At 26.6% G+C, this 461,373-nt stretch carries 423 protein-coding genes, 7 tRNA genes, 3 rRNA genes, 1 other RNA gene, 1 pseudogene, 2 riboswitches and 1 other annotated feature (2 of these 438 cut by a window edge); of the genes and pseudogenes, 204 read left to right on the top strand and 231 right to left on the bottom strand.

Annotation, left to right across the window (positions count from 1 at the left end):
* From SBIUS_RS03305 to SBIUS_RS03205, 21 genes are all read left to right on the top strand, one after another.
* A protein-coding gene (locus SBIUS_RS03305; RefSeq protein ID WP_203352874.1) for a glucose-6-phosphate isomerase crosses the window boundary here: on the top strand, positions 1 to 1,038 show its 3' portion. The gene continues 243 nt to the left of window position 1, outside the view; only the last 1,038 of its 1,281 coding nucleotides appear in the window; the start codon falls outside the window, past its left edge; it ends in the stop codon at positions 1,036 to 1,038.
* A gap of 67 nt (positions 1,039 to 1,105) precedes the next feature.
* A complete protein-coding gene (locus SBIUS_RS03300) occupies positions 1,106 to 1,609 on the top strand; it encodes a dUTP diphosphatase (protein ID WP_162685067.1) in 504 nt (167 codons plus the stop codon).
* 26 nt (positions 1,610 to 1,635) lie between these two features.
* Entirely contained in the window at positions 1,636 to 2,748 is a 1,113-nt protein-coding gene (locus SBIUS_RS03295; RefSeq protein ID WP_162685066.1) for a hypothetical protein, read from the top strand.
* A 1-nt stretch (position 2,749) separates the two neighbouring features.
* Positions 2,750 to 3,487 carry an RNA methyltransferase gene (locus SBIUS_RS03290; protein ID WP_162685065.1) on the top strand — a complete coding sequence of 246 codons (738 nt, stop codon included), beginning with the start codon at positions 2,750 to 2,752 and terminating at the stop codon, positions 3,485 to 3,487.
* Between the two features lie 16 nt (positions 3,488 to 3,503).
* Positions 3,504 to 4,919 carry an NADP-dependent glyceraldehyde-3-phosphate dehydrogenase gene (locus SBIUS_RS03285; RefSeq protein ID WP_162685064.1) on the top strand — a complete coding sequence of 472 codons (1,416 nt, stop codon included), beginning with the start codon at positions 3,504 to 3,506 and terminating at the stop codon, positions 4,917 to 4,919.
* A gap of 125 nt (positions 4,920 to 5,044) precedes the next feature.
* Positions 5,045 to 6,295, top strand: a complete 1,251-nt coding sequence (locus SBIUS_RS03280; protein WP_162685063.1) for a hypothetical protein — start codon at positions 5,045 to 5,047, stop codon at positions 6,293 to 6,295.
* 362 nt (positions 6,296 to 6,657) lie between these two features.
* Positions 6,658 to 8,178, top strand: a 16S ribosomal RNA gene (locus SBIUS_RS03275).
* 295 nt (positions 8,179 to 8,473) lie between these two features.
* Positions 8,474 to 11,387 (top strand): 23S ribosomal RNA (locus SBIUS_RS03270).
* Between the two features lie 113 nt (positions 11,388 to 11,500).
* A 5S ribosomal RNA gene (gene rrf, locus SBIUS_RS03265) occupies positions 11,501 to 11,606 on the top strand.
* Together the 16S, 23S and 5S rRNA genes form the textbook arrangement of a ribosomal RNA operon.
* Positions 11,607 to 11,675: 69 nt before the next feature.
* Complete coding sequence (locus SBIUS_RS03260; protein ID WP_162685062.1) at positions 11,676 to 12,182, top strand: hypothetical protein; 507 nt, start codon at positions 11,676 to 11,678, stop codon at positions 12,180 to 12,182.
* Between the two features lie 107 nt (positions 12,183 to 12,289).
* Positions 12,290 to 13,336 (top strand): phenylalanine--tRNA ligase subunit alpha, encoded by a 1,047-nt coding sequence (pheS, locus tag SBIUS_RS03255; protein WP_162685061.1) that lies wholly within the window; start codon positions 12,290 to 12,292, stop codon positions 13,334 to 13,336.
* 14 nt (positions 13,337 to 13,350) lie between these two features.
* Positions 13,351 to 15,759 carry a phenylalanine--tRNA ligase subunit beta gene (pheT, locus tag SBIUS_RS03250; protein ID WP_162685060.1) on the top strand — a complete coding sequence of 803 codons (2,409 nt, stop codon included), beginning with the start codon at positions 13,351 to 13,353 and terminating at the stop codon, positions 15,757 to 15,759.
* Entirely contained in the window at positions 15,759 to 16,259 is a 501-nt protein-coding gene (locus SBIUS_RS03245) for a DUF177 domain-containing protein (RefSeq protein WP_162685059.1), read from the top strand. The genes pheT and SBIUS_RS03245 overlap by 1 nt, the downstream gene beginning before the upstream one ends.
* 18 nt (positions 16,260 to 16,277) lie before the next feature.
* The gene (gene rpmF / locus SBIUS_RS03240) at positions 16,278 to 16,454 is read left to right on the top strand and encodes a 50S ribosomal protein L32 (RefSeq protein ID WP_020836573.1); all 177 of its coding nucleotides are present in this window, start codon (positions 16,278 to 16,280) and stop codon (positions 16,452 to 16,454) included.
* Positions 16,455 to 16,562: 108 nt separating this feature from the next.
* Positions 16,563 to 16,889, top strand: coding sequence for a hypothetical protein (locus SBIUS_RS03235; RefSeq protein ID WP_162685058.1), 327 nt, complete (start codon positions 16,563 to 16,565; stop codon positions 16,887 to 16,889).
* 120 nt (positions 16,890 to 17,009) lie between these two features.
* The gene (gene mraZ, locus SBIUS_RS03230; protein ID WP_162685057.1) at positions 17,010 to 17,441 is read left to right on the top strand and encodes a division/cell wall cluster transcriptional repressor MraZ; all 432 of its coding nucleotides are present in this window, start codon (positions 17,010 to 17,012) and stop codon (positions 17,439 to 17,441) included.
* The gene (gene rsmH, locus SBIUS_RS03225) at positions 17,441 to 18,385 is read left to right on the top strand and encodes a 16S rRNA (cytosine(1402)-N(4))-methyltransferase RsmH (RefSeq protein ID WP_162685056.1); all 945 of its coding nucleotides are present in this window, start codon (positions 17,441 to 17,443) and stop codon (positions 18,383 to 18,385) included. Before mraZ ends, rsmH begins: the two co-directional genes overlap by 1 nt.
* Before the next feature lies 1 nt (position 18,386).
* Positions 18,387 to 19,808 (top strand): hypothetical protein, encoded by a 1,422-nt coding sequence (locus SBIUS_RS03220; RefSeq protein WP_162685055.1) that lies wholly within the window; start codon positions 18,387 to 18,389, stop codon positions 19,806 to 19,808.
* Between the two features lie 18 nt (positions 19,809 to 19,826).
* Entirely contained in the window at positions 19,827 to 21,113 is a 1,287-nt protein-coding gene (ftsZ, locus tag SBIUS_RS03215; protein ID WP_162685054.1) for a cell division protein FtsZ, read from the top strand.
* A gap of 3 nt (positions 21,114 to 21,116) precedes the next feature.
* The gene (gene sepF / locus SBIUS_RS03210; protein WP_162685053.1) at positions 21,117 to 21,446 is read left to right on the top strand and encodes a cell division protein SepF; all 330 of its coding nucleotides are present in this window, start codon (positions 21,117 to 21,119) and stop codon (positions 21,444 to 21,446) included.
* Positions 21,447 to 21,539: 93 nt separating this feature from the next.
* A complete protein-coding gene (locus SBIUS_RS03205; protein WP_162685052.1) occupies positions 21,540 to 21,698 on the top strand; it encodes a hypothetical protein in 159 nt (52 codons plus the stop codon).
* A 177-nt stretch (positions 21,699 to 21,875) separates the two neighbouring features.
* Here SBIUS_RS03205 and SBIUS_RS03200 read toward each other — a convergent pair whose 3' ends face one another.
* Positions 21,876 to 22,352 carry a hypothetical protein gene (locus SBIUS_RS03200; RefSeq protein ID WP_162685051.1) on the bottom strand — a complete coding sequence of 159 codons (477 nt, stop codon included), beginning with the start codon at positions 22,350 to 22,352 and terminating at the stop codon, positions 21,876 to 21,878.
* 70 nt (positions 22,353 to 22,422) lie between these two features.
* Here SBIUS_RS03200 and oppB point away from each other — a divergent pair, with 70 nt between their 5' ends.
* The 17 genes from oppB to SBIUS_RS03100 all read left to right on the top strand — a co-directional run bounded on the left by oppB (position 22,423) and on the right by SBIUS_RS03100 (position 44,609).
* Positions 22,423 to 23,649 (top strand): oligopeptide ABC transporter permease OppB, encoded by a 1,227-nt coding sequence (oppB, locus tag SBIUS_RS03195; RefSeq protein WP_162685050.1) that lies wholly within the window; start codon positions 22,423 to 22,425, stop codon positions 23,647 to 23,649.
* 13 nt (positions 23,650 to 23,662) lie between these two features.
* On the top strand, positions 23,663 to 24,625 hold the full coding sequence (gene oppC, locus SBIUS_RS03190; protein ID WP_162685049.1) for an oligopeptide ABC transporter permease OppC: 963 nt from the start codon (positions 23,663 to 23,665) through the stop codon (positions 24,623 to 24,625).
* Positions 24,626 to 24,638: 13 nt separating this feature from the next.
* Entirely contained in the window at positions 24,639 to 26,528 is a 1,890-nt protein-coding gene (oppD, locus tag SBIUS_RS04495; protein WP_203352873.1) for an oligopeptide ABC transporter ATP-binding protein OppD, read from the top strand.
* A 4-nt stretch (positions 26,529 to 26,532) separates the two neighbouring features.
* Positions 26,533 to 28,695, top strand: a complete 2,163-nt coding sequence (gene oppF, locus SBIUS_RS04490; protein WP_203352872.1) for an oligopeptide ABC transporter ATP-binding protein OppF — start codon at positions 26,533 to 26,535, stop codon at positions 28,693 to 28,695.
* A gap of 22 nt (positions 28,696 to 28,717) precedes the next feature.
* Entirely contained in the window at positions 28,718 to 30,991 is a 2,274-nt protein-coding gene (locus SBIUS_RS03160) for an ABC transporter substrate-binding protein (protein ID WP_162685048.1), read from the top strand.
* A gap of 71 nt (positions 30,992 to 31,062) precedes the next feature.
* On the top strand, positions 31,063 to 31,998 hold the full coding sequence (locus SBIUS_RS03155; RefSeq protein WP_162685047.1) for an alpha/beta hydrolase: 936 nt from the start codon (positions 31,063 to 31,065) through the stop codon (positions 31,996 to 31,998).
* A 15-nt stretch (positions 31,999 to 32,013) separates the two neighbouring features.
* Complete coding sequence (locus SBIUS_RS03150; RefSeq protein WP_162685046.1) at positions 32,014 to 33,300, top strand: ATP-binding cassette domain-containing protein; 1,287 nt, start codon at positions 32,014 to 32,016, stop codon at positions 33,298 to 33,300.
* A gap of 5 nt (positions 33,301 to 33,305) precedes the next feature.
* Positions 33,306 to 34,274, top strand: coding sequence for an ABC transporter permease (locus tag SBIUS_RS03145; protein ID WP_162685045.1), 969 nt, complete (start codon positions 33,306 to 33,308; stop codon positions 34,272 to 34,274).
* A gap of 103 nt (positions 34,275 to 34,377) precedes the next feature.
* On the top strand, positions 34,378 to 35,298 hold the full coding sequence (locus SBIUS_RS03140) for a hypothetical protein (RefSeq protein ID WP_162685044.1): 921 nt from the start codon (positions 34,378 to 34,380) through the stop codon (positions 35,296 to 35,298).
* A gap of 6 nt (positions 35,299 to 35,304) precedes the next feature.
* Positions 35,305 to 36,162 (top strand): MurR/RpiR family transcriptional regulator, encoded by an 858-nt coding sequence (locus SBIUS_RS03135; protein ID WP_162685043.1) that lies wholly within the window; start codon positions 35,305 to 35,307, stop codon positions 36,160 to 36,162.
* Entirely contained in the window at positions 36,162 to 36,500 is a 339-nt protein-coding gene (locus SBIUS_RS03130; RefSeq protein WP_162685042.1) for a hypothetical protein, read from the top strand. Before SBIUS_RS03135 ends, SBIUS_RS03130 begins: the two co-directional genes overlap by 1 nt.
* Before the next feature lie 61 nt (positions 36,501 to 36,561).
* Positions 36,562 to 38,169, top strand: a complete 1,608-nt coding sequence (locus SBIUS_RS03125; RefSeq protein WP_162685041.1) for a hypothetical protein — start codon at positions 36,562 to 36,564, stop codon at positions 38,167 to 38,169.
* Between the two features lie 256 nt (positions 38,170 to 38,425).
* Complete coding sequence (gene ileS / locus SBIUS_RS03120) at positions 38,426 to 41,134, top strand: isoleucine--tRNA ligase (protein WP_162685040.1); 2,709 nt, start codon at positions 38,426 to 38,428, stop codon at positions 41,132 to 41,134.
* Positions 41,135 to 41,245: 111 nt separating this feature from the next.
* Positions 41,246 to 41,893, top strand: coding sequence for a signal peptidase II (locus SBIUS_RS03115; protein WP_162685039.1), 648 nt, complete (start codon positions 41,246 to 41,248; stop codon positions 41,891 to 41,893).
* 2 nt (positions 41,894 to 41,895) lie between these two features.
* Positions 41,896 to 42,810, top strand: a complete 915-nt coding sequence (locus SBIUS_RS03110) for an RluA family pseudouridine synthase (protein ID WP_162685038.1) — start codon at positions 41,896 to 41,898, stop codon at positions 42,808 to 42,810.
* 11 nt (positions 42,811 to 42,821) lie between these two features.
* Positions 42,822 to 44,132: a hypothetical protein gene (locus SBIUS_RS03105; protein ID WP_162685037.1), complete on the top strand. Its 1,311-nt coding sequence runs from the start codon at positions 42,822 to 42,824 to the stop codon at positions 44,130 to 44,132.
* 3 nt (positions 44,133 to 44,135) lie between these two features.
* Positions 44,136 to 44,609: a cytidine/deoxycytidylate deaminase family protein gene (locus SBIUS_RS03100; RefSeq protein ID WP_162685036.1), complete on the top strand. Its 474-nt coding sequence runs from the start codon at positions 44,136 to 44,138 to the stop codon at positions 44,607 to 44,609.
* Between the two features lie 162 nt (positions 44,610 to 44,771).
* Here the strand turns inward: SBIUS_RS03100 and rnhC are convergent, their stop codons facing one another.
* Positions 44,772 to 45,662 (bottom strand): ribonuclease HIII, encoded by an 891-nt coding sequence (gene rnhC / locus SBIUS_RS03095; protein WP_162685035.1) that lies wholly within the window; start codon positions 45,660 to 45,662, stop codon positions 44,772 to 44,774.
* 103 nt (positions 45,663 to 45,765) lie between these two features.
* Here rnhC and SBIUS_RS03090 point away from each other — a divergent pair, with 103 nt between their 5' ends.
* The 19 genes from SBIUS_RS03090 (at position 45,766) to SBIUS_RS03000 (ending at position 60,465) form a co-directional block, all read left to right on the top strand.
* The gene (locus tag SBIUS_RS03090; RefSeq protein WP_162685034.1) at positions 45,766 to 47,304 is read left to right on the top strand and encodes a hypothetical protein; all 1,539 of its coding nucleotides are present in this window, start codon (positions 45,766 to 45,768) and stop codon (positions 47,302 to 47,304) included.
* 2 nt (positions 47,305 to 47,306) lie between these two features.
* Positions 47,307 to 47,627, top strand: coding sequence for a holo-ACP synthase (locus tag SBIUS_RS03085; RefSeq protein ID WP_238988289.1), 321 nt, complete (start codon positions 47,307 to 47,309; stop codon positions 47,625 to 47,627).
* A 150-nt stretch (positions 47,628 to 47,777) separates the two neighbouring features.
* Positions 47,778 to 49,613, top strand: coding sequence for a hypothetical protein (locus SBIUS_RS03080; protein WP_162685033.1), 1,836 nt, complete (start codon positions 47,778 to 47,780; stop codon positions 49,611 to 49,613).
* Positions 49,613 to 51,238 carry a hypothetical protein gene (locus SBIUS_RS03075; protein ID WP_162685032.1) on the top strand — a complete coding sequence of 542 codons (1,626 nt, stop codon included), beginning with the start codon at positions 49,613 to 49,615 and terminating at the stop codon, positions 51,236 to 51,238. The genes SBIUS_RS03080 and SBIUS_RS03075 overlap by 1 nt, the downstream gene beginning before the upstream one ends.
* A gap of 12 nt (positions 51,239 to 51,250) precedes the next feature.
* On the top strand, positions 51,251 to 51,814 hold the full coding sequence (locus tag SBIUS_RS03070) for a lipoprotein (protein WP_162685031.1): 564 nt from the start codon (positions 51,251 to 51,253) through the stop codon (positions 51,812 to 51,814).
* Positions 51,815 to 51,865: 51 nt separating this feature from the next.
* Entirely contained in the window at positions 51,866 to 52,435 is a 570-nt protein-coding gene (locus tag SBIUS_RS03065; protein WP_162685030.1) for a lipoprotein, read from the top strand.
* Between the two features lie 70 nt (positions 52,436 to 52,505).
* Positions 52,506 to 53,375: a thymidylate synthase gene (locus SBIUS_RS03060; RefSeq protein WP_162685029.1), complete on the top strand. Its 870-nt coding sequence runs from the start codon at positions 52,506 to 52,508 to the stop codon at positions 53,373 to 53,375.
* On the top strand, positions 53,375 to 53,845 hold the full coding sequence (locus SBIUS_RS03055; RefSeq protein ID WP_162685028.1) for a dihydrofolate reductase: 471 nt from the start codon (positions 53,375 to 53,377) through the stop codon (positions 53,843 to 53,845). The genes SBIUS_RS03060 and SBIUS_RS03055 overlap by 1 nt, the downstream gene beginning before the upstream one ends.
* Positions 53,824 to 54,714 carry a 1-acyl-sn-glycerol-3-phosphate acyltransferase gene (locus SBIUS_RS03050; RefSeq protein ID WP_203352871.1) on the top strand — a complete coding sequence of 297 codons (891 nt, stop codon included), beginning with the start codon at positions 53,824 to 53,826 and terminating at the stop codon, positions 54,712 to 54,714. The genes SBIUS_RS03055 and SBIUS_RS03050 overlap by 22 nt, the downstream gene beginning before the upstream one ends.
* Positions 54,715 to 54,737: 23 nt before the next feature.
* Positions 54,738 to 56,048, top strand: coding sequence for a thymidine phosphorylase (locus tag SBIUS_RS03045; RefSeq protein ID WP_162685027.1), 1,311 nt, complete (start codon positions 54,738 to 54,740; stop codon positions 56,046 to 56,048).
* Positions 56,049 to 56,425: 377 nt separating this feature from the next.
* Entirely contained in the window at positions 56,426 to 57,034 is a 609-nt protein-coding gene (locus SBIUS_RS03040) for a hypothetical protein (protein WP_162685026.1), read from the top strand.
* 313 nt (positions 57,035 to 57,347) lie between these two features.
* Positions 57,348 to 57,917 carry a hypothetical protein gene (locus SBIUS_RS03035; RefSeq protein ID WP_162685025.1) on the top strand — a complete coding sequence of 190 codons (570 nt, stop codon included), beginning with the start codon at positions 57,348 to 57,350 and terminating at the stop codon, positions 57,915 to 57,917.
* A 106-nt stretch (positions 57,918 to 58,023) separates the two neighbouring features.
* A complete protein-coding gene (locus SBIUS_RS03030) occupies positions 58,024 to 58,779 on the top strand; it encodes a hypothetical protein (protein ID WP_162685024.1) in 756 nt (251 codons plus the stop codon).
* 52 nt (positions 58,780 to 58,831) lie between these two features.
* A complete protein-coding gene (locus tag SBIUS_RS03025) occupies positions 58,832 to 59,812 on the top strand; it encodes a hypothetical protein (RefSeq protein WP_162685023.1) in 981 nt (326 codons plus the stop codon).
* 213 nt (positions 59,813 to 60,025) lie between these two features.
* Positions 60,026 to 60,101: transfer RNA gene (locus tag SBIUS_RS03020), tRNA-Thr, on the top strand.
* A 13-nt stretch (positions 60,102 to 60,114) separates the two neighbouring features.
* Positions 60,115 to 60,198 (top strand) — tRNA-Tyr (locus SBIUS_RS03015).
* A 5-nt stretch (positions 60,199 to 60,203) separates the two neighbouring features.
* Positions 60,204 to 60,278 (top strand) — tRNA-Gln (locus tag SBIUS_RS03010).
* A gap of 9 nt (positions 60,279 to 60,287) precedes the next feature.
* A tRNA-Lys gene (locus SBIUS_RS03005) sits at positions 60,288 to 60,363 on the top strand.
* Positions 60,364 to 60,376: 13 nt separating this feature from the next.
* Positions 60,377 to 60,465 (top strand) — tRNA-Leu (locus tag SBIUS_RS03000).
* A gap of 174 nt (positions 60,466 to 60,639) precedes the next feature.
* Here the strand turns inward: SBIUS_RS03000 and SBIUS_RS02995 are convergent.
* Entirely contained in the window at positions 60,640 to 61,368 is a 729-nt protein-coding gene (locus SBIUS_RS02995; RefSeq protein WP_162685022.1) for a lipoprotein, read from the bottom strand.
* 147 nt (positions 61,369 to 61,515) lie between these two features.
* Between SBIUS_RS02995 and SBIUS_RS02990 the strand changes: the two genes are divergently transcribed.
* From SBIUS_RS02990 to SBIUS_RS02865, 26 genes are all read left to right on the top strand, one after another.
* On the top strand, positions 61,516 to 61,839 hold the full coding sequence (locus SBIUS_RS02990) for a helix-turn-helix transcriptional regulator (RefSeq protein ID WP_162685021.1): 324 nt from the start codon (positions 61,516 to 61,518) through the stop codon (positions 61,837 to 61,839).
* 294 nt (positions 61,840 to 62,133) lie between these two features.
* Complete coding sequence (gene rpmG / locus SBIUS_RS02985) at positions 62,134 to 62,277, top strand: 50S ribosomal protein L33 (protein WP_041618302.1); 144 nt, start codon at positions 62,134 to 62,136, stop codon at positions 62,275 to 62,277.
* A 65-nt stretch (positions 62,278 to 62,342) separates the two neighbouring features.
* Positions 62,343 to 63,410 (top strand): aminopeptidase P family protein, encoded by a 1,068-nt coding sequence (locus tag SBIUS_RS02980; RefSeq protein WP_203352905.1) that lies wholly within the window; start codon positions 62,343 to 62,345, stop codon positions 63,408 to 63,410.
* Positions 63,411 to 63,419: 9 nt separating this feature from the next.
* Complete coding sequence (gene uppS / locus SBIUS_RS02975; protein ID WP_162685273.1) at positions 63,420 to 64,139, top strand: polyprenyl diphosphate synthase; 720 nt, start codon at positions 63,420 to 63,422, stop codon at positions 64,137 to 64,139.
* Complete coding sequence (locus tag SBIUS_RS02970) at positions 64,129 to 65,220, top strand: phosphatidate cytidylyltransferase (protein ID WP_162685019.1); 1,092 nt, start codon at positions 64,129 to 64,131, stop codon at positions 65,218 to 65,220. The genes uppS and SBIUS_RS02970 overlap by 11 nt, the downstream gene beginning before the upstream one ends.
* On the top strand, positions 65,220 to 66,344 hold the full coding sequence (dxr, locus tag SBIUS_RS02965) for a 1-deoxy-D-xylulose-5-phosphate reductoisomerase (RefSeq protein ID WP_162685018.1): 1,125 nt from the start codon (positions 65,220 to 65,222) through the stop codon (positions 66,342 to 66,344). The genes SBIUS_RS02970 and dxr overlap by 1 nt, the downstream gene beginning before the upstream one ends.
* A 3-nt stretch (positions 66,345 to 66,347) precedes the next feature.
* Positions 66,348 to 67,577, top strand: a complete 1,230-nt coding sequence (gene rseP / locus SBIUS_RS02960) for an RIP metalloprotease RseP (protein ID WP_162685017.1) — start codon at positions 66,348 to 66,350, stop codon at positions 67,575 to 67,577.
* Between the two features lie 25 nt (positions 67,578 to 67,602).
* Positions 67,603 to 72,051 carry a PolC-type DNA polymerase III gene (locus tag SBIUS_RS02955; RefSeq protein ID WP_162685016.1) on the top strand — a complete coding sequence of 1,483 codons (4,449 nt, stop codon included), beginning with the start codon at positions 67,603 to 67,605 and terminating at the stop codon, positions 72,049 to 72,051.
* 73 nt (positions 72,052 to 72,124) lie between these two features.
* Positions 72,125 to 72,610: a hypothetical protein gene (locus SBIUS_RS02950; RefSeq protein WP_162685015.1), complete on the top strand. Its 486-nt coding sequence runs from the start codon at positions 72,125 to 72,127 to the stop codon at positions 72,608 to 72,610.
* A 47-nt stretch (positions 72,611 to 72,657) separates the two neighbouring features.
* Positions 72,658 to 74,682 carry an ATP-binding cassette domain-containing protein gene (locus tag SBIUS_RS02945; RefSeq protein ID WP_162685014.1) on the top strand — a complete coding sequence of 675 codons (2,025 nt, stop codon included), beginning with the start codon at positions 72,658 to 72,660 and terminating at the stop codon, positions 74,680 to 74,682.
* Positions 74,682 to 75,059: a hypothetical protein gene (locus SBIUS_RS02940; RefSeq protein WP_162685013.1), complete on the top strand. Its 378-nt coding sequence runs from the start codon at positions 74,682 to 74,684 to the stop codon at positions 75,057 to 75,059. Before SBIUS_RS02945 ends, SBIUS_RS02940 begins: the two co-directional genes overlap by 1 nt.
* 17 nt (positions 75,060 to 75,076) lie before the next feature.
* Positions 75,077 to 75,550, top strand: coding sequence for an rRNA maturation RNase YbeY (ybeY, locus tag SBIUS_RS02935; protein WP_162685012.1), 474 nt, complete (start codon positions 75,077 to 75,079; stop codon positions 75,548 to 75,550).
* A gap of 73 nt (positions 75,551 to 75,623) precedes the next feature.
* A complete protein-coding gene (locus SBIUS_RS02930; RefSeq protein WP_162685011.1) occupies positions 75,624 to 76,034 on the top strand; it encodes a diacylglycerol kinase family protein in 411 nt (136 codons plus the stop codon).
* Between the two features lie 12 nt (positions 76,035 to 76,046).
* Positions 76,047 to 76,451, top strand: coding sequence for a cytidine deaminase (gene cdd, locus SBIUS_RS02925; RefSeq protein WP_162685010.1), 405 nt, complete (start codon positions 76,047 to 76,049; stop codon positions 76,449 to 76,451).
* A 29-nt stretch (positions 76,452 to 76,480) separates the two neighbouring features.
* On the top strand, positions 76,481 to 77,203 hold the full coding sequence (locus SBIUS_RS02920; RefSeq protein ID WP_162685009.1) for a hypothetical protein: 723 nt from the start codon (positions 76,481 to 76,483) through the stop codon (positions 77,201 to 77,203).
* A 19-nt stretch (positions 77,204 to 77,222) separates the two neighbouring features.
* Positions 77,223 to 77,948: a hypothetical protein gene (locus SBIUS_RS02915; RefSeq protein WP_162685008.1), complete on the top strand. Its 726-nt coding sequence runs from the start codon at positions 77,223 to 77,225 to the stop codon at positions 77,946 to 77,948.
* A 63-nt stretch (positions 77,949 to 78,011) separates the two neighbouring features.
* Positions 78,012 to 78,683 carry a hypothetical protein gene (locus tag SBIUS_RS02910; RefSeq protein WP_162685007.1) on the top strand — a complete coding sequence of 224 codons (672 nt, stop codon included), beginning with the start codon at positions 78,012 to 78,014 and terminating at the stop codon, positions 78,681 to 78,683.
* A gap of 33 nt (positions 78,684 to 78,716) precedes the next feature.
* Positions 78,717 to 79,865 (top strand): hypothetical protein, encoded by a 1,149-nt coding sequence (locus SBIUS_RS02905; RefSeq protein WP_162685006.1) that lies wholly within the window; start codon positions 78,717 to 78,719, stop codon positions 79,863 to 79,865.
* 12 nt (positions 79,866 to 79,877) lie between these two features.
* Positions 79,878 to 80,780, top strand: coding sequence for a GTPase Era (era, locus tag SBIUS_RS02900; protein ID WP_162685005.1), 903 nt, complete (start codon positions 79,878 to 79,880; stop codon positions 80,778 to 80,780).
* Between the two features lie 9 nt (positions 80,781 to 80,789).
* A complete protein-coding gene (recO, locus tag SBIUS_RS02895) occupies positions 80,790 to 81,572 on the top strand; it encodes a DNA repair protein RecO (RefSeq protein ID WP_162685004.1) in 783 nt (260 codons plus the stop codon).
* 103 nt (positions 81,573 to 81,675) lie between these two features.
* The gene (locus SBIUS_RS02890; RefSeq protein WP_162685003.1) at positions 81,676 to 83,043 is read left to right on the top strand and encodes a glycine--tRNA ligase; all 1,368 of its coding nucleotides are present in this window, start codon (positions 81,676 to 81,678) and stop codon (positions 83,041 to 83,043) included.
* A gap of 16 nt (positions 83,044 to 83,059) precedes the next feature.
* Positions 83,060 to 85,009: a DNA primase gene (gene dnaG / locus SBIUS_RS02885; RefSeq protein ID WP_162685002.1), complete on the top strand. Its 1,950-nt coding sequence runs from the start codon at positions 83,060 to 83,062 to the stop codon at positions 85,007 to 85,009.
* Entirely contained in the window at positions 85,009 to 86,406 is a 1,398-nt protein-coding gene (locus SBIUS_RS02880) for a sigma-70 family RNA polymerase sigma factor (protein WP_162685001.1), read from the top strand. Before dnaG ends, SBIUS_RS02880 begins: the two co-directional genes overlap by 1 nt.
* Position 86,407: 1 nt before the next feature.
* Positions 86,408 to 87,103, top strand: a complete 696-nt coding sequence (locus SBIUS_RS02875) for a class I SAM-dependent methyltransferase (RefSeq protein WP_162685000.1) — start codon at positions 86,408 to 86,410, stop codon at positions 87,101 to 87,103.
* Complete coding sequence (locus SBIUS_RS02870) at positions 87,096 to 87,890, top strand: Nif3-like dinuclear metal center hexameric protein (RefSeq protein ID WP_162684999.1); 795 nt, start codon at positions 87,096 to 87,098, stop codon at positions 87,888 to 87,890. The genes SBIUS_RS02875 and SBIUS_RS02870 overlap by 8 nt, the downstream gene beginning before the upstream one ends.
* 11 nt (positions 87,891 to 87,901) lie before the next feature.
* Positions 87,902 to 88,237, top strand: a complete 336-nt coding sequence (locus SBIUS_RS02865; protein ID WP_162684998.1) for a hypothetical protein — start codon at positions 87,902 to 87,904, stop codon at positions 88,235 to 88,237.
* Here the strand turns inward: SBIUS_RS02865 and ispH are convergent.
* Complete coding sequence (ispH, locus tag SBIUS_RS02860) at positions 88,230 to 89,114, bottom strand: 4-hydroxy-3-methylbut-2-enyl diphosphate reductase (RefSeq protein ID WP_162684997.1); 885 nt, start codon at positions 89,112 to 89,114, stop codon at positions 88,230 to 88,232. The two genes, SBIUS_RS02865 and ispH, sit on opposite strands and share 8 nt — an antisense overlap.
* Positions 89,115 to 89,232: 118 nt before the next feature.
* On the opposite strand from ispH, the gene SBIUS_RS02855 reads away from it, so the two are divergent.
* The 27 genes from SBIUS_RS02855 to SBIUS_RS02725 all read left to right on the top strand — a co-directional run bounded on the left by SBIUS_RS02855 (position 89,233) and on the right by SBIUS_RS02725 (position 121,282).
* On the top strand, positions 89,233 to 89,970 hold the full coding sequence (locus SBIUS_RS02855; protein WP_162684996.1) for a hypothetical protein: 738 nt from the start codon (positions 89,233 to 89,235) through the stop codon (positions 89,968 to 89,970).
* Positions 89,971 to 90,003: 33 nt separating this feature from the next.
* Positions 90,004 to 92,274 carry a hypothetical protein gene (locus SBIUS_RS02850; protein ID WP_162684995.1) on the top strand — a complete coding sequence of 757 codons (2,271 nt, stop codon included), beginning with the start codon at positions 90,004 to 90,006 and terminating at the stop codon, positions 92,272 to 92,274.
* A gap of 152 nt (positions 92,275 to 92,426) precedes the next feature.
* A complete protein-coding gene (locus SBIUS_RS02845) occupies positions 92,427 to 94,208 on the top strand; it encodes a hypothetical protein (protein ID WP_162684994.1) in 1,782 nt (593 codons plus the stop codon).
* 10 nt (positions 94,209 to 94,218) lie between these two features.
* Entirely contained in the window at positions 94,219 to 95,994 is a 1,776-nt protein-coding gene (locus tag SBIUS_RS02840; RefSeq protein WP_162684993.1) for a hypothetical protein, read from the top strand.
* 13 nt (positions 95,995 to 96,007) lie between these two features.
* Positions 96,008 to 96,940 (top strand): ATP-binding cassette domain-containing protein, encoded by a 933-nt coding sequence (locus SBIUS_RS02835; RefSeq protein WP_162684992.1) that lies wholly within the window; start codon positions 96,008 to 96,010, stop codon positions 96,938 to 96,940.
* Between the two features lie 20 nt (positions 96,941 to 96,960).
* Positions 96,961 to 97,503: a hypothetical protein gene (locus SBIUS_RS02830; RefSeq protein ID WP_162684991.1), complete on the top strand. Its 543-nt coding sequence runs from the start codon at positions 96,961 to 96,963 to the stop codon at positions 97,501 to 97,503.
* 163 nt (positions 97,504 to 97,666) lie between these two features.
* Entirely contained in the window at positions 97,667 to 100,363 is a 2,697-nt protein-coding gene (locus SBIUS_RS02825; protein WP_162684990.1) for an Ig-like domain-containing protein, read from the top strand.
* Between the two features lie 59 nt (positions 100,364 to 100,422).
* Positions 100,423 to 101,037 (top strand): hypothetical protein, encoded by a 615-nt coding sequence (locus tag SBIUS_RS02820; RefSeq protein WP_162684989.1) that lies wholly within the window; start codon positions 100,423 to 100,425, stop codon positions 101,035 to 101,037.
* A 413-nt stretch (positions 101,038 to 101,450) separates the two neighbouring features.
* Positions 101,451 to 101,696, top strand: a complete 246-nt coding sequence (locus SBIUS_RS02815; protein WP_162684988.1) for a hypothetical protein — start codon at positions 101,451 to 101,453, stop codon at positions 101,694 to 101,696.
* Positions 101,697 to 101,798: 102 nt separating this feature from the next.
* Complete coding sequence (locus SBIUS_RS02810; protein WP_162684987.1) at positions 101,799 to 103,535, top strand: hypothetical protein; 1,737 nt, start codon at positions 101,799 to 101,801, stop codon at positions 103,533 to 103,535.
* A 105-nt stretch (positions 103,536 to 103,640) separates the two neighbouring features.
* Positions 103,641 to 104,498 (top strand): HAD family hydrolase, encoded by an 858-nt coding sequence (locus SBIUS_RS02805; RefSeq protein ID WP_162684986.1) that lies wholly within the window; start codon positions 103,641 to 103,643, stop codon positions 104,496 to 104,498.
* Between the two features lie 4 nt (positions 104,499 to 104,502).
* On the top strand, positions 104,503 to 105,603 hold the full coding sequence (locus tag SBIUS_RS02800; RefSeq protein ID WP_162684985.1) for a nicotinate-nucleotide adenylyltransferase: 1,101 nt from the start codon (positions 104,503 to 104,505) through the stop codon (positions 105,601 to 105,603).
* Between the two features lies 1 nt (position 105,604).
* Complete coding sequence (gene mtnN / locus SBIUS_RS02795) at positions 105,605 to 106,258, top strand: 5'-methylthioadenosine/S-adenosylhomocysteine nucleosidase (protein ID WP_162684984.1); 654 nt, start codon at positions 105,605 to 105,607, stop codon at positions 106,256 to 106,258.
* 276 nt (positions 106,259 to 106,534) lie between these two features.
* Positions 106,535 to 107,329 carry an HAD-IIB family hydrolase gene (locus SBIUS_RS02790; RefSeq protein ID WP_162684983.1) on the top strand — a complete coding sequence of 265 codons (795 nt, stop codon included), beginning with the start codon at positions 106,535 to 106,537 and terminating at the stop codon, positions 107,327 to 107,329.
* 35 nt (positions 107,330 to 107,364) lie between these two features.
* Complete coding sequence (locus tag SBIUS_RS02785; RefSeq protein WP_162684982.1) at positions 107,365 to 107,646, top strand: hypothetical protein; 282 nt, start codon at positions 107,365 to 107,367, stop codon at positions 107,644 to 107,646.
* 115 nt (positions 107,647 to 107,761) lie between these two features.
* Positions 107,762 to 108,922, top strand: a complete 1,161-nt coding sequence (gene dcm, locus SBIUS_RS02780) for a DNA (cytosine-5-)-methyltransferase (RefSeq protein ID WP_162684981.1) — start codon at positions 107,762 to 107,764, stop codon at positions 108,920 to 108,922.
* A gap of 14 nt (positions 108,923 to 108,936) precedes the next feature.
* Entirely contained in the window at positions 108,937 to 109,671 is a 735-nt protein-coding gene (locus SBIUS_RS02775) for a bifunctional 2-polyprenyl-6-hydroxyphenol methylase/3-demethylubiquinol 3-O-methyltransferase UbiG (RefSeq protein WP_162684980.1), read from the top strand.
* Positions 109,672 to 109,690: 19 nt separating this feature from the next.
* Positions 109,691 to 110,548 carry an ROK family protein gene (locus tag SBIUS_RS02770; protein WP_162684979.1) on the top strand — a complete coding sequence of 286 codons (858 nt, stop codon included), beginning with the start codon at positions 109,691 to 109,693 and terminating at the stop codon, positions 110,546 to 110,548.
* Positions 110,549 to 110,604: 56 nt separating this feature from the next.
* Entirely contained in the window at positions 110,605 to 110,871 is a 267-nt protein-coding gene (locus SBIUS_RS02765; RefSeq protein ID WP_162684978.1) for a hypothetical protein, read from the top strand.
* 87 nt (positions 110,872 to 110,958) lie between these two features.
* Entirely contained in the window at positions 110,959 to 111,222 is a 264-nt protein-coding gene (locus SBIUS_RS02760; protein WP_162684977.1) for a hypothetical protein, read from the top strand.
* A 78-nt stretch (positions 111,223 to 111,300) separates the two neighbouring features.
* Positions 111,301 to 114,336, top strand: coding sequence for a DEAD/DEAH box helicase family protein (locus SBIUS_RS02755; RefSeq protein WP_162684976.1), 3,036 nt, complete (start codon positions 111,301 to 111,303; stop codon positions 114,334 to 114,336).
* 62 nt (positions 114,337 to 114,398) lie between these two features.
* A complete protein-coding gene (gene dcm / locus SBIUS_RS02750; protein ID WP_162684975.1) occupies positions 114,399 to 115,661 on the top strand; it encodes a DNA (cytosine-5-)-methyltransferase in 1,263 nt (420 codons plus the stop codon).
* Positions 115,651 to 118,116, top strand: a complete 2,466-nt coding sequence (locus SBIUS_RS02745; protein WP_162684974.1) for a DUF262 domain-containing protein — start codon at positions 115,651 to 115,653, stop codon at positions 118,114 to 118,116. Before dcm (SBIUS_RS02750) ends, SBIUS_RS02745 begins: the two co-directional genes overlap by 11 nt.
* Entirely contained in the window at positions 118,109 to 118,762 is a 654-nt protein-coding gene (locus SBIUS_RS02740) for a hypothetical protein (RefSeq protein WP_162684973.1), read from the top strand. The genes SBIUS_RS02745 and SBIUS_RS02740 overlap by 8 nt, the downstream gene beginning before the upstream one ends.
* 54 nt (positions 118,763 to 118,816) lie before the next feature.
* Positions 118,817 to 119,290 carry a SemiSWEET family sugar transporter gene (locus SBIUS_RS02735; RefSeq protein WP_162684972.1) on the top strand — a complete coding sequence of 158 codons (474 nt, stop codon included), beginning with the start codon at positions 118,817 to 118,819 and terminating at the stop codon, positions 119,288 to 119,290.
* Between the two features lie 194 nt (positions 119,291 to 119,484).
* Positions 119,485 to 120,177 (top strand): lipoprotein, encoded by a 693-nt coding sequence (locus SBIUS_RS02730; protein ID WP_162684971.1) that lies wholly within the window; start codon positions 119,485 to 119,487, stop codon positions 120,175 to 120,177.
* A 226-nt stretch (positions 120,178 to 120,403) separates the two neighbouring features.
* Positions 120,404 to 121,282 (top strand): lipoprotein, encoded by an 879-nt coding sequence (locus SBIUS_RS02725; RefSeq protein WP_162684970.1) that lies wholly within the window; start codon positions 120,404 to 120,406, stop codon positions 121,280 to 121,282.
* 38 nt (positions 121,283 to 121,320) lie between these two features.
* Here SBIUS_RS02725 and SBIUS_RS02720 read toward each other — a convergent pair whose 3' ends face one another.
* On the bottom strand, positions 121,321 to 122,646 hold the full coding sequence (locus SBIUS_RS02720; RefSeq protein WP_162684969.1) for a MutH/Sau3AI family endonuclease: 1,326 nt from the start codon (positions 122,644 to 122,646) through the stop codon (positions 121,321 to 121,323).
* 246 nt (positions 122,647 to 122,892) lie between these two features.
* Between SBIUS_RS02720 and SBIUS_RS02715 the strand changes: the two genes are divergently transcribed.
* From SBIUS_RS02715 to rmuC, 5 genes are all read left to right on the top strand, one after another.
* Positions 122,893 to 123,561 carry a hypothetical protein gene (locus SBIUS_RS02715; RefSeq protein WP_162684968.1) on the top strand — a complete coding sequence of 223 codons (669 nt, stop codon included), beginning with the start codon at positions 122,893 to 122,895 and terminating at the stop codon, positions 123,559 to 123,561.
* Between the two features lie 3 nt (positions 123,562 to 123,564).
* A complete protein-coding gene (locus SBIUS_RS02710) occupies positions 123,565 to 124,848 on the top strand; it encodes an alanine--tRNA ligase-related protein (protein WP_162684967.1) in 1,284 nt (427 codons plus the stop codon).
* Between the two features lie 19 nt (positions 124,849 to 124,867).
* Positions 124,868 to 125,071, top strand: coding sequence for a hypothetical protein (locus tag SBIUS_RS02705; RefSeq protein ID WP_162684966.1), 204 nt, complete (start codon positions 124,868 to 124,870; stop codon positions 125,069 to 125,071).
* A gap of 95 nt (positions 125,072 to 125,166) precedes the next feature.
* Positions 125,167 to 125,568, top strand: coding sequence for a hypothetical protein (locus SBIUS_RS02700; protein WP_162684965.1), 402 nt, complete (start codon positions 125,167 to 125,169; stop codon positions 125,566 to 125,568).
* 13 nt (positions 125,569 to 125,581) lie between these two features.
* Entirely contained in the window at positions 125,582 to 126,727 is a 1,146-nt protein-coding gene (gene rmuC / locus SBIUS_RS02695; protein WP_162684964.1) for a DNA recombination protein RmuC, read from the top strand.
* A gap of 227 nt (positions 126,728 to 126,954) precedes the next feature.
* Here the strand turns inward: rmuC and SBIUS_RS02690 are convergent, their stop codons facing one another.
* A complete protein-coding gene (locus SBIUS_RS02690) occupies positions 126,955 to 127,752 on the bottom strand; it encodes a hypothetical protein (protein WP_162684963.1) in 798 nt (265 codons plus the stop codon).
* A gap of 99 nt (positions 127,753 to 127,851) precedes the next feature.
* Between SBIUS_RS02690 and SBIUS_RS02685 the strand changes: the two genes are divergently transcribed.
* The 7 genes from SBIUS_RS02685 to SBIUS_RS02645 all read left to right on the top strand — a co-directional run bounded on the left by SBIUS_RS02685 (position 127,852) and on the right by SBIUS_RS02645 (position 138,057).
* Positions 127,852 to 128,712 (top strand): DnaJ domain-containing protein, encoded by an 861-nt coding sequence (locus tag SBIUS_RS02685; RefSeq protein ID WP_162684962.1) that lies wholly within the window; start codon positions 127,852 to 127,854, stop codon positions 128,710 to 128,712.
* A 10-nt stretch (positions 128,713 to 128,722) separates the two neighbouring features.
* The gene (locus tag SBIUS_RS02680) at positions 128,723 to 129,571 is read left to right on the top strand and encodes a DnaJ domain-containing protein (protein WP_162684961.1); all 849 of its coding nucleotides are present in this window, start codon (positions 128,723 to 128,725) and stop codon (positions 129,569 to 129,571) included.
* Between the two features lie 2 nt (positions 129,572 to 129,573).
* A complete protein-coding gene (locus tag SBIUS_RS02675; RefSeq protein ID WP_162684960.1) occupies positions 129,574 to 131,058 on the top strand; it encodes an Hsp70 family protein in 1,485 nt (494 codons plus the stop codon).
* A gap of 191 nt (positions 131,059 to 131,249) precedes the next feature.
* A complete protein-coding gene (locus SBIUS_RS04415) occupies positions 131,250 to 133,004 on the top strand; it encodes a site-specific DNA-methyltransferase (RefSeq protein ID WP_203352870.1) in 1,755 nt (584 codons plus the stop codon).
* Positions 132,991 to 135,264, top strand: a complete 2,274-nt coding sequence (locus tag SBIUS_RS02655; RefSeq protein ID WP_162684959.1) for a DEAD/DEAH box helicase family protein — start codon at positions 132,991 to 132,993, stop codon at positions 135,262 to 135,264. Before SBIUS_RS04415 ends, SBIUS_RS02655 begins: the two co-directional genes overlap by 14 nt.
* Before the next feature lie 28 nt (positions 135,265 to 135,292).
* Complete coding sequence (locus SBIUS_RS02650) at positions 135,293 to 136,912, top strand: hypothetical protein (RefSeq protein ID WP_162684958.1); 1,620 nt, start codon at positions 135,293 to 135,295, stop codon at positions 136,910 to 136,912.
* Positions 136,913 to 137,262: 350 nt separating this feature from the next.
* Positions 137,263 to 138,057 carry a hypothetical protein gene (locus SBIUS_RS02645; protein WP_162684957.1) on the top strand — a complete coding sequence of 265 codons (795 nt, stop codon included), beginning with the start codon at positions 137,263 to 137,265 and terminating at the stop codon, positions 138,055 to 138,057.
* Here the strand turns inward: SBIUS_RS02645 and SBIUS_RS02640 are convergent.
* Positions 138,050 to 138,223, bottom strand: coding sequence for a hypothetical protein (locus tag SBIUS_RS02640; RefSeq protein WP_162684956.1), 174 nt, complete (start codon positions 138,221 to 138,223; stop codon positions 138,050 to 138,052). The genes SBIUS_RS02645 and SBIUS_RS02640 overlap by 8 nt on opposite strands.
* A gap of 44 nt (positions 138,224 to 138,267) precedes the next feature.
* On the opposite strand from SBIUS_RS02640, the gene SBIUS_RS02635 reads away from it, so the two are divergent.
* The 7 genes from SBIUS_RS02635 to SBIUS_RS02605 all read left to right on the top strand — a co-directional run bounded on the left by SBIUS_RS02635 (position 138,268) and on the right by SBIUS_RS02605 (position 144,740).
* A complete protein-coding gene (locus SBIUS_RS02635; protein WP_162684955.1) occupies positions 138,268 to 138,645 on the top strand; it encodes a hypothetical protein in 378 nt (125 codons plus the stop codon).
* A gap of 109 nt (positions 138,646 to 138,754) precedes the next feature.
* A complete protein-coding gene (locus SBIUS_RS02630; RefSeq protein ID WP_162684954.1) occupies positions 138,755 to 139,579 on the top strand; it encodes an aldo/keto reductase in 825 nt (274 codons plus the stop codon).
* A gap of 223 nt (positions 139,580 to 139,802) precedes the next feature.
* Positions 139,803 to 140,930: a hypothetical protein gene (locus SBIUS_RS02625; RefSeq protein ID WP_162684953.1), complete on the top strand. Its 1,128-nt coding sequence runs from the start codon at positions 139,803 to 139,805 to the stop codon at positions 140,928 to 140,930.
* A 180-nt stretch (positions 140,931 to 141,110) separates the two neighbouring features.
* Complete coding sequence (locus tag SBIUS_RS02620; RefSeq protein WP_162684952.1) at positions 141,111 to 141,881, top strand: hypothetical protein; 771 nt, start codon at positions 141,111 to 141,113, stop codon at positions 141,879 to 141,881.
* Positions 141,882 to 142,166: 285 nt separating this feature from the next.
* Positions 142,167 to 142,952 (top strand): hypothetical protein, encoded by a 786-nt coding sequence (locus tag SBIUS_RS02615; RefSeq protein WP_162684951.1) that lies wholly within the window; start codon positions 142,167 to 142,169, stop codon positions 142,950 to 142,952.
* 120 nt (positions 142,953 to 143,072) lie between these two features.
* Positions 143,073 to 143,897: a hypothetical protein gene (locus tag SBIUS_RS02610; protein WP_162684950.1), complete on the top strand. Its 825-nt coding sequence runs from the start codon at positions 143,073 to 143,075 to the stop codon at positions 143,895 to 143,897.
* A gap of 606 nt (positions 143,898 to 144,503) precedes the next feature.
* The gene (locus SBIUS_RS02605; RefSeq protein ID WP_162684949.1) at positions 144,504 to 144,740 is read left to right on the top strand and encodes a S1 RNA-binding domain-containing protein; all 237 of its coding nucleotides are present in this window, start codon (positions 144,504 to 144,506) and stop codon (positions 144,738 to 144,740) included.
* Between the two features lie 149 nt (positions 144,741 to 144,889).
* Here SBIUS_RS02605 and SBIUS_RS02600 read toward each other — a convergent pair whose 3' ends face one another.
* A complete protein-coding gene (locus SBIUS_RS02600) occupies positions 144,890 to 145,885 on the bottom strand; it encodes an alpha/beta hydrolase (protein WP_162684948.1) in 996 nt (331 codons plus the stop codon).
* Between the two features lie 498 nt (positions 145,886 to 146,383).
* On the opposite strand from SBIUS_RS02600, the gene SBIUS_RS02595 reads away from it, so the two are divergent.
* The 14 genes from SBIUS_RS02595 to SBIUS_RS02530 all read left to right on the top strand — a co-directional run bounded on the left by SBIUS_RS02595 (position 146,384) and on the right by SBIUS_RS02530 (position 160,649).
* A complete protein-coding gene (locus SBIUS_RS02595) occupies positions 146,384 to 146,899 on the top strand; it encodes a hypothetical protein (protein ID WP_162684947.1) in 516 nt (171 codons plus the stop codon).
* A 19-nt stretch (positions 146,900 to 146,918) separates the two neighbouring features.
* Positions 146,919 to 147,374, top strand: coding sequence for a dual specificity protein phosphatase (locus SBIUS_RS02590; protein ID WP_162684946.1), 456 nt, complete (start codon positions 146,919 to 146,921; stop codon positions 147,372 to 147,374).
* A 1,095-nt stretch (positions 147,375 to 148,469) separates the two neighbouring features.
* Positions 148,470 to 149,261 carry a hypothetical protein gene (locus SBIUS_RS02585; RefSeq protein WP_162684945.1) on the top strand — a complete coding sequence of 264 codons (792 nt, stop codon included), beginning with the start codon at positions 148,470 to 148,472 and terminating at the stop codon, positions 149,259 to 149,261.
* Positions 149,262 to 149,362: 101 nt separating this feature from the next.
* On the top strand, positions 149,363 to 149,887 hold the full coding sequence (locus SBIUS_RS02580; protein WP_162684944.1) for a hypothetical protein: 525 nt from the start codon (positions 149,363 to 149,365) through the stop codon (positions 149,885 to 149,887).
* A 221-nt stretch (positions 149,888 to 150,108) separates the two neighbouring features.
* Positions 150,109 to 152,898: a hypothetical protein gene (locus tag SBIUS_RS02575; RefSeq protein WP_162684943.1), complete on the top strand. Its 2,790-nt coding sequence runs from the start codon at positions 150,109 to 150,111 to the stop codon at positions 152,896 to 152,898.
* 22 nt (positions 152,899 to 152,920) lie between these two features.
* Complete coding sequence (locus SBIUS_RS02570; RefSeq protein ID WP_162684942.1) at positions 152,921 to 153,667, top strand: hypothetical protein; 747 nt, start codon at positions 152,921 to 152,923, stop codon at positions 153,665 to 153,667.
* 164 nt (positions 153,668 to 153,831) lie between these two features.
* A complete protein-coding gene (locus SBIUS_RS02565; protein ID WP_162684941.1) occupies positions 153,832 to 155,574 on the top strand; it encodes a hypothetical protein in 1,743 nt (580 codons plus the stop codon).
* 191 nt (positions 155,575 to 155,765) lie between these two features.
* Positions 155,766 to 156,545 carry a hypothetical protein gene (locus tag SBIUS_RS02560; protein WP_162684940.1) on the top strand — a complete coding sequence of 260 codons (780 nt, stop codon included), beginning with the start codon at positions 155,766 to 155,768 and terminating at the stop codon, positions 156,543 to 156,545.
* Positions 156,546 to 156,708: 163 nt separating this feature from the next.
* The gene (locus SBIUS_RS02555) at positions 156,709 to 157,296 is read left to right on the top strand and encodes an NAD(P)H-dependent oxidoreductase (RefSeq protein ID WP_162685271.1); all 588 of its coding nucleotides are present in this window, start codon (positions 156,709 to 156,711) and stop codon (positions 157,294 to 157,296) included.
* Positions 157,297 to 157,405: 109 nt separating this feature from the next.
* A complete protein-coding gene (locus SBIUS_RS02550; protein ID WP_162684939.1) occupies positions 157,406 to 157,960 on the top strand; it encodes a hypothetical protein in 555 nt (184 codons plus the stop codon).
* Positions 157,961 to 158,270: 310 nt separating this feature from the next.
* The gene (locus SBIUS_RS02545; RefSeq protein ID WP_162684938.1) at positions 158,271 to 158,504 is read left to right on the top strand and encodes a hypothetical protein; all 234 of its coding nucleotides are present in this window, start codon (positions 158,271 to 158,273) and stop codon (positions 158,502 to 158,504) included.
* A gap of 97 nt (positions 158,505 to 158,601) precedes the next feature.
* A complete protein-coding gene (locus SBIUS_RS02540) occupies positions 158,602 to 158,883 on the top strand; it encodes a hypothetical protein (RefSeq protein WP_162684937.1) in 282 nt (93 codons plus the stop codon).
* A gap of 28 nt (positions 158,884 to 158,911) precedes the next feature.
* Entirely contained in the window at positions 158,912 to 159,505 is a 594-nt protein-coding gene (gene yihA / locus SBIUS_RS02535; protein ID WP_162684936.1) for a ribosome biogenesis GTP-binding protein YihA/YsxC, read from the top strand.
* 22 nt (positions 159,506 to 159,527) lie between these two features.
* Complete coding sequence (locus SBIUS_RS02530) at positions 159,528 to 160,649, top strand: AEC family transporter (RefSeq protein WP_162684935.1); 1,122 nt, start codon at positions 159,528 to 159,530, stop codon at positions 160,647 to 160,649.
* Between the two features lie 32 nt (positions 160,650 to 160,681).
* Here the strand turns inward: SBIUS_RS02530 and SBIUS_RS02525 are convergent, their stop codons facing one another.
* Positions 160,682 to 161,329 (bottom strand): nitroreductase family protein, encoded by a 648-nt coding sequence (locus SBIUS_RS02525; RefSeq protein ID WP_162684934.1) that lies wholly within the window; start codon positions 161,327 to 161,329, stop codon positions 160,682 to 160,684.
* 274 nt (positions 161,330 to 161,603) lie between these two features.
* On the opposite strand from SBIUS_RS02525, the gene SBIUS_RS02520 reads away from it, so the two are divergent.
* The 4 genes from SBIUS_RS02520 to SBIUS_RS02505 all read left to right on the top strand — a co-directional run bounded on the left by SBIUS_RS02520 (position 161,604) and on the right by SBIUS_RS02505 (position 165,179).
* Positions 161,604 to 162,470, top strand: a complete 867-nt coding sequence (locus tag SBIUS_RS02520) for an HAD family hydrolase (RefSeq protein WP_162684933.1) — start codon at positions 161,604 to 161,606, stop codon at positions 162,468 to 162,470.
* 92 nt (positions 162,471 to 162,562) lie between these two features.
* A complete protein-coding gene (locus SBIUS_RS02515; RefSeq protein WP_162684932.1) occupies positions 162,563 to 163,267 on the top strand; it encodes an ABC transporter ATP-binding protein in 705 nt (234 codons plus the stop codon).
* Positions 163,267 to 164,157, top strand: coding sequence for an ABC transporter permease (locus SBIUS_RS02510; protein ID WP_162684931.1), 891 nt, complete (start codon positions 163,267 to 163,269; stop codon positions 164,155 to 164,157). The genes SBIUS_RS02515 and SBIUS_RS02510 overlap by 1 nt, the downstream gene beginning before the upstream one ends.
* Positions 164,158 to 164,255: 98 nt before the next feature.
* Positions 164,256 to 165,179, top strand: coding sequence for a Pr6Pr family membrane protein (locus SBIUS_RS02505; RefSeq protein WP_162684930.1), 924 nt, complete (start codon positions 164,256 to 164,258; stop codon positions 165,177 to 165,179).
* Positions 165,180 to 165,220: 41 nt separating this feature from the next.
* Here SBIUS_RS02505 and SBIUS_RS02500 read toward each other — a convergent pair whose 3' ends face one another.
* Positions 165,221 to 166,057, bottom strand: a complete 837-nt coding sequence (locus SBIUS_RS02500; protein WP_162684929.1) for an SDR family oxidoreductase — start codon at positions 166,055 to 166,057, stop codon at positions 165,221 to 165,223.
* Positions 166,058 to 166,810: 753 nt separating this feature from the next.
* Between SBIUS_RS02500 and SBIUS_RS02495 the strand changes: the two genes are divergently transcribed.
* The 13 genes from SBIUS_RS02495 to SBIUS_RS02435 all read left to right on the top strand — a co-directional run bounded on the left by SBIUS_RS02495 (position 166,811) and on the right by SBIUS_RS02435 (position 186,116).
* Positions 166,811 to 167,509 carry a GntR family transcriptional regulator gene (locus SBIUS_RS02495; RefSeq protein WP_162684928.1) on the top strand — a complete coding sequence of 233 codons (699 nt, stop codon included), beginning with the start codon at positions 166,811 to 166,813 and terminating at the stop codon, positions 167,507 to 167,509.
* Positions 167,510 to 167,530: 21 nt separating this feature from the next.
* Positions 167,531 to 169,573: a PTS transporter subunit EIIC gene (locus SBIUS_RS02490; protein ID WP_162684927.1), complete on the top strand. Its 2,043-nt coding sequence runs from the start codon at positions 167,531 to 167,533 to the stop codon at positions 169,571 to 169,573.
* Positions 169,574 to 169,599: 26 nt separating this feature from the next.
* Positions 169,600 to 171,051, top strand: coding sequence for a glycoside hydrolase family 32 protein (locus tag SBIUS_RS02485; RefSeq protein ID WP_162684926.1), 1,452 nt, complete (start codon positions 169,600 to 169,602; stop codon positions 171,049 to 171,051).
* Positions 171,052 to 171,054: 3 nt separating this feature from the next.
* Entirely contained in the window at positions 171,055 to 171,978 is a 924-nt protein-coding gene (locus SBIUS_RS02480) for a carbohydrate kinase (protein ID WP_162684925.1), read from the top strand.
* Between the two features lie 134 nt (positions 171,979 to 172,112).
* Positions 172,113 to 172,838 (top strand): MurR/RpiR family transcriptional regulator, encoded by a 726-nt coding sequence (locus SBIUS_RS02475; protein ID WP_162684924.1) that lies wholly within the window; start codon positions 172,113 to 172,115, stop codon positions 172,836 to 172,838.
* 95 nt (positions 172,839 to 172,933) lie between these two features.
* On the top strand, positions 172,934 to 175,492 hold the full coding sequence (locus SBIUS_RS02470) for a glucose PTS transporter subunit IIA (protein ID WP_162684923.1): 2,559 nt from the start codon (positions 172,934 to 172,936) through the stop codon (positions 175,490 to 175,492).
* An 11-nt stretch (positions 175,493 to 175,503) separates the two neighbouring features.
* Positions 175,504 to 176,955 (top strand): glycoside hydrolase family 1 protein, encoded by a 1,452-nt coding sequence (locus SBIUS_RS02465; protein WP_162684922.1) that lies wholly within the window; start codon positions 175,504 to 175,506, stop codon positions 176,953 to 176,955.
* An 81-nt stretch (positions 176,956 to 177,036) separates the two neighbouring features.
* Positions 177,037 to 177,795, top strand: a complete 759-nt coding sequence (locus SBIUS_RS02460) for a hypothetical protein (RefSeq protein WP_162684921.1) — start codon at positions 177,037 to 177,039, stop codon at positions 177,793 to 177,795.
* An 82-nt stretch (positions 177,796 to 177,877) separates the two neighbouring features.
* A complete protein-coding gene (locus tag SBIUS_RS02455; RefSeq protein ID WP_162685270.1) occupies positions 177,878 to 179,545 on the top strand; it encodes a PTS transporter subunit EIIC in 1,668 nt (555 codons plus the stop codon).
* 1 nt (position 179,546) lies between these two features.
* Positions 179,547 to 180,986 (top strand): glycoside hydrolase family 1 protein, encoded by a 1,440-nt coding sequence (locus tag SBIUS_RS02450; RefSeq protein WP_162684920.1) that lies wholly within the window; start codon positions 179,547 to 179,549, stop codon positions 180,984 to 180,986.
* 122 nt (positions 180,987 to 181,108) lie between these two features.
* Positions 181,109 to 184,015 (top strand): cation-translocating P-type ATPase, encoded by a 2,907-nt coding sequence (locus SBIUS_RS02445; RefSeq protein ID WP_162684919.1) that lies wholly within the window; start codon positions 181,109 to 181,111, stop codon positions 184,013 to 184,015.
* Positions 184,016 to 184,163: 148 nt separating this feature from the next.
* Positions 184,164 to 185,159, top strand: coding sequence for a hypothetical protein (locus tag SBIUS_RS02440; protein WP_162684918.1), 996 nt, complete (start codon positions 184,164 to 184,166; stop codon positions 185,157 to 185,159).
* 108 nt (positions 185,160 to 185,267) lie between these two features.
* Positions 185,268 to 186,116 (top strand): DUF1295 domain-containing protein, encoded by an 849-nt coding sequence (locus SBIUS_RS02435; RefSeq protein WP_162684917.1) that lies wholly within the window; start codon positions 185,268 to 185,270, stop codon positions 186,114 to 186,116.
* A gap of 28 nt (positions 186,117 to 186,144) precedes the next feature.
* Here SBIUS_RS02435 and SBIUS_RS02430 read toward each other — a convergent pair whose 3' ends face one another.
* Complete coding sequence (locus SBIUS_RS02430) at positions 186,145 to 186,966, bottom strand: DegV family protein (protein ID WP_162684916.1); 822 nt, start codon at positions 186,964 to 186,966, stop codon at positions 186,145 to 186,147.
* Positions 186,967 to 187,125: 159 nt separating this feature from the next.
* Here SBIUS_RS02430 and SBIUS_RS02425 point away from each other — a divergent pair, with 159 nt between their 5' ends.
* From SBIUS_RS02425 to SBIUS_RS02380, 10 genes are all read left to right on the top strand, one after another.
* On the top strand, positions 187,126 to 187,482 hold the full coding sequence (locus tag SBIUS_RS02425) for a hypothetical protein (protein ID WP_162684915.1): 357 nt from the start codon (positions 187,126 to 187,128) through the stop codon (positions 187,480 to 187,482).
* A gap of 64 nt (positions 187,483 to 187,546) precedes the next feature.
* Complete coding sequence (locus SBIUS_RS02420; RefSeq protein ID WP_162684914.1) at positions 187,547 to 188,437, top strand: Pr6Pr family membrane protein; 891 nt, start codon at positions 187,547 to 187,549, stop codon at positions 188,435 to 188,437.
* Positions 188,415 to 189,302: a hypothetical protein gene (locus SBIUS_RS02415; protein WP_162684913.1), complete on the top strand. Its 888-nt coding sequence runs from the start codon at positions 188,415 to 188,417 to the stop codon at positions 189,300 to 189,302. The genes SBIUS_RS02420 and SBIUS_RS02415 overlap by 23 nt, the downstream gene beginning before the upstream one ends.
* A gap of 101 nt (positions 189,303 to 189,403) precedes the next feature.
* Entirely contained in the window at positions 189,404 to 190,228 is an 825-nt protein-coding gene (locus tag SBIUS_RS02410; RefSeq protein ID WP_162684912.1) for a hypothetical protein, read from the top strand.
* Positions 190,229 to 190,615: 387 nt separating this feature from the next.
* Entirely contained in the window at positions 190,616 to 193,264 is a 2,649-nt protein-coding gene (locus SBIUS_RS02405) for a valine--tRNA ligase (RefSeq protein ID WP_162684911.1), read from the top strand.
* 55 nt (positions 193,265 to 193,319) lie between these two features.
* Positions 193,320 to 193,790, top strand: a complete 471-nt coding sequence (locus tag SBIUS_RS02400) for a hypothetical protein (RefSeq protein ID WP_162684910.1) — start codon at positions 193,320 to 193,322, stop codon at positions 193,788 to 193,790.
* 42 nt (positions 193,791 to 193,832) lie between these two features.
* The gene (locus SBIUS_RS02395) at positions 193,833 to 194,537 is read left to right on the top strand and encodes an ABC transporter ATP-binding protein (RefSeq protein ID WP_162684909.1); all 705 of its coding nucleotides are present in this window, start codon (positions 193,833 to 193,835) and stop codon (positions 194,535 to 194,537) included.
* The gene (locus SBIUS_RS02390) at positions 194,527 to 195,828 is read left to right on the top strand and encodes an FtsX-like permease family protein (RefSeq protein WP_162684908.1); all 1,302 of its coding nucleotides are present in this window, start codon (positions 194,527 to 194,529) and stop codon (positions 195,826 to 195,828) included. The genes SBIUS_RS02395 and SBIUS_RS02390 overlap by 11 nt, the downstream gene beginning before the upstream one ends.
* 105 nt (positions 195,829 to 195,933) lie before the next feature.
* On the top strand, positions 195,934 to 196,404 hold the full coding sequence (locus tag SBIUS_RS02385; RefSeq protein WP_162684907.1) for a hypothetical protein: 471 nt from the start codon (positions 195,934 to 195,936) through the stop codon (positions 196,402 to 196,404).
* Between the two features lie 1,066 nt (positions 196,405 to 197,470).
* The gene (locus SBIUS_RS02380) at positions 197,471 to 198,436 is read left to right on the top strand and encodes a ComEC/Rec2 family competence protein (protein ID WP_162684906.1); all 966 of its coding nucleotides are present in this window, start codon (positions 197,471 to 197,473) and stop codon (positions 198,434 to 198,436) included.
* Between the two features lie 31 nt (positions 198,437 to 198,467).
* Here the strand turns inward: SBIUS_RS02380 and rpsT are convergent, their stop codons facing one another.
* Positions 198,468 to 198,710, bottom strand: coding sequence for a 30S ribosomal protein S20 (gene rpsT, locus SBIUS_RS02375; protein ID WP_162684905.1), 243 nt, complete (start codon positions 198,708 to 198,710; stop codon positions 198,468 to 198,470).
* Positions 198,711 to 198,839: 129 nt separating this feature from the next.
* Between rpsT and holA the strand changes: the two genes are divergently transcribed.
* From holA to SBIUS_RS02360, 3 genes are all read left to right on the top strand, one after another.
* On the top strand, positions 198,840 to 199,793 hold the full coding sequence (gene holA, locus SBIUS_RS02370; RefSeq protein ID WP_162684904.1) for a DNA polymerase III subunit delta: 954 nt from the start codon (positions 198,840 to 198,842) through the stop codon (positions 199,791 to 199,793).
* 20 nt (positions 199,794 to 199,813) lie between these two features.
* Positions 199,814 to 201,256, top strand: coding sequence for a hypothetical protein (locus SBIUS_RS02365; protein ID WP_162684903.1), 1,443 nt, complete (start codon positions 199,814 to 199,816; stop codon positions 201,254 to 201,256).
* A 71-nt stretch (positions 201,257 to 201,327) separates the two neighbouring features.
* Positions 201,328 to 201,822, top strand: coding sequence for a methylated-DNA--[protein]-cysteine S-methyltransferase (locus SBIUS_RS02360; protein WP_162684902.1), 495 nt, complete (start codon positions 201,328 to 201,330; stop codon positions 201,820 to 201,822).
* Positions 201,823 to 201,983: 161 nt separating this feature from the next.
* Here the strand turns inward: SBIUS_RS02360 and SBIUS_RS02355 are convergent, their stop codons facing one another.
* Positions 201,984 to 203,546 (bottom strand): hypothetical protein, encoded by a 1,563-nt coding sequence (locus SBIUS_RS02355; RefSeq protein WP_162684901.1) that lies wholly within the window; start codon positions 203,544 to 203,546, stop codon positions 201,984 to 201,986.
* A gap of 280 nt (positions 203,547 to 203,826) precedes the next feature.
* Here SBIUS_RS02355 and SBIUS_RS02350 point away from each other — a divergent pair, with 280 nt between their 5' ends.
* From SBIUS_RS02350 to SBIUS_RS02315, 8 genes are all read left to right on the top strand, one after another.
* Positions 203,827 to 204,138, top strand: coding sequence for a hypothetical protein (locus SBIUS_RS02350; protein WP_162684900.1), 312 nt, complete (start codon positions 203,827 to 203,829; stop codon positions 204,136 to 204,138).
* Positions 204,139 to 204,240: 102 nt separating this feature from the next.
* Positions 204,241 to 204,519, top strand: coding sequence for a hypothetical protein (locus SBIUS_RS02345; RefSeq protein ID WP_162684899.1), 279 nt, complete (start codon positions 204,241 to 204,243; stop codon positions 204,517 to 204,519).
* Positions 204,520 to 204,535: 16 nt separating this feature from the next.
* A complete protein-coding gene (locus SBIUS_RS02340; protein WP_162684898.1) occupies positions 204,536 to 205,579 on the top strand; it encodes a hypothetical protein in 1,044 nt (347 codons plus the stop codon).
* Between the two features lie 116 nt (positions 205,580 to 205,695).
* A complete protein-coding gene (locus SBIUS_RS02335; protein ID WP_162684897.1) occupies positions 205,696 to 207,186 on the top strand; it encodes a hypothetical protein in 1,491 nt (496 codons plus the stop codon).
* Positions 207,187 to 207,210: 24 nt separating this feature from the next.
* A complete protein-coding gene (coaE, locus tag SBIUS_RS02330) occupies positions 207,211 to 207,813 on the top strand; it encodes a dephospho-CoA kinase (RefSeq protein WP_162684896.1) in 603 nt (200 codons plus the stop codon).
* 15 nt (positions 207,814 to 207,828) lie between these two features.
* Positions 207,829 to 208,263 (top strand): MerR family transcriptional regulator, encoded by a 435-nt coding sequence (locus SBIUS_RS02325; RefSeq protein WP_162684895.1) that lies wholly within the window; start codon positions 207,829 to 207,831, stop codon positions 208,261 to 208,263.
* Between the two features lie 62 nt (positions 208,264 to 208,325).
* Positions 208,326 to 209,159 (top strand): SDR family oxidoreductase, encoded by an 834-nt coding sequence (locus SBIUS_RS02320; protein ID WP_162684894.1) that lies wholly within the window; start codon positions 208,326 to 208,328, stop codon positions 209,157 to 209,159.
* Positions 209,160 to 209,230: 71 nt separating this feature from the next.
* On the top strand, positions 209,231 to 209,839 hold the full coding sequence (locus SBIUS_RS02315; protein ID WP_162684893.1) for a short chain dehydrogenase: 609 nt from the start codon (positions 209,231 to 209,233) through the stop codon (positions 209,837 to 209,839).
* Positions 209,840 to 209,857: 18 nt separating this feature from the next.
* On the opposite strand, the gene SBIUS_RS02310 is transcribed toward SBIUS_RS02315, so the two are convergent.
* The 8 genes from SBIUS_RS02310 to SBIUS_RS02275 all read right to left on the bottom strand — a co-directional run bounded on the left by SBIUS_RS02310 (position 209,858) and on the right by SBIUS_RS02275 (position 217,076).
* Positions 209,858 to 210,715, bottom strand: a complete 858-nt coding sequence (locus SBIUS_RS02310; RefSeq protein WP_162684892.1) for a hypothetical protein — start codon at positions 210,713 to 210,715, stop codon at positions 209,858 to 209,860.
* Between the two features lie 111 nt (positions 210,716 to 210,826).
* Entirely contained in the window at positions 210,827 to 211,444 is a 618-nt protein-coding gene (locus SBIUS_RS02305; RefSeq protein WP_162684891.1) for a SprT-like domain-containing protein, read from the bottom strand.
* Positions 211,445 to 211,456: 12 nt separating this feature from the next.
* Entirely contained in the window at positions 211,457 to 212,767 is a 1,311-nt protein-coding gene (locus SBIUS_RS02300) for a DNA polymerase IV (RefSeq protein ID WP_162684890.1), read from the bottom strand.
* Positions 212,757 to 213,578 carry a TlyA family RNA methyltransferase gene (locus SBIUS_RS02295; protein WP_162684889.1) on the bottom strand — a complete coding sequence of 274 codons (822 nt, stop codon included), beginning with the start codon at positions 213,576 to 213,578 and terminating at the stop codon, positions 212,757 to 212,759. Before SBIUS_RS02295 ends, SBIUS_RS02300 begins: the two co-directional genes overlap by 11 nt.
* 15 nt (positions 213,579 to 213,593) lie before the next feature.
* Positions 213,594 to 214,514 carry a hypothetical protein gene (locus SBIUS_RS02290; protein ID WP_162684888.1) on the bottom strand — a complete coding sequence of 307 codons (921 nt, stop codon included), beginning with the start codon at positions 214,512 to 214,514 and terminating at the stop codon, positions 213,594 to 213,596.
* The gene (locus SBIUS_RS02285) at positions 214,495 to 216,153 is read right to left on the bottom strand and encodes a 1-deoxy-D-xylulose-5-phosphate synthase N-terminal domain-containing protein (protein WP_162684887.1); all 1,659 of its coding nucleotides are present in this window, start codon (positions 216,151 to 216,153) and stop codon (positions 214,495 to 214,497) included. The genes SBIUS_RS02290 and SBIUS_RS02285 overlap by 20 nt, the downstream gene beginning before the upstream one ends.
* Positions 216,154 to 216,216: 63 nt before the next feature.
* A complete protein-coding gene (locus SBIUS_RS02280) occupies positions 216,217 to 216,651 on the bottom strand; it encodes a hypothetical protein (protein WP_162684886.1) in 435 nt (144 codons plus the stop codon).
* Positions 216,652 to 216,677: 26 nt separating this feature from the next.
* Positions 216,678 to 217,076 (bottom strand): hypothetical protein, encoded by a 399-nt coding sequence (locus SBIUS_RS02275; protein ID WP_162684885.1) that lies wholly within the window; start codon positions 217,074 to 217,076, stop codon positions 216,678 to 216,680.
* Positions 217,077 to 217,420: 344 nt separating this feature from the next.
* On the opposite strand from SBIUS_RS02275, the gene SBIUS_RS02270 reads away from it, so the two are divergent.
* Entirely contained in the window at positions 217,421 to 218,137 is a 717-nt protein-coding gene (locus SBIUS_RS02270) for a glucosamine-6-phosphate deaminase (protein ID WP_162684884.1), read from the top strand.
* 31 nt (positions 218,138 to 218,168) lie between these two features.
* Here SBIUS_RS02270 and xseB read toward each other — a convergent pair whose 3' ends face one another.
* From xseB to SBIUS_RS02240, 6 genes are read right to left on the bottom strand one after another with little or no spacing between them, the layout of a single operon-like run.
* Positions 218,169 to 218,372 (bottom strand): exodeoxyribonuclease VII small subunit, encoded by a 204-nt coding sequence (gene xseB, locus SBIUS_RS02265; protein ID WP_162684883.1) that lies wholly within the window; start codon positions 218,370 to 218,372, stop codon positions 218,169 to 218,171.
* A gap of 1 nt (position 218,373) precedes the next feature.
* Entirely contained in the window at positions 218,374 to 219,642 is a 1,269-nt protein-coding gene (gene xseA / locus SBIUS_RS02260) for an exodeoxyribonuclease VII large subunit (protein WP_162684882.1), read from the bottom strand.
* A 27-nt stretch (positions 219,643 to 219,669) separates the two neighbouring features.
* Positions 219,670 to 221,148: a hypothetical protein gene (locus tag SBIUS_RS02255; protein WP_162684881.1), complete on the bottom strand. Its 1,479-nt coding sequence runs from the start codon at positions 221,146 to 221,148 to the stop codon at positions 219,670 to 219,672.
* 22 nt (positions 221,149 to 221,170) lie between these two features.
* Positions 221,171 to 221,572 carry a transcription antitermination protein NusB gene (locus SBIUS_RS02250; protein ID WP_162684880.1) on the bottom strand — a complete coding sequence of 134 codons (402 nt, stop codon included), beginning with the start codon at positions 221,570 to 221,572 and terminating at the stop codon, positions 221,171 to 221,173.
* A 41-nt stretch (positions 221,573 to 221,613) separates the two neighbouring features.
* Complete coding sequence (locus SBIUS_RS02245) at positions 221,614 to 222,069, bottom strand: hypothetical protein (protein WP_162684879.1); 456 nt, start codon at positions 222,067 to 222,069, stop codon at positions 221,614 to 221,616.
* A gap of 3 nt (positions 222,070 to 222,072) precedes the next feature.
* Positions 222,073 to 222,561, bottom strand: coding sequence for a lipoprotein (locus SBIUS_RS02240; RefSeq protein WP_162684878.1), 489 nt, complete (start codon positions 222,559 to 222,561; stop codon positions 222,073 to 222,075).
* A gap of 64 nt (positions 222,562 to 222,625) precedes the next feature.
* On the opposite strand from SBIUS_RS02240, the gene SBIUS_RS02235 reads away from it, so the two are divergent.
* On the top strand, positions 222,626 to 223,051 hold the full coding sequence (locus SBIUS_RS02235) for a hypothetical protein (RefSeq protein WP_162684877.1): 426 nt from the start codon (positions 222,626 to 222,628) through the stop codon (positions 223,049 to 223,051).
* A gap of 4 nt (positions 223,052 to 223,055) precedes the next feature.
* Here the strand turns inward: SBIUS_RS02235 and SBIUS_RS02230 are convergent, their stop codons facing one another.
* The 10 genes from SBIUS_RS02230 to SBIUS_RS02185 form a co-directional block, all read right to left on the bottom strand.
* Complete coding sequence (locus SBIUS_RS02230) at positions 223,056 to 224,186, bottom strand: acyltransferase (RefSeq protein WP_162684876.1); 1,131 nt, start codon at positions 224,184 to 224,186, stop codon at positions 223,056 to 223,058.
* Between the two features lie 98 nt (positions 224,187 to 224,284).
* Positions 224,285 to 225,193 carry a deoxyribonuclease IV gene (locus tag SBIUS_RS02225; RefSeq protein ID WP_162684875.1) on the bottom strand — a complete coding sequence of 303 codons (909 nt, stop codon included), beginning with the start codon at positions 225,191 to 225,193 and terminating at the stop codon, positions 224,285 to 224,287.
* Between the two features lie 294 nt (positions 225,194 to 225,487).
* Complete coding sequence (locus tag SBIUS_RS02220) at positions 225,488 to 226,114, bottom strand: hypothetical protein (RefSeq protein ID WP_162684874.1); 627 nt, start codon at positions 226,112 to 226,114, stop codon at positions 225,488 to 225,490.
* A 115-nt stretch (positions 226,115 to 226,229) separates the two neighbouring features.
* Complete coding sequence (locus tag SBIUS_RS02215; RefSeq protein WP_162684873.1) at positions 226,230 to 226,586, bottom strand: lipoprotein; 357 nt, start codon at positions 226,584 to 226,586, stop codon at positions 226,230 to 226,232.
* An 8-nt stretch (positions 226,587 to 226,594) separates the two neighbouring features.
* Positions 226,595 to 227,293 carry a hypothetical protein gene (locus SBIUS_RS02210; RefSeq protein WP_162684872.1) on the bottom strand — a complete coding sequence of 233 codons (699 nt, stop codon included), beginning with the start codon at positions 227,291 to 227,293 and terminating at the stop codon, positions 226,595 to 226,597.
* Between the two features lie 178 nt (positions 227,294 to 227,471).
* Complete coding sequence (locus SBIUS_RS02205) at positions 227,472 to 228,359, bottom strand: riboflavin kinase (RefSeq protein ID WP_162685269.1); 888 nt, start codon at positions 228,357 to 228,359, stop codon at positions 227,472 to 227,474.
* Positions 228,349 to 228,633 (bottom strand): hypothetical protein, encoded by a 285-nt coding sequence (locus SBIUS_RS02200; protein ID WP_162684871.1) that lies wholly within the window; start codon positions 228,631 to 228,633, stop codon positions 228,349 to 228,351. Before SBIUS_RS02200 ends, SBIUS_RS02205 begins: the two co-directional genes overlap by 11 nt.
* Before the next feature lie 128 nt (positions 228,634 to 228,761).
* On the bottom strand, positions 228,762 to 229,649 hold the full coding sequence (locus tag SBIUS_RS02195; protein ID WP_162684870.1) for a hypothetical protein: 888 nt from the start codon (positions 229,647 to 229,649) through the stop codon (positions 228,762 to 228,764).
* 208 nt (positions 229,650 to 229,857) lie between these two features.
* Positions 229,858 to 230,151: a hypothetical protein gene (locus SBIUS_RS02190; RefSeq protein ID WP_162684869.1), complete on the bottom strand. Its 294-nt coding sequence runs from the start codon at positions 230,149 to 230,151 to the stop codon at positions 229,858 to 229,860.
* Positions 230,152 to 230,163: 12 nt separating this feature from the next.
* Positions 230,164 to 230,847 (bottom strand): hypothetical protein, encoded by a 684-nt coding sequence (locus SBIUS_RS02185; RefSeq protein ID WP_162684868.1) that lies wholly within the window; start codon positions 230,845 to 230,847, stop codon positions 230,164 to 230,166.
* Positions 230,848 to 230,981: 134 nt separating this feature from the next.
* On the opposite strand from SBIUS_RS02185, the gene plsY reads away from it, so the two are divergent.
* Positions 230,982 to 231,821, top strand: coding sequence for a glycerol-3-phosphate 1-O-acyltransferase PlsY (plsY, locus tag SBIUS_RS02180; RefSeq protein ID WP_162684867.1), 840 nt, complete (start codon positions 230,982 to 230,984; stop codon positions 231,819 to 231,821).
* Between the two features lie 59 nt (positions 231,822 to 231,880).
* On the opposite strand, the gene SBIUS_RS02175 is transcribed toward plsY, so the two are convergent.
* The 12 genes from SBIUS_RS02175 to SBIUS_RS02120 all read right to left on the bottom strand — a co-directional run bounded on the left by SBIUS_RS02175 (position 231,881) and on the right by SBIUS_RS02120 (position 245,181).
* Positions 231,881 to 232,561 (bottom strand): MBL fold metallo-hydrolase, encoded by a 681-nt coding sequence (locus SBIUS_RS02175; RefSeq protein WP_162684866.1) that lies wholly within the window; start codon positions 232,559 to 232,561, stop codon positions 231,881 to 231,883.
* A gap of 153 nt (positions 232,562 to 232,714) precedes the next feature.
* Positions 232,715 to 232,930 carry a YneF family protein gene (locus SBIUS_RS02170; RefSeq protein WP_162684865.1) on the bottom strand — a complete coding sequence of 72 codons (216 nt, stop codon included), beginning with the start codon at positions 232,928 to 232,930 and terminating at the stop codon, positions 232,715 to 232,717.
* Positions 232,931 to 232,982: 52 nt separating this feature from the next.
* Positions 232,983 to 234,950 (bottom strand): transketolase, encoded by a 1,968-nt coding sequence (gene tkt / locus SBIUS_RS02165; protein ID WP_162684864.1) that lies wholly within the window; start codon positions 234,948 to 234,950, stop codon positions 232,983 to 232,985.
* A gap of 90 nt (positions 234,951 to 235,040) precedes the next feature.
* The gene (locus SBIUS_RS02160; protein ID WP_162684863.1) at positions 235,041 to 236,879 is read right to left on the bottom strand and encodes a lipoprotein; all 1,839 of its coding nucleotides are present in this window, start codon (positions 236,877 to 236,879) and stop codon (positions 235,041 to 235,043) included.
* Positions 236,880 to 237,007: 128 nt separating this feature from the next.
* Positions 237,008 to 237,787 (bottom strand): lipoprotein, encoded by a 780-nt coding sequence (locus tag SBIUS_RS02155; RefSeq protein ID WP_162684862.1) that lies wholly within the window; start codon positions 237,785 to 237,787, stop codon positions 237,008 to 237,010.
* A gap of 128 nt (positions 237,788 to 237,915) precedes the next feature.
* Positions 237,916 to 238,116, bottom strand: a complete 201-nt coding sequence (locus SBIUS_RS02150) for a DUF896 domain-containing protein (protein ID WP_238988305.1) — start codon at positions 238,114 to 238,116, stop codon at positions 237,916 to 237,918.
* 37 nt (positions 238,117 to 238,153) lie between these two features.
* Complete coding sequence (locus SBIUS_RS02145) at positions 238,154 to 239,116, bottom strand: ROK family protein (protein WP_162684860.1); 963 nt, start codon at positions 239,114 to 239,116, stop codon at positions 238,154 to 238,156.
* A 106-nt stretch (positions 239,117 to 239,222) separates the two neighbouring features.
* A complete protein-coding gene (locus SBIUS_RS02140) occupies positions 239,223 to 240,323 on the bottom strand; it encodes a DNA methyltransferase (protein WP_162684859.1) in 1,101 nt (366 codons plus the stop codon).
* 154 nt (positions 240,324 to 240,477) lie between these two features.
* The gene (locus SBIUS_RS02135; RefSeq protein WP_162684858.1) at positions 240,478 to 242,253 is read right to left on the bottom strand and encodes a hypothetical protein; all 1,776 of its coding nucleotides are present in this window, start codon (positions 242,251 to 242,253) and stop codon (positions 240,478 to 240,480) included.
* Positions 242,254 to 242,302: 49 nt separating this feature from the next.
* Positions 242,303 to 243,601, bottom strand: a complete 1,299-nt coding sequence (yqeH, locus tag SBIUS_RS02130; protein WP_162684857.1) for a ribosome biogenesis GTPase YqeH — start codon at positions 243,599 to 243,601, stop codon at positions 242,303 to 242,305.
* Positions 243,588 to 244,172, bottom strand: coding sequence for a YqeG family HAD IIIA-type phosphatase (locus tag SBIUS_RS02125; protein ID WP_162684856.1), 585 nt, complete (start codon positions 244,170 to 244,172; stop codon positions 243,588 to 243,590). The genes yqeH and SBIUS_RS02125 overlap by 14 nt, the downstream gene beginning before the upstream one ends.
* Positions 244,173 to 244,245: 73 nt before the next feature.
* A complete protein-coding gene (locus tag SBIUS_RS02120; protein ID WP_162684855.1) occupies positions 244,246 to 245,181 on the bottom strand; it encodes a hypothetical protein in 936 nt (311 codons plus the stop codon).
* A 91-nt stretch (positions 245,182 to 245,272) separates the two neighbouring features.
* Between SBIUS_RS02120 and SBIUS_RS02115 the strand changes: the two genes are divergently transcribed.
* A complete protein-coding gene (locus SBIUS_RS02115; protein ID WP_162684854.1) occupies positions 245,273 to 246,103 on the top strand; it encodes a hypothetical protein in 831 nt (276 codons plus the stop codon).
* Positions 246,104 to 246,116: 13 nt separating this feature from the next.
* On the opposite strand, the gene SBIUS_RS02110 is transcribed toward SBIUS_RS02115, so the two are convergent.
* The 8 genes from SBIUS_RS02110 to rpsU all read right to left on the bottom strand — a co-directional run bounded on the left by SBIUS_RS02110 (position 246,117) and on the right by rpsU (position 252,056).
* Positions 246,117 to 246,896 carry a hypothetical protein gene (locus tag SBIUS_RS02110; protein WP_162684853.1) on the bottom strand — a complete coding sequence of 260 codons (780 nt, stop codon included), beginning with the start codon at positions 246,894 to 246,896 and terminating at the stop codon, positions 246,117 to 246,119.
* 1 nt (position 246,897) lies between these two features.
* A complete protein-coding gene (locus SBIUS_RS02105) occupies positions 246,898 to 247,794 on the bottom strand; it encodes a hypothetical protein (protein ID WP_162684852.1) in 897 nt (298 codons plus the stop codon).
* Between the two features lie 72 nt (positions 247,795 to 247,866).
* A complete protein-coding gene (locus tag SBIUS_RS02100; RefSeq protein WP_162684851.1) occupies positions 247,867 to 248,382 on the bottom strand; it encodes a hypothetical protein in 516 nt (171 codons plus the stop codon).
* Between the two features lie 70 nt (positions 248,383 to 248,452).
* Positions 248,453 to 249,301 carry a hypothetical protein gene (locus tag SBIUS_RS02095; protein ID WP_162684850.1) on the bottom strand — a complete coding sequence of 283 codons (849 nt, stop codon included), beginning with the start codon at positions 249,299 to 249,301 and terminating at the stop codon, positions 248,453 to 248,455.
* Positions 249,302 to 249,578: 277 nt separating this feature from the next.
* Positions 249,579 to 250,517, bottom strand: a complete 939-nt coding sequence (ruvB, locus tag SBIUS_RS02090) for a Holliday junction branch migration DNA helicase RuvB (RefSeq protein ID WP_203352894.1) — start codon at positions 250,515 to 250,517, stop codon at positions 249,579 to 249,581.
* Positions 250,507 to 251,058, bottom strand: a complete 552-nt coding sequence (locus SBIUS_RS02085) for a hypothetical protein (protein WP_162684849.1) — start codon at positions 251,056 to 251,058, stop codon at positions 250,507 to 250,509. Before SBIUS_RS02085 ends, ruvB begins: the two co-directional genes overlap by 11 nt.
* Positions 251,059 to 251,125: 67 nt before the next feature.
* The gene (locus tag SBIUS_RS04410; RefSeq protein ID WP_203352893.1) at positions 251,126 to 251,797 is read right to left on the bottom strand and encodes a hypothetical protein; all 672 of its coding nucleotides are present in this window, start codon (positions 251,795 to 251,797) and stop codon (positions 251,126 to 251,128) included.
* 94 nt (positions 251,798 to 251,891) lie between these two features.
* Entirely contained in the window at positions 251,892 to 252,056 is a 165-nt protein-coding gene (rpsU, locus tag SBIUS_RS02075) for a 30S ribosomal protein S21 (RefSeq protein WP_162684848.1), read from the bottom strand.
* Positions 252,057 to 252,177: 121 nt separating this feature from the next.
* On the opposite strand from rpsU, the gene coaBC reads away from it, so the two are divergent.
* Entirely contained in the window at positions 252,178 to 253,353 is a 1,176-nt protein-coding gene (coaBC, locus tag SBIUS_RS02070; protein WP_162684847.1) for a bifunctional phosphopantothenoylcysteine decarboxylase/phosphopantothenate--cysteine ligase CoaBC, read from the top strand.
* Positions 253,354 to 253,361: 8 nt separating this feature from the next.
* On the opposite strand, the gene SBIUS_RS02065 is transcribed toward coaBC, so the two are convergent.
* The 14 genes from SBIUS_RS02065 to udk all read right to left on the bottom strand — a co-directional run bounded on the left by SBIUS_RS02065 (position 253,362) and on the right by udk (position 271,419).
* Positions 253,362 to 255,113 (bottom strand): PTS transporter subunit EIIC, encoded by a 1,752-nt coding sequence (locus SBIUS_RS02065; RefSeq protein WP_162684846.1) that lies wholly within the window; start codon positions 255,111 to 255,113, stop codon positions 253,362 to 253,364.
* Between the two features lie 71 nt (positions 255,114 to 255,184).
* The gene (locus SBIUS_RS02060; protein ID WP_162684845.1) at positions 255,185 to 255,697 is read right to left on the bottom strand and encodes a GNAT family N-acetyltransferase; all 513 of its coding nucleotides are present in this window, start codon (positions 255,695 to 255,697) and stop codon (positions 255,185 to 255,187) included.
* A 70-nt stretch (positions 255,698 to 255,767) separates the two neighbouring features.
* The gene (locus tag SBIUS_RS02055) at positions 255,768 to 257,567 is read right to left on the bottom strand and encodes a hypothetical protein (protein ID WP_162684844.1); all 1,800 of its coding nucleotides are present in this window, start codon (positions 257,565 to 257,567) and stop codon (positions 255,768 to 255,770) included.
* Between the two features lie 133 nt (positions 257,568 to 257,700).
* Complete coding sequence (gene deoC / locus SBIUS_RS02050) at positions 257,701 to 258,363, bottom strand: deoxyribose-phosphate aldolase (protein ID WP_162684843.1); 663 nt, start codon at positions 258,361 to 258,363, stop codon at positions 257,701 to 257,703.
* Position 258,364: 1 nt separating this feature from the next.
* Complete coding sequence (locus tag SBIUS_RS02045; RefSeq protein WP_162684842.1) at positions 258,365 to 259,345, bottom strand: Gfo/Idh/MocA family protein; 981 nt, start codon at positions 259,343 to 259,345, stop codon at positions 258,365 to 258,367.
* Positions 259,338 to 259,910 (bottom strand): hypothetical protein, encoded by a 573-nt coding sequence (locus tag SBIUS_RS02040; RefSeq protein WP_162684841.1) that lies wholly within the window; start codon positions 259,908 to 259,910, stop codon positions 259,338 to 259,340. Before SBIUS_RS02040 ends, SBIUS_RS02045 begins: the two co-directional genes overlap by 8 nt.
* Complete coding sequence (nagA, locus tag SBIUS_RS02035; protein WP_162684840.1) at positions 259,900 to 261,042, bottom strand: N-acetylglucosamine-6-phosphate deacetylase; 1,143 nt, start codon at positions 261,040 to 261,042, stop codon at positions 259,900 to 259,902. Before nagA ends, SBIUS_RS02040 begins: the two co-directional genes overlap by 11 nt.
* 71 nt (positions 261,043 to 261,113) lie before the next feature.
* Positions 261,114 to 262,301, bottom strand: a complete 1,188-nt coding sequence (gene scm1 / locus SBIUS_RS02030) for a motility-associated protein Scm1 (RefSeq protein ID WP_162684839.1) — start codon at positions 262,299 to 262,301, stop codon at positions 261,114 to 261,116.
* A gap of 37 nt (positions 262,302 to 262,338) precedes the next feature.
* Positions 262,339 to 264,549, bottom strand: coding sequence for an AAA family ATPase (locus SBIUS_RS02025; protein ID WP_162684838.1), 2,211 nt, complete (start codon positions 264,547 to 264,549; stop codon positions 262,339 to 262,341).
* Positions 264,521 to 264,964, bottom strand: a complete 444-nt coding sequence (locus tag SBIUS_RS02020) for a hypothetical protein (RefSeq protein ID WP_162684837.1) — start codon at positions 264,962 to 264,964, stop codon at positions 264,521 to 264,523. Before SBIUS_RS02020 ends, SBIUS_RS02025 begins: the two co-directional genes overlap by 29 nt.
* A 50-nt stretch (positions 264,965 to 265,014) precedes the next feature.
* On the bottom strand, positions 265,015 to 267,642 hold the full coding sequence (gene parC, locus SBIUS_RS02015) for a DNA topoisomerase IV subunit A (protein ID WP_203352892.1): 2,628 nt from the start codon (positions 267,640 to 267,642) through the stop codon (positions 265,015 to 265,017).
* 11 nt (positions 267,643 to 267,653) lie between these two features.
* The gene (locus tag SBIUS_RS02010; RefSeq protein WP_162684836.1) at positions 267,654 to 268,634 is read right to left on the bottom strand and encodes a hypothetical protein; all 981 of its coding nucleotides are present in this window, start codon (positions 268,632 to 268,634) and stop codon (positions 267,654 to 267,656) included.
* Between the two features lie 32 nt (positions 268,635 to 268,666).
* The gene (gene parE / locus SBIUS_RS02005; protein WP_162684835.1) at positions 268,667 to 270,601 is read right to left on the bottom strand and encodes a DNA topoisomerase IV subunit B; all 1,935 of its coding nucleotides are present in this window, start codon (positions 270,599 to 270,601) and stop codon (positions 268,667 to 268,669) included.
* A gap of 194 nt (positions 270,602 to 270,795) precedes the next feature.
* A complete protein-coding gene (udk, locus tag SBIUS_RS02000) occupies positions 270,796 to 271,419 on the bottom strand; it encodes a uridine kinase (protein ID WP_162684834.1) in 624 nt (207 codons plus the stop codon).
* A gap of 107 nt (positions 271,420 to 271,526) precedes the next feature.
* Between udk and SBIUS_RS01995 the strand changes: the two genes are divergently transcribed.
* From SBIUS_RS01995 to SBIUS_RS01985, 3 genes are all read left to right on the top strand, one after another.
* Positions 271,527 to 272,129 (top strand): FMN-dependent NADH-azoreductase, encoded by a 603-nt coding sequence (locus SBIUS_RS01995; RefSeq protein ID WP_162684833.1) that lies wholly within the window; start codon positions 271,527 to 271,529, stop codon positions 272,127 to 272,129.
* Between the two features lie 85 nt (positions 272,130 to 272,214).
* Complete coding sequence (locus SBIUS_RS01990; protein ID WP_162684832.1) at positions 272,215 to 273,177, top strand: GMP reductase; 963 nt, start codon at positions 272,215 to 272,217, stop codon at positions 273,175 to 273,177.
* A gap of 128 nt (positions 273,178 to 273,305) precedes the next feature.
* Positions 273,306 to 273,485, top strand: coding sequence for a hypothetical protein (locus SBIUS_RS01985; protein ID WP_162684831.1), 180 nt, complete (start codon positions 273,306 to 273,308; stop codon positions 273,483 to 273,485).
* A 34-nt stretch (positions 273,486 to 273,519) separates the two neighbouring features.
* On the opposite strand, the gene SBIUS_RS01980 is transcribed toward SBIUS_RS01985, so the two are convergent.
* The 4 genes from SBIUS_RS01980 to SBIUS_RS01965 form a co-directional block, all read right to left on the bottom strand.
* Positions 273,520 to 274,899: an ATP-binding protein gene (locus SBIUS_RS01980; protein WP_162684830.1), complete on the bottom strand. Its 1,380-nt coding sequence runs from the start codon at positions 274,897 to 274,899 to the stop codon at positions 273,520 to 273,522.
* An 18-nt stretch (positions 274,900 to 274,917) separates the two neighbouring features.
* A complete protein-coding gene (locus SBIUS_RS01975) occupies positions 274,918 to 276,228 on the bottom strand; it encodes a hypothetical protein (RefSeq protein WP_162684829.1) in 1,311 nt (436 codons plus the stop codon).
* A gap of 40 nt (positions 276,229 to 276,268) precedes the next feature.
* Positions 276,269 to 277,525 (bottom strand): hypothetical protein, encoded by a 1,257-nt coding sequence (locus tag SBIUS_RS01970; protein ID WP_162684828.1) that lies wholly within the window; start codon positions 277,523 to 277,525, stop codon positions 276,269 to 276,271.
* 98 nt (positions 277,526 to 277,623) lie between these two features.
* Positions 277,624 to 278,328, bottom strand: coding sequence for a hypothetical protein (locus tag SBIUS_RS01965; protein ID WP_162684827.1), 705 nt, complete (start codon positions 278,326 to 278,328; stop codon positions 277,624 to 277,626).
* 69 nt (positions 278,329 to 278,397) lie between these two features.
* Between SBIUS_RS01965 and SBIUS_RS01960 the strand changes: the two genes are divergently transcribed.
* Entirely contained in the window at positions 278,398 to 279,093 is a 696-nt protein-coding gene (locus SBIUS_RS01960; protein ID WP_162684826.1) for a hypothetical protein, read from the top strand.
* Positions 279,094 to 279,119: 26 nt separating this feature from the next.
* Here SBIUS_RS01960 and SBIUS_RS01955 read toward each other — a convergent pair whose 3' ends face one another.
* From SBIUS_RS01955 to rdgB, 28 genes are all read right to left on the bottom strand, one after another.
* Positions 279,120 to 280,922, bottom strand: a complete 1,803-nt coding sequence (locus SBIUS_RS01955) for a M3 family metallopeptidase (protein ID WP_162684825.1) — start codon at positions 280,920 to 280,922, stop codon at positions 279,120 to 279,122.
* Positions 280,923 to 280,959: 37 nt separating this feature from the next.
* Positions 280,960 to 281,487: a hypothetical protein gene (locus SBIUS_RS01950; protein ID WP_162684824.1), complete on the bottom strand. Its 528-nt coding sequence runs from the start codon at positions 281,485 to 281,487 to the stop codon at positions 280,960 to 280,962.
* A gap of 146 nt (positions 281,488 to 281,633) precedes the next feature.
* Positions 281,634 to 281,930: a hypothetical protein gene (locus SBIUS_RS04405; protein WP_203352891.1), complete on the bottom strand. Its 297-nt coding sequence runs from the start codon at positions 281,928 to 281,930 to the stop codon at positions 281,634 to 281,636.
* 169 nt (positions 281,931 to 282,099) lie between these two features.
* Positions 282,100 to 283,818 (bottom strand): aspartate--tRNA ligase, encoded by a 1,719-nt coding sequence (gene aspS / locus SBIUS_RS01940; protein WP_162684823.1) that lies wholly within the window; start codon positions 283,816 to 283,818, stop codon positions 282,100 to 282,102.
* Positions 283,819 to 283,822: 4 nt separating this feature from the next.
* Positions 283,823 to 285,076: a histidine--tRNA ligase gene (gene hisS / locus SBIUS_RS01935; protein WP_238988304.1), complete on the bottom strand. Its 1,254-nt coding sequence runs from the start codon at positions 285,074 to 285,076 to the stop codon at positions 283,823 to 283,825.
* A gap of 70 nt (positions 285,077 to 285,146) precedes the next feature.
* A complete protein-coding gene (locus tag SBIUS_RS01930; RefSeq protein ID WP_162684822.1) occupies positions 285,147 to 287,537 on the bottom strand; it encodes a fructose-specific PTS transporter subunit EIIC in 2,391 nt (796 codons plus the stop codon).
* 12 nt (positions 287,538 to 287,549) lie between these two features.
* Positions 287,550 to 288,488, bottom strand: a complete 939-nt coding sequence (gene pfkB, locus SBIUS_RS01925; protein ID WP_162684821.1) for a 1-phosphofructokinase — start codon at positions 288,486 to 288,488, stop codon at positions 287,550 to 287,552.
* A 4-nt stretch (positions 288,489 to 288,492) separates the two neighbouring features.
* Entirely contained in the window at positions 288,493 to 289,197 is a 705-nt protein-coding gene (locus SBIUS_RS01920) for a DeoR/GlpR family DNA-binding transcription regulator (protein WP_162684820.1), read from the bottom strand.
* Positions 289,198 to 289,290: 93 nt separating this feature from the next.
* Positions 289,291 to 290,100 (bottom strand): hypothetical protein, encoded by an 810-nt coding sequence (locus tag SBIUS_RS01915; RefSeq protein WP_162684819.1) that lies wholly within the window; start codon positions 290,098 to 290,100, stop codon positions 289,291 to 289,293.
* Positions 290,101 to 290,213: 113 nt separating this feature from the next.
* Complete coding sequence (locus tag SBIUS_RS01910) at positions 290,214 to 292,532, bottom strand: bifunctional (p)ppGpp synthetase/guanosine-3',5'-bis(diphosphate) 3'-pyrophosphohydrolase (RefSeq protein ID WP_162684818.1); 2,319 nt, start codon at positions 292,530 to 292,532, stop codon at positions 290,214 to 290,216.
* Between the two features lie 121 nt (positions 292,533 to 292,653).
* Positions 292,654 to 294,621 carry an ABC transporter permease gene (locus tag SBIUS_RS01905; protein WP_162684817.1) on the bottom strand — a complete coding sequence of 656 codons (1,968 nt, stop codon included), beginning with the start codon at positions 294,619 to 294,621 and terminating at the stop codon, positions 292,654 to 292,656.
* A 12-nt stretch (positions 294,622 to 294,633) separates the two neighbouring features.
* Positions 294,634 to 295,365 carry an ABC transporter ATP-binding protein gene (locus tag SBIUS_RS01900; protein ID WP_162684816.1) on the bottom strand — a complete coding sequence of 244 codons (732 nt, stop codon included), beginning with the start codon at positions 295,363 to 295,365 and terminating at the stop codon, positions 294,634 to 294,636.
* 4 nt (positions 295,366 to 295,369) lie between these two features.
* On the bottom strand, positions 295,370 to 296,587 hold the full coding sequence (locus tag SBIUS_RS01895) for a Vmc-like lipoprotein signal peptide domain-containing protein (protein WP_162684815.1): 1,218 nt from the start codon (positions 296,585 to 296,587) through the stop codon (positions 295,370 to 295,372).
* 127 nt (positions 296,588 to 296,714) lie between these two features.
* On the bottom strand, positions 296,715 to 297,227 hold the full coding sequence (locus tag SBIUS_RS01890) for an adenine phosphoribosyltransferase (RefSeq protein ID WP_162684814.1): 513 nt from the start codon (positions 297,225 to 297,227) through the stop codon (positions 296,715 to 296,717).
* A gap of 15 nt (positions 297,228 to 297,242) precedes the next feature.
* Positions 297,243 to 300,980 (bottom strand): protein translocase SecDF, variant type, encoded by a 3,738-nt coding sequence (locus SBIUS_RS01885; protein ID WP_162684813.1) that lies wholly within the window; start codon positions 300,978 to 300,980, stop codon positions 297,243 to 297,245.
* Complete coding sequence (locus SBIUS_RS01880) at positions 300,980 to 301,255, bottom strand: post-transcriptional regulator (protein ID WP_162684812.1); 276 nt, start codon at positions 301,253 to 301,255, stop codon at positions 300,980 to 300,982. The genes SBIUS_RS01885 and SBIUS_RS01880 overlap by 1 nt, the downstream gene beginning before the upstream one ends.
* 84 nt (positions 301,256 to 301,339) lie before the next feature.
* Positions 301,340 to 303,034 carry a YitT family ABC transporter gene (locus tag SBIUS_RS01875; protein WP_162684811.1) on the bottom strand — a complete coding sequence of 565 codons (1,695 nt, stop codon included), beginning with the start codon at positions 303,032 to 303,034 and terminating at the stop codon, positions 301,340 to 301,342.
* Positions 303,035 to 303,115: 81 nt separating this feature from the next.
* Positions 303,116 to 303,523, bottom strand: coding sequence for a hypothetical protein (locus SBIUS_RS01870; protein ID WP_162684810.1), 408 nt, complete (start codon positions 303,521 to 303,523; stop codon positions 303,116 to 303,118).
* 78 nt (positions 303,524 to 303,601) lie between these two features.
* Entirely contained in the window at positions 303,602 to 305,137 is a 1,536-nt protein-coding gene (fib, locus tag SBIUS_RS01865; RefSeq protein ID WP_162684809.1) for a cytoskeletal motor fibril protein Fib, read from the bottom strand.
* Positions 305,138 to 305,293: 156 nt separating this feature from the next.
* Complete coding sequence (locus SBIUS_RS01860; protein ID WP_162684808.1) at positions 305,294 to 307,252, bottom strand: hypothetical protein; 1,959 nt, start codon at positions 307,250 to 307,252, stop codon at positions 305,294 to 305,296.
* A 1-nt stretch (position 307,253) separates the two neighbouring features.
* On the bottom strand, positions 307,254 to 308,564 hold the full coding sequence (locus SBIUS_RS01855; RefSeq protein ID WP_162684807.1) for an SGNH/GDSL hydrolase family protein: 1,311 nt from the start codon (positions 308,562 to 308,564) through the stop codon (positions 307,254 to 307,256).
* 19 nt (positions 308,565 to 308,583) lie between these two features.
* A complete protein-coding gene (locus SBIUS_RS01850; RefSeq protein ID WP_162684806.1) occupies positions 308,584 to 309,486 on the bottom strand; it encodes a hypothetical protein in 903 nt (300 codons plus the stop codon).
* An 89-nt stretch (positions 309,487 to 309,575) separates the two neighbouring features.
* On the bottom strand, positions 309,576 to 309,938 hold the full coding sequence (locus SBIUS_RS01845; protein WP_162684805.1) for a PCC domain-containing protein: 363 nt from the start codon (positions 309,936 to 309,938) through the stop codon (positions 309,576 to 309,578).
* 12 nt (positions 309,939 to 309,950) lie between these two features.
* Positions 309,951 to 311,618, bottom strand: a complete 1,668-nt coding sequence (locus tag SBIUS_RS01840) for a hypothetical protein (protein ID WP_162684804.1) — start codon at positions 311,616 to 311,618, stop codon at positions 309,951 to 309,953.
* Between the two features lie 19 nt (positions 311,619 to 311,637).
* Positions 311,638 to 313,182 (bottom strand): AAA family ATPase, encoded by a 1,545-nt coding sequence (locus SBIUS_RS01835; RefSeq protein WP_162684803.1) that lies wholly within the window; start codon positions 313,180 to 313,182, stop codon positions 311,638 to 311,640.
* Between the two features lie 64 nt (positions 313,183 to 313,246).
* Positions 313,247 to 314,614: a DEAD/DEAH box helicase gene (locus SBIUS_RS01830; protein WP_162684802.1), complete on the bottom strand. Its 1,368-nt coding sequence runs from the start codon at positions 314,612 to 314,614 to the stop codon at positions 313,247 to 313,249.
* Positions 314,615 to 314,657: 43 nt separating this feature from the next.
* Positions 314,658 to 315,176, bottom strand: coding sequence for a tRNA (cytidine(34)-2'-O)-methyltransferase (locus SBIUS_RS01825; RefSeq protein ID WP_162684801.1), 519 nt, complete (start codon positions 315,174 to 315,176; stop codon positions 314,658 to 314,660).
* Between the two features lie 12 nt (positions 315,177 to 315,188).
* Positions 315,189 to 315,794 carry an RdgB/HAM1 family non-canonical purine NTP pyrophosphatase gene (gene rdgB, locus SBIUS_RS01820; protein ID WP_162684800.1) on the bottom strand — a complete coding sequence of 202 codons (606 nt, stop codon included), beginning with the start codon at positions 315,792 to 315,794 and terminating at the stop codon, positions 315,189 to 315,191.
* A 64-nt stretch (positions 315,795 to 315,858) separates the two neighbouring features.
* On the opposite strand from rdgB, the gene SBIUS_RS01815 reads away from it, so the two are divergent.
* Positions 315,859 to 316,650 carry a phosphotransferase gene (locus tag SBIUS_RS01815; RefSeq protein ID WP_162684799.1) on the top strand — a complete coding sequence of 264 codons (792 nt, stop codon included), beginning with the start codon at positions 315,859 to 315,861 and terminating at the stop codon, positions 316,648 to 316,650.
* Here the strand turns inward: SBIUS_RS01815 and SBIUS_RS01810 are convergent.
* The 8 genes from SBIUS_RS01810 to truB form a co-directional block, all read right to left on the bottom strand.
* Complete coding sequence (locus SBIUS_RS01810) at positions 316,647 to 317,351, bottom strand: DxFTY motif-containing membrane protein (protein ID WP_162684798.1); 705 nt, start codon at positions 317,349 to 317,351, stop codon at positions 316,647 to 316,649. The genes SBIUS_RS01815 and SBIUS_RS01810 overlap by 4 nt on opposite strands.
* A 69-nt stretch (positions 317,352 to 317,420) precedes the next feature.
* Positions 317,421 to 317,494, bottom strand: a tRNA-Gly gene (locus tag SBIUS_RS01805).
* Between the two features lie 88 nt (positions 317,495 to 317,582).
* On the bottom strand, positions 317,583 to 318,335 hold the full coding sequence (locus SBIUS_RS01800; protein ID WP_162684797.1) for a hypothetical protein: 753 nt from the start codon (positions 318,333 to 318,335) through the stop codon (positions 317,583 to 317,585).
* A 37-nt stretch (positions 318,336 to 318,372) separates the two neighbouring features.
* On the bottom strand, positions 318,373 to 319,293 hold the full coding sequence (gene miaA, locus SBIUS_RS01795; protein ID WP_162684796.1) for a tRNA (adenosine(37)-N6)-dimethylallyltransferase MiaA: 921 nt from the start codon (positions 319,291 to 319,293) through the stop codon (positions 318,373 to 318,375).
* A gap of 196 nt (positions 319,294 to 319,489) precedes the next feature.
* Positions 319,490 to 320,059, bottom strand: a complete 570-nt coding sequence (locus SBIUS_RS01790) for a hypothetical protein (protein WP_162684795.1) — start codon at positions 320,057 to 320,059, stop codon at positions 319,490 to 319,492.
* Positions 320,060 to 320,208: 149 nt separating this feature from the next.
* Positions 320,209 to 320,475: a 30S ribosomal protein S15 gene (gene rpsO, locus SBIUS_RS01785; protein WP_162684794.1), complete on the bottom strand. Its 267-nt coding sequence runs from the start codon at positions 320,473 to 320,475 to the stop codon at positions 320,209 to 320,211.
* Between the two features lie 121 nt (positions 320,476 to 320,596).
* Positions 320,597 to 321,328 carry a hypothetical protein gene (locus SBIUS_RS01780; RefSeq protein WP_162684793.1) on the bottom strand — a complete coding sequence of 244 codons (732 nt, stop codon included), beginning with the start codon at positions 321,326 to 321,328 and terminating at the stop codon, positions 320,597 to 320,599.
* Entirely contained in the window at positions 321,321 to 322,241 is a 921-nt protein-coding gene (gene truB / locus SBIUS_RS01775) for a tRNA pseudouridine(55) synthase TruB (RefSeq protein WP_162684792.1), read from the bottom strand. Before truB ends, SBIUS_RS01780 begins: the two co-directional genes overlap by 8 nt.
* 121 nt (positions 322,242 to 322,362) lie before the next feature.
* Between truB and SBIUS_RS01770 the strand changes: the two genes are divergently transcribed.
* Positions 322,363 to 322,893: a hypothetical protein gene (locus SBIUS_RS01770; protein WP_162684791.1), complete on the top strand. Its 531-nt coding sequence runs from the start codon at positions 322,363 to 322,365 to the stop codon at positions 322,891 to 322,893.
* Between the two features lie 6 nt (positions 322,894 to 322,899).
* Here the strand turns inward: SBIUS_RS01770 and SBIUS_RS01765 are convergent, their stop codons facing one another.
* Genes SBIUS_RS01765 through SBIUS_RS01755 form a run of 3 tightly spaced genes read right to left on the bottom strand, consistent with a single transcriptional unit; the run spans position 322,900 to position 326,133 of the window.
* Positions 322,900 to 324,234 (bottom strand): hypothetical protein, encoded by a 1,335-nt coding sequence (locus SBIUS_RS01765; RefSeq protein ID WP_162684790.1) that lies wholly within the window; start codon positions 324,232 to 324,234, stop codon positions 322,900 to 322,902.
* A 1-nt stretch (position 324,235) separates the two neighbouring features.
* Positions 324,236 to 325,417 carry a hypothetical protein gene (locus SBIUS_RS01760; RefSeq protein ID WP_162684789.1) on the bottom strand — a complete coding sequence of 394 codons (1,182 nt, stop codon included), beginning with the start codon at positions 325,415 to 325,417 and terminating at the stop codon, positions 324,236 to 324,238.
* Positions 325,418 to 325,419: 2 nt separating this feature from the next.
* A complete protein-coding gene (locus tag SBIUS_RS01755) occupies positions 325,420 to 326,133 on the bottom strand; it encodes a 16S rRNA (uracil(1498)-N(3))-methyltransferase (protein WP_162684788.1) in 714 nt (237 codons plus the stop codon).
* 98 nt (positions 326,134 to 326,231) lie between these two features.
* Here SBIUS_RS01755 and SBIUS_RS01750 point away from each other — a divergent pair, with 98 nt between their 5' ends.
* Positions 326,232 to 326,912: a hypothetical protein gene (locus SBIUS_RS01750; protein ID WP_162684787.1), complete on the top strand. Its 681-nt coding sequence runs from the start codon at positions 326,232 to 326,234 to the stop codon at positions 326,910 to 326,912.
* A gap of 24 nt (positions 326,913 to 326,936) precedes the next feature.
* Here SBIUS_RS01750 and rbfA read toward each other — a convergent pair whose 3' ends face one another.
* The 9 genes from rbfA to SBIUS_RS01705 form a co-directional block, all read right to left on the bottom strand.
* On the bottom strand, positions 326,937 to 327,281 hold the full coding sequence (rbfA, locus tag SBIUS_RS01745; protein WP_162684786.1) for a 30S ribosome-binding factor RbfA: 345 nt from the start codon (positions 327,279 to 327,281) through the stop codon (positions 326,937 to 326,939).
* A gap of 2 nt (positions 327,282 to 327,283) precedes the next feature.
* Entirely contained in the window at positions 327,284 to 329,152 is a 1,869-nt protein-coding gene (infB, locus tag SBIUS_RS01740) for a translation initiation factor IF-2 (RefSeq protein WP_162684785.1), read from the bottom strand.
* Positions 329,153 to 329,168: 16 nt separating this feature from the next.
* Positions 329,169 to 329,477: a 50S ribosomal protein L7 gene (locus SBIUS_RS01735; protein WP_162684784.1), complete on the bottom strand. Its 309-nt coding sequence runs from the start codon at positions 329,475 to 329,477 to the stop codon at positions 329,169 to 329,171.
* The gene (rnpM, locus tag SBIUS_RS01730; RefSeq protein ID WP_162684783.1) at positions 329,468 to 329,737 is read right to left on the bottom strand and encodes an RNase P modulator RnpM; all 270 of its coding nucleotides are present in this window, start codon (positions 329,735 to 329,737) and stop codon (positions 329,468 to 329,470) included. The genes SBIUS_RS01735 and rnpM overlap by 10 nt, the downstream gene beginning before the upstream one ends.
* Positions 329,738 to 329,744: 7 nt before the next feature.
* Positions 329,745 to 331,088: a transcription termination factor NusA gene (gene nusA, locus SBIUS_RS01725; protein WP_162684782.1), complete on the bottom strand. Its 1,344-nt coding sequence runs from the start codon at positions 331,086 to 331,088 to the stop codon at positions 329,745 to 329,747.
* Between the two features lie 131 nt (positions 331,089 to 331,219).
* Positions 331,220 to 332,725 (bottom strand): ABC transporter permease, encoded by a 1,506-nt coding sequence (locus SBIUS_RS01720; RefSeq protein WP_162684781.1) that lies wholly within the window; start codon positions 332,723 to 332,725, stop codon positions 331,220 to 331,222.
* On the bottom strand, positions 332,718 to 333,449 hold the full coding sequence (locus SBIUS_RS01715; RefSeq protein WP_162684780.1) for an ATP-binding cassette domain-containing protein: 732 nt from the start codon (positions 333,447 to 333,449) through the stop codon (positions 332,718 to 332,720). The genes SBIUS_RS01720 and SBIUS_RS01715 overlap by 8 nt, the downstream gene beginning before the upstream one ends.
* A gap of 4 nt (positions 333,450 to 333,453) precedes the next feature.
* Entirely contained in the window at positions 333,454 to 334,575 is a 1,122-nt protein-coding gene (locus SBIUS_RS01710; protein WP_162684779.1) for a hypothetical protein, read from the bottom strand.
* Positions 334,576 to 334,643: 68 nt separating this feature from the next.
* Positions 334,644 to 335,219 carry a DJ-1 family glyoxalase III gene (locus tag SBIUS_RS01705; RefSeq protein WP_162684778.1) on the bottom strand — a complete coding sequence of 192 codons (576 nt, stop codon included), beginning with the start codon at positions 335,217 to 335,219 and terminating at the stop codon, positions 334,644 to 334,646.
* Positions 335,220 to 335,287: 68 nt separating this feature from the next.
* Between SBIUS_RS01705 and SBIUS_RS01700 the strand changes: the two genes are divergently transcribed.
* Entirely contained in the window at positions 335,288 to 335,710 is a 423-nt protein-coding gene (locus tag SBIUS_RS01700; protein WP_162684777.1) for a hypothetical protein, read from the top strand.
* A gap of 7 nt (positions 335,711 to 335,717) precedes the next feature.
* Here the strand turns inward: SBIUS_RS01700 and SBIUS_RS01695 are convergent, their stop codons facing one another.
* The 3 genes from SBIUS_RS01695 to SBIUS_RS01685 all read right to left on the bottom strand — a co-directional run bounded on the left by SBIUS_RS01695 (position 335,718) and on the right by SBIUS_RS01685 (position 342,299).
* On the bottom strand, positions 335,718 to 336,383 hold the full coding sequence (locus tag SBIUS_RS01695; RefSeq protein ID WP_162684776.1) for an MmcQ/YjbR family DNA-binding protein: 666 nt from the start codon (positions 336,381 to 336,383) through the stop codon (positions 335,718 to 335,720).
* A gap of 68 nt (positions 336,384 to 336,451) precedes the next feature.
* Entirely contained in the window at positions 336,452 to 336,979 is a 528-nt protein-coding gene (locus tag SBIUS_RS01690) for a hypothetical protein (RefSeq protein WP_162684775.1), read from the bottom strand.
* 106 nt (positions 336,980 to 337,085) lie between these two features.
* Entirely contained in the window at positions 337,086 to 342,299 is a 5,214-nt protein-coding gene (locus SBIUS_RS01685) for an ABC transporter permease (protein ID WP_162684774.1), read from the bottom strand.
* Between the two features lie 149 nt (positions 342,300 to 342,448).
* Here SBIUS_RS01685 and SBIUS_RS01680 point away from each other — a divergent pair, with 149 nt between their 5' ends.
* Complete coding sequence (locus tag SBIUS_RS01680; protein ID WP_162684773.1) at positions 342,449 to 344,872, top strand: hypothetical protein; 2,424 nt, start codon at positions 342,449 to 342,451, stop codon at positions 344,870 to 344,872.
* A 117-nt stretch (positions 344,873 to 344,989) separates the two neighbouring features.
* Positions 344,990 to 347,494, top strand: coding sequence for a Vmc-like lipoprotein signal peptide domain-containing protein (locus tag SBIUS_RS01675; RefSeq protein ID WP_162684772.1), 2,505 nt, complete (start codon positions 344,990 to 344,992; stop codon positions 347,492 to 347,494).
* Between the two features lie 26 nt (positions 347,495 to 347,520).
* Here the strand turns inward: SBIUS_RS01675 and SBIUS_RS01670 are convergent, their stop codons facing one another.
* From SBIUS_RS01670 to SBIUS_RS01370, 61 genes are all read right to left on the bottom strand, one after another.
* Positions 347,521 to 347,952 carry a hypothetical protein gene (locus SBIUS_RS01670; RefSeq protein ID WP_162684771.1) on the bottom strand — a complete coding sequence of 144 codons (432 nt, stop codon included), beginning with the start codon at positions 347,950 to 347,952 and terminating at the stop codon, positions 347,521 to 347,523.
* A gap of 10 nt (positions 347,953 to 347,962) precedes the next feature.
* A complete protein-coding gene (locus tag SBIUS_RS01665) occupies positions 347,963 to 348,742 on the bottom strand; it encodes a hypothetical protein (protein WP_162684770.1) in 780 nt (259 codons plus the stop codon).
* A gap of 30 nt (positions 348,743 to 348,772) precedes the next feature.
* Complete coding sequence (locus SBIUS_RS01660) at positions 348,773 to 350,023, bottom strand: replication-associated recombination protein A (protein ID WP_162684769.1); 1,251 nt, start codon at positions 350,021 to 350,023, stop codon at positions 348,773 to 348,775.
* Positions 350,024 to 350,079: 56 nt separating this feature from the next.
* Complete coding sequence (locus tag SBIUS_RS01655; RefSeq protein WP_162684768.1) at positions 350,080 to 351,954, bottom strand: ABC transporter ATP-binding protein; 1,875 nt, start codon at positions 351,952 to 351,954, stop codon at positions 350,080 to 350,082.
* Between the two features lie 86 nt (positions 351,955 to 352,040).
* Positions 352,041 to 354,416, bottom strand: a complete 2,376-nt coding sequence (gene lon, locus SBIUS_RS01650) for an endopeptidase La (protein WP_162684767.1) — start codon at positions 354,414 to 354,416, stop codon at positions 352,041 to 352,043.
* Between the two features lie 98 nt (positions 354,417 to 354,514).
* Positions 354,515 to 355,804, bottom strand: coding sequence for a trigger factor (gene tig, locus SBIUS_RS01645; protein ID WP_162684766.1), 1,290 nt, complete (start codon positions 355,802 to 355,804; stop codon positions 354,515 to 354,517).
* Between the two features lie 49 nt (positions 355,805 to 355,853).
* Positions 355,854 to 356,435 (bottom strand): hypothetical protein, encoded by a 582-nt coding sequence (locus SBIUS_RS01640; protein ID WP_162684765.1) that lies wholly within the window; start codon positions 356,433 to 356,435, stop codon positions 355,854 to 355,856.
* A 90-nt stretch (positions 356,436 to 356,525) separates the two neighbouring features.
* On the bottom strand, positions 356,526 to 357,848 hold the full coding sequence (locus SBIUS_RS01635; RefSeq protein ID WP_162684764.1) for a hypothetical protein: 1,323 nt from the start codon (positions 357,846 to 357,848) through the stop codon (positions 356,526 to 356,528).
* A gap of 101 nt (positions 357,849 to 357,949) precedes the next feature.
* Entirely contained in the window at positions 357,950 to 358,903 is a 954-nt protein-coding gene (locus SBIUS_RS01630; RefSeq protein WP_162684763.1) for a hypothetical protein, read from the bottom strand.
* 2 nt (positions 358,904 to 358,905) lie between these two features.
* Positions 358,906 to 360,090: a hypothetical protein gene (locus tag SBIUS_RS01625; protein ID WP_162684762.1), complete on the bottom strand. Its 1,185-nt coding sequence runs from the start codon at positions 360,088 to 360,090 to the stop codon at positions 358,906 to 358,908.
* Between the two features lie 17 nt (positions 360,091 to 360,107).
* Complete coding sequence (locus SBIUS_RS01620) at positions 360,108 to 361,133, bottom strand: hypothetical protein (RefSeq protein WP_162684761.1); 1,026 nt, start codon at positions 361,131 to 361,133, stop codon at positions 360,108 to 360,110.
* Between the two features lie 69 nt (positions 361,134 to 361,202).
* Positions 361,203 to 363,101 carry a hypothetical protein gene (locus SBIUS_RS01615; protein ID WP_162684760.1) on the bottom strand — a complete coding sequence of 633 codons (1,899 nt, stop codon included), beginning with the start codon at positions 363,099 to 363,101 and terminating at the stop codon, positions 361,203 to 361,205.
* 88 nt (positions 363,102 to 363,189) lie between these two features.
* The gene (locus SBIUS_RS01610; protein ID WP_162684759.1) at positions 363,190 to 363,480 is read right to left on the bottom strand and encodes an MMB_0454 family protein; all 291 of its coding nucleotides are present in this window, start codon (positions 363,478 to 363,480) and stop codon (positions 363,190 to 363,192) included.
* Positions 363,481 to 363,507: 27 nt separating this feature from the next.
* The gene (gene efp / locus SBIUS_RS01605; RefSeq protein ID WP_162684758.1) at positions 363,508 to 364,065 is read right to left on the bottom strand and encodes an elongation factor P; all 558 of its coding nucleotides are present in this window, start codon (positions 364,063 to 364,065) and stop codon (positions 363,508 to 363,510) included.
* Between the two features lie 75 nt (positions 364,066 to 364,140).
* Complete coding sequence (locus SBIUS_RS01600; RefSeq protein ID WP_162684757.1) at positions 364,141 to 365,991, bottom strand: hypothetical protein; 1,851 nt, start codon at positions 365,989 to 365,991, stop codon at positions 364,141 to 364,143.
* A 1-nt stretch (position 365,992) separates the two neighbouring features.
* On the bottom strand, positions 365,993 to 366,721 hold the full coding sequence (locus SBIUS_RS01595) for an ATP-binding cassette domain-containing protein (protein WP_162684756.1): 729 nt from the start codon (positions 366,719 to 366,721) through the stop codon (positions 365,993 to 365,995).
* A gap of 94 nt (positions 366,722 to 366,815) precedes the next feature.
* A complete protein-coding gene (gene fmt, locus SBIUS_RS01590) occupies positions 366,816 to 367,772 on the bottom strand; it encodes a methionyl-tRNA formyltransferase (RefSeq protein WP_162684755.1) in 957 nt (318 codons plus the stop codon).
* Entirely contained in the window at positions 367,756 to 369,843 is a 2,088-nt protein-coding gene (locus SBIUS_RS01585) for a DUF2779 domain-containing protein (RefSeq protein WP_162684754.1), read from the bottom strand. The genes fmt and SBIUS_RS01585 overlap by 17 nt, the downstream gene beginning before the upstream one ends.
* 44 nt (positions 369,844 to 369,887) lie before the next feature.
* Positions 369,888 to 370,517, bottom strand: coding sequence for a hypothetical protein (locus tag SBIUS_RS01580; RefSeq protein WP_162684753.1), 630 nt, complete (start codon positions 370,515 to 370,517; stop codon positions 369,888 to 369,890).
* Positions 370,518 to 370,565: 48 nt separating this feature from the next.
* A complete protein-coding gene (gene mnmA / locus SBIUS_RS01575) occupies positions 370,566 to 371,693 on the bottom strand; it encodes a tRNA 2-thiouridine(34) synthase MnmA (RefSeq protein WP_162684752.1) in 1,128 nt (375 codons plus the stop codon).
* Between the two features lie 12 nt (positions 371,694 to 371,705).
* Positions 371,706 to 373,022 (bottom strand): hypothetical protein, encoded by a 1,317-nt coding sequence (locus SBIUS_RS01570; protein WP_162684751.1) that lies wholly within the window; start codon positions 373,020 to 373,022, stop codon positions 371,706 to 371,708.
* Positions 373,023 to 373,103: 81 nt separating this feature from the next.
* Entirely contained in the window at positions 373,104 to 374,228 is a 1,125-nt protein-coding gene (gene dnaJ, locus SBIUS_RS01565; protein WP_162684750.1) for a molecular chaperone DnaJ, read from the bottom strand.
* Between the two features lie 56 nt (positions 374,229 to 374,284).
* Positions 374,285 to 376,087 (bottom strand): molecular chaperone DnaK, encoded by a 1,803-nt coding sequence (gene dnaK, locus SBIUS_RS01560; RefSeq protein ID WP_162684749.1) that lies wholly within the window; start codon positions 376,085 to 376,087, stop codon positions 374,285 to 374,287.
* Between the two features lie 31 nt (positions 376,088 to 376,118).
* Positions 376,119 to 376,703 carry a nucleotide exchange factor GrpE gene (locus SBIUS_RS01555; RefSeq protein ID WP_162684748.1) on the bottom strand — a complete coding sequence of 195 codons (585 nt, stop codon included), beginning with the start codon at positions 376,701 to 376,703 and terminating at the stop codon, positions 376,119 to 376,121.
* 2 nt (positions 376,704 to 376,705) lie between these two features.
* The gene (gene hrcA / locus SBIUS_RS01550) at positions 376,706 to 377,704 is read right to left on the bottom strand and encodes a heat-inducible transcriptional repressor HrcA (RefSeq protein WP_238988302.1); all 999 of its coding nucleotides are present in this window, start codon (positions 377,702 to 377,704) and stop codon (positions 376,706 to 376,708) included.
* Between the two features lie 82 nt (positions 377,705 to 377,786).
* The gene (locus SBIUS_RS01545; RefSeq protein WP_162684746.1) at positions 377,787 to 379,934 is read right to left on the bottom strand and encodes an ATP-dependent Clp protease ATP-binding subunit; all 2,148 of its coding nucleotides are present in this window, start codon (positions 379,932 to 379,934) and stop codon (positions 377,787 to 377,789) included.
* 146 nt (positions 379,935 to 380,080) lie between these two features.
* Positions 380,081 to 380,833 carry a hypothetical protein gene (locus SBIUS_RS01540; protein WP_162684745.1) on the bottom strand — a complete coding sequence of 251 codons (753 nt, stop codon included), beginning with the start codon at positions 380,831 to 380,833 and terminating at the stop codon, positions 380,081 to 380,083.
* Positions 380,834 to 380,888: 55 nt separating this feature from the next.
* On the bottom strand, positions 380,889 to 381,374 hold the full coding sequence (locus SBIUS_RS01535; RefSeq protein WP_162684744.1) for an isochorismatase family protein: 486 nt from the start codon (positions 381,372 to 381,374) through the stop codon (positions 380,889 to 380,891).
* A 1-nt stretch (position 381,375) separates the two neighbouring features.
* The gene (gene hemW / locus SBIUS_RS01530; RefSeq protein ID WP_162684743.1) at positions 381,376 to 382,488 is read right to left on the bottom strand and encodes a radical SAM family heme chaperone HemW; all 1,113 of its coding nucleotides are present in this window, start codon (positions 382,486 to 382,488) and stop codon (positions 381,376 to 381,378) included.
* Positions 382,467 to 383,993, bottom strand: a complete 1,527-nt coding sequence (locus SBIUS_RS01525) for an MSC_0882 family membrane protein (RefSeq protein ID WP_162684742.1) — start codon at positions 383,991 to 383,993, stop codon at positions 382,467 to 382,469. The genes hemW and SBIUS_RS01525 overlap by 22 nt, the downstream gene beginning before the upstream one ends.
* 36 nt (positions 383,994 to 384,029) lie before the next feature.
* A complete protein-coding gene (locus SBIUS_RS01520) occupies positions 384,030 to 384,302 on the bottom strand; it encodes a TIGR04561 family membrane protein (protein ID WP_162684741.1) in 273 nt (90 codons plus the stop codon).
* A 110-nt stretch (positions 384,303 to 384,412) separates the two neighbouring features.
* Positions 384,413 to 384,904, bottom strand: coding sequence for a hypothetical protein (locus SBIUS_RS01515; protein WP_162684740.1), 492 nt, complete (start codon positions 384,902 to 384,904; stop codon positions 384,413 to 384,415).
* 81 nt (positions 384,905 to 384,985) lie between these two features.
* Positions 384,986 to 385,720: an NAD(+) synthase gene (nadE, locus tag SBIUS_RS01510; protein WP_370456490.1), complete on the bottom strand. Its 735-nt coding sequence runs from the start codon at positions 385,718 to 385,720 to the stop codon at positions 384,986 to 384,988.
* Entirely contained in the window at positions 385,716 to 387,008 is a 1,293-nt protein-coding gene (gene obgE / locus SBIUS_RS01505; protein ID WP_162684738.1) for a GTPase ObgE, read from the bottom strand. The genes nadE and obgE overlap by 5 nt, the downstream gene beginning before the upstream one ends.
* Positions 387,009 to 387,029: 21 nt before the next feature.
* On the bottom strand, positions 387,030 to 387,380 hold the full coding sequence (locus SBIUS_RS01500) for a hypothetical protein (protein ID WP_162684737.1): 351 nt from the start codon (positions 387,378 to 387,380) through the stop codon (positions 387,030 to 387,032).
* A gap of 19 nt (positions 387,381 to 387,399) precedes the next feature.
* Positions 387,400 to 388,143 (bottom strand): DUF3196 family protein, encoded by a 744-nt coding sequence (locus SBIUS_RS01495; protein ID WP_162684736.1) that lies wholly within the window; start codon positions 388,141 to 388,143, stop codon positions 387,400 to 387,402.
* Between the two features lie 107 nt (positions 388,144 to 388,250).
* Positions 388,251 to 388,652 (bottom strand): 50S ribosomal protein L19, encoded by a 402-nt coding sequence (rplS, locus tag SBIUS_RS01490; protein ID WP_162684735.1) that lies wholly within the window; start codon positions 388,650 to 388,652, stop codon positions 388,251 to 388,253.
* Between the two features lie 2 nt (positions 388,653 to 388,654).
* Positions 388,655 to 389,386, bottom strand: coding sequence for a tRNA (guanosine(37)-N1)-methyltransferase TrmD (trmD, locus tag SBIUS_RS01485; protein WP_162684734.1), 732 nt, complete (start codon positions 389,384 to 389,386; stop codon positions 388,655 to 388,657).
* The gene (rimM, locus tag SBIUS_RS01480; protein WP_162684733.1) at positions 389,371 to 389,880 is read right to left on the bottom strand and encodes a ribosome maturation factor RimM; all 510 of its coding nucleotides are present in this window, start codon (positions 389,878 to 389,880) and stop codon (positions 389,371 to 389,373) included. The genes trmD and rimM overlap by 16 nt, the downstream gene beginning before the upstream one ends.
* Positions 389,873 to 390,133, bottom strand: coding sequence for a hypothetical protein (locus SBIUS_RS01475; RefSeq protein WP_162684732.1), 261 nt, complete (start codon positions 390,131 to 390,133; stop codon positions 389,873 to 389,875). The genes rimM and SBIUS_RS01475 overlap by 8 nt, the downstream gene beginning before the upstream one ends.
* 2 nt (positions 390,134 to 390,135) lie before the next feature.
* Positions 390,136 to 390,525 (bottom strand): 30S ribosomal protein S16, encoded by a 390-nt coding sequence (gene rpsP, locus SBIUS_RS04485; protein ID WP_162684731.1) that lies wholly within the window; start codon positions 390,523 to 390,525, stop codon positions 390,136 to 390,138.
* Positions 390,526 to 390,835: 310 nt separating this feature from the next.
* A complete protein-coding gene (locus SBIUS_RS01465) occupies positions 390,836 to 392,083 on the bottom strand; it encodes a hypothetical protein (RefSeq protein WP_162684730.1) in 1,248 nt (415 codons plus the stop codon).
* A 24-nt stretch (positions 392,084 to 392,107) separates the two neighbouring features.
* Entirely contained in the window at positions 392,108 to 392,878 is a 771-nt protein-coding gene (locus SBIUS_RS01460; RefSeq protein WP_162684729.1) for a GNAT family N-acetyltransferase, read from the bottom strand.
* A gap of 83 nt (positions 392,879 to 392,961) precedes the next feature.
* Positions 392,962 to 393,038, bottom strand: a tRNA-Arg gene (locus SBIUS_RS01455).
* A 51-nt stretch (positions 393,039 to 393,089) separates the two neighbouring features.
* Complete coding sequence (locus tag SBIUS_RS01450; RefSeq protein ID WP_162684728.1) at positions 393,090 to 394,688, bottom strand: hypothetical protein; 1,599 nt, start codon at positions 394,686 to 394,688, stop codon at positions 393,090 to 393,092.
* Positions 394,689 to 394,707: 19 nt separating this feature from the next.
* Positions 394,708 to 396,024 (bottom strand): methylenetetrahydrofolate--tRNA-(uracil(54)-C(5))-methyltransferase (FADH(2)-oxidizing) TrmFO, encoded by a 1,317-nt coding sequence (gene trmFO / locus SBIUS_RS01445; protein ID WP_162684727.1) that lies wholly within the window; start codon positions 396,022 to 396,024, stop codon positions 394,708 to 394,710.
* Between the two features lie 61 nt (positions 396,025 to 396,085).
* Positions 396,086 to 397,684, bottom strand: a complete 1,599-nt coding sequence (locus SBIUS_RS01440; protein ID WP_162684726.1) for an ABC transporter ATP-binding protein/permease — start codon at positions 397,682 to 397,684, stop codon at positions 396,086 to 396,088.
* Positions 397,685 to 397,819: 135 nt separating this feature from the next.
* Positions 397,820 to 398,350 carry a sugar O-acetyltransferase gene (locus tag SBIUS_RS01435; protein ID WP_162684725.1) on the bottom strand — a complete coding sequence of 177 codons (531 nt, stop codon included), beginning with the start codon at positions 398,348 to 398,350 and terminating at the stop codon, positions 397,820 to 397,822.
* A 144-nt stretch (positions 398,351 to 398,494) separates the two neighbouring features.
* The gene (locus SBIUS_RS01430; RefSeq protein WP_162684724.1) at positions 398,495 to 399,235 is read right to left on the bottom strand and encodes an ABC transporter ATP-binding protein; all 741 of its coding nucleotides are present in this window, start codon (positions 399,233 to 399,235) and stop codon (positions 398,495 to 398,497) included.
* Positions 399,236 to 399,245: 10 nt separating this feature from the next.
* Positions 399,246 to 400,970 carry a hypothetical protein gene (locus tag SBIUS_RS01425; RefSeq protein ID WP_162684723.1) on the bottom strand — a complete coding sequence of 575 codons (1,725 nt, stop codon included), beginning with the start codon at positions 400,968 to 400,970 and terminating at the stop codon, positions 399,246 to 399,248.
* A 12-nt stretch (positions 400,971 to 400,982) separates the two neighbouring features.
* Complete coding sequence (locus SBIUS_RS01420; RefSeq protein WP_162684722.1) at positions 400,983 to 402,362, bottom strand: hypothetical protein; 1,380 nt, start codon at positions 402,360 to 402,362, stop codon at positions 400,983 to 400,985.
* Positions 402,363 to 402,789: 427 nt separating this feature from the next.
* Positions 402,790 to 403,209, bottom strand: coding sequence for a hypothetical protein (locus SBIUS_RS01415; RefSeq protein ID WP_162684721.1), 420 nt, complete (start codon positions 403,207 to 403,209; stop codon positions 402,790 to 402,792).
* A gap of 44 nt (positions 403,210 to 403,253) precedes the next feature.
* Positions 403,254 to 405,248: an ABC transporter ATP-binding protein gene (locus SBIUS_RS01410; RefSeq protein ID WP_162684720.1), complete on the bottom strand. Its 1,995-nt coding sequence runs from the start codon at positions 405,246 to 405,248 to the stop codon at positions 403,254 to 403,256.
* A 195-nt stretch (positions 405,249 to 405,443) separates the two neighbouring features.
* Positions 405,444 to 406,199 carry a DNA-processing protein DprA gene (locus SBIUS_RS01405; protein ID WP_162684719.1) on the bottom strand — a complete coding sequence of 252 codons (756 nt, stop codon included), beginning with the start codon at positions 406,197 to 406,199 and terminating at the stop codon, positions 405,444 to 405,446.
* A complete protein-coding gene (locus tag SBIUS_RS01400; protein WP_162684718.1) occupies positions 406,199 to 406,504 on the bottom strand; it encodes a single-stranded DNA-binding protein in 306 nt (101 codons plus the stop codon). The genes SBIUS_RS01405 and SBIUS_RS01400 overlap by 1 nt, the downstream gene beginning before the upstream one ends.
* 61 nt (positions 406,505 to 406,565) lie before the next feature.
* The gene (locus SBIUS_RS01395; RefSeq protein ID WP_162684717.1) at positions 406,566 to 408,230 is read right to left on the bottom strand and encodes a dicarboxylate/amino acid:cation symporter; all 1,665 of its coding nucleotides are present in this window, start codon (positions 408,228 to 408,230) and stop codon (positions 406,566 to 406,568) included.
* A 17-nt stretch (positions 408,231 to 408,247) separates the two neighbouring features.
* The gene (locus SBIUS_RS01390; RefSeq protein ID WP_162684716.1) at positions 408,248 to 409,579 is read right to left on the bottom strand and encodes a CoA-disulfide reductase; all 1,332 of its coding nucleotides are present in this window, start codon (positions 409,577 to 409,579) and stop codon (positions 408,248 to 408,250) included.
* 111 nt (positions 409,580 to 409,690) lie between these two features.
* Entirely contained in the window at positions 409,691 to 411,370 is a 1,680-nt protein-coding gene (locus SBIUS_RS01385) for a phospho-sugar mutase (RefSeq protein ID WP_162684715.1), read from the bottom strand.
* The gene (locus SBIUS_RS01380) at positions 411,360 to 411,992 is read right to left on the bottom strand and encodes a ribonuclease HII (protein ID WP_162684714.1); all 633 of its coding nucleotides are present in this window, start codon (positions 411,990 to 411,992) and stop codon (positions 411,360 to 411,362) included. The genes SBIUS_RS01385 and SBIUS_RS01380 overlap by 11 nt, the downstream gene beginning before the upstream one ends.
* On the bottom strand, positions 411,986 to 412,945 hold the full coding sequence (gene ylqF, locus SBIUS_RS01375; protein WP_162684713.1) for a ribosome biogenesis GTPase YlqF: 960 nt from the start codon (positions 412,943 to 412,945) through the stop codon (positions 411,986 to 411,988). Before ylqF ends, SBIUS_RS01380 begins: the two co-directional genes overlap by 7 nt.
* An 80-nt stretch (positions 412,946 to 413,025) precedes the next feature.
* Entirely contained in the window at positions 413,026 to 413,490 is a 465-nt protein-coding gene (locus SBIUS_RS01370; RefSeq protein WP_162684712.1) for a 23S rRNA (pseudouridine(1915)-N(3))-methyltransferase RlmH, read from the bottom strand.
* Positions 413,491 to 413,583: 93 nt separating this feature from the next.
* Between SBIUS_RS01370 and SBIUS_RS01365 the strand changes: the two genes are divergently transcribed.
* A complete protein-coding gene (locus SBIUS_RS01365) occupies positions 413,584 to 414,486 on the top strand; it encodes a hypothetical protein (RefSeq protein ID WP_162684711.1) in 903 nt (300 codons plus the stop codon).
* A 33-nt stretch (positions 414,487 to 414,519) separates the two neighbouring features.
* Here SBIUS_RS01365 and SBIUS_RS01360 read toward each other — a convergent pair whose 3' ends face one another.
* The 5 genes from SBIUS_RS01360 to rny all read right to left on the bottom strand — a co-directional run bounded on the left by SBIUS_RS01360 (position 414,520) and on the right by rny (position 420,622).
* Positions 414,520 to 416,232 (bottom strand): hypothetical protein, encoded by a 1,713-nt coding sequence (locus SBIUS_RS01360; protein ID WP_162684710.1) that lies wholly within the window; start codon positions 416,230 to 416,232, stop codon positions 414,520 to 414,522.
* On the bottom strand, positions 416,225 to 416,956 hold the full coding sequence (locus SBIUS_RS01355) for an ABC transporter ATP-binding protein (RefSeq protein WP_162684709.1): 732 nt from the start codon (positions 416,954 to 416,956) through the stop codon (positions 416,225 to 416,227). Before SBIUS_RS01355 ends, SBIUS_RS01360 begins: the two co-directional genes overlap by 8 nt.
* A gap of 361 nt (positions 416,957 to 417,317) precedes the next feature.
* The gene (locus SBIUS_RS01350) at positions 417,318 to 417,635 is read right to left on the bottom strand and encodes a hypothetical protein (RefSeq protein ID WP_162684708.1); all 318 of its coding nucleotides are present in this window, start codon (positions 417,633 to 417,635) and stop codon (positions 417,318 to 417,320) included.
* 54 nt (positions 417,636 to 417,689) lie between these two features.
* Positions 417,690 to 419,033: a signal recognition particle protein gene (gene ffh, locus SBIUS_RS01345; protein ID WP_162684707.1), complete on the bottom strand. Its 1,344-nt coding sequence runs from the start codon at positions 419,031 to 419,033 to the stop codon at positions 417,690 to 417,692.
* A 56-nt stretch (positions 419,034 to 419,089) separates the two neighbouring features.
* On the bottom strand, positions 419,090 to 420,622 hold the full coding sequence (gene rny, locus SBIUS_RS01340) for a ribonuclease Y (protein WP_162684706.1): 1,533 nt from the start codon (positions 420,620 to 420,622) through the stop codon (positions 419,090 to 419,092).
* A gap of 147 nt (positions 420,623 to 420,769) precedes the next feature.
* On the opposite strand from rny, the gene SBIUS_RS01335 reads away from it, so the two are divergent.
* On the top strand, positions 420,770 to 422,596 hold the full coding sequence (locus SBIUS_RS01335; RefSeq protein ID WP_162684705.1) for a hypothetical protein: 1,827 nt from the start codon (positions 420,770 to 420,772) through the stop codon (positions 422,594 to 422,596).
* A 27-nt stretch (positions 422,597 to 422,623) separates the two neighbouring features.
* Here SBIUS_RS01335 and recA read toward each other — a convergent pair whose 3' ends face one another.
* The 4 genes from recA to SBIUS_RS01315 all read right to left on the bottom strand — a co-directional run bounded on the left by recA (position 422,624) and on the right by SBIUS_RS01315 (position 424,904).
* Entirely contained in the window at positions 422,624 to 423,664 is a 1,041-nt protein-coding gene (recA, locus tag SBIUS_RS01330; protein ID WP_162684704.1) for a recombinase RecA, read from the bottom strand.
* A gap of 43 nt (positions 423,665 to 423,707) precedes the next feature.
* Entirely contained in the window at positions 423,708 to 424,160 is a 453-nt protein-coding gene (locus SBIUS_RS01325; protein WP_162684703.1) for a nicotinamide-nucleotide amidohydrolase family protein, read from the bottom strand.
* A 34-nt stretch (positions 424,161 to 424,194) separates the two neighbouring features.
* An RNA gene (gene rnpB / locus SBIUS_RS01320) (RNase P RNA component class B) lies at positions 424,195 to 424,546 on the bottom strand.
* Positions 424,547 to 424,574: 28 nt separating this feature from the next.
* Positions 424,575 to 424,904 carry a DivIVA domain-containing protein gene (locus SBIUS_RS01315; protein ID WP_162684702.1) on the bottom strand — a complete coding sequence of 110 codons (330 nt, stop codon included), beginning with the start codon at positions 424,902 to 424,904 and terminating at the stop codon, positions 424,575 to 424,577.
* 84 nt (positions 424,905 to 424,988) lie between these two features.
* Between SBIUS_RS01315 and SBIUS_RS01310 the strand changes: the two genes are divergently transcribed.
* The gene (locus SBIUS_RS01310; protein WP_162684701.1) at positions 424,989 to 425,477 is read left to right on the top strand and encodes a Holliday junction resolvase RecU; all 489 of its coding nucleotides are present in this window, start codon (positions 424,989 to 424,991) and stop codon (positions 425,475 to 425,477) included.
* Here SBIUS_RS01310 and SBIUS_RS01305 read toward each other — a convergent pair.
* Genes SBIUS_RS01305 through SBIUS_RS01280 form a run of 6 tightly spaced genes read right to left on the bottom strand, consistent with a single transcriptional unit; the run spans position 425,449 to position 430,059 of the window.
* Positions 425,449 to 426,000 (bottom strand): DnaD family protein, encoded by a 552-nt coding sequence (locus SBIUS_RS01305; RefSeq protein WP_162684700.1) that lies wholly within the window; start codon positions 425,998 to 426,000, stop codon positions 425,449 to 425,451. The genes SBIUS_RS01310 and SBIUS_RS01305 overlap by 29 nt on opposite strands.
* Before the next feature lie 57 nt (positions 426,001 to 426,057).
* Positions 426,058 to 426,333 carry an HU family DNA-binding protein gene (locus SBIUS_RS01300; RefSeq protein WP_162684699.1) on the bottom strand — a complete coding sequence of 92 codons (276 nt, stop codon included), beginning with the start codon at positions 426,331 to 426,333 and terminating at the stop codon, positions 426,058 to 426,060.
* A 20-nt stretch (positions 426,334 to 426,353) separates the two neighbouring features.
* On the bottom strand, positions 426,354 to 427,358 hold the full coding sequence (locus tag SBIUS_RS01295) for an NAD(P)H-dependent glycerol-3-phosphate dehydrogenase (RefSeq protein ID WP_162684698.1): 1,005 nt from the start codon (positions 427,356 to 427,358) through the stop codon (positions 426,354 to 426,356).
* Positions 427,359 to 427,362: 4 nt separating this feature from the next.
* Positions 427,363 to 428,676, bottom strand: coding sequence for a ribosome biogenesis GTPase Der (gene der / locus SBIUS_RS01290; RefSeq protein WP_162684697.1), 1,314 nt, complete (start codon positions 428,674 to 428,676; stop codon positions 427,363 to 427,365).
* A 28-nt stretch (positions 428,677 to 428,704) separates the two neighbouring features.
* Entirely contained in the window at positions 428,705 to 429,367 is a 663-nt protein-coding gene (gene cmk, locus SBIUS_RS01285) for a (d)CMP kinase (protein WP_162684696.1), read from the bottom strand.
* A gap of 14 nt (positions 429,368 to 429,381) precedes the next feature.
* On the bottom strand, positions 429,382 to 430,059 hold the full coding sequence (locus tag SBIUS_RS01280) for a hypothetical protein (RefSeq protein ID WP_162684695.1): 678 nt from the start codon (positions 430,057 to 430,059) through the stop codon (positions 429,382 to 429,384).
* 133 nt (positions 430,060 to 430,192) lie between these two features.
* Between SBIUS_RS01280 and SBIUS_RS01275 the strand changes: the two genes are divergently transcribed.
* On the top strand, positions 430,193 to 430,333 hold the full coding sequence (locus SBIUS_RS01275; protein ID WP_238988301.1) for a hypothetical protein: 141 nt from the start codon (positions 430,193 to 430,195) through the stop codon (positions 430,331 to 430,333).
* A gap of 285 nt (positions 430,334 to 430,618) precedes the next feature.
* On the opposite strand, the gene SBIUS_RS01270 is transcribed toward SBIUS_RS01275, so the two are convergent.
* Together SBIUS_RS01270 and SBIUS_RS01265 are read right to left on the bottom strand one after the other, a co-directional pair.
* The gene (locus SBIUS_RS01270; RefSeq protein ID WP_162684693.1) at positions 430,619 to 431,641 is read right to left on the bottom strand and encodes a rod shape-determining protein; all 1,023 of its coding nucleotides are present in this window, start codon (positions 431,639 to 431,641) and stop codon (positions 430,619 to 430,621) included.
* Between the two features lie 77 nt (positions 431,642 to 431,718).
* A complete protein-coding gene (locus SBIUS_RS01265) occupies positions 431,719 to 432,546 on the bottom strand; it encodes an ECF transporter S component (protein ID WP_162684692.1) in 828 nt (275 codons plus the stop codon).
* Between the two features lie 126 nt (positions 432,547 to 432,672).
* Positions 432,673 to 432,790: riboswitch (FMN riboswitch) on the top strand.
* A 90-nt stretch (positions 432,791 to 432,880) separates the two neighbouring features.
* On the opposite strand from SBIUS_RS01265, the gene SBIUS_RS01260 reads away from it, so the two are divergent.
* Entirely contained in the window at positions 432,881 to 433,576 is a 696-nt protein-coding gene (locus tag SBIUS_RS01260) for an ECF transporter S component (RefSeq protein WP_162684691.1), read from the top strand.
* A gap of 61 nt (positions 433,577 to 433,637) precedes the next feature.
* Positions 433,638 to 434,201, top strand: a complete 564-nt coding sequence (locus SBIUS_RS01255; RefSeq protein WP_162684690.1) for an inorganic diphosphatase — start codon at positions 433,638 to 433,640, stop codon at positions 434,199 to 434,201.
* A 34-nt stretch (positions 434,202 to 434,235) separates the two neighbouring features.
* Here SBIUS_RS01255 and SBIUS_RS01250 read toward each other — a convergent pair whose 3' ends face one another.
* Together SBIUS_RS01250 and SBIUS_RS01245 are read right to left on the bottom strand one after the other, a co-directional pair.
* Entirely contained in the window at positions 434,236 to 435,045 is an 810-nt protein-coding gene (locus SBIUS_RS01250) for a hypothetical protein (RefSeq protein ID WP_162684689.1), read from the bottom strand.
* A gap of 23 nt (positions 435,046 to 435,068) precedes the next feature.
* The gene (locus SBIUS_RS01245; RefSeq protein WP_162684688.1) at positions 435,069 to 436,088 is read right to left on the bottom strand and encodes a fructose-bisphosphatase class II family protein; all 1,020 of its coding nucleotides are present in this window, start codon (positions 436,086 to 436,088) and stop codon (positions 435,069 to 435,071) included.
* Between the two features lie 116 nt (positions 436,089 to 436,204).
* Here SBIUS_RS01245 and SBIUS_RS01240 point away from each other — a divergent pair, with 116 nt between their 5' ends.
* On the top strand, positions 436,205 to 438,106 hold the full coding sequence (locus SBIUS_RS01240; protein ID WP_162684687.1) for a M13 family metallopeptidase: 1,902 nt from the start codon (positions 436,205 to 436,207) through the stop codon (positions 438,104 to 438,106).
* A 28-nt stretch (positions 438,107 to 438,134) separates the two neighbouring features.
* Here SBIUS_RS01240 and SBIUS_RS01235 read toward each other — a convergent pair whose 3' ends face one another.
* From SBIUS_RS01235 to SBIUS_RS01210, 6 genes are all read right to left on the bottom strand, one after another.
* Positions 438,135 to 438,851, bottom strand: a complete 717-nt coding sequence (locus SBIUS_RS01235) for a YebC/PmpR family DNA-binding transcriptional regulator (protein ID WP_162684686.1) — start codon at positions 438,849 to 438,851, stop codon at positions 438,135 to 438,137.
* A gap of 85 nt (positions 438,852 to 438,936) precedes the next feature.
* On the bottom strand, positions 438,937 to 439,554 hold the full coding sequence (locus SBIUS_RS01230) for a deoxynucleoside kinase (RefSeq protein ID WP_162684685.1): 618 nt from the start codon (positions 439,552 to 439,554) through the stop codon (positions 438,937 to 438,939).
* A 4-nt stretch (positions 439,555 to 439,558) separates the two neighbouring features.
* A complete protein-coding gene (locus tag SBIUS_RS01225; protein WP_203352888.1) occupies positions 439,559 to 440,308 on the bottom strand; it encodes a pseudouridine synthase in 750 nt (249 codons plus the stop codon).
* Positions 440,308 to 440,868: an SMC-Scp complex subunit ScpB gene (gene scpB / locus SBIUS_RS01220; protein ID WP_162684684.1), complete on the bottom strand. Its 561-nt coding sequence runs from the start codon at positions 440,866 to 440,868 to the stop codon at positions 440,308 to 440,310. The genes SBIUS_RS01225 and scpB overlap by 1 nt, the downstream gene beginning before the upstream one ends.
* 18 nt (positions 440,869 to 440,886) lie before the next feature.
* The gene (locus SBIUS_RS01215) at positions 440,887 to 441,627 is read right to left on the bottom strand and encodes a ScpA family protein (RefSeq protein WP_162684683.1); all 741 of its coding nucleotides are present in this window, start codon (positions 441,625 to 441,627) and stop codon (positions 440,887 to 440,889) included.
* Positions 441,628 to 441,645: 18 nt separating this feature from the next.
* Positions 441,646 to 442,491 (bottom strand): hypothetical protein, encoded by an 846-nt coding sequence (locus SBIUS_RS01210; RefSeq protein ID WP_162684682.1) that lies wholly within the window; start codon positions 442,489 to 442,491, stop codon positions 441,646 to 441,648.
* A gap of 131 nt (positions 442,492 to 442,622) precedes the next feature.
* Here SBIUS_RS01210 and ispG point away from each other — a divergent pair, with 131 nt between their 5' ends.
* Positions 442,623 to 443,696, top strand: a complete 1,074-nt coding sequence (ispG, locus tag SBIUS_RS01205) for a flavodoxin-dependent (E)-4-hydroxy-3-methylbut-2-enyl-diphosphate synthase (protein ID WP_162684681.1) — start codon at positions 442,623 to 442,625, stop codon at positions 443,694 to 443,696.
* Positions 443,697 to 443,704: 8 nt separating this feature from the next.
* On the opposite strand, the gene SBIUS_RS01200 is transcribed toward ispG, so the two are convergent.
* The 19 genes and pseudogenes from SBIUS_RS01200 to SBIUS_RS01110 form a co-directional block, all read right to left on the bottom strand.
* The gene (locus SBIUS_RS01200; protein ID WP_162684680.1) at positions 443,705 to 444,532 is read right to left on the bottom strand and encodes a hypothetical protein; all 828 of its coding nucleotides are present in this window, start codon (positions 444,530 to 444,532) and stop codon (positions 443,705 to 443,707) included.
* Complete coding sequence (locus tag SBIUS_RS01195) at positions 444,525 to 445,970, bottom strand: hypothetical protein (RefSeq protein WP_162684679.1); 1,446 nt, start codon at positions 445,968 to 445,970, stop codon at positions 444,525 to 444,527. Before SBIUS_RS01195 ends, SBIUS_RS01200 begins: the two co-directional genes overlap by 8 nt.
* Positions 445,971 to 446,092: 122 nt before the next feature.
* Positions 446,093 to 447,631: a hypothetical protein gene (locus SBIUS_RS01190; protein WP_162684678.1), complete on the bottom strand. Its 1,539-nt coding sequence runs from the start codon at positions 447,629 to 447,631 to the stop codon at positions 446,093 to 446,095.
* Between the two features lie 104 nt (positions 447,632 to 447,735).
* The gene (gene frr / locus SBIUS_RS01185) at positions 447,736 to 448,284 is read right to left on the bottom strand and encodes a ribosome recycling factor (RefSeq protein WP_162684677.1); all 549 of its coding nucleotides are present in this window, start codon (positions 448,282 to 448,284) and stop codon (positions 447,736 to 447,738) included.
* Positions 448,285 to 448,300: 16 nt separating this feature from the next.
* On the bottom strand, positions 448,301 to 449,014 hold the full coding sequence (gene pyrH / locus SBIUS_RS01180) for a UMP kinase (RefSeq protein WP_162684676.1): 714 nt from the start codon (positions 449,012 to 449,014) through the stop codon (positions 448,301 to 448,303).
* Between the two features lie 62 nt (positions 449,015 to 449,076).
* Complete coding sequence (locus SBIUS_RS01175) at positions 449,077 to 450,009, bottom strand: energy-coupled thiamine transporter ThiT (protein ID WP_162684675.1); 933 nt, start codon at positions 450,007 to 450,009, stop codon at positions 449,077 to 449,079.
* Positions 450,010 to 450,034: 25 nt separating this feature from the next.
* Positions 450,035 to 450,129: riboswitch (TPP riboswitch) on the bottom strand.
* Positions 450,130 to 450,184: 55 nt separating this feature from the next.
* On the bottom strand, positions 450,185 to 450,877 hold the full coding sequence (locus tag SBIUS_RS01170) for a hypothetical protein (protein WP_162684674.1): 693 nt from the start codon (positions 450,875 to 450,877) through the stop codon (positions 450,185 to 450,187).
* Between the two features lie 2 nt (positions 450,878 to 450,879).
* Complete coding sequence (tsf, locus tag SBIUS_RS01165) at positions 450,880 to 451,755, bottom strand: translation elongation factor Ts (RefSeq protein ID WP_162684673.1); 876 nt, start codon at positions 451,753 to 451,755, stop codon at positions 450,880 to 450,882.
* An 11-nt stretch (positions 451,756 to 451,766) separates the two neighbouring features.
* A complete protein-coding gene (rpsB, locus tag SBIUS_RS01160; RefSeq protein ID WP_162684672.1) occupies positions 451,767 to 452,606 on the bottom strand; it encodes a 30S ribosomal protein S2 in 840 nt (279 codons plus the stop codon).
* Between the two features lie 195 nt (positions 452,607 to 452,801).
* Positions 452,802 to 454,154 carry a Sapep family Mn(2+)-dependent dipeptidase gene (locus SBIUS_RS01155; protein ID WP_162684671.1) on the bottom strand — a complete coding sequence of 451 codons (1,353 nt, stop codon included), beginning with the start codon at positions 454,152 to 454,154 and terminating at the stop codon, positions 452,802 to 452,804.
* Positions 454,155 to 454,164: 10 nt separating this feature from the next.
* A complete protein-coding gene (locus SBIUS_RS01150; protein ID WP_162684670.1) occupies positions 454,165 to 455,019 on the bottom strand; it encodes a J domain-containing protein in 855 nt (284 codons plus the stop codon).
* A 50-nt stretch (positions 455,020 to 455,069) separates the two neighbouring features.
* A complete protein-coding gene (rpmA, locus tag SBIUS_RS01145; protein ID WP_101780515.1) occupies positions 455,070 to 455,360 on the bottom strand; it encodes a 50S ribosomal protein L27 in 291 nt (96 codons plus the stop codon).
* A 1-nt stretch (position 455,361) separates the two neighbouring features.
* Entirely contained in the window at positions 455,362 to 455,673 is a 312-nt protein-coding gene (locus SBIUS_RS01140; RefSeq protein ID WP_162684669.1) for a ribosomal-processing cysteine protease Prp, read from the bottom strand.
* A gap of 144 nt (positions 455,674 to 455,817) precedes the next feature.
* A pseudogene (gene rplU / locus SBIUS_RS01135) lies at positions 455,818 to 456,114 on the bottom strand (50S ribosomal protein L21); the annotation flags it as partial.
* Positions 456,115 to 456,121: 7 nt separating this feature from the next.
* Positions 456,122 to 456,200 (bottom strand) — a sequence feature (ribosomal protein L21 leader region).
* Between the two features lie 79 nt (positions 456,201 to 456,279).
* Complete coding sequence (locus SBIUS_RS01130) at positions 456,280 to 456,564, bottom strand: hypothetical protein (RefSeq protein WP_162684667.1); 285 nt, start codon at positions 456,562 to 456,564, stop codon at positions 456,280 to 456,282.
* Positions 456,565 to 456,610: 46 nt separating this feature from the next.
* The gene (gene rsmI, locus SBIUS_RS01125; protein WP_162684666.1) at positions 456,611 to 457,489 is read right to left on the bottom strand and encodes a 16S rRNA (cytidine(1402)-2'-O)-methyltransferase; all 879 of its coding nucleotides are present in this window, start codon (positions 457,487 to 457,489) and stop codon (positions 456,611 to 456,613) included.
* Between the two features lie 47 nt (positions 457,490 to 457,536).
* Positions 457,537 to 458,010, bottom strand: a complete 474-nt coding sequence (greA, locus tag SBIUS_RS01120) for a transcription elongation factor GreA (RefSeq protein WP_162684665.1) — start codon at positions 458,008 to 458,010, stop codon at positions 457,537 to 457,539.
* A 65-nt stretch (positions 458,011 to 458,075) separates the two neighbouring features.
* Positions 458,076 to 459,842 carry an excinuclease ABC subunit UvrC gene (gene uvrC, locus SBIUS_RS01115; protein ID WP_162684664.1) on the bottom strand — a complete coding sequence of 589 codons (1,767 nt, stop codon included), beginning with the start codon at positions 459,840 to 459,842 and terminating at the stop codon, positions 458,076 to 458,078.
* A gap of 62 nt (positions 459,843 to 459,904) precedes the next feature.
* A protein-coding gene (locus SBIUS_RS01110; protein WP_162684663.1) for a DNA translocase FtsK crosses the window boundary here: on the bottom strand, positions 459,905 to 461,373 show its 3' portion. It continues 1,462 nt past the right edge of the window; the window shows 1,469 of its 2,931 coding nt (coding positions 1,463-2,931); its start codon lies off the right edge, out of view — the gene reads right to left on this strand; the stop codon is at positions 459,905 to 459,907.

Here is a 461,373-nt window from a genome sequence, read left to right as displayed (position 1 = left end):
TTGGGAGCAAGAGCTGCTGATGAAATGATTAGAGGTTTATACCCAAAAGATGGTGTAGAACTAATATATATTGGTAACACTATATCTTCTACATATACAAAACAAGTTTTGGAGTATGTAAAAAATAAAGAATTTGGGATCGTAAACATTTCAAAATCTGGAACAACTACAGAACCAGGAATAGCTTTTAGAGTTTTTGAAAAACTTTTAGTAGATATTAAAGGTAAAGAAGTTGCAAAGGAAAGAATTGTTGCGGTAACTGATAAAGCAAAAGGTGCTTTAAAACAACTTGCTACAGCTGAAGGTTATGAAACATTTACAATACCAGATGATATTGGTGGAAGATTTTCAGTGTTCACTCCAGTTGGCATATTCCCACTTTTAGTGGCTGGAGTTAATATTGATGAAATATTTGCTGGAGCTAAAAAAGCTATGGAAGATACAAAATCATTAGATAATGAAGCTTATAAATACGCTGTTGCAAGACACATTTTACACACACAAAAAGGATTCAAAGCAGAAACTTTAGTTGGATATGAGCTTCAAATGCAAACATTTACAGAATGATGAAAACAATTATTTGGTGAGTCAGAAGGTAAAGATGGTAAAGGGTTATTCCCAACAAGTTGTATTTTCTCAACTGACCTACACTCACTTGGGCAATTTGTCCAAGAGGGAACAAAAAATGTTTTGTTTGAAACAATAATTGATGTTAAAAAACCAACAATGGACTTAAATGTTCCTACAAATGATGAAGATCTAGATGGATTAAACTACTTAACAAGTAAGTCATTTCATGAAATTAACAAAGTAGCTCTTGAAGGGGTTATTGATGCTCATGCAAATACAGGTGATGTTCCAAATATTGTTTTAGAATTTGAAAAAATGGATGCTGAAATGTTTGGTTATGCTGCATATTGATTTATGAAATCATGTGCAATGAGTGGTTACTTATTAGGAATCAACCCATTTAACCAACCTGGAGTAGAAGTTTACAAAACAAATATGTTTAAATTACTTAGAAAACCTGGGTTTTAGAAAATAAAAAAAATGATAGGAAACTATCATTTTTTTAAACTAAAATTAGATTATAGGAGTGAGTAAAATGTTAACTAAAGAGAATTTAATTTACCTAAAAGAAAAACAAGTAATTCTTGATAATTACATTATTGAAACAAAAAATATAATTGTAAACGAACAAATCTACAAGAAAAAATTGATTGCTTTTCTTGTAGAAGTTTCTGAATTTATAAATGAATATAGATCATTTAAATATTGATCAAACAAAGGTCCTAGTGAAAGAACAGTCATTTTAGAAGAATTAATTGATTGTCTACACTTTATAATAAGTTTGGGAACTAATGTAGATTTTGATTTTTCTACTTTTAGTAATAAAATCAATGATGCAAACGACATTGATCAATGAAGTATTAATGTTTATAGAAAAGCATTAATATTTGAACAAAATTTTGATAAAGAAACTTACAACCAATTGTTAGATGAGTTTTTATCAATAACTTACATTTTAGAAATAACAAACAATGAGATATTAGATATCTATAACAAGAAAAACGAAATTAACTTTAATAGACAAAATTCAGGGTACTAATTTTGATTAGAAAATAGGGGGTATATATGGCTACAAAAAAAGATTTAAAAAGCATTTATGACTATAAACCCTCAAACCCTCATGACCCAAAAATGCCTTCTCTAGAAAGAACAAATGAGTCAGATAATGATAATTTTTTTGATGACTCAGAGTTTTATTTTGAATCAAGTATTAACCCAAATGCTGTAAAAAAAGAAGAAAACAAAGAAATTTTAATGGAAGGTTTAGAGGATAATAAAAAAAATGCTTCAAGTATAATAGCTAAAATTAAAAGTGTAAATGCAACAACAAATACTTTAGAGCAAATAACAAAAACCCAAGAAGAGTTGGTAACAAACGAATTTGTTATGCCAGACCCTACTTCAGAACTTAATATTTTCAATGCATTTGCAAATAGAAAATACAGAGCTTTAGAAGAAGTTAGCAAAACAAAAGAGATGATAAAGAATGTTCGTGGTGAAGTTAGACAAAAATTAACAGAAAAAGAAATTAAAAAAATTATAGAAACATTTAGAAGTAAGGTTGTAAAAATTACTCAAAAAGAAGTTGTTATAAAAAACAGTAAATATGGTTTTGAAATTTATAGAAATTCAACTGACAATAGGTATTGAGTGGCTGCAAGTTGTTTTGAAGAGATTTGAGATCCTAAAAAGAATAACTATGTTAACCTTTGATCTGGTAATTCATTTACAGGATATGGTTATCACAGTTTAGAAGAAACTATAAACCAAACAATAAATATGATGACAAAGGGTAAAACTGGAAATATAATTTGAAAGGACTTTGTTACTGGTTGAAGTAAACAAAAAAATAGATTTTATGCCGGAGATGAACCAACACAATTCACTTATACTGAGTATAAAAAAATTGTTAAATGATATAGAGAAAACAAAATTTGAATCTTAGTAAAGCAAGCTAATGTAAAAGATATTGAAGATTTAATGGAAGAAAATAAAAGAAAAAGACAGACTGGTGAATCAATATCACCAATGGCAACTATTCAAGCAAAATTGTTAGAACCTCCTCGTAGAGCTTCTCTAGTTTTTGGATATCCTGTAAAAGACCCAAATTATAAAGGAAAGGACTTTGCAAATCCCGAAAATAAATTATATGAAATAGGATTTGCACTTACTGAATAAAATGAAAATAACATCTGTAAATAACAATTTAATAGAAGAAGTTCTTTCTTATAAGGAAACTAAAGTACAAAAAGAAAAAGGTAAGTACATCATTGAAGGTTTGAAAATGGTAGATTTAGCAATTCAAAAAAAAGTTGCAGAAATTATTTTAGTTGAAACAAGACATTTAGATAAATATAAAGATTTCTCAAATGTTGTTGAAATATCTGACAATGTTTCAAATAAACTAACAGATTTAAAAACAACTCAAGGTGTATTTGCAGTTTGCAAAATAGAAGAAAAAGAAGATTTTGATTCAAATTATCTTATTTTAGATAATGTCCAAGATCCTGGTAATTTAGGAACTCTTATAAGAAGTGCTTTTGCATTTGGTTTTAAAAATGTCATTTGTTCAAAAGATAGTGTTAGTTTTTATAACCCAAAAGTTTTAAGAGCAACTCAATCAAATCATTTTGATTTAAATCTTAGAAATGAGGATTTAAAATCTTTTATAAATAATTTGAAGCAAAGTAATATAATAATCCTGGGTACTTTGTTAAGAGAAGAAAGTAACTCATTAGAAGAAGTTAAAGGCAAAAAAGTTGCTTTAATTTTAGGTAATGAAGGTAAAGGAATCTCTCAAGAAGTTTCTGAGATAATTGATAAAAATATAAAAGTAAAAACAAACCCAGATTTGGAAAGTTTAAATGTTTCAATAGCTGGGTCAATAATAATGAACAATATTTTTTCAATGAATTAAAGAGAGGGAAAATGAAATGAGACAATATAAAGCTTTAATCAACAACGAATTGATAGATAATGGACAATGATTAGAAATAATGAATCCAGCAACACTTGAAGTTGCTGGTAAAGTAAGTGCTTTATCTGCTGAAGATATAAATAAAGCATTTTCTGCAGCAAGAAATGCTCAACAAAGTTGAGAAGAAGTCGCTTTACTTGACAGAATAGCTGTTCTTAAAAAGTTTAGAGACTTAATTGATAAAAATAAAGAAGAAATAGCTCAAGTTATGTCAGAAGAGATAGCAAAAAACTTAAAAGAATCTTTAACAGAAGTTGTTAGAACAATAGAATTGATTGACTATACTTTTGAAGAAGCAAAAAGAATGGAACCATTAGCTCTTACTGGAGAAGGAATGGGAGCTAAAAATAAAATCGGTGTATTTTCAAGAGTGGCAAAAGGTGTTGTTCTTGCAATATCTCCATTTAATTACCCATTCAACTTGGCCTTGGCTAAAATTATTCCTGCTTTAGTTATGGGAAATACAGTTGTATTTAAACCAGCAACAGCAGGAAGTTTGGTGGGGACTTACTTATCAGAACTTGTATTAGAAGCTAAAATGCCAAAAGGTATATTTAATATTGTTACTGGTAGAGGAAGAGAAATTGGAGATATCATTACTTCAAATCCTGAAATTGACATGATTTCATTTACAGGAAGTGTTGGAATAGGTAATCAAATTAGAAAAATGGGAAGCACAACAGACTTGGTTTTAGAATTGGGTGGAAAAGATCCTGCTATAGTTTTAGATGATCTAAACTTAGAAAAATATGCAGATGAAATAGTTAATGGTGCATTTGGTTATTCAGGACAAAGATGTACTGCTGTTAAAAGAGTATTAACAACTAATGAAATAGCAGATAAATTGGTACCGATATTAAAATCTAAAGTTGAAGCATTAAGTGTTGGAATGCCTGATGAAAACTCATTTATAACACCTGTTATTGATGAAAAATCAGCAGATTTCATTCAAGGTTTAATTGATAATGCAAAAGATATGGGTGCTAAAGTTGTTTGTGGTGATAAAAGAGAAAGAAATTTAATGTGACCAACACTTTTAGATAATGTTAATGTTGATATGAGAGTTGCTTGAGAAGAACCTTTTGGTCCTGTTTTACCTGTAATAAGAATAGATTCATATGATGAAATGATTAAAATAGCAAATGAGTCACAATTTGGTTTACAAGCAAGTGTCTTTTGTCAAGACATTTCTAAAGCTATATTGACAGCTAAAAAAATAAAAACTGGTACAGTAAATATTAATTCAAGACCACAACGTGGACCAGATAGCTTCCCATTCTTAGGGATAAAAGACTCTGGTGAAGGTGTTCAAGGAATTAGAGAATCATTATTAAGCATGACAAGATATCAAGGAATGGTAATTAATTATTAAAAAAAATAAAAAACACTTTAAAAGTGTTTTTTATTTTTTTTTACAATTTAACTACTTGTCTTTACTTTTTTTTGGTGCTAAAATATCTATGTATTTTTAGGGCTATACAAGATAGGGGCATATTCATGAAAAAGAGTTTATTTTTTGGCGTTTTAATTTGACTAGCTGCTTTAACAATTAGTTTTATTGGAGGTTTTTTAATTGGAGGAAATCAGTTTATAGCGTTTTCTTTCGAAAAAGACTTTCAACTATTTAACTATTTACAAGCAGCTCTAGTATCATTTATCGGATTATTAATTATTTTAGGAATTACAAAGTTTGCATCAAAGAAAAGTGGTGTTGTAAACATATTCTATATTTTATTATCACTTGCTTTAGCTGCAATAAATATAGTTTTATTAGTAATGTTAATCCAAAAAAATCCTATATCAGTTGATACAAAATTAAATACAATAATGTTAGCAATAGCTTCAGGATTATCAGTAATCTCAATTTTTCCTATATGTAAGATCTCTAGCTCAAGCAAAGTAAAAGTTGCAAAAGCAAAAAATACTAGAACAGAAGAAATTAGCGAACCATTTAAACCAATGGTTCTAAGAGAAAATCCTTCTGAAATACCTGAATTTAATCCAGATTTTACTTCAACACCAAATGAAGAAACATTCAATATTTCAGATAAATTAGCACAATTAAAAGAAGATATTAACAATAATAACTTCCCAGAGACAGAAGAATTAAACGAAGACACAGCAAGTTATGATAAAACTCAAGAGGAATTAACAAGAACTCATGTTATTGATTGAGATGATGAAACTCAAACACAAACTTCTGAAAACTTAAATTTTGAAGATTTTGAACCACTAAAAAGTGATGAAAATACTCAATATAATGAGTTTGAAAATACCCCAAATAACGAGCCTTTAAAGCCTGTCATGGAGAATGTGGCACCAATTAATAATATTCCTAAATTAGAGGAGTTACCGCCAATTCTAGAGCCTAAGGACCCTTATAAGCAAACAATAGTTCCAAGAAGAGCCGCTCAAAGAGCTGGTGAATTTGATCAACCAATTGGAAATGTTGTTAAACCAACATATGTTGAACGTACTGAAAGAAAAATGCCTAGAGTAGATGAAAACTACCAAGGAAAAGTGTTTTTAGGGGATTCAGATAGAATCTGAGAAGCCATGAAAAAACAAGAAAGAAATCTAACTCCTAAAGCTCCTAAAACTGATCATTTAGTAAGTAAATCAAACATTGTAAATAGCTTACAAAGTGAGAAAACAAAGACTATGGAAATAGATATTGATAGCATAATGGACCCTGTAAATGACCAAAATGATGAGGACTTTACACCAACAATCGACTGAGATGACTAAAAATAAAAAAGTTTAAACTTTTTTATTTTTTTTATGTTTTTTAAAACTTAATGTGATATTATCTTTCTTGTCAATGACAATACCTTATTTAAAGGGTTTTTATAAAGTTTTGAGCGTTAATTTTCAGAAGAGAATCTGGTTAAAAAAATGTCAAATAATTTTAAAATAATTTAAAAAAAGTATTGATTATTGGTTTCAAATCATATATATTTTTATATGTCGTTGGTTGCAACAATCAACGTGAAACGATCTTTGAAAACTAGATAGAACAACAACAACCAATTAATTTGTACAATTTATACAAGTTCAATTATTTGAGAATCAAGATATAGTCATGAATCAAAATTTTCACATTGATTAAATTTAATGAGAGTTTGATCCTGGCTCAGGATGAACGCTGGCGGCATGCCTAATACATGCAAGTCGAACGGGGTGCTTGCACCCAGTGGCGAACGGGTGAGTAACACGTATCTAATCTACCTTTTAGTGGGGGATAACAGTTGGAAACGACTGCTAATACCGCATACGACATCATTATCGCATGAGAAGATGTTGAAAGGCCCGTTTGGGTCGCTAGAAGATGAGGATGCGGCGTATTAGCTAGTAGGCGGGGTAATGGCCCACCTAGGCGATGATACGTAGCCGAACTGAGAGGTTGATCGGCCACATTGGGACTGAGATACGGCCCAGACTCCTACGGGAGGCAGCAGTAGGGAATTTTTCACAATGGGCGAAAGCCTGATGAAGCAATGCCGCGTGAGTGATGACGGTCTTCGGATTGTAAAGCTCTGTTGTAAGGGAAGAACAGCTAGAAGAGGAAATGCTTTTAGTTTGACGGTACCTTACCAGAAAGCCACGGCTAACTATGTGCCAGCAGCCGCGGTAATACATAGGTGGCAAGCGTTATCCGGATTTATTGGGCGTATAGGGTGCGTAGGAGGTTAGTTAAGTTTGAGGTTAAAGCCCGGAGCTCAACTCCGGTTCGCCTTGAAAACTGGCTAACTAGAATGCAGGAGAGGTAGATGGAATTCCATGTGTAGCGGTGAAATGCGTAGATATATGGAGGAACACCAGTGGCGTAGGCGGTCTACTGGCCTGTTATTGACTCTGAGGCACGAAAGCGTGGGGAGCAAATAGGATTAGATACCCTAGTAGTCCACGCCGTAAACGTTGAGTACTAAGTGTCGGCTTTAAGTCGGTGCTGCAGCTAACGCATTAAGTACTCCGCCTGAGTAGTATGCTCGCAAGAGTGAAACTCAAAGGAATTGACGGGGACCCGCACAAGTGGTGGAGCATGTGGTTTAATTCGAAGCAACGCGAAGAACCTTACCAGGGCTTGACATCCAGTGCAAAGCTACAGAGATGTAGTGGAGGCTAACATTGAGACAGGTGGTGCATGGTTGTCGTCAGCTCGTGCCGTGAGGTGTTGGGTTAAGTCCCGCAACGAGCGCAACCCCTATTATTAGTTACTAACATTAAGTTGAGGACTCTAATGAGACTGCTAGTGTAAGCTAGAGGAAGGTGGGGATGACGTCAAATCATCATGCCCCTTATGTCCTGGGCTACACACGTGCTACAATGGCTGATACAAAGAGTCGCAATCCTGCGAGGGGGAGCTAATCTCAAAAAGTCAGTCTCAGTTCGGATTGAAGTCTGCAACTCGACTTCATGAAGCCGGAATCACTAGTAATCGCGAATCAGCAATGTCGCGGTGAATACGTTCTCGGGTCTTGTACACACCGCCCGTCACACCATGAGAGTTGGTAATACCAGAAGCACGTATCTTAACCGTAAGGAGGGAGCGTACCAAGGTAGGATTAGCGATTAGGGTGAAGTCGTAACAAGGTATCCGTACGGGAACGTGCGGATGGATCACCTCCTTTCTATGGAGTATTCGTAGATTAAGAGAAAAAAGCTGAGTGAAACGATAAACAGCTTATGATTATATCTCGTTCTATCTAGTTTTCAGAGATTGTTTTTGCGGGCCATTAGGCCCCGACAATTTCTGTAAAGAAAATCGTTCTTTGAAAACTGAATATTAGATGAAAATAGACATTTTATTTTTCTTACGTTTATAAACAATATAAAACGTATTTAGTAACTTAATTTAGATTAATACTAAGAAAACTAAAATTTCATTAATTTTATAGATTATCTATATATGCAATAGGTTTTTCTTTAGAAAGTATAGTAAGGGCGTATGGTGAATGCCTTGGAAAATGGAGCCGATGAAGGACGCGACTACCTGCGAAAAGCGCCGGGGAGCTGGAAGTAAGCTTTGATCCGACGATGTCCGAATGGGGAAACCCAGCACGATTAATCTCGTGTTATCCATAACTGAATACATAGGTTATGTGAAGGGAACCTTGGGAACTGAAACATCTTAGTACCAAGAGGAAAAGAAAACGAATGTGATTCTGTCAGTAGCGGCGAGCGAAAGCGGAACAGGCCAAACCGGTCTACGGGCCGGGGTTGTAGGACTCATGTTAGAGTTACAAAGTTAGTGTATAGCAGAAGCTGTTGGGAAGCAGCGCCGCAGAGGGTGATAGCCCCGTATGCGAAATGCACTAACCTCGAGTGAGTATCCTGAGTACGGCGGGGCACGAGAAACCCTGTCGGAATCTACCCAGACCACTGGGTAAGCCTAAATACTACCATTTTACCGATAGTGAACCAGTACCGTGAGGGAAAGGTGAAAAGTACCCCGTGAGGGGAGTGAAATAGTACCTGAAACCATACGCTTACAAGAAGTCAGAGCCCGTTAATGGGTGATGGCGTGCTTTTTGTAGAAAGAGCCGGCGAGTTACGATATCGTGCAAGGTTAAGTGGAATACACGGAGCCGTAGTGAAAGCGAGCCTTAATAGGGCGTTTAGTACGATGTCGTAGACACGAAACCAGGTGATCTAGCCATGAGCAGGTTGAAGTTAGGGTAAAACCTAATGGAGGACCGAACCAACGTTCGTTGAAAAGACCGTGGATGACTTGTGGCTAGGGGTGAAATTCCAATCGAACCTGGAGATAGCTAGTTCTCCCCGATATAGCTTTAAGGCTAGCGTCGAGGTAAAGGATTATGGAGGTAGAGCTCTGAATGTGTGATGGCCCCACCTAGGGGTACTGATCACAATTAAACTGCGAATGCCATAATTTCATACTCGGCAGTCAGAACATGGGTGATAAGGTCCATGCTCGTGAGGGAAACAGCCCAGATCAACAACTAAGGTCCCTAAATTTACGCTAAGTGTGTAAGGATGTGGAAGTGCACAGACAGCTAGGATGTTGGCTTAGAAGCAGCCATCATTTAAAGAGTGCGTAACAGCTCACTAGTCGAGTGCTTCTGCGCCGAAAATGTACCGGGGCTTAAGCGTAGTACCGAAGTTTTGGATTTGGTAGCAATACCAAGTGGTAGGGGAGCGTTCTAATTGCGATGAAGTTCGACCGTGAGGACGGGTGGAGCGATTAGAAGTGATTATGCCGGCATGAGTAACGTTTGGGAGTGAGAATCTCCCATGCCGTTTGACCAAGGTTTCCTGGGCAAGGTTCGTCCACCCAGGGTTAGTCAGGACCTAAGGCGAGGCCGAAAGGCGTAGTCGATGGACAACAGGTTGATATTCCTGTACCACCTAGTAAAGTGATGGAGTGACGGAGAAGGATAGTGGATGCCGGCTGTTGGTTATGCCGGTCTAAGCACAAAGAGGTGTACGTTGGCAAATCCGCGTACTGTAACCTTGAAGTGTGATGGGGAGTGAACGCTTCGGCTAGTAGCGAAGTCCATGACTCCACGCTTCCAAGAAAAGCTTCTAGCGTTAATTTACTAGGTGCCTGTACCGAGAACGAACACACGTGGTCAAGGAGAGAATCCTAAGGCAAGCGAGATAACTATAGCTAAGGAACTCTGCAAAATCACCCCGTAAGTTAGCGAGAAGGGGTGCTCACTTTATGTGAGCCGCAGTGAAGAGGAAGGGGCAACTGTTTAGCAAAAACACAGCTCTCTGCAAAGTCGTAAGACGAAGTATAGGGGGTGACGCCTGCCCAGTGCCGGAAGGTTAAGAGGAGATGTTAGCTTCGGTGAAGCATCGAATTGAAGCCCCGGTGAACGGCGGCCGTAACTATAACGGTCCTAAGGTAGCGAAATTCCTTGTCAGGTAAGTTCTGACCCGCACGAAAGGCGTAATGATCCCTTCGCTGTCTCGGCTATAGACTCGGTGAAATTTTAGTACCAGTGAAGATGCTGGTTACCCGCAACTAGACGGAAAGACCCCGTGGAGCTTTACTATAACTTAATATTGAATCTTGGTGTAACATGTAGAGGATAGGTGGGAGACTTTGAAGCGATCACGCTAGTGGTCGTGGAGTCATCCTTGGAATACCACCCTTGTTACATTGAGGTTCTAACCTAGACCCGTTATCCGGGCCAGGGACAGTGTTTGGTGGGTAGTTTGACTGGGGCGGTCGCCTCCTAAAATGTAACGGAGGCGCTCAAAGGTACCCTCAGTACGGTTGGAAATCGTACGAAGAGCGCAAAGGTATAAGGGTGCTTAACTGCGAGACTTACAAGTCGAACAGATGCGAAAGCAGGACTTAGTGATCCGGCGGTCCCGTGTGGAAGGGCCGTCGCTCAACGGATAAAAGTTACCCCGGGGATAACAGGCTGATCTCCCCCAAGAGTTCACATCGACGGGGAGGTTTGGCACCTCGATGTCGGCTCATCGCATCCTGGAGCTGTAGTCGGTTCCAAGGGTTGGGCTGTTCGCCCATTAAAGCGGTACGCGAGCTGGGTTCAGAACGTCGTGAGACAGTTTGGTCCCTATCTGTTGTGGGCGTAGGAAAATTGAGAAGAGCTGTTCCTAGTACGAGAGGACCGGAATGGACGCACCCCTGGTGCTCCTGTTGTCACGCCAGTGGCACAGCAGGGTAGCTATGTGCGGAAAGGATAATCGCTGAAGGCATCTAAGCGAGAAGCCTCCTTCAAGATGAGTTTTCCCATTCTTCGGAAGTAAGATCCCATGTAGACCACATGGTTGATAGGTTGGGTGTGTAAGCACGGCGACGTGTTTAGCTTACCAATACTAATAGATCGAGGTCTTTCAAAGAAGAACCAAAACAAATTGCTTGTATAGATATATAAAATCATCTAGTATTCAGTTTTGAGAGTACGATTTAGTTTTCAAATGAAAACTTAGTCTCTCAGACAAAAAAACTTAAGATCTGGTGGTCATAGCGCTGAGGTCACACCTGTTCCCATGTCGAACACAGAAGTTAAGATCAGCAACGCCGACGATAGTATAATGCAAAAATAGGACGCTGCCAGTTTAAAGTTTTAAAACCTACTCTTAAGAGTAGGTTTTTTTTATACAATTATATTAGCAAAGAGGTATTTTTATGTTGATAGAGCAAATCACTAAGCGTTTTAAGAAGAAAATTATAGAAACAAAAATAGAAGATATCAAGTTTAGATGAGAATTTGAAGATTTTTTTGATGTTTTAAACATAAATAACTTTCTAACAATGATGCAACATCAACTAAAAGTGACTTATAACTTTAATCAAGAACAAGATGTTAGAGAAAAGATAATTTTGATAAGAGATTCAATAACTTCAATGACCGAAGAAATTAAAGATATTGAATTTAATATTAAAGAAGTTAGTAAATTGGATAATTTATTGCATATGTTTTATTTGGAAATAAAAGAAATAATTAATAACTCACTGATTACTTATCTATTTTATGAAAAAATCCATTGCTCTGTTGAATATAAAAACAATATATATGATACTGAAGACTTTTTTAAGCTAAAATTAATGCTTTTTAAAGAAAATCTTTTAAAGCATAGCCAAGTATTTATAAAGTCTCTAAATAGAGCTGATCAAAGTGGCTATTCTTTCTAAAATATAATAAAAATGGGCATAAAAGTTATAAAAGAAATAGCAAATTACTTAATTATCTAAAATATTTAGTATAATTAAATTGCTTTAAATTTAGGAAAGGTGTATTTATGTTAAAAAAAATAGATGAAATATTAAATGGTTTCAATAAAAAAATTGAAGTCATATCAACAAAAGAAGAATTAGAAGTTTTAAAAAAGGAATTCGCTGGAAAAGATTCTCCTTTAACTGAAATTCTTAAAAACTTAAAAACAGCTTCTCCTGAAGAAAGAAAAGAAGCAGGCCAAAAAGCTAACGAAATTAAAGAAATTATATTTTCTAAATTAAATAGCTTAAATGAAAAGTTTGAAAATGAAGAGTTAAAAAAAGTATTAGAAGCTGAAAAAATTGACTTAACAATGACTGGAGTTAATTTAAAAATGGGAACAAAACACCCATTAAATTTAGTTATTGATGAAGTTTCATCAATATTTACTGAGTTAGGTTATGAAATGGTAGATGGAACAGAGTTTGAAACAGATGAATATTGTTTCCAAAAACTTAATATGCCAATAGGACACCCTGCAAGAGATATGCAAGATACATTTTATATAGATGAACATACAGTTTTAAGAACACATGCAACAAATATGACAGCAAGAATGCTAACAGAAGCTGCTAAAACAGGAAACATAAACATGGCAGCTGTAAGTTACGGAAACGTTTATAGACGTGATGATGATGATGCAACACATTCTCATCAATTTATGCAAATGGATGTTTTTGCAATTGGAGAAAAAATCAGTTTTGCTAACTTAAAATGAGTTTTAGAGTACATGTGTAAACGTTTATTTTCAGAAGACACTGTAATTAGAATGAGACCTAGTTTCTTTCCGTTTACTGAACCTTCAGCAGAAGTAGATGTTAGATGTATAAATTGTAGTGGTGAAGGATGTCCAATATGTAAATATACTGGATTTATTGAAATTTTAGGATCAGGAATGTTAGCTCCAGAAGTTATAGAAGCTAATGGTTTAGACCCTGAAAAAGTTACTGGATTAGCTTTTGGTGTTGGAATTGAAAGACTTGCAATGCTAAAATATGGTTTAAAAAATATTAGAGATCTTTATGAAAACGATATTAGATTTTTAGATCAATTTAAATTCTTTGGAGATTAGAAAGTGAGATTTATATGTATTTAACAAGAAAATGATTAGAAAAGTTAATAGATTTAACTGGTGTTAAAAATGAACAAATTACTGTTGCATTAAACTCACTTGGTTTTGAAGTTGATTCATTCAAAGATTATTCAAAATTGAATGATAAACTTAAAATCGCTCATGTAGGAAACGTAGCTCCTATGGAAGGCACACATTTAAGTTTTTGCTTTGTAGATAAAGGTGAAGAGTTAGTATCCCCAATTGTTTGTGGTGCTAGCAATGTTCAAGAAGGTCAATATGTAATATTGGCAGAAGCTGGTAAAAAAATTGCTAATGGACTTAAATTAGAGAATAGAGAAATTAAAGGAAAAATGTCTGAGGGAATGCTTTGTGCATTAACAGAACTTGGATTAAACCCAAAAGCTCTTTCTGATAAAGAAAAAGATTGAATTTATCCAATTGTCACAAAAGAAGACACTTATGCAATGATAGGTAACGAAACTGCACTAGAAGAAATTGGCTTCTTAGATGCTGTTTGAGAAGTGGATTTAACTTTAAATAGAAGTGATGCTCTTGGTGCAATGCAACTTGCAAAAGAACTTGCAAATTACTTTGACAAAGATTTAAACGATATTTCAAAAAACTATACACTTAAAACTAATAATTTATCATCTCCTGTATCAATAAAAATAGATAAAGAAGTAGATAAGGTTGTTAGAAGTGCAGCAATGCAAATGGTTAGCGTTAAAGAAGTTATGAGTGTAGGAGAAAAAGAGTATAAAATTTATTCAAACCAAGACGTTTGATTGAAGTTTAATGATGCTAAAACTACACATAACTTTTGATTAGATTTAGCAAACGCTATTGCTATCGAAACTGGTCAACCAGTATTGTTTTTAGATCCAAGCAAACTAAAATCTCAATTAGAGATTAAAAATAATAAAAACTCAGAACATGAAGTTAACTTACAATTAACAAGTGATGGTAAAGTTATATCAACTCTTGGAGTAGAAGTTAATGAAGAATTTTTACCAACTGTGGATTCAAAAGAAATTTTAGTTGTATACCTATCTTTAGATCCAATATTTATGAGAAAACAACAAAAAGAATTTAATACTTCAACTGTTGATTTACAAAGATATATGAAACCAGTAAGTTCAAAACTTTACAAAATAGCTCAATCAAGAGTTATGTATTGATTAGACCAATACAATATTTATGAGTCAAATAGTGAAATTGAAATTTCAAAAGAATCTAATGAAAAACAAGCTGAAATTAAAGTTAAACTAGAATATATTCACAAATTAATGGGCATTGAACTTAAAGTTAAAGAAATAAAAGACTTATTTAAAACACTTGATTTTCAAGTAGAAGAAAGTGGAGATGAGCTTTTATTTAAAGTAGATGAGTTCAGAACAGATATAGCACACAGTGCTGATATTGTTGAAGAAGTAACTAGAATATATGGTTATGACAATATTAAATCAATACCACCAAAAATACTTTCAGATAATAAATCTAAAAAACTAGATTTACGTTTACAAAAACAAAACGAAAACTATCTACTAGGTCTTGGTTTTAATAATATAAAAACATACTCATTACTTTCAAGTGAAACTGTTGACAATTGAAATCTATTTGGAATTGATAATCCAATTAATTTAATGAGTCCATTAAGTAAACTTAGAGAAACATTTAGATTAAGTTTATCAAGATCAATTATTGAAATTGCTGCATTTAACTACTCAAAAGGTAATAAAAACGTTAAATTATATGAATTTGCAGATATTTATAATATGAACAACTTAAGACAAAGACATCTATCTGTATTGATTTCAGGAGATGTAATGAATCAAAAAGGATATGATATTTCAATTAAATCAAGTTATGCTTACTTAAAAGGAATATGTGATTCAATTCTTCAAACTTATAACTTAGATATAAATGAAATTCAATTCGAAGTTAATGAGTCTTCTCCAAGCGAGATTCATCCATTTATTAATGCAAGAATTAGTTTTGAAGGAAAAACTTTAGGGTTTATCTATAAACTAAATCCAAGATTTGAACAGGCTCAAAAACTAGATTCAACATTTGTATTAGAGTTAAATATAACTGAAATTCAAAATACAAAAAACACAGTAATTAGAGCTCAAGAAATATCTAAGTTTCAAAAAACAACAAGAGATGTTTCATTTATCTTGAATTCAACAGATAAATACTCACAAGTTATTAATACAATAATAAGTGGTGTTGATTACTTAACAAAAGTTGAATTAATCGACATTTATCAAGATGATAAATTAAAAGAAACAAACTCTAAATCAGTTTCTGTTTCATTTGAATTTAATAGTGTTGAAAAACAATTAAATGACCAAGAAGTTCAAAATCAATGAGATAAAGTATTGGCTAACTTATCAAAATTAAAAATTGAGGTAAGATAATGCTTAAAAAAGACATTGAACTTAAAGGGTTAATTAATTTAGATCAAGATTTTGAAATAAGCCAAGACTTAAATCTAAACCATGATTTAATCAAAAGTATTGATAAAGTACATGTTAAAGGTATTTTGAACTACCAAGACTCAATGAAATCAGTTATAGTTAGTGCCACTATTACAGCATCTATTTCAGCAATGGATGCAAGAGATGGTAAAAATATACAACTTTTGGATCAAGTTTATGATTGAAATGAAGAATATTACTTTGAAGACATAAACGATGATCAACACAACATCGTATTGGGCGATAAATTCAGCATTTTAGAGTATGCAATTGAGCAAATTGTTTTAAATATTCCTATGAATTTAACTAATAATTATGATAAAATTTCATTTGTCGGTAAAGATTACATACTTATGTCTGAAGATGAATACCAACAAGAACAAGAAAATCAAATAGATTCAAGATGAGATAAATTAAAAGATTTCAATTTTGAAAAATAAAATAACGGAGGTGTCAACATGGCTGTACCATTTAGAAAGACCAGTAAAGCTGCTAAAAACAAAAGAAGAAGTCACTTGGCTTTAGTAAGCTCAGCAATTATTTCATGTCCAAACTGTGGAAGTATGATTAAACCACACAGAGTTTGTCGTGAATGTGGTTACTACAAAAACAAAGAAGTTAAAAAAGTTGATTAATTAATAAATAAGAGCACTGAAAAGTGCTTTTTTTTGTAGTTTTTTTTTTTTTTTTTTTTTAAAAAAAAAAAAAAAAAACCTGTCGATTAATAACTTTGGAGGTAAATTATGAATAAAAATATTAAAGAAATTTCAAAAAGAATAATTCCTCTGTCTTCTATAAACTCATTAAATGAAAATGGTTTTAATATATTTAGCTATGAAATGGATGAAAAAACTTTCTATGATATAGTAGAAAAGTCAGATCCAGTAACTTCAGTAAATCTACTTAGAAGTTTCTATCTTTACTATAGAATTTACTTAAATAAATACTTTATTAAACCTTTAATGGAAAAGAATTGTCCATCACTTAGTGAAGTTTTAGAAAATGAAAAAAATTTAAAGTTTAAAGTCGACAGAATTATTTCTTCTTTAGAAAGAAAAATTATTCACTAAAACACCTAAAATAGGTGTTTTTTTTATTACAAAAGTGGGAGAAAAAGTTTAAAAAAAACTTGAATATGCAACAAAGTGGTATATAATTGTTTATGTGTGGGAGAAAGTGGGTGACTTTGCATGTTATTCGGAAAATTTGAACATAATTTGGATGATAAATCTAGACTTACAATACCTTCTAAGTTAAGAAACAAGTTGGGCGAACTTGTTTATGTAACAAGAAGTATTGATGGGAACTGTTTAGAAATTAGAACTCCAGAGAACTTTGAAAAATGATATAGCGAACTAAAGTCACAAAGTGCACTTTCAACCTCAACACGTACTGTTGTTAGAACAATCTTTTCAAATACTGATGAAGTATCAATTGATAATGCAGGAAGAGTAAAACTTCCTTCAAATCTATTGGAAGAGGTTGGAATTTCAAAAACTGTTCAAATCACTGGGGCTGGTGAATGAATAGAAATTTGAGACAAAGACAAACATCTAACTTATGACAAACAAGCAAAAAGTCAATTAGTAGATGCAGCTGAAAAATTGGGCGGAGTAAATTAATGGCACAAGAACATACATCTGTTTTACTTAATGAATCAATAGATTTATTGAACATAAAAAGCAACGGAATTTATGTTGACTGTACTCTAGGGCGAGCAGGTCACAGTGCTGAAATATTAAAAAAAATAGATCAGGGACATTTATATGCAATTGATCAAGACATTGAAGCGATTGCTATAAGTAGAAAAAAACTTGAAACTATATCAAGTAATTTTACTATTTTAGAAGGTAATTTTGCTGATATTAAAGTTCTACTATCTTTAAATGGGATTAAGAAAGTAGATGGAATTTTGTACGATTTAGGGGTTTCAAGTCCGCAATTCGACAAAGCAGATAGGGGATTTAGTTATAGATTTGATTCTGAATTAGATATGAGAATGGATCAAAAAAATACTAAATTGACTGCAAAAGAAGTTATTAATACTTATGATGAAAAACAACTAGCAGATATTTTCTTTCAATATGGTGATGAAAAATTTTCATGAAACATTGCTAGAAAAATAGTTGAAAAAAGAAAAATCAAAGAAATAAAAACAACTTTTGAATTGGTAGATATTATAAAAGAATGTTTGCCTCAAAAAGTTCTTAAGCAAAAAAAACATCCTGCAAAAAAGGTGTTTCAAGCTTTAAGGATATATGTAAATAATGAACTTGAAGTTTTAAAAAGGTCTTTAAGTAATTCTTTAGAATTATTAAAACCAGGAGGAGTTATTGCTGTGATAACTTTCCATTCTCTAGAAGAGAAAATTATTAAAGATATTTTTAAAACTAAAACTACATCACAAGAAGATAAGTTTTTAAGTAAACTTCCCGTAAGAATGGAAGCAAAAAAGGACTTTGAATTAGTTGTGAAAAGACCTGTTTTACCAGGAGAAAAAGAATTAGAAGAAAATAGAAGAGCTCATAGTGCTAAACTTTGAGCAATTAGAAAGGTTGGTGAATAATATGACCGAAACTTATGCAGTTCTTGAGATCAACAAAAAATATATTAAATTTGCTGTTGGAAAATATAAAAGAAACTTAGGTTTAAAAGTTATTTTCAAAGAAAAAGAAAAAAACAAAGGTAGTTGACTTACTGAAGACAATGACATAGTTGATACTAATGTTGTTACTCATAGACTTACAAAAATGATTAATAGATATGAGTCAATTTACAAAGAAAAAATCAAAAGAGTTTCAATAATTTATCCAAACGGTTCTCTTGAAATCAAAGATGCTTTCCCAAGTGTTTTTGTAAACAATGCAGATCACGTTATAACAATGGAACACATCAAATCTCTTTACAATGATGCAAGAAGAGTTATTTATGATGATAATCGTGTCGTAACCAACCTAAAACCATATGAATTTAAAATAAATAACACACTAAGTGTTGCAAAACCTCCAATAGGTTCAAGAGCAAATATGGTTTCTATGAAAGCAAAAGTTTATACAACATCAAAACGAGTGGTAGAATCTTTTGACAAAATACTTATGAATTTAGGTTTAGAAAAATTAACACTTTCAAGCCAACTGTATTCTCTTGCAAAACAATGCAATGATGGATTAAGTTTCAGAGATACATTTACTCTAGTAAATTGAGATTGAGATTGTGTTGATATTGGTTTCTTTTCAAGAGAAACTCTTGTTAAAAAAGAAACAATAAACTTTGGAATAAAAAACATTATTGAAAACCTTGCTATCAAACTATCTTCTAAGTTTGATATAGCTGATAAATATATTTTTAAATTAATAAACTTTTCATCAAACACTTTAGATGAAGCTGTTATTTATAGAAAATATATGGCTCAAGAGAAAAAAACTTTTGAATTAAGAACAATAGATATTAAAAATATACTTTTATCAGAACTGAATGCTGTTATTGATAAAGCAGATACTTTAATTGAAAGAGAAATGAGTGGGGTGAGAAGTTTTAAAATATTCCACTCTGGTAAGATTACTGAAATAGCTGGATTTGAAAAAGTTCTTTTAAGAAGTAATTACAAAAATATATCTCAAGTATATTTCTCTACAATTACAGGAGCAAGTGAAATTTGAACAAATTCACTTTGTGGAATGATGAAACATACACATGATTCAAATAAGGGTATGAAAGAAATTAAAACAAGTACAGATACATTTGCTAATCCAGCAATGAATGTTGCACCTCAAGTTCAGCAACAACCAATGCATGGATCCCCAAGGATTCAAAATCCACAACAAATACCTGTGCATCAAAATAGACCTTTAATGCAACAACAAATTATGGGTCAAAATCAACAAAGAAATTATCAACAATTACAACCACAAATGGTGGTTCAACAAAATTATCAAAATAATGAAAACTATTTAAAAAATGGTATTATAAATACGCAAAGAAATAAATAATAAGGTGAGGAAAAAAATATGTCTACAAAATTAGATTTAAATAAAAATGCCAAAATCAAAGTTATTGGAGTTGGAGGAGGAGGTTGCAACGCTGTTAACAGAATGGTGGATGACAACGTTCAAGGTGTTGACTTTATAGTTGCAAACACTGATGCTCAAGTTTTAGCTGCAAGTGCTGCGCCAACTAAAATTGTTTTAGGTGAAGAAATTTCAAAAGGTTTAGGAGCTGGAGCAAATCCAGAAATTGGAAAACAAGCTGCTATTGAATCTGAAGAAGAAATCAAAGAAGCATTAAAAGGATCAGACTTAATCTTTGTTGCTGCTGGAATGGGTGGAGGAACAGGTACTGGAGCTGCACCAGAAATAGCAAGAATTGCTATGGAAACTGGAGCTTTAGTTATTGCTATTGTTACAAAACCTTTCAGATTCGAAGGAAGATTAAGAAATTCTTATGCTGTTCAAGGATTAAATGAATTAAGAAAATATGTTGACTCAATTATCGTTATTTCAAACGATAGATTATTAGAAATAATTGGAGGAATACCTGTTCAAGATTCATTCAGAGAAGCTGACAACATCTTAAAACAAGGAGTTCAAACAATTACTGACTTAATTGCAGTTCCTGCTGTAATTAACTTAGACTTTGCTGACGTAAGAACTGTTATGAAAGGTAAAGGTAATGCTTTATTTGGAATAGGTATTGGTTCTGGAGAAGACAAAGCTATTGAAGCTGCAAACAAAGCTATTACATCATCTCTTTTAGAAACTTCAATTCGTGGAGCAAAAGATGCAATTATTAACGTAACTGGTGGAAAAACAGTTTCATTAAATGATGCTTATGATGCTGTTGATATTGTTCAACAAGCAAGTGGTGAAGATGTAAATATTATCTTTGGTATTGCAATCAACGAACATTTAGATGATGACTTAATCGTAACTGTTATTGCAACAGGATTTGATGATGACTATGTAAGTCCATCAATCAACAACGTTCAACAACCAGTTCAATCACAACCAGTAATGGAACAATATAGTGCACCTCAAAGTCAATCACAACCTTCATTTGAAGAAGAAAGACAAGTTGAAACTGCATATGAACAAAGAACATCATTTATGGCAAATCAAGATAAAAGACCTGAATATGTAAAACAAACTGAAGAAGAAAACAAACATGTTCAAGACAGAATGGGACAATGAAAACAAGCTCATGTTCAACCTCAACAACCTCAAGTTGCTCAAAAAATCGAAGACACTGCAGAAGATGAGGATGGAGATTTCCCAACTTTCTTAAGAAAGAAATGATAATTAATGGGATTGTTTAGTAAAAAACAAGATCAACAATTAAGTTTTAATCAACAACCTGAAGTTTCTGTCAAACAAGAAGAAACAAAACCAGTTGAAGTAATAACTGAATTTGATGAAAATCACGTAACTCACTTTTTTCCTCGCAGTTATGATGAAACAAAGCAAATTGTTGACACTCTTATTAGATTTAAAAATGTAACAGTTAAACTAACTGATATTGAAAAAGAAGATAAAAAGAGGTTAATAGACTTTTTAACAGGTGTTATGTATGCACTTGATGGAGATTATAAAAAAATAGACAATGGAGTTTATTACTTTTGAATAAACAACTAGTTGTTTATTTTTTTTGTCTTTTTATGTTGCTAAGACTTGAAATTGATAGTCTCATTTGCTAATATGTAAATAGGCGATGAAGGAGACCAAAAAATGAAAGCATTATTGACCACTAAAAAATTCAATAAACCGGCTGCCTTTTTTGCGTTTTCTACATTGTCATTTAAAAATATGTTTTTTAAAGACAATGCGAAATTAGGAAATAAAATGGCTATGTTCTGTGCACCACAACACATGGCGCAATGATCGTAATTGTTTATAAACTAAACAAAAGTTTTAAATGATATTTTCAATAAAATTCAATTTTATTAATAGTATTTAATATTTAAAAGAATGATTTACTTTATAAACAGTTAGGAAAACAAAACCCCTAAACTTTTTTATAAAAGTAAATCATTCTTTTTTTTATGAAAATAAAAAAAATTACACCTATGGTGTAACTCAAATAATAATTGAAGTTATTGTCAATACCAAGCAGATTAATAAGGCTATCTTAGAAATTCTTCTTAAAAAGCCTTCCTCTTCTGATAAAGTGGTTTGATACCTTCTTCTTGTATCATTATAAAACTTTGCAACTTGTCTATTCTTTATATAGCCAATAATCAATCAAGAAAGTATTGAAAGCAGAGCAAAAGCTGTAGTTATTCATTCAGTTTTATCGATATCTTTGAAAGCAAAGATACCAATTATAAAACTAAAACCAATAATAATAGCACTTATAAAAAGAGCAATTAGATAGTCGTATCATCTTAGTTTCTTGGAATCAATAAATCTCATTTGAGAATTTAAAGGATCTTTTGAAACTTCACTTACTTTATCTTGTACTTGTTGTTTGTGAGCTTGTTTTTCTTGCTCACGTAAATCTTTTAATTTTTTAAAATTACTTGTTTTATTTTCGTCTTTCATAAAATCACCTTTATAGATATTATATAGGTTTTGAAAGCCAAAAATAAAATAGAAAGGACAACTTAAACTTATGGAAACAAAAGTTAATGGCTCAGAAAAAAGCGAAAACTCACTCTTAGAGATGTTTGATGAAATTAGTCTTAAAGACGAAGTTAAACAAACAAAAACTAGTGGGTTAGAAAAACTGAAAAATGGTTTTAGAAAAACAAACGCTTCATTTGATGAGTTCATGCAAAAAAATCCATTATTCTCTTATTCTTTAAAGAGAATTCTATATGCGTTTATAACATTGTATATTGCAATTGCAGTAGTATTCGTAATGTTAAGAATGGTAACTACAGATGGGGCATATTTATCAGATATAGACCTTGCAAAACACGGTATTGTTTATGATACTCCCGAATATTGAAATCTATTAGAAAATAGAATGAAAATGTTTGGTGTTTGAGGTCCTATGCTTGAACAAATGTTTATTTACTTGAGAAATATAACACCATTTATACCAAAAACAGTCATTCTTAATGCTCAAATTGACTCAAGTGGTTCAATAGTAGGTGAATCAGTAACTATGTGATTTTATCTTGGAGTATTCATGAATAAGGCTAGTGGTGGAGTGCCTGGAAGTCTTGTGCAAGAAGCTTTTGGTAGATCGATACCAACTTCTTTCAAAATAGGAAGTATTGGGGTATTAATGTCTTACCTTATCGGTGTGCCTTTAGGTATACTTGCAGCTAAGAATAAAGAAAAAGCTGCAGATAATGCAATCAATGGTACAAGTTTAATTATTAGTGCCATACCTGCATTAGTTGTTATTTCCTTACTATATAAAATGTCAATTTATGTATTTGGAGCACAAGGAGCCTACGAGGGTTCTAACTTAGCAACAAAAATATGACCAGTTATTGGTGTAATGTTACTTGTTATGCCTATGATTATTGTAAATACTAGAAGATTCGTTCTAGATGAAATGACAGCAGATTATGCTAAATTCGCTTTATCAAAAGGATTAAGTGAAAAATACGTATTCTACGTTCATATCTTTAGAAATGCTGGAATTAGATTGGTAAAAACTTTACCAGAAATATTTGTACTAACATTATTTGGATCAAGTATTTTAGTTGAAAGACACTGATCTATTGATGGTATGAGTAAGTTTATTCTTAATGGGGTAGCTAATAAAGATACATTCGTTGTTTTAGGATATATCTTTGTATCAGCTGCAGCTGGAGTATTTTCAAGTTTACTTGGAGACTTACTATTGGCTTCATTAGACCCAAGAATAAAACTAACAAAATAGAAGGGAATTATTTATGGAACAAAAACTATATACAAATGAAGAAATGAATTCTATAGATGGTTCACTCTTCAAAATTATTGGAACAAAGCATGAAGAATCAGAAAGAATTACAAATAAACCATATAGTTACTGAAAATCAGTACTTACAAGAGTAAGTAAATCAAAAACATTTATTATTTCATTAATACTTTTAGTGGCAATCATTATAATGGCATTTTCAATTGGAATTGGACAAGATCCTGTGCCTGTTGAAAGACCAGGAATTGATATAGAAGCACCAAGCTGACAACATATTTTTGGATTAGGAAAATTTGGAGAAGATCTATGAACTAAAATGTGAATTGGAACAAGAACAACATTGATATTTACTTTCTTTGTTGCTTCAATTCAAATTTTATTAGGAATAGTATTGGGTTCAATCTGGGGGTTTTTCTCAAAGTTAGATTTAGTTTTCATTGAAATCACTAGATTTTTAACACTTATTCCATCATTAATTTTATGATTGATAATTATTTTCCTATTTGGAGGAACTACCACAATACCAGTATTAATATTTGGTATATCAATTACAAGTTGAATTACTTTAGCTGCGGTTATTAGGGTTCAAATCATGCTTGTAAGAAATGCAGAATACAACATTGCATCAAGAGTATTGGGAACTCCAAGTTCTAAAATCATTAGAAAAAACATTATGCCAAAAATATTGCCAATTGTTATTCAAACATCAACATTTGCAATTCCAACAGCTATTGCTATAGATGCATTGCTTGCATACTATAACTTTGGATTTGTAACTAACACATTAGATCAAGCATCATTAGGATCTATTTTAAATGAATTATTATCAGGATCAGATTGAGAAGTGTATCCACACTTATTAATTATTCCAGTAGTATTTGTTGGGGGAATTTCACTATTATTCTTCCTTGCAGGTAAAGTATTTGCCGATTCATTAGATCCTAAAACACATAGATAGGAAGTAAAAAATTATGAACAAAGAAAATAGAATTATATCTGTTCGTGACATGGAAGTTAAATTCCAAGTTAGAGGTAATTTTTTAACAGCTATTAGAAATGTTGATCTAGATTTATATGACCAAGAAATTCTTGCAATCGTAGGAGAATCTGGAAGTGGTAAATCAGTTATTACAAAAACTTTTACAGGTATGTTAGAAGCAAATGGATGAGTAAGTAATGGATCTATCGTTTATAGACCAAACAAAGATGCAGTTGACAGCAATGAAACTTATTTCAAAGACCCAATTGATATTGTTAACTTACAAAGTCCATTGATTTCAAAAGATGTTATTAAAAGTGTTGTGAAAATCAATAATGAAAAAATAAAAGAACTTTTAAATGAAATAAAAGAAATATATAAATTAAATCCAAAATACAATGGTAATTTGGAACAAAAAGAATTACAAAAAATTAGATTAGAAAAACAAATAGAATCTGAACAAAATGAAACAATTTTAGAAGGTTTAAAACAACAATTAAAAGAATTAACAGAAGAGTTAAAATCTAGCTTACTAGATGAAAGTACAATTTCATCTACCAAAGAAATCAATAATGAAAAATACAATATATTATTAGCTAAAAGAAAAGAACAATTAGAAAACCTAAATGCAAACATTGGGTTTAGTTCAAACAATAGACATGCAAATAAAATAATTAAAACAGAAGTGAAAATTAAAGCTATTCAAGAAACTATTGAAATTATCAATAAAGACTCTTATAGAGATGAATTAGTAGCTTTAAAACTTGAAAAAATATTCAAATTAGAAATGGATATTAATAAAGTTAAACCATTGAGTATGAAAAGTAGAAGCAATGTGTCTAAAATAACTTCAATGATTGAAAAGTTTATTGAAACAAAAGAGAAATGAAATGAAGAAGAACAAGAATTTGTTATTAAGTATTTTTCAAGTAAAAAATACTTAAATAGATTCGAAAATGAATTACAAGCAATTTGTTTATCAATTATAGAAAAAAATACTTTAGATGTTGATCACTTCAATAACATATTGGTGGACTGAAAAAGAATTAAAAACAATGATTTTGTAAACAAAGTAAAAGCTTTAAAAGAAATCAGACAATTAAGAGGAAAAACAATTTCAACAATTTTCCAAGACCCAATGACTTCTTTAAACCCATTACTACCTGTAGGATTTCAAATTACAGAAGTATTGAGAAAACAAGTTGGTTTAAATAAAAAAGAAGCAAAAGAAGAAGCAATTGAATTATTAAGAAAAGTTGGAATTCCAAATCCTGAAAAACGTTTCAAAGATATTCCAGGAAGATATTCTGGAGGTATGCGTCAAAGAGTTGTTATAGCAATTGCTCTTGCTGCAAGACCAAAAATATTAATTTGTGACGAACCAACAACAGCGCTTGACGTTACAATTCAAGCACAAATCTTAGACTTGATTAAAGAATTACAAGCAGAATACAAATTCTCAGTTGTATTTATTACTCACGACCTAGGAGTTGTTGCAAAAATTGCAGATAGAGTTGCAGTTATGTATGCTGGACAAATAATCGAAGTTGGAACAGCAAGAGAAATCTTTGATGATCCAAAACATCCATATACTTGAGCATTATTATCTTCATTACCTCAATTAGGTAAAAAAGGAGATGACTTATTCTCAATAGAAGGAACACCTCCATCATTATTTAATGAAATAATAGGAGATGCATTTGCTCCAAGAAACAAATATGCATTGGAATTAGATTATATTAAACAACCTCCAATGTTTAAAGTTAGTGAAACTCACTTTGCAAAAACATGATTATTAGATCCGCGTTCTCCAAAAGTGGAAAAACCAAATATATTAAAAAACTTACGTAAACGTATTGAAGAAGCAGAAAAGGTAGGATAAAACTATGTCAACAAACAAAGATGTACTTTTAAACATTAGGGATTTAGTAATTGAATTCCGTGCTAAAGGTAAAAAATTTAGAGCTGTTCAAGAGACTAGTTTTGACATCTACAAAGGTGAAATATTTGGTTTAGTAGGAGAATCTGGAAGTGGAAAAACAACAATTGGTAGAGCAATAGTTGGAGTACAACCATTGAAAGATGGTGCCATTTATATGGACGACAACATTGTTGCTGGAAAACCAACAAGTTTATACACTCTAAACAGAGAGATATCTAAAAAACTTGAAAATATGTCATACAAAATGAATATTACAACAAGAGAAATACAATCAAGAATTGATGGATTAAAAGCTCTTTATGAAGATTTCTTGGCAAATCCAAGAGAGTTAACTCATGAAGATCTTGAGAAATTTGCAAAAAGCTCAAGATTGAATTATTTAAAAGATATCTTATTAGAAAACTTAAAATATATAAACTCTATTATCAAAAATGAAGATAGAATGATTAAATTTGTAGACAATTTAAATTCTTATGTTGAAAATGTTTCAAAAGAACTTGAAAAATCTGTTCTTACAAAACTTAAAGAAACAAAAGAAACAATTATTTCTATGAAAGAAAATGCAGATGAAATTTATTTAAAAATAAAAGAAGTTTCTCAATATAGAGATTCAATTACAGAAGTTTCATCAAATAATATGGAATCAGTTGTTAAAAAAATTCTTGAATTGTGAAAATCAATTACAGATAATCACAAAGAGTTTTTAACAAAACTAGAATGAGCTAAATCATTACAATTCCAATTACATGCACTATCTTCTCCAATGAATAGAAGAGAAAAATTTATTAACTATTACAATAAATTAATTTATGTAAATAGAAATGAATTCTTTGAAGAATGCAAAAACCAATTTGAAATTATGAAAGCGAATGGGGCAGATTCTTCAGATAAAGAATATAAAAAATTAGATTACTTTATTAGAGATTTTTGATCTAAGAAAAACTTAAATCTAAATGCAAGTAAAGAAATCTTAAAATTATTGTCAGAAGAAAAAGTTGTAACTGAAAAAGTTCAAGCTTTAGCTTCAAAATTAAAAAATACTGATTTTGAAAACTCAATTAAAGAATTAGTTGAAAATGAATCAAAAATAACTGATTCAAAATTAGAAGAACTTAAAAAAGAATTAAAATACATTACAAAAATTGTTAATAGAAACATTGTAAAGGATAGAGATTCAATTGAAACTTTCTATGCCTGAAAAGGAATTGAAAATAAATTCACACAAGAAGAAATTGATTCATTTGTTGAATTAACAGAATTCTTAGATTTACCTTCAATTGATGAAATCATAAAAGATTCATACTTATTTAAAGTTCAATCTAAAGAACAAAAGAGAAAAAACAGAAAAGATATTCAAATGATTTTCCAAGATCCAGGTTCATCACTAAATGATAGAATGGCTATTGAAGAAATCATTGCAGAAGGAATGGAAAACTTCCCAGATCTTTATAAAGGTCAAGAAGCAAAAGAATTATATGTAAGAGAATATAATGAAGCAAATCCTGATGAAAGAATTACATTGGATGATGCAACTCCAGCTAAAGTTAAAAAACACATTATTTTAAAATTAGTTAACTCAGTTGGGCTTTTACCAGAACACTTATCTAGATATCCTCATGAATTTTCAGGAGGTCAAAGACAACGTGTTGGTATTGCAAGAAGTTTAGCAATGCAACCTAAAGTTATTGTTGCTGACGAACCAATTTCTGCTCTTGACGTTTCTATTAGAGCTCAAGTATTAAACTTGTTTAAAAAATTCCAAGAAGAATTAGGAATTACTTATGTGTTTGTTGCCCATGACTTGTCTGTAGTTCGTCACATTGCTGACAGAATTGCTGTAATTTATCATGGACAAATTATTGAAATTGCACCAGCAGAAGAGTTATTTAAAAATCCTCTTCACCCCTATACAAGAGCATTGCTATCTGCAATTCCAATTCCAGAACCTGAACTTGCAAAACAAACTAAATTAGTTGTTTATAATCCAGAAGAAGAACACAAAGACTATATCTTTGATTTACCATACTTTAAAGAGATAACAAAAGATCACTTTGTATGAGCTAATAAAAGAGAAATAAAAGAAATTAAAAAATTAGTAAAGAAATAGAACAACGAAAGGAAGATTTAAAATGTCAGTATGATATAAAAAAACATTAGGACTACTTGGATTAGGACTAGCAACAACACTAGTTTCATCTTCTGTTGTTTCTTGTGGTGTAGCTTCTTTTGATGCGATTCTTAATAGAGTTGTAAATGACAAAGTTTATAAAGCAAACTATACAATGAACGTTTCGAGTTGAAATACAGCTCACTCAATGCAAGCTGAAGACTCAAGAATTTGAGCGAATACATTTGATACATTTTTATCAACAGATCAATATGGAAGAATTTATGGTTCTCTTGCGGTAAGTGAATATGGTCAAGATATGAATAAACTTAAAGAAGGTTATTCATATGTTGGAAATCATAGTAATGATTTCAAAACTTGAACTTATGCTGTAAGACCAATGAATTGAGTTGATACTAATGGAAAAGTTGTTATTGGAAATAAACCAGATATAGTTTATGATGGTGTTATTGAAGCTGCGATTTATGCTTTAAATCCAAATAATAACTCAGACGTTTCTGAATTATGAGTTTCATTTATTGATGGAGCAGAGCACGTTCAAGAATTATTTAGTGAAGGTAAAGATCAAGAAGCTATTAATTTTATTAAAAGTGATCGTTTTGGTATTCAAAAAGGAGAAAAATGAGAAGAATATGATACTGTTAAATTTAATTTAACAAAATCAGCATCATATTTTGAAAGTTTATTAACTTATTCTGTGTTTTCTCCAATTCAAGATAGCAAAAAAGGAGTTTTAAATGATTATACAAAAGCTTTATATAATGGGGCTTACTATGTACAACAAGCACCTCAAAATGGAAAAATAATTCTTAAGAAAAATGAAGAGTATGCTTTAAAAGATAGTACAAAAATTGAAACTTTAGAATATAACTATCTTGATGGAGCTTCAGCTGCAAAAGAAAGAACTTTATTCGAATCTGGTTCAACATCATTTTTTGAATTAAAATCAGATGATTTAAAAGGTTGAAATAGATATATTGGTAAAGGTGAAGAAAGTTATGAAAATCCTAACTTTGGTTCTGCTTACCAAATGGAATCACCAGATAAAGCTGGATCATTTATGTTAGTTTATAACTATTTTAATGCAAATATAACAAATGGTGCTTTACCAAAAGATGAGCAAGAAAGAGCTTTGAGTGCTTCAAAACTTTTACAATCAAAAGCAGCAAGAGCTTATATTTCAACAACAATTGATAGAACAGAAATGGTTAGATATTTCTCAAAAACAATTGATGAGCCAGGAAAACCCTCTCAAATGTTAAGAAATACTTATACTGGAGTTGGTGTTTCTGCTCATGAAGGTAAAGATTATACTGAATATGTTGCAGATAAATATAATGAAAAAGTTAATAGTAACCAAAACACTCAAAAAGATGATAATCCTTTAGCTGATGGAAAAGATCCTTATAAAGGTAAAAGTCATGAATTAACTGGTGAAACTCAAGAGCAATTAAGACAAGATACACTAAATTTTATTAAAGAAAATAATATTAAAACTCAAAAAGTTAAAGGTTATAAAGGGGATAGAGTTGTTCTAAAACTTATTTTAAGCCCTTCTAATAACACAAGTATGAATCCTTATATAAACATGATGATGAAAGCTTTCAACTCTGTTGAAGGAAATCCTATATATGTTGAAACAAAAACTATGTCTTCAACTGATGAATATAGAACAGAAGGTTCAAAAGGAGCAACTGATTTATTTCTAAGTGGTTGATCTCCAGACTACAAAGACCCATCATCATTTTTAGAAACAATTACATTAACAGGTCCTTATAGAGGATATAATGGAACTTCAAGGTTATTTAAAAAGGATACAAACGGAAACTATGTTTTAGCAAATGAAAAAGTTAAAACTGGTGAAACTGACGATTTATTAAAAGCAATGGTTGATTATTCAGATGGTTATAAAGAAGCTGATAAAAATAAAAATGAGCCAGATGAAAGATATAAAGCTTTTGCTGAGCAAGAATTTAATTATTTTTATGAAAATTTCTTAGCTTTACCTTTATACACAAAAGCTATGCCTAAAGTATGACAAGTTAGTCACCTAACACCATACACTAAATCAGTAGAAGCGTTTGGTACTGCTCAATTTAAACTATATAATGTTTTAATAGACTCTCAATTAAGAAGTAAAGAAGCTTATGATAAAGCTTTAAAAGAGTTTAATGAAAATAAAGCATTAGTTAAAGTTGATTGAACAAAAAATAGACAAGGTGCCCATTGAAAAGTGCAAACTGACAAAGATGGCAATCCTTTAAATTTTAATTAATAAATATTTTAAAAAATCTACATTTATGTAGATTTTTTTTATACTATTAAATAAGCGAGAGGTATAAATGTATGAACGAAAATTTTATTGAAAAAGTAATAAATATGATAAATAACAGAAACAGAGACAATCATGAAATTTACAAAAACAATGGATATATAAACCTTCTTAGTTTATATCAACAAGCTATTTTTGATGAAACAAAAGACCAAGAAGTTTTAAATTTAGATATAAGAAGTTTTAAAAGAGTAGAATTTAAATCTTTTGATAATAAAAATCTCGTAGGTATTTATCACTTAAATGAAGTTAAAACGAATAAATGAATAATTGCTTGCCATGGTTATTCTTCTTCAAAAGAATCTGCAACAATTGCAAGTTATTATTTTAATAAACTTGGATATAATATTTTCTCATTTGATTTTAGAAATCATGGAGAATCAGATGATGCTCTAATAACTATGGGTATCAATGAAGAAAAAGATCTTTTAAAAGCAATTGAATATGTTACTCAAGAATTAAAAGCAAAAGAAATTGGTTTAATTGGTTTTTCAATGGGAGCACATACAGTAAATAGATTTGTTTTATCAAACAAAGTAAAAAAATATAATATTAAGTTTGCAATATCTGATTCAGCTTATTTTGAAACCAAACAAGTTTTAAAAAGAGTTGTTAACTCAATTGGAGGACCATTAATTGGTAATGTGTTTGATAAGTTATTAGTAGATATTTATAGTGTATATAATAATAAATATAATATTAATATCGATGAAGACACTTTAACATATAGAATTCCTCTTTGTGAAAAAACATGTCCTGTTCTTTATTTACACTCTAAAAAAGATGCAGTTACAGATTTTCAAGACAGTGAAAAATTTTATAATCTAAGAAAACTTTTAGATGAAAAAGATATTCTACATATTTTCCAAACAGGAGAACACATAAGAACTCAAATTTTACATCCAGAGATGTATTGAAAATTAGTAGAAAATTTTGTTAGCAAAAAATAGAAGGGACACTTAAAAATGGAAAACAAAGAATTATGCGTATCTTTAGAAAATGTCTCTAAAATTTTTAACAAAACCGTTTGAGCTATCAAAAAAGTTAACTTAAAAATCTATAAAGGAGAAGGGGTTGCTGTAATTGGTCCTAACCAATCTGGAAAGAGTGTTTTGGGAAGATTGATTGCAAGTCAGATAAAACAATCAGGGGGAGTTATTCAATATAACTTTAGCAATGATAATGTTATGGCAAATATTGGGTTTCAGTTCAGACAAACAACTTGACCAGATGGTTTTAAAGTAAAAGAAATATTTAATTTATATAAAAACATTCATAATGTTACTGACAAAAAATGATTAGATGACATTATAAATGTTTTTGGTATTGATTCTAGATGAGAAAAAAACTTATCTTCATGTAATACGAGTTGATTACAGTTATTTTCAATTGCTTTAGGTATAATTCATAAACCTGAACTAGTTGTTCTTGATGAAGTTTCTTCATCAATTGGTTTAGACTTTAAAATAAAAATATTAAATTTCTTAAAAGATTACAAAGAAGAAAATAATGCAACTTTTGTAGTGGTATCACCAGATGACTCTACTTTTGAAATACTTTGCCAAAGAGTTATTGTTTTAGAAACAGGATTTATTATTTCTGATGACTACATAACTGATTGAGATAATAATTTAACTTTTGAAAAATATTCATTAAGTATAATGAATGCCATAAAAGAAAATGAAATAACTGTAAAACCAGATCCTCTATTTAAACCTATAATTAAAAAGTTTGACACTAATGTAGAAAACTTTAGAGAAAAGTACAATGCATTTTTAGAAAAAAATGTTGAGTATGAAAACGAACCTTATGTAATTGAAATTAGAAATATTGATTTCCATTTAAATGAATTACACAATATTTTAGATCACCTGAATTCAACTGCAATTAATAGAAAAAATATAGATCAAGTTATTTTACATACAAAAATGCTAATAAAGATTTTCAAAAATACAAAGAAAAAAATAAACAAGCTTGATCCAAAAGTTAAATATAAAAAATCTGCTATTTCGTTTTTTTCAAAAACAGAAAAGTTTTTAAATTATTTGGTGGAAGATTTATATAAAAGTTTTAAATCAAACAAATACATTGCATATGCAACAGAGCTTACTGCTCAATTATCAAGAAAAGAATTAGAACAACTTTCAACTTTAAAGAAAAAGTATATTCAAGAAGAAATTAAAGTTATGAAGTTAGAAAATAAAATTTTAAGAAAGCAACAAAGACAAGCGAGAAAAGAAAGTAAGAGGTAAATAAAATGAGATCAACTAGATGAAATACATTTAAGTTAATTTTTTCAATGCAATTTTCAAATTATAAAAAAGATGCATTTGTAATTTTTTCTGGTTGAATCATAACTACTTTAACATTAGTAATTTGACTTGCATTTAAAAATGAATCAACTGGAAGTGAAGAAATTTTACCAGATGCCTTTATTTTGGCGAGTGCCATGGGTATGAGTGTAATTAGAAATTGTTTATTCAACTTTGTTAAGACAATTTATGATTACAAGAATTCTTTGTTTTTTGAAAAAATATTTTCAACAAATATTTCTAAAACATTTGTTTTTTCAACAATTATTCTATTTAATCAAATGATAAATATAATTGTAGCTATTTTTATGTTTTCTGTGGGTATGTTGTTTTCTGATCAAAGAGATTATTTGGTAAACGTAAACTGACCTATATTTTTACTTGGTTTCTTTTTACTGGCTATATCTTCAAACTTAATTGCTTTAATAATAGTTTTTACAACAAAAAAATATGAATGAGCATCTGTAATTGCTAACTTATTTTATTTTTTACCAGTGTTTCTTTTAGGTCTTGGTATTCCTTGAAGATTGTTAGAAAAAAATAAATTTATAATGGCAATTGGATTCTTACTACCACAAAGATACTTTTTAAATATAATGGCTTCAGGTTGATCTGGAGATATAACTATGCAAAAGAATCAGTTTTGATACAATGGTCATTTTTGAATACCATATGTTGTTTCAATAATCATAATTGTTATTTCGTTATTAATAATTGGATATATTTTTATTAAAAAATTTGAATTTGAAAATAAAAGGTTTCAAAAGTACTCAAGTACAATGAAACACATGGCAATTATTTCAAGTATTAAAAAAGCAAACTCTATTGAAGAGTTAAACGAAGTTTTGGATATCAAAAAACTTACAACTGAAATTAAAGAAAAGAAAAAAATATTAAGAGGAAAGAAAAAATAATATGAAAAAAAGCAATCAAAAAATAAAATTGCATAATAACTTAAAGGTTTTTAGAGACTTATATTTTTTGTCAATTAAATCCTTTATATATTCTCCTATAAATATGTTTTTAGGAGTTTTTCTAGTTATTTTTACATTATTCATTTGATTGCTTTTTAAAGGTGACAATCCATTTTTATTTGCCTCAGCTATTGGTACTTTAATTGTTAGAAATGGTGTACACACTTTTTACAGAACATTATCTACTAACAGAAATACAGGTTTCAGTGGAAGAATAAATAACACTGGAATAAATGCTTTTATAAAGCCAGCTGCAAGTATTTGTGCTAACTTTACAATTAATTTTGTTACAACTTTAATACTTATGGTTCTAACTCTAATCTTTTTTGAAAAACAAAGAGTTTTATTTTCTGGAGTTAACTGAGTCATGTTTATTTTTGGAGCTTTATGTTTATGAATGTTATCTGTAATGATAAGTTATACTATTTTTGCTTTTGTTAAATCAACTCCAGTAGGAACAATTTATGTTTCTTTAATTTATCTTTTCTCTTATAACTTACTTGGTTGTGCTTTTCCTTATGAAGTTATTGCAAGAGTTGGCTGATTAAATTTTATTCTTTACTTTTTACCACAAAGATACATGTTAAATGTTATGCAAGCTGGTTGAGTAAATGCAAAAAATCTTGTATATGAAGGAGTTGGTGTGAACCATACTTATAAAGTTGACTTTAGGTTAGGGGGAAGTCTTGCAATTCCTTTCATTGTTACTTTTTGCTTTATCTTTATACTGTCATTTTTACTAATAACATTTATAATAATAAGGTCAAGAAAAACAAAAACTGATATGTATGGATCAAGTGTTGTTCTTAGGCTTTCAACAGAATATATTAATAGTGTTAAACAATGTTCAAGTATTGAAGAGTTAAAAAAATTAAGAGAAAAACACTTAGAGAATAATGCTTTCAGCTCCAATTTTATGGATATGAAACCTAAAAGAATTGATCTTAAAAAAAGAAGGAAATAAAAGTATATGAAAATAATTAATTTAGAAGATGGTAAGCTAAACTCCACAGAAAGTTCTATATTGAACTTAATAAACAATGATCCAGATTTCTTTTGTACACATTCAATTCAAGAAGTTTCAAAAGAAAGTAATGTAAGTCCATCAACAATGACTAGAGTTTGTCAAAAACTTGGTTTTAAATCTTTCAAATCAACACAAATGTTTGTTTATGAAAAATCAAGAATGCAAAGTGGTTATTACAAACTTGGAGAAGATAATACAATTGAAGAAATTATTCATAATGTTAGGGGAGCTGGAATTTATACAATAAATGAAACTTTAAATAGCATTGATGTTAAAGAAATTGAAGAAATTTCTAAGAAAATTTACTCATCAAAAAGAGTAATAATATTTGGTTTAGAACAACAACAAATAAGTGCAAGTTCTTTTGTTCTGAACTTATCAAGAATTAATATAATGGCTCAAAATGTATCAAATATTCACAACTACGTTCAAAGAACAATATTTTTTGATGAAAATGACTTTGCTATTTTTATCACTAGAACTGGTTGAACAAAAGAAATTCTAGAATCAATTAAATGAACTTATAATAAAAACATTCCGATGCTTGTTTTAACAGCGGATAGAGAAATTACAATTGAACAGTTAGAAAAAGAAGTTGATGTTACAAAAATACATATGATAGAAACTCAAACTATTAGTAACGACAAAATAAAATATCCTTCAATATCTTCTGTTCCTGGAGAAATGATCATTTTTGACTTAATTTTTAACATAATAGTTAGTCAAAACGAAAAATACAGAGAAATGTTTAAAAAAACAGCAGAAATTTCTCTTAACTGAAACTTTGAGGGGAAATTTTAATGGATAATTTAGAATTGCTTAGAAAAATTGATTCTCTTCAAAAAGAATTAGATAATTACAAAAAAAGAGAAGAATACACTAGAAATGGATTAGAAAGAATTAAAGATGTCTATGAAATAGCTAGAAAAAACGCTGAAATAATTATTTCTAAATCTGTTGCTTTAGCACATGATTTTAAAAAAGATATTGAAGATGTTCTAATCAATATTGAAAGAAATCCAGTGGAATTCACAAAATACTTACAAGAATTTATAGACAAAAACGATCATTTTTTAAATAATAAAGATGAACAAACCAAAGAGTTTATAGATGAAATTATTGATAGTTTTAAAAAATAGGCAATTATAAGATAAATTGCTATTTTTTTTAATGTATAATTATTTTAAAAGGAGAATTTTTATGAAAAAACTACTTACAATATTAGCTGCTGCTTCATTTTTAGTTTCAACTTCAACTACAACAGTAGTTTCTTGTACAGTAAAATCTAAATCAATAAATTCTCTTAACTTTAACTGAGATCTTGGTGTACTTGAAGAAGTTAGTCAAAAAGAAATAATTAGAGCTATTGCACGAGTTAATGATATTGATTTAAATGACAAAAGAGGTATTGAATTACTTGCAAGTATGAAATTTGATTATAATTCTACTGTTAGTTTTTTTGAAGAAGGTACAACATCAAACCCTGGAGATAAATTGACTTTTATTTCAAAAATAGAAGCAACTCCAAATTCTAAAGTTTTAAAAGGTAGTGTAAATATTACATTTAAAGCTACAGATGAAGCTGTTATTAAGTCACAAAACCCAATTCAAAATCAAGAAAAAAACTTAGTAGGAACTTGATGAAATTGAGGTAACACAATAAAAGATGAACATAATAATGATAAAGGTCTTGGTTGAAGAGGTGTTTTTTTGGAGCAATTTGCTTACAATGAAAAAAACCCTTATGACATAATAAATATATCTTCTCTATATACTAAAGCTGGAGAGTATCAGATTGATAGTTTAAATATAAATGATCTTACTTATAATCCACATCCAAAACCTGAAAATCCTGGATGGCCATATGATGGAGACAATGATGATACTAATTCTCACTTTTTGATTGATAGAAAAAAAAGAAGAGAAACTAATGGTTCTTCAAAAGAAGGTTTTGGAAAAGACCCAAAAATAATAACCTCTTTGGGTGGAGCCACAGCTGATAGAATGATGTGAAAGTGAAATCAAAAGAATCAATTGAAAAATAAACTTAAAGAAGTTTTGGATACTTTTGGTCTTGACGGTTTAGAAATAGCTCTTTCTGGTAGAACTCTTTACAACAGAGAAAGTCAAGAAACTCTTTCTCAAGCTGTAAAAGAAATAATGGTAGAAAACTGATTACAAGGTAAAGATTTTTATTTATCAATTTCAACAAGAATACCATGATTGCTTAAAAGTGCAACTGCAATGAATAAACCTTCAGTTGTTCCTTTTATTGAATCAATGGATGGTTGATTCAATGATATTTCAATTATTACTTATAATTTAAGTAGACCTGTAAACCAAATAATAGCACCAGAAACATTTACAGTTGATGGAGTTACATACGAAAAAGGAGAGAAAATAAGATCAAATCTTTCTCCGGATATTGAAAAGGCTGCTTTCTTTTACGGAACAATAAGAGCTCTTTTGGACGATAAATGAAATCCAAATTCAAAATATTATGATTTATCAAATAAACCTATAAGAATTGCAACAACAACACCGTTTGCAAGTTCAACAGGTGGTTTTGGTTTCGAAAAAAATTCTGATGAAAGTAATTTAGAAATAGCTTTAAGAGAAATTTATAAGGATACTAAAGTTTCAAATCCTGATGTTGCAAGAAACATTGTAGGTTTAAGTTACTTTGGTATTACCTTAGATCAAATAATTTCAAATGAAAAACCTACAGAACCAACAAAATTTAATCACGGATCAAGCTTATCTAAATTTATTGAAGAAGCAAATAAACTAAATAAACCAAAAAAATAATAAGACAAGACTTAAATAAATCTTTTTCACAGAGAGTTAATGGTTGGTGGAAATTAACAAAAGATTACTTAAGTTATCACTTATTTTATTAGGAGAAGAAAAGTGCGTACCTAGTAGAACTCCTCGCTTGGAAAGCGTTAAAAATCTAATTGAGATGAATAAACATTTATTTTTTGTGTTTATTTAATTAGGATGGTACCGCGTTAAAACGCTCCTATTATTAGGAGCGTTTTTATTTTGAAAGGAATTAATTAAAATGGAAAAAAACTATAAAGACACATTGCTTATCAATCAAACAAGCTTTGATATGAAAGCTGATTTAAAAACAAAAGAACCAAATATTCAAAATGAATGAAGTCAAAAAGATATTTATAAGAAAAAATTAAAAGCAAATCAAAACAAACCAAGTTTTGTTTTACATGATGGTCCTCCATATGCAAATGGAAACATTCATGTTGGTCACGCTTTAAATAAAATATTAAAAGATTTTATTGTTAGATGAAAAAACCAATCTGGATATAATTCACCATACATAATGGGGTGAGACACTCATGGATTGCCAATCGAGACTGCAATTACAAAAACAGGAGTTGACAGAAAAGCAATGAGTCCTGTTGAATTTAGAAATCTATGTAAAGAATATGCTTTACAACAAGTTGCAAATCAAGCAGAACAATTTAAAAGACTTGGTATTTTTACTGACTATGATTGTAAATACATTACGTTAACAGATGATTTTGAATTAAGTGAATTAAAACTATTTGCAAAAATGGTTGAAAAAAATCTAGTTTACAGAGATTTAAAACCAATTTATTGATCTCCTTCAAGTGAATCTGCTCTGGCAGAAGCTGAAATTGAGTATGCCGAAGTTAAATCACCAACAATTTTTGTTGCTTGTGAAATTATTGAAAACAAAGAATTTGAAAATGCTTATTTTGTTATTTGAACAACAACTCCATGAACAATTCCTTCAAACCAACTAATTGCTTTAGGAGAAGATTTAGAATATGTTCTTGTAAAACCAGAAAATGATGAAAGACAATTTGTTATTGCAAAAGACTTATTAGAATCAGTTTCTGAACAAATAGGATGAGAAAATGTAAAGGTTGTTAAAACATTTAAAGGAAATGATTTAACAAATATAAATTACCAACATCCTTGATATGAAGATAAAAAAGGGTTTACAGTTATTGGACACCATGTAACAGCTGAAGCTGGTACTGGTTTAGTTCATATTGCCGGAGGTTTTGGAGAAGATGACTTTGAAATAGTTACAAAAAACAACATTAAAGCTTTTGCTCCAATTGATGATCAAGGTAAATTTGATGTAACTGTAAAAGATTCAAGATTAGAAGGCATTTTTTATGAAGATGCCAATAAAATAATTGGAACTATTTTACAAGAAAAAGGGTTATTATTAAAATTAAAATTTGTAAAACACTCATATCCTCATGACTGAAGAACAAAAAAACCAGTTATTTATAGAGCAACTCACCAATGATTTGTTGGTCTTTCAGATGTAAAAGAAGAAATTGACAATGCTATTGTAAATAACGTTCAAACAAATCCTGAATGATCAAAAGAAAGATTAAGAAATATTATCAAAGATAGAAATGATTGAACAATTTCTCGTCAAAGACTTTGAGGAGTTCCTATTATTGCGTTTTTCGATAAAGAAAAACAACCTCAAATCACAAAAGAAATTGTTGATTATGCAATTGAAGTTATTGCAAAAAAAGGAACAAATGCTTGATTTGAATTACCAGCAGATGACTTTTTACCTGATCAATTTAAAAATCTTGGTTGAACAAAAGAAACAGATATTTTAGATGTTTGATTTGATTCTGGAAGTTCAAACTTAGCTATTGAACAAAACTTTAATCTACAAAGACCATTTGATGTTTATTTAGAAGGAAATGACCAATATAGAGGTTGATTTAACTCATCAATGATTAACTCAGTAATTTATGATGGAAAACCTGCTTATAAACAATTAATTACTCATGGTATGACAAATGATGAAAAAGGTAAAAAAATGTCAAAATCAATTGGAAATACAATTGATCCTTTAGAAATTGCAAATGACCTAGGAGCAGATATTTTAAGACTTTGAGTATTTTCAACTGACTTTACAGATGATCAAAGAATTGGAAAAGAAATATTAAAACAAGTTGCAGAATCTTATAGAAAACTTAGAAATACAATCAGATTCATTTTATCTAACTTAGTTGATTTCGACCCTAAAAAAGATTATCAATCAACTTTAGAAGAAGTTGACATGTTTGCTTTAAACAACTTAACTGTTGCCAAAACTAAATTCAGCAAAGCAATGGAAAGTTATTCATTTAACAGTGCATATAAATTAATAAATAACTATGTAGCAAATGATTTATCTTCATTCTATTTAGACTTTATTAAAGACATTATTTATGTTGAAGCAAAAGATTCAAAAAGAAGAAGACAAGTTCAAACAGTTATGTATGAACAACTTTGAGTTCTTCTTGATATGCTAAAACCTGTATTAATTCATACAGTTGAAGAAGCTTATTCACATATTCAAAATATGGAAAAAGAAGAGTCAATTCACTTATTAGATTTAAGAGAACAAAACTTCTTACAAGATGAAGAATTTATAGCTAAATGAAATAAAGTATTAGATCTTCGCGATGATGTAAATGAAGCTTTAGAAAAAGCTAGAAATGAAAAAATCATTAAAAAAGGTTTTGAAGCCGTTATTAATTTAGAAGTTAAAAAAGAATTTGAATTCATCAAAGATATAAAAGACTTAAATCAAATTTTAATTGTTAACTCAATAAACTTTTTAGAAGTAAAAAATGAAATTAACTCTAAGGTAGCTAATGTTAGTGTAGAATTAAAACAAGGGTTAAAATGTCAAAGATGTTGAGCAATTTTTGATGAATTGAATGACGATATCTGTCAAAGATGTTTTGATGTAATTAATTAAGGTGTGAAAAAAATGAGAGACTTTTTCTTTAATGTTAAGTCAAATTTAAAAAGTTATAATTATATTTGGAAATATAAAGTATTGTGATGTTTACCACTCATAATACTTTTAGTGTCTCTGGACTGAATAAGTAAAAGTATTGTTGCAAACTCAATGGTTTTAGATGGGGTTGGAACAACTTTTATTCCTGGTTTAATAAAATTTAAATACACAATAAATCCAGGAGCAGCTTATGGGATGAATGCTGGAAAATTAGGCTTGGCAATTACAATAGCTGCATTGGTAACTTTACTTTTAATTGCAATATTTATATTTATAAGAAATAAATATTGACTTATTCCAATAAGTTTAATGGTAGCTGGAAGTGTTGCTAATTTACTTGGAAGAGCTTGAGCTCCACTAACAAGTGATGGAATAAAAGGTGGAGTTGTTGACTTTATTGTCTTTGATTTTAGTTTTTTAGGATCAGATGGATATATATTTAACTTAGCTGATGCTTGAGTTTCAATTGCAGTTGGATTCATTATTGTAATTTTAATTGCATATGCTGTTTTTGAAATATTAGAAGCTAATATGAGAAAAAAAGATAAAGAAAAATATGAATTCTATGTTGATATAAAAACTAGAAAACAAATTTTATTTGAAACTTACTATGAAAAATTCAAATTTAAAGATGAAAATAAATTAACTTATAGAGATTATTTATCTAAAAATGAAAAAATCACAAAGAAATGAAAAAAATATAAAAATAAGAGGTAATTATGGAACAATTAGAAATTAAATTAGAACAAGATTCTGGAAGATTAGACAAATATTTAACTGAATACTTAAAAGAAGAATATGATTTTTCTAGAAGTTATGTTCAAAAGTTAATAGAATCTAATGATGTTCTAGTAAATGACCAACCAGTTAGTGTTAAATATAATCTTTTAACTGGCGATTTAATACAAATGAATTTAAAAGAACCAACTGAATTAGAAGCAAAAGCAGAAGATATTGATTTTGAAATAGTATATCAAGATAAAGACTTATTGGTTGTTAATAAACCAAATGGTCTTGTAGTTCACCCAGCTGCAGGAAATCCTAGTGGAACACTTGTGAATGGACTTTTATTTAAAGTTAAAGACTTATCTTCAATTGGAGGGGTTTTACGTCCTGGAATAGTTCACAGACTTGATAAAATGACAACAGGATTAATGATTGTGGCTAAAAATGACAAAGCCCACAAAAGATTAACAGAAATGTTAGCAAACAATGAAATTCACAAAGAATATATTGCTTTAGTTCATGGTGTGGTTGAACCAAATGCTGGAAAAATTAATGCTCCAATTGGTCGTCACAAAGGTGATAGAAAAAAAATGACAACAACAGATATTAATTCAAAACATGCAATAACTAATTTTACAGTATTGGAACGTTATGAAAATCATACAAAAATAAGTTGTGTGATTGAAACTGGAAGAACTCATCAAATTAGAGTTCATATGGCATATATTAAACATCCTGTTGTTGGAGATCCGCTTTATGCATTTAAAGAAGATATGAAAGAAGAATTTGGACAATACTTACATGCTTACAAACTTGCTTTCAATCATCCGATTACAAATGAAAAAATTGAGTTAATAAGTGAGTTACCCAAAGAATTTAATGATAAAATCAATTTGATTAAAGAATAGGTGAATAAAAAATGGCAAACTTTAATGAATTAAAATTAAGTTTAGTTCATTATTTTGTTAAAGTTGAAAAATATAAAGCTTTAGAAAATTTTAGTAATGATTATGCTTCTTACTTAGTAAACCCTAAAGCTAAATTTAAAATAATTAGAGTAACAGTGGGATCACCCGTTACAACTGATAAAAACTTAAACGAAATAAAAGAAACTTTAAAAGAACAAAAAAGAGAAAAAATAGATATTTTAAACATCGCAATTAGTGATAGTGATATTGATATTCAATTAGAAGGAACAACTTTAACTGTTTCAACTATAGACAATATCAAAACAAAATTAAAGCCTTACTTCTCTAAAATTGATTCCCTTAAAGAAACTGAAAAAGAAGATGCTGAAGACAACATTTCTGATGAAGAAATGATTGAAATCTTACAAGATCCTTCTAAATCTAATAATCTAAAATTTAAAAAAGCTATTCAGAGAATGAATAGAAATACTCCAACTTCATTAGTTTTAATGGCAATATTCTTTATAATGCCAATTATAACTATGGTTTTAAGTTTCTTATGATTTGGTGGAGGTGCAAGTCCTATTATTGATCTATTCTTTGGAGGGACAAACAGAAACCTTACAATAAATGGTGGTCAATTTTGAAGAATATTCACCTATGGATTTACTTCAAATGGTGCTGGATTTTTAATGGCAATAATTCAAATAATCTTTATTACAGGAGCTACAATAAAATTGGCAAGATATACAGAAGGGCTTGTAGGTTCTTTTAGATTTGCTCTTTCAATTTTTATTACTTACCCACTTGCAGGTTTCTTTGTAAGTGCAATGATACCTAGTCAAACAGCTATTTTTTCTGGTGGTCTTGGGTTTATGGCAAGTGTAGTAGGGGTTTTGGGTGTAACTACTTGAGATAAAAAAAGAGAACCAATTCAACTATTTTCAAAAAATAGATTAGTTTTCCCAATTCTTTGTTTAGTTATTTATCCTTTATTTTTAAACCAATCATCTCAATACATATTAATAATAGCTAGTGCAGCTATTTCATCAAGTATTTATTTACTTACAATTTATACAAAAGAAAATATGGATAAACTAATTATTCTTCCAATTATAATATTGGCAGCTGCATTTTTACTTCCATTAACATTTTCTTTAATAAATTACTATGCTCCAGCTCATGATTTATATACTGGAAATGTATTAATGTTATATGTTAAACAAAATTGAATGTCAGTAGATTATGCAAATAAAATAATTGATAAAAATGGATGAGATTGGTTCATGAATCCAGATGGAACAATAACAACTTGGAGATAAGATATGAAAAAAAGAAGTGATTATATTGACTGAGATACTTACTTTTTAGCTATGGTTCAATTAAATGCTATGAGAAGTAAGGATCCTTCAACTCAAGTTGGTTGTGTAGTTGTAAATGACTTGAAACAAGTTGTTTCAACAGGTTACAATGGTCTTCCTAGAGGTTTAGATGATAACAATTATCCTTGAGACAGAGAAGGAGACTTTGAAAACACTAAATATCCTTATATAGTACATGCAGAATTAAATGCGATATTGTCTTCAAAAGAATCTGTTAGAGGGTGTGAAATTTATACTAATTTATTTCCTTGCAATGAATGTACAAAAAGCATTATTCAATCAGGAATTAAAAAAATTACTTATTCTTCTGATAAATATAAAGATACAGTTGAGAATAAAATAGCTAAAAAAATGCTCAAAGAAGCAGGTGTAGAGCTAGTTTTTAAAAAAGAAGTGAAATTAATTTTAACTAATTAATTGAATTAACTTTTTTTTTTTTTTTTTTTTTTTTAATTTTAGATTATAATAAATATGTGTTAGTTTACTAGCACTCTGTATTTCAAGTATTATTAAGTTAATACTTCAAGTTCTCAATGCGTCCATCGTTGAGGCTATAAAAAACCCACTTTCGTGGGTTTTTTATATTTTGCTGTTGAAATGCATTTTAGTAAACTTTATAACATTTTCAGGCATTTCCTTTTTATATTTATTGACAACTTCTTTTACATGATTGTTTGCACCTAATGGAAGTTTTACACCATATTCTTTTTCTAGTCTTTCTATTTCTTTTAAAAAGTGATATCTTGCAATAATGCTTGCGCATGCCACTGATATATATTTAGACTCAGCTTTTGTTTCAAAATATATGTCTTTTATAACTATTTCTTGATCTGTTAAATAATTGTAATAACTTTTTTCATTTACAAATTGATCCATTATTACTGTGCTATTTTTTAGGTTTTCATTATTTCTAAATATTCTTTTTAAACCTTGGTTGTGACAAATTGCTTTTAATTTATGTGTATTTTTGTACAAATCATAGGCTCTATTGTATTTTGAATTTTCTAGTATATAAACTTCTCAAATAACTTTATCTTTTATTTGTTCAAATAAAGTTAAAATGTCTCGATCATTTATTTTTTTTGAGTCAGTTATCTTACTTAGCAATTCTGGTCATTTTTCTTCAAATTCTTTTTCAACATATGCACAACAAGTTATTAAAGGTCCGAAAAAGTCTCCAACCCCAACTTCATCACAACCAATATTTGGTAGTTGTAAGTTTTTATTTAATTTAATTTCTTTACTTTGTTTTTCTATTATTTTTAAATCATATTTATTTATGAATTCAGATATATGTTCACCTTGTAAAAGAATAGTGTTTGTATTGTAAATATTTATAACTAGTTTATTTGGTAGTTTGAAAAAATACTTTACCTTATCATTGTTTGATGATGACAAAAATTGTTTGTTATCATTAACAATTTTTTCAATAACTTTTTCATCAACTTTTTTAATACTTAAACTATTCATCTATATCAGGTCCTTCAAATTAAATTATAAAGTAAAATATGGTTTAGGTTTCAAATAATAATATTGGTATAATAATTGGTAGTATGAATGGAGTGAAAGTTCAATGATTAATATAGGGCCTTGATGACTATTTGATATAATGGCTTTTGCTATCATTATTGGTTGTACAATTTGGGGTATGACTAGAGGGTTTTTAATAACTTTCTATTTACTTATTTTACAAATAATCGTTGTAATACTTTTAATGTTTGTTCCAGCTTTATTGGCAAACTCTATGAATCCTTTATTTATGAAGTTGTGAGTCTCTATTGGAATGGATGATGCATTTTCTTACTTTGGTGAGTCTATTGGTAATCTAATAACTGGATTATTACCAAATGGTTCAAGTTTACCTATGGATGGATCAGGAACTGGATATGAAGTTTTAAAAACTCTTTCAGCGCTTGGGTTGTATTTTTTATTTAGTATTTTGATATTCATTTTAGTTAACTTAATTGGTTTACTTCTTTATAAAACATTTAAAAGAAAAATGAGAAAAATGAAAGTAATAAGAAAAGTTGATACTTTAATTGGAGCTTTTAATGGTCTTGCTTTAGGTATGACTTTATCTATGTCTGTTAGTTTTTTAGCAAGTTTTCCATTATTTCAAACAGAAAACCAAAGAATAGGTTTGATGGACTATTCTGGTCTTACAGAAGAACAAGTTAAAGATAAAATTTTAGGTGGAACAGCCTATAGTAAATATTCACTTTCAAAAAAAATAACTGCACCATTGCCATCGGTGCCTGTTTTTGGTTTTACATATACTAACTCTTGTTTAACAAAATATGTAATTGATCCTGTAATGGTTATGACAAGTCAAATGTTAGCAAATAAAGGAATGGCTGATTTAAAAGATTTCTTTGTTGTGTATGAAGATGTTCTTGCAGAAGGGTATTCAACAACAAATCCATTTAGTTCACCAATTTCGGCATGTATTGATGTTATGCCTCGTGATTCAAAATCATTGTTTAGATTATTTTCAGAAATGATGTTAATGGGAAGTTCAATATTTATAAACAATAATGTTCAAACAAAAACAAACGTAACTAGTGTTGAGTTGATTAACTCTTTAGATGAATATTTTTTAAATAATTTAGGAACAGAAAGTGAATTACATAAAGAGGGGAATACTTGATTAAATCAAAAAGAAATGGTTAATTTCTATAACTGAACTAAAGAAAATAAAAAAGAAAACCCATTTGTTAAAGTAGCAGACAACATTGATAAACAATGACTTGCGGCCGGTAAAAAAAATCAAAGATACATTTCCAAAGTATTGCGTGATCCAAAGTTAACTTATAATTTCTTAAAAAGCATAAATTATGTAAATGCAACTTCAAGAACTAACTTAGATACAATGCCTTTCTTGTCTGCTATTTATACTTCTACTTATTTAATCGATGGTATGGAAATAGTGCCTTCTGGAGAATTAAAACTTGGAGAGTTTGAGGGGATAACTTTAACTCCATCAACAAAGGTTGGAACTAATAAAAACGATGTTTCAAAAATAGTGGTTCAACCAGAATGATGAAAAGAACATTACAAAAATACTTATTGAATTCAATATTACTTTGATTTTGCGAAAGGATACTTCAATTAATTATGGCAAAAATAGGAATTGATATAGTTGAAAACCAAAGAATTAATTTAGATGAAAAATTTCTTGTTAAGTTTTTACATAAACAAGAAATTGAACTTTTAAATAATTTACAAAGTATGGAAGCAAAAATTGAATTTGCATCTGGAAGATGAGCTGCAAAAGAAGCAATTATTAAGTGTTTAGAAGAAAATATTGTAGCAAACACAATCAATATAGTTTATAGTAACAAAAAACCAGTTATTGAAAATGAAAACTTAAAAAACATTGAAATATCTATCAGTCATGAAAAAAACTACTCTGTAGCAGTAGCTTTAAATATTTAATAAAAACCAACTAGAATTTAAAACTCTTAAGTTGGTTTTTTATTTTATAAACATAAAAATATAATAGTGTTTAAATACATTTTAAGTGTATATTTTTCATTTGTTAAGATATTTATAGACATGGTAATGTCGAAAAAAGGAAAACGAAAAATGAAAATATTATTAGCGATGTTGGCGGGAGTTTCGATAGCTGTTGCTCCAACTGTATCAATTATTAATAATATTAAAACAAAAAGTGATATCAATTTTGATGTTTTAAATCATCAAAATGAAATGATAAAAGCCATAGAAAAAGAAAATTTAGTTTTTTTTGACGGCTATTATTTGTATAGTCAAGTTGATGAGATGATTTATAAAATTTTAGATGAAGATTATTTAAATGAATATATGAATACTGTCTATATGCTTTACAATAAACTATCTAATATCGCTGAAGGAGATTATGAAGAAAATAAGTTAGAAGAGCAAAGAAATTCTATTGAAAAAGCTCTTCAAGGATGATCAAATAGCGAAGATTTAAATGATCTTATAGAATTATATGATAAACAAGCTTCTGAAGAAAAAGAAGTTTTATCAAAAATTTTCTATGCCTATAATCAAACTAGCTCTAAACTGATGATTGAAGATTTAGAAATATATCAAGAGCATAAAATTAAAAATGTAAAGGCTTCTGCTGCAATTGCATCTTTAAAAAATCAAATAGATTTATATAAGACAAAATTAAGTGTTTGAGAAAATACACAAAAATGACAAAAAGAATTAGTTGCTATTTATGACAACATGATAGATAGGGCTACAGAACTACAAAATCAGTTTATTTATCTTTTTGATACAACTTTAGCTTCACCAGAGGCTTTCTTTAAAAATATGTTTGATAAAAAGGAAATTATTTTTGACCAAATAATTAAAAAATACTTACCAAAAAATCCCTCATATAAGGAATTGGTTCAAAGCAGAATTGAAAACAGAGAACAAAAACCAGATGAGTTAATAAATGATTGAATTTTAATAGGTCAAAATTCAGAACCATCAGATCCTGAAGTTAACCCTATAGAAATAGATCCAAATGAACTTTATGTATTGTCAGATGAAGAGGTAGAAAAGAGATTAGAAGATAAAATAAATCCTGAAGATCCAGAAGAAATAAAATTAGAAAAAACTATTGGTGTTGTTTCTGATGTGTTAATGGATGTATATAGAATAGATGATATTTTGTTTTCTTCACTTCATAAAGGAGCGAGTAATTTTTTTGAATTTGTAAATAATCAAATACCAAGATTATCTTTAGAAGTAAAAGAATCTTTCGAGAAAAATGGAGTACAAGTTGAAACTAAATTTGACGAAGATATTCAAACCGCTATTGAAATGGCTGATGCTTTATCAAGTCAAATACTTGATATCTTATCTCCGTCAAGTGAAGTTTTTGGACAAATTAGGAATCTTGCCTTTGCAACTATTGATAAAGTTCAAGATTGATATAAAACAATATCTGTTGCAAAAGACTCTCAAAAGGCAATTGATTTAATTATAAATATTAGAGATAACTATTCTGAAATACCAGAAGAATTAATGGTTGATGAAGAAAGTGTTAATTCTGAAATTGAAGAGGCTCAAGATGAACTTTTAATACAAGAACAAATTTTTAAAGAAACTGAATCAATTTTAGAAAATAGTAAATATGATTACTATAATGAAAATTTAAATTCTTGAAATAATTTCTTTTCAGATTATTCAGATTATTTAAAAATAATAAATCTGGGACAAACAAAAAGAACTATTAACTTAAACCCGCTTAAATATTTTAATTCACAAGTTGAAGTTTATTTCAAAATGGTTGTTCAGAGAAGATTTACATATGAAAACATAATCAATAAACTAGAAGGACAAGATTATAAAAACTTAGCAATTGAAAATATTAAAAATGAAAATATAAAATTAGAAAATCTAAATAGTTTTATTGAAAAACACAAGGAGGATTTTAAATAATGCGTAAATTAATATTATCATTGTCAAGTTTAACTCTTGGAATAACAGCAACTTCTAGTGCAATTGTTGGGATAAGCAACTCATCTAGATTTGATCCAATTGATAAATTTGAAACTCCATATGAAATGATTGAAACATCTAAGCTTTTAGATAAAGTAATATCAAATCCACAAAGTTACCAAGACATAACATTCATAGAAAATTTATTACTGCAATCTACAATAATGTTAGATGAAATTTACTCTAGTACTTTTTTCTATGATACTAGTACAAAAATAACACAAGTTTTAAACATTTACAAAGAGCAATTACAACGTGTTGAAACAATTAATGACTCTAACTTCTACTTAGATTTAATGAATAAAAGTCAGGAAATAAGTATTAACTTTATTTCTAAAACTGAAGATCTTGAAATCAAGAACCTATTTATTGAATATGAACAATTAAAAAGAGAAGAAGCGATTAAATTCTTTGACATTTATGATAGAAAAATAACAACTTTAAATTATCAATTACAAATCAGTCAAAAAAGCATTAATGATATTAATATTGAAAATGCAGAAATTGATGAAAAATTAAAAGGCTTAGCTAAAGAAAATGAAATAATAAATAGTATATTTAAACTATTAGATTACACACTACAATTGGCCGGAAATGTAAAAGAAATTTATAGTAATGGAAGATCTAACATAGATGTCTATTACAATTCTGCAGAATGACATGCTAATAATTGGGGACTTGCTTTTATTCCGTTTTACGGAACAGCTTTTAGTATTAATTTTAAAAATAATATGAATTATGCAGCAAGAGGTATTCAAACATATGTTGATGTCTTTTTAAGTAAAGACTCAGAAGAGTACCAACATTTTCAAGAAATGAAAGACAGTATAGATAATTTAAGAGAACAAATTTTGGCTGTTGATCCATTAAGTAATGACTGGATAACAAATCTTTTAGAAGATGCTGGTTTGGGTGAAAAAGAATCTGAACTTCTTACAGCAGGAATACAAATGCTTGTAGATAAAGGGGTAAGTGAAATACCTGTTGTGGGCGAAGCGCTGGTAGCAATTTTTGGGTTTATTGGTGTTGGTTTTCAAGCTAAAAAGTTAGCGAATAGTTTTAATGCTGAATTGAAAAAAAATTATGAAAGAATTGAACCCTTATTAATTTTAAATGACAAGACAATAAATGACTCTTATTCTCAACTATTAAATACACAAAAAGAACTTACTAAAAAATTTAAAACCAACAATAATGAACAAGAGAAACTTAGAAATAAAATGCAAAAAAATTTAATTAAAGTTGAGAAAGAGAATCAAAAACTTGATTCGCTAAAAGCAAATATAAATGAAATTAATAATAAATTAACAAACAGCTTGAATTTGGGTGTGTTTGCAGATAACTATTATTATTGACAAACTAATATTATTTCTGATATTGACCCTATTAATGTGAAATTCGCAAGTAGCAAGTCGATTGAAGCTATTAATAAACAAAAAAATATTAAATATGATCAATTAGTAAAAAAATTAAATCAAAAAACCAAAAATCAAAACATTTTACAAAATTTAGAAAACAAAAATAATCTATCAAATTTAAACTATGAAATGATAGTGAAAATATAAGGAGAGAAAGATATGAAAAAAATATTAAATTTATTGTCTGCTGTTTCATTAACAGCAACAGCATCTGCAAGTGTAGTTGCTTGTGGTGAACCTAATGATAATGGTGGAGGAGAAAAACCACCAAAAGATGATTTACACAAACTTAATGAAGTTTTTGTTGATAACACAATAGAAGAAATAAAAGTTTCTTACTACCCTAACTCCAGTAGTGATGGATGAATTCATTCAATATACAGATTATCAATAATTGAAATATTAGATAATAATTATAACAATAGAGATTCTAAAATCTCAAAAGTTATAGGTATGCAATATATGTCCAACTCTTTACAAGAATTATCAACACTTTATTCTGAAAATAAAAAAAATGAGAACTTTAATAATTTAAGCAAATTAAGTGAAGGTCTTGAAGATGGTGAAAATATAAAAGAGAATTTTGAATTCAAAATTGATATTATTCATGCTGATTTATTAGAGGCTAACAATAATTCTGATGAATCAAAACAAATTGTGGAGAGAATGGAAGAAGGTTACATAACTGTTCTTATTAAATCATTGATAATTACACAAAAATAATTTATCAAATTTAAACTATGAAATGATTGTGAAACTATAAGGAGAAAAAATATGAAAAAATTATTAACTTTATTGTCTGCTGTTTCATTGACTGCTACATCATCTGCAAGTGTGGTTGCTTGTGGTGAACCCAATGATAATGGTGGAGGAGAAAAACCACCAAAAGATGATTTATATAAATTGAATGAAGTCTTTGTTGATAAAACAATAGAAAAAATAGAAGTTACACGTTCTATTGGAGATAAAACTTGAACGGTTCCTTTGTATAGGGGAATTGTTAATCTGATATTAGAAAATAATTACAACAATAATGATTCGAAAATTAAAAAAGTATTATCTTCAGAAAATAATATGAGCAATATATTAATGGCTTTATCTGATTTATATTCAACAACGGTTCATAATGAAAATTTTGATTCTTTAAAACAAATAAGCTTGGAGGATCAACCTGGTACATACGAGACAAATGAATACGTATTTAAAATGGATTTAATTCACTCTGATATCATTGAGGCTAATAAAGGGAAACCGTGAGAAAAATATGCTAAAGAAGTAACTGAGAAAATGGAAGCCGGTACTGTCGAGATTTTAATTAAAAAAATAGTTATCAAAGTAATTTAAAAATAAAAACCCACAAATTTTGTGGGTTTTTATTTTTTTCAACTAGTATATAATCTTTTATGGTGATAATATGAAGCAATATTTAGATTTGGTAAAAGATGTTTTAGCAAATGGAGAAAAAAGAGAAGACAGAACCAATACAGGAACTGTTTCTAAATTTGGAACTCAATCAAGATACGACTTGAGAGAAGGGTTTCCTCTTGTTACAACTAAAAAAGTCTTTTTCAAAGGAATAGTTCATGAAATACTTTGATTTATTAGTGGAGATACAAACATTAAGTATCTTGTGGATAATAAAGTAAATATTTGAAATGAATGACCTTATGAAATCTTTAAAAAATCAAATGATTATAAAAATGAAACATTAGAAGAATTTGTTGAAAAAATTAAAACAGATCAAGATTTCGCTGATAAATATGGTGAATTAGGGCCAGTTTATGGAAAACAGTGAAGAGACTTTAATGGAGTAGATCAGTTTAAAAACTTAATCAATGATATCAAATCAAATCCATATTCAAGAAGACATATCATTTCTGCTTGAAATCCAGCAGAAGTAAATCAAATGGCTTTACCACCTTGTCACTCATTATTTCAATTTTATGTATCAAAAGACGGCTTTATAGATTTACAACTTTACCAAAGAAGTGGAGATATCTTTTTAGGTGTTCCATTTAATATTGCAAGTTATTCTTTACTTTTAGAATTAGTTGCAAAAGAATGTAACTTAAAAGCTCGCTATTTTATTCATACAATAGGAGATGCACACATTTATTCAAATCACATTGAACAATTAGAGTTACAACTTACAAGAGAACCTAAAAAGTTGCCATCTTTAAAAATCAATGTTGGAAATAAATCTATTTTTGATATTAAATTTGAAGACATTTCTTTAGAAGGATATGAAAGTCATCCTGCAATTAAAGGAGCAGTTGCTGTTTAATGATTTCATTAATTTGAGCTCAAACAAAGAGCGGGGTTATTGGGAAAGACAATAACTTACCTTGAAAAATTAAAGAAGAAATGCAACATTTTATAAACTACACTAGAGGCAAAACCGTTTTAATGGGAAGAAATACTTTTGAATCACTTTCTGTAAAACCGTTACCTAATAGAAAAAATATATTAATTACTTCAAGAAAATTAGAAAAGAGTTATAATAATCTTGAATTGTCTAACAACCTAGAGATGATTTTAGAAAAGTATAAAAACATAGATGAAGAACTTGTTGTTATTGGAGGTTCTCAAATATATCAAACAGCTTTAAAGTATGCCGATAAGTTAGTTATCAGCATAATAAAAGAAAACTATGAGGGAGACACTTATGCTCCAACAATAGATGAATCAGCATTCAAAATTGTTGAAAAAAGTGATTTTAAAGATTTTACAATTTGTTATTATGAAAGGTATTAAATATGGAACAGTATGAATTAACACAAGAAGCTTCTGCAGCTACAAATAAAAAAGACAAGAAAGAGATGGCTCATGTAAGCAAATGAAGACTATTTGTAAATGCTTGAGGTATTTGAAGAGTTACTGTTAAAGCAAAAAAAGTAACTAGAAAAATAAAACAAGATCCTAACTTATATTCTGAAGAGTGAAGATACAATTGAGTTAAGAAAAAAAGTAGAAAAGTATTAAAAATAGCTAATGTACACATTGATGTAATTGGTATTGAAAATTGATTAGATAGAGGAATAGTTTTAGCTCCAAATCACCAATCAAATTTAGATCCAATCATTATGTTAGCGATTAATGACTTTTCACTACAACAACCAATTGCTTTCATTGCTAAACAAGAGTTATGAAAAGCTAAAATCTTTAAACACTTTATGAATTTAACAGATAACATTCCTTTGGATAGAACAAGTCCTAGAAGTGGACTTAACGCTATGAAAGAGGCAAAAGAATTAATTTCTGAATATAAGAGAAGTTTAGTTATTTTCCCTGAAGGAACAAGAAGTGCAAAACAACAACCAAATGAATTCCAAGCAGCAAGTATGAAAGTAGCTCAAATGGCTTATGCACCAATTGTGCCAGTTTCAATCATTGATTCTTATAAATTATTTGAAAAAAGAAAATCAGGTAAATTCAATATTAAAGTTGTTTTTGGAAAACCAATGATGCCTGAAAAATTCATATCTCTTAAAACAGAAATGTTAACTAAGAATGTTCAAAAAGAAGTAGAAAAAAATATCAATAAATATATGGATTGAGATCCAAAAAAATTAGGTATTAAACCAAAAAGAGTTGATAAAAAAAATAGAGTTACTTACTACTAGTTTTATCATTTGGAGGCAAGAAAATGAACTTTGCAAACATTATAGAGAAAAAGAAAAACAAACAAGAATTAACTGCTCAAGAAATTTATTGAGTTGTTAATTCTTTTGTTAACAATACATTAAAAGATTATCAAATGTCAGCTTTTAATATGGCTGTTTGATTCAACGGAATGACACCAACTGAAATAGCTTCATTTACTCAAGCTATGATAGATTCAGGAATTACTTACAACTTAGATGATGTTGAAGGTATAAAAGCAGATAAACACTCAACTGGAGGAGTTGGAGATAAAACAAGTTTAATCTTCTCACCTTTAGTTGCTAAATTTGGGGTGAAAGTTGCAAAACTTTCAGGAAGAGGTTTAGGACAAACTGGAGGAACAATTGATAAACTTGAAAGTTGTCCTGGTTGAAGTGGAGAAATTTCAGAAGAAAGATTCAAAGAAATATTAAATACAGTTGGTATTTCGATTATGGGTCAATCTGAAGAGGTTGTTCCTGCAGATAAAAAATTGTACGCTTTAAGAGATGTTACAGGAACAGTTGATTCAATTCCTTTAATAGCTTCAAGTATTATGTCTAAAAAATTGGTTGTCCCTGCAGATAGCATAATTTTAGATGTAAAAATGGGAAGTGGAGCATTTATGAAGGATTTAGAAAGTGCAATTGCACTTTCTAAAGCAATGATAACTATTGGAAAAGAACACAAAAGAAACGTAAGTGTAATGATCACAAACATGGATAAACCTTTAGGAAGAGCTATTGGTAATGCAATTGAAGTTAAAGAAGCTTGAGATACTTTAAATGGTAATGGCCCTGATGACTTAATAGAATTGTGTATAACTGCAGCTGGATTAACTTTAGTACAAAATAATGTATTTAATGACTTAAAAACAGCTAAAGAAGAGCTATTAAAAGTGTTAAACGATAAAAGTGCTGCACACCTTCTAAAAGACTTTGTAGAAGCTCAGGGAGGGGATTTTAATGTTATTCTTGACTATGATAAAAACTTCTCAACAAAACATGTTATTGAGATAAAAGCACAACAAGAAGGATATGTTTCGTTTGCATCAGCAGATCAACTTGGTTATCTTTCAATGCATTTAGGAGCTGGAAGAGCCACAAAAGAAGAAAGCATTGATTTTTCTGCTGGAATTTATTTAAACAAAACTACAAATGAGTTTGTTAAAAAAGATGAAGTAATTATGACTTTATATACAAACAGAGATGATATTGAAACATATAAACAAAAAGCTAACGAATTAATAATCATAAGTGATAAAGCTCATGATGAAGAATTAATACTTAAATTACTAACAAACGCTGATGTTTAGAAGAAATTTTAAAAAATAAGGCTAATAAATATTGAAATTAATGGGGTTTTAAAATATAATATTTTTGTCTGGAATAGTTTTAAAAAATCATTAGCCCATAATGTTTGTTTAGCCCTATCAAATGAACATAATATTTAGATTTATAATATATATAATATTGACTGTTCTAGATTTACAAATAAGTACTCCGCCCAGAGTGCTTTTTTTATTGTCTTTTTTTGATTTAAAATATATGAGTGACACTACCAACAATTTTTTTAATATATAACATATAAATGGAAAGTTATATATTTAATTAATAGATTTTTAAGGTACTTAATTTGATAATTTTATTATGTAATAAAATAATTTTTAAAATTAAGAGATGAGCGAAGTAGATGAAAAAGTTAAAGAGTATTTTCACTATAAATAGGGGAATAATAATTTCTAGACATGAACACTTTGAAAACAACTGTCCAAATTGTAAAAGCAATACTTATTTTATAAAACAGCAATGGAATTATGAAAGTAAAAAATTTTGTATACAAATTAATAAAAAGTTTATAACTCAAAAAGGAGATATTTTAATTAAAACCAATTATCCTTTTAAAATAAAATATATTAAAGATAATGAAAATCTAGTTGTTTCTGCAAACCACATCATTATTAAGAGTTCTTTGGTTGCTAACTTAATTGATACTGAAGAGTTATCTATATTTTTGGAAAAAAAATTAATTAATCCTTTTCTGAAAGCTGTTAATAATTTTGAAAATAAATATTCAAAAACTCTTAACAAAAATATAATTGAAAATTTCAAAATTAATATAATAGATTTCAAAAACAAAATGAGAAAGAGGAAAGTTAATAATAAAGATGAAGTTGTTAAAACAAAAAATTACTTAGATAAAAAAATTCTTTCGATCAATGATTTATTAGAACAGAAAGTTTTAAATCAAAAACAATTCGATGAATTAAAAAACGAAATAATAGATATACTTTTTAATTAAATGTTATAGATTTTATATAACATTTAAGCAATTAAATTTCTTATATATTAAATGTGAGAAGTATTTATAAATACTTCAAACTTTAGTGAATGAGGTTTAATATATGAGATATTCAATTTTTCCTACATATAAGAAATTATGCATCTTTTGCAGAATAAATTTTAGATATGTATTAACAAATACTTTTAAACAAAAAAAAATAAAAGAGGTTAGTTTATTGGAAGTTAAGTTTGTTAATAAAAAAACAAATATTAAGGTAAAGCCTCTTTTTTGAATTAAACATGAAGAGAGATATTTTGGTTTTTTTCATAAAATGGATTTATCTCTTTTAAGTAATTACAAAAATGTTATAAACAGGGCTTCTGCAATAGAAATAAATTTAAAAGAACCTGATATTTCAAAAGATTTAATAATGGAACATAATACGGACTTGACTGTGTTTGTTTCAAATTTAAAAGAAAAATACAAAAATAACATTGAGTGTAAAAAATATATGAATTTTAGTAATGAAAACAAAAAACTTTACGTTGATCACGAAGAGAGAAAAAATAAAATTAACTTAATTTTATTAATATTATTGATTCTTTTTGGAGGACTATTCTTAGTTTCGACTTCAATGACAATTTATACAATCAATAACAAAACCGTGTGCCCGGTTTGTCCTGAGTTGCCAGAGCCAAAAGATATAACCGAATTATTACCAGGAGCTTACTTAGGAAAATTTGATGACAAAATAAAAGCTAGATCAAGAATGGATTCAATAATTCGCAAAACTAAATATATTGTGGATGTTGATGATTCAGTTGAGGGCAAATTTGTAATAACAGGAAATGAAAAGGCTGGTTTCTTTGGTAAATCTGTATATACTTGAGAACTTAAATAATAAAAAAAGTGTATTAAAATAAAAATGTTTTTACTTAATTTAGAACTAATATTTAAGTGAATAGAAAACTTTGAGGCTGGATGGTCGGAAAAGAAAGGTCAAACATATGTTTGGAATATTAAGTTTAGTAGCCAGTATGGGAGTTTCAACTCCTGTCATGGCAAATATAAATAATATTAACCTAATAAACAATAATCAAAATAACATAATAAATGATGAAGAATTGATAGATATAAATTTAAAATTGCCTGGAGGCGACTTAGGTAAATTTGCATCTTTTGAAGACGCAGAAACAAGAATAAATACTCTTATAAAAGAAAGTAATTATGAAATTAATTTAGAATCTAAATACGAAGGACTTTTCATCTTAAGAGGTGATGAGTCAAAAGGTTACACAGGAATATCTTTATATGAGTATACTTTGACAAACAAAAGCATACTGGATAAACTACCAGGAGCTTACTTAGGTGTTTTTGATACAAAAGAATTAGCAAGAATTAAAATGGATCAAATCATTAAAGAAAGCGAATATAAAGTTACTGTTGATGATACCCAAGAAGGCAAGTTTATAGTTTCTGGAATATTGGCTGAAGGTTTTTCAGATAGTTCTGAATACACTTACAAAGTCGATGAAAAATATACAAATATAACTGAAAAACTACCAGGAGCATACCTAGGTTTTTTCACAACAAAAGAACAAGCAAGAGCTAGAATGAACTCAATGATTGCTAAAACTAAATACGTAGTTTTGGTTGATGATTCAGTAGCTGGGAGTTTTAAATTATCTGGTGATAGAAATGCTGGATTTATAGGCGAATCAATTTATACTTATGAACTTTATGAAAGTAAAATAATTAACTAATTTTATTAACCATATTAAATGGGTGGTCGGGGATGGAATGAAAGGAAATTAAATGAAATTATTATTAAGTATTATTGGAGTTTCATCAATTGGTGCTTCGCCAATATTGCCAGCAATTAGCAATATTAATAACACACAAGAAGTTATACCTCATGAAAATAGAGAGCTTAATCCAAGAGCGACAATTATTAACGATAGACTTCCAGGAGGAGATTTAGGAACTTTTGTATCTAAATCAGCTGCTCGTAGATCTTTAAACCTAATTATTGCAGCTAGTGGTTATATAGTTGATGTTGATGAGAAATATGATGGATTATTTATTTTAACAGGAGATGAGTCAAAAGGTTATACTGGAACATCTCTTTATCAATATAGCTTAATACTAACTGATATAACTACTAAATTACCGGGAGGGCATTTAGGAGAATTTTCTTCAAAAGAAAATGCTAGAGTTGAATTGGATAAGCTAATAACTAAATCAGGATTTAAAGTAGAAGTTGATGACAGTGAACCTTACGAGTTCAGAATAACTGGAATAAAAGAAGAAGGATTTACTGGAACTTCAAAATATACATGAGATATTAATTTATTTGATATTACTGATATATTAGAAGATAAAAGTATTGGAAGTTTTAGAGAAGTAAATGAAGCATTGCTTTTTGCTCAAAGAGAAGTTTTTAAATACGGTCTAATGTTAAATCAAATAAACTTCACAGTTCAAAAAATAACAGATAACTCTGGAATAATTCTTGTATCTGGAAATGAAGAAAATGGTTTCACAGGAGATATTAAATGATACTTTAATACAACTAAAAAAGATTTATATTTAGTTCTATTTAATGAAAAAGCAGTACTATCTTCAAATAATGAAGTTAGTTCTCTTAAAGAAATTAATTCTATTTTAGCTAAATATAATTTAACAAATGAAACTACTGTTTCAAAAGTAACTGGTGTACCATATAGTTTTAAAGTTACATCAAGAGGATCTAACTATGGAGGGTGAAAACAATTCTATTGAATAAATAAAAATTAGATCTTTTAATTTTTTCATATTTAAAAAAATATAGTTTCTACTATATTTTTTTAAATTAAATTGCTATGTGTTATGTTATTAATCAACATAAATCATCTAAATAAAGATAAGTAAAAAGTGCTTTTTTTATTATTTTTTATAAAAAACATTGACTTTATATTTGGTTTTTTTGTATAATTGAAAAGGTTCTTACTTTTAAACAAAAGGATAACTGCTGACTTAGCTCAGTTGGTAGAGCAATTGACTAGTAATCAATAGGTCGAAGGTTCGAGTCCTTTAGTCAGCACCACAATTTTATTAAAGGGGAGTTAGCGAAGTGGCTAAACGCGGGTGGCTGTAAACCATCTCCTAACGGTTCGGCGGTTCGAATCCGTCACTCCCCACCAGTTATTGGGCTATAGCCAAGCGGTAAGGCAAGGGACTTTGACTCCCTCATGCGCCGGTTCGAATCCTGCTAGCCCAGCCATTTATTTTCGTCTCGTTAGCTCAGTCGGTAGAGCAACTGGCTTTTAACCAGTGGGTCATAAGTTCAAGTCTTATACGGGACACCATTTTTTTATTAACCCCCAGGTGGCGGAATAGGTAGACGCACTGGACTTAAAATCCAGCGACTTTTATCGGTCGTGCCGGTTCAAGTCCGGCCCTGGGGACCATTATTAAGGACTTGATTAAAAAAGCACTTCCAAAGTGCTTTTTTTCTATTTAAATTAGATAAATAAAAAAACTAGTTATTAACTAGTTTTTTAAATATTTAGCATATAGTTTTTAATTAAATCTGTATTTGTTAGTGAATAGCTAAATTCATCTTCCACTGGAGGTGTAGTCTCTTATCCGCCATCTCCTTCAATTTCTGTTTTTGAACTATCCATAATTCTTTTTATTATTGCACTTTCTTGAGTGTCATTTTTCATAGCTTCTTCAATTGGTAAAAATCATTGATCTAATAGAGTTTCTGTTCATCCACCAGGTGCATCTGTACCAAAACCAACTTCTCAAGAAACAAGTTTACCATTTCTAATCAATAAGAACATTGGAAAACCTAAATTTTCAGAATTGTCGAAATATGCCTTTGTTTTATCTTTTGCCATTTTTGTTGCTATTTTTTCACTTGAAACTGTTTTCATAAGTTCTTGTTTAAGTATTTCTGTAACTTGATCAATCACTCAATTCAAAATATTTTTTGATCATTTTTCAGTAAACTTATTATTATAGTCCTCGGTTTTGAATGTTCTTAAATCAACTTTATTATTTAATTTTTCTCCATAAGCAGTCTTTGAATCTGGGTCTGGTGTTGTGATATCTGAAATTTTTGTGTTATAAGAATTGTTTAAATCATTTATTAAACCATCAAATTTTTCTTTATGGTCTTTTTGTGTGTTTTCAAAATCTTGACAATGGGGGCAATTATCTGCTCCAATATATAAAAGAAAAGATTCTTTATTATCTATTCAACCTTTAAATTGTTGAAAATATTTGTTTGAACTACATGAAACAACGCTCATAGCTGATGTTCCAACTAGTGTTGTGGCTGAAATTACACTAAGTAATTTTCTCACTCTAATCACTCCTAAATTAACTATTATTATTTTACACATTTTTATCTATATATATTTGTTTTTATTTAAAAAAATAACTAATAAAAACTATTTTTTATATAGTTGTTATAATTTTTATAAGTCAAAAGACTTTTAGAGGAATTTAAAATGAAAGATAAGTACATTAAATTTGCACAAATTTTTAAAACACTTGGAGATCCTACAAGATTAGAAATCATTAATATGATTTGTGATTGTGGATGTAATAAGTGTGCTCAAAATATATTAGATAACTTAAATATAACTCAACCAACTTTAAGTTATCATATGAAAATGTTAGAAAAAGTAGGGTTAGTAAATTCACAAAAAGATAAAAACTCAAAGATTTACAAGTTAAACTTACAAACGATAGATGAATTGAAAAAATTCACTTCAGAAATACAATTAGAAAAGAATCTAATGACTTGCTCTAATTGTAATCAAAAAAAATAGAGTTCAAAAGAACTCTATTTTTTATTTAGTACATGAGCAACTTGAACATGTACAGTTTGTACAAGTACAAACATCACAATTACATGCTGTAGAAATGTTTAACATGACTGCCTCCTTAAGATAGTTATCTATATAGATAACTATCTATATAGATAATACATCAATTATCTCAAAATAGTAAATATTTTTAAAAATATTTACTATTTCTATCAAAAAAATAAACAATTCAGTTTATTTTTTGGTATTATTAATTTGCTTAATATCTTAAATGAATTATCAAGGAGGCTTAAGAGTATGCGTGAAGGAGTTATCTTACGTTGCACAACTTGTAAAGAAGAAAATTACATAGCAAAAAACGATAAAAGAAAAGAAAAAATCGAAGTTAAAAAACATTGCTTTAAATGTAATTCACATCAAGTTCACAAACAAAAAAAATAAGGGATATAAACACTTTTATAAGGTTTTGTATTCCCTTTTTTTATATTAATTAACAAGGAGAAATAATTATGAAAAAAACTTTAATGAACAATATTTTAGATGAACTAAATGCAGATGCAATTTTATTGCACTCACCACAAAATAGATACTGATTCTCAAGATTTCACTCATCTTTAGGATACATTCTATATACAAAAACAAAGAGTTATTTATTTGTTGATGGAAGATATATAACTGCTGCTAGAAATTCAAAATTATTAGTAAATATAGATGAAATAGTTGAATTTGGAAAACTATATGAATTGATCAATGAACAAATAGCAAACAATAACATAAAAACAGTAGTTTATGAAAGTGATTGAGTTTTTGTAAAAGATTCACAAATCTTTGAAAAAAACCTAAAAGCAGAAATTAAACCATATAATTTTGAAGCTATCAGAATGGTTAAAGATGAATGAGAAATAGAACAAGTTAGAAAAGCTTGTGATATTACTCACAAAGTATTTTTAGAAGTGTTAGACTTTGTTAAACCTTCAATGACAGAAAAAGAACTTGCAAGATTTGTAAGTGACTCATTCTTAAAAAATGGAGCTGAAAAACTAAGTTTTGATACAATTGTTGCTAGTGGAACAAATGGAAGTATGCCTCATGCAGTTCCAACAGACAAAAAAATTGAAGTAGGAGATTTTGTTACTTTAGATATGGGATGTTACTATAATGGTTATTGTTCTGATCAAACAAGAACATTTGTTATGGGAAACACTGATAATGAAAAAATCAAAGAAATTTATGAAATAGTTTATCAATCACAACAATTAGGTATTGAAAGTATTAAACCAGGAATTAAAGGAAATGAAGTTCACAAAATTTGTTTTGACTACATTGAAAGCAAAGGTTATGGGCAATACTTTACTCACGGAACAGGTCATGGTTTAGGAATAGAAATTCACGAAGAACCATATAACTCAGCTGCAGGAGACAAAACTTTACAAGAAGGTATGTGTGTTACTGTAGAACCAGGGATTTACATTCCTGGAGTTGGGGGAGTTAGAATTGAAGATGACATTTTAGTTACAAAAGATGGATATGAATTCTTAACAACACCATTTAGAGAACTTCAAATAGTTAAATAAAAAAGAGGGATTCTTATTAAAAAGTTAGAACATATAGCTTTTATATTGGACGGAAACGGAAGATGAGCTAAAAAACAAAATAAGCCAAGAACTTATGGTCATAAAATTGGTATGGAAAATATCTTTCCGACAATTTTGCTTGCAAAAGAACACGATATAAAGTTTGTCACTATGTTTTGTTTTTCAACAGAAAATTGAAACAGACCAAAAGATGAAGTGAATTACTTAATGGATTTTCCAAAAGATGTATTTTCAAAAAAACAGCAAGAAAAATACATTAAAGAGGGAATTAGAGTAATTTGAATTGGAAGAAGAGACAAAGTTCCTTCTAAAACAAGAGAAGCTTTAGAAGATATTGAAAACAATACAAAAGATTGTGATCAAATTACTGTTCAAATAGCTATTGATTATGGTTCTTTTGAAGAGATGGAAAACTCTTTCAAAATAGTGTTTAATGATATTAGTAGTAAAAAAATGACAATTGAAGACTTTACTATTAAAAATTTATTTGAAAATATGTATACAAAAACATCTCCTCAAGTAGATCTTCTTATTAGAACGGGTGGAGAAAAAAGATTAAGTAACTTTATGCTAATGCAATTAGCATATGCTGAACTTTATTTTGTAGAAACCTATTGACCTGATTTTAAAGAAAAGGATTTTAAAATAGCAATAAATGATTATAATAGTAGAGATAGAAGATTTGGAGGTATAAAAGATGAAGAATAACGACAAAGATTTTGAAATAACAGATACTGTTGAAGTTACTCCTGAAGTTGGAGATGAAATTGGTAAAAATCGTTTTAAACTAGACTCTGTTAAAAAGAACTTTAGAGCTAGAGTACTATCTACAATTGTTCTTCTTATTTTACTTCTAGGTTTTGTTGGATCTGGAGCTATTTATACTTCTTTATTACAAGCAGGTAAAACAAACAATGCTGACATTGCATCATACTTTTCAATAATATTAACAGCTGCTTTAACAGCTCTTTGTTTATTTGAAATGAACAAAACTAATGGATTTAAAGTTTGATATTATCAAATTTTAATTATTGTTTTTGGAGTAATTTTATTGTTATTCCCAATGACAAAAACTCTTTATAATTTCTCATTTTACTCAAAAATGAGTTTAGCTACTTGATTGGCACCATGACAATTTCCGATAATAATTACTGTTTATCTAGTAACTATTATTGTAATTGGTGTTGCTGATAAAAGAATCGATACTAAAAAAGCTTTAATAAACTTTGTAATGACAATGGTAATAGTTTTAGGATTAAAAGCATTTTCAATTACATCACTTGCTTTTGACTTTGAAAAATCAAAAGAAGCTATCTTTTCGTTTAACACTATTTTATGAATTTGAATAATGATCATTTTAAGTGATTCATTCCAATATATTGGTGGAATGAGATTTGGAAAAACTAAATTAAGTCCTAATGTAAGTCCTAAAAAAACTTGAGAGGGAGCATTAATTGGTATGGGTACAGCTGCTGTATTTGGTATTGCATATGCAATGATATTCCAATTTGTAGATATTTTTGCACCTTTCCAACCATTAAGAGAAGTTATGCAAATACTTGGTTCTAGATCGGTTGCTTTAGAAGTGATTATTTACATTTTATTAGCATTGGTTTTCCCGATAATTGGATTGTTTGGAGATCTATTATTCTCTTGAGTAAAAAGACAAGCAAATATTAAAGATTATTCAAATTTAATTCCAGGACATGGTGGAGCTTTAGATAGATTAGATTCAATTTTATTCTCACTGTTTATCTTGTTTATCTTTATTTCAATTTACGCAGCATAATGAAAAACATAATATTATTTGGTGCATCAGGAAATATTGGTCAACAATGTATTGAATTGTTGGAAGAAAATAAAGATAAATATAACTTAATAGCACTTAGTGTAGGAGAAAATGATTCACAAGTTGAATCTTTTTTGCTTTCATTTAAAGAAATTAAAAAAGTTTATTCTAAAAAAGAATTAACTGAATTAAAAATAAAATTCCCTGATGTTGAATTTATAAATGATGATATTTTAAACTTATTCGGAAAAGATGAAGATATTGTTATAAATGCTTTAAGTGGTTTTTATGGTTTACAAGTTACTTTAAAAGCAATTGAAAAAGATTTAACTTTATTAAATGCTAATAAAGAATCTTTTGTAACAGCTGGTAACTTGATTAACAAAATGTTAAAAACAAGCAAATCTAAAATTTATCCCATCGACTCAGAACACTGTGCTATTTTTCAATGTTTAGAAAATGAAAATAAAGCAGATATTTTATTCATTACTGCATCAGGAGGTAGTTTTAGAAATTTAACTTTAGAAGAAACAAAAAATGTTACTTTACAAGAAGCATTAAATCACCCAAATTGATCAATGGGTAACAAAATAACAATTGATAGTTCGACTATGTTTAATAAAGCTTTTGAAATACTTGAGGCATACCATTTATTTGGAATTAAAAAGATTGTAACTTTATTGCATCCTCAATCTTTAATTCATTCAATGGTTGGCTTTAATGATGGGTCAATAAAGGCTCAACTTTCTGTTCCAGATATGAAACAAGTTATTAACTATTTCTTACATTATCCAAAAAGATTTTCATTTTCTAAACAAAAAGATATGCAATTTAATGATTTAATTAACTTGGAGTTAAAAGAAATAGATCAAACTAGATTTAAACCAATTGAATTTGCAATGCAGTGTATTGAATATAATAATTCAAAATCAATAGCTTTAAATGCAGCCAATGAAGTGTGTGTTGATTTATTTTTAAACAATAAAATTAGTTTCTATGAAATAACTGAAATTGTACAATCAGTATTTGAAGAGTGTGAAAATATTGAATTAGAAAGTTATCAAGAAATATTAAATTATGATAATGCAATTAGAAAGATAACATTATCAAGAATCGGGGAATAAAAAATGAGTGAAGTTAGTGGGGGAATGGTTGTATTAGCATTCTTTGTTGGAATTATTGTAATGCTTTTATTAATAACCATTCATGAATTAGGGCATTTAGTTGTTGCAAAAATTGCAAAAGCTTATGTGTATGAATTTTCAATTGGATTTGGACCTAGAATTTTTGTTTTTAAAGGAAAAGAAACTTGAGTTTCTATTAGAGCATTTCCATTAGGTGGGTATTGTTCTATTGCATCAGATAAAACTGATCCACCAAGTGATAGAGAAGATGTTGAAGTGCCTGATGAAAGAAAATTAGACTATATTGCAAGATGAAAGAAAATGTTCTTTATTTTAGCAGGTCCATTAATGAATTTATCTGTTGCTTTATTATTATTTACTTCTATTTTTGCAGCAATTGGGGAAAAAAGAAATGATATGACTTACTTTGGATCAACTTATACTCAAGAAGGTATTGCTGCAAAAGCAATTATGGAAAAAGAAAATAAAAATCAAAAAATTGATATCAACTATATTGGACAAGACTATGTAATTTGGGGTTGAAAAATGACTTCAGGAAGTACCACTATTTTTGACAATATTTGTTCTGTTGCAGATCAAGACAAGTGTAATGAAAAAATAAATGATTTGGATAATCAAAAAGCAGTTGATTATAAAAAAACTGTTTATAGTTTTATTAATAACTTGCCTTTAGCAAAAGGAAAAGACGATGTAAAAATACAATTTGTCTATAAAAAGGTCGATAAATATAGTGGTGTTGCACTAACTGGATATGAAACAGGCATTGCTACAAATCCAGTTGAATTCAAAGCTGGACAAAGCGTTGGAATAGCAGCACCTAATAGACTTTATAAAACTACTGGAGAAGCTTATGGAGCTGGTTGAGGTGAAACTTTTAAAGCTTCTATTTCAATTTTAGAAGCTTTAGGAAATGTCTTTACTGGAAAATTTTCAAACTTAGTTGGACCTGTTGGGGTTGCAAAACAAACGGCAACATTATTGCAAAGTGCAGATCAATTCTTTATTTATGTTGCAACAATTAGTGCAAACTTATTTATTCTAAACTTAATCTTTATCCCACCATTAGATGGATATAGATTATTAGAAAACTTTATTGAAATGATTATTAGAAAAGAATTGCCAACTAAATATAAAGTTGTAGTAAATACAGCTGGAGCTATTTTATTTTTATTATTATTTGTGATAATTACCATAAAAGATTTTATAATCTAATAGGACATTAAAAGGGGGTAACAAAATGAACAAAGAAGTTAGAGACATGTTTGAGAAACTTAATGTTTTTTTAGATGAATCAGAAGAAGTTTATTTTGATCAAGCTCACTTTTATAAAGAAGCTGAATTTAGTGAAAGTACAAATAAATTAAGAGTCTTTATTAAAATTAAAGACTTTTTACCAATTCATTTACTACATAAAGTAGAAACTACTCTTACTACAAATACTTTAGTACCAACTAAATTAAATCTTTTAGTTGAAAATGAAGTTTACTCAAAAGAATTAATTTGAAATCATATTGAATATGTTAAAGAACAAAAAGCAGAAGTTAAAACAGGAACAATAAAAATTCTTTCTCCTTCAACTGTGGATTATTTTAATGAACACAGAATGGTATTTTTTAACGTTTCAAATGAAACTGAAAAAATTCTTTTAGAAGAACACAAAGAATATTATAAAAACAAATTATTAAAATATGGTTTTAGAAATGTTGATTTAGAAATTAGAGTAAAAGAAAATCTTGAAACTGATGTTTTAGAACCCATTAGAGAAAAATATCAAAAAGCATCTCAAGTAGTTGCAACAGTACAAAAAGAAACTTTTGAAGCTAAATCAAATTTAACTTCACCAAAACCAAAATATAGATCTAACGATGATGTTTTAAATAATGCAACATATGACAAGATAGTTGATCTTGAAGAAGATGCACAGAATGTAACAATTCATGGAGAAGTAATTTCAAAAACAATCCGTCAATCAAAAGCTGGAAGAAATATTTATAACATTGCAATTTCAGATGGTACTTCATCTGTAATGTGTATTTTCTTTCAAAGAAATAATGACCCAACTTTTTTTGATGAAATAACAGAAGAGACAAAAGAAAGTTTTGTTGGTTTTGAAAATCAAATTATAAGAAAAGGGGATTGAGTTTCTTTTAATGGTAACTTTAACTTTTCAAGTTTTGATAAAAGTTATATCTTTTATATAAACAAATACAAAAAAATTGAATCTAAAAAAGTTTATAGAAAAGATGAAGCGAAAATAAAAAGAGTTGAATTACATACCCATACAAAAATGTCTGTGATGGATGGAGTAAGTAGTGCAAAAGATTATATTGAAACTGCAAAAAGATTTGGTTGAGATGCAATTGCAATTACAGATCACTTAAATGTTCAAGCTTTCCCTGATGCTTATTATGCACTTTCAAGTGTTAACAAAGGTGTTGAAGAAGAAAATAAAATAAAACTAATTTATGGTAGTGAACTAGTTATGCTTCAAGATGAAGTTTGATTGGTAAAAAATCCAAAAGGACAAAACTTGCGTGAAGCAAAATTTGTTGTTTTCGACTTAGAGACAACTGGTTTATCACCAGAGTATGATGAAATAATTGAGTTTGGTGCAAATGTATATGACTATGCAAAAGGTACTTCAAAAAAATATGATATTTTAATCAAACCAACAAAACCTTTAAAGAAATTTACAACAGAACTTACTCACATAACAAATGAAATGTTAGAAGATAAAAATTCTATTGAAATAGAATTTAAAAACATAATGGAAATAATTCAAGATGGTATTTTAATTGCTCACAATGCCAACTTCGACTTTAACTTTTTACAAGCTTATGCAAAAAAACTTGGTTATGGTGAATTAACAAATACAGTTATTGATACATTGGCTTTAGCAAGATTGTTACAACCAAGATTAAAAAATCATAGATTAGGAACTGTTGCAAAAGCATATCAAATTCTTTATGATGAAAAAATTGCTCACCGTGCTGACTATGATGCTGAAGTTCTTACAAATATGTATGAACATATGTGAAGTGAAGCTAAAAAAATTCTTCCAATTGATATTGACTCAGATTGAAATAAATTTGATAAAGACAAATATGAAAACGAAAACTTCAGAAGAAGTAGGGGTTACCATGTAAATGTTCTTGCAAAAAATCAAGAAGGGTTAAAAGATCTTTATAAATTAATTTCTTACTCACATACAGAAAACTTTTTAGGTTCACCTAAAATTTTCCAATCAAAACTTTTAGAAGTGAGAGAAAAAAATAATATTTTAATTGGTAGTGGTTGTGTTAATGGTTTAGTATTTGAACATGCAAGAACCGGAACTTTCGAAATGCTTGAAGAATCAATTTCTATGTTTGATTACATTGAAATTCAACCTCTAAGTGTTTATAAAAAATTAATTCAAACAGAAGATTTAACAATGGAAGAATTAAAAACTTTAATTCAAAAAATCATTGAAGTTGCAAAAAAATTAAATAAAAAAATTATTGCAACAAGTGATGCTCACTATGTTGAACCTGAACTTAAAAAAATTAGAGACATCTACATTAATACAAAAGGTTTAGGTGGAGCATATCATCCACTTTACGACTTTAAACAAAGAGTAAAAGATAATCCAGATCAACATTTAAGAACTACAAATGAAATGTTAGAAGAATTTAAATGATTAGAAAATAGTGAATTAATAAACGAAATTGTTATTGAAAATCCAAAATCAATTGCTGATTTAATTGATGCAAATATCTCACCAATTAAATCAGGTTCTTATCCACCTAACATTGAAAATGTAGATAAATTATTAACAGATGAATGTTATAAAAATGCAAAATCACTTTACGGAGATAATTTACCCGAAATTGTTAAAGCTCGTTTAGAAAAAGAGTTAGCTTCAATCATTAAACATGGTTTTGCAGTAGTTTATTGAATTAGTCACTTGTTAGTTAAAAAATCAAATGATGATGGTTACTTAGTAGGTAGTCGTGGATCTGTTGGAAGTTCATTTGTGGCTACAACTTCTTTAATTACAGAAGTTAATCCACTTAAAGCTCACTATAGATGTGTTGAGTGTAAGTTTTCAGATTTCGACACACCAGAAGAATTTAAATGTGGATATGACTTACCAGAAAAAATGTGTCCAAACTGTAATGCTAAATTAATTGGTGACGGACATGATATTCCATTCGAAACTTTCTTAGGTTTCGATGGAGACAAAGTTCCAGATATAGATTTAAACTTCTCTGGTGAATATCAACCAGTTGCTCATAACTTTACAAAAGAAATTTTTGGAGAGAACAATGTATTTAGAGCTGGAACAATTTCTACTGTTGCTGAAAAAACTGCTTATGGATTTACAATGGGATATTTTGAAAAACAAAATATGAATTTAGATTTAATAAGAAAAGCAGAAGTTGAAAGACTGGCAGGTCTTTCAACTGGAGTTAAAAGAACAACAGGGCAACACCCTGGTGGAATTATTATTCTTCCAAAAGAATATGACATTGAAGACTTCACTCCAGTAAACTATCCTGCAGATGATGAAACAAGTGATTGAAAAACAACTCACTTTGATTTCCACTCAATTCATGATAACTTATTAAAAATGGATATACTAGGTCACGTTGATCCAACTGCTTTAAGAATGTTGTATGATCTAACAGGTTTTGATCCTATTAAAGTTCCTACAGATGATAAAGCTGTTTACTCGCTATTCTCAGAATTGAGTGCTCTTGGTATAGAATCAGAATCTATATTGGGAGAAACAACAGGAGCTATTGGTCTTCCAGAATTTGGAACTCAATTTGTTAGAAACATGTTAAAAGAAACACAACCAAAAACATTTGCTGACTTAGTTCAAATTTCTGGATTAAGTCATGGAACTGATGTTTATGTTGGAAATGCTCAATCATTAATTAAAGATGGAATTGCAAATATTTCATCAGTTATTGGTTGCCGTGATGACATTATGGTTTACTTGATGTTTATGGGATTAGATCCTTCAAGTGCTTTCAATATTATGGAAAGTGTAAGAAAGGGTAAAGGACTTTCAAAAGAGTGAATTGCTTTAATGAAAGAACACAATGTTCCTGAGTGATATATTAATTCATGTTTAAAAATTAAATATATGTTCCCTAAAGCTCATGCCACTGCTTATGTTTTAATGGCATATAGAGTTGCTTGGTATAAAATTTATTATCCATCAGAATATTATGCAGTTTGATTTTCAACAAGAGCTGATTTCTTCGATTTAGAAACAGCTTTAAAAGGAAAAGAAGCTGTAAAAGCAGCAATTGATGATATTAAATATAGACAAAACAATAAAATACCAGTAACTGCAAAAGAAAATGCTCTTATTACAGTTTATGAAGTTTTATTAGAAATGTTTGCAAGAGGAATTGAAATTAGAAATATTGACTTTAACTTAAGTGAGGGAAGTAGATTTGTTCTCCTTGAAGAAAATGATAAAAAAATATTAATCCCACCATTTAATGTTATTGATTCACTTGGAGATGCGGTGGCAAAATCAATTGTTAATGCTCGTCAAGATAGACAAATAACAAGTGTAGCTGATTTAAAACAAAGAACTCAAGTTACACAAACTCAAATTGAAATCTTTGCTAAATTAAAGATTACAGACAACTTAAAAGATGATGAACAACTTTCATTTAATTTTTAAAATGAAAAATCATTGTCTTTTTTTATTTTATTTACATAAAATCATATAAAATTATTCTATAAAAGAGGTAAACATGTCATTAGAAATTGTAAAGAGTAAATATATAGATAATATAAAAGAAGTGTTGTTAGATTGCGATTTTCTACTTTATGAATTAAATATAGTTAATGATTTTGAATCAACTGTATTACAAGTTCTTGTAGAAAATAAAGATGTTACAAAGAAAAATATGGATTTTGATTTATTGATAAAAGCAAATGAAAATATCTCTGAGTTACTAGACAGTATAAAAGAACTTAATGATCCATTTATCTTGGAAGTTGCAAGTGCTGGTGCTGAAAGAGCTGTTAAATCAAAAGAGATTTTACAAAATAATAAAGGTAGTTACTTTCTATTAAAAGTAAAAGAACCTATTGAAACTTTTAATGAGTTTTCAGCAACATTAAATGAAGTTAATGGAGAAGAATTTACATTTAGTTTCTTTATTAAAGGTAGACCAAAAAAAGTTAAATTAAAATGAGATGATATTGAATTCATTCGATTCGCAGTTAAATTTTAGTTTAACTTTTTTTTATTTTTATATCGATTAATATAGTGGTGATAAATTTGGAATATAAATTTTCTCAGCAACAATCTTTAAATGATTGTGGTATTGCTGTAACTACTATGTTAATAAATTATTTTCACAAAAAAGATTTTGGAGTTGAAGAAGTTAAGTTTGAAAATTATCTTGGTGATGAAATGCTTAACTTATATGACATAGAACAAGTTTTGCAAAAATACAAAATAAACTTTGAGTCTTATTCTTGTAGTTTTGAAGAACTTGTTCAAATAGATATAAGCAACCCGATAGTTTTGAATGTTGTTAACAAAAATAATTTAGAGCACTTTATAATAGTTTATAAAAAAAAGAAAGATATGTTTTTAATAGCTGATCCAAATGAAAAAGATTTAAAGTGATTGAAGTTTGAAGAAGTTGAAAAAATTTATCAAGGATATCTTTCTACAACTAAAGTGTTAGAAAAAATAGATTTTAAAAACAAAAATTTATATAACTGGTTTTACTTTGTTAAAAATTTTAAACTTGAAGTTGGTTTAATTTTTTTAATATCTATTTTATTAAATGTCTTAATATTGATAAGTAATAACTTTATAAAAATATATATGGAAAATATAAATTTAAATGATAGTAAAAATATGCAACTAATTTTTAATGTATATATTTTTATATTTTTTGTACAAATTTTTTCTTCTTATTATATAAACAAAATAATATACAAAATAAAAAACAAGATAAGTAAAAATATATTTCATTTTTACAAAGAAAAGTTATTAAGTTTAACTATAGAGAAATTTAACACTAATTCAAAAGAGGAGTGAACAAAAAAACTTTCTCACATAAACATAGTTTCAGAGTTTATAACAGATTCTATAATTAACTTGCCTTTAGGATTTACTTTATTCTTTATGTTCTCAATATTTTTACTTTTAATATCACCGTTCATACTAACTTTAGTTTTAATCCAGAATCTTATTTCTATATGTATGTCTGTAGTAATTTTTTATTTAATAAAGGAATTTAAAATAAAAAAAGAAAGAAAGCTAATAGACTTTTCTCTAAACTACAGACAAATTTTAGAAGCATATGAAGAAATAAAATATAAGAACATTGAAACTGAAATTAATAGGGTTAATAACAAAAACTACAATGAAACTTTTGATGTCAATAAAAAAATATTTAATCTTAATAACAGTTCTGAAGTTATGTTAACTGTTGTTAACAAATTATTTTTTTACTTAATATTTTATGTTTCAGTAACACATATTAATAAAGGTAGTTTTACTTTTGCTGATTTACTTTTTTATACTTCGATTAGTAGCTATATAAATATATTTTTTAATAATGTAACTGGATATATTTTAAACATTCAAGAAATAATAATAGCGAGCAAGTCTTTAAGTTTTGTTTTTGAATCAAATAAACTAGAAGATAATTTAGAAAAAATAAATACAATAAAAAGTATAGAAGTAAATAGTTTGTATAAATATAAAAGTGATAACTGTCTTTTAAATAATTTTAATTTTGTTTTTGATCAAAATACATTTGTTCATGGAAAGAGTGGAAGTGGAAAAACAACTTTGTTAAAAATATTATCAGGGCACTTTAAAAATTATGAAGGTGAAATCTTAATAGATAATATTGAGTTGAAAAATATTGAAAATGATTCCTACTCTAAAAAAATAATTTACTTAGGACAGTATGACTATTTATTTGATGGAACTGTTTGACAAAATATTCAACAATTTAAAAATGAAGTAGATTTTAATGTCTTTGAAGAACTTCGCTTAAATGAAGTTTTAGAAAGAAATAACATTGCTTTAGATAAAAAAATTCATGACAATGGTTATAACCTAAGTAAAGGACAAAGACAAATAATAAATTTTATAAGTTTATTCTTTACTCAAAAAGATGTTTACTTGATTGATGAACCTTTAAGTAATGTAGATAAACACACAGCATATTATTTATTTAAAACTTTTGTTGAATACAAAAAAGACAGTCTAATAATTATGTGCGATCACGATATGGCTTATTGTAACTTTTTTGAAAAGAGAGTAGAGGTTGTTTAATGAAAAAAGAAGTTAGAACACTATATATAATACTTTTCTGCATCTTACTTTCACTTGTACTACTTAGTTTAATAAAAAAACAACAAGTTTTTTCAGGATCTGTTTTATTTCAAGAATATATTGATGATAATGGAAATATTAATGTTGATTTATATTTATTAAGTGGTAAAAGTTTGAATATAAGTTTAATTGATTATATAATTTTAGAAACAAATCAAGGAAATATGTTAGTTGATTCTTCTAAGTTGGAGTATAGCAATTCTTTAATAAGAATTAATATAAGCAATATTGGAAGTATTAAGTACCCAACAAACAATGTTTTGATATATGCACAAAAGATATCGTTGTTATCTTACTTGCTATCAAATATTTTCTAAGATATTAGGAGAAATAAATGAAAGATTCTTTAGAATTTAATTACGAAACAAAAGAAGATTTAAAAGAGTATGAAATATTGTTTTCAAAGCTTTTGACATCTGCAAAAGAAGTTCTTGAAATAGGAAAAACTTTAAGTTTATCGGTAAATTTTATTGATGAAGTTAAATCAAGAGAAATAAACAATGAATATAGAAAAAAAGATTATGTTGGAGATGTTATATCTTTTCCTATAGATGATGACTTTGGAATCTATGATCAATTGGAATTTAAAGAAATTGGTGATATTTTTATAACTTTTAGCGAAGCTAAAAACAAAGCTGCTAAATACAACCATGACATAAAAGAAGAAATGGCTTGATTGTTTATACATGGTTTACTTCATATATTGGGATATGATCATGAAACAAATGAACTTGAAGCTAAAGAAATGTTTGATTTAACTGACAAAATTTTAGACAAGCAAAATATTAAATACATAATGCCTTATTAAGGTGTTTTTTTATATCTTGCAAATTAAAACCTAATTAAAGTATAATAAGAGAGCAGAAAAAAAGGTGTAAAATATGGCAAAGAAAAATGACATTAAAAAGAAGTCAAAAGTTGGTACAAGAGTTAAGAACAAATTTGCAAATGCTGCAAGGGGTATTTACACTGCTTTCAAAGAGGAATCTACTTTAATTGTTTATCTAATTGCAGTTATTTTTGCAATTGGTCTAGGTATTTGAATAAACCTATCAACAATTGAGTGATCAATTGTAGTTCTTACAATCGGGGTTCTTACTGGATTTGAATTTGTAAATACTTCAATTGAAAACTTTGTTGACTTACTTAGTTTTGAATACAATATTCAAGCTAAAAAAATTAAAGATATTTGTGCAGCTGCAAGTATCATTAATGCGCTGTTATCTGTTGTTATTGGTTTCTTAATTTATTTGCCAAAATTAATTGAAACTATAGGAAACTTATTTGGATAGGAAAAAAACAAAATGAAATTTGACAAAAATGAAGTTTATAACGATTTAAAAGAACTTAGAGAAAGAGCTTATGCTCCATACTCAAACTTTAGAGTATCTTGTATCGTTTATTTAAAAGATGGTAATAAAATTAAAGGAGTTAATGTTGAAAATGCAGCATATAACCCAACAATTTGTGCCGAAAGAAGTGCATTGCCACAAATGATAGCTCAAGGTTACAATAAAGATGATGTAGAGTTAGTTGCTCTTTATACTGATTCAGAAGGATTTGGATCTCCTTGTGGAACATGCAGACAAACTCTTTTTGAATTATTATTAGATAATCAAGCTCTTTGGGTTTATAATAAAAATGAATTTCTTGGTTCGTTTGAGGTAAAGGATTTCTTACCTTATGCATTTACAAGCAAGAATATATAGAAAAACAGAAAAATTGGAGGGTAATTTTAATGTTTTATGCTAACAACGATTTTTGAAGCGAAAAAGGTGCTGATTTTGTTTCAACTTATTTGGAATTAATCGGGGTTCCTTCATCAAAAGATGAAATTTATGAATTAATTGCAGAAGAAGAATACTTAGATGAAGAAATTGCTTCAAGCTTTGAACCAATAGTTATTAATTTAATAAAAGCTTGAAGTGTAATCAGAGAAATTGTTTTACAAGTAAAAGATTATGAAAAAAAACATGAAAAAAGAGTTAGTTTTTTAATAATTGATCTTTATAAGAAACTTTATATGTGTTTAATTGGGTCAAATGAGTATTTAAAACTTTTTGAAGGTGAAACAGAACAAAGTCAAGAATTTCTATCTAAGTTGGAGAAAATAGTTAGTAAGATGTCTACTGTAGAAACTTTTGATTCTCTTGTAGAATACTTGCTAGCAGCAGTTTATGATTTTACTATTAATAATTATTTAGGAGAACGTACGTTTAGATATTTCTTCTGAATGGTTGAAAGTGTAATGATCTCAAGAGGATTTGGTCTAGCTGTTTTTGAAGATTTACATGAACAAGAAGAAATTAAAAAATTGCATGCAAAAACAATTAGTTTTGCAAACCAAAATAGTTCAAAAAACTTCGCTCTTAGCAAAGATTTTAGAAAAATTGTATCAATGTTTAAAGATAAAATTGAACAATTTTCAATTCATGAAAAAGAAAAATATTTAAATGTCTAAAGAGAAAAGGGTAAAAAAGATGAACAAATTATATAAAAACGATAAATTTTGAATAGCTGCTGGAGCAGATCATACGTTCAACTGTTTTAAATTAATGGGTGGAGATTGTTCTGTAGAAGTGGTTGCTTCGATGTTGGAATCAGCAATATTGAATAAAGAAAACGAAGTAGAACCACCCCACAAGCATGTTCAAATGCTCGTTGATGCTTGACTTGAAATAAGAAGAATGGCATTAGAAAAAGGGGAACAAATGGAAAATGAAAATATAGATTTTCCTGATTTTACTGTAGAAGAATTTAAACAGTTGTATCTTATTTTAAATCCTGATGCTAGTCTTTATGATTTATTTTCAAATACAAGTTGTAATAATGATGTTTACACTGAATTTACTCAAATCTTTAATGCTGTAAAGAATATTAATAATTTGGAAGAATTAATACATGAACTATCAATATTTATTAATTCAAATAACATTAAAGGAACTTTTGGTAAAAATACTCAATTAGTTTCTTGATTCTACATTCAGTTAACTTTAATTTTAAAAGGTTTCTCACCAATTATTTCTTTTGTGGAAAGATATCAAGAGATGTTAGAAACTTTCCCTGCAACTAACTTGTTATATGGGGAAATTATAATGACACAAAAAGATTCATGAATTAAGGGAGAAAACTTCAATTATATAACTAATCACTGAATTAGAGTTTCAAAAGAATATTTGGAACACATTGAAAAAAATTATGTTTAAGATAACTAGGTTTTTACCTAGTTTTTTTATATAATTTTATACAGTAAGAGGAGAAGAGAAACGATGATTAAATTAGAAACAATTGTAACTGATGTTCTTTCTGCAGTTGGACTTGCAATTATAATTCTCTCTCCTTTAATTTTTTCTAGTATTCAAAGAAAGATTTTAAACCAAAGACTTCACACAAGAGTTGATGGAGAAAAGCTATTTGAAAAATTAAAATATGACTTAAAACTTTCTAAATTAACTGGAGTTGATAAAAGAAGGCTTTATATGGATGTTGATTATGCAAAAACTATTTTTAGAGGTGCTATGGAATATAACTCAAGAGAAGTTGTTTGATATTTCAATGAACTTTTTGCAAAAAGACACATTCACTCAACTATAAGAAAAAAAGCATGATTACATACTTGGGTTTGAATAATTACATTACTTGTCATTGTTGGTGGATCATATGGAGATATTGCTTATTGATTATTTGATATGCAAAGTATGAAGCCAGATAGTGGAATTGCTTCTATTTGAGTGTTGTTTTTCTGTGCAGCAGGAATATCTGTTTTAACAAAGTATCTTGAATTTACAAAAGTAAAAACTGTAATCAATGACGAAGTTAGACAAATAAACCTAACTAAAAAAGAAAAGGTTTGAAAAGATTATAAACTAATCTATTGAATATCTTGTGGAGCTCCAATAGTTGGATTTATGTTGATTTTATTAAACATTTTCTTTGTTTAATATTTAAAAGAATTATGAAAAGGTGGTGAAAATATGAAAAAAACTAACTTACTTGTTAGAGGAAAACTTGGTGAAATGTTTACAAGAAGATTTCTAAAGTCAAAGCATGTAAAAATGGTTTCTGAAGGTGATTTTTTAGCTAGACTTAGAAGTTGTTGTAAAGTTGTTTATACTATGCCGATACAAGCAATTTGAATTGCCTTTTTCTTTTATGCAAGAATAATAGTTCAAAATCATATGAATAACCCAGCAAGTGCAATTAAACCTGAAGATCTTTGATTATATAAAGATCAAATGAATGTTTTAAATACATTTATGAGTATTCAAATATATCACTTATTTATAATGTCAGCTGTTTTGATTGTTATGTTAAACATGACAATGTCCAGGGGAACGACAATTTTTACTGCTATATTTAACACTTTATATATAGCAGAAGCTCTTTTATATGGAAGTTTCTTGTTTGTTTTAGATTGAGTTGGACTTTTACATAAATTTCAAAACCTTGGAGAAATGTTAGAAGCACTAAGAACCCAATGAATATGAATTATAGCTATTTTTATTGCTTTAATGTCATATTTTCCATTAAAATCTATTTTTTATGACATAAACATGTGAAATAGAGAATGAATAAGAGTTGAACGTTATAGAAAAACAGAAGATAGAGAAAATGGATTTATCTTTAAAACTTGAGTAACTCCAGGAGAAATTAAAGCAAGAAAATTAATGATAACAACAGGTTGATTCTTAATTTTATGTGCAAGTATCTTTCATCTAATGGATATATTTGCTTCAACTCAATTTAATTCAGCTAAATATGTAATACTTGTTGCTGGATATATTATCTTTTTATCTGCATATGTAGTACCATACAATAGTTGAAGCTTAATATTTTATTGAATTAATCAAGCATTTTTATTTGGTTTTATTACTTATGGACTTTACATGGTACAAAATGTTGCTTGACAAGCGCATATGTGATATTACTATTTATATTTAACTATGCTAGTTCCCTGGCTGTTGTCTTTAAATGCAGCAATCAGATATACTTGAACAATAAAAGATAGAGAAGAAATAAAAGCTGTAGTTTTAAATATGTTTGAAGGTGAAGATGACTTTGAACAATACTTAGAAGAAAGAGACAATCAAGAAAAAATAAAAGAATCAGAAGATACTGTTTAGGAGATAGAAAAATTGGAAAAAATTAGATCAGGATTTATTAGTATAATTGGTAGACCAAATGTTGGTAAATCAACTTTACTAAATACTTTATTAGAAAAAAAAGTGTCAATTGTTACTAACAAGGCACAGACAACAAGAAATAGAATAAATGGGATATTGACTCACGATGATGCTCAATACATCTTTGTAGATACTCCTGGTGTTCACAAAGCACAACATGAGTTAGGGAGATTTATGAATAAAGTGGCACTTTCATCAACAAAAGGGGTGGATGTTATTTTATTTTTAGCTCCAGCAGATGAGTTTATTGGAGACAATGATAAATTTATTTTAAATGCTTTAAAAGAAAGAGATGTACCGGTATTTTTAGTTATTACTAAAAGTGACTTGGTAAACAAAGAAAGATTAGAAACTAGAATTAAAGAATGAAAACAACAAGATTTCAACTTTTCAAAAATTCTTACAATATCTTCTACAATGGGAAGTAATTTAAATGAACTTTTAAATGAAATAAAAGATTCATTACCAGAAACTGGTATTAAGTTTTATCCTGATGATACATTTACAGATCAACCAGAACGTTTCTTAATAAGAGAAATTATTCGTGAAGAAATCTTATTGCAAACAGAGCAGGAAATTCCTCACTCAGTTGCTATTTTAATAGATAAATTCGAAGAAAAAAAAGACATTATCAAAGTAATTGCTTCAATAATTTGTGAAAGACAAAGTCAAAAAGGGATTATTATTGGTAATAAAGGAGTGAAAATTAAGTCTATTGGTGTAAACTCAAGACAAAAACTTGAAGCTCTTTTTGACAAACAATTCTATTTAGAATTATTTGTAAAAACAAAAGAAAAATGAAGACAATCTGCTTCATTGATTAAACAACTAGGGTACGACAAAGATAGTTATTAGGTGAAATAAATGGGAGCAACTAAAATTAATGCTGTAGTTATGGAAACAACAGATTTTGACGACTATGCAAAAATCATTAAAGTATTTAGTAAACAGTTTGGAAGAATCTCTTTCATAGCTCCTGGTGTTAATAAGTCTACTTCAAAAAATAAATATTCAGTACAAACATTTAGTTTGAGTGATTTTGAAATATTTAAAGCAAGAAGAGAAGACAAATTAAGTAAGCTTAAAACAGGGGTTTTAAAAAAAGACTACTTTAAAATAGCTCAAAACTATAATAACTATGTTTATGGTTCTATAATGTTTAAAATATTAGATCAAATTGATCAAATAAGCAACAAAAACTACAAAATCTATAAGATGCTTATTAGTTCTTTAGAAAATATAAACAACAATAATAATGCTTTTATAAATTATTTATTCTTTATAACTTATGTTATTCAAGAATCAATTCAACCTTTAAGAATAAAAGGTTGTGTAAGGTGTAAAAAATCTACTTTCCCAATAGTTAGGTTTGAATATACTGAATATGGCTTTGTTTGTGCAAGGTGCTTATGACCGGGAGAAAAAACTCAACCAGAGTCTTTTATAAAGGTTATTTCAAACATTCACAGAAAAACAATACACTTCAATGTGGAGCAAAAGTATCACTACACTGATTTAATTGTTCTTCATAACATAGTTGTAGATTATTATGAAACTGTATTAGGATTTTATTTAGGACCAATAAAACTATTAAAAGATACTGTAGCTTTAAATGTCAGCGAAAAAGAATCAGAACTATATAAATAACACTTATATTGTATTGACAAGCACCCTTATATATAGGAAAATTCCATAGTATCTCGATATATGCAAACTCAAGGTTTGCATTTTTTATTGCTAGGAGAAAACTATGAAAGTAGAAATAGAAAAACTTATTTCACACTTGAAATCACAAGGTTTTGTGTTTCAAGGATCAGAAATATATGGTGGACTTGCCAATTCATGAGATTATGGTCCATTAGGAGCTGAAGTAAAAAACAAGTTAAAGAAACTATGATGAGATTTCTTTGTAAGAAGAAATGAATATAACATCGGATTAGATTCATCAATTATCTTAAATCCAAAAGTTTGACAAGCATCAGGTCACTTGGGTAACTTCAATGATCCATTAATTGATTGTAAAAAATGTAAATCACGTTTTAGAGCGGATAAATTAATAGAAGAAAAATTCACTGACATGAACGTTGGGGGATGAACAAATGAAGAAATTGAAAACTTCATAAAAGAAAAAGCTATTAATTGTCCTAAATGTGATGCAAATGATTTTACAAATATTAGACAATTTACTTTAATGTTTAAAACAAACCAAGGAGTTGTTGAAGATGAAGCTTCAACAGTTTACTTAAGACCAGAAACTGCTCAAGGTATTTTTGTTCAATACAAAAATTCACAAAGAGCTTTAAGAAAAAAACTTCCTTTTGGAATTGGTCAAATTGGTAAATCATTTAGAAATGAAATTACTCCAGGTAACTTTATTTTTAGAACTAGAGAGTTTGAACAAATGGAATTAGAATTCTTTTTCTCACCAAATGATTCAAATGATTGATTTGAATATTGATTAGAAAAAGTTAAATTCTTTTTAGAAAAAATAGTTCTTATTGATACAAAAAACTATTCAATAAGAGAACATGATAAAGACGAACTTGCACATTATGCTAAGAGAACAGTTGATATCGAATTTGATTTCCCATTTGGTAGAGGAGAACTTTGAGGAATTGCTCACAGAAGTGATTTTGATTTAAATCAACATCAAACACATTCAGGACAAGATCTAACTTATTTAGATCCTGAAACTAATGAAAAATACTTAGCTCATGTTATTGAACCAAGTGTTGGAGTTGAAAGATTATTATTAGCAATTTTCTGTCAAAGTTATGTAGAAGAACAATTGGAAAATGGAGAAAGAGTTGTAATGAAACTTCCTTACAAACTTGCTCCATATTCAGTTGCAATTATGCCTTTACAAAAACAACAAAAAGAAAAAGCAAATGAGTTATATAAAGAATTATTATTAGACTTTGATGCAATTTTCGATGAAACTGGTAACATTGGTAAACGTTACAGAAGACAAGATGCAATAGGTACACCATTTTGTGTAACAGTTGATTTTGATACTGAAAACGATAACTGTGTAACTGTAAGAAACAGAGATACAATGGAACAAGAAAGAATTGAAATTACAAAACTTAAAGAATATTTAATTACAAAAATTATTTAAGTAAGGAGGGGAAAGCTTGGCAATCTCACAACAACAAATTGATTTAGTTTTAAGTAAAGCCAACATCGTTGATGTTATTGGCAAGTATATTGATCTTCAAAAGAAAGGTAGAAACTATGTTTCTGTTTGTCCTTTCCATGATGATTCAGATCCTTCTATGAATGTTTCGCCAGACAAAAAAATATTTAAATGTTTTGTTTGTGGAACTGGTGGAAATGTAATTACATTTGTTCAAGAATTTAATAACATAACATTTTTTAAAGCTTTATCTTTAATTGCAACTGATTTAAAAATTGAAATAGATGGTTTAAAAAATTTCGAAGACAAACCAAAATATAATTCTAAAGAAAGTATTTTATTCGATATAAATAAAGCTGCTGCAGATTTCTTTAATGGTTTATTAATTTCTTCTTTATCTGTTAAAGCAAGAAATTATTTAAAAGAAAGAAAAATTACTGAAAGTGAAATATCAAAATTTAAAATTGGTTTTTGTCCCAATAAAGCAAAAGTTTATGACTATTTAATAAAACTTGGATTTTCAAAAGAAAACATTTTCGAATCTGGAATAGTTTATAAAAATGGAATTGATCACAACTGTGCTTTTGAAAATAGATTAATATTTCCTATAACTGATGAAGAGGGAAATGTAATTGGATTTTCTGGTAGAGTAATTGATTCTGATGAATCACCAAAATATAAAAACAGTAGTGAAAATTTAATTTTCAAAAAATCTCAACTTGCTTACAACTTTGATCATGCAAAAAAAGAAGCTAGAATAAAAAATGAAATTATTATTCTTGAAGGATTTATGGATGTAATAAGTTTAGAATCTATTGATATAAAAAATACTGTAGCTATTATGGGAACAAGTATGAGTGATTATCATACAAAACTTTTCTCGAGAGTAGCTAAAAGATATAAATTATTTTTAGATGGAGATAAAGCTGGAGTTAATGCTGCTTTAAAAATTTCTCAATTCCTTTTAGAAAAAGGAATTGATGTAACAATAATTGAAAACAATTCAGGAAAAGATCCGGACGAACTTGTAAAAGCGGGTGAAAAGAATTTAATTAATCAAATGATTGACAATTCAATTCACCCAGCAGACTTTGCAACTAAATATTTCTCGAAAGATTTAGATACAAAGAACTCAATCAAGGTAAGTGAGTTTGTTGAAAAAGTTATAGACATTTTAAGATTTGAAAAAAATGAAAATATAATAAATTCTATAATTGTAAACTTATCTGAAATTTCAAAACTTGAAAAAAACATTATTCAAAATAATTTTGATAAAGTTAGAAGTAAAGTAAAACCAGTGGCTAATAATTTTGAAGTAAATAATTACCAACAAGAATATCAACAAGTTGAAAATAGTGAAGACTATATAAACAGAATGCTAAATGCATTTGTTGAAGAAGATCAATCACAATTTGATATTCCTGAATATACTTTTGAAACTGTAAAGAAAAGTGCAGTTAAAAAAATTACTACAAAAAATATTAACAGTCAAAGCGCAAGACACTTCGCAGAAGCTGCAATAGTTTGAAATCTTTTAGACAATGATTCATTAATTGAAGAGTTAACAAAAAGAATAAATCAAATTGAAAGTGTTGGAGTAAAAAGAATCTTAAACTTTATAATTGAACAGTATAAAGAAAATAAATATGTTGGTCACAACTGAGAACAAGTGGCAAATGATATTAGAGAATTAAATGAAGCTTATTGTGAATATATATTTGATATAAATAATAGACACTTCTCATCATTACAAAAAACTCTAACATCAAAAGGTTTGGAAGATTGTTTTGATATAATTGAACTTTATAAAATTGAAGATGAAATAAAAACTTATAATGATAAAATGAATTCTATTGAAGACAAAGAATTAAAAATTCATTTTGCAGAACAAATTGAAGAATTACTAAAAGATAGAAATAAAATCTATGAAAAAAGGAGAAAACAATAATGGCATTAAATTTAAAAAAATTTGAAACAATGGAAGAATTCAAAGAGTATCTTTGAAACTACTTAGATAAAAATGATAACGAAATAGCTCAAGAAGAAATTCAAGAAGTTATTGCTAAAAAATTTCAAGACATCGATGAAGAAGAAATAGCTTTACTTTTTGAAGAGTTAGCTAAAAGAGAAGTTAACTTTACAGATGAACTTCTAGAAGATGATGAAGACGAAGATGAAGATGATGAAGACGAAATTGATGATGATGCTGATGAACTAGAAGGTGAATTCAGAAAAAGAGATAAAGAAAGAAAAGATCTTAAAAAAGCTAACGAAAACAACACACCTGTTAAATACAGAGTTGGTGGAATTAGTAATGAAACTAAAATTCAAGATATCATCAAATCATATTTCAACCAAATTGGTTCATCAAAAATATTAACTAAAGATGAAGAAGTTGAATATGCAAAAATGTTAGAAGATGAAGATCCAGAAATTGCAAAAGAAGGAAGAGATAAATTAATTACTTCAAACTTAAAACTTGTTATTTCTGTTGCAAGAAAACATTTAAACAGAGGATTAGACTTTGCTGACTTAATCGAAGAAGGAAATATTGGATTAATGAAAGCTGTTGATAAATTCGATTACAAAAAAGGATTTAAATTCTCAACATATGCTACATGATGAATTCGTCAAGCAATCACAAGAGCTATTGCTGACCAAGCAAGAACAATTCGTATTCCAGTTCACATGGTTGAGACAATCAACAAGTTAACTAGAATTGAAAGACAACTAACTCAAGAGTTGGGTAGAGAACCTACTTCAAAAGAAGTTGCAAAAACTTTTGGAAAAGGAATCACTCCACAAAAAGTTATTGAAATTAAAAAGTTATCAATTGAACCAGTTAGTTTAGAAAAACCATTTGGAGATGAAGACGATACTCACTTTGGAGACTTTGTTGAAGATAAAGATATTTCTTCACCAGATGAATATGCTGAAAAAGAAGCTTTAAGAGAAGTTATTGATGAAGTTTTCTCTGACATACTTGCACCAAGAGAAGAAAAAGTTGTTAGAATGAGATTTGGAATCTTACCAACTAAACTAAGAACTTTAGTAAGACTTGCACAAGAGTGTGATGATGATAGTTATGAAGAACTAAAAGCAGCAGTAGCTGAATTGGATATTCATTATGATACATCAATTGAAAGAATTCAAAAATATAAAAATCCAATGATTCAATTACATCTTTCAAAATATGACTCACCAAAAACTTTAGAAGAAGTTGGTAAAGAGTTAAAAGTTACAAGAGAAAGAATTAGACAAATTGAAGCAAAAACAATTAGAAAATTCAAACCATCTGCATCAAATCCTAAAGCAAAAGCTTTAAGAGATTTCTTTAAAGGGTAATTTGAGTTTTTTAACACCGCGTTTGTTCTCTTTAGCTAGTTTAATTACAGAAGGAGAAGTTGTTGCAGACATCGGAACTGATCATGCATATCTTCCAATCTATTTAGCTAAAGATGGTAAAGCAAAAAAAATATATGCGACAGATGTTTCCTTAGGACCTCTTAATGTTGCAAAAAATAATCTGGCATCTTTTGGAGTGGCAGATAAAGTAGAAACAATATTGGCAGATGGTATTGAATGAACAATACCAAACAAGATAAAACTTGACTCTTGTATTATTGCAGGAATGGGTTCAACATCAATATTAGATATTTTAAAAAAGGATAACGAAAATATTTATTCTTATATTATTGCATCTAATACAAGTTTAGAACCAATTAGGATTTGGACTAAACAAAAAAAATACTTTGTAGAAAAAGAACTTATTGTAGAAGATAACAAAATTATTTATGAAATTATCAAAATAAACAAATTTGCAGGAACAAAAATAAAAAATAAAAAAGATATTTTATTTGGTCCTATTTTAATTAAAGATGAAAATAATAAATTATTTTTACAAAAATGACTTGAAGAAGAAGAAAAACTTTTCAATCTATTACAACAAATTCCTAAAAAGGATAAAAAATACAAAGAAATTTTAAATAGAAAAAAAGAAATAAGTAAACTTTTAAAAAGGAGAACTTTAATTAATGACTAAAATAAAAGCTAATGCTTTGGTTAACTATCTAAACGATGTATTTCCACAAAAGAATGCAGCGGAATGAGATAAAGTCGGATTACAACTTGAAGAAGTTTATAACTTAGAAAGTCAAGATGAAATAGAACATGTTGTTATTTGTCTTGATGTTACAAAAGAAGTTGTAAACTATGCTATTGAAAACAAAGCAAACTTTATTATAAGTAGACATCCATTTTTATTTTTAGACTTTGAATCTGAAATGAAAAACTTAGCAAAAAAAGAAATTTATGAAATGTGTTTAGAAAATGAAATACAAATATTTTCAATTCACACAAACTATGACAATAGTGATAAACAAAACATTATGGATCTTATTGAAACACAATTAAATGTTAAGGGTGTTGATAAAGTAGGAGAGTTTAATGAAGGATACAAAATTAAATTATTAAGACCTGTTTCTTTAAAAGAAGCTGTTGATAAATTAAAATTTGTTTTTGGAAAACAACAATCACTATTAACAAGAAATTCAGATTTCGAAAAAGAAATAGAAACTATTTATTTAACACCTGGTAGTGGAGCATCAACGATGCTTGAATTACAATTGCGAGATACATTCTTTGTAACTGGTGAAGCAAAATGAAGTGAATGACTTTATGCTGATCAAAACAATGTAACAATGTTGACTTTAGGACACTATATGGAAAATCATTTTATTGATGATTTAGAAAACAAGTTACTAAAAACATTTGGTGATGAAGTTAAGATAAGTGCTTTTGATATAAAAAACACTTTCATAATTATTTAATTTGGATTATTATGGGATTTAAAAAATCTAAAAAATATTTTTTAGCAGGAATTATTATTAAATTAATTTATATAATAATTTCTCTTATAGGTTTAATAACAGTTTTGTCTCAACAAAACAATATTAGTGATGATAGTGTTCATGTGGCGACAGGTACAACTTCATATATATTTGTTCTAGAAATAGTTGGACTTATTATCTCAAATTCTAGATACAAAAAAGAATTATCACCATCAATTTTAAGTATAGTGTTTTCATTTGCTAGTGGTAATATACCTACGGGAATATTATTTATAATTGCAAGAGTAAAATATCAAAGTGTTGAAACAAAAAACGAAACTAGTTAGTTTCGTTTTTTAATTCCTCTAAATATTTTATAAATTGGTTTTGAATTATGCTCGAAGTAGATGCTCCAGCTGTGACTGCAACATTTTTAACATCTTTTAAATCTTCTAAATTGATTTCTTCTTTTCTATTAATTCTAATAGATCTAATACCTTTGTTTTGTGCTAACTCAACCAACTTTAATGTGTTGTTGCTTCTTTCATCACCAACAACATAAAGAAGATCAACTTCGCTAGGGTTTAAATCTAAAACTGCTTGTTGTCTTACTAGTGTCGCTTGACACAAATCATTTTTAAAAATAACATTCTCATATTTTTCTTTTATTTTTTTATATATCAAATCTGTATCTATTATTGAAAGGGTAGTTTGATTTGTTACAAATATATCGCTATTTGAAATGTTCAATTCTTCAACTTCTTGAGTGTTTGTAACTAAATGAATTCTTGAATTATCCAAACTTGTTAAAGCTATTGTTTCGGGGTGATAGTGTTTTCCAATAAATATAACATCAAAACCTAGTTTTAAATACTTTTGAATAACATTTTCTGTTTCTAAAACTCACTCACACTTTGTGTCTACTACAATTAATTCTAACTCTTGTGCTCTTTTTATAACTTTAGGATCTGTTCCGTGAGCTGAAAAAATAACTACACTACCTTTAGGTATTGTATTTATTATGTCTAAACGAGATTTTTTTCAATCATCAATTGCAATTATTCCAAGATCTTCAAGTTCTTTTACAATGATTTTATTATGCACCAATAGACCTATCATATAAATTTCTTTATCTTGATACATTTTTACTGCATCTTTTGCCATTTTTATAGATTGAACTACTCCAAGACAAAATCCTCTTGGAATCACTTTTATAACATTCATAAAACACCTCGCATTTATAATTCTACTATTTTAATTGAATAAAACAAATAAAGTATTTTTTACTTTTAACAATTAATAGTGGTTATTTTCCTTTAAAATATTATTATGGAGTGGAAATATGAAAAAATTTAGTAAGTTTTTAATAAGATTAAAACCATATAAAAGACTTTATAAAATGTTTTGAATGGTCTTTATAATAGCATCATTGTTGTTATTTCAATTAATAATGCTAACTTGCTCATACATGGTTCCACATTTAAAAGGTGGTTTTTACTACTGATTTAAAGGTTTAGCATTCATGTTTGGTGAATCAAGAGAAGAAACAAATGCTGCACAAGGATTTATATTTGCAGCTGCAATAATTGGATGTGTTCCAATTATTCTAATATTGCCAGTATTGTATTTTACTTTTGCAAATTGATTTATTCAAGAAAAATTAAGTGATAAATACATTGATGTACCAAAAGATAAGTACTTATATTGAACTAAATTTATTCACTTTTCAGGAATAGCTGTTCTATTTACTTTAATTCCAGGTATCTTAACTTATTTTGATGGTGGAGGAATCCTTCCTAATCAAGCTTTTAATGCAATTGGGGGAGCTTTTAGTGATTCTTTTATTGAAAGAGTTGCTGGAGTTAGTGCATTTCTTTATTATGGAATCGGATGTGTATTTTCTGTAATAATATTGGCTTGAGTTGCTTGAATGGCGCTTTGCTGAGTTGGAAGACAAATACAAAAATTAATTGACGCTTATCAAGCGTGAAGAGAAGAGAGAAAAGAAATTAAAAGAGAGCTTAAGTTACAAAAACTTGAAGCAAAAGCTAATAAAAAAGCAAAAAATCAAGAAGAATAGTATAATAAAATCAATTTGAAAGGATGTTATGATATGAAAAAACTTTGTTCAGTTTTAGGTGCATTAACTTTAACTGTTGTTTCATCAACAGCTGTTGTTGCATGTAATGGTGGAATTGACACTTCTTTAAACTATACAGATCAAGAAAAAATAGCATCCATTTATAATTTAACAGAAGAACAATTGGTTAATAATGGTGTTCGTATAAACACATTAATATCAAATGAAGATATCGATCAAGTAATAAAAGCTTTAGAATTAGAAGAACTTATTAATAAAAATCCGATGGGAGCGATGATTAAAAAAAGTTTAGGTGTTTATATAATGTCTAATCAATTTTTAAATGAAATATCATCAAAAGTTCCTGGTTATGGATGAATAGCTAATAAACTTACATGACAATCACAGTGAGGTCTTAAAGATCTTGTTAATTCAAACACAGCAAAAGGTTTTTATAATAATGTAAGTGGTTGAATGAATCATCAAGAGAATGAATGATCTCTTTCTGTAACTTTTTTGGACAATCAGCTATTGGGTTGAAATGGAATTGACAGACCACAATATGTAAGGATTAACATTAACAGAAAACTTGTAGCTGATGAAAATGGAATTATAAATCAAAAAAACTCTAATCCAGAAGGAATTTATCAACAAGGATCAGAACACATAAGTGTTCAAGACCCTGTTATAAATCCTAATAATCCAGAAAAGGGTGTTATTTATCAAGGTTATGCTAACTCTTCAAAAGTTTTTAGTTTAAGCAATATCTTAACTAGTCAACCTTCAAAAATACCAGCAGGATTTTTAAATTACTCTCCAAGTGCAACTGACTTTGTTAACAATAAAGTAATTAATTTGGATTTTGGAAATATTATTTTGCAAAATTCAAAAAAAGAAATTGAACAAGCCTTAACGAAATATTTAATAGAAAATCCTATTTATACTTCTGAAGGTATGAATACCAATCAAGTAGATACAATAGTTAAAAACCAGATTTATGCAATTATGTTAGCTCAATCAATAGATAGAGATAACTTAAGAGATAAAAACGGAAGACCTTTATTTGATGAATCAGAAAAACTTGATGCAAAAATGATTGTAGATTCAATGTTATCAAGTCTTTCTGTAATTGTAAATAATTTAAAAACAAAATCTTGAACAAACACAACTTTATTAAATGAATTTTCAAATATGATAGATAGCATTAAAAAATCAAATTCTACTTTTGACTTGGTTTCAAAAGCTTCATTCATACAAAAGTTCCAAGAAGTTATTGACGATTCAAGAGATAGAAGTGATCCAAATGCTGGTCAAACTTCTTTCTTTGTGGGACAACTAAATGCAATTCTTTACAAAGAAAATCAAAATAGCCAAAGAGTTCTCTCTAATTCACAATCATATTTAGATTTTGGATACGATGCAAGTTATAAATTTAAAGTATTTTATTGATCTGGTTCAACTCCAATTACTGGAGCAGAAGATCAATGATATAGTCCTGATGATAACAGTAAAGCAGAAGATTATGTTGCAGATAAAGGGTTTAGAAATGTTTTCTTATCTTTAAGATTAAATCAAGGAGCTGCTTCTTATGTTGTTTTGGATAAATATAGACAAAGTCTAAAAGAGAATAATTTTGTTTTGGATATATTTGATTTAAAAAATACTTCTGCTTCACCAAGTGATCAAGAAGTGGATAAAATAATGTTAAAAAAATTAAACGAAGCAATTGCTTTAGATCCAAAACAAGGTAATGTGGATGTTAATCATGATTCATGAAGAATTTATCACATAGTTTCATTAGTTAATAAATATGTAAATGAAAAACTAAAAGAAGTTTTTGGATTTGATTCTAGTGGAAATTTAGAAATACATAATAAAAATGTAAGTTTAGATTATTCTAAATCAAAAAGTAACTCAAATGATTTTTCAAAAGCAGATGATGATTTAGCTTTTGCAGAACTTTATAAAAATAAAGAAATTAACTTTATAGCAAATGACTTTAGTTCAACTTCAGGAACTATTCTTAGAGATAATATTTATGATTTTGGATTAACATTAATGTGATCTCTTACAAACTCTAATTATATTTTTGCAGGTACTTTAAATATATTTGGTAAGCATTTAGATACTGATCAAGAATTAAATGAAATGAATCTTTGATGAAAAGAATCTTCAAGGTCTATAGGTAGAATCCCTAATATTGTTTATATGCCAAGTTCTTGAGGTAAATTATTTGATAGTTATTGAAAAAATCACGTATCAAAAAACCCTAACAACCCAGATTATAATGCAAGAATAAAATAATTATCTATCAGCACATAAGTGCTGATTTTTTTGTATTTTTATAAAATCCTTTTATTTAAGAAAAAAATTATTAATATTGATTTTCTTTCCCAAATTCTTGGTTTTTTTTTTTTTTTTTATAATTATCGTGTTCTAGGAAAAAAGGAGGTAAAATGAAAAAAATATTAAATATATTATCTATTCTTTCTTTAACAGCATCACTAACTACAACTGTAGTTGCTTGTGGTAGTGACTCTGGAGGAGGAAATGAAGGTGGTGGCGGAGATCCAGAAGTAACTGAACCACCAGATCCTTTAAGCAGAGAAGAAGTGGTAAAGAAATTCACAGTAGAAGTATCTGATATTATTACAGTTCATATTCTAGAGAGACAAAGTTATTTATCTGGTTTAATTGAAGCTCAAGGAGAACAAACTTTAAATAAATTTTTAAAGAAATCTACAATTGATTATGTTCAAGAAGTTCAAGATGGTAAATTAAATGATAGAGATAAACAAAATCTAAGAACTGATTTTGATAACTTGGTTGATATTAAAACTTTAGAGAAAAAGATTAATAGTTTAGCTAAAAGAGAAGAATACAACATTATTTTATCAAAACTGCAAGGACCCATATTTGAGTTAACAATGATTGATTTTGATAATGCCAAAATAAAAAGTAACTATAAAACAGAAACTAATGATGGACTATATTTAGCAAATGTACAATTTGATTACAATATAAAAGTAAATTATGAAAAAAATGATGGAGAATTTGACTCTATTAATATAAAAAATAAATTTACTTATCAATTAACAGATAGTAAAGCCTTTAATGACGGATCTATCAGTATGATGCAAAATATACAAAAGGATGTTTTATATACAAGTGCAGAGTATAGTAATATTTATTTCTCATCTTTAAAAACTGATAAAACTGAGTTACAAAATTTAGATAATGAGATTCTAAATCATTATAATGAAAATGAAAATTTCAGCTCATTTATAACTAACTTAATTAAGACAAAATATTTTTCTGAAATAAATGCTCCTGTTGAAGCTGAAAAAGAAATAGTGGATAAAATTAATTGAAGTTTCACTTTTAGAGGTGGTACTACTTTAAATTCTGGAGGAAGAAACCCAAATGATTTCAAAAAAGGAACTATAACATCAAATAATTTAGATTATATTTATTTATATGATATGCAAAAAGCTTTTGAGAATGAATCTGGACAAGGGTGAGATAAATTAGAAGATTTTATTCTTAGTACAAATAAATCTGAAGAAGAACAGCTTACAAACTTTATCAGTAACTTTTATGAACAAAGAAAACTATCTAAGGAAGAATCAAAAATAGATCACAACTCAATAGTTAAGTTTGGTTCAATTAAAGTTGATGGTATTAAGTTAAGTTTCTCTGATGGTTCTTATATTCATGATTTACCAGACTTTGATTTATTAGTAGGTTATTCACCTAAAAAATTAAATAGCTTTGAAGAAAGATATTGATACATTGATCTGTATATAAAAAATATAGCTTGTGGTATAGGTGCATTTCAAAAATACTATCAAATAGATTTCAATAGAAGATACAGTGGTTTTTATGGAGCAATGCATAGAGGTTCGGTTTATAATTCTTGAAGTTGACCTGCTGCAGCTTGAAATCAACCTTCAATAGATAAAAATATAAACTTAAAAGCAAAAGCTAGTCAAACAGAAATTAGAAATAATTTATTGAGAGATTCTAGACAAAGTCATTTCTATTATTCGATTGCTTCAGGTTATGGAGCTGCATGAGGATTGAAAAAAGATAACAATAAAATAAGTTATGCTAATTTTACGAGTGGTAAAAGACAATATGTTTTTGCCTTCCAAATAGATTATTTCAAAATAAGAGTTACAGGCAGTTTAGATAACGCATCTACTTGAAATAATAAAACAGTAATAGCAGCAAGTTAATAAAGTAAAAATGTACGACAAAAAAATATCAAACTACATTGTTTTCAAATTTCAAGTAAAAAATCTTCTTTCGGATAAAAGTCTAATAATAATGTCTTTTATTTCAATTTTTTTTACACTAGCTTTAGCGTTTGCTCTTTTATTTATAGATTCATCAGATACTAAAGTTATTATTTTTAACTATTATGTTTTGATAAATGTTTCTGTAATTACAATTATTAATATACTAAAAACATCTATTTTTCTTTTTAATCAAAAAAGAGAAGATAAGACTTTAAATTTTATGGTTGCCCAAAACCTTCCTAGAACTAGAATTTTTTTCACAACTCTAGTTGTTATAACTTCAAATAATTTTTTCCTATCGCTTATAAATTACATTATTCTTAATTTAATTGATTTTTTATCAAGTATGAATTTTGATCATGTGATTTTAAGAATAACAACAGTGTATTTGGTTTATTCATTTCTAATAACTATACTATTAACTAATTTTATAGTTTTTCTAATATTTATGGTAAATACACAAATAACAACAATAGTAATGACTCTAATTGTTTCATTTGGTTTTATTTCATCCTTACCTTACCAGTTTTTAACATCATCTGAAAATATAAAAAACTTAACTTTCACTTCTAGTCAAAATACCTCTTCACTACAGAGGGTTAGTGATATTTACGACGCTTTTAATTTTCAAAAATATGTTAAATTAGGAAAATTTGCTTATCCTAATTTAAGCAAATTTATAAATAATGAATTTATAAAAAAAGAAAATCAATTTAGAACTTCATCTTTTAATTCAGAAGAAAATATAAATAAAAGAATTGAGATCTGAAAGAAATTAGGAATTATTAATGAGCTGAATATAGAAATTTTTATAGAAGATGTAGAACTAAGTTCTGTAAGAATAGATTCTGAATTGAGAAGTTGACAAACAGGAGATAAAATAGAATTACATGCCATATTAAAAAATACTTTTATATCTATGCAACAATTAGATAATCTAATAAAAAATAATCCAAATAATCCAAACCTTAATGTTTTAATTGAACTAAATGATTTTTCCAACTACTTAATGAAATATTTCAACGAGTTTCAAAGTAAATTTTACAACTTGTTTGATGATTTTATATTTTTTGGAAGTTGTGAAATTGAATATTCTTGTAATAGTAGTTTTCCAAATGGCTATATAAAAAATAAAACCAGACAAGAAATATTTAGTTTGCAAAAAGAATACTTAATAGATATTTACCAAAATAGTTTTGTAGTTTTAAATGGTTTAACTTTGTCTTATTCTCAAATTAATAAAATAATTTCAACGGATATGTCAAAAGGGGGATTCTTTAACCCTTTAATGATAACGATAAGAGTTTTAGAAAACTATTTTATAAAATACACATCCAATTATATTTTGGCAACAACTTATAAAGTTGAAACAAATTCTCAAAATTGAAAAGAATATAAATCTTCAAGAGATTCTTATAATTTATTTTTCTATTTTAATTTTATTTCAAACGTACTTATTAACTATACTTATTTTTCGGGTTTTAGTTATGATGATTTTTGATTTGATCCAAACTATATATCAAAAATATCATTTGATACTCAAGAAAATATTTTCCTTCCTTACGTAACATACACATTTAAGTTAGATGAAAACAATATTATAGAAGCTGATACATATAATAACTTCACACCAGTTTATTATTATTTAATATTTCAATTAGTTTTCCTTGCAATAACAAACAGAGTTTCACATTATAAATTTAAAAAACTTGATATTAATTAAAAGGAGTTATCTTATGAGTCATTTAATAACATTTGAGAACTTTGAAAAAGTTTTCAAGAACAATAAAATTGGACCAATAAATTTTAAAGTAAGAAAAGGTAAAGTTCTTGGACTGCTTGGAGATAGTGGTAGTGGTAAAAGTGTTTTAATAAACTCTTTGATAGGCACTATTAAAAAATTTAAAGGAAATATAAATGTAGACAATGTAAGTAGAAAATCAAGACACTATTATAAAATTAATAGCAAAATAGGATTTTATGTCCAAATGGATTTTTCATTATATGAAATATCTGCTTACAAGTATTTATTAAATATGTGTATCATATTTGGTATTAACTCAAACGAAGCTAAAAGAAGAGTAGAGCATTGATTAACATTTTTTGATTTATGAGAAAGTAAAAATAAAAAACTAAAAGATTTCTCATGAGGAATGAAAAATAGAATTAATCTTATAATGTGTTTTATAAAAGAACCTGAAATATTAATACTTGACGAACCAGGTGCTAATTTAGATTCGGTTTGAAGAAATAGAGTAAAAAACTTATTAATAAAATACACCAATGAAGGAAAAACTATAATAATAACTGCTCACAACATTGATGAGATTGCAGATATTATTGATGACTATGTTGTTCTTGAAAGTGGAAATAAAATATTTGAAGGATCTAAAGAAGAATTAGACATTTACTCAAAATTTAAAATATTTATTAAAGATAGTTTTGATATTGTTAGCTTCAGAAAATTTTTATCAGAAAAAAATATTAAAAGTTTTAAATATGATGAAAATGAAAACTCATTAGTTGTATCAATTAAAGACTATAAGCAACTTAACTATTTAATTGTCTATTTAATTAAAAACCTACTATTGTTGGAAAACCTAGTAAAGCTACCTGTAAATATTGAAGCTATAAATAAAGCAATTGAATCTAAGAAAAATACAGAATAATTATATTAAGGAGAAAATTTATGAATTATGTAATGTGCATTAACAATGAATTTTTGGTTCTTGATAAAAATATGAATGTAATATATAAGTTCAATAATTTTCAAGATGCTCAGCAGTTTGCTTGAGCTCTTAATTACCAAATTTCTTTTTTAAACAACACAAAACCGATTGGAAACTTGCCAATAAAAGAAAACGATATTATTTCAAATCCTCCAGCGGTTAGTTATGGAAACATAACTATAAATGTTCCTTACCAAAACCCAACTCCAATTGAATTGGAGAGTACAAAAACTTCAGAAAGTTATTCTAAAAATAAATCCGGTACATTTTTTAATAATAATATAAATTTACCAAACAAAGAAACTCACAGTAATAAAAAAGAAAAAAACAAAATTCGCAATAAAACTAAGACTAAAACGAAAAACTTTAAAAATAGAAAAAAACCTTACAAAAATAATGAAATAAAAGTTAAAAAAGAAATTGAAAAAACTATGGAGATCGAAAGAACAGATGTGATAAGTGAAAAAGATTTAGCTAACTTTTTAAAAAAATTAGAAGAGTAATAAAATACCTGATATTAATTTATAAAATACAAATAAATATCAAAAAACAATAGAAAATAAATTACTATTGATTTTTGATATTTAAAAGCACTAAATTAATGAGTGTTGAAATGTGATATAATCTTAATAGTGAAAATTTACTATTTTAAGTGAGGGTCAAAATATGTATTTTATAAATATAATTGATGGTATGTATTGTGTAGTTAATTCATTTACAGGTGTAGTAGTTTCTAAGTTTTCTCGTTTAATGGATGCAACAGCATATATACAAAATATGCAAGGGCTAAATAATGTTGCTCCACAAAACTATGGACAATTTTTTAGTATACCAATGATAAATCATGCTAACCATTGTTCAAATAACAATTCATGTCATGGATCAAATAATAATTCATGCTCACATAATAACTCAAATAATTTTAATAACTCACAAATAAATTCTTCTATTGAAAATAAAATAAAAGAACTTAGTGAAAAAGTTGATTTAGTTTTAGAAGATAATAAAGAAGTTTTAGAAGAAATTAGTATATTAAAATCTATTCTTTCAAATAGTAGAAGAAGTGGTGTTTCAAAAAGTGAACCAAAAAGATCTTCAAAAAGAAGTCATAGAGAATATAATGATTCAACAGATACATTAGACTCACAATGAAATGATGATACATACAGTGATGAGTACTTTGAAGAAAGAAAACCAAGAAAAGAAGAGAGAGTTTCTAAAAAAGAAGTAAAAGTTGTTAAGACTGAAAAACCAAAAGGTAAAGGTTTTAGAAATCTAATGATTGCATTGGCTTCTATCACTTTAGTTGCTGGAGTTGCAGCTGGAGGATATTTTGCTTACATAAAGTTTTTTGCAAGCTCAAATCCATTAGGAAAACCTGTTTTACCAAAAGAAAACCCAAGAGTTGGAGAACCTTTCTTTGTTGAAATAAAACTAAAAAAACAAGAAGGATTATCAGATCCTGAAATTAAAGTAGATGGACCTGCAAAAGGTGAATGAACTAATAATTACAATTCAACAGGTAAAAGTGGTGTAGTTTTAGAAGTAACCGGATCAGGTGAAGTAAAAGTCGATATAGTTTATGGGGAAAATACAAGAAGTTTTTCTGTTACTGCAAAAGAGGCCTTAATAGCAGTGGATGTTTCTGGAATTGAAAAAGAAATTGAAAGTAAATTAAGTAAAACCCCTTACAAAGATAAATTAGAAGCTGAAAAAGCAATAAAAGACGTTGATCTTTCTAAAAAAGGATTAAAAATCGATACTGTAAAACAATCAAGTAGCAAACAAAAAAGTGATTTAAAAGATGATGAAGATGAAACAATTACTTTTGCAGTAACACTTGCATTAAATGATAAAGATAAATACAAATTTGAAAAAGAAAGTGATAAAGGTCCTTACAATATAACAACTACTGTTAAAAAACCAGCACAACCAACAAGTGTATCAACTAAAAATGTTCAAACTCAATTAAATGAATCAACAAAAGATAAAACTTTCGAAAATGAAGATAAAGCAATTGAAGTAATAAAAAGTACAAATCTTGATGATGGTTTAAAAATCAAATCAGTTGCTTTAAGTAAAAATTATGGAACATCTACAAAAACTTTTGATGTTGTAATTGTTCCGATTGATGAAACATTTGTTTTGGCTAGTGGAAAAGATTCAGAAAAATTTGAAGTTAAAGCTAATATTACAGTCAAACCAGTAATTGTTAAACCAGAAGACCAAACATTAAATGAAGGTTCAACTATTGATTTAAATATTGAAATAACTAATCCAGATGAAAACACAAAATTAACAGCATTTTCAGATGATGAAAATGTAGTTAAAGTAGAGGTTAAAGACAAAACTTTAAAAATAGAAGCTTTTAAAGAAGGAAATGCAAATATAACACTATCTTACTCTGGAGGAGAAGATGTTACATTTGTTGTGAAAGTAACTAAAGATTCAACTCCAACACCAGAAACTCCAGTTATTTCTAAGATTGAAAATCAAAGTGTGGAAGTTGGCAAAGAACTCAAAGTTAAATTTACAGTAAGTAATCCAGGAGATGGAAAAACAACAGTTAATTCTAAAGATCTGCAAATAGCTACTGCTGAAATTGTAGGCAAAGAAATAGTTATTACAGGAATTAAAAAAGGAGAAACACAAATTACTGTTTCTCATACCGGAGCTTTAGATTTTACTTTTAATGTAAATGTAACAAAAGAAGATAGTGATGCAGATATTGACGGTTATGAAAATGAACTAAAAACTGTTGCAAATGGTCCTTTTAAAAGTGATGATGAAGCACTTGATAAATTAAATAAAGTTGATATCAAAATTTATGAAGGTATAGAAACAAGCAAAATAACCATTAAAACAAAATCATCAGCCGAAACAAAAATAACTACTTTTGAAGTTGTTTTAACTTTAAAAGAGGGATTTAAAGTTCCAGAAAATAAATCTCTTGAGTTTGATATCGAAGCAAATATTCAAGAAGAAGTAAAAAATGTAGCTCAAGTTGAAGAATATGAAGCTGCTTTAAATAAAGCTGTAGTTCAACCTTTTGAAAGTGAGAAAGATGCTTTGGAAGCTCTTGAAAAAGTAAAAGTATCTGATTTTTTAGGAATTGCAAGTTCAAAAATTGAAAAAAAAGTAAATTCAACTTCTTATGACGAAAAACAAACAGTCATTTTTACTGCAACATTAACTCTAAGTGAAAACTTTGATTTTCCAGAAGGTAAATCTAAACCGCTGGAAATAAGTGTTACAATAGAACCAAATTCTAGCGGAGAAGGAAGCGGAACTGATAGTTTAAAAAATAATAAAATTAAAGTTTCAACATATTATTTATTTAATACTTATAAACCAACTATATAGTTGGTTTTTGCTTTATTTTTTAGTAAAATAATAAAAGATTAAAAAAAAGAGGGCCAAATATGAATTTCAGATTACCAGCAAAGTATGCTTTATTAATAATTAATATAATAGTTTTGGCATACTTCTTTCTTTATTTTTGCTTATTAGGATTTGAATACCATGACTCATATAACAATGTAACAATTATTTTTAAAGGATTAGATTTTAATCCCAATAGCTTTATAGCGCCACAAATAGCTTTAAATACAACAATAACTGTAGCTTTTGGTCATATTCATTTATTAGTGGAAAGTTTATGGTCATCAAATGTAGGTATTTTTTCTTCTTATACTTCTATTTTTGATACATTTGTAGTTATTATGTTAAGTGTCCAATGTTTTTTAATATTTTTGAGTTTTATAAATCTATTCATTTGAAGAGGTTTTAAAAAAGCAAAAACAATTGATATAACTTCAAAAATATTAATTTTATTATTTGTTTCTTTATCAATATCTTGAATAATAATGATGAATGATCTGACAATTGGTTATAGTTTAAACAATAAACCAGGTTATGCAATTGCAAATTCAAATCAAGCTGCAATTTACTGAATTGGTCAATCATTAATGCCTCTGTTGTTTATGTTTATTCATATTTGAATGACAGCACCACTTTATAGAAAAAGAAATAAATAAAAGTAATAATAGACGAAAAAAATACGCTTTAGGGTAAGCGTATTTTTTTTATATATTATTAATCATGCTTTCGCATATGTAATTGATTTGCTAATAATTAAAAAGATATGAATGAGTAATGAAAGGTCACTTATAGACTATAACCAATACAAGTGACCTAATCGAAAGAAAGGATGTTATATTGAATTAAAGAATGATTCACAGATAAGTGATGTAACTGTGTTTTACATAGTTTAACCGTTATAGTCGTGTCCAAAAGGACATAATTAAATATATCAAAAAAAATTAGAGAAATCAAATTTTTTTAACTTTTTTTAACTTTTTTTATCAAAATAATCTTTTTAATACTAATTTATTTAATGTTTTATTGTTTTTTTAAAATATAATTATCTTAAAGAAAGCAAGTGATCAAAATGAAAGAAAATATTTGTGTGAATTGTAAAAAAACAGCTGATTTTAAAAAAGTAAATCAGCTAAATATAGTTACTTTAGTTTGTAAAGATTGTGCAATTAAAGAAACTAATTTTAAACTTACAAACAATGATAATTTAAAATGCGATAATTGCGACAATAAATCTAAATACATGTCTTTAACTCAATTAAACAGAATTAAAAATTTATGCGAGAACTGTTTATTAAAAGATTACAAAGCTATTTAAATGTAAAGTAAAAGCACATAAATATGTGCTTTTACTTTACTGAGCTATATAAAAAGGATACAAAAAAGAGTATAATATACTTAATGTTTTGAAGAGGTGCTTATGGAAAAACACTTTAATAAAATTTCTGGTAAAAACGGTTTTTATGACTTTGAAGATAAATTAAATTACTTCGAATATTTTGGCATAAAAGGTGAAGACTTAGAAAATGTTTTCTTACTATTTAAAAAATACGAAAATAATATGCATGCTTTAAAAACAAGTGTGGAAGAAAAAATAAAAGATAGATATGAGTTTTATATAAATAATTCTTATAATAAAAGTACAAAAAAATTTACAAAGATAAGAGATGCTGGAGAAAAAATAATTTCAAAAGCTCTCTTTACAAGTTCTATTTTTCTTGGAGCTAGATTGGTTTCTCAAGAATATGTTTTACTATCAACAATAAACAAATTAATTTATAATGTTGATCTTAGAGTTTTTAAATTTGGAAATGAAAAATTTAGTTATCATATTTATAAAAAAAGTTTAAAAGAATATTATGAAACACTTTCAACTTTCGGATATTTCATTATGGAAGAAAATGAAGAAACATTAAATATTTTTGAAAGAATGGATGAGTATAGCGAAAAGAATCTTTACTCACTTGAAGCATACAAAGATATTTTCTTATATCTTTGAATGTATACATACATTAAATTTTCTTGTGATCTAAGTGATTACAAATTTAAATATGATGATACAAAAAGAGTTTATCCAAAAATAAAAAATAACGTTTTATCTCCAATGGACTATGACAAATTTTTTGATGAAGAAGGTTTTGAAGAAGAAAACTTAAAGAAAGAATCAACAGTTCAAGATTTAAGAGACTGAAGTTTAGAACCTTACTACATAACTTTAGAAAATAAAATTAGAGATTACTATAAAGAATTAAATTTAGTTGGAACTGTAAGTTTAGATGAATACTTTATAGTGGCTGATGAGATTAAAAAAATATATTTAAAAAATACAAAGTATAATGTTTTGGAATTATCAAAAACATTATTCACTGAAGCAGGAGCGGTAAGTGAAAAAATATATACTAATGAAGAAATAGATTTCATAATTAAATACTTAACTTTTGATAGAAAATTTGAAGACTATAAAAATTTAAAATTAGATGATTTCTATAATGAAGTTTATAAAAGACCAATATTTGAATTTAAAAACTCTAATAAAGATATTGTCTTATTGTCTTTCCCAGAATTTATTTGAATGTCTTATCACATGCAAAAGCAATATCATTTCTTTGATAAAACTTTATCAAAAACATTTAATACAAAGTTAAGAAAAGATTATCATGAAATAATAAATGATCAATTATTAAGAATTGAAAAACGTTTTAAAGTAATGAAAGCACTTGACTTAAATGATATTCCTTTCTTTATAGAAAGTAAAATGCATACACCAGAAAATGTTTTAGCAAATACTTTGTTGTTTGATCCAACAGCAAACAGATTATTGTTTGTACTTACAAACTTTTATTCTGAAGAAAACATTGATTGATTAAATGCTAAAAGAACAATTGACACATTCTTGTCGGATGCAAAAATAGCTCAACAAATGTTTTCGAAAGTGTTTGGTTTTGTTTCAAAAGACATTAAGAAACTTAAAAAACAACTTAAAAAACTTGGTTTAGAAATAGATGAAAATGTTGATTTAAAAATTGAAGGTATTTTATTTATAAATGATATTTTAAATGCAATACCGAAAATAAATGTAAATGGATATACAGTTCATATTGCAGGTATTTCAACAATTGAGTACTTTACAACAAGTTTTATTTATAAAAAGAATTAGTAAAAATAAGTTTTTAAACTTATTTTTTTTATAACAATATTTTCAAAAACAAATTAATTATTCCTATATTATCTTGTTAAAATAAAAAGTGGAGGATATAAGATTATGAAATTACCTTATATTGGAAGTGATTTAGATGGAACTGTTGTAAAAAACAGTGATTTTAAAATATTAGATGAAACAGTTAATGATATAAATGAATACCAAAAAGAAACAAATAATAATTTCTTTATTGTAACAGGAAGAGCGTTTCAAAATATGAAACACTATATAAAACAATTAAATGTAACTTTACCTGTAATAAGTTCTAATGGAGGGGCAATTACAAATCCAGTTACTTGAGAAGTTTATTTTGAACATGTAATGGAAAAAGAACTTGTCATTGATTTATTAAACTATTCAATAGAACATGACCTGGATGTATCTTTGTACACTGCAACAACTCTAAGTTCACTTAAAACAGCTGAAAGAGTTAAAACTTATAAACAACTTTATGGTCATTATCCAGATGAAGACCAACCAGAATTTATTTTATATAATAACTATAATGAATTAATTGATGATGTAAAAAATGATGTTCACAGAGCAGTTAAATTAATGTACTCACTTGATTGTGAAACAGAAGTTGAAAAAGCACAACAGTTAAAAGATTATTTAAAATCAAAAGATCTATACCATCCTTCAACAATAATTCAATCAAGAATTTTAGTTGATGCTATGCCAAAAGGTGTGAATAAAGCAAGTGGTATTAAAAAATGAGCAGAAATAATGAATGTTGATTTAAAAGATATTCATGTTATTGGAGATAACAACAATGACATGGAAATGGTAAGTGAATTACCTTATGGGGTTGCAGTTGGAAATGCTGTTGAAAACTTAAAACAAGTCGCTTGAAAAGTTATTGATACAATTGATAACAATGGAGTTGGAAAATACTTAAAAGAACTAATTAGTAAAGGATAAGAAAATGAAAAGAATTGCTTTGTTTGGAGGAAGTTTTGATCCTGTTCACACAGATCATATAAATATTGTTAAAAGCTGTAAAGAAAACTTAAACTTTGATGAAGTTTGAATAATTCCAGCATATGTTAATCCTTTTAAAACACTTTCAACTACAAGTGTTACACAAAGATTAGAGATGCTAAAACTTGCTTCAAAAGATTTAGACTTTGTTAAAATTGAAACATATGAAATTTCAAAACAAACTTCAAGTTTTACATATGATACTGTTAAATATTACAAAGCAAAATATCCAGATTTACAATTCTCTTTTATAATGGGTTCTGACCAATTAGATAACTTTGAAAAATGAGATCACTTTAATGATTTAATTAAAGAAATTGATTTCAAAGTATTTTTAAGAACAAAAGATTTTAATAAAGAAATAGTTGAAAAATATAATTTAGAAACATTTGAGTTTGAAAACAACCACTTAAGTTCTACAAAAATTAGAAAATTAGAAGATTTACATTTACAAATAAAAGAAGTAAATGATTATGTAAATAACAACTTAATGTATTTACATGAAAGAGTTGAAGTTAAAATGGATGAAAAAAGATATTTTCATTCATTAAATGTTGGACAAATGGCTATGGAGCTGGCAAGACTTAACAATGTTGATTTAAACAAAGCTCTTGTTGCAGGAACACTTCACGATATTGCCAAAAGATGAAGTGAAGAAGATATGGAAAAATGCTTAGAAGAAAATGACAAATCTCTTTTAAAAGAACCAAAACCTGTTTGACATTCATTTGTAGGAGCTTATCACTTAGAAAAAGATTGACTTTTTAGTGACAAAGAAATTATAAATTCAGTTTATAATCATACTGTAGGTTCTAGGGAAATGACTACATTAGATATGATTGTTTTTTGTGCAGATAAAATATCTGCAGAAAGAGATTATGAGGGTGTTGAAAACTTAAGATCTCTTGTAAAATCAGATTTAATAACTGGTTTTAAAGAATTGCTAAAAAACCAATATGAAGTTGCTATTCAAAAGCATTCTGAAAATTCAATTGGTGCAAAATTAATTGAGTCTTATAACTATTGAATTAAAGGGGAAAACTAAAATGAAAAATTATGCAATTTTATTTGCTATGAAAGAAGAAGCTGAAGCGTTAATTGAAGAATTAGATGCAAAGCTTTTAGAAGATGAATTTTTTGAAATTTATCAAAAAGATAATATTTATATTGCAATATCAAAAGTTGGTTTAATAAATGCAACATCTTGTTTTGTTTATGTAAATCAAAATTACAAAATAGATATATTTATAAATGCTGGACTTGTAGGAACATTTTCATCAGAACTGGCTTTACTAGAACCAGTTGTTGTTGAAAACTCTTATTTAGGAAATGCAAATGCAACAGGGTTTGGTTACAAATTAGGACAAATTCCTGGTATGAAAGAGTTCTATACTTCAGACAAAGAACTTTTAAATTCATTTAAAGGATTTAAAAGAGTAGATATTTGTTCAAGTGATACTTTCATAAATAGCAACGAACAAATTGATCAAATAGTTAAAGTTTTAAGTGATTCAATTAAAGTATTTGATATGGAATGTTTTGGTTTTTACCAAGCAGCACATATCTTTAAAAGACCACTTATTGCTTTAAAAGTAATAAGCGATCACATTGATAATGGAAGCAATGAAATACAATTTAACCAAATATTAAGTCAAGGTAGTGTTAAAATTAGTGAAATATTATTAGAAATTATTAAGTAAAAATTTTTTTACTATATAAGTAATACAATAGTATTGAAAGGATGTGTCTTATTATGGAATGTACAAAAGATTGCAAAGATTGTAAATGTACTTGTGATTTGGATGATAACTGTGCAGAATGTCAAATGTGTGCACACGATACAAACCACGGTTAATAATTAGCATTAAAACCAACTAAATGTTGGTTTTTTTATTTTTTTAAAGAGCGAATTAATCAATTATAATTTAATTGTGATATTAAACATTAGTATCATTTATCGTGAAAGGATAAAAAATATGAAATGATGAATAAGTGACTATGATGGAACTTTGACATTAAAAGAAAATGGCTATGAACTAATTGAAAGAGATATCAATTTTGTAAAAAATTGATCAAAAGAAAATAAATTTGTAATTGCAACAGGAAGAGATATTGATCATGTAAATGAAATTATTGAAAAATATGGATTTGACGTTGAATATAAAATTACAAATAATGGAGCTGCAATGTTTAAGGGGAACGAAACACTTTATGAACTTTCAATTCCATTAAGTGAAAGACAAAAAATTTATGAAGCTTTATTAAAACTGCATAACTTTTGTGGAATCAAGATTTCAGATACTTTGAATTCAATTGAAATATCTGGAATAAAAGAAGAAACTCCAAGATATGAATCAACTATTGTTATCAAAAATTGATTTGAAAAAGAAGATAATTTCGATAAATATATTGATTCAGTTTTAACAAATGAAAAACTAAACAATATTGCACTTTATGCACATCCGCAAGACTTTGAATATATTAGAAGTCTATTCAAAGACTTAAAAGATGTAAAAATACTTCAAACAGTACCTTTTGTTTTAGAGTTAATGCACAAAGATGTTTCTAAATATAGTGGAATTAAATATTTAAAAGAAAAATACAATATCGATGAAAACAACATAATCTCTAGTGGAGATGGTGACAATGATTTTGAAATGTTAGATAATGTCAAAAACTCTTTTGTTATGAAAAGTGGAACTGAACTTGCTTTAAAAACAGGAAAAATAGTCATTAACAATGTTAGTGAAATAGGTCAATACATTAAATAAACCAACTTTAAGTTGGTTTTTTTAGTAAAATATTTATGAAAGAAGGAATGAGTATGTATATATACCAAAGAATAGAGATAAAGATTCAAAAAGATGTTATTGTAGATCTTAAAATGTTAGATGCTTTTCAAGATCCTTATTTATTAGTAGAAAACATTGATGAAAGTTTTGCTAATTTAGATGAAATGGAATTTGAACAATTAACAGAAAGATTGGGATTAAAAATAAAAGCTGCAGGTCCAATATTTTACAAAAAATTGGATAGTGAAAATGAAAGCTTAATTTTAATGTCAAAAAACAAAATTATTCAAAAGTAATACTTTTAAATAACAAATATATAAACCTAATAAGTGTTAGGTTTTTTATTTTTTTAAGAAAAAAAACACTTTTAATGATTAAATAATATAGGTAAATATAACAACGGGGGTACTTATGAAATTTATAAACTTGTTTTCAGGTATTGGTGCATTTAACCAAGCAATGAAAAAATTTGATGGAGAATGTGTTTGAAGTTGTGAAAAAAACAACTATAGTTTAGAAACATACAAAAAGAACTTTGGTATTGTTGCTAGCAAAGATATTAGAGGTATAAATGTAAAAGAAATACCAGACCATGATGTTCTTTTATGTTCTCTTCCACCAAAAACATTTAACAAAAGTGAAGAGAAAAGTTGATATGAATACAGTGACACTGATTTATTATTTGAAATGACAAAAGTTATTGAAAATAAAAATCCAAAATATGTTTTATTTGAAAATATTAAAAACTTAGCTGTTAATGAAAATGGTAAAACTTGAAAAAAATTAAAAGAGATGCTAAATAAAATGGGATATACTACAACTGAAAAACCATTATTATTAAGTCCTCATCATTTTGGTATTCCTCAAGCAAAACCTAGATCTTTTGTGGCTGCTATTAAAAAAGAATTTGTTAAAGATAAGAAATTTGAAATTAACTTTAGAAAAAAAGTTAAGAAAACTCAAAACTCAATTGAAACAGTTATTAATAGAGCGGATCAATATGATTTAAAATTATATGAAATAACTCCAAATGAAAAAGAAATCTTAGATGCATGAAATGACTTTATAAAAAATGTAGAAGTAAAAGATTTAGATTTTCCAATTTGAACAGATCATTTTAAAACAGCAAGTAGAATTGTTGAAAAAATGCCAATTTCAAAACAAAATGTTATAAATAAAAATAAAGAACTTTATATAAACAATGTTAAGTTTATTGATTCGTGATTGGCAAAAAACTATGACATTTTAAGAACTAAATCAGCTTATAGAAAATTAGATTGAAAATCAGATGTTAACATCAAAAACATTTATGATGGTTTAATTCAAATTAAAGCTTCAGGAATAAAAATTCAAAAACCAAATCTTGTTCAAAACATTAACTCAATTACAGAAGTTCCAATTTACGGACCTATGAAAAGAAGATTAACTTTAAGAGAATGTGCAAGATTACAAAGCTTACCAGAAGAATTTGAAATTACTCAAAACATTAAACAAGCATATAAACAGTTAAACAATACAGTTAACGTAACTGTTGTTGAAAACATACTTGAAAAACTTTTTGAATATAAATAATAAAAAGGAAAAATATGGAAAATCATTACAAAAAAATAAGTAGTTTAGTTTATAACTCAACAAAACCTCCAGGTACAAGTATTGATAAAGACTTAGAATTTTATAAGTCTCAACTATTGCCAATAGAAGGTAAAGTTCTTGAAGCAGGAGTGGGGAATGGAAGACTTTTCATTCCTCTTTTAAAATACAAAGTGGATATCGTTGGAATAGACAAGTCTCAAGAAATGATAGATCTTTGTAAAGAAAATTTAGAAAAAGAAAATTTACGAGCAACTTTAATTTGTGATGATTTAGAAAACTATAAACAAAAAGATACTTATGAATATATTATTGTTCCTAATGCAAGTTTTAATCTTTTAGAGAGCAGAGAAAAAGCTTTAAAAGTTTTAGACAACTTTTATTATTCTTTAAAAGAAAACGGAACTCTTATAATTGATTTAATTCTTCCAATAGAATTTAAAGCAGGATCAAATCATGAATTTACTCACCAAATTAATGGTGAAAATATAGTTGTAAAAAACTTATCTAAAGAAATAAATTGAGTAGAACAATATACTATCAATCAAATAGATTACTTTATAGAAGGTGAATTAAAAGAAACTCAACAGTTCAAACTGTCTTGATATGGAACTCAAGAGTTTTGTGATATATTATCTTTAAAAGGATTTAAAGATGGTTTGTTTATGATCAATTATGGTAATAAAACAAACTTAAATGTAAAAACAATTACATTTATCTTTAAAAAATAATTGAAAGGATAACAAATATATGAACAAATTAGCTATTGATATTGGTGGAACTTCAATAAGATTTGCATTAGTTGTTAACAATCAAATAATAAAAAAAGAAGTTATTGACACTGATCCGCAGGACAGAAAAAAGAACTTAGACTATATTAAAAAAACAGTTGATTCTTGAAATAGCAAAATAGATTATATTGGAGTTTGTTGTCCTGGACCATTAGACTTAAAAACAGGAACAATTCTTATAACTTATAATCTTCCGGATTGAAGTGGAAAATGTATTTTGCAAGAAATAAAAGATTTATTTAATGTAAGTAACGTAAAAATAAACAATGATGGAAATGTAGCTGCTCTTGGACAATACATAGTAAGAAAAGATTTACATTCACTTTTATACTTTACAATTTCAACAGGAATTGGAGCTGGTTTTATTCATGAAGGAAAAATCTTTGAAGGATATAATGGTACAGCTCTTGAAATAGCAAATGCATTACCTAATTGAAACAGTGAAGATCCATCAAGAAGTGGAATTGAATTTCAAGCTAGTGGTAAAAACATTTGTATTCAATTAAATAAACTTGGAGTTGAAGTAAAAGATACAAAAGAAGCTTTTGAATTATACAATTCAAAAGAAAACGAAATAGTTAATAAATTTTTTGAAGAAATAGAAAACAAGTTAATTAACTTAATATCTACTTCAATTTACTTTTTAAACCCAGAAATGATAGTTTTGGGTGGAAGTGTTGCTATGAAAAACCAAGAATTTATAAAAGAAGTGTTCAACAAAGTAAAACAAACAACAAAAGATACTAACTATGATGTTAAGTTTGAGTTTGCACAAGACTTAGATGATTCAACATTATTGGGCTGTTGTCAAATGTAGAGAAATCTACATTTTTTTAATGTAAAATTATAAAGATTTTTAAGGGGAAATAATATATGTGATTTTTATATTTGGTTTTAGTTATTTTAGCCATTACTTTTACTATTCTTGGTTGTAAAATGGCTAGTAAGGGTAATCCTTGAGGGATATTGGTTGCAAGCATAGGAATTATTGTTATAGGGACTTTAATTGCATATTGTCTTTTTGAACAATGAAAAAAAGAAAATTTAAAATCTGAGTTAGGTAAAATAAAAGAAAAATTAGGAATTATTGACGAAGATGAAAATGATGAAGACGAAGATGATGAAGACGAAGATGAATAAAAATATCTCAAAAGTTATAAATGTCAAATGTAGAGAAATCTACATTTTTTTAATGTAAAATTATAAAGATTTTAAGGGGGAAATTATATGGGGGAAATACCTGTTTGAGGTTGAATAATAATGCTGGCTTGAATATTAGGTTTTACAATACCTGGTATTATAAAGGTTAAAAATGGTAGTGTTTGAGGGATATTATTAGCAACAATTGGTCTAGCTTTTTTAGGAGCGGTTTGAGCTTTTTGTTATTATGAATTATATAAAAAAGATATTGAAATAAAAAGAATTGCCAATTTAGTTGCAAAACTTAATGCGGTTGAAGAAAAGATATCTGATAAACAAGATAATAACTAAATGCATTTTATGCATTTTTTTTATTCTCTATTTATTTAAAACAATAATCCTGTTAAACTGTTTAAAGAGGATATTATTATGACAAAATTTGAAAAGGGTATATATGATTTACTAATCAGAGAAGATGAAAAGTCTATATTTAATGAGTCTGATATCAGAGAGCTAGAAAATGTAGATGATGATTGACTTGTTAATCAGTTTTCTCGACAAATAAAAGAAGAAATATCTAATCTCAAAACTTTAGAAAATAAGATTGCTTTTTTAAATGAATTAACACATAAGAATAAATGAACCTCTCTAAGGGCTATAAAAAAAGATGTTGAGTCAAATAACACAACCAATATAAGCAGAAATAAGTTAATTAGTAAAAACCTATGAAAAGAATTAATCACAGAGTTTGAATCTTCAAATGATATTAAAATAATATCTCCTTTTATTTCAAATAGTATGATCAATAAATTAAGAAATATTTTAGAAAATAATGAAAATATAAATAAATTAAAAATAATAACTACAACATATGATGGAACTTCAAAGTATTTAGCATTAGAAGATTTAGTAAAATTAGTAAATGATTTCCCTAAAAAGTTAGAAGTTAAAATTGAAAACCTTTTCAATAAAAGTTCTTCAAGGTTACATATAAAATCTTATTTATTTAATAGAAACAATAATTTTAGTTCCCTATATATTGGTAGTAGCAATTTCACAAACTCTGGTTTAATTACTGGAAAAGAACATAATTTAAAAATTAGTGAATTTAGCGATAAGAGCATTGTTGAAGAATATAGAGTTGAGTTTGAAAATCTTTTTAATAAAGATGTGTTTGTAGATATAAATGATGAATTTCAAATTCAACAAATAATTATGAGACAAAAACTGGAAAACAGTAAATTTGAAGAAATGAAAAATATTGTAAAAGAAGTTCAAAATAATATGAATGAACAGTTTGACAGATTGAGTAAATCAAATAATTTCATTAAACCTTATGATTACCAAAAAGAAGTTGTTAATAATATTTTAAAAAGAATCGAAGAAGGTAAAGATAAACATTTACTAGTAATGGCTACTGGTACTGGAAAAACAAAAACACTTATTTTTACATATGAAGCATTATCTCAAAAATGAAAAAAAGATGAACCTAGTTTATTATATATAGCTCCAAGCAAGGAGATATTAGATCAAACTATAAAAGATTTTAGAGATTATTTTGAAATTTATGATTTTGGATTAGAACTTTACGATAGCAGAAATAATCATGAAGATATAAAAAAACATGAACATATTTTTACAAATATTGAAACATTAATAAAAAGAAAAGATAAAATAAAAGATAAAAAATTTGATATTGTTGTGTTTGATGAAGCCCATCACATAGAAGCTGATACATTCAAAGAAATTTACTCCTTAGTACTTCCTAATACAAAACAACTTTTTGGATTAACTGCAACTCCTGAAAGAACTGACAATATTAATGTTAATGTATTCTTTGGAGATGAATATGCAGCGAACTTAAGATTATTCGAAGCAATAGAAAAAGAGCTATTAAGTGACTTTGATTATTATTTTATAAATGATGATTCTATTGATTTAACAAATATTAATATTCAAGACTCTAATAAATTAAATAAAATTTTGGAATTAGAAAAAAGACACAGCTTTGTTTATGAACAAATTAAAAAATATATTGGAGAAAACTCAAAAAACATTAAGGCAATTATGTTTTGTAATTCTGTAAATCAAGCAAAAAATCTTTCAAAATATCTAAATGAAATGGGTGAAAAAAGTGAATTTCTAATTTCGGAAGAGGTTTCAAAAGAACAAAGAAAAGAAATATTAAAAAAATTTAAAGACGGATCAATCAATTTTCTGTGTGTAAGAGATATTTTAAATGAAGGTGTTGATGTACCCGAGGTGGATACCGTTATGTTCTTGAGACCCACTTCCTCGATGTTAATTTATTTACAACAACTTGGTAGGGGTTTGAGAAAGTACACAGATAAAAGATTACAAATATATGATTTTGTAAATAACGTTGACATAAAAGTTAATAAAAAATATAATCCGCTAATGGCTATAAATGTTTTAACAAATGATTTAAAAATAAGTCAATTTGAAAAAAATATAAACCAATTAAATAATTTTTTACCAGGAGATTCAAACTTTGTTTTTTCTAAACTTATAAAAGAGCAATTATTATTAAAGCTTAAAGATTATGAAAAATATAATCTATATTCATCAATTTTAGATGAATATAGAACTGGTATTTTTGAAGATTATGAATCATTTTTTAAAGACAAAGAAATTAGCATATATGAATTTTACAATTCTAAAAGAGCTTATTTTAAAGAAAATTGTTTAGATAAAAACTGCACAATAATAAGACAATTTGTTTTATTTAATAGTCAATATTTAATTAGAGAAATACTTAATATAATTGAAACTAATAGATTATCAAAAAATAAACTTATTAATAAAATATTATTAGCTTCTTTCCATCACTCCCCAACAAAAAAGGACGATTTCTATTTTGATTTAGATTTAGCCTTTAAAGATATTTTTAAAAAAGAAAATGAATTAATTCTTAAGGAAATAAAATTTTTATTAAACTTTAAATTAAAAAATGAAGTTTTATTAGAAAATAATTTAACAGAAGAAATTATCAGTTTTAAGGGAAATCATTTAAATCACAATCAATTACAAGCGCTATGTTCAATAATAGTAAAAGATAATAATTTTAAAGGAAAAGGTGTTGGTGGTATAATCAGTAACTTGGATGATAACATTTACGCAATAGATGCATCCACAAACACTATTTCTACAAGATTTGGTCATGGTAATGTTTTTGAAAAAGAAACCAATACTTTGTATTGAGATAGTCCTGATGAATGAAAGTTTGAAGTAAACAAAATAACTAAAACTCAACAAAATATGATGAATACAAAAGAATTTAAAACTTATGTTTTTTTCTCTGATGAAAAACTAAGGTCAGAAAAAGGAAGTAAGGTCAGAGAATTTATAGGTCAAATAGAATATATAATTGATAGAATTGAAATAAAAAATGGTTCAGAAAAGAAAGAACACACTAAACCTAAATTTATTTTCAAATTATCATAGCCTGGCTATTGCAAAAAAAAAAAAAAAAAACAATAAAATTACTCTTAGCGGAGTAATTTTTTATGAGTAAATTAAGGGTATTTGAAACATTTGCAGGAATCGGGGCACAACATAAAGCTCTAGAAATTTTAAAAAACAATATAAAAGATTTTGACTATGAAATTGCTGGAACTAGTGAATGAGATATGTGAGCTAATATTAGTTACAATGCAATACACCATAATAACAAAAATATTGCTCAAAAACTTACAGATTCCGAAATAAATGAATTCATAAAAAAATTTACTCTATCTAACGATGGTAAAAAACCTTGTGATTTTAAATTTATCAATAGACAATCAAGACAATTCAAGGAAATGTTATATAGTTCTTTAAAGAATTGTAATAACCAAGGAAGTATTCTAGAGATTACTGGAAAAAAATTGATTGACAATATTGGTGAATTTGACTTATTAACTTATTCTTTCCCGTGTCAAGATTTATCAGTTGCGGGAAGTTTTCATGGTTTTAATCAAGGAATGGCAAAGGGTTCTGGTACTAGAAGTGGACTACTTTGAGAAATTGAAAGAATTTTAAAGGATCTAAAAAAAATTAATAAACTTCCAAAATATCTTCTTCTTGAAAATGTAAAAAATATGATTTCAAATAAACATAAAGAAGATTATATAGAATGATTAGAATTTTTGGCTAGTTTAGGATACGAAACTAAAACATATATTTTGGATTCTTCAGAATATGGTATTCCACAAAAAAGAAAAAGAGTTTATGCTGTTAGTGTACAGAAAAATCAAGATAATGAAATAGATATTTCGAACTTCGTTAATAACAATGATGAAGTTAAAGATCTATCTAAGGAATTTAAAATAGATATGTCTTTAGAGGGTGTCTTAAAAGTTGATTATTCAATAGAAAAGTATGAGGACGAAGCTAAAAAGTCAACTCCAAACAATACACCAAGCAGGATAAAAATGTATAATGAAAATCCAACTTTGTATGAAATAAAAAAAGATAAACCTAGTTACTTGCAAAACGTAAGAACAATAACAACAAAACAAGACAGACATCCAAATGCAGGTATTATAGATCTTCAAAAAAGTTCGATAATAAAAGAATTAAAAAAAATTGGAAAGTCTAATTATAGATTTTTAACTCCAAGAGAAACTTTTCTACTAATGGGGTTTACTGAAGATGATTTTGAAAAAGCATCAAAAAATATAAAAAGAAAAGATATTTTGTATAGGCAAGCAGGTAATTCCATTGTGGTAAATGTACTTGTTGCTTTGTTTAACAACATGATGAAAGAGGGAGAAAAATATGATAAGTAAGAATTTTGATTTTTTAAATCAATATAGTAAATATAAAATTTATTACGCAGATATAAGCAATATAGAGGACTCACTAAAAAGTGGAGAGAAATATGTAATAAGGGTAGACTCTGCAAAATTAATTGAAAAGTTATTAAAAAATATAATGGGTTATCAAAGTTATCCTAGAACTTTAGGGGACTTAATAAATGAGTTTATAAGTTATTATAAATCTGAAAAAAATAGTTTCTTAGCTTCTGGTGTTATAGCTGCTCTTAGATCAATTTCAGCAAACAGAAATGAAAGTTTGCACCATAATGAAATTGATTTTGGAGAATCAGATTTGTCTTTTACAACTAAAATAAATATATTACAATATATAAGAAAAATTTTTCATTTTGTAATAATATCTTTTGAAGATTCAGATTTGAAATTAGATAGATTTAATGATCAAATCTATTATGAAAATTTAAACAACTTTGAAAAAATAGATTTAAGTACTCAATTTTCATATGATAATGATCAAATATTGATTGATAAAGTATCGATCGGAGATTTTGTGTTGAACGATAAAAACAATTTTGTGATTCCATCATATCAAAGAGATTATAGATGAACAGAAGAAGAGTGCCAAGAGTTAATTAATCAACTTATATATAAATATAAAACAAATGAACTAGTTTATTTTGGTACTTTAGCATGTAAAATTGATCAACTTGATAATGGTCAAAATGAAATAAGATTAATTGATGGACAACAAAGAGTTACTACTTCGTTATTATTATTTAAAGCATTTAATGATGTTCTTAAATATAAACTAATTGAAGCAGACCAAGCAAACATAGTTTTATCGAATGAGTTAACAGCTTTGTTTGAATTCAAAGAAAAAAATTCAAAAGACTATAGTGATTTAAGAATAAAGGAAAAATACATAAACTTCACATCAAACTCTGATAGTAATCAAGATGGTTTATATCATATACTTACTGGATATGTTTCGCAAGCAGAGTTTGAAAGAGGGATTAAATTATTTTCTAGAAGCTTAGTTATCGAGAATTATAAATTTTTCAAAAATCAATTAATGGACTATTCAATCGAAAATTTAGTTGAGCTATATAATTATTATTCAAATAATTTTGTTTTATCTTGCATTAAATTTGATGAAGAAAATACAAATGAGATGGAAGTTTTTGAAAATTTAAACTCAAAAGGTAAAGAACTTGATACTTTTGATATGATAAAAAACTATATGTACAATATGGTTGATAATGAAACTTTCAAAAATAGATCAAAAGAAATTGTAGATGAGTTTAAAAAATATTTCCGATTAAATGACATTCCAAAATTAAAGGGAAAAAAAGATGAACAAAATAAAAAGTATGAAGAATTTTTATTTAATTTTTTAACTTATAAAAATGCAATTTCTAACTTATATATTGGAAAAATTCAAAAAAATAAAAAAAGTCTTTTAAAAGCATTTAAGGCTTTTTATGATAGATCAAAAATAAGTTTTTCTGAATACGCAAGTGTTTGTGAAGAACTGGGTAGATACTTTAAAATCTATAGAACTACAAGAATTACTTTTGACTATGAAAATAAAAGTAATGAGTTATATTTTGTATCTGATATTTTGAAAAACCTATCTCACAAAGACTTTTCAATCGTCTATTTTAGATTAATAGACGTATATACAAATAGTTCTTGAAACAAAGTTGACCATAGATTATATCTGGAAGAGGAAGACGAAAACCTAAAGAAATGTTTATTCGAACTAGAAAAATGAGTTATTTTCCTGCTTCAAGTTAAAGGTACTGGTCAATCATTTAAAGAGAGTGTTTTGATTAAGTTAATTAAATTTACAAAACTTTATGAGGAATATGGTAATTTTAAAACAGAATTACCAGACAAAATGAATAAGTGATTTTCAAATAAAATTGCAAAAACTAAAGATAATGAAACTTTATTAATTAACGAACAAGAGCACGCACTACCAACGAGAGAGCAAATAATTGAATCGTTAAAAAATAAGGAAGTTCAAGATAATAACATTAAAAATGTATTTCTACTTAGATTAGAAAATTATTGACTGAACTTAACAACAAAAGCAAATCAAAAGATAGTCTTCAAAAAACCTACAATAGAACATATAATACCTCAAACACCTTCAATCGAATGAAAAGAATATCTATCAAATAATAAAGGTTGAAATGAAGATTTAAATGATATATTTAGAGATCACCTAAATAGAATAGGTAACTTACTAATTTTAGATAATTCAAATAATAGCGAACTTTCTAATTCTAACTTTGAGAAAAAGAAATTAAATTATACAAGATCTGAATCTAGATTAGCAAAAATACCTTTTAACTCTAAAGATGAAAATCTTTTAACAATAGATTATTTTGGTTTTGAACAAGTTAGAGATAGAAGTGCTAAGTTAGCAACTTTATTAGTGGATAAAATTTACAATGTCTAATATAAATAAAATACAAAGAATAATTGATTTATTCTTATATGATGAAGAGTTCAAATTCTGAAAAATAAAAACCAAAATAACAAGTATTATTGATAATTTTTTTAATAGATATACTTCTATTCCTAATAAAGACAAGCAAAATTGCGTAGTTTTATTTAATAATGATAATACATATAAAATTATGTGTAATAACTACAATGTAACACCATCTTCAGAACAAGAAAAGTGAGTTTCTAAGTCCGCAATGAGACAATACATTGATATATTAGAAGCTTTTAATATCTTAAAAGAATCTGAAGATGCAAAAACAGTCTATGTAGTTATTGATGAAGATTTTTTGAACTCTAATATGAACTTTGAATCTTCAAAATTAACTTCAAGGATAATAGATAATTTTCATAATTTAGAAAAACAACCAAAGAAAATATTCTACAGTGTTTTAGTTAGTTATTTAGCAACTATGGTAGAAAATGAAAACGAAGTACTTAAATTAAAATCAAAAAATGGAGGAAACACTACTATAAAAGCAATAAAGAAATATGCTCAAAATTGTGGGTACAACTTTATGCAAAATGAATTTTATAAATACGGAACAGACTTAGAAGATATTTATGAAACTATATTAAAAATGATTTCTAAAAGATAATTTGACCCCCTAAAACTATTTTGTTATTATAAAAAAAGTTAAGGGGGTTTTATAATGTTATTTTTAGCAAATAAAGAACTTGCAGGAACAATTCTTGGTTGAATTGGTTTTGCTACAAGTTTTTCAATGTTGTTACCTCAAGTTATTAAGGTTTGTATTACAAAAAATACAAAAGCACTTTCTCCAATAATGTTTTTCTTAACATTTTTAAATGCATGTATTTGAACAAGTTATGCATTTTTTACAAAGCCTGATAAACCAGATCTACAAGTTGGTTGTGCTAACTTAGCTGCTATGGTGGCTTCATTGTTTATTTTAATATTTATTATTTCAAATAAAATTAAAGAAAAAGTTATTTTAAAAAGACTTAAAAAAGACAAACAATTAAATGAAAATTTAGACGAAATGTCAGTAGTTGAAATTAAAAATGAAAACGAACTTTTAAGTGAAGAAATCATAAATATGCAAAAAGAAATTGAAAAATTAGAAGACAAAGTAGAAGTGCTTGAAGAAAAAATAGAGGAGTAAAATCCTTTATTTTTTTTGTACTTATTCATAATGTACTGCTTTTTTTCTTTTTATTTTAAAAAATAATATTTTTTGATTTTATTAAAAGATTTTCAAGTTAAATGTAGTTTTAATAATTACTTTTTTAAAAATTATAATATACATAAGCTTGAAATTGTTTCTCAGGTCACTTCAAAAATTTGGAGGAAATAAATATGAAAAAAATACTAGGATTATTAGCAGTCACTGCATTAGTTGCAACTACAAGTGCTAGCGTTGTAGCTTGTGGACCAAAAAATGAAGATTCAGAGGCTGTTAAATTACAAAAAAATGTAACGAAATATATTTCTGAAGGAACTGATAGATGAGATCAAACAAATACTGATGATCAAATCATTGAAGATGTTTACAAAGAGTTTATAAAAGATGATGTGGTTAAAGATGGCGATCCTTTAACACAAAAATCATTGATTTTAGTTGTAACAGCCCATGTTGATTCATCAACATATGCAAATGAAGATATAACTAAAACTTTTGATGTATTTATTTATACAACTAAATTAGATGTTGGAAATGCATATATTAAAGATGAAGCTTCAAAATTATCTACAACATCTTCAGTTATTTTAAAAGACAAAACTGATTGAAAAGATATCACTTTAGATAAAAATTATCTGTTTTTAAAAACTTCAGAATCCAAAACTGATCAATTTACAATTACAAATATGGAATTTTTAGAAGATGTAGTAGTAGTTTCAAGTGACGAAAACATTGTAATTGCTTCTCAACCAGGGAAAGATGGTATAGTTATTTTAAAAGCTATTAATTTAGGGAATGCTGAAATTATTGTAAAAGCTTCAAACGGTATTGAAGACAAAGTTGTTGATGTAATAGTAGGTTTTAGTTAATAAAAAAAAAGAAAAAAATAGAGAACTATATATTCTCTATTTTTTTCTTTAATAACATAAATTTGATTTTTTTTTTTTTTTTTTTTTTGAAAAAATAATATTATTTTATGTTATTAAAACATTTTTAGTTTAAATATAGTCTAAATATTTAAGGTTTTAAAAATTATAATATACATAAGCTTGAAATTGTTTCTTGGGTCACTTCAAAAATTTGGAGGAAATAAATATGAAAAAAATACTAGGATTATTAGCAGTCACTGCATTAGTTGCAACTACAAGTGCTACTGTTGTAGCTTGTGGAGAAAAACCAGCAGATAAAGAAGATATTATTTTAAACTCAGAAAAATTACAAAATGAATTAAAAATTCAATCAAGTGAAATCAAAGCGGATGGAACTATTACTTTGGAATTACAAGATAAATCAATCTTAACAGCTGAAGTTAAAAAAGATTCTTTAAAAGATGGAGAAGTTACAATAGTTGTTTCAACAACTGAAGATAAATTAACTGATAAAGAAGTTAAAGAAAGTGTAAAAGTGATGTTTACACCAAAAGACGGTAAAGAAGAAGATAAAAAATTGATTAAAACTGTTTCAGTAAAAGTTGAAGCTAAAAAAGTAGTGAAAGTTAAATTAGATGGTGTTAAATTAGATGGTTTCACAGCAACAAATGCTACAACAGATCAAGAAGTTATCGATGCTTTAAAAGCAGTTAAAGGACTAGAAAACATTGCAGCAGCTGACGTTAAAATTACTAAAGTTGAAGCTACTGAATCAGCAAAAGGTTCAATTACTATTGAAGCTACAAAAGATTCAAAATTAGTTGAAGGAAAATTAGTTTTAGAAATAGCTCAATTACAAGCTTCAAAAATTAATTTGGATACTGTAACACTTAGCTTAACAGCAACAAATGCTACAACTGATCAAGAAGTTCTTGATGCTTTAAAAGGTGTTGAAGGTTTAGATAAAATTTCAGCAAGTGATGTTAAAATCACAAAAGTTGAAGCAACACAAGACGAAGCTGGATCAATTACAATTGAAGCTGAATCAGCTTCACAATTAGTTGAAGGAAAATTAGTTTTAAGTATTGCTCAATTAACAATATAATAATAAAAATCAAAAAAATTCTCTTAATTGAGAATTTTTTATTTATCAAATATTACATTTTTATTAATTACAAATTCATAAGCAGGTAATTTAATTTCTTTATCATTAAATTTATATACGGCATATTCATTTTTTTTACTTTTTCTTAAACTAATTGATAAGTTATCTTTTGTTTTAGTAAAGTTAGGCTCATCAATATTTTCATTTAAAACTCTTTCGATTTCTTTTTTGGTGTTGTAATAAACTAATTGAGAGTTTTTTACATCTTGTTCACTTAAATTGAATAATTTAAAGTTTAGTATTTTGTTTGTTGATTTTTCAATTAATATTACTAAATAGTTTTTAATAACTATTTCTTGGAAAAATGTACTTTCTTCAAACTCATCTTTTAACATTTCAAATGGATCTAACTCATAGTTGGTAGTTATTTGTTCTTGTAAGTTAGAGTTATCTGTAAGTTTGTGCATTAACTTAAAGTTAGTTACTTTTAAAAAGTCATATAAGTCAGAATTGTTTTCTTTTAAGAAGTTAACAAAAGCCATTTGGTGTTTTTGATTTGCTTTTGATTCAGTATATTTTGAAATATCTGTTCCAATTACACTTTTTAAGTATTCTTCAATTTGTTCTTTTTTAAAGTCAACATTGTCTTTAACTTCTTTTTCATCAAATATTTCATTAATGTATACAACTTTGTTTTTGTGTCTTGAAATGATTTCTTTTAAGAAGTTAGTGTTAAATGAATAACTTCTAAATCTTGCAAGTACATTTGAGTAGGGTTGTTTTTTTAAATCAATTCTACTTTGACTTTTTGTACATGCAGATAAAACATTTGTGAATCCTTCATTTAATTCTTCTGCTTTTCCACGTTTTACTTTTTCTTGAATAGCTAATCAATCATTGATTATTAGGTAAAATTCTTTTTGTCTTGATATATCAATGATAAAAGCATCATTGATTTCATAATCTAAAAAGTCGTTTTCATAATCATGAGTATAAGTCATAATTAAAAGTAATTGATTTTTGTTAATAAATTTTGAATCTTTAAAAGTTTCATTTACTATTTCATCATAGTAAATGTCATTTAAAACTAAACGTTCTTTTACTATTAATTCTCCATATTTGTTTCTTTTTAAGGCAACTGGTTTTAATTCTAATTGTAGATCTTCAAAAGTATATTCCATTTTACTGTACAGTGGTATATTAAACACTGCTTGTTGTAAAACGTGTTTTACTTTTTCTTTATTATCAAAATATCTAATATTGTCTAAGTTATTTCCTGCTAATTGTCTTAAAGTTTTTCCTTTAGCTTTTTGAGCTATTTCAAAGACTTCTAATAAGTCTTGTTTATATTGTTTGTCATCCATGATATTTAAATGTTCCTCTTTACTAATAGATTATAAAGTAAAATAAAGCTCATATTTTGAAGACTTTAAATATATTTTTATACTCTTTTTTGTAAGTTATATTGGTTAGCAAACTAATTGACAAAGTGCCAATATTTTTATAACATTGAAATATAGGTAAAATAATGATTATATAAAATATTTTCAACATATTTTCCTAAGTTAATAATAATTAGATTGAATATTCTATGGATTAAGGAGAAAGATATGGAAAAATTTAAAATTGATATAAGCAACATTCTAAAAACAATGCCATATGATTTTGATGTACAATTATCAGAACAAAAAGTTTGGGAAATTGTTGATCTGGTATTAATTGAACTTAAGAAAAAGAACTTCTTAAATAAGGACAAAAGAAAAGTTATTACACAACTTATAAAAGAAGAAATAAATAAAGAAATGGAAATTAAGCATTATATTAAAAAAACCATAAAAAGAAAAATTAACGAAACTCAAAAGAAAATAGAAGAGGATAAAATAGAAAAATTTGTTATCGAAATGTTAATGAATAATGAAGATAAAAGATTGAAGTCTGAAGAAATAGTGAAAAAATTAAAAGAGCAAAAAAATTTAGTACATAAAGATTATTATAATCTTAGAACTAGAACTTTTGTTTACTCAATTATTTCGAAAAAAAGACGTGAATTAGAAAGTGAAAACTATCAAAACGGGTATATAATTTCAAAACATGATTTTTCTAAAAAAGACATTGAAAAAAAAGATGTTAGATTAAAAATAGATGGCTGAGAATACACTAAGAATTTTGAAAAAATTCAAAATTACTTTAAATGTGAAATTGAAGATTACACAAAATATGTTAAATCAATGCAAAAAAAACTTAAAGAATTTAATTTAAATAATGGTTTGGAGCAATAAAAAATGTTAAAAGATTTTAAAAACTATGAAGCAAAAGAGTTAGAAACTCAAGTAACTGAGTTTCTAAATAAAGATGACTTTACTTTACTTTATTTAGAAGAAACAATCTTTTTTCCTGAATCAGCAGGACAAGTAAGTGATAAAGGAGTTATCATTTTTAATGATGAAGAATATAAAGTATTGAGTCTTGCAATAAGTGATAATAAAGTTGTTCACAAAGTTGAACTAATAAAAGATATTCAAGTTGGTTCAAAAGTAATAGCCAAAATAGATAAAAACCACAGACTTTTAGTAAGTCAAAACCATTCAGCTGCTCACTTATTGTTTGATACATTAAGAGAGTTTTTCCCAACAAGTAAAGGAAAAGGTTACTTTAATGATGACAAAGGTTTTAGAATTGACATGCAAATTGAAGAAAAAATTGATTGAAATGTAATTTATAAAATCAATGAAGTTGTAACTAAAAAAAGAAGAACTGCTAAGTTTAGAAAAGATATAATAGTGGATGCAAAAACTGCAAAAGAACAATACAATCTTTCAATTGAATTCAATGAAAAAGAACTTGAAGGAGATTTAAGAATAGTTCAATTTGGAGATGTTTCAACTCAACTTTGTAGTGGAACACATGTTGAAAACCTTTTAGAGATTTTCAACTTTCTAATTTATGATTTTGAATCTAAAGGAAGTAAAGTTTTCAGATTCTATGCAAAAACAGATGAAAAACTTGTAAGAGAACAATATTCTGAATTTACTAAAAAAGAAATGGGTGAAATTTCTCGCTTGATTGGAGACTATGCAGGTCTAAACAAAAAATTTGGAAAAAATGAAAAAATGGAAGAAGTGTTAGAAAGATTTGCACAAATCAAAAAAGATCTTTTATATCCAAAATGAGAATCATATATAAAACTTAAAATACTAACAACTGATTTTAGAGAAGCAATGAAAGAATTTTCAACTCATGTTGATGCAAAAGTAAAAGATAATTTATATAACAAATATAAAGACTATCAACCTGACTTAGAAGGTGAATTCAATATCTTTAAAATCAATGAAAGAAACTTAGAAAGAAAAGATTACTTATTTATATGTGATGTAATCTTAAAAAATAATAAAAATGCTTATGTTGAAGTTGTTAATAAAGAAGCTGGATTGTTCTTTTGTAAATCAAACTGTGCAATCAACGCTTTTGAAAGAATGGATCAACACTTAGATTATATTGTCAAAGGTGGAGGAAACGAAAAAACCGCACAAGGTGTAATTATAGAAAGAGGAAAACTAAAAAACTAGTTTTTAAGGGTAAAAGATAATGGTAGAAGTATGCTTTTTTTGTACAAAACCTTTTAAAGAAGATGATCAAGTATTCACACCAAATATTTATTCAGGTGGTGGAAAATGTCATGTAACTTGTTATCGACAAAAACGAAAAAAAGGAATCAAGATAGCTATTATAATTCTTGTTGTTGGACTTATTTTAACAGCAATAATGTTATCTGTTGTCTTGACTATATAAAATTAACAAAACAATTAATAAATAAAAACACTAGTTAAAGCTGGTGTTTTTATTTATGATAAAATCTAAAAGTATAAAAAAGGGTAAATGATATTATGAATGAATTACAAATGTATGGTTTGTATGTAATGACATACAGAGGTTGTGGATTTAAATACTTTAAAGACACAGATTTCTTTTTTAACTTTCTAAATGAAAAACTAGGAGATAACTATTTTAAAATTTCTAATAAGGGTAGAAAAATAGCATATATTCAATGTTTTGATAATAGATTAAGTTGAAGAATTACAAGATCTAATGGAACAATTGATAGACTAGTGGCTAAGTGTCATAAGGTGTTTAGAAGAAATGTTGAAAGTGGAATGACAGATTTAAAAATGGCTACTCTAGAAGCTATTAAAGAAACTAATTTTGTTGCTAAATACTATAAACAATTTACAATTGGGGTTAAAAGAGAAATTAGTTTGGAAGATTTTAAGATTTTATTTACATTCTAAAAAAGGAGAAAAAATGGAAACAATAATTATAGTTTTATTAATTTTACTTATCGTATTAGTGATAACAATGATAACAATAATGCTTATCAAAAAAAATAACATAAAAGTTGAGGGTGTGGACAAAAAGGATCTTGATTTATTACAAGCTCAACTTTCAGATCTAAACAATAAATCTGAATCGCAATTAAAGGAATATATTAATAATTTAAATAACACAAGCAATGAAAAACTAAATAATTTTGAAAAATCTTTAAAAGAAGTTATTGCGAATAATGCAAATAAGAATATTGAAGATTTAAGTGGTTTGGGTAATCAAGTTAGAACTTGAATTGAAAACCAAACAAAAAACACTCAAGATCAGTTAACAACTTCAAACATGGAAGTTAGAGGTTTGCTAAATCAAGTAAAGGAGCAGTCTGCTCCAATCTTTGAAGTAAAAGAAAAAGTATCAAAACTTGACAATCTTTTAAGTCAAAACAATAAAGCCGGAAAAGCAGGAGAATATTTATTAGAAAGAATGCTTGGTAATTTAACGGGTACTAATAAAAATAATAATTTAATGTATGAAACTCAATATAAAATGAATAAAAAAGATGGCGAAAAAAGTTTGATAGTAGACCTTTTCATCAAAGGTGATGGGAGCAAGTTTGTAAATATACCAGTTGATGCAAAATTTCCATTTAACGCATATCAAAGTTTAATGGACTATGAAGTGACAAGTGATGAATTTAAGAAAAAATCCACAGAATTTAAAAGTGATGTCTTAAATAGGGTTAAGGAAACATCCAAATATGTTAGTGAAGAAGATAAAACTGTATATGCAATTATGTTTGTTCCGAGTGAAGGAGTTTTTTCTTATATAAACTCAATGCCTGACATAATAGAAAAAGCATTTAATAGTAAAGTTATTATAGCTGGTCCCAGCACTTTAATTGCTATTGTGCAATCTATTGATAAATACATGAGTTTATTTGAAAATATTAATCAGTATGACAAAAAAATAGATGATTTAGGCAAAGTTATTAAGTTTATAGAAAACTATGATGAAGAAATGGTTAAACTATTCGAGACTATAGAAAAATTAAATAAACAATATCAAAATTTAAAAACTAAGGAAAAAAGTTTGATGAAAAAGTACGATAAGGTTTCAAAGGGATAAAAGTTTTAGAAAATCTTTATTTTTAATTAATAATATAAAATTGTTTTGAAAATTTAAAAAATTTAGATTATTTATAACTTAGATATTTTAATAATCTATTTATATTTTCTTTTATTTGTTTGTTTTATGGTTGGAAAGTTAATTCTAATATAATCAAACTTAAGATACAAAAATGATAACAATGAAACTTTTGAAAAATTTAATACTTGAAAATTAAAATTAATTTTCTATACTTTCGATCTGTAAAATCTATGTCATGCAATTTTTATAATGGTGTAATAATATTTTGATTGTTCTAAATCTGAAAAATTTGCAAATTTAAAATATGTTGAAGATCTTTCTTCAGCAAAAATTTGACAAAACTCATTTCATATTTTTTCGTTACCATCTTTCATAAAATCGTCTTTAAAAAAATGATTCATTCCATTAATTATAATTTGTTTAGAAGAATTATCCTGTTCATTGTTTAAAGTTTCTTCTTTATTTTCTATATTATTATTTTCTTTTGATTTAAATAAATTTGAAATATAATCTTTTGGATTATTTCTGTATTCCTCATATTTTTTAAGAGTTTCTTCAGGGGTTAATTCTAAAAGTTGGAAAAATACTCATCAAGTAGAATAGCCATTTTCTTTATCGTTTTGACAGTAATATAAGCAATAAGCTAAATAGAAAGCTACTATAAGCAAAAATGATGAGTCACATATTACAACAATACCAAAAGCATCAATTGAAGAAGTGCTTAATATAAATATAAAGTTTATTAAAAATTTAGGTATTCAAAATAGAAAAATAGATCAAAATATTTTTCAACCTCTAACTATAGAGTTGTGAAATAAAATAATTGTAAATCAAATTGCTGCAGCAGGTAGTTGTCATGACAATCCCATCACTAAACCAGATCCGCTTGGGGTTAAATTTGCATCAACTGATAATACAGAAATCACTATTGAAGAAATTATATAATAATGAACTGCGATTAAAAAACTTAATCTATTTTTGAACTCTAATTTCGTTTTACTCATAAATTCACCTTTATAGATTATTATATACATTATTATTTTTAAATTATAAATTTCTTTTATGTGGTGATATAATTTTTTTAATGATAAGAGGGTAATTTAATGAGTGTTTTTGATTGCTTAGATAGATATGGATCTTATAAAAAAAACTATAAATATATTTTTTTCAACTATGATTATAAAATTGAAAAAGTTGTCGTTGGTCAAATTAGTGAAGTATATTTAGAAAAGCAAATTGACATATTTTATAATAGGATAGTAAATATTTCAAATAGTTATAAAAATTTTAGTAACTTAGATAGCAAACTTGGACAGATAAAAATAAACGGAAAATATTTATCCGTTTTAAAGTTTCCTTGTTTGATTCCTAAAAAAATACTTGAAAATGATATAAATAAATTAACCAATCGCAGCTACTTAACAAAAATAATCATGTATAGTTTTTATAAATTCACATACTATATTTCTGAATTATCTATAAAGGGTGTGCAAGATCAATTTCAAGATTATATAGAGTGAAATAATTATAGTGAGTTAACAGATAATATTATAAGACTCTCAAACACATCTTTAGAAAATTTTTTTGAAGTAATTATGAGGGAGGTTAATTTTAAAAAAAATTATGACTCATTTAATGATCACTCTTGAATTAAAAATATAATAGACTTAGGATCTAAAAAAAATTTATATGATGCATTTTATGATAAATTAAAAAAACTAATTGAAGATATTGCAAATAACCCCGAGAAGGTTAATAATTTACTAGGTAATAAAAGAGAAGAAAAACAAGATGCCTACAGTTATTTTGGACTGTCAAAAAATTGTTCATATGAAGACTTTAAAAAAGCTTATAGAGAAATGTCTAAAAAGTATCATCCAGACTTTGGGAGAAATCCAGATGAAAAAGAAATGATGAAAATTAATAAATTAAAAATGATTATAGAAGAAGATTTGAAAGGTTAGGTAATAAAAGATGGGTATATTTGATTTTTTTAAAAAAAATAAGGAAGTTAACAATCATTACTATGTGTTTTTTAGTTTTTACTTTGATGAAGAATATAGCAGTGATGGTGAGATTACTAAAAGATATTTAAGCAATTCAACAAAAGAGTGAATTCAAAAAACGATTGATTTAATTGATAAAAGTAGATGATTAAAAGATTTTAAAATATTAAATAAATCTATTTCTTTAAATGGAAATAAATACTCTATAAAATCTTTTCCTTGCTTAATATCATTAAATGATTTTTCAGAAAAAATAGATAAGGAATTTAATGAAGATTATGTCAAAGAACTATTCATAAATAGTTTACATAAATTTATTTATCATATTTCTGAAGTTGTTATAGAAGGAAATAATGACAATTTTGATTACGAATTTGATTGAACTCAAGATGAAATCTTTATTCAAAGTATCTATAAAATATGTGAAAAATATTTAAATGTTTTTTATACTAACTTAATTTCTAATATTGCAGATGAATATGATTCATATGAAGATCATTATGAAATAGTTGAAATAATAGATTATTCTAATAACCAAGATATGTACAGTGAGTTTCAAGATGAATATGCACAATTTTTAGAAGATTATTTAAATTCAAATGGTGATGAAGAAGGTATGGATGAATTAGAAGAAAATGATGAAATAGCTTATGCTTATTTTGGACTGTCAAAAAATTGTTCATATGAAGACTTTAAAAAAGCTTATAGAGAAATGTCTAAAAAGTATCATCCAGACTTTGGTACTGAAGCAAATGAAACTGAAATGATGAAACTTAATAAATATAAAATAATTATCGAAAATAAAAAGAGAGGTTAAATATGAAAGTATATGGAATTGATTTAGGTACAACAAATTCTTGTATATCTATAATGGAAAGTGGACAAGAAAGAGTAATTGAAAATGATGAAGGTAACAATGTTACACCAAGTGTTGTTGCGATAAAAAATGGTGAATGAATTGTTGGTGCGGCAGCCAAAAGACAACAAGAAGTTAACCCAAATACATGTGTTTCTATAAAAAGATTAATGGGAACTAATAACACTGTAAATCTTGAAGGCAAAGATTATAAACCTGAGTTTATAAGCGCTAAGATTTTAGATTACCTTGTTAAAAATGCAAATAAAAAAATGAATGAAAACATAAAAAATGTTGTCATAACAGTTCCTGCATATTTTGATGACTCTCAAAGAAATGCAACTAAGCTTGCTGGTGAAATAGCTGGTTTAAACGTTATGAGGGTTTTAAATGAACCGACAGCGGGAGCAATAGCGTATAAAATAGACAACAATGATGCTAAAAAGATTATGGCATTTGACCTTGGTGGAGGTACATTTGATATTTCGATATTAGAAGTTACCGGAAGTGATTATGAAGTAATTGCAACAGCTGGAGATAATAAATTAGGTGGAGATAACTGAGATGATATTATTATTGATAGAATAAAAAAATATTGTGTTGAAGAATTAAAGCTTGAAAAAAGTTTTATCGATTTAAAATCTACAGAAATGAGATTCAAAGTTGCTGCTGAAGGAGCTAAAATAAACTTAAGTCAAATGAACGAAGTTGAGATTAATATACCTTTTATTTCTATGAATGAAAATGGTCCTTTACATATAAATTTTAAATTGACAAAACAAGAATTTGAAAATGACTCACAAGAATTACTAAAAAAAGTAAAAAAAGTCTTTGAAGATATTATTGCTGATTCAAAATTACCTATAAAAAGTATTGATAAAGTTATATTGATAGGTGGATCTACAAGAATGCCTATGATAGTTGAGTTATTAAAAAGTCTTGCTGAAGAAAGTAAAATTAATCACGGATTAAATGTAGATGAATCGGTATCGATCGGTGCTGCAATATATGGTGATTCTGTTTTTAATAAAGATTCTAAAAACGAAATAATGCTGATGGATGTTACTTCAAGAAGTTTTGGAACTGCATTGGACAGAGATGTTTTTGATATTTTAATACCAAAAAACACTACAATACCAGTTTCTGTTTCTAAAAAGTATACTACTGTTTCTGACTTTCAAGAGCTTATTGAAATAGAAATACTGCAAGGAGAAAACCCTGTAGCTAGCATGAATAATTTAATTGCTAAATTTGATTTAAAAGATATTCAATATGCAGCTAAGGGGGTACCTTTAATTGAAACAACCTTTAAAATCGATGCTGATGGTATTTTACATGTTAGTTCAAGAGACTTGTCAACTGGATCTGAAAAAGGATTATCTATAAAGAATGCTTTACAAATTTCTGAAAAAGATAAAGAGCAATTAAAATTGGAATTTAAAGAATAATATTAATAGGTAATTTTATTTTTTTAATTTTTCTTTATACAGTAAATAGTCAATTTAATTAAAATAGAATATCTCTAAAAAATTTTAATAAGAAAAATGTTTTAATTAAAACCTTGTTAAATTATTTAAAAATTATTTTTTCACGATGATAAAAAAACATTTATAATATATTTTAAAAGTGAGGTTTAGTTATGACTAAAAAAGAAGCGTTAAGTAGAATCGAAAATTCTAGTATGGAATATCTTAATAATGATCAAAAAAGAATGGCAATAGGTATTATTAATTCTGTGCCTGAAGGAGAGAGTGTTGAAGGATATTTGGATTTTATTTTCAAAAGAACTGGATTAGGTTTTAAGTTTGATGTAGCTCCAGAGTTGGCTGAAGGATGAGTATCTATATTGGTTGAAAAAAAAGACAAAAGAATAAATCTGGATGACAAAATAGAGGAATTAGAAAATAAACTTATCATCGGTGAGAACTATGAAGCTCTAAAAAATCTATTAATAACTCATAGAGGGAAGGTTGATATCATATATATAGATCCTCCTTATAACACCGAGGCAGCAAGTAAAGATGGAAACAGTTCCTCTAAAGAAGGTCATGCTTCCAAATTTATTTATAAAGATAAATTTGGAAGAAATGGTTGACTAAACATGATGAATCAAAGAATGGTTTTGGCTAAAAAATTGATGTCTGAGGATGGTGTTATTTTTATATCTATAGACGATAATGAGCAAGCTTATTTGAAGGTACTTTTGGATCAAGTTTTTGGAGAACATAATTTTATTTCTTGTATGAACGCCTTAGATAACTTTTCAGGAAAAGCAAATGATAAATTCATTTCACTAAGTTCTCACTATATTCTGGCCTATGCTAAAAATAAGGAATTAATATCAAAAACAGGGTTTAATGAAGTTGTTAATAACGATATAAGTTTTGAAAAAAAATATAATAAAGAAGATTCTAAAGGGAATTACAATTTAGTATCATTTATGAAAACTGGTTCAAAAACTGCACATGCTTTTAGAGAAGACAGGGCCAAAATGTGATATCCTATTTTGATCAAAGAAAGCAAGATAGATATCATAAAACAAAATGAATATAATGCTATTTACGATGAAAATTTAAAAGTTTTTGATGATGAATACTCTGAAAAGTTAACAAAAATATATGAAGAAAAAGGTTATAAAGTTGTTTGACCTATAAATAAAAAGGGTAAAAAAATGAGATGAAAGTCTAATTTTGATGGATTGAAGCAAGAAATCCTAAATGAAAACATAGTTATCGGCAAAAATTACTCCATTTATACAAAAAATAGACCGACAGAACAAGAAATAAGAAGTAATTTGGTTTATGGTACTCCAAAAAATAATTTTTATATGAGAGAATTTTCACAAGGAACACAGCAACTTCAAAATCTGGATCTTGATTTTAGTAATCCGAAATCTACTCATTTAATAAAGTACCTAATTGGTCTTGTTAAATTAATAAATAAAGATACAAAAAATGCCATAATATTGGATTTTTTTGCAGGGAGTGGAACTACAGGACAAGCTGTAATGGAACTGAATAAAGAGGATAACGGCAATAGAACATTTATTTTATGTACTAATAATGAAAATGAAATTGGAACAAAAATTACTTATGAAAGAATCTACAGGTTAATAAAAGGAAAAAACACAGAAGGTGTTGTTTTGGAAAATGCTGAAAAAGACTACTTCAAAAATAATTTAAGATTATTTTTCACAAAACATTTTGATATTTCCTTGACCTCTAATAATGATATTGAAAAAATAAAAAATATGGCAATAGAAAATATTAAAAAATTAGATCCAAAATATTCGGGTGATGACCTTTCTATTTATTATGATTTGGCTGGTTTAAACCCCTATGATAAAGAAGTGAAGAAAAAAATTTTAAGGGATGAAGAAAATGATATTAACTAATTCGCAAGAAAATGCTGTAAATAATATTTTTAATGAATACAAAAGCAAGACAAAAGTCGTAAGTTTTAAGGCGCCCACCGGATCAGGTAAAACATTTATGGCTGCAAACATTATTTCAAAAATAATGTTGGAAAACCAAATGAATGAAAAGAAAAAGCTCTTTTTTGTTATCGCAACCTTATCGGATGCTGATTTGCCTAGGGCATTTGCTAAAAAAATGGAATATTATAAAAAATTTCTTCCTTTTAAAAATTTTGAAGTTGAGCACAGGGTATCTCCATCTTCAAAAAATAATAAAATTGAAGCAATTCAACCTTTTTCTTTAGAAGAAAATAAAGTTCTTATTTTTGGTACTTCTTCTTTTGGAAATAAAAAACTTTTTTCAGAAGAGGGTATACTGGATAATTTTATTCAAGAAATAAAACAAAATAAGGAATGAAAACTTATTTATATAAGAGATGAAGCTCACAAAGGTAGTAGAAAATTAAATTCAACTGATATTAAAGTTTCAAAAGACATAGATTCCAATATTAGAAGTTCTTCAAGTTTTGTTTTAGAAATGACCGCAACACCTTTGGGCAATAATAAAATTATTGAATTAAAAGCAGAACAAATGAAAGAGGATGGATTGAGTTTATTAAAAGAAAAGGCTGTTTTACCTAATGAAGATGAATTTGACCTTGAAGATGAATTCATTTTAAAGGCGGCAATTAAAAAATTTAAAGAAACTGTGAAAGTGGAATATAAAAAACTAGAAGAAGATGGTGTCTATATAAGACCTGCGATGTTAATACAAGTTTCATCAACCAATTCTAAAAATGAAAACTTTTTTAAAGAAAATATTTCTAAAATAATTTCAATTTTAGAAAAAGAAAATTTAAATTGATTGAAGTATTTTTCGGATGATAAGTCATCGGGGGTAAAAAATAATATAAAGGTTCCAGCAACACTCGAAGAAGCATCTAAAAATGATTCTTTATATGATGTAATAATATTTAAAGTTGGACCAGCAACTGGATGGGATATTCCGAGAGCTTGTATGCTTGTTCAACTTAGAAATGTTTTTTCTGAGAATTTAAATATACAAACATTGGGTAGAATAAAAAGAAACCCATATCCTAATTTATTAAAAAATCCAATAACAGATAAGTATTATCTATACTCAAATTATCAAGAGAGTTCTAGGAATTTAGAAGGTTATAAGATAAAAGAAAAATTTGAAAATAAGTTATTTTTTCAGGGTAGAATAAAAAATAAAGAAAATAATAGAACAATTATAGTCAATCATTATTCGATGCTTTTTGAAAAAATGCTAAGGGATGAAGAATTAGGTATTAAAAATCTATGTATATCAAATATGAGTAAAAAGAGTATAGATGATATTTGAAACAAGGAAACCATCGTTTCTGAAGAAAATTTGACAATAAAGTATCCTCAAATAAAAGATAGAGTTAATCTTAAAATAAATGTAATCAAAACAATTAAAAAAAATCTTTTATTGTATCCAGAAACAGTAGTAAAAATTATTAATTCCTACGCTCAGGAAAATAATCTAAATTTCGATTTTCTATTTTATACAATACATAGAAACTTCATAGATTTACTAAAAAATAATCTATCTAATTCCTTCATAGTTAATAGAAAAATGGAAGATTACATAGTGGATGAAAAAATTGAACCTCAAAAATATTATAAAATATGGGTTGATAAATCTGAAAATCCAAAAAAAATTGAAAATCTTGAAAAGTGAGAAAATTATGGATATGAACTTATATCGGGGATAGAAAAAGAAAAAAACATTCAATTTCTAGACTCTGGGCCAGAAGAAAAGTTCATGAAAGATTTTTTTAATGAGCTTTCCACAATTAAAAACTACTTAGAAAAGGAAATTTATTTTAATTTTTTTGCTAAGATGCCAACCTTCGGTTCTAACCTTTATTTTGAATATTTTAATGAAAAAGAACAAAATTATTCAAAATCATATATTGACTTTTTAATAGAAAGTCAAAGTGGTAATTTAATAATGGTAGAGGTAAAAAGTTATGATGATTATGATGAAGTGAAAACTTCAAATTTACTAAATGGTTATGAAATGTATATGAAGCAAAATGATGATTCAAAAATTGAACTTTGTGTTTGTTTTTCTGGAAGAAAAATAGGGAATGAAGATAAAGAAACTACATTCAAATACTATAATAGGAATCTAAATAAGTTTGACACAATATCTCTTTCTGATTTTATAAAAAAAACACTAATTTAATTAAATTATAATAACTATAGAGGTAATCATGATTCAATATAGTTCAAATAAAGAAAAAATAATAAATGATCTTTCAAATAAAAGTTTGAAAGATATTTTTGATTCTCTATATTCTAATTCTAATCAAAAAGAAATTGAAGCATGACAAAATTCTTTAAATAACTTTTTAGAAGTTATAAATATTTCTAATATCAATAATGAAATAAAAATATATTTAGAATATAAATTTAAATTTAATGATTCAAGATGTGACATTATAATGACGGGGAAACAAAGTGGTGTTGATAAAGTTTTAGTAATAGAGTTAAAACAACATGATTGAATAATGAAATATAATCAAAATGATATATTACTTTTCAATTCAGACAAACAACCAAGTTACTTGGCAAGACAATTAAAAAGATATACAAACTCTTTTGAAACTTTTTGATATCGTGATCCATTTAAAACAAAACCAATAATTCAAGGTTTAGCTTATTTACACAATATGGAAAAAGAAACTTTAGAAAAAAATAATTTAGTTTGAAATGAAAATAATTGAACAGTAGAAGATAAAACAAACAAATTATTTATTAAAAATGAACACAAACAATTTGCCAACTTTTTAGAATCATTTTTTGAAAATTGTTGTGAAAGTAATTTCATAGAAGAGTTTGATAAAGTTAAAAAAACTAACTTATCAAATAATTTAGAAATAATAAAAAATAAAACCAATGAAACAGAAATTGTTTTAACTCAAGATCAATATAAAGTAGTTAAAAATATTTTGTCTTTAATTGAAAAGTCAAAAAATGAAAAGACTTTAATTTATATAAATTCTGATTCAAACAGTGAACAGTTAATTTTAATTTATTATTTATACTTATACTTTAGAAATAATCAAAAGTATAAAAACTCAACTTACTTAATGACAAAGAAAGCTGACTACTTAAAAGAATTAAATCAAAACTTTCATCCTGATTTTGTTTTCAGACGTTCTTCAACAATATTAAATTTAAATAAAAATGAAAACAATATTATTTTATTTGATAAAATCCATCACATTAAACCAGAAGAAATAAAACAAGCTTTTGAAATTTCTAATATAGTTATTTCAACAGTTTCATATTTGGAATCTATTTATGAAACATATGAAAAATTAACTTCAGTTCAAAAAGTTGCATATGAGTTTTTAGAAAATCAAAAAGCAAAAAAAATAAATTATGAATTTATTGGAGAAAGAGAATTTAATAAAAACTTAGATTATATAAAACTTGTAGAAAATATTTATTTTTCTACAAACCAAGAAATTGATTGCGAAAAAACAAATCTCCATATTTTCAAAGACTTAAGTGAATATAAAAATTTTATTTCTGAAAAACAAAAAGAAGAAATAAAATTTAAAGAAATACAATTATATGATTCACTTGTCAGTTACTCTTTAGATTATAAAGAAGAGGGATTTGATATAACTTCTAGAAAATGTGATTTTGTAGGAGTAAAAATTTTAAATGATCTTGAACTTATTAAAAATTCAAATTACTTATTTGAAAGTACAATAAACAATATGAACTTATATGATACTTTAAAATCTTCAAACAATGGGGCTGCTATTTATTGTCAAGATATAGAACTTTACAATAGATTGGTTAAAAAAATAAATTCATAATAACTAAATAAAATTACAATGATATAATACTAGTATGTGAGACCTATTTATAGGAAACATCCGAAGGTTATATCTTTTTTATTTAAAAGATATTAATCGCAAATAATGTTGAATTTGCAGTTAACTATTTTAGTTACTGTTTGGTTTTTATGAGAGCAGTTTTTTGTGGAAAACTCTGTTGTTATAAAGTAATTAATTTATGCTCACAGCTAAAAAAATAAATAATAAAATTAACGTTTAATATTAAAAATTCTTTTTTGAATAATTTTTAATATACAAATTTAAAGTATCTATAAAAAGAGTGATGATTTTTTTGTGTACTTAAACTAAAAAAAGGGAGGAAATAAATCATGGGATTTATAAATGATATAAAAAATAAAAAAGCTTTTAAAGCTGAATTAAAATACAGAAATGAAAAATTAATTAAATACATGGACAGAGATGTATGATTTGGAAATGAAGGATTGTTTGCTTGCATGTTTGTATGTAAACCTAACTTTATATATTCTCTAGAAAAAGAAGAGTTAATGGAAATATTAAGTGCTAGGGTTCTAAAATTTTTTCAAACAGACTTGGATGAAGATCAAACTAAATTTTTTGAACTATGTTTTAATACAATTAAAAGATTGCTGGAAAATGCTGAGATTTCAGATGACACATTAGTTTGAGTTTTTCCAACAGACAATTTTATTGAAATGGAAAGTTTATGTTTGCTTACAAGTGTAGACACTTCAAAAAGCTTTAACTTTGTATCTGTAAATTATAACTATGCAGAGGACAGAGAAGAGTTAAAACCTCTAATGGGTTCTAATTTACAAAACCATCCATATCCAATTTTTATGAATAAAGCAGAAAAAATTGTAAGATATGTTTATGCTATGGAAAAATCTAAAAGAAAAATAATATGAAATGGATTTTGTTTTACTTTCTTAGATGAAGAAAAAGCACCGTATTTATTTGACTCAAAATTTAATAACTACTTTAATGAAGTAGATCAAACAGATATGGTTCATGTTTTTTTTGAAAATAACGAAAGTGACTTTGAAGATCTAATTTCACAAACATTTAATGATGTAGATCCAAAGAGAACTCAAAAATGATTGAAAAAAAATCTAAAACAAACTAAAGAAATATTTGTTAAATAAAAATGGATTGACCTAAATTCTTTACAATATCAGGACTATCAATTGCATTGGCACTTTCAATAACTTTATCAGTATTGATTTCAGTTCCTGTGTTTACATGTGCATTTGATTTTCTTGTTTGGAAAGACAAAATCACTTTCAACATTTTGATCAGCACAAGATCCATTAAACAACTTTTTTAAAAGTTGTATCACGTTCTTTATTCCACCAATGGCATATTTATTTTCATATATATTTGCCATATTTCCAATAATAATATTGGTTGTATTGATTATGGCTTGCAATGATGATATTGATTGAGAAGTTCTTGGTAAACTAGCTGGGTGAATTGCATTTGCTTTTTTAATTGCACTTTACATTGAAAGTGTATCTGCTCTAGTGACATTGTCACTTAGAACAAATGGGACAAGTTTGGTTGCAGCTGTTTGTACATTTATTACTTATATAAATGTGTTGATGGCTTTTGCTTCCTTATTCCAAGCACTTTTTGGAAATGCTGATGCTTGAATATGCTTTTGCTTTACGTTTTGAACTTTATTGCCATTAGGTATATCCAACTATTTTATTTTCAAGAATATAAAAAAATAAGTAATGAAAGAAAACTTAAAAGATTGTCTATTATACTTTTTAAATTTAAAACTGTTTTTCATATTTAAAGTCTTATAATAAAGATACTTTATTAAAGGAGACAGAAAAAATGAATAAAGTATTAGACAAAAACTTAAAATTAAACAATGGATTAACAATCCCACAAGTAGGTTTAGGGACCTATAAATTAACAGATGAGAGTGAAACACTTAACTCTATTAAAGCTGCTCTTGAAAATGGCTACAGACACATTGACACTGCAACCATTTACAACAACCACAAAGTTGTTGCAAGAGCTTTAAAAGAAAGTAATGTTAAAAGAGAAGAAGTTTTTATAACTTCTAAAATCTGAAACACTCATCATGCATATGATCTTGCAAAGCAAGCAATTGATGAAATCTTAGAAGAACTTGAATTAGATTATATTGATTTACTTTTAATTCACTGACCAACAGAAAAAAGACTTGAATGTTGAAAAGCATTAGAAGAAGCTGTTGAACAGGGAAAAGTAAAATCAATCGGTGTAAGTAATTTCCAAGCACATCATTTAAAAGAACTTTTAGAAGTATGTAAAATAAAACCAGTTATTAATCAATTTGAATTACATCCAGCACTTCAAAACTTAGAAGTTGTAAATGAGTGTAAACAAAATGATATTGTAGTTGAATCATGAGGAACAATGATTAGGGGAAAATGTTTCGAAATTGATCAAATACAACAATTGGCTAAAAAATACAATAAAAGTGCAGCTCAAATTTGTTTAAGATGAGCATTTCAACTTGATTATGTAATAATTCCAAAATCTTCTAAACCATCAAGAGTGGTTGAAAACATTCAAATTGAAGATTTTGAATTAACTCAAGAAGATATGCAATTATTATCAACAATTGAAGAGTACAGAGATGGACCAAGTCCAGATAACTTTGACTTTTAATTGTTAAAAACTCAGATATACAATATCTGAGTTTTTTTTATTTCATATAATAATTATTTATAAAATTTTTTTAATATTATTTTTAAAAATTCTATTATTTTTCTTTATTTCTTAACTATAAATTATTTTTAACTATTTTAATAATATATTAAATTACATAAGTTAATAAATATCAATCAAGGTAGGTTGGGTGGGTAGTTGAAAGAAAGGAATCGAAAGAAATATGACTAAACTATTATTAGCTCTGTCTTCAATGACTTTATCAGCAACACCAATTTCTTCGATAGTTAACCAAAATTTACTTTCTCAAGCAAAAATTGATGAGAATGTGAAAAATAAACAAGAATCTAGTGAGTTTGTTGTCTCTCCAAAACAGTTGATAACAAAACCATTTTTACCAATGACAAAAACTGAAATTTTTAAAGGAGTTGGACAAGAAGTAAGCACAACTACTTTTGAAAGTATTAGTAACCTTAAACATAGTTGAATTGTAAATGCAAAAAAATTAACACTTATGGACTTAAATATGTCACTGTTAATTAATTATGCAGATCAAAGATTAAATTTTAACAACATGATATTAGAACGTATTGATACAGGAAATGATGAAGTAGCTACTTATACAGGTGAAATTAATATAAATTCTCCTGAAAATAACAAATCAATTTTAAAAGTTGAATATACTTTAGAATTTTTTGAAGAAGAACAAGAAGAAGAAATGGCTTCAATGATGAGACATACTTTAACATATACAGCAAATGATGCTTTTTCTTATGTAAATAATTCAACAAAAGATCAAGGTATTAGTGTTTCTCTAAATACAGAAAGAGCAACATTTTATGAGAATGAAACTTATAATGAAAACCAAAAGGCAAATAACTATTATAGAACTTATGATATTGAAGCTTCAAATAGTTTAGTGATGTTAGAAAATGAATATGCTTCTAATGAGTTCTTTTCAGGACTTTATTATCAATTTAATAACCCAAGTAATTATACTGATGTACAAAGAATTACTTATCAAGGAAGTATGAGAATTGCTCAAATCTTAGGTGATTACTATATAACATATACAAATGCAAACTTTGAAATGTTTAAAAATGAATCAAAATCAACAGAAGATAGATGAGTTTATGATGGTATTATGGAAATAATTATGCCTCACCCTAAACACGGGGTTTCAAAACTTAAAGTATACTCTGAAGTTGTATTTGAAATTGATCAAGAAACTGGAAAATTATTAACAAGTCCAAGACATGTGATTGAACTTGATAATAGAGAAGTTACAACTGAAAATTCTGCTTGATCAGAAGTTACATTTGTCTTTAATAAAGCCATTTTTTGAAAATAATAACTAAATATAGTTAAGAAAAAAATGAATTATAAAACTCTACATTTAATAAGTGTTGAGTTTTTTTGTTTTAAAAATCTTTTATAAAATCCTTTATTTACTTGCTCATTTACAATGATAAATGTGTGTCTTTCACAAAAGGTAGGTAGGGTGGGATTGTGAAAAGAAAGGTATTATTAAATGTTTAAAATACTAAGTTTAATAGGAAGTTTGAGTTTAACAACTTCGTCTCTAACTCCTGTTAGTGTGATTGGAAACATCGAAGTAGAACCACAATTAAAAATTGATATTTCAAAATACAAAAATATCAGTTTTGAAATGGATGGACACTATTTCTATGGAGCAAATAAATATCATCCAATAATATTAGAAGAATTTGCAAATTATCTTAAAGAAAACGTTCATTGATCAGCACAAAGAGATTTCTTTGATGTAGATTACATCACTGATGACTTTACTGGTGAAGAAATGACAGATGATGATGCAAGTGGTTCAAATGGTGCGAATATTGGATATTACACAGTTGGTATATCTTCAAATCAATATGGACAAAATAATGGTTTTTTTGGTAAAACAGAAATGGCATTTACTTTAGAACACAAAGGTCATGACATAACAAAAGATCAAAAAATTCTTGCTGAATATAATGTTACAGAAGATAATTTCTTTGTAGAAGATGGCTTTGATCTTTATATGCATGTCTTAAATGAATGATATAAAGCAACCCCAACAAACCCTCTTTCAAGATTTAAAGATGGTATGTTTGATCATGTAGATTATTTTTTAACTCCAGAAGGAGAAAAACTAACTAATAAAGATCTAGAAGAAATGGGTTGAAAACCTGGAGAAAGCAGAGCACTAACATTGAAAATTAGAGCTTCTCAAGCAGGAAAAGCCAAAGGAATAGTTGGTTCTACAGAAATTGTTATATATGCATATGCAAGTAAATAAAGATAAAAAATACACCTTATAACTAATAAATTTTTAACAAATTATTGTTCTTTTTAAAAAGTATATTAATAATAGCAAGTACTTGTAAAAGTACTTTTTTATTTGTTTTGTAAATTTATTTATAAAATAGCTTAATTTAATAACATATTTTATAAATCAATTAATAAAGGTTTTTACAAGTTAATGAAAATAAAATATAAATATATCAATAAACTTATCAACTCTATCAACTCTATCAATGTGGGGGCTGGGTGGGAAATGTCGAAAGAAAGGTAATAAAATAATATGGTTAAATTATTAAGTTTAATAGGAAGTTTGGGTTTAACAACTTCAACACTTATGCCTGTTAGTGGTGTTATTGGTAACTCTATAAAAGAAAAACAAATAGAACATTTAGATATTGGAGACTTTAGACCAGTTACGGTTCCTATTGCAGGAAGTTATTGATGAACTATTCAAGAATATGAAACTCATTTAAGACAAAGTTTTGCAGAAGCTTTAAGAAACAGTTACTACATATATGCAAATGCAGCTCACTTTGATGTAGTTTCAATTACAAATGATTTTACAGGAGAACCAATCACTAATGAAGAAGCTAATGGTTCAACTGGGCCTGGAGAAAAATATTACACAGCTATATTGAAAGCAAATGAAATTGGTGAAATATTTGGATTTACTGGACAAGCGAGTGTAACTCTTTCAATAGATCATGGTACCCATGATTTATCAATTGATAGATACAACACAATTCATGTCTTTAATTATGGAACACCAATAACAGTTGAAAAGGCAGCATTCGAATACAATGCTTATGTAAGAACCTTTTATGGAGGCGACCTATACAATCCTTTATCAAAATATGCTAATGGAGCGCTTGAATATACAAATTACTTAATTAATCCGCAAGGACAAAAATTAACAAATGAAGAATTAAGTAAAATAGTTTTAGAACCACAACAAGAAGTTTTCTTTCATTTAAGAGTTAGAGCAACTCAATATGGTGTTTCAAAAGGTATTACAGGTAGTGAAGATATACTATTTCGTTTTTACAATCCAAAAGAAATAGAATAAAAAAATTATATAAAAAAGAAAAAAATCCTAAAAGGATTTTTTATTTTTGATAATAATCCACTCTATTTTTAAATGATAGTCAAAATGATATAATACTATTAATGAAAGTTAGGTTTTTGTATGAATAAAAGAAAATTAGGATCTAAAAAATTTCTAAAACTAGCTCAAATAGAAAAAGAAAAACTAGCTATATTTAAAAATCAAAACATTTGATTTAGTGATGAAGCTTTAATTCATTCTCTTTGTATATTTAAACTTGACTATTTTATGCAAATAACAGATAAAGACTTAACATTAATGTTTAAATCTCGTTTCTTTATATTGCTTGGCTATGAAGCAAGTGAAGAAAAAGTGACAGAAATGATTTTAAGAGTAAAGTTAATGAGAGAAGTTATTAAATCAACTAAAAAACTAAGCAAAGAAACTTTAATTATGCTTTATCCAATGCAAGAGTATTTAGACATATCTTTTGACTTTATCTTTTTAGCATATGGAATTGAAAAAGATATAAACATTATTTCTTTATCGATAGTTGATAAAGAAGATGGAGATGAATACTGAGAAGAGGTTATGCCAAGACATAGAAGAGAGCATATCCTTGATTACTTTAAACCACTTGGAGATAGACTTTCTAGATACATTGATGAAAATCATATTATTAAGAAAATCAAAATAAGCAATGTATTGTTCTTACCATTTGTTCATTATGACCCGAATTCTTACTTGTTCCATCCAAAGTTTGCAGATATGTATGAAATAATTAGCAAAACTTCTATTACAGCAATGATACTTGCAAGTAATATGGATCCATTAATACAAGCCTTAGAAGACTCTTTTAGGGTTGTGGACAAAGAAAAAACTCAAGATTGAATTGAGATGTACTATATTCAAAATGATGAGTACTATAAAAAATCAAATTCACCATTTTTAATTAATAAGAAATAAAAAAGAATCTAGTTTAACCTAGATTCTTTTTTTAAATTATTTAGATTTCATAAAAAAATTTTAAAGTCATTAAAATCCTTTTCACTTAGACATAATCCCTTTAAAATAGGCACTTTTCTTATAAAATATATGTAGATTTTAATTAGCCAGCAAAAGATTATGCTTACAAATAAAACACAAATAATTAAATATAAATGTATGTAATATTAATCAAAAAGTGTTTAATAACTTTTCTTTGAAAATATATTAAACGAAATGAGTAAGAATTCAAAATTATAAATTTTGATAGTTAGGATTTTTTATATGAAAATAAATGCTTGTCCAGTTAATGGTTGTCTTAGAAGAGGATGAAAATCCTTTTCTACAGGTTATATGTGCAGAAAACACTATAAACTTATGAAAAGAAGATCTAAAAATAGAAAAAGATGAGTTTAACACATTAGGCTTAATTTAAACTGCAACTGTCCTTATATCTAAAATTAAATAACAAAAGTCAAAGTAAATATTTTTAACTCCACTAGGATTTAAAAATATTTTATTTTTTTTGTCAAAATCCAACATAAAGTTTCAAAATAGTTTATAGTAAAGGGGTAAGGAGAAAAAAACATGGGAAAAATTGTAAATATTACTATTACTAAAATCGTTGATTTTGGTGCATTCTGTGATGCTGAAATTGATGGAAAAATCTACAAAGGGTTAATTCATATTTCAGAAATCGCTGATGCTTACGTAACAAACGTTAGTGACTTCGTAACTGTAGGTCAACAAATGGATGGTTATGTAATTTCTGTTGATGACAGCAAAGATCAAGCTAAACTTTCATTAAAAAGAGTATCAAAATAATAATTTAATTATATTTAATTGTAAATTTCAGTTCTAGTAGTATTATTAAGACTTTTCTTTATGTTAAATTTTCTAAATATTTTATTAAAGATGTTGTTTAAACAATGAAGTTGATAATTAAAAAAAACCTCTTAGTGAGGTTTTTTTTCTTATCTTTTTGCAAAAGCAATTGTTGTGTTCATATAGTCTTCCATATTTTTGTGCATACAACTTGAGTGTCGTGCATTATCATATAAGTTTATTTGACTTAATTTTTCATTTTCTGAATTGTGTTTTAAATGATACATAACAACAGAGTTGTCATACATTATAAAGTCATCTTTTTTACCGTGAATGAAAAGTACTTTTAAATCATTCATACTTTCATAACCTTTAAGAAGGTTAACTTCTTTAATGCTTGCTCGAGCATATCTTCTAAAGTTTCAATTAATTCCAAGTGACATCATTCATCATGGCAATACCATGTATTTTTGTAAAAAGAATCTGATTTGAGGAACTGCTTGTGAGAAAGGACAATCTGCTATTAATCAATCCACTTTATTTTCTTTGTAGTATTTTTTTGCAAAGAACAGTGAACTTGTAGCTCCCATACTTGTTCCTAAAACTCCAATTTCTTCAACATCATATGTTGCTTTAACTCATTTAATAACTTCATCTAATACTTTAGCATTTGTTAAACCAAAATCTGAATATTTTCCATAAGTTAAACCATGAGCAAAAGCATCAAAAGCTATTAAGTTATATCCTTGATCATAGAAGTGATATATTTGTCTTAAACCCATGTATTTATTTCTTTTAAATCCATGAAGTCCAATAACTCATTTTTTACTATTTTTGTTTTTAACCATTAAAGCACTTATTTGTTCTTGGATTGGACCAATATAAAACTCTTTTATTTGATCTTTTGTTAAGTTAAAGTTTGTCATATCTTTAGACTCAAGATCATGCATTAAGTGTTCATAAGTATTAAAATCAAGTCCTCTGTATTTTCCTTTTCTTGGATACTTAAATAAGTAGGGGACAAACACTATTGCACAAAAAGCTGATAGTAGAAAAGCGATTGGAAATAGTATTATAAGTAAGGTTAAATTAAATCAATTATAGTGATACCTTTTAAGTTTTCTTAAACTTTTTTTGTAATTCATTTCATAACTTCCTTTTAGGATAATTTTAAACAAAACTACACTAAAAATAAATTCTTTTTTAATGAATTTTGCTCACTTTTTAAAATAATTTTATTTTTTTAAATGAATTTTGACTTTGCTAAATTTAATAGTTTTTTCTTAATAATTGTTAAAATGAATTTGCCTTTTAATCGAAGGTAGGGAATAAAAAAATTTTTATATTTATATGCTTAACTGTTTTATTTGTACAGGGATTTGAAACAAAGCTGACATATTTTTGAAGTATATAAAAATTAGCCATATTATTAGACTTCTTTGTTAAATTAAAATAATGTGAGTTATTAGTTTTAGATATATTTTTCCCAAGATACATACGCTTGGAAAAAACAGATTACATTTTTACTTAGTATTTTTTAATATAAATTGGTTCTAGCCACCCAATTTATAGAAACATTTAAATAATATTTAACTAGCGATAAGCTAGTTTTTTATTATAATAAGTATAAGAGGTAAAGTAATATGAACATAAACAATTTTATAAAGAGTTTGAATACAATTTTAATAGATAAAAGTTGTAGTCAAATAGAGTTTTATGCTCCTCAAGATGTAACAGTTATAGATAATAATCAAAGTCATACAATAAAAGACGTATATAAAGTTCATTATTTAAATGGTAACTATAAATTTGTTAATCTTTACTTTACATTTGATCAACAAGATAGATTAATCAAAGCAAGTAATCAAAACACTTTAACTTATTTTCTTGATCTAAAAGATAAAGAAAAAGAAGAAAGAATTAAATTAATAGAAGTATACAGTGATCAACCTAGCAATATGGGTTTAGTTCAAATAAATCCAGGACTACAATTTTGACCAATTGTGTTTTTAGAGCAATTCAATGATGGACAAATAAACATATTTGTCCATATATTGGAACATAAAAACTTACTAAAACAAAGTAATACAAACTATGATTGCTTATTTATTGACAATGAACAAGAATTTTTTACTAACTTCTTGCCATTATGAATATAAGAAAAAAGGAGATTAAAATATGAGTAAAAAAATCGTAAAGAACTTATATTTAGGAGACATGCATTCAGTTCCTGAAGATGCTGATTTGATCTTGAGCTGTGCTCAAGAGATATTCACAACACAAAACCCTAAAGATGGTGAAAACAAAATAGTACAAGAAAACAATAAGAGAATTTTGTACAACTTTGAAGATTATCCTTATCTAGAAGATATGGACAAATCTTTAATATTGGATGCAATTCAACAAATTGAAAACAATATTAAAGATAAAAAAATCTATGTTCACTGTATTTGAGGAATAAATAGAAGTGCAAGTATAGTGTTTATGTATTTAGTAAGAAATAAGATTATTAAAGCAAATAGTTACCAAGAAGCTCAAAAGAAATTCTGACAGATCTATCCAGAACACTCACCAAACCCAGGGTGAAAGAAATTTTTGGAGTTAAATTATCCTTATAATTTAAAAAATAGTTAATTTTCAAGTTAACTATTTTTTTTAAAATTTTTTAAAATTGATTTTAAAGCAGTGAGAGACTAGTTTAAAATTGACAGAGGTTTTTTAAATATTTGTATTTAATATTTAAAGTATTACAATAAGGGTGTCAAAGATAGATGTCTTTAAATAACTAGAGAAAATCAATCATTTGATGCTGTTCGGGAATAAAAAAAATTGTTTAAAAAAACACTTATTAAAAAATTTTAACCAAATTAAAGATAAAAAAAAGTTGCCTCTTAGAAAGAGACAACAAGTAATTTAATCTGCAATTTGCGTTATAGGGAAAATATTACATTATCTTATTCACTATTAACTGATAGATGTATATATACTTCTCTAACAAATAGTTTTATCGAAATCGATAATGTTCATATATCCCTAGTTATTATAAACTTTGGGAGGGCTTACAACAACGCGTAACTAACTTGTAAACAAATTAGTTACAATATAAATATATCAAATATATAAAATAATTTCAATTGTTTTATATTACAAAGATGCTCACTTATGGTCTGAATCGATAAAATTAAAATAATTATAGAATTTTAAAAAAATTTTTATGTTGAACTATTGTTGTTGATTATTTTTATTAATAATTGATAATAACATTTGTAAGCAATACATAAATCGCTTGCGAAAGTGTAATATTTCAAAAATAAAAAACAGGGAATAAAAATGAATTAGTCCAAAAAAGGTATTGGTTTTTATTAGATATCAATAATATAAAATCTCCAAGTTTCCAGTTATTTTTTTCTAGAAAAAAATAAAGGGTGTAAGGGTGGGATCAGGAAACTACAAGTTAATGCTACTTGTAAGAGCTTTGAATAAAAGCAAATAAGTACCTAGAACAATTCAAGTTGTTAAATTTAAAATTATTTTACCCTTAAATAGTTTTAGTCCAGAGTTCGCTCTGGGCTTTTTTTTGCGTTTTTTTCTAAATATTTTTTGTATTTAACAAACAAAATTATTTATTAAACATGAAATATATAATATTTGCAAATTACCAATAACTTTATAAATATAAATTTTTAAAGGTGGGTTGGGTGGGTTAAGAAAGAAAGGTAATAAAATATAATGATAAAATTACTAAGTTTAATCGCATCATTGTCAATGACCACAACAAGTGTTGCACCTGTTGTGATTAACACAAATAATATATTAAAAGAAAAACAAGAAGAAAGTTATAATTTGTCAGTATTAAATGGCTATGCTGTCACAGAGAATTTGGGATATTTCAACTTTGGAGTTGATAGCTACAAAACTTTATTAATACCTGCTTTAATTAAAAAAGAACTACAAAAAAGTCACAACATCTTTATTGAAGAAAGTTGAATTGAAGTAATTTCAATTAAAAGTGTAATGGATAATAGAGATATAGAAGATGTTGATATTGAGGGTGCAAATGGAGCTAATAAAGAAACTTGAGAAATTAAAATAAAAGCAAGTCAAGAAGGTATTGCAAATAATTTAATTGGAAATGCAACATATTATTCAACAATTCACCATCATCCAGGTGATTTAAACCAACTTAATGAAATCAGCTTATTTAGAAGAGCTCAAAAAGAAGATGAAGGTGAGCTTGAAAGTTTAACAGAACTAACACAATGATCACTTTCAAAAACAATACAGGCATATGATCCTTATACTGCACTTTACTTTGCATTATTTGGTTTAGAATTTAGTCCACTTTATACTTTGGATGAACAAACAAACACAAATAGATTATTAACTCAAGAAGATATAGATAAAGCTATAAATGAAAACGAATTAATGGTTACTCATATTTATGTAAGACCTAATGATTATGGAAAATCAAAAGGTATATTTGGAAGTGCTAAACTTAATTTATTTATTACATATAGATAAAAAATCAATCAAATAAACTCTCATGAGTTTATTTTTTTTCTCAAAATAGTATACTTTTAAATGTTGTTTAAGGTACTTAAAAATTAATAGGAGAAAAAAATATGATTAGATTTTCAAAAACTCTATCACATGTAAGTATTTATTTATTGTTAGCAACTTTAATGCCTGTAATGGTTTTTTCAATTATCATGATATCTTTAAAAGATCTTGTAAATAAAGGTTATGAACTTTTAAATAGATTAGGTGAATGACTTACACAAGTAAGTGAATCAGGTTTATCAACTATAAATTCAATTGGTTGAACTGTATTGATAATTTGTTTAATAGCATATGGTGCTTTAATCTTTAACTTAGTTTTAATTAACTCAAGAAAAAGTTATAAACAAAGAATTGGTTATTTTTTAGCTTTAGGGATGGGTATTGGTTTGTTTATAGTTTCTTTATTGCCAATTATTATATTTAACTCAACTCATAAACAAGATCCTGTTTTAAACTTACTTTTAGGTTTATTAATAGTGTTTATTGGTTTAAATGGTGGATTATTAACAGTTGGTTCAATTTTTGGATTAATTAGTGCTAAAACAAGTGTTGATACTTACGAAGATAAAAAGAAAGTGGCTAAATAGGTTACTTTAAGTAAATGTATTTACTGATATTAAAATCAAATAATTTTGATTTTTTTTTTTTTTTTTTTTTTTCAAGTAATTAAATATTTTTAATCTTTTATATACCTTTTTTCTCTAAAATTCTCTATAATATTTTTGTAGTTTATGCCCTTATGGGCATAAAGGAACTATTAAAAATAGTAATTTATATCAGGAAAAAACTAGGGAAGGAAATTAAAAATATGAAAACTTTATTGACTTTATTAGGAGGAATTACTGTATCAGCTCAACCAGTTGCTTTATTAGCAGAACAAACTGGTGTTTTAAACATGTTTGGCGAAAGAACTACAAAACTTGAAGGTGTTGACAGTGATACTTTTAACTTAGCTACTGGAAACGATGAACAAAATGAAAAATATAATCTAAATGCAAAAAGAAATAAAAACTATGGAATTGGTTTGATGAAAGAAGCGCAAGGTAAAGATGCTAGTTTTTTAAAAAAGAATTTAGCAATCTTTAAATACTCTGATCCTAATAGTGGTAAAGAAGAGGTTATATATAATATGGCCGTATCTGCAACTAATGGTTCAGGTGAAAATTTAAAGTCATTTATAATTAAAAATGATAAAAATGATGGTTATGTTAGTGTTGAAAGTGATGTTTCAACTTCTGAAACTTCATACAATGCATCAACTACAGCTTTTTCATCTATTTATAACAGATTGGGGCGTAAAGATTATAAAACAAAATATTTAGCATACGCTGATAATAATGTGGGTAAAAATAAAAAAATAAATATACTAGATATAGAGCCTGATGCTGTTAACAAAGATAAAAAATTACAACTTGACATGCCGAATGAATTTAGTGAATCTGCTCAGGTTTTGAAGGTTTATGCACCAACAAGACAATTAAATGACTCAAGTAAAGATAATCATATTTATATGTTTTTCACATCTGAAAGTAAATATTTTGTGACAAGTTATGATTTAAATGACTGTTTTACAGAAAATAATACTAATGGTAACCTTGATTCTTCGAGAATGGGAAATGTTAAAGTGATGACTCAAGAACTTCCATCAATACCTACTAACCCTAGAAATATAAATTTTTCACTTGGTAATGATAATCAAGTTACTTTAAACTTTATGTCAGGTGCTGATTTTTATTCTTATAGTATAGTGAAAGGTCAAGATCCTATAAATAATGTTATTACTAACTTTGATAAACAAGAAATAACTTATATTACAAACACTGATCATAGAGGTTCTGGCGATTCTCAACAAACTATTTTTGCGGCAACTGATTCAAATAATGAAGAAGCAATTTATTATATGGATGGAAATAAAATGGTTAAACTTTTTGAATTACTTCCTCAAAAATTTACAGAAAAATATAAAGAAAAGGATGTCTATGAAGATAAAGGTGTTAATGGATTTTATTCATATTATGATGAAATAAATAGAAATTACAATATTGTAGTTACTACCAACCAATCTATTTATCAGTATTCTTACAAAAACCCTCAAAACATGATTTCTGGAGGAGTTGCTAGAAAAATATTATTTTTAGATTCTCCATTGAACATAATTGGAAAACCTGGTATTTCTATTCTAAATAATAGTATTGTTTATTCTGGGGATAAACTAGAATATTCTTTCAAGAATATAATTGAAAATAATGAACCAATTTATACTTCTCAAGTTTTTGAAAAATTAGATTTAAAAACTCTTCAAACAAATCCATTTTATTATAATGCTAATAGAAATTTTGATAAAAGACAGGATTATGTTGATGATTTTAAAAATCAGCTTTCTTATAGTTTAAGAGGTTTTGATGAAAAAGGTCCTGAAAGTAAAGTTAAAAATCCAATCATATCTCAACAAAAAATTAGAGATATATTTGCAGGTTCTAAATTGGGTACTGATTACAATATTGAAATTACAGATAGTAATTTAATACCTGAAAATAGATATGGTCAAATTCAAGAAAGCGGAAATGTAACTATTAGCAATATAGAATCATCTAACACTTCAAGATTTAGAAATTCATTTTTACAATCTTCAACTACAAATTATATAAATAGATTTGATTTATCAAATACTGATTTGTGATTCCCTTGAGAAGATGGACATGAGGTGTCTTTTGATGATTACAATAGTATGATTGGTTGAGTTTATAATTCTATTCAAGACTCTTTAGAAAAATTATCTGGATTTGAAAATGAAATTCTATGAAAAGAGTTTGATGATGTATGAGAAATAAATGATTGATACTCTAACTCTGAGGAACTTGATAGTTGAGATTCTGGATGAGGCTTTACAAACGGTAATGTTTTACCTGATCCTGAATCTGGATTTTACACACTTGAAGGAATAAAGTTGAGACCTAAAGCAAAAGATTCTCAATTAAGTAATGATTTCTTATTTATTGGTTCTGGTGAAGAATTTATAAATCTTCCAAAGTTAAAAGTTAAAATGAATATAAAAGATAATGATTTTGGTAAAAAAGATAACATAGTAAATAAGATCGATTTAAATTCAAAAGTTAAGGAAGTTCAAAATTTACAATTTAATGGTATTGGACTAACTACAGAAACTAAAGGTTTATCTGGAGAAAAAAACTTAAAACAAATTCAAAGAAGGCTAAATAAACATAGATTATTAGATCCGGGTATTGGTTTGGATATTATAGAAAATAAAAATTATAACTTATCTGCAAATAGTTCAAAGTTAACTGTTAGAATGTTTGACAGAGCTTTTGAGTATAGTAAAAACCCTTTAATAGAGTCTTCACAGATTGATGGATTTAATTATATAACTATTGAAGTTACAATTTACGGATTAAAAGCTCCAAGTTCAATGCCTAGATGAGTTACACCTGTTTTAGCATTTGGTGGAATGTCAATTATTATTCTTTTAATAATGTCAACATGATTCATTTCACGTAAACGATTCTATAAATCAGCTGTAGGTAAAGAAGCTGCAAAAATTGCACAAGCTAAACGTAGAGAAGAAAAAAATAAAAAATAAGTATAAGGGAGGATAATTTTATATGAAAAAATTATTGACAATTTTAGGAACATTAAGTATATCTGTACCTGTTACTTTAAGTGTTTCTGCATTTAGTATTAATGAAAATCAAAACTATCAAAATCTTGAAACTTCTTTATGATCAAGTTCTGATTACTTGAAAGATCTTGTTAAAACAGGAGAAAGTTTCGCTGTTTGGTCTGGAAAGTATGAAGATATTGATTTTGATTATATTATGGTGGCAGATCAAAAAAGTGTTTATGTTTATCTACCAAATAGTGAAGGAAAAATAGAAAAAAAAGAAATTATAACCGGTTTAGAAAAACCTTACAGAGTTGTATATAACCAAATTTTAATATATAAAAATGAACTTTATGTATCATATTTTTCACAAGGAAATATGCTAATGTACAAAAGTAAGACAGTTTTAAATGAAGAATTTTTCAAATCTTCTAGAGATATTTCTAAGTTGGAGGTACAAGATGAATTCCAATTAACAACCTCAACTCCAAAATCAACTTATTTTGATTCAGAAAATGGATATATTATTTTCTCTGATGGGAGTACATCATCTATATATAACTTTTTCTCAAAGAAAGCATTACATGAAAATGTTTTATCTAATTTTTTAGATTTTGATGAGCAACAAAGAAAAATAATGAGTTTTGGAGATGATGAAACAAATTTACTTGTTTTAAATTCAAAAAAACAAATCCAAATCTTGTTAAAGTATCTAAGTCTGGTAATAGTAGTGTTGCAACTGATTTAAATATTAAAAACGCAAGTGGTATTGAAAAGTTCGATAATAATAATATTCTTGTTTCTGTTGGAAATAAGATATATAAAATACAAAATGACGAACTAAATAAAAATTTTGCTTTAAAAGAAGAGTGACTTTATAAAACTGTAGATGAAGTAAAAGAAATATCTAACATGAAAATTAATGGGGATAAAATTGAAGTAACATCTGAAAAAGGTATTCAAGTTTATTCAGGAATAAATGATGATACAAAAGATAAATTGACTCTTGAATCTTCAATAGCGGATGGTGATCTTTCATTTACAACTTCTTATAAAACACAAAACGGAACTTACTATTTAAAAGACGATAGAAGCAGTATAGGTTATTCAAGAGGTTGAGTTGCAGAAAATACAATAAATGTAACAAAAGCTTTAGAAAACAGTATTAATGCAGCAGCTTCAAGAAAACAAGCAGCGGAAGCTTTAGTTGAAGGATCAAATGGTCAAATCAACTTGAATGAAGCTTATAAACTTTTACCTGATGAAAAAAAATTCGAAACTTTAAATACTAGTTCAAACTTTAATAACTGATATAAAGAAATGAACATTGATTTAACAGGTTCATTTGTTAAATCAGGAAATAGTTTAAAAGTATCTAACTCAGATAAATATATTTTTGAAGTTGGATCAAATGATTCAATATCAACAAGTGTTAGAGTTCAACATGCAATTATAAGTGGAGATGACTTAACAAAAGTTTATGATGATGTTGATAAACAACTTGGAGGAAATCTTAAAGTTGAAAGACAACAACAAATAGACTTAAGTGGAACTACTACTTCAGTTAAAATAAACATTAAAGCAAAAGATGGTTTATTATTACCAAGTGGAATGTCAACAAGCAAAGAAATTGATTTAAATTTCTCAAGTTTTGGAAATGTAGTTGTTGAAGGAGAACTTCCAGCAGCTAGTGAAGAAATTGTTAAAGGTGCATTTGTGGGTGAAACATTTGACTATACTTTAAAAAACTTTAATGGAATTGTAAACCTTAAAAATGCAAAAGGTTTAGAAATAGCAGATGTTACCCCTAACGGAACTGATACAACAGTTAAATTAAAAGTAAAAAACTCAGGAAAAGTAAGTACTGGATTTGACTTAGGAAAAGGTTATGAAACTAAGGCAAGTGTTTCATTAACAGCTTACTCACCAACCATATCTGTAAAAGGATTGGGTTCAAGTGTAAAAGTTAAAGAAGGAAAAGAAGAGAAATTTAAAGTAGAAAATGCACACATGTTTTCTGCAATTAATGTAAATGTTGGATCAAACTCTTATGCAGAAGGTGGTTCAAACTCTTCTCAAGCAACAGCTGAATATAAAGATGGTTACATAATAATTACTGGTGGAAAATCTGGAGAAGCAGTTGATTTAACAATTAACGCAACTCCAATAAGAGCTGGAGTTACAATTACTCCAATTACTACAAAATTAACAATCTTTACACCAAAACCATTCCCACTATGATTACTAATTTTATTATTAGTATTACTAGTATTATTGTTATCAGGATTTGGTTACTTCATTTGATGAAAATTCTTCAGAAGTGAATTCCAAAAACGTCAACCAAGATATGCGGCTATTGCAGCTGATAAACATGCAGTGGCAAAAGCTAAAAAAACAGAAACAGCTAAAATAACAAGAGACAAAGGTATTGTTAGAAGTGGATTATTTGAAAGAGAGTTAGAATATAACTTAGATAAATTAAATGATCCAGACTATGAATCAAAATACGTTTGAATCAATGAAGGAAAAGTTGAAGATACAGATCCAGTTTTAAATAACTGAGATTCTAAAAAATCTGGAACAAGATCTCCAAACAAAAAAGATCCTCAACTAGAATCAAGACTTCAAAATGTTAAAAAGAATGTTAAAAAATAATTAATCAAAGCACTTATTAAGTGCTTTTTTTATTTTCTAAAAAGTCTTTATTAAAATTTTTTTATCTTTTATCACTAAAAACCTTTATATATTATGATTTGTATAATCAAAATATAATTATCAAAAAACTAAATAAGTATCAATTTAAAAGGTTGGTAGGGTGGGATTGTCGAAAGAAAGGTAATTATTATATGTTAAAACTACTAAGTTTAATTGGTTCGTTATCTTTGACTTCATCAGCAGCTATGCCGTTGAGTCAAAATGTAATAAATTTAAATAATGTAGCAAAACAAGGATTTGATATAAGTGCCTTAAATGGTACTGTAAGAACACAAAGATATGATTATGAACAAGAAAATTTATATTTATTTGAACTTACAGCATTAGCACATGCGATGACTATCATTAATAAAGCTTCTGGTATTCAACTTGATTGACCAGATCTTGAAATAGTATCATCATTTAATATGAATGAAAATAGAGATTTAACTGACGCAGATGTATTGGGACGAAATGGAGCTGGAACAACTTTCATTAAAGTTACATTAGTTGCAACTGAGTCAGGGTTTGAAAAAGGTGTATATGGAGAAATGAATTATATCTTCAAAATGGTACATGAATCTTTACAGTTAGAAATTTATGAAAATTTATTTGCTGGAGTTGTTGTGCAACAAATTTGAGAAGCAGACAAAATAGTTGGAGCCTTAAGAGGTCGTATAGTTTGACCTATTATTGGTGAATTTACTAGGTATCCAACTTTTGGTAGTCCTGAAAGTGTTGGAAATCCATTATATGCAACAAAACTTTCTGATGGACAAACATTCACAGAAGAAGATTATGAGAAAATGGAACCAGGTTCAAAAATTGGACTTTCAACTATTTTTTATGCAACTAGTGAAGGGAAAAGAAGAGGTGTCACTGGAGCTTTCCGAGTTAACTTTGTTTTTGTAAAAACTATTATTTGCTGTTAATTCTTCAAGAATAAAATTAATTTAATATGAAAATTATAAAAGAGATTTGTTAAAAGCTTATCTCTTTTTTATTTTCTAAAAAATGCTTAAACATTGCTTTATTTACTTTTTTTTACCCTCTAAAAAGTGTATTATTATATAAATAAGACAAAGGGGTAAATAAATGAAAACAGTTATAGTTATTGCTAATCCAAAACCAGAAAGCTTCAATCATGCGATTGCAGATTCTGTTATTGAAGGATTAAAAAAAGCAAATAAAGAATATGAAGTTTGAGATTTAAATAAAATGAACTTCAACCCAGTTATTACAAAAGAAGAATTTCAAGCATTTGGATATGCTCAATATGATCCAAACTTAGAACACTTTATTGATGTTCTACAAAATGATTGTGATCAAATAGTATTTGTCTATCCAATAATTTTCTTTGAAATGCCAGCTATTTTAAAAGGATTCTTTGATAGAGTGTTTATTGGAACACTTATCAAAGATGGTGACAATCCAGTGGATTGAAAACCATCAATTAACATTGAAAAAACATTTGTAATTGAAACATCACTTGGAAACATGTGAGATATCATTACAAACCAATCAAAAAAACAAACTGATGCTCTAACAGCACAAGTTTTAAGAAGAATGGGATTATACAACCCAATTATTGAAACATACAAAAGTATTGGTGAGTCAACTTTAGAAGAGCGTCAAGCGTTCTTAAAAGGTTTAGAAATACAATTTTCTAGATTTGATGTTTAATTATAAGAGATCAATTTTGATCTCTTTTTTTTAATCTAACAATTATTTTTAAAGGGTTTTATTAAAACTTTTAATTGTTATAATAAAAAAAGTAAAAGGGGTTTTTAATATGAATAGCAAAGATCTTATGGTTATCATAATAGTTTCTATTTGATTGCTAGCAACTCTTATAACTGGTCTTTTAGCTTTAATATTTAAAGATAAATATAAAAACTTTAAATTAAAAAGCGATGAAGTAAATAAACAGTTAAAAGAAGCAAAAGAAAACTTTAAATTACAAGAAGTTAAAATAGACTATGATTTACCAAGTGGAGAAAAAGCCTATTACTTTAACGATCAAGTTAAGTTAAACAAAGTTGAAATTAAAAACAAAAAAGCTAAAGAAAACTACAAAAAAGAAATAAAAGAATCTGACTTAAAATGTAGCATTTATGTAACAAATAAAAGAGTTATGGTCAGATTAAATGATAAATATTTACAATATAAAGTAGAAAATTTAGTAAAATGTCATTATTTTTTAAAATATTTCAAAAAAAATTGAAATTTTTTAATTTTTTTTGAAATAAATGACGATAAATATAGTGTAGAGGAATATGGCTTTGACCTATTACTGGCACTAAATGAAATTTCTAAGAAAGAAGGGAAAAGTCATGCCTCTATCTAGTTTATTAACTAGTAGTGTTATTACAGGATTTGTTTTTGTCATAATTACTTCCATTGCATTAGCATTCTATTTTTCATCTTTTTATAAGAGGATCTGAAAGATGAAAAAAATCTGACCAGAAAACAAATTTGTTAACACAAAGTGAATTAATTTTTTTAAATTTTATATGTTTTATTCATTCATAATATTTTTTATATTCATGACAGTGTTTTTCACTTGTTGCTTAGTTTTTAGCGAAATAAAAATACTAAGCAAATTATTCACACTGTTTTACCTTATATATACAATCCAAATATTTACAATAATTATATTGTTAAATAATAAACAAAATTCTTTAGTAGCTTTTCAATATGAAGACAAACTAGTTCTTTATAATGAAGTTATAGAATTAAACAAAATTGTTGAGATTAGTCATAATCTCAAAAGAACAACTATTTTCATTACATTTAAAGACGATAATGACTTAGAAGATATAATAAGACTCAATTATAATTGGAAGTTATTTGATTATTTAAAAGCTTTAAACTTAAAAATAAACTTTTAAATGAATAAAAATGTTTTATAATTACTTTATATAGTCAAGAGGTACTTATAAAATGTTAGAGAAATTTTTAAATAAGAATGAAAAAAAACTTTTTTCTGTGAAGACTTTAAAAAAAATCAAAAGACAAGATTTTAGAAGTTATTTAGACATGGAAGAAACTATTTTAGAGTCAATGAAACAACAATTTGAAAAAGAAAATAATTATAATAATAGAGTATTACAAACAAGAATTGTTAATCAACAACACTTTGTTGATACTTTAAATAAGTATTATAACGAAGTTCTTTTGAAAAGAAGAGAAGTAATCAAAGACGAAACTGATTACATCACACAAGAATTTGAAGATATGTTAAAAGAATATATCAAAATTCAAAAATAATAAAAATAAAAGTGGAGAAGAGTACATTATGATAAAACAAGCTAAATTTATTACATCAGCTGCAAACAAAAGTGGTTGATTAAAGGATAACATTCCTGAAGTTTGTTTTATTGGTAGAAGTAATGTAGGAAAATCCACTTTTATTAATGCATTAACAAATCAAAACAAACTTGCAAAAACATCTTCAACTCCAGGTAAAACTAGATTACTAAATTTCTTTGATATTAATAATGGTGAGTTTAGAATTGTTGATGCACCAGGTTATGGTTATGCAAGAGTAAATCATGATCAGAAATTAGCTTTTGCTAAAATGATGGATGAGTACCTTACAAACAGACCTGAATTAAAATTCATTTGTCAGTTAGTGGATTTAAGACATAAACCAACAAATGATGACAAAGAAATGTATAATTTCTTTAAACACCATAACATTAGAGTTTTCATAGTTGCTACAAAAAGGGATAAATGCAAAAAAAACGATATTGTTAAAAATGAAAAAATAATAAAACAAACTTTAGAGTTTGATGAAAACGATAAATTTTTATCAATTTCATCAACAGAAAAAAATAATTTAGATAAAGTTTATTCAATTTTCAAAGAGTTATTTGAAAATAATCAATAATCTAAGATATGAGGGGTAGTTTATGTTGTTGACAAGTTCTTGAAATGAAGTATTAAAAGTAATTTCAAACTTTAATTTTTGAAGTATATTGCTTGCAGCTTCTTTTGTAATCTTTCTTGGGTTTATCTTTCAAAAGAAAAGCTTAATTTTTAAAGATTGAGAAAAAGTGGTTGTTAAAATTATTCTATATGCAGCATTGCCTGCATTAGCTTTAAAAAGCTTTTTGGTTGATCTTAACCCAAAAGATATGGGTGAAGCAATTACAATAGCTGTCATTGGTATTATCTTTTATACAAGTCTTACTTTTGGTTCTAAATACTTTTTTATAAAAAGTAGCAAACCAAGACAAGACACACTTGCTATGAGTGTTGCTTTTTCTTCTGCTGTTTATTTTGGGGTAGCTATTATGAAAGCTATCAATCCAGATGCAGCAATAACTAGCAAAATAGATCTTTACTCTTCATTATTTTTAATAGGTTTTTGAATCTTTATGTTTTCTGCTGCATCAAATATAATGCAAAGAAAATATTTTGAAGAACAAGAAATGCAAGAGGCTTTAATTGGTAAAAAACAAAAAGTTATAAACTTTTTTAAAGTATTTAAAAACCCAATAATAATTGCAACCTTTGTTGGAATATTCTTATGATTATTTCAATTAGTTCCTGGTGTAAAAATTATTAAAGGGGAGTACTCAATAAGTAGAATTGATCAGTATATTCCTGGTGTAAAAGAAATACTTTCAATTCTAGCTCCTTTAGCTAGTCCCTTAGCTTGATTTTCAATGGGAGCAACTCTTGCTAAAAGCGAAATAAAAGAAGCTTTCAAATCTAAAATAGTTTGATGAGCTACTTTTGTAAAATCAATAATTACACCATTAATATGTTTATCTTTATTCATAATAGGTTCACTTATTTTAAAATCAATCAATGGAACTGGATTAAGTTCCTTGGCTATGGTTCTTTGTGTTGCAATTATTGCTTCACCAACTGCAAACACAATAGTTGGTTATGCAGTTCTTTATGACAAGGAACCAAAGTTAGCTTCTCGTGTTGGAACGTTAACGATTTTATTAAGTATAATAATAATTCCTTTCTGAATCTTAACTTCTTCAGCAATTGGGGAAACAAGTATCTTTGGAGGATAAAAAAATATCACTTTATGTGATATTTTTAATTTTTATTTTACAATTTTGTATGCTTTATCAGCAGGTCTTCTTGTTTTTGTAAATGAGTGGTGGAATTCTTGAGTTGTATCAACTTTTCCAACAAACATTCCAACTAATACTTTTTCATTTTTAGTATCAATTAGGTTATGTTTTTCTAAAACTTTTGCTACATCAGCTTGGCTAAATCCTTCACTTGGACAAGTATCTAATCCTAGTTCTTGTGCTGTGTTTAAAACAGTTCCCAGTGATATATATGCTTGTCTTGCAGTTCATTCATCTCTTGTCATTTCAAGTGTTGAAAGAACAGTTCCAGCTCCACCGATCATCATATCTCTGATGTCTTTAAATTCTACTGGAATGTTTCTTTCTACTTGTTCAACAAAGTGAGTTTGAGTTAAGTATTCTTCTCTATAACCAACTCAAATCATAATTCCAGCTGATTGAGTAATACCAAATTGATTTCATCAAGCTTCCTTTAATTCTTCTCTAATTTCTTTGTTTTCAATTAATAAAACTCTAAAAGGTTCTAATCCAAATGAACTTGGTGCAAGTCTTGTTGATTCTAACAATTCTGTTGCTTGTTCATCAGTTAATTTAAAGTCCTCAATATATCTTTTTGCAGAAATTCTATTATTTAATAGTTCTAAACTTTTTGTCATGTTTTTGTTTTTCCTTCCTTAATTTAAAAGACTAAATCTTTATAGTCAAAAAAACTTTAGTTGTCAAAAACTAATATCTTTTAATTATTCAATTTTCTTCAGTAATTAAACCATTTGTCTTTTAAAAAATTTATTTTTTCTAGCAACATAAATAATTTTTAGTAATTTATGTTACATATTGATTATAACCAATATTTTCAAATTACTTCTTTATTTAAAAAGTTTATTTTAAATAAAATCAAGTAAAATATTTTTGTAACAAGGAGTTAAGGATATGGATAAAATTAAAAAAGTTGCAGCCACTGATATGGATGGAACAATTATTTTTGAATGAGATAATGTAAGTGAAAAAAATAAAGAAGAGTTATTAAAGTTCCAAAAAGAATCAAACCACAGTTTGACAATAGTTACTGGAAGAAACTACTTTATGGCAGATTTTGCAGCAAGAGATCTTAAAGTTAAATTACCTGTAATTTGTTCAAATGGAGCATCAGTAATTGATCCAAAAACATTTGAATATGTTGCAAAAAATCATTTTAACAAAGATGAAATGAAAGAAATGTTAGAGTACTTTATAGGAACTGATTTAGATATTTGTATATCAAATGACTTTAGAACTCACTATATCAAAGAAGATGATTGACAAGAACTTTTAAGAGCAAATCAAACAAAAGTTGATTTCTCACATTTTCCAAATGATCAAGTTTTATATCACTATGAAAGTTTAGAAGATTTAATTGAAAACGGACTGGATCATGATGAAAGTTTTCCTGTTCTTGTAATTAACACTCAAACTTTAGATGAACTTGAAATGGTAAGAAAGTTTGTAGAAGAAAAAGATCTTTTAAAACTTGAATTTACAAGAAACGAACAAAACTACAGAGTTGAAATCTTTAAAAAAGATGTAACAAAAAGTTGAGGTTTAAATGCTCTTCTAGAACATTTAAATTTAGAAAAAGAAGATATCCATGTGTTTGGTGATGAACACAATGACTATCGAATGTTTGAAGACTTTCCAAATTGTTATGCAGTAGGCAATGCAATTGATGGTATTAAAGATTTAGCAAAAGAAGTAATCGATACAGTTCAAAATGCTGGTGTTGGTAAAAAGCTAAATGAAATGATTGAAGAGTTTAAATAATTAAAAAAATGGTTTATTGAATACTTTTAAAAATATCAAAATCATTTTTTTATTTTAAATGGTATATTTAATATTTGTAAGGAGAAACAAAGATGCAAACAATAATTGATGTAAAAAATATTTCAAAAGCGTTTGGCAAAAAAATCATCTTCAAAGACTTTAGTTTAGAAATAAAAGAAGGTCAACGTGTAGCTTTAATGGGAGCTAATGGTTGTGGAAAGACAACTTTAGTTGAAATGATAGCTCAATTTAGTAAGCCTGATTCAGGACAAATTGATATAAATTTAAGTGAAAACATAAAACAAGAAATAGGTATTCAACTACAAGAAGGTAGTTGACCTACAGGAATTACTGCACAAAACATGCTAGATTTTTATAAGTCAGTATATCCAAAATTTACAAAAGAGTGAGAACAAAAGCTAAAAGAAGTTTTTGAAATTGACGAGTTCATTAACAGACCACTTAAAAAATTAAGTGGGGGTCAAAGACAAAGATTTAATGCTATGATCTCAATTATGAATAATCCAAAAATAGTTATTTTAGATGAACTTACAACTGGTCTTGATATGGAATTACAATTTAAAATAATTGATTTCTTTACAAAAAATACAAAAGAATTCAAACAAACTTTATTGTTAGTTTCACATCACCCAGAAGAAGTAGAAGAAATGTGTGATCGTTTAGTTGTTATAAAAGATAGTGCAATTTGATATGATGATTCAATTGAAAATACAATTAAAAAACACAAATCAGTTAGAGAACTTATGAACAAATTCTTTAAAGGAGAAAATAAATAATGGAAAATAACAAAAAAGTAGCTAACTTTAATGCTAAAAAGCAATTAAGTATTTTTAACAATTTATCATTATTACTTACAAAGTCTTTTATTAAAGAACCAAAATCAATTATATTTATGATATTTGTTCCAATTTTCTTTAGTGTGATGTTCTTCTTTATAATGGGTGCAAAAGTCGAAGGTCAAAAATATGGAATTTTATTCTCATATACTTTATTACCTTCAATGACTTGTTTAACTCTATTAGCTCCAGCTGTTGTTGAGTGAAAAAACTCAGTATTTCTAAAAAGAATTGATATAACTGGAATTAAAAAATCTATGTTTATTGCAGCGCTTTGATTTGTATATCTTGTTGCTGGAATCATTTCATTTTTTATAATGATGATATTTAATTTAATCTTTTCAGAAATAAGTAGATTAATGGATAGTACAAATGAATTATCATTTGCTCAACTTTTAGGAAAAGTGAATTGAGGTTATATGTTATTATCAATGATTTTAATTACATTAACTTCAATTGCTCTTGCAACTATGTTTGGAGGACTTTTCAGTTCTGTTGGATCAATGCAAGGTATGATAATGATGATTTACTTTTTCAGTATATTCTTATCAGGAATAATGCTTCCTCCAGAAGCATTCGAAACAAGTAAGGGAATGATAATATTTACTTACTTTATTCCTCACAAATACAGTGTCTTTTTATTCTTATATGCAACCAGAGGTTGAGCAGATAAAGGATGAGATAGTGGATTTAACAACCACAATGTTAATGGTGAATTTATTGGAAGAGACTTTAGTGCAACATGACAACCAGTTCTTGGTGCTTTAATGATACTTGCACTATTATTTACAATTACTACATTTACTTTTAAATGAACTGCAAAAAAATAAAAACATTTACACTTTGTAAATGTTTTTTACATTTTAATTGTTTTGAATAACTACACTTATTTGTGAAAAAATAAAAAAGTATTCGGGGATGTAAAATTATGTTTAAAACAAAATGAATAGATTCATGAGAAGCTGAATCTAAATTAAGAGACTGAAGATTTTGATATAAATTATTAGCTGGTATTTTAGTTTTAATTGGAATAACTATGAACTTAAGTGTTGAATTGATAAGTTTATCTGATTCAACTCCAGAAGATTTAAGATGATCTGTTTGACACACAACTTATGGTTCAGGAGAAACGGGGATAGACTATGCGGGTTATCTTGGAAACTTCTTTTCATACTTTACAATTCAAACAAATATACTAGTTGCAATTTGATTCTTTGCAGCTGCTTTCTCACACAAACAAGAAGGGCTTAACTTTATAACAAAAAGTAAAATATCTTATGCTGTTGCAACTTATATAACTATAACTTGTTTAATTTATAACTTCTTATTATTGCCAACTACTTTGAGTATGTCAAAAACAGGTATGGATGCACTTACTTGAACTCATCAACAAATATTGCATACAGTTGTACCAATATTAATGGTTTTGTATGTTTGTTTCTTTATTAAAAGAGATAAAACTCCAACAACAAAGGTTTTTATAAAAAATAACTGATGAATTTATATGATTTATCCATTGCTTTATGGAGTGTTTGCTTTAATAAGAGGAGAGATGAGATATATTTCTGATAAACCAGTTTCAACTCAATATCCATATTTCTTTTTAAATATTCATTTAAATGGAAAATATGGACCAGATGACTATCCAATTCCTGGTTTAAGTATTCCTGGTTGAGCTTGATTTTTAATTGCTATGTCATTGGTAACATTTATCGCAATAGGGTTTTCAGCTATCTTTAACAAAATATATTTTGAAATGTGATTTAAAGATAATTACAAAGATACATTAAAAAAAGATAAAGCAAAAGTTATTAGAGAAATTAACAAAGAATTTATTAAACAGTATAAATAAAAAAAATAACCACTTATTTAAGTGGTTTTTTTGTGTGTTATTTATTGTACGTGTAAATTTGTTGCGTCTTGTTTTAGTTCTTCCATATCTTTTTTAATAGCATTCATTTTATCTTCAGCTTTTTTATAAGAATCTCTTCCTGTAAAGATATGTAATGGAGGTTTTTGATCTCTATAAGTAACATCAATAATAAAGTCACAGTATTTCTCTGGATCTCCATCTTGTTTTTTGTTAAATTTAGCAAGTTGATTGAAGTAAGCGTCTCTAGCTTCTTTATAATCAGATATTTTATCTTCTCCAGTAACCATTGAAGATGACTCTAAGAAGTTTGTTCTAAATCCACCAGGTTTTATACAACTTACTGATATATTCATATCTTTTAGTTCATGGCTTAAAGCTTCAGTTCAACCATCTGTTGCAAATTTAACTGCAGCATAAGTTGAAGTATACGGATCTCCTAAGTAACCTCAAATTGATGCGGTTGTGAAGATATGACCTGATTTTTGATTTCTCATGTATGGTAAAGCAGCACGAGTTGCATTTAGTGTTCCAAAGAAGTTAACTTCAAAACACTTTCTAATTTCTTCATCACTTGACTCTTCGAAAGTTCAAAGTTGTCCATAACCAGCGTTATTTAATAAGATATCGATTGAACCAAATTTATCGACACATTGTTTCATTGCATCATCTAATTGTTTTTGATTAGATAAGTCAATTTTGATAGCCAATAGGTTATCGTTTTCCCCGACTTGTTCAATTATCTTTTCAGGACTTCTACTTGTCGCAACAACACAGTGTCCTTTTTCTAGTAATTTTTTTACAAAGATTAAACCAAAACCTTGACTGGCTCCGGTAATAAATCACACTTTATTTTTCATAATTATTTCACCTCTATATGAATATAATAAAACACTATAGCAACTATAATGCAATAGAAAAATTAAAGTTTTTATATTTTTTTTACTAGGATATTGCCTTTAATCAGTGTGTTGGAAAGAATAGGAAACTAACCAACACCCTCTAATCATAAAAAAAAAAAAAAAAAGCAAAGGGAAAGTTAAAACTTAAAAATATTTTAGTGTTTGAACAAAAAAAGAGGTGATAGATAAAACTATTTTTATTTAGTTTAACTAAAGGTTTTTTAATGTTAAAAAAACCTTATTTTTAGGTCATTTTTTTGAAACAATAAAGATGAAAGAAATAAGTGTTTCTTTCGCAAAAAAACTTATAACTAGTATTTATTTAAAGATCTCAGAAATATCCCTTTTATGTTCTTAAAATAATGAATAAAATAGAAAGAAATTTAATTTAATTTACACAATATCAACTTGTAGTAATTAAAAGATAAATATTAGTAAATAAGATCTTATTTAAAAAAACTTTGCAATTAAACTGATATTCAGGTTTGTTTGGATATCAGTTTTATAATTCTGATAATACTAAATATAATTGTAATCCCACTAGTTGGGATTTTTTTAATGCCTTTTTTAATAAAAACTTATAATCATAGGTCTATTAAGAGATTGTATATAAAGTGATAATAATAGTGGACATTTTTGATAAGTATTAAATTTAAATAGCAAAAACACTTATTACTTTGTATAATTAACTTATACAAGGGTAACTGATTTATGGATAAAAAGTGAGAAATAGTTTTTGATTATTTAATGTATTTAATAAGGGAAAATAAAGTACTTCCTGGAGAAGTTCTTCCCAGTCAGAATATGTTGAAAACCAAGTTTAAATATTCAGAACAACCAATTAGAATAGCTTTTAATAAGCTAATAGAGTTAAAAATTGTTAAACCAGTTAACGGAAAAGGTTTTGTTGTTCAAGATAAAATTTCAAATAACTTATTGTTTAGTTTCAGAGAATTATTTCCTGGATCTGAAAGTGTTTATACAAGCATTGAAGAAGTTATTTGTTCAAAAGAAATTAAAGAGAAAAGTGGATATTTACTTGGTAGCAGACTGTTTAAATTTAGATGTGTTAGAAAAACAAAAGAAAAAGATTTAATTCTTTTTCAAGAAAGTTTTGTACCAGAAGAAAAATTTAAAAATTTATCACTAGATGTTTTAAATGAAATTGGTCTAATGCAATTTATTGAAAAGAATACAAGTTCAATTGTAAGTCACTCATCAAAGAAAATTTCTTTCATTACAAATGCAAAACCTTTACTAGAGGAGTTTGAATTAAAATATGATGAAATTGATGGATTAATTTTAGATGAAGGTATGGTTTATGATATTTTTGGTGAAACCTTAGAATATCGTAAAAGCTACTATCAACCAAAATTCTTCTCTTGAGACTTTATTGAATGAAGAAAATAGATTCAAGAAAGGTACTAAGTCATGGCAAAAGTAAATTATGCTCAAGAAGCACAAAGATTTGTCGATGCAGTTGGTGGACAAGCTAACATTGAATCATATTTACATTGTGTTACAAGATTACGTTTTAATGTAATTGATAAAGATAAAGTAAATATTGATGCAATTAAAGAATCACCAATTTGTAAGGGAACTAATTGAAGCTCTACTCAATTACAAATTATATTGGGTACAGGAGTTGTTGAAGCAACTTATGCTGAAGTTCAAAAAATATTAGAAGTAAATAGTGCAAAAGAAACAAAAAGTGATTCTTCAAAAGGTGAAACATTTGAAGAGTTTGCACTAAAAGCAAAAGCAAACAAAGAAGCTTTTAGAAATAAAGGTGGAAAATTTGCTTGAGTACAATTAAGTATGAAAACATTGGGAGATATATTCTTACCAATTATTCCTGCTATTGTGGCAGCTGGTCTTGCAATGGGATTTGCTGCATTAATTAAAACAATTGTTAAACAAACAGGTGGACATGTTGATGAAAGTCAATTGTTATGAGTAATCATTAACATAGTAACAAAAACAGCATTTGATTCACTTGCTGTATTAGTTTGTTGATCAACAGTTAAGAGGTTTGGTGGAAATCCGGTACTAGGAATTATTATCGGATTAATGTTAGTATCACCGTTATTGCCAAATAAAGGTGATATAACAATGTGAAATACTCAATTGGATTTCATAAAAAATAATAAACCCGCTATTCAGGCTATTAATGAACAAGCGGGTTGATCTAATCCAAATAACTTATTAGATCCTAATACAAATGCTTGAATTCAAGCTTGAATTAATGCTACTGACAAAAATCCAGTTTCAGAAACAACTCCTTTAAAATTATTATTCATACCAATAACAGGTTACCAAGGTTCTGTTTTACCAGCTTTAGTTATTGGTATTGGAGTTGCTTACTTAGAAAAATGAATTAAAACATGAATGCCTAAAGCTGTGAATATTATTTTCACACCTTTCTTAACAATTACATTATCATTGTTAGTTGCTTTATTAGTTTTAGGTCCAGTATTATTACTAGTTGAAGATGGTGTTTTAATTGCAACAACTGCAATTCTTAAATTACCTGTAGGTATTGGAACAGGTTTAATTGCTGGTTTATTACAAGCAATTGTTGTTACTGGTTGTCACCAAGTTTTACAAGGACTTGAAATGCAATTAGTTATAAAAGGTGGAATTCCAAATGCTCAAGGAGTTATGGAAGGTTCAATCTTTAACGCGATTTGAACTGCATCAATCATCTCACAAGGTGGAGCTGCAATGGCTGTTGCTTTAAAAACAAAATCAAAACAAGAAAAAAACTTAGGAATGTCTTCTGCTGTATCAACAATGTTTGGTATTACAGAACCTGCTATTTTTGGAGTTAACTTACCAAAAATTAAACCATTCATTTATGCCTCAATTGGAGGATTTGCTGGTGGTCTATTTGCAGGAGCATTTTCAGTAACATGTTCAGGAATGGGAGTTACTGTATTGCCAGGATTACTTCTATATACTGACAGTATTAGAAACTTATTTATGATTATCTTAGTTAACTTAATTTCATTTGGTAGTGCGTTTGCATTAACATTCTTCTTCTACTGAGAATCAGGAAGAAAAGTTACTCAAAAAAGAATTGATGCTTATGCAACAAAAGTTGTTAATGCAGAAATAGACTTGAAAAAATTCAAAAAACAAACTGACGTTAAAAATCATGAACAAAAAGTTGAAGCTTTCGAAAACAAATTAGAAAAAATGAAAGCTGAAGAGAAAAAACTTAAAGAAGATAAAGTTAAATATGAAGCTTATGTTCAAGAAGTTGCAAAACTAAAAGAAGAAGAAAAAGCTGAAAAAGAAAAAATGAAAGCTGAAAAACAAAAAGCAAAAGAAGAAAAACAAAAAGAAAAAGAAAAATTAATGAACCTAAAAGAAGATCCAAAAAAATGAGAAGCTCATTTAGCAAAAATTAAAGAAGAAAAACAAAAAGAAAAAGAAGCTAAAAAAGCTGAAAGACAAAAACTAAAAAAATAATATAAACCAAAAACGGAGAACAAAAAATGAAGTGAGAAAAATATAGTTTAATAAACGAAAGTCACTTAGAGTTGTTCAAAGAATATCATGATAAAAAAGAAAGTGATTGATATAACAATCAATTTCACTTATCAGGATATGCTGGTTCTACAAATGACCCAAATGGTTTAGTATACTTCAAAGGACAATATTTTGTATTTATGCAAAGTTGTCCTTTTAGTATAGAACACTGAAATAAATCATGAGGACTTTATACAACAAAAGATTTCATAAATTATACTTATGAAGGTTTAACTTTAATACCTTCAAATGATTATGATAAAAATGGAGTATTTTCAGGAAGTGCAAGAGTAAACTCTCAAGGAGAGATGGAAATTTACTATACAGGAAATATAAAATTTAATGATGTTGATAGAACTAGTTATACTTTAAAAGCTTTAATTGACTTAAAACAAAAAGTTGTTACAAAAGAACTTTTATTTGAATGTGACTTAGAAAAATATACAGGTCACTTTAGAGATCCAATAGTATTTGAAAAAGAAAATAAATTATTCATGTTAAACGGAGCACAAACTTTAAACAAAGAAGGTGTTCTTAATGTTTATGAATTTAATGGTGAATCATGAGAATTTAAAAAAGATGTTTTAATTGACCAAGGAGATGAACAAAACTCTTACATGGTTGAATGTCCAAACTACTTTGAATTAGATGGTAAAGAATATATTTTTGCTTGTCTTGAACAAGATGCTCCTTTAAGTGAAGGAAGTCACTTTGTTAAATACAGAGAAGTGGAAGTGGATGGAGATGCTAACTTTAAATTCAAAACTGAATTAAGAAAAATTGATTTAGGTTTTGATTTCTATGCACCACAAGTATTTTCAAATACTCAAGACAGAATTATTATGTTAGGTTGATTGGGAAATTCAAAATCAAATCCATTCCCAGAAGAATTAACAACTTGAAGTAATCATTTAACAATTCCAAGAGAATTATTTGTTAAAAATGATTTCTTATATCAGTTACCAATCAAAGAAATTGATAACTTAAGATTAAATGAAATTACAAAAGAAAATGATTCTTATACTTATGAAAACGGATTGGTTGAAATATTGGCAGACAATATTTCAAATCAAGATTTTGAAATTAAAATACAGAGCGAAAATAAATTTATAATTTTAAAAAACATAAACAATAATTTCTCAATTGACAGATCAAAAATGGATTACAATGATGAAGATAACTTACCTTCAATCATTAATTTTGATAATTTAGAAATTAAAAATGTTAGAATATTAGTAGACAGAAGTTGTTTAGAAATATTTATCAACGAAGGTCAACATGCTATATCTTTAAGATTCTTTATTAAAGAACACAATAAAGTTACAGCAAATTTAAATAACTTAAAAGTTATCCAACTTGATTCAAATAAATATGTTTGAAATAATATAATGTTTAAAAACGAATTAAAAGGAAAATAAATTATGAAAAAAATAGTATCAATCGGTGAAGTTTTAATGGATGTATATTCAGAAGCAAACAAAACTAATGCAGTTGTTGGAGGAGCAAGTTTTAATGTTGCTTGTTCAATTGCAGCTCTTAAAAATAATGAAAGTTATTTTATGGGAAGTTTAGGAAATGATGATTACAAAAATGAAATTAAAACTTTTATAGAAAAATATGGTATCAAAACTGATTTCATTCAAGAGTCACAATTGCCAACAACAATTGCAAAAGTTACTCTTGATGAAAACAAAGAAAGATTTTTTGAATTCACAAGAAACAGTGATGCAGACTTTCAACTATCAAATTTTTCACAAGACCAATTAAAAGAAATTGACTTTATTCACTTTGGTAGTGCAACAGCATTGCTTGAAGGTGATCTAAGTGATTCATATTGAGAACTATTTGACTTTGCAAAAGAAAATAATATTAAATTCTGTTTTGATCCAAACTTCAGAGACAACCTTTGAACTACTGAAGCAGAAATCAAAGAATTTATTAGACTATCAACTCCGTTTTTAGACAAAGCTGACTTAATTAAATTAAGTGATGAAGAACTTTTATTAGTAACTGGAACTAATGAACAAGAAAGAGCTATTAAAGTACTTATGGGATTTAATCCAAACGCTTTAATTTGTATTACAAGAGGAAGTAATGATACAATGTGTGGATGAAATGGTGAAATCATTTATGTTCCAACAGTTGTTTGTGAAGAACTTGCAGATACAACAGGAGCTGGAGATGCATTTATATCAAGTTTAATTAATGAATTTGTTTCAAAAGACATTAATAGTGAATCTAGCAAAGAAGATGTAATTGAAATTGTTTCAACATCAAATAAATTTGCAAACCAAGCTGTTAGATACATCGGAGCTCTAACTTTCTTGGACCATTTAAATAAATAAACTTTATGAATGCTTATTAACAAAACGTATTAAATTTTTTAAAACATTTTATTAAAAGTAAAATGTTTTTTTTTTTTTTTTTTTAATAATGAAGTAAAAAAAATTATAATTAAGATATTAAGAGGTATAAATGAATGACATCTGTTTTTGAAAAAATAGAAATTATGAGCAAAGATTTTGAAGATACTACTTTCAAACTAATTGCTAAAAAAATATTGGAAAACACAAAGAAAGGTAAATTTTACAATCAAGAAGAGTTGGCTAGTCAAACTTTCGTTTCAATTTCAACATTAACTAAGTTTTCAAAAAAACTTGGTTTTTCAGGTTATAGAGAATTTATATTCACTATAAAAAATGAATGATCTAAATATGATTGAGAAAAATCAAAAAAAGTAGATACTGCAGAAGTAGTTGATTCAATTCAATCATGAATTTCACAAAATGAAGATTTTATAAATCAACTTGTAGAAAAACTTAAAACTGCTGAGATTATAAATATATATTCATCTCAACAATCTTTTGATTGTTCTAAATATCTAGCAAATCTTTTAATTGAAAATGGAAAAAATGCAATTCTTTTAAATAATGAATATAGATATAAAGAAAGAAAAACTCCAGCAAACGGAGTTAATCTAGTTGTTTTAACAGGAAGAGATAATGATACTTTAGTAGATAACTTTTCAAAGTCATATGATCCAAATGTTGCAAACTTTTTAATTGTTACAGAAAAGCAAGAAAACAAAATTGAACTAGACTTTACAAATAAGCTTTTAATTAACTTTGAACAAGACAATTCTAGATTAGACACAAGAATAGTGGCTTTAAACTTACTGTTCTTTACAATATCTAATAAACTTTAAAAACTACACAATTAGTAAAGTACTTGACTGAATAGAGAAATCTATTCTTTTTTTTCAAATAAAATGGAAAATATTATTGTAAAGGGGGAAGTTATATGGAAATTAATCTATATGCGCCAGTTGATTGTGAAGTAAAACATATATCAAAATGTAGCGATGATGTTTTTGCACAAAAGATGCTGGGAGATGGAATAGTTGTTATACCAGAAAATGGTAATTTTGTATTACCATTTGATAAGGCAAAATGTTCAATGACATTTGATACAAAGCATGCTTATGGTTTTAAAATAAATAACCAATTAGATGTTTTAATTCATTGTGGTATAGACACTGTTAAATTAAATGGAAAACCATTTAATCCTAAAGTAAAAGTTGATCAAAACTTAAAACTTAATGATGCAATATTTAGTGTTGATTTAGAAGTTTTAAAAGAAAATCAAATAACAAGCGAAACACCTATAGTTTTTGATCCAACAAGTGCTGAAGATATTCAAATTGTTGGTTTAAAAGAAGGTAAATACAAAAAAGGTGAGTTGATTTGTAAAGTAAGTTACAAAACAGCTGCACCTGAAAAAAAAGAGAATGGGATAAAAGAATTTAAGTCTAAATACCAATTAGCAGCAGAACATTTTGTTAATGCTGTTGGTGGAGAAAAAAACTACTCAAGAGTTTATAACTGTATGACAAGACTTAGATTTAACATAAATGATAAAGCAAAAGTTGATGAAGCTAAAATTAAACAAAACGAACTTGTAAAAGGTTTAAACTGAAATGGTGATGAACTACAAATCATTATTGGTGGAGAATGTTACAAAGTTAGAGAAGAAATTGAAAAAGCTCATGATTATTCAGGTTCAACTGTTGAAGTGAAAGCAAAAGTTCACAAATCAGTTGGTTCTATTATCATGGAGGGAATAGCTGGAATTATGGTTCCTATTATTCCTGTGTTAATGGCTGTTGGTATTTTTGGAGCATTATATGCAATTACAAACCAAATTGGTTGAACTCAAAACCTAGATGGTTTAGATAAAGAGGGTAATCCTATATTTATCCAAGATGTTAACTTATTAACTGTTATTATGTATGTTTTACAAAAAGTTGGATTAAACTTAATAGGTATATTCTTTATATACAATACAGTTAAATATTTAAATGGTAATACAATATTGGCTATATTTGTAGGACTATTACTTACATCAAGAATTTTCTTTGCTAGTTCTGGAGATCCAACTCTACCAGATCAATGAAAATTTGGACAATTAATGTCAGAGGGTAATTATGGTATATCTGGTTGATTCTTATTCAGAATATCAGATTATCCTGTAGTAATAAAAGCATATGAAGGAAGTGTTCTTCCATTCATTCTTGCAGGATTCTTAGTTACATACTCAGATAAATGAATTAAAACTTGAATGCCAAGTTCAATTGATGTTGTTTTTAGAGCAGCGTTAGTTATATTCTTTACTGTTGTACCAGTATTGTTTGTTGCAGGACCGATTTTAGGATTGGTTGAATTCGTAATGGTTATGTTAGTAAACCTAATAGGTACAATACCATTTGGGTTTGGTGTAGCAATATTTGCCATTATATGACAACCATTAGTACTTACTGGATGTCATATAGCAATCGCTATGACAATGATGTTGCCAATAATTTCACATCATACACCTTCACCAATGCTACCAGCAGTTACTGTTGCTGTTATGGGTCAATTAGGTGTTGTAATTGGAATTGGTTTATTTTCAAAAAATGGAAATTTAAGACAACTTGCTTGAAACTCAGTTCCAGCTGGAGTCTTTGGAATTACAGAACCAATAATCTATGGTATAAACTTACCTAAAGTTAAACCATTTATAATAGGTTCATTAGCAAGTGGTGTTGGAGGATTTATTTGTGGAGTGTTTGGAGTTGTTCAAAACAGTGTTGGACCACAAGGTATATTAGCTGTTTTAAACTACGATAAACCAATGGATAAAGTTATTCTTCTAATTTCTTTCTTGGCAACTATAATTGCGGGAATATTACTTTCATTCTTCTTCTATAGAGAAAGAAAAAATGAATATAAATACTCAATTAAATTATCAAAAAGAATTACTAAGTTATTGAAAAAAATGGAATTTGAAAACGTTCAATCATGAATTGAACAAGCAGATAAATTATCTTTAGAGTTTAAAAATAATAAAGAAATAATTATCGGTTATGAAAAATATATTCAAAAATTAACTTCAATAGAGTCAAAAATTGCTAGATTAAACGGTATTGAAGAAAAAGTGAAAACTAAATTATATAAAAAAGCTACAAAAGCTCAAGCAAACGAAAAATTAGATCAAGAGAAAATTGATTTAATCGTAAACAAATATAATGAATACAGTTTAGCAGATAAAATAAATCCACTGAACTTACAAAAAGAAGAGTTAATCAAAGAAAATGTTGCTATGGTAAAAGAATACAAAGAAACAATTAAAAAACTTGAACAAGACTCAAACAAAACAGTTGAAAACATTTCAAAACAAGCAAACAAAGTTGAATTACTTCAATTTAAAGACTTATATTGAAATGCTGCAAACACAGTAGAAGTTGGTTATGGATTTATTGAAGAGAAAAAAATTCACTTCAATAAAGAACAAAAACTAAACTTATTAGCAAAAGCTTAAGGAGGCAAATTATGAAATTTGTTAAAAAAGATTTCTTGTGAGGGGGAGCAACTTCTGCTTCACAAGTAGAAGGAGCTTATGATGTTGATGGTAAGTCACTTACTATCGCTGAAATGAGACCTTTCAACCCAAATTTAGATCGTAAAAGTATAGGGGAATTAAATGCTTATACTAGAGAAGACTATGAAAAGTCAATCGAAAACAAAGATGGTTTGCATTATCCAAAAAGATTTGGTGTAGACCAATACAATAGATATAAAGAAGATATAGCTTTATTTAAAGAAGCTGGAATGAACATTTATAGAATGTCAATTGCATGAAGTAGAATTTTCCCAAATGGAGATGAAGCTGAACCAAATAAAAACGCAATTGAATTTTATAGAAACGTTTTTACAGAGTGTAGAAACTCTGGAATGGAAATAATGTTAACTATTCAACACTATGATGTACCTTACCCAATTACTAAAAAATATGGTGGATGATCAAACAAAGAAGTTATTGATCTTTACATCAAATTTGCAACAGTTATCATGAATGAATATAAAGATTTAGTTAAATATTGATTACCATTCAACGAAATCAACATTGCAACTCACTCACCTATAACAGGGTTGGGTATTTTCAAAGAAGATTTTGCAACTGAACAAGAATATAAAAATGCTGCATGACAAGGTTTACACAACCAATTTTATGCACAAGCTAAAGTAATTGAAATTGCAAAATCAATCTCATCTAATTTAAAAATGGGATGTATGGTTGCTAACATTGAAACATATTATGCTGACTGTAACCCAGTTAACGTATTAGAAAACTTAAAATACCAACAAATGGAAAGAGATTTCTATTATGATGTAATGGTTAAAGGGAAATACCCAACATATTCAAAACGTTATTTTGAAGAAAACAATGTTAAATTCGAAACAACCCCAGAAGAAATGGAAGTTATAAAAAATAACCCAATTCATTACATTACATTCAGTTACTACATGACTTCAACAATGTCAAAAGACATTAGTGAAACATCAGGAGGAAACTTATTAATGGGAGGAAAAAACCCATTCTTAAAAGCTACTGAATGAGGATGACAAATCGATCCAATTGGTTTAAGAATTACTTTAAACGAGTTGTGAGATAAATACCAAATTCCATTATTCATTTCTGAAAATGGAATTGGAGTTGTTGAAACTTTAAATGAAAACAACACTGTAGAAGATGATTACAGAATTGATTACTTATCAGAACACTTCAAACAAATGAATGAAGCTATTATTGATGGAGTAGATGTATTTGGTTATACAATGTGAACTCCAATTGATGTTGTAAGTTTATCTACAAATGAAATGTCAAAACGTTATGGATTAATCTTTGTTGATTATGATGACTATCATAAAGGAACTGGAGATAGATTCAAGAAAAAATCATTTAGTTGATTTAAAAAATTCAGAGAAACTGGAGAACTTTAATATAAAAATCCCAATTATATAAATATAAATTGGGATTTTTATTTATATAATGTAATTGATTTGAAAAAAGGAGTTGAGTAAATGAATTCTATATATAGAAACATTGATAATTTGGGTAGGGAAAATAGAAACACGGTATTTAAAATAATTTCTAAACAAATATTGTCTGACTTTTCGAATGGTGTTTTTTTGAGTCAAGATGATCTAGCGATGAAATGCAATTGTTCTAAATCAACTATCACAGCTTTTTCAAAAGCGGTTTTAGTAAGTGGTTACAGAGAACTTCAAATAAGATTAAAAATAGAATATGAAAATAATTTTGAAATAAATAATAATCAAAAAATTTATAATCAAAAAAATAAAGAAAATTTTTTAGATACTACTAACAATAATCTAAAAAATTTTATATTGAAAAATCATGAAAAAATTTTAAAATTTATTAGTAAAGATAATAAAATAATAAATATATTTTCCAGTTACCAAACAAATTTTTCAACAATTTTCTTAAAAGATGTTTTGGATGAAAACAAAATTACAAGTAATGTAATTAATCTGGAAAAAGATGTTCTTACTTTAAAAAACATAAATTTAGAATCTTGTAAATCATTATTTATTTTTTCTGGAAGAGACAATTCATTTTTAAAAAAGTTTTTGGATTACATCAACTTAAGCAAAGAAGATATTATTGTAATTTCTTCACTACAATGAAAAGAATATCTAGATTCAAAAAAAGTTGAAGTTATATATTTTGATAATGAAAATTTTAAAAGAAATTATATTGATAGAAACTTTATTTTAATTTATATGTGAAAGTATCTTGATTACTTATTAAAATTTTAATGAACTAGTTTTTAAAAATCAAACTAGTTCATTTTACTTTCAAATTTATTTCATTTAAGTGAAAATATTTTTGGAGGATGTTATGAAATTTACAAAAGAAGAGATAGAAAAATTAACTAATCTCGTTGGAGGAGTTGGTAATATTGAAAAAGTATATCACTGCATGACGAGATTAAGATTTATAGTTAAAGATATGAACTTATTTCAAAAAGATGAAATTAAGAAATTAACTTTTGTATCAGGTGTTGTTTTATCTTCAGGTGAATGACAAGTAATTGTTGGACCTAACGTAACAAAGTTGTATAAATTATTTTGTGAGCAAAATAAAATAGATGTAAAAAAAGATGATAAATCTGAAACTGACTTAGAAACAAAACAGCCGAAAAGATCTTTTTTGACATTTATTTCCCAAGTTTTTGCACCACTCTTAATTATTTTAATAACAATTGGATTTTGAGAAATGTTGAGGTTACCAATATTTTTAGCAGCAGAGTCTAACAAAAATGTAGGTTGACTAAATGAATTAAATGATTTAAATAAAACAATTTCAAGAGGTCTTATATATTTTGTTGTAATAGGGGTATCATGATCGACATTTAAATGTATGAACTCAAATCCTATTTATGGAATAGTTATAGGTGCAGCTTTATGTAATCCTTATCTAACTGCATTAAACGATATCGAAGTAGCAGAAGGATCTACAATTTTAGCTTCAATGCCTAGTTGAAATATATTTGGATTCCCATACCCTTGAAAAATATCATTTGAAGGATTAGTGCTTCCAATGGTTCTTGTTGCTTATATTGGTTCTTTAATTCAAAAGGGATTAGAAAAAGCTAACTTTGGTAGTTTTAGAATGCTAATTGAACCTACAATTGTAATTGTTTCAACAATTTTTATTGCAATATTGTTCATAGCTCCAGTTGGTTTGTTGTTTACTAGTTACTTGTCAATTGCTTTTAACTATTTAATGACTAATGGGATAACTAAGTATATATTTACACCACTTATTGGGGCAATGTACGCACCAATGGTTATCTTTGGTATTCATAGATGTATAACACCAATATTAATGCAAGATATTGTTCAAAATAACGGTAGCTTAATTATGGGTTTATTAATAATTTCAAACGTAAGTACAGCAGTTGCAACATTTGCATTTGGTTTAAAAAATAAAAATTGTAAAAAAGTAAGACAAGTAGCTTATAGTAATTCGCTTTCAGGATTTGTTGCTGGTGTTACTGAACCTTGTATTTATTCAGTTGGTATAAAATATATATATCCTATGATAGGTTCTGTTATTGGAGCATACTTTGGTACTTTACTTTATACATCTGCAGGTGTTTGAACAACAGCATCACCATTTGGTATTCTTGGAGTAATTGGTTTTGCTTCAAGTGCTCCTGAAAGTATGAATTTAAATACTTGAGCTGGAGGTAACTTCTTATGAGGATTCTTAAGTTTAGCAACAACAATTAGTGTTAGCTTTTTAGCGACTATGATTTTGTCAAAAGTAAAAAGATTTGAAAAGAGAACTAATGAAATTCTTAAAGAAGAATATGATTTTGATTACAAAGTAGTAAATGAAAAAGTAGAACAATTAAAAAAAGATTATAAAAATGATTTAAAAAATCTAATAAATAAAAATACAAAAAATTTAGACAGAGATTTAAAGAAAGAAAATTTAACACAAATTAAAATTTTAAAAAAAGAAACTAAAAATCAAATAAAAATATTAAGAGGAGCATAACATGAAAAAAATTAACAATGATATCTTGCTTGGATGTTCAATTTCAGCAAATCAAGCCGAAGGTGCTTTTGATGTTAATGGAAAAGGACTTTCTATTGCTGAACTAAGAAGATACAATCCTGATTTGGATCGCAAAGATATTAATACAGAAAGAAAAATGACAAAAGAAAAACTTCAAGAAGCTTTAGAAGATGATGGGACTTATGTTTATCCAAAAAAATTTGGAGTTGATTTCTACAATAGATATAAAGAAGATGTTGAATTAATTGCGAATATGAAAAACGATTGCTTTAGAACTTCAATTGCATGAACTAGAATCTTTCCTAATGGAGATGAAACTGAACCAAATTTAAAAGGGTTAGAGTTTTATGATAATTTAATTGATGAGTTAGTAAAAAATAAAATAGAACCTATTATAACTATTTCTCATTATGAAATGCCATACAACTTAGTTGAAAAATATGGTGGGTGAAAAAATCCTTTGATAATAGATTTCTATTTGAACTTTGCAAAAACAGTTTTAGAAAGATATAAGGATAAAGTAAAATACTGAATACCGTTTAATGAAATTAATGCAGCAAATTATAGTGTTTGAGCAGGAGCTGGATTAAGAGATGATGAACATCCACAAATTTTAGGATTATCAATGATTGCTTTGAATAATATTTTTATAGCTAATGCAAAAACTATTAAGTTGGGAAGAAAAATAAATTCTAATTTTAAATTTGGTTCAATGGTAGCTACAATGCTTAGTTACTATGAAAACACAGACCCTCAATTGGTTCTTAAAGCAGAGAAGGATCAACAGTTAAAAATTTATTCTTTCTTCGATGTTTTGCATAGAGGAGAATATCCTAAATACACTTTAAATCTTTTTAAAAAATTTGATTTAGATTTAAAACTGTCTGAAGAAGACAAAAAAATTATGAAAGAAAATACTTGTGACTTTGTTGGTTTTAGTTATTATATGAGTGGAGTTGTAACAGAAAATGAAGGTGGGCTTACAGAAGGTAATCTTGCAAAAACAGGTAAAAATAAGTATTTAAAGGAAAATGATTGAGGATGACAAATCGATCCAATTGGTTTAAGAATTCTTATGAATAGACTTTGAGATAGATATCAAAAACCATTATTTATTTTAGAAAATGGTATAGGTTATGATGAGACTCTCTTGAACAACAAGGTTGAAGATGACTACAGAATAGAATATATAAAAGCTCACTTAGAGCAATTACAATCAGCTGTAGAAGATGGTGTTGAGTGTATTGGTTATACAGCATGAAGTTTAATGGATATAATATCCCATGGAACTAGTGAAATGACAAAAAGATATGGTTTCATTTATGTGGATCAAGATAACTTTGGTAATGGAACAAAAAAAAGAATTCCTAAAAAATCATATGAATGATTTAAAAAAGTTTGTGAAACTAGAGAACTTTAAAAATAAAAAATCTAATTTTTAAATGAATTAGATTTTTTATTTATCAAGTAAAAAACATTTATAACTTTCAATTATTATTTTTGTTATAATTTAAATATTGAAAAAAAGAAGTGGAAGTATATATGGACGAAAATCTTTTAAGTTCTGAACCAGAACTCGAAAAAAAATTAGAGACAAATATAAAAGAGGGTTTAACTTCACAACAAGTTGAATCTAAAAAAGAAAAATATGGACTTAATGAATTACCTCAAGGAAAAGTAACTCCTTGATATTTAATATTTCTAAAAACTTTAGTTGAACCAATACTATTAGTTTTAATGGGAGCAGCTGTAATTTCAATTATTGCACCAATAATTTCTAACAAAGGTCACATCGAACCTTCAGAATTTATCGATGCAGCTGTTATTTTATCAATTGTTTTAATTGATGCTGTTTTAGAAACTGTTCAGACAATTAAAGCTAGAAAATCAATGGATGCTTTAAAATCACTTTCAAAACCTAGAGCTGTGGTTATTAGAAATGGTATGCAACAAGAAATTGATGCAAGTGAATTAGTTCCGGGAGATATAGTTGTTTTAGAAGCTGGAAAATATATTCCAGCAGAACTTAGAATAGTTGAATCAAGTGATCTTTCAATTGATGAAGCTAACTTAACAGGAGAATCATTGCCTGTTGAAAAAACACATTTACCTTTAAAAGAAGCAACAACAATTTTAGCTGATATGAAAAATATTGCTTTCATGTCAACATTTATTACATCAGGAAGAGCAATTGGTGTTGTTATAAAAACTGGTGAAGAAACTGAAATTGGAAAAATTGCAAAATCAATTAATGAAAACGAAGAAGAATCAACTCCATTAGAAAGAAAGTTAAACTCATTTACTTACTGAGTGAGTGGTTTAAGTTTTGTTCTTGCAATATTAATTTTCACTACATTATTCTTTAGTGGAGATAAAAATGCATGAGCTAACTATTTAATGGTTGCTATTACTTTAGCAATTGGAGTTATTCCAGAATGTTTAGCAGCTGTTGTTTCTATTACCTTAAGTATTAGTACTAAAAAAATGGTTAAACAAAATGTTATTATTAAAAAACTTCAAGCTGTTGAAACTTTAGGTAATGTTAACTTTATTTGTACAGATAAAACTGGAACATTAACTCAAAACAGAATGACTGTTAAAAAAATGATAATGGACAATAAAATAATTACATCAAAAGAATATGCAAAAGAAAAAAATGATAACCACATGGATTTATTCTTAAAAGCTTTAGTTCTATGTAACGATTCAGTTACAGAAGGAAATGAAAGAATAGGAGATCCAACAGAACTTGCTCTTGTTGATTATGCTGAAATAATTGGATATGACGAACAAGACTCAAGAGATGTTTGAAAAAGAATTGATGAAATGCCTTTTGACAGTGAAAGAAAAATGATGACAACTGTTAATGAAATTAACAATAAAAACTTTGCTTTCACAAAAGGTGCAATCGATCAGTTACTACAAAGATGTAGCAAGATAATGGTTGATAATGTTTTAAGAGATATCACAGAAGAAGATAAAAAACATTTGTTAGAAATGGCAAATGAACTTTCTCAAGATGCTTTAAGAGTTCTTGCTTTTGGATATCACGAAAACTATGACAAACTTGAAGATAAAGATGACTTAGAACATGACTTAATCTTTTTAGGAGCAGTTGGAATGATTGACCCTGTTAGAGAAACTGCAGTTAATGCTGTTCAATTAGCTCATGATGCTGGAATAGAAGTTGTAATGATCACAGGTGATCATGCTGTAACTGCTCTTGCAATTGCAAAAGAATTAGACTTAGCTCATTCTGAATATGAAGTAATGAGTAGTGAAACTTTAAACAAACTTGATGACAAACAATTATTAAGAGTTATTGAACAAATAAAAGTTTTTGCTAGAGTTAACCCAGAACATAAAGTTAGAATTGTTGATGCTTTAAAACAAAAAGGTAACATCACTTCAATGACAGGTGATGGAGTAAACGATGCTCCAAGTTTAAGTAAAGCTGACATTGGTGTGGCTATGGGAATAACTGGAACAGATGTTGCTAAACAAGCAAGTGATATTATTTTAACTGATGATAACTTTGAAACAATTATCAAAGGAGTTAACGAAGGAAGAAACGTTTATCAAAAAATTAAAAGAGCTATTGCTTTTGTGATTGGTGTAAACTTAGCAAACGTTTTGGCAATATTTATATTATCTGTTATCAATTCAGTTTCTCCTTTAGAAGCTACAAACATTTTATGAATGAACTTAATTGTTGAATCAATTATTGCTCTTTCAATGGGAATGGGTGCAAACGATCCAAGTTTAATGAAGATAAAACCGGTCAAAGGAAAGAATTCATTATTTAAAGGATTAGGATTTACACTATTTAAAATAATTTTATTTACAACAATAGCTTCAATTGGTGCTTATTATTTTGGAATGATGTTTGTAACTCCAGATGAGTTGGACAGAATTTTAAAATTACAAGGTGTAGAAAATAATATTTCATTTAATAATTGACATGAAGCTTTAAGAAGTAAAGCAATTGATGTGGAAACAAAAATTGAAATAGGAGATTATGGAAGAACTGCAATGTTTATTGCAATTACTTGTGCACCTTGTTTCTATGCAAACACAATTAAATTATCAAATTGAAAAGCAGATAAAAAATTAGATATAGTTCATAATAAACCATTATTTATTTCAAGTTTAGGAGCAATAGGTTTAAACTTGTTGGTAATTTTTATACCAGGGTTTAATGATAAAATTTTAAACTTAACTGAATTAAATCAATATAGTTCTGCAAACTGATACTTAATTCCAGGAGCTTTAGCGATAGCTGTAATTCCTGTAATTGCAATTCTAATTTTAGATGGATCAATTTATGTAATTTATCATTACAAACCAGATCCATGAAGAAGAAATAGAATTATTGCTCAAGAATTAGTTGAAATGGATTTAATGCAAGAAAAACAAAAAAGAAGATCAAAGAAAAGAGTAAATCACTAAATTTACTTTTTTTTTTTTTTTTTTTTTTTTAGTTTAGATTATAAAATTATATTGAAGTTTATCTTTTGTTATAAATTAATAGCTACTAAAATACATGAATAATTAAGGTTGGTTGGGTGGGAATGTTGAAAGAAAGGATTTTAGTATGATGAAAATCTTACAACTTTTATTTGGTTTAGGTATGACAACACCAAACTTATCAGCAATAGTTAATGTAAATAATCAAGTTGAAAATAAAGATGAATATAGATACTATGATTATGCAATGGATTTAACAACTTCGCATTTTGAAGTTGATGAAAACAATGAGTTAGTCGACAACAAAACTTATGATATGTCAAAACAATTTCAAAGAGAATTTGATGAATGACTTGAATATAAAAAACAAAATAATGTTTCATTTATTGAATTAGAACATATAGAAACAAAGTTTGGAGCAATAGATTCTTCAGGAGAGTTTGTTAAAAAAATGTTTTTTGAAACTTTACTAGAATCTCAAGAGATTGTAGTTCAAAGATTAGATTTTAAAGTTTATGGAAAGCAAAGTTCTCAATATAAAGTTTCTTTAGAAGGAGACTTTTACTTGGATGGAACACTTTGAAAAAATGTATCTCTTTTAGGTTATCCTGAAAATCAATACTTTACTTCATTTCAAATAATGAGTGATTTTTATATCACTGCATTTTTTAAACAATTTCAATCTTTGATTTTTAGCAATAGTGAAAATTTTAAAGCAGATTTTAATTTAGAAAAAAAACAAACTTTTAATTTAGATGAATTAATGCAAAATTATATTGACTACTTTAGACTTTATCCACAAAAATACAGAAACATAATAAACATTTCTTTAGATTTTGAAACAACAGAAAATAATTTAATAAGTTCAATTTTATTAATAGATTTATTAAAATTAGAACTTTCAAATAACAATAATAAATCAACAACTCTAACAATGGGCTTAGTAGAAAAACCTACAAGTTCAGGAGGAACAAAAATTTATTTTGATCATCTATTTAGTTCTACACTAGAAGGTAATAACAATAGTGTGCAAGTAAAGAAAACTGGAAATAGTTATCATAAAAGTGAATTTAAAGATGATAATTTAAAAATTAGTTTAAAAGTCGTTTTGGAAATGACAGAGTAATATAAAAAATAAAAGTGTTTTATTAAACAATAAAGCACTTTTATTTTTTATTAGTTTATACAATTTTAAAATAATCTATATATAATTTTCTTTATACAAGGAGACACTATGGATATTAATTACAATTTTATTGGCTATTTATTTGCAGTATGTATGGTTTTGAATTTATTTTTCTTTATCATTGCATATACTTTTAAGTCAGATGTATTTACAGATATAACGTATGCTTTAACATTTTTAATTTCAACAACAATTATATTTGCTTGAAAACAAAACTTTTCAATTATACAAATTTTAATTTATGCTTGTGTTGTTGTTTGATCAATTAGACTTGGTTCTTATTTATTTAAAAGAATAATAAAAATAAAACATGACAAAAGATTTGACAATATCAGAAACTCGTTTTTTAAATTTTTAGGATTTTGAGTTTTACAAGCTGTTTCAGTTTTCTTAATTGTAATGCCAGCTTGCTTTGCATTAACTATTCCAGAAAAATATTTTGATAACAAAAACTATTTAAGTTTTGTATTTATCTTAATAGCTTTACTTGGATTAGTTTTTGAAACAATAGGTGATGAACAAAAATCTAAATTCTATAAAAACAAAAAGAAAGATTTTATTGACACTGGACTTTGAAAAATATCAAGACATCCAAATTATTTTGGAGAAATGGTATTTTGATTATTCATCACAATTGGTTTCTTAACAAACTTTATAATGACAAACTCTGATAATTTAAACTCATATTATTATTTATTGTGATTGCTTTCACCATTATACATAATTTGTTTATTGTTATTTGTTTCTGGAGTTCCAATTCTAGAAAGAAATGCATTCAAAAAATTAAAAGATAATCAAGATTATCAAGAATACATTAGAAAAACAAGTGTAGTATTTCCTTGAATTGGTAAAAAGGGATATACAAAAAAAGTTAAGAAAATGCAAAATGAAAAATAAAAACTTTGAAGTAAATCTTCAAAGTTTTTTATCTTCAAGCACAAAATGCCATAGTTTGTTCCCCGGTGTTTATCATAATAGATTTTGTTAAATCAGATCAAAGATTTATTTCTAAATCAAAACTCTTAATAATGTCTTTTACTTTATCGATAATATCTTGTTCAAATATTCCACATGCAACATCAATTACTTTTAGGTCTTTAACTTTTGATTTTAATTCACTTAAAATGTATTTAATTCCAATAAGGAAGCTTCTTTGCTTGCTATCTAAAACTATTTTTTCGTCTGCCACTTTTAAAACAACAGATACTTTTAAAGTAGAAGCTATAAGTCCTTTTAGTTTACTTATTCTTCCACTAGCAACCATTGTAGTTCATTTTCTTGGGATTATATAGCATTCATAGTTTTTCTTATCTTTTTCAATGAAATCTTTAATTTCTTGAGAAGTTAAACCTTTGTCAATCAAATATCTAATATCTTTGATTTGCTTTTCTAAAATAATACTTACTCCGTCACTGTCAATCACAAATACCTTATCTTTGAATTTATCTTGATTAGCAAAAGATAAGTAACTATTGTATTGTCCTGAAAGTGCTTTTGCAATTCCACAAATTATTAGTTGATCATAGTCTTTTAAGATGTTTTCAATCATATTTTCTAATTCACCATAAGGGCTTTGACTAGTCTTGATATGTGTATTTATTATCTTTAAAAACTCTTTATCTGTTAATTTATCATCATCTTTAATTGACTTTTCCGCATTCAAATTAATTGAAAGGGGGATAATATATAAATCTTTAATGTTTGATTTCAAACCAAAAGATGAATCGGTTAATATAGCTATTTTCATATTTTTCTCTTTCTTTAGTTAATAGATTAATACCCTAAATTAATCAAATAAATAGTATCATTAAACTTAATTAAAAATTTTTTTAAAATTGTCTATATTTCCTATTTTTTAAAAATAGTCTATAATTAATCTAATAGCAAAAAACAGGAGAAACTTAAGATGGACAATAAGATTCAAAAAATTAAGCAAGGGGTATATAAAACAGCTGTAATTTCAATGGTTGTTTTTATAATAACTTTAGTTCTTAGTGGTGTATTTTTAACTTTATTTATTAACGAACACCAACAAGAAAGAACTTCATGACTATGATTAGGTTTAACTGTTCTTAGTGGAATAATATCTTTATTTACGTTCTTTGCCTTAATTGGCGGATTTACATTCTTAAATGCCAATAAAGATTGAAAAGAAATACAAAAAGTAAGAAAAAAAGCAGCTCTTGATTGAGGTTTATTCTACTTTGTATATGCAAGTAGAATAGAAAAATATTCAGATTCTGTTGAAAAAGAATCAAAATAAAAATAATGAATTATAGATCGATTTGGTCTATAATTTTTTTATAAATAGAAAAGGGAGAGAACTAATGTTTATCACAAAACAAAATTTAAAAGATTGAAGACTTTGATATAAATTAGCCGTTGCATCTTTAATAACAATTTTTATTCTAGAAATGTTAATTAAAGGTATGGTTAATATTGATGCGAAGGGTGACAGAAGTCCATGAGCTATCTTTGGTAAAGATTCAGAAGAAGTTATTGGATATGACTACTTTGGTTATGTAATTAACTTCTTTAGTTTCTTTACAATTCAATCTAATATATTAATTGTTGTATGATTAATGATTGGATTTTTCAATCATAATAAAGAAGGTCAAATAAAACCTTTACAAAGAACATTTTCTTTAAGTGTTGTAACATTTATAACAGTTACTGCATTAATATTTAACTTTATGTTATTACCTCAAGTTTTAACTGCTAAACCAAATGAGTTTGGTGAAAAGCCAATTCCTAGTGAAGCTGGTGCTGCTGCTCTATGATGAATTGAACAAATGATAGTTCATACATTAGGGCCAATAGCTGCTGTTGTTTACTTCTTATTCTTTATGAAACAAGAATTGGAGTTTAACTTTAAAAGTTTCATTTTAAAAGATTTTCTTAAAATGATAATTTATCCATTATCATACTTAGCATATACTTTAATTCGTGGAGAATTGATCTACAGAAGTTATGGTTCTAATGCTCAATTAGCACAAAAACATAATGCTTATCCATATTTCTTCTTAGAAATACATAATAAAAATGTATTTAATTCAACAAACGAAAGTATTATTACTAACGGATTATTCTGATTATTTATAGCTGCAATTGCAATTATAGGTATTTTAATTGGTCTAGGGAGCCTTTACCTATTTGTTGCTACAAAAACAAGCAATATTAGAAAGGGATGAGGGAATGAAGAACAAAAAACAAAATAAAAATGATAGTATAGATTTGCTTAAAAAACAAAACAAGATAATAAATAAGTTTTTTAAAACCAATCGTTTTGGTTTAGCAACATTTATATTTGACCAAGTTGTATTTGCAACTGCTTTTATCTTGTTTATTTTGAACCTAGTTCTAAAAATATCATCACCTGAAGTTTCTTATTCAATTTTGGCACTAAGTGCTTATCTATTGTTTAAGTTTACTTATATCAACTGATTTGCAAAGAATAAATTCTTTCAATGTATTACAATTTTTGATTACTCAGTAAAACTAAGTAATCAAAAATTTAGAGCAAAAAGATCTATTGAATTTACTCCAATTTGATTTTGAGTATATATAATTGGGTCAAACTTTATAACTGTTATTTTCATTAACTATGAATTAAGTTCATTTTTAAGTGAAAAACCAGTAATGTCAGCTATTGGAGATGCAATGCTAAATGCAATGTTATTGCCATCATTCTTGAATTCATTTCAAAAATTAGCTAAGTCTGATAAACAAGTTGAATCAAACTATACAAACTTAGTGAAAGATCAATATTTTTCAAATGAATCATTATTTAAAGATGCAAAGCTATCTGACAATAACTTAAATGCTGTATTTTCAAAAAATGATTTAGTTTCAAAAAATGGACTATTTATTTTTACAAACAAAAAAGACTTAACAGAAAAAGAAACAACAGAAATCAAGAAAATTAACGAAAAGATATTAGCTACATATACTGAAATATGAGCTAATTACTATGATTTGCTAGAAACTAGTGCTTCAATTGAATTTTCTAAATCAAAAGCTAAAAAACTATTTTGATTAGAAAGAATATATGACCATATATTCTTAGATTTCTTTAACATTTAAAACCATTTATAATGGTTTTTTTATTTTTAATCTTGTTTTGAGATTTGCAATATTAATTTAAAGTCTTATAATATTTATGAACAAAGAAGAGAGTAAGAAAAATGAAATTAGGGGCTAGAAAAAGAAATTGAGCAGACTTCATAATTTATGGTGCAATTTTTATATTGTTATCAATTTTTTTCATTACTCCATCAGTTAGTGTTCTTAGAGATAAGTTTGATAATTCAGATATATTAATTGCAATAAAAATTATTGTTGGATTAGTAGGTATTTTAGCTATTTTAGTGAAATATATTAAAGGATATACTGAGTTTATTACTAATTTAGATATAAATAAAAACAACGTTTCTACTTTAAAATGAACTTTAAGAAAAAATAACTTAATAGCTTTCTTAAAAACAACTTTATCAATAACTCCATTTCTTGTTTTTGCAATAATTCAAGGAATGAAGTTAAACAAAGGTATAAATATAGAATCTGAAAACACTATTTTAGGTGTTCCTTACCAGCTAAAATTTATGGGTATGGGTTTAAACAATAATGTTGATAATGGATTTTTATTAAACTTTATAAATGCAATGTTAAATAATAATGAGTGAATTTCATTTGGAATTTCATTGATATTTTTATCAATAATTGCATCAACATTTTTAATGGGATTAATTTATGTTATTTATAAAATCTCTATGAATAAGTATTTCAAAGAAATTAACAAAACATTTAGAAAAATATCTTTAAATGTTAAAACAGAAAAAGAATTGAAATACTTTGATAACTTTGAAGAGGTTATGATTGAAAATGAAAGTAAAGAAATTTCATTCCAAAATGAGAGAAACTTGCATTTATATGCAATTTTAGACGTTAAAGAATCCGACTTTTGAAAAGAACTTAAGAAAGCTACTACACCACCACATTTTAACTTTTAATAATTACTTAGTTAAAATACAAGTGTAGATACTTAAATACAAACGCCAAAAAAAATTAATTAAATAAATAATATAGCTTTAAATGTGTCGGAACTTTTAGAGCTAAATAGCACTTTATGTGCTATTTTTTTTATTTCATTTGTTATAATTAAAAAGTCGAAAACTTATAAGGAGTAAATAACTGGTAATTTTCAGAGATCTAGTGGTTGGTGTGAACTAGAATTTATCACTATTGAAGGTTGTATAAGTATTTAAAACTAAATAAATTAAGTGGGCTTAATTTAAAGTCAATTAGGATGGTACCGCGTATTGGTGTTTTACAATTCGTTCCTATTTTTTAATGTTTATTAAAAAATAGGAATTTTTTTTATTAAAGGAGAGGTTTATATGAAAGAATTAGAGAAAAAATATAGTCATTTAGATGTTGAAAAAGACAAATATCAAATGTGACTTGATCAAGATTTATTTAAAGCAGAAATGGATGATAAAAAACCAGCATATTCAATAGTTATACCACCACCAAATGTTACTGGTAAATTACATTTAGGACATGCTTGAGATGGTTCGCTTCAAGATTTATTAATAAGATTTAAAAAACTAAATGGCTTTGATACTGTTTGAATTCCAGGAATGGATCATGCTGGAATTGCAACTCAAGCAAAAGTAGAAGAAAGACTAAGAGAACAAAACATATCAAGATATGATTTGGGAAGAGAAAACTTTATTGAAAAGGTTTGAGAATGAAAAGAAGAGTATGCTCTAACAATTAGAAGTCAATGAGCTAAACTTGGTTTAAGTTTGGATTACTCAAAAGAGAAATTTACTTATTCAGAAGAATTAAACAAAATAGTTAATCATGTATTTGTGAATATGTATGAAAAAGGATTAATTTACAAAGGTAAAAGAATAATAAATTGAGATCCAAAACAAAAAACAGCTCTTTCAAATATTGAAGTTATTTATAAAGAAACACAAGGGGGGATGTATCACTTTAAATACATTTTAAGTGATAATCCAAACGAATTCTTACAAGTGGCTACAACACGTCCAGAAACTATGTTTGGAGACGTTTGTTTGGTTGTAAACCCAAATGATGAAAGATACACCAAGTATGTTGGAAAAACAGTTATAAATCCCTCTAATCAAGCTTTAATGCCTGTTATTGCAGATGAATATGTAGAAATTGACTTTGGAACTGGGGTTATGAAATGTACTCCAGCTCACGATATTAATGACTTTGAACTTGGTTTAAAACACAATTTAGAACAAATCAATGTAATGAACGATGATGCAACTATGAATGAAAAAGCATTAGAGTTTAATGGATTAGATAGATTTGAAGCTAGAAAAAAATTAATTGAAAAATTAACAAATCAAGGAACTTTTATTAAAAAAGAAGAAATAACTCACCAAGTAGGTTACTCAGAAAGAAGTAATGCTATTGTTGAGCCGTTTATTTCAGATCAATGATTTGTAAAAATGGATACTCTTGCAAAACAAGTATTAGATTTACAAAACTCAAAAGATGCAATCAACTTCTTTCCAAATAGATTTAATGAAACACTAAACAAGTGAATGGAAAATTCACATGATTGAACTATTTCAAGACAACTTTGATGAGGACATCAAATTCCTGCTTGATATAACAATGAAACAAAGGAAGTTTATGTAGGAACAAATCCTCCAAAAGATGAACAAAATTGAACTCGTGACCAAGATGTTTTAGATACATGATTTTCTTCTGCATTTTGACCATTTGCAACAATGGATTGAAATCCAGAAAGTCAATCTGAAATGATGAAAAGATATTTCCCAGTTTCAACAATGGTAACTGGATATGACATTATTTTCTTTTGAGTAGCTAGAATGGTATTTCAAAGTTTAGAATTCACTGATTCAAAACCATTTAAAGATGTTTTAATTCACGGTCTTATTCGTGATTCAGAAGGAAGAAAAATGTCTAAATCTCTTGGAAATGGTGTTGATCCAATGGATGTTATTGAAACATATGGAGCAGACTCACTAAGATATTTCTTACTTACAAACTCTTCTCCAGGACAAGATTTAAGATATAGTGAAGAGAAGTTAACAAGTACTTGAAACTTTATTAACAAAATTTGAAATGCTTCAAGATTTGTTATGATGAACATTGAAAAAATACCAACAAACCAAGAGTTTGATGCTGTTTTTGATACAGTTAGTGGAGAGAAAAATCAAATTGATTTATGAATTTTAAACAAACTAAGTGAAACTCAAAAACAAGTAAAAGAAGCTATTGATAAATATGAATTTACAATTGCTGGAAAAGCACTTTATAACTTTATTTGAGATGATTATTGTTCATGATATATTGAACTCGCAAAAGCTCAAGTTGGAGAAAATAGTTTATTAAATGATAAAGAAAAAGAGTTTAGTAAATTAACTCTAGGATTTGTTTTAAAAAACATTCTAATAATGTTACATCCATTTATGCCTTTTGTTACTGAAGAAATTTATCAATCATTTGATTTAGAATCTTCAATTTTAAAAGAAAGATGACTTGAAAAAGATTATAGTGCCAAAGTTGAAGTAATTAAACCAATATTTGACATTATAAGCGCTCTTAGAGAGTTTAGAGCAAGTCAAAACATTAAAAACTCAATAAGTTTAAATGCTCACTTAAATTTATCAAAATCTGCTTTTAAAACAGTATTGGAAAGCAGTATAAACTATATTCAAATGTTTATTGAAAAAATGGTTAACTGTAACTTAAATATTGATCAAATCAATGAAAGTGAATTCACTTCATTGCCTGTAAATGATTACTTCTTAGATATTCCAAACAAAGACTTCTTTGATAAAGAAAAGGTTTTAATTGAAACTAAAGAAAAAATCGAAGAACTTTCAAAAGAAATTGAAAGAAGTGAAAAAATGCTTTCAAATGAAAACTTCTTAAAAAGAGCTGCAAGCGATAAAGTAGAAGAAGAAAAAAGAAAGTATGAAGACTACAAAAAACAATACGAAATCTTAAAAGAAAAACTAAACGAATTAAACTAATTCGTTTTTTTATACTTGTTTTACTTGCTATAATAAATAAAAAAAGGAGGCAATTATGAATAAGTTTAATAAAATCGGTATTTTATTTTTCATCAGTGCAGTATTTGCTCCTTTTTTACTTGCTATAATTCCTTTTATATCAATTGCATTTTTCATATCAATATTTTTTAATGCATTTAGATCAAAAGAGAAGTTTTTAAAGTCATTAAAATACTTTCTAATTAGCTTTTCTATTTGAACACTTACTTATTTAATAGTTATAACTTGAATAATGGTTTTAATAGGTAAAAATGTTGTATTTACATCAGTTTTATTTAATACATTTGCTTTAATGCTTTCAATAACTTTAACTTTTAAACTTATTGAAATAACTCTTAAAGAATTTAAGTTAAATACCAAAAATAATGATTTTAATTTTTTCAATATTTTTATATTTAAAAACAATTACATAGATTATCAAGTTTATCCTATTAAAACAGATCTCAAAGGTCTTTTAGAATACAAATACAACATATCTTCAATTTAATTCTCTTATTTTTTTATTGTAAAAGAAAAGGAGAAATAAAAAATGAGAGAAATCATTAAAGTATCAAAAGTAACTAAACAAAATATATTAAAAGAAATTAACTTATCAATTAACGAAGGGGAATGTGTATCAATAATGGGAAACAGTGGAGCTGGTAAATCAACTCTACTTAATCTAATGTCGGGTTTAGAAAAACCAACAACAGGGCAAATCTTTATTAATTCACAAGTAATAAGTGAATTAAAAGAACCTGGTTTAACAAAATTTAGAACAAACAATATTTCATATATTTATCAAGACTATAAATTAATTGAATATCTTACAGTAGAACAAAATATTAAATTTATTGAGAAAAATAATAAAAACAAAATAAATGAAACAAAATATTTAAACATAATTAAAGCTTTAGGATTAACAGAAAAAGAACATGTTATTGTTGAATCGCTGAGTGGGGGTCAAAAACAACGTGTTGCTATTGCAAGAAGTTTGCTAGGTGAATCTAAAATAATATTTGCAGATGAACCAACAGGGGCTTTGGATCTTGTAAATACCAAAAAAGTATTAGAAGAACTTATTGTTAATAGTAAAAAATTGAACAAAACTTTAGTAATAGTTACTCACTCACCAGAAGTTGCATTAAAAACTGAAAAAATAATTTTAGTTAACAACGGACAAGTAACTGAACAAATATCTACTGGATTTATTGACTATAATTGATTAGAAAAAAAACTACTCAATGAAGAATAGTTTAGTTTTAAAACAATTATTCTTTTATAAGACAATAAATTTAAGTATATTTATAACTCTTTTGATTTGTTCAATGTTTACAAACTCATCACTTTTCCTATTGCTTTCTTCAAAAGAAGAAATGGGAAGTGATTCAAACATGTTATTAATATTTATTATATTGTTTGGTCTAATATTGCTTATATCAACAATTATGATAACTATTATTATTGGTATTAACTTTGAAAGTAGAAAAAAAGAAATAATAAACCAAAGACTTTTGGGTATTTCAAATAAGATTATTTTTTGAAATCTATTAAAAGAGCAGTTAATTATTATGATTCCAAGCTTTGTTTTAGGTTTTGTATTTGCAATTATTCTAAATAAAGTATTGGTAGATCAACTAATTGTTCAAGGAGTTCTATCAGATACTTTTAAAGTATCTTATAAATTTGTTAATGTGTTTTTAGTTTTCTTAATTGGTATTGTTTCTTTAGTCTTTGTTATTTATACAAGTACTAAAAAATACAATCAATTAGAAAATAATTATAAGGTAAGTAAAAAAGTAACCGTTAAAAAAACAGTCTTAAAATCAATATTTGGAAGTTTATTCATACTATCATTTTTAGCTTTAATAATATTTGAAAACAGTGAAGTTTTATATTTATTTGCTAGTTTGTTCTTTTTAATAGGGCTTATGATAGTTTTAGAGCTTGCTCTTAAGTTATTTTTTAGTATAACTTTCAAGATAACTAAAAGAAACTTTATGATATCAAGTTCTATAAAAAACATGCAATTCAATGCTGGATTGATATCAAAAATCATTGTAATACTTGTTAACTCTATGGTCTTCTTGTATTTTTCAATTAATGTAATCCAACAAATGTCTCAAGTGACATATGAAGGATCAGAAAATGAAAATTATATGAAAGGGCTACAATTTTTATCTCAGTATTTAAATTTAGTGTTTTTAATCTTTAGTTTTGTAGTTATTGTAAATGGATTTATGATGTATTTAAAAATTACAAACAAAGAAAATAAGGTATTGAGAAAATTAGGATTTACAAATGAAAAAATATTGATGAGAAACACGATTCAATTTATATTTATCTGATCAATATTCTTGTTCTTGTCATTTACAACAACTTTATTTATATCGTTGATATGAAATGATACAAAAACACTTGAAAACCTTTGAATGTGATTTGTAGAAGTGTTTTGTGTTTTAGCAATAATGTTAACGATAATAATTTTTGATTACATTTTAAAAATAGTTAAAGATAATAAGAAAATGAAAAACGAATTAAAATAATTCGTTTTTTTTATCGATTAATTTAATTGAGGTGGTTTTATTAAAAAAGCTAAGTATGTAGTTATATTAATATTTTCTATTCTTATAGGAACATCTTTATTGTTTATGTTTAACTTTAAATCAACAGATAAGCAAATGGAAAAACCATTTGAAAGTGATAACTATATTTATTTAAAAGTTAAATATGACATTGTTTTAACAGATAAGAGCCTACTGCCTGTTAAAGTTAAAAACTCAACTAATGCAATTGATTCAAAAACTTTTCTAATTGATCAAAATTTAAATTACCTAGAGAGCTTATTTGAAATAGAAACCAACTCTAACTTAAAGAAAAACAATACTATATATTTTTATCCTTATGATGAAATAGAAGTTACAAGAACTAGTAGGTTTGAAGTTAACCAAGAATTCTTCTCTTCAAGAGGTGTTAGTGACAACGTGGCAAACAAAACTGTTGATATACTATTAAATACCAACAAGACTTATGATGAGTGCATGAGTGAACTCAAACTAATCTATAAAGGTACATTTAACGTTGAATTCTATAATAAAGCGATACCAAAGTTGATCTATTAATATAAACTATTTCTTTTTAACTTTTATCTTTGTTGTATGTATAAGTTTAAGTAGGGAAGTGGACAATGTATATGTTTACAGTTCTTTATATTTTGCAATTCTAATAAGTTTTGTCTTTAACTTTAAAAAGTCTTACCCATTCTTTTTAGTTACTGTTATTTTTTTAATATACTTTCTTTTATTTTATAAATTTGATATAAATTCAAAACTTAATTTAAATTTATATAGGGTAGTGGATGTAAAAACTAATTATTTTTTGTTAAGACAGTTCAATACTCTCTATTATCTTCCGGTAGGGGAGGTTAAATTATCGGTAGGGGAGTTTGTATCTCTGATAGGGGAGTTTGAAAAAGTCAATGTTAATGGTAACTTTTGGGAATTCAACTTCAATTCATATCTTTTGAATCAAAATGTTAAATACAAAATTTTTAATACAACAGTTCAAGTTAAAAACTTTCACTCTGTACAATATTTTTTATATAAACTAATAAATTCATCAAATGATCTTAGTAAATTATTAATTTTTCAACAAAAAAGTCATGACAAAGTATATGAAAATTTAAATTCTTATTCATTGGGTTACTTATTAAATTTAAGTGGTCTTAATATTTACTTTATTAGCAGTTTTTTAAATAAAAAGTTATTTTATAAAAATCAATTTTATAAAAAATACAAAATAGTATTAATAGCTTTTTTGTTTTATTATAGTTTCTTGCTAAATTTCAAGATATTCATTGTAAAGTCATGTGTTATTTTGATAGTTAACTGAATCGAGCAAAACTGAAAGGTTAAGTTTTCCAAAACAACAAAGCTTTCTATTATTTGGATCACTTGTTTATTTATAAATCCACTTTTTATATTTAATATAAGTTTCATATTTACAATATTTGCTTTCTTGTTTTTAAAGAAATATCAAGACAAAAAACCATTAACAAATCTCTTTTATAATTTCTTAATATTAAATGCCATATTCATGCCTTTACAAGTTTTTTATGGCTATAAAATTTATTGGCTGTCTTCAATATTTGAAATACTGTTAATTCCTTTTATTACTTTTAGTTTCTGTATGTCTTTATTTTTCTTCATTCCATTTTCAAGTTATTTATTAAATCCAATTTATGAATTACTTTATTATTATTCTAAAACTTTTACATATATTAACCCAATTACAATTTGTGGAAGTTTTAGTGTGGTTTTTTTAATAACTTATTTTGTATTATTCAAAGCTTTAACTTGTTTTGGTTATTGGAAATCAAAAATAAGAAAAGTACTTATTATATTATTTTCTTTAAATGCCTTTACGATTATTGAAGTAAATCAACTTTCTAAAATAAGTCCAAGTATAACAATGTTAAATGTTGGAAACGGTAATAGTTTTTTATTTCAATATAAAGGAAAAACAATACTATTCGATGCAGGAAGAGGGGTTGGATTTAGTAAAAACAGCTTAAATGAGTATTTGGTTTATAATGGTGTTAGAAAAATTGAAGCTGTATTTATAAGTCACAACCATAAAGATCACTATGATCAATTAGATTCAGTTAGACAAACTTACAATATAAAGAATGTATTTTATAATTATGATTTGAAAACCTATTTTAGATTTAAAGATCTAGAAATTAAAAACTATATTGAACTTGGCAATTCAGATGAGAATGACAATTCTCAAGTTTCACTTGTAAAAGTTAAAAACAAAAAAGTCTTGTTTACAGGAGATGCCACAAAGAAACGAGAGTACAGATTATTATCAAATCCAGATTTTGTAAATGAAATAAAAGGGGGAATTGATTTCTTACAAGTTGGTCATCACGGAAGTAAAACAAGTACTTCGGATACTTTCATAAAAACTTTAAAACCAAAAACTTGTTTTATATCTGGACACAAATCTTCTTTGTATGACTTTCCAAGCAAAGAAACCATTGAAACTTTAAATAATAACAATTGTAAAACATATGTTACTAATGGAGATTCTAGTTATAAATATAAAGTTAAAAGTAGCAAAACAATTAAAATACAAAAAAACTCTTTTTAAAAAGAGTTTTTTCTATTATATATTTAATTAATTATTTCATTAATCTTGATTTTTCTCTTGCAGCTTTGTTTGCTTTAAAGATTCCTTTAGTTACTGATTTATCTAATAAACTAACTGCTTCATTAATTAAAGCGTCTTTATCTTTTGAACCTTCTGATTTTGCAGTTAATGCTTTTTTAATTGCTGTTTTAACTGAGCTTCTAAAAGCTTTGTTTGCTAAACGTGATTTTTCATTTGTTAAAATACGTTTTTCTTGTGATTTAATATTTGCCATTTTTGATTCACCCCTTTAAACAAGATATTTATATACAAATAAAGTATATAGTAAAAAGGTGGTTAATTCAAAATAAATTAATTTTTTTAATCATTTTTAGTGGTAAATTATATGTGATAGGTGATAAATATGTTTTTTGTTCATTCAAATGATAACTTTTTAATTAAAAGACAAGTAGAGAAACTAATTCAGAAAGCCAATGTAAATGGTGATTATGAAATTTTTGAATATTCTTTAATTGATGATTCTATTTCATCTATCTTAGAAGAAATAAACACTTATTCAATCTTTTCAAACAAGAAAATCATTGTTATAAATGATTGCTGATTTGTAAATGAAAGTAAAGTAAAACTACATAAAAACTATGATGTTAAATTTGTAGAACAAATTTTAAATACAACAAATCAAGAAGTTGAAATAATTATGACTGTTAATTCAGATAAGTTTTCTAAAAAACTTAAGATAGCTAAATTAACTGAATCAACTTGTAAGATGTTGAAGTTGGATGAACCTTCAACTGATCAAAAGAAACAAATATTGATCAAAAAGTTAGAAAATGCAAATATTGAATTTGACCAAGATGCATTAGATTTGTTTATTGATAAGTTGCCAAGTGACATGCAAGTTTTTTCAAACGAAATTAACAAAATAATTGCTTTAAACAAAAAGCTAAATACTCAATTGGTAGATGAAATAACAACTAAATATCATAGTTTTGATACTTTTGAACTTGCCAATTGTTTTATTTCAAATGATGTTAAAACTTTCTTAAAACAATGAGCAAGTTACATGGAAATAAATAACGATATTTTTTCATTTTTAGCATTATTAGCAAGTAACTTGGTTACTTTGAGAAATGTATTGTTATTTAAATCAAAAAGAATGAATAACTCAGAAATTGCTTCAACACTGCAAGTTAACCCATATAGGGTTTCAAAACTGTTAGAGCAAAATAAGTTAGATATTAGTCAAATAAATGATAAAATCAAGGTGTTGTATTCTCTTGAAAAGAATATAAAAGGCGGGATTTATGATAATAAAATAATCCCAGAAATTGAACTATTAAAAATGTTTAGTTTTTAATAAGAATAGAGGTTAAAAAGATGGAAGCTAACAAGATATATCAAGATTCGATATTTTTATTAGCAAATTTAATAAAAGATGAGAAATTAAGAGTTGAACTTTTAAATGACTTGGAATTAAAAAAACAAGCAATAGAATTAGTTAATGACTTATTAATTTTAGAAATCGATGAAAATTGTACTTTTAAAGATCAAAAGTGAGGACCAATATTTGGTAAAGCTTTAGTAAATATTACAAAAGAAAAAATAAAATTTGTTAAACCAGAAAACAAAAAAAGTGATGAAGTTTTAAGTGATACAACTTACTTACAAACTTATTTATTTAACAATCATAAAGTTGCAAGAGACTTATTGACAGATCAAAGTTATGAATTAACAGAACAATTTGTTAAAGATAATTCAAAAATAACTGAAGAGATGAAAGAAAAATACTTAAAAACAGCTGAAAAAGTTCAACCAGAACCAGAAGTTGTAGATAAAAACAAAGAAAAACCAAATACAGGACAAAGTACTGGATTTGAAAACTTTGCTGGAGCACAAAGTGCACAAGGAAATCCTTTTATGGGAAGTGTTCCTTTACACCCGCTTCAAGATATTAGATTTTATCCATACATTTCAAAACCAAAATATACTAAGTGATTAAAATTAGGTTTAGGTATAGGTTTAGGTATTTGTGCTATATTTTATGTTGTGATTTCAATATTATTTAAAACAACATTTTTCTCAATTAATAAAGATTTGATTAGTATTGAAAATGGTTGAAATTCAGAGTTTATCAGCAAATGAACTGAATATCTTGGTAAAGCTAATGGCTTAAAATGAACTTTAGGAAACTTTTTAGGTGTAGCTACAAATGGAACTAGTTATTTTTATTTAATTCTTATTATTCTTATGATGGCTTGAATAGTGTTTTCAATAACACAACCACCTAAAACATATCGTCAAAAATTCTTAATACCTGGAATTAATCTTATTATTCCAGGGATGTTCTTAATTATGATGATTTTTAACTTTGCAAATCCATTTGGTTTTATATTTGGAAATGATGTTCATACAGAGGCAATTCAAAGAACTTTTGCTATAAATATAGCTGGTGTAAAAAATTCAGAGGAATTAAATACTTGAATTAAAGATAATGCAAATGGTGTAACCAATCTTATAAATGAGATGAAAAATTACTTTAATTTAACTGCTATGAAAGCTTTAATATGAGTATTTTTCATATCAATTATCATTTCAGGTCTTTTTATAATAATAGTATTAGCTCTTAACCCAAGAATGGATAGAGAAAAAATTGCAAAAGCTAATAATGAATATCAAACAATGATTTCAGAAGCTATGCAAGGAAGAAAATACGAAATTGATCCAAGCATTTATGAACCACAAGAAGAAATAGATGCTTTCTTACAAGAATTAAAAGACAGAAAAGAAAAACATATTAAAAAAGATAAAGATAAAGACTAAAATAATTTTATCTTTCCAAACACAACCTTAAGGGTTGTGTTTTTAATTATAATTTTAGTAGGTGAGACTCAATGAGTGAAAGAATAATTAAAGTTTTTAAAATAACTTTGTTTGAAAATAAAGTTATTAAACTAGGAATTATAGAAGATAAGTTAAGTTATATTGGCTTTGAAAAAGATAATATACATGACTTTTATAAATCATATACTGTTAGAAATGTTTTAAAAAGTGACGAATTTGATTATTATATTGATTTTTTAAAGAAATTTGAAAATAAGGAGAACTTTGAACTTGATTTTGATAGGTTAAATTTAATTAACTTAACTGAAATGCAAATCGAAGTACTTAAAAGTTTGACTAAATTAAATTATGGTCAATATATGAGTTATTCTGAATTTGCAAAACATATTAATAAACCAAATCATACGAGATTTATAGCTACTTGTATGGCTAAAAATCCAATATTGTTATTAATACCTTGTCATAGATTGATTTCAAAAAGCAGTGAAGTTAAATATAGAAGTGGAAGAGAGTTAAAACAATTTTTAATAAGCAATAATTACTAATCCTGATAAAGGATTTTTTATTTTTTAAAGTTCAATAAAACGATGCTAATTTAATAGCACAAAAAGAAAATAAAAAACTCCATGACTTCTATGGAGTTTAAACTAAAATATTGTTTTAGTATTAACTTTAAATATAAAATATATTGTTATTAATATTTATTTTATTGTATTTGAGAATATGGATCAGGTCATGGAGAACTATTTCAATACTCTAAACGATAATGAAAAGTTTCTGGTGAAGGAGTACTTAAATTACTTGCAATAATAACCACTCCAAAAACTGCTTGTGGGTTATTTACATAATGACTTATAAATCTTTGAATATATCCAGGAGCAGATCCAAATCTATTTTTAATAGCTTCTATAATGTTAGAAACTATTATTCTCTGTTCTTCTTCAGTATATTCTGCTAATTGAGGAACAAGAACTTTTAAATGACTTAAAAACATATCAAAAGCATTATTTCCAACTCAATTATAGGCGCATTCTCTTAAACTGTCTAATACTTGTAATCCATTTTGATTAAGATGTAATTCAATATAGTGTCTTCCTATTGGTGAAGTTGTATAGTTTAATCTTGAAATAAAAGGTGAACCACCAACTGGAGGTAGTTTCTCATAGTTAGCTCTATTATTAATTTCACTGTAATATAAACTATCAATTTTTTGTAAATCAACTTTATTATAGAATTCTATTTTGTCATTGATTTTATAATCAATTGTCATATATGAATCGTAATTAGGAACATTGTTTTCAAAAAAATGTTCATTTTCTAAATAAATGTCGTATAACTTATCAAATTCTTCGTTTTTTTCAAACTTAACTTTAATATTTGTTTTAAAACGAAAATCTAGTTGATAGTTTCCAATGAATTCAAAAAATACTTTTTCAAATTCATTGCTTACACTATAACTTTCATTTTCACCATTAATTAATTCTGAAGTATAAAAATTATTGAAGTTACCGTTAATTTCATCTGAAAGATCTCAAGTTTTTTGAACTCCTTGAGTTCTAAGTCCTCAATAAGCATTTATTTTTGCTTCAGGAAAAGCAATATAGCTAAATTCATCTCTTATTTGAGGAACATATTTAACAAATCTATCAGTAAAGTGATAACTCATAATTCCTTGTGTTTTCATTTTTTTATCATTATATTTAAATGTATTTTCTGTATTAAAAGCTTTATTAAATTTTATATCTGAATATATTTCTTGTTGTAAGGGTTGAGCTTTTATGGAATCAAAAACTCCAAGAGTGATTTCACTAATGAATCATTTATCTTCACCGTATTTTTCTTCAGATACTCTTATAGTGATTCCACCAATACTTTTATTTGCATATTTAAAACCAGATCCAATTATTACTTTAGCAATTGCTTCTTTTGCTTGTATGTTTGGGCTAAATCTAAAAGCTGGAACTAAAGCCTCTAGCAGCTCTAACATATCTTCGTAATGTAAATTGTTGCTTAACATAAAAGCATCATGATAAGCATTTAGAACATATTCACTTAAGTTTAATTGAGATATTCTAATTTCTGTTTGTCCATAAGTTCAATAGTTTTCTGTATAGTTAATAAGGTTATCTTTACAAGAACAACCATTGTTATATAAAGAATTATTTTTATATTTTATTGGGTTTGTGTTTTTTTGAAGTGAACTTGATTGACCAAGTGCAGTTACTAAAATACTTAAACCACCAATTAAGGTAAATATTTTTTTAAACATTAAATCCTTTCTTTCAACATTCCCACCCAGCCAACCATTAATGTTTACTTTCTTACATCTAGCAAAAATTATTATAGGTATTAAAAAAATGAATTCTATATTTTGAAAGTAACTATATAATTCGATAGTTAAAATAAAAAAATTTTAGTAAATCTATGTAGCGTTAAGAAATAAAATCTTTTTTACTTATAAAAAAAATAAAAAACTTTTTAATTTACTAAAAATATTTTGTATAATCTTTTATAAGTCTTTATGAGTGAGACGAGAAAGGAAATATAATATGAAAGTAGCAGGATTTTGAAGAAGGTTTATCGCAAATTGAATTAACAATTTTTTAATTGTTATAACATTTGGGATTTACTTCATCTTTATGATAATTAATTTTTGTAGAGCAAAACCATCAATTGGTTTAAAAGCAATGGGGATTAAATATTCAGCAAATAATCAATTAACTTTATTTGTTTACAGTCTTTTAAATGGATTAATGTATATTTTAATCATTCCAATTTTTATGGATTTAGTTACTGTTTGTTTGAAAAAGGGAACTTTTTCAGAAAGATGAGCAAATAACTTCTTAGAATTAAATAAATAATAAAAAACTCCTTTATTTCAAGGAGTTTTTTATTACATTTATATTTCTTTTTGACTTTAATGTATTGTAAAAATTGATTATAATTATATGGTGAGGTATTTAATGAGTTACTATTATAAGCATGAATACGGATTTTCAACACACTCAATTCAAAGAATAAGACAAAGACTTAATCTTGCAGATGAAGAAGAGTTTAAATTAAAAGAGAAGATCTTAAAAATGATTGAAAAATCAACTTATAGTTTTGAAACTTCAAAAAACATATATATCAAAACACCAAAAAATGACGTTTATTTCGTTATTGATAGAAATCTTAAAACAATAATTACAGCAACACCAATATCTGCATCAAAGCAATTATATTTAATAGAAAATGAATAAATTAAAAGGTGATTCTATGAAAAAGAAAATGAAAAGAAATCTAATACTGCCAAGTGAATTTCTTGATAGTTGAAAAACACAAAACGAAGATGGTTCGTTTTGTTTTAAGTACATAGATTTTGTAAGTGATGAAGTAGAAGAAATTGAAGTAGAAAATGTTCCTTTCATTGAAGTTCTTTTTAAAGATTATGAAGCTTTTGATGTTCAAAAAATATCAAAACAATTTAACCAAATTTCAAAAGTAGCAAAAGCTATTGTTGATAAAAGGGTTAAGAAAAATTCAGAAATAATTGAAATGACAGGAAAAGAAGTTCTTTTCTTAAAATACTTTTATTTCTTAATAACTATTATTAATGGAGAATATAAATATTCATTTGTAGATACAAATAAAAAATTTAGAGTATTTGATGCATTAAACTTTGAAATTGAAGAAGACTATAGAATGATAATTTTAAATGTAGTGAGTTATGTTCTGTTTGAAATGTATGACTACATCTTTAGTAAAAGAACATTTGAAAGTCTTTATGAATATGTTGAAAACTCACCAATCAATTTTGATCTTCAAGAGTATCAAAAAAGAATCATTGTTCCAAATGATATATTAATTACACAAAACTATAAATTTTTAGATGTTTACTTCCACAATGTTGTAAACAATACTTTCTTTAAATTCTTTAGAGTTTCTGATTTAGATAGAGAAACATTCTTATTGACAAACAAAACAATAGCTAACTTTATTGATGATAGAACTAAAATGAACATTTTAAGTTTATTCATAATTGATCCAAGAATTGCATTAGGTCTTGTTAATTTAGGACCAGGAAGAGGGGAATATAGACCTCTATTCAAATACTTCAATGAAAGTGTTATTAATAAAGAAATACTTCCTTATTGTTTAAAACCAGAACACAAGATTGAAGAAGATGGAATTTATTTATCTGGAGAACAAAGATTTAAGTTTTCAACTTTCGAATTAATTGAAAATCAAGTTAAATTAATAAATGATTGTTTAACTTACAGAGATTTAAAATCTGACTTTGATCAGTTTATAAAATATTAAAAACCTTTATTTATAAGGTTTTTTTTGATAAAAAAAACTTTTAAGTTTTTAAGTTAGATATTATTTAAAGAAAAAATATTATATAATATAATTAGTTTTTATGGGGAAAAGTAAATATGGGCAAAATTAAATTACTTAAAAATAATAAAAAGTCACTATTCATGATAATTTCATTAATGGTTTTTTCTTTTGTGATTTTATCTTATTCAATTCTAATGATGTTTTCTCCAATACTTTCAGATCAAAATATCGGAGAAATAAATAAAGCAATTGCCTTAAAAGGTTATAAAAAATTCTTAATGTTTTTCTTGTATGATGGTAAAGCTTTATTTGTTGCTTCAACAGATATACTAATTTATTGAGTTCCATTAGCTTTAAGTGGATTAACATTTATTGTAATGTCATTAAGATTAACAATTCACCTTGTTGGATATAAATCAAGAACAAAAAAAGGTGTAGCAAGAATTGTAAGACCTATCAAAAGTTACCAATTAACAATGATTTTGGCTTGAACTTTATTTGTTCTTTTAACTTTAGTTTCAATACTTTCATTCTTATCTGCAACTCCATTTTTAATGGGAGTAGCATTAAAATTTAGTGTGACAGATTTTGTTTCTTTAGATAAAGATATTACTTCTTCATTTATTCAAACATTAAATGGACAATTTAATCAAATTTATTGATTATCATTTGGTCTATTTTCTTCTTATGCTGGAGCAGGTGCTTCACAAGCTGCAAAAAGAACTTGAGATTTAGTTGGATGATTTACTTTACCAATAGTTATTCCTTTTACTTCAATGATAATTGCATTTGTTGGAACAATTTGTGGTGAATGTAGTTGATGAACAATTAACTTACATGTTTTAAGAGATATCGATCTTCAAACTGGTGCTAACTTAGTTCAAAGCTATGAAAAAGTTGAAAAACCAAAAATTAAAGAAGATAAAAAAGCTGAAAAAGAATTGATTATCAAACCAGAAACCAAAAAAGAAGTTGTTTCAAAAGGTGAATATGATCAAAAATTAGCTAAAAAATGTAGTCTATTCTTTAAAAACTTAACAAAAATGTTAGAAGACTCAAACAACAAAGATTCATTCTTATACAAACAAACAATTATGAGAGTTGAAGCTTTAACAAAAGAAAAAAATATTGATTGAAATGCAATAGCTTTAGAAGTTGAAGCTCAAATGAATATGTTTACTGAAACTGATAGAAAATTTGTTGAACTTATCGAACAGTTAATGATTAATCCAAGATTAAATCTATTTGGAAGATACAAAAATGATCTTGAAGAACTAATTGAAGGTTACAAATTTGCAATTAAAACATGAGATTTATTTGCAGCTGAAATTAAGTTAGAACAAATATTTGCAATAGCTTTCAGAAATGAAGAGTTATTACCAAAAGTTGGATATTGTTTAAAAAACAGAGTTTCTTCAAGTTGAAAAAACATTGATGAGAAAAAACAAGTTCTTACTCGTTTAGAAATAGCTAAAAATGATAGAGATTACAAAAAATACAGAGAAATCTGTGCTGAAGTGATAAAAGAAATGTCACCAATTAAACCTATTATTACAAGTTATGTAGACAAAATAATTTATAATTAAATATAATAGAAAATCATTTAATAGATGATTTTTTTTATACAAAGAGAAGGTGTTATAGTGAAAGTTATTGGTATAAGTGGTTTTATTGGAAGTGGAAAAACAACAATGTTAGAACACTTACAAAAGAAACCAAAAGTTAAAGTTATTGAAGCGGATGAGGTTTCAAAAGAAATACTTTATGATGAAAAAATAATTAAGTTCTTAAACAAAAGAATTCCAAATGCACTTAAAGATAAAAAAATAGATAGATCTATTTTAAGAGCAGCTTTATTTAACAATTCAAAATTAAACGATAAATTTACAAAAATCGCATGACCTTTAATTTCTGAAAAAATAAACAAAATGATTAAAGAAGAAAAAGAAGCTAATTTAATTTTTGTTGAAGCTGCAGTAATAAGTGGTATCAAAGTAGATTTTTACAAAACAATATTGTTAGTTAAAGATCAAGAACAAAGAATAAAAAGAGTAATAGTAAGAGATAATAGAGAATTTAAAGAAATTGATTCGATAACAGAGTTTCAAAGAAAGAAACTTAGAAAATATAAGTTTGATTATGTTTTAGAAAACAACTCAGAAAAAGAAGTTTTCTATAAAAACATTGATGACTTAATAGAGTCAATTAAATAAAAGGGGAACAATAATATGGAAAAATTAGGAATAAAAGAATTGTCAGACTTATTTGAAGTGAGTGAACAAACTTTCAGATTTTATGATTCAAAAGGATTATTTCCTTTTATGAAAAGAGAAGAAAATAAGTATAGATATGCTTTAGTTAAAGATTTACATTGATTTAAAATGGTTTTCATTTTAAAAAGTACTGGAATGGAAATTGCAAATATAAAAGAATATCTTGATTTGTGTATGCAAGGAGATTCTACTGTAAAAGAAAGATTTGAAATTATTGTTAAACAAAAAGAAGAATTAAAAATTAAAATGTCTTCTATGCAAGAACAATTAGATCTTTTAACTACAAAAGAAAAACACTATAAAAAAATAATTGAAACTGGACAAGAAGATGACTGAAATCCAATTAACTTCGAAGTTGTTTTAAAAGAGAAAAATATAAAAAAAATTTAAATTTTTACTTGCCTTATAGTAACTATAATGTTTTAGACTTATTATATAAAGGAGGTAGAAATATGAAGAACAAAGTTTGAATGGTAACTGGAGCAAGTCAAGGACTTGGTTTAAGTGTAGTAGAAAAATTAGTTGAAAATAACTTTCAAGTAATAGCTACAAGTAGAAACAAAGAATCTCTTGAAGAGAAATTTGCTCAAAATCCAAATGTATTGTGTGTCGATATGGATATTTTAGATCCAAAAAGCATCAAAGAAGCCATTGAAAAGGGAGTCCAAAAATTTGGATCAATAGATATCTTATTAAATAATGCTGGTTATGGTCAAATGTGAACATTTGAAGAAACAAGCAAACAAGATGCTGAAAAATATATAAACAACAACTTGAATGGTACATTAAACGTTATAAGAGAAATTCTTCCTGTTATGAGAAATCAAAAATCAGGACACATTTATATAACAAGTTCAGGATGAGGTTATGCAACAGTTCCTTACAACAGTTTATATGCTGCATGTAAATTCGCTTTAGATGGATTTGCAGAAAGTATAAGCAATGAATTAAAACCATTAGGAATAACTGTATCAAGCATTAAACCTGGTGGAATTAGAACTAATTTCTTAAAAGAAAATTCATTAGTTACTGGAGAAACAAAAATTGAAGCTTATCAAGAAGGTAGAGATGAATGAGTTAATACTGTTAAATCATGAAATGGATACCAAGATGGAAATCCAGAAAAATATGCTGAACTTTTAATTGAATTATCAAAAAGAGATGAAATACCAATGCATATTTTCGCAGGAAGAGATTCTTATGAAATGGCAAGAAATAAAATTAAAACTATACAAGATTCACTAGATAGTCTTGAAGCTTTAGCTGCAAATCTACACTTTGAATAGTTTCAAACAAGACATAGTCTTGTTTTTTTGATATATAATATTCTTGTTTAGAAAAAAGAGGTAACTTATTTATGAAAGTATTATTAGTTGGAGGAAGTGGAACTTTAGGTTCTGCAGTACTAAAAGAACTAAAAAGTAACAAAAATAACTACGAAATTATCGTAGCTGGAAGAAATTCTGGGGATGTAAGAGTTGATATGAGCTCTGTTGAAAGCATTAAAAATATGTTTGAACAAATAGGGAAAGTGGATCACATTATTTCAGCTGCAGGAAGTGCTGCAATGAAACCAATTGAAACATTAACAAATGAAGATGCAATGTATTCAGTTCAAAACAAACTTATTGGACAAGTAAATCTTGTTTTGGTTGGACAAAACTACTTAAATGATAAAGGAAGTTTTACTTTAATTACTGGAGTAATTAAAGATCAACCAATTAAAATGGGTTCAATGTTATCAATGGTAAATGCAGGGGTTGCATCATTTGTAAAGGGTGCTGCAATTGATTTTGAAAGAGATATAAGAATTAACTGTGTAAGTCCATCAGTATTTGATGAATCAATGGAAGCATATGGTGAATACTTTAAAGGTGTTAAACCAGTTCCTGTTGCAAATGCTGCAAAATGCTTTATTGAAAGTATTGAAGGGGACATGACAGGTCACGAATTTATAGTATATTAGTAAAAAAAGAGGAAATTATTACATTTCCTCTTTTTTTATCTTTGGTTTTTTATCTTCGCTTATTTTTTGGTTATCTTTATCTTCTGATTTAGCTCTTTTAGCAGTTGTTGTTTTAGGTTTGCTTGCAGTTTTCTTTGGTTTTTCTTCTGATCCTATAATACCAACTTGTTTTAAAGCTTCTTTTACAGCCAATTGTATTAATTCTTGTGTTTCTTCTTGGCTAAATAGCTTCTCTGCATTTTCTTTTCTTTCTTCTTTAGATTCTTTTGGTGTTAATTTTTCTTCTTTTTTCTTAACAATTGGTTCACCAACAACATCTTTTGCTGTTATTGTGTCTAAATCTAAATCTTTAAGTACTGCAGAGGGTTTATTACCTCTTGGCAAGTCTTTATACTTGTTTTCGCCCATAGTTGACCTTTCAGGGGCTTTAAATGGCTCTTGTGGGTTATCTTTTTGATGTTCTTGAGCATTTTGTATAATTTGTTGTAATCCACTTGGTTGAGAAGAGTTATTTTCACTAGAGTTAGAAGGGGAAGGGGCACTCCCTCCCATCATTTTTGCTCTTAAAGCTGCCATACGATCGTTTATTTCTTCTCCACTTGCAACTTTGTTTTCTGGGTCATTTTGAGCAATAGTTTCTTTTTCAAGATCTATTTTTTGTCTAGCTTTAGCTAATATATCTCCTAAAGTACCTGGTTGGTGCTTTCTTTTTGATTGTTCTTGTGCAATCTCTTCTTCTGTTTGAGTTCCATGCAATCTTCTTACTTTTGCACCAAGATCTTCTTCAATTGTTTTGTTTTTGTTAAATACGTTTTGTAAATCACATACATGTATTTGTAAGTGAGTGGGACAAAACTTTGGTGCGAATCCTGCCATAGAACCTCCTGAAATCTATATAAAAGTGTTAAATTAATTTTATCATTGCAAAGTATTAAAGTTATACAAATTATTGTAGTAATTTATAAAAAGTGTATATTGCAATATACACTATGAAACTTTTTGAAACACCATTTTGCAATCCATACACATAATATTTAATGGTTTTTCTCTTGAGTTATTGATAACTGTTTGACAACCCTGACATATGTATCTATTACTTTTATTATAACCTATTGGACGATATTCTAGTGCATCCTTGTGAATCATTTTTTTAAATAATTCTTTGTTAAAATCAAGTCATTTTTCGATGAAATCGATAAGTTCATAAGAAGGTTGTGTGTTAGAAAATCCTCTTCTTGAAGCTGATTGTACTATTAGTTTAGCTTTACTTTCAGCTATCTCCTTGAACTTTTTGTTGTGTCGTTGGTTGTTTTCAACATCTTTTACGTCTCTCTCGTAGTTGTATTGGTGAACCATCTCATGTACTAGTACACCAATTAATCTTATATAATCTCCATTTAAAGCTAAAGTTCATATAGTTATTTGGTTTTTGTTATCAGATCAATCTTTTGATGTATCAAAGTGTCCTAAAGTTAATCTGCTTTTTCTTTTGCTTGTTTCAATAGAAATTTTAATATCTGATAGGGCGTTTGAAAATAGAAAATCATTTAATTGACTGTGAATTGAATGTAATTCTAAAATTAAATCATCTATTCTATAATCCATAACTTAACTCCCCTATTTGTTTTTTCATTTATTTACAATTTGTTCATTTGAAATATGAACATCATCATTTTTTAAAAATTTTGATTGAACCATATTTTTTTCCATGTACTTAACTAATTTATCTCCAGTAAATATTTTATCTTTACCAAATTTTAAGTTTAGGTTATAAATTATTTGTTCAATTTCATTATAATCTATTCCTTCGTTCAAATCTATTTCATCAATTGAAAGTTGTTTAGTTTGTTCTATTTGATTTTTTAAATTACTTAACCTAACTCCCAATAAAAGAATTGGTTGTCCTGTTCAAAGTTCATAAAAACATTGCTTTGCAATTGAGAAAATAATTTCTGGATCATTTGTTGGATTTGAAATTGATTCTTGTTTTGTTAAATGTTTTTTTCTTTCTTTGTTGCTATATACTTCAGGTCCAATATCATCTAAATATTTTGCAACTATTGTAATAGTTGTTCCTTGTAAATATCTTTTCTTTGCCCTGTCAGAAACTTTTAAACAAACTTCATAAATAATTTCTTCTATCTCTTCATGGTTTGTTGTTGTAAAGTTTAAAGTAAGTTCATTACCAATTGATTTAAATTCACTTGCTTCACGCGAAACTGTGTCATCACCTTTTCCGTTTGCTCAGTATCAAAGTGTAAGCCCTCTTTTCCCTAACAAGTCAACAATTTTATTTAAGTCAGACAAAGCTAAATCTTTAATTGTAAAAATATTATTTTCATTTAAAGTTTTTTGAGTTGCTGGTCCAACCATATACATTTTTTGAATTTCTAATGGTCAAAGTTTTTTATCAATATCTTCTTCTAGTAAAAAAGAAATTCCTTTTGGTTTATTAAAGTCAACACACATTTTTGCTAAAAACTTATTTGTACTTATTCCAATTGATGAAGTTAAACCAGTTTGTTCATAAATCATATCAATCATTGCTTGTGCAGCTCTTTTTACAGAACCAAATTTTTTTCAAACTTTTGTCATATCAATATAACACTCATCAATTGAAGCAACTTCAAAATCTTTTGTAAAGTTTGTATAAATTATTTCAAAAACCTTTTCTGAAAATTCTATATACAAACTAAAATCAGAATTTGCTATGTAAAGATCTTTACATAATTCTTTTGCTTGAAAAATTGGTGTACCTGCTTTTATTCCAAAACTTCTTGCATTATAACTTGCAGTTGTAACAATAGCTCTTCTGTTTGGAGAAGCTACTACTAAATTTTTATTTCTAAGACTTGGATCTTTTGCCATATGACAACTTGCAAAGAAAGCATCCATGTCTAATAGAAAAATTACTTTTTTATTCTTCATCGTTATCTTCGAAGAACTTTCAACAATCATCTACAAGTTTTGGAATTGTGTTTGTATCAAAATTATTTTTAACTGTTTTATTTTTCTTTATAAAGCATAGGTACTCTACATTTTTTTTCTTGTTTCCAAGTATAGGTGATCAATTAACATCCTCTACTGAAAAACTATTTTCATTACAATAATTTATAACTCTAGTAATTGATTTTATGTGACCTTCTTTTGAATTTATTTTTCCATTCTTAACATCTTCTTTGTCTGATTCGAATTGTGGTTTTATTAAAATAACACCACACACTTCTTCATCAACAATATCTTTTAATGGTAATAATATTTTTTCTATAGAAATAAAACTTACATCGCAACAAAAGAAATTTATTTCTTTATCAAAAAAATCTTTAGTTACATTTCTAAAGTTTGTTTTTTCCATTGATTTAACTTTTTCATTACTTCTTAATTTTCAATCTAATTGATTTGTTCCAACATCAACTGCATAAACATAACTTGCGTTATGTTGTAAACAACAATCTGTAAATCCCCCTGTTGAAGAACCAATGTCTAAACAAACTTTATTTTCTAAATTAATATTTCAATGTTTAATTGCTTTAAATAATTTTTTACCAGCTCTACTTACAAATTCATTTTCTTGGTTTAATAATTTTATTTTTATTTTTTCTTGATCAAACAATGTTCCAGGTTTTGTTATTTTTTCATCATTAACTAAAACTTTACCATCAATTATCAAACCTCTGGCTTTATTTCTGTTTTCTGTTAATTCTAATTCTAATAAAATTTGATCAAGTCTTTGTTTCATAAAATTATCTCCCCTTTAAAATTTTCTTTTAGGTTTTGCATTAAACTTTCTTTTCTTTTTAAAGTTTAACTTTTGTTTTCTTAAACTGTTTACTCTTTTTACTCTTTCAACATTTTCGTAAAGAGCATCTTCTTGTTGAACTCACTCACTTATTTTTTTGAATAACTCACTTCCATAAGTTTTTACAAATCCTTTTTTAAGTGTTTCAAGTTTTCTCATGTATCTTGTTGTAGATAAAGAAATAGGTTTTGTTAAATTTAATTTACCATAGTTTCCATTTGTAAGAGAATCTCTTATTTCTGAAATCATTTTTTCTTTTTCTTCAACGTTCTCTACATAAATTTCTTCATTATCTTTAATTACTTCAGAACTATAATCTTCATCTTTTAAAAGTTTATCAACATAACTTTCTTTATCATCATTATTAACTGGTTCATTCATTAATAATGTTTCAAAATCTTGAATTGTTTTTTCCACAAATGGATCTATTGCTGTCTTTTGCGAAATGTCTTGAGTTTCATCTAAAATAATTGATGAATCTTGTATATATGGATTTGAAAGATTTAAAATATTTTTCTTGTAAGCTGTTTTTAAATTATTAACTTTTTTAACTTTTGGTTTATTATCTTTGCTAAGTTCAATTCCAAAATCAATAGTGTAATGCTCTGGAAGATCATTGTACATTTCTTTATTGAACTCATTTAACTCTCTTATAAGAGTTTCTTCAGTTCCTGTCGGTATAACAATTAACTTGTTATACTCATTTAATATTTTTTTGTCTGTTTGAGATTTTAAGTGCAATATTCTTCTTAACTCTTTTAAGTTTTCAAAAAAGCTTAGATTTTCTTTTTCAGATTGACTTGAAATTAAATCACTAATTTCTCTGTCTTTTGAAAGTTTCTCTAAAAAATAATTTCTATCAACTATCCTTTGCATGCTTTTTCACCTCAAGTATTTTATTTATAATATATTCTACATCCATGTTTAATTCTTTTAGAATTAATTCTTTTGATCCGTGTTGAATATCTGTTTTGCTAAATGCAAAACTTGTTAAGTTTAAATTATTAAATTCCCTTTTAATGTTTGAAAATAAATTGTTTCTATTTATAACTTGTTCATAAACGAAAATATTATTTTCTTTGTGTTTTTTTATCATTTCTTTATCGATTGGATTTATATATCTAGCGTTTATTAAATTAATTTCTAAATTGTTATTTTCAATATTTGTTTTAAAGTCATTTAAAACATTACCATAACTTATAAGAGTTAATCTATTGTTTTTGTTATAGATTATTTCATCTCATTTTCCAATTTCAAACTCTTCATTTTTTTGATCATCAATTGCTTCTAAGTTTTCATATCTAAGAAAAAATTGTTTATCTTTGTTGTTATAAGATTGTTGTGTTAAAACTTTTAAGTCGTTTAAACTATATGGTTGAGCTATAATGGAATTTTCAAAGTTGTTTACAAGCGAAACATCATAAATTCCATGATGACTAACTCCCCCACTATAATTTAACCCTCCCCTATCGATAAGAAATGTCATAGAAAGATTGTTTCTAAATACATCATGTACTAATTGATCAAAAACTCTTTGAAAAAATGTAGAGTATATTGACACAAAAGTTTTTTTACCAGTATTTGCAATTGCACTTGCAGTTAAAATACCAAACTCTTCGTTTATACCAACATCAATTACATTTTTATTAAACTTATTTTTTAAGTTATCAAAGTTTGATGAGTTTAACATTGCAGGACAAACTAAGAAGTCATTTTCTGTAAAGTTTTTTTCTAATTCATTAGCTATTAATTTTGAATAACTGTTTTCCATTTTAGATTCAACTGAATGATTTTGAAATAACTCATTTTCACCTTTATATTTGAATGCTTTTTTTGTAATACAATGAATAACAACATGTTCTTTTGAATTTAGTGCTTGATCAAATGAATTGAAAAGTTTTTCAAAGTCATGTCCATCTTCACATTTAATGTATTTAAACCCAAGTGACTCAACATACATTTTTATGTCTTTTATAGCTAGTGAATTTTCTCCGATTGCTTGGTTGTTGTCGTTAACTATTGTAATTGTTCTTTTCTCTGTGTTTTGTAAATTTATTAATCCAGGTAAAGTGTAAGATCCAAAGAAAGCTGCATCTCCAATAACTGAAATGATGTTTTGCTTATCACTTGCAAGTGCATAACCAAACTGATATGCAAGTGATGTTGAACTGTGTCCAGTACTTATTCAATCATATTCTGATTCTTTTATTTCTTGAAAATTACTCAATCCTTTATATTGTTTTAAAGTATTAAATTTTTCAATCCCATGTACTAGAAGTTTAAAAACATGTGATTGGTGACCTGTATCAAATAAAACTATTGTTTTTTCAAGATCGAAGTATGACAAAATAGACAATGTTAATTCAACTACTCCAAGATTACTTCCGATATGACCTTTATTTTTGTTTACAAAGTCATTTAGAAAGTCACGTATATCTTGAGCTAATTCAATTAATTGATCATTGTCTTTTATTTGATAAATATCTTTAAAAGTACTTAATTGTGATAGTTTCATTTATTTCACCATTCATATTTTACAATAATGAGATAAAAAAAACCCAATTATTTGGGCTTAGATTTATTTTTGTTCTTTTCATTGTTTATGAGCTTTTTCGCCATTTAATAAGAAGAATAAAGGAATTAACCCTAGTCCTCCAAACAAAACAATAAGCGAACATGAAAGATATAAAAAGATTCTTTCTGTTTTATAAGCTTTTGGGTTTTGCTCTATTGTTTGATCAAAAGCAATAATGTGTCTTTCTTTGCTTTGTTTATCAATTAATTTAAAGTTTTTATAAAACTTAATTATTAGTTTTAATTCAAATATAAATAAAGTTGTAAAGAAAGTTAAAGGAAGAAACTGGATTATTGGTATAAACCATTTCCCCTCTACAAAATAAATTATGCTTCTAATACTAATTGACATTACAAGTGCTGCATCAAATATTGCAACTATGAAAAGACCTGCTAAAAATAGTTTTGTATATTTATTAAAGTTTTTTTGTTTATTCATGAATTTCTCCTTCTAATTTTTAATAATTAAAAATTAGAAGTTTGTTTGCTATCAACTCAAATAGTTGATTTGTTAATTTTTATTTTATTAATACTTATAACTGTTTTAATTTTTAAATTTACTAAATCTAAGAACTTTTTATAAAACTTAAATAGCTGAATTAAAAGTAAATCAACTTTATAATTATCTTGTCTTAAATACTTTTTAGTTAAATATTTAATCTTTAAAATTATTTTTTGAAATAATTTAAATAGAACATTTACTAAACTTATAAATAAACTCAAAGCTACATAACTTATTAACATTATTATAAATATTGCAGATATTGGTATTGAACAAAGTTTTAAAACTAATTCAGAGTTTTGCTGTGAAAAAAATGATACATAACCTTGCGTTAAAAAAGTTAAAGGAAGCAGTAAACTCAAAAGACTTTTTAAGTTTTTACTTTTAAATATAACACTAGCTTTAGAGTTATATTTTATTGATTTAGATCTTTCTATATTTTCTAATGTGTATTTTATACAATATAAATTTACAAACAGGAAAATGCATGACAAATTTAAAATATGAAAATACTTTAAAAAATTTGCTAAAAATAAATTAGTTAATAAAAACATTAAATTTCATATAAAGATGTAACTAAAATATCTTTTCTTCATGTACTTACCCTTTCATTAATGAAATTATATCAAATTATTTACTTTCCAATATGGAAAGTAAATATACATATTAAAATATTAAAATTAGTGTATAGGAAAGGAAATTTGCTATGCAATTAATAAAAACAAAAAATTATGAAGAAATGACAGACATAACATTAGAGTTGTTTATCAAGTTGATAAATGAAAGTGATAAAAAGAGATTTAATGTTGCTGTTACTGGAGGAAAAACTCCAATACTGTTTTATGAAAAATTAATAAACAAAAAAAATGAAATTAACAATTTTGAAAATGTTCATTTCTATAACTTTGATGAAGTTCCTTTTAGAAGTGATTTAACTACAGGAATAACAATTCAAGATCTAGAAAAATTATTCTATAAACCTGGAAATATAAACGAAAGCAATATTCACAGAATGAATTTTGTTAATTGAAAGGAACATATTTCACAATTAGAAAAAGATGGAGGATTAGATTTAATACTTTTAGGTATTGGAACTGATGGACACTTTTGTGGAAACATGTCTGGAGTAACAAAGTTCGGAGATAAAACTAGAGTTATAAAAGTAAAAGATTTAGAAAACAACACTAGTGTATCAAAGTTAGATATGACATTATTTAATGATGAATTTGTAACAATGGGTCCAAGAGAAGTTATGGCAACAAAAAACATTATAATGATGGCAAATGGTGAAAGCAAAGCTGAAGTAATAGATCAAATTTTAAATGGTCCTGTTACAGAAGTTGTTCCTTCTACAGTATTAACTTTGCACCCTAACTTTAATTTAATAATTGATGAAGATGCAAATAAAATTGCAAAAGCATAAAAAAAATGGAGCAATCCATTTTTTTGTTTTATTAGAAATTTGTTGTATCGTTATTTTCAAGAACTTTTTTAACTTCTCCTTCAAGAGTTGTTAATTGATCTTTTGCTTCTTTAATCATTTCAGTTCCCTTTTTAAATAATTCAATTGAATCTTCCATTGAAGTATTTGAATCATTTAACTTATTTGATATATTTTTTATTTCGTCTAATAGTTCATTAAAGTTTTTTGCGCTCATTTTATTCACTTCCTTTTTCTAATTTTAAATTCACTTCTCCATCTTTTAAAATGGCAGTTATATTTTTATTTGCATCTATATTATTTACAGATCTTATTATTTCTTTTTCTTGTTTTAAAATTGCATAACCCTTCTCTAACGGTAAGAAAGGGCTTTGTAATTCTATTTTTTCTTCAAACATTTTTAATTGATTTTTATCTTTTTCTAATCTATGTTGTAATATCTGTTTTCAAGTTTTAATATCGTTTTCAAAATCATTATTAATAAATTTAATTTTATTGTTAATTATTGAATTTAAATTGTTTGATATGTTTTCAAAATTAGTTTTTAAATTTAAGTATTTATTTTTTAAAACACTTTTTAATTTTGAATCAACATTCTCAATTTCGTAATTAATCTTTTCAATTTTGTTAGTTAAAACTTTTGCAAACTCATTTGTTTTATTTGCAAGTGCATGAATAACACTTTCTTTATCTGGTGTTGCTTTTTCACCAGCAGCAGTTGGAGTTGAAGCTCTGAAGTCAGAAACATAATCGGTTAAAGTAATATCTGGTTCATGACCAACACCACTTATGATTGGTATATCACTTTCTCTTATCGCTTGAAGAACTTCCAACTCATTAAATGATCAAAGATCTTCATAACTTCCTCCACCTCTTCCAACAATTAAAGTGTCTAGCTTAACTTCAAAGTTGTTAGCTTGTTTTATTTTTTTAGCAATATCTTTTGCTGCTCCTTCACCTTGAACAAGTGATGGAAACAAAAATATATTTACTGGTGGATATCTTCTTTTAATTGTTGTAATTAAATCTCTTACCGCATCTCCAGTTGCAGCTGTAACTATTCCTATATTGTTTGGAAATTTAGGAATAGGTTTTTTAAATTCATCTAAAAACCAACCCTGCTCTTTTAATTCTTTAAATCTTTTATCATACAAGATTGAAAGTTCCCCAACACCATCTACTCTTACATCATAAATAGTAAAAGTTAATTTACCAGTTGGCTTGTAATAAGAAAGAGACCCCTTTCCAATTATTTCGGTCCCCTCTTTTATATTTAAGTCAATAAATTTTTGTGCATTAGTTTTTCAAATTGCACAATCAACTTTTGCTTGACTATCTTTTAAAGAAAAATAAATATGACCACTTTTATTTAAAGTTAAGTTTGCAACTTCACCTTTTATGTTTACATTTTTAAAAGCATTAGATTCTTCAACATAATCTTTTAAGATATCTGCAAAATCTGAAATTTTAAAAATCATTTCTGTCATATTTTTTCACCTCTACTTTATAAAAAATTATTTTAATCTTAAGAATTCAATTTCATTGAGACAACTTTTTATTTTTATATACAATGTATAGTAATTCATTGCATCTTGTTTTGTCATTTTTTTACTTTGTAATATTTCAGTTAAATCATCGATCTTATTTGATAAGAAATCCATAACTTCACCAATATTTTTTTCATTAATAGCTTCTTTAAAGTATAAATATTTATCTTTATTGTATTCAGTAGAAATAATTTCTACATCATTTATTTCTCTATCAAACAAGTTAATAAAGTTTAAAAATTCTTTACTTGCTTTTTTAGAAAATTCTTTTGTTAATAAATTATTTTCTTGAGTTATTTCTAAAAGAATATCTTCAAAGTCTTTTGATAGTTCATGTGAATTGTGTTCTTTTAATAATTCATCTAAGTTAGAGTGATCATTAAATGTAACTGTTTTTTCTAAATCTTTTTCAGGTTCTCCAATTATTTCTTTAAATTCTTTTTGATTATTTTCGTCATCTAAAATTTTATTTCAATATCAATTTAAAGTATCTGATGATTTTGAATCTTCTAAACTAACTTCATCGTTAGAATTAACTTTTGGTTTGTTTAGTAAGAAGTTTGAAAGTTCTTTGAAACTATTAAAGTTTTTTAGAGCTAAAGGATTTAATAAACTAAAGAAGTCATTGTTATCAATTGTAAAGATTGGACTGTCAAACTTAATTATTTCTGAAAAGAAACTTAAGTCATTAAGTAAAGTGGTTTTATATTTTTCTTCAACGTCAACATTGTTTACAAATAAAAATATTGTATCGTTTTTTACTAGTTGAGATAATTTATTCATTTTTTTATCATAATTATCTTCATCATATTTAATCGGTGTAAAAATAAATTTTTCTAAACTATATGAAACATTTTTTTCTAAAAATAAATGTCAATCTTCTTTAAAGTTTAATCTAGTTCCTTTAAATTTGTTTTCTGAAATTAAATCAAAAAGTTCTTTGTCATAAGTTTTTAACATTTTAATAAGTTCTTCTTGATACTCACTTACTTTTTTATCTAACTTAACTTCTCTTAAGAAGTGTTCGTTGTTATATCAATCCAAATTTCTAACTCAAACATTTACTTTTAAATCATCTGTTAAAGTTTTAATAAAGTTATTTAACTCAACATCTTCTTTTGATAGTTTTGCTGCACTAACAATTACAACGTTTTTAAATTCTTGAGTTTTAAATTGTTCTTCTGAATTTTTTAAGTAGTCTTTAATTAGACTATAGTTTTTTGAATTAAAAAGTTTTGCATTAAAATTTTGCAAATAACAATATGTTGCAAGCTCACAAAAAGCTTTAGTTAAAAAACTTTTTGAAAAGTCATGTTGAGACTTTAGTTTGTTTTTAAAAATATAATTTTTGAATTCTTTATATACCAAAACTTTAATTTCACTTTTTAAAGATGCAAGATGATCTTTAAGTTCACTTTTAAAATTTGAAAAATTATATATGCTCATATTATTTAACCCCTACTTATTTCTATTTAATGTTATCTAACAATCCATTTACAAAAGCTGTTTCAAAGCTTGGTAAATATTCTCTTGTCAATTCAATACTTTCATTAATTACAACAGGTTTTGGTGTTATTTCTTTTTTGATTTCATAAACTGCATTAACTAAAATTGCTTGAATAATTTTTGGCAGTCTTAATCATGATCAAGTTTCTGGAAGTAGACTCGATATTATTTCTTTATATTCTTGACTATCATCTAATAGATCAAAAATATAATCATTTAAACTTTCATCAAAAGTTTCTAATTGAAATCCATCTAAGATTTCTTGTTTTATTTTGTTTTTGTTTTCATCCAATAAAAAAAGACGATATAAGATTTGAATCGTTTTTCTTCTTCTATTTTTTAATTTACTAATTTCTTTTTCCATCTTTTTTTTCGCCTTTTCTATATTTAATTTTTAAAGATCTCTTATTGAACTGTAAAAGTTATGTTTCCTAAACCTAATCAAGTTTCGAACTCATTTTTGTAAGGTTCTGAATTTTTGTTTTCTCCATTATTTAATCAGTAATTTATAAAATTGATAAATCCAGTTGAATCATTTGAATCTTTTATAATCTCTAATAATAATTGTTCTGCAGGTGAAAGTAACCTTCACTCATAAGGTCTTTCTGGGTGTGAGTGAGGATTAGGATTTTCCATTCATTTTAAACTACTTTGAACTTCTATTCCTGTAACTTTTTTAATTGATGAGAACATTCCGTTTAAAAAGTATAATACAGCTGCTTGGTTTTGCTTTACAAAATTTGTATCTATATTTTTGTTTTCTTTTGGAAGAGAACTTTTGATTTTTGAAAGGAATGCAGAATTGATCTCTATAGAGTTTTTACCTTCTAATGCTTCTTTAAATACTTTATTTGAAAACATACTTTATTTTACTTTTGGAATATTGGTTACATTTAATTTTAAATAACTATTATTGTATGTAGTTCCATCGAATGAATATTTGAAATATATTGTTTTTTGCTCTGCTACTTTATCACTTAAAATAGTTTTTAAATATTCTGAAATATCAGTAATTTCAACTCCTTGAGAATTTTTAAAGTATTTAAATGAGATTTTTTGTTGCTCATCTTTTGTTTGAGTTTTAGTGTTTTGTTCATTTCCCAATACTTTATTTATAACTTCTTGATTTCTAAAGTTGTTTGCAATTAATTCTTTTAAATTAGTTTCAAATAATGCTCCATCAACATTAGCTGGATCAACAGAAATTGTATTGTATGATTTAAAATTTCAGAATTCTTCAATATCTGAAGGATTTTTATAAGTGTTATTTGGAGTTATTTGGCAACTCACTATTTGAGTTGCTGGAGTAATAGTAACTGTAAAACCAGTTAAAATTGTAAGTAGTTTTTTCATCTTTTCACCTTAATTCTTTATTATTTTACATTAATATATTATTAAAGTAAGGAGAAATTTACCTATGAAAGATGATTTTTTTGATGATGGTGTAAATATGAACACCCTATTCCATTTATTGGGAGATAATCAAAGACCAGAAGTTACAAACAAAGAAATAAATGACATGTGTTTAAAGGTTTTAAGCAATTTTAACAATATTTATTCAGATCAAAAAATAGTTGATCTATTTGATCTGTTTTGTATTAAGAAATACAAATTTAAGTTAGATGTTATTTTAAGAGATTCAGATATTGATTTAAACGAAATGGAACAATACTCAGAAAACCAAGCTATTTGAGTAGAATTATTAACATTAGTTTCTATGTTAATTTCAATTCAAGATGATTACTTACAAGCTAACTTTAGAGAAAAAATAAGAGAAATTGAAAACAATATTAGAGTTTTAGATAAAGCTTTAAGATTAAGATTAGATTTATATAATAAATAAACCGCTATTCTATAGTGGTTTTATTATTTACTCTATTAAATTTGTTTTCCATTTTAACTATTAGTTTGTTAACTAATCTAGATATATGATTATTTAGGTATTTAAAAGGATAATACATAATAACTGAAATAACCAAACTGCCTGTCATAGCAATTGCAAATCTTGCTAGTGTATATAATATTTCTAATCATAAATCTTCTTTTAAGAACCCTATTATATATAGATCTAAAAAATCAATGAAAGTTTGATGAAAAGCATATATAACTGTTGAAAGTGCTCCTAAATAAAATATAAATTTGTTATCTTTTATTTCAAAGGTTTTAAAAACAGCAAAAAATGAAAATGCAATAAAAATTGACATAAAACCATGATTTGATCTTGCCATTTGAAATCAAGTGTTTGCATTTGGATACACTAAGTAATAAAGAGCAACAAAGATATAAGAAATTATTAAAGTTGAAGCAAATATGATTCAAATAAGACTTTTTCTTCTAAAGAAGTTTTCACAATGCAGTGCTAAAAAAGCTCCAAACATATAACTGTAAAGAACTACAAAAAAACCTTCTAAATGATAGTAACCAGAAGAACTTATATAGCTAAATTTTATCAAACCACTTATTTGAAAAATTAGAAATAAAGAAACTATTAAAAAACCACTTGAAAAAGTGCTCATTCTTTTCATTCCTTCATTTATAAATGGAGACAAAATATAAACAAAAAGAATTGCTCACATATATCACATTGGATTTGTTCCAAAAAATATAAGTTTTAATCATTCTTCAGTTCCTTCAACCAATTGTTTATCAATTGTATTTACAGATATTAAGTTAAAAATTAAAGATAAAATAACGTTTAAAAATAATAGTAAAAACAAAGTGGGTATAAATCTTAAAAATCTAAAATCATCTTGTTTTCTTATTAAAAAATAACCTGTGATAAGAGCAAAACAAGGAACACTTCCTCGTGCAAAAACGATTGTAGGTCCCCCTATTGTGTGGATAATAACTACAAATAAAGCTAATACAAATCTTAACAATTCAATATTAGCTTCTCTTTTAGATTTAATTATTGCTTTTGATTTGCTTTTGTCTTTAAAGTCAAAATCCAAATTATTTTGCTTGATAACTTGATCCACTCAAATACCACTTTCTAAATATTTCTTAGATTATATGATATTTACTTTTTTCTTTAGGGTGTCTGGTTATCTTCTTATTTTTATTTACTAATTATATTTTATTTTATTAATTCTTTTTCCTTAAATGGATTTGTAAATTTTTTGTTTTTGATCATTTCGATTTCTACTTTATAAGGACTTACTTTCCCGTTAATTCAAGGAGTTTCTAAAACAATAGGAATTTCTTTAAATAATGGGTTGTGAACTACATTTGCAAGAGTTTCAAAACCAATGTAACCATATCCTATGTTTTCGTGACGATCTTTATGATTTGCAATTGGGTTTTTACTGTCATTTAAGTGAATTGCCATAAGTTTGTCTAATCCAACTATTTGATCAAACTCTTCAACTACTTTATCGAAGTTGTCTTTAACATCATAGCCAGCATCATGCATATGACATGTATCAAAACAAACCCCTACTTTGTCTTTTGCTTCAACCATGTCCAAAACAGTTTTGATTTCTTCAAAAGTAATACAAACTTCTGTTCCTTTTCCTGACATTGTTTCTAAAGCAACTCTTACAGGAGTGTTTGGTAATTCTTTATAAACCATATTCAATCCTTTAGCTACACTTTGAAGCGCTAACTCTCTTGGCGCTCCAACAGCAGCTCCTGGATGTAAAACTAAAGTGTGTACTCCAATTTCTTCTAATCTTAAAAGTTCTTCTTTTAAAAGTCTTACTCCTAAATCAAAAGTATCACTTTTAACTGTGTTTGCTAAGTTTATTGTGTAAGGTCCATGACAAATTACTTTGTTAATATCTATTTCATTTTCTATTAACAAGTTTTTAAATTCATTAATTTTTAATTTGCTAGTTTCAGTTCTTCGAGTATTTTGAGGAGCTCCTGTAAAAAACATTAAAGTGTTTGCTCCATTTTCAATTGCTTCTCTTGCACTTCCTAGTAAGTAATCATTTGCAGAATTCATTCCAACATGACTACCTAAATAAAATTTTGGTTTTTCCATAAGTTTTTTCTCTCTTTTCAATTCATTTTTATTTTAGACAATTTGTTTTAGGATCTTTAATTATTTCCTACTTTGTCACTCATATATTCTCATATATCGAACAAATTTTAACAAAAAAAGTCAAAAAAAAGGGATAAACCCTTATAAAACTAAACCGCAGTTTTGGTTTTTTTGAATTCGAGCAACAGCAAGTTACGAATGCGCTATTTTCTAGAAATAGTTGACCTTTTGATGTAACTCCTCTACTACTATTAAATTAATTATAACTTATATTTTTAATTTAACAAAAAATATCTAATTATTTTTTAAACTAAATTCTAACTCTATTTTTCCTGAATAATATTTTTCATCTCCTACAATATATAGTTTAGTTTCGCTTCCTGAACGATCTATAAGTAATTCAACACCATCTGAAAAAATATTTTCATTATTTGCAAGAAACACTTCTTTTGCTTGATCATATTTTTCTAATTGACCAACATTTGTATCTAGGTTACTAATTTTTTCAATGTTTTCAGTTACGCCAACCAATATAAGAGTGCTTGCAACTGTTGGTTTATTTAATTCTCATTGATTTTCTTTTGCAGAAAAAATATTTAAACTAATTTTTGTATCTTTTACTGCTGAAACTTGATTTTCTTTTGTATATTCGTATTTAAAATCAGTTATTAATAATCAATGATCTTCTAAAGGTCTTTGATTTTTGTTAAATGTTATATATTCATAAGAATTAAATATGTTTTTAAATTCTTCTTCAAATTCTTGATTTGTTTCAAAGTGTCTTGTGGAAAAATTTGAAAGCCTTTTTTTTATATTATCAGCTCTCAAGTATTTATCTGCAGGTTCTGAACACGAAACTGTGGTTAAAGCAATTGAGGAAACAAATGAACTTGATGCAATTAAAGATAATAACATTTTCATTTTTACAATCCTCCTGTATACAAAAATTATACTATTACACTTTTTGTCATAACTTTAATCATTGAACTAAAAATAGATTTAGATATTAAAAAATGTTTTTTCTCTTGTTTTATTTTTAATTTTTAAAAAACTTTATTTCAGAAATAAAAGTTTCTACTTCAAACTTAATTGATTCTTCAGTCACTATTATTTTTGCTGTATATTCGTCACTTTGATTTTCTTTAACTGTTAATTCTTGAACATATATTCCTTTTTGAAGTTCTGGTGTATTTAGAATTTTAGAATTGTAAATCCAATTTAAAACGAATTTTTCGTCAAGAATATCGCCTTCTTTATAAGAAATATATAAATTACTTATCGAAGAACTTAACTTTGATTTAAAAGTAATATCTCCAGGCCCACAAGAAACAACTAGAAAAGATGTCGTTGGTGCCAAGGTGATCACCGATAAAATTGATAGTATTTTTTTCATAATTCCTCCTAATTTTTTTTATTGTAAATTGCTTGAATTGAGATTGCTCCCTTAAAAGTTGTATTACATAAACCAAAACATCAAAAACTTTTTGATTTTGCTATGGTTCTATTTTTACCTAAGATGTTTTTATACCTGATTTCTCCTCTAATTCCTTTGAAGACATTATAGACACCTTTTAAATGTACTTTAGATTTTTTGTAGGATACACCTGTATTTGCTACAAGATTTAAATCAGAGATAATCATCGGTTCGTTTATTATTTCTATTCATGAGTAACCAATTTTTGTAACTCAATCCAACATTATTGGTCCACTAGCTAGTGCTTCATAACCAACTATCTTAACATCTGTTTTGTTCTTATCGTCATATAAACTTTTTGCAAAAGAAAATGATTGACTTGTTTGTAAATTACTCTCAGCACCAGCAAATCATTGAAAATAGTTTAATATAGGTATCACTTTATTTTCGAGAACATAACCATTATCTAAATAAGTTATACCTTCTTTTAAATAAAGATCTTCTATTTTTTGTTTATTTTCACTATTAAATTTTTCATCATTGTGGTTAATTAATTTTGTACTTACTTCTTTTATATTTTTATCAAAACTTAACGCATGTAAATTTTTATTATTAGTGTTAATCTGAGTTGTTGACAAAATTGGTGAACTAAGTAAAAAAGTTGCTAATAAAATGGATTTAAGCATATAATTCCTCCTTATAAAATATTAAATACATAGTATTTGATTTATAAGATTGATAAATTTTTCTTATTCATTACCTATTGCCTTTCATAAAAATTATATATTTTTAGTTTTATAAAATATTTTTAAAGTAAATGCAAAAAAAACATTTGATCAATGTTTTTCAATGTTCTATAGTAAATTATTTTTTAAATTTCTTTGTTTGTTCTACATCGTTTTTTAATATTTCTTTTAAGTGATCAAGACCATCAACTTTAATATTTTCTCTTAACTTTTCTAACGGTTCCACTGTAACTTTTCATCCATATATTTCTTGATCAAAATCTATTAAAAAGATTTCAAATACATCTTGGTTAAGTTCGTTTTTTCAATAACAACCAGAACCTAAGAAAGTTTCTTTTAAGTGATCAACATAAACTTTACATGCATAAACTCCGTCAGTTAAAGGTAATCTTTCTTCTGTTATTAAATTTATTGTTGGAAAACCAATTGTTCTTCCAAGTTTTTTTCCTTCTCCAACTCTTGCATCAAATTTATAACTTAATTTATTTGTATTTTTAAATAATTCAAATTCACTATTATTTAAAAGTTTTAAATTAACTTCTAAATCTTTTGTTTCTTTGGTTTCAATAACAATTGCATTATCTTTTCAATTATTTAAAATAAAGTTCACATCAAATCTTGAATAGTTATTATCAACATAGTCTTTTGCAATAACCATTTTTCTAACACTTAAAAAGTCTTCTATGTTTTTAAATAAATCTAAATCTGGCATTTGATTTAAAAAAGCGTTTACTTGATAGAAAACTACATAATCAATTTCTTTTTCATTTGCTTTTTCAATTATATTTTGTGAATTTCATAAACCGAAATTCATTTCTTGATCTGTTACAACAAATAAAGTAGTTTTTAAATTACTTTCTTTAGCTGTTTGTTTAAGTTTTATTATTTGTTCATCTTCTTTTTCACTTCAATTTTCAAAATCAGCAATTAAACCAACTGAATCTTCAAGATTCATCATAATCATAGTTAAATTGTTATAAAAAAAAGATATTGTATTATTCTTCATCTTCTTCTCCTGCTTTTAATTTTTTAATTTCTTTTCTTAAAGCTGATTCTGCTTTTTCAAAATTAAAAGTTTCAACAACTCTTCTTTTGAATTTTAATAATTGTTTTTGATCTTTTATATTAAAAACCATAAAACATTGAGTACATTTAAATCTATTATCTCTTGCATCTTTTGAAATTACATCATGAGTACATGATGAAACACCATCATTGTAAAAAATGTAGTCCATGTCATATTCTAAGTTTTCGTTTAAATCAAATAAATTTTTCTTCATATTTTTTTACCTTTTAAATATTTTATCATATTTACCCTATTTTGATAAGTCAAAGAATTTGATAAGACATTAAAAATGATTTGTATTTAAACAAATCATTTTTTTAATAAATTAAAATATAATTTCTATTATTTTTTAACAAGCATATTAAACACTCCAGAGGCATCAGTTGAGTTGAATGATACATAGAAGTATTCTTCTGTTACCATTTCATTATTTGAAATGATTTCTCCCATTTCATAAACCCCATTATTGTTTATAGCTTTGTAAACATTTAAAGCACTTGTATTTGAAATTTTTACATTTAATGTTGAATTAATATAGTCAATGGCATTTTGATTTAAATTATTTGGTTGATAATTAAACATGTCAATTACTTGACTTGCTAAAAAGTCAATTCCCAATTTTGGAAGACTTATATTTGAATTATATTGTTTATCTGTATGTTCTATTGATTCAGAAATTGTATATTCTGTATCGAATGTCATGTTATATCCTGGTTTTATTTGGAAATCAGCAAGTGATTGTAATCTTTGGTATCCATAAAGATCTTCTTTAACCATTTCTCCATCAGCTATTGCTTCATATCCAATTGCATAAGTATAGTTTCCTCGGTTATCTAACTTTTCAACAGTTACGTTCATACTTAACACTTCATATTCTTTTGCATTAATAAGTTTTGAAAGTTGTCTTCCAACTTGTAAAGAACCATCAAATGAAATTCCTGGTAATCTAGTAATACTGTTTGTTATTTTAAAGTTAGTTACATTGTTTTGTTGATTAAAAGCTCTTTGTTCATCTATAGCTTTTATCAATACCTCTTTATAATCTTGTGTTGAAGGAATTATTTTTCCATCACTGTCAAAGTGTTTTCTATTATCAACAGTAATTCTCATAACTCCTTGTTCAACACTTGTTGAACTTGTTTCTCTTGTTTGTTCATTCATCACAACCACTGGTGTGATAGCAGAAGTAGAAACCCCAAAAGTTCCTATAAGACTTAAAAGTTTTAACATATACTTTTTTCCTTTCTTTCACTTACCCACCCAGCCACCTTTAAAATGTAAGTATATTTTAATTTTAAGGTTTTTCTAGTAGTTGACAGATTAGAAATAATGTCTAAAAGTCAATGAATTAGGTAATTTTGAAATAAAAATTCTTTTTAAATTGCTATAAAGGAATTTTCACTTTTTAATAGTTTTTACAAATAAAAAAGACAATGTATTACATTGTCTCTATTTTTGACTTTAAAAATTGAATTTCTAACTCTATATAGATCAAGTCTTGTTTCTTGTCTTTTATAGTATAGTAGTTTTCGCTCTTTTCTTTTCTTCTTCTCAAATGAGCTTGATAGATAAAAAGTCCAAAGAAAGGAAATAAATATCAAAGTCATAAGTTTTTTCTAACTTTCTTATCAATTTTCTTTTCTTCATCTAAAACAATTTTATAACTAGTTTCAATTTCTAAAAGTTTTTCTTCTAATTGAGCTTTGCTCATTTTTGCATATTTTTCAAACATATCTCTTACCTCTTATACAGCTATTATTTGTTTTAATACTTCATTTACTAAGTGGTTTAATGATTGAAAGATTATTTTTAACTCATTTGTATGAGCTAGAAACTGTTGTTTTTCGTTTTCAACACCAACTGACTCTAAACTTGAGTAAATATTTTTTGTATCTTGTAAAAATAAAACCATTTTTTCACAATTTAATAACTTATCTTGAAAGTTTTGTGAACTATTAATGTTTTTAACTAAATTATTGATATCTTTTGCGAACTTTTCATTTCATTTTTCAATTACAAATTCTTCTAAAATTTCTTCATAACTGTTTGTATATAAATCTATTTGACCATCAAAGAAATCAGCAATATAAGTTAAAAAGAATTCTCCTGGATCTTTGTCTTGTATATTTTCAAAGTTTTTACAATACTCTTTTCACTCTACTTCTGTTTTGTAAAAATAGTTATATCTTTGTAAAACTAAAGTTAGCATTAAACTTAATTCAATTGGATCGTTGTTAATGTTTTTTTCAAAGAAATTATTAATTCCTTCAAATAATGTTTTGGCATCATCAGTTTGTCCCAAAGCTATTAATTCTTGTTTTTGTTCATCATTTAACTTGTAATCAGGATTTCCAACTAACCCTGTAAGATCTCTTTTATATAAGTTAAATATTATTTTTCTTAAATTTATTTTATCTATCAACTTCATCTATAAAAAACCCCCATTTTTATTGCTTTTATTGACTTGTTTATTATTTTATTTTAAACTATTTTCTTGCATATTGCCATATGTTTATAGTATGATTATTTATGTGTTTAGATTTAAAAAGGAGTATTAATATTATGAGTTGAGAAATTGTGGCAGGTACAGCTATCGCTTCTGTTGTTGCTTATTTAATTGGTAGTTTTTCATTTTCAATTACAATTGTAAAATTAAAAACTAACAAAGATGTTAGAGATCAAGGAAGTAAAAATGCAGGTGCTACTAATGCAAGTAGGATAATTGGTAAAAAATGAGGAGTTGCCATTATGCTATTTGATGCCTTTAAAATATTTATAGCTTTATTTATTGCTTTAGGTTTAAGTAAAATAAATACTCCTATTTTTAGAGATACAATTCTAATAATCCCTGCTTTCTTTGCATTAGTTGGTCACTGTTGACCAGTTTATTACAAATTCAAAGGTGGTAAAGCAGTAAGTTGTTTTATGGGATTAATGTTTGTTATTAACTGAATGATGGGTATTGTAATGTTTGGTGTTTGATTAACTTTAGTGTTAACAACTAGAAAAGTAAGTATTGCTTCAATATTTGCTTCAGTTATTACAGCTATCTTAATGTGAATTCCTCAAATTTCAGGATTACACAACTTCGATATTGATGGAACATTCTTTAAACAATTATATGAAAGCAATGCTTTCTCAGCTGTTTGATATAATAAATTACACACAAATGATGTTTATGATAGTTTCTTAGTTATTAACTTAGTAACTACAGCTTCAATGATAATATTGTTAGCAAGACACTGACAAAACATTCAACGTTTAATTAAAGGAACAGAACCTGCTTTCTTAGGTGAAAGAAAATCAAAAAAAGATAAACCAAAAAAAGAAAAAGTTAAAAAACAAAAACCAAAAAAAGAAAAAGCTAAAAAAGATAATAAAAAGAAAAGTGCTACTAAATAGCACTTTTCTTTTTGCTTAATTCGAGTTAAATAAAATGCCTTTCTTCGAAAGACATCTGTTTAGTTTTTCTCAATATATTTTCTTAATAATTTAGCTTCATCATCTTCTAATATGTTTCTTATTTGGAAACCATATTCATAATGGCCTGTGAAAACCGAATAGTTTTTGTCAAAATCATTAATTAATCAATTAAATATTTCTTTAGCTTTTTCTTCTGACTCACTGCTTAATTGCATAATTTTATCAATTAAATAAGTTTCATCTTTAATAATATAGTCACCTAAGAAAATGAATTTTCTTTCAGGTATAGCTATCATTAAAGATCCATCTGTGTGAGCTCCTTTTTTGAAGATATTTACATTATATCCATTTATTATTACGTTTGTATCCTCTGATATTACTTTTAAATTTTTAATAGGTTGTATAACACATTTCTCTACCCCTTCAAAAAAATCACTCATGTTTTTTTCTGGATCAAATAGATTTAATAAATCTTCTTTTCCTATAAAAACATTTGGGTTTTTTTGACTTTTACAAATTTCATTTAATCCGTAAAAGTGTGGGAAATGTCCATGTGTTATAAAGATATCTGTAATTTGTATTCCTTCTTTTTCAACAAATTCTATTATATCTTTGTAAGCTAAATAACCAGTATCAATTAAAATAGCTTTTTTATCTGCATTATGTACTAAAAATGCATTAACCCTTTTAAAATCATTACAAGTAAATACTTGTATCATGTTTGTCCACCGTCCTATTTATATTTTCTGTATTTCTTTTTTCTGTATTTTTGTGTTGTTAAATTCCTAAATGATTATATATTATATTTTTCAAAAAAAAAAAAAAAAAAATATTTTTATGGAATAAAAATATTTTCAGTATAAATAAGTTAACTATCTTCCTCTTTTTACAGCGTTCATAGTTTTTTTAATGTCAGCTTCAGTAGGTTTTCTTCCCATACTTCTGTACATTGCTCTAATTTGATTTTCATTAATTGGAGGGTTTTCTCTAAGTTGTTTTTGAATAACTTTTCTAGTTATTATAAAACCAATTATTCCTCCAACAACAGCTGCAGCTATCGCTATTAACAATACTCCTCATCAAGCCATAATTATTCTCCTTTTAAAAAATCCACTTTTTTAATATTATCATATTTTTTGATTATTTTAAGTGACTTAAGATATCTTTTGAAATTTCATTACTTGTAAATTTAATGTGTTCAATAACATCTTGTGCTGGAGCAGAATATCCAAATGTGTCTATTCCATAAGCTTTTCCACTATCTCCTAAGAATCTATGTCAACCATAAGTTGATCCTAATTCTATTGAAAATCTGTGAGTATTTTTGTTTATAACTGAATCTTGATATTCTTTTGATTGATTTAAGAAATGATTCATGTTTGGCATTGAAACAACATTTACTTTTTGTCCATTTTTTTCTAAATCAGCTTTTATATCAAGAGCAAGTGAAACTTCACTTCCTGTTGCTATTAAAGTAATGTTTGCATCTTTTGTTTCACTCAAAATGTATGCACCTTTATTTACTTGTTCTACAATTTCATTTGAATGATCTAATTCTTTTAAGTTTTGACGAGTTGCAATAATAACACTTGGATGATTTTTATCATTTAAAGCATTATAGTAACTTGCTATAGTTTCGTTCATGTCACAAGGTCTGTAAACACTTATGTTTGGTATACTTCTTAACATTGCAAGTTGTTCGATTGGTTGGTGAGTTGGTCCATCTTCTCCAACAGCCACTGAATCGTGAGTAAATACACTTAAAGTTTGTAAGTTCATAATTGAACTCATTCTTAAAGCAGGTTTTAAGTAATCTGCAAAGACAAAGAACCCTGATGCAACTGGAAGTAGTCCTCCATGAAGTGCAATACCATTGTTGATTGCACTCATTGCAAATTCTCTAACTCCATACATTATGTTTCTTGCACTTCTATTATCAAAGTCATAGTTTCCATCAGCACCTTTGATTTTTGTAGATTCACACAAGTCAGCACTTCCACCAATTAAAGCAGGAATGTTTTTACTTAACAAGTTAAATACTTCTCCACTACTTACTCTTGTAGCTTGTTCTGTTCCTTTATTTAAAGCTTGTAAGTCTTTTAAATCAACATTTCATTCTTTGTTAATAGAATTTAACAATTCTTGAGCTAATTGAGGGTTTTCTTTTTGGTATGCTTCAAAGATTTTATCTCATTGATCGTTTTGACCAACTCCTCTATTTGAAACGTTAACTTTTCAAAAGTCATATACATCACTTGGAATTGTAAAGTCTGGTTCATTTCAGTTAAAGTATTGTTTAACTGTTTCAATATCATTTCCTAATGGAGCACCATGAACTTTTGTAGTTCCTTGGTTGGTTGAACCAATTCCAATAACAGTTTTAACTTCAATATAAGTTGGTTTATCACTGTTTTGTGCTGTTTGAATTGCTTTTTCAATTTCGTTTAAGTCTTCACCATTTTCAACTAAAATTGTATTTCAGTTTGCTGCTTTAAATTTAGCTATTATATCTTCACTTTGAGCTACATTTACTGGAGCATCAAGTTGAATGTCGTTTGAATCATGTAAAACAATTAATTTGTTTAACTTGTATCTTCCAGCAAAACTTATTGCTTCTTGACATACACCTTCTTGTAAGTCACCATCTCCACACAATACATATGTAAAGTGATCTACAACTTTGTACTTTTCACTGTTGTATTTACTTGCTAAATGACTTTCTGCAAGTGCCATACCAACTCCCATGGCAAAACCTTGACCTAAAGGTCCAGTTGTTGCTTCAACTCCTTGTGTGTGTCCAAATTCTGGATGTCCTGGAGTTTTTGAATTCAATTGTCTAAAGTTTTTCATATCATCAATTGAAAGATCAAAACCAGATAAGTGTAGTGCACTGTATAAAAGTGCACTACCATGTCCTGCACTTAAAACAAATCTATCTCTATTAAATCAAGATGGATTTTTTGGGTTTATGTTCATAAGTTTTGTAAATAGTGAAAACACTATTGGACTTGCTCCTAAAACTATTCCGGGATGTCCAGAATTAGCTTTATTAACTGCTTGAATACCTAATATTCTTAAAGCATTTAAATTTTTGTTGTTTTTGTTCATGTATTTTAAAACCTCGTCTATTTTCAAAATAATTATATCTCTAAAAAAATAAAAAACCTTAACTGATAAGGTTTTTTTGGTTATTTTTTATTAAACAATAAATTCTACTGCACCTGAAATTATTCCATTATTACCTGCTGGTAATTTAAATCCTTTATTAGCAGTTAAAGTTACAGAATAATCAATTTTCATTGGTTGTTGATCATTTATAACTTCTCCATTAGTAACTGGTTCGTTTACAGTAATAGCTGCTATAAATTCGTTTGATTTTTGAGTAATTGATTTAATAGCTGTTTCAACATCAGCTTTACTTGTTTTTCCGTTTACAGCAATTTCAATATCAGTTTTTACTTTTTGAACATCAATTTCAGTATCTGGTTTTAAAACACTATATTTTACTGTTCCTGAGATTTTTCCATCACTGCCTGCTGGTAATTTAAATCCTTTATTAGCTTTTAATGTTACAGAATAATCAATTTTCATTGGTTGTTGCTCATTTATAACTTCTCCATCAGTAACTGGTTCGTTTACAGTAATAGCTGCTGTAAATTCGTTTGATTTTTGAGTAATTGATTTAATAGCTGTTTCAACATCAGCTTTACTTGTTTTTCCGTTTACAGCATTTTCAATATCAGTTTTTACTTTTTGAACATCAATTTCAGTATCTGGTTTTGAAACACTATATTTTACTGTTCCTGAGATTTTTCCATCACTGCCTGCTGGTAATTTAAATCCTTTATTAGCAGTTAAAGTTACAGAATAATCAATTTTCATTGGTTGTTGCTCATTTATAACTTCTCCATCAGTAACTGGTTCGTTTACAGTAATAGCTGCTGTAAATTCGTTTGATTTTTGAGTAATTGATTTAATAGCTGTTTCAACATCAGCTTTACTTGTTTTTCCGTTTACAGCAATTTCAATATCAGTTTTTACTTTTTGAACATCAATTTCAGTATCTGGTTTTGAAACACTATATTTTACTGTTCCTGAGATTTTTCCATCACTGCCTGCTGGTAATTTAAATCCTTTATTAGCTTTTAATGTTACAGAATAATCAATTTTCATTGGTTGTTGCTCATTTATAACTTCTCCATCAGTAACTGGTTCGTTTACAGTAATAGCTGCTATAAATTCGTTTGATTTTTGAGTAATTGATTTAATAGCTGTTTCAACATCAGCTTTACTTGTTTTTCCGTTTACAGCAATTTCAATATCAGTTTTTACTTTTTGAACATCAATTTCAGTATCTGGTTTTGAAACACTATATTTTACTGTTCCTGAGATTTTTCCATCACTGCCTGCTGGTAATTTAAATCCTTTATTAGCTTTTAATGTTACAGAATAATCAATTTTCATTGGTTGTTGCTCATTTATAACTTCTCCATCAGTAACTGGTTCGTTTACAGTAATAGCTGCTGTAAATTCGTTTGATTTTTGAGTAATTGATTTAATAGCTGTTTCAACATCAGCTTTACTTGTTTTTCCGTTTACAGCATTTTCAATATCAGTTTTTACTTTTTGAACATCAATTTCAGTATCTGGTTTTGAAATCTCTTTTTTCTCAATTTTAACATTTATTTCAAAAGTAATCGATTTTACTTCTTCTTTTGTTAAAATATTATTTTTGTAAGTAATAACAATTTTTTGATTCTGATCATTTTCTGTAATTTGTTTCGCAGTTAATTTAGCTGTAACTTTTCCATTAACAACTTTTATATCACTAATTTTAACTATTGAATCATCTGAAATTTCAACAGATCCACCTGTTTTAATTTCAGAGTTTATTAATATTATATTTTCACTAGTTTTTGTTTCTCTTAAAGTAACTTCTTTTGTGCTTTGTTCATTTTTTGGACCACAAGCTACAACTGTAGCACTTGTAGTAGCAACTAATCCAGTAGCTGCTAATAATCCTAATAATTTTTTCATAATTATATTCTCCTTAAAAACTCCACTTTTATTCTACACTCTTTTTAGTTGAATTTCAAAGTTCAAAATCAAAAAAAAAAAAAAAAAAAACATTTACAAATAGTAAATGTTTTTAAATTAATTGAAAATTATAATGATTGTGGTGTTCCAGGTTCTGTTTGACCTCCGCCTTGTTCTGGTGTAGTTTTAAATGATCCAGTAACTTCAAAAGTTACTGCTTTGTCTTTTAAATCTGAAGCGAAACCTGCTTTTAATGTAACTGTTACAGTATAAGTTGCTGCTTTATCATTTGTTGCTGCTACTTTTACTTCAATTTTACTTGATTCAATTCCTTCAGTTTTTACAACGTCTTGTAGACCTTTTAATTCAGCTTCTGCAGATTCATGAGTTTTAACTCCTTCTGCTTCTAAAGCTTTTTTGTAATCACTAACTTTTGCTATTGAATCATTTAAAGTAACTTTTGCTTCTGATTTTGCAATAGCAGTTTTACCTTTTTCGTATTCAACTTTAGCTGGTTCAGTTTTAGTGCTTGGTGTTGTTGGTTTAACAACTGCTCCAAATACTTCAATTGTAAATTCTAAAGTTTTAGTTCCTTTTGGTGCTGGTGTAGTAGCTACTTTTTTTGTAACTGATAAAAATAAACTATCAGCTTTAATTGTTTTATCATTTTCATCTTTAACTATAAGTCCGTTTTCTCCAGTTGCTTTGAACTTTGTATTTACAGCATCAATAACTGCTTTTTCATCAGCTGATGAATTTAGTTTAGCTTCATTTTTTTCAATAAAGTTTTTAACATCTTTAACTAATTTGTTAGCTTCTTTATCCCCTGTTTCTCCACAAGCTACAACTGTAGCACTTGTTGTTGCAACTAATCCAGTAGCTGCTAATAATCCTAATAATTTTTTCATTTTATTATTTCCCTTCTCGTCTTACTCATAAAGACTTATTTATATTATATAAAATATTTTTACAAAATAAAAAGATTTTTTAAAAATTTTTTCCAATTATAAAAGAAAAAAATAATGCTTTAAAGGCATTATTTATCTTTCTTTCTTTTTATTTCATTTCCATTTTCGTCAACAAAAACAGTGTTTTCTAATTGTTGTTCAAAACCAGCTCTAAATAACTTAATATACTCTTCTCTTAACTTAGTTCTTTCTTCTAATTCACTTTGTGTTAATTCTCTTTGTTTTTTAATTGCTGCAAGTTCATTAATTCTTTTAAGTAACTTTTCCACTTTAAAATAACCCCTTTCATAAAAAAATGATTGAAAATTAGAATATTTTTCAATCATTTAATGCGTAATATGCACTACCTATCATTGTTGAATCATTTCCTAGTTCAGCAATTTCAATAGTTAATTCTTCTGCAAACATGTCAATTATGTATTTTTTAATGTTTGTTTCAATTATTTCAATTAATTTATCATCTAAATCTGTTAATCCACCAGCCAAGATTATTGCTTCTGGATCTAATGCATTTATCATTGAAGCCATATGCATAATAACTGGTTCAAGAGCTTCTTCTAATAAATCAGTTATTTCATAAGGATATCCTTTTTCTTCATAAACTTCTACAATTTCTTTAAAAGTAATTGTTTCTGGATTTGCAAAGAAATCTGCTGCTGGATGATTTTTTTTGTTTTTAAATGATGCTCTGAAGTGGTTTTCAACACCCATTATTGAACTCATAGGTTCAATACATCCTACAAGTCCACAAGGACATTCGTATTTTGTTTGAAACACTCCTCCACCATGACCAAATTCTCCAGCAAATCCTCTAGAACCAGGAGCTAATTTACCTTCAGTAATTACAGCTCCTCCAATTCCATTATCAATGTAATAGAAGATAATTGAGTCATATTGTTTTGCAACACCAGTTCAAAATTCTCCTAATGCACTTGCATTAGCATCATTTATTACAAAAATTGGTTTTTTAAATAATTCTTCTGCAATATCTTTAATATTGTAGTTTGTTAAGTTTAAGTTTGCAGAATATCTAACTATTCCTAGCATGTGATCAATATAACCACCCATTGCTAAACCGATTTTTTCAACTTCTTCTTCATAGTTAATTCCAATAGCTTCTAAGCCATCAATTATTTTTTCATATAAATTAGGTATAAGATTGTTTAAGTCATGGTCAACAGAAAACTTGGCTTGTAAATCTCCGTATTGATTTACAAGACCCACTTTTGAAGAATTAACACCAATTTCGATAGCTAATATTAGTTTCATACTGTGACCCTCCTTAGACATATGTTATAAATATACCACTTTTAATTGGATTTTAATAGAATTTTAGTCAAATTTTGTATTTTTTTAAAACTTTTAAAAAAATAATTTACTTAATCACTTTTTTAAATATATATATCTTATCTATTCTTGTTGATTTACCAGCTCTATTCCCCATGGAATTTGTTGCCTTATTATTTTGATTTATAGGATCTGTGTATATTTCAGTAAGAACAATATCTTTTACGTAAAATCTTAAATTTTCATTTCACATTTTATCAAAAGAATAAACTTCATTTACTTTTTGAACATCTCCTATAACCATTGCTAATGTTGAATTTTTATCCATTATTTTACTAATGGAAATTAAATATTTCTTCATAAACTCGATATAGTTTTTTATATTATGTTTATCATCTAATTTCAAATCATTATTTTTGTCTTTAGAATCATAACCAAGCAATCACATTTTAATTCAGTTTTGTTGAGTATAATTAATAATATTTAAGTAAGGTGGTGATGTAAAAATCAGTTTCGGTTTTACATCAATATAATTGCTTATTTCCAATGAATTACCATATAAAACTTTAGCCTGTACTTTAGAATATTTAGAACCTTTTAAAATATTTTTAATTCTATTTTCTATTTTAGAAAAAATATTATCCTCTGGTCTTTTAAGATTCTTTTTATTTGCAAAATTTTTTACATAATTTTTAGACATAGATATGCAATTACTCATACTTAGTGAAAAGTACATACTATCTCCACTTTTTCTTTGAGGACCATGCATTAAACCAAGAGTAATTGCTAATATAAAATTTTGAATTTCGTCTAATGTTCTTCAGTTTTTTCCATAAAATTCTTTAATAAAAGTTATTTGTTTTAGGTTTGCTCTACTATAATAGATTTCCATTTCATCATCAATTTCAATATCAAAATTATAAGAATTATATTGTACTTCTCATTTTTTTAATTCATCTAAAACCTCTTCTAATAAAAAACTATTAGATTTAGCTTTTGAAAGAACATATGCAAATGGATTTAAGTCAATCGCATAAGCTTTTCTATTTAACATTCTCGCTTCCAAAACAGTAGTCCCTCTACCTGAAAAAGTATCTAGTATGACATCATTTTCTTCAGAATAATTTTCAATAAAATAATTTGCTAATGTAGGTGGAAACATTGCCACATAAGAGCATATCCTATGCATTTTATCTCCTCACATTCGAGAATTTTTTTTTCATATTTTTGAATTTACCAAATAAGTTTTCTTATTAGTAATTTTATTTTCGTGTTTTACAAGTTTTTCATTCATTTTTGTTTATTCCTTAAATAATATTTTATATTGATAATTAAAACAGAAATTATTTATTTCAAATTTTTGATATTTTTAAAAAGCTTAAAGTTGTAGTAAAAATATCATTGAAGTTATCTATAATTGTTAAATCCTTAATTACTTTTTCAAATCCAATGTATGGCCTATGAACCAACTCATTTAATAAATTAATATTTTGAAGAGATTTTGCTTTTGGATTAATTTTAAACTCTAAAATTTTTGAAAACAAAGGGAACAAATCTTGTAAGTTTAGATTTAACGATTTTAACTCCAAACTATATAGATTATTAATTTCATTAAAAATAGAATTAATAAAAGCAGTTTTACCAGTTTTAAATACAATTTTTGAAATTAAAGCTGTAATTATTTTTAAATCATCACTTTTTAAATGTTCATTTGCAAAAAAAGTATTTATAACCTGTTTTTCTTGATCAGAATATTGAATGCCTTTAACATTCATAAAAATATTAATATTTTTAATTCTATATAAAATTTCTAAAATAAGCATATCAATTATTATTCTTATACAAAGCGATATATTTGATAATGGATACTCATCCTCATCAAACATTAATAGATTGGAAACCGCCATTAAGTCATTTCTCATAATATATTTTATTGATTTAATATACCTGCTATCAAAAGGTTGATCTATTAGTTCTTCTTTATTTACATCTTTCATTTTCATCAACTTCAATAATTCAAAAAGTTTTTTTTCTTCATTATTCATTTTTTCTTTATTTTTATCTAGGTTTTTAAATTTTAAATAAACGCTGTTCAAAGTTTTTTTATTATAAACACTCTCACCAATAACTTCAGAAAACTCATCATATACATCTTCATCTATTCCCCTAGTTGTTATTTTTCCTAATATTGAGTTCTCAATAAGGAATATTATAATTTTTGAAAATTGCCCTTCACTAAATTTTTCATCATATTCATATGTTAAATTCTCTAAATTAATTTTTATTCCCAAAAATTTTCCTAATGTAAATTTCTTACCCCTTACTCAAATCACATGACTTCTTATCAATTCAAATCCCGATACCTTCAAATTTTCTAATTTAACTATTTTATTTGAATTTAATTCATAAATCCTTATAGAATTTATAACTCATGCAGCGCTCTCCAAGTCTCTTTTTATAATTGAAACTTTTTTTCCAAATAAAGATGATAGCTCATTTATTGTTTCATCTTTATCCTTAGTATTTTTTTTAGATTTATATATGTTAAAAATATCCTGAAAATATTTAGCTCTTGATCAGTCCCTTTTCCCAACTTGTTCTCCTATATGTTTTGAATAAATTATTTGCCAAATTTCTGTTTCTGAATAATCAGTTACATCTTCAAAAAATTTTTCTTCTAATTCAATAACTTTTCTATTTTTATTAATACTTTTTTTAATTTCTTTTATATTTTTCTCATAAGTTTTAAAATCAGACTCAACTAAAAAATCTTTTTCTGTAAAAACAACAATATCATCAACTAAAATCTCTTTTTTTATTAATAGAGTTGCCAAAAATCTTCTATTACCTTCAAGGATATAATAATTAGTTTTTTCACGATCTAAATGAATTAATATTTTATCATTTAAAAATTGTCAACCTTTTGTAATTATTGAATTAATTAACTCATACATATCTTGTAAATTATCTTCATACCTAATTAATTCTTTCGCAATTTCTAAATTACTTTTTTTAAAATCTTTATCATTGGAATCCATTTCCTTGATATTAATATCGCTTATATTAGTATATCTAGGATTTATAGGTAGGAGATTTACTTCAATATTATTTATTTTCATATTCATACCCTCTTTTTATTTTTATTATATAGATTGTTTTTGTTCTTTTTTAAATTAATGCATCAAGTTCAGTTACACGAATACCATATTCTGTTTTTGGAACAGTAATTGATAATTTCATACCCTTGTATGATTTAAAGTTAATTCATCCAAGACCAGATATGTGTAAGTCAACTTTTCTTTCATTGTTATAAGTAAATGTGTGAGTTTCAAAATCACAATCTTTATCAAGTAATCTTGGAGCTAAAGAATGACGATTTTTTTTGAAGTAAGCTTGTGCATTTACAGCTTTAGTTCTGTGTAAAGGCATTTGTTTATTTACATATAAGTGAAATCCAGTTTTAGCTTCTTTTCCATTTTTTTCATTATATGCTTGACCTTCTTCAAATGTAAATCATGCAAGTCCTCCATAAAAGATTGATTGACCTTGATTTAATTGATAAGTAACTTGTTTGATTTCTTTTTGGAAGAAAAAGAAATCTCAATAAGTTGGAGCTGTTGCAATAGCAATGTGATTGTGTTTTACAAGCCCTGGTGTATCATATACAAAGTTTTTTTCTGTAAAGTTAATTTTGATTTTATCTAAAGTTGTATTTACATATTTTGAAGTTACTATTGAAGGAATTTGTTGGTTTAATTTTAAACAAGCATTCATTAAACTTGATTTTCCAGCATTTGAAATACCAACAATATATTGATCATATTCAACTGATTTTAGTTCATTTACAAGAGCAAATACAAAGTCTGGTTTGATTGAACTTGTCAATATTATTTTTGAATCACGCAATGGTGAATCTGCAAAGATTTTTTTAATGTAGTTAAAGATTTTTGTTTTCTTAACTGCTTTAGGGAATAAGTCAATTTTATTAACAAGAATAACAACTTCTTTTTTAGAAATTAATTGTTCTAATCATGTAAGTCTACTTCCTGGTAAATCAAAGATATCAACAACATAGTAATATCTGATTTTTTTGTTTGTAGAGTTTATTTCATCAATAATATCTATAAAGTCTTGATCATTTATTTCTTGTTCAACAAGTTTGTTGTAGTATTTAATTTTAAAACATCTTAAACATAAATCTTGTTTTTCAATGTTTAAACTAAATCCAGGAAGTCTGTCATCAACTGTTTGTAACTCTTTTCCACAACCAATACATTTTTTTGGTCCTGTTGAATTAAAGTTAGTTGTGTTTCCAACTCCAGGTTTTGCTTCTGTTAAAGTAACTTTACTTTTTTGTTTTACTTTTACAGTTTGTTCTGTAGCTGCATTCATTTGTAAAGCTTGATCTTCAAGTTCTTCAATTTGTTTTTCTAATTCATTTATTTGATCGTTGTTAGAGAATTTCATAGTTACCTCCTATTTCCCCTTCATTATAGAACCCTTCATGTAAGATGTTCTTTTGTGATAGTTTCTTTAAAATATGTTTTTCTAAAAATTGAACTGTTTTACTTTCTTCTTTGTTTCTACTTAAAGGAGAAACAAGAATACTTTTAATGTGTGCTCTGTTTGCAACCAAAACATCAGTTACAAGTTGATCACCAATTAAAATCATTTCTTCTTCTTTGTATTTAAATAGTTTTTTAACTATTTTCATTTTTCCAAGAAGTGGTTTTTTACAGTCTCAAAAGTAGTTTTTGATTCCTGCTTTTTTAGCAAAGTTTTCAACCCTACTTCGAATGTTGTTTGAAAAAAGAACAAACTCCATATTTTGAGCATAAACACTTTTTATAAAGTTTATGACATCAGATGAAGGTATTCTTTCATTTCAACCAATTAAAGTGTTGTCCATGTCACACATAACAAGTTTAATTCCACTATTTTTAAGTGAAGCTAAATTAACTTTTTCGTAACTCTCAAGATATATTGATGGTTTAAAATAGTTTAACAATAAAAAATTATTTGATTTTTTATTTGCCATTTTTCATCTCACCTCGAATTAACAATATAATTATACCAATTTTATTGACCTATTTTAATCTCAAAAAACTAACTTAATATTTTTTTATATAGGTGTTTTTTGCATAAGGTACATGAGTAAATTCATATACAAAAGATAAAAATTCTAATACTTTAAGTACATCATTATAACAATGATCAATAACTCTTTTAATGTTTCTGTTCATTGCTTTAAAATCTTCAAATTCAATTTTGGCAGTTGCAGGTTTAGACAAGAATGAATAAGCATTACAACACATTGTATAGATGTCTTCTTTTTCGTCTTTTAAAAGGTTTTGACTTATATCTTCAAATCAATCGAAGAATTTCTTTGTACCAGTAAGAGCAATCATTTCATCACTTTGTTTACCCTTTGGTAGATTTTCTCTCTTTCAAAACTCTTCTCCAGTTTTAGTTGTATTTGAAAAAGAAAATGTTTTTTCTAAAATATCGTAAATATCAAAATAGTTTGCATTCAACTCTTTTGTGTCTTTGTTATAAAAAGCCATTTTTAAAGTTTTTCTTGCAAATAACTTTTTGTTTTCATTAATTCATTGGTTAATGATTTTCACATCATTGCTAGCACCAGCACAAACAATTGTTCTGATTTCTTTGTTTCTACACATATTTAGAAATGAAATAATCATTTTTGAATATTGGTCAAAAAAATCATATGTTTTATCGTTAAAATTTCTTTTTATAGTAATTGATTTAATAGCCTTTTTATTATCTCTGTTTGAAATCTCTTTTAATGATTTTGCAAAAGAATATTGTATTACATAAACTAAGTCTTTATTAGCTTCACTATATAACTTTTTACCGTTTTCGCCATTATCGTGTGAGTGATTGAAAAACTCAGTGTCTAAAACTATTATAGGAAACTGAATGTTTTCTAATATTTTTTTAGAGGCTTCTTTGTCAAATCTAAAATTTTGATTTTCATTTAATAAAAAGAATCCATCATCAATAATTTTTATTGAATTTCTTTTCATATTGATATACCTACTTTATAAAGATAATATCATATTTTTGTATTTAAAAATGAGCTAATATGAGATATTATATCTTTAAAGGTGAAATAAAATGCAAAATTCAAATAACTTCAAAGAGTATATTGATCAAATAACTGTTGGTTGATTTAAAAAATTCATAAATCAAAAGATTGATAACTTTAAAACTGGTTTTTTAGATGATACAGATATAGGTTTTAACGACTTTACACCAGATGTAAATGTTACATCTTACATGTTAAATAAAATAAAATTAGATATTGAAAAATTAAACGAATATAGCGAAATTAAAGAGTTTATTTCTAACTATAGTTTAAACATTAAAAATAATGATGACTTAGAAAGTGTTGGAAATTCAGCACAAATGGAGTTATTTGAAGCTCTTCAAAAAAATCCAAATGATATTCAAGAAAAAATAACTGAATTGATCATGAAAATGCAAATAAACAATATAACTAAAAACTTAAACAAAGCTTTAAATGTTATTGATAGCTTATTGAGCAAACTTGGACAAGACAGTTCATTAGATGAAATTGACTATGAAGATTTAGAATACATTCTTCAATCAAATTTAGATATAAGTTTAGAAAAACTAAAAAGATGAAGTGTTGAAAATCCAAAGCAAAGTGATAATTTCAAAGAAGAATTGCAAATACTTGAGTCAGATCCTGACTTTGAGAAAAAAAGAGAAGCTAGTGAAATCATTGAACATTACTTTGCAAATATAATCGGTCAAGAAATTGATGAAGATGAAATGGAAAACATAAATGTTAATAACATTAATGAGAAATCAAAAATAATAGTTTTCAACAAAGGAATCATGATAAGTGAAGAACTTAGAGGTAAAGTTGAATTAATCAATCAAATTTATAAAAACAGTGATGTGTTCAAAAAAACAGTGTAATTACACTGTTTTTTTATACAAATCTATATTCCATTCCATCAATTGTCATTTTGCTTTTATCTGTTTTATCAAATTTTATTGAATCAGTTAGATTTAACGATAACTTAGATTGAGCACTAGATATTAGTTTAGAAGTAAATTGAGGTCTTTCTTTATCACTTAAACTTCCTTTTACTTCATAATATTCATCCCCTGTTTTTTCATCGGTTTTTTGCTCATCATTAACTTTTAATCCGAACCCTATTCCTGTAATTATTTTATTTATGAATGAAAATGTTTCTAATTTATTTAAATCAGTTGAATTTGTTATTGAAGCTAAAATTTTTCCTTGCTCTTTTCAACCTTTTTGAATTGTTAAAGCTAAATCTGATTGAACTTTTGTTTTATAAACACCATCTTCACTACGTTTAACATTAATTGAATTTAAAAATATATTTTCAACAACTATAGTTAAACCAGTAAAGTCATTTGGTGATGATGGTTTATAAATTTCTGTTAAAACATTAATAAACTTTTGATCATTTTCAGAAACACTCGGACTTGTTATATCGATTTTATTTGAAGACAAACTTGATTCAAAGCCAAAATGTTCTCATGAATCATTAATATACTCTAAATAATTTAAATCATAAGGTTTTATTGTATTTTTATTATTAAAGAATATATTTAATTCACTAGTTGTTCCTTGATAACTTTTTGAAGGAACAGACACAACAGGATCGCATGAAACACTAAAAGTTGCTCCCATAGGGGTTAAAAGAACGGAAGAAAGTATTGTAAGTATTTTTTTCATACTAATTCACCCCTCCTTGATCTTTAAATTCAGTAATTACTTTAATATTTTTAATTGTTTTGCTTTCAATTATAAAAGGTTTTAAATTTAATGAAGTAAACGTTCTTGAATTTGAATAAGTTGGGTTTTTATTTTCTTCAAATCTTAAATCTGATTGGTATTTATCAAACAAATCTTGAACCATAACAACTTTTTCCCACACTTTTTGTTGTTCAACATTATTAAAAGTTACAACTAAATCACTATCATTAACTATTACAGAATTTGATTCTAATAATTTATTAATTAACTCTGTATTTAAAGATATTTCTTTATCAAAAAACGATAAGTTATTGTCAAAAGTTTTATTTTCACTTCTTATTGTTAATGAGTTTTGTTGTGATCAAAGTATTAACTCTTCAGGTTCATCTTTTTTTGAATACTTATTAAAGTAATAGTTATTATTGGCGTAATTTATATTCATTGTTAAATTTGAAAAATCATAAAAAACTTCTGTACTTGCATCTGGTTCAATTGAAAATCATTTTCCCAAATCATCTAATGCATATTGAATAAGTACTCTATCATTATCAGTTGTATTGTATTCTTTTTTTGAAATTTCACTACCAGTAAATGAATTGTCATCTGTACAAACAAAGTTATCACAATCAATTTTTAAATTTGATCCTACAAGTTCTAATTGATCAACTTTATTATTAGTATCTACATTTTTAGGTGGTTCTGTAGTTTGTTTTTTAGCTAAAGTTGGTAACATTGAAAAATTTGTATTCTTTTCATTTGAAAATACCATTCCAAAGGCTTTATTATAATCTGTATCATAAAAACTACTTCCTGTATTGTTGTTTCCACAAGAAGTTACTGCCAAGGTTGTTGAACTAACCATGGTAATTGTTGCCATAAAGTTTAGTATTTTTTTCAATGTTTCTCACCAACTAAATTATAGCAAATAAAAAAGAGATTAATTAATCTCTTACATTTGGGGAATTTCAGTTTTTGGATTTCCTTCTTCTCAGAAGTTAATTGCCAATACGTTTTTAATAAATCTTATTGAAATTTCAATATCATTTACAGGAACTTTTAAGTATCCATTTGTAAATCTAGCAGCAATATGAACTAATGTTAATGCTACCATTTCAGGTTCTGATTTAATAAATGTAATTGGATCCATGCTTTTGAATTCTTCAAATCCAAAACTTTCATACATTTCATTTTTAAATGAAATGATTCCGTTTTCCATTCAGTTTTCAATTAATCAATCGATAATTTTGTTATGTGTACCTAATTTATCAGCTATGTTTGAATAAACAACTTCTGAAGATCATTGAGGGAACTTTCTAATTGCTTCTTCAGCTGATCTAACTATTAAAACGTCTCTAAATTGTTGACCACTGTCACCAATTCCTTGTACTAAACAAAATGATGTTCCATCTAAGAAAGCAACTTTTCCTAGACTAGATTTTTTCAAGTTATAAATTTTCTTTTCCATGTCTAAACCCCTCCGAAATGTATTTATCAATATTATACACTATTTTTTTAGTTTGTTAAAGGTTAATTGACTATTGAAATACCTTATTATTTTTAAAGTCAATCTTAATTTCTTGGTTTAATTTAAGAATATCAATTTCTTCAGATAACATCCCTCTTAAACCAACAACAACATTAGCTTTTTTAATGTTTTTAAACCCCTGTAAGAAATTTTCTAAAACTTCTTGATTTTCCATCATTGATTCACAAATCAAAATAGCTTTTGCTTTTTTAAGTATTTTAAATTTATTTAGTTTTTCTATAACTTCTTCTATATCTTCTCTATTTTCAAAAATACCATCAATTAATAAAACGTCTTTTTTAGTTACTTTTGAAATATATCCTGTTTGATAAAGCTCTAGAAATGAAGTTATTTCTCCCCCAACCAAATTACCTTTAACTATTTTCTTTCCAAAATATCTTGGATCAATTAATTCTAATTCGCTTGAACTATTTTGCATTGTAGCTTTTTGTACTAAATTTACATACAATGTTTCTTTTGTATCTAAGTTAAAGTTACTTATAAAGTTTGGTCCATAAAGTACTGTGTTTGGAGTAAATTTTAAAATAGCATTTAAAAATGGAGTTACAAAAGAATTTCCACAAAAGATTGTTTGTGATTTTGTAACTTTTTTTCATTTAACTTTTTTTATAAAGTTAATATCATCTTTTTTACAAAAAGTTGGCAATGATAAGAATGGTTTTCTTTCCATTATTCTTTCAAAGTCCAATTTTAAAGATTCCTCTTTGTTGTTTTCAATTTTATTTTCTGGAGTTATTACATTGAACCCCTTTTCTTTAAAAAATTCTACTGAATTATTAAAGTCGTTTAAGTCTGATTTATCAATAAAACCAATTACATTAAAAGCTGCTATTTTCATATTTATTTCCTCATATAAATATTTTATCATTTTTGAATTATTTTTTGTTTTACTAATTTTTTTGTAAATATTGTTAATTAGTTTTAAATGACCATATTTTTATATAAGTAACAAAAAAACGAGATTTCTCTCGTTTTTAACTATCAACTTGATCAGAGTCGATCTGCTATAAGAATTAATCTTATAGGGGTTCCATTCCAGTAAGGAACCTTCTTTCGAATCGTATCTCATAACTAAAAGTTATTGATACAAGTTAATTTTATCACACAATAATTAATTAAGTGTTATTTTTTAGTCACTCTTTGCCTTTAACAGTTATTTTTCTTCCTTTAATGGTTTTTTCAATTAAAAAGTTTCTTATTAAAATTGGCTCTATGTTTTTAATAATAATTTGTTGTTGTAATCCCAAAACTTGTTGAATAGTTTCTATTCCTAAATGATTGTGTTCTTGTAGTAATTTTAAGTAATTTACTTCTTGACTGTTTAAACCTAATTCAAAAATTTCTAACTTATTAAATATTTGTTTAATAGAATTTATATTTATTTGATCATGTTCTAAGACAATTAAATAGTCATAGATTCTCTTTAATAAATTTATAGCTACTCTAGGAGTATTTTGACAATACTTTGAAATGTATTCAAGTATCTCATCATTTAGCTTTATATTTAACTTTTCACAATTTATCTTTAATATCTTTGCAATTTCTTTTTCACTGTAATGTTGAAAGTGAAAAGAAATTGGAAATCTATTTACAAAAGGAACACTAAGTTTATTTATTTCTGTAGTTGCCCCTATTAAAGTAAAGTTTGGAATTTTTATATTTACAACTTTTGAATTATATTCTTTTCCAACAATTATATTAAGTTTGTTATCTTCTAAAACAGGATATAAAACTTCAAAAACTTCTTTAGAAACAGAATGTACTTCATCAATAAAAAGTATCTCATTTTCTTTTAAAGAAGTTAATGGCGATATTATATCACTTGGCTTTTGTAAGCTAGGACCATTTAAAATATAGATTTTTTTATTCATGATATTTGATACCAAATAACCTAAGCTTGTTTTTCCAAGTCCAGAAGAACCATAAATAAGTATATGATCTAAACTCTTATTTCTTTTTTTAGCTGATTGAACAAATACATTTAAGTTACTTATTACATTTTCTTGGCCAATAAATTCTTCAAGACATTTTGGTCTAAAAATATTAGTTTCCATATGCATTTAAGTTTAAAAGAGCTTTTTGCATAATTTTGTCTTCACTCATTTTAAAGTCTAATGTCTCTATTGATTTATAAATATCTGAAATCTTATATCCAAGTTTATTTAATGAATTGATTATATTCATTTGTTTAGTATTATAAGTAACTTTAAATACTTTAGATCTTACTTCTTGAATTATTTTTTTGCATGTCAATTCAGATAATTTTGTTTGCTTAATTAGTTCATCAACTTTTTGATCTTTGCATATCAAAATAAATTCATCATAGTCTAAGTTTAAAAATAACTTTCTAATAGTGTTTATGCCAATGTTTTTTATGTTTAAAAGTTCTTCACAAATATCTCTTAGTTTTTTGTTGTTAAAGAATAAAAACTCATTTATATATTCATTTTTATAATTGATAACATATAAAGTTAATTCATCTTCTATTTCAACTTTAGTGTTAAACATTTTGTAGCCTTTATATCCAACTTTGTTAGATTCAACTGTTATTAGTTCATTTTCTATTTCTTTTATTTTTGCTATTAAATAATACATAATTCACCTCATATAATTAATCGTCATAAAAACAAAAAAAATAAAACCAAAGGTTTTATTTCATTAATTATTTTTTAGCTGTTGATTTTTTAGCAGCTGGTTTCTTTGCAGTTGTAGTTGCTTTTTTAGCAGCTGGTTTTTTAGCAGCAGTTGTAGTTTTTTTAGCTGTAGCAGCTTTTTTAGCAGCAGCTGATTTTCCAGTTGCTGTTTTCTTTGTTGCAGCAACTGATTCTTTTAATTTTTTACTATTTCTAGCAATCTCATCTTCTCTCATTTGTTTAATTGGATCTTTGTCATTTCCATAATTTAATGAGTTTAGTTTAGTTTTTCCTGATTTTGATTTTTCAATGTTAGATTTAAAGAATGCCATTCTTTCATCTCTAATTTCATTTGCTCTTTGTTTTGTTAAAGGTTTCTTTTCGATTAAAAATCTTTTTCTAATATCTTCAACATCATTTTTTGATGCAAAATTTAAAGCTGCCGCAATTCTTTCTTTATCTTCGATTGATTTTCTAACTCCTGGAGGTAAAGCACTTAGGTCTCTTCCAGCTTTAGATTTCTTAGTTGATGATAAGTAATTTGATTGTCTTAAAAGTTCAACTTTAGAAATCCCTTCATTGAAAAGCAATTTAGGTCTTTCAAAAGCCTTACCACTTGATAGCTTTTTACTATTACCTGTTGCTCTTAAACTTTGAATTGCATTTGTCTTTGAATTTTTTGGTGTACCTTTTGCTGCCATAACTGCCCCCTTAAATACTATCTAAACAAATATATTATATATTAATTGTCAATAATAAACAAAAAAATACAAAAAAAGTTAAAAAAAAATTGGATTATCCAAATTTTTTGTTTTGTTTTTGTTTGTAAATACGTTTTTCTTTTTTACTTAAATGATATTCACGTCTTCTTGCTTCTGATTTGTTTGAAGCAGCTACTTTTTGAAAACGTTTTAGTGCTTTTTCAATTGGTTCACCTTCGCGTACAACAACACTTGCCATTTTTTCAACTCCTAGTCAAAAATAATTATAGATACTTATCTTATATGTTGCAATAATATTTGATAAAAAAGTGAAAAAAATGGCAAAAAAATAAGATAATAACTTTAGAAGTGGTGAAAATATGAAAAAACAAGTTAATTTAATAGTTACTGGCGGAATTGCTGCTAGTAAATCAAAAGAACTTTATGATCTTTTAAGTCAAGAATATGAAGTTAAATTGATATTAACTAAAAATGCTAAAAAGTTTGTTGATTTCAAAGGTATAGAATATATAGACGATATCTTTGACAGAGACTTTTATGATCAACATCACTATGCAGATCATATTAAAATAGCTTTTGAAAGCACTTTAAATATAGTTTATCCAGCAAGTTATAACTTTATTGGCAAAATAGCTAGCGGAATTGCAAATGACATTGCAAGTTTAGTATTTGCAGTTTCATCTTACAACACCCTTCTATTTCCAAGTATGAATTCAAACATGTATTTAAACCCTATTTTACAAAGAAATAAACAAATACTTTTAGATACAAAAAAAGTAGAATGAATTGAACCTAAATTTGGCAAACTTGCTAGTGGTCATGAAGGAGTCGGAAGAGCTTTAGAACCAAAAGAAGTATTTGAATCAGTTCAAAAGTATTTGAATACTTTTGAAAAACTTAAAGATAAAGCTGTTTTACTTAACTTTGGAAAGACAAGAAGTTATATAGATAAAGTCAGATATATCACAAACGCAAGCAGTGGCAAAATGGGTATGGAATTAAAGAACATATTAAAAAATCACTCTAAAAGCCTTAAAACAGTGTTTGGAGACACTTTAACACCTAACAATATTGATGAAAATAACACTTATGTAAAGACAAACAAAGAAATGCTTGACTCAATGTTGGCAAACTTTGAACAAAGCGATATTGTAATTTGTTCTGCTGCTTTATATGATTTTGAAGTAGAAAACTATGTAGATAAAAAAATAGAAAAAAGACAAAGTGATGTAAAAGACATGAAACTTGAGTTTTCTCCTGCCATTGATGTTTTAAAAGAACTTGGAAAAGTAAAAAAACACCAATTTTTAGTAGGATTTTCACTTGCAAATGACTTTGATCTAGAAAAAGCTTGAAATAAAGTAAATGAAAAGAACCTTGATATGCTAGTTATTAATTTAGCTTCAGCCATGGAATCAGATTATAACCAAATAAAAATACTTGTTACAAAAACAAAAGAATTAATTGAATTTGATCAATTAAGAAAAGATGAAGTAGCTTTTAATATTATAAAAACAATAAATGAAAACATTTAAAAAAGGGATTAATTTCCCTTTTTTGTTATTCTATTGCTAATAATATAATTTGTAAGTTCTATAACTTCCATTTTATTTTCTTTTATTTGCAATTTGTATTCATTATTATTTTTTTCAATAACATCAAAAGTATTAAATAATTTAGATACTTCAGGTTCTCTTTTAAAGGAAATATTTAACTTATTATCATTAATTTGATAGTTTTTAATATTTCTAATTCCCCCTATTTCATCTAAAAATAAATATAGTGAGTCTCTTAGGTTTCTTGCTTTTATGTTTACTCTTTTTTCTTTTTCGTTATAGTATTTAAATCAAAAGTAAGTTGCAAAAAACATTATTGTTGCAGCTATTAATCCAATTATAGGTATTATTCATATTCTTGTATCAGCACCATTAACAGTTGGAACGATACCACTTAAAGTAAAATCAAAAATACCTGTTGAAAATGATGTTCCTATTTTAACTTTAAAAATTGAAGTTAAAGCAGCTATGATTCCATTAAAAGGACAATAAATTGCAAAATAGAATAAAGGCATAGTATAACAAAATAAATATTCTACAGGTTCAGTTACTCCAATTAACATTGCAGTTAGTCCGGCTGTAATGTACATTCCCATTTTATTTCTTCTTTCACCTTTTGGTGTCAAAAATAACATTGCACAACTAATTGCAGGTAATGTAAAGATTGAATTAACATAACCACCAGAAATAAATCTACTTACTCTAAAACCTACATTTCAGCAATCATCGATTGTGATTAATTTACTGTTTGAAACAGCAATTCAAATAAACTGATCTCCTGTTTTTGAAAATATCTCTTGAGTATTTGTAAATCAATCATTCATTACGTTATTTAAATCTTTATCTCCTAAAACATTGTTTATAATAGCTATAATACTTGTTTGATCATTTCCTTTAGCAGTTATCGATAACAAGTTAGTTATTAAATCAGGAGTAAGTTCTTGAGTTCTTATTAAGTATTGTATTAATAAGTCTTGTTGATATTCAACAAGATTTCCCCCTATTTGTGTGTATCACATTGGAGATTGTCATAATAAACTTGATCCAAAAGGAATTAACATTCTTTGAAAAGTTCTAAATATAAACGAATCGATTCCGATTGGAGACTTTGCAACTCCACTTCCAATAAAAGTTAAAGTAAATCCAATAACAGGTCAAACAATTATAAAAAAAGAAGCAAATATAATTGAAGAAAATACAGAAATTATTATTGTTAACTTTTCCTTAGAAAAGAATTCTAATCCTTTTGGTAAGTTTGTATCTTTAAATCTATTAAAAATATAAGTTACATAAACACCAATTAGAATTCCTCCAACAACCCCAGAGTTAAAAGTTTTAATATTTCCAAAGAAGAATTTAGTTAAATAAGCATTACTTTGAAGATTTTTTCAAAATCAAATATTGAAAAAAGATTTATCTGGATTTTGAATAAAACTTGATATAAAAATATTAAAAACCAAATAAGAAAGAATTCCTGCCAATACTGCAGATCCTTTATTTGAAGTAAAGCCAATTATTATAGCTATCGTGAAGTAAAGACCAATATTTGCAAATAAAATATTTCCAATGTTTTTCAAAACATCTAAATTAGCTGCGTTTCCAATAGATAGAATAATACCAAATATAGGCATTAAGACAATAACAAAACCAAAACTTGCACCAACTTTTTTTAAAAAGCTCTTCATTTTGTTTTTTGTATACCAAGATACATCAAATCCATTAAATTGTTTTGAAGTCATGTTATTCCACCTTTTATATGGTTATTTTAGCATAAAAAAAATCTCATATTATTTTTACAATAAAATGAGATTTATAATTTTATTCAAAATCTTTTAAAGCTTGATTTACCATCAAATCTAATATCATCAAAATTTCCATTATTTTTTAAGATTATTTTTTCAGAAGCTAAGTTATCAACTTTGCATGTCATTAATATTTCGTTAATATCATTTTCCTTGCAAACTTTAATAGCTCGTTTCATCATTTCAGTTGCATAACCTCTTCTTCTATGTTTAGGAACGACACAATAGCCAATGTGTCCTCCAAAGTTTAAAAGATGTTCATTTAAAGATAATCTTATATTCAAAAAACCTACTAGCTCTTTATTTTCGTTAAATACCAAGTATTGAATAAAAGGAACTAAAACAGTGTCAATATCTTTTTTATTAACAAATTCTAATCACTCTTCAATAGTTGAATAACCATTAATATTAGAAGTTCCTGGTATAGGATCATTTACTTCCTCTATATTTATTATTTCTAATAATGCTTGAGAAATTTCATTTTTATATTTTAGTGTTGGATTTACAAATTCAAGTTTCATATTTTTTTCTCTTTTCCAAATAATTATAATTTGTAAAATAAAAAGTAAACTTAAATTTACTTTTTATTTTCTAGTATTTTTTTATTAATCTAAACTTTCTTAGGTTAACTTTATTTGAAGTATGATTATTTTTTCTTTTTTTAAGTTCTAATTCATCCAACTCTTCATTAGTTATCATGTTCAAAGCTTTTTTTCTTTCTAAATATAAAATTCTTTTTTCATCTTCTTCAAAAGCATTTTGCTTTTTAACTTCAGCTGAAATGTTATTTTTATTTGCGAAAGTTATTTTTTCTTGTTTAACTTCTTGAACTAATGGTTTTGGTTGTTCAACTTTCTTTGGTTGTTGATTAACAATATTAACTTGTTGAACTTGTTTTGGTTGCTCAACTTTCTTTGGTTGTTGAACTTGTTTTGGTTGTTCAACTTTCTTTGGTTGCTCTTTGTTTGAATCAACTAATTTTGATTTTTCTTTTATAGAATTAACTGCATTAAATGCTTTTTTCTTAGAATTTAAAGACTGAGCAACAGTTTCTGCTTTTCATTTTTTTTCTAAAATTTGATGAGTAGTTTCTATTTTTCTTTTTTCTTTTTTTACATTCTCTTCATAATTTTCGCTAAGCTTTTTCTTTTTATTTTCTAATTCTCTAAGTTCATTAATTTTCTTTTCTTCTTTTAGTTTTGTTAATTCTTTTTTAATATCTTCTTTTTCTTTAATTATTTTTTCAATTTGTCTGTCTTTAGCTTTTGCTTTTTTTTTAATTTTTCTTATTATTTTTTCTGCTTCTTGATCTTTATTATTTTTTTTAGAAACAACTTCTTCTTTTTTAACTTCTTTTTTAACAGTTTCTACTTTTTTAGTTACAACTTGTTTTTTTGTTTCTGTTTTTGGTTTTTGTTTTTGATTATTTTTAGCTGCTACTTCTTTTTTAGCTTCTGGTTTGTTTTTTGAAACTACTTTATTTTTTTTCTTAACATTTTTTGTAGGATATCTAGGATACTCTAAAGCTTCATAGCTATCTTCTGCTCCAAATCCAGGAACATCAAAGAATGTTTCTAAATCAACTTCTAAAGTTTGAGTAGAGCTACTTTTTGCTTTCTTCTCATTTAAATTCTTGATATCATTTTGTAATTTTTCAAAAACAATTTTATCATTTTGATTTAAAAAATCTTTTTTAGCAACAGTTTTATTATCAATTATTTCATCAGGAATTTTATCAACTGTTTTGTAAGTTTGAATAGCTTCAGATATTTCTTTTAATCTTTTATTTGCAAATTTAACAACATTTAATTTTAATTCTTGAGTTATATTGTCATCTTCCAATTTTGCTCTTTGATATTGTTTTTGAGCAACTTTTATTTTTTCTTGTTCTTCTAAAATTGCAAGTTCAATTTTTCTTCTTTTATTTGCAAGTTCTTGTAATCTTAAAGTTTCATCTGTTTCTACTCTATTTTTTATAACCATAGCTTCTTTAAAATCAAGCAATGGTTCATTGCTACTATTTGCTTCTTGAACTCTTTGATTAAATTTATTAACTCTATCTTTTTCTTGATCATTTTTAATAAAAATTTGTTGAATTCTTAAAAGATTTGTCTGACGATTTTTCATCATCATTTCTTGTTTTAAGTTAATTCCAGCTCCAAATTCTTTGTTTTTTTCATAAGATTTTTGAATAACAAAATCTTCTATTTCTAGAAGTCTTGCAATATATCTTCCGATATTTTCTTTAACTTCGTCACTAGAAGCAGAAAACTCAGCTGTTATTAAGTTAATTGTTGAAGGATTGATATTTAGGTCAACTAAATCGTCAATTCTTTTTCTAACTGATGCAGGTAAATTATAGTCATCAATTTCAAAACCGTGTTTTTTCATTAAAAATGCTCCTTAGACAAATACATTATTTATATTATACCAAAAAAAAGGTGCTTTTTATAAGCAACCTTATTCAAGCTATAAAAAAAGTACTTATTTAGTACTTAAAATTATTAAAATGCTTTTAAAAAAACTAGTAACCGTTTTTGTGCTCTTGTCCTTGAACAATAGCAACTCCACCGCTTGTTCCTAAACGATCTGCTCCATTTTCGATCATTTTCATAGCATCATCAAAAGTTCTAACTCCACCAGCAGCTTTAACTTTTGCATTATCTTTAACAACAGATTTCATAAGAGCTACATCTTCAAAAGTTGCTCCCCCTGTTGAAAATCCTGTTGAAGTTTTAACAAATTCTAATTTAGCTTCTAAAGCTAATTCACAACATTTTGTAATTTCTTCTTTTGTTAATAAACAATTTTCTAAAATAACTTTTACACAGTTATTTGGAGCTGCACTTTTTACAGCTTTCATGTCATTTAAAACTAAATCTCAATTAGCATCTTTTACAGCACCAATATTGATTACCATATCAATTTCAGTTGCTCCATTTTCAATTGCTTGTTTTGTTTCGAAAGCTTTAACTTCACTTGTTGTTGCTCCTAAAGGAAAACCAACAACAGTTGTAATACCAACATTTGTATCTGCCAATAAACTTTTAGCATAAGCTATTTGTCCAGGGTTTATACAAACTGTTGCAAAATCAAATTCTTTTGCTTCTAAACATAATTTTTCTATTTCACTTTTTTTAGCATCAGCTTTTAATAAAGTGTGATCAATATATTTATTTAATTCCATTTTAGTTATCTCCTAATTTCTCTTGATTGTTTTCGACAATATTTAAAACTCTTACAGTTTCACAACTAATATCTAATAAGTAATCTCTTAATTGGAAATCATTTTCCAAGATCATTTTTAAAAATACAGCTATTTCATAATCAAATAAATCTTTATCATCTTGTGTTTTATGAATAAGTTGTGATTCTTCAGAGTTTGTATTGTGCACACTAATCTCTTCTAATTGTATAACATTTTTGAAAGTTAGTGTTGCAATATCTGAAAGCAATTCACTGTCAATTCTTCCATTACTTGCTTTACTACAAACTATGTTTGTAAGTTCTCCATTCTCATGTCTTAAAATAACACAATCATTCATTCCACTTCCATTGATTAATTTTTGACCCATTGATTTTACTTCAACTACAGGACCAAAAAGTGCAATACTTAATTCAACTGGATATATTAACATGTCATAAGTAGAACCTTTTCCTAAAGTAGAATCAAAAACAGAATCAAATTGCCCCATTTTAACTTTATCCATTCTTGAAGAATATTTATTTAAATTTAAATTTGCAATGAATGGTTGGTATTTTTTTGTAAATTCAAATAAATGACTAAATTGAGGACAATGAAAAGTTTTGTAAGCTTCCATTAAGAAAACATTATTTCTTTTTGCAATTTCAATTAATTCCAATGCTTGATTAAATGAAAGAGTTAAAGGTTTTTCTAACAAAACATGTTTTTGTTGTGCAAGAAAATATTTTGCTTGCTCATAGTGTAAACCATTTGGTGAAGCAATATATACTGCATCAACTTCATCAAGCATTTGATCAAAACTATCTACAGCTTTTGCATAAAGTTTATGACTTCTAATTAATCCTTGAGCTCTCATTTTATCTCTTGAGTAACAACATACAACTTTACAATTCGGATTTTTAACAGCAGACTCAATAAATTGTTCTGTTATTTTTGAAGTACCTATAGTTCCAAATTTAATCATTGTCTTCCTCCTCCATAAATGGATTGAAATTTTCTTTTTTATTTATAACTTTTGTCTCTGATTTTTTAACTTCTTTTTTATCTTCATCATTTTCAAATCATAATTTATTTACAATGACTTGTTCTGAAAGTCTTGAGTAACTTTCCAAAATAGAAATTGAAATTCCTATTATTAGTTGAACTACTAGCAATACAATTATTAGTATTTCAATTTTTTCAAAGATAAAAAATATAGTAAATAGATTTATAAAAGTAATTACAAAAACTAAAGATAAAATAGAAAAAATTATATAAATTAAAGTTTTTTCTTTTTTATTGTATTTGTAATTTATTTTTTTATTTATATCTTTTCTTACAAGAAAAAAAACAATAAACGAAACCATTGAAGAAACTAATAATAGTATTTCAATAATTAAATATGATCTTGTTGATAATAATAAATTTTCTTCATTGCCTTTATGAATATTTATAAAAGCCATTAGAGAAATTGTATAGTTTAAAATTAATCCTAAAGTCAGCAAGAATTTTGTCATTGTAAAACTTCTTGGATTAATTTTATCTTTCATATACAACTTTCCCTTCTACAAATGTTTTTTCTACTTCAAGTTTGTCATTTAAAACAACTAGGTCTGCAAATTTATTTACTTCAATGCTTCCTGTTGAATCAAAAATATTTAATTGCTTTGCAATATTTGTTGATGTCATTTTAATTAAATCACTCATTTCAATTTGAGGATTTGCTTCAATCATAGTTCTTATGTTGTGATCATAAGTTGCTCCAGCTCCAGCTAAAACACCACTATCTTTTAAAGAAACTTTCATTCCTTTTTTTATAACTTCTAAATTACCAAGTTTATATTCACCATCATCTAAACCTTTTGCATTCATAGCATCAGTTATGATACAAATATTTTCAGGTCCTTTTATTTTATAAACTAGTTTTAAAGTATCTTTTTCTATATGAATTCCATCAGTTATAAGTTCACAAAGTATGTCATCTTTAAATAAACTAAATGAAGCAAGACCAGGTTCATATTGACTAACACCACTCATACCATTGAATAAGTGAGTTACATGTCTGAATCCTATTTCATAATCTTTTTCACATTCTGAAAAACTCATATTTGTATGACCAACACTTGGCAATATGTTATTTTCTAACATAAACTTAGTAAAGCTTCCATCTTGTAAGTCAGCTGCATAAGTAACTATTCTAATATTGTCATTTGAAAAATTGATTAATTCTTTTAATGACTCAATGTTGGGATTTTCTAATAATGATAATTCGTGAGCTCCTTTTTTTTCTTTAGAAATAAAAGGACCTTCTAAGTGCAATCCTAAACATTTAGAACCTATCATTGGACTTTGCATAAATTTTGCAAATTCAGTTAAGTACTTTTTGTTATTTTCTTTTGAATTAGTAACACTTCCTTGAACATAGCTTGTAATACCTTCTTGAGCTACATTTTTTGAAAACTTTTCAAAAGCTTCAATTGTTCCACTTTCAAAATCAACACCATAACCACCATGAACATGACAGTCAATAAATCCAGGCATTAATCATTTCCCTTTTAGATCCATACCTTCTAAATCAGTTGTTCCCTCATTTACTGATTTAATTACTCTATTTTCTAGTTCGACTCATCCATTGTTAATAACTTTGTTTTCTAATACTATTTTTGCATTCTTTAAAATCATAATTTAGCTCCTAACAATTATATTTTAAGTCAAATAAACAACATTTAAACAAAAAAAATAATACTTTCGTATTATTTGTCTGAGAATTTTACAAATCCAAATGCTCCAACCAATGATATAGAACATGTAATAAATGGTAAGAATGCACTTAATCATGAGATTTGGTACATTGAGTCTTTGAAAAATACTCATAAGTTAATTTGAATTGCTCAAGTAAATGCTAATAATACAAGTATTTGAACAAACATTAATAAGTTATAGTTAAATCTCTTGATTGCTTTTGCCATAAAGAACCCAACAATCATAGGAGAAAACGCTAAAGGAATAACAAATATGTTAACTGCAGATATTAAAATCTGAGTTAAAGTTGTATATGGATGTGCAAATCCAGGAATTATAATTGTAATCATAAATGTTATTGAAGTAATTCAAATTCATGGGTTTCTTAGATTTAACCCAACATATTCTCTAAGTGAGTCAATTCTAATATTTTTCAATCAGTTAAAGAATCTTGATGATTTACTTTCTCTTTTTGAAACGAAAACCCCAATATACATTGAACCAAATGCTATTAAACAAATAATTGTAATTGGCAATAATACAACTAATAAAGCCATACCACCTTTTAGGTTTGCAATAACATTTGAATCACTTAATAATGGACTGTTAAGTCCACCAAAAACAGTACCATTTGTCATATGTGTTAAGAATGTTGTAATTGCAAAAGTATCGTAATTTTTAAATCCTTCATCTAAGTCATTTTTTAATCCACTTTCAGTTGAAGCAAATAAAGCTATTCCTATAAAAGTAAATAATAGAGCTAGACCAAATGAAACATACATACCTCATTTACCGATCATTTTAACTCTTCTAACCTCAGAATCTCTTCTTAAGAATTCTACTGAATATAAAACTATTACAACTGATAAATAACAAACAAATAAAGTAAGTAATAATGGTATTACAACTATTGATGTAATTGTAAATACAACTAGTCCAAATCAGTTTTGAATTTCATTCCCCACTAACTCTCCAAGTCCACCAATACCAAATAAGAAAAATGATAATGATAATGGAGTTGTTATATTATTTCTTAAAGCATCAAAATCAACAAGATTACTTCAAGAAGCATTTTTTTCTTTTGCATCTAATATAGCATTTACATTTATAGAATGTCCTACAGTTCCTGCTACTATAAATCCAATTAAAAGAAGGACTGTAATTACAATAGCACCTGTATATGTATTTTTATGTCTCATATATTTAACCCTCACTATTTTTTATTATATATACTATTTATTTATTATTCAATAAATTAATTGTTTCTTTTAAAGTGGTTAACCTTTGTTTTGCTGCTTTATAAGAGGATTTTACAAATAAATTCATATCTGAAATCACTATTAATTTCTCTTTTGCCCTAGTAATTGCAGTGTAAAGCATTTTTTTATTTAAAACAAAGTTAGAAACTCTATTTTTTCCATCCAGCACTAAAATAGTGTTTTTGTATTCACTTCCTTGGGTTTTGTGAATAGAACATGCATAGTTTAGTTTAACTTTTTGAAATGAGTTATTTCCCATTTCAATATTTCTTCCATTAAATACAACTATTGCTGATTTTAGCTTTTCACCAATAAAGTTTAATTCTTTAATATATCCAACATCTCCATTCGATAACTCTAGAACTGGATCATTTTCAATGTACATAACTTTATCATTTACCCTAAATTCAGCATCATATCTTTTGTAAACCTTTGAAGTTGCTGGATTTACTAAGTTTTGAATAAATGCATTAATATTGTCTATTCCAAGAGATTCTTTATACATTGGAGCTATTATTTGTATATTGTTTAACTGATCTTCTATATTTGAAGGGTTTAAATCAGAATAAACTTCTTTAAGTGTTTTTATAGATTCGTCAAAATCACTTGAAAAGACAAAATCAACATTTGTAGAATTTTCAAAATCAAATTCTTTGATTTGTTCATTTTTAATGGCATTTGAAAGATCAATAATAGAGTTAACTTCTCCATTATTTGTTTTTTGTCTATTGTTTTTAACAAGTCTTGTTGTTTTAAATTGATTACATTCAATTAAATCTTCATATAAGTTACCATAACTTACACTTGGCAATTGTTCTGCATCTCCTACTAATAATATTTTTTTAATTCCTTTTACACCTTTTAAAAGAGATGCAAATAAATGATTATCAATCATTGAACATTCATCAATAACAACCAGATTTTTATAAATTGGTTTTGATTCATTTGCTTCAAAAACATCATTTCCAGAATATTGAAGAAGTCTATGAATTGTTGAAGTTTTAAAACCAGAATCATCTTTAATTTTTCCTGCAGCTCTTCCTGTTGGAGCTGTTATTGCATAATTTGAATCGTTATAAACTAATTCATACATTTTTACAATTCCAGTAATAACTGTTGTCTTTCCAGTTCCAGGTCCACCAGTAATTATTGATATATCATTGTCAATAAAGTTTCTAATAGCTTGTACTTGTTCATCATTGTATTTAAATTCTTCAATTCCATTTCTAGAACTTATGAACTCTTCAACTTCTTTTAGTTTTGCATCAAAGTCAATTTCTCTTTTAATGAAATTTGATTTTAAAGAAAGATCAATAAGTTCTTTTGCAATATATTGTTCATCTTCATAACTTTCATTTGTATATATTTTTTCATTTTTAAAGTAAAGTATTTTTTCTGTTTTAGCATATACAAGTTTATTGTAAATATCTTGTTGACTCAAATTAAATTGTGGTCTTAACTTTTTCATTAACTCATCAAGAGAAGTATAAGTGTTTCCTTCTTTGAATAAAATTTCTTTTACAAATTCATTTGCATATCAAGAAACTCTTCTTTCATCAAACTCATCCATTCCAAAAGCTAAACAAACTTTATCAACTTCCACAAATGGTTGTAGTTTATTTTGGTTTGCTCAGTTATAAAAGTCCTCTTTTAAAATTTGTTCCATTAAATTTACATCTTCAAATTCTCTTTGCAAGATATTTAAAAATTCCATTTTTAAATTATTTTCAACAAACACATCTAAAACTTTATTGTCTCCAAACTTAGAAACTATAACATCATAAATAATTTCTGCTTTTTCTTTTGTCATGTCTTGAACTTTTAAAAGTTCTTCTTTGTTGTCCATTATTTTTTTAAATACATCATCTTTAAAATGATCTACAATATTTTCTGCTAACTTTTTCCCTACTGTTGGAAATGTTGGAGAACTTAAATATTTTATTAAACCTTCTGTATCAAAATGTTTAACTTGAGTAAAACTTTTTACTGCAAAGTTTTTTTGATTTCTTTTTATGTCTTCAACTTCTTCTCCTGTTATTTCATACACTATTCCCATCTTCATGTAGCCAATGGGACCTGTTAAAGTTATAGATTTTTTTTCATTATTAAATAAAATGAAAACAGCAATAGCAAAACCGTTGTCACCTTTAAAAATAAATCTACTTATCTTTCCCTTGTATGTATTCATAATCTTTTTTCTCCATAATATTTAAAAATATTTTTTCTTGATCTCTTAAATTTAAATTTGAATCAATAATTATTTTTTTAGAATTTGATATTTCATATTCTCTAAACACTTCATTAAACTTATTCATTTTATTTTTATTGTTAATTTTATTTTCATCTTTTTTATCTAATCATATTAAATAATCTCTTTTATAAAATCCTGCTTTTATAAAATTAAATATTGAACCCACTATGATAAAGGTTTTATTTTTTAAAATGAAAGAACTATATTTATCGATAGTTTCTTGTAAATCCTTTTCAGTAAATTGATTTGCAAAAAATAAATTTATTCCATATTTCTTAGATAAGTAATTAGCAAAGTTTATTTGATCTTGCTCATATAGACCTATTATTTGAATAATCAAAGTATCACTCATTTCTTACTAATTTAACCACAAAATAAAATAAAAAACACCTTTGGTGTTTTTTAAATTAAGTCTTCAACATCTATTATAAGTTCACTAGTTTCTTCATCGTTAATATTTTTTTCAGCTGGTTTTTTTACAGCTTCTACTTTTTTAACTTCAGGTTTTTTTACACTAGTTTCTTTTTTAACTGTTTCTGTTTTTTTAGCTTCAGGTTTTTTAGTAACCTCTACTTTAACAGCTTCATCTTCATCAGCACTTTTTGGTGGTATTGGTGTATCACCGTTTTTAATGATAAATGATTTTTCTAAAGTAGTTGTTATAATTTCTGCCATATCTAAATCTTCAGGAACATCTTCTAGTTCTGCAAATTTAAAGTTTTTAACATTTAATTGTGTTAAATTATCTTCTTCATCTAAGATATTTAAAATATCTTTTGTTTGAACGTTGTATAAGAATGTTGCAAACTCATCACGTTTTTTATTTCATGGATATAATCTGATTCCACGTTTTGGTCTTGCCATAATCGGAACAAGATCTTGTTGAATTTTTTTAACGTTACCTTTATTAGTAATTACTAATATATCTCCGCTTGCAAATGCTTTACCAGCTACAATGTCTTCGTCTTTAACAACTGTTGACTTAACCCCTTTTGCGTTAGGACCTGCTGAAGGAATTTCTGCAATGTCATATCTAACTGCAAAACCAGTTCTTGTAAGCATAGTAACTGTTTTTGTTTGTGAAGTTACAAGTGAAGCTGAAACAAGTTCGTCTTCATTTTGTAATTTAATAATTCTAAATGGTTTAGAGAATAATTTTGTTTCTAAATCTTCTATTGGAGTACGTTTGATCATACCTTTTTTTGTTGCTAACAAGATTTCTTGTTTTGCATTTTTAAATTCTTTAACAACAAATGCTGCAAGAATTCTTTCATTACCAGAAATTGTTGCAACTTTATTTATATGCATACCAGTTTCTTTTCATTTACTTGGAATGATTTTATAAACTGGAATTGAATAATAAGTTCCAGCACTTGAAACTAAAAGAATAAAGTCTAAACTTGATGCAGGCACTTGTGAAATTCAAATATCATTTGGTTTACGTTTAAAGTCTGCCATTGAATTTTTACCAAGTTGTGAATCTTCAATTGCTTTCAAGTAACCATCTTGTGAAATTCAAATTGTGTAATCTTTTTGAACGATTGTTTTTTTAATTTCAACTTCAATGTTTTCAATTTCACTTACAACTTCACTTCTTCTTGCAACACCAAATTCTTTTTTAGTTGCTTCAAGTTGTTCAATAACTTTTTTATCAAGAACAGAAACATCACTTAAGATTGCTTTATAACCATCTACCAATGATACTAATTCTTTTTTCTCTTCTTCTAACTTAACAACGTCAGTTGAAGTTAATCTATAAAGTCTTAAATCAACTATGGCAATAGCTTGTGTTTCACTAAAGTTATGTTTTTCTTTTAAGTTAGCAATAGCATCTCCTCTATTTGATGAGTTTCTAATAATTTTTATTACATCATCTAAAATAGAAATTGCTTTTATTAATCCATCAATTATTTCTAATCTTTTTGAAGCTTTGTCTAAATCAAATTGTGTTTTTCTTGAAAACACTTCTTTGTAATGTTTAATATAAGCTTCGATCATAGGAATGATTCCTAATTGTTTTGGTTGTTTATCAACAATAACAACATTGTTGTAGTTGTAAGAAATTTGTAAAGGTGTGTTTTTCAATAAGAACTTTCTTGTAATTTCATAATCAGCTTTTGGTGATAATTCAATTACAATTCTTAAACCAGTTCTATCTGTTTCATCTCTAACTTCTTTTACTTCGATTTGAGGATTTGCATCAACAACATCTCCGATTTTTCTTACAAGATCTTGTTTAACAACTTCATAAGGAATTTCATCAATTACTATATTATTTTCTTCTCTGTGCATTTTTGATTGAAGAATTACTCTTCCTTTACCAGTTTCAAATGCAGATTCTATTCCTTCTTGTCCCATAACAATTCCACCAGTTGGGAAATCTGGACCTTTAACAATTTTTAAAATATCTTTTAATTTAATTTTTGGATTTTTAATTTTTTCAATAACAGCATCAATAATTTCATTGATGTTGTGTGGAGGCATGTTTGTTGCATAACCTGCAGCAATTCCTGTTGCTCCATTTACTAAAATATTTGGAAAGTATCCAGGTAAAACTGTTGGTTCTTTTTCTGAATCATCATAGTTAGGTGCAAACAATACAGTATTTTTTTGAAGGTCAGCTAAAATAATACTTGATATTTTAGCAAGTCTTGTTTCAGTATAACGCATAGCAGCTGCACTATCTCCATCAATTGATCCATTGTTACCGTGCATATCAACTAAAGGAATATTTAATTTTCAAGGTTGACTCATACGAACTAACGCATCATAAACAGAAGTATCTCCATGTGGGTGATACTTACCAATAACATCCCCAACAACACGAGCAGATTTTTTATATGCTCTGTCATGAGTTAAGTTAATTTCGTTCATAGTAAATAAAATACGTCTTTGAACTGGTTTTAATCCATCTCTAACGTCAGGTAAAGCTCTTTCTTGAATAATGTATTTGGCATATCTACCAAATCTATCTCCCATTAAATCTTCAAGCGCGAAATTAATGATTCCTTTTTCTTCTTTAATTGCCATTTTGTTTCCTCCTAGTCAATTGAGAATTCAATCTCACTGATGTCATTGTTAATGAAATCAATAATATTTAAATCCTTAATTGTTTCTTTACCTTCTTTTGATAGTGACCAAAGTCCAGTTGTTGAATTTTGAATATAAAGTTTTGGATCATTTCTTGAAACTAAACTTCTTGCTAAATCAACCATATTTTTACTTACTTCTTCGTCTTTTCTTATTTGTACATATATTACTTCTAGTTCTTCGAAATTGTTTAAATCTGCTTCTAAATCAATTTCGTTAACTTTATTTTTATTTGCAGCTTCTAGACCAAAATCAACAGTTGCATATGTGTTATAGAAAATTCTTTCTCCCTCTTGTTCAATTGTTGCAACATAACGAGGTATTCCTTCAATTTTCATAATTTTTGTAGCTGATGCTTTTATTGATTTTAAACAAGCTTTTATTCTATCAATAACTTCTGACAATGATAGACCAAATAATTCAACTCTTCTATCTTCTTCAATAACAGCTGAACGCAAGTTAATGAAAATATTGAAGATATCTATTCTTGTAGAAGATATTTCTTTTGCAATTTCTTTTGATTTTAAAAGAATTGGACCAGTTGTTGGGTTCAAATAATATGAGTCTGTAAATTCATCATATACAAGTATTCCAACGTGTGGTTTTGAAAACTCTCTAGCTTTTTTCATTGTAGCTTGGGCTTTTTCAATAAATTTGTTAATTGTTTTAATTAATCAGTTAACTTCATTGTCGTTTTCAACATTGATTTCAATTCACTGCTCTGCAGCAAGCGATGTCATGGAAAAGTTATTCTCATCATAATCAGTACTTTTCAACTCGAAAAATATTTCTGGTTTTTTTATTTCATATGTGAAAACAAAAGTATTAAAAATATCTCCATATCTTTTAATATCTTTGTTTATTTTATTATATTCTTCGAATTTCTTTATAATGATGTCTACCTTTTGATCAAAGGTTAGCTTATTATCCATGTCATCACCACCAATCTAGATTTATTTGTTAATTAAATGAAATCAACATTTTCTTCAAGTGTAAATTTAACATTTTCTTCAATTCATTCTTTTCTCTTCTCTGAGTTATCTCCCATTAAAGTTCTAAATGAATTTTCAGCTGCTAATGCATCATCAATTGTTACTTGAATAAGTTTTCTGTGTTCTGGATCCATTGTTGTTTCTCAAAGTTGGTCAGCGTTCATTTCACCTAACCCTTTATATCTTTGAATCTCAACTTTTGATTTAGATTTTTTCATAAAACTTGCTAACTCTTCTTCAGTTCATAAGTATATAAAATCTTTTTTGTTTGATCCTGTTGTTACTTTAAATAAAGGAGGCATTGCAATGTAAATGTTTTTATTTACAATAAGTTCCTTCATATAACGGTAGAAAAATGTTAGTAGTAATGTCTGTATGTGAGCACCGTCAGTATCGGCATCTGTCATCAAAATAATTTTTCCATAGTTTGAATCACTTAGATCAAAGTCACTTCCAATTCCCGCTCCAATAGCGTTAATTATTGTTGTTATTTCTTCATTTTTCAATAAATCAATTAATTTTGTTTTCTCAGCATTTATAACCTTACCTCTTAAAGGCAAGATTGCTTGAAATTTTCTGTCTCTTCCAGATTTTGCACTACCACCAGCTGAATCCCCTTCGACTAAAAACAATTCGTTTTCATTTTTGTTTTTTCCTTGTGCTGGAGTTAGTTTACCAAGCATTGTTCTTGATTTTGATTTTGATTTTTGATCTCTTACTGCCTGTCTTGCTTTTCTAGCTTCTTCTTTTGCTTTTCTAGCTAAAAGTGCTTTTTCTATTATAGATATTGCTATTGTTTTGTTTTCCTGCAGTCAGAAACTAATGTTTTGTTCAGTTACTTTTTCACAAGCAATTCTAGCTTCACTAGTTCCAAGCTTTCCTTTAGTTTGACCTTCATATTGAATTAAACTTTCTGGAATTTTAACTGTAACAATCGCTATTAGACCTTCTTTTATATCAGAAGTATCCAATCTCTTATCTTTTTCTTTTAAAATGTTTTGTGTTCTTCCATATTCATTTAAAGCTTTTACCAAACCACTTCTAAAACCAGTCATGTGTGTTCCACCATCACTTGTTTTAACGTTGTTTGCAAATCCTAATACAGTTTCTGAAAAATCTGTAGTATATGTTAAAGCAATTTCAACATCAATATTTTGTTCACTACCTTTTAAAAGTATTGGTGAACATAGTGCTTTTTGATCACCTTTAAGTTCATTTACAAATTCTGTTAAACCATTTTCATAAATGTATTCAACATATTTGTCACTTCTATTATCTTTTAATGTTAATTTTAGCCCTGAATTTAAAAGAGCTGACTCTTTTAATCTTTCACTTATTGTAGAAAATGAGAATTTTGTTGTAGAAAACATAGTTTCATCAGGTAAAAAGTTAACTGTAGTTCCATTTTGTTTACTTGTTCCAATTTGTTTTAAAGGTTCTACCAATTTACCTCCATTTGCAAATTTAATTTTTGAAATAACCCCATCTCTGTGGATTGTTACTTTAAATTTACTTGAAAGCGCATTAACAACTGATGATCCAACCCCGTGAAGTCCTCCAGAAGTTTTATAACCATCACCACCAAATTTTCCCCCAGCATGTAAAACTGAGAATATAATTTCAGGAGTTGATTGATTTGTTCCTTTATACTTACCAATTGGAACCCCTCTACCATTATCTTTAACTGTAATTGATCCATCTTTTTCAATAGATACGTTAATTTCAGTACATATTCCAGCCAAAGCTTCGTCGATTGAGTTATCAACTATTTCTCAAACCAAGTGGTGTAAACCTCTTGAATCAGTTGATCCAATGTACATCCCTGGTCTTTTTCTTACCGCTTCTAATCCTTCTAATATCTGAATACTATCTTCTGTATAAGATAAATTCTTATTGTTTTCAGCCATATTAATACCTCATTATTCCATTTAAACTAAATATAACATAATTACTTTTGAAATGTCAATTTCTTTTATAAAGTCAATAAATAAGGCAAAATTATGAATTTTTTTACAATTTTGTTGAAAAAAACATTTAATTTGAGAAAAATTTTAACAAAAAAATGAGTTTTTTAACTCATTTTCTTTCATATTTAATGTTTTTATTTCTTTAATAAACTACTTATTTTAGCTGCAACCATATCAATTGCTATGCTATTTCCTTCATAATAAGGAATTATTAAATCAGCATAATCAATTGAGGGTTCTACAAAGAATTTGTGCATTGGTTTAACAGTATTTAAATACTGACTTACAACATCATCTAATTTTCTTCCTCTTTCATTAACGTCTCTCATAAGTCTTCTAATGAATCTAATATCATCATCAGTTCTTATAAATAACTTAATGTCTCCTCTTTTTCTTATCTCTTCAACATGTAAAGATAAAATTCCATCTAAAATAACAACATTTGAAGGTTCAAGTTTAATAAATTCACCTTTTTGTGAGTGAGTTTTAAAATCATAAACCGGAACATCAATTGATTTAAAGTTTTTTAAATCATCTAGATGTTTACACAGCAATTCAATATCCAATGCACTTGGGTGATCGAAGTTTAATAACTGTTTTTCTTCAAAAGTTAAATCACTAAAATCTTTATAGTAACTGTCCATTGATAAATGAGTTACTGGTTTGTCCATAAAGATTTCATTAGCTATTGTCTGGGCCACTGTAGTTTTTCCACTTGCACTACCCCCAGCAATAATAATTATTGTAACTTTTTCCATTTAATACCTCTATATTCAAATTATATTTTATATTTAAATTATTAAATTATGAAGTTTTTTTAACATTTTTAACTATAAAATAAAGTTAATGATAAGGAGAGAAAATTATGTCAAAAAAAGTATTAGTAATAACAGGAACAGTTAGTCCTGCTGAAAAATCATTTTCTTTATCTTTAACAAATAGATTTGTTAAAGAATACAAAAATTTAAATCCAGAAGATGAAATTATTGAATTAGATTTAAATAAAGAAGAAATGGCTCATAAAACACTTTCAAGAGAAAACTTTGGAACTTATTTCAATGAACAAGATGCAATTAAATACATTAACCAACTAAAAGAAGTTGATAAAGTAATTATTTCAAGTCCAATGAATAACTTCAACGTTTCAGGTTTAATTAAAAACTATTTAGACCACGTTTTATTAGCAGATCAAACTTTTTCATATAAATATGTTAAACAAGGAGATGCTAAAGGTTTATTAGAACACTTAAGCGTTCAAATCTTAACAACACAAGGTGCTCCATTTGGATGATATCCATGAGGAAACCACACAGAATTCTTAAAAGGAACTTGAGAATTTGTTGGTGCAAAAGTAAATGAACCAATTTTATTTGCTGGAACAAAAATTGCTCCAGTTTCAACAATGAACCCTGATGAAGCAATTGATCAAATAGCTGAAAAAATCATTAGTGTTGCTAAAAAATTCTAAAATAACCAACTTGGTTATTTTTTTATTTTATTTTGTTTTTTTAAAATACTTGCTATAATCTCATAGGAAACAAGGAGAGATATAAATGTACGCTTTTGACTATGAAGATATACAACTTATTCCAAGTATGTGTGTTGTTAATTCTAGAAGTGAATGTAACACAGAAGTAAAACTTGGAAAAAACACATTTAAAATGCCAGTTATGCCAGCAAACATGGCTTCAGTAATTAATGAAGAATTGTGTGAAATGCTTGCAAAAGAAGGACATTTTTATGTAATGCACAGATTCAATGTTGATTCATATGCTTTCACTAAAAAAATGAACGATGCAAACTTAATTTCATCAATTAGTGTTGGTGTAAAAAAAGAAGATTATGAATTAATTGAAAGATTAACAAAAGATAATATAATTCCTGACTATATCACAATCGATATTGCTCACGGACACTCAATTAGTGTTAAAAACATGATTGACCACATTAGAAAAAACATGCAAGATAAAACTTTCATTATTGCAGGAAATGTTGGAACACCTCATGCAGTTAGAGACTTAGAGCTTTGAGGAGCTGATGCAACTAAAGTTGGAGTTGGTCCAGGAAAAGTATGTATTACTAAATTAAAAACTGGTTTTGGTACTGGTGGATGACAACTCGGAGCAATCAAATGATGTAGTAAAGCTGCTAACAAACCAATTATCGCTGATGGTGGTTTAAGAGTTAACGGAGATATTGCTAAATCATTAAGATTTGGAGCTACAATGTGTATGATCGGAAGTTTATTTGCAGCTCACGAAGAATCACCAGGAGCTAACGTTACTGTGGATGGAGTATTATTCAAAGAATACTACGGAAGTGCTAGTGAATATAATAAAGGTGAAAAAAGATATGTTGAAGGTAAGAAAGAATTAATCAAAGTAAGAGGAAAATTAATGGAAACTTACAAAGAAATGCAAGAAGATCTTCAATCATCTATTTCATATTCTGGAGGAACTACATTAAACGACATCAAAAAAGTTGATTATGTAATTCTAAAAACAAGTAACTTTTAATAAATAAAAAATTATTATAAAAAAACCTACATTTTAGTGGGTTTTTTTATATCCAATTTCGCCCTTTTATTTTTATAAACTTTCTTTTATGCAAATAAGGAGTAAAATAAAAATAAGGAGTTGATACTATGAAAGAACAATGCCAAAACAAAGATTGTAATAACGACTTAAATTTCATGGATAAAAAAAGATTATATATCTATGATGAAAATATCGAAGATGAAATAGCAATATATGTTTGTGATGAATGTTACAACAAAAATAAGGCTGAAGAAAACAATATAGACTGAGAACATTCAGTAGAATAAATATAAAAAAATCACTATTTAAATAGTGATTTTTTTATATCTTAGAAATTAGTTTTTTAATTATATTAAAGACATTTAAATCATATAACTCTTTTTCTTTTGAAGTTGTTATTTGTTTGATGTTTCTAGGGTTTAAAGTTTTTGCAAAAACTTCTAACTCTTTTTGATTTTCTTCAAAGTTCAACAATAATGTTTCTGCTTTATCATTTGCAATTACATTCTCAACATTATTTAAAACACAATTGAATATAAATAAAAATGCGTATTCATTTATTATGTTTAAAAAACCTGGTTTTGTTTCCACTGTTATTAACATTGGGTTATTTGATTTTAAAGGCTTATCAATCATATTTAGTATTTCAAAATATTTAGTTTCAGTTTCAAATTCATAACCTCTAGTTTTTAAAAGTAATTTTAAGTATTTTAAATTTCCTAAGTTATGATGAATATCTATTTCTTCTGCAGTAAGTTTGTTTTTTATTAAAGCATCATATAGATCTATATTTTCAATTACCATATTATATTGATTGATATCTTTGACTCTAATGTAAAGTAAGAATCACATTACAAAATATATTTCATCATAATATAAAACTCTGTTTTCTGTTTTTTCATGAAAGTCAAAATTTCTCTTTAATCATTTTTCTGGTAAGTCTAAACTTTCATTTATTGAGTTTATTAAAAATATATCTTTAACATTTATTTTTCTAATAAAATGATTAACTTGTAAATTAGGATGACTAAATAATAATGATTCTTTATTTAAATCAATTACTTTATCAAAAGTTCTTTCTAATTTAAGTTTAATTGTAACAGGAAGTGAATCCATATCACTAAAGTTAAAAGTTGTAATCATTTTTGCTTCTGTTAAATATTTTTTAACTTTTCTTATCATTTTGTATTCACTTAGATCAGATACAAGATCGCAATTTTCAAAATCATTAAACACTAATAATAATTTTATGTTTAATTTTTTTATAGCTTCATTGATTTCAATAAGTGTTTGAATATTTAACAACTCTGTTTTGTCTACATCGAAGTTTTTATAATCTTGATGAAAAAAATATCTAAAGGCTACTGCCCTATTATTTGTTTTTATTTTTTTTCTAACAATATTTTTTAAGTTTCTATTTTTTAAAAATCTTAAAAATTCACTTTGACCAAGTTTTCTCTTTATACCCATAAGTAAAATAGAAATAAATTGTTCAAAAAGATCTTTTGAAAAATCTAAGTCATCTGGTTTAAAAGTAATAGTACTTCAACCTTCATTTCTTAAATTATCTCTAAAAGAATTAACTATAGTAGATTTTCCAGATCTTTCAGGCCCATTAAGTAAAACGTGTTGATCACCTTGAACTAATAAAAAATCTGTTAACTTATTCAAGATATCTCCTGAATTTATTATTCCCGTCATTTAAAACACCTCTATTTTTTAAAAGAAATTATTTCCTTTATTGAATCCTGCAAAAAATTTCATTTTTAAATATTCTTGACCCATATTTGGGTGTTGAAATCTAAATTTATTCAAAGCTGAATATAAGAATTTTTCATTATCTTCTAAATCATCAAAGAATTTTTTATCATAAATAATGTTGTCTGCCAATATCAGAGAACAGTTAGATATAAATGCAGCTTCACTTTTAGTTTTTGATTGAACAATTTTTAAGTACTGTTTGAAAAACTCACTCATGTTTTCGTTTCTTTTATCGTAAACCATTGTTATAAAAGAATTATGTTTATCTCCATTCATAACTATTGTTGCAAAACTTTCTGGTATAAAAAAGTTATTTATTGAATTAACTACTTTAAAATTTTCTGGAGTTATTTGTGGTTGAAACACATCTTTGATTCTAAAGTTTTTTGTTTTTGGTAAATTAAATTTAACTATTTCATAATTTTTTGAATCACCTTTTAGAGATTCTAAAAAGAAATTATAAGTATCAATTAAAGAACTTACATGATTAGAAATTTTTTTAAGATTGTAAATAAATAATGTTTTAATATTTTCTTCTAAAATTGAATTAAAGTAATTTCTAAATTCTTCTTTAAGAGCTTCCAATTGAACTCTTGCTAAGAATAATTTATAAACAACTGTTGTGAAGTTAAGTGTTAAAACTTCTTCATCAGAACTTTCTTTAGTAACTTCTGTGTTTTTTATTTTAATAAAGTGTTGATCACAAAAACCAAAGTAAACAAATTGATTGTTTTGTACTTCATTAAAAAATGAATGACCCATTTGGTAATTGTTATCAAATATATTTCTTTTATTTGAAGAAACATATTTATCTTTTTCAAAATCTAAATTATATAAATGATTTTCCACAGCTTTGTTTTCACAATATGGAATATTACATTTTTCATTTTCAGCTAATCTTGAATATGTTTTTTCAAATAACTTTGATGAGAAATCTAGGTAGTCATTATAGTTTTCGTAAGTAATAATAGCTTTAATAAATGGAATATATTTTTCATCTTTTTTATCTTTCAAATTTGCTTTACAACATTTTTGAAATTCTTCCCCACTTAGACAAAAACATAATTCATCATCTTCGAAAGAAAAGAAATTGTATCCATTTTTAACTAGAAAGTTTATATTATCGTTATCTAAATAGTAATTTCCAAAAATTGAATCAATGAATCTTTGTGTATCTTCATTTGAAATTTTTGTATTCTTAGCAGATCTGTATAATTGTTGTTTGTCTACTAAATTAGATAATATATCTGTTTCTTTTATTTCAGCCATAATAACTCCCCCATAAAAAATAGATAAACAATAGCATTTATTATTTATCTATTTTTTTAATCTTACTTTCTTTTTCAATTTTCTTTTTAGTTGCATTTGTATCTTTTAATACTTTTTTAACTTTTTCTTTTTTAATTTTCTTTTCAGTTTTTTCTTCTTTTTTAGTTTTCTTTAATTTTTCTTTCATTGTTTTTATTTTTGTTTTTTTAACTTTTTTAGGGTCTTTTATTTCAACAAACTTAGGTTCAACTGCTCCCTTTTCAAATATTTTTTCAAATTGAGGTTCACCTTTGTAAACAACTGATTCGTCAAGATCATTATTAAAGTGATTAATAGAAACACTGTAATCAAATAATTTTTTATCTAAAGTTAATTTTGTTTTAAAGAAATTAATTAACTCTTTTGAGTAAAATGCTTTTTCACAACCATTATCAAATAAGTTTTGTCTTATTTCAACAATATCATTTGATGTTCTAACAGAATAAATTCATTTTAAATCTACTAAGTATACATCAAATAATAATTGTGCAAAGTCATGTCTTAGCATTTCATCTTCCCTTAGTAAAGGAATAGTATCCAAGAAGTTTGTGAAGTTTTCATTTCTTAAGAAGAACTCTACTTCATCAGCATAGTTAATGATATCTCCATCATCAATATTGTAAATTGCTTGTCCTAATTTTTTGATAAACTCTTCATCATATCTGTATGTTGATTTAATAACATCTAAGTATCTTCTGTAAACTACTTTTTGTTCATCTCTAACATCAAAGTTTTTGTATTCAAAGTATTTATCTCTAATTTTTCCAACAGCACTAATTCCCATGATTGTTAAAATATCTCTTTTATTTAAGCTTGATTTAAAGAATTTATCATAATGATTTCCAATACCAATTATAGGTTCATTTTTAAATTCTGCAGGCACTAAACTAACTATAGGGAAAATGTATGGATATACACATTTAATTGAGTAATAATAAGCTCTTGATTTGTAAGGTTTTGCTACCCCAAATTCTTTTAAGATTCTGTTTAATTCATCCAAATCTTCTTTTTCTAAAGAAAATAATGCATCGATTTGAAAATCCATGTCTTTGTTTTTTAGTTTTTTAGCAAATTTTGGATAATATTTTTCAAAACTCATAGTTGATTCAATTCATGATCCATTGATTAAATCATTTATCATAGGTATTTCATTTGGATTATGGAAAATACCTCTTGTTAAGACTTGATCATCATTAAAAACGAACTTTTGTTCTCCTGGATTTAAGAAGTTTTTAACTATAATTTTTTTTACTTGCATATTATTTTCTCCCTTTAATGGTCAATTACTAGTATTATAACAAATTAATGGTCAAATATAAAGTTATCTGCCTTGGGTATTGTACAAAACAACTATTATTAACCTTTTATTTGTTCTTCTAATAATAGTGCAAATCCAGATAATATTGAAATTCTAGTTAGAATATTAAATGTATTTCAGTATTCTTCAGAATTAGGTTCAAATATATCATGAATTTGATCGTTAGAGAAGTTTTTTTCCTCAATAATATCTAGTATTATTTCAGCTGAGTTTTCCATTGTTTTGAATTTACTTGAGTTTTTAAACATATCTAAAAGTTCATTTATTTGTTTATTAAAGAAAAGCCCCTTTTCAGCTTTTCTTAAGTTTTCACAATGATTATCAATTAAGTTTTTAATATCATGTATGCATTCTTCTAAATTTAAAATGCTTTTATTATTCTTTTTATTTTCATAACTTATCTTTATTCATCTATCTAAAAGTTCAGAAATTTGATGAATAGATATTATATTAGGTCAAAATTTATGTCTATCCACTACTTGTTCTTTGTTTAAAACAATCAACTGATTTCAATAATCATCATAATAGTATGAGATTAGATCTTTTCCTTCATTAAAATCATCTAAATATTCCATGTTTTTAAAAAAGTTAAAAAGTTTTTCAAAATCTTTTTCAATTAAATTGTTTCTAATTAACTCAGTTTTTTGAGCTTCTAAAAGAACACTGATTGTATGTATTGCAGGTTCAAAGAATTCTAGAACTTGATCTATATCTTCATTTTTAAAATCATATTTTCCAATCATAAAGTGTTCCTTTTCTTTGTATATTATTAATATATAATAAAAATAACGATTTATAGAAAGTTTGATAAAATGATTAGTAATTTTAAGCCATTTAAGATAAACGAAAAACAAGTTTCTCATTTAAAAAATGTAAATCCATATTGAGAAAAAAATATAATAAAGAATATTTCAAAATTAAAGAAATGATTAATTAAGTTTAATAAAAATCCAGATGATTTTAAGTTGGAATATACAAATAACTATGATAACTATCCAGAGTTTTTTCAACAAATAGATAATTACACTAACTTTTATAATCAAAAGTTTAAGTTAATTAACACTAACGGTAAATTACTTTCTAAGTTCCATAAACTAATTGTTGACTATGTATATATTTTAGGATGAACAAAGTCAATTGAATTAATTTGTGATTTTTATGAAGCAATAGAGAAAAAAGATATTGCTAAAAAAAGTGAATTTGCTTTAGAGTTAGTTAATAATTGTGTAATTAAATATTTTGAAATTTATAAAAAAGAAATACTAAAAATAATTAAAGAAGATGATTATGTAGAACTACTTTCAGAAAAAGTATTTTCAAGTAAAGAAAACATTACAAGTATTGATTATGTTGTTAGAGAAATTATGAAGTATGCAAGAATGTTGAAAAAGAAAAGTAAAATATCAGAACAAGATTTAATTGATGTTAATATAAACTCAATTGAAGTTATTGTATTTTCAAATTCAATAATTCAAAACTATGCAAGATTTTTAGGAAATGTTTATTAGAAAAAAAGTTAATTATGATTTCATAATTAACTTTTTTTATTTAATAGTTTATCAAATTCATTGACTAAATTTTCAACTTCAACCACTAATTCATTATAAGAGTTTGGATCTTTGCAATCAAAACCATACTTTTTAAATAATTCAGTTACTTCTAAACTCCCACCATCTTTTAAGAAGTTTAAAATAACATCTGGATTATTTGTCTTTTTAAATTCTGAGTAAAGTTTAAAAGAAACGGCAATTGAAACAGCATATTTATAAATATAAAAAGGTTGTTCAAAAATATGTGAAATAGAAATTCAGCTATAATTTATAGCATCTGAATTATATTTATCAAAAACTGTTTTTCCTAAAGTTTCTTTTATAGATGACTTTAATATATTTGAAATTTTTTCAAGAGTAAGTGTTTCACCCTTTTCACTTTCTTCATAACAACTAAACTCAAACTTAGCATCAGCTACAGCAGAAAAGAAATTATTAAAAATAAATTCTATCCTATTTTGAATCAAAGTTATTTTTCTATTTTCATCAGTTTCATTTCTTATTAAGTAATCAAAAAGCAAGTGTTCATTAAAAGTAGATGCAACTTCTGCAATCATATTTGAAAAACCATTTAAAGGTTTGGGTTGATTTTGTTTTGCAAATAAATTATGAACTGCATGTCCCATTTCATGAGCAAGAGTTGAAATTGAATCAACATCATCTGTAAAGTTTAATGAAACCAAAGAATCATAAGTGTAGCTGCTAACGGTAAAAGCTCCAGTTGATTTATTTTCATCTTCAAAATAATCAACTTTGTGATCTTCTCAACACTTTTCTAAATTTTCTAAATATTCATTTCCCAAAACTTTAAGAGAGTTTCTTATTATATCTTTTGCTTCTTCTACAGAGTAATTTTTTTTCTCTGCTTTTATAAGTTCTAATCCAGAATCTGTTCCATAAAATTTTTCTAATCCTAGGAAATTTTTAATTATTTGATAATAACGATAATATACTTTCGAATTTTTTGAAGTAAATTCTATTAAATTTAAAAAATCATCTAAAGCAAAGTCATCATCATCAAAAAAGTTTTCTTTAAACCCTTTCATTCCAACAAGTTTGCTTGACTCAATTTCTTCTTTAACAATTGAGTCATAAATTTTTGCAAATGTGTGTTTTTTAAAATTATTATCTTCTTTATATTTTAGACTTGCTAAAGCTCTAAGTTCTTGATCTTTAATTGGATCAGAGTAAGTTAGTATATCTGAAATAAATTTTTGGTTAACAATATATTCTTTACCATTAAAGTTAAGAACTTTTTCTTCATTATCTTTAAATCTCATTGTTTCATACATTTCATAAATAATAGAACTCGAAGATGAAACTTTTGATATTAACTCTCTGTCTTTTTGAGGAAGCAAATATTTTATATGTTTAAAAAAATCCTTATAACTTTTTGAGTAGTGTTTTAATTTTTCATCGCTTTTTAATCATTCAAGTATTAATGTTTCTCCTACATTTTTGATTTCTTCATTTATTCAAGAAAACTTTCCATCAAATTGTTGCATTTTCTTACTATAAATTGAATCTAAATTTGTAAGTCTTTCATTTTTTTGTTCAATGTAAAGATACTTTAAAAAATGTCCTATTTTACTTCCACTTTTATCTACTTCAATTGATTTTTTTAAAAACTCAATGAAAGTTTCTTTTATGTTTAATTTATTTTCATAAGCTAATAAAGATTTGTTTTTTTCAATATAGATATCTAAGTCTTTTAAAAAATCTTCATCTGTTTTATAAAGATCAAGTAAGTTTCATTTATATTTGTTTTCAGCATCGATTCTTTTCATTTCATTCACCTAAAAAAAATTCCTAATAAGGAATTTACTATTTACCAAATATTTGTTTAGCAGCTTTTTCGTAGTATTCATACACTTCTTTATCTTCTAAGAAAATTGGAGCAGATAAGTTACCACTGTGTTTTGCTAATAATTTAATGTTTGGATCATTTTCAAATAAAGCATTAAATTTATCATATTTTGTATATATAAATTTATAAATATCTCTTAATAACATCATTTGTGATGGAGGTATATTTTCAACTTTTGATTGTAAAAATCCAAGTTTTTCTAATTCAATTAGGTTTGTGAAATTATCTCTAACTTCAATGATTATTGGTTCTTTTTTCTTTGCATCTAAAGCTATTGTAATATCTGCAATCATTGTCTCAAAAAAGAAATAATTGAAAGTTGTTGCAAAATAAACAACTCTATTTAGGTTTTTAAGACCTAATCAAGGTAAGTTATCTTCAGTTACTTTTTTTAAATCAATATAACCAGGGGCAAATACCTCTAAATTTTTATCTATTCTAAATAGGTTTCCAATTAAATTTTTTACACTGTTGTCTAAAGCCATAATATCTCTCCTAACTTTTTATTAAAATGATTATAACTCATTTGACCTATAATTAATAGAAAAACACTCTTAAAGGTGTAGATACTTAAAAACACTCACTATAAATAAAAAAACTTTCAAATATAATACTTGAAAGTTTTTTTAAATTATTTAGTTAATAAAAGATCTAGTTTTTCACTAATTTCTTTTAATAGTTCTAATAGAGGTTTTTCAAAGTTGTCAATTCTTCCTGAATTTCCACCTTGTCCACCAAATCCACCAGATCTTCCGCCACGGTCACCACCGCGACCACCGAATCCACCAGATCTTCCGCCACGATCTCCACCGCGACCACCGAATCCACCAGATCTTCCGCCACGATCTCCACCGTCTCTTGATCCACCGTCTCTTGATCCACCTTCACTTCTTGAACGTCTAAAGTTATCTTTGTTATCAAATCCCATAAGTATATTGCCTTTCTATATAAATTCTTTTAAAGGCAATAAATACTACGCTATCAAAAGACGTGTCATTAAACACTTTTTATATTATATAGTAATTATTAATTAAAATAGAAAATACTATTTTATTTATTGTTTTATAACGATTTATAAAAAAAATAGCTTTTAAAAGCTATTTTAATTTAATATTTAATTCATCTAATTGTTGAGTTGTAACTCTATCTGGAGCATTTGTCATTGGATCAGTTCCTGATGAGTTTTTAGGGAAAGCAATAACTTCTCTAATATTTTCTGAACCTGTAAGTAGCATACAAATTCTGTCTAACCCAAGAGCACATCCTGCATGATATGGAGCACCATATTTATATGCATTAACAAATCATCCAAAGTTTGTTTCGATTTGTTCTTCTGTTAAGCCAATTGCATCAAACATTCTTTTTTGAATTGAAGAATCAGTAATTCTTTGACTTCCTCCCCCAATTTCAAATCCATTTAAAACAATATCATAAGCTTTTGCAAGTGCTTTTTCTTTGTTTGTATCAAAGTTATCCAATGATTCATCTGCTGGCATTGTAAATGGATGGTGAGCTGCTACAAATCTATTTTCTTCTTCTGAGAATTCAAATAATGGGAAATCAACAATTCAAGCTAACTTCATAACTTCTGAGTCAAGAAGGTTTAAAAGTTTTGCAACTCTATTTCTAACTGATCCCATTGCCTGACTTGCTTTATAGTATTCTTCTACTACAAATAAAATAGTTGATGGTTTTTCGATATTAAATTCTTTAACTAAATTTGTTTTTTCATTATCAGAAAGTTTAGAACCAATTGATCCTGTTCATTCATTTAAATCATATTTTGCAAAAGCTAAAATATTTACACTATTTTGTTTTGCAACTTCAGTTAAATCTTCTAATTCTTTTTTGTTTAAAAGAGAGTCAACACAAATCGCTCTAATTGATTTGTTTTCTAAATTAGAAAATAAAGGAATTTCAGTTCCATTAAAGATTTCGTTTAATGTATGAATTTCAAAACCAAATCTTAAGTCGGGTTTATCATTTCCATATTTATCCATTGAATCTTTTCATGTTATTCTTTGAATTGATTCTTTTATATCAGTTCCCTTTATTTCTAAAATAACTTTTTTAACAAGATTTTCAATTGTATCCATAACGTCGTTTGCATCAGCAAAAGACATTTCCATATCCAATTGAGTAAATTCAGGTTGTCTGTCAATTCTTAAATCTTCATCTCTAAAACATTTAACAATTTGAAAGTATCTATCTAATCCTGAAATCATAAATAATTGTTTATATAATTGTGGAGATTGAGGCAATGCATAAAACTTACCTTCATTTAATCTTGAAGGAACTAAAAAGTCTCTTGCTCCTTCTGGAGTTGACTTACCAAAAATTGGAGTTTCAACTTCAATAAATTCTTTTTCTACAAAAAAGTTTCTAATTACATGATTCATTTTACTTCTAATAAGTAAGTTGTTTTGCATTTCAGGTCTTCTTAAATCAAGATATCTATAAGTTAATCTTGTATCTTCTTGAGATTCAATACCATCTTTAATTTCAAAAGGAGTTAATTCAGATTTGTTTATTAAAGTTACTTTTTCAACTTTAATTTCAATTTCTCCTGTTTTTAAATCTAAGTTTTTTGATTTTCTTTCAATAACTTTTCCTTCAACTTCTAAAACATATTCTGATTTAATGTTTTCTAAACTAATTGATTCATCAATTACAAGTTGAGTAATTCCGTATCTATCTCTTAGATCAATAAAGTTCATTGCACCCATTTTTCTAACTTTAGTTACTCAACCTTGTAGAATTACATTTTCATTTACATTTTTTAAAGTAAGTTCACCACATGTGTGTGTACGTTTCATTCTTTTATTCTCCCATTATTACATCTACTATTTTTTCAAATGCAACTTTTTTTTCTTCTTTTGTGATTTGATTTTTAATTACAACAACATTTTCTTTTAGTTCATTGTCACCAATTATAATTATATTTTTTGAGTTAAGTTTTTCAGATTGTTTAAATGCAGATTTCATACTTCTGTTCATAAAATCAAAATCTACTTTTAAACCAGATTTTCTTAACATTAACATTAAGATGTTTGCAAATTGTTTTGCTTTTTCACTTAAACCAATTATGTAAGCATCTAAGCTTACAGGCTCAGAAATATAAATTTCTTCTTCTTGAAGAGCAATTAATATTCTTTCCATTCCCAAACCAAAACCAGCTGCAGGAAGTTCTACATTTCCTAATTGATTTACAAGTTCGTCATATCTTCCTCCACCAAGTAGAGTTGAACCTTTTTTATCTTTTACTTCATATACAAATCCTGTATAGTAATCTAAACCTCTTACAAGCATTTTATCAACAACTGGATTAATTCCAATGTTTTTTAAATTTGATATTAGGTTTTCAAAATATTTTTTATCTTCATCAGATAAATAATCTTTCATATCAACAACATCACTGAATTTTTTTGAATCAACTTTACAATCTAAAACTCTTAAAGGGTTTGTATCAATTCTTCTTTTACAATCATCACAAAGTTCTTTTGGTTCTAAATATTTTTTTAAATCATTAATATAGTTTTTTCTTTGTTCACCATTAACTAAATAATTTATATGAATTGTATGGTTATCTAAACCTATTGTATTTAATATTGTTGAAGATAAACAAATAATTTCGCTATCAATCTCTGCAGTTTTTGGACCAAAAACTTCAATACCAAATTGGTTAAATTGTCTGTTTCTTCCAGCTTGAGGTCTTTCATATCTAAACATTGATCCAAAGTAAAATAACTTTAAAGGAAGATTTTCATTTATATACATTTTGTTTTCTAAAATAGCTCTAACAGTTGGGGCAGTTCCTTCAGGTCTTAAAGTTAACTCTCTGTCTTTTCTGTCTTTAAATGTATACATTTCTTTTGAAACTATATCAGTTTCTTCACCAACACCTCTTTTGAAAAGTTCTAGACTTTCAAAAATTGGAGTTTTGATTTCATTATAGTTAAATGTATCTACTATTTGTCTAATAGTTAATTCTAAAGCAAAATATTCTTTTGCTTTTAAATCTATTAAATCTTCTGTTCCTCTTGGTTTTTGAATCATAATTTCACCTCTAACCATAATATTTTACACTTTTTTCTATTAGAGAAAAATAAAAACCCTAAATTTTAGGGTTTTTATTTTTTAATAACTATTTTGCTTTTCTAGCTTCTTTTGCTTTTTGTCTAATTTCTTTTTCTTTAGCCATTTCTGCTAATTTAACTTGATAAGCTTTTTGTCTTACAACTAAGTCAGATTCAAATTCTCCATATTGAGTTAATTTTGTACTTAATACAGTTAATTTTTTATCTTTATCTTTAATTTTATCATTTGCTTTTACAGCTTGAATTTTTGCTTCAATTGCTTCTTTAACTCCGTTTGTTGAGTCAAGAGTTAATTTACCAGTTCTAATATCTGCTGTTCTTCAAATTCCTAAAATCATTGCTGATAAGAAACTTGCTCCCAACACAATAATTAATGCTCCACCAGCACCAAGAGCAATTGATCCACCTGTCATTGATGTTCCATTTTCTAAGTAACTTGAGCTTAATAATGGGAATACAAATATACCACCATGTGAAGCTAATAATTTAATTTTTAATGCTCCAACTAATCCACCAACTAAAGCTCCACCAACCATTGCTGAAACAGCAACTCTTTTTGGATCTTTAACCATAAATGGAATAGCACCTTCTGAAACGAAACATGCACCCATTAATCAGTTAGCTTTTGCAGCATCTCTATCTTTTGCTGTTCAAGCTTTTGGGAAAATAACAGTTGACATAGCAACCATTAATGGAGGTAACATACCAGCTAACATAGCTGATGCCATAATAATTGTTTGGTCATTATAACCTTGTGTATTTAAATCAGTAACTAATTTACCACCAACTGCTAAATTACCTAATGAATAAGCAATTTTATTTATCGGTCCACCCATATCAACACACATCATAAATCCAATTAATATTGATACTAGTCATAATAGATTCAATTCTGCTAGTTTTTGAATACCTAAACTTATTCCACCCATTACATATCCTAATGGAATATTAATAACAAACATTGTTAATGAAATTGATAATAATGAAATTACAGGAATAAATACTATATCTCTTGCTCCTTGTAATCCTTTAGGGAATTTAGCCATAGCTTTTGATCAACCTACAACTAATAAAGCTGCTAAGTAACCTCCAAATATAGCTCCAATAAATCCTGATTCTGATCCTTTTAAATTGTCACTTAAAAGTCTTCCTCATAGACCATTTCATCCTGTTTCATCTGATGAATATGCAAACCCCATTATGTTTGATGAAAATAGTCCAGCTACCATACCAGGCATTAAACCTTGTGTTCCTACAATTGAGAATGCAATGAAAGCACCAAGCATTGGAACCATCATAGCCATTGAAGTTTTACCTATTGCAGCAAATCAACCAGCTCCCGGATTATGAGTACCAAAGTTACCCATTCATATCGGAGTAAATTGATCTTTTAAAGCTTGACTTCATTCTGTTGGATTACCTTCTTGACTGTGCAATCAATTTATTGCAAATGGACTATTTCAGTCAACTTGCCCATTACCTGAAGCAAAGTCAATTAAGAATGCTATTCCTAAAATGATCCCTCCAGCAACAACGAATGGTAACATTCTTGAAATTCCTCCAAGTAAATTACCTTTTACATCAAGGAATTTTCTCATTGTAAATTCACTTGTATCTGATGAATCTCCTGCAGCTTTAACTTCAGTCAATCCTTCACCCTTTTTATATTTTTCAATTAATTGATCACCTTTGAAGATAGCTTCTTTAGTGTTTGTATCAATTACTTTTTTCCCATTCAATCTTGAAAGTCCTTCAAGAGCTTTATCATGAGCTAAAATAATTACTTTTGCATTATCTATATCTTCTTGTGTTAATTTGTTTTCAATTCCTCTACGTCCTTGAGTTTCAATTTTAACAGTTAAACCTTTTGCTTTTGCATACTCTTCTAGCTTTTCTTGAGCCATGTAAGTATGAGCAATACCTGTAGGACAAGCTGTAATACCAATTACATCATAACTTCCAGGTTTTTCTACTTTTTCAACTTTTTTCTCTTCTTTTGTTAATGCTGATTGAACATCTTTAATTGATTTTGCACTTCTAAGTTTAGATTGAACATCTGCTTTCATTAAGAAACCAGATAAATCAGCTAATGCTGTTAAGTGTTCATTTCCATCTTTTCCGTTTGTCATAATCATAAATACTAAATCAGCTGGTTGATCATCTAATGATTGTCAATCAACTTTATTTTTTAGTTTAGCAAATGCTATTGCTGATTTTTGAACTGTTGGATTTAAAACGTGAGGAATGGCAATACCATCACCAACACCTGTTGATCCTTCAGATTCTCTTTTGTAAACAGCTGCTTTGAAATCTTCAACAGATTTTACATATTTTTCTGCTTGAAGTTTGTTAGATAAAAATTCAATAACTTCATCTTTTGAATTTAAATCCACATCAAAGAAACTTATTTGTTTAGCAAATAAATCTTTTAATTCCATGTGAACCTCCTATTATAATTTTTCCACTGTAATTTGTGAAACTAATTTTTCAATTTCTTCTTTTGAAGCAAGTCATTCATTAAAAGCTGTTGCAGCTCCACTTGCAGCTGCATATTGAAGTGTATTTTCAATACTTAGATTTTTATATTTACCATATACAAATCCAGCAAGCATACTATCTCCAGCTCCCACTGAGTTTACAAGTTTACCTTGTGCTATTCCAACTTTATAAATATCATTGTTTGAATCAAAATATAAACTTCCTTTTGAACCCATGCTTAATAAAACATTTTGAGCTCCTAAATCTTTTAATTTTTGAATTAACTCTTTTGTTTCTTCAAAAGTTATATCCTCATTAAACTCAATTCCTAATGTTGAACAAATTTCTTCTAAATTAGGTTTAATTAAAAATGGTTTTTCATTTAAAACATTTTTTAAAAGATCGTTTGTAGCATCACAAATTAATGTTGCTTTCTTTTCGTTTGCAAGTTTACCAATTTGTTCATAGATATTTTTTTCAATACCCATTGCAACACTTCCAGTTAACATTACAATATCGTTTTCTTTTAAATTATCTTTTAAATATTTGACAAGGCTTTCTAAAACTTCTTTTTGAGTTTGAAATCCCATTCCATTTAATTCAGTTTCTTGTTTTGATTCTAAGTGTTTAATTTTATAATTAACTCTTGTTGACCCTGAATTTAAGAAAAATTTATTATTTAAATTAATTTCATTAAATTTATTTAAAAATATTTCCTTATTTTCTTCTCCCATAATCCCAATTGCTTGAACTTCTGCTGATAAATTTTTTAAAATAATTCCAGCATTTATTCCTTTACCACCAACAACTTTGTATTCATCACTGTAATAATTAGTTACACCAAGTTCTACTTTTTTGTCAGCCAAAACAATATGGTCTACTGCGGGGTTTAATGTTAATGTATATATCATGTTTTTATACCTCTTCGTTGATAAGTGCTATTTGAGATTTATCACTAAATTTAACAAGTGATTTAGAGTTATTTTTTGATGTATCTGCTAAACCAAATGCAAATTGAGAATTCTCTATAGCTATTTTTTTAACTTCTGCTTCATCTTCATCTGTTGTGAAGAAATTGTATTCATTGTCTACTGCATTAATCCCTACGAAAGCTAAATCAAAATTATACTTTGAAAGTGCTGCAATTGTTTCAACACCGCATATAGCTACTGTAGAGACTTTTAACTTTCCTGGTAATAAATTAATGTCTTTAACACCATTTTTTGCCAATATTTGCGCATTGATAATTGAATTTGTATAAACTTTGTTATTAAATTCTGGTTTTATTATCTGTGCTAAGAAAAATGTTGTTGAGCCAGCATCTAAAAAGATTGTCTCAAACGGTTTAATACATGCTAATGCTTTTTTAGCTATGATTTTTTTAGCATCAATATTTACTTCCAGCTTTTCATCTAAAACTGCTTCCAATATTGATTTTTCTCTAATGGTCTTTGCTCCCCCATGAACTCTTTTTAATTTAGATTCATTGTGAAGATCTGTAAGATCTCTTCTTAGAGTGGTGAATGGAATGTTTAAATGTTTTGATATTTGTTCATTAGAACAATAATCTTGCGCGTTTACAAAGTCAAGAATTAATTTCAGTCTCTCTTCTCTGATCATTCTTTCACCTCATTAATATGATATTCCAAAAAAGATAAAAAACAACCAAAAACAACCAAAAAAACATTTTAAAAAAAATAATATGTTTCCATATTATTTTTTTCTTTTTTTAGTTGGGTCAATTCCTCTTGATTTTGCCATAGCGAAGTTTAAGTCTCTATATTTAGATTCTTGTTCGATTGCTTCATCTCAAATTGGATTAATAACTTCTTTTAATTCACTTTCAGATTTAGCTTCTTGAGCAACAACTTCTGGATTTGCACCATTTTCAATTTTCATAGCTTGTTCAATTGTTAAATAAGGATCTTCCGGTCTAACACCTGTTTGAACCAATGATGCAAGTTGCATTCTTATTTGTGAACTTGATAATTTTTTATCTTTAAAGTCAATTTGTCATTGTACTGGAGCTACCTTTTCAAATTTATAAGGTTCTTTTATAATTGCATAAAGCATGTTTACAAATTTTTCAAAACCTTCTTCACCTTTTCAAAAGCTAGTGTTTTCTTTTTTTTGTAATTCACCATTTCTTAAATCGAATTTTGAAAAGTGCATTTCAAATATTTTACTTGATCAGTCACCTTCTGGTATTAAGTAGAAGTTTGTGAATAATGAACAGTTGAACACATGAGTGTCAAATTCATAAATAGATAAGTTAAATCTATCAACAGTAGTTGTATCGATTGACACACTAAAGTTTTGTACATTAACAACTTTGCTTAATCATTGTAAAACTGATTGTGCATATTTTAAAACAAACTTTAACTTTTGACTTGAGAAAATCATTGTTTTTCATCTTGTAAAGTTGAAATCATATTCAGATTCTTTTCTATTTGAAGCAATATTAAAATCCAAGTTTGATTGAACAAATTCTTGAATTGGTAAATAGATCATTTCTTTTTTCATAGGTACCTCCACTATTAAAATATAATAATTAAATATAGTATAGCATATTTAAGAAGCACTAACAATAGTATTAATAGGGTTAGAAATAAAAAAATACATTTTACTGTACTTTTTTAATTTATTGGGCTTTCTGAAGAACTAGCTCTTGCAACTGCAATAACACCAGGAATTTCAGAAATAGTTTTAATAATTATGTTTAGTTGATCTAAATCGCTAACACTAATTATCATACTTCCTTTTCCTGTATAGTCATCTTCTTGAGAAATAACTTTAACTTCTGTTAAGTTAACTCTTTGAGTTGCAAATACAGTGAATATATCTAATAAGATACCAGGTCTATCATAAGCGCTGATTCTAATTTTTACATTATATTTTTTATTATTTGTTTTCTTTTCAATTCATTCAGTTTCAAGTAAGTTTTTAACTTTCTTAATATTTGTAATATTTAAACAATCACTTCTATGAACTTGAATACCCTTTGTTTTTGACATAAAACTTGTTACTGGTTCAATTGGTACAGGATAACAACATTGAGCAAGTGAACAACTCACCTTTTCAATTCCATTAATTCTTAAATCATCTCTACCTTTTGCTGATTTATATTTTCTTGTTTTCATATCATTGATAACTTCAATATCTTTAAGTTCTTGTTTTGATACATAAACAATTTCTACAGCTTCAGGAACAGAAAAGTCACCATTTCCAACAGATAATAAGAATTCATCTATGTTTTTATAATCTAAAACACTAAGTTTCTTTTGAATTTCATCAAGAGAATTTACATTTCATTTTAAATTATTTGCAATGATGTATCTGTCAATTTCACGTTTAACATTTCTTATGATTTTTTGATTTGTTATTTTTTCTTTTTCAGCTTCTTTTGCTTTTTCAGCATTTAAATAATCTTCAATAGCTCTACGAGCAGTTGTTGTTCTTACAAAACGCAATCATTTTTCATGAGGGTTTGTATCTTTTGAAGTTTGAATTTCAACCATTTCTCCAGAGTTTAAAGTTGTGTTGTATGGAGAAAATACCCCATTTATTTTAGCACCAACTGTTTTGCTACCAATTTCAGTATGTATTTTATAAGCAAAGTCTAAAACAGTAGAACCAAATGGTAAGTTTACAACACTACCATCAGGAGTAAGAATATAGATCATTGGAGATAAGTAGTCTGATTTGAAAGTTTCTTCAACAACTTCACCACTTAAATCAAGTTTTTCAGATTCTTCTTTATAATCAATTTCTATACTTTCTGTTGCTAATTTTTCAAGATTCATTAATCTTGTAAACATATCAACTTTTAAGTCAATTTCTTTTTGTTTTTCTGCAATATCAACAGTTTTTTCTCCCTCTTTATATTTTCAGTGGGCAGCAGCTCCGTTTTCTGCTATTTCATCCATTTCTTTAGTTCTTATTTGAACTTCAAAAATGATACCATCTTTACTTGCTAAAGTAGAGTGAAGTGATTGGTATAAGTTATTTTTAGGTGTTGCAATATAATCTTTAAATCTACCTGAAAGCGGAGTGAAAAGTTCATGCAATCATCCCAATATTCTATAACAATCATCTTGTTTATCTGTAATAATTCTAATAGCTAAAATATCATTGATATCACTAAATGATTTACCAAATTGAGTCAATTTTCTATAAATTGAATATATAGTTTTTGATCTACCAAAAACTTGAGCGTTTTTAATTCCACCATCTTTTAATTTTTTATTAATTTCTTCAATTATGTCATCAATTATTTCTTTTCTTGAAGTTTTATCTTCTTCTAAAAGACTTTTCACACGACTATATTCTTTTGGATTTAAGTATTCAAAAGAGTAGTCTTCTAAGATATTTTTGGCAGTTTTCATACCAATTCTGTGAGCAATTGTTGAGTAAATTTCTAAAGTTTCTTTGGCTATAATTTTTTGTTTTTCAGGTTTCATGTACTCTAAAGTTAATAAGTTATGCATACGGTCAGCAATTTTAACAATAATAACTCTAATATCTCTAATCATTGATAAGAAAAGTTTTCTTAAATAATTAGCTTTCATTTGTTCACGATTTTCTTTTGTAAAGTAACTAACTTTTGTTACAGCTTCTACGATATCGGCAACTTCAACTCCATATAATTCTTCTATTTCAGAGAAAGTAACTGGAGTATCTTCAATAACGTCATGTAAAAGTCCTGCAATAATAGTTTTTGGACCCATTCTTCATTGAGCTAAGTAATAACCTGTTGAAAGTGGATGGATTATAAAAGGATCTCCACTCTTTCTTTTTTGGTCTTTATGTTTTTCTTCAGCATAATAATATGCTTTCTTAACTTCATCAATTAATTTAGCATTTTTAATATACTTTTTCATTTCTGCAACAAGAATTTCAACGTCTCTACATTCAACGTAATTAAATTCTTGATCTTGTATCCCTAATGTACTCATGTTAATTCCTCCCCTAATACTAAAATTTAGCCATAATATTTATATTATATATAAATAAAATATATAATACTAATTAATAAGTGTAATTTAAAGGCAAATAAAAAAACTTACTCAAGTAAGTTTAATATCTTGCTCTTTTTATATATTCAAAATAACTAAATGTTATTAACCCTGATGATATAAATAAATATCAAATAACAATACCAGAAACTAAAATATTATTTTTTACAATAACATGATTTTCTCTACCTTCATTTCTTGAGGCGAATAAAATAGCATCATTTGATGTTTTATTGGGTTTGTTTAAATTTGGATTTTCACTTGAATCAATATACATATGACTTCAAGCACTATAATTTATATTCACTTTAAAATCTACTAAAGAGTATTTATTTATTAAAGAAACTTCTTTGAATAAGTAATTTCAAGTCATTGGAGAAGTTTGTCCATTTAAATAAATTAAAACCGGGTGATTTAAAATATTTAGCATGTTTAATAAGTTATATTTTTTATTTGTTGAGTCCAAATAATAGTTTGAAGTATTTGTTTTTAAGAAACTATCTATATCAAAATTTCTATCGACGTTATTTCCAGCCATATAAAGATCTTTGTATAACTGCATTGTCATGTAAGAAATCATTTGCATTGAAGAAGAAAGTTTATGTTCTTGTTTTAAATCCATATAAATACTGTTTTGATCATATTTATATTTTGGAATTACATAACCTCCAGAATTATAATATTGAGGTTCACTTTCATATTTTACTTTCTCACTTGTTTTAGAAACTAAATCATACATTTCTAATTGTTTTTTCTGATAAGAAATTAAATCTAAAAATGCATTCATAGAAGTATTTGAACTACCATAAGATTTTTTCAAAACATTTATAGCTGGATCAATATCTGTATAAACAATTTTGTTGGGATTATTATCAGTTATTAAAAACTCATTTTCTTGATTATCCACAAAATTAGAATTATCCAATCTGATTCTCATATCATCTATTAAATTATAAAGAGCGGTGTTTGTTAAAAGATAATCATTCATTTTGTCATTTTTATTTTCAAACTTAGTTGTCATTTGAACATTATAATTTCCAGTTTGAACTAAAAATTGTAGTAATGTATTTGCATCATATACAAATGAAGAAATATTGTCTGATGAAAAATCTTCAAAACTTATAACTTTATCTGTTCCACCTAAAAATAATTCACCTATATTTTTGTTTATTTGAGAAAAGAAATTTTGATCATTTGTTAAATTAGAAAGTTTTGTATCAATGTTTTCAGAACTCAAGATGTTATAAAACTCTTGTCCTGCAACCAGATTTGGATACATCTTATACATTATATCTTTTTGAGCAATAATTCTTTTCATTGCAGAAGTACTTCTAGAAAGATTTGTTAAAGCTGGTGCTACTGCAAATAATAACCCTACAAAAACAAGCAACATAGTTGATCCCAATAAAGAAACAACTTGAACTGCTAAGATAGCAATTGATGCAAACAATAGTCCATATAAATATCAAAATGCAAATGAAGTTGTCAATATTTTTAAACCATTTTCATCTCCAAAATTAATACCTAAAGAAACTAAGATGTTTAATACATAATTTATTGTAGAGACAAAAGTTATTGTAAAAACAATTACAACAACTCTTAAAATAAAACTAATAGTGGGACTTACTCCAGCTCTCAGTTCAATATTTTGTATTCCTGAATTTTTATGCATTTTCATTAAAAATATACAAATAATAGTAATAAATATTGAAAATAAAGTTACACCAATTATATATTGAGCAGAAAGCAAGATTGAAAATACAGAATAATTTAATTGTCCATTATCACTTTTGATGAAATGCATAGAAAGAGTTATTAACAAATTAGAAATAACAAAAAGAACACCAGAAACTAATATAGGAATACTTTTAAAAATACTTCTTAAATTTATTTTTAAAAGTATGAAAAAGTTATTTCAACCAACTTTTTCATAGTCTAAAACTCTTGATTTAGCTTTTTTTCTTTTAAAAACATGTATTCCATTTGATTTTTCGTTTTGATTTTCTTTTAAAGAATTTTGATTATTCATTTTTGCCTCCTACTAATAAAGATCTTTTATAATTTCCTTATCAAAAACAGGTTTTTCAATGAAATTTTTATAAATATCTAATATCTTTTCTTTTTTTCTATCAAACTCATTGTTATAAACTATTTTGCCTTCGTTTATAAGAACAACATGAGTTGCTATATCTTCTAATTCTTCTATTAAGTGACTTGTTATCATTATTGATACATCTAAAGAATTTAAAACTCTGATTATTTCAATAAACTCAATTTTAGATTCAATATCTAAATTGGCTGTTGGTTCATCAAAAATAATATATTTTGGTGATAACACCAAAGCAGTTACCATAGCAACTTTTTTCTTAGTTCCAGATGAAAGATGCTTTATTTTGGTGTTTATATATTGTGTTATTCCAAGCAATTCATAAATCGGAGTAACTTTTTCGTTCATTTCTGCTTTTCTAATTCCATAAGCCGCACAAGTGTATCTTACATACTCAAAAACAGTCATTCCTCTAGGAATTAAATTTGTATCTGGAAAAAATGCTACTTTATTTAAGTTTTTGTTTTTAAATAAATCTTCTCCATCAATTAAAACTTCTCCAGAGTGCAATTTTAATTCTCCCGATATCGCTCTAATTGTTGTTGTTTTTCCTGCCCCATTGTTTCCAATGAAAACTACTATTGATTTTTCAGGAATGTTAAAGTTAATATCATGAATACCTTTACCATCTTTAAAAATCCTTGTTATATTTTTTAATTCAATCATTTAATTATCCCTTTACGTTATGTCTATAGTTAGAATATGATATTTCTTTTTCATTTTGTCTAAATGTATAGACTTTAAAAGTATTACTACCATTACCTTTTTGTATAGTTTCTATTTCTTTAAATTCAATATCTTTAAAAGCTTCAAAGTTATTATTTTGTTCTCCAACTTGATATGCCTGCACAGTTACTGTCATCTTAATATTTTCTGTTCCAATAACTTTGCTATCAATAATGTTTAATGGAGGATTTATATACATATCTTTAAATAAAGCAAATAAATCACTAAATATTTGTTCTTCATCTTTATCTGTTAATGTAACACTTGAATTTGCTTTTACAGTATTAATAATTTGAGTGTAAACATCACTTAAAGTTTTATCTTTAAGAGAATTTGGACCAAAACCTAAAGTTCCTTGTGTGAAAATTTGAGTATTATTATAATTAATAATAAAATTATTTACTCAACCACTGTTTGAATAGTAATCTTGAATTTTACCATTTAATAATTTATCAACTTCTTGAGAACTTTGTTTAATATTTATTGTTCCACTTAACTCTTTTTCTGCAAATACATATCCTTGTTTTGTATTTAAAAATGGTTGCAGTTTTGTTGTATCCAATGATCAAGTTCCATTTATAACATCTATTTTCATCATAGAGTCACTATTCCCTCAGTTATTTTTAGCAACAAATTGTTCTAATTCCGTTTTTTTATCTTCTAGCAAGAAAGTATTTTGAGATAATACAGCTTTTCCAAAACTAATTTGAGCATCATCTAAAAAGTTATATCTTTTCTCTGAATCAAAGTAACTTTGAATACTTTGCTTGAAAATATTTGATACATCTATAGTTTTTGGGTTAGATGAATAATAAATTACTACATCTTCATTTTGTTTATAGTTTGAATATACATTTGATTTGATTATTATTTCATCATCTGTATCTTTTTTACTAGCTTCAATACTCATTATTCCATCTGGAATAATATTTTTTTCTTTATTATAATCTTTATTAAAAAAATCCACCATATCCTCTATTGAACAATTTTGATTTGACTGTAACTTATTTCAATAAAATGAATTTGTTGATCACATTAAAAAGTTTTGATCTATAGTTTTTAATTTTTCTTTTTTTATAACAACTTCGCCACAAGAAACAACAGTCCCAATCGAAGAGACTACAAATAATGCCGAACCCAGCATTCCCAATAATTTTTTCATTTTTTCCCCTTACAACACAATATATTTATGCAGATATTTCTCTTTAATTATACATACTTTATAAAATATTTTACTAAAATAAAAATATTTTATAAATAAAAAAACAAGGTTATTTCCTTGTCTTTTATTAATATGTAATTAAACTTTTTGAATCGAATTCTTTAAATAATTCTGGTTCATGTAAGAATGATAAGTCAGCTAAGAAAACAATACCATTAACATTAGCTTTTTCTTGTTTAACAAGTTCTACAATCGCTTTCATTGTACCACCAGTTGCTAAAACATCATCTACTATAACTACGTTATCATTTTCTTTTAAGTCACCAACATGAATTTGAATGTGACCTTTTCCATATTCTAGTTCATATTCAACATCTTTAACTTCTCTTGGTAACTTACCAGGCTTTCTAACTAACACAAATCTACAATTTGCAGCATATGCTACTGCTGATGCAAATAAGAATCCTCTAGCTTCTGGTGCTACAATAACATCAGCTTTTTTAGATTTAACATACTCAACCATTTGATCAACTGTATATTTAAAAGCTTGTGTGTCATTTAATAATGGAGTTACATCTTTAAATGTTACTCCATCAATTGGGAAGTTTTCAACATCTCAAATATATTTTTTTAAGTCCATAGTTCTAATCCTCTATTAATCGTTTATACCCTCTATAATTTGTTCTTCATTTGAAACTTGAAGACCATTTATAAATCGTTTTCTTGCAAGTCTATTTCTAATTCTTATTTGTTCAAAAATAACTCATAAAGGCAATGATACAAATAATACAAATAAACTTGTTACTACTGCTCCAACTATAATTGAAAGTCCGAATGCAGAGATTGTTGGCATTGAAATTACCATTAATGCTCCAACTAAAACATATAAAGCTGAAAGTAATGAACATCTTACAAATCCAAATTTGAAACTTTTTACAAGTACTTCAGATAGATAGTTGTTATTTTTACCAACTCTATTTATTTTTATTTTATTCTCTTTTTTAATTTTTTTGAATTCAATTTTCTTATTATGTTTAATTTCTTTAAATTCTAATTTAAGTTTCTTTTTCTCTTCTTTTGATAAATTATTAGCTTTAATGTTTATTGTCATTTCACCTTTTAATTTGAATAACTCATCGTTCATTTGTTTTTTGATTGTTTTTGTATCATAAACAATTTCTATTTCTTTTTTAAAGAAGTCATATAATGATTTTTCATTTTTTGAAGATATTAATGATCTTGCTTTTCCAAAAACAATAAACAATGATGTTATTGCAAACATAATACTACTTACAATAGCAATAATTGCTACGTTTCCTAAAGGTATTTGTAACACAGTAATTATAGCTGCAGTTACTAAAGGAACTCCTATAATTGAAACAACCATAGCAATATAGTATGTTCATTTAAATCTAATTAAAATATAAATTAGAAGAGCCAATATGATAATAGCAACTGTTATTGCTATTTGTGTTAATGTTCATGTCATTGTAGCTGGTTTAACAGCTTTTGTAATAAATCCGTTAACTTCACTTATCTCTTGTGTTTTATCAACACCTCATGAATTAAACATTTTTTTAATTGCAGCAGATTGTTTTAAATTTTGTGTATAAACAGTTAATGTTATTCAGTTTTGAGAAACAGAGGTGTTATTGTAAACAAATTTATCTCCATAAGATACTGAGTATTTATGATTTTTATAGTTATTGTCTAAATGTAAACTGTTTGAAATGTAATTTACATAATATGCGTCAGCAAATACAAAGTCCAAGTATTTTGCAACAACTTCTGTTCTTTTATTTTCAATTGCTGCTTTTTCATTTAAATTTGCTTTCTCAAACTCATCAAACTCAGTTTTTAATTTTTTTATTTCTTTTTCTATTGGTGCAGCTTTAGGATCGTTTGACTCAAAAGTTTGTTCTATCATACCAGTATATGAGTTTGAAATGTTTTCTCCCCAGAATGTATAGTCAGTTCTTCCACCAAATGTGTTATCAAATCTTAATCCAAATACAAAACCAAGTGCGACCGAAAGAATAAGTGCAATAACACTGAATAATGAAATCATTTTTGTTCCATTTTTGATGTTTCTTTCAACTGTTTTAATTTTTAGTTTTTCATTTGTACTTGTTACAATTTGACCTTCTTGTTCAAGAATATCTTGTGTTTTATCATCTCTAATAAATACCAATTCATTTATTTTAAAGTTTAACTTTTGTATTTTTTTAGCTTTTTTAACTTCATCTAATTTTTCAACTTTAGATTTAAGTTTTTCAATTCTTTTATTTAATTTTTCTTTTGCTATTTTTTGTTTCTTATCTTGCTTTTCAATTTCTTTATTTGTAACTATTTCTAATTTATCTTTTAATTTCTTTAATTTATCTTCTAGTAAACTTATTTTTTCTTTATCAACTATTTCTTTTGAACTTAATTTACTAATTTTAGCTTCTGTAGTTGTTATTTTAAAGTTTAATAAGAATTTTCCTTGACTTGCAAAGTCAGTATTTAAAGCAAAGAATTTAGAATTTGAAATCATTCATTGTGAATTAATAACAAGTTTAAATAAGATAACTGCTATTAAAATTGTAAAGAATAATGTAAAGAATGAACCCATTGCAATAGTAATTGCCATAGCTCTTATTGCATTTGAAGTAATTCAAAACATACACATTGCAGGTACAAGCAATGCAACAACTAAGTCTGCTGCAAGACCAATATTTTCTTTAATAGAAATGTTAAAACTTGTTTTTAAACCTCTTTGTTTTAAATAGAAGCTTTCTTTCATGTTTTCAAAAAGAGTTGAGAAGATTTCCATATTTAAAGCAACTAAAATAAATGTTGAAATTATTGTTTCTGGACCAACCGTTAAGTTAAATCAAGTTAATGAAAGCAGTGTCATTCCAACAATGGCTAAAGTAATGATCATTGAGAATAATCCTAATAATCTATAAAAGAAAGTCATGTAAACCATCAATGCTAAAGCAACTATTAGTAAGAAAATCATTCCTAATCAAAGCATAACTCTTGAAACAGTTCCATTTAAAGTAGCAATTGAGTTAACTGTAAAGACAAACCCTTTACCTGCTGCATTAAATAAAGAAGATCCTATTTCTGCTTTTGTATAGCTATCAACTTTAGTAATTAATTTATCTCCGTCAATATATCCTGCACTTTGTCCTGGTTTATCTGCAACAGTTCCGTCAAATAAAAAGTAGTTAGTTCTTAAGTTATTTAAATATAGTTCATTAAATGATTTTAAGTTATCTCCAACATACTTAATTAACACAGGGTTAATTAAACCAAATATTTCATTAACTTTAAGTCCACTATCAGTAAGTGAATTAGCATTATTTCAAAGTTTTACATTAGTTCCATATCTTCCAGTTGCTTCAAAATCTTTTGTTACAGCATTCGAATCATAAACATATTTTGAAGTTTCAGATAAATATGAGAAAGTGTCTGAAACTTTTGCAAAGCTTTTTGCATCTTTTAAATCACTATTATTTGATTCCATCAATGAACCATATTTTTTAATGCTAGTTCCGGCTGATGTTTTATCGTATCATTCACCATAAAAAAGGTCGAACAAAATTTGTTTTACCTTAGAATCTGTACTTGTATTTGTATAAATTGCTCTTAAAGGATTAATAACAACTTTAAAAAAGTCTTCTATCCTATCTTCTTTATCACCTTTAATTAAGTTATAGTAGTTTCTTATATCATTGTAAAAACCATCAGCATCTAAAAGTATAAATAAAGATAAAGATGAAGCTTCTTGTGAGGTTCCCTCTTCACTTCCACCTGTTAAAAGACTTTTAAAAGCATCTCCATTTAAGTTATAAGAAATAGCAGGTTCTTTTTGATTTGATGAAGTTATTGAAGTTGATTTAGCTCCAGTAAAGTAGTCGTTAATACCTTTTCTTTCAATTTTATTGTTAGACTCAGTTATTTGTAAATCGTTGTATTTTTTATCTTTTGAGTCAAGTAAAACAATACCACCATTTTTTTGAATTTGGTTTTTAAATACTGTTTCATTTTGGTATGCATCAACTGGTGATAAAACTTTTAAAAAGTTATTACCAGCTTGTTCTATTATTATTTGATTATTTCCCATTGGGTTTAAACGTTGATTAAGTGCTTTAGCACCTTCTTTTGCATTTCCGTTTGGTTGTCCGTTAGTGTTTGACTCTTCATTTAAGTTGTCAACTGAAACAAGAGCTGAATAATAACCATTAAAGTCTGAACCCAACCCGATATTTTCTGAAAATTTTAAACTAGAGAAAAATATCCCTAAAATTAATGAACAGATTATCAATAAAATAGCAAAACTTCTAAGAATAGGTTTCTTTTGTTTTTTACTAATGTTTTTATCGTTGATATTCAACTTAACCACTATCTTTCTAAAATACTCTTTAAATCTGCTTCAATTGAACTGCTTTTATCTAAAATTGCATTTAAATTTAGATATTCAAATACTTTATTTACCTTAATGTTCATAATAAAGAAGGACAAATCATTCAAATCCATTATCTTGTTATTTTTAATAATTATATCTTTTAAATAAGATATTAAATCATTAAAAGTAATATTATTGTATTCTTTCCTTACTTCAGTTAGCTTTAAATCTAACATTTCGTAAATAATTTCCTTTAAGTAATTTTCGTTCATTAAACCACCACTACTAAATAATTATAAACAAAAAAATCTAATAAATACTATAAATTTACTAGATTATTTAAAAACTATTAGATTTTACAGATCACTTTTTTGATCATTTTTCTTTGGTTTTTGCTTTCTTTTTTGCTGTTTTTTTGTTAGTTTTTCATTTTCTCTTTGAGCTCTAACAATAGCAATTTGTCTTATTTTTTCTTTTTCTAATTCATCAGTTTCAATTTTAGTTCTAATAATATCTCTGTCATCATTTTTTTTGATTTCATAGTTAAATAGACCTTTAACTGATTTTGTATTAATAGCATTTACTTTAGCTAATGGATCTGCCATAAATACTTGTCTTTCAATTTTATCTCAGTCCATAACAGACATAGCAACCATCAATACACTTCTGTGTAAATAGTTACCATTAATTCTGTTAATGCTATCTCAAGTTAAAATGTCATTTTGGAATCCATTTTCTAATAACATTTTGTTTATTTCTTTTGGCATGTTTGTAGTTATCATATAAGTTCTAACTGTGTATTTTGGATAGAAGTGATTTGTTGCCATTCCTGCACACATTACAAGAGTAAATGAAGCAAATAATGATGGTCCAAAAATAAATAGAATTTTAATTTTAGCAACCAAACCAGGACTTACATTAGAAAGATCATCACCATAACCTGCTTTACATGCAAACTCAACAAGATAGTTGTATTGGTGTTGAGTTAAACTATTTGGCAATGAATTAATATACATGTCAGGTGATCCAGTAAGACCAAATCAAGCAGCAAATGAAGGATCTCAAACATTACTTCCATTAACATTTATTATAGCCCCATGATCAAGCGAGTAATCTCACATAGATTGCAGAAGTTTTTGATTATGAATATAGTTTCCGTTTTGCAAAACATCTATTTTAATGTCAGAATTTATTAAACTCATAGGAATAATTAAGGTGTTTAATACAATAACGCAAGCAAGAATTATTAAGTTTACTTTTCTATTCAAAGAACCTACAGGTTTATTTGTTCTATTTGAAATAAACACAGTCAAAAAGTCTAATCCACCAGTTGAAGAACCGATTTTATAAACTATTGAGTATGAAAATCCTAAAAGAATCCCTCCAAGTGCACCAAAAATAAATAATCATATTCCTGTATTTCATGCTCCTGGCATTCCTGAAATTAATTGGAAATTAACTATTAAATGAAACTCTTTTGGATTAATGTATGGTAAAGCTTGAAAAATTTGGTCAAAACCAATTTGTAAAATTACAAATAAGAATGTTGTAAAAGTAAATTTTCTTCCAAGTTTAAAGTAACCAAATATAAATAAAGGTATGTTTACAATAAAGTAGTAAACAAAGTAAAATGATGATTGTAAGTTAACTTGATCTTTACCTGGGAAAGTTAAAGTCGCAAAGAAACGAGCAATAGCTCCTATCCCTGCAGGGAAAAGACCCGCTCTTCCTGTAACGGAAATAAAGTAGTCAAATGTTAGAGCAATTAAAAATGCAGCTAAAACTATTTGAAAAAAGTCTTTAATAAATTTAGTTCTAAAGTATTGTTTAACTAAAAGTCTTTGTTCTCTTTGAGACATAACTTTATTTTCAAAGTTTAACAATAATTCTCCATCAATATTTAAACCTTTATTAAGTTCTTTTGCTAATTTATTAATTGATTTTTTTTCTTCAAGAGATTGGAATTCAACGGTTTCATCATTCATCATTTCATCAACTGATTCAGCTATTTCATTGCTAAGTTCAGTTAAATCTAAATTATTTGGTTCCATTAGAGTAATACCTTTCCATATCTTTTTGTCAATTAATATTAGTTTAAATAAAAAAAGATGATTTGCTTATCTTTTTTAAAATTATTTTTTTGCTTTGTTTATTATACTTGATAAACCTTTTGATTCATTTTTTTGTTTTTGTCTTTGTAAAATTAATTCTCTTAAAACATCTGAATCATAAGCAGATTTTCCTTGGCTTTTTGCTTTTGAAATAATGTCATCTTCTCTTTTTTTATCAGGGTCAACTCATTTTATTCCATTTGCAGCAGCTCCTGCTTTTCGAGCATGTTTAATAATTGATGCTAAATTAGTTGGATCAAAATCTTCTTCTGGTTCAACTTTTTGTTCTTTTTTAGTATTTTCAACTTTTAAATTATTATCTTTTTTATCATCATCAAATTCAATATTAGAAAGGTCTAACAATTCTTCCATTGCCAAACTTATATCTTTGTCTAAATCTTTATTTGTTTTATTTTTTTTACTTGCCACAAAAAGCCACTCCTTTTTACAAGAATACTATATACTAAAAAATAAAAAAAATCACTACTAGAGTGATTTCTATTGATTCTATAAGTTTTTCAAACGAATTGTAACTTTGAATGATCCAACTTTCAATGGGTCGTAATCATTTCTTGTAATATCAACAACTGTGTAAGTTTTTTGATTTTTAGCTGAGTACCCACCAAATACAACTGGTTGGTTAGCTTTTGATTTAGTTTGAACAAACACTGGTAATTTTGCAGCTCCCATTGCTGGAATTTTGAAGAAAACAACCACTTTATCATATGGTGATTCAACTTCTGCTAATTGTTCGTTTAAGTGTTTGATAAATTCGTTTGCTACTAATTTTGAACCATGTTTTGGATCTTCAACGAATTCATGTGTTAAGTTGTTTGTAATGTAGAATGAAATTGCTGCATCAACTGTTACAAGTAAATGTTTTTTAAGAACTGTTGTTCCATCATAAGTATATGATGATTTATCTTGTGAACGGTCTGCGATTGCTTTTGCAACTGCTTTACTTACATCTTCCATTGAATGAATTTTTGATGTTTTAATATCATATTTAGCTGATTTATTTCATAATAATTCATCGTCATTTACATGAATGTTTGATAAGAACATTAATTTACGTAATCATTTTTTAGGAGCATTTTTTCATTCGTCTTCCCCTAAGATTACTTTACTTGGTCCTTCATCGTCTAATTTAGTTTTCATAACTTCAACGATGTCAACTGCTTCAGGAGTAACTCCTTTTTTATCAACTAACATCAATGATGGTCCTAAACCTGAAATCAATGATGTAGTATTTTTTTTGAAACGTTTTGCTCATGCATCATGAGACATTTCGAATAATTCATTAATAACTTCTAATTCATCATTTGTTGATTTTGTGAAATCTAAAACGTATTTTGATGATAATAAGTTAAATAATCTTGCTAATAAGTATTTTAAAGTATTAGCTGTTTCATAAATTTTGAATTTATGTAATGGATCATTATCTCATGGAGATAATGCATTATTATACATAACTTTCATCGCAACAAAGTTAACGCTTGATTTTTTAGCTATTTGAGCTAATGCTCCAGCTTCAGTATCAATTACGTCGATTGTTTGACCATATTTGTCAACCATTTCTTTGAATTGTTTTGAGTTATAAATTAACATATTTGCAGTACCAACAATACCATCTGAAACACCTAGTTTAAAGTTTTTAACTTGGTTTACAAATTCTGTATTGAAAGCATATGCTTCTGGTTCATGAACGATTTGTCCATATTTAATATCTTTAAATACTGTTAAGTCTGCATCTCTGTAGATGAATTTTGTAGCCATAACTGTATCTGTAGTATCAAATTTATCATTTGTTGATAAAGCTAAGTCTACGTTTAGAACTGTTTCTAAAGCTGGGTATTCTTCCATTAAATAAGTAATTGCCATAGCAGCATTTGCTTTTCCATAACCGATTGTTGCGATTACGAAAAACTTCCCTCTGTATTTAACATGTTGAATAACCATATTTCTTCATCAATATTTTCTTACTGTTTTAATACCTGGACGGTCTTTAACTGTAAAGTAAGCTGTTGAAATAATACCGATCATTTCTAGTCACCTCTTATATTTTTCTCTATTACCTCTATCCTTTGCAATATCCTGCAAATATAAAGATTAATCTCATTATACTAAAAAGTTATAAAAAACACTACCTTTTTTAAATAAAAGTGAAATTTAGTCAAAAACTTAACTTTTATTGTATTTTTAGTTAATTGATTTAATTTGTAATTTATTTTTCTTGTTTAATACATAATTTACTTTAAAAGTTTGTTCTCCAATTAAAGCTTCATATGAATAATCAGATAATTTGTTAACACTTGTTACTTTTAAGTTATATAAATTATCGTAAATATCTGTTTTTAATTGCTTTTGATCTTGCTTATATTCATCTAAAATTGAAGGTTTTCCATTTTCAGAAACAGTTATTCAATTAGTCAATTTTTTAATTCCAGATAAATTTTCTATTATAGAAGCTAAATTATCTACAAAGTTTTTGTAAATAAATTCAGGATGCTTAATACCATTATTTAAATCTAATATACTTCTTAAATCTTTAATCAGATTTGAAATATTTTCAAAATCCAATAATAATTTTCTTGAACCTATATCGGTATTTTTTATTTTTAAGAAAATTTCAGTAATTGATAATTCACTACCTAGAAAACTAATTTTAGTATTTTTTAAAATGGATTTGATGTTTATTTGATTACCAGTTTCTTTGTTCAATAATTTTAATAGGTCATTTATAAAATTTCCTTCAAACAAACTTGTTCAAGACTGTTCTTTATACAATGCAGTTTGTTTCAAGCTTTTAATCTTATCTTTAATCTCTTTATTACTGATTTGATTTATTACTAATATATTATTAAAAACATCTATCATCTCTTTAAATGAGTTGTTAGAAACAATCGTAACTATAATTTCATTAAAAATACTTCCAATATTTATTCTATCTATTTTTAAAACTTTAAGTATTAAAGTCAATCACAAAGGAACTCCAGTAGTTATATCTAGTGTAGGCATAAAACTATTAAAAATAGACTGAATAATAGGAGTTAAACCTGTCTCATATATTTTTTCATTAGAAATGATACTAACATTTGGTATTAATCCATTTTTTATATTCGGTGTTTCATAACTTTGAAATAGAACTGCTAAAATTTTTCTTATTCCACTTCCATCGTTGAAAGTGTCTACAAGAAGATATATTAAAGAAATAATGTTTAAATTGTTATCTTTTACATTAAAATAAGCTTTTCTAAATTCATCAATTTCTTTGAAGTAATTTCCATTACTTGTATCTGAAGATAAACTCGCAACACCTTGAGAAGTATAAACAATTAAAGTTCTTGCAAATCTAATTATTTCAGCTATTGCTGGTAAGTCTCTTATAAGATCTAAACTCAGAGTTTTTTCTTTTTTTCTAATTGCAGTAAGATTTTTTGTTAATTTATCAATACTTGCCAAAAACTCTTTTCCACTAGATTGTTCTTTTTTAGGAACATTAATTTTATTGCTATTTCCTAGCATAAAGTCAATTGCATTTGATAAACCCATAATAGCTGAGTTCATTACTTCTTGATTTGTAAAGTTAGCATATTTATCATTTGAAAATGCATTTACTAGTAATTCAGTATTTTCTGTTGAAAGTATTTTATCTAAATACCCTACCAAGTAATTGTTTCTTAGTACATTTGTAATTTCAGGCAATACTAATACTGAATTAAACAAGAAATTAATAATTTTTCCATCAGATAACATTTCAACTAAATTTGGTAATGTTACAAATAAAGTTTCTATTGAAGAAGCTTCTTTTGGTTTTATTCCATCTTTTAATTCATAGTCTTTTACAAATAAATTATAATCAACATATTTATCAAATAACTCTCCCACTCTTGAATAAGCAGTTATTTGATCATCAACATTTGTTGAAAAAATTGTTGAAACATCTTTAATTCTTTTAACTTTTAATATTTCATCTAATTGATAATTAAAGTCATAATCAGATTTTTTTTCTAAATAAGCTGCTTTAGCAACTTGTTCAGTAATTGTTTTCATTGAAATTTCATTTAATTTAACTTTTGGTGTTGTACACGAAACTAAAAGAGTTGCAGGAGAAACCGTAATTAAACTTGATCCTAATAAACTTAATATCTTTTTCATATTATTTGAATTCCTTTAAAATTTCTTTAAGTAATTTGTCTGAAACATATTCATGAGCATGTTTTGTAGGGTGAACTATATCTGTAAAGAAGTATTTCTTCATAGCTTCATCTCTTTGTTCATATTCGCTTCAACCTTCTTTGCCTTCAAGTTCAACAAGGACATTTAATTCCTTTTTACCATCAAAGTTTAAATAATTTTTAATGTTATCTTCTATAAAATAATTTTTAAATTCATTTATAGTTTTTGAAATATCAGAGTTATTTATTTTTATTTTTATATCTTTGGTGAATGATTCATTTGAATGATATTGATCATCATTTTCTATTATTCCTTCATTTTTTATTAATTCCCCATACTCTTTTTGCATTATTGGAAATGAGTTTTCACCTTCGTATAATGAAGAAAAAACTAATTTATCTCCATAATATGACTGAACTTCTTTAACAACACTTTGCATTTTTATTTCAAATTCTTTTCCTAAATCAATAATTCTTTGCTTTTCTTTATCATCTTCTTTTGCATATCTAGGGATATTATCCATAATTGGTGGTCCTAAAAAGAAAATGTTTTGTATTCCATTATTTAAAAGTGTGAATAATGCATTTCTTAATCTAACAATAGAATCATTCATGTATTTAATAACAGCTGCGTCATTACCACTTTGTTGACTTGTAATCATTGAAAATAGATCGTTTCCTCCAATTTCAAAAAAAACCAAGTCATTTGAAGATATTTTTTGTTGAGCAACAAGTGTTCTTGCTTGTTCTTCAATACTAACATCATTTAAAAGTATTCCTCCAGCTTGTGGTGCAATCTTTGCAGCAGTTGCTCCACCAATTGAATAATTTCTACCAAATGTTTCATTTTCTTTAACTTTTGAATATTTATTACTTGGTTGTAATGGACCAAATCCGAGTTGATTTGCAATGTTATATGCTGTTGTTGGACCATTTGAAAAAGCATTGTGATGCTTACCATCATTATCTTTAAAACCATAACTTCCATCTAAATTTAAGTTAAAGTCTACTTTTGAATCAAGTCCAGTGGATACAAAAAACTTATCTTTAACATATGTTGTAAGTCCGTCAACATCACTTAATGAGTCTCCAATTACATAGTAATTTGTAAAACCATGGTGTGTTTTTGGATCCACACTTGAGTTCGTTACCTTACTTTTATCTATATCTAAACCAATTTTTAATGGGTTTTTCTTAGACTCTTTTGATTTTTGAGGCATACAAGAAACTGTAGAACTTAGAGTACCTACAGAAAAAGTTGTCATTGCCAAAACCGACAATAATTTTTTCATTTATTTAACCTTATTTCTATTAATCTTTGTTAGTTCATTTTTTTCTTAAAATGAAGTATATAGTTATTCCAGATGGAATAATAATGATGTTTAAAAATCACAATACTATAGAAACTCTTAGCAATGTTAATGTTGCTGTAAAGTTCGGTGCTTTTAAATCATCTACTGTTACGTATCTAATTTTTTCTTTTTTATCTATATTTTTATTAACAAACGGATTAGTTAAGCTTAAAGCGAAATTAACTGAATCTATTTGAGTGTTTAAAAATCAAACCTTGTTATTTACAATGTTTGTGCCTATTGATGAATTTATTTTAATACCATTAAGACCAGGACCAGAATAGTTAATTTCACTATCATATTCTTCTTGGTCTCAAATTGTTTGTTGGTCTAAAGAAAGTTCATATGTTTCTTTAGAGTAAATTTCTTTTAAACCAGAGGGTCTAAAAATTCATTGAATTCCAGTATTTACAAAACCAAATGAATGATATTCAGTTGCTATTGCTTTGTCAAATTCAATAAAGTTTAAACCAACATCATATAAATCTATTGGTTCTTTGTCTTTTACTTTTTGAGATCAATGCTGTTCATATCAATTATTTGAAAACTCAACATAAGCATCATAATGGTCATTATAATCTTTTGAGTCATAGTAATTAATTGTTGAAAGCGCATCAGCTTTAAATGAGTTTTTCACTACGTTATTCATCATCTCTTCATATAGTGGATGAGTAGGGTCAAATACATATTTCCCCTCAGGCATAATTCTTTTAATTTGTTTTTCAACACTATTAATAAATGTTAATGATTCAATACCCATACCAGGTAAAATCATTAGCGTTGATAAGAAAGAAAAAAATCCTACAAAAGATAGTATTAGTATTAATACTAACTTTTGGGTTTTATTCTTTATGTGTTTCATTCTCTCTCCTTTTTTTATTTTTACTATTTTAGCACTAGAAAGTTAAAAAATATTTTCTTTTTCTAAAATTTTTTAACAAAAAAAGACCTTTATTCGGTCTTATATATTTCCAAAATTATATTAAATGAATTTGTAACTACCCCACTAATCAATCTTCCTTGGTGACGTTCGAATTTATCATCAACAGAATTTATCATAATAGAAACTTCTCTGTTATCAACCATACCATTTATATTTGTAACAGTTAACAACCCTTCTTTTAATATCTTTGACAAAAAGAATGGATCTGATTGAGAAAGAACTCCATACTCAACTCTTTCCAAATAACCATAACCAGTTATTCTAGCATCGATAAGTTTATACTCTCTTACTATGTTTTGAATTTGTTGAGCTATCTCATCACCATGATCTAGATAAACTACAAGTAAATTTGATTTTTCTCTTACTATCATTTTTCTTTCTCCCTATCCTTGAGCTTGTTGTTTTTTAGCTTCAAGCTCTTTTAATTTTTCTTTTTGTTTTGCAAGTTTTTTAGACTTAGGATCATCTAAGTGTTTTTCTCTAAAACGTTTTTTATCTCTTATTGAGTTAAGTTTGTTAATTTGTTCATCTCTATAAGCAACTTCTTCTTCTTTTAATTCTCTTAAGTCTCTTAAAGTTTCATTTAAAGACTTAACAATTTGATTTGTTGCATAAGGGTCGTTTGGATCATAATACATTACATTGTCAAAAACTTCTTGTGTTTCAACATTTGGCATTGTTCCAATAACTAGAGAATGAAATCTATTGTAGTTATCTTTTAAATCAGCTATTTTAACTCTTGTTGAATTTGGAAGTGAATCCATCATGAAGTCTGAGATAAATAATAAGTCAGCTCTTTTAAAGTCTTCTGAATGCATTTTTTCAATAACTTTTTCAAATGCTGGTTTTGCATTTGTTTTTCCATAAAATGATTTTGCTAAAAACTCTAACATTTTTTCAATATTTACATTTCTACCATGAATTGTAAATTCATCAACGTGTTGATTTGCAAAGTTAACAAAAACTAAATCTCTATATTCTTTTAAAGCAACTTTAGCTACAGCTATTGAAAGTGCTTTTGCAATATATTCTCCAGCACCTTCCATAGAACTTGATGTATCTATACAAATAATAAACTTACCTTGTTCTAAAGGAATTGGAGCTTCATACTCAACTTCTTCAATTTCATGTTCAATAATATTTTCATTTGATTCAAATAAGAATGTTTGAAGTTGTCCTTCAACAAACTTTTTATAGAAAATGATTTCTAAATCTTCATCAAAAAGATTGGCGAATTCCATTGGAAGCAATCTTTCTAAATCTTTTGAAACTGTTAAACCAACAATTTCTTCAGGGTTGTAAGGTAATTTAACTTGAGTTGGATATGTAACTACTTGTTCAGTAATATTTATTTCCATTAAGTCGTCTTCACCATTTAATCTACCCAACATTTCTGCAATCATTAAAATTGAAGGATCTTTATATAAAAATTCTGCAAATCTAGCAATTGATTCAATGTTTTGGTTTTTTAATTCATCTTCTATGTTTGCAACTTTTCCAAAAACATCATACATTGTTTTGTAAATCTTTGCATATTTACCATAGTTTTTGATAATTGAATAGACCTCAACTAAATAGTTATATCTTAAATCTTCTACAGCTTTCATTCTATAATCAATAATTCTTTTTGTTAACATGAAAGTTCAAGTTCTAAAGAAATCTGTAAGTCAATCTCTGTCTTTTAATTCTAAATAACCATTGTCAATCTTTCATCTCATTGTATCAATGTAAGTTGAAAATGGTGAGTCAAATTCATCTAATTTATTTTGTATTAAGTTTAGGTTTTGTGCAAAACTAACCTCATCATATTTTTCAGAAATATAGTTATAGTAAACAATTTCTTTTCTTATTGGTTCAGGAAGTTTTATTTGTTTTATTGTAGATAAGTTTGAAGCAGAATAAAAATTATTAATTTTATCATCTAATTGTTCTGCTGCATACTCATGATCTTTTTTGAAGGCAAGAAATTCACTATTATGAAGATCTTTTCTTCTAAGTTTCTCAATTTCTTGTTTGATTTCACTTATTGGTTTTTCTAGATCGAATTCCATAATAGTTCACCTTCTTTAATTACATTTCAACTTCGAATTCTAAGTTGTCAATTGGACTGTTTGATTCATCAATATTTTCTAATTCTTTTTCTCTTTCAAGTTGTTTTTTAGTTTTTGTATCAAATGCTTCAGCTATTTTTTCATTGTAAATGTCTTCAAAGAAGATACAGTTCATATTCATATATTTTTTATATTCTTTGAACATTTTTGCAGATACTTCTTTATATTGTTTTTCTAAATCAATAATTGTGTCTGCTAAGTTTACCATTTGCTCATTAAATTCGTTTGGGTTGTCATTTTGTAATAAGTATTTTTTATTTTCATTTACAAATAAGATTTGATCAGATTTATATGCTCTAACTAAAGTTTTTTGACTTCCAACGTATTTGTTTAAGTTAGGACCGAAGTGCAAGTCAATTTCAAAGTCTTCATTTGTAAGGTTTCTAATTTTATTTCAATCAGCTGCTGAAATAAAACAAACTTTGTAATCTTCTCCACCATCTGTAAAGTTAATGAAATAATATGTTCCACCAAGAGCTCCTTTAAAAGGATCTGTATATGGAGTTAATCTTAAGTATTGGGCTTCAATTTGTCCAATTTGTGAGTTGATTGAATCAATTTGGTTCATTAAGTTTTTCTTTTCATTTCTTCACTCTAAACCAAATTGTTCTAAAAAGGCATCGAAGAAGATTTTAAAATATTCTTTTTCTTGTTCTTCGTTATCTCAAATACAGTAAGGAATTACAAATAAATCAGCAATATCAGTTTCTGCTCTTCCATTATAAAACGCACTAGTTTTCATTAAACCAGAGATTTTCTTTCAACGTCTATCTGAAATGTAAGCTTCTCCATTAGTATCTTTAACTATTTTTTTTCTAAAATAATGAATAAAGTCTAATGATTTTCTACTAATTCTTACTTGTTTTGATTGTCTTTTTCAAATTTCTAATTCTTCAATTGAAATTTGAAGTCTTGGATCAACTTCAACATCAAGTGATGATTCTCCATCAAGTAATTGTTCAAAGTTTTCTTCTGTTTTTAATCCTTCAGCAATATATCTAATGATAAAACGGTCAAATAGAGCTTCCAATCCTTCACCTTCAGCAGGTAGTTCGTTTGAAGCAGAAATTAAAAGTTTTAATGGAACTTTAATATCTGTTCCACCATTTCTAAAGATTTTTTCGTTAATAATTGTAAGTAATGTATTTTGAATACTTGGTCCAGCTTTTCAAATCTCATCTAAAAAACCTACGTTTGATGATGGTAAGTAACCATCAACAACCCTAACGTATTTTCCTTCTTTAAGTAATCTTAAATCGATTGGTCCGTAAATTTCTTCTGGTGTTGAGAATTTACTCATTAAGTATTCAAAGTTTGTTCCACCTTTAATGGCAAATTTAAGTCTACGAGAAATCAAAGATTTAGCAATCCCTGGTTTTCCTAATAAGAAAATTGACTCTTCTCCTAGAAGTGCTAACATTGCTAATCTAAAAATTGTTTCTTTCTCATAAACTTGATATGAAATTTCTGATATTAATTTTTTAATTCTTTCTGTTATATCCATGACTTTTCCCTCATTTACTTATAATTATAAAACAATAACACTCATTTGGAAATAATTGTTATTGTTAATTATCAAATAATTCTTCTCTACGTTTTTTGTATTTGTCTTTTTTAATTTTTGCTATTGATTCTTTAATGTGTTTTCTTCTGATATCTTTTTTAACTTTTTCAATTTCAGCTTTTCTACGTTTTTTGTATCCAGGTTTTACTTTTTTACCTTTATACTTATCAATTATCTTTTTAGTTTCAACATTTACTGGTAATTCTGAATTAAATTCTTTTTTCTTTTTAACAGTATTTACTTCTTGTAATTCATTATTTACAAGTTTAAAGTTTGTAAATGTTATACCTTTTGATTTCAACTCATCAATTTGATGTTGGTTTGTTGAGTTGAATAGAACATAACTTTTTCCTGAATATTGATTTCTACCTGTTCTTCCACTTCTGTGGATATAGTAGTCAAGATCTTTTGGAAGATCTACTGAAATAATGTGACTAACTCCATCAATATCAATACCTCTAGCAGCTACATCAGATGCCACAATTCATTTAAACTCTCCACTCTGAATTCTTTTTTGCATGCTAGTTCTTTGTCTTGAATCCAAGTCTCCGTGAAGCTCTCCAACGTTTTTAATTCCAAATTCATTCAATCAACTAATAATTTCTTTTATTTGATCTTTTTTATTTAAGAAAATCATACAAACATATGGATTTAATGATTTTGTTATTGTTCTTAAAACATCTTTGTTTTCTTTGTTTTTTGTTCATATAAGAACATGTTCAATATTTTTATTTGTTGGATTAGTATCCATATTTTCAATAAAAATAGAGTTTGATAAATATTTTTGCAAGAATGGTTTTAAACCATTGTTGATTGTTGCAGAAAATAAAGATACATTCACATCTTTGTTCATTTTAGAAAGCATTAAGTCTACTTCTTCAATAAATCCAAGATCAAAAATCATATCACACTCATCAATAACAACATATTTTGAAGTAGTAATATATAGATTACCTTCTTCGTACATTTTTTTAAGTCTAGTTGGAGTTCCAATAACTATTGTTGGTTGTTTTGTTTTAACATTTTGAATTGATTTTTCAATATCATCTCCACCAACAAATAAAGAAACTGTTCCCTTGTCGTTAAACTTTAATAACTCTTTTGTATTTTCGTAAATTTGTCTTGCTAACTCTCTTGTTGGAGTTACAATTAAACACTGTATTTTATTTGTTTCATCATAATTTATATTATTTAATATTGGTAACAAGAACGAGTGAGTTTTACCAGTCCCTGTATGTGATTGAGCTATAACTGATTTATGTTTTTTGATAAGAGGAATAACTTTTTCTTGAATTTTTGTTGGATATACAAAACCTATCTCTTCTAACGAATCATTTATAAATTTTTTGAATCCAAAATCTGAAAACTTCATACTATTTTACCTCTTAATTTCATACAACTATTATTATATCTTATTAATCTCTTTCTAGATAGTCTTCTCCCTTTTCAACTTCAACTTTTGAAAGGTCTAAGTAATCTCATTGTCTTAAAACTTCATACGTAGCAATTCCCATTGAATTTGCTATGTTTAAGCTTCTCCCAGTGGCAACCATTGGAATTCTAAAACATCTTTGCATATTGTCTTTTAAAATCTCTTTTGGAATTCCTGTAGATTCTTTTCCAAACATTATAAAAATTTCTTGATCAATTTCTTTGAAGTTAAAATCACTAATAGGTTTTTTACCATATCTTGTCATACAGAATAAATTTGGATTTGGATTTTCTTCAATAAAATGATTTCAATCATCATATCTTACATATTCACATCCTTCAAAATTATTTGCACTACTTCTTGCAAAGTTTCTTTTATCAAACACAAAACCAAATGGTTCTATTAAATGTAATTTTGCATTTGTTAATGCACATGTTCTCATAATAGCTCCAACATTATCTGCTATTTCTGGTTCAAACAATACAATGTTAATTTTTCTCATAATAAGCACCTCTTAAAAATAATTATTTTCTTTTAAAAACTCTCTTAATTTAGAAATTGAAATTCTTCTGTGAGATATTTCATTTTTCTCTTCTTTAGTCATCTCTGCAAATGTTTTATCATAACCATCGGGTTTAAAAATTTTATCGTATGCAAAGCCATTATCACCCATTTGACTGTACATAATAACACCTTCAACAATACCTGTAAAAACTTCTTCTATATTTCTTTCTTTATCAATTACAGCAATTGATGAAGTAAAAAAAGCTTTTCTTTGTTCGTCATTAAATAAATTATTATCCATTAATTTATCTAAAAGCATATCATTTATTACATTTCAATCTTTTTCTGGTTTAGCTCATCTTGCTGAATAAATTCCTGGAAAATTATCTAAGTGAACAACACTCAATCCAGAATCATCTGCAATTACAATTCCTTCAACTAAATTTGATAAAGTTTTTGCTTTGAATAAAGCGTTTAGTTCAAATGTTGGTTCGTCTTCTGGTATATCTAATTCTTTTTCTAGATCATTTAAAGATTTAACCTCCATTTCTGGAATCATCTCTTTTATTTCTTTTATTTTATTTTCATTTTGTGACGCAAATCATATGACACTCATTTTAAATTAACTCCTTTAAGTTCTAATTAATATTATAATATTATTATCTTAAGAGGTGAAATAAATGAAATTAAAAGGATATACAAACAATACTTTTTTACAAGACAATATTGTTGTTAAAGAATCAATTGAATTTCATGATTTATACCTAGATAAAAAAAATGAGTTTAATTTTTTAAGTGAATTAAAAAAAATTAAACAGGATTGTTTATTAAAACCACTTGAATTTAATTTAACAAAAAATAAATTAACTTCTAAATTTGAATTTCTATCAGATTTCAAATCACTTGAACAAATAGATATTAATAAAGACATTATCGATATGGTTATTGAAAACATAATGGAAATGCATAGTTTAAATATAGAAAAAGATAAAGTAAAAAAATTCGAATATGTTAATTTTTTAAATATTTTTCACAAAAATACAGATAAAAAATTAAAAGAATATGATGAATACATCGATCAAATAAAAGAATATGAAATATTATTTGATAGCTTAGATTTGGTTTTAAGTCATAATGATTTAGTTCCGGGAAATATTTTGATAAGTAACGATAAAGCAATTTTTATTGATTACGACTATGTAACTTTAAATAATAAATTCTTTGATATAGCAAGTTTTATCACTGAAACTTTAAACAATAACGAAGAATTTATAGACTACTTTATAAAAAAACTTATAAAAGTTAATGTGATAAACAAAGATGATTTAGATATTTTAAACAAAATGATTAAATATCAAGATTTATTGTGAACTCTTTGAGCTAATTTTATGTATGAGAAAAAGAAGGAAAAAATATTTGAAGAAATAATGATTGAAAAGCTAAATAGATTAAAAAACAGAAAGACATATTAGTCTTTCTGTTTTTCTCTTTTCTTATTTTCTTTAGCATCAAGTTTCTTATTAATCTTTTCAGCTTTAAGTTTCTCTTTCAATTCTTGCTCTTTTAATTCTCTTTTAATTTTTTCATCCAACTCAAGTTTAAACTTTTCAAGTTCTTCTTCTTTTTGGATCTTACTTACTAGATATTTTTGATATCTTTGAGCTTTTAAAAGCTTCTTATCTGGAATTATTTCTCCTTTTTTATAAGCTTCATAGGTTCTTTCTAAGTCTTCAACCCTTCTAAGATCATTATTTCTTATCAAAGTTCCTATAAAGACAAATAAAGGCGTTAGAACAACCACAATAAGCAATATTGATATAAATCTTATAAGGATTCATAAGCTTGAACTTTTCATGAAAGTTCCAAACATAATAATTGCTATAAAAATGATTGTTGAAATTTGTGCAAATGTAAAGTTATCAATTTCATGAAACTTTAATTTATAAAATAAATAAGTTAGCAAACATGAATATATTAAATAAACAGTGCAAATTAATGCCAAATATCCAACATGAGGTGTAGGCAATTTTTCATTTAAACTAAATTTAAAATCATAGCCAATTGTAAATCAAATTAAAAAACCAGGAATTATTGATTCTATTAATAGAAAACTAAAACTCTTAAAAAATGGAGTTCTTGATTCATTAAATTCTTTTAATAAATTGTTTTTCATCTTTACACCCCTTTAATCTAATTAATATTATAAATAAAAAAATCCCTTAAGGGATTTGAATTTTCTCAATGGAGCGGGTGAAGGGAATCGAACCCTCACAGTCAGCTTGGAAGGCTGAAGTTCTACCATTAAACTACACCCGCAAATTAATTACATTAATAAATATATATAATTGCTTTGCAGATGTCAATACTTTTAAAATATTTTTTATTTTTTTTAGATTTATATTTTTTAATTTATTTTTTCACTTAATGAAAAGAACAATGTAATTAATGCGTAACATCTGTACTTATAGAAAAAGTTATTATCTTGGAAATCTATAAGCATGTGTTTAAGTTCTTTTATTTTTGGTAACTCAGTTATATTACTTGGTGTTGTTACAACAAAAATCTCGTTATTTGCTTTCATTAGATATTCTAAAGCAATAACTGTGGTTTCTGTGTCTCTTCCAGTTAATAAAACAACTATTAATTCATCATTAAACTCTAAATGTTTCCCGACTTCTAGGTTAATAGACATATCAATAATTTTAGCCTGAACGCCAATATTTGTAAGTACATCTTCTAAAAACTTAGCAGCATATACCGACTGATATGATGGACATATTCAAACCTTTCTTTTCTCATTAATCTTATTTGCTAAATCAATTAAAAAGTTATCATTATCTTTCACTCAATGATTTATGATTGTTATCATAGCCGCTTCATCAACTTCGGATCCGACAGCAGTTTTAAGTTGGTTTTGCATAACATTTTCATACTCAACTTTTAATCTAATAGAAAGTTCTTTGTAACCTTCACACAAACATGCTTTTGCAAATTGCGTTACAGTTGCCAAAGACACAAAACAAGACTCACTAATCTCGTTTTGACTTTTAAAAACCCCAACCGATCAATCAGTTAAGATTTGTTTTCCTATTAATTTAAAAGTAGTATTTTTATTGTCCTTAATTAAGTTCTCCACACGTTCGTATACAGATAACATAGTTAAGTCTCCTAACTTGTATTCAATTTTAAAAAAACTAAATATTCAGTTTAATGTATTCAATTATTTCATCTGAAATTTTATTAAAATTATCATAATCATGTTCAAACCATTCAACATTATCTAGTTGATTTCTAAATCAAGTTAATTGCCTTCTTGCATAATGTCTATTATTTTTTTGCATAAGTTCAATACATTCATCATAAGTTATTTCTTTTTCAAGATATTTTATAATTTCTGGACCACCAATGCATTTAAGTGATTGAGCTTTCTTATTAAAGTTATTCGCTTCATAAGCCATTTCAATTTCTTTAAATAAACCTCGCTTCTCCAAGCTAAGTACCCTATTATTTATTCTACTATATAATTTGTCTCTTTGGGGAAATAATCCAACAATTAGTAAATTATTGTAGACATATTTTTTATTATCTTTAATTAATTCTGATTTTTGGTTTCCATTAAGTTCAATAATTTCTAAAGCTCTAATTGCCCTATATCTATTATTTGGATGAATTTTTTGAGCTTCTAGATTATCTTTTTCATTTAAAATTTCTCAAACCTCTTGGTTTGAAAGTTTTTCATATTGTTTTTCATAATCTTTTATATGATCATCGCTTGTGAAATTATAATCCATAAGCAATGCATTTGTATATAATCCGGTTCCGCCAACAATTATTGGAGTTTTTCCTTTCTCCAAAATTTGTGCAACTTTTTCTCTAGCTTCTTTTTGAAAATCAGCTACAGAATATGATTCATTAACTTCTTTTATAGAAAGTAAATGGTGTTCAATTCCATCCATTTCTTCTTTTGTAATTTTATTTGTTGCTATATCTGTTCCTTTAAATATTTGAGTAGAATCTGAGTTAATACACTCACCATTAAATTCTTTTGCTATTTTTACTGACAAATCAGTTTTTCCACTTGCTGTTGGACCAACTATTACTATTAATTTGTTCATAATTATTCCAACCTCCTAAAAAAAGACAAAAAAAAATATTCCCACCCGCTATCAAATGCATGAGAAAGGAAATACTTATTTATTGAGCGGTCTTTAATATCTCACGCAAACATAAAGAATAACAAATATTCTTGGCGTCCCGAAGGACATAAATATTATATAATAAAAAAACCCTACTTGAAGTAAGGTTTTTTTATTATTTTTTACCAGTTGCAGTTCTAATTTGAACGTTAACTTTTTTAGGTTCAACTTTTGAAGGTTGGAATAAAACAGTTTTTCTAGTTTTTGATAACTGAGTTCCAGAAATTTTAGTTTCTTTCTTTTGGTTAAATAGACCAGTAATGTCTCTTCCACCTGTTACAACAGCTGTTCAATTTTGATCTGGTTTACGTTTTACTTTTGCATTCATTCAGTGAAGAGCAACAACGTTGTTTACATCATCGTTTTCTCCTTCTGGATCAATTAAGCTGTAAACTCAACCGAATTCTGAAGCTTGTCCAAATTCACTAATTTTCATAATTGCTCCAGCTACATCTTGTCTGTAGATTGAAGCATTTGTAGCTGATACTGGATCTGCTTTTTCTCAGATAAATTTTTCTTGTCCATCACTTAATTTGATAGATTTGTTAACAATTTTCTCTGGTTTTGGATCAGTAGCTTTTTTTCTAGTTTGAATGTGTTCTGCTCTTTTTTTGTTTGAAGCAGCTTTTTTAACAGCAGTTGGATCTGGTTTTTTAGTTGCTGTTTTTTTTGTTGCAGTTGCCATATAGTAACACCGTCTTTCTAATAAACAATATTAAATTTTGATAAAAATTTATTTTTTGTACCAAAATATGATTTTATTATACATTAAATTTTCCAAGTTTTCTACTGCCAACGGCTTTAACTTAAAAAAATAAAAAGTCTAAAGACTTTTTATTTTCTAATTTTTAATTTTTCAATGATAGCTTTGTATCTTTCAACATCTTTTTTAAACAAGAAGTTTAATAAGTGTCTTCTTTGAGCAACTTTTTTCAATAAACTTCTTCTTGAAGTAATATCTTTTTTGTGTAAGTTTAAGTGCTCTGTTAAGTTTTGAATATCTTGAGTTAAAATTGCAATTTGAACTTCTGCTTTACCAGTATCATTTGCATTTGAACCATATTCCTTAACGATATTTTCGATTTGTGTTTTAGAAACCATTTCTAAATCCCCCTTTTAATCTTGATTGAAATTGTTTGAACAAAGAAATGATTCAGGGATAAATCAATTCAACGTAAAAACATCAATACTTAAAAAGTATAACAAAAAAAACTTTATTTTTTTACTTTTTTTCCAATAATTCTAATTCAATAACGTCTGAATTTGAGTCTATTTTGAATGAATTATCTGTAATCTCTACTTCTAAAATTTGATCTTTTAGCCTAATAAGATAAAAACTATTTGGTAGTTTTATTTTAAAATCTTCAATTAAATATCTACTTACATCTGTTCTTTTTGCAGAAACAATCAAATCATGTTCTAAAATTTTTTTAATTTCTTGAACACTTCCTGTAGATATTTTTTCTCTTATTAAAGATGTTGATATATTTTCAACTCTATCAAAAATAATAATATTTTCTTTTCCAAAATATTTCTGAAGTAATAATACATTACCTTCTCCCTTGAAACCAAATTTAAAGTCACTTCCAACAACTATTTTTTTTACCTTTAAATTATTTTTTAAAAAATCACAGAATTCTTCAGGTTGTTTTTTTATAGTTTCATTATTTACTTGAATTTCAATCAAACCATTGGGGTTAAATTCTTTTTCAAAAATATTATATTTTTTTTCTTTAAGTTGAATATTATTTTTAGTTGAGTTTAAAAAATCACTAACCTTTTCAGTAAAAGTTATAATTGATCATTTAAAATTATTTTCTTTTGCAATATTTTTTGTTTTTTCCAATATTTTTTTGTGCATTTTATGAACGCCATCAAAAAAACCAATACAGACAACTTCGCTAGAAAAACTAAAAACTTCTTTTTTATTTAAAAGAGTTTCTATTTTAATCATAGTACCCATTCCTTTCAGCTTCAGTTAACTGATCTAAAGGAACCTCATCTCAAAGACCTCTTTGGCATTTGTATAAGTCATGAGCAATATGTTTATAAATTGCTATAACTTCTTTCTCGTCATTTATTATAAAAACTATTGGGTAATTTATTCCAGTTAAAGTTATTGCTTTTCCTTGTTTAATGTCTTTTACTCTATGATATTCAATTAAAGGATGTTCATTTAACATTAAAGAATCATACATATTGATTAAGTCACTTTGCTCAATTTCATCAATTGTTTTTGCATTTTGTAATTCAAAACCACCAGAACTTATTCTTTCCAATTGAGAAACAGTTGCAATAGTTTCTAAGTCTTTTGCAATATCAGATACTAAACTTCTTATATAAGTTCCTTTACTTGATCTTACTTTTAATTTAATTGTTCCTAATTTTTGATTAAAGTCCAAAAGTTCACAACTTTTAATTGTTACTTTTCTTGGATTTATAATAACTTCTTGTTCTTTTCTTGCATATTCATATAATTTTTTACCATTAACTTTTACTGCAGAATAAATTGGAGGATATTGATCATAAATATAACCATTATATTTATCAACAATTTCTTTAACTAATGTTTTTGATATTTTTCTATATTCTTCTTGTTCAACAACATTTCCTGTGATGTCTTGAGAATCTGTTTGAACAAATAGCTTCATTGTAACAACATAGCTCTTATCACTTGTTAAAAGGTAGTTAGATATCTTTGTAGCTTGATTTATTAAAACAACCATCAAACCCGTTGCTAAAGGATCTAAAGTTCCTGCATGACCTATTTTTTTAACTTTGAATTTTCTTTTTATTTTTTGGATTAAGTCATTTGAAGTAATTCCCTCTGGCTTATTTATTAAAAAAACTCCTGATTTATTATTCATAACACTACCTCCAAATAAACAATATATTCTTATTATTACACATATACCTTAGGCTCTACACTATTAATTTCTAAAAATTATGATATAATAATACCAATAATAAAGGAATTCAGGTGACACTATGCGTATTAAATCAGAATTTTATAAAGAAATTGAAACAGAGTTTAAAATTATCTCTGAAAAAGAACACTTAGGTAGTGGTGGGAATCCAGTAAGTAACTTAAGTACTAAGATGTTCTATTTATCAAAACACCAATTTAATTCTTATGATGAATTCGACCAAGCAATCGTAGCTGAAATCGCAAATACTTTACAGTCATTAGAAGATATTATTGTTAAAAAAGCTTTGGCTTATCAAGCATTAGCTAAAGAAGCTTATAACGAAAACATTAATCCTCAAAAATGAGTTGACTTTGCACAAAGAGAAGCTCAAACATTAAGTTATGAAATGTATGATGAAAGAGAAATTAAATATTTAAGACACTTTCACATAGTTTGATTAACATGAGTTTTCTGTGATGAAGAATTAAAGAAATTAAGAATTAAAGCCAGTCGTGACCTATATCACCACATCGGAAAAGTTGAAAAAGACTATGTAAAAAAACGTACAGAAATCTTAAAAAACCAAACTGTAGAAGAAGAAAAATGATAATTATTACTAATTATCATTTTTTATTATTCATTGTTTGTCATCAATTCTATCCACTGTTTGAATAATTAAAGAAGCCAATTGATCAACCTCATAAGTTGATGAAAAAGGATATTTTTTATCAAAGTAAGGCTGAATATATTTTAGTTTTGAACTGTATTTTGTTAATCATTCATTTGCTATTTCATTTAATTCACTCATAGCTTCTCTTTGTTTTGTTGACTTTATCTCCGACTTTAATTCATCACTCAACTTCATGTAAAGTTCATTTGATTTTACAGTAAGTCATTTTTGAAACATTGCAAAATTTGCTACCCCACTTTTTATTACTGGAGTGACAATATATTTGTGTCCGTCGTTTTTAAACTTTTCTCAAGATATTCCAGATAAACCATTCTCATTTGATATATTACTTTGTATGTAAACTTTATCTTCAATCGAAGTTGTATCAAATAATTTTATTTCAGATAAATAGTCTATTGGTAATTTGAAGTTAGAATTTGTGTTTAATGAGTAACGAGAAATTCCATCAAACATTTCTTCAAACTCAAAATTAAATTGATTAAAGTAGTATGTATTTGTAGAATCTAATTTTAAAAATATGAAGCTAACTAGATCATAAAAACTAACAGTTCTTTTAATTCACTTTCTGAAATTATTTATTTTCATAAATTCTTTTACATCTAAATCAGTTTCTCTTTTTATATATTTTTCCAAAATATATTCATCTAATGTTTTAGAAGTGTATTCATAGAATCATCTTAAAAGTAGAAAATCAATATCATAAGTGTAATTGAATTCACCATTCATTATGTAGTTTATAATTCTCTTCAAAGAAACTAAAAGTCCCGAACTTAATTTGTTTGCTTTTTTAAAATCAGATGTTAAGTTTAAAACTAAATCCTCTTGAACTATTCCATTTCTATTTACTTTGCAAACCATTTCCCCTTCAACTTCTTTTGCGATAACAGGAATTATTCTAAAATTTATTTTTGTATTTTTAAAATTAAAAACTAAATTAATATAATTTTTATCTGTGTGAATTTCTGGCAACCCTTTGTATTTTTTTGAAGCTTCTAAAATAAATTCTTGAAGTTCAGAAAATTTAATTTTAGAATTTGAAACATATTTAACAGCACAAAGATCTAAATTAAAAATCTTGTTAACTTTTCTAAAAGAGTTATATGAAAAATCTCCAACTTTTTTTAAATGAATTCCCTCACCTAAAAATAATTCTCTTAAGTCATTGAAGTAAGAATTTATTTTTAAACTTAACTCCTTGTCTTCAGCTGTGAGAATTTTTATTGCGTTATTAAATTTTCATATATCTTTATTTAATTTCATTTTAATCTCTCTCTACTTCAAAAGTATAATATTGCAAGAATATTAAAAACAAACCATTCTCTTTATCAGTTGGATAAATTGTTCTTGAATGAATTTGAATGTGTAAGTTATCATATTTTTTATTTTCTTTTTTTATAGAAATACTTGTTGAACCAACTGTATTTTTTAAATACGAAACTGAATCATATCAAAAATAAAAGTTTCCATTTATATATTCTTCTTTGTTTTCGATAAAATTATTTGTATACTCAAAATATTTATCTAAAAATTCTTTTGTACTTGGATAAGTTTTTGAAAAAACTCAATTTAAATTTTTTAATTTAAATGAATTGTATAGTTTTGTAATTTTTTTTGGTCTCTTATAGTAAATATTTTTTGATTCTAAAATATTATCTACAACTTTTTTATTTGAAAAATTATAATCAAAAGAAAAATCTAATCACTGTTGTAAAAAATTATTTTTAGTAAGTTCATATTGAATGTCTGACATTACACTTAACTTTAAAATTAATCTTTCATTTTTGTTTAATGTATTTCTGAATTTTATTCTTATGTAATAAAAAAGTATTTGTAATTTTTTAACCAATAATTTATTTAGTGTTCTAAATTTTTTAACATACTCTAATGAAAAAGTTCTCTTGTACATAGTTTTATTACAAATAATTGGTGGGAACTCATTGTGTTGCAGTGCAGTTCTAATAATTATTGAAAAACCTAATTCATTTTCTTTATAAAAATCTATTCTAAGAGAATCATTAAATACTACATGTTCTTCTGAATTTGGTTTTGCATATTTTTTTTGATTTCATGAAATTTTAATTTCATCATCAATTTTGTAAGATTCTTTAAGCACTTTGAAAATATCTTCGTTTATTTCACAAATTCAACAATCCCCAAAATGATCATTTGTTTCAATTTCGTCTTCATATGTTTTATACATATTTTTGTTGACATGTTTAATAGCTAAAAGATCAATATTAAGAACTTTATCAAAGTTATAAACTTCTCCAGTTGCATAAGATCCGTGAGTTTTGATTTGAACTAAGTTTTTTAATTTTCTTTTAATAAAGCTTATATTTTTATCGATAAAGTTTTTTAAATTTTTATTAATTGCAACGCCTTTTAACTGACTGTTGATTTGTTCTAAATCTGCTGTAATTAATTTACTAAAATTCTTTTCCATGATTAACCCTCTTTTTCATAGTTTATACAACTCAAAACAAATAAAGGAACAGTTTCTGCTCTCATTATATTATCACCCAAAGATACATTGTTATAGCCTATAGAGTTTAGTTTAGAAATCTCTTCACTTGAAATACCACCTTCAGGTCCAATAACGATATTGATAGAAGAAAATTCTTTTTTTATTTCTTTTTTAATAAAATTGTTTTTTTCCTCTTCTCAACAAACAAGATTTAAGTCTGATTTGTATTTATCTAATTCATTTAAATCTTTAACTACATTCATTATTTTTGGAATACTAGTTCTTTTTGATTGCTTTGCAGCACTTTGACAAATACTAATTCATCTATTAATTTTACTATCTTCTTTTTTGCTTTCAATTTTTACAACATTTCTTTTAAATTCCACAGGTATTATCTTATCTACACCTAATTCAGTGGCTTTTTGAAGTACATAATCCCATTTTTGTTCTCTTATTATACCCAAGATCAAATTTACTTCATATTGTTTATTATTTGATGATACTTTGTCTATAATTTTTGCAACACAAGTATCTTCAGTTATTTTTGAAATATTGCACAAGTATTTTTCATTTTCAAAAATACAAAATATTTGTTCATTTTCTTTTAGTTTTATAACATTTTTAATATGATGAAAATCATCATTTTTAATCTCAAAAGTATCTAAATTTATTTTATCTATGAAAAAACTGTGCATAATTTACCCCAATTCCTTATATATTATAATATAATATTAATTGAGGTGAATATTTATTGAATTCTATGCACACGTTTGTTTAGGAGGAGAAATAACCGATGAAGAAAACTGATGAAAATAATCAAGAGTCTAATTTAATCACTAACTTTGATGAAATAGATATTGATTATGAAATCAGCAAACTTAACAAAACAAACAGACACGCAAGGTTTAAGAGTGAGACTCTAAAAATAACTCTTGTTAGTTTGTTACTAAGTATGTCCACAGCTGTTAGTATGATAAATGTTGTCATTCCACTAGTTATTACTGGTGTGAATGTAGGATTTGTCTTAAAATACTTTATTATTGCTATAAGCTTTCAAGTGGTAGGTATATACTGGGGTATGACAATAGGTTTGTTAGATGGTTTACTTCAATTTCTAATCTGAGGAATGAGTCCTTTATTTAGGTTTACATCAGGAATTGGATTAGCAATTTGAGTATTACTATTTTGATTAATATACGATAAAATATTCCAAGTTTATAGTAAAAGTCGCTCTTTTAATAGAAGCATTTCACTATTATTCTCAGGATTTTTAGTATTTATTTTTGGTCCATTTAGTTCAGCGATGATTAATTTTGCATGATCATATATTGAATATGGAACAATGTATGGTATTTTACAATTTTTTAATGCATGACTGGCCTTTATGGTTTTTGATCTATTTGCAATTGTCTTATTCACACTCACTACCAATAGAATTCAATTAATAACTGAAAAATTGCTAAATAATAAATAAAAAAACTGCTTTAAAGCAGTTTTTTTATTTAATTTCTTTTAAGATTTCTTCAATTTTGTTTGCATTTTCTAAAGTTTTATCGAATTCGAATACCAATTCAGGTACACTTCTCATTTCAACTTTACTTGCTAAAATCATTCTAATTTCTTTTAAGTTCTCATTTATTTCTTGTTGTACATCATTTTTATCTGCACTTGTATCCATAAATGAATAAAATACTTTAGCATGACCCATATCATTTGATAGTCTTACTTCATGAATTGTAAGTGAGTTTAAGTACTCACAATCTGGAAATTCTCTTTGTAAAATTAAGTTTAATTCTCTTAAAATAGTTGATTGATTTCTTTCAATTTTAATATCGTTTGGCATAACTATTTCACCTCTTCTACCTTATATGCTTCTATAATATCATTTTCTTTTAAATCATTAAAGTTTTTAATAGTTAAACCACATTCAGCACCTTCTTTAGCTTCTTTAATGTCATCTTTTTTGTTTTTTAACGATGACAATTCACCAGTATAAACAACGATTCCATCACGCAAGATATGTACTTTTGAGTTTCTTGGAACTGTACCACTAATAATTCTACATCCAGCAATTGTACCAACTTGTGAGTGCTTAAATAATTGTCTTACTTCAGCTTCTCCAAGTGATTTTTCTTCAAATACAGGATCTAACATACCAGTTGCAGCTTCTGCTATTTCTTCAATTAATTTATAAATAATATTGTGAAGTCTTATTTCAACACCATCTTCTTCTGCTTTTTGTCTAACTTGAGCAGTTGGTCTAACGTTGAATCCGTAAATTAAGGCATCTGATGCTAATGCTAAAGTAACATCACTTACTGATATTGCTCCAACAGTTGCTCTAATAACGTTAATTTTTACACCTTCAATATTTATTTTTAACATTGAGTTTCTAACAGCTTCAACAGTCCCTTGTGTATCTGCTTTTAGAATAATGTTAATTGATTTTAATTCTCCAGATTCAATTTTATTTTTAATTGAGTCTAAAGTGAAAGTTTGATTTTTTTGTCTTGCTTCATTTTGTTGTTTTTCAAATTGAGCTTTTGCAATATCTCTTGCCATTTTCTCTTCTGTAACAACAATGAATTTATCTCCAGCTTTTGGAACTTCATTTAAACCGATTACAACTGCTGGTTGACCTGGTAACACTTCTTTTAACTTAGCTTTATTTTCATTTTCTAAATCTTTGATAGTACCAAAAGTACCTCCAGCAATTACGATATCTCTCATTCTTAAAGTTCCCTCTTGAACTAGAATTGTTGCTATTGGACCTCTATTTTTATCCAATTTAGCTTCAATAACTGTTCCACGAGCAAATTTATTTGGATTTGCTTTTAAATCTTTAAGCTCTGAAATTAATAAGATAGTTTCTAATAAAGTATCTAAACCAGTTTTTGCTTTTGCAGAACCTTCAATAAATGGAATATCTCCACCGTATTCTTCTGCAACGATTCCATAGTTCATTAATTCCATTTTAACTTTACTTGGATCTGCTCCAGGTTTATCGATTTTATTAACAAAAACTATTATTGGAACATCTGCTGCTTTAGCATGGTCAATTGCTTCTTCTGTTTGAGGCATAACACCATCATCTGCTGCAACAACTAAAATAACTATATCTGTAACTTCACTTCCTCTTGCTCTCATTTCTGTGAAAGCTTCGTGACCTGGAGTATCAATAAATGTTATTTTATTATCTTTTATTGTAGCTTGATAGGCTCCAATATGTTGAGTAATACCACCAAATTCTCCTTCAGTTACATTTGCGTTTCTTATTGAGTCTAATAGTGTTGTTTTACCATGGTCAACGTGTCCCATAATTGTAACTATTGGAGGTTTTGCTTTTAAATCTTTTGGATCATCTTTTTCATTGAAAGTTTCAAAGATGTTTTCTTTTGTAACAGTAGTTTCTTTTTTAAAGTCATATCCGAACTCAATACACAATTCTCCCATTTGTTCTTCTGAAAGTACTTGATTTTGAGTCACCATTGAACCGTTTGTAAAAAATCATTTAACGATTTCTGCAGGTCCTTTATTTAGTTTTTTTGCAAAGTCTGCAATTGATAAAGGTTCTGTATAAACAAAAACCCCATCTATTAATCCTGTCTCTGTAGTTTGTTTTAATTGATTTTTTAAATTTGCACTGTGTGCTTTGGATTTGTTTTTGGCTTGAACTTTATTATTTGTGTTTGTTTGTTTTGTATTTTTTGCCATAACTACATCTCCCTTCTTATTCGACGTTTTTTAAAAGTAACTTTACAAAATTTTCATCACTTACTCCAACGCTTTTTACATTACTTCGACCTATTGCTTTGTTTAAAGTAGTAGAGTCAAATAAATTATTGATGATTTTTATGTTATAAAAATTAGCTTTATCATTTATTTTTTTTAATTGGGATTGACCCATATCAGTTGTTGTTAATACTAGTTTTATTTTGCTTTGTTTGATTTGATCAAATAGTTTTTCACCATAAATCAATTTACCAGCAGAAGAAATCATTCCAAGAGAACCTAAAAGTCTATCTAAATCTAATCCCAATTTAATTTTACCTCTTCTAAAAGTTTTTCATAAAATTGTTCTTCTAAAGTAGTTTTTAAATTTCTCTCTAAAGCTCTAGTTTTTTTAACTTTATTTACAGCTTCAACAGTAGGTCTGATGTATGCGCCTCTACCATTTGCTTTTTTAGTATTATCAATAAAAACTTCTCCGTTTTTATTCTTAACAACTCTTATTAATTCTATTTTAGGATACATCTTATTAGATGCAGCATCTTTTCTAAGATTTAAATCTTTTGACATTTAGAAATTAGTCTTGGTAGTATGAATCATAATCATCATCACTACCGATACTTTCTTCAAAATCTAAAGTACTGTCATCTTCGCTTAAGCTTTCAAATGCTGCAATTGATGCTTGAATTTCGTCAATTGATTTGTCTTCTTCAACAAATACAATTTCTTCTTCAACTTCTTTTTTAGCAAAGTTGTTTTCTTTTACATAGTTTCCAGCAGTTTTTTCTCTTCTTTTGTTAACTTTGTTTAAGAATTCTGGATTGCTTAATTCAGCTTCGTCAATGTTTCCATTTCATTTAATTTCAATATCTTTTTCTTTAGCATTATCTAATGAAAAGATATTAATTTTCATATTTACAAGGTTTGCAACAAGTCTTGCTGCCATACCTTTTTTACCAATTGCTAAAGATAATTGTTCGTTTGGAACTACAATGAAACATTCATTGTTTTCTTCATCAATATCAATACTAATTACTTTAACTGGAGCCAATGAGTTCATTACAAATGTTTTTTTATCTTCATTTCATAAAACAACATCAATTTTTTCTCCGTTTAATTCTTTAGTAACGTTTTTAATTCTGCTTCCTGATGCACCAACACAACTTCCAATTGGATCTACTCCTTCTTCATGAGAGTAAACAGCAATTTTTGCTCTGTGTCCTGGTTCTCTAGCAACAGATTTAACTTCAACAATTCCTTCTAAAATTTCAGGAACTTCTGTTTCCATTAATCTTGTTAAGAATTCTGGGTGAATTCTTGATGCTTGAATTTGTGAATGTTTGTTGTCTCTTGAAACTTCTTCAATGTAGAAACAAATTCTTTGATCAATATCAAAATCTTCTCCTGGAATCATTTTTTTATTTCAAATTGGAATAATTGAACCTTCAACATCTACTAAGTAGCTTGTTTCAGTTACATCTTTTACAAATCCACCAACAATTTCGTGGTTTTTTGATAAGAATTCTTGATAGATTTTATTCTTTTCACCTTCACGAATTTTTTGTTTAATGATTTGTCCAACTTGCATTACAGCAAGTTTTGAGAATTCTAATGTAAATTCAACTGGTTCATAAACATTATCTCCTATTGATACATTATCTCCGTATTGTTCTTTAGCTTGATTTAAACCAATTTCCAATCATTCATCTTCAATTTTTTGAACAACTGTTAATTCCTTAAATACTTTGATTTGACCTGTATTTTGGTCAATATCTACTCTAACAATAGCTTCAGGGTCAAAGAATTTTTCATAAGCTTTTTGAAAACCTTCTCTAATTCCTTCTAAAATAATTTCTTTATCAATTTTTTTATCTTGAACGATTTCATAAATCGCATCTAATAGTTGTGCACCATCGATCATGGCTTTTTTCCTCCTGTTATAAATTTAATAATTTGTCAATTTGGTTTTAACAAATAGAAAAGAAGACTTTCGCCTTCTTTTACTTAAATATGACTCTTTTATTATAACTAATAATTTAAAAAAAGCATAATTTAAATTAAAAATACTTTTTTTCTAAAAATGAAATAAGAGGATGTTATTAATCCGACGAACAATGAAGCATAAATTATATATATAACTTCAACTTTTATATCTCTTTTAACTTCTCATTTCTCACTATTTTTAGGTTTGTCTTTATCCGTTTTAACTTTAATATTTGGAATTGAGTTAAAAAACATTTGTTGTGTACCAACAACATTTATCAACGGGTCATTTTTATAATCAACTGAACTAAACATTAAACAAAAATGATTTAATGGGTTCAATATATTTTTTAACCTTTGCTCTTTAATATTGTCAAAAATAATTGTTAAATCCATTGAGGTTGAAAACATTCTATCTCGACTTGAGTATAGAAGTTTTTCAGTTAAAACTCTATTCATTAAATATTCTTCTGGCGTTTTATATTTTTCCTTTATTTTTTGTAAACGATTTGGTTCATTTTCATTACTTGTATAACCTAATCCTAAATATTTAAAATATGCCATATTGTCTGAATTATTATATATAAATTCAAATACATCATGGTATTCATTATTTTTGTTTTTATTCATTCCGTATTTTGAAACTTCTTTTATTTTTTCATTAAATAAAGTATTATTTTTAAAACCTATTACATCATCTCATTTTAATAAATTAGAGTTATAATAAGTCTTTTCAAAAACTTCTGATACTGATTTGAAGTTTTCAGCTTTTTGATCTCCACTAAGATTTCATAATTTATAACCGTCAATCAATTCATCATCTGAAAGGTTTAATTCCCTCATTTCTTTAAAGAGATTTTCTAGGTTATTACTTGATTTTATTTCTTTTGTTAATTTGTTTTTGTAACTTATTTTAAAAGCCATTTTATTAGTAGTGTCAATTTTAAAGTGACTATTATTAGATAACATCCCAAACATTGGAGTTATAACTACATTAACCAACATAAGAAATCCCATTAAAGATGACATCAAAGCAGAAGTTCCTTCTCTTTTAAATAAAACCGAAAATAAAATAGTTATCGTCACAGAAAATAAAACTCAAATAGAATATCATGCAATTGAAGATATTAATAATCTATAAACTAAAATATCACTTGCATTATTTGAGCTATATATTATAAAAATTAAAGCTGAAAAAATTAAATTTATTAAAAGTAAAGTCGACATTAAAGCCAATATAAATAAAACTCTTACTATATAAATTATTTTTATATTAATACCAACTTTTAATTCTAACTTATGGATTCCATTCTTTAACTGATTAAAAATTACACTTAAAGAAAAATATAAAGAGCCAACCATAAAAATTATAGAGTTCAAAATAATAAACATATTCACCATTATATATTTAGATTCAATAGTGTTATTTGAATTGAACATGGCCACGCAAGTTACATTAATTACTAGCGTTAGAATTGCTAAAATTGAAAATCAAATTATATTTGATCAATTATTTTTAAAAATAATAAGCTGATTGTTAAAAACAAGCCTATACTTATCACCAATTTTAAGCATTACTTACCCCCATTATTTTTTCAATATCTTTATTTAAATTTTTTGTATTTTCTCTAAATATTTTTGTAATATTCTCTTGTTTATCATATTTTTTATCATAGGTTACTTCACCATCATCAATAATTATTATATGATCGATTAAATCTTTTACCTCTTCAATTAAATGAGTGATTATAATAACATATGTTTCTGGACCAATTGTTTGCTGAATAACTTTTAGCAATAAATCTTTATTCGCAATATCTAAATTAGCTGTTGGTTCATCAAAAAAAATAACTTTTGGTTTTAACAAGACCATAATAAATAATGATAAAAGCTTTTTTTGACCTGCAGATATTTTTTTAATCAAGGTATTTTTAATTAAATTTATATCTAAAAAACTTTTAAAAGTTTCTATATTGTAATTTAAATCACTATTTTTTATATTATGAGTATTCATAATAATTTTTATGTAACTAATTACACTAATATCTGCTGGTAGTTCATTGTTTTCAACAAAAAAATATCATTTTAAATAGTCAATTTCTTTTTGATTTACTTCATCCAAAGTTATTTCACCAGAGTCTGCAATAATTTCATTAAAAACTATCTTGGTTAGGGTTGTTTTACCAACACCATTATTACCAAAAATACCATAACACTTTCCTTTTTCAAGATTAAATGTTATATTTTTTAATACGGTTTTTTCACCAAATTTTTTATTAATTTTATTTATTTTTATCATTTATTTAACCATATACATAGAATGTTTGAGTAGTTCCTAACATAAATGTACCCTTAATCTCTGAAATTAAAATAGAACCATTTGTCTTCTCTGTTAAACCCAGATTATTGCTATAAGTGAAAAAGTAACTGCTGCCAATTGAATCAGATCTTAATGCCCTTGATATTGGAAGTCCCATCAATATAGATGAGGCATCTATATTGATTAGCGCATTTGGAAATCATATGATAGAAATTTGAACAAAGTAAATTGTATTCTCGACAACCTTAGTACCGAAAAAAAACTGATTTGTAATTGTCGCAAGCCCATATGTAGCTTTTTTTGATTTTAATTTATTATCTAATTGTTCTATACCAGATACATTCTTAGAATTACCTAATTCAAAACTTGAATTTACAATATCACTTTCAGCTTTAATGTCAATATTTTTATCATTATATAAAAATGTATATTCATCTTTTTTCATTTGTGCTAATGCAGCATGATGATAAACGCTACCTCAAGCTCAATGTATTCTTGTGCCTAAATGCATTTTTATTTTTAATTGATTATTATTTCATTCTTCATAAAGAACTATTCTAGCCCTTTCATTTGAACTATGACTTTGGTCTGTTTTCTCTGTTATTAATTCACTTGAATTTTGACCTTTGAGTTTATATGTGTAACCAGCATTAATATATGAATTACTCTTACCTCCCGGATAAGTTCAACCTTCCTTAGAATTTCAAAAATTAAACATATATTCGTAATTAATATTCAAAATGCCGTAATTTTTAACGAACTCTTCTTTGCTAGAAGAATAATCTAGAACATTAATATTTATTCCTTTTATTAAGTGATTATATCACTCATCTTTTTTTGCCTTAGAAACTATGTAGTCATCAGAATTATTTGATTCTGGTAAATTTTTATCTGAAGAAGAATCTATGTATAACCTAAACTCTTTTCCGTATTCTTGACCCTGTAAATTTATATTTTCATTTGATTTTTCTTCATTTCCAAATTGATAATTTTCAACAATGCTTTGTATATTTTGATATTGACCGTTTGATAAACTTGATATTCCAGTTAAACTAGAACCAGATCCAAAACCAAAAATGGTCGCTAAAAAAATTTTTAACTGCATATATAAATTTCTCCTTTTTCAATTTACTCATTTTTTAATATTACAAATTAATTATAACAAAAAAAACATTAGTAATTAAATACTAATGTTTCATGAAGTTGTAACATTTGCTCAGTTGAAGTAAAGTGATCTACTATTTGTAAAGCAAATTGTAAAGCCCCTCCAATTGAACTTCCTGTGATAATGTTTTTATCTGCAATAGCTGACATATGTGGTTTTTTAACTGCTTTATCTAAATCAGTTGTACATCCAGGATAATGAGTTATTTCAATTCCATCAACAAGACCTAATTTACCTAAAATTTCAGGAGCTGCACATATAGCTGCAACAACTTTGTTTTCTTTAGCGTGTTTTTCAACAGCATTCATTAAAGTTTCGTTCTCTTTTAAACGATCAACTCCAACTCTACCTCCAGGTAAAATTAAACAATCATATTCTGAAAAATTAATTTCATTTATTAATTTATCTGCTGTTAATTCAATGTTTCAAGCTCCTTTAACATGCTTAGAATCATTTATAGAAACAATATCTACAACAGGAAAACTTCCTGCAAATAATTTCTCTGCTCTTCTTAAAACATCAACAGTTGCTACAACTTCAGTATCTTCAAAACCGTTAGCAACAAAAATAGCTACTTTTGCCATAATTATTCCTCTTTTCTTTTTAATATTATACTACTATTTTTTAGTTATAATATTTCTAGGTGATTCAAATGGGTTCAATAAAGAAATTAATAAGACTTACAAGGGTATTTAGAAAAGATAAAAATAAAGATATTTTTAAGGAAAACTATTCTTCAAAGTTAGTTCATAACCAAGAAGTATTAGATATTAATATAAGAACAATAAGAAATCCTTCAAATAAATATAGTTCTTTGATTTTCAAAGAGAAATTCTCTTCAGAAAATGGTTTTAGAATAATATATTCAAAAGGTTTTAACTCATTTGGTTTCAAAGAAAAAGTCGATGTTATTTTCTGTGATATTAAAAATCAAGTTATTGAAACTTATTCAAATTTTAATCCAAACAAAATGACAAAACTTCACGAAAAAGCAGCATCAGTTTATGTGTTATCAAATAATATGAATAAATTTTTAAACATAAAACAAAACGACTTATTAAAGATACTTAAATAAGTCGTTTTTATTTAACTAATTCATAACTAGTATCTATTAAATTATACAAAACGTTGTTACTCAATGAATTGTTTAAAATAACTGTATATCAATTACTTTTATTCATATGATAAGCTGGATAATAATTATTTTGTTCAATTTTATTGGCTACATTTTCAGGCAAATCTTTAATAACTAATATTTCTTCTATTTCATTTTCTTTAAAACCTATTTTGCTTAGGTTTATTTCCATTATTAATGCAAATCATTTATCATTTTTTTTATTTTTAAAGACCGAATACTTTGGATGCTTTTCTCATAAAAAATTTGGTTTAATTGAATATTTTTGATCCATATATTCAATAATATTTTTTGTTTGAATATTTGAATAAATTTCAATATCAAAACATTTATTTGATATTTCCAGTAGTTTTTCACTACATAATTTCTTTAAGTTTGAAACAAAATCTCCATTTGCATTTTTTACATGAACTAAATCATATTCTTCTTTAGTATCTTTTTCAAACAATTTAAAATTGACTTTGTTATTTAAATCAACAAATACATTTAAAAGAAAATTATCATTAAATATACTGCATTCATAAGTAAAATTATTGTTTGAAAAAACAAAACCAAATTCTATTAACTTATTTTTATTAATTACTTTATTTGTGAAAATTTCATTAAAACTCATAAAAACAGTTCCTTTTCAATAATTATAAATTGATAATAAAAAAACTCAAATTAGTTGAGTTTTTTCTATTATTTAAATATTGTTGTTCCAATATCGTTCATAGCTTCTTGTTTAACTTTTGATCAAAAGTTAACAGCTAACATTTTATCTACAGTTTTACCTGCAATGTGTAGTCCTTTGAAGTAGAAGTGACTTTTGTTGTATCTTAAACAAATGTGACCAATAACAACTGCTAAAAAGTCATTATTTGATTCTATTAATTCAAGACCTGTTTTTTCTCTAAATTCTGGGTGACCATAAGTTTGGAACATAGCTTCTCTCATTGTTTCAATTCCTGGGTTCATTCAAGTTGAAATTAAGTAGTCTTTTAATTCTCTTAATTTTTTTTGTCCTTCAGCACCTTGTGATAATCAATGGTTAATTACTTTTTCTTCAAATACAGTTGGGAATTTTTGAATTCCTTCTGCAAGTGATGGGAAGAATTGTTGGAAAGGTTCAACTTCCCCTTCAACTTCGAAATGCACTAAGAATCAAGGTTCTGGGAAGTTAACTACTCCGATTTGGTCTGAATTTAATTGGTATACTTTTTCACTCATAATTAAAGCTCCTTTTGTTATTTGTTAAAATTATATCATATTTTTAAAACATTTTTAAAGGTTTATTTAATAGACTAAATACAAAAAAACACCCAAAGGTGTTTTTTTAATTCATTAATGTTGAAGGTGATTCTTTTCTAATTTTTCTAGTTGTAATTGCAATTGAAGCAAAGAATGCTCCAAACACTAATAAAATTGCCAATATTGGACTTCATCAAGTAAATCCAAATGGTATCGATCCAATATTTTTACTTACTATGTTAAACACAATCAATATAACAGCAAAGTTTGTAGCCACCCCCAGAATATAGAATAATCCAGAAAGAACTGTAACTGTTGAGAATGTATATCTAACAATACTTTTGTTTGAGTATCCAATTGACTTCATAACAACCATGAATTTTTTATACTGATTTACATATAAGTCATTTATAAGTGTAATTGTAAGTATCATGATAATTATCATTAATGAAATTGCAATAGAAGCTAATGTAAGAATTATTGATGATAATTGGAAAATCAATGTTTTTTGTTGACTTAGCAATTTTGTACTTCTCAGTTCTAGTGAACTTGAACCGTAGTTTGAGCCATTCAATGTATCTTGTCCTGCTTTTGTACTTCTTGAAAATGATGCTTGTGAAGTTATAAAGTAAGGTTCTACAGCATTTGAATAAACACCAGTGAACCAATTGCTTGGTCTTATACTTCTTTGATGATCGTTTTGACCAAAAACAAGTTTGTCTTGACCTCATTTTTGAGTTTTTGTATCTGTAACATACTCAATTGGATCACGATATTTGTATGTTTGTATTTCTACTCCATTTAGAGTATATTTACCTGAAACTTTTTCTTCATATTGCATATTAAATGGTACATATTTAGAAATACCATAACCACTAAGAAGGTTTACGATGTTTTGATCTGCAATTACAATTGGATTTCCATAAACCCCTATTGTACCAACTCTTTTAAATGTAATATTTTTAATATTGTCATTAGTTCAATTTAAGTCAGCACTTCCAAAACCAATTGGCCCTTCTATATCCCTTAAAGTTCTAGAATAAAAATTTTCTAAACCTTTAGTTATATAGTTAACAGGTGTTCCTGATAAGTTTTCTGATTCTCTAGCGTAATTTCCAGAAGAGTCAAAGTAGTAAGAATAAGGTTTTATTGCAAAGTATTTAGAAGTTGGACTTATTCCGTTTGTTTTTTCTCAAGCTTTTTTTGTAGCTTCAGGAACAAAAGAAGTCGCATCTTTTTGAAATCATTGAGTTTTATCTACGTTACCTTTATTTATTAAATTTTCAAACATTGAATAATATTTTTCAGGGAAGAACATTGTAACATTATCATATGAATAATAAGGTCTAACGTTAAGTTCAAGTTTTTCTCCATCTTTAGTCCATTCAGATTGCAAGTCATAAAAACCATACGCATTGTTTTTTAGTTTTAAATCATCATTTTTTGCTAGATTAAATCCGGTTTGTTCAAAAATAGGCGCATAAGTAAATCTACTTGCAGATAAATTATCCATTTCAATATAACCATTGTTTTGGGCATCTCTATAGCTTGGATCTTGATATTTCATTCAGTCACCATCATCATACATTCAAGCTTGATTTGGTATATTAATATTTCCATTTCTTAAAACTAATCTAGATTTATTGATTCTAGGATTAGTTAAGTTATTTCAGTTTGAATCTAAATTGAAATCTGCTTGATCATTTGAAACAACTGGTATAACTAAATTTTTATCATGATAAAAGTTTGAAATTGATGAATATTCATCTGGTGTTAGAGTTTTATCACCTTTTATCAATCTTTCAATTAAGTGAGCTTGATAATCATTCATAAATGTTTTATCACTCACTTCTTTTGAGATATTAAAAGCATTTTGTGTATTTTGAAGACCTGTAATTTGAACATTTTTATTGTTTTTTCCAATTACATTTAAATTTGTATAAACATTGTCTACTCCAGGTATGTATTTGTTTATTTGTCATCCAAATTGGAAGTTGTTTAGTCTATTCTCAGATTTTGTAACATATTGTTTTATATAAGCTGGAGTTTGAGAAATAATAATATTTATTATTTGCTCTTTTCAATCACCTTCTGATGTTGAAGAACCATTTATAAAGTTTGTTAATAAAGCTGGAAGACCATTTGTCAACAACCCTGATACTTCATCAATTTTTTTAACTCTTTCTGACTGGTTTTCGCCTGTTCCATATACATCAGAGTGGATAATTCATTCAATAATTTTTTGAATATCAGCTATTTGTATACCTTTTCCGACAAGTTGACTTATATTGTTACCAAGTAAACTTGCAATAATAGCAATTAAAGAGTTTTGATCTTTATCATTTGCTAAACTTTGCTCAGATGAAACTCCTTGAATAGTTTCATAAACCCATTTAGCAGTCAAATCATTTCCATTTGTTCCTTGAGATAAAAGTATTTGAGGAATTGCAGAAGAATCTGTTGTTGATGAAAAATCAGTGACATTTTTAGAAATCTTGCTAATTCCATTTCCAAAGATATTTTTACTGTCAAATAAATTTTTTTCATATTCATCTACTTCTTTTGTTGCTTGCAATGATGTTTTTGCAAGCGGAGCATTACCTATTAAGTCTCTATTTTCTATAGAGTTAGAATAGTTAACATTTTTATAATAACTTCCTACAACATTTTGAACTAAACCAGGTACAGTTAGACCAAAAGATACTAGGAAACCTGCGAAAAACACCGTCACAGCAGATGCAATTGTTTTTGAAAAACCAGATATTGCTAACTCTAAACTGAATTTTCAAGAAAATGATCTTTTTCTAGTGATTCAGTTTTTAGTTTTATCCATTCACTCTATTCTTTTTACTCTTTCAACTTTATTCATGATTTCTAAAGTTGGTCTCTTAACTAACTTAAATGCTGTTGCAAAAGAAATTGCACATAACAGAACTCCAAATGTTGCAACAGATATTATAAGTGCAATCGGACTAAATATTATTAAATTGGACTGCCCACCTGCAAATTGTAAAAAGACTTTAGTTAAAAACTCTTGAATTACAGATCCTAATATTCAAGCAAAAGGAACAACACAAAGAACAACTATAACACCATAAGATAAATATGAAGATGAAATTTCACCAGTTCCAGCACCCATTGCTTTTAGAATACCTATTTCTCCTGCATTTAATTGCACTGTTTTTTTAACAGCTACAATAGTTGCAACTATTGTTATTGCAAATATTAATACAGAGAAAATTATTGAAGCTATTTTAAATCCAGAAATCATTTGTGGAGCTATTGTTCAGTTTAATTTTAAATTACTACTTTCAAAAGCAGAGTAATGTTGAATTAACTCTGATTCGTTTAATTCATTTGTAGTTTTTGAAACAAAATTATAAGAATTATATACTTCAACCATATTTGTAAATGAATATGCTCTTAGTTTATTCAAATCATTTGTCATATTTGTTTTGTTTTCTTTGTCTTTATAAGTGATAATTGAATACATTGTTTTTGTAGCAGTTTTAGACAAGTCGCTTGTTATTATTTTGTCTAAAGCACTTTTATTAGCATATACAATAGCACTTTTTTTACTATTTGGTAAAGGATTTGTTGTATTTGCCATTGGATAATATGTTAATGGCTCTGATGCAAATCCTGAAATAACAAAGTTATTTCCTCCAACTTTAATATTATCTCCCAATTTATATTTATTTGATTTTGCATATTGAGCATTTAAAAGGATTTCATTTCCTGTTCTTGGCATATTACCTTCATATAAAGTTAAATCATCTTTTCATTGACTTTCAACATCAACAATTCTATAAGTTACTTCACTTATATTGTCTGTATATTCAACTTCAGCTCTTGGTTTATAGTCAAACCCCATTGCTTGAGCCAATAATTCTTGTTTCATAAAGTATGCTCTAGCTGGTTTTATATTGTTATATGTATATTCTGTATAATAATCTAAATCAGTAAAACTAGTTCCACTACCAACTTTTGACTCTATACCTTCTTTTTCGTAATGTCTAAGGTAATTTGTGTTAAATGTTTTGCTTAAACTTGTGATATTTCCACTTTTATCCTTAGAAGTAATAATTTGAGAAAAACTTCCTCTCATACCCTTTTCAAAAACTTCATCTTTACTTGATAAGAAGTTTCCTTCTGGATTAGACAAATCTATGTTATTAGATCATGGTTTTTCATCATTCTCTACTAAAAATTTTTTAGCAACTTCATTGTCATCCTTAATTTTATATTCTTCAATTGATGGTCCCATACCAAAAATTCATGCAAAAATAGTTGATGCGAATTGAGTTTTTTGTGTTGATTCATCAGTTAAGAATTCAAATCCTACTTTTTCTTTATTTTTATTAAATGAAGTAACAACAGAATCTCTATCCTTAGTTGTGCCTTCAAAAGAAATAGCTTTATTAATTCAGTAAATAGGATATTCTGTAGCTGCTTTTATAAGTTGTCTTAAAAATGTTTCAAGAGAAAAATAAAGATACCTATTATAAATATCACGATCTTGTTCATCAGTTAACTTTATATTGTTACCATTTATTTTAAAATTATCAATTGTTATTATCCCTTTATTTTTTAATTCATAAAATAAAGTATTTTTTAAATAATCAGGTGTTCTTTCAGTTTTAAACAAGTCTTCTAAATAATTTTCTTTCAAAACTTCAATTGTGTTTGTGTAAAAAATTTTAATTTTAGAATTATCATCTTTACCAGAAAGATAAACACTTGAAGAGTCATCCGCAGCACCAACCACACCATATGGATTTCAGGTCACTTTATCATTTTTTGCATCGTATTGATAATCAAAAATAGTGCCTCAAAATTCTTTATCTTCTAACATTTTTAAAAAATCTGATTGAACTGTTGTATCTTTAAATGTTTTTGTTAAAAAAGTTTCGTCGTAGCCTGGTTGACCTTCAAAACTGCTTAAATTATAATTTAGCTCAATCGCTTTATTATTGAGCTTACTACTTGGATCTGTCGAATCTTTCACATATAAAAATTGATTATTTAAAATATCCATTGGCGCCATTATATTTGTAGATGCATCTTCTGAAGTTTCAGTACCAACAGTTGTTTGAGAAACATAACTAAAAGGGTCCATTTTAGACATTGTCTGGTTATAGTCATTTTTTAATCTGCTTGTCGCAGATAAAGAAGTACTTAAAATAAAGGTAGCTAAAAAACTCAAAATAACAATTACAATGAATTGTATTTTGAACTTCAATACACCTTTTACACCTTGTTTTAAGTATAAAAAAATCGACTTTTTCATTTTTTTCATTCCCGACTTGAATCATTTTAATATTATAGATTTTTTTTTTTTTTTTTTCAATTTAATACTTTTACTTTAAAAAAAATAAAATTCTTTTAATATTCCAAAAGAATTTTACCATAATTAAAAAATATAATAAAACATATCGGGGGATAAAAATGAAAAAGTTATTGACTATGTTAGGTGTTATAAGTATGACAGCTTCTACTTTTAGTGTAACAAGCTGTAGCATGGTAAATTTGAAAAAACAATCTATAAAGAATAAAGTTGAAAACTTAATGAATATTTCTTCTACTCTATTAAGAGGAAGTATAGTTCAAAATGCAAGTCAGGACAATGCATCAAAACTAGCATTCGACTCAAATTATTTGAATGATTTAATAGGAAATTCAAAAGCAAATGATTTGACACCAAAAATAAAGACTGATGGTGAAACAAGAATAAGTCATTTACACGAAACATATTTTGATAATCAAGATTTAAGCAGAAATGCTATAAACAACGATTTAAATAATAATTTCTTAACAGATAGCGTTAAATCACCAAAAAGTTCTTTAGACAAAGTGTCAGCAATTTTTGTAATAATTTCAAGTGTTTTAAAAACTAATGGTGGAATTCACCCAAGTATATCAGGTTTAATTCAAGGAGTAATTCCTGAACTTGGATTAAATGATGATTTAGCAGAAAAATTAAACCCAGAAACAATAAATCCAATTGCAGATCTAATTGGAAAGTTAGCTGTTCCTTTAACAAATGCTCTTGGTTTTTTACAAAACTCAAATGCATTTTACTCAGTTTTAAAGAATTTCTTTAATTCTGAATTTGAAAATGCTGTAAAAGAAAAAAATCAAGAAGAAATTTTAAAAGGAGTAAAAAACTTTATTGATGAAACTAACTTTGAAGGCTTTGACAAAGTTCTTGATTTACTAGTAAACACTATTTTGACTATGGATAAAAACCAAGATGAACTTACAGGTCAAATGATTTTAAACGCTTCTTTAAACAGAGTTAACAATATTTTTGCAAGAAGTTCTGGTCAAGATAAAAATATAATAGCAGATAATAAAATTTACTCTGATTTAGTAAAAAATTTCGATAAAAATTTAGGAGATGTAATAGGAAAGTTCTTAAAAAGTTTGAGCAATGATTCAAAAATAACAGATTTTAAATCTGTTATTACCCCTATTTTAGAAGTACCTGAAAACATAAAAGATTTACTATTTGTTATAGCTGGTTTTTTAAGATATATTTCTTCTATTGATTTTTCTCAATATGATCCCATAAGTGATGAAAACTTATTTAGCTCTTCTCAATCTAATAATGACTTTTTAAGTGAATTAAATAAAAAAACATTAAAAGCAGTTCCTTTTAAAACAGAAATATTGCTTAAAAATCTTAAAACCATTACAGATACAAATTTAAACAAAAACGGAAAACAACTTCAAAAACTATTTTATATGCTATTCAATTCAGGAGAAAAAGTGACAAATATTGATGAGAACATAAATATGCTTTCATTAATATCAAAAATTTCTTCACCATTTATTGGGCAAAATCAAAAAAACAATTACTCTTCTTTGCTATATGGAATAGGTAAAGGAATAGCTGTTTGAAAGGGATGAAGTTTCTTTGGAATTGGTGGAGATCAAATAGGTAACCTTCTTAGATGAGTTATTGGAGATGGTTTAGGATTCAACTCCGACTTAAGCGGGCTAAGAGAAGTCATCGAAATAATAAAAGGTCTTGGAATTGAAATAGATATAAAAATAAGTGACAATTCAACAAGACAATTAAAACACTTCTTTAATGCTCTTTGAGATAAAGATTCTACTCTATTAAAAGACATAACAGGAAAACAAATTAGTTTATTTTCACTATTCGACAACCCAGTAATAGCTGGTTTGAAAATTTCAGAAATTATCAATTTAATTTATGAAAATATAGTTTCTAGCGGAAATGAACAAGAAAATAATGGAGATAAAATGAAAACAGGATTAAATATCCTTTCAAATTCACTTAAAGAAGACAATTACACTCTTTGATACAAAGAAAAAGGAGTTCTTGTACCTCTAGAAAGTCAGTATAAAAAATACAACGCTTTACAAGCATTTATTATATCTTCTAGCAAAAATGGCGTCTATTTAAAAAATGGTGACAATGAGATAAATGAAAACGTTAAAGGTTCTAAAGCGGCCATGAACGCTTTAGGAACAGATTATTCTTCGAATGGAGTTCAAACAAACAAATTTAGACAAAACTCTATTTTAGCTGGGGTTGAATATATATTTGATGATCAAATAACAACAGGAATTTTAGATGATGTTGAAAAAGCGTTTACAGATATTCAAAAAATAAATGATGGTGTATCTAATAGCGTTTATAAAAAACTTATTCAAGATGAAAACTTTAAAACTAAATTAGTAAGTCACTCCAACATTGATGAAGCAAACAAAGAACAAAACATAACATATAAAACCACCTATATTGATCCTTTTACAAATAAAAATTATGTATATGAAATACAATTAATACTTAAAACTGACGCTAATTCATGAAAAATAAATTCAATTAAAAAAATATAAAGTCTTATCAAAGACTTTTTTTATCCCCTATTTTAGTAAAATATTTTATAATAATAAAAACTCTTTTACATTTTTATTATATAATTTTTTTAAGAGTGAACAGGAGTAGTCGGGAAAATGAAAAAGCTAATTTCCATACTTGGAATAATATCTATTACAGCTTCAACAGCAAGTGTTGCAAGTTGTAGTACAGTTAACAATAAATTAACTTCAATTAAGAATAAAGTTAATAATCTAACAAACGTTTCTTCAACAGTTTTACGTGGAGTAATGATTCAAAACGCAAGTCAAGAACTAAATGATGGACTTCCATACGATGCAGACTATTTATATGGTTTGATAAGTTCAAGTAAAGCAAACGATTTAATGCCAGGTTTTAAAACAGATAACCAAACAACAGTTGGGTCTTTAAAAAATAATTATTTTGGAAAACAAGGATTTAATAGAAAAGATATTAATAATTGAGATCACCCTTCAAACGCTAGTTATTCAGATAAGGAATTTTTAACAGATAAAGTTAAATCACCAAACGGACCAGCTGATTCAATTGGTAGCATGTTAACTTTAGTTATAAGTGCTATTAAATCAAATGGTGGAATTAATCCAAGCATATCAGGTTTATTAGAAGGTGTTTTAGGACAACTTCCTTTATCAGAAAGTAGTATTGGTAGTGTTTCAAAAGATAAAATGGAAGGTATTTCAAGCATTTTAAGCAGTGCTTCAGAACCATTAGCTATCTTGATAAAAGCTTTATCAAAATCAAATTTTGCATATGGTGCAATATCAAATTTACTAAACATTAATTTCTTAAATGATCTAAAAGAAGGAAAAACATCTTTATTAGATGGAATAATGTCAACTCTTTCTTCTATTAATTTCTTACCTTTAATAACAGGTTTATTAGAATTATTAAACTATTTTGATATATTAACCCCTCTTTTAGATACATTAGTTAATTCAATTTTAACAATGGACAATAAACAAAACATGACTAACAAGCAAGTTATGAATGCTACAAACAAAAGACTTTACAATATATTCGCTACTCTTTCAGGACAAAACGATAAAGTAATAACAGATAAAGATGAATTATATAAAGATGTTGATTATAACTTTGAAAAACAATTTGGAGAAGTTATGGCGGGATTCTTTAAGAATATGTCTAATATTAACACTTCAAATATAATCACAATAATTCCTGATATTTTATTTGTAGTTGCAGGAATTTTACAAAGAATAACAAGTGTTGATTTTGAAACAAATGTTGCACAAAATAATCAAGATTTATTTGATAACAATTCTATTAAAAAAAATAGGAATCAGGATTTCTTAATTAAATTAGGAAATGAAAGTTTTAACAAGCATAATTTTAGCACAAAGATTTTAATAAATAATTTGAGAATATCTTTAACTTCTGATGAAAATGGATATAATCTTATAAAATTATTTGCACTTTTATTTGAAAGTGCCGGTACAAACGATGGTAGAATAGATCTATCTTATACAGAATCTACAGCTGCTTGGATTGCGAGATTAATAGGTTCAGCATTTACTTTAGGACTCAATTATGGAGGTCAAGAAGGATTGTCACCACTCCTTTTTGCTATAGGTAATGGTATTGCTGTTTTTTTAAAAATAAATGTAGCGGGCGTTGGACCCAACCATGTAGGAAACATTTTCAAAGCGCTTATTGACAAAATAATATTAAACAAGGATATAAGTGGGATACAAGGTTTATTGGAAACATTTGGGGCAAAACTACCATTCACCCTATCTAATGAATCAATTAAAATAATGAAAAACGCCTGAGATGCATTATGAAGTAAAGATTCAACAATGCTAAAAGACATTATCGGAGGAGATAAAAACATATCTCTTCAAACAATACTTGAAGGTCCTGTTTATAAAGGTAAAACAATTTCAGAAATTATGGAATTAATTTACAATGCAATAAATTCTTCTAGTTCAAATACTCAAAGATATAAAAAACTTAAAGAAGAATCAACAGGACTTGCAAAAGGTTTACAAGACATTTCAAGCGCTTTAGTTTATAACAAATACAAAATGTACTATGGCGAAGGAGAAAACAAAACAGAACACAACCCTCTTTCTTATGAAGAAAAAGATGGATACACAGCTTTACAAGTATTAATGGTTGCTTCAAATGCAAAAGGAATTTATATTTCAATTGATGGCAAAGAAAACAATAAAGTTAAAGGTTCTAAAGCTGCAATGAGTGCTTTAGGAACAGATTTTGATGAAAACGGAAAACAAATAAACACAGCATTTAGAGATAATTCTCTATTATTAGGTTTAAAAAATATAATAGATGACAAATCTATCGATAGCTTATTAGATCAAATAGTAAAAGGATTTGCTAATGTAAATAATGTTAAAAAAGATGTTTCAAACAAAGTATATAAAACATTAATTCAAAGCAAAAACTTTAAAACAAAAGTTAAATCTTATTATGGAATTGATGAAGGAAATGTTGAAGCGGGTATTACTTATGTAACCACTTACACAGATCCAAAAACACATAAATCATTTAATTATGAAGTAAAATTAAATTTAAATATAGATAGCACTGATTGAAAAGTTACTTCTATTAAAAGAGTTTAAAAAAATCGCAAATAATTGCGATTTTTTTAAACTGTTAATTTACCTGTATTTAAATCTACGAAATCTTTAAGGTTTAGGCTCGCTTTAAAATCTTCACCATACTCATTTTTTGAAGTTTGTTCATCTTGTTTGAATGCGATATTTTTATATAATCCATTTTTATTTATAGATATCGCTTTATTTTTTATCAAAAAATCTAAAAGTCTCCTATGACCTTCTTTGTCTTCTAATTCCAAATAGAAACAAATTACACCAGAATTATAGAAATTTTCTACGTTAGGATTAGTGTGTTTTACACTAGAAATTATTTCATTTTCTATGACTTTAGTACACAAAGAAATTGCTCATTCACTGTCTTTAAGGTTGTAACCAATTATTCACTTTCCAACATTTTTTTCTAATTTTTGCATTTTTTTTGTTTCGTAATAAACTCAATACTCATTTTTATAAATATTCAAGATAATCTCCTTATATTAAAAATATTATTGCCAATATTGTTCCTAAAACTCCAACTGGTAATATAAATCAAAACAATCATGTTTTTGATTGTCATTTAGATCCATATCCGCCCTTTTTCTCTTTTTTAGGTTTGACCTTTTTTGGAGGAACAACTTTTATTTCAACAACCTTTTCTTTTGCTTCTGGAGGCGCTTTTCTTCATCCATCAAACTCTTTCATAGGTTTAATTTCTTCGTGTTTTTTTTCAAACTTATGAGGAACAACTTCTTCAGCTTTATTTAAGTTTTCATCAATTAATTGTTCTCTTTCATTTTCGGCAAATAAAGGATTGTCTGAATCTGGAAGAATTTCAATTTCACCATTAGTTCTTCCAGCAAGAGTATCTACAAAGTGTTGTGCAACTTCTCTATTTGGTGTTGCAAATGTAACACCATTTCCAAAACTGTCGTTTTGAAGAGAAACATAGTGTAGCCCCCCAGCATTTTTTGCAAATTGGAGTTGAATTTTTTGTAAAGAATATGAGTCAAATGGTAAATATCTTATTTGAGTACTTGAATCATTGTCCAAAATTTCTAAAGTAAATGTTCTTTTTGTTGTAATAAATACAACCCCAACCATATCATCTTCATATCTTTTAAAACTAGCTCATAGAGCTGAAAGAACAGTTTCGTCATCATCAAAGTAAGTTTCTGTTTGATATCAAACTTTTTGTAAAATGTCTTTGTAAGTTGGCATTCAAATATATCCTTGACTAGCTAACTCTTCTTTTATTTGCATACTAGTTTTCATATTTAAATCCCCCTTTACTTTCCACTTATATTATTTTATCTTATTTTTATTTGTAAATTTTATATAGATTTCCATTAACTTTTTCTCATAAGCACTATGAGGCTTAAATTTAAAATAAGTTATATCTTTTATATCATCGGGTAAATATTGCTGATCTACTCAATCATTTTCAAAATTATGTGGATATTTATATCCTATTCCATTTCCAAGTTTATGAGCACTTTTATAGTGATTATCTCTTAAGTATTGAGGAATTGGTGGTGCAAGACCTTGGTTTACATCATCAAGTGCTTTTTCTAAAGCTAAATATGATGAGTTTGATTTTTCACTTAAAGCCATTTCGATAATTGCAAGACCAAGTATTATTCTTCCTTCTGGCATTCCAATTTGTCTAAATATTTGACAAGCTTGGTAAACTCTAATTGGAATTGCAGGATTTGCAAGTCCAATATCTTCATATGCCATTATAACCATTCTTCTCATTAAAACTTCATAATCACCAATTGCCATCAATCTTGCTCAATAATGAAGAGAAGCGTCTACATCACTTCCTCTTATTGATTTTTGAAGTGCTGATTTTAAATCATGATATTCATCACCTTCTCCAGTACCTTTTGTAACTGCTTGATCAAAAATAGCATCGATTATTTCATTGTTTATTTTTTCATTTGCATATAGATTTATCAATATCTCAATAGAGTTAAGAGCAACTCTTAAATCTCCATTTGAAAGATTACACATTCTCTCAAATGCATCTTCTTCAATATTTAGGTTTATATCGTTATTTTTTAAAACTCTTTTTAATCCTTCACTCATTTCTTGTGAATTAATTTCTTTTAGTTTTAATATAGTACATCTACTTCTTATAGCTGGATTTATTACAAAATAAGGGTTTTCTGTAGTTGTTAAAAAGACAATAACTTTTTTAGATTCAATATATTCTAATAAATAATCTTGAATGTTTCTATTCATTCTGTGGATTTCATCCACTATTAAAATTAACTGTTCTTCATGATTTGAAGATTCAATTAACTTTTGAAGTTTTTCTTTTTTATCATTAGAAGCATTGAAAAAATCATATTTTGCTCCTAAATCATTTGCAATTGATATTGCCATTGAAGTTTTACCAACTCCAGGAGGACCATAAAAAATCAAGTTAGCTAAAAACTTGTTTTCTACCATTTTAGAAATTAATCCATATTTATTATTAATTAAGTGTGATTGACCTATTATATTTTTCAATGATGTAGGTCTTAACAAAAAACTTAAAGGTTTGTTCATATTTTCAACTCCAAATTGATAATAGCATAAAAAAACTAACCTTTTGGGTTAGTTTATTAAGCATTTCCTGCATCATGTAAGTCTTTAAACTTACCAGGAGTTTTAATTAATTCTTTATAAGTTCCTTGTTGTACTATTCCTTTTCCAGGAGCTAATACAAATATTTGATCAACATCTTTAATAGTACTTAATCTATGAGCGATAATAACTGATGTTTTATCTCTCATAAGTTCATTTAATTGTGCTTGAATTTCTTTTTCAACAATATTATCTAAAGCACTTGTTGCTTCATCTAATATTAAAAGTTCAGGATTTCTTAAAAGTATTCTTGCAATAACAAGTCTTTGTTTTTGCCCACCACTTAATAATAATCCACGTTCTCCTAAAACAGTTTCATATCCATAAGGTCAACTATTAATTATTTGATCTATTTGAGCTTTTCTACAAGCTTCATGAACTTCTTCTTCTGTAGCTTGGAAATAACCATATCTTACATTATCATAGACATCTCCAAATATTATTGAAGGTTCTTGTTCAACATAACCAACATGGCTTAAGTAACTTTTTAAATTAAAGTCTCTAATGTCTTTTCCATTTATTAAAACACTACCTTCGGTTGGGTCATAAAATCTTAATAGTAATTTTGAAATTGTTGATTTACCACTTCCAGTTTCACCAACAAAAGCATATGATTTTCCTCTTTCTAGAGTTATGTCTAGATTTGGAACAATATTAACTTCGGGTTTTTCAGGATAATTAAATTTAACTTGTCTAAATTCAATTTTTGAAATATTTTCATCAAACAATAAACCACTTTTTTCTTTATCATCTAAAATTGGGTCTTTTTCAATTGTTTCATAAATTTGCGCTGAAGAAGCTGATGCTCTTGAAAGACCTGGAATAATTGCAGAAATTTGTCATAATGGTCTTGTTAATGCAACCATTGCAGAAATAAATGATGGTAGAATTTCGGTCATCATATCTTTTGTATCTCTATAAAAAGTTATTGCAACAGTTATCATTAATAGATTTATAAGAACATCTGATGCAATAAGTATTGCCAACAATGATCCATCTATTTTTGAAATTGGTTTAAAAGCTTTAATATATGGAGTGTGTAAATTTTCTAATCTAGACTCTTCATATTTTCTTGTACCAGTTGCTTTTACAAGTTTAATAGCTCCAATTCTGTCAACAACATCTCCATTAATATCAGAGATAACTTCTCTTACTACTTTTACCTTTTTTTGATATTGTAAAGATAATAAAATAACTAATAAAGTTAATAAGTAAACAGAAACACTTGCAACAATAGCTAATTGCGGGTGAATAACAAACATCATTGCTGTTCCCATAATTATTACTAATGGTGCTTGAATAACTCAAGCGATTAAACCTGAAATTTCATTACCAATAACATTTGTATCCCCTACAAGTTTTGTCATTAATTTACCTATTTTTTTGTCAGAATAATAACTGATATCTTGTTCTAATAATCTTTTTATTGTTAAGTTTCTAAGTTCAACTTCAATTCTAACAGCCAACATAATAGAACACGAGTTTCTAATATAAGTACAAAAATAAAGCAAAATTAAATCTGATGCTGTTATAGTCATTCATCAGTATCACTTTAAATTTCAGTATGTATAACCATTATCTTTAGATTGAGCTGCGGATAATACATTTTTTAAAAATAAAGTGTTTAAACTTACTAAAAAGGCACTAAAAGTAACTACTATTACAACACTTAAAAATAAAGCTTTATATTTTCATCCGTAAATTAAAACTATTCAAGAAAACTTTAATTTTTTCTTTTCTTTGATAAGTTTATAAATTTTATCATCTGGAACATAGCTTTTAGATTCTTCTTTTACACTTGCAATATTAACATCACCAATTGGTGAGTTTGTTGCACTAAATGATTGATCCATTTTAAAATTCCTTTCTTACATTTTCATTGTTGATATATTATCACAAAAATATGAAAAACAACTCTTTAAAGAGTTGTTTTTAATTATTAATGAGTTTTTTTACTTTCTTCTGTTGAAGAAGTTGATATTGGCAATTCCCTAACTAAATCATTTAATTTATCTCCAAAAACATTTTCATATACTTCTGAGTATTGTTGAACAGGAACTACTTCTAGAACTTTTCTAACTTCTTCAGGAATATCTTCTATGTCTTTTGTATTTTTAAATGGTATTAAGATTTTTTTCAATCCACTTCTGTGAGCTGAAATTGATTTTTCTCTTAATCCACCAATAGGGAACACTAATCCTCTAAGTGTGATTTCACCAGTCATACCAATTTCTTTTGGTACTGGTTTATTTGTTAAAGCAGATACAATTGCTGTTGTAATTGTAACTCCAGCACTTGGACCATCTTTTGGAACAGCTCCTTCAGGTACGTGGATATGAATATCATTTTCATTAAACACTTCTTTTGGAATTCCAAATGCTTTGTAATTTGATTTTACAAAGTCATATGCAATTGTTGCAGATTCTTTCATAACATCTCCAAGTTTACCAGTTAAAACTAGTCCACCTTTACCTGGGAAGTGATTTACCTCTATTGGTAAGATATCCCCTCCAAATTGAGTATATGCAAGTCCTGTAACAACTCCAACTTGAGCTTCATTTTCTTTTTCAGTATGTTCAAAGATACGTTTTTTCAACAATTCATTTACCACTTCTGGAGTAACTGTTAAAGTTTCTAATTCTTTGTTTAACATTTTTACAACAAATTTTCTAACTATTGATGCAATTCATCTTTCTAATTGTCTTACACCAGCTTCTCTAGTATAGTGTTTGATAATTTCGTTGATTGCTTCTTTTGTAAAGATTACTTGTTCTTTTGAAACTGCATGATCATCTAATACTTTTGGTATTAAATATTCTTTTGCAATTTTCATTTTCTCAATTTCTGTATAACTTGAAAGTTCAATGATTTCCATTCTGTCATATAAAGCTTCTGGTATATTTTCAGGATAGTTTGCTGTTGCAATAAATACAACATCACTTAAATCATATTCTTCTTCTAAATAGTGATCTGAGAATTTTGAGTTTTGTTCTGGATCCAATACTTCTAGCATTGCTGAAGCTGGATCTCCTCTATAGTCACTTGCCATTTTATCAATTTCATCAAGTAAGAAAACTGGGTTTTTAACTCCTGATTTTTTCATTCCTTGGATTACTCTACCAGGCATTGCTCCTATATAAGTTTTTCTGTGACCTCTAATTTCTGATTCATCTTTAACTCCACCAAGAGCCATTTTAACAAATTCTCTACCCATTGATTCAGCTATTGATTTTGCTAAACTTGTTTTACCAACTCCAGGAGGACCTACTAATGTAATTATTTGTCCTTTAACTTTGTTAGTATTTTGTTTTACAGCAAGATATTCAATAATTCTTTCTTTAACTTTTTCTAAACCATAGTGGTGTTTATCTAAAACATCCTTTGCGAATTTTAGATCAGTTTTTTCTTCAGTTTTTTGTCATCATGGTGTTTGCATCATTCAATCAATATATGTTCTTGTAATGTTTGCTTCAGATGAAGCAGCTGGCATTCCTTCACATTTATCAATTTCAGATAATATTCTTTTTTTAATATTTTCTGGGAAAGGTTCTGTTTCAAGGCGTTTTCTGTATTTAGCCAAGTCATCTCCTTCTCCATCCATATCTCCAAGTTCTTCTTTAATAGCTTTTAATTTTTCTCTTAAATAGAACTCTCTTTGTTGTTCATCAACTCTTGATTTAATTTTTTTACTTATTGATGATTCAATGTCAGCTGATTGACGTTTTTCATCTAAAAAGTCATTAATTATTTCAATTCTTTTAACAGGATCTAACTCCTCAAGCATAGCTTGTTTTTTTTCAATAGGCATGAAAGGCATTAGGTTAGCTGCGCTATCTACAATAAAGTTTGGATCCACATCAACAGGAGCAGAATTTACTATTTCTTCTACTTCTGATGGGAATTCATCTTGTGAACTTATCATTGCTTTAATATGTTTTGTAATTTTATCTAATGCTTCTTTATCTGAGCTTCTTAGGCTATCTTTTACTTCATAATTTGCAATATAAAATTCGTTTAATTCAATGTCACTTGTTTCAACACGAGACAATGATTTTATATTTACAGTTAATGTACCATCTTTTCATTCTTTTTTAATTTTAACTTCGGCCAATACACCGAATGTGAATAGATCCTCAATTTTAGGTTCATCTTCTAATGGTTTCTTTTGAGAAACCATTAAGATTTTTCCGTCGTACTTTTCTACTGATTCTTTAACAGCAAGTGTAGTTTTATCTCTTCCAATTTCTAATACTTGATCAAAAGTTGGGTAAATATAACTACCACGAGTTATTAACATAGGTAATTTTTTATTCATAATATTCCTCCTTAGGTACAAAAATATGATATCACATTTTTTAGCACTTGCAAGTGTTAAGTGCTAAAAAATAAAAAAATACAATTTAATTGTATTTTTTAACCATTGTTTGAATATAGGAAATCAACAATTTTTTCTCTTATTATTTCTTCTTTTATTTGTGGTTCAGGTAATAGAGAGTTTTTAATGAAATCTGTTTCAACACCAAATGTTTTAGCTAATGCTTCATATTTTGCTTCTATTTCTTCTTTAGAAACTTCAAATTTTTCAGTATTTCTTACTTGATCTGTAATTAAGTAACTTTCAATACGTTTTTTAGCATCATCAAATAACTCATTTCTTATATCTTCATCTGATAATCCTGTTTGTTTTTTATATTCTTTCATTGTAAGTTTTTGACTTTGAACTTTTGCTTCAAATTCTCTGTATAAAGTATCAATTTCTTTGTTTATTGCTGACTTAGGAATTTCAATTTTTGAATCTTCTCTAATTAAATCAATAACTTTATTTACAAAAATATTTTTTGATTGAGTTGATTTTTGGTCTTTAATTTGAGTTTTTAAGCTATCTTCAAGTTCTTTATAAGTTTTAATTCCAGGTAAGTTTAAGTCTTTTACTAATTCATCATCTTTTGAAGGTAAAATTCTTTCTTTAATTTCTTTAACGTTTAATTTAAATTCTGCTGCTTTTCCTTTTAAATCCGGAGTGTAATCTTCAGGGAATACAACGTTAATTGATGATTCTCCTAATGTTTTTCCAATCATTTGATCTTCAAAACCAGGAATCATTTGTCCGCTTCCGATTGTTAATTTAAAGTCTAAACCTTTTCCACCTTTAAATGCTACTCCATCAATAAATCCTTCAAAGTCAAATGTTACTGAATCACCTTTGGCAATTTTTCCACCTTCTTCTTTGATTTTTTCCATTACAAATCTTTCTCTGTATTGGTCTATTGCTTTTTCAAGTTCATCTTTTTCAACTTTTATTTCTTCTTTTACTAAATCTTTGTGTGTAATCCCTTTGTATTTACCAATTTTAATTTCAGGTTTTAAGTCAAAAACAAAGTGTAATTCACATTCTTTTTCACTTATCTTAACTGGTGTAGGCACTGGTGAAGTAAATGGTTCAATATCAGATTTTTGGTCTCTTGCAAATTCTCAAGCTTTTTCCATAATTGATTGAACTGCAGCATTTAAATATTTAACTGGAGTTAAATATTGTTCGATTTTTTCTTTTGGTGCTTTACCTTTTCTAAAACCAGGAATTTCAATGTTAGCTGCTGCTTTATTTTTACCTTTTTTTACAGCTTCTTCTCATTCTTTACCATCAATTGTAACAATTCATGTTCCTTGTCCTTTTTCAGCAATTTTTTTTGCACTAAATTTCATATAAATATTCTCCTTTTTTATACATAACATTTTTAATTATAACAAATTATTATCTATTGTTAAGTATTTTAATGTCTAACATACTTCTTAAGTTAGTTAAATTAACATCAAAACTATACATTTTTTCTTTTAAAGTTTCATATTCCACTGAGTTGTCTAAAGTTTTCTCTATAGTTGAAAAAACTTTAACTAGCAATGGAACTAAATCTTCAATATTGTCACTTACAGAGAATAACTCTAAATATGAGACTTCATAATCCAAAGTTTTATTCATCTCTATTAATATAATCGACATTTCAATGAAAAATTCTAACTTATTTATGAAATAAATTAATTTTGCTATATTGTCTTCTTCTATAATACTTGCAATTTTTAAAGGATCATAATTGGAATCAATCATATCCATATAATCTGTTTTATTTAAACTCATTAAATTATTATTAGCATTTCTAATATCTGCCAATAAGTTTTTTATTCCTTTTTTGAAAACTTTAGGTATAGCTTTTATTTTACTAATTTCATTTGAATATTCTAAAAAGTTACTTGTAAGCGATAATTTTTTATCTATTTCTTCTCAACCAGTAAACAAACAACATCAACACTCTAAGTCTTTTGCACAGTTGCACTCCATTATTGAGCATATACAACTATTTTGTAGTTCTTCGCATTTACAACATGACATAAACGTTACCCCCAATTAAAAAATCGTTATATTAACGATTTAAAACTCTTCAATATCACTCATTTTTTTAATAAACTCAATCGTTCTTAATAAGTCACCTTTTGAGTGTGTGCTCATAGTTGAATCTAAATCTATTAAAGCATCTGATATTCTTGACATATTTTCAAAATCCAATAATGCATCAGCTGATTTAATGTTGAAACCATCTAATATTTCATTTGGATGAGAAAGGAATGAATCTGAAACACCTGCTTCGTGATATTTTATTAATTTATCAATTTGTTCAAAATATGAATTTAAAATTAATGGATTGTATAAATCATCTCCTGATTTATTTTTATACTTAATTAATAAATCTTTAACTAATTGAATTAAATTTCTATTTAATCTTTTTGTTGAAAGAGAAATTAACTTTTGAATATTATCTTTTGATTGAGTTAAAGCAATATAAAGATTTTTGAAAAGTTCTTTTTCTCTAGAAATTAATCATCCACCATTACTTCTGATCATTTCTGCTTTTGCACCTCAAACACTTATTGTTTGAGAAGTTATTATGTTACTTAAAATATTTGAAAAGAATATTCTAATATTTAACTCTAAAGTAAAGTTGAAGTCTCATAACTCAGAATTATCAGGTAATTTTTGAATTTGATCAACTATTTGATCATAGTCTAAATATACTATGAAATCTTTTTCATCAATAAATTTTAAACCATCCATACTTATCTTACATTTTTCATAATATTTATGATTTTCTGGTGTTGGAGCTACTTTCCCATTGTCGTAATCTTCAATAAAGGTTTTAAAGCTTTTTAATGTTTCTATCAAAATATTGTATTTTGAATAATAACTTACTTCTTCTTTTTCATTTAAGTTTGCCATTATAGAAAGTAATTTTTCTTTTAAGTCTTTATCTTGTTTAAGGTTTTTCGCATGTACTCAAGCTAAAAATCTTGACTCAACCATTTTTATTGTTTTGTCTCAATCAATCAATTCTCTCTCCACAATAAAAGTGTTTTCCAGCGCTTTGTGATATGTTTTGTTTAATTCTTGAACAACATATTCATGATCTAAGTAGTGATTTTCTGTTGTAGTAATTAAACAGTTATCTAAAAAAAGTCTTTTTAATTCAATTAATTCTTCATTAGAAATAAAGTTTCAGTTAAAAGTTTCCCCACAAGCAATTATCTCACTCTCTGTGTGTACTCTTTTTTTCATTGAATATCTATAGAATTCTTTTAAGTTTAAAGCAACTTGTTTTTGCTTTTCTTTATCACTTGAAAAATCATCACTTAATAAAGAAAGTGTTTTACCAATTATTTTATAAACCAAGTTTATAGCATCACTTGCAGTATATAACATACAGTACCTCCATATATCTAATATTATATAATCATATAGCACTAAAACAAATTATTATTGGAATAATTCTAATAAAAAACCACTAATTAGATAGTGGTTTTTTATCCGTTAACCTCTTCTTTGTAAGTGGTTACCAATTGTTTAATAGAGTTAATTTTATCTTGTTCAACACTATTTAGATAAGTTTCTAGATTTTTAACCCCTTCTTCAATGTTTCCATTAAAAGGAATTTTGTATTTTTTAGATAAAAGAACTATTTTTTTTCTTAACATGTTCTTTTTAACTATTTCTTCTGGCAAGAATAAAGTAAGAGCGTCTTTTGAAGAATAATCAACACTTCATTCTGGTCCTTTTTCTCTTAACTCTTTGTTAAATTCTTCATGTATCAAAGTTGAATAATCATCTGCTTCTTGAGCCACTTGCTCAAATGCAAATAAAATGTTTTTCTTTGGATCATTTGAAATATTTATTTTGTATTTTTTGTATTTATCTTGACTTAGCTCGGTAATTATTACATTAGGAATTATATATTCACAAAGGTAAGATACCATTATTTTTCTAAGTTTAGATATAAACTTCAGATAATATTTATAGAAGAAATATACTGGAGCTTGTGTAATTTGAGGCATTTCATTAAAAGAAGTAGTTAATAAAATTTTGTATTTTTTTCATCAAATATTCTCTAAACAAGTAGTGTAAAGTTTTATTCTATCTATTGTTTTATTTACAGTTTTTATATCCATTATTTCATATAAGAAAATTTTAGTTCTCACAAATTTTGAGTTTAAAAAACCTTCTGAAAAGTTTTCTTCATAATCAAAATATCTTATTTTGAAATCATAATCTTGAACTTCCATTCATTTTTTTTCAAAACTTCCATCTTTAGAGATTCATCATTTTTCCTTATTGTGTTCTTCATTTATGAAAAATGGCTGGTTAGTAACTTGTTTTAATACTTTTTTGGGTTTTTTGAATCTAAAAACCAAACCTATTGTTAAACCTAATCCAGATACTAAAACCAATATGAAAATTGATATACCAATTGCATAATACATATTTATTTCACGCTTTCCTTATTTGAATTCTTTTCTTTTTCTTTGTTATTACTTTTCTTTTTAACTTGTTGTTTTTTAACTTGTTGTTTTTGTGGTTGAGCAACAAAAATAGCTTTTATTTTATCTCATAACCCCATATTTTGCTCTAATCTTAATCTTTTTCTTAAAACAGATTTTTGTTTATTTGGATTAATACTTAATCAGATAGAAATATTTGAAGTTTTAACCCTCTTTTTAATGCCGTATCAAAAGCTAAAGTATTTATTTTTAGGATCTGTTGTTTCTTCAATTGAAAATTCATGACCAAGAATAGTGAATGATTTTTGTAATTCAATTGTAGAGTCAAAACTTGGTTTTTTATCATATTCCACAAATGTTTCTTTTACTTCTTCATTAGTTTTTCTTTCACTTATAGTTTCTTGTCTTGTTTTACCATAAAGTTCTTTTCATAACTTCTCTTTTTCTGCTTGTTCCTTCTCATAATCTCTGTCAATTTTTATAATTTGTGGAGAAGGGCTTTTTTTAGTTTTAACTTTTTTAACTTTTTTAACTTTTTGCTCTTTTTTAGCCTTAGCTTCTTTTTCTAGTTCTTTTTTCTTTTTCTCTAGTTCTTTTTGTTTTGCTAATTGTTTTTGTCTTTCTTCTTCAGCTTTTTTAGCTTCTCTTAATTTTGCTGCTTTAGCTTCTTTTTCTTCTCTAATTTTGGCCTCTAAAAGCATTTTGTTTATAGAATTCTTTTCAATTGAAACTACATTTTTGTTTTGATTTGTTTTTTCAACATTTGTAATTTCTGGTTTTTTAATTAGAGTTTCTTTTCTAGAATTTTCTATAGCCTTTTGAGTTGCGCTTGTTCTATCTTTTGTAAGATATTCTTGGAACTTCTTAATTTCTTCTTGTCTTTGATAAAAATCAGATTGTTTTATTGTAGTCAAATTTTGTACATTTTGTTTTTCGTACAAGTAATTTGATTCATTCATTCACTTTTCTCTTTCAATTTCCATCAAGAAATTAATGTAATCTATTAATTGTTCTCTTACTTCTGCATCATAAGTTTCATACTCTTGAGCAAAAAGCATAATTGTTTGGCTTGTAAGTCTTTTATCAATTAAGTTTTTAACTCTTACTTTTACTTTTGAAGATAATAGATCAAAATCCTTTTCAGTTCTTTTTTTATTTTTGTTTGTCATTAGGATTTTCTCCAATTCTATTTCTTTTCAAAAGCAATAGAAGGCATTTTACTTATATCAACACCATTTTTAACATTGCTTTGCATTTTTTTTGTTCTACTCAACTTAATAGTACTACTATTTTCTAAAATTCTTTCATAAACACTTGAGATGTTATTATTAAAAACTTTCTTCTCACTATTTTTTTCAATTTCTTTTCTTATTTTTTCAGCATCTTGTTGATACTTTTTAGCCATTTGGTTAATTGTTTTTAAATCAATTACTTCCTTTATTTCTTGTTCTTCTGATTCTAATAAATTCTCTTCGATTTCTGATTCTATTTCAGTTTCTTTTTCTTCAACTCTATAATCTTCTAAAGGCGAAGAAAATATTCTTTGATTTTCTTTTTCTTGTGCTTTTAAGAAAAACTCTGTTGATTCAGAATCAAAAGATATATCTCCAAGTATTTTTGTTATTCTTTTTGTATCTGCTACTTTATTATTTGATTTAAAAGATATTTTACTTGAAGTAGATGTATCAAACATTGACTTAAGATCTGCAGTCTTTTGATTTCTACCTTTAATATTTTCTTTTCCATCTTTGATTTTAGATTTAACAATAATATCTTGAGCAAACATATTTGCTGCTTGTTTATTCATTTTTTCAAAATCTTGATTTTTGAAAAGAGATTTTTTAACAGCTTTTTTAGATTCGTTTCTCTTTTTCTCTAACTCAAGTTCGTAGTCAAGCTTTTTATCACTTTGAAAACCAAGTTTTCTTTCTTGAAGAATTGTTAATTTTTCATTAATAACTTCTGTTTTATTTCTAACTTTTTCAATATGTCTTGTTCTTGAATCTGTTCTTTTAGCATCTAAGGGACTTGCTTGTCTTTTTTGCATCTTTTGAACAGATTGATGAACTTCTGGTGTATCACTGGTCTCTTTAAAGCTAGCACTTCCTATTTTTCCAGAAAGAGAGTTAATTGTATTTATACCCAATTTAGCCTCTTCTAAAACCTTAATACTAGGAATTCTTTTTATTACTTTACTTTTACTATTTGCCATAAGTACACCCCTTTTCAAATTTATATAAAAAATAGGCAAGTTTAAATAAATTCTTGCCCATGATTTTGACTATTTAATATTTTTAATAAATTTTCTACTTATTTTTTCTACTCTATCCTTACGTTTTTGTTCTTCCAATTGTTGAATCATTTCTGCTTTTTGTTCAATTGATTTGTAATTTGGAGTAGTTGTTTTTGCTATTTTTAATGATTTGTCAAATAATTGGTCATCATGAACTTTTGTAAAGTATGCTTTCATTTTTAATTCAGTACGTTTAATCATTTCTTGTTCGTGTCTAATTTGAGCATCAATACTTGCGATTTCTGTTCTGTATTTAGCATCTCTTTCAAGACGTCTTTCACGTTCTAATCTTAAAACTGTAGCAACACGTTTTTCTTCATTTCTCTTTAATTGACGTTCTTTCATCAATTCAATTAATTTTTGACGTTCTTGTAATCTTCTTAATCTTTCAGCTTTTTCAATAGCTTTTAGATTAAATTCTTCACGTTTTTTAAGTCTTTTTAATTCACGAGCTTCAGCTAATCTTCTTGCACGAGCAACAATGTAACTGTTTGCACGTTCAATTTTCATCATATTAATTCTATGACGACGATCATTTCTTAGTTCTCTTAAGAATTCAATTTTTTGAGTCATTTCATCAAGAGCTTTACCTTCTCTTTGGTGTGCTGCCATTAAATCATGCATTGCAGGTCTTTTTGCAGCATCATAATTCATTGGGTAGTAACCAACAGGGTTTTCTTCATGATATGGTTTTGATTTTGAAGATGATGAATTTTTGCTTTCATAAACTATTTTTCCTGATAAATCTGTTTTATCTGGGTTTAAGTTAATTTCAAAACCTTCTTTTGAAAGAATGTTTCTTTTTTCAGGAGCAACTGTTTCATCTTTTTCGTTGTACTCTCTTCTTGCAAGACCTTCATTGATCTCTACATTAGAATTTCCAATTGAATCTTCAGTTAAATGTTGTTGGAAGAATTCTGTTCCTAATTCAAGAGCTGCAAAGTTATCATCTTCTTCGTTTAATTGTGATTCATCAAAGTAGATGTTGTTTGCTCTATTAAACTCTTCTCTTGACATGTTTTCTCTTGCAACATATCCTAAAGGTTCTTCATTTTTTTCAGTTTTATTATTTTTATTTTCTTCTTTTGATGATTTATTTTCTGAAACTGAATCTTCACTTGAAACTTTTCCTTCATTTATAAATTCTAATAAATTAGGATCTGGTATTGCTTGTGAAGTCATAAGTTCTGTTTCTTCATCTATTGAAATTTTTTCAGCTTTTGCTTTTGTAGTTGGAGTTTCTTCAATAACTTCAACTTTTTGAGCAACTCCAAAACCATTTTGTAAAATGCTTTCTGGTTCACCCATACCTTTTTCTTCAGCTGCACTTAGTAAGTTTTCAATTTCATAAATGTTTTGACCAGTTCTTGGAACTGCAGTGAAATTAAATTGTTCAGTTTTAACTTGGCTTACATAACCAGCTCTTGAAAGAATTTCTTCTTTAGTATTTCTGTTTGAAGAAACAACACCTGGAGATAATTTAGTCATTAAATCTTTTCTCTTTTGGTCAGGAGACATAGCGGTAGGTTTAACGTCAAGTCTTTCTTTTCAACCTGATACACCATTATCTTTTCTCTTTTGACCAACTGCGTAGTTTTCTCAGAAGTGTTTAAAAATTCTGTTGAATTCACCTTCTCATAAGTCAACTAAATTTGGCTTTCTTGGATCATTTTTTGGCAATGAATCAATTCTTTCAAAAGATGATATTAATTTCTTGTAACTTTCATCTGTTTGTAAATTATATTTGTTTATTAAAGCTAAAGCTTTAGGACCAAACTTTTGATTTACATATTCACTTGCTCCAGGTTTTCCATTAATTGTCTTTGTACCTGTTGTAGTTGTTTTTTTGGTTGTTGTTTTAGCTGCCGCCATACCTAGTTCCTCCATTTAAATACAAAATCATTATACACTATTTCTACACATTTTTAAAGCATATGATAGCACCATATTATACAAAAAAATAGGTTTTATTTACCTATTTTATGAATGCAAATGCTATGTTTTTTGGTTTTATTCTTAAAGTTTTATAAATTGATTCATTTATTATTGAAGCAACTTTTACTCCATCCATTGAAAATTTTCCTTTTTCAATTGTGTGAACTCTAACAACGATAAATAAGTTAGTTTCTTGATGAATACTTACAGATGCTTCTATACTTTTGTATCCAACTGAATTTGAAGTAACATCAAATTCTATTATTTTACTTAAGATTTTTTCATCGATCTCCAAAGTTCCCTTTGAATTTCTTTCTATAGATATGTACATGTACAAATACCTCTATTCTATTTAAAATTAGTTTGCTCTACCAGCATATTTACCATCAGTAGTGTTTATTAACACTTTTTCACCTTCTTTGATGAATAATGGAACAGTTATTTCTAAACCAGTTTCTACTTTAGCTTTCTTTTGAGCCCCACTTGTTGTATCACCTTTTACAGCAGGTTCTGCTTCAACTATTGTAAGTTCAATTTTTTCTGGAATAGTAATACCAAGGATTTCTCCATCATATTCAGTCATTTTAACCATTATTCCATCTGTTATGAATTTTAATTCTCATTCTAATTTAGAAGAAGGAATTTCAACTTGTTCATATGTTTCTGTATTCATTAAAACACAATTTGTTCCATCATTGTAAAGGTATTGCATATCTTTCTTTTCAATTAAAGCTTTATCTACTTTTTCTCCACCTGTAAATGTAATTTCAACTCTAGCTCCAGTTCTCAAGTTTTTAACTTTTACTGTAACTTTACCTTGTTGTCTACCTGTTTTAGAAAATGAGTTTTCTAAAACAACAAAGATGTTTCCATCGTATAAGAATGTACTTCCAGGTCTTAAATCGTTTACTGACATAAATTAATCTCCCTTTAATATTTCTAAATAAATTATATATAAAAAAATCACAAATAAATAGTGATTTTTACAAGTTTACTTAATTAGTTGTTTTTTAAATAATCACATTGATAACCCAATAAAAGCAAAACTTATAATGATACTTGTAATAATAACTATATTATTGTTATTAAATATCAAATTTTCAATATCCTTGTTAGCAAATGGTGAGTTTTCATAATTTAATAAGTCATTTTCACTTATTTTATAATTAAATGAAGGATAGATTTCTAGCATACCGTTTCCAACATTTGTAAAATCAGTTAACAACGAAGGCTTGCTAGCAAAATAGACATAAGTATATGAGTTTAAAAAATTACTATTTATTTTTTTCTTTGAAAAATCTATAAATTCATTGTATTTTTTTAAATACACTTGTTTTTCCCTTGTTTCTTCTAGTTGATTAGAAATTGATGGATCATTGAAAGTATTATTTAAGTTTAATTTAGTATCTATATACATTGAATTTCTTCAAGTTTGAAATAGTAAAAAGTTTATTATCATTAACTCAGGGTGTTCATAATAGACTTTAATTGCCTCTTGGTCATTTTCACTAATTTTTCCAATATTGCCACAATCAATGTTTTTATCAACTCACAACGTTCTAATTATTTTAATTTTAGAATCACATTCATTCCCGGTGTTTCCTTCAAAATCTGAATTGATTCTTTCTTTTCTTAAAAAGCCTTGGGATTGATTTATCATTTTTCCAAAATAGTCATACATGTCATTATATATATGGTTTATATAATCTAAAATTTTTTCATATCTAGAAGTTTTAGGATTTTTCTTCAAATAACTGATTGTTGGTTTTAAATCAACAATAACTTCACTTGAAGAGCTATTTATTAAAAAAGAAGATCTGCTATCATTTAAAGACATCCCTAACCCTTCATAGCTGATTGGAATACCTTTATCATCTTTAAAAACTTCATATATATCCTCTATCATTTGATTAAAGAAAAAGTCTTTATTATAATGTGAATTTGAATTTCTGAAATCATAATTTAATTGTCCAGAATTAAAGTATCTATATGAAAAAACTCCCTTTAAATCAGATTCAGATTTATTTTTAACTCCCTTATTGTATTCATAGTTAAATCATTCTAATCCATCAATATCAAAAGATTTAAAGTAATCTTGTACTTTTTTTGTATCGAATAAATCTTTATATTCTTCTTCCTGACTAAAAGTTTTGTAGAATTCTTGTCCTTGATTTATTTGTAATTCAAATAGAGATTTTGAATTTAAGTTAATATTATTTTTATTTTCTTTTGACATTAAAGAAATTCCCATCGCAGTAACTGAAGATAAAGCAAATAGAAACACAAAAATCATATTTACAACCAAACTAGGTGTGCTTTTTAATAGTAATGAAAAAATAATACAAACTGAGTAAAAAATAAAGCTTGAAAGATAAAAGAACAAAGCTGTACTAGTTATCAATGAATACTTAATATCATTATTATTTATATCTAAATTTAGACCTACTAACTCAGTTATTATTAGGTTTATAGAGATTATTATAAATATATATAAATAGGAAACTATGAATCTTAATAAAAAACTGATGTATATGTTTTTCCCCGACTGTATTTCTATATTAATAAAATTTGATTTAATTTGTTTATTAAACAGAGTATAAACAATAAAAATTATCATAACACCCAAAACTACATGTGAAAATATGAAATTTAGCATCTTAAACAAACCAATATCTTCAATAGGATCTTTGTTTAAGGCGCCATTAACACCTAAAAAGGTGAATAATAAATTCATTATTATAAAACCTAACGATAATAAATTAACACCAATGCTTTTTCATATTTTTTTAAATTGGAAAAAAAATAGAAAATCGAAGTTACTTTTTCTTTTTGTTGTTTTCATATTAAGAATATAACCTCATAACTTCCTGATTTAAATCAGAATCAACTGATAAACTTGAATAAATGTCAATAATTTGTTCTTTCTCTTTATCAAATTTATTTTTATAAATTACTTTTCCTTGTTTTATTATTACCAATTTATTAGCAAGCATTTGTAGTTCCTCAACAATATGACTAGTTATCATTATAGAAACATTAGCTTTTTCCAATGACTTTATAATGTTTATAAATTCCTTTTTATTTTCTATATCCATATTGGCTGTTGGTTCATCAAAAATTATATATTGTGGCTTTCTAACTAATACAGATCCAAGAATAGCTTTTTTCTTTTGACCAGCAGATAGTTCACTTATTTTTTTGTTTAAAAATGGTTCTATTTTTAATCATCTAGATACTTCATTTAAGGTATTTTCAAAATCCTTTAGTGGTAATCCCGAACAAGCATAACAATATTTTATATATTCCTTTAGCTTTATATCCAAAATTATATTATTGGTATCCGGAAAAAACACGATAGATTTCAGTTCTTTATTACCAATTTTTTTAGAATTCAATAACACATTTCCAGAACTAATTTTATATTCTTTCATTATGCACTTAATTAAGGTTGTTTTACCAGCACCATTTGGACCCACCAAAGCTATAATATCATTTTTATCAAAATTAAAAGAAACATCATAGATGCCTCCACCATTTTTAAATTCTTTTGTTAAATTTAAAATTTCTATCATTTTAAAACCCTTTTCTATTGTATTTATTTTAAATATTAGGCTTATCTTAACAAAAAAGAAAAAAATTACAATAAAAAAATAAAATTTGGAAATATTATCCAAATTTTATTCCTGATTTAATTGGTGAGTTAGGATCATTAAATGTTGAGGCACTAACCATTTTTTTACCTTCTCTTTGAATTTCCAATATTTTTAAGTAACCATTTGAGGTATTTACAATAATACCTTCTTTGTCTGTTGAAATAACTTCACCATTTGCAAATAATCTATCAACAGTAATTAAGTTTTCATCATCTCTAATCACTCTTGCGGACTTAATCTTTACTCTTTCTTTTTCTATAAAAGTAAATGCTACTGGTTGAGGTGATAAAGCTCTTATGAAATTGTTTATTTCATAAGCAGATTTATTTCAATCTATAATTTCTTGCTCATTTTTTAAGTTATAAGCAAAAGTGACTTTTGATTCATCTTGTTCAATACCTTTTAACTTACCTTCAAAAATATCTAGCAACTTTTCTTCAACCATTTTTTTACCTAAAATAGCCATTTTTCCAAATAAACTTGCAGAATCATCATCGTCGCTGATTTCAATTTCTTCTTGATAATATACTTCTCCTGCATCCATTTTTTTGACCATTTTCATTAAAGAAATACCTGTTGTTTTTTCTCCATTCATAATTGCAAACTGAATGGGACTTCCTCCTCGATATTTTGGCAAAATACTTGCATGAGTATTTATGCAATTTTTAAATAAATCTAAAATTGGTTGGGTAATAAACTGACCATAAGCACAAGTTAGCATAAAATCAGCACTCAAACCCTTTAGATCATCATAGATTTCGCCAATTTTATAAGGTTGAAATAATTTATAACCTTTTGTTAAAGCATATTCTTTAACTGGTGAAAACTTAATTTCTTTTTTTCTTCCAACTTGCTTGTCTGGTTGAGTAATAACACCAACAATTTCTACACCAGTATTTTCTAATCCTTTTAAAATCTCTACAGAAATTTGAGGTGTTCCACAAAATATTACTTTATGCATTTTTTTCATCCTCCAACATTTGTCTTATATACATTTCAAAATTTGGGTTATATTCTTTTACAATATCAACTACTCTTTGCAAAACAACAATCATGGCAAGAGTATCTCTATCACAATATTTAAGCATATCTTCTTTTAGGATAACTTCATATTCTTCTTGAGTTATAACATCATCTAAGAATTGTCTAAATGTTTGACTTGCTTTATCTCCTTTATTTATTTTTAAATCCTTATAACTTAAAGTACTATCCAAAGCAGGTTGTGTTTTTTTAATAGAATATGAACCTCTAAAGTCTGGGTGATAAATTAATCAATTGTCTTCTTTCTTTTTAAAGAACTCCATTAAATCAATTGTGTTGTGATAAATATATTCTAATGATTTTCTAAATTCTGGATAAGAATATATTAAGTTCTTTATAACACTTCTTTCAAAAGATTTGTTATAAGCTACATAAACTCCAGGACCATATGCAAAACAATCTCTTATGAAATTAACTAAAAACTCAGGTCTTGGATCTTCTTGTTTGCTTGCAATGAAATTTAAATGTTTCATTGTATTTATAGGGTCATTAAAATCATAATCAGGATTGTCAATTACATGTATTGAATATTGAAATGGTATTTGTTCATAAGATCAAGAATTATCATATTTTGGAATTGCTCATTTAACAGTTTCAAAGTCATACATATAAACTGGATATCTATAATAATCTTTCAATAAAGACATTAGATTACTTCTACCATCTTCTCTTATTATATCTTCTGCAGATAAACTACCTTTTTCTAAGTAACTTCTAACAGTTTTAATTATTCTTAATTCATCTTTTCCAAAAAGAGATTTTCCCTCACCTTGAAATTTAGTATGTTCAACATCATTTATATTTTCAATATAAATTGCATTTTCATCTCTAGAATGAATTATAGCTGCTTTTGGTTTGAATCTTGTAAGTTCATATAAATTAAATTTACTTTTATCATAATGATCAACTACATGATGACAGACATTTTTCTTTAATTTATGAGTAACTCTTTTATAGTCAAATTGATATTTTTCACAATCTTGTTTATATAAATTTGATTTATCTTCTAAATATTTTGAAATTTCTAATATCATTTCATCGAAATCAAAACCATTATCTTCCATTCCCAATATCATTTCATTTAAACCAACATCTTTTTTTGTAGTTTCTAATTTATCTGTAATTCTTATTAACTGTTGGTAATTTAAGTCAGACTCATCTGAAATAGGTAACTTTAAATTATTTAAAACCGGTTTAACTTCTGTTTCAAAATCTATTTCATCTTTCTCTATGAAAAAATCAGGTCTATTTTCATCAATCCCAATTCCCCTAACATAGCACTTATTGATAAGACCAACTTTAACATCATCTACAAAATAACCATTTTTTTCAAGAACTTTTTTTTGATAAAGCACGTCAAAGAAGTGAACTGCCTTAGATGTAGTTGAAGCTTTAAACTCAACTATAGTAACATGTCTGTTTCCGTGATTAATTAAAACGTCACATCTAACTTTCAACATTGAATCCATATACTCAAATGAAGGTTCAAATAAATACTTTACTTTATTATTATCTAAAGCTTTTTTTGTTTCTTCTAAACTTTCTTCATAACTCATTTCTTGAAAATCTCTAAATTCAAAATCAGTTTTTTCTTTTAGATTATCTTTATATAATTTTTCAATGAAATACTCGCGAGCAGCATCCCCAACAGCATTACCATCCACAATAGTTTCTGCAGGCAATCCTGAAATTTCAAAACCATTAAGATCATCCATTTGTTTTATAAGCATTTCTTTTTGAGCAACTTCTGCTTTGCTAAGCTCACTTTCATCTTTTTCTAAAAGATCAGAGTAAAGATCAATAGCATTAAAACCAGCTGATGTATTTCAATCATCATCTGTTTCTATTGGTGATTTATAATGAGTTTCAATCATTTCATTCTTTTTTTGTTCAATAGTATATTTGAAGTTTTCTAAACTGTGAAATATTCAAGCTATTTTAGGACATTCAGCCATATATCTTTTAAAATCTTCTTTTGTAACCCTTATATTTGTTTTCATTTTTTCTTCTCCTTTTAAACAAAAAAAACATATTAAAAAATATGTTATTTATTTCTTCTTGGTATAAATTTAACTGTTGTTGCTTTTATAGCTTTATCCATTTGAAGATTTAAATCCTTGTTTTCTTTTTGGTATTTTTTCTCTTCTTTAATGTTTTTCATTTCTTCTTTAATTTGAACTTTATGTTCTATAGCTTTTTCTTTTTCTTCTTTTTTAAGAACAACTTTTTCTTGTTTTGTTAATTTTACTTTTTTCTCAGCAATAGCGATTCTTCTTTGAGTATTTTCAAGATCTATTTCACCATTTACTTGTCATGCAGTAACATAATTATTTTTTCCAGATTTTGTTGTTATACCTTCAACTTCATAAGCATTTGTTGTCATTAATTTATTAGTTTTTGGTTCGAAAATTTGAACAACTACGTCAAAAACGTCTCTATACTTGTATTCTTGACCTTTTCTTGCATAAACTTTTTCATATTCTATTTTAATATTTTTAATATTTTGTGTTTTAGCAAGATAGTTTTTTATTTCCTCTTTAACTACTTTTTTTCTTTTTTGTTGCTCAACTTTTTGAGCTTTTTTACTTGTTATTGAAGAAACAATAACAAAAACTAAAACAACTAATACTACTACACCAATAACAATTGTACTTGCGCTTGAACTTAAAAACATACAACATTCCTCTTTCTTTAAATCATATTTATTTTAACTTATTTTTAACTAATTATTTAAAACTTTATCTATTACCCCACCACCAAGGCAAACTTCACCAAGATATAAAACTGCTTCTTGACCTTCTGTAACAGCTCTTACAGGTTCTTTGTAAGTAACTTTAATTTGTGTATCTGTTAAAACTTCAACTTCAACTTTTACATCTTTTTGACGATATCTAAATTTGGCTGTACACTCAAATTTATTTGAATCAAAGTAGTTTTTATAATTTGAAATAAAATTAAATTCTTCTACTATACAACTTTTAGATTCCAAATAACTTTCGTCACTTAAAGGTGAAACATAAATTATCTTTTTATCTATATCTTTTTTTGCAACATAGTAAGGTTCTTTTTGACCACCAAGATTAAGACCTTTTCTTTGACCAATTGTATAATACATAACTCCAATATGCTCTGCTATTTTTTTATTTGTTTTAATATCAATAATATCACCTGGTTGATTTGGTATATAGTTTTGTAAGAACTTTGTGAAATTTCTTTCACCAATAAAACAAATACCAGTAGAGTCTTTTTTCTCAGCTGTAATTAAATCATATTTTTTAGCAATTTCTCTTATTTCACTTTTTTGATATTTTTGTAAGGGAAACATGGTTCTAGATAGTTGATCTTGATTTAATTGACACAAAAAATAACTTTGATCTTTGTTTTCATCAAATCCTCTTAACAATTCAAACTCATTTGTTTTTTCATTAAATTTAACTCCGGCATAATGCCCCATGGCAATATAGTCAGCTTTTAATTCTTTGGTTGCATATTCTAAAAATTTATCAAATTTAATGTATTTGTTACACAAAATATCTGGATTGGGAGTCCTTCCTTTTTTGTATTCACTTACAAAATACTGAAAAACATAGTCTCAGTATTCTTTAATAAAGTCAATTCTATGTATTTTAATATTTAGTTTTTCTGCTACTTTTTTAGCATCTAAGTAGTCTAATTCTTGAGGACAAGTTTCTCCATTTAAGTTATTTCCTAAAATATCATTATTTAAGTTACTATCTCAATTTCTCATAAAGAGACCTTCTACTTCATAACCTTGTTCTAACAATATTGCAGCAGTAACAGAAGAATCAACTCCCCCACTAAGACCTACAATAACTTTCTTTTTTTCCATAATTTGTTCGCCTTATTTTTTACTTATTTTTATCATTTTTTTATTTTCTTTTTTAGCTAATTTAGCCATTTTTTTAACATCTCTAGAATTATTAAATCAAGTTTCAAAAGAGTCAAAGTTAATTGGATCGACACTGGCTTTTTTAGCATTTCTTGATGTTAATTGTAAACTTTCAACAAGTTGTGTAGTTCCACCATCTTGATCAAAAAACTTCTCTTTCTCTCTGATTTTTTTGCTACCAAACTCAAGATTATTAATAGCTTTTTCTAAATCATCAACTGTATTTGCAACAGTGTAATCATTATTATTAAAAACTGGAACTGAATACTTGTTGCTTTCATCATTGAAAAATTCACTTAATTCTTTTGTATCCATTTCATCAAATAAAGTTCTTTTGCTTATTTTACTTTTAGAAAGTGCTTCTTGATTATTTTGCTTGTGTTCTAAGTTATCAAATTCAACCATAATATTTTTCTCTTCTTCTTTAACTTCTTCATCTAGTGCTGTGACTTCATTTTTTTCAGTTTTTATAAGTTCATTTTTTGTTTCTTGTGTTTCTTTAAATTCATTTTTAACAAGTTTTGTATCAGCAAGAAGAAAATTACTTTTTATTTCAAAGTCTTTATTTTCAGCTTCTTTAGTTATTTCATCATCAATTGAGTTTTTAATTTCGTTTTTAATAGATTTTTCGTTTAATGTTTCTTTAAATGATTCTTTAATAGTATCTTTTATAACTTTAGTTATTTGATCATTTTTATATTGATTTAAATCTTGTTCTTGTTTTGTGATCATGGTTTCTAAAGAAGTTTGTTGTTGATTTAAAACATTCATTTGCTCTTGAACAGTATCATTTATTTTATTTTGTTGCTTCATTTCTTCTTCTTTTGTTGCTAAATTATAATTTTTGAAATTATTATTGGGTTTTAAGTCAACGTTTAATTTACTCAATAAATAATCTTTATCTCTTTGCTCATTCTCATAGCTCATTTTTCTCATTTCAATGATTTCTTTTCTAATATGAGAATTTGTGGGTTTAATCATTTTGTCTACTATGTTTATTGATTCAAATTTTGTATTTTCTATATCTTCTTTTTTGATTGCTAAATCTTTATTATTTGGTTCAAAAAAATGTGAGTTTGCATTTTGAACAATATCAATTTTAGATGTTTTTTTATCTTTAATAGCAATTGTCTTATCAAAATCCATTGATATAGAATGATCTAAGTCTTTTTCAAATCAAAAATCTCCTGAAGAAAATTCTTCAGTAGTTTCGTCTATTAAATTTTCTTTGACTTTATTGATTTTTAAAACTTTAATTTTATCAGACATAGTAAAACCTCCACCTATTGATTATACAATAATAAGATTAAATCAAAATAAATACTTTTGTCAAAAAAATAACCCTAAGGGTTATTCTTCTAAATTATTTGTTACTTTGAATTCAGTTAATTGCATTAAACTTTCAATTTTTTCTTTTTCTTCTTTATCAAGTTCTTTTGGAATCACAATGTTAACTTCTAACAATAAATTACCTCTGTGTGAAGATTTAACACCCTTGTGTAAACCATAATTTTTAACAGTAATAATTTCTCCGTTTTTAACACCCCTTGGTATTTTTATGTTAACATCCCCATCAAGAGTTTTTATTGTGATTTCATTTGCAAGTAACGCATCTAGATAACTAACATCGAATTTAAATTTAATATCATGATCATTTACTATTTTTACATTTTTTGATGCTTTCAAGTGAACATCAGCATAAAGATGTCCTCTTTCACCACCATCAACTGAATAATTTCCTGCATTTCTCAATACAATTTGTTGATCTGGTACTAAACCTTTTGGTATTGGCATTGTAACTGTTTCTTTTTTCATAACAGCTCCATCACCTCTACAACTTTTACATGGGTTTTTATTTTCTTTACCTTGTCCTTTACATTTTGGACAAGGTTGTTGAGTTTGGAATTTTGCAATTCCCATATCTTGTAAAACTGTAACAACCCCATGTCCATTACATACTTCACATTCAACAATATCAGATTTAGATTTTGCTCCAACTCCATCACAATCATCACACTTAGAAACAAGATCTAAAGTAACATCTTTATCTACTCCGAATAATAATTCTTTTAAAGATAAACTAACACTTATGACAATATCTTTTCCTCTTGATGATCTTTGTCTTGAAGAACCTCCAGATCTACCCCCAAAGAAGTTTGAGAATATATCTGAGAAGAAGTCTCCAGCTCCTCCCATATTTGAGAAGAAGTCTCCAAATCCGCCACCAAATCCGCCAAATCCAGATCCCATTCCATTTAGTCCATCATGTCCAAATTGGTCGTAAGTTTGACGTTTATTTGCATCTAAAAGAACTTCAGCTGCTTCAGTTGCTTCTTTAAATTTCTCTTCAGCATCTGGTTCTTTACAAATATCAGGGTGGTATTTTTTAGCTAATTTACGATAAGCTTTTTTTATGTCATCTTCTGATGCTGACTTTGCAACACCTAAAACTTCATAATAATCTCTTTTAGCCATAACACACCTCTTTTTCTATCTTTAAAAAACAACTATTGATTAGTTGTTTTTTAAAACTATTTAGATTCTTCATCTTTATTTTCGTCTTTAGCTTCTTCTTTAACTTCTTCAGCTGCACCAGCTTGTGCTTGTTGTGCTGCCATTTCTGAAGCCATTTTCATAGCTTGTTCTAATTCATTCATTTTTTTCTCTAAAGCATCATAATCTTCTTTAGCAATTAATTCACGAATTTCTTTTGCCATATCTTCAGATTGTTTTTTTTGCTCTTCATTCATTGATTCACCAGCTTCAGTCATTGATGATTCAATAATATTTAAGTAGCTTTCTGCTTTATTTTTTAATTCGATATTTTTACGTTTTTTGTTATCAGCTTCTTGGTTTTCCTCAGCTTCTTTTACCATTTTTTCAATTTCAGCATCACTTAAGCTTCCTGAGTTTGAAATTGTAATAGTTTTTTCTTCATTTGTATCTTTATCTTTTGCAGTAACAGATACAATACCGTTAACGTCAATTTTGAAAGTAACTTCAATTTGAGGTGTTCCTTTTGGAGCAGGTTTAATTCCTGATAATTGGAATTGTCCTAATGATTTGTTATCTGCTGCCATTGGTCTTTCACCTTGTAATACATTAATATCAACTGCTGGTTGGTTGTCAACTGCTGTTGAGAATACTTGTGATTTTTCTGTAGGAATTGTTGTATTTCTTTGAATTAATGGTGTCATAACTCCACCCATTGTTTCAATTCCTAATGTTAATGGTGTAACGTCTAATAATAAAACATCAGTTACGTCTCCAGCTAAAACTCCACCTTGGATAGCTGCCCCCATAGCAACAACTTCATCAGGGTTAATAGTTCTGTTTGGTTCTTTTCCTAATAATGATTTAACTAATTCTTGAACAGCAGGAATTCTTGTTGATCCTCCAACTAAAAGAACTTGGTCAATTTCAGTTGCTTTTAATTTTGCTTCTTTTAAAGCATCTTCAACTGGTTTTCTTGTTCTTTCAACTAAATCTTTAGACATTTTTTCAAATTCTGCTCTTGATAATTTAGTTGAGAAGTTAACTGGTCCATTTTCATTCATTGCGATAAATGGTAAGTTAATTTCTGTTTCTACTTGACTTGATAAGTTAATTTTTGCTTTTTCAGCTTCATCTTTAAATCTTTGTAAAGCCATTTTATCTTTTGATAAATCAATGTTGTGTTCTTTTTTGATTTCTTGTCCAATTCAGTCCATAATTTTTTGGTCGAAGTCATCTCCACCCAATTCATTATCTCCTGAAGTTGCTAAAACATCATAAGTTCCATCTGCTAATTCTAATAATGAAACGTCAAATGTTCCTCCACCCAAGTCATAAACTAAAACTTTCATTTCTTTGTCTTGTTTGTCAATACCATATGCTAATGCAGCTGCTGTAGGTTCGTTGATAATTCTTTCAACTTCTAATCCAGCAATTTTACCAGCATCTTTAGTTGCTTTTCTTTGTGCATCATTGAAGTAAGCAGGAACTGTAACTACAGCTTTTGTAATTTTTGATCCTATTTTATCTTCTGCATATTTTTTTAAGTATCTTAAAATTTCAGCTGAAATTTGTTCTGGTGTGTAATCTTTACCTTCTAAATTTCTTTTTTTGCTTGTTCCCATATCACGTTTGATTGAGATTGCAGTATTTGGGTTTGTAACTGATTGTCTTTTTGCAGCTCCCCCAACAATAATATCGCTATTTTTAAATGCTACAACTGATGGTGTAGTTCTTTGTCCTTCTGGGTTTTCAAGAACCATTGGTTGTCCACCCTCCATAATTGCTACACATGAGTTTGTAGTTCCTAAGTCAATTCCTATAATTCTTTCTTTTGCCATAATAATTTTCTCCTCTTAAATGCTTTCTATACTATTCTGCTACTTTTACAGCAGCATGTTTAATAACTCTGTCATGTAATTTATATCCATTTGAAACAACCACTGCTATTTTTCCTGTTTCAAATTCTTCTGATTTAACTTGTTCAATAGCTGAATGTAATTCTGGATTAAAATCATCTCCAGGTTTTACACTAACCATTGTTACACCAGCATTTGTTAATGCTTGATCTATTTGGTTAATTATCATTTCAAATCCCATTAAATAATTTTTTATTTCTGGATTATCTGGAGTTGATTTTAAAACTCCTCTAAACATATCTATTGCAGGGATAAGTTCTGAAGCTAATTTTTCTCCACCGTATTTTCTAACTAAAATACTTTCGTTTTGAAATCTTCTAACAGTATTTTGGTTATCAGCAACAGCTATCAATCTAGCTTCTTCTAATTTTGCATTTTCTTCTGTTAGAGCAACAAATTCAAGTTCCAACTTTTCAATATTTGAAAGTTCTTCAACTTTAGTTTCTTCTCCGTCTTTAACTTCTTTTTTTTCAATTTTTAACTCTTTTTTTATAGTTTCAAAAAGATTTAAAACTGATTTCATTTTTTCTTTTTCCATTATTATTCTCCTTCTAATAAAAACTTCTCTTCGATCTTATTACTTATTCATTCCAAAAGTTTTGAAACCTTATCGTATTCAATTCTTTTAGGACCAACTAGTGCTAAAGCACCTTTTCCCCCACCCTTTGTGGGGAAGTTAGTACCAATGACTGCAATATCGTCATTTTCATTTCCTGTTTCTAACCCAATAGCCACAGTTGTTTTATTTGTTTTGCTTTGATAATTGAATCAAGCAAAAGGAGAAGCGTTTTCAATAAATTCAATAATGTCTTTAATTTTATTTGGATCATTAAACTCAGGGTTTTCCAATAAATATTTAACTCCACTAGTTTTTGATTTATTTGAATCTGTATGAATCAATGCACCCACTAATGTTTGTAAAACAAACTCGTATTTTTTAACTTGTTGTTTTAAAACTGGTATCATTGCTTGTGATTTAGTCTCTATTTCAGATATTTTAGAATTTATTAACCTTTCATTAAATAAATCAATTGATAGTCTTAACTCTTCTAATGAAACTGATTCCAAATTAATTGTTTTATTTTGGATAGTTCCATTAGAAAGAACAAATATAACTATTGCCGACTTATTTGATATAGGTACTAATTCTACTTTTGAAAGTCTAACTTCATCATTTGTATCTGAAGTTGCAACCACTGTTGCCAACTTAGTCATTTCACTCAATATTGATGAAGTTTGATCTAAAATTTCATCAATAGTAGCTCCTCTTTTTTTAAAGATTTCATCTATTTGATATTTAATATCGTCAATATTATTTGATTCCATTAAGTTATCAACATAATATCTATAACCTTTTGTTGAAGGAACTCTTCCTGAAGAAGTATGGGCTTTTTCTAGAAAACCCTGTTCTTCTAAGGATGCTGATTCGTTTCTAATTGTTGCAGAAGATACTTCAATTGCTAAAACTTCTTGAATTCTTTTCGAACCAACAGGTGCAGCTGTTTTGATATATTCTTCAATTATTGATTTCAAAATCATGCTCTGACGTTGTGATAACAATTAAAACACCTCCATAACAATACATATCTAGTTTATCAATAGCACTCTTAATAATCAAGTGCTAATTTAATTTATTTGAAGTTGATATAACAAATTTGTCATCTTTAACATCTATTACATAATTTCTTTTTGGTTCAATTTCTCCACCAACAATAGCTCTTGCAATTAAAGTTTCAATGTTTCTTTCAATATATCTTTTAATAGGTCTTGCTCCATATAATTGATCATACCCTTCTTCTAGAATTTTCTTAATTGAAGCATCTGTGAAGTTTATGATGTATTCATTTGTAGACAGAACTCTTTCTTTTAATTCATCTAAAGTTTTTACAATAACTTCTTTTATAACTTCTTTTGATAAAGAATTAAAGTTAACAATATTGTCAATTCTGTTTAAAAATTCTGGTCTAAAGAATTTTTTCAAGTTTTCCATTAATACATCTTGGTCTACCAACTCAGAAGGAGTTGATATTAAGTAATCTGAACCAATATTTGATGTCATGATTATAATTGTATTTTTAAAGTCAATTGTTTTTCCTAAAGAGTCAGTAACTCTACCATCATCTAATATTTGTAAGAAAATATTAAACACATCTGGGTGAGCTTTTTCTACTTCATCAAATAGTAATATTGAGTATGGTGCTCTTCTAACTGCTTCAGTTAGTTTTCCACCTTCTTCATATCCAACATATCCTGGAGGAGAACCCAATAATTTAGAAACTGAATGTTTTTCCATGTATTCTGACATATCAAAACGTAACATTTTCTTTTCACTTCCAAATAAATTTCTTGCAAGTGATTTTGCAACTTCAGTTTTACCCACCCCAGTAGGTCCTAAAAATAAGAAACTACCTATTGGTTTGTTTGGATCTTTAATACCACTTCTACTTCTAATGATTGCATCAGATACAAGTTCAATTGCTTGATTTTGACCTTTTACCATCTTTTTAAGTTGAGTATTTAATCCTAAAAGTTTTTGTTTTTCACTTTCGATTAAGTTTTCCATTTCAATTCCAGTTCATCTAGAAACTATAGAAGCTATTTCACTTTCAGTAACTTCTTCAGAAATTAGTTTTTCTTTTTTACTATCAAGCGCAGTTTCCAATTGTTTTTCTAAAGCCGGTAAAAGTGAGTATTGAATTTCTCCAGCTCTTTGGTAATTTGCTTGTGCTTGTGCTTGTTCTAATTCAATTTTTAATGAGTCAATTGTTGATCTAAATTGATTTATTTTTTCAAGCGCACTTTTTTCTGCATTTCATTTTTCATTAAATTCAGATTGTTTTTGCTTTAAAGAAGTTAATTCTTTATCAGCTTGTTCTAATCTTTCTTGAGATTTTTCATCTTTTTCTTTAGAAAGAGCTGCTTTTTCAATCTCTAATTGCATAACTTTTCTGTCAATTTGATACAACTCTGTTGGAACAGAAGCTAATTCAGTTTTTATAGTAGCACTTGCTTCATCAACTAAATCTATAGCTTTGTCAGGCAAGAATCTATCTGAAATATATCTATCACTCAATTGAGCTGCTGCAACTAAAGCATTATCATGTATTCTAACTCCATGATATGTTTCAAAACGTTCTTTTAAACCTCTTAATATTGAAATTGTTTCTTCAATTGTTGGTTCACTTACAATAACTTTTTGAAATCTTCTTTCTAATGCAGCATCTTTTTCAATATATTCTCTATATTCTTTTAAAGTTGTAGCACCAATTACTTTGATACCACCTCTTGCAAGAGCTGGTTTTAGAAGGTTGGAAACATCCATTCCCCCTCCATTACCAGTTTTTCCAGCTCCAACTATTAAATGTAATTCATCTATGAAAAGTATTACTTGACCATCTTCTTTTTGTATTGCATTAACAATACCTTTTATTCTAGCTTCATAGTCACCTAAAAAACTAGCTCCAGCCATTACGCTTCCCATATCTAATTCAAGAATTCTTTTATCTTTAAGAACACTTGGAACATCACCCTTATTTATTCTTTGAGCCAAACCTTCAGCAATAGCTGTTTTACCAACTCCAGGTTCTCCGATAAGAACTGGGTTGTTTTTTGTTTTTCTACTCAATATTCTAATTACTCTCATAATTTCATCATCTCTACCGATGATGGGATCTATTTTTCCTTCTTTAGCGTCCTTTGTCAAATCTCTAGTATATTTACTTAAGATTTCTGGATCATTTAAAGGATCTGGTTTTTGTGTAAAATCCATAAAATTTCCTCCTTTGTATTAGCACTCTATCTATTCATTTGCTAATCAATAATATAATACATTTTGTTTTAGCAATGTCAATGATAAAGTGCTAATTTTATGATTTTTTTATAAGAAAAAAACACCTAAAATAGGTGCTTTTATTATTAATTTAGTTTTTTTCTAGATAAATTTTCTTCTACAAATATACAAAATAATTGCATAAATGTTGAATATGATAATTTAGCTTTTTCTTTTAAGTTAAGTTTTGAGTTACTTTTTATCATCTGAGATTGTAATAACATCATATTTAAAGGTAGATATTTAAAGATATCTGTTTTAATAGAGTTTTTTAAACTTACAAAATCTTCAATTTTATTTGATTTTAAAACTAAATTTAAAGTTGCTTTTTGATCAGCAGTTAAAGTTATAAAGTTTTCGTCATTTTCTTTAAAATCAAACAAAAGCAATAGTAACTTGTAATTAATTGGACTTTCTATTTTTTTAGATGTAATCTTTTGACTTTGATTTGCATCTAACTTTAGTCAAATGTTATGGTTATATCTTAATTGTGCTAAGAATACTTGTTTTAGCATAAATATTTTTTGAAGTATTTTAAGACCTTCGCCATTTTTAAATTTACTTGAGAAAAATGAGTTTGTTAGATAACATATTCTCTCTGTAATTTTTCATAGTGTATAGTTATTTTTAAAGTCTTTTTCAAGCTCTTTAACAACTTCTTTAAAACAGTTTTTCTTAATTGCACTTGTGAAAAGTTTATCATAGTCAGATTCTATTTTAATTTGAGGCTGATTTAAGAAGTTATATATAACATCTTTGAAATCTATGAACTCTTCACTATTTGTAATTTGTGAAAAGATTAGGTTATTTTCTTCCTTATTAATAATTTGTTTTAACATAATTTTCCTCCTTTTTTATTAATCGCTTTTTTACAAAAAAAATATAACTAAATAGTTATATTTTTTTTGATAAATCATAATTTATAAAACTTTCATATCCTTTTTTTATTGAATCATCATAAGTTGCTTGAACACAAACATCTAACGCCAATCCACATATTTCTAATTGTTTTATTTCTCTTTGCTTTAATCAAGAGTCAAGACCTGAATCCACATTTAATTCTTGAGCAACATAGAAAGCAGAATAACTATCATATTTTAGTTCTGTACCTTTTTTAATTATTAAATCAGCTTTTGAACTATCAACATAAAATTCTACTCCACTAGTTCCAACAAGACAATGTTCTCCCCACTCAGCAAAAGAAACATGATTACTTGGATGGAAATCTCCTGAAAAAATAACATAATCTTGATTTAATTTGTATTCTTCAATTTTTTCTAAAATACCTTGCTTTATTGTTTCTCCTTGAGATACATATAACTTACCTTTTGGATCTGCAAAATCAAATTGGTAGTCTACAACTATTAGTGCTTTTTTCATTCTATAAGAAATCTATTAATATCTCATTCAAGATATTAAATCCCCTTTCTGTACATCTAATTTTATTATCAACTATTTCTAAAAGATTATCTTTTATTTTTTCTTCTATTTTTTGTTTATAGAAATCATATATTTCTTTATTTATATCTAAAGATATATCTATTCCATCAACTAAACGAAGTCCCATCATAACTATTTGGAAGTAATAATCTTCTTTTGAAAGGTGTTCAAACTCTTTTTTGTAATTTAATATATTACCTTCATTTTTAGTTAAATAATATTCACCATCTATTTGTTCAAAACCAGTTGCTCCTATTCCAACACCTGCAAATAACGAGTTATTTCAATACGACATATTATGAATTGATTTATTTTTTTCTCCTAAAGAGTAGTTTGAAATTTCATATCTAATATAGCCCAATTCTTTTAAACCTTGATTTACTATTTCGTCAAAAAGTTCATCATTTTCAGGAACCTTCATATTTTTTCTTCCTCAAACAGATTTTTCTTTCATTATCAATGAATATCAAGATATGTGATCAGGTTTAAGTTCGTTAATGTAATTTAAATCAGTTTGGATGTTTTGTTTAGTTTGATCATATAAGTTATACATTAAATCAATACTTACATTTTCAAAACCAACTTCTCTAATTAATTTATATGCATTAATAGCTATAGAATTATCATGAATTCTTCCAATTTTCTTTAGAAGTTCATTATCAAAAGTTTGAACACCCATACTAATTCTGTTTATATTAAATTTTTTATATATTTCTAATTTTTCTCTAGTAACTGACTCTGGATTTAACTCTATTGAATATTCAAAATTAGGTTTGTTTGAGTATCTGTGTAAAAGAGAACACATTCTAGTAGTTTGTTCTTCGTTCAAACAACTTGGAGTTCCCCCTCCAATATAGATACTTTGAATTTCATCTAATTTATCTTCATATTCATTTAGTTCAAATTCTAATTTATCTAAATATTTTTCTATAACATTAGGATCTTGTGGCTTTTTAACTTTTACAAAATCACAATAAAAGCAAATATGTTCACAAAATGGAATGTGAACATATAAGCTATTAATTTTTCTATCTATTGTACTACTGGTCCTCATGGTCTAAGTGGTAAACCTCTTTTTTTTCTAATAATCAATCAAGGTATTACTATTACAAATAATAGAATTGCCATTGCTGTGAAGAAAATAATCATACAAACTTTATTTGCTTTTCTTCTAATTTCTTTAATTTCTTGTTGAGGAATTATTTCATATCCATAATATCCTATTATGTTATTTTTTCTTGTTCTTGTAGTTACTATGTTTAAAACATGAGCAATTAAAGTTACAAATAAAACTATTATGTTAGTTTGAATTTCTGAGTCTAATCTTTTTAGTTTTCCAATTTGTCAGAACAAGAAGTAAATTGGAGTTTCTTGTTCTCCTTCACTGATTTGGCTTTGTAATCCATACATTATTCCTAAAGTGATTGCTCCAAAAATATATATACAGAATGAAACTCAATTAACATAAACAGATCTTGAAATTAAACTTCTGTAATTTCTTGTTATAAAGTAAGGAACAGCTTCCTTACCAACCATTAATTCTCTTTCATATTTCTTAACATTTGAATATAAGAAACCAAAATCAGTAAGGCTTGTTCCAAAGAATCCAATAGCTACTATAAGCATTAGAATTGAAAAGAATGGGTACATTACTTGTTCTCTCTTAATTCCAATGTAAGTTCCTGCAGAACCAGCTTTATAGTAAATTGCCAACATTAAAGAAGCTGTGATAATACCAACCGCTCCAATTAAAAATACTAAAAATATTCTTAACTTTTCACTTCTTATTTCTTTTCCTATTTCTCTAGGAATTATGTTTGCTACCCTCATTCTTTCATTATAAGAACGTTGTTCGTATGGGTTATAGTTATTCGAACTAACTGGTGCATAATCTATTTCTGAATTGTATCCATATGGACCATTTTGGTTATAGAATTGGTTATTATTTGAAAAGTCATTATAACCATATTGCATATTGTTGTTTGGTACACTGTAATTTTCATATAATGGTTTATTATTGTAATTTTGATTAACTTGAATATTGTTGTTTGCCATATTTGGTGGGTAAACCATTCTGTTATATTCATTTTCATCTCTATAGTTTCCATAGTCAATGAATGCATTATTGTCAAAATCTAAATATTCTTGTTTTAAATTATTATTGTATTGGTTTTGATAATTATTAAAGTTATTTTGTCTTTGATATTGTTGTGGTTGATTGTGATGATTAGATACTGGTTGTGGATTTTGATATGCCATTTGATAGTTAGTTTGATTTCCCAAGTAACCTTTCATCATTATTTCTCCTGTTGTTTCGCTTCTTCCATATTGAGGCAATGACTGTGCTTGTTGGTAATAACTATTATCAAAGTTTTTATGTCTTGGTTTTATGTAACCTTCATTTTTATTTTCAATTAGATTTTTTTGATACATTGCTGTTTCATTTTGGTAATTTACATTTTGTTGAGCATTAGGATTGAACGCAAAATTTCCAACGTTTTGTTGGTTTTGATTTTCTATCGAATTTTCTTTTTTAAAAGGATTTAATAATCCACTCATAAAAAAAGCCCCCTTTTTTACGAGCATAAAAAGGTATTATTTTTTGCGTTCTCTTTGTATTTTTCTAACTTTAGCTATTTCTAGCTCAAAATCATTTCTTTGATCTTCAAACTTTTCAAGCCTTTTGAATTCGTTTGCAGATACTTCTTCTTTTTCGAAATAGAATTTTCTATTTTTTCTAAAGAGAATTAAAAAATATATAGTCAAAGAGATAATTGCAATTAAAGCAAAAACTATCAATACTGCAATCAAAGGAAGTTCAACGTTTAAAACCTTAAAAACTGTTTTACTGAATATTAATGCTTTCATAAAAATCACCTTTATTTTTAGCCCAACTGTAAATTACCCTATCTACAATCATATTTATAATAACATATTTATAAAAAAAACTAGATTTTTTTTAATCTAGTTTAATTTTTTTAATCTCAACTTGCAACTAATGCATCAATGATATCGTTTTTTCATTCTTCGATATCTAAGTCATTTACAAAGAAATCAATAAATTCATCTTTTAATGTAACTATTAAATTCATTGCAAAGTCATTTTGATCAATTTCTAATTCATTTAATTTTGCTAAAACTTCTTCAGGAAATTCTGGACTAAATGCAATTGACTGTACACAATCTTCGGCAAATAGTTCAGCATCTGATTCTTCTTGCAATGATCCCATCAATGCAGCATAAACCTCTTCTTCTCCTATTTCAGTTTCTTTAACTACTCTTGCAATTTCTTCAAGAGACTTTCCATCTAATTTTAATGGTTCGTAATTTTTTTCAATTTCTTCACCAAATAAAACAACTGCAAAGTATAAACTCATTCCAGCTATTAGTTCTTCAAACATTTTATCTGCTGTTTGGTCTTGTAAATTATCAATAAATTCACTTATTTTATTTGCTTGTAATTCTGTCATGTATACATTCTCCTTATTTCTCTAATTATCTAACAAAAAAGACCATTAATAAAAAAAAATTTAAATAAATTATTTAAACTTTTATCTAATATTTTTTGGCATTGGTGCGCCATTTCTTTTGTGTTCTGAAATTTTGTGTAAATGATCAACTCTTTGTTTTACTTCATCAGCAACAGGTTTACCGCTTATATAATCATCAATTAAATCATAGCTAAATCCTATTTCTGATTCATCTGTTTGATCTTCTCATAAACTAGCTGTTGGAGCTCTGTTTATGATTGATTCTGGAACTCCTAATATTTTAGCAGCTTCTCTTACTTCTCTTTTTAATAAATGTACTATCGGAAGTAAGTCAACTCCACCATCTCCAAATTTTGTAAAGTAACCAATATGTCATTCATCAGCATTATCAGTTCCTAAAACTAAGTAGTTGTGAGTTTGAGCCATTGAATATAAAATAGACATTCTAAGTCTTGCTTTTGTATTTGCCAGAGCTAATTTAGATTGTTCAATACCAGAGTCATTTAATGATTTTGAAATAACTTCAAATGTTTGACTTAAATCTACTGTTACATTTTTTAAGTCTAAATCATTAATTAATTCTGCTTTACATTTTTCATCCAATTCACTTGATTTACATGGCATTCAAACAGTTATATAGTCATTTGGAAAAGCTCTTTTAGCAAGTGCAGCTACAACCGCTGAATCAATTCCACCACTAATACCAACTACTAAACCTTTTTGATTTGATTTTTTAACTTCTTCTCTTAGTCATTCAACTAAATAATCTAAATATTCTTTTAATTCCATATTAATCCATTCACTCCAATTCTATATCGAATACTTTTACAATATCTCCTTGTTGAGCACCTTTTTCTCTAAGAATATTATAAACACCTAAATGTTTAAGTTTTTCATTAAATAAAAGTAAGTTGTCATAAGTTGATATTGGTGTTTTTTGATAAACTTTATAGACATCTTCTCCTTCGATTCTTCATCTACCATTTCCAAGGTTTTTAACTTGAATATCTTTCAAGTCACTTTCAAATGTATAAACTTTATAATCTTGAGGATTTTCATCTTTTATTTCTCAAAGAGGTATATCTTTAACCTCTTCTAAAGTTGAACCAATTTCTAAAAGCAATTGGTCAATGTTCATTTTATTTAATCCAGAAACTTCAATTATTTTTCTATCTTTATATTTTTCTTTAAAATATAAAACATTAATTTGAGCTTCATCAATATCCATTTTGTTTGCAACTATAATTTCCACTCTTTTTTCTAAATTATAGTTATATTCTATTAATTCTTTTCTAATTAATTCATAGTTTTTTATAACATCTTCTGTTGCATAGTTACCTGACATATCAATAACATGACAAATAATTTTACATCTTTCAATATGTCTTAAAAACTCATGTCCTAATCCTTTCCCTAAACTAGCTCCTTCAATTAAACCAGGTAGATCTGCTACAGTAAAAGTTCTTCCTTGTTTATCTCTTGAAACTCCAAGTTGTGGGTTTAAAGTTGTAAATGGATAGTCAGCAACTTGAGGTTTTGAATTAGAAATTGTTCTTAAAAGAGTTGACTTACCAGCATTTGGTAAACCCACGAACCCAACATCAGCTAAAACTTTTAGTTCAGCTTTAATGTTTATTTCTTGACCAGGATCTCCTGCTTCAAAAATTGTTGGAGCTTTGTTTCTAGAGTTAGCAAATCTAGCATTACCTCTTCCACCTTTTCCTCCACGAGCAACAACCTCTTCTTGGCCATCAGTTATGAAATCATATAATAATTCATTTGTGTCTGCATCATATATTATAGTTCCTACAGGAACTTTGATATATGTGTCTTTTCCATTTTTTCCGTGCATGTTTTTGATGTCACCTTTGTAACCATCTTCTGCACTATAAAATTTTTGTAATTTTAAATCTAGCAATGATGACTTTCCTTCGTCAGCAATAAAGATAACATCTCCACCTTTACCACCATCTCCACCATTGGGTCCACCATTAGCTACATAAAGTTCATGACGAAAAGAGACAGCTCCATCTCCACCTTTACCTGATTTAATATTAAAATGTGCTAAGTCTACAAATTTCATGAACTTCTTACTCCTTAAAAACTATTCTTCTTGTCCAGATACTGAAATTGAGATTTCTCCCTCAATCAATTGATCGTGACAGTTATAACATAAAAATGTTGGCATACCAATTGATGCGTTGTAATCATCTAATTCTTGTCATGCATCTATTTGTGGTTCTATCATTTCATTAAGTTCTTCATCATCAATTTCAGGATCTTCTGCCAGAATTTCTTCTGCAACTTGACCTAAAGTTTTTGGTGCTTTTTCATCAACAAAATCTATTTCGTCAATTCCACAAACCGAACATGTAACTCCAAATAATTGCATCATTACATTTTTAGGATCAACGTATTTTACAAAATCTTCTTCTGTGAAAGTTGTTTTTATCATAATTTTTTCCCCTTTTCTTTTATATAATATTATTCAACTCATTTAATAATAACATTGTATTATCTTTATTAAAATCTAATTTTAATTCTAAGTTAGTATCAAATTCTATACCAAGTGAATTTGATGCTTTCATAATTATTGCAATTGCCAAATCATTTAAACTATATGTTTCAAAGTTAAAGATTGGAAAACTATAGTAAAAATATGTGCTCGCAATATGTTGGCAAATAGCAAATAAGCTTGGATTTACATCATAGACTAGTTGCTCTATTTTTAATTCAATATCTTTTAGAATATCTTGAGCTTCACTCAATTTATATTTAGAAGGATTTAAAGAAATACTTTTCTCATTTTTTTCAATAACTATTTCTTGATCAATTCCTTGTTCTATTAAAACCATAAATAGAAATGTTTTATATTCAGGTTTTATTTCTTTATCTATTAAATATTCTTTTAGTTCTTCTATTATTAATCTTGCATTTAATCCCCTAAGAGCATCAAAAGCCATTAAATGAATATCTTGATCCATTTTTTTAGACATTATCTCCAATACTTTATCTGTATTTCAATTATTAAAATTGTTCTCATTAAAGTTAAGTTTTTCCATTAAAGATTTTTCTAAATTTGCCAATTGATCTTCAAAATCTTGAGGAACATAAGGAGCACTCAACTCTTCACCAACTATTTTTAATGCTTGTTCAAAATCATTATTATTAATTGATTCATTAATCTTTTCCATTATTTCTTCATAATAATTTTTCATACAAACACCTCTTAACAAAGTATATTTTACCTTTTTTTAGCAATTTATTTATAATCAAAACAAAGAAAAATCTCTCTTTTGAGAGATTTTTTCAAACGCTGGTTAAATTATTTTTTAACTGCTTTTTTAACTGAAGAAGCATCTTTTGTTTTGTTGTTGATAACTTCTTTAATACGTGCAGCTTTACCTGATAATTTTCTAATGTAGTAAATTCTAGCTCTTCTTACACGTCCACGTTTAATGATTTCAATTGATTCAATAATTGGTGAATGAACTGGGAAAGTTCTTTCAACAAAAACACCATTTGAGTTTTTTCTTACACAAACTGAGTATGAAATTCCACTTCCTTGAGTTTTAATAACAACACCCTCGAATGCTTGGATACGGTATTTTTCTCCCTCTTTAATTTTTACATTAACTTTAATAGTATCTCCTGATGTAAAGTTTGGAAGACTATCGTTTAATTGTTCATCAATTAAAGCTTTTGTGTTTTTTGTTAACATATTCATAATTAATTATCTCCTTTCATTTTTTTTAAATTTTCAATAAATTCTAAATCTGTGTTTGATAATTTACTTTTTTCTAAAAGATCTGGTCTTTTATTAAAAGTATTTCTTAATCTACCTTCTTGGCGATATTTTTCAACATTTGCATGATGACCACTTGTTAAAACTTCTGGCACAGTTTTACCTCTAAACTCTATTGGCTTTGTGTAAACCGGATGATCTAGAAGGTTATTTTCAAAACTGTCGTTTAGATGAGAATCTTTTGCTATCACTCCATCCAATAACCTTGTTATTGAATCTAGTACAACAATACTTGCTATCTCTCCACCAGTAAGAACATAATCTCCAATAGATAATTCTAAATCTACATAGTCTAGAATTCTCTCATCAAAACCCTCATAATGACCACAAATTAATATTATGTGCTCATATTTTATAGCATATTCTCTTGCCAAGTTTTGATTCCAAGTTTTACCTTGTGGACTTGTCAAAACAACTAAACTGTTTTGTTGTTTGCAACTCTCAATAGCATTAACCACTGGTTCGACCATTAGAACCATACCTTTTCCTCCACCAAATTGATAATCATCAACTTGATTGTGTTTTAGATTAGTGTGATTTCTAAGATCTATAACTTCAACTTCTATACTATTTTTATCTATAGCTCTTTTTATGATCGACTCTGATATGTAAGAATTAATTAAATTTGGAAATAAAGTTATTATTGAGAACTTCAATTTGATAAAACCTCAATTTCTTTTAAATATATTTTTTCATTTTCTTCATCAATTTCTTTTATATAGAAATCAACGCAAGGAACTCATATATTTTCATTTTCATATTTAATTTTAATTAAATCATGTGCTCCATTGAACATTTCTTCAATAACTTTTCCATAAGATTTGTTATTAACAAAGCATTCAAATCCAACATAACTAAATTCTTCAACAATGAATTCAGAATCTTTTTTAACATAAACTGTGTTATTAACTAACTTTTGAGCTTTTTCAATAGTATCTATATCTTCTAAAGCTATAATGTGTTTTTTATTTAAAAAGTATGATTTTTCAACTTCAAACACATCAAGGTTTTTTGAACTATTTTCTAAAAAGAACTGTTCTTTTTGGATTTCTCCATCCAGAATTAAGTTATCTTCAATTTTAAACTTCAATTCACCTTTTAAACCATGAGTTGCAACAATTTTTCCTATTTTTTTTAGATTATTAAGCATATAACTCTAATACCTCTAAATCTATGACTATTTTTTTAGAAAAATTTGATATTTCCGAATTACACATATTTATAACAGAATTAATTAAGCCTCCAGATTTTTTAGATTTAAAAATATCTAGATCCTTTTCTTCTACTATCATTATGAATTCGTAAGTTTGATCTGTTTCGTATTTTTCTTTAAAGACATATTTAATGTCTTTTGGAATAACGTTATCAAACAATCTTTCAAATGTTTTAAAAATATCTTGCATAATTACTCAGCTGAAGCTTCTTTTTCAGTTGCTGCAGGTTTTTTAGCAGCAGCTGGTTTTTTAGCAGCTGTTGTAGTTTTTTTAGCAGCTGGTTTTTTAGCTACTTTTTCTTTCTTTGGTTGGTTTTTTTTGTTTTCTAATTTTACATTGTGTAAATCAGTCATTACACCTTCTTTTGAAAGAATATTTCTAACTGTATCAGTTGGTTGAGCTCCTTGTTGTAATCATTTTAAAGCGATTTCTTTTTTAACATTTACTTCTCCATTAATTGGGTTGTATGTTCCAATTAATTCGATGTATTCTCCATCACGTTTAACACGAGCATCAGATGCTACAATTCTGTAGAATGCAGCTCTTTTTTTACCAGCTCTTTTTAATCTTAATTTAACCATGTTTCCTCCTTTTTTTCTATTTAAGAACATTATTAATATTAAACTAAAAAATAAGTTTGTCAAGTTAAATTACTTAACAAACTTATTTTAAACATTCATTATGAGCATAAAATATTACCTTATTGGCAAATATATCCTCTTCTTCAAAATATTTATACTTGTCCCCTTCTTCAATTTTTAATTTACATTTATAACAAATTTTTGTATGTATACTTCTTTTCATAACCATTTAATATTAAGGTCTGAAAAAGCTATATTTAAAATGTTTTTATTAAAAATAAAATTTTAGATTTATAAAAATATTTTTAATCTATTTTGAAAAAACTTTATTTCATATTCCGACAAAAACCCAGAATATAACCAATATTGTAAAGTTTATAATATATAAACTACTGTCATTTTTATTAATAGACATAACGTTAATAATCAATGTTGCTATAAATACTAATAAAGGCAATAAAAAACTTTGAATTGAGTTTTTTACATTTAAACTATTGTTTTCCAATAACTCTAAAAAACTTCCAAAAACGTAAGTTAAAAGCATTGTAGAAAAAACTATATATAACAGGCTTTTCAAAAAGTTAAGTAATTGAGAATTATATCAAGCTTCTGAAGAATCCCCTTTAATACTTATATTTGGAAAAAATACAACATTTAATATTATATTCATAAATATTAATGCAATTATTAAATAATAAACAACTAAATGTTTTCAATAAATTTTTATATTCATCTTTTTAGAAGAAATAAAAATCGAGATATTGTAGTGAATTATAGAAATGATGAACATTGATCCTATAAATCCTACAAATAAATAATTATCTACACTTACCTTATTAACATACATAACAATTCCAACAATAGCGAATATGAATATATTTGCTAAAAATGCAAAAAATAAGGAATTTTTAAATTTTGATATATACAAGCTAGATATTTTTCACATACTTGATTTATCTTCTTGTAAATTATTAAGTGCTAAATTATATTTTATAGAGTCTCAACTTGTGTTTGAAAAATAAGATTCTGACATTTGAAATTCCACTATGCCTTTTTGTTTGCTTAAAACTCTTAGTTTTTCTTTTTCAAAGTTTGTTTTAATATTTTCTAAAATAACTTCAACTGCACCAATATGAGCTGAAATATCTTTTTCTAACAATAATTCATTTGCAATAAGTTCCATAAAATCTGATAGATAAATAGGTTTATAAACAACTGTTTTGAAATCCTTTAGTGCTTTTTTTGCACCCTTAACATCATTTGATTTAATAACTTCTTTTAAGTTATTAACATAGTGAATTGTATTTTCAAATTCAAATAAAATATTGTTTCTTAAATTTTGTCTATATTTCTTTACATTTACTATTCTAGAGAATAATAGTTTTTTGATTGCTGCATATATTATTGTGAATATCATTCCTAATAAAATTAATTTAAAAGGATCAAATAATTGAAATGTCAGCTCTTCTTTATTTAAACTATTGACTCATGCTCCATAAAAATAGTACATAAAGAATAAAACACATATAAAAACTAGTTGAATACTAAATTTTTTCATTTCTTTCCCTAACCTTTTTTTCTATTAATAAACTAATTTTAATTGTTCCATTCAGAAATCTTCATCTTTAAAACCAAGTTTTTTATAAATATTTATAGCCATTTCACTACCAAATAAATATACCTCTTCTTGGTTTCTTTCAAAACAAATATTCAATAAAGACTTCATTAAAAAAGTAGCTAGACCTTTTCCTCTAACGCTATCCAGAACTGTAATATCATCAATTACAGTTGTTTTATTATCAAAGTGAGTTAAGTGACCTGTTCCAACAAATTCACCTTTATATCTTAATAGATAGAGTTCACTAAAATCTTTATATTCATCAAAAATACCATAGAATTTTTTTGCATCACTAAATTCTTCTAAAAAAACTGAGTTTACAATTTCTATAAATTTTTCTAACTCCTCTTTTGTTTTAAATCTTACAAGTTCTACTTCTTCTAAATCATGGTTTTTAAACTTATCTATCTCAGATAAATTTAATGCCATGAATTTATAACTATCTTTAAACTTTAACTTATTAGAAATTTCTCTTCCGTCATATTTATGTTCTGTAAAGTTAATTATATTTCTAATTTTATTTTCCATAATCACATCATAGTTTTCAAATTTATAATCTCATTCTTTTGTAATAATTAAGTTTGAGTGATTTTTATAAGATAAAATTTCAAAATTATCTACTTTTCTTGATTCCAACTCTATATTTGTTGGATCAGTATAGTAATTTATGTAATGTTTTGAAACTATATCGTATTTCTTATTTTTTGAAACTGATTCATTATATCTAAATTTCATTTTCTTTCATCTCCCGACTGTCACTTCAATATTTTACAAAAAAATAAAAAAAATACTAGCATAACTAGTACCTATTTTCTTAATGGCGCCCACGAGAAGATTCGAACTTCTGACCCTACGCTTAGAAGGCGCATGCTCTATCCTACTGAGCTACGTGGGCAAAATAAGACAAAATAATAATAGCAAATTTTTTTGTAGATTACTATTAAATTTAGTCTTTTTTTCATCTTAATAACTTTAAAGGTAATTCCAAATTAGAAATGTATTTTTTTGATTTTTCAAAGTCTTTTTTAATAATTTTTTCATAGTCATTACACATTAGTTCAAATTTAGAATACAATTTTTCAATTGTTTCAGTTGTTTGAACGGTGTGATCTAATGGATGAGGACCCATTAAAATTATAATATTTTTAAATAATTCGAATAAATCATAGTTCATTTTTGAAGCAGTTTTGTTTTCTACTCCCAACACCAAACTCATTATTTTACCTATTTTAAAGAAACAATTTTTATTGTAAAAATCATCTATATTTGTATATTCATGTTCTAAAATTTCATTTATATCATCTTCTGAAATAATAAAATCAGATTCAAGAAGATTTTCTACATCTAACATTCTTTTGAATTTACCTTCTTTGATTTCTTCAAATAATTTAAGAACATCAACAAACAACTTTTTCTTTGGCAATATTCTTGAATCAATTAGATTTGGTAAATACTCATGAATTAATAATATTAATCTTAACTTAGCAAGAACTGTATAAATTATTTCTGAAGTTGTCAATAAAGTTTCTTTGTTGTAATTTATGAATCTCTCACCTTTAGAAATGATATAAGGTTCTAGAACTTGTACATTTATATTTTGATTAGCAAATGGAGAAAGAATTTTTATGCTTGATTTTTTAAAGTCCCTTTTTAATTCATTTTTATCATTAAAGATCTTATCTTCACAAATAAATAATGGTAAGTAGTTTTTTACTTGATCGAATAACTCTTCTCCGTCATCTAACATTGTAACTGCACTTATTTCATCTTTCATCAAAATTGTTGTTACTTTTGTTAGTTGAAATAAAGCTTTAAATCTTTCTTTTAAATCAAAGTTATCTCATTTTGAAGATGAAAAATTACTTAAAAATAATAGTCACTCTTCATCGTTTTTAATTAGCTCATAAGTTTCATTCAAATAGTCTAATTCTTTTTCTTTTCATTCTCTTCCAGAGTTGAATTTTCTTAAAAGAACATCTTTTTGATAACATTTTTCTATTCTTTGATATAAACCTTGTTTTTCTTGAACAACTATTAAACTAAGTGTGAAAAAGAATGGATATAACATTGAAGTTTTGATTTTTCCATCGTCTGCTTCATGGTTAATATCATATTCATAATTTATTACAGATTCTCTGATGTATGCTTGAGCTAAATTTTTTCACATATCATAAGTTCTAAAACAGTACTCATTTATATAAGGTAAAAGTAAATTAGAAATAATTTCTTCGCATAACTCATATGTTTCTTCATCTTTTAAATTAGCTTTTTTAGGTTTTTCTTTTACGAACCTGTATCTTATCTTATAAATTTCATCATATCTTTCCAATATGTAGTCAGTATATGAATTGCTTTCCTCTAATGGAATTTCATCTATAACAATACCTCTATATAAAGAATATTGAATGACTCCAAGATAAACAACAGGATATAGATTGTAAATCAATTCTTTTTGAGTTGTAATATAGTATTTTAACTGAGCATTTTCTTGAGCTAAGTTGTGTAAACCAAATCAAAAAATACTTTGTTTATCAATTTCTCTCATAATTGCCTTTCATTTATTATTACAATGTTTTAATGAATTCTTTCATTGAATTTATTGCTCTATTTGAATAAAGTTCTTTTTTTTCTTCTTTTTTAATTTTAGACTTAATTTCTAAATTTTCAACAATACTTCAATTAGCTTTCATTGGTTGGAAGTTTTTTGAGTCTGTTGATATTATGTAATTTTGCAAACCACCCATTACTGTATCTTTTGGGAATTTTCTTAATTCTTCTTCGTTAATCATTCTAGCAATGTTTATTGCAGCTATGATACCTGAAGAAGTTGATTCAACATATCCCTCCACACCTGTTATTTGTCCGGCAAAAAATATGTTGTTATTGCTTTTAAGTTGATTAAACTCATTTAAAACAGTTGGAGAGTTTATGAAATTGTTTTGATGCATAACTCCATATCTTACAAAATTAGCATTTTCTAAACCTGGTATAAGTCTAAAAACCCTCTTTTGTTCAGGTCAAGTTAAATTGGTTTGAAAACCAACAAAATTATATAAATCATCTGCTGCATTATCTTGTCTTAACTGAACAACTGCAAAATTATTTGTTCCATCTAAATTTCTTAAACCAGCTGGTTTTAAAGGACCATAAGTTAAAGTGTCAAAACCTCTTTTTGCCATAACTTCAACTGGCATACAACCTTCAAAATATTTTAAGTTTTTTTCAGATTCCAGATGAACTGGTGCTAATTGTGCATTTACAAGCTCGTTATAAAATATTTCATATTGTTCTCTGTTCATTGGACAATTTATATAATCTTGAGTTTCACCTTTCTCATATCTGTTTTTTCTAAAAGCAATATCCATATTAATTGAATCTTTTGTTATTATTGGTGCTACTGCATCGAAAAAATAAAAGTAGTCTTGTCCAATTAAATTTGCTATTTCCTCTTGTAACTTTTCACTTGTTAGTGGTCCTGAAGCTATTAAATTTATTTCATTATCATTGATTTTCTCAAATTCTTTCTCAATAACTTCAATATTTGGATCATTGTGCATTGCGTCAGTAATATATTTAGAAAATACATCTCTGTCAACTGCCAAACTTCCTCCGGCAGGTATTTGAGCGTGTTCTGCTGCTTTTATTATTAAAGAGTCAAACATCCTCATTTCTTCTTTTAAAGTACCTACTGCATTTTTTAAATCAGTTGATCTTAAAGTGTTTGAACATACTAATTCAGCAAAATAATCTAACTTTTGTACAGGATTCCTTTCAATGGTTTTCTTCTCATATAATTTAACTTTAATATTTCTTTTTGATAATTGATAAGCCGCTTCACAACCTGAAAGTCCTGCTCCAATTATATTAACTAGTTTTTCCATTGCTTAATTATAACAAAAAACAATATAAAAAAAGCACATTCAAATTGTGCTTTATTGTTTTTTAAGATTCTCATTTAAGCTTCATTGCAGATGTAGTGGTAAATGCTGCAATCATAGATATAGAAACACCAAGATATATTCCTGTAGCTAAATCAAAACTAAATGTTCCACCTCAAGCATTTGAGAATGGTTCCATACAATATTTAAATACGTTAATATATGTTGCATATCTCAATACTGGACTGTCCATTATTAAATCTATTGGTAAAAATGATCCACCCAAAAAGGCAATTGGCATGTAGATTACGTTTGAAACAGCTATGTATGCTGTTGTTGATCTAAATACACTAGCCAACATCATCCCCATTGATACTGATTGAACTAAAGTTAACATTAAGAAAGGTATTGATGGTCCAAACTGTTTTGGAAGGGCAACATTTTCTCAACCCAAATCCCCACCAAACATTATTCCCGCTCAAAGTAATGTTCAAAAGAAACCTACTATCATGAAGAAAATCCCCATAACAACTACTGTTAAAACGAAAAATATCGGTTTAATATTTGTTGCTCCAATTCTTTTCATAAGAACACTATTTTTAAATTCTAAAATAGTTTGAGGGATAATAAATATTCCCACAGCGATTATTTGCATAATAGCTAGAGAACCAATTAGGTTATGCAATAATCCTCCAGGTTTTCCCGAAGCATCTTGCATATTTTTAAATACAAATCCTTCTAAGAATAAAAGAATCAAAGGGAAAAAGAATAAGAAAAATGGCACTGCAAAACCTTTATAGTAGTACTTTAACAAAAGTTTTATTAAAGGTATATTTTTACCTTTATTTTTTTCACTATTTATAATTCTATCTAACTTATTTTTATTCTCTTTATCAGCTTGTAAGTTTTCCTTTTTAAGATCTGCAGCTTTTTCTTCTTTGAATTTTTTTCAAGTAAAGTTATGTACTGATCCATATTCTTTTACAAGATCTTTTACAAGACCTTGTTCTCTTATTTTTCCGTTATGAATATAAATATACTTCTCACATAATTCTTCAATTTCACTCATCATATGAGTAACTAAAATCATTGCTTTGTTTTTGTTTACAACGTTTTCTTTGATGGTGTCAAAAATTTCACTTCTAACTTCAATATCAAGTCCTGTTGATATTTCATCAAAAATAACTAAATCCGGATTATGAATTAAACTTAAAAGGATATTAACTCTTTGCTGTTGTCCTCCACTTAAACCTTCTAAAAATTTGTTTTTAAAATTATCAATTTGGAATTTTCTTAAAATATCAGTAAGTTCTTTTTCTGTCATAGGGATATTAAAAGTTTCAAGATAATATTTAATCATGTCTAAAACTGTAATACCAATTGGATATTTTGATTCTTGAAATTGTAATCCTATCGTCATATTTTCTTGTCTTATAACTTTACCTAAAGTTGGTTTTCTTATTCCACCAATAATTTCACTTAGTGTTGATTTACCCCCACCATTAGGACCTATTACACCAATTCTATCTCCAGGATTAATAATTAAACTTACATCATCTAAAGCTTTTTTATTTTTATATAATTTAGAAATGTTTTCAATTTTAATCAGTGGGCTTTTTTCATCTATTTTTGAGATGAATTTTTCTGTTTGTTCATTTTTCATAATTAATTACTTTCTATTTGATAAGCCAAAATAAGTTCCATAATTGATATTATATGATACAGATTTTCAACAAAAAAAAAAAAAAAAAAAAAAAAAAATCTAAAAATATTTTTAGATTAGTAAATATTTTTAGATTTATTTTTTTATAACTAAGGGCTTGATTTCATCTCCAATAACCAAACTATTTTTTGGTACATCTTTTCTTATTATACTTCCTGCTCCAATAGTAGAATTTGCACCAATAGTAACTCCAGGTAAAACTATTACATTACCACCAAATCAAACATCATTTTCAATAACTATAGGTTTTGAAATAATATGTCTTCTCTTTTCTGGATCTAATGGATGATTTGAAGTGTAAAATGAACAATTTGGGCCAATCATTGTATTATCTCCAATAGATATTCCACCCCTATCCAAAAAGGTACAGCCAAAATTTATAAATACATTATTTCCAATTTTTAAATTAAGGCCTAAGTCTATATTTATCGGGGTTAAAAACATAAAATCCTTTCCCAATTCATAATTAGATAACTTAGAAAAAAGTTTGTTTCTTCTTTTTGTAGATATATTAGCATAGTTAATCTTTTTTAATTTTTTTTGAGTTTTAAAAATAGCTTTTATTATATTTTCAGCACCGTCATCTGTTGGTTTTATTCATTCCATGTTTTTATCTCTTTTAAAAACATCGTGTTTGTAATTTATTCTCATAATTATTATCCTTTCTGTTTTATTTTAACATTATGGTTTTCATTTATATTAAATAAAAAAACAGAATTAGATTCTGTTTTTTAAATTAATTTTACTTTCTTATTTCATTTTAAATAATTCATCAAGATTTGTATTAATTGAGTTTATATTTTTTTTGGTTTTCTCTTTATAAATATCAAATATTTTTTTATCATTTTTGTCATAATCATCATTGTAAACAATTTTACCTTCTTGTATGATGACTAATTTATTTATTATTTCTTCTAGTTCATCAATTATATGTGTTGTTATAAAAAACCCAATTCCTTTTTTGTTTAAATTTCTAATAATTTCTAAAATTTCTTGTCTAGCATCTACATCTAGGTTTGCTGTAGGTTCATCCATAAATATAATTTCTGGTTTTGCCATTAAAGCTAAAACAATACTTAATTTTTTTTGCATTCCCAATGAAAGTTCTTTGATTCTTTTATTTTTAGTTTCCTTTAGATTGAATGATTCTAATAAGAAATCGCTTCTTTCTATAGTTTGATATTTAGAAAGTTTATATAGAGCTCCAGTTCAAAGAATGTAGTCCTTAACTTTATAAAATTGAGGGAGTTGTGTTTGATCTGTAAGAAAAATAACTTTTGAAGGTTCACATTCAGAGAATGATTTTTCTCCATATCTTATTTCACCAGAATCTAATATATATTCTCCAAATATCGATTTCATAGTTGTAGTTTTACCAGCTCCATTAGGACCTACAAAACCAACTATATCTTTAGAATCAAAAGTAATTGATATATTTTCTATTCCATTGTTTTTGAATTTTTTAGTTACATTATTTATATTAAAGTTCATAATTTTCCCCCTATATTATTAACTTTCTTTTTCAATTTTTAGCTGTTATATAAAACATTATTGATACTCATGATATTTGTTCAATGAAAATTATTCATCTGTTAACAAGAATATCTCCATCCTCAAAAGAAACATTATCTTCTAAATCATTGCCATATAGGTCAAGATTTTTGTCAATTAAACTATCTTTATCTTTTATAATTAATTTTTTTCTTAATCCTGCCTTTGTTAAACCAGCACCACTTAAATGTCCGTATTGGTCTGAAAATGATTGGTCCTTATAGTTTAAAACTGAGTAGTTTTTAAAGTAAGCAGTACTTGCAAGCGGATTTAAGTAATAATTTATTTTTGTATTTCTATAGTACTCATTGACTAATCCTTCTGGATATATTTTTATAAAACGGCCACTTGTTTGAGAATTCAATGTGAAAGTTCTTGTAGACATAATACTTTCTATAACATTTTCAAATATTTCTGATAAATACCAATTAATTTCAAGTGAATATCCTGAATCTCGAATTCTCTCTCTTTCATATATCGGCTCAGCACTAACACCATCATATTTAGCATATACAAAATTCTCATCAATATAAGTTTTTAATTCAAAATAATATTTTGTAAGATCAATAATTTCTTTTATTTCTTTTATTTCTTTATCTGAATAAAAAGTATTGTCACTTTTTTTCATTCCTTTTATGTTTTTATCAATTACATCATATACGGAAACAAAATTATTTTTTCCTATTAAACTTTTTTCTAAATGATAACTTAAGTCTTTCATTCAAGCAAAAGGATTAGAAAACACTTCTTTTGAATCGCTTGGTTCTATATTAACTTTTAAATAGTCGTATACTTTTAAATCTTCTGCATTAATTATAAATCCAGATTTTCATAAGTAATAAAAAGTTTTATTATTGTTATCCAAATCACTTGTTTTATTTCAATTAACTATTTCATCGTTATGGCTGTCGTTATAGTTTACCTGAATTTTTTTGTATAAGTTCAATAACATTTCAGGTTCATTACACATGACATTAAACATATTATTTGTATTTTTTAGTTCAAGTGCTCGTTCTGTAAAATTTATCCTATAATTTATATTTAACTCTTGCGAAGCTACAAAGGAAAGGTTTCTATGAAAACCATCTTCTTTTTCTATTTCTTTTAAAAGGGTTGGATTAGAAAAAGTTTCACAACTTAAATATAAACCATTTATAAGAAAAGTAGATATTATAGATAACACTGTTTTTCCGTGAGAGAAAAATACTATCATTAAACAAATTATAAATAAATTAATAAAAAAACCAGCTATATATTTTGAAATAATTAATGAATAGTAGTATCAAAAACTAAAACTAAATGAAGCTTTTATTATCAACTCAAAAGACATAGCAAATAAATATAAAGATAGCAGCCATACCATAGCCACAACAACTCTTCTTAAAAAGATATTAAATGGTTTTATCTTTAGCCTAACTTCTAAGTTTAATGATCCATTTTCTCTTTTATTTACAAACTCTTCATGAAAGTGCATAACAAGAAATATTCAGATACAAAAAGATGCTGATATATTACCCATTATCATTACAATTAATTGTACACTTTGATCACTATCCAAGCCTAAAAATAAATCTATTAGAGAAAAAAATATGACGAAAAAGAAAAAACTTATCATTGTAATGATTGAACTTTTTTTGAAATATATCTCTTTTAAACTATATAAATAAATTCTCATGATAAATTCTCCTTAATCTAACAGATTTTTTTTAAAAATATAAAAACTCAAGAATAATAAACCTAAATTCAAAGAAGATCATTCTAAATAAATTATTCATGGACTAATTATTTTTGTTGTTTTTGTTATTTTAATTACTCCTTCATTTCAATCATCTCTATATAAATCAAAGTATTTTGTTTCTTCGTTATTTTTATATTCAAAATAAGAATACTCATTATATAGGAAGTTTTTGCAACCAAAATTTGAAGAAATACCTCTATTTATAACATTTGTATTATTTAAATTTTGATAAAATCCGAAGCTTGAAATGTAATTTAATGAGGCAAATGGATTTAAATAGTAATTTATTCTTGTATCTTTAATATATTTGTCTGAAGTACTTTCAGAAAAAACATTATAACTATTATAGGAATCCAACTCATATAGATTGGGTGCCATTCTTGATATTGCTATTGATTCTAAAACTATTGAGTATAGAACGCTATTTCCATAACTTATATTTGTTTGATTTGCATAAATTTTATTATTTATGTTAACTCCATAAAAGCCATTTTCGGGTATCTCAACTTGTTCAAATAACTTACCATAATCATTAACTTCAACAATTCTCATGTTTGAGGAAAATTCTTCTCAAAAAATATAATTTGCAAGAGATAATATTTCCATAATTTCATCTATTTCTTTTTCATCATAACTTCCGTAATTCACTTGTTTTAGTAGGTTTATATTTTTTTTAATTATTTTAAAAATATCATTTACATTATAACCTTTAGGACCGAACTTTGAGTCAGTGGGATAATATGTATTCTCAATGATTTCGTTTGGTGTGAAATTAATTACATCATTTATTATATTTTGTAAATCAACCATTCATTTATAATTGTTTGATTCTTTAATATCATTTACATGTTTAAGATCAAATCTATATCTTTCATCCCCAATTGTTTGAGCATTAGTTGATAAGTTTGAATCAATTAAAAAGCATCATACTATGTTTTCATAATTTTTTGTATTTTTTGTGACTACCCTGTCAGAACTTCCATTCTGTCCGTAATCATCTAGATAAAAATCATCTTGATAAAGGTCAACAAAATCCTTTGGGTTTTCAATCATTTTCGAAAATAAACTATTAGTTTTTTTCAAAGAGTTTATTTTTAATGAGTATTCATAAAGTTTGTTTAATCTATAATTTGATTTACCAACATTACCATAAGTTAACTCTTTAAATGGAACGCCTTTATTTTCTATAACTTTACTTAATAGAGGATTTGCTAATTCTGATTTTAGTCCAAGACCTATAACTAGAAAAATACTTAAAATAATAGCTAATATCTCTTGTTTCTTTATAAATAACATTGCAATTATGCTTATTAATAAAATTTCAACCATAAATATAGCTAGGTATTTAAAAAAGAAGAAAGAGAAATACAAACTCGCATAAGGATTTAAAATGGCTCAAAAAATAATTTCTATGCAAAAATAAATTAAGTTAATAAACACAACTAGTAAGATAGCTAGAGATATTTTTCTTATAAAAATATCTCTAGAATTTATTTTATGTCTTAACTCTTGATTTATAATGTTGTTCTTTCTTTTGTAAACAAATTCATGATAAAGAAAATCAATCATTATTAATGTGGTAAGAAAAAGTATAAGCAAGAAAGAAACCATTGAATATATAGGAAACATATCATCCGAATAATTTCTATTATTGTCTAAAGTAGCAATTATACATATAAGAATTAAATGTATAATTAAGTAAATAGAATTTGTTATTATGTTTTTTGGTCTTGAAAAATACTCTTTAATTGTTATTTTATATAGAATCATTTTGTTTTAACCAGTTTAATGAGTTCAAATTTAATTTATACTTATTATAATTTTCTGCTTTTTTAATAAAAAAAATATTACCACCTATAAAAAAATTCTCTTGTTCATAATATTGATTATTTATAAATAACTCTTTTTCTTTTAACTGATTTTTATTTGACAAATACTCTGAAATTTTTCCAATTATTTGTCCCTGTCGATATTCTCCAAAACTCAAAACCTTAATTACAGAAACTTCTCTATCAAAATCTCTTATAATTTCTTTAACATCCCTAAAATTAACAATTTCACTTATAACTGGGTTAGACCATATAATTGAAATCGGTAGCACAAAATATAGTGCTTTTATAAAAACTTTCATATCATACCCTTTTTCTTTCAATATTATTTTACTAGAAAGAGACATTTAAGTGTTAAAAAATAAAAAAAACAGAATTAGATTCTGTTTTTTTAAGCCATAAGTCCGGCATCATATAGTTTTTTGAAGTGACCTTCTTTGTTTTTTAATTCATTGAAAGTTCCAACTTGTGCTATTCCTTTTTCAGGAGCTAAAACTATTATTTGATCAACATTTTTAATAGTACTTAATCTGTGAGCGATAGTAACTGTAGTTCTACCTTTCATTAAGCTATCTAATTTTGATTGAATTTCTTTTTCAACAATATTATCTAAAGCACTTGTTGCTTCATCTAATATTAATAATTGTGGATCTTTTAAGAACATTCTTGCAATAACAAGTCTTTGTTTTTGGCCACCACTTAACATAAATCCACGTTCACCAAGAACTGTGTTGTATCCTTCTGGTCAAGTCATAACTAAGTCGTGTAATTCTGCTAATTTTGCAGCTTCAATTGCTTGTTCGTCAGTTGCTTCAAATCTTCCATATTTAATGTTATCTAAAACATTACCAAATAAGATTTGAGGTTCTTGTTCAACATACCCAACTTTGTCTAAGTAACTTGCTAAGTTTACATCTCTTAAGTCATGTTCACCATTAATTAAGATTTGTCCTTTGAAAGGATCATAGAATCTTAATAATAATTTAGCAATAGTTGATTTACCAGCTCCAGTTTCACCAACAAAGGCATATGATTTTCCATGTTCAAATGTGAAATCAAATTCTGGAATAATTACTTTTTCAGGTTTTTCTGGATATCTAAATTCAATATTTTTAAAGATAATATCTTTATCAATACTTTCGATATGAACACCTTCAGCAGGATCATAATGAGGATTAATTCTTGATTTTGCTCCAAGAATTTCATTAATTCTAACAGCTGATGTAGATGCCATAATTAATCCTGCTTGTAGTCTTGCAACTTGCATAATTGGACCAACCATTGTTCCAACAGATGAAATAAATGCTGTTAAAACAACTGATAATGTTCCTGGATCATTATGTCATTTCATTGCAGCTGCAATAACAATGATCATTTGAATTGAACTTACACCAGCTACTAAAACTGTAATAACAGTTGATTGTAGTTTAATTAAACTACTTGATTTTTTAAAGTAATCTTTGTGAATTTCTTTAAATCTTTCTGTTTCATAGTTTTCTGTTCCAGACGCTTTAATAAGTCTAACAGTAGCAATTCTATCTGTTACATCTCCATTAATATCTGTAATAGAATCTCTTGTTTTGAAAGCAGCTTTTTTAACTATTCCAAAAGTTGAGAAAATTGATGTAACAATTATTGCCATTGTAATAATTACAACAACAGTTAAGTAAGTATTAATTGTAAACATCATAATTAATGCTCCAAAGAAAGTAAATGCAGCACTCATCATAGTTACAGGAACTTGTTGAGCTTGGTCACCTACTATTTGAGTATCAGAAACTATTTTTGTTAAAATTTCTCCAATTTTTTTGTCAGAGTAGTAACTCATATCTTGTTTTACTAATCTTTCAAGAGCTTTATTTCTTAGCTCAATTTCAATATTTTTACCCATAATTCCAGCTATAAAGTTAGAAGCAAAAGTGAATATTGCTAAAGCTGCAAATAAACCTAATTGAACATAAATTCAATGTTGTCATTGCAAATCAAATCCAAAAAGATTTGTTGTGAAATGATAATTTCCAGCATCACCATGAGCTGTAATAAGCATGGTACCTTTTTGTTGGTGTGTTGCTGATAATGCTTCGTTGATTTTATCAATAGGACTATCTTGTCATTTATTTCCAAGTATTGATGCCAAAATTGTTGGAGCAGTTAAAACTGTCATAATATTTTCAATAATTTTAGGACTTAAAACACTTGTTACTGATGAAGCTAGTGTAAGTAGCACTAAGAAAACCCCTAAAAATGGGTGTCTTTTTATATAATGGAAAATTATTGCAAAGAATGATTTTCCACTTCTTTTTGTTTTAAATTCAGGTTTGATATTTTTGTTTTCATTTTGGGCATTAACCTCTTGGGTACTGTCCAATTTAATATTTTCTGCCATTTTTATCACTCTTTTTCTCTAAATATCTTAAAAATTATACATCAAAAACAAAAAAAGAGAGATAAAATCTCTCTTAAATTAAAATTACTCTTATCATTTGTGTGTCGGGAATAAAATGATTAGTTTAATTTATACTTAGTTTTGGCTTTCGCCTTACAAGTGTGATATCTCTATCACAAACTCATTATATCATTATTAAATTTCATTTAGTATATCTTTTGCATTTTCAACTAACTTGGCACCATTTTTAATTAGCTTATTTGTTGAGTTTTTAGAAAATGTTTCGTCTGGAATTGCAAAAATTTCTTTACCTTCATTAACTGCAAAGGAAAATAACTTATTAACTAAATCATTTGCTTTAAAATGAATGAAAACTATTCCTTTAGAAATTCCACAAAGCATTCTATTTGAATATTCTTGAACCATATTACCCATATTATTATCTGATTCATATACTTCTGTTATAACAAGTAGATTATTTCTTTCCGGAAGATCTATGGTTTTTTTAAGATAATCTTTCATAGGTTCTTGAATTACATTTATTAAATTAAACTCATTTTTTAAAGCATTATCAAAAACCTCATTGTTTATACCTTCATTTTCTATAGTTGAAAATATAACATTTTCAGAGTTTAAATCATTCATTAAAAAATCTATATTTTTAATTCCATATTCATTTGTCTCTATCCCGCCAACCAAAGCTATTGTTTTGTGATATTTAGAAAGTAAAGTGATATCTCCTTTATAAAATATAACAAATGGTGGTTTATGAGTATTTTTTAAATAACTTGGATATAAAGGACTTAATATAGTTATAAAGTTTGAATCTATTTTTTTAGAAACTTCATCAAGATCTTTGTGTGTAATCTTTTCTTTTGTATCTAAAGCATGGTAAATTTTGTCTCAATCACCTTTGTATTTGATTGAAAAATATAAAAGTACGTTTTCCATTAATTCAAGTTCACTAACTTATTGGCTACAAGCTCATTTCCATAGTTGTTATTTTCTGAGTTACCAAATGATACTAATCTACCCTCAACACCAATATAAGATTGATCAAAGTATTCGTATTCATCTCCCAATACATTTGATCATACTTTGACATTTATAAAGTCATCAATTGACTCTCCAGATTTAGTTTTATAGTTTCTTGGTACTCTTAAAGTTAATTTGTATAGTTTTTTATCCCCTTCTTTTGAATTAAAAACTAATTGAGGATTTCCCTCTATTTGTCCGATTATTGTTACATTGTTCATTTATTATTCCTCCCAAATATTAATATCGATAGAAATAAAAAAAATAATTACTTTTTAGTAATTATTTTTTATTAATTTCTTCTAGTTTATTTTTAAAAGTAATTTTTTCATTTTTTATGTCTTGTTTTAAATTATTTTTAATAATATTTTTTTGTTCTTGGGATAAATCTTTGTTTTTAATTTCTTTATTAGCTTTAGAATTTAATAAGCCAATATTTTTAATTAAGTTATCTTTTAATAGATGTTTTTCCTTAATTAATTTTTGTTTTTTTAACCCTTTTTCGGTTAACAATTCTGAATCCTCGTCAATTAAACCCTCGGACTTTGCAACAATTGTTGCAGTAGCTACACCTCCGACAACATTTGCTCCAGTTCTTCCCATATCAAAGAGACCATCTAATGGAGCGATTACTCCAAGAACACTTCCGGCATAAACTCCAAAACCGATTCCACCTAAAACCCCAACAGTAACAACAGTTGCAGTTCCAGGAACCCCAGCTATACCCAATGAAGCAATAACTGTTACAAATAGAGCCATTATAAAAAATGTAAATAATCCCATCTCTTGGACAACACCACCTGTGTTTCCTGTTCATAAGATACTTGTTGCTAAACCAGATTGAACACCAGCACAAGCAATTAAACCCATTGTTGTCGAGATTGGTTGAATTGTATTTGCAGACTTACCATTTACTTTCATATCTTCGGTTAAAGTCTCTATAGCTATAGGTAAAGATGCGTTAGAGGATTGAGTTGCAAAACCTTGAATTAAAGGTCTTCAAGCTTTTTTTCATCAAGCGCCTATTCTTACACCACTCAAGAAAACTTCTAAACTTAACAGTCCTAATGCTAAAGCCACTCCTAAATATCCAACACCAATGACTTTACCAACTACTACTAAAGCGCCTATTGGTCTTGATGTAATAGAAACAGTTATCATCGACATAACAGCTAGTGGCATTATTTTCATAAAAGTCATCAGCATTGACATGATTATATCTCAACCAGTATTCATAGATTTTCTGATCGCTTCCATTTCTACTGATTTTCTTTTTGAAAGTATTTTAACACTTCCACCAGCTAAAGCCCCAACTACCATTACAGGTATAATTGCCTGAGCAGCCAATGCACCAACAAAGTTGTTTGGAATATATTGTCATATTATTTGTGGTAAAGGCATGTTTTCTCTTCCAGGTACATCTTCACTTGGATTTAAGCTAATTCCATTACCAACTTTAAATAACAATCCCAAAAAGAATGTTATTGTAAACATAACTGCAACATTAAATAATAGTAAAGCTATTCCTTTTGCAGTTATTCTCCCTAAACCAGTTTCTCCTGGTTTAGAAGTAATTTTAAATATCGCTATAAAAACGATTGGAACAGTAAGTAAGTAAACACCATTTATAAATATATTTTTAAAGAATGATGCTCAAATATTTAATTCCGCTACTCAATATAATTTATTTCCCGGTTTAAGCATTTCTTTAAAATCTTCTTCACCAGGAAATCCAATAATTGATTGTAGTACAATACCATAAACTAGACCAATTCCCATACCTAAAATAACTCTATACATAAATGCAAATTTATATTTCTTTAAAAAGAATCATAAACCTACTTGTAAAGATAAAAATATAGTAATTGCAACTAACGATTGTCATGTACTTATTGCTAGAAAATCTCTAAGCAAGTTATGACCACTATCTTCTGCTAAGAATGTCATATTATTTCCCTCTCTTTTTATTTGTTTAATTTTGATAAAGCAATGTGAATAATATCCACACTTCTTGAGAAAGGTGGAGCATAAGGTAAATCAATTTGTTCTAAACTGTTATTTACTTTTGCTTTTTGTCAAATTAATGCTGCAAGTCCATAAATTCTTAATACAGAATTGTTACTTCCAGCCATTTGAGCCCCTATTATTTCTCTTGTTTCGCTATTCATTATCAATTTCAGATATATGTCTTTTTGATTTGGAGTATAGTTTGTATGATCTTTATCTTTTATAAAAACCGATTTGAACTTAATGTTTTTATCTTGAGCCATTTTTTCAGTTAAACCTGTTCTTGCAACTTCAAGATCAAACAATCTTAAAATAGCACTTTGGATTGAACCAACATATTCATTTTCTTTTCCAGATATATTATCTGCAATAACTTTTGAAAACTTACTTGCAACAGTTGCAAGTGGAGAATAAATATCTTGATTATCTATATAACTTTTTGAAACTGCACAATCTCCAGCTGAATAAACATTTTCAATGTTTGTTTCACCTTTAAAATTCACAATGATTGTTCCTCTTTCATTCATTTCCAATTCACTATCTTTTAAAAATTGTGTATTTGGTTGGAAACCAACAGATAAAAGAACTGCATCTACTTCAATTTCTTTTCCACTTTTTAAAACAATTGAAGAAACTTTGTTATCTTTACTTTTTATCTCTACTAATTGTTCTCCAAGAAGTGTATTTATTTTTTTCTCTTTTAATTTTGATTCTAATAATTCAGAAATCTCTTCATCAAAAGTTTTAATCATAACTTTTGACTCCATTTCTAATAAATAAACTTCTTTGTTTAACTCAGAAAAAGTTTCACTCATTTCAAGACCAATGAATCCAGCACCAATAATTGCAACCTTATTGATGTTTTTATCATTCATCATTTTTTCTTTTAAATTAACTCCATCTTCAAGTGTTGTAAGAGTAAAGACATTGTCTGCTTCAACACCCTTTATGTTTGGCACTATAGGTTTTGCCCCAACAGCTATTACTAAATTATCATATTGTTCAAATTGATCATTGTAGAAAGCTTTTTTAGATTTAAAATCTATTGATTTTACTTTTGAATTTGAAATAACTTTTATTTCGTTGTTTTTAAATTCCTCTATTGTTCTTGCAATTAAATTATTTTTATTGTCAAAGTTATTCGCAACAAAATATGGAAGACCACAAGCACCAAGAGAAACATAATCTTTGTCTTGAATTACTGTAATTTCCATATTTGGATCATTTCTTCTTAATCTAGCTGCAACTCCCATTCCAGTTGCACTACCACCAATAATTAAAGTCTTCATTCTTACTCCTTAATTTAATTAGCAAAAAATATATTGCCAATATAATTATATTGTAGGAAAAGTAATTTTGTTTTAAAAATAAAAAATAATGCATATGCATTATTTTTTTAATTAAATTTCTAAAAAGTCTTTTAAGTCTTTGAAAATAGCTTCGCACTTCTCTTTTGCTGCTTCTTCATTTTCACCAACACTTATAAAATAGATTTTTATTTTAGGTTCAGTACCTGATGGTCTAACTGCAAATCAACTTCCATCATTAAAGTAGAATTTGATTAAGTTTTGACCTGGCATATTGAATAAACCATCAATGTAATCTTCAGCATAACTCAATTCTAATCCACCTAAAGTAGTAAATTCTTCTTCTCTAAGTTTTTTCATAATTGGTTCTACTTTTGATTTAATTTCTTCTGGTTTGAAATTTAAATTTTCTGTATATGTATAGTAATAACCATATTTTTCATACAATTCATTTAAAACATCAATTAGAGTTTTACCTTGTTTTTTATAGTATCATGCAGCTTCAACTAACATTGTTGTTGCTTGAATACCATCTTTATCTCTTGTTGATGAATCAAGAACATACCCATAACTTTCTTCATAAGCAAATACAAAGTTTAAGTTTCTTTCTGGTTCTTTTAGTATTTCAGAACCCATTCATTTAAACCCGGTAAGAGTTTTAATAACTTTTACTCCATAAGTTTCATTTGCAATTCTATCTCCCAAGTCACTTGTTACAAAACTTGAATACATTGCTGGGTTTTCTGGAGTTAAATTATGTTCTTTCATTTGACTTAATTTTCATTCAATCAATAATGGTCCTGTTTGATTTCCATCAATTCTTATTCATTCTCCATTATGATTAATTGCACAACCAATTCTATCAGCATCTGGATCTTGAATTATCATTATTGAAGCATCTTGATTTTTTTGACCATATTCAAATGGAATTCTTCATGCTGGTTCGAATTCAGGATTTGGATTTCCTACGTTTTTAAATGTAGAATCTTCAAAAGCATGTTCTTCAACTTCAACTACATCATAACCAAAACTTCTTAGTAATGGTGGTGTAAATTCAGTTCCTGTTCCATTAACAGCTGAATAAATCATTTTAAATCCATCTCTTGGTTGGTTTTTATAAAACTGTAAGTTAGAAATCATTTCTTTATAATTATCTAAAACTTTTTGAGGAACAACTTCTAAAAGTGATTCATCTGTTTTATAGTTTCAATTCAAGATATCTTGAATTTCTTCCATATATTCAGCAATAACTTTAGTGTCTTCATCAATTAATTGACAACCAAATTCATCATATATTTTATAACCGTTATAAATTGCAGGGTTGTGACTTGCTGTAATAACAATTCCACCGATTGCATTTAAATCTTTTGTAGCATATGAAACAACCGGAGTTGGTTTCATAATGTTATCTTCGAAAAGATAAGCTTTAATACCAAAACTTGTTAATATTTCTGCTGCTAACTGTGAGAATTCTTTTGAGAATTTTCTGTTATCGTGACCAATAACAACTCCTCTGTTTAATTCTTCACCATATTTTGACATTAGAAGTTTTGCATAACTCATAGTTACTTTTTTTATTGTATATAAGTTAAATCTTCCAGGACCCGCACCAAGAATACCTCTTATTCCAGCTGTTCCAAACTCTAATTGAATATTAAAAGCAGCATTTAATTCTTCATCTGTTGCATTTAAAAGTTCTTCTTTTAGGTTTTCATCTAAATGGTTTGAGTTAATTCACTCTTGGTATAGTTCGTTACTTTTGTTAAAGTTCATTTTGTTTCTCCTTTAGAAATTTTATGGGTTTATAAGAAAATCTATGAATATCAAGAACACCAAATTGTTTTACTCTTTCTTGGTGATCTTTTGTACAATATCCTTTATGTTTTATAAAGTTATATTGTGGATATTCTAAATCATACTTATTCATAATTCTATCTCTATAAACTTTTGCAAGAATACTTGCAGCTCCGATAGTCATGCTTAGGTTGTCGCCCTTAATTATTTGCAAACACTTGTACCCACTTAATTCTATATTTTCTCCATCAATTAAGCAAACATCTGGCTTAACTTCTAATTTTTTTATAGAATCAATCATTCCTATTTGACTAGTTTTTTTTGGATTGTTTTGATCAACAAACTTAGAATCATATTCACAAATACTATAAGCAATACAATTTGCTTTTATTTCTTCATAAAGTTCTTCTCTTTGTTTTTCATTAAGTAATTTTGAATCCTTAATTTTAGGATTATTGTATTCAGGTTTTAGAATTGCTGATGCAACCACGATTGGTCCTGCCATAGCTCCTCTTCCAACTTCATCACTTCCCGCAATTAAAGTTACATTATGTTCTTTTCGTATATTTTGATCAAATAAATATCTTAAATTTTCTATCATTCTACTGTTAAATCACTTACTACTGTTGAATCCAAATCATCTTCTTCAATTGCTTGTTTAGAAATTTCTTTGATTTCTATTGGTTTTTCAAAAGAAATCTTTCCTAAGTTGTTATTTATAATGTCGTGAACAAATAACTCTATTGCTCTTTCAACATCTGCAATTTCATCTAGGATTGTGAATTTATTTCTTTTTGCAATTTCTTCAAAAATTGTAAAAGTATCATCATAATTTATTGGTCTTAATACGTTTTTGTTAATTTTATAAGTATTTTCAATTAATGATGGATATGAGTTATAAATATATCTCATTAATTTAGTTGCCATTCTTTCTTTTGGAACAACATCCAATCTAATTGAATTTGTAGCTGCACAATTACATGCAACTGTTTCATTTTCAAATCTTGCTGGCAATATTCCAGGAGTATCAATTAATGTTATGTTATTTGTCATAACAATTCTTTGCATCCCTCTAGTAACACCAGGTTTATTTCCAATTTTTAAATTCTTACCTTTTGAAAGTTTAGAGATAACTGTTGATTTACCAACGTTTGGTATACCCACAACTAAAACATTTAATTGAGGATTTTCTATCCCTCTGCTTTTTTGTTTTAATTGACTTTCTCTTGTCATTTCATTTATAAGTTTTAAAACATCATTATAAATATCTGTTTGTTTATCTTTAACAATAAAAGTTCTGTGTCCTGCTGATTTAAAATATTCTGTTCATTGGTTTGTGATTTCCTTATCAGATAAGTCAAACTTAGTCATAATAATTAATCTTGGTCTTTTGTTTAGAATTTTTCTAAGTAAAGGATTTTGAGTAGAAAAAGGAGCTCTTGCATCTACTATTTCAATAACTAAATCAACTATTGAAACTTTTTCTTCAATTTCTTTAATACTTTTGTTCATGTGACCTGGAAATCAATTAAAAGTTGATTTTTCGTCAAACATAGGATTACCTCCTTAGCGATAGTATCATTTTATAGATTAATTTTAAAAAAGTCTATTCTTTTAAAATTAATAACAACCTTTTATTTATGGTACTTTTGATTTTTTGATATTTTAAATCCTCTATAAATTTGTTCTAACAACACTATTCTAACTAGGTTATATGGCAAAGTTATCAGACCAAAACTAATTTTATTTTGGTGTTGTTTTCTAAATTCTTGACCAAATCCATCACTTGGACCAATTATAAAACAAGCTTTTCCACCTTTATAATTTTGATTTTCTGTTAATGTTTGAGCTATTTGCTCTGAACTATATTGTTTTGAATTTATATCTAATAAAAATATTTCATAATCTTTTAAATCTTTTAATTTTAGATCAATATTTTGTTCATTTTTGACCATATTTGATTTGATATCACCATGATCAAATTCATTAATTTCTATGATTTCTAGGTCACAATGATTTTTTAGTTTATCAACATATGCTTGATGAACTTCTTTAAATTCTTTATTTACTTTGTTAAAACATATTAATTTTATTTTCATAATTTCTCCTAAAAACCACTAATATTATACACTTATCATATTTATTCAAAAAAATATATGATAAAATATCTATATGATTTTGGAGGAGATATTATGGCTGAAAAAAAACAATTTCAATCTATTTTGGATTTTAGACCTCAATTTGAAAATATAATTGATGCTCTAGTTCCAGATATTCAATTTTCATATTCTGCAATTATGAACAACTCAACAGTTCAAACTTACTTTAATATGATAGCTCTTGAGTACTATGGTTTTGAATACTACCAATTATTAAGATTGAACAAATTAGAATTTAAATTAAATGAAAGAACTTTAAACCTTACTATTTTAGAAATGGTTTACAATATAATTTCACAAATAGTTGCAAGAAAATGAAGATATTCTGAATATATTGCATACGATATGTACATTTTACCTTTACGTATTAAAAAATACATAAATGCAATGAACTATAAGTTTGTAGAATCAGAAACAGCAACAAAAAAACCAATCTTAAAATTAGTTGGTCAACCTACAAGAATTGTAGTTGAAGAACTAGTGGATCAATACCACGATGACAGATTAAACAATGTTATTGGTCAATTTAGAGCTGCTGGAAATGATGAAGTAGAATTAAAACTAAATCTATTTAAAAACATTGCTCTTTTCGTACATGAAGGAAACGCTTTAATTTTCCAAAAATTCGGAACTGAATTTGCAACAAACTATTTCAAAGAAGTTGAAACTTTAGAAAAATATAAATCAGAAAACTTATCTGCAAAAGAAAAAAAACATGTAGAAAAAGTTATTGGAGATTTATTCAATATTGCAATTGTATCTGTTTTATTAATGTCAGATGCAATGAAAGCTGGAGTTTGAAAAAAAATCAAAGATGCTGAAAAACGCAGAATTGAAATGGAAGTTACTCAAAAAACTATCGAAGAAGCAAACAGAAGATTACAAGCCATTTCTCAACAAGAAAAAGACATCAAGAAAATTGAAGCAAAAAAATAAAACTAGTTATATAACTAGTTTTTTATTTTATTTTTAAATTTTTTGATTTTTTTTGAAAACAATAAAGCCTATATAAATAAAAGCTGCAGTTAATAAAATCTCTACAATATATGAATAGACAATTATTCCAGTTTGTTTGACTTTGACTTTATTTTTATCATATATAGATAATTTTGTATTCATCGGGTTTCATTTAGGGTTATTTGGAGTATCACCCTCTATAGGCTTATAAAGGTTTTGTAAAGAACTTAAATTAATTTGATAAACTTCATCAATATAATTTAAAGATGGTTCTGAAAAAATCATAAATTTTGAGTATTTTATATCTGCAAATGCAAGGTTTTGATAAGAAACAAAATTAAAGAAATTTAAAAACTGTCTTGCCTTTATTTTTTTATAATAGTCATTGTAATCTCTAATATCTAAATAATAATATTTATCATTAGTAGAAATAGTTTGATAAAAAATAGTTGTATTAAAAGAATTCATTAGCCCAATATTCAAGATTTGAGAAATAGCTAAAAATTCAGGATATTCTTCATAAAAGCTATATTCGTTTGAATAAACTTTTGATTCCTCAAACGGTATATTTTTTCCAAACAAAGGAGTTGTATTAAAAGTATAGTCTATTTGATTATAAATACTATAATAATTATTTGAAACATAACTAAGAATATTTGGATATTTTTTACCAAAATCAGTTAATTCTAGATCTTTTAAAGTTTTATCCAAATTTAATTTTTGTTTTTCTTTATTTGGATCAGAATAAAAAGGAATTTGTTGAAGTTTGTAATAATTCTCATTACCTATTTTTATAATTGAACTTTTTAAAGTTGTGATCATTTCATAATAATTTTTATCAAATTCAAAAACATTCTTTGGTTCATTTTTTGATTCATCTACAATTTGATTTAAAGTTTGACCCATATAATAAGAAAAATACATACTCTTACTGTATTGATTATCATAATATTTAAAAATAGAGTCAAAATTTTTAGCGTTTTTATAAAAACCATTGGTATGTAAATCACCAAATAAATTAAGATTACCATTATATAAATCTATTTTATCTTTTAGTATTGAATCATGAAATTCTTTTCCAATTATAATTTTAAAGTTTTGTTCACTGATTGTTTCAGATATTTTATTATCTTTTTGTGAATATTCATTTGCTAAGAAACTAAAAAATGGACCCACTGCTATTGATACCAAAAATAATGTCGCAAGAATATTTCCAAGACTAGCTTTTAATATAACTCCAACAAAAGTTGTTAAAGTTAATATTAATAAATTATATAAAATTAAATTTAATTTAGGTAAACATATAATTTTCAAAACCTCTTGATGCTTATCTTGGAATGAAATTGCCAAAGTTTGGATCAAAAAATAAACAAAAGCTAATGTTGTTGTCAAAGTAATCATCATAATAATTCTAAAGAAAAAAGAAAATTTTGCTTTAACACCATATCTTTGCTCTAACTGTTGAAAACTTTTTGCTTCATTAGATGAAAGTAAATGACCAACCATAATAATTGATAGAACGCCAAAGAGACATATTGATATCATAGATTCTAAGTTAACAATAACAGTTTTCTTATAAATATAATCATTCGCTTTTATTGAATATATTATTGTAAATACCAATAAACTTAAGAATATTAAAGATATATTTACTAGCAAACTTTTATTTTTAAAAATAGAACTAATATTCAATTTTATTAATCTACTTAAATTTGTCTTATTCATAAATTACCTTAACCTCTTCATATTTATTTTCTTTTTTATCAATAAATTTAAAATAAATATCTTTGATTTTCTCTTTTTTATTATCAAATTTACTATTATAAACTATGCTTCCTTCTTTAATTATTATTAACTTATTACAAATATCTTGTAATTCTTCAATTATGTGACTTGTAATCATTATTCCAACTTTACTTTCATGAAGTTTTTTTATTATTGCTAAGAATTCATTTTTTCCTTCAACATCCAAATTGGCTGTTGGTTCATCAAAAATTATAAATTCAGGTTTTGTTATTAAAACCCCTGCCATTATTGCTCTTTTTTTCATACCAGCAGATAATTTTTTAATGGTTTTATTTTTGTAACTTCTGATTTCTAACATATCAATTATTTTATCCACTCTTGATTTAAATTCTTTTTCACCGACACCAGCAACAATAGAAATGTACTTCATATAGTTTTCTACACTTATATTTAAAGGGATATTATTTGAATCAGGGAAAAAAGCTATTTTACTTAAGTTATTATTATCAAATATATTTTCACCATTTAAAGTTATTTTCCCAGAATTTAATTCAACCATACCAAAAATAGATTTTATTAAGGTTGTTTTACCAGCCCCATTATCTCCAACCAAGGCAATCAAGTCACCTTTCTCAATCGTCAAATTTATATCTGATAAATTAAATTCTTTAAAAATTTTTACAATTTTATTTACTTTTATCATACTATCAACCTATGTATTGAATCCAAATAGATTTAATAACCTTTCATGTTAAGCAATGTTTTTCTCATTTCATAGAAGAATCTTTTAATTTTTTATTCATTATTTTTTTTAGCAAAAGGAAAGCGAATCTATATTTAAAATCGATTGAATAAAAATTACTTTATATAATATTTTGCTTAACCTATTTTAGTTCTTTTTTCTTTATTATTAATTTTATCATAAAATAACACTTTTAAATTTTTTTGAATTTTGAGCGGCAGTAACCTTTCACATTAAGGTTTGTAATTTATTTTTAATACTCACACATAAATGGCTTTTTATTATTTAATAGAAATTAAAAAAACAAGCTTTGCTTGTTTTTTTAATGTTGAACTTCTGAGTTTGGTTGAAACTCATTTGCTGCATTAAATTGGTTTGGTTGAACAACTTCTTTGTAGTTTTGTGGATTATTTGCCAATAATATAAAAATACCACCTAAAGTGCTAACAAATAATATAGCACAAACACCCAATACAGTTGCATCTCTATAAACAGTTATTAATGACTTTGTTTTTAAAGTCATCGGTATTGTTCACAGTAATGGTATTAGTAGAAAACTTGATAAAACAGTTCCCACTATCATAAATGCATACCCTATTTTCATTTGTTGATTCATAAATTCTTTTTTTGTATTTTCCATTTCTTTTTACTCCTTATCATTAAATTATAGACTTAAAAGTTGTTATTCTATATATTAAAATTTCAACCCACCCATATTAGGCATTCTTCCTGATTTTAAAGCTTTAGACATTTCAAGGACTTGTTTTTTACCTTTATCAAATTGGTTTAAAAGTTCATTGTATTCTTTTTCGCTTCTACCAGATCCTTTTAAAATTCTTTGTTTTCTGGTAATGGCTTTTAAAAGTCTTGGTTCTCTTCTTTCTTTTAAAGTCATAGAACTCATTAAGATTTTTGCAACTCAAAGTTTTTCTTGAGCTTGATTGATTTGAGTTTCGCTAATTTTTCCACTCATCCCAGGCATCATTTTCATAATACCTCCTAAGTTTCCCATTTTAGCAACTTGTTCCATTTGGTTTCTTAAATCCTCTAAATCAAACTGACCAGCAAACATTCTTTTCATGGTTTTTTCCATTGTTCGCTCATCAATAACATCAGCTGCTTTTTCGAATAATGTCTCAACATCTCCCATACCAAGGATTCTGTCAGCCATTCTTTTTGGGTGGAATTCAGCAAGAGCACCAATACCCTCACCTTCCCCAATAAATTTAATTGGTAATTTTGTAATATCTGTAATTGATAAGGTAGCTCCCCCACGAGCATCCCCATCAAGTTTTGTAACAATTACTCCAGTTAGTTTTAATAAACTATTAAATTCTTGTGAAACATTTATGATATCTTGTCCAGTCATACCATCAACTGTAAGAATAATTTCTTGAGGCGAAACTGCTTTTCTAATTTCATTTAACTCTTTCATTAATTCTTTATCAATTTGCAAACGACCAGCAGTATCTAAAATTATTACTTCATAACCGTTTTTTTGAGCAAAATCAATTGCTTGTTTTGCTGTTTTTACAGGGTCTTGTTTTCCTTGTTCAAAAACATCTAAGTTATTTTTTTGTCCTAATTCTACTAATTGATCAATGGCCCCTGGTCTGTAAATATCAAGACCAACCATTAAAGTTTTTTTCTTATTTTTTTTGCTTATTAAATGTGAAAGTTTACCAACTGTTGTTGTTTTACCAGCACCTTGTAATCCAACCATCATTATAATTGATGGTTTTTTATCAATTTCTAAAGGCTTGTTAGTTTTTCCAAGTATTTCAATTAACTCTTCATGAACTATTTTGATCATTTGTTGATCTGCTCTTACACCTTGTTCAATAAATGCTCCTTCAGCTTTTTTTTCAACATTTGTTATAAATTTCTTTACAACATCAACGTTTACGTCAGCTTCTAAAAGAGCTAGTCTAATTTCTCTTAATACTTCTTTTATGTTTTCACTGTTTAAAGTACTTTTCTTTAAGTTCTTTTCGATAGACTTTTTCATTCTACCTGTTAAAAAATCTCCAAATCCCATGTGTTTCACTCCAATCACAAATAATTATAACAAAAAACACCTTTTGCTTGGTGTTTTTATAATCTTATAGTTTCACGTTTTTCACGAATTATTGTTATATAGACATCTCCTGGTGTTTTGTTGATTTTTTGAATTTCTTCTTTTAAGGTATATGAAAGTTTTTTCATATTGTAATCATCAACAACACTTGGATTTACCATAACCCTTATTTCTCTTCCAGCTTTTAGAACATAAGCTTTTGTAACACCTTCTTGTTCTAAACAAAGATCTTCAAGTTCTTGCATTCTTGCGAAATATTCTTCAGCGTCATTATTTCTTGCCCCAGGTCTTGCAGCACTCATTGCATCAGCAATGGCTACAATTTCAGCATAATAAGTTTCTTTTTGAACATCATTGTGATGTGACTCTACAGCATTAATAACAATATTTTCTATATCATATTTTTTTAATATGTTAACTCCCAAAGTTACATGACTTCCTTCTTGTTCGAAGTCCACAGCTTTTCCAATGTCATGTAACAGTCCTGATTTAAGTGCTATTTTTTCATCTAAACCTAATTCATGAGCTATTCTTTTAGATATTGTCCCAACTTCAATAGAGTGTTGTAGAGCATTTTGACCATAACTGTGTCTAAATTTTAATTTACCAAGTAATGTTATTATCTCATCTGGTAAATCATCAATATTTAGATCAGTTAAAGTTTTTAAACCTAAATCATAGCAATGTTTTTCTAGTTTTTCTGCTTGTATAATTAATTGTTCTTCAATTGAAGCGGGATGTATTCTTGCAGTTTTTGTAAGTTCTTGTAAAGTTAAATAAGCAATTTCTCTTCTAATTGGATTAAAAGATGAAATAGTTATTCTGTTAGGAGTTTCATCAATTAGAATATCCACCCCTCCATAAGCTTGGAAGGTTTTAATATTTCTACCTTCTTTACCAATTATTTTTCCTTTTCAAGAATCGTTTTCAATTTCAAAGAAAGTAGTGTTTTTTTCTGTTGTTACTTCTACACTACAACTTTGCATCGCATCAATTAATATTTTTGTTGCTTTTTGTTGAGAATTCTTTTTAAGAGTCTCTTCAAAATCTTTGATCTTAGAATTCAACTCTCCTAGATATTTCTTTTCAACAATATTGAATAATTCTTCTTTAACTTCTTTTTCAGTAAGTTTTGAACTATCTTCTAATATTGATTGAATTTTCTTTCTCTCTATTTCAAGTTCTTTTTTTAATTCATTTATTCTTATTTTCTCTTTTAAAAGAGTTTGTTCTTTTTCATTCAAAACATCTAAATCTTCATAAAACTTATCTTTTTTAACCTTTAAGTTTTTTTGTTCAATAGCTATTTCTTCTTGAATATATTTAACATCATTTTCAGCATTAAGCCTAAGCGAAGCTGCTTGTTGTTTTGCCTCTGCAATGATATTCATTTTTATATTTTTTGCCTCATCATTTGTTTTTTGTAAGATATATTTGCGTTGACGAGATTTTAGTAGATATACTATTACTGCTAATGAAAGTATTAATAATATAATTACTACCGATAAAATCGCAATATATATGTGTTCTTGTATTTTTGTAACTAGCATTGTTTTCTCCAATCCTAGAAAAGTGTGGTGTTGCTTTTACAACTATATTATTTTACAATAATTAAGTTTAGTTATAAACATAAAAAATTATTAAATGATGTCAATTAAATTAATTTTTAAATATTTATTAGAAAAGAAGACGAAAAAATGAAAGATATATTAAAAGGTTATTGAACCGAATTATCTTCAAGAGTTTTATCATCCAAAAAAAGATTACTTAAATTTTTTGGAATTGCTATAGTGCCAATCATATATGCTATTACTTGTATATTGGGTTTTTGAAACCCAATAAATAATATAGGAAAAGCACCAGTTGCAATAATGAATGAAGATGCAACGGTTTGAATTTATAAGAAAACTGGAGATAACTTCAGTGATTTCAATATCGGAGTTTTAAAAGACAAAGATGGAAATAGTTTAAATACAAAAAATACAACCAGTAGAGAAGAAGCTATTGAAAAAGCTACTATTAACGGGAAAATACACACCAATACTGGTGATTACAAATTTAATGAAGAACAAATTTCAGATTTAAACATATGAACTCTTTTTAAAGATTATTTAACTCCAAAACACAGTGATAAAAAAGATGAAGAAAATACCTTTTCATCTCCAGAACTAAAAGAAGGTTTGGCTTTAACAAACATACATTATATTTCTGACAAAAAAGAAATAGAAAAACAATGAAAAGGTAAAAAATACTATTTGGATTTAAAAATACATGAAGGAACACTTGAGTATTTAATCTACAAAATAGGAACACTAATTCATATACATCCAGGCTTAACTCCAACACCAAAAGTAAAAATGGATGTTTGAACTACATATGAAAGAAACTTTATATTTGGTTATTATATGAAATCAATGTATGAATATAGATCATCAATTATTTTTGGTTTAATAGATAAACTTTTTGATAATGAAGCAGCTAAAAATATAAAAGATGAATTACAAAAAGAAATAAACAATCAAAACCAAGGTATTTCAACAAAAGGCTGAAAAGATGATTTGATACTAAAAATTGTGAAATATATTTACAGTTCTTCAAAAGAAGAATTAAGTTTAATAAACTTTGATCAACAAGGTTCTAAAAACGGAGTTTATGGTATTGGTTTAGGAGAATTCTTTATTTGTATTGGATTGTTTGTTGGTACTTTTATGCAAACATTTATTTATGATAGAGGAAAAAGAAGTCATAACTTAAGTTCAACAAAATGGTATATAACAAAATCAATGTTAATGTTTACAACAGGAATAGTTCAAGTAACATTTCTTGTAATAGCTCTTTCTCTAACTGGCTATTCAGCAATAGGTTCTGCTGCAATGTTCTCGTTGTGATTATGACTTTTATATATTGATTTAATATTTGTAATAACCATCCAATCACTTTGATATTTATTTACAGATGAAATGATTTCTAAATTTGTAGTGGTAATTTATTTAGTAATAAATATAGCTGCAGGTTCTGGAACTTTCCCTAACTTTATGCAATTTGATTTCTTTAATGCAATAAGTTATTTATCAGAATTTAGATATTCAATCCACGCCATTGGATCGATAGTATATGGAATTGGTGAATATGGATTTAACAGCTATGATTCATTGTATATATTACAAGAAGCTGGATATCTTGCAATATTTGGAGTAATAATGTTTGCTTTAGGTTTATATTCAAGTTCAAAAAGAAATAAACAAATCAGATTTGGTTCTTACAAAGGTAAAAAAGTTTTAAAAGCTTTTGAGGAATTAAATATGCAATCAGAAGTTAATGAATTTAAATTAGAAAAACAAAGACACTATAATTGAAATAAAATGAGTCAAAGTTACTATCCTGAAGTTATATTAAAAGTTAAAGAAATTTATCCTTCAGAAAAACAATTTAAGTGATTTGAGAAACAAGAAAAAGGAATTATTTTAAAACCAAATGAAAGTGATCAAGAAACTATAAGTAGAAACGATACAAAAGAGGTTTAAAAAAATCGAGTTAATAACTCGATTTTTTTATTCTATACATTCTTTTAATTTATCTTGAATTTCTTGGTACTTATCTGGATTTGCTGCAAATCATTCTCTAACAGCTTCTTTTCCTTGACCAATTTTTTCTTCTCCATAAGAATATCAAACACCAGCTTTTGTAAGTATGTTATAAATTGTTGCCATTTCAACAACTTCTAAATCTTTTTCCACACCTTTATTATAAGCAATAGTTATTTGACATGTTTTAAATGGTGGAGCAACTTTGTTTTTTACAACTTTAATTTTCACTTTATTTGCAGTTGCTTCACCATTTGTAGAAATAGTTTCACCTTTTCTAACCTCTAATCTTAAAGAAGAATAGAATCTAAGAGCTCTTCCCCCGGGTGTTGTTTCTGGATTACCAAAGATAACTCCAACTTTTTCTCTTAATTGGTTAATGAAAATAACTGTTGTGTTTGTTTTAGAAACAATACCATTTAATTTTCTTAAAGCTTTTGACATAAGTCTTGCTTGTAAACCTATTTGTTGGTCTGACATTTCTCCATCCAACTCTGCTTTAGGAACTAAAGCGGCAACAGAATCAACTACAACAATATCAATTGTATTTGATTTTACTAGCATTTCTAAAATATCTAAAGCTTGTTCTCCAGAATCCGGTTGTGCAACAACCAGATTTTTAATATCAACACCAATATTTTGTGCATATCTTGGATCTAATGCATGTTCAGCATCTATAAAAGCTGCTCTACCATTGTTTTTTTGCGCTTCACAAATAGCATGTAAAGAAAGAGTAGTTTTTCCACTTGATTCAGGTCCATAAATTTCTATTATTCTTCCCTTTGGATAACCTCCAGCCCCAATTGCTCTATCCAATAAAAAGCTACCACTTGGAATTACATCAATTGAAGAGTTTGCAACATCTCCTAATTGCATTATTGAACCTTTACCGAATGTTTTTTCGATATCTTTTAAAACATTTTTAAAAGCTGGATCATCATAAATATTGTTATTGCTCATATTTAAAAGTACCTCATTTTTATTTTTTTCTAAAGTCTTTTCTATCATAATTTCCTCCTCAATTGCTTTATCGACAATTAAAAAAGAAAAATTATAAATTTAAAAGTTTATTTATTATAAATTCACAACTATTTTTTTTATACTCTTCTCTTGTTAAATTTTTTGTTTCTTTAAATTCAAAAATATAGTTTTTATTTTTAATTTTAAACCCCACATAACTAATTCCTGATTGAGGATTATTATCAATCGGAGTTGCAAAACCAGTAAAAGCAAAAACAATATCTGTTTTCAACATTTCATGTGTTTTGTCCAACATTTCATTTAGTGTTTCAAAAGAAACTACACCATATTTTTTAATTACTTCTATATCTACACCTAAAACTTTTGTTTTAAATTCATCACTGTAACAAACAAAACCACCCTTATAGTAATTGCTAGCTCCAGTTATATTGGTTATTTCATTTGAAAAATAACCACCAGTGAAAGATTCACAACTAGATATTGTTAAATTATTTAATTTTAAATATTCAAATAATTCTTTCATATACAAGTCCTTAAAAAATATAGTGAGATTGAATCTTCATAACCCACGTTTTGTAACACTTTCGTGCATCAACTATCTATCTATCGCATAAGCGATCCCAAAGGCTTGTTCAGTTCCTCACCCTTAAGCTCCTCTACCAAAATTTGAGTTTCTTGCTTGTGGAGTTTACCCGTTCCATTTCACTATTTCTAGCTAATCGTCTCTGTGGCACTTTAAAAAGCTCATCATAGGTACAAGTACCCTTAGACTATACTTAAGTCGTTACCAATTAAAATTGGTACCTAGAGTTATTTTTTCCCCTAGCACAATCACTACATTCATCTCAGAATGTGCAAGCGTGGAGTTTCCTCTATATTATTTTTCAAATATAGCAGTTGATTCAGATTTAATCTCAATCATTATTTTATACCAAAATTATTTATTATATGTGTCTTTTTCTAAATTAGATATACGTTTAATAATGTCTGCACTATTTAAACCTTTTCTTGCAAGATCTTCCATTTGACTTTCTGTAAGTTTCAATGTAGCTGCCACTTGATTTAAATTGTTTGTTACTCTATTAACTTCTTTTTCTAAAAGAGCTATTTTTTCATCTTTTTTAATTTCTCTGTCAGTAAAAGTTTTATAATCTTCTGCTATCATGTCTAAAAAAGCATCTACTTCTTCTACTTTATAACCCTTGTATTCAACTTCAAAGTCTTTGTCTAAAATATCTTGTTTTGATAATTTTATGTAATCTGCCATTTTTCTAGCCCCCATTTAAGTTTATTGTATCTTATTTTACAATTTTTTGTAAATATATGACGATTAATATATTGGGTGATTTTTATGATTATAAAAAACAAAGGCATGTTTTTAGAAACCTTGATCAACAACAGCATTTCTTTGTTAAATGATAATCAGGGATTTATTTATAAAATGCCTGTAAACAATAGCATAATTTCTATAGAAGATAATATAGTTACTGCAAGACTTAATAAAAACTATTTTTGTGATTATATAGGACTTTGAAATGGAGTTTATTTAGAATTTGAAGCCAAAGAAACTGAAAAGGAATTTTTTAACCTAAATAACATAAAGAAAAATCAGTTAGAGAAGTTACTTTTAGTAGATAAAAACTCAGGTTGTGGGTTCATTTTAATATACTTTCATTTATATGAAAAACTATTTTTATTAAATATTAGAGAATTAAAGGAATTAAAAAATAAAAAAATACCATTTTCATATTTCCAAGATAACTTTCTTGAAATAAATTTAAATGGTATTAATTTTGATTTTAATGAAATATTTAATCATTTAGTCAGTTATACATTGTAATTTTTACTGATGTTTTTTTTGACTGTTCTTCTAATTTTTTAAATAAATCATTTATATTATTAATTTTATATTCATCAATTATAGACATAATTTTTGGTTTTGAAATACCTAACTCGATAAAATCCTCAATCTTATCAATATGTTCTTGAGTAAGTTTGCAGTTTAAGATTTTCTCGATAAATGTATATGTATTATCTGTTTTTAATTTAGAGTGTTCTTCTTCCAAATTAACAAGTAGTCTATTAAATAAAGGGGTTAAATCAAGAATAGTCTTTTTACCCTTTTGTTCAAGTTTTATAATTCTATTCTTTAATAAATTTGAGATTTCTTTTTCAATTTCTTCTTTTGAAATCATCATATGTTCTGCTATTTCTGATGGTGTGAAATTTTTTTGATCTTCATTTGATAATTCCATGATTATCAACAATATAGCTAACTGGTTTTCATTAATATTTATTTTAGAGTAATTTAAAATTAAAAGAGCTTTCTTGCTTATTAGTCCCGATTTAAATAATTCAAACATATTTATTTTACAAAATGAAAACTTGCTATAAGCAAGTTTTTACGATGTATAGGTTAATTATTTAGCAACTGCTTCTTTTAATTGTTTAGCTACTTTAAATTTTGCTACAGTAGTTGCAGCAATTTTAATTTTTGCTCCAGTTGCTGGGTTTACACCTTCACGAGCTGCTCTATCAGCAGTAACGAATTTTCCGAATCCTGCGATTGCAACTTCTTCTTTTTTAACTAATGCATTTGAAATTTCGTCAAATACAAAGTTTACCATTCTTTCAGCTTCTGCTTTAGTGCTACCAAATTCAGCTGATAATTTTTCTGATAATTCTTTTTTTGTCATGGTTAATCCACCCCTTATATCTATACTACCTTAGCGTGTTGGAAAAAGTCATTAACTAACCCACTAGGCTTATGATTATTGTATAGTATTTTATATAGTATTTCAAACATTGGTGCATTTATTTTATATTTTTTGCAAATTTCGTATGCTAATTTACAAGACAATACACCTTCAACTGTATTTTTGTGAGACTTTAAAACCTTTTGAGCATCGTCTTTTTGAGCAATTTGAACCCCTAATGAGAAGTTTCTTGATTTCAATGAAGATGCAGTTAGGATAAGATCTCCTAATGTAGCAAAATTCATAAATGTTTCAATTCTAGCTCCAAAATATTTAGCTACATTATAAATTTCTGCATTACCAATAGTTATTAATGAAGCCTTTGCATTATCTGCTGCTGCAAATCCATGTAATATTCCTGCTGCAATGGCAACTGAATTTTTAAGTGCAGCTGCTATTTCACAACCAACTACATCTGTTGAAACTTTAACAACAAAATACTCATTTGAGAATATTTTTGCAATGTATTCTGCAACTTTTTCATCTTCATTACAACTCATAACACAAGTTGGTTTTCTCATAATAACTTCAATTGCAACTGAAGGTCCATAAATAGCCCCGTAAGACTTCATAACTCCAGTTCCTTCAAATTGTTTCTTGATTTTTTTACTTAAAACATCAAGATTTTCTTCATCTAAACCTTTTGCAACGTTTATTATGTGCATTTCTCTTTTTCCATATTTAATTACATTTTCAATTGCATTGTTTAAAGCAAAAGTTGGAACACTTAAAATTACAATATTTGCTTTTTCCATTGCAACTGCAAAATCAGTTGTTGCTCTTATGTTTGTATTTATCAATAAATCTTGAAAAAACTTTGAGTTTAAGTGGTTGTTATTAATATCATCCACTTCAGCCTCTTCTATTCCATACATTAAAACATCATGACCGTTATCAGCTAATACGTTAGCTAAAACTGTACCATATGCTCCTGTACCTATTATTGCTATTTTTTCCTTTGACATTTTCCTATTTCCTTTCCCTAAAGATTATTGTTATTGGCACACCACTAAAATCAAATTGTGATCTAATTTGATTTTCTAAAAATCTCTTATATGAGAAGTGTACAAACTCTGGATTGTTAACAAACAAAACAAATGTTGGCAAGTAAGCCTCTACTTGTGATGCATAAAATATCTTTAATCTTCCTCCGTTATGATTTGGAGCTGGGTTAATAAGTTGTGCTTTATTGAATATTTCATTTAATAAACTTGTTCTAATTCTTTTTTTAATATTTTTTTGAACTAAGTCAACAACTTCAAATATTTTATTTACCCTTTTGTTTTCTTTTGCAGATAAGAATAAAACTTTTGCATAATTTAAATATTTAAAATAAGCTTTTATCTCTTCTTCTTTTCTTTTCATAGTATTAGTTTCTTTGTTAGAAACTAAGTCCCATTTGTTACCAATAATTATTATAGGTTTATTTTCCTCAAATGCAACCCCACCAATATTTGTATCATGATCAGCTACTTTTTCACTTGAATCTAAAACCAAAAGAACTATATCTGCTTTATTTATACTAGTAATTGATCTAAGGTAACTGTATTTTTCAAGGTTTTCATAGATTTTACCTTTTTTCCTCATACCTGCCGTATCAATTATCGTATATTCATTTCCATTGTGTTTTATTTTGCTGTCAACTGCATCGATTGTAGTTCCCGCTATATCAGAAACAATCATTCTTTCTTCTCCAACCAATGCATTTACTAAACTTGATTTACCAACATTAGGTCTACCAACAATTGCCAATTTAAGTTCATCATCTTTTTGATCTTCATCAAATTTAGGCATACTTTCAATTACTTTATCTAGTAAATCTCCAACACCAATACCATGAGTTGAAGAAATTAAACAAGGTTCTCCAAAACCTAAAGTCATAAAAGTAAATGATTCATCAAATTGTTCTTTTTTATCATATTTATTAACAGCCAATATTACTGGTTTATGAGTTTTATAAAGTATTTTTGCAACCGCTTCGTCTTCTTGTGTAATACCATCTTTGTAATTAATTACAAAAACAATTACATCTGCTTCTTTAATAGCGATTTCAGCTTGCATTCTTATTTCTTTTGAAAATGGACTGTCTTGTAGTGTAATACCACCTGTATCTACAACTATGAATGGCAGAGTTAATCATTCAGCTCTACCATACATTCTATCTCTTGTAACTCCAGGTTTATCTTCTACAATAGCTTTTTTTTCTCTAATTATTCTATTAAAAAGTGTAGATTTACCAACATTAGGTCTACCAACCACTGCCACTATTCCTTTTCTTGCCATAATTCTACACCTCCACTTATTTATAAAATTATTTAATTTCTTCTATTTTTTTTAAAACTAGATCAATTACTTGTTCAATATCTAAATCACTTGTATCTAAATATCATGAATCAGGAGCAATTTTTAAAGCTCCCATTTCTCTATTTTTATCATAATCATCTCTTTGTTGTATTTGTCTTAAAATGTCTTCATATACATTTGGAGTAACATTTTTTCTTTTGTTTTGTTCAAATCTTCTTTTTGCTCTTGATTCTACAGAACAGTCAAAATAAATTTTTAACTCTGCTTCTGGAAGAACAACAGTTGTTATGTCTCTTCCTATAACTATGTTGTTTTTGCTTTCAGACATCTTTCTTTGAGCTTCCACCATAAATGATCTGACATCATTGTTTTTAGCAACATACTTTATGTTTTCAGCCACTTCATAATCAAATATATTTTTTCCATAATCAATACCATTTACCAATATCGAACCTTCATTTATATATTCAAACTTAAAGTTTTTAATTTGATCTTTTATTTCATTATCTGATTGAAAATCAACTTTGTTATCTATACAAAGTTTTGTAAAAGCTCTGTACATAACACCTGTATCTATGAAATTCATATTAAGTTTTTCTGCAACCTTTAACATTACAGAACTCTTACCAGAACCTGCAGTACCATCAACTGCAATATTAATTTTTTTCATATTAAATTACCCTTCTATACAACAAAAATAGGTATTATTATGCATAAAAACATAACAAAAGCTAAAATTATCAAAACAGGAATCGCTCACTTAAATCTATATTTTTTCTCATATAGTTTTCATGTTTTAACAACTTTATTTTGGCCTTTTTCATTTTTTTCTGCCACTTCTAAAATCATTTGTTGAGTGCTTCTATTATCTTTACTTCTAAACTGTTGAACAGTTGTCATAGATATATCTTGGGGTGCATTTTTTAAACCAGCTTGTTTTTCTTTTAATTTATCAATGTTTCTTTGAAAGTTCTTTTCGTTTGCTTGTAAACTTTTGAATAAGTTTTGATACTTTTCACTTCTAAGTTCAAAAACTTCTTCTTCAACTTCTTCAACAGGAGCATTAACAACCTCTTGATTTCCTAATTTTTTAAGTTCTGAAATCTCTAATTTCATTTCATACTTTATTTCTTCAGGAAATAAACTCGATGATCTATCTCTATCTAAATATGGTTTTTCAAATTCATGCTTTGCATCAAAAATAGCTAACTTTTCTTTAAAAAATTCTAAGTCAATTCTTTTTAGTTTTTCAAAAGTAGAATGAACTACTGATTTTTCGTCTTGAATGTTCTTTTTGTAAGCAATTTCTTTTCTTACCTTGTCGTGAATAGGTTTATTTCTTTCCATTCTTGTTAGGTTCATATTTTTCACCCCATTAACCTATATATTATAAATTAAATATGTAAATATTTAAAATTATTGTTATTATATTAATGAAATGGAGATGGTTTTTATGAAAAAAACTTGAATAGATAAATCAATGTGCATTGGATGTATGGCCTGTGTACAAGTCGATGAAACTGGTACTCTTTTCATGGATGATGATGGATTTGCAGAAGCAAACGAAAACGATTTAGAATTAGTAGAAGCACAAATGGTGTGTCCTACTGGTGCTGTTAAAATCGGTGATGAATAGAAAATAAAAAAAATTCTCGAAAGAGAATTTTTTGTATCTTTAGAAAAAAATATAATTGAAAGTGCTTCACTCATTCAAAATAGCAATTTCGATAATACTTTTTTTAAAAAGATAATCAGTTTTTCTTTTGAACACTAACATCCTTGGGTTGATACATGTAAAACTACAACATCTTGTAATTTCATTTTCATTATAGCATAGCATCTAAAAAAAGTTATAAAAAATTCAATTTTTTTTAGAATTTTTTTCCATAAATTTTCCAAAAAAAAATGCCTAAAGCATTTTCTAGTAATCTAATTCGTTTTTTTCAGCTCTTAATTGCTCAAAAACTTCTGATTCATATTTTTTTGTTCCGTTAATAACAGCTAATAAAGGTGATTCTCCAACTTTTGTTGGTAATTGTAAAGTATCACCGAAGTATTTTGCAATACCTTTAATCAATGCTGTTCCACCACATAAGATAACTCCATTTCTGAAGATATCTCCAGCTAATTCAGCTGGTGTTGCTTCAAGAACTTGAACTACTAATTCAATAATTCTTGATAAAGGAACTTTTAATACTTCTCTCATTTCTTCTGGTGTAATTTCGATTTCTCTTGGTAATCCAGAAACAACGTCACGTCCGTAAACTTTCATTGATTTTTCATCTGAATGTTTTGCCAATGATCCAATGCTGATTTTAATTGTTTCAGCTGTTTTGATACCGATTTCCATACCATATTGTGCTCTTACGAATTTTAAGATTTCTTCGTTTAAGTAGTTACCAGCTATTTTAACTGATTTTGAAAGAACTATATCTCCTGATGAGATAACAGCAACGTCTGTTGTTCCCCCACCCATGTCAACGATTAAGTTTCCTGTTGGTGCGTAGATATTAACTCCACCACCTAAAGCCGCCATTTTTACTTCTTCTTCAATAAATACACTTGAAGCACCTAAGTTAAGTGCGATTTTTTTAAGTGCTGATTTTTCTAATTCTGTAATTGCTGAAGGACAAGCTAATAACATAACACATCCTCTTAAAGCTTTTTCTAATCTTAATTTTGCAAAGATGTAGTTTAATTGTGCTTGAGTAGCTTTGATATCAGTAATAACTCCGTCAACCATTGGTCTAACAATTCTTAGGTTTTTATTACCTTTACCTATCATTTTGTAAGCTTCTGCTCCAACTGCAACAATTTTATTTTCTTTAATTCTGTATGCTACGATTGAAGGTTCGTTATATACAATTCCTTGACCTTCAATGTACACTAAAGTATAAGCTGTTCCTAAATCCATAGAAACATATACTGGTTTTTTTCCTGCCATTTTTCGATTCCTCGCTAATCTATAATTTATACTTAGATTTTATCAAATTATGATAGAAAAAAATTATTAAATTATTATTACTTATAATAGTGATTTAATTGTTTAACTTTAGGTTCAATTACTGCAAACAGTGAATAACAAATTGAAAATCTTGCAAGTTCAATTGCAGAAATGATTCCAATAAATAATCCCATATGTTCAATTACTTCATTTCAACTTTCATGTCCATGATCATGGTCTGCATGATACATAGAAACACTTTTCATGAATGTATCGTGATCATGACCCACTAATGAATTTAGGTAAATTATTCCAAAAACAATAACAGTATAAACTATTGTCATAATTGGAACATATGCAACCATTGGTGTTCATCTTTTAAATCTATCAACACTCTTTATTGGGTGTTTATGAATACTTGAATTTCTAAATACAAAGTAATAGAAAAATCAAATTACTCATATAGATACAAAATATCCACCACAATCTATTACAACTGATAACGGGTTATGAAAACCATCTGCAAGATGAATAAAAGGTGCTATAAAACCTATTAAACTTGCAAATATTGGTCCTAGTGCAGATAAAGATAAAGTTATTACCATTAAATCCAATATTCTAAATGGTATTGAAACTCCTTGAAACTGAATTTTATCCAAAACAGCTTCCATTGACATTTCAAAAGCTGAAATAGCTATTGCTAATGCTAAAAACACTCCTGTTAATGTAATTTTAAAAGTTAAATTTCTTCTACTTGTAAATAAACTATTTTTTCAATGAAAATCTTCATCATTTATATCATCGTGATTTCCTAGAGCATCAAAGTGGTGTTCTTCATGATAATGATCTTTTTTTTCTTCTAAATGATCATCGTGCTCTGGTATATCGTGATTTTTATTTTCCATATTTTTCTCCTTATTTATTTGCTCAAAAATATTATATATCAATTTATAAAAATTATAAATATAAATTATAATTTTTATAAATTAGGTTATATTAATTTTTCATCTGTTAGTTTATAATAAATTTGTGAGTATTTTCGGGGCAAGGTGTGATTCCTTACCGATAGTGAAAGTCTATGAGCTCGAAAGAGCATGATTCAGTGAAATTCTGAAACCGACGGTAAAGTCCGGATGAGAGAAAATACCTAACAAATTTTTATAAACCTTTTTTTGGTTTACATTTTTTTGTTATTCAGCCCCATTTTATAATGGGGCTTTTTTTTGAAAGGATTAAATCATGGAAAATGTATATGGTTTTTGAAATCACAAATACGACTTTTCAGAACTTAATAAATATAACTATAAAGAGGTTTTGAAAGATACATTTAAATTAGATATTAAAAGAGTTTCAATTTTAGCAATGTTATTTGCTTTAGAAATTGTTTTAACAGTAATAAACAAATACACATTAGGTTTTCTTACTTTGGGCTTTTTCACAATCGAAGTGTCCTTTGTAGGTGTTTTGTTCATCTATTTATCGTCAAATATTTTATATGCTTCTTTATTAGGAGTTTTGGCAAATTGTTTAAGATTAGCTTTAGGATCAGATCCAGTTGGTATTCTAATAATGAGTTTGCTAGATGTTACATTTTTAATTTTCTTTGCAACAATATTCTTTTTTTTGAAAAAGTATTGGCTTTTGAAAGTTAAAAGTAAAAATCAAATAAAGTATTACATTGCAATAATTGTTATAACAGGTTTAATAGCTACATTTATTACATCTGGCTTTGCATTGCTTTACAATGATACTTTTATATTTGAAATGTACAGAAAATTATATGGTGATGTAATACCCCAAAAGAACACAACAGAGTGATATTCTCTATTATTAGCTTCAATGGGTGTTACTATTGCTAAATTTGCATTTAGTATTATTTTATTTTCATTTTGTATAAAACCATTGGTTAACTTAATAAATAAACATTTAATTTAGAAACTAATCTTTTAGTTTCTATTTTTTAATATAAAATAATTTTGTAGAGGAGATTTTATTAATGGAAAACAACGTAATTAAAATGATAGTTGAAATACCAAAAGGTAGTTCAAACAAATACGAATACGATATCAATACTAACGAAATTAGTTTAGACAGAGTATTATATGGAGCAAACTTTTATCCAGGAGAATATGGTTTTGTACCAAACACTCTTGACTGAGATGGAGATCCATTAGATGTTATAAGTCTTGTAACTTACCCTACTCTTCCAGGAGTTGGAGTTAACGTAAGAATCTTAGGTTCAATCAAAATGATCGATGCAGGAGAAATAGATACAAAACTATTTGGAGTTTTTGCAGATGATAGAAGATTTGATGACTACAAAACTTTAAATGATGTACCACAACATTTAAAAGATGAAATCGAAAACTTCTTCTTACAATACAAAGCATTACAAAAAAAAGAAGTTAAGATTAATGGTTGAGGATCAGCTGAAGAAGCTATGCATGAATTAAAAGAATGTACAGAAAGATATGCTGAATACAAAGAAAGATATTCTAAACCTGGTGGAAAAGAAGAAATAATGGCCGAATGAAAAGAAAAAGGATTAGGTCAAGGATAATAAAAAAAATTGAGTTAACTCAATTTTTTTTATTCTAAAGTATTGTAAATGGTCCTACAAATTTTAAGTTTGAAGTTTTAGCGTTAAATCTAAATATTTTAAAGTCTAACTTGTTAAATTCTTTTGAATATATCCTTGCAGCTGAAATATCTTGTTTATAGCTTTCACATTCATTTTTAACAAACTGTATAATTTCTCTTTCATATTTTTCTTCTAACTTTTCTTTTAAAGAATTAGTTGTAAAAGAAAGTATTGTCATCGCCAGAAAAGCCATTAATCCAGTTAATTGGAAAACAGGTCTGTTGAATATAAAAATTAAAAATTTAGATCCACTTGAAGTTATTAATGCTTCTTTGTTTATAAAATAAATAACAAAAGAAGCTATAAAGCATAATGCATAGATTAATTTTAACAATAAAGGAAATCATTTGATTATTACATTTAACTTAACTAAATCTTTATCTTTTTGAAATAACTTTGTATTAAATCAAATGCTTGCCAAAATATAATCAAGTTCATAACCAACACTTGGCATTATTCACTTTGGTATGTTGATTTGTTTCTTTCTCTTGTTTAGCATTTGATTTATTCTACTATAACCTTCATTTTCTCCATAAGTGACTTCTAACTCTTCAGCTCTTAAATAGATTTTAAATTTAGAGATAATGGTTTCAATCTTTGCACTTGATATATTACTATCTGCAGAATTTATTTCATGGACTACCACTTTATTTAAACTAAATGTATTATAAATTCTTATTGTTATTAGTGAAATCAAAGAAAGACCTAAAGCAATTAGCAAAACCTTTTCTAAAGAATCCATAAACTCACCTTCTCTACTCATTATTATATATCTTTAATAATTAACTATCTTTTGTATTTATCAAATAAAAACTTAATTTCTGGTTTTAAATCATTAACTTTTTTAACATCATAAACAGAATTGAAATTTCTAACTATTCCATGTGAAGACATAAATGCATTTACATAAAACTTCCCATTTTTATAATCTACAGGTTTTAAACTACCACCAGCAGTTAAACCTGCCGCAAAGAATCTAGCTCTGTGATCTGCAACTAAATCAAGATCTTCTAATATTGAATCAAAATCCAAATTATATTTATCTAATCAAGCTTTTTCTTTTTCTTTTCTTGATTCGGTTTCTTGTTCATTTGGTCATATTTCTTCATATCTAACTAGTTTAGATTGCATTTTGCACTCAGCAGAAATTGCAAGAGCTGCCATTAAAGAACCTTCAGGCGCTCCACCAATACCGTAAACAAAATCAGCATCTCCATTTACAACATCAATTGCTGCTAAAACATCTCCATCTTGAATAAGTCTAACAATAATTCCCATATCATTCATTTTTTGAATGATATCTTTGTGTCTTTGTTTATCAAGAATAATACATTTTAAATCTTTTCTTTTTGAATATTCTTGCATTGTTTTAATACAATGAATTATTCCTTTTTTTAAATCTATTTGATCTTTAAATTCTGTACTTACAAAAAGTTTTTCCATATACATTTCCGGAAGTTGTAACATAGTGTTTTCTTTTGAAAAAGCAATTGTTGAAATACTTCCAGCAAAGTTGTAGGCAGCTGGATGGGTCCCTTCTACTGGATCTACACTTACATCATAAGTCATAACACTTGGGTCTTCTAAGTCTCCTAAAAGTTGTCCAACAAATAACATTGGAGCTTGGTCTAATTCACCTTCTCCATTAACAACTTTAAGTTTAAAACCTTTTTCATTTTTTAACATTACTTCAAAAGCTTCTACTGCAGCTTTATCAACTAAATCTTTATCTTTTTTACCAATATATTTATAAGAAGCTATGGCAGCAACTTCTACAGTTCTTAATAAGACGATATCTCTGTTCATTTTTTACCTCATGTTATTTTAATTATAACAAAATAATTACCTTGTTCTTTTGGTCTTTGCTATTGTTTATTTAATTATTAGTTCTATAATCTACTTTATAAAGAGGAGTGAATTGTATGTCAAAAATAAGAGCACAAGATAATTTTTTTGATCACATTAATAAAGATTGAATTGATAGTACAGAATTACCAAGTGGATATCCTTCATGAGGTAGTTTTGAAATGCTACATAAAAAATCAATTGACGATATCAAAGAAATGATAATGGAGTTTAAAGTAAAAACTAATGATTTAAACTCAGATCAAGAGAAAATAGTTAATTTATTTAATAACTATTTAAACCAAGAAGAAAGAAACAAACAAGGAATAGAACCAATTAAAGAGATTATTTCAGAAATTGATTCTTTAAAAGATAAAAATGAGTTTACACAATTTTTAATTGATGTATTTAAAAAGTTTAATATTTCTTATTTCCATTCTAAAGGAATTGATTCTGATTTTAAAAACAGTAATGTAAGAGCGTTAATGATTGGATCAATGGGTTTAGGGATGTCAGATAGAGATTTTTATGATGAATCTCACCCAAGACACAAAGAAATTAAAGAAGCATATAAAGTTTATTTAGAAGATATTGCAAAAACTTCAAAAATTGAATTTTATACAAATAAAATTTTTGATTTAGTTTATAACTTTGAAAAAGAAATTTCTCAAAGTATGTTAAAACAAGAAGAATTAAGAAGTCCAGAAAACATATATAACGTAGTTTCTATTAAAGATTTAAATAATTATTGTTCTTTCATAAACTGAGATAGTTATTTAACACAAACAGGATATTCTAAAGCAGAAGTTTTAATTCTTTCAGAACCTAAGTTTATGGAAAAATTAAACGAAATGCTAACAGCAATAAGCTTGGATGACTTAAAAGACTTTATGAAAATAAAAACAGTAGTTGCTTACTCTTCAATTTTAAGTTTAGATCTTTACCAAATTAACTTTAACTACTCTAGTGTATTTAGTGGTGTAAAAGAAATGAAACCAGAAATTGATAGAGCTGTAGAATTTACAAACTCAAGACTTGGTGAACTTTTAGGACAAGAATATGTTAAAAAACATTTCTCAAAAGAAGCTAAAGAAGATGTTTTATCAATGGTTAATGACTTAATAAGAATTTATTCAAATAGAATTAAAAATTTAGAATGAATGAGTCAAACAACAAAAGATAAAGCAATTGATAAACTAAATTCATTTACAGTTAAAATTGGTTATCCAGACAAATTTGAAGATTACTCTAAAATTGAAATAAGAAGTTACGAGCAAGGTGGAAGTTTATATGAAAATATGAAAAATCTATCTAAATATTTCTTAGAAAAAGAATTAAGAGAAATTAACTTACCAGTTGATAAAACAAAATGATATATGGATCCACAAACTGTGAATGCATATTACAACCCTACTTCAAATGAAATTTGTTTCCCTGCTGGGATTCTTCAAAAACCATTTTATGACATTAATGAACCAAGAGCTAAAAATTTAGGTGGTATTGGTGCTGTAATTGGTCATGAAGTAAGTCATGGTTTTGACGATGAAGGAAGTAAATTTGATAAAAATGGAAACTTCGAAAATTGATGAACTGAAGATGACTATAAACAATATAGTTTAAGAACAGAAAAATTAGTGGAACAATACAACAAGTATGAAATAAACGGAACTAATGTAAATGGTAAATTAACATTAGGAGAAAATATTGGGGACTTAAGTGGAGTTGCAGCTGCTTTAGATATTTGTAAAGAACAATGTCCAGAAGATATTAAATTATTCTTTGAAAATTATGCAACTGTTTGAATGAGAAAATCTACAGATGAGTTAAAAAATACAAGATTATTAATTGATCCTCATTCACCAGAAGAGTTCAGATGTAATGGAGTTTTAATTAATATAGATGAATTCCATGATGTTTACGAAACTCAACCTGGAGATGGAATGTATTTAGAAAAAGAAAAAAGAATTAAAATTTGATAATAAAAAAAGTACTAATTTAGTACTTTTTTTAATCTTCAACGTTGTGATAAACGTCTTGAACATCTTCTAGTTCATTTAGTTTATCCATTAATTTATCAAATTTAGCTTTTTCTTCAGCGTCAGTAATTGTCATCATTTCATCTGCCAACATTGTAGTTTCAGCCATTTTGTATTCTTTTATACCAGCATTATCTAAAGCTGTTTTAACAGCATTGAAAGCTTGGAATGGAGCATAAACAACTGTTAAACCATTTTCTTCAACAACGTCATTTACTTCACAATCTGTTTCCATTAATAATTCTAAAACTTCTTCCACTGATTTTCCTTCAAAAACAAAAACACTTGATGCTTGGAATGAATGTGAAACAGCTCCACTGTTTGCAATTTTCCCACCATTTTTATTAAATGCATCTCTAATTTCTGCAATTGCTCTATTAACATTATTTGTTAATGAATCTACAATTATCATTGAGTTTCCTGGACCATATCCTTCATATCTGTTTGAAGTATAGTTATCTGCATCTCCACCTTCAGCTTTTTTAATAGCTCTTTGGATAACATCTGCAGGAACTTGTTTAGACTTTGCTTTATCAATTGCACTTCTTAGTGCTAGATTTGCTTCAGGATCTTTACTTCCAGCTTTTGCAGCCATATAAATTTCTTTTGAAGCTCTTCCATAAATTGCTGACTTCATTGCAGCAGTTTTTTCCATACTTGCTTTTCTAACTTCATGTGCTCTTCCCATTTTTAAATCTCCTTGTTAGTAAAAAACATTACTTTAAGATTTTACACCATTTTTAATTATGACAAAATAAAAAATAAGCAATTGCTTATTTTTTCAATGTAGGATCTAAATCATAAATTTTATCCATAATTATTTCCATTTTTTCTTCTAAGTTGTCAGTTTCTGCATCAACTACAAGGAAGTCAAACATATGTTTTCTTCTTTCAAAGAAATCATCATATTTTTGATTTAGAGTTTCTCAATATTCTCTTGGAGTATCTAACTCTTGGTTTCTTCCTCTTTCTTTTATTCTTTCAATAGCTTTATCTGTTGAAACTTTTAAATATATTACTAAATCAAATTTTGCTCTATGTGATAAATTTGGAATTACAACATGTTCATAAAAATCTGTATATGTTTTGTAATCCACATCATTCATTGTTTTTAATTCATGGTTAACAGCAACGAATATTGGATCTTCCAAAATTGTTCTGTCAAAAATTACATTTTCTAAAGTTCTAGCTTCAATTAATTGTTGACTTCTTGCTGTTAGCATATAGATTTGCATTTTAAATACATTTGCTTCCATATCTTTATAATAATCATCAAAATATGGATTATTATCTATTGGTTCAGGAAATATTTCATATCCCAATTTTTTTGATATCTCTTCACTTACAGTAGATTTTCCTGCTCCTACTGTTCCAAAAATAGCTATTCTCATTTATTTATTTACCCCTTTTAACTTTCAATGAATTATATATTCCATAAAATTGTTTTATTTCATGTGCTTTTAGTTCTCTGAATTTACCTATTGGTAAGTCATCAATTGTTAAGAACTCAATTTGAGTTCTTTTTAATTTTTTTAAATAAATATCTGCTGCAATCAGCATTTTTTTAACATGGTGTTTTCTACCTTCTGCAATTGTTAATTCAATTACAGATTCATCGTATTCTTCATCATATTTTAATAATCTAGCTTGTATTGCTTTTGTTTTATAGTCATCATCAATTATAACTCCATCCACAAGTTCTTTTATTTGATACTTGTGAACTTTACCGTTACAAAGCGCTTGATAAGTTTTTCTAAATTCATATTTTGGATGCATTACAAAGTTTGCAAATTCACCATCATTTGTCATAATAAGCGCTCCAGAAACATCATAGTCTAACCTTCCTACTGGATAAACTCTAAGTTTAGAACCTTTAAAGTATTCTGCAACTGTTTTTCTATCCTTTGGATCATGCATTGTTGTTAAAACCAATCTTGGTTTATTAAACAAGTAATAAACTTTTTCTTTTACTTCACTTACTGTTTTATTGTTAATATCAATGTTTACATTAGTATCAAATTTTGAACCTAATTCTGTAATTACTTGACCATTAACTTTAACTCTACCTTGAGCTATTAACTCTTCTGCTCTTCTTCTTGAACAATATCCCCTAGTGGCGATAATTTTTTGCAATCTTTCTTCCATTATTCACCTCTATTGAAAATATCTTTTTCTTCTTCTATTGACTCTTTTAGTTTAGGAAGTTCATCTAAACTATTTAAATTGAAATACTTCAAGAAGTCTTCTGTAACTTTATAAAGCATTGGTTTTCCAACCTCTTCAGATTTACCAGCTTCTTCAATTAAATTTCTTAACTTTAATTTATAAAATATTGTTTCACAATTTACTCCTCTAATGTCTTCAACATTAGCTCTTGAAATTGGACCTTTGTAAGCAATTATAGATAAAGTCTCAATGCTTGCTGTAGATAATTTTGATTCTGTTTTAACATTTGCAAGTTTTGTATAAAATTCAGAATTCTCTTTTTTAGTTATCATTCTGTATTTATTTTTTGCAAATTTTTGAATGCTCAATCCAGAAGCATTATCATTATTATATTTTTGGATTAAATCATCAATTAAAACTTCAATTTCATCTTGACTGACATCACCTAAAATAAACTGTAAATCCTCTACTGTTGTACCCTCATCACCATTTACAAAAAGTAAACCTTCAGCAATTGCCATTTTTTTATTATTATCCATAATTTACCTCCAAATTTGCTAACCTAAATATTTTACAATAACTTCTTCATTCTTTTGAGAAAGTGTGATAAATTTTTTTGCAGCAAGATCTAAAACCGCTAAAAATGTAGCTACCATCATTCTTATTGAAAATTCTTTTATTTCAATAAGTTTTCCAAGTTCAATTTCATCAATATTATTATTTTTTAAAAATAGTTTAATTTCTTCAGCAACTTCTTCAGGAGAAACTTCTTCTGAAGTTATTGTGTTTACTTCCATTTTCTTGAACTTGTTTTTTTCAATAGCTCTCAAGAATATATTTGAAAATTTTTCTATATCAATTGTGTTTTCTGCCAATGGTAGTTTATCATCATCAATTTTGGCAATTTTAATAATACTTTTTGATTTACTAAATGTTTTTAAAAAGTCTTCTTGTTTTGTTTTAAAGAAGTTTGTAACCTCTTTAATTTTGTGATATTCCATTAATCTTCTGATTAATTCATCTCTTTCTTGTTGTTCGTAGTTTGAATCAACTTCAACTTCTTCTTTTGGTATTAAAAGTTTTGATTTTAACTCAATTAAATAAGCTGCCATAACAAGGTATTCACTTGCTATTTCAATATCTAACATTTCATACTCTTTAATATAAGAAATGTATTGAGATGATAACTCTAAAAGATTGATATCCATTATATCCATTTCTTTTTCTTTTATTAAATGTAATAACAAGTCTAAAGGTCCATTAAAGTTATTCAATTGTATTTCATTTCATTTATTCATAATGTACCCCTTAAATTCCTATTTCTCTTTTTTCAAGTTTTCTAGTGTTTTTCTTATTTCCATCTCTGATTGTAAATATTTATTTAACGCTAGCATTATTCTACCAATAATTATGAATAATAACTCTAAAGAAAAACAAATATTATATTTAAATGATGGATCTACAAAATCATGTTCAATAGAATTTCTCAATCTTCTTATATAGTGTCATGCTTTTGAGTAAGTGATTTGTTCAATTACATCACTTAGTTTTTGATATTCAATAGCGCTGCTAGCCAAAAATGAAATATCTCTTAAAAAGTCGTTAGCAAACTTTAATGGTTCTCCATTATAAACACTTAACTCTTTTTTACAATATTTGTCATTTAAGTGTCTTGCAATATAAGTTAATTTATCAAATATTGTATAAAGATATTTAAAACTTTCATTTTGTTGATGAAACTCAACAGTATTGATTCCATATAAAGTTTCATAATCAGTTAAAGAATCAAATTCATATGTTTTTTCTAAAAAATATCTAAAGATACTTTTTACCTCTACAAAAATTGACTGATTTAAAGTATCTTCTTCAATAAACATTGCCTTTTCAATAGCTCTCTTTGTATTTGATAAATAATCGTGAATGTTTTCCACTTTTAATTCTATTGAACTTGGTTGTCTAAATTTAATATCTAAGTATCTTCCGCTATTTTCACAATATTCTACTAACTTTTGTATTATTGCATCATTTCTAAAAAAAGTATCGTCAATATATTCTTGAATTACATCACTATAAGCACTAAATTCTTTTATTGTATTATATTCTTTTGAGGCAAGTATTTTATTTATTTGAACTATATCTTTTAATGTAGTTTTTTCTGACATATTTATACACCTCTTACTATATTGATTATACATAAAAAAAATTTATACCCCTATTTTTGAGTTCTAAAAAAGTAGTTATATAAAAAGAAGTGTATAATATTTTATGAAAGCGATATTCTAAAGGTGAATTTATGATAAATAGAATTAACACTAGAAAAGTAATGGTTGGTAATATTGAAATTGGTGGAAATAACGAAGTTGTTATACAATCAATGACTACAACAAAAACCCATAATGTAAAAGAAACTTTAGAACAAATTAATTCACTTTATAAAGAAGGATGTCAAATAGTTAGAGTTGCTGTTCTGGGTATTGATGATGCAAATTCTTTAAAAGAAATTGTAGATAATTCTCCTGTACCAATAGTTGCAGATATACATTTTAATTACAAGTTCGCTTTAATAGCAGCCGATGCTGGATGTTCAAAAATCAGAATTAATCCAGGAAATATTGGTATTGAAGAAAATACAATAGCTGTTGTAGAAAAGTGTAAAGAAAAAAATATTCCAATAAGAATTGGTGTCAACTCAGGAAGTTTGCCAAAAAAAATGGTTGCACAATATGGTTGAACAGCAAAGGCTATGGTTGAATCATTAAGAGAACACATAGAAATATTAGAAAAGTATGATTTTAAAAATATAATTTATTCTCTAAAAGCAACAGATCCTTTGATGGCAATTGAAGCTTATGAATTGGCAAGCGAAAACTGAGATTATCCAGCTCACTTAGGTATAACTGAAGCTGGTAGTTTGTTAAACGGGGCTATAAAATCAAGTTTTGGTTTAGGTTACTTACTTCAAAAAGGAATTGGAAGTACAATAAGAATTAGTTTGAGTGAAGATCCAGTTGAGGAAATAAAAGTTGCCAAAAGATTATTAAACTCTCTAGGACTATTCCACAATATGGTAGAAGTTATTGCTTGTCCAACATGTGGTAGACTTGAATTTGGTCTAAGAGATGTGGTTAGAGAAGTTGAAGAATTTGTCGAAGAGCTTCAGTTCCCTTTAAAAGTTGCAATACTTGGTTGTGTTGTTAACGGACCAGGAGAAGCAAGTCAAGCAGATATAGGTATTGCTGGTGGTAATAAAGGTGGAATAATTTTTAAAAAAGGTAAGATCTTTAAAACTGTTGAGCAAAACCAATTAGTTCCAGAATTAAAAGAATTGATATTAGAATATTATGAAGAATGAAAAAAAGTGCAATAGCACTTTTTTTAAAATTTAATTTCAAACAAAAAATCTTTTTGTTCATCTTTTTGTAATTTCATTATTCCCTCTTTATCTTTTAATTCAAAAGATTCTTTGTTTAATAGGTCTGGTATACCATTTCAATTTTCTATACAAATAAAATCACATTCGTTACTTTCTCTTCAAATAACCAAATCTTTAAAATCATTTGCCATAATATTGAAATTAACTTTTCCATTTTCAAAATAAATCTCTTCTTTGTTAAAATTATTTGTCATATAAGATTTACCATTAGAAAAATCTAAATTACTAATATTTATATCTTTTATTTTTATTTCCTTTTTTAAATTTGATACCAATCCTTTTTCAAATTGATCAGTAAATAAATCTTCTTTTATTAAATCTACTCTAGAATTTTTATTAAAAATAAAACCAGGATGGTGACCTAAAGAAAAATACATTTCTTCATCTTCTAAATTAGAAACTTTTATATTAAAAGAAAATACTTTATCACTCAAAAATAAGTCTATATTTAATTTAAATCTAAATGGATAAACATCTATGAATTCTTCTTTTGAAAAATACTCTAAAGAAATTGAATTTTGGTTTTGTTCTAAAATTTTCCAATCTTTTATTTCTCTAAAAAATCCATGTCTAGTTAATCCAAGTTCTTTATTTTTATGAGTTAATTTTTCATTAACAGCTCCACAAACCGGGAATAAAATTGGTCAAGACTTATCTCACAAAGAAGTTTTTTGATATATTATTTCAACAGTGTCATTTTTTATACTAGTTATTTCAAAAGGACTAATATTAAATTGCACTTCTATAGATTCATTGAATATTTTAAACATTTTCTTGAACTTCCTCTATGCTTGATTCTACATCAAACTTTGTTTTTGTTTTTGCTATTACCCTTTTCTTTATAAGCACTTTTAAATTTTGTGTTGCCATTTTATATTTAACATAATCTGCAAATATTTTATTGCTCATAAAATAAAATATTAAAATGAAAGTTAAAACAATGATACAAGCAATGGACATAATTATTGTTGTTGCATCATCAAATACAGCTAAAGTATTATTCATAGCACTAGTGTCAAATGAATTTCTAAACTCCAATAACTCTTTTAGATTTGAAAAATCTTTAAAGATACCTAAGTTTAATTCTGAAATTATATTTTGTGAAACTTCTACTAAAAAGTAAGCTCCAATCATAGCGCTACCATAGAATCCTGTTACAGGATTTTTTCTTGCTCTATAATTTCAGAACATACACACTGAAAATAGTGAGTAAATAATTTGATTAAAACTTATTCCTGCAATTAAATTTAAAACTATAAAAACAAATGGGTTTTGAACAAAAGCCATTGCAGTATAAACACCAAAAAGAACAAACAAGTTTATGAAAATAAGATACTTTTGTTCAAATATCTTAGTCAATATTTTATAACTTATAATTGATGCAAAAATTGTTGGTATTAAATAAATAAAGTCATTTATTCTCATTCATAAATAAATACTTTCATCACTTAGATTAAACTTTGTAAGATTTAAAGCAATAAATAATTTAATTACTAGTGAATTATTAATAGCACTTGTAAGAGCCAAAAGAAAACCTAATAAATAAATTAAAAGAAACAATTTATTATTTTTCTTCGGAAGATGTTCTAAGATTTCTTGATCAAAAACTTGAACCATATTTTTATTTTCTTTTGTAAAAAAACTTAAAGCCATTGAGCTTGCCAACATCAAAATTAAAATTATTGATAAAGTTAAATTTGAAGAAAGTGCTTTTTGACCAATAACTATATTTAAGTTACTTAAATATATACCAAAAGTTGATGAGAAAGTCATGAAGACAAATGTTATTCAAACAGAAGGTAAAACATAGATTCTGTAAAAACTTTGCTCATTTAAAAAAAGATAAAATAAAGTAGAACTAGCAATTGAAAGTGATAATAAAATAGAAGTAATTATCAAAGCTCATAAAGGAAGATTTGTTAAACTTAATAAAATTACTAACAAAATCATTATCCCATTACTTGCTTGTATTCAAATTTTTCTATTTTTTCAAATACCAGTAACAAATGTTGCTAATGGTTTTAAAAAAATAAGGAAAAGAGATGTAGAGAAAATTGTTATTACAATAAAACTTTTAGAATCTAAAAAATTTATTTGATCCTTCAATTGATTTCCTGCATAACCTGCAGCAATCCAAAAAAGAACTATTTGTATTATTCATAAATATGAATTTTTTTGAAGTTTTTCTTTTGAACACAAAAAAACCATTGAAATAACACATGCTATAAAAAGTAACGGAAATAAAATCTTTAAATCTCAATATTGCATTTTTTACACCTCAACTTATATTTTATTACAAATAAAAAACAAAAGGTCATTTAAATGACCTTTTAGTGTGAAAAGTTTTGTGGACTCTCACTATTTTTTGAAATAGATGGAGAAATCTTTTCTTGATTTAATTTTTTAATATCCTTTTTCATTTTTTTAATTTCATTATGTACTTTAATTAGATAAACACTAGATTCATTGTTATATTCTTGAATTGAATCAATAATTTCTACTTTATTTTCTAATTGGAAATTATAAAATGCTATTTTTTTGTATTGTTTATCACTTACAGAAACTAAGTAACAAACTGAATAAATAACAAATACTAAAAACATAAATATTGAAGATCCGATTATTGCAATATCAACAACATTACTTAAATTGAACATAAACAATTCTTTGAAAATTATTTGATTTGTATTAAGTCATTGTATTGCAGCTTTTGCGAATAAACCTAAAATTGGAGTTATTAGCATAAATACTAATAATGTAACCAATCATCCACTCATAACTTTAAATTTTCTATATATCTTAGAGTTTTTTAAAGCATCTTGATTGAATCCACCACTTACTCCAAATAGAGTATTTGTATTTTCTATATTGTTATTATATTGTTCATTTAAACTATCTTGAATTTTTTGATGTCTATTAAAGTTTTCAAATAGTTTTTTAGTATTTAAAGGACCAGTTTCAAGTGTGTCGAAATGTTTTTCATCCAACGTAGCTGTAATATCCTTTTGAGGTTTTTGTAAAATAACTTCTTTTTCAACAAACTCTTTTTCTAAAGTTTCTGTAAAGTCTTCTTCTACGCTTTCGTTTGAAAGTACATTTTTTTCCTCTGACATTCTTTTTTCAACAACATTTGCATTTATTTGATTAAATAAGTCAGATGCAGTTGTTCTTTCAACTCTAGAAGTTTGATCCAAGTATTGTTCATTTTCAACAATTGTTTGTTCTTTTTTTAATTGTTCTACCATTTGCATTTGTTCATTTTGTTTTGCTTCAAAATGTTTCTTTTCTTCATTTAAAACCCTTGTAGGTATAAATTCTGATGTTTGAGTTGGTATTTCTCCTATTAATTGTAGATCACTGAATGTTTCATCGATTGGAGGAACTTTTTCAAAAGAAGGAGTTCTTCTAGGTGTTAAATGAACTTTAGTTTCTGGTATTTGAAAATTTTGAACTAATCCAACAGTTGCTTCGTTTTGAGGTTTTTCTAAATCTTCAAAAGTAGCTTGTGCTTCAAGATCATCATTTTTAATTTCATCAAAGATAATATCATCTAAAGTAAAAGTAGCTTCTCCAGATAAGTCAAATAAACTAATATCTTCACTATCTCCTGCTCCCACTTCTGAAAAAAGTGATTCTATATAGCTTGTGTCAGTTACTTGACTGTCAAATTCATTTATTTGATTATCTTCTCTTCTTTTTAGTTCAATTTGAGTAACTTTTCTTGAATCAACAGTTAAAATCTCTTGATTAATTAAATTTTTGATTTTCAAAAATTTAATTGTTCCTCCAGTTACTTCTTTTTCAATAATTTCTATTATTACATAATTTTGTTGGTTGTATGTAACCACCATACCCATATTAAAGCCCATAATCTACACCTCTCTAATATTTAGTATATATATAAAAATTACTTTTACAACTTTATGATTTTTTATTTCAAAAAAAAAAAAAAAAAAAAAACTAGTTAAACTAGTTAAATTTTCATTAAATCATTTTCTTTTTCTTTTGCAAGTTGATCAAGCATTTCAACGTATTTATCAGTTAACTTTTGTACTTGATTTTCTAAATCTTTTTTTACATCTTCTGGTGAAGATGAATCTTTTTTGATTTTATCATTTGCATCTCTTCTTGCATTTCTAACTCTAACTTTAAAACCTTCAAGCTCTTTTAGCATTTTTTTAACTAAATCTTTTCTTATTTCTTCTGTTAAAGCAGGAATATTAATTCTTACCAAATCAGCTTCTGCAATTGGGTTTAATCCTAAATCAGCTTTATTAATTCCAGCAACAACAGCTGCCACTTGAGATCTATCATATGGTTTAATAACTAATTGTTGTGGTTCTGGTGAAGATATTTGTGATGTTTGATTTATTGGTGTTGGAGTTCCATAAAAATCAACCATTACACTATTTAGCATATTTGCATTTGCTCTACCAGTTCTAACTTTATTTAAGTAATCTTTGAAACTATCAATAGTTTCTTCCATACTTAATTCTGTCATTTCTATAATTTCGTGTGCCATTTTTCTATTTCCTTTACTATTTAATTATTGTACTTTCTAAATCGCCATGAGCTATTTTAATGATATTGTCTTTACCATTCATATCAAATACAACAATTTCTAATTTACCATCTCTTGATAAAGCAGCTGCTGTTGAGTCCATAACTTGTAAATTACCTGCAACTAAATCATCATGAGTTAAACTTTCTAAAAATTTTGCATCAGGATTGGTGTTTGGATCTGAATCATAAACTCCTTTTGTACCATTTTTAGCCATCAATAAAGCATCTGCTTTAATTTCAATAGCTCTAATACTTGCTCCTGTATCTGTTGTAAAGTAACTGTAACCAGTTCCTCCAGCAAATATTGTTACATAACCTTCATCAAGTTTTTCTCTTGCATTTCTATAGTTATATGCACTTGTAACTGTTTTGATTTCCAAAGATGAATAAACTTTAACCTTATCAAAACCTAATTTTCTTAATGTTGCTTCAAATGCTAATGCATTCATAATTGTTGCAAGCATTCCCATGTAATCAGCTTCAATTCTGAACAATTCTAAGGTATCTGCCAATTTACCTCTTCAAATGTTTCCTCCACCAATTACAATACCGATTTGTAAACCTTGTTTTGTTAATTCAATAACTTGGTTTGCAACTTCGTCTAATTTTTCTTTATCATAAATATCTCCACTACCCTTTAAAGCTTCACCTGATATTTTTAATAAAACTCTTTTATATTTTAATGCCATACTTACCTCGCTAGATAAATTATAACAAAATCGCGTATTTTTTGAAGAATATATAAGGTTTTTTAATTATTATATTCACTATTTGTAAAAAATCTTTCCTTGATCACCCAAAGAGATTCGCAAGAAACAGGAATACAGATCATTAACATTACATAATCAAATATTGTATTTACAGAATTGTATATAAATGAATATCCAACAGTATTTGATCACTCGAATTGCGGAAACTGTTCTTGTTTATTTGGGTTTAATCAAAAAATCACTCCAGATGTTACTCTAGAAAAGTAAATTATTATTATAGGTACTGTTACAAAAGAGAATCAAACAGATAATTTTACTATTCAATTTTTAGATTTGACACTTGGTGCAAAAAAAGAAGCAAAAAAGATACAAAAAGCAGTTATTCAATAGTCAAATAAAAATTGCCAAAAAGCTAAATATACTCCTGGTAAAAGAGCAGTTAAACTAGCTGCTGTAAAACACAAAATGAATGATGATGTTTTTGTTAAAATAAATGCACCAAAGAACAATGGTATATATTTAAAAGTAAGTTCTATAAAGAAAAACTGAGTTGTTGGTATAAAAGTTGTTATATAGCCAATAACAAAGTATAAAGCCAATAAAACAGAACTTGCAGTTAAATCAAAAATAGTTATTTTTGGTAACTTTTTAAATTTAAAACTAGGTCTTTCATTTCTAAAAACTCAAATCATCATTTCAATATTCAAAGTCAATATTGATAAAGAGATTATTATATTATTGTTGTTTAAACCACCATAAATATAATTCATTATTAATGAAATATTCATTAAAAGGAACATAACAAAAACAATAGAAAAACAAAAACTTATAGTAACTATTTTACTTGTTACTAAATCTCCATTTAATTTTATTCCATTACTAACTGCAATTATCGATCATATTATTAATGCTAAAAAAATAAATACCCTTAAAGAACTTAATAAAAGTGTTATTTTTAAATTTTTTTTATTCATGAATTTCCTCCATGAAAAAAGCAGAATTTGTCTTTTAAAGGACTTCCTACGCTAGTATTAACTAGATCAGGTTCTAAGAGTATTTCTCAAGCTATTTAATAGCTACCTCTGCCTTTTTCATTATAATTTTATATTTAAATAAAAGAAAAACACATTTAAAATGTGTTTTGAAAATTTATTTCTCTTCTTTTTTTGATTCTTCTTTTTTAACATCTTGCTTTTTAACTTCTGGTTTTGAAGTTTGTAAAGCAGCTTGTCTAATTTTTGCTACTTCTTCTTTAAAGTAATCTGATTCATTGCCTTTTTCTGGTTTTACACCAGTTTTTTCAGCAATTTCTAAAAAGTACATACCAATTGTTGTTTTTTTACTAAACTTGATTTTTTTTAATGTTCTTTTACCTTCTAGGTAGTTTACATAAACTGCACTTTTTTCATCATCTTCAATAATTTTAACTATTTTAGATAATTTTATTGTTTCTCCTAAAGTAACTAATTTGTCTTCCTCTTTTTCAATATAGAATCATATTTGATTTGAGAAAAAGATTACCATTGAGAATCAAATTGCAGATAATACTGCAGCAAATACAACAAAGACGATCAATAATATTCTTGCTGTATCTTCTTCTTTCGCCAATAAACCAAAGTATGAAAACAATGATAATAAAGACGAAGCGATTGATAATAATTGAATTGTTATCAAAGTAGAAAGTAAAGGATTACTTGAAAACTTTATTTCTGACTTTGTTTTTTTAAACTTCATTGTTATAAATCATGAAGAAATTGAAGAAAGAGGTGTTACTAATAATAACACTATTGAAATTATTAATAAATTATTGCCATCTTCTATTGTAGATAATAAATTAAACATGATTAGTTACCTGCCAATTGTGCTGCAACTTCTGCTGCAAAATCTGTAGTAACTTTTTCAATTCCTTCACCAACTTCAAATCTAAACATGTTAGTTAAAGTTGCTCCTTTTGATTTAATAAAGTTTCCAACTGTTTGTTTTTCATCCATAACAAAACCTTGAGCTAATAAAGTAACTTCAGCAAGTTTTTTATTTAACTTACCTTTTAAAATTCCTTCAGCTACATTTTCGGGTTTTCCTGTTAAATCAGTTGTTTCTTTAATAATGTGAAGTTCTTGATCTTTAAATTCTTGAGGAACATCTTGTTCTGAAAGATATTTTGGTGCCATTGCAGCAACGTGCATACATACATTGTATGCATCTTCATCATTAATGTCTCCTTCAAATCCTAATAATACTGAAATTCTGTTGTTTGCGTGGTTATAAATTGATAATTTACCACCTTCAACTGCAGCAATTCTTCTTAATTCGATTTTTTCTCCAATTGTTGCTGTTGCTTCAACACAAGCTTCACTAATTGTTTGACCTGATGCTAATTTAACTTCTAATGCTTCTTCTAAAGTTGATGCACTTGAATCTAATAAAGCACTTCCAATGTTTTCAATTAATGCCATAAATTTGTCATTTTTAGAAACGAAATCTGTTTCTGAGTTAACTTCAAAAACAACTGCTCTTTTTCCATTTGTTTTAGCAAATGAAACACCTTCAGCTGCAACTCTGTCAGCTTTTTTAGCTGCTTTTGCTAATCCGTTTTCTCTTAATCAAACTACTGCTTCATCGATGTTACCGTCTGTAGCTTCTAAAGCTTTTTTACAGTCCATCATTCCAGCAGAAGTCATTTCTCTTAATTCTTTAATTAATTGTGGTGTAACTGCCATTTTAATCTCTCCTATTTAGTTTCTTCTTTTTTAACTGTTGGTTTTTTGTATGCTGGTCTTTCAGCATTTGAATCGTTGTTTCTTGGTGTGTAATTTCTTCTTTCACCATTGTATTCTCTATCTTCTTTTTTCTGTGCAACAACTTTTAAATTACTTGGTTGCATTTTAATTCCAGCTGCATCAGCGTAAACTTCAACAATATAGTTTGTAATTATGTTTACTGATTCTTGAATGTCATCGTTTGCAGGAATTACAAAGTCTACCATATCTGGATCAACGTTTGTATCACAAATAGCGATAACTGGAATTCTTAATTTTCTTGCTTCTTTAACTGCAATTTCATCAGTTTTTGGATCAACTACGAACATTGCTGCAGGTAGTTTATGCATTTGTTTAATACCACCTAAAGTTTTTTCTAATTTAGCTTTTTCTTTTTTAATTAGAATTTGCTCTTTTTTAGGTCTTAGGTTAATTTTTCCTGTTTTTTCTTCGTTTTCAATGTCTCATAGAGCTTTAATTCTTAATGAAATAGTTTTCATGTTAGTTAAAGTTCCACCTAATCATCTTGAGTTAACATAGAAGTTTCCACTTCTTAATGCAGCTTCTTTAACTGCATTTTTAGCACTTCTTTTTGTTCCTACAAAAATAATTTTTTCTCTTTTTTGTCCAATTGAAGTAACGTATTTTTTAACATCCTCTAATCTTCAGATTGTTTGTTGTAAATCAATAACGTGATTTTTGTTTTTTGCTCCATAAATATATGGTTTCATTTTTGGATTTCAACGTTTAGTTTGGTGTCCAAATTGAGCTCCAGCATCTCATAGCTGTTCTCTTGTTAAGTCTTTTGCCATTTTTAAGGCTCCTTTCATTTTAATTCGTTAGTCTTCCATTATGGTTCTAAATAACTCCACTCGTTTAATTAAAGTTAACGAGCACTGGGAGTTAAAATTCCCAAATGTGATTGCATACCCAAAATAAATATACAAACAAGTATAGTATATCATTTTTTACACTTGCTTTTAAACAAAAAAATAATGCTAAAAGCATTATTTTAATTTTGTTAGTTTAACCAATGATTTTGCATAAATTTCCATCATTTTTTTCAAATCTTCAATTTTTACATACTCATTGTAAGCGTGCATTGTAGAATCATTTAAATCAAATTCAGCTCCAAAAGCGATCATGTTAGGCATTGATTTTGCAAATGTCCCACCACCAATAGCAATTGGTTCTGCTTTAAGATCTCCTGTAACTTCTTTGTAAACTTCCATTATATTTTTAACTACATCACTGTCTTTTGGGAAATAAACTCTATCTTCGATTGAAGATAATTTTAACCCTAACCCTTTGTCTTTAACAAATTTTTCAAGAACATCAACAACATCTTTTTGTGGATCTCTTGTACAAGGTATTCTAAAGTTAATTGTGAATCTATAGTCTGTTTTTGAAATATTTACAATTCCATTACATGCTGTTAAATCTCCAGTTTCATCTGTTAAATCTCCAAAAATTTCTTTCATATCGAAATTTAAATGAGCATAATTTGCAACAAATTGTGCCAATGGATGTTTTAATCCATTTGAGTCAATTGCTTTTAACAATCAAGTTGAAGCAGATACTCCTTTAAATGGTAAACTTCCGTGAGCAGATACTCCTTTAACAAATAAGTATCCATCACTCTCATAAGAATCAATTCCATTTTCTTTTAATCAAGAAGCAATTTCTTCTTGTTTTGGACCTTTATATTTAACTAGGTCATTTACTGCATTATAAACTTCTCCACCACTTAGTTCAAATTCAGATTCAAATTCTCCAACTAAATCAACATCTGCAATTCATTTTTCAGCATAAACAACCGGGAAGTGACCGTCAGGAACATAACCTAAATCACAAAGTTGTTCATTTTCAACATATGCTTCCATACATTCTCAATTTGTTTCTTCACTTGTTCCAAAAATGAATCTAATTTTGTAATCTGGTTTAAAACCATGATCAATTAAATATTTAAAAGCAAATATATTCATCATAGTAGGACCTTTATCGTCAAAAGTTCCCCTTCCGATTAATTTTCCATCTTTTATAATTGGCTCAAATGGATTAGTTTCTCATTCATCTATATTTCCTGCAGGAACAACATCTAAGTGACAAATTATCCCAAATAATTTGTCACCATCACCATAATCTGCATAACCATATCTATAATCTGGTGCTATAAAAGTTTGAAAACCAAATGTTTTCAACAATTCAACACAGTGATCTAGAACTTTTCTTGTGTCTTCGTGAACTGGTGCTCCATAAGTTAAATCCCTTCTATAAGAAGGCATTGCTACTATTTTTTTTGTTTCTTCTAAAGCTTGATCAAAATATTGACCAAGTAATATTTCTTTTTCAACATTCATGTTAATTACCTTAATCTTTCTTTCTATCTTTTAAAACAGTATCATATGCATCATTTATTTCAGCCATTTTTTCTTTAGCATATTCTTTATTATTTCTATCTGGGTGATAAATTTTTGCTAATTTTAAATATGCCTTTTTAATTTTTTCGTCTGTTTCAAATGGTGAAACTTCCAAAATTCTATATGCTCTGCTTAATTTTTCATCACTTTGTTTTTTAACAAAGTTTGAATTTTCATTACCACTATTGTCTGACTTATTTTGATAAAACTCTGTTTCAATAGTCATTATTATTTTATCAATACCTTTGCAAAAATCTATAAATTGTTCATCTACAAAATCATTTATTCTATCTGGGGTTATTAATTTATAAGATTTATTTTCAAACTTCGAAATTATAGATGGTATTACATTGCTTATAAAAATATCTTTATACAAATTGAAAATACTTATAGAAAACTCATTGTAAACTTTTATTAAATTTTCTGAAGACAAAGTAATAAATTTTTCTTTTGAAAGTTTTTCAAAAATGACAAAAAAATCAAATTCTTTATTAGCTCAATAGTCGTAAAAACTATTTTGGGTATGTTTAAGAGAACTTATCAAACTATCGCTTGGATATTTTTCTTTAATATTTTTAAAATCACTAATAAATGGAAAAGTATTAAAATTTTCCGTAATTTGCAATTCATTTATAAATACCCTTTTGTTTGATTGGTTTTGAAATAACTTTTTAAAATCAGATAGATCTTGTTTTATATTTCTATTATCATTCTTTTTTCCCTTATTTTTAAATATCTTTAATAAGTAAAATAGAACAAAGATAAAAATTATAAAAGTTATTGATATACCTAAAATTAATGACATTTTAATTTCCTCATTTCATTAAAAAAAGCCCCAAACGGGACTTTATATTATTATTTAGATTCTTGTGGAATAACTACAGCTCTAGTTCTGTTTTTACCAAATCTTTGGTATTTAACTATTCCTGATACTAAAGCGAATAATGTATCATCTCCACCACGTCCAACATTTGCACCTGGATGGATTTTTGTTCCTCTTTGTCTGAAAATAATTGAACCTGCATTAGCAAATTGTCCATCTGCTTTTTTAGCTCCTAAACGTTTTGATTCTGAGTCACGCCCGTTTTTAGTTGACCCAACCCCTTTTTTAGAAGCAAAATATTGTAATCCTAATAAGAAACGCATATTAAATCATCCTTTCTATTTTAAAATTCTTTGGATATTGCACCTGAATAGTTTCTAGTTGAATAAGCATAAATTCTAATAAATTATTTAATAATTCATCATCTTTAACTATTTTAATACTTATTTCATTTTCCTTAACATCTATTTCAACATTGCTTTTAAATTGAATGTCGAAAGCATTTAAAGATCCAGTAACTATCCCTGTAATAGCTGCACATACAAGATCATGACCATAGTCACCACCCTCAGCATGTCCATTTATTACAAACGAATTTATTTTATTGTTTTTTTCAACAATTTTAGCTTTTACCATCTACTATTCCTCAGTTTTTGGTTCTGTAGTAGCTTTTGGTGCAGCAGCTTTTGTAGCTGTTGTTGTTTTTGGTGCAGCAGCAGCTTTAGGAGCTGTTGCTGTAGTTTTTGTTTCTGCAGAATCAGTTGTTGATTTTGATCCTCCTAATGAAATAGCGTCAATTTTAACTTTTGTATATGGTTGTCTGTGACCATAAACTTTATTAACGTTTTTCTTAGGGTGATATCTAACAACTCTAAGTTTTTTACCTTTACCTTGTTTAACAACAGTTCCTGTAACTGTTGCCCCTTTGATTAAAGGTGAACCTACTGTACCATCTATCATTAGAACTTCGTTAAAAGTAACTTTTTTACCTTCTTCAACATCTAATTTTTCTACGTAGATTTCATCATCTTTAGAAACTTTAATTTGTTTTCCACCTGTTTTTATAATTGCGAACATCTTTATTCCTCCAGTCTAGACTCGCCTTGCATGTGAGTTGTTTTTCAAACTACTTATTGACATACAAAGTGCGGTTGAAACTAGCAACCTAAATAATTTTATACTAAATTGGAATTAAAAATCTAGTTTTTTTAACTTTTTTATTAAAAAAGGTTCAGAAGAAACCTAAAATAAACTAACTACACTCGGCACTTTTGAATCAGCTTCAATATTTAGCTTATTTGAAGTTGTATTATCTGATTTAAAAGTTGAGTTACCAATTTTTGCCTCTAATTTATCTACTTTATTTAGAGATTTTGCTGTAAAGATTGTTGTTGATATTGATCCAATTGTGTTTGTAAATAAATCACTTACTCCCTTTGCAATACTTCCAATACCATTTAATAAAGCTCCAGTAACACCTTTACCCCCAACAACTTCTCTTTTTTGATTTGTATTTAATTTTTCCATAGTAAAATACCTCCCATTATTTATATCGATATAAATAATTATTTTTTTACTTATAGAAGAACTTTGTTAGTTCATTTTTATTTACATTATATTTCTTTGATACAGTTTTTATAGCATCCTTTTTACTAATGTTTGTTTTCAATAATTCTTCAACTTCTGAAACTATTTTTTGCATATCTATTTCTTTATTTATAGTTTTTTTAAAGTTTGATTCTAAAACAACACAAAACTCCCCTTTAAGAACTAAATTATCACTATTTATATAGTCACAAATCTCTTTTATTGTCCCTCTTAGAAATTCTTCATTTATTTTTGTTAATTCTCTTGCCAAAACCATTTTAGTTTCAGAGTCAATCATCAATGAAAGTTGATTTAAAGTGGATTGGATTCTATGAACAGATTCATAAAAAGATATTATAACCTCTTCATTTTGTTGTTCTTCTAAAACCTTTTTTAAGTCATTTTCTATATTTTTTTTATCTAAAAACCCTAAAAATAGGTTTCTTCTAGAAACAAAACCAGAACTTGCTATTGCATGAATATAGGCAGGACCACAATTAACTGAAGTTATATTAACTTCAACATTTGATTCTAATACTTGTTTTATAACAATTGCACCTGGATCACTTATGCAAGGAACTCCAGCATCACTTATAATTGCTATGTTTTTATATTTATTAATATCTTCAATAAAGCTTTCACTTATAGAAAATTCATTAAATTTATGTAGTGCTTTTAATTTTTTATTTAAATTTAGTTTTTCAAAAAGTTTGAAACTCACCCTAGTGTCTTCACAGTATATTACATCAGCTTTTTGAAATGTCTCTACAACTCTTTTTGAAATGTCATCCAAATTCCCTATTGGGGTTCCCACCAAATATATAGTTGGTAAATCATTTTTAAATGTACTTTGCACTTTTAACATAACTTTTCTCCTTGTATAAAAAAACCTAATAAAGTTATTAGGTTAAATTATTTAATTTCTTTAATTGTTATTTTGTAAGGTTCTTTAAGTTCTCTCACTTCAACTGAATCTCCAACAACTTTTCCCAACATTGCTTTTGCAAGTGGTGATTCGTTTGAGATTTTGTTTTCAAATGGGTCAGCTTCAATAGCTCCAACAATTTTTACACTCATGTCTTTTTTAGTTTTTTGACTTGTAAATGTAACTTGGCTACCAATTTTTACTTCTTTATTTTTTGAATTTGAATCTTCAATAATTTTTGCTTTAGAAAGCATAGCTTCAACTTCTTTAATTCTAGCTTCAACTTCTGCTTGTCTGTTTCTTGCTGCATCATAATCAGCATTTTCTGATAAATCTCCTTGAGCACGAGCTTCAACAAGTTCTTCAATAACTTGTGGACGAACGTTATTAATTAAATTAGCTAATTCGTCTTTTAATTCTTGTAGCCCCTCAGCAGTTAAAATAATGTCTTTATCTGTCATATTAATCCCCTTTTATTTAACTAAAATATTATACATTTTTTTACCATAAAAATAAGCATATTATTCTATTTTTTGTTTTCAATTTTATTTTTTATTTCTTTAATAGCTAAAACAATTTCATCTTTTTTGACTATTTTTTTAATATCTTCATAATCTGCATTATAGAAATCCATTCTTGAAGGATATAGTTGGTTAATTTTTTGTATCATTTTCTCTCCAACACCTTTTATTGAAGATAAGTCATCTTTAGAAAATGATTTAGCTTGTTTTTTTCTAAAACTTGAGATAGCAAAGTTATGAACTCTGTTTTGTATTAATTCTAAAAACTTAAAGACCTCTGATGTTTTATCTAAGATAATTTCGTTTTCTTGAGTATCTAAAATATATTCTGTTTTGTGTTTATCGTTTTTTACAAGACCAATAACTGGTATATTTAAATCTAATAACTCTAATTGTGATTTAGCTGCATGAACTTGTATTTTTCCACCATCCATTATTATAAGATCTGGTAAATTTTGTTGTGCATTTAAATCCTTTTGATATCTTCTATATATCATATTTTGCATTCTTTGAAAGTCACCTTTTTCATCAATGATAATGTTGTATTTTCTAAAATCATTGAAACTTGGTTGACCACCTTTAAAAACAACCATAGCACCAGTTACAAATTCATCTAATATATTTGCAACATCAAACATTTCAATGTGATATGGATAATTAGGTAAGTTCAAGGTTTTTTGAACTTGATCTAGCAATTCTTCTTTACTGATAGATTTTTGACTTTTATATAATTCTTCTTGTCTGATATATTCTTGAGCATTATTTTTTGCTAAATTTAAAATTCTTAAACTTGATTCATCATTCCCATATGTTATCTTTTCATTAAATAACAATTGCAAACTACTATCTTCTAATTCTTTTGGTAATAAAATATAGTCTGGTAACATATTTTTTGAATAAATTTGCATTATAAAATTTTCAAATAAAGGTTTAACTTCTTGAAATGTATTTTTCATTATTAATTGATCTTTTAAAATCAATTTTCCGCTTCTATAAAATAGAACTACAAAACAAACATAGTGATCACTTTCGTAATAGTTAAATACATCTCTATTTAAATTATCGTTAAAATCAACAAATTGTTCTGTAATAGAGAAGTTTAAGTGACTTATAATTTCTTTAATTCTTTGTGCTTCTTCAAATTGTAAATTGTCAGAAGCTATAAACATTTTTTCTTCTAATTTGTTTTTAAAATCATCATTGCTTCTATTAAAAAAGTTTTTAACATTTTGTATTTGATTTTCATAAAAACTAGATTCAACTTCTTTAAAACAAGCCCCTGAACATTGTTCTATATGATAGTGAATACATGGTTTTCCTAAATTTCCTTTACATCTTCTTAAAGGATAAATTCTCTCTAAAGTTTTTAAAATATTTCTAGCACTTGTTCCATCAGGAAGTGGTCCAAATGAAATTTGATTGTTATTATCATAGTTTCTTGTATAAACATAAACGGGATCTTTTTCTTTTGTTATAGCAATATATGGATATTTTTTATCATCATTTAAAACAATGTTATATCTCGGTCTATATTTTTTAATTAAGTTTTGTTCTAAAATCAAAGATTCTTTTTCATTTTCTGTAACAATAGTTTCAATATCAACTATGTCTCTTACAAGTTTAGTTGTTTTATAATTATGAGCTCTATTGAAATAACTAGAAACTCTTTTTTTAAGATTTTTTGCTTTTCCAACATAGATTATTTTATTTTCTTTATTTTTATATAAATAGCAACCAGGTTTTTCTGGTAAATTTTTAACTATGTTTTCCATAAAATCTCACCTCAGTATTATTATATAGTCTTAAAAAAAATCAGCATTTAATTTTGCTGATTTTAATATATATCTTCTGCTTTAATATAAACTTCTCTTGGTTTTGAACCATTTTGTGGTCCAATTATTCCCATTAGTTCAAGTTCATCTACAATTTTTGCAGCTCTATTATAACCAATTGCAAATTGTCTTTGAATTAAACTGGTTGAAGCTTTTTGCTTGCTTATTACATAATCTTTAATTTCATTAAACATAGGATCTGAACCAGCACCCATGTTAATTGTGTTGGTATCTTCTTCTATTTTTAAGAATTCAGAATCGAAAATTTGTTGTTGTTGAGTTGAACAATGTCTTACTAAAGCTTCAATTTCATCATCACTTATATAAGCACCTTGTGCTCTAACAAGTGAAGCACTTCCTGGAAGTGTGTACAACAGATCTCCTTTTCCAATTAATCTTTCAGCACCACTTGAATCTAAAATAGTTCTTGAATCAATTGATGAAGTTACAGAAAAGGCAATTCTTACTGGAATGTTAGATTTAATAACACCTGTAATAACATCTGTTGAAGGTCTTTGAGTTGCAACAATTAAGTGAATTCCTGCAGCACGAGAAAGTTGTGTAAGTCTCATAATAGAGTCTTCAACATCTTTTTTATTTGAGGTCATCATTAAGTCTGCTAGCTCGTCGATAATAACTACATAGTAAGGAAGTTTTGTTTCAGAAGATGCTTGTCTTGAGTTAAATCCATCAATGTTTTTAACTCCATTTGTTGTGAAAAGAGCATATCTTCTTTCCATTTCATTTATAACTTTTTTAAGTGCACTATTTGCAACACTCATATCACTAATTACTGGTGCAAGTAAATGAGGAATTGAAGAATAAACTGAAAGTTCAACTTTTTTAGGGTCAATCATCAAGAATTTAACTTCATGAGGCTTTGCTTTCATTAGAATTGATGAAATTATACCGTTGATCATAACTGACTTACCACTACCTGTTGAACCAGCAACAAGTAAGTGAGGCATTTTATCAAGTTCACCAAATAACATATCTCCAGTAACTGTTTTACCAATAGCAAAATATAGTTTACTTCCCATTTTAGTAATAGGTTGTTCTTCAATAACAGTTCTCATTGGAACAATTTCAGGTTTATCGTTTGGTATTTCTATACCTACAGCTTGTTTTCCTGGAATTGGAGATTCCATTATAACATTTTGAGTTGCTAACGCTAATTTCAAGTCATTTTCCAATGATGTAATGCTATTAACTTTTGTTCCAGGTTCTGGTTGAATTTCAAATTTAATAACAGTTGGACCGATATTCATATTAGTTACACTAGCATGAACTCCAAACTGTTTGAAAGTTTCATTAATTCTTTGAGCTTTTTCTTCCGCTGCTTTTCTAACTTCTTCTTGCTGAACTGAGTTATTGCCTTTTTGAGTAAGTATTTCAATTGAAGGAAGTTGATAAGCATCATTTACAAATTGTTGTTTTTCAACAGCTTTATTTGTATTAACCTCCATTTGTT

Source organism: Spiroplasma sp. BIUS-1 (assembly GCF_010365805.1).
In the GTDB taxonomy this organism is placed as follows: domain Bacteria; phylum Bacillota_I; class Bacilli_A; order Mycoplasmatales; family Mycoplasmataceae; genus Spiroplasma_A.
The sequence above is the reverse complement of the archived record's forward strand: the minus strand, read 5'-3'. Positions and strand labels throughout refer to the sequence as shown.